The sequence below is a fragment of the Rubrobacter aplysinae genome (assembly GCF_001029505.1).
Lineage (GTDB): Bacteria > Actinomycetota > Rubrobacteria > Rubrobacterales > Rubrobacteraceae > Rubrobacter_A > Rubrobacter_A aplysinae.
On the sequence record NZ_LEKH01000001.1, the window covers coordinates 55,915 to 401,647 of the forward strand.

General features: G+C 66.2%; 352 protein-coding genes, 11 tRNA genes, 1 other RNA gene and 1 pseudogene (1 of these 365 cut by a window edge). 258 read left to right on the plus strand and 107 right to left on the minus strand.

What is annotated here, in order from left to right:
* On the plus strand, positions 1–574 hold the 3' portion of the coding sequence (locus ABD53_RS17370; protein ID WP_053057488.1) for an excalibur calcium-binding domain-containing protein. Its footprint begins 263 nt before the window's first position; only the last 574 of its 837 coding nucleotides appear in the window; its start codon lies off the left edge, out of view; it ends in the stop codon at positions 572–574.
* 459 nt (positions 575–1,033) lie between these two features.
* Here the strand turns inward: ABD53_RS17370 and ABD53_RS00305 are convergent, their stop codons facing one another.
* Positions 1,034–2,014, minus strand: a complete 981-nt coding sequence (locus ABD53_RS00305) for an NADPH:quinone oxidoreductase family protein (RefSeq protein ID WP_047863765.1) — start codon at positions 2,012–2,014, stop codon at positions 1,034–1,036.
* A 190-nt stretch (positions 2,015–2,204) separates the two neighbouring features.
* On the opposite strand from ABD53_RS00305, the gene ABD53_RS00310 reads away from it, so the two are divergent.
* Positions 2,205–2,867 (plus strand): CBS and ACT domain-containing protein, encoded by a 663-nt coding sequence (locus ABD53_RS00310; RefSeq protein WP_235401202.1) that lies wholly within the window; start codon positions 2,205–2,207, stop codon positions 2,865–2,867.
* Positions 2,868–2,915: 48 nt separating this feature from the next.
* Here the strand turns inward: ABD53_RS00310 and ABD53_RS00315 are convergent, their stop codons facing one another.
* The 4 genes from ABD53_RS00315 to ABD53_RS00330 all read right to left on the minus strand — a co-directional run bounded on the left by ABD53_RS00315 (position 2,916) and on the right by ABD53_RS00330 (position 6,687).
* On the minus strand, positions 2,916–3,548 hold the full coding sequence (locus ABD53_RS00315) for a LysE family translocator (protein ID WP_047863766.1): 633 nt from the start codon (positions 3,546–3,548) through the stop codon (positions 2,916–2,918).
* A 46-nt stretch (positions 3,549–3,594) separates the two neighbouring features.
* A complete protein-coding gene (locus ABD53_RS00320; protein WP_047863767.1) occupies positions 3,595–4,509 on the minus strand; it encodes an NAD-dependent epimerase/dehydratase family protein in 915 nt (304 codons plus the stop codon).
* Positions 4,510–4,665: 156 nt separating this feature from the next.
* Positions 4,666–5,676 carry a TIGR03617 family F420-dependent LLM class oxidoreductase gene (locus ABD53_RS00325; RefSeq protein ID WP_047863768.1) on the minus strand — a complete coding sequence of 337 codons (1,011 nt, stop codon included), beginning with the start codon at positions 5,674–5,676 and terminating at the stop codon, positions 4,666–4,668.
* A 39-nt stretch (positions 5,677–5,715) separates the two neighbouring features.
* The gene (locus ABD53_RS00330; protein ID WP_047863769.1) at positions 5,716–6,687 is read right to left on the minus strand and encodes a quinone oxidoreductase family protein; all 972 of its coding nucleotides are present in this window, start codon (positions 6,685–6,687) and stop codon (positions 5,716–5,718) included.
* A 167-nt stretch (positions 6,688–6,854) separates the two neighbouring features.
* On the opposite strand from ABD53_RS00330, the gene ABD53_RS00335 reads away from it, so the two are divergent.
* The 5 genes from ABD53_RS00335 (at position 6,855) to ABD53_RS00355 (ending at position 12,515) form a co-directional block, all read left to right on the plus strand.
* Positions 6,855–8,207, plus strand: a complete 1,353-nt coding sequence (locus ABD53_RS00335) for a hemolysin family protein (RefSeq protein ID WP_047863770.1) — start codon at positions 6,855–6,857, stop codon at positions 8,205–8,207.
* Entirely contained in the window at positions 8,204–9,583 is a 1,380-nt protein-coding gene (locus ABD53_RS00340) for a hemolysin family protein (protein WP_053057489.1), read from the plus strand. Before ABD53_RS00335 ends, ABD53_RS00340 begins: the two co-directional genes overlap by 4 nt.
* Before the next feature lie 122 nt (positions 9,584–9,705).
* Positions 9,706–11,289 (plus strand): benzoylformate decarboxylase, encoded by a 1,584-nt coding sequence (gene mdlC, locus ABD53_RS00345; protein ID WP_047863771.1) that lies wholly within the window; start codon positions 9,706–9,708, stop codon positions 11,287–11,289.
* 24 nt (positions 11,290–11,313) lie between these two features.
* A complete protein-coding gene (locus ABD53_RS00350) occupies positions 11,314–12,081 on the plus strand; it encodes a TVP38/TMEM64 family protein (protein WP_053057490.1) in 768 nt (255 codons plus the stop codon).
* Positions 12,078–12,515, plus strand: a complete 438-nt coding sequence (locus tag ABD53_RS00355) for a PPOX class F420-dependent oxidoreductase (protein ID WP_047863772.1) — start codon at positions 12,078–12,080, stop codon at positions 12,513–12,515. Before ABD53_RS00350 ends, ABD53_RS00355 begins: the two co-directional genes overlap by 4 nt.
* A 36-nt stretch (positions 12,516–12,551) precedes the next feature.
* On the opposite strand, the gene ABD53_RS00360 is transcribed toward ABD53_RS00355, so the two are convergent.
* The 5 genes from ABD53_RS00360 to ABD53_RS15480 form a co-directional block, all read right to left on the minus strand.
* Entirely contained in the window at positions 12,552–13,841 is a 1,290-nt protein-coding gene (locus ABD53_RS00360; RefSeq protein ID WP_235401204.1) for a YeeE/YedE family protein, read from the minus strand.
* Positions 13,842–13,999: 158 nt separating this feature from the next.
* Positions 14,000–14,881: a class I SAM-dependent methyltransferase gene (locus tag ABD53_RS00365; RefSeq protein ID WP_047863773.1), complete on the minus strand. Its 882-nt coding sequence runs from the start codon at positions 14,879–14,881 to the stop codon at positions 14,000–14,002.
* 26 nt (positions 14,882–14,907) lie between these two features.
* Positions 14,908–15,570, minus strand: a complete 663-nt coding sequence (locus ABD53_RS00370) for a flavin reductase family protein (protein ID WP_200900233.1) — start codon at positions 15,568–15,570, stop codon at positions 14,908–14,910.
* Positions 15,571–15,758: 188 nt separating this feature from the next.
* Positions 15,759–16,370 carry a MarC family protein gene (locus ABD53_RS00375; RefSeq protein ID WP_152670501.1) on the minus strand — a complete coding sequence of 204 codons (612 nt, stop codon included), beginning with the start codon at positions 16,368–16,370 and terminating at the stop codon, positions 15,759–15,761.
* Positions 16,371–16,424: 54 nt separating this feature from the next.
* Positions 16,425–17,183, minus strand: coding sequence for a lipoate--protein ligase family protein (locus ABD53_RS15480; protein WP_152670502.1), 759 nt, complete (start codon positions 17,181–17,183; stop codon positions 16,425–16,427).
* Between the two features lie 22 nt (positions 17,184–17,205).
* Here ABD53_RS15480 and ABD53_RS00385 point away from each other — a divergent pair, with 22 nt between their 5' ends.
* The 13 genes from ABD53_RS00385 (at position 17,206) to ABD53_RS17120 (ending at position 28,758) form a co-directional block, all read left to right on the plus strand.
* Positions 17,206–17,799 (plus strand): NUDIX domain-containing protein, encoded by a 594-nt coding sequence (locus ABD53_RS00385; protein WP_047863775.1) that lies wholly within the window; start codon positions 17,206–17,208, stop codon positions 17,797–17,799.
* The gene (cofD, locus tag ABD53_RS00390; RefSeq protein ID WP_235401206.1) at positions 17,786–18,772 is read left to right on the plus strand and encodes a 2-phospho-L-lactate transferase; all 987 of its coding nucleotides are present in this window, start codon (positions 17,786–17,788) and stop codon (positions 18,770–18,772) included. The genes ABD53_RS00385 and cofD overlap by 14 nt, the downstream gene beginning before the upstream one ends.
* A gap of 18 nt (positions 18,773–18,790) precedes the next feature.
* Positions 18,791–19,471, plus strand: coding sequence for a 2-phospho-L-lactate guanylyltransferase (gene cofC / locus ABD53_RS00395; RefSeq protein ID WP_053057492.1), 681 nt, complete (start codon positions 18,791–18,793; stop codon positions 19,469–19,471).
* Positions 19,468–20,202, plus strand: a complete 735-nt coding sequence (cofE, locus tag ABD53_RS00400; RefSeq protein WP_047863777.1) for a coenzyme F420-0:L-glutamate ligase — start codon at positions 19,468–19,470, stop codon at positions 20,200–20,202. The genes cofC and cofE overlap by 4 nt, the downstream gene beginning before the upstream one ends.
* Before the next feature lie 291 nt (positions 20,203–20,493).
* Positions 20,494–21,345 (plus strand): phosphoadenylyl-sulfate reductase, encoded by an 852-nt coding sequence (locus ABD53_RS00405; protein WP_268778258.1) that lies wholly within the window; start codon positions 20,494–20,496, stop codon positions 21,343–21,345.
* 2 nt (positions 21,346–21,347) lie between these two features.
* Positions 21,348–23,105: a nitrite/sulfite reductase gene (locus tag ABD53_RS00410; RefSeq protein ID WP_200900234.1), complete on the plus strand. Its 1,758-nt coding sequence runs from the start codon at positions 21,348–21,350 to the stop codon at positions 23,103–23,105.
* 43 nt (positions 23,106–23,148) lie between these two features.
* Positions 23,149–24,423, plus strand: a complete 1,275-nt coding sequence (locus ABD53_RS00415; RefSeq protein ID WP_047863778.1) for a Coenzyme F420 hydrogenase/dehydrogenase, beta subunit C-terminal domain — start codon at positions 23,149–23,151, stop codon at positions 24,421–24,423.
* A gap of 1 nt (position 24,424) precedes the next feature.
* A complete protein-coding gene (locus ABD53_RS17115) occupies positions 24,425–24,787 on the plus strand; it encodes a hypothetical protein (protein ID WP_047863779.1) in 363 nt (120 codons plus the stop codon).
* Entirely contained in the window at positions 24,784–25,989 is a 1,206-nt protein-coding gene (gene sat, locus ABD53_RS00425) for a sulfate adenylyltransferase (protein ID WP_047863780.1), read from the plus strand. Before ABD53_RS17115 ends, sat begins: the two co-directional genes overlap by 4 nt.
* Before the next feature lie 66 nt (positions 25,990–26,055).
* Entirely contained in the window at positions 26,056–26,631 is a 576-nt protein-coding gene (cysC, locus tag ABD53_RS00430; protein WP_047863781.1) for an adenylyl-sulfate kinase, read from the plus strand.
* Positions 26,628–27,431, plus strand: a complete 804-nt coding sequence (locus tag ABD53_RS00435) for a sulfite exporter TauE/SafE family protein (RefSeq protein WP_053057494.1) — start codon at positions 26,628–26,630, stop codon at positions 27,429–27,431. Before cysC ends, ABD53_RS00435 begins: the two co-directional genes overlap by 4 nt.
* Before the next feature lie 49 nt (positions 27,432–27,480).
* Entirely contained in the window at positions 27,481–28,548 is a 1,068-nt protein-coding gene (locus ABD53_RS16305) for a TIGR03668 family PPOX class F420-dependent oxidoreductase (protein WP_235401207.1), read from the plus strand.
* Positions 28,549–28,593: 45 nt separating this feature from the next.
* Complete coding sequence (locus ABD53_RS17120) at positions 28,594–28,758, plus strand: hypothetical protein (RefSeq protein WP_160309588.1); 165 nt, start codon at positions 28,594–28,596, stop codon at positions 28,756–28,758.
* Here the strand turns inward: ABD53_RS17120 and ABD53_RS00445 are convergent.
* Together ABD53_RS00445 and ABD53_RS00450 are read right to left on the minus strand one after the other, a co-directional pair.
* Entirely contained in the window at positions 28,755–29,684 is a 930-nt protein-coding gene (locus tag ABD53_RS00445; protein ID WP_152670504.1) for a TerC family protein, read from the minus strand. The genes ABD53_RS17120 and ABD53_RS00445 overlap by 4 nt on opposite strands.
* A 1-nt stretch (position 29,685) precedes the next feature.
* Positions 29,686–30,096 carry a hypothetical protein gene (locus tag ABD53_RS00450; RefSeq protein WP_047863783.1) on the minus strand — a complete coding sequence of 137 codons (411 nt, stop codon included), beginning with the start codon at positions 30,094–30,096 and terminating at the stop codon, positions 29,686–29,688.
* A gap of 188 nt (positions 30,097–30,284) precedes the next feature.
* On the opposite strand from ABD53_RS00450, the gene ABD53_RS00455 reads away from it, so the two are divergent.
* On the plus strand, positions 30,285–31,085 hold the full coding sequence (locus ABD53_RS00455) for an SDR family NAD(P)-dependent oxidoreductase (protein ID WP_047863784.1): 801 nt from the start codon (positions 30,285–30,287) through the stop codon (positions 31,083–31,085).
* An 11-nt stretch (positions 31,086–31,096) separates the two neighbouring features.
* Here ABD53_RS00455 and ABD53_RS00460 read toward each other — a convergent pair whose 3' ends face one another.
* From ABD53_RS00460 to ABD53_RS00490, 7 genes are all read right to left on the minus strand, one after another.
* Positions 31,097–32,227 (minus strand): diaminopropionate ammonia-lyase, encoded by a 1,131-nt coding sequence (locus ABD53_RS00460; RefSeq protein WP_047863785.1) that lies wholly within the window; start codon positions 32,225–32,227, stop codon positions 31,097–31,099.
* Between the two features lie 56 nt (positions 32,228–32,283).
* Positions 32,284–33,330 carry an ABC transporter ATP-binding protein gene (locus tag ABD53_RS00465; protein WP_047863786.1) on the minus strand — a complete coding sequence of 349 codons (1,047 nt, stop codon included), beginning with the start codon at positions 33,328–33,330 and terminating at the stop codon, positions 32,284–32,286.
* A gap of 26 nt (positions 33,331–33,356) precedes the next feature.
* Positions 33,357–34,139 (minus strand): ABC transporter permease, encoded by a 783-nt coding sequence (locus tag ABD53_RS00470; protein ID WP_047863787.1) that lies wholly within the window; start codon positions 34,137–34,139, stop codon positions 33,357–33,359.
* A 52-nt stretch (positions 34,140–34,191) separates the two neighbouring features.
* The gene (locus ABD53_RS00475; protein ID WP_047863788.1) at positions 34,192–35,079 is read right to left on the minus strand and encodes an ABC transporter permease; all 888 of its coding nucleotides are present in this window, start codon (positions 35,077–35,079) and stop codon (positions 34,192–34,194) included.
* A 10-nt stretch (positions 35,080–35,089) separates the two neighbouring features.
* The gene (locus ABD53_RS00480; protein ID WP_047863789.1) at positions 35,090–36,337 is read right to left on the minus strand and encodes an ABC transporter substrate-binding protein; all 1,248 of its coding nucleotides are present in this window, start codon (positions 36,335–36,337) and stop codon (positions 35,090–35,092) included.
* A gap of 81 nt (positions 36,338–36,418) precedes the next feature.
* Positions 36,419–37,306 (minus strand): nucleoside hydrolase, encoded by an 888-nt coding sequence (locus ABD53_RS15485; RefSeq protein ID WP_053057495.1) that lies wholly within the window; start codon positions 37,304–37,306, stop codon positions 36,419–36,421.
* 2 nt (positions 37,307–37,308) lie between these two features.
* Entirely contained in the window at positions 37,309–38,388 is a 1,080-nt protein-coding gene (locus ABD53_RS00490) for a phosphotransferase family protein (RefSeq protein ID WP_053057496.1), read from the minus strand.
* A 254-nt stretch (positions 38,389–38,642) separates the two neighbouring features.
* On the opposite strand from ABD53_RS00490, the gene ABD53_RS00495 reads away from it, so the two are divergent.
* The gene (locus ABD53_RS00495; protein WP_152670505.1) at positions 38,643–40,403 is read left to right on the plus strand and encodes a VanW family protein; all 1,761 of its coding nucleotides are present in this window, start codon (positions 38,643–38,645) and stop codon (positions 40,401–40,403) included.
* Positions 40,404–40,440: 37 nt separating this feature from the next.
* On the opposite strand, the gene ABD53_RS00500 is transcribed toward ABD53_RS00495, so the two are convergent.
* From ABD53_RS00500 to ABD53_RS00545, 11 genes are all read right to left on the minus strand, one after another.
* A complete protein-coding gene (locus ABD53_RS00500) occupies positions 40,441–41,574 on the minus strand; it encodes a lipid II:glycine glycyltransferase FemX (protein WP_047863791.1) in 1,134 nt (377 codons plus the stop codon).
* 3 nt (positions 41,575–41,577) lie between these two features.
* On the minus strand, positions 41,578–42,978 hold the full coding sequence (locus ABD53_RS00505) for a type III PLP-dependent enzyme (protein WP_053057497.1): 1,401 nt from the start codon (positions 42,976–42,978) through the stop codon (positions 41,578–41,580).
* Entirely contained in the window at positions 42,975–44,543 is a 1,569-nt protein-coding gene (locus ABD53_RS00510; protein WP_047863792.1) for an acyl-CoA ligase (AMP-forming), exosortase A system-associated, read from the minus strand. The genes ABD53_RS00505 and ABD53_RS00510 overlap by 4 nt, the downstream gene beginning before the upstream one ends.
* A 60-nt stretch (positions 44,544–44,603) precedes the next feature.
* Entirely contained in the window at positions 44,604–44,855 is a 252-nt protein-coding gene (locus tag ABD53_RS00515) for an acyl carrier protein (protein WP_047863793.1), read from the minus strand.
* 87 nt (positions 44,856–44,942) lie between these two features.
* On the minus strand, positions 44,943–46,127 hold the full coding sequence (locus ABD53_RS00520; RefSeq protein ID WP_047863794.1) for a GNAT family N-acetyltransferase family protein: 1,185 nt from the start codon (positions 46,125–46,127) through the stop codon (positions 44,943–44,945).
* Positions 46,127–46,252: a hypothetical protein gene (locus tag ABD53_RS17755; protein ID WP_268778259.1), complete on the minus strand. Its 126-nt coding sequence runs from the start codon at positions 46,250–46,252 to the stop codon at positions 46,127–46,129. Before ABD53_RS17755 ends, ABD53_RS00520 begins: the two co-directional genes overlap by 1 nt.
* Before the next feature lie 118 nt (positions 46,253–46,370).
* Positions 46,371–47,504: a lipid II:glycine glycyltransferase FemX gene (locus ABD53_RS00525; protein WP_047863795.1), complete on the minus strand. Its 1,134-nt coding sequence runs from the start codon at positions 47,502–47,504 to the stop codon at positions 46,371–46,373.
* Positions 47,505–47,518: 14 nt separating this feature from the next.
* Entirely contained in the window at positions 47,519–48,640 is a 1,122-nt protein-coding gene (locus tag ABD53_RS00530; RefSeq protein ID WP_047863796.1) for a lipid II:glycine glycyltransferase FemX, read from the minus strand.
* Positions 48,641–48,765: 125 nt separating this feature from the next.
* A complete protein-coding gene (locus ABD53_RS00535; protein WP_047863797.1) occupies positions 48,766–49,797 on the minus strand; it encodes a GNAT family N-acetyltransferase in 1,032 nt (343 codons plus the stop codon).
* Between the two features lie 377 nt (positions 49,798–50,174).
* Positions 50,175–51,824, minus strand: coding sequence for a murein biosynthesis integral membrane protein MurJ (gene murJ, locus ABD53_RS00540; RefSeq protein WP_047863798.1), 1,650 nt, complete (start codon positions 51,822–51,824; stop codon positions 50,175–50,177).
* A gap of 60 nt (positions 51,825–51,884) precedes the next feature.
* A complete protein-coding gene (locus ABD53_RS00545) occupies positions 51,885–52,397 on the minus strand; it encodes a metal-dependent hydrolase (RefSeq protein WP_047863799.1) in 513 nt (170 codons plus the stop codon).
* A gap of 176 nt (positions 52,398–52,573) precedes the next feature.
* Between ABD53_RS00545 and ABD53_RS00550 the strand changes: the two genes are divergently transcribed.
* Both ABD53_RS00550 and ABD53_RS00555 read left to right on the plus strand, forming a co-directional pair.
* A complete protein-coding gene (locus ABD53_RS00550) occupies positions 52,574–53,476 on the plus strand; it encodes a TIGR01777 family oxidoreductase (protein WP_047863800.1) in 903 nt (300 codons plus the stop codon).
* A gap of 3 nt (positions 53,477–53,479) precedes the next feature.
* Complete coding sequence (locus ABD53_RS00555) at positions 53,480–53,932, plus strand: nucleoside deaminase (protein WP_047863801.1); 453 nt, start codon at positions 53,480–53,482, stop codon at positions 53,930–53,932.
* A 183-nt stretch (positions 53,933–54,115) separates the two neighbouring features.
* On the opposite strand, the gene trhA is transcribed toward ABD53_RS00555, so the two are convergent.
* Together trhA and ABD53_RS00565 are read right to left on the minus strand one after the other, a co-directional pair.
* Entirely contained in the window at positions 54,116–54,796 is a 681-nt protein-coding gene (trhA, locus tag ABD53_RS00560) for a PAQR family membrane homeostasis protein TrhA (RefSeq protein WP_047863802.1), read from the minus strand.
* A 27-nt stretch (positions 54,797–54,823) separates the two neighbouring features.
* Positions 54,824–55,873, minus strand: coding sequence for a fatty acid desaturase family protein (locus tag ABD53_RS00565; RefSeq protein ID WP_047863803.1), 1,050 nt, complete (start codon positions 55,871–55,873; stop codon positions 54,824–54,826).
* A gap of 705 nt (positions 55,874–56,578) precedes the next feature.
* Between ABD53_RS00565 and ABD53_RS00570 the strand changes: the two genes are divergently transcribed.
* The gene (locus ABD53_RS00570) at positions 56,579–56,935 is read left to right on the plus strand and encodes a hypothetical protein (RefSeq protein ID WP_047863804.1); all 357 of its coding nucleotides are present in this window, start codon (positions 56,579–56,581) and stop codon (positions 56,933–56,935) included.
* Between the two features lie 41 nt (positions 56,936–56,976).
* Here the strand turns inward: ABD53_RS00570 and ABD53_RS00575 are convergent, their stop codons facing one another.
* Positions 56,977–57,681: a response regulator transcription factor gene (locus ABD53_RS00575; protein ID WP_053057498.1), complete on the minus strand. Its 705-nt coding sequence runs from the start codon at positions 57,679–57,681 to the stop codon at positions 56,977–56,979.
* 461 nt (positions 57,682–58,142) lie between these two features.
* Between ABD53_RS00575 and ABD53_RS00580 the strand changes: the two genes are divergently transcribed.
* From ABD53_RS00580 to ABD53_RS00650, 15 genes are all read left to right on the plus strand, one after another.
* Positions 58,143–58,880: a Crp/Fnr family transcriptional regulator gene (locus ABD53_RS00580; protein WP_053057499.1), complete on the plus strand. Its 738-nt coding sequence runs from the start codon at positions 58,143–58,145 to the stop codon at positions 58,878–58,880.
* A 101-nt stretch (positions 58,881–58,981) separates the two neighbouring features.
* Positions 58,982–59,545, plus strand: a complete 564-nt coding sequence (locus ABD53_RS00585; protein WP_047863805.1) for a hypothetical protein — start codon at positions 58,982–58,984, stop codon at positions 59,543–59,545.
* Positions 59,546–59,918: 373 nt separating this feature from the next.
* Positions 59,919–61,037, plus strand: a complete 1,119-nt coding sequence (locus tag ABD53_RS15490) for a PRC and DUF2382 domain-containing protein (RefSeq protein WP_053057500.1) — start codon at positions 59,919–59,921, stop codon at positions 61,035–61,037.
* A 17-nt stretch (positions 61,038–61,054) separates the two neighbouring features.
* Positions 61,055–61,549 carry a YsnF/AvaK domain-containing protein gene (locus ABD53_RS00595; RefSeq protein ID WP_053057501.1) on the plus strand — a complete coding sequence of 165 codons (495 nt, stop codon included), beginning with the start codon at positions 61,055–61,057 and terminating at the stop codon, positions 61,547–61,549.
* Between the two features lie 93 nt (positions 61,550–61,642).
* A complete protein-coding gene (locus tag ABD53_RS00600; RefSeq protein WP_047863806.1) occupies positions 61,643–62,446 on the plus strand; it encodes a hypothetical protein in 804 nt (267 codons plus the stop codon).
* Between the two features lie 71 nt (positions 62,447–62,517).
* Positions 62,518–63,135 (plus strand): hypothetical protein, encoded by a 618-nt coding sequence (locus tag ABD53_RS15495; protein WP_053057502.1) that lies wholly within the window; start codon positions 62,518–62,520, stop codon positions 63,133–63,135.
* Positions 63,132–63,539 (plus strand): phage holin family protein, encoded by a 408-nt coding sequence (locus ABD53_RS00610; protein WP_047863807.1) that lies wholly within the window; start codon positions 63,132–63,134, stop codon positions 63,537–63,539. Before ABD53_RS15495 ends, ABD53_RS00610 begins: the two co-directional genes overlap by 4 nt.
* Positions 63,512–64,450: a YtxH domain-containing protein gene (locus ABD53_RS00615; protein ID WP_152670506.1), complete on the plus strand. Its 939-nt coding sequence runs from the start codon at positions 63,512–63,514 to the stop codon at positions 64,448–64,450. Before ABD53_RS00610 ends, ABD53_RS00615 begins: the two co-directional genes overlap by 28 nt.
* The gene (locus ABD53_RS00620) at positions 64,450–64,737 is read left to right on the plus strand and encodes a hypothetical protein (RefSeq protein WP_047863809.1); all 288 of its coding nucleotides are present in this window, start codon (positions 64,450–64,452) and stop codon (positions 64,735–64,737) included. The genes ABD53_RS00615 and ABD53_RS00620 overlap by 1 nt, the downstream gene beginning before the upstream one ends.
* A 54-nt stretch (positions 64,738–64,791) precedes the next feature.
* Positions 64,792–65,046: a hypothetical protein gene (locus tag ABD53_RS00625; RefSeq protein ID WP_047863810.1), complete on the plus strand. Its 255-nt coding sequence runs from the start codon at positions 64,792–64,794 to the stop codon at positions 65,044–65,046.
* Between the two features lie 139 nt (positions 65,047–65,185).
* Positions 65,186–65,434 carry a hypothetical protein gene (locus ABD53_RS00630; protein WP_047863811.1) on the plus strand — a complete coding sequence of 83 codons (249 nt, stop codon included), beginning with the start codon at positions 65,186–65,188 and terminating at the stop codon, positions 65,432–65,434.
* 126 nt (positions 65,435–65,560) lie between these two features.
* Positions 65,561–65,812 carry a hypothetical protein gene (locus tag ABD53_RS00635; RefSeq protein ID WP_047863812.1) on the plus strand — a complete coding sequence of 84 codons (252 nt, stop codon included), beginning with the start codon at positions 65,561–65,563 and terminating at the stop codon, positions 65,810–65,812.
* Positions 65,813–65,955: 143 nt separating this feature from the next.
* Positions 65,956–66,618, plus strand: a complete 663-nt coding sequence (locus ABD53_RS15500) for an SRPBCC family protein (RefSeq protein ID WP_053057503.1) — start codon at positions 65,956–65,958, stop codon at positions 66,616–66,618.
* Between the two features lie 322 nt (positions 66,619–66,940).
* Positions 66,941–67,492: an Asp23/Gls24 family envelope stress response protein gene (locus tag ABD53_RS00645; protein ID WP_053057504.1), complete on the plus strand. Its 552-nt coding sequence runs from the start codon at positions 66,941–66,943 to the stop codon at positions 67,490–67,492.
* 397 nt (positions 67,493–67,889) lie between these two features.
* Positions 67,890–69,266, plus strand: coding sequence for a protein kinase domain-containing protein (locus ABD53_RS00650; RefSeq protein WP_053057505.1), 1,377 nt, complete (start codon positions 67,890–67,892; stop codon positions 69,264–69,266).
* 31 nt (positions 69,267–69,297) lie between these two features.
* Here the strand turns inward: ABD53_RS00650 and ABD53_RS00655 are convergent, their stop codons facing one another.
* Positions 69,298–70,371, minus strand: a complete 1,074-nt coding sequence (locus ABD53_RS00655) for a prephenate dehydrogenase/arogenate dehydrogenase family protein (protein WP_047863813.1) — start codon at positions 70,369–70,371, stop codon at positions 69,298–69,300.
* Positions 70,372–70,373: 2 nt separating this feature from the next.
* The gene (locus ABD53_RS00660) at positions 70,374–71,486 is read right to left on the minus strand and encodes a pyridoxal phosphate-dependent aminotransferase (protein ID WP_053057506.1); all 1,113 of its coding nucleotides are present in this window, start codon (positions 71,484–71,486) and stop codon (positions 70,374–70,376) included.
* A gap of 167 nt (positions 71,487–71,653) precedes the next feature.
* Between ABD53_RS00660 and ABD53_RS00665 the strand changes: the two genes are divergently transcribed.
* The 5 genes from ABD53_RS00665 to ABD53_RS00685 all read left to right on the plus strand — a co-directional run bounded on the left by ABD53_RS00665 (position 71,654) and on the right by ABD53_RS00685 (position 76,323).
* A complete protein-coding gene (locus tag ABD53_RS00665) occupies positions 71,654–72,208 on the plus strand; it encodes a DUF5946 family protein (protein WP_053057507.1) in 555 nt (184 codons plus the stop codon).
* A 39-nt stretch (positions 72,209–72,247) separates the two neighbouring features.
* A complete protein-coding gene (locus tag ABD53_RS00670) occupies positions 72,248–72,520 on the plus strand; it encodes a chorismate mutase (protein ID WP_053057508.1) in 273 nt (90 codons plus the stop codon).
* 55 nt (positions 72,521–72,575) lie between these two features.
* Complete coding sequence (gene aroF, locus ABD53_RS00675) at positions 72,576–73,406, plus strand: 3-deoxy-7-phosphoheptulonate synthase (protein WP_053057509.1); 831 nt, start codon at positions 72,576–72,578, stop codon at positions 73,404–73,406.
* Positions 73,407–73,454: 48 nt separating this feature from the next.
* Entirely contained in the window at positions 73,455–75,095 is a 1,641-nt protein-coding gene (locus ABD53_RS15505; protein ID WP_152670508.1) for a protein kinase domain-containing protein, read from the plus strand.
* A 73-nt stretch (positions 75,096–75,168) separates the two neighbouring features.
* Positions 75,169–76,323 (plus strand): S1C family serine protease, encoded by a 1,155-nt coding sequence (locus tag ABD53_RS00685; RefSeq protein WP_053057511.1) that lies wholly within the window; start codon positions 75,169–75,171, stop codon positions 76,321–76,323.
* Positions 76,324–76,456: 133 nt separating this feature from the next.
* On the opposite strand, the gene ABD53_RS00690 is transcribed toward ABD53_RS00685, so the two are convergent.
* Positions 76,457–76,723: a hypothetical protein gene (locus ABD53_RS00690; protein ID WP_047863815.1), complete on the minus strand. Its 267-nt coding sequence runs from the start codon at positions 76,721–76,723 to the stop codon at positions 76,457–76,459.
* A gap of 249 nt (positions 76,724–76,972) precedes the next feature.
* On the opposite strand from ABD53_RS00690, the gene egtB reads away from it, so the two are divergent.
* The 6 genes from egtB to ABD53_RS00720 all read left to right on the plus strand — a co-directional run bounded on the left by egtB (position 76,973) and on the right by ABD53_RS00720 (position 82,569).
* Positions 76,973–78,346, plus strand: a complete 1,374-nt coding sequence (egtB, locus tag ABD53_RS00695; RefSeq protein WP_047863816.1) for an ergothioneine biosynthesis protein EgtB — start codon at positions 76,973–76,975, stop codon at positions 78,344–78,346.
* Between the two features lie 40 nt (positions 78,347–78,386).
* Positions 78,387–79,247, plus strand: coding sequence for a class II glutamine amidotransferase (locus tag ABD53_RS00700; RefSeq protein ID WP_047863817.1), 861 nt, complete (start codon positions 78,387–78,389; stop codon positions 79,245–79,247).
* A 145-nt stretch (positions 79,248–79,392) separates the two neighbouring features.
* Positions 79,393–79,926: a phosphatase PAP2 family protein gene (locus ABD53_RS00705; RefSeq protein WP_160309589.1), complete on the plus strand. Its 534-nt coding sequence runs from the start codon at positions 79,393–79,395 to the stop codon at positions 79,924–79,926.
* A gap of 115 nt (positions 79,927–80,041) precedes the next feature.
* On the plus strand, positions 80,042–80,584 hold the full coding sequence (locus ABD53_RS00710; RefSeq protein ID WP_047863818.1) for a hypothetical protein: 543 nt from the start codon (positions 80,042–80,044) through the stop codon (positions 80,582–80,584).
* Positions 80,585–80,605: 21 nt separating this feature from the next.
* Positions 80,606–81,301 (plus strand): DUF3891 family protein, encoded by a 696-nt coding sequence (locus ABD53_RS00715; RefSeq protein ID WP_047863819.1) that lies wholly within the window; start codon positions 80,606–80,608, stop codon positions 81,299–81,301.
* Between the two features lie 209 nt (positions 81,302–81,510).
* The gene (locus ABD53_RS00720) at positions 81,511–82,569 is read left to right on the plus strand and encodes a M42 family metallopeptidase (protein WP_047863820.1); all 1,059 of its coding nucleotides are present in this window, start codon (positions 81,511–81,513) and stop codon (positions 82,567–82,569) included.
* A gap of 107 nt (positions 82,570–82,676) precedes the next feature.
* On the opposite strand, the gene ABD53_RS00725 is transcribed toward ABD53_RS00720, so the two are convergent.
* Entirely contained in the window at positions 82,677–82,883 is a 207-nt protein-coding gene (locus tag ABD53_RS00725) for a hypothetical protein (RefSeq protein ID WP_047863821.1), read from the minus strand.
* A 155-nt stretch (positions 82,884–83,038) separates the two neighbouring features.
* On the opposite strand from ABD53_RS00725, the gene ABD53_RS00730 reads away from it, so the two are divergent.
* The gene (locus ABD53_RS00730; protein ID WP_047863822.1) at positions 83,039–83,383 is read left to right on the plus strand and encodes a histidine triad nucleotide-binding protein; all 345 of its coding nucleotides are present in this window, start codon (positions 83,039–83,041) and stop codon (positions 83,381–83,383) included.
* 20 nt (positions 83,384–83,403) lie between these two features.
* On the opposite strand, the gene ABD53_RS00735 is transcribed toward ABD53_RS00730, so the two are convergent.
* From ABD53_RS00735 to ABD53_RS00770, 8 genes are all read right to left on the minus strand, one after another.
* A complete protein-coding gene (locus ABD53_RS00735; RefSeq protein WP_047863823.1) occupies positions 83,404–83,871 on the minus strand; it encodes an SRPBCC family protein in 468 nt (155 codons plus the stop codon).
* A gap of 60 nt (positions 83,872–83,931) precedes the next feature.
* On the minus strand, positions 83,932–84,993 hold the full coding sequence (locus ABD53_RS00740; RefSeq protein WP_047863824.1) for a dipeptidase: 1,062 nt from the start codon (positions 84,991–84,993) through the stop codon (positions 83,932–83,934).
* Positions 84,994–85,053: 60 nt separating this feature from the next.
* Positions 85,054–86,232, minus strand: a complete 1,179-nt coding sequence (locus ABD53_RS00745; protein ID WP_047863825.1) for an MFS transporter — start codon at positions 86,230–86,232, stop codon at positions 85,054–85,056.
* A 197-nt stretch (positions 86,233–86,429) separates the two neighbouring features.
* Complete coding sequence (moeB, locus tag ABD53_RS00750; RefSeq protein WP_047863826.1) at positions 86,430–87,887, minus strand: molybdopterin-synthase adenylyltransferase MoeB; 1,458 nt, start codon at positions 87,885–87,887, stop codon at positions 86,430–86,432.
* A gap of 55 nt (positions 87,888–87,942) precedes the next feature.
* Entirely contained in the window at positions 87,943–88,362 is a 420-nt protein-coding gene (locus ABD53_RS00755) for a Mov34/MPN/PAD-1 family protein (protein WP_053057514.1), read from the minus strand.
* Position 88,363: 1 nt separating this feature from the next.
* Positions 88,364–89,290: a PLP-dependent cysteine synthase family protein gene (locus ABD53_RS00760; RefSeq protein WP_047863827.1), complete on the minus strand. Its 927-nt coding sequence runs from the start codon at positions 89,288–89,290 to the stop codon at positions 88,364–88,366.
* Between the two features lie 246 nt (positions 89,291–89,536).
* The gene (locus tag ABD53_RS00765) at positions 89,537–90,277 is read right to left on the minus strand and encodes a chlorite dismutase family protein (protein WP_047863828.1); all 741 of its coding nucleotides are present in this window, start codon (positions 90,275–90,277) and stop codon (positions 89,537–89,539) included.
* A gap of 6 nt (positions 90,278–90,283) precedes the next feature.
* A complete protein-coding gene (locus ABD53_RS00770; RefSeq protein ID WP_047863829.1) occupies positions 90,284–91,282 on the minus strand; it encodes an aldo/keto reductase in 999 nt (332 codons plus the stop codon).
* Positions 91,283–91,682: 400 nt separating this feature from the next.
* Between ABD53_RS00770 and ABD53_RS17380 the strand changes: the two genes are divergently transcribed.
* The 3 genes from ABD53_RS17380 (at position 91,683) to ABD53_RS00785 (ending at position 94,457) form a co-directional block, all read left to right on the plus strand.
* On the plus strand, positions 91,683–93,122 hold the full coding sequence (locus ABD53_RS17380) for a septal ring lytic transglycosylase RlpA family protein (RefSeq protein ID WP_200900235.1): 1,440 nt from the start codon (positions 91,683–91,685) through the stop codon (positions 93,120–93,122).
* 207 nt (positions 93,123–93,329) lie between these two features.
* Positions 93,330–94,046: a 2-phosphosulfolactate phosphatase gene (locus ABD53_RS15515; RefSeq protein WP_053057515.1), complete on the plus strand. Its 717-nt coding sequence runs from the start codon at positions 93,330–93,332 to the stop codon at positions 94,044–94,046.
* 213 nt (positions 94,047–94,259) lie between these two features.
* Entirely contained in the window at positions 94,260–94,457 is a 198-nt protein-coding gene (locus tag ABD53_RS00785) for a hypothetical protein (protein ID WP_047863830.1), read from the plus strand.
* 250 nt (positions 94,458–94,707) lie between these two features.
* Here the strand turns inward: ABD53_RS00785 and ABD53_RS00790 are convergent.
* Positions 94,708–94,795, minus strand: a tRNA-Ser gene (locus ABD53_RS00790).
* Positions 94,796–94,926: 131 nt separating this feature from the next.
* On the opposite strand from ABD53_RS00790, the gene panB reads away from it, so the two are divergent.
* The 13 genes from panB to ABD53_RS00855 all read left to right on the plus strand — a co-directional run bounded on the left by panB (position 94,927) and on the right by ABD53_RS00855 (position 108,053).
* A complete protein-coding gene (gene panB / locus ABD53_RS00795) occupies positions 94,927–95,784 on the plus strand; it encodes a 3-methyl-2-oxobutanoate hydroxymethyltransferase (protein WP_235401210.1) in 858 nt (285 codons plus the stop codon).
* Positions 95,781–96,527 carry an HAD family hydrolase gene (locus ABD53_RS00800; RefSeq protein WP_047863831.1) on the plus strand — a complete coding sequence of 249 codons (747 nt, stop codon included), beginning with the start codon at positions 95,781–95,783 and terminating at the stop codon, positions 96,525–96,527. The genes panB and ABD53_RS00800 overlap by 4 nt, the downstream gene beginning before the upstream one ends.
* Positions 96,528–96,717: 190 nt before the next feature.
* A complete protein-coding gene (locus ABD53_RS00805) occupies positions 96,718–98,895 on the plus strand; it encodes a type IA DNA topoisomerase (protein ID WP_047863832.1) in 2,178 nt (725 codons plus the stop codon).
* Positions 98,896–99,352: 457 nt separating this feature from the next.
* Positions 99,353–100,633, plus strand: coding sequence for an NAD(P)/FAD-dependent oxidoreductase (locus tag ABD53_RS00810; protein ID WP_047863833.1), 1,281 nt, complete (start codon positions 99,353–99,355; stop codon positions 100,631–100,633).
* Positions 100,630–101,457 carry an ABC transporter ATP-binding protein gene (locus ABD53_RS00815; RefSeq protein WP_235401211.1) on the plus strand — a complete coding sequence of 276 codons (828 nt, stop codon included), beginning with the start codon at positions 100,630–100,632 and terminating at the stop codon, positions 101,455–101,457. Before ABD53_RS00810 ends, ABD53_RS00815 begins: the two co-directional genes overlap by 4 nt.
* Positions 101,447–102,247 carry an ABC transporter permease gene (locus ABD53_RS00820; RefSeq protein WP_047863834.1) on the plus strand — a complete coding sequence of 267 codons (801 nt, stop codon included), beginning with the start codon at positions 101,447–101,449 and terminating at the stop codon, positions 102,245–102,247. Before ABD53_RS00815 ends, ABD53_RS00820 begins: the two co-directional genes overlap by 11 nt.
* Positions 102,248–102,277: 30 nt before the next feature.
* Positions 102,278–103,465, plus strand: a complete 1,188-nt coding sequence (locus tag ABD53_RS00825) for a mannosyltransferase family protein (protein ID WP_047863835.1) — start codon at positions 102,278–102,280, stop codon at positions 103,463–103,465.
* A gap of 235 nt (positions 103,466–103,700) precedes the next feature.
* Positions 103,701–104,228, plus strand: a complete 528-nt coding sequence (locus ABD53_RS00830; protein WP_152670510.1) for a hypothetical protein — start codon at positions 103,701–103,703, stop codon at positions 104,226–104,228.
* Between the two features lie 177 nt (positions 104,229–104,405).
* Positions 104,406–105,032, plus strand: coding sequence for a DUF1990 domain-containing protein (locus tag ABD53_RS00835; protein ID WP_084709131.1), 627 nt, complete (start codon positions 104,406–104,408; stop codon positions 105,030–105,032).
* A gap of 152 nt (positions 105,033–105,184) precedes the next feature.
* Entirely contained in the window at positions 105,185–105,943 is a 759-nt protein-coding gene (locus ABD53_RS00840; protein ID WP_047863837.1) for a histidinol-phosphatase HisJ family protein, read from the plus strand.
* Positions 105,940–106,707: an alanyl-tRNA editing protein gene (locus ABD53_RS00845; protein ID WP_084709132.1), complete on the plus strand. Its 768-nt coding sequence runs from the start codon at positions 105,940–105,942 to the stop codon at positions 106,705–106,707. Before ABD53_RS00840 ends, ABD53_RS00845 begins: the two co-directional genes overlap by 4 nt.
* Entirely contained in the window at positions 106,704–107,315 is a 612-nt protein-coding gene (locus ABD53_RS00850; RefSeq protein WP_053057518.1) for a DUF192 domain-containing protein, read from the plus strand. The genes ABD53_RS00845 and ABD53_RS00850 overlap by 4 nt, the downstream gene beginning before the upstream one ends.
* Before the next feature lie 285 nt (positions 107,316–107,600).
* Positions 107,601–108,053, plus strand: a complete 453-nt coding sequence (locus ABD53_RS00855; RefSeq protein ID WP_047863838.1) for a universal stress protein — start codon at positions 107,601–107,603, stop codon at positions 108,051–108,053.
* On the opposite strand, the gene ABD53_RS00860 is transcribed toward ABD53_RS00855, so the two are convergent.
* Positions 108,050–109,150, minus strand: a complete 1,101-nt coding sequence (locus tag ABD53_RS00860) for a hypothetical protein (protein WP_047863839.1) — start codon at positions 109,148–109,150, stop codon at positions 108,050–108,052. The genes ABD53_RS00855 and ABD53_RS00860 overlap by 4 nt on opposite strands.
* 141 nt (positions 109,151–109,291) lie before the next feature.
* Entirely contained in the window at positions 109,292–109,789 is a 498-nt protein-coding gene (locus ABD53_RS00865; RefSeq protein WP_053057519.1) for a MarR family winged helix-turn-helix transcriptional regulator, read from the minus strand.
* A 269-nt stretch (positions 109,790–110,058) separates the two neighbouring features.
* Between ABD53_RS00865 and ABD53_RS00870 the strand changes: the two genes are divergently transcribed.
* The 14 genes from ABD53_RS00870 (at position 110,059) to ABD53_RS00930 (ending at position 123,052) form a co-directional block, all read left to right on the plus strand.
* Positions 110,059–111,090, plus strand: a complete 1,032-nt coding sequence (locus tag ABD53_RS00870; protein WP_235401213.1) for an ATP-binding cassette domain-containing protein — start codon at positions 110,059–110,061, stop codon at positions 111,088–111,090.
* Positions 111,087–111,866 (plus strand): ABC transporter permease, encoded by a 780-nt coding sequence (locus ABD53_RS00875; protein WP_047863840.1) that lies wholly within the window; start codon positions 111,087–111,089, stop codon positions 111,864–111,866. Before ABD53_RS00870 ends, ABD53_RS00875 begins: the two co-directional genes overlap by 4 nt.
* Positions 111,863–112,702 (plus strand): ABC transporter permease, encoded by an 840-nt coding sequence (locus tag ABD53_RS00880; RefSeq protein WP_047863841.1) that lies wholly within the window; start codon positions 111,863–111,865, stop codon positions 112,700–112,702. Before ABD53_RS00875 ends, ABD53_RS00880 begins: the two co-directional genes overlap by 4 nt.
* A 7-nt stretch (positions 112,703–112,709) precedes the next feature.
* A complete protein-coding gene (locus ABD53_RS00885) occupies positions 112,710–113,165 on the plus strand; it encodes a nitroreductase family deazaflavin-dependent oxidoreductase (RefSeq protein WP_200900236.1) in 456 nt (151 codons plus the stop codon).
* Positions 113,166–113,328: 163 nt separating this feature from the next.
* On the plus strand, positions 113,329–113,796 hold the full coding sequence (locus ABD53_RS15520; protein WP_053057520.1) for a MarR family winged helix-turn-helix transcriptional regulator: 468 nt from the start codon (positions 113,329–113,331) through the stop codon (positions 113,794–113,796).
* A 58-nt stretch (positions 113,797–113,854) separates the two neighbouring features.
* On the plus strand, positions 113,855–115,726 hold the full coding sequence (locus ABD53_RS00895; protein WP_235401215.1) for an MDR family MFS transporter: 1,872 nt from the start codon (positions 113,855–113,857) through the stop codon (positions 115,724–115,726).
* A gap of 114 nt (positions 115,727–115,840) precedes the next feature.
* Entirely contained in the window at positions 115,841–116,425 is a 585-nt protein-coding gene (locus ABD53_RS00900) for a hypothetical protein (protein ID WP_152670511.1), read from the plus strand.
* Between the two features lie 45 nt (positions 116,426–116,470).
* Positions 116,471–116,560, plus strand: a tRNA-Ser gene (locus ABD53_RS00905).
* 50 nt (positions 116,561–116,610) lie between these two features.
* An RNA gene (gene ffs / locus ABD53_RS16310) (signal recognition particle sRNA large type) lies at positions 116,611–116,877 on the plus strand.
* 95 nt (positions 116,878–116,972) lie between these two features.
* Positions 116,973–119,027 carry a DNA polymerase III subunit gamma/tau gene (gene dnaX, locus ABD53_RS15525; protein ID WP_152670512.1) on the plus strand — a complete coding sequence of 685 codons (2,055 nt, stop codon included), beginning with the start codon at positions 116,973–116,975 and terminating at the stop codon, positions 119,025–119,027.
* A 1-nt stretch (position 119,028) separates the two neighbouring features.
* On the plus strand, positions 119,029–119,355 hold the full coding sequence (locus ABD53_RS00915) for a YbaB/EbfC family nucleoid-associated protein (protein WP_047863844.1): 327 nt from the start codon (positions 119,029–119,031) through the stop codon (positions 119,353–119,355).
* 17 nt (positions 119,356–119,372) lie between these two features.
* Positions 119,373–119,972, plus strand: a complete 600-nt coding sequence (gene recR / locus ABD53_RS00920) for a recombination mediator RecR (RefSeq protein ID WP_047863845.1) — start codon at positions 119,373–119,375, stop codon at positions 119,970–119,972.
* 20 nt (positions 119,973–119,992) lie between these two features.
* Positions 119,993–122,257 carry a DEAD/DEAH box helicase gene (locus tag ABD53_RS00925; RefSeq protein ID WP_053057522.1) on the plus strand — a complete coding sequence of 755 codons (2,265 nt, stop codon included), beginning with the start codon at positions 119,993–119,995 and terminating at the stop codon, positions 122,255–122,257.
* 75 nt (positions 122,258–122,332) lie between these two features.
* Positions 122,333–123,052: an SDR family oxidoreductase gene (locus ABD53_RS00930; RefSeq protein ID WP_047863846.1), complete on the plus strand. Its 720-nt coding sequence runs from the start codon at positions 122,333–122,335 to the stop codon at positions 123,050–123,052.
* A 55-nt stretch (positions 123,053–123,107) separates the two neighbouring features.
* On the opposite strand, the gene ABD53_RS15530 is transcribed toward ABD53_RS00930, so the two are convergent.
* A complete protein-coding gene (locus tag ABD53_RS15530; protein ID WP_053057523.1) occupies positions 123,108–124,019 on the minus strand; it encodes a golvesin C-terminal-like domain-containing protein in 912 nt (303 codons plus the stop codon).
* Positions 124,020–124,060: 41 nt separating this feature from the next.
* The gene (locus ABD53_RS15535) at positions 124,061–124,696 is read right to left on the minus strand and encodes a hypothetical protein (protein ID WP_053057524.1); all 636 of its coding nucleotides are present in this window, start codon (positions 124,694–124,696) and stop codon (positions 124,061–124,063) included.
* A 315-nt stretch (positions 124,697–125,011) separates the two neighbouring features.
* Between ABD53_RS15535 and ABD53_RS00940 the strand changes: the two genes are divergently transcribed.
* Entirely contained in the window at positions 125,012–125,893 is an 882-nt protein-coding gene (locus ABD53_RS00940; protein WP_053057525.1) for a biotin--[acetyl-CoA-carboxylase] ligase, read from the plus strand.
* A 9-nt stretch (positions 125,894–125,902) separates the two neighbouring features.
* Here ABD53_RS00940 and ABD53_RS00945 read toward each other — a convergent pair.
* Both ABD53_RS00945 and ABD53_RS00950 read right to left on the minus strand, forming a co-directional pair.
* A tRNA-Arg gene (locus ABD53_RS00945) sits at positions 125,903–125,975 on the minus strand.
* Positions 125,976–126,032: 57 nt separating this feature from the next.
* Complete coding sequence (locus tag ABD53_RS00950; protein ID WP_160309590.1) at positions 126,033–127,652, minus strand: AarF/UbiB family protein; 1,620 nt, start codon at positions 127,650–127,652, stop codon at positions 126,033–126,035.
* 118 nt (positions 127,653–127,770) lie between these two features.
* Between ABD53_RS00950 and ABD53_RS00955 the strand changes: the two genes are divergently transcribed.
* The 6 genes from ABD53_RS00955 to ABD53_RS00980 all read left to right on the plus strand — a co-directional run bounded on the left by ABD53_RS00955 (position 127,771) and on the right by ABD53_RS00980 (position 131,853).
* Positions 127,771–128,154 carry a VOC family protein gene (locus tag ABD53_RS00955; RefSeq protein ID WP_047863848.1) on the plus strand — a complete coding sequence of 128 codons (384 nt, stop codon included), beginning with the start codon at positions 127,771–127,773 and terminating at the stop codon, positions 128,152–128,154.
* 96 nt (positions 128,155–128,250) lie between these two features.
* The gene (locus tag ABD53_RS00960; RefSeq protein WP_047863849.1) at positions 128,251–128,868 is read left to right on the plus strand and encodes a pilus assembly FimT family protein; all 618 of its coding nucleotides are present in this window, start codon (positions 128,251–128,253) and stop codon (positions 128,866–128,868) included.
* Complete coding sequence (locus ABD53_RS00965) at positions 128,855–129,295, plus strand: type IV pilus modification PilV family protein (protein WP_152670513.1); 441 nt, start codon at positions 128,855–128,857, stop codon at positions 129,293–129,295. The genes ABD53_RS00960 and ABD53_RS00965 overlap by 14 nt, the downstream gene beginning before the upstream one ends.
* Positions 129,292–129,912: a PilW family protein gene (locus ABD53_RS00970; protein ID WP_047863851.1), complete on the plus strand. Its 621-nt coding sequence runs from the start codon at positions 129,292–129,294 to the stop codon at positions 129,910–129,912. Before ABD53_RS00965 ends, ABD53_RS00970 begins: the two co-directional genes overlap by 4 nt.
* A gap of 2 nt (positions 129,913–129,914) precedes the next feature.
* Positions 129,915–131,348, plus strand: coding sequence for a hypothetical protein (locus ABD53_RS00975; RefSeq protein ID WP_152670514.1), 1,434 nt, complete (start codon positions 129,915–129,917; stop codon positions 131,346–131,348).
* A gap of 43 nt (positions 131,349–131,391) precedes the next feature.
* Positions 131,392–131,853, plus strand: a complete 462-nt coding sequence (locus ABD53_RS00980; RefSeq protein WP_047863853.1) for a hypothetical protein — start codon at positions 131,392–131,394, stop codon at positions 131,851–131,853.
* A 146-nt stretch (positions 131,854–131,999) separates the two neighbouring features.
* On the opposite strand, the gene ABD53_RS00985 is transcribed toward ABD53_RS00980, so the two are convergent.
* Entirely contained in the window at positions 132,000–132,524 is a 525-nt protein-coding gene (locus ABD53_RS00985; RefSeq protein WP_047863854.1) for an iron-sulfur cluster assembly scaffold protein, read from the minus strand.
* A 154-nt stretch (positions 132,525–132,678) separates the two neighbouring features.
* On the opposite strand from ABD53_RS00985, the gene ychF reads away from it, so the two are divergent.
* The 6 genes from ychF (at position 132,679) to ABD53_RS01015 (ending at position 137,076) form a co-directional block, all read left to right on the plus strand.
* Positions 132,679–133,761 (plus strand): redox-regulated ATPase YchF, encoded by a 1,083-nt coding sequence (ychF, locus tag ABD53_RS00990; RefSeq protein ID WP_047863855.1) that lies wholly within the window; start codon positions 132,679–132,681, stop codon positions 133,759–133,761.
* A gap of 12 nt (positions 133,762–133,773) precedes the next feature.
* The gene (locus ABD53_RS00995; RefSeq protein ID WP_053057526.1) at positions 133,774–134,193 is read left to right on the plus strand and encodes a glycine/sarcosine/betaine reductase selenoprotein B family protein; all 420 of its coding nucleotides are present in this window, start codon (positions 133,774–133,776) and stop codon (positions 134,191–134,193) included.
* An 18-nt stretch (positions 134,194–134,211) separates the two neighbouring features.
* Positions 134,212–134,445, plus strand: a complete 234-nt coding sequence (locus tag ABD53_RS01000; RefSeq protein WP_047863856.1) for a hypothetical protein — start codon at positions 134,212–134,214, stop codon at positions 134,443–134,445.
* Positions 134,446–134,588: 143 nt separating this feature from the next.
* Positions 134,589–135,290, plus strand: coding sequence for a DUF6391 domain-containing protein (locus tag ABD53_RS01005; protein ID WP_053057527.1), 702 nt, complete (start codon positions 134,589–134,591; stop codon positions 135,288–135,290).
* 205 nt (positions 135,291–135,495) lie between these two features.
* Positions 135,496–135,675 carry a hypothetical protein gene (locus ABD53_RS16735; RefSeq protein ID WP_152670515.1) on the plus strand — a complete coding sequence of 60 codons (180 nt, stop codon included), beginning with the start codon at positions 135,496–135,498 and terminating at the stop codon, positions 135,673–135,675.
* Positions 135,676–135,708: 33 nt separating this feature from the next.
* A complete protein-coding gene (locus tag ABD53_RS01015) occupies positions 135,709–137,076 on the plus strand; it encodes a mercuric reductase (protein ID WP_047863858.1) in 1,368 nt (455 codons plus the stop codon).
* A 39-nt stretch (positions 137,077–137,115) separates the two neighbouring features.
* Here ABD53_RS01015 and ABD53_RS01020 read toward each other — a convergent pair whose 3' ends face one another.
* The 3 genes from ABD53_RS01020 to ABD53_RS01030 all read right to left on the minus strand — a co-directional run bounded on the left by ABD53_RS01020 (position 137,116) and on the right by ABD53_RS01030 (position 139,736).
* Positions 137,116–138,129, minus strand: a complete 1,014-nt coding sequence (locus tag ABD53_RS01020; RefSeq protein ID WP_047863859.1) for a Gfo/Idh/MocA family protein — start codon at positions 138,127–138,129, stop codon at positions 137,116–137,118.
* 120 nt (positions 138,130–138,249) lie between these two features.
* Positions 138,250–139,104 carry a DUF429 domain-containing protein gene (locus ABD53_RS01025; RefSeq protein ID WP_053057528.1) on the minus strand — a complete coding sequence of 285 codons (855 nt, stop codon included), beginning with the start codon at positions 139,102–139,104 and terminating at the stop codon, positions 138,250–138,252.
* Between the two features lie 5 nt (positions 139,105–139,109).
* Complete coding sequence (locus ABD53_RS01030; protein WP_047864122.1) at positions 139,110–139,736, minus strand: class I SAM-dependent methyltransferase; 627 nt, start codon at positions 139,734–139,736, stop codon at positions 139,110–139,112.
* 178 nt (positions 139,737–139,914) lie between these two features.
* On the opposite strand from ABD53_RS01030, the gene ABD53_RS01035 reads away from it, so the two are divergent.
* Entirely contained in the window at positions 139,915–140,379 is a 465-nt protein-coding gene (locus ABD53_RS01035; protein WP_047863860.1) for an NUDIX hydrolase, read from the plus strand.
* On the opposite strand, the gene ABD53_RS01040 is transcribed toward ABD53_RS01035, so the two are convergent.
* Positions 140,376–141,413 (minus strand): AI-2E family transporter, encoded by a 1,038-nt coding sequence (locus tag ABD53_RS01040; protein ID WP_047863861.1) that lies wholly within the window; start codon positions 141,411–141,413, stop codon positions 140,376–140,378. The two genes, ABD53_RS01035 and ABD53_RS01040, sit on opposite strands and share 4 nt — an antisense overlap.
* A gap of 418 nt (positions 141,414–141,831) precedes the next feature.
* On the opposite strand from ABD53_RS01040, the gene ABD53_RS01050 reads away from it, so the two are divergent.
* Positions 141,832–142,527, plus strand: coding sequence for a ZIP family metal transporter (locus ABD53_RS01050; protein WP_200900238.1), 696 nt, complete (start codon positions 141,832–141,834; stop codon positions 142,525–142,527).
* Between the two features lie 118 nt (positions 142,528–142,645).
* The gene (locus ABD53_RS01055; RefSeq protein WP_047863863.1) at positions 142,646–143,590 is read left to right on the plus strand and encodes a cation diffusion facilitator family transporter; all 945 of its coding nucleotides are present in this window, start codon (positions 142,646–142,648) and stop codon (positions 143,588–143,590) included.
* Positions 143,591–143,609: 19 nt separating this feature from the next.
* Here ABD53_RS01055 and ABD53_RS17125 read toward each other — a convergent pair whose 3' ends face one another.
* Together ABD53_RS17125 and ABD53_RS01060 are read right to left on the minus strand one after the other, a co-directional pair.
* Positions 143,610–143,765, minus strand: a complete 156-nt coding sequence (locus ABD53_RS17125; RefSeq protein ID WP_160309591.1) for a hypothetical protein — start codon at positions 143,763–143,765, stop codon at positions 143,610–143,612.
* A gap of 1 nt (position 143,766) precedes the next feature.
* Positions 143,767–144,126, minus strand: coding sequence for a hypothetical protein (locus ABD53_RS01060; protein ID WP_047863864.1), 360 nt, complete (start codon positions 144,124–144,126; stop codon positions 143,767–143,769).
* 148 nt (positions 144,127–144,274) lie between these two features.
* On the opposite strand from ABD53_RS01060, the gene ABD53_RS01065 reads away from it, so the two are divergent.
* From ABD53_RS01065 to ABD53_RS01110, 10 genes are all read left to right on the plus strand, one after another.
* Positions 144,275–144,348, plus strand: a tRNA-Met gene (locus ABD53_RS01065).
* A gap of 377 nt (positions 144,349–144,725) precedes the next feature.
* Positions 144,726–146,030 carry a tRNA lysidine(34) synthetase TilS gene (tilS, locus tag ABD53_RS01070; RefSeq protein ID WP_047863865.1) on the plus strand — a complete coding sequence of 435 codons (1,305 nt, stop codon included), beginning with the start codon at positions 144,726–144,728 and terminating at the stop codon, positions 146,028–146,030.
* A gap of 50 nt (positions 146,031–146,080) precedes the next feature.
* A complete protein-coding gene (hpt, locus tag ABD53_RS01075; RefSeq protein ID WP_327286452.1) occupies positions 146,081–146,629 on the plus strand; it encodes a hypoxanthine phosphoribosyltransferase in 549 nt (182 codons plus the stop codon).
* Between the two features lie 205 nt (positions 146,630–146,834).
* Entirely contained in the window at positions 146,835–148,697 is a 1,863-nt protein-coding gene (gene ftsH, locus ABD53_RS01080) for an ATP-dependent zinc metalloprotease FtsH (protein WP_152670534.1), read from the plus strand.
* Entirely contained in the window at positions 148,698–149,585 is an 888-nt protein-coding gene (folP, locus tag ABD53_RS01085) for a dihydropteroate synthase (protein WP_200900240.1), read from the plus strand. It abuts the gene before it with no gap.
* 19 nt (positions 149,586–149,604) lie between these two features.
* Complete coding sequence (folK, locus tag ABD53_RS01090; RefSeq protein WP_053057530.1) at positions 149,605–150,114, plus strand: 2-amino-4-hydroxy-6-hydroxymethyldihydropteridine diphosphokinase; 510 nt, start codon at positions 149,605–149,607, stop codon at positions 150,112–150,114.
* Positions 150,115–150,153: 39 nt separating this feature from the next.
* Positions 150,154–150,921 (plus strand): type III pantothenate kinase, encoded by a 768-nt coding sequence (locus ABD53_RS01095; RefSeq protein WP_235401240.1) that lies wholly within the window; start codon positions 150,154–150,156, stop codon positions 150,919–150,921.
* Between the two features lie 77 nt (positions 150,922–150,998).
* A complete protein-coding gene (greA, locus tag ABD53_RS01100; protein ID WP_047863868.1) occupies positions 150,999–151,484 on the plus strand; it encodes a transcription elongation factor GreA in 486 nt (161 codons plus the stop codon).
* An 84-nt stretch (positions 151,485–151,568) separates the two neighbouring features.
* Positions 151,569–153,128: a lysine--tRNA ligase gene (gene lysS, locus ABD53_RS01105; protein ID WP_053057531.1), complete on the plus strand. Its 1,560-nt coding sequence runs from the start codon at positions 151,569–151,571 to the stop codon at positions 153,126–153,128.
* Between the two features lie 314 nt (positions 153,129–153,442).
* Entirely contained in the window at positions 153,443–155,992 is a 2,550-nt protein-coding gene (locus ABD53_RS01110) for an ATP-dependent Clp protease ATP-binding subunit (RefSeq protein WP_047863869.1), read from the plus strand.
* Positions 155,993–156,060: 68 nt separating this feature from the next.
* Here ABD53_RS01110 and ABD53_RS01115 read toward each other — a convergent pair whose 3' ends face one another.
* A complete protein-coding gene (locus ABD53_RS01115; protein WP_152670516.1) occupies positions 156,061–156,318 on the minus strand; it encodes a hypothetical protein in 258 nt (85 codons plus the stop codon).
* A gap of 236 nt (positions 156,319–156,554) precedes the next feature.
* Positions 156,555–157,898 (minus strand): uracil-xanthine permease family protein, encoded by a 1,344-nt coding sequence (locus ABD53_RS01120; protein WP_047863871.1) that lies wholly within the window; start codon positions 157,896–157,898, stop codon positions 156,555–156,557.
* A gap of 154 nt (positions 157,899–158,052) precedes the next feature.
* On the opposite strand from ABD53_RS01120, the gene ABD53_RS01125 reads away from it, so the two are divergent.
* The 73 genes from ABD53_RS01125 (at position 158,053) to truA (ending at position 210,688) form a co-directional block, all read left to right on the plus strand.
* The gene (locus ABD53_RS01125; RefSeq protein WP_053057532.1) at positions 158,053–158,760 is read left to right on the plus strand and encodes a GntR family transcriptional regulator; all 708 of its coding nucleotides are present in this window, start codon (positions 158,053–158,055) and stop codon (positions 158,758–158,760) included.
* A 51-nt stretch (positions 158,761–158,811) separates the two neighbouring features.
* On the plus strand, positions 158,812–159,252 hold the full coding sequence (locus tag ABD53_RS01130; protein WP_152670517.1) for a cupin domain-containing protein: 441 nt from the start codon (positions 158,812–158,814) through the stop codon (positions 159,250–159,252).
* Positions 159,249–160,202 (plus strand): carbamate kinase, encoded by a 954-nt coding sequence (locus ABD53_RS01135; RefSeq protein ID WP_047863872.1) that lies wholly within the window; start codon positions 159,249–159,251, stop codon positions 160,200–160,202. The genes ABD53_RS01130 and ABD53_RS01135 overlap by 4 nt, the downstream gene beginning before the upstream one ends.
* Before the next feature lie 11 nt (positions 160,203–160,213).
* The gene (locus ABD53_RS01140; RefSeq protein WP_047863873.1) at positions 160,214–161,212 is read left to right on the plus strand and encodes an oxamate carbamoyltransferase subunit AllH family protein; all 999 of its coding nucleotides are present in this window, start codon (positions 160,214–160,216) and stop codon (positions 161,210–161,212) included.
* A gap of 24 nt (positions 161,213–161,236) precedes the next feature.
* Positions 161,237–161,914: a cysteine hydrolase family protein gene (locus ABD53_RS01145; RefSeq protein ID WP_047863874.1), complete on the plus strand. Its 678-nt coding sequence runs from the start codon at positions 161,237–161,239 to the stop codon at positions 161,912–161,914.
* A gap of 118 nt (positions 161,915–162,032) precedes the next feature.
* The gene (fdrA, locus tag ABD53_RS01150; protein ID WP_047864129.1) at positions 162,033–163,586 is read left to right on the plus strand and encodes an acyl-CoA synthetase FdrA; all 1,554 of its coding nucleotides are present in this window, start codon (positions 162,033–162,035) and stop codon (positions 163,584–163,586) included.
* Entirely contained in the window at positions 163,583–165,025 is a 1,443-nt protein-coding gene (locus ABD53_RS01155; protein WP_047863875.1) for a YlbE family protein, read from the plus strand. The genes fdrA and ABD53_RS01155 overlap by 4 nt, the downstream gene beginning before the upstream one ends.
* 46 nt (positions 165,026–165,071) lie before the next feature.
* Positions 165,072–165,347 (plus strand): tRNA-specific adenosine deaminase, encoded by a 276-nt coding sequence (locus tag ABD53_RS01160; protein ID WP_047863876.1) that lies wholly within the window; start codon positions 165,072–165,074, stop codon positions 165,345–165,347.
* Positions 165,348–165,497: 150 nt separating this feature from the next.
* A complete protein-coding gene (locus tag ABD53_RS17130) occupies positions 165,498–165,635 on the plus strand; it encodes a hypothetical protein (RefSeq protein ID WP_160309592.1) in 138 nt (45 codons plus the stop codon).
* 56 nt (positions 165,636–165,691) lie between these two features.
* The gene (radA, locus tag ABD53_RS01170) at positions 165,692–167,146 is read left to right on the plus strand and encodes a DNA repair protein RadA (RefSeq protein WP_047863878.1); all 1,455 of its coding nucleotides are present in this window, start codon (positions 165,692–165,694) and stop codon (positions 167,144–167,146) included.
* Positions 167,143–168,225: a DNA integrity scanning diadenylate cyclase DisA gene (gene disA, locus ABD53_RS01175; RefSeq protein WP_047863879.1), complete on the plus strand. Its 1,083-nt coding sequence runs from the start codon at positions 167,143–167,145 to the stop codon at positions 168,223–168,225. Before radA ends, disA begins: the two co-directional genes overlap by 4 nt.
* A gap of 38 nt (positions 168,226–168,263) precedes the next feature.
* Positions 168,264–168,962, plus strand: a complete 699-nt coding sequence (gene ispD / locus ABD53_RS01180) for a 2-C-methyl-D-erythritol 4-phosphate cytidylyltransferase (protein WP_053057534.1) — start codon at positions 168,264–168,266, stop codon at positions 168,960–168,962.
* Positions 168,959–169,444, plus strand: a complete 486-nt coding sequence (gene ispF, locus ABD53_RS01185) for a 2-C-methyl-D-erythritol 2,4-cyclodiphosphate synthase (protein WP_047863880.1) — start codon at positions 168,959–168,961, stop codon at positions 169,442–169,444. The genes ispD and ispF overlap by 4 nt, the downstream gene beginning before the upstream one ends.
* Complete coding sequence (locus tag ABD53_RS01190) at positions 169,441–169,803, plus strand: cupin domain-containing protein (protein ID WP_047863881.1); 363 nt, start codon at positions 169,441–169,443, stop codon at positions 169,801–169,803. The genes ispF and ABD53_RS01190 overlap by 4 nt, the downstream gene beginning before the upstream one ends.
* Before the next feature lie 9 nt (positions 169,804–169,812).
* Positions 169,813–171,117 carry a glutamate--tRNA ligase gene (locus ABD53_RS01195; protein ID WP_047863882.1) on the plus strand — a complete coding sequence of 435 codons (1,305 nt, stop codon included), beginning with the start codon at positions 169,813–169,815 and terminating at the stop codon, positions 171,115–171,117.
* The gene (cysS, locus tag ABD53_RS01200; protein WP_047863883.1) at positions 171,114–172,586 is read left to right on the plus strand and encodes a cysteine--tRNA ligase; all 1,473 of its coding nucleotides are present in this window, start codon (positions 171,114–171,116) and stop codon (positions 172,584–172,586) included. Before ABD53_RS01195 ends, cysS begins: the two co-directional genes overlap by 4 nt.
* Before the next feature lie 62 nt (positions 172,587–172,648).
* On the plus strand, positions 172,649–173,347 hold the full coding sequence (gene rlmB / locus ABD53_RS01205; RefSeq protein WP_047863884.1) for a 23S rRNA (guanosine(2251)-2'-O)-methyltransferase RlmB: 699 nt from the start codon (positions 172,649–172,651) through the stop codon (positions 173,345–173,347).
* Positions 173,348–173,356: 9 nt separating this feature from the next.
* The gene (locus ABD53_RS01210) at positions 173,357–173,890 is read left to right on the plus strand and encodes an NYN domain-containing protein (RefSeq protein ID WP_047863885.1); all 534 of its coding nucleotides are present in this window, start codon (positions 173,357–173,359) and stop codon (positions 173,888–173,890) included.
* A 21-nt stretch (positions 173,891–173,911) separates the two neighbouring features.
* Positions 173,912–173,983: transfer RNA gene (locus ABD53_RS01215), tRNA-Thr, on the plus strand.
* Positions 173,984–174,355: 372 nt separating this feature from the next.
* Positions 174,356–174,655, plus strand: a complete 300-nt coding sequence (locus tag ABD53_RS01220; RefSeq protein ID WP_047863886.1) for a hypothetical protein — start codon at positions 174,356–174,358, stop codon at positions 174,653–174,655.
* A gap of 112 nt (positions 174,656–174,767) precedes the next feature.
* Positions 174,768–174,849: transfer RNA gene (locus ABD53_RS01225), tRNA-Tyr, on the plus strand.
* Positions 174,850–174,867: 18 nt separating this feature from the next.
* A tRNA-Thr gene (locus tag ABD53_RS01230) sits at positions 174,868–174,939 on the plus strand.
* A 67-nt stretch (positions 174,940–175,006) separates the two neighbouring features.
* Positions 175,007–175,080, plus strand: a tRNA-Met gene (locus ABD53_RS01235).
* A gap of 53 nt (positions 175,081–175,133) precedes the next feature.
* The gene (gene tuf, locus ABD53_RS01240; RefSeq protein ID WP_047863887.1) at positions 175,134–176,336 is read left to right on the plus strand and encodes an elongation factor Tu; all 1,203 of its coding nucleotides are present in this window, start codon (positions 175,134–175,136) and stop codon (positions 176,334–176,336) included.
* An 82-nt stretch (positions 176,337–176,418) separates the two neighbouring features.
* Entirely contained in the window at positions 176,419–176,568 is a 150-nt protein-coding gene (gene rpmG / locus ABD53_RS16315) for a 50S ribosomal protein L33 (protein WP_084709142.1), read from the plus strand.
* 26 nt (positions 176,569–176,594) lie between these two features.
* Positions 176,595–176,667: transfer RNA gene (locus ABD53_RS01245), tRNA-Trp, on the plus strand.
* 48 nt (positions 176,668–176,715) lie between these two features.
* Complete coding sequence (gene secE, locus ABD53_RS01250; protein WP_047863888.1) at positions 176,716–176,988, plus strand: preprotein translocase subunit SecE; 273 nt, start codon at positions 176,716–176,718, stop codon at positions 176,986–176,988.
* An 80-nt stretch (positions 176,989–177,068) separates the two neighbouring features.
* A complete protein-coding gene (gene nusG / locus ABD53_RS01255) occupies positions 177,069–177,605 on the plus strand; it encodes a transcription termination/antitermination protein NusG (RefSeq protein WP_047863889.1) in 537 nt (178 codons plus the stop codon).
* Positions 177,606–177,662: 57 nt separating this feature from the next.
* Positions 177,663–178,100, plus strand: coding sequence for a 50S ribosomal protein L11 (gene rplK / locus ABD53_RS01260; RefSeq protein ID WP_047863890.1), 438 nt, complete (start codon positions 177,663–177,665; stop codon positions 178,098–178,100).
* A complete protein-coding gene (rplA, locus tag ABD53_RS01265) occupies positions 178,093–178,782 on the plus strand; it encodes a 50S ribosomal protein L1 (protein ID WP_047863891.1) in 690 nt (229 codons plus the stop codon). The genes rplK and rplA overlap by 8 nt, the downstream gene beginning before the upstream one ends.
* A 253-nt stretch (positions 178,783–179,035) precedes the next feature.
* Positions 179,036–179,572 carry a 50S ribosomal protein L10 gene (gene rplJ / locus ABD53_RS01270; RefSeq protein ID WP_084709144.1) on the plus strand — a complete coding sequence of 179 codons (537 nt, stop codon included), beginning with the start codon at positions 179,036–179,038 and terminating at the stop codon, positions 179,570–179,572.
* 74 nt (positions 179,573–179,646) lie between these two features.
* The gene (gene rplL, locus ABD53_RS01275) at positions 179,647–180,033 is read left to right on the plus strand and encodes a 50S ribosomal protein L7/L12 (RefSeq protein ID WP_047863892.1); all 387 of its coding nucleotides are present in this window, start codon (positions 179,647–179,649) and stop codon (positions 180,031–180,033) included.
* Between the two features lie 415 nt (positions 180,034–180,448).
* On the plus strand, positions 180,449–183,817 hold the full coding sequence (rpoB, locus tag ABD53_RS01280) for a DNA-directed RNA polymerase subunit beta (protein WP_047864132.1): 3,369 nt from the start codon (positions 180,449–180,451) through the stop codon (positions 183,815–183,817).
* Between the two features lie 4 nt (positions 183,818–183,821).
* Positions 183,822–187,706, plus strand: a complete 3,885-nt coding sequence (locus ABD53_RS01285) for a DNA-directed RNA polymerase subunit beta' (RefSeq protein ID WP_047863893.1) — start codon at positions 183,822–183,824, stop codon at positions 187,704–187,706.
* A 176-nt stretch (positions 187,707–187,882) separates the two neighbouring features.
* Positions 187,883–188,257 carry a 30S ribosomal protein S12 gene (rpsL, locus tag ABD53_RS01290; protein WP_047863894.1) on the plus strand — a complete coding sequence of 125 codons (375 nt, stop codon included), beginning with the start codon at positions 187,883–187,885 and terminating at the stop codon, positions 188,255–188,257.
* A gap of 2 nt (positions 188,258–188,259) precedes the next feature.
* On the plus strand, positions 188,260–188,730 hold the full coding sequence (rpsG, locus tag ABD53_RS01295) for a 30S ribosomal protein S7 (RefSeq protein WP_047863895.1): 471 nt from the start codon (positions 188,260–188,262) through the stop codon (positions 188,728–188,730).
* Positions 188,731–188,738: 8 nt separating this feature from the next.
* Positions 188,739–190,889, plus strand: coding sequence for an elongation factor G (gene fusA, locus ABD53_RS01300; protein WP_047863896.1), 2,151 nt, complete (start codon positions 188,739–188,741; stop codon positions 190,887–190,889).
* Positions 190,890–190,976: 87 nt separating this feature from the next.
* Entirely contained in the window at positions 190,977–192,179 is a 1,203-nt protein-coding gene (gene tuf, locus ABD53_RS01305; RefSeq protein ID WP_047863887.1) for an elongation factor Tu, read from the plus strand.
* Positions 192,179–192,490 carry a 30S ribosomal protein S10 gene (rpsJ, locus tag ABD53_RS01310; RefSeq protein ID WP_047863897.1) on the plus strand — a complete coding sequence of 104 codons (312 nt, stop codon included), beginning with the start codon at positions 192,179–192,181 and terminating at the stop codon, positions 192,488–192,490. The genes tuf (ABD53_RS01305) and rpsJ overlap by 1 nt, the downstream gene beginning before the upstream one ends.
* Before the next feature lie 4 nt (positions 192,491–192,494).
* Positions 192,495–193,112: a 50S ribosomal protein L3 gene (gene rplC / locus ABD53_RS01315; protein WP_047863898.1), complete on the plus strand. Its 618-nt coding sequence runs from the start codon at positions 192,495–192,497 to the stop codon at positions 193,110–193,112.
* A gap of 1 nt (position 193,113) precedes the next feature.
* Positions 193,114–193,755: a 50S ribosomal protein L4 gene (rplD, locus tag ABD53_RS01320; RefSeq protein WP_047863899.1), complete on the plus strand. Its 642-nt coding sequence runs from the start codon at positions 193,114–193,116 to the stop codon at positions 193,753–193,755.
* Positions 193,755–194,042, plus strand: a complete 288-nt coding sequence (gene rplW, locus ABD53_RS01325) for a 50S ribosomal protein L23 (RefSeq protein WP_047863900.1) — start codon at positions 193,755–193,757, stop codon at positions 194,040–194,042. The genes rplD and rplW overlap by 1 nt, the downstream gene beginning before the upstream one ends.
* 3 nt (positions 194,043–194,045) lie before the next feature.
* The gene (gene rplB / locus ABD53_RS01330) at positions 194,046–194,885 is read left to right on the plus strand and encodes a 50S ribosomal protein L2 (RefSeq protein WP_047863901.1); all 840 of its coding nucleotides are present in this window, start codon (positions 194,046–194,048) and stop codon (positions 194,883–194,885) included.
* A complete protein-coding gene (gene rpsS / locus ABD53_RS01335) occupies positions 194,886–195,167 on the plus strand; it encodes a 30S ribosomal protein S19 (RefSeq protein WP_047863902.1) in 282 nt (93 codons plus the stop codon). It begins immediately after the preceding gene.
* Positions 195,167–195,544, plus strand: a complete 378-nt coding sequence (gene rplV, locus ABD53_RS01340; protein WP_047863903.1) for a 50S ribosomal protein L22 — start codon at positions 195,167–195,169, stop codon at positions 195,542–195,544. Before rpsS ends, rplV begins: the two co-directional genes overlap by 1 nt.
* Position 195,545: 1 nt before the next feature.
* Positions 195,546–196,214, plus strand: a complete 669-nt coding sequence (rpsC, locus tag ABD53_RS01345; protein WP_047863904.1) for a 30S ribosomal protein S3 — start codon at positions 195,546–195,548, stop codon at positions 196,212–196,214.
* 4 nt (positions 196,215–196,218) lie between these two features.
* Positions 196,219–196,635 (plus strand): 50S ribosomal protein L16, encoded by a 417-nt coding sequence (gene rplP, locus ABD53_RS01350; RefSeq protein ID WP_047863905.1) that lies wholly within the window; start codon positions 196,219–196,221, stop codon positions 196,633–196,635.
* Entirely contained in the window at positions 196,635–196,829 is a 195-nt protein-coding gene (rpmC, locus tag ABD53_RS01355) for a 50S ribosomal protein L29 (RefSeq protein WP_047863906.1), read from the plus strand. The genes rplP and rpmC overlap by 1 nt, the downstream gene beginning before the upstream one ends.
* A 40-nt stretch (positions 196,830–196,869) precedes the next feature.
* Positions 196,870–197,187, plus strand: coding sequence for a 30S ribosomal protein S17 (gene rpsQ / locus ABD53_RS01360; RefSeq protein WP_084709202.1), 318 nt, complete (start codon positions 196,870–196,872; stop codon positions 197,185–197,187).
* A gap of 4 nt (positions 197,188–197,191) precedes the next feature.
* On the plus strand, positions 197,192–197,560 hold the full coding sequence (gene rplN, locus ABD53_RS01365) for a 50S ribosomal protein L14 (protein ID WP_047863907.1): 369 nt from the start codon (positions 197,192–197,194) through the stop codon (positions 197,558–197,560).
* A complete protein-coding gene (rplX, locus tag ABD53_RS01370; protein ID WP_047863908.1) occupies positions 197,561–197,872 on the plus strand; it encodes a 50S ribosomal protein L24 in 312 nt (103 codons plus the stop codon).
* Positions 197,873–198,427, plus strand: coding sequence for a 50S ribosomal protein L5 (gene rplE, locus ABD53_RS01375; RefSeq protein ID WP_047863909.1), 555 nt, complete (start codon positions 197,873–197,875; stop codon positions 198,425–198,427).
* A gap of 11 nt (positions 198,428–198,438) precedes the next feature.
* Complete coding sequence (locus tag ABD53_RS01380) at positions 198,439–198,624, plus strand: type Z 30S ribosomal protein S14 (protein WP_047863910.1); 186 nt, start codon at positions 198,439–198,441, stop codon at positions 198,622–198,624.
* Positions 198,625–198,630: 6 nt separating this feature from the next.
* A complete protein-coding gene (gene rpsH, locus ABD53_RS01385) occupies positions 198,631–199,035 on the plus strand; it encodes a 30S ribosomal protein S8 (protein WP_047863911.1) in 405 nt (134 codons plus the stop codon).
* Between the two features lie 24 nt (positions 199,036–199,059).
* On the plus strand, positions 199,060–199,593 hold the full coding sequence (gene rplF, locus ABD53_RS01390; protein WP_047863912.1) for a 50S ribosomal protein L6: 534 nt from the start codon (positions 199,060–199,062) through the stop codon (positions 199,591–199,593).
* A gap of 45 nt (positions 199,594–199,638) precedes the next feature.
* Positions 199,639–199,998, plus strand: a complete 360-nt coding sequence (rplR, locus tag ABD53_RS01395; protein WP_047863913.1) for a 50S ribosomal protein L18 — start codon at positions 199,639–199,641, stop codon at positions 199,996–199,998.
* A gap of 29 nt (positions 199,999–200,027) precedes the next feature.
* Positions 200,028–200,552 (plus strand): 30S ribosomal protein S5, encoded by a 525-nt coding sequence (gene rpsE / locus ABD53_RS01400; RefSeq protein ID WP_047863914.1) that lies wholly within the window; start codon positions 200,028–200,030, stop codon positions 200,550–200,552.
* Positions 200,549–200,746, plus strand: coding sequence for a 50S ribosomal protein L30 (gene rpmD, locus ABD53_RS01405; RefSeq protein WP_047863915.1), 198 nt, complete (start codon positions 200,549–200,551; stop codon positions 200,744–200,746). Before rpsE ends, rpmD begins: the two co-directional genes overlap by 4 nt.
* Complete coding sequence (rplO, locus tag ABD53_RS01410) at positions 200,743–201,204, plus strand: 50S ribosomal protein L15 (protein WP_047863916.1); 462 nt, start codon at positions 200,743–200,745, stop codon at positions 201,202–201,204. Before rpmD ends, rplO begins: the two co-directional genes overlap by 4 nt.
* A gap of 6 nt (positions 201,205–201,210) precedes the next feature.
* On the plus strand, positions 201,211–202,491 hold the full coding sequence (secY, locus tag ABD53_RS01415; RefSeq protein WP_047863917.1) for a preprotein translocase subunit SecY: 1,281 nt from the start codon (positions 201,211–201,213) through the stop codon (positions 202,489–202,491).
* 7 nt (positions 202,492–202,498) lie between these two features.
* Entirely contained in the window at positions 202,499–203,155 is a 657-nt protein-coding gene (locus ABD53_RS01420; RefSeq protein ID WP_047863918.1) for an adenylate kinase, read from the plus strand.
* Entirely contained in the window at positions 203,152–203,910 is a 759-nt protein-coding gene (gene map / locus ABD53_RS01425; RefSeq protein ID WP_047863919.1) for a type I methionyl aminopeptidase, read from the plus strand. The genes ABD53_RS01420 and map overlap by 4 nt, the downstream gene beginning before the upstream one ends.
* Before the next feature lie 169 nt (positions 203,911–204,079).
* A complete protein-coding gene (gene infA / locus ABD53_RS01430; protein WP_047863920.1) occupies positions 204,080–204,301 on the plus strand; it encodes a translation initiation factor IF-1 in 222 nt (73 codons plus the stop codon).
* A gap of 40 nt (positions 204,302–204,341) precedes the next feature.
* Positions 204,342–204,455, plus strand: coding sequence for a 50S ribosomal protein L36 (rpmJ, locus tag ABD53_RS16320; protein WP_084709147.1), 114 nt, complete (start codon positions 204,342–204,344; stop codon positions 204,453–204,455).
* Between the two features lie 2 nt (positions 204,456–204,457).
* Positions 204,458–204,829: a 30S ribosomal protein S13 gene (gene rpsM / locus ABD53_RS01435; RefSeq protein ID WP_047863921.1), complete on the plus strand. Its 372-nt coding sequence runs from the start codon at positions 204,458–204,460 to the stop codon at positions 204,827–204,829.
* A complete protein-coding gene (rpsK, locus tag ABD53_RS01440) occupies positions 204,830–205,231 on the plus strand; it encodes a 30S ribosomal protein S11 (RefSeq protein ID WP_047863922.1) in 402 nt (133 codons plus the stop codon).
* Between the two features lie 87 nt (positions 205,232–205,318).
* Positions 205,319–205,921, plus strand: a complete 603-nt coding sequence (gene rpsD / locus ABD53_RS01445) for a 30S ribosomal protein S4 (RefSeq protein ID WP_047863923.1) — start codon at positions 205,319–205,321, stop codon at positions 205,919–205,921.
* Between the two features lie 107 nt (positions 205,922–206,028).
* Entirely contained in the window at positions 206,029–206,967 is a 939-nt protein-coding gene (locus ABD53_RS01450; RefSeq protein WP_047863924.1) for a DNA-directed RNA polymerase subunit alpha, read from the plus strand.
* Positions 206,964–207,335, plus strand: coding sequence for a 50S ribosomal protein L17 (gene rplQ / locus ABD53_RS01455; RefSeq protein ID WP_047863925.1), 372 nt, complete (start codon positions 206,964–206,966; stop codon positions 207,333–207,335). Before ABD53_RS01450 ends, rplQ begins: the two co-directional genes overlap by 4 nt.
* A gap of 106 nt (positions 207,336–207,441) precedes the next feature.
* On the plus strand, positions 207,442–208,263 hold the full coding sequence (locus tag ABD53_RS01460) for an ATP-binding cassette domain-containing protein (RefSeq protein ID WP_235401220.1): 822 nt from the start codon (positions 207,442–207,444) through the stop codon (positions 208,261–208,263).
* Positions 208,260–209,090, plus strand: a complete 831-nt coding sequence (locus ABD53_RS01465; protein ID WP_047863927.1) for an ATP-binding cassette domain-containing protein — start codon at positions 208,260–208,262, stop codon at positions 209,088–209,090. Before ABD53_RS01460 ends, ABD53_RS01465 begins: the two co-directional genes overlap by 4 nt.
* 7 nt (positions 209,091–209,097) lie before the next feature.
* Positions 209,098–209,895 carry an energy-coupling factor transporter transmembrane component T family protein gene (locus ABD53_RS01470; RefSeq protein ID WP_047863928.1) on the plus strand — a complete coding sequence of 266 codons (798 nt, stop codon included), beginning with the start codon at positions 209,098–209,100 and terminating at the stop codon, positions 209,893–209,895.
* A gap of 37 nt (positions 209,896–209,932) precedes the next feature.
* A complete protein-coding gene (truA, locus tag ABD53_RS01475) occupies positions 209,933–210,688 on the plus strand; it encodes a tRNA pseudouridine(38-40) synthase TruA (RefSeq protein WP_047863929.1) in 756 nt (251 codons plus the stop codon).
* Positions 210,689–210,788: 100 nt separating this feature from the next.
* Here truA and ABD53_RS01480 read toward each other — a convergent pair whose 3' ends face one another.
* Complete coding sequence (locus tag ABD53_RS01480; RefSeq protein ID WP_047863930.1) at positions 210,789–211,619, minus strand: sortase; 831 nt, start codon at positions 211,617–211,619, stop codon at positions 210,789–210,791.
* 328 nt (positions 211,620–211,947) lie between these two features.
* Between ABD53_RS01480 and ABD53_RS01485 the strand changes: the two genes are divergently transcribed.
* The 8 genes from ABD53_RS01485 to trpE all read left to right on the plus strand — a co-directional run bounded on the left by ABD53_RS01485 (position 211,948) and on the right by trpE (position 219,158).
* On the plus strand, positions 211,948–212,616 hold the full coding sequence (locus tag ABD53_RS01485) for an O-methyltransferase (RefSeq protein WP_047863931.1): 669 nt from the start codon (positions 211,948–211,950) through the stop codon (positions 212,614–212,616).
* Positions 212,617–212,714: 98 nt separating this feature from the next.
* Positions 212,715–213,155, plus strand: a complete 441-nt coding sequence (rplM, locus tag ABD53_RS01490; RefSeq protein WP_047863932.1) for a 50S ribosomal protein L13 — start codon at positions 212,715–212,717, stop codon at positions 213,153–213,155.
* Between the two features lie 2 nt (positions 213,156–213,157).
* Positions 213,158–213,577 carry a 30S ribosomal protein S9 gene (gene rpsI, locus ABD53_RS01495; RefSeq protein ID WP_047863933.1) on the plus strand — a complete coding sequence of 140 codons (420 nt, stop codon included), beginning with the start codon at positions 213,158–213,160 and terminating at the stop codon, positions 213,575–213,577.
* Between the two features lie 182 nt (positions 213,578–213,759).
* Positions 213,760–215,181 (plus strand): phosphoglucosamine mutase, encoded by a 1,422-nt coding sequence (gene glmM, locus ABD53_RS01500; protein ID WP_235401223.1) that lies wholly within the window; start codon positions 213,760–213,762, stop codon positions 215,179–215,181.
* Entirely contained in the window at positions 215,178–216,104 is a 927-nt protein-coding gene (locus tag ABD53_RS01505; protein ID WP_047863934.1) for a DUF429 domain-containing protein, read from the plus strand. Before glmM ends, ABD53_RS01505 begins: the two co-directional genes overlap by 4 nt.
* A gap of 26 nt (positions 216,105–216,130) precedes the next feature.
* Complete coding sequence (hisF, locus tag ABD53_RS01510) at positions 216,131–216,919, plus strand: imidazole glycerol phosphate synthase subunit HisF (RefSeq protein ID WP_047863935.1); 789 nt, start codon at positions 216,131–216,133, stop codon at positions 216,917–216,919.
* A 56-nt stretch (positions 216,920–216,975) separates the two neighbouring features.
* Positions 216,976–217,614: a bifunctional phosphoribosyl-AMP cyclohydrolase/phosphoribosyl-ATP diphosphatase HisIE gene (hisIE, locus tag ABD53_RS01515; protein ID WP_047863936.1), complete on the plus strand. Its 639-nt coding sequence runs from the start codon at positions 216,976–216,978 to the stop codon at positions 217,612–217,614.
* A complete protein-coding gene (gene trpE / locus ABD53_RS01520) occupies positions 217,614–219,158 on the plus strand; it encodes an anthranilate synthase component I (RefSeq protein WP_235401225.1) in 1,545 nt (514 codons plus the stop codon). The genes hisIE and trpE overlap by 1 nt, the downstream gene beginning before the upstream one ends.
* A gap of 257 nt (positions 219,159–219,415) precedes the next feature.
* Here trpE and ABD53_RS16325 read toward each other — a convergent pair.
* Positions 219,416–219,598: pseudogene (locus ABD53_RS16325) on the minus strand (glutaredoxin family protein); the annotation flags it as partial.
* Between the two features lie 260 nt (positions 219,599–219,858).
* On the opposite strand from ABD53_RS16325, the gene ABD53_RS17760 reads away from it, so the two are divergent.
* The 4 genes from ABD53_RS17760 to ABD53_RS01535 all read left to right on the plus strand — a co-directional run bounded on the left by ABD53_RS17760 (position 219,859) and on the right by ABD53_RS01535 (position 223,961).
* Positions 219,859–219,990, plus strand: coding sequence for a hypothetical protein (locus ABD53_RS17760; protein ID WP_268778260.1), 132 nt, complete (start codon positions 219,859–219,861; stop codon positions 219,988–219,990).
* Positions 219,987–220,835, plus strand: coding sequence for a magnesium transporter CorA family protein (locus ABD53_RS01525; RefSeq protein ID WP_047863937.1), 849 nt, complete (start codon positions 219,987–219,989; stop codon positions 220,833–220,835). Before ABD53_RS17760 ends, ABD53_RS01525 begins: the two co-directional genes overlap by 4 nt.
* A gap of 181 nt (positions 220,836–221,016) precedes the next feature.
* Positions 221,017–221,655: a glycerol-3-phosphate 1-O-acyltransferase PlsY gene (plsY, locus tag ABD53_RS01530; protein WP_047864136.1), complete on the plus strand. Its 639-nt coding sequence runs from the start codon at positions 221,017–221,019 to the stop codon at positions 221,653–221,655.
* Between the two features lie 38 nt (positions 221,656–221,693).
* Complete coding sequence (locus ABD53_RS01535; RefSeq protein ID WP_047863938.1) at positions 221,694–223,961, plus strand: HAD-IB family hydrolase; 2,268 nt, start codon at positions 221,694–221,696, stop codon at positions 223,959–223,961.
* Between the two features lie 128 nt (positions 223,962–224,089).
* Here the strand turns inward: ABD53_RS01535 and ABD53_RS15540 are convergent, their stop codons facing one another.
* Positions 224,090–225,214 carry an MFS transporter gene (locus tag ABD53_RS15540; protein ID WP_053057537.1) on the minus strand — a complete coding sequence of 375 codons (1,125 nt, stop codon included), beginning with the start codon at positions 225,212–225,214 and terminating at the stop codon, positions 224,090–224,092.
* A gap of 82 nt (positions 225,215–225,296) precedes the next feature.
* On the opposite strand from ABD53_RS15540, the gene ABD53_RS01550 reads away from it, so the two are divergent.
* Positions 225,297–225,677 (plus strand): hypothetical protein, encoded by a 381-nt coding sequence (locus tag ABD53_RS01550; protein ID WP_047863941.1) that lies wholly within the window; start codon positions 225,297–225,299, stop codon positions 225,675–225,677.
* Positions 225,678–225,689: 12 nt separating this feature from the next.
* Positions 225,690–226,379 (plus strand): HAD family hydrolase, encoded by a 690-nt coding sequence (locus ABD53_RS01555; RefSeq protein ID WP_235401227.1) that lies wholly within the window; start codon positions 225,690–225,692, stop codon positions 226,377–226,379.
* Positions 226,380–226,407: 28 nt separating this feature from the next.
* On the opposite strand, the gene ABD53_RS01560 is transcribed toward ABD53_RS01555, so the two are convergent.
* Entirely contained in the window at positions 226,408–227,406 is a 999-nt protein-coding gene (locus ABD53_RS01560) for an alpha/beta hydrolase (protein ID WP_047863942.1), read from the minus strand.
* Positions 227,407–227,652: 246 nt separating this feature from the next.
* Here ABD53_RS01560 and ABD53_RS01565 point away from each other — a divergent pair, with 246 nt between their 5' ends.
* On the plus strand, positions 227,653–228,318 hold the full coding sequence (locus ABD53_RS01565; protein WP_047863943.1) for an HAD-IA family hydrolase: 666 nt from the start codon (positions 227,653–227,655) through the stop codon (positions 228,316–228,318).
* A 332-nt stretch (positions 228,319–228,650) separates the two neighbouring features.
* Here ABD53_RS01565 and ABD53_RS01570 read toward each other — a convergent pair whose 3' ends face one another.
* Positions 228,651–231,167 (minus strand): glycoside hydrolase family 31 protein, encoded by a 2,517-nt coding sequence (locus ABD53_RS01570; protein ID WP_047863944.1) that lies wholly within the window; start codon positions 231,165–231,167, stop codon positions 228,651–228,653.
* Between the two features lie 408 nt (positions 231,168–231,575).
* Between ABD53_RS01570 and ABD53_RS01575 the strand changes: the two genes are divergently transcribed.
* Positions 231,576–232,874: an ABC transporter ATP-binding protein gene (locus ABD53_RS01575; protein ID WP_047863945.1), complete on the plus strand. Its 1,299-nt coding sequence runs from the start codon at positions 231,576–231,578 to the stop codon at positions 232,872–232,874.
* A gap of 280 nt (positions 232,875–233,154) precedes the next feature.
* On the opposite strand, the gene ABD53_RS01580 is transcribed toward ABD53_RS01575, so the two are convergent.
* From ABD53_RS01580 to ABD53_RS01595, 4 genes are all read right to left on the minus strand, one after another.
* Positions 233,155–233,901: a Crp/Fnr family transcriptional regulator gene (locus ABD53_RS01580; protein ID WP_047863946.1), complete on the minus strand. Its 747-nt coding sequence runs from the start codon at positions 233,899–233,901 to the stop codon at positions 233,155–233,157.
* A gap of 320 nt (positions 233,902–234,221) precedes the next feature.
* Positions 234,222–235,328: a HAMP domain-containing sensor histidine kinase gene (locus ABD53_RS01585; protein ID WP_047863947.1), complete on the minus strand. Its 1,107-nt coding sequence runs from the start codon at positions 235,326–235,328 to the stop codon at positions 234,222–234,224.
* 20 nt (positions 235,329–235,348) lie between these two features.
* Positions 235,349–236,053, minus strand: a complete 705-nt coding sequence (locus tag ABD53_RS01590; RefSeq protein ID WP_047863948.1) for a response regulator transcription factor — start codon at positions 236,051–236,053, stop codon at positions 235,349–235,351.
* 350 nt (positions 236,054–236,403) lie between these two features.
* Positions 236,404–237,354, minus strand: coding sequence for an ornithine cyclodeaminase family protein (locus ABD53_RS01595; protein ID WP_047863949.1), 951 nt, complete (start codon positions 237,352–237,354; stop codon positions 236,404–236,406).
* Between the two features lie 87 nt (positions 237,355–237,441).
* On the opposite strand from ABD53_RS01595, the gene ABD53_RS01600 reads away from it, so the two are divergent.
* The 9 genes from ABD53_RS01600 (at position 237,442) to ABD53_RS01640 (ending at position 245,182) form a co-directional block, all read left to right on the plus strand.
* Positions 237,442–238,062, plus strand: coding sequence for an anthranilate synthase component II (locus tag ABD53_RS01600; protein WP_047863950.1), 621 nt, complete (start codon positions 237,442–237,444; stop codon positions 238,060–238,062).
* 17 nt (positions 238,063–238,079) lie between these two features.
* On the plus strand, positions 238,080–239,135 hold the full coding sequence (trpD, locus tag ABD53_RS01605) for an anthranilate phosphoribosyltransferase (RefSeq protein ID WP_047864138.1): 1,056 nt from the start codon (positions 238,080–238,082) through the stop codon (positions 239,133–239,135).
* On the plus strand, positions 239,132–239,911 hold the full coding sequence (locus ABD53_RS01610; protein WP_053057538.1) for an indole-3-glycerol phosphate synthase TrpC: 780 nt from the start codon (positions 239,132–239,134) through the stop codon (positions 239,909–239,911). Before trpD ends, ABD53_RS01610 begins: the two co-directional genes overlap by 4 nt.
* 85 nt (positions 239,912–239,996) lie before the next feature.
* Positions 239,997–240,611: a class E sortase gene (locus ABD53_RS01615; protein WP_047863951.1), complete on the plus strand. Its 615-nt coding sequence runs from the start codon at positions 239,997–239,999 to the stop codon at positions 240,609–240,611.
* Positions 240,612–240,710: 99 nt separating this feature from the next.
* Positions 240,711–241,343 (plus strand): phosphoribosylanthranilate isomerase, encoded by a 633-nt coding sequence (locus ABD53_RS01620; RefSeq protein WP_047863952.1) that lies wholly within the window; start codon positions 240,711–240,713, stop codon positions 241,341–241,343.
* The gene (gene trpB, locus ABD53_RS01625) at positions 241,321–242,550 is read left to right on the plus strand and encodes a tryptophan synthase subunit beta (protein WP_047863953.1); all 1,230 of its coding nucleotides are present in this window, start codon (positions 241,321–241,323) and stop codon (positions 242,548–242,550) included. The genes ABD53_RS01620 and trpB overlap by 23 nt, the downstream gene beginning before the upstream one ends.
* Positions 242,534–243,367 (plus strand): tryptophan synthase subunit alpha, encoded by an 834-nt coding sequence (gene trpA / locus ABD53_RS01630; RefSeq protein ID WP_053057539.1) that lies wholly within the window; start codon positions 242,534–242,536, stop codon positions 243,365–243,367. Before trpB ends, trpA begins: the two co-directional genes overlap by 17 nt.
* A 1-nt stretch (position 243,368) precedes the next feature.
* A complete protein-coding gene (accD, locus tag ABD53_RS01635; RefSeq protein ID WP_084709162.1) occupies positions 243,369–244,226 on the plus strand; it encodes an acetyl-CoA carboxylase, carboxyltransferase subunit beta in 858 nt (285 codons plus the stop codon).
* On the plus strand, positions 244,226–245,182 hold the full coding sequence (locus tag ABD53_RS01640; RefSeq protein ID WP_152670535.1) for an acetyl-CoA carboxylase carboxyltransferase subunit alpha: 957 nt from the start codon (positions 244,226–244,228) through the stop codon (positions 245,180–245,182). Before accD ends, ABD53_RS01640 begins: the two co-directional genes overlap by 1 nt.
* A 47-nt stretch (positions 245,183–245,229) precedes the next feature.
* On the opposite strand, the gene ABD53_RS01645 is transcribed toward ABD53_RS01640, so the two are convergent.
* From ABD53_RS01645 to ABD53_RS01660, 4 genes are all read right to left on the minus strand, one after another.
* On the minus strand, positions 245,230–246,657 hold the full coding sequence (locus tag ABD53_RS01645; protein ID WP_047863956.1) for an alanine/glycine:cation symporter family protein: 1,428 nt from the start codon (positions 246,655–246,657) through the stop codon (positions 245,230–245,232).
* A 208-nt stretch (positions 246,658–246,865) separates the two neighbouring features.
* Positions 246,866–247,771, minus strand: a complete 906-nt coding sequence (locus ABD53_RS01650) for a sigma-70 family RNA polymerase sigma factor (protein ID WP_053057540.1) — start codon at positions 247,769–247,771, stop codon at positions 246,866–246,868.
* A 196-nt stretch (positions 247,772–247,967) separates the two neighbouring features.
* The gene (locus ABD53_RS01655) at positions 247,968–248,300 is read right to left on the minus strand and encodes a winged helix-turn-helix transcriptional regulator (protein WP_047863957.1); all 333 of its coding nucleotides are present in this window, start codon (positions 248,298–248,300) and stop codon (positions 247,968–247,970) included.
* A gap of 101 nt (positions 248,301–248,401) precedes the next feature.
* A complete protein-coding gene (locus ABD53_RS01660; RefSeq protein ID WP_047863958.1) occupies positions 248,402–248,737 on the minus strand; it encodes a DUF2267 domain-containing protein in 336 nt (111 codons plus the stop codon).
* A gap of 236 nt (positions 248,738–248,973) precedes the next feature.
* Between ABD53_RS01660 and ABD53_RS01665 the strand changes: the two genes are divergently transcribed.
* Positions 248,974–249,348: a DUF2267 domain-containing protein gene (locus tag ABD53_RS01665; protein ID WP_047863959.1), complete on the plus strand. Its 375-nt coding sequence runs from the start codon at positions 248,974–248,976 to the stop codon at positions 249,346–249,348.
* A gap of 221 nt (positions 249,349–249,569) precedes the next feature.
* Here the strand turns inward: ABD53_RS01665 and ABD53_RS17135 are convergent, their stop codons facing one another.
* Both ABD53_RS17135 and ABD53_RS01670 read right to left on the minus strand, forming a co-directional pair.
* Positions 249,570–249,731: a hypothetical protein gene (locus tag ABD53_RS17135; RefSeq protein WP_160309594.1), complete on the minus strand. Its 162-nt coding sequence runs from the start codon at positions 249,729–249,731 to the stop codon at positions 249,570–249,572.
* Between the two features lie 33 nt (positions 249,732–249,764).
* On the minus strand, positions 249,765–250,820 hold the full coding sequence (locus ABD53_RS01670; RefSeq protein ID WP_047863960.1) for a 6-phosphofructokinase: 1,056 nt from the start codon (positions 250,818–250,820) through the stop codon (positions 249,765–249,767).
* Positions 250,821–251,041: 221 nt separating this feature from the next.
* On the opposite strand from ABD53_RS01670, the gene ABD53_RS01675 reads away from it, so the two are divergent.
* From ABD53_RS01675 to ABD53_RS01690, 4 genes are all read left to right on the plus strand, one after another.
* Complete coding sequence (locus ABD53_RS01675) at positions 251,042–251,533, plus strand: low molecular weight protein-tyrosine-phosphatase (RefSeq protein ID WP_047863961.1); 492 nt, start codon at positions 251,042–251,044, stop codon at positions 251,531–251,533.
* Between the two features lies 1 nt (position 251,534).
* Entirely contained in the window at positions 251,535–252,398 is an 864-nt protein-coding gene (locus tag ABD53_RS01680; RefSeq protein ID WP_047863962.1) for a fructosamine kinase family protein, read from the plus strand.
* A gap of 220 nt (positions 252,399–252,618) precedes the next feature.
* Entirely contained in the window at positions 252,619–253,497 is an 879-nt protein-coding gene (locus tag ABD53_RS01685) for an MBL fold metallo-hydrolase (RefSeq protein ID WP_084709166.1), read from the plus strand.
* A gap of 111 nt (positions 253,498–253,608) precedes the next feature.
* The gene (locus tag ABD53_RS01690; protein ID WP_047864143.1) at positions 253,609–254,364 is read left to right on the plus strand and encodes an SDR family NAD(P)-dependent oxidoreductase; all 756 of its coding nucleotides are present in this window, start codon (positions 253,609–253,611) and stop codon (positions 254,362–254,364) included.
* Positions 254,365–254,404: 40 nt separating this feature from the next.
* On the opposite strand, the gene ABD53_RS01695 is transcribed toward ABD53_RS01690, so the two are convergent.
* Positions 254,405–255,478: an isocitrate/isopropylmalate family dehydrogenase gene (locus tag ABD53_RS01695; RefSeq protein WP_047863963.1), complete on the minus strand. Its 1,074-nt coding sequence runs from the start codon at positions 255,476–255,478 to the stop codon at positions 254,405–254,407.
* A 162-nt stretch (positions 255,479–255,640) separates the two neighbouring features.
* On the opposite strand from ABD53_RS01695, the gene ABD53_RS01700 reads away from it, so the two are divergent.
* Complete coding sequence (locus ABD53_RS01700; protein ID WP_047863964.1) at positions 255,641–256,141, plus strand: Clp protease N-terminal domain-containing protein; 501 nt, start codon at positions 255,641–255,643, stop codon at positions 256,139–256,141.
* A gap of 18 nt (positions 256,142–256,159) precedes the next feature.
* On the opposite strand, the gene ABD53_RS01705 is transcribed toward ABD53_RS01700, so the two are convergent.
* Positions 256,160–257,119, minus strand: a complete 960-nt coding sequence (locus ABD53_RS01705; protein ID WP_047863965.1) for a LysR family transcriptional regulator — start codon at positions 257,117–257,119, stop codon at positions 256,160–256,162.
* A gap of 181 nt (positions 257,120–257,300) precedes the next feature.
* Between ABD53_RS01705 and ABD53_RS01710 the strand changes: the two genes are divergently transcribed.
* The 3 genes from ABD53_RS01710 to ABD53_RS01720 all read left to right on the plus strand — a co-directional run bounded on the left by ABD53_RS01710 (position 257,301) and on the right by ABD53_RS01720 (position 260,210).
* Positions 257,301–257,489 (plus strand): hypothetical protein, encoded by a 189-nt coding sequence (locus ABD53_RS01710; RefSeq protein WP_047863966.1) that lies wholly within the window; start codon positions 257,301–257,303, stop codon positions 257,487–257,489.
* Between the two features lie 208 nt (positions 257,490–257,697).
* Complete coding sequence (gene aceB, locus ABD53_RS01715; RefSeq protein WP_047863967.1) at positions 257,698–259,311, plus strand: malate synthase A; 1,614 nt, start codon at positions 257,698–257,700, stop codon at positions 259,309–259,311.
* A gap of 371 nt (positions 259,312–259,682) precedes the next feature.
* A complete protein-coding gene (locus ABD53_RS01720) occupies positions 259,683–260,210 on the plus strand; it encodes an Hsp20/alpha crystallin family protein (RefSeq protein ID WP_047863968.1) in 528 nt (175 codons plus the stop codon).
* 109 nt (positions 260,211–260,319) lie between these two features.
* On the opposite strand, the gene ABD53_RS01725 is transcribed toward ABD53_RS01720, so the two are convergent.
* From ABD53_RS01725 to ABD53_RS01735, 3 genes are all read right to left on the minus strand, one after another.
* A complete protein-coding gene (locus ABD53_RS01725; protein ID WP_047863969.1) occupies positions 260,320–261,354 on the minus strand; it encodes a zinc-binding dehydrogenase in 1,035 nt (344 codons plus the stop codon).
* A gap of 102 nt (positions 261,355–261,456) precedes the next feature.
* Positions 261,457–261,756, minus strand: a complete 300-nt coding sequence (locus ABD53_RS01730) for a hypothetical protein (RefSeq protein ID WP_152670520.1) — start codon at positions 261,754–261,756, stop codon at positions 261,457–261,459.
* Between the two features lie 271 nt (positions 261,757–262,027).
* Positions 262,028–263,233, minus strand: coding sequence for an acyl-CoA dehydrogenase family protein (locus ABD53_RS01735; protein ID WP_047863971.1), 1,206 nt, complete (start codon positions 263,231–263,233; stop codon positions 262,028–262,030).
* A gap of 233 nt (positions 263,234–263,466) precedes the next feature.
* On the opposite strand from ABD53_RS01735, the gene ABD53_RS01740 reads away from it, so the two are divergent.
* The 7 genes from ABD53_RS01740 (at position 263,467) to ABD53_RS17765 (ending at position 272,337) form a co-directional block, all read left to right on the plus strand.
* Complete coding sequence (locus ABD53_RS01740; protein ID WP_084709170.1) at positions 263,467–265,368, plus strand: AMP-dependent synthetase/ligase; 1,902 nt, start codon at positions 263,467–263,469, stop codon at positions 265,366–265,368.
* A gap of 201 nt (positions 265,369–265,569) precedes the next feature.
* Positions 265,570–265,884 carry a PadR family transcriptional regulator gene (locus tag ABD53_RS01745; RefSeq protein ID WP_053057541.1) on the plus strand — a complete coding sequence of 105 codons (315 nt, stop codon included), beginning with the start codon at positions 265,570–265,572 and terminating at the stop codon, positions 265,882–265,884.
* A gap of 96 nt (positions 265,885–265,980) precedes the next feature.
* Entirely contained in the window at positions 265,981–268,365 is a 2,385-nt protein-coding gene (locus tag ABD53_RS01750) for a 3-hydroxyacyl-CoA dehydrogenase/enoyl-CoA hydratase family protein (protein WP_047863972.1), read from the plus strand.
* Positions 268,366–268,445: 80 nt separating this feature from the next.
* Positions 268,446–269,624 carry an acetyl-CoA C-acyltransferase gene (locus ABD53_RS01755; protein WP_047863973.1) on the plus strand — a complete coding sequence of 393 codons (1,179 nt, stop codon included), beginning with the start codon at positions 268,446–268,448 and terminating at the stop codon, positions 269,622–269,624.
* A 119-nt stretch (positions 269,625–269,743) separates the two neighbouring features.
* Positions 269,744–270,412, plus strand: a complete 669-nt coding sequence (locus tag ABD53_RS01760) for an MOSC domain-containing protein (RefSeq protein WP_047863974.1) — start codon at positions 269,744–269,746, stop codon at positions 270,410–270,412.
* Positions 270,409–271,311, plus strand: a complete 903-nt coding sequence (locus tag ABD53_RS01765; protein ID WP_047863975.1) for an alpha/beta fold hydrolase — start codon at positions 270,409–270,411, stop codon at positions 271,309–271,311. Before ABD53_RS01760 ends, ABD53_RS01765 begins: the two co-directional genes overlap by 4 nt.
* Positions 271,312–271,332: 21 nt before the next feature.
* Positions 271,333–272,337 (plus strand): MBL fold metallo-hydrolase, encoded by a 1,005-nt coding sequence (locus tag ABD53_RS17765; RefSeq protein WP_160309595.1) that lies wholly within the window; start codon positions 271,333–271,335, stop codon positions 272,335–272,337.
* A 7-nt stretch (positions 272,338–272,344) separates the two neighbouring features.
* Here ABD53_RS17765 and ABD53_RS15545 read toward each other — a convergent pair whose 3' ends face one another.
* The 4 genes from ABD53_RS15545 to ABD53_RS01790 all read right to left on the minus strand — a co-directional run bounded on the left by ABD53_RS15545 (position 272,345) and on the right by ABD53_RS01790 (position 277,286).
* Positions 272,345–273,259, minus strand: coding sequence for a class I SAM-dependent methyltransferase (locus ABD53_RS15545; RefSeq protein WP_053057543.1), 915 nt, complete (start codon positions 273,257–273,259; stop codon positions 272,345–272,347).
* Between the two features lie 73 nt (positions 273,260–273,332).
* Entirely contained in the window at positions 273,333–274,688 is a 1,356-nt protein-coding gene (locus tag ABD53_RS01780; RefSeq protein WP_047863976.1) for a hypothetical protein, read from the minus strand.
* A 294-nt stretch (positions 274,689–274,982) separates the two neighbouring features.
* Positions 274,983–275,678 (minus strand): PhzF family phenazine biosynthesis protein, encoded by a 696-nt coding sequence (locus ABD53_RS01785; RefSeq protein WP_047863977.1) that lies wholly within the window; start codon positions 275,676–275,678, stop codon positions 274,983–274,985.
* A gap of 39 nt (positions 275,679–275,717) precedes the next feature.
* Positions 275,718–277,286 carry an acyl--CoA ligase family protein gene (locus ABD53_RS01790; RefSeq protein WP_047863978.1) on the minus strand — a complete coding sequence of 523 codons (1,569 nt, stop codon included), beginning with the start codon at positions 277,284–277,286 and terminating at the stop codon, positions 275,718–275,720.
* A gap of 267 nt (positions 277,287–277,553) precedes the next feature.
* Between ABD53_RS01790 and ABD53_RS01795 the strand changes: the two genes are divergently transcribed.
* Complete coding sequence (locus tag ABD53_RS01795) at positions 277,554–278,921, plus strand: GH1 family beta-glucosidase (RefSeq protein ID WP_047863979.1); 1,368 nt, start codon at positions 277,554–277,556, stop codon at positions 278,919–278,921.
* 282 nt (positions 278,922–279,203) lie between these two features.
* Positions 279,204–280,232 carry a UDP-glucose 4-epimerase GalE gene (gene galE / locus ABD53_RS01800; protein WP_047863980.1) on the plus strand — a complete coding sequence of 343 codons (1,029 nt, stop codon included), beginning with the start codon at positions 279,204–279,206 and terminating at the stop codon, positions 280,230–280,232.
* Positions 280,233–280,466: 234 nt separating this feature from the next.
* Here galE and ABD53_RS01805 read toward each other — a convergent pair whose 3' ends face one another.
* Complete coding sequence (locus tag ABD53_RS01805) at positions 280,467–281,645, minus strand: DEAD/DEAH box helicase (RefSeq protein ID WP_053057544.1); 1,179 nt, start codon at positions 281,643–281,645, stop codon at positions 280,467–280,469.
* Between the two features lie 353 nt (positions 281,646–281,998).
* Between ABD53_RS01805 and ABD53_RS01810 the strand changes: the two genes are divergently transcribed.
* The 4 genes from ABD53_RS01810 to ABD53_RS15550 all read left to right on the plus strand — a co-directional run bounded on the left by ABD53_RS01810 (position 281,999) and on the right by ABD53_RS15550 (position 285,667).
* A complete protein-coding gene (locus tag ABD53_RS01810; RefSeq protein WP_047863981.1) occupies positions 281,999–282,571 on the plus strand; it encodes a type 1 glutamine amidotransferase domain-containing protein in 573 nt (190 codons plus the stop codon).
* A gap of 214 nt (positions 282,572–282,785) precedes the next feature.
* Positions 282,786–284,000 (plus strand): lycopene cyclase family protein, encoded by a 1,215-nt coding sequence (locus ABD53_RS01815; protein ID WP_160309596.1) that lies wholly within the window; start codon positions 282,786–282,788, stop codon positions 283,998–284,000.
* A 9-nt stretch (positions 284,001–284,009) separates the two neighbouring features.
* Complete coding sequence (locus ABD53_RS01820; RefSeq protein ID WP_047863983.1) at positions 284,010–285,053, plus strand: Brp/Blh family beta-carotene 15,15'-dioxygenase; 1,044 nt, start codon at positions 284,010–284,012, stop codon at positions 285,051–285,053.
* Positions 285,054–285,088: 35 nt separating this feature from the next.
* Positions 285,089–285,667, plus strand: coding sequence for a metal-dependent hydrolase (locus ABD53_RS15550; RefSeq protein WP_053057545.1), 579 nt, complete (start codon positions 285,089–285,091; stop codon positions 285,665–285,667).
* A gap of 6 nt (positions 285,668–285,673) precedes the next feature.
* Here ABD53_RS15550 and ABD53_RS01830 read toward each other — a convergent pair whose 3' ends face one another.
* Both ABD53_RS01830 and ABD53_RS01835 read right to left on the minus strand, forming a co-directional pair.
* On the minus strand, positions 285,674–286,009 hold the full coding sequence (locus tag ABD53_RS01830; RefSeq protein WP_047863984.1) for a 4a-hydroxytetrahydrobiopterin dehydratase: 336 nt from the start codon (positions 286,007–286,009) through the stop codon (positions 285,674–285,676).
* A gap of 105 nt (positions 286,010–286,114) precedes the next feature.
* The gene (locus ABD53_RS01835) at positions 286,115–291,004 is read right to left on the minus strand and encodes an NAD-glutamate dehydrogenase (protein ID WP_047863985.1); all 4,890 of its coding nucleotides are present in this window, start codon (positions 291,002–291,004) and stop codon (positions 286,115–286,117) included.
* Between the two features lie 243 nt (positions 291,005–291,247).
* Between ABD53_RS01835 and ABD53_RS01840 the strand changes: the two genes are divergently transcribed.
* Positions 291,248–291,817 carry a hypothetical protein gene (locus ABD53_RS01840; protein WP_160309597.1) on the plus strand — a complete coding sequence of 190 codons (570 nt, stop codon included), beginning with the start codon at positions 291,248–291,250 and terminating at the stop codon, positions 291,815–291,817.
* Between the two features lie 144 nt (positions 291,818–291,961).
* On the opposite strand, the gene ABD53_RS15555 is transcribed toward ABD53_RS01840, so the two are convergent.
* Positions 291,962–292,465, minus strand: coding sequence for an SRPBCC family protein (locus ABD53_RS15555; RefSeq protein WP_053057546.1), 504 nt, complete (start codon positions 292,463–292,465; stop codon positions 291,962–291,964).
* Positions 292,466–292,624: 159 nt separating this feature from the next.
* Between ABD53_RS15555 and ABD53_RS01850 the strand changes: the two genes are divergently transcribed.
* The 3 genes from ABD53_RS01850 (at position 292,625) to ABD53_RS01860 (ending at position 295,758) form a co-directional block, all read left to right on the plus strand.
* Complete coding sequence (locus ABD53_RS01850; protein ID WP_047863987.1) at positions 292,625–294,127, plus strand: flavin-containing monooxygenase; 1,503 nt, start codon at positions 292,625–292,627, stop codon at positions 294,125–294,127.
* 2 nt (positions 294,128–294,129) lie between these two features.
* Entirely contained in the window at positions 294,130–294,999 is an 870-nt protein-coding gene (locus ABD53_RS01855; RefSeq protein ID WP_047864151.1) for an SDR family NAD(P)-dependent oxidoreductase, read from the plus strand.
* 123 nt (positions 295,000–295,122) lie between these two features.
* Complete coding sequence (locus tag ABD53_RS01860) at positions 295,123–295,758, plus strand: YIP1 family protein (protein ID WP_084709173.1); 636 nt, start codon at positions 295,123–295,125, stop codon at positions 295,756–295,758.
* 31 nt (positions 295,759–295,789) lie between these two features.
* Here ABD53_RS01860 and cydB read toward each other — a convergent pair whose 3' ends face one another.
* From cydB to ABD53_RS01910, 9 genes are all read right to left on the minus strand, one after another.
* Positions 295,790–296,833, minus strand: a complete 1,044-nt coding sequence (gene cydB / locus ABD53_RS01865; RefSeq protein ID WP_200900243.1) for a cytochrome d ubiquinol oxidase subunit II — start codon at positions 296,831–296,833, stop codon at positions 295,790–295,792.
* A gap of 1 nt (position 296,834) precedes the next feature.
* A complete protein-coding gene (locus tag ABD53_RS01870; protein WP_047863989.1) occupies positions 296,835–298,217 on the minus strand; it encodes a cytochrome ubiquinol oxidase subunit I in 1,383 nt (460 codons plus the stop codon).
* A 4-nt stretch (positions 298,218–298,221) separates the two neighbouring features.
* Positions 298,222–300,060, minus strand: a complete 1,839-nt coding sequence (gene cydC, locus ABD53_RS01875) for a thiol reductant ABC exporter subunit CydC (protein ID WP_084709174.1) — start codon at positions 300,058–300,060, stop codon at positions 298,222–298,224.
* On the minus strand, positions 300,057–301,781 hold the full coding sequence (gene cydD / locus ABD53_RS01880) for a thiol reductant ABC exporter subunit CydD (protein ID WP_047863990.1): 1,725 nt from the start codon (positions 301,779–301,781) through the stop codon (positions 300,057–300,059). Before cydD ends, cydC begins: the two co-directional genes overlap by 4 nt.
* A 67-nt stretch (positions 301,782–301,848) precedes the next feature.
* On the minus strand, positions 301,849–302,895 hold the full coding sequence (locus ABD53_RS01885) for a universal stress protein (protein WP_053057548.1): 1,047 nt from the start codon (positions 302,893–302,895) through the stop codon (positions 301,849–301,851).
* Positions 302,885–303,826 carry a universal stress protein gene (locus ABD53_RS17575; protein WP_047863993.1) on the minus strand — a complete coding sequence of 314 codons (942 nt, stop codon included), beginning with the start codon at positions 303,824–303,826 and terminating at the stop codon, positions 302,885–302,887. The genes ABD53_RS01885 and ABD53_RS17575 overlap by 11 nt, the downstream gene beginning before the upstream one ends.
* Positions 303,827–303,928: 102 nt before the next feature.
* On the minus strand, positions 303,929–304,723 hold the full coding sequence (locus tag ABD53_RS15560; RefSeq protein WP_053057549.1) for a hypothetical protein: 795 nt from the start codon (positions 304,721–304,723) through the stop codon (positions 303,929–303,931).
* Between the two features lie 343 nt (positions 304,724–305,066).
* Positions 305,067–305,777 (minus strand): helix-turn-helix transcriptional regulator, encoded by a 711-nt coding sequence (locus ABD53_RS15565; RefSeq protein ID WP_053057550.1) that lies wholly within the window; start codon positions 305,775–305,777, stop codon positions 305,067–305,069.
* 357 nt (positions 305,778–306,134) lie between these two features.
* Positions 306,135–306,222, minus strand: a tRNA-Leu gene (locus tag ABD53_RS01910).
* Positions 306,223–306,298: 76 nt separating this feature from the next.
* On the opposite strand from ABD53_RS01910, the gene ABD53_RS01915 reads away from it, so the two are divergent.
* From ABD53_RS01915 to ABD53_RS01930, 4 genes are all read left to right on the plus strand, one after another.
* A complete protein-coding gene (locus ABD53_RS01915) occupies positions 306,299–308,845 on the plus strand; it encodes a DNA polymerase I (protein ID WP_160309598.1) in 2,547 nt (848 codons plus the stop codon).
* A gap of 217 nt (positions 308,846–309,062) precedes the next feature.
* A complete protein-coding gene (rpsA, locus tag ABD53_RS01920; RefSeq protein WP_456114845.1) occupies positions 309,063–310,397 on the plus strand; it encodes a 30S ribosomal protein S1 in 1,335 nt (444 codons plus the stop codon).
* An 11-nt stretch (positions 310,398–310,408) separates the two neighbouring features.
* Positions 310,409–311,077: a dephospho-CoA kinase gene (coaE, locus tag ABD53_RS01925; RefSeq protein WP_047863995.1), complete on the plus strand. Its 669-nt coding sequence runs from the start codon at positions 310,409–310,411 to the stop codon at positions 311,075–311,077.
* The gene (locus ABD53_RS01930) at positions 311,058–311,651 is read left to right on the plus strand and encodes a lytic transglycosylase domain-containing protein (protein WP_053057552.1); all 594 of its coding nucleotides are present in this window, start codon (positions 311,058–311,060) and stop codon (positions 311,649–311,651) included. Before coaE ends, ABD53_RS01930 begins: the two co-directional genes overlap by 20 nt.
* Before the next feature lie 17 nt (positions 311,652–311,668).
* Here the strand turns inward: ABD53_RS01930 and ABD53_RS01935 are convergent, their stop codons facing one another.
* The gene (locus ABD53_RS01935; RefSeq protein ID WP_047863996.1) at positions 311,669–312,451 is read right to left on the minus strand and encodes a VOC family protein; all 783 of its coding nucleotides are present in this window, start codon (positions 312,449–312,451) and stop codon (positions 311,669–311,671) included.
* A 182-nt stretch (positions 312,452–312,633) separates the two neighbouring features.
* Between ABD53_RS01935 and uvrB the strand changes: the two genes are divergently transcribed.
* Positions 312,634–314,640, plus strand: a complete 2,007-nt coding sequence (gene uvrB / locus ABD53_RS01940) for an excinuclease ABC subunit UvrB (RefSeq protein ID WP_047863997.1) — start codon at positions 312,634–312,636, stop codon at positions 314,638–314,640.
* Here the strand turns inward: uvrB and ABD53_RS01945 are convergent.
* From ABD53_RS01945 to ABD53_RS01965, 5 genes are all read right to left on the minus strand, one after another.
* Positions 314,637–315,899 carry an MFS transporter gene (locus ABD53_RS01945; protein WP_047863998.1) on the minus strand — a complete coding sequence of 421 codons (1,263 nt, stop codon included), beginning with the start codon at positions 315,897–315,899 and terminating at the stop codon, positions 314,637–314,639. The two genes, uvrB and ABD53_RS01945, sit on opposite strands and share 4 nt — an antisense overlap.
* Before the next feature lie 315 nt (positions 315,900–316,214).
* Positions 316,215–316,433, minus strand: a complete 219-nt coding sequence (locus ABD53_RS01950) for a hypothetical protein (RefSeq protein ID WP_047863999.1) — start codon at positions 316,431–316,433, stop codon at positions 316,215–316,217.
* 66 nt (positions 316,434–316,499) lie between these two features.
* Positions 316,500–316,784, minus strand: a complete 285-nt coding sequence (locus tag ABD53_RS01955) for a PH domain-containing protein (RefSeq protein ID WP_047864000.1) — start codon at positions 316,782–316,784, stop codon at positions 316,500–316,502.
* Between the two features lie 125 nt (positions 316,785–316,909).
* Entirely contained in the window at positions 316,910–318,313 is a 1,404-nt protein-coding gene (locus ABD53_RS01960; RefSeq protein WP_047864001.1) for an ammonium transporter, read from the minus strand.
* 158 nt (positions 318,314–318,471) lie between these two features.
* Positions 318,472–320,190: a helix-turn-helix domain-containing protein gene (locus ABD53_RS01965; protein ID WP_047864002.1), complete on the minus strand. Its 1,719-nt coding sequence runs from the start codon at positions 320,188–320,190 to the stop codon at positions 318,472–318,474.
* Between the two features lie 297 nt (positions 320,191–320,487).
* Between ABD53_RS01965 and uvrA the strand changes: the two genes are divergently transcribed.
* The 15 genes from uvrA (at position 320,488) to rapZ (ending at position 338,176) form a co-directional block, all read left to right on the plus strand.
* The gene (gene uvrA, locus ABD53_RS01970) at positions 320,488–323,337 is read left to right on the plus strand and encodes an excinuclease ABC subunit UvrA (protein ID WP_235401236.1); all 2,850 of its coding nucleotides are present in this window, start codon (positions 320,488–320,490) and stop codon (positions 323,335–323,337) included.
* A 2-nt stretch (positions 323,338–323,339) separates the two neighbouring features.
* Complete coding sequence (locus ABD53_RS01975) at positions 323,340–324,485, plus strand: cobalamin-independent methionine synthase II family protein (protein ID WP_047864003.1); 1,146 nt, start codon at positions 323,340–323,342, stop codon at positions 324,483–324,485.
* Positions 324,486–324,586: 101 nt separating this feature from the next.
* Positions 324,587–325,462 (plus strand): hypothetical protein, encoded by an 876-nt coding sequence (locus ABD53_RS01980; RefSeq protein WP_047864004.1) that lies wholly within the window; start codon positions 324,587–324,589, stop codon positions 325,460–325,462.
* Positions 325,463–325,685: 223 nt separating this feature from the next.
* Positions 325,686–327,293 (plus strand): sodium-dependent transporter, encoded by a 1,608-nt coding sequence (locus tag ABD53_RS01985; protein ID WP_200900244.1) that lies wholly within the window; start codon positions 325,686–325,688, stop codon positions 327,291–327,293.
* Complete coding sequence (locus ABD53_RS16740; protein ID WP_152670522.1) at positions 327,293–327,415, plus strand: MetS family NSS transporter small subunit; 123 nt, start codon at positions 327,293–327,295, stop codon at positions 327,413–327,415. Before ABD53_RS01985 ends, ABD53_RS16740 begins: the two co-directional genes overlap by 1 nt.
* 128 nt (positions 327,416–327,543) lie before the next feature.
* Positions 327,544–329,076, plus strand: a complete 1,533-nt coding sequence (locus ABD53_RS01990; protein ID WP_152670523.1) for an alkaline phosphatase family protein — start codon at positions 327,544–327,546, stop codon at positions 329,074–329,076.
* On the plus strand, positions 329,066–329,821 hold the full coding sequence (locus ABD53_RS01995) for a hypothetical protein (RefSeq protein WP_047864006.1): 756 nt from the start codon (positions 329,066–329,068) through the stop codon (positions 329,819–329,821). The genes ABD53_RS01990 and ABD53_RS01995 overlap by 11 nt, the downstream gene beginning before the upstream one ends.
* A 586-nt stretch (positions 329,822–330,407) precedes the next feature.
* On the plus strand, positions 330,408–331,022 hold the full coding sequence (locus ABD53_RS02000) for an RNA polymerase sigma factor (protein WP_053057553.1): 615 nt from the start codon (positions 330,408–330,410) through the stop codon (positions 331,020–331,022).
* The gene (locus ABD53_RS02005) at positions 331,015–331,977 is read left to right on the plus strand and encodes a zf-HC2 domain-containing protein (protein WP_268778265.1); all 963 of its coding nucleotides are present in this window, start codon (positions 331,015–331,017) and stop codon (positions 331,975–331,977) included. The genes ABD53_RS02000 and ABD53_RS02005 overlap by 8 nt, the downstream gene beginning before the upstream one ends.
* Positions 331,978–332,727, plus strand: a complete 750-nt coding sequence (locus ABD53_RS02010) for a hypothetical protein (protein WP_047864009.1) — start codon at positions 331,978–331,980, stop codon at positions 332,725–332,727.
* Positions 332,724–333,551: an ABC transporter permease gene (locus tag ABD53_RS02015; protein ID WP_047864010.1), complete on the plus strand. Its 828-nt coding sequence runs from the start codon at positions 332,724–332,726 to the stop codon at positions 333,549–333,551. Before ABD53_RS02010 ends, ABD53_RS02015 begins: the two co-directional genes overlap by 4 nt.
* A 36-nt stretch (positions 333,552–333,587) precedes the next feature.
* The gene (locus ABD53_RS02020; protein WP_047864011.1) at positions 333,588–334,472 is read left to right on the plus strand and encodes an ABC transporter ATP-binding protein; all 885 of its coding nucleotides are present in this window, start codon (positions 333,588–333,590) and stop codon (positions 334,470–334,472) included.
* Between the two features lie 130 nt (positions 334,473–334,602).
* A complete protein-coding gene (locus ABD53_RS02025; protein WP_047864012.1) occupies positions 334,603–335,256 on the plus strand; it encodes a phosphoribosyltransferase in 654 nt (217 codons plus the stop codon).
* A 39-nt stretch (positions 335,257–335,295) separates the two neighbouring features.
* Positions 335,296–337,134, plus strand: coding sequence for an excinuclease ABC subunit UvrC (uvrC, locus tag ABD53_RS02030; protein WP_047864013.1), 1,839 nt, complete (start codon positions 335,296–335,298; stop codon positions 337,132–337,134).
* A gap of 94 nt (positions 337,135–337,228) precedes the next feature.
* Positions 337,229–338,176, plus strand: coding sequence for an RNase adapter RapZ (rapZ, locus tag ABD53_RS02035; RefSeq protein ID WP_053057554.1), 948 nt, complete (start codon positions 337,229–337,231; stop codon positions 338,174–338,176).
* A 2-nt stretch (positions 338,177–338,178) separates the two neighbouring features.
* Here the strand turns inward: rapZ and ABD53_RS02040 are convergent, their stop codons facing one another.
* A complete protein-coding gene (locus ABD53_RS02040) occupies positions 338,179–338,982 on the minus strand; it encodes a glucose 1-dehydrogenase (protein ID WP_047864014.1) in 804 nt (267 codons plus the stop codon).
* A 69-nt stretch (positions 338,983–339,051) separates the two neighbouring features.
* On the opposite strand from ABD53_RS02040, the gene ABD53_RS02045 reads away from it, so the two are divergent.
* The 6 genes from ABD53_RS02045 (at position 339,052) to secG (ending at position 344,523) form a co-directional block, all read left to right on the plus strand.
* Positions 339,052–340,032 carry a gluconeogenesis factor YvcK family protein gene (locus tag ABD53_RS02045; RefSeq protein WP_084709178.1) on the plus strand — a complete coding sequence of 327 codons (981 nt, stop codon included), beginning with the start codon at positions 339,052–339,054 and terminating at the stop codon, positions 340,030–340,032.
* A complete protein-coding gene (gene whiA / locus ABD53_RS02050; RefSeq protein WP_047864015.1) occupies positions 340,013–340,942 on the plus strand; it encodes a DNA-binding protein WhiA in 930 nt (309 codons plus the stop codon). Before ABD53_RS02045 ends, whiA begins: the two co-directional genes overlap by 20 nt.
* Before the next feature lie 170 nt (positions 340,943–341,112).
* Complete coding sequence (gene gap, locus ABD53_RS02055; protein WP_047864016.1) at positions 341,113–342,117, plus strand: type I glyceraldehyde-3-phosphate dehydrogenase; 1,005 nt, start codon at positions 341,113–341,115, stop codon at positions 342,115–342,117.
* A 147-nt stretch (positions 342,118–342,264) separates the two neighbouring features.
* Positions 342,265–343,455, plus strand: coding sequence for a phosphoglycerate kinase (locus ABD53_RS02060; RefSeq protein WP_047864017.1), 1,191 nt, complete (start codon positions 342,265–342,267; stop codon positions 343,453–343,455).
* Positions 343,455–344,231, plus strand: coding sequence for a triose-phosphate isomerase (tpiA, locus tag ABD53_RS02065; protein ID WP_047864018.1), 777 nt, complete (start codon positions 343,455–343,457; stop codon positions 344,229–344,231). Before ABD53_RS02060 ends, tpiA begins: the two co-directional genes overlap by 1 nt.
* 67 nt (positions 344,232–344,298) lie before the next feature.
* Positions 344,299–344,523, plus strand: a complete 225-nt coding sequence (secG, locus tag ABD53_RS02070) for a preprotein translocase subunit SecG (RefSeq protein ID WP_047864019.1) — start codon at positions 344,299–344,301, stop codon at positions 344,521–344,523.
* A gap of 252 nt (positions 344,524–344,775) precedes the next feature.
* Here the strand turns inward: secG and ABD53_RS02075 are convergent.
* Positions 344,776–344,860, minus strand: a tRNA-Leu gene (locus ABD53_RS02075).
* Between the two features lie 54 nt (positions 344,861–344,914).
* Positions 344,915–345,607, minus strand: a complete 693-nt coding sequence (locus tag ABD53_RS02080) for an SGNH/GDSL hydrolase family protein (protein WP_047864020.1) — start codon at positions 345,605–345,607, stop codon at positions 344,915–344,917.
* Between the last annotated feature and the right edge of the window lie 126 nt (positions 345,608–345,733).

Here is a 345,733-nt window from a genome sequence, read left to right on the forward strand (position 1 = left end):
TTCCCAGCAAGCTCCGGCATGTCCGGGCAGTGAGGTAAACGTGTTGACGCCAGAAGGAGACTATATCTGCGTTCCGCCGGACATAGAGGACCAGACACCGGCGGAGATAGATGCCGTGGTGAACGATCCCAGGTCGAATGCCGAGACCCCTATAGTCGAGAACCAGGGCGTGCCGCAAGAGGGTGATCTAACCCCTGCTCAGTCTAAGGCTTCTGGCAATGATGTTGACTGCATACAATTCCTCACCCAGGCCGAGGCCCAGGCGGCATATAATGCCGATCCCTCAGACCCTAATGGTCTTGACGCCGACGGTGACGGTATAGCTTGCGAGACTACTGCTTCCCCCGCGGGCGTCATTGAATTCGAGGACGGCACCGTTATCGGTAACGGCAACGATACTCCGTCCGCCCAGCCAGCTGACCCGGCTAACACTGCCACTGGCGCACAGTACGCCGACGATGACGAGGTGACCAACCTCCCAGACACCGGCGGCCTCCCGCTTGGTGGGCTGACGGCCGTCGGGGGCTTCGCCCTCGTAGCTGGTGGCCTACTTCTCAGGCATCGTCTGAGCTAGTCGTAACGTACGCCAGCTTTTCCCGGCCCCTGCCTCGGCGGGGGCTTTTTCTACGCGGCTTGCTTTTTATGCCTTTCGGCTTCGTCGACCGCTTCTATCCACGATCATAGAAAGCCGGGACCGGGCAACCAGGCCCCCCGCACCACAAGCTAGTCCGTGCACTCCTTTCGGGTAGCCGTCCGGCACCACGATCCAGGGAAGGTCGTAGCGGTGGCGCCGCGCTTTCGGATAAGCCCCCCGCAGCAGTTGTTATGATCAAACGAGCTTCAGTTCGGGCTTGCCCGTAAGGGTACGGTTGATTTGATAGAGAGATTGGCTTCTTCCAGAGAGGGCGTAGACATGACGCCCTCTAAAGCAATAACTTCCAAATCCCACTACCCATTAGAACTCCACTAAGCCGCGAAACACAAATGTCAATGCTATGCCTGATGTTTTGTTGTTGCCAGTAGCCTTTTAGACTCAAGGCTCGGCAACCAGCTTGCCGTAAGTGCCGCGGCTGCCGAGCTTTTCAAGCGCTGACGGTACCTCCTCGAAGGGCACGGTCTCGTACACGAGCGGGTCTATCTTGCCGGCGGCGTATAGCCGGGAGAGCTCGCCGTGTACCTGACGGGGCAGCTCCGGCATCACGCGGTTGTAGAGTCCCCAGTGCAGCCCGAGCACCGAGTAGTTCTTCACGAGCGCGTGGTTGGTGGGGGCCTCGGCTATACGGCCCCCGGCGAAGCCGACGACGACTATCCGTCCCTCGAAGGCGACGCAGCGCCGGGAGGCGTCGAAGACGTCACCGCCCACGGGGTCGAAGATGACGTCCGCGCCCCGGCCGCCGGTCGCCTCCTTGACCGCCGACACCACGTCCTCCTCCCGGTAGTCGAGGGCGACCTCCGCGCCGAGATCGCGGCACACGCCGACCTTCTCGTCGCCTCCGGCGGTCGCGATCACCCGCGCTCCGGCGGCGTTTGCGAGCTGTATCGCCGCCGAGCCGACGCCCCCGGCTCCGGCGTGTACCAGCACGGTCTCGCCTTCCCGGAGCGCGGCGCGGCGGTGCAGGCCGAAGTGGGCGGTCTGGTATGTTATGTGCATCGCCGCCGCCTTGTCCGCGGGCATCCCCTCCGGCGCTGGCAGGACGGCATCCCGGGGAACCGCCACGCGCTCCGCCAGGCCGCCCTTCGGGAGCGGGGGCATCGCGATCACGCGCTCCCCGCCGGAGTAAGAGGAACCTTCCCCGGCCCGCACCACCGTCCCGGCGACCTCCGCCCCGGGGGTAAACGGGAGTTCGGGCTTCTCCTGATACTCGCCGCGGCACAGGAGTATGTCGAAGAAGTTGAGCGCGGCGGCCTCCACCTCGACCACGACCTCTCCGGATCCGGGCTCCGGCTCCTCCGCCTCCACCAGCCCGAGCGCCTCTTTCGGGTCTCCGAGCTCCTCTACCCGCCAGGCTTTCATGAGATTCGGCTCCCTCCTCTGATCCCCGCGTTTTCACGGGCGAGCTTAACACTCCCGGAAGGAGTAGTGTGAAGCGGCGCGAAACTTGGTACGGGAGTCGGGAGGGTGTTAGTCTCCGGGCGGTGGATAGGTTGAGCATGGCACCGGAAACACACGGAAGCAGAACAGACTAGAACAGACGAGGAGAGACGTGCTGCGGGTCAGAGACGCTATGACGCGAGAGGTTGCAACCCTGGGGCCGCAGGCCAGCGCGGCCGAGGCGCTCGGCAGGTGCCGGGAGCATGGTATCCGGCACCTGCCGGTGGTCGAGGACGGGAGGCTCGTCGGGCTGGTCTCGGATCGGGATCTGCGCGACGTTAGCCCGCCCCGGGGCACCTCCGACGCGGAGAACACCCTGAGCTGGGTGAGGCTCGTGGACATCATGACCCGCGGCGTGGAGACGGCGCACCCGCTGGACACCATCGAGCACGCGGCGCACAGGATGCACGCCGGGCGTATAGGCTGTCTGCCGGTCGTGGCGGACGGCGAGCTCGCGGGCATCGTGACCTCCTCGGACATGATGCAGACCCTCACCGAGCTCGTCGGGGCCGGGGAGCGGGGGAGCTGGGTCGAGGTCGAGGTGCCGAACGAGCCCGGCTCCCTCGCCGGGGTATCGAAGCTCGTCGGGGAGCGCGGGGTGAACATAGCCGGTATCTTCCTCTCCCCGGCCAAGCAGTCCACCCACCGCATGATCGTGCTCCGCCTTGAACGCACCGACCCCTCTGGCGTGGCGAAAGCCCTCTCCGAAGCCGGATACCGGGCCTACGGCGTCGAGCCCTCCTCTCCGGTGAGCACCGGCTACGAGGAGTCGTAAGAGAGCCGCCAGCTTTCAGCCATCAGTTTCCGGCTAGCGTTACCTGTATCAACGTAAGACTGCCAAGCGTGCGCCCAGTAGTATAAAGATTCCGCCTGTAACGTAGTCTATCCACTTCTTCGCCTTCCGATAGGCGGAGGCCACGGGGGCGAGGGAGAACGCCCAGGCCACGCCCGAAAACCAGCCGGCGGCCATGCAAAAGACCACTAGCAGCGTAGCCGCGTGTACCCACATCGGCGCGTGGACGGGGAACAAGGTTGCGAAAAGACTGCCGAAGAAGGCCATGGCCTTCGGGTTGCCGAGGTTCGTCAGCAAGCCTGCCCGCAAAGCCGAGAGGCCGTCGAGGCCGTCGAGGCGGGCGGTCCCGGCGGATCCGACTACGAGGGGACGCTTGGCGCCCAGGATGGTCTTCACTCCCAGGTAGGCGAGGTAGAGTGCCCCCGCCACCCTGACAAGGTCGTAGAGCCATCTGGCCTCCGAAAGCAGGACGCTCAGACCGAGCAGGCTACCGACGGCCCACACCGCGCATCCCGTGGCGACGCCCAATGCGGCCATCACGCCGTGTAGCCTCGAGCCGGCGGTGGCGTGCTTGACCGTGACGACGAAGTCCGGGCCGGGGCTAATTATCGTAACCGCCCAGATGCCGGCGAAGGCGAGGATGGTCTGCAAGTACGGGCTCATCGTCATCCTCCCGGTCGCTTCGGCGCTGTCTGGGTTGAATTGGTAGCTACTCGCCCTCCGGCAGGAACAAGCCCTTCACGCCGGGCTTGATGCGGCCCTCGTTATCCAGGTAGTCGCTCCAGGTACGTTTCGGGGTGTAGCCCAGGAGTAGCTCGGCCTTCGTGATGGAGATGCCGGAGGAGTCCTCGCGCGGCAGGTCCCGCACCTCGATTGCGTCGCCGTAGTAGCGGGATACGAGATCCGCCAGCGGGCGGTTGCCGACGTTGTCCGGGGAGGCGATGTAGAAGACCTCGTGGCCGGGCAGCTCGCTCTCTACCGCCAGCACGATGGAGTCTGCGAGGTCGTAGACGTCTATGTAGCTCCAGAGGTTCGGGCTGAGGACGGACTCGTCGCGTACCTGCGGGCCGAGGTTGCGCTCGTAGTTGCCCTCGTGCTGCACCCAGGAGGGCCGGATGGTTATGCACGACATGTCCGAGCGGCGGGTGACGGAGTCCATTAGCTGCTCGCCGAAGTGCTTGGCGAGGGCGTACGGGTCCTGGGGCTTTATGGGGTGCCCCTCGTCCACCGGCACGTAGTCCGGCAGGAATGGCCGCTCGGGGAAGAAGAAACCCGGCACCGTCTCGCTGGAGAGGTTTACGAACCGGCGGACGCCGAAGCGCACCGCCGCCTCCTGCATGTTGAAGAGCGCCATCAGGTTGTTCTCGAAGACGGTGTGGGGCGGGTTGCGGGTCGGCTCCGGGAGTGCGGCGGCGTGGACCACGGCCTCGGCGTTTCTGACCACCGAGTAGGCGTCGCCGGGGTCGGTGAGGTGGGCCTGGGTGTAGCGCGGCTCGCCCTCCTCCAGGCGCTCGAACACCGGCGGCGTTACGTCCACCGCGAGCACGTCGTGTCCCGCCCGCATCAAGGCGGCGACCGCCGCCCGGCCGACCTTGCCCCTGGCTCCCGTTACCACTACCCGCATCGCCATCTCCTCTCGCGCCTACTCATGCCTGCCCGTGTGGACTACGAATACAGAAACAAAGGCCAAAAAGCCGAAGATCTGAAGACTCAAAGATAACCGATGGTATCAGCGGGGCGGCGGATGCGCGGCGTCCGCCAGGGTATCGTCCGGTTCTCCCTACCGCCCGTCTAGCACCGCGCGCCAGAAGTCCTCGTTCTGGCCTGGCTCGAACGTGGTGTAGAGGGAGACGCGGTGTATGAGGCCCTCGTAGCGTTCGCGCAGGGCGTGGCCGAGCTCGTCCGGGGCGGCCTCGACGGCGAAGGCGGAGACCATCTCGTCCGTGATCTCCCGCGGCATCTCTTCCCAGCGCTTCTCGCGGGCCATCCCCGAGAGCCGGTCTCCGACCTCTTCCCAGCCGTGGGCTTCGAGCACCGTGCGGTAGGTCGGGGTGGAGGCGTAGAAGGAGACCTGCTGGCGCACGGCCTCGCGCTGCTTTCGCGCCTCCGCCTCGGTGCCGGAGATCACGAACGCGCTCGTGGCGAGCTCGACTGCCTCGGGGTCGCGGCCCTCTGCTTTGGCACCCTCGGCGATGGCGGGCTTTACCGTGTCTCGCACGTACGCCGGGCTGTGGAACGGGTGGACGTGGAAGCCGTCGCAGAGCTCTCCGGCGAGCCGGGCGAGGCGCATATTGACCCCGGCGATGTACACGGGAATCTCCGGCTCCTGTATGGGGCCGGGGTTGAAGAACGGGCTGAGGAGGGTGTGCTGGTAGAACTCGCCCCGGTAGTCGAGCCTGCCGTCGCCCTGAAAGGCAGCCCAGATCGCGCGCAGCGCCCGGATATAGTCCGCGAGGCGGGCGGCGGGCTTCTCGAACGGCATAGAGAAGCGGCGCTCGACGTGGGCCCGCACCTGGGTGCCCAGGCCCAGGATGAAACGCCCACCGGAGAGAGTCTGCAGGTCCCAGGCGAGCTGTGCCGTGACCATCGGCGAGCGGGAGAAGGCGATGGCGACGGAGTTTCCGAGGCGCATCGTCCGGGTGTTCGGGGTGGCTATCGCGAGCGGCAGGAAGGAGTCGTGCTTGGTCTCGCTGGTCCACAGCCCGTCAAAGCCGAGTTCCTCCGCCGCGCGTGCCGTATCCCCGATACCGTGGATGCCGCTTTCGACCCCGAGCCCTACGTCTATCTTCATCCGCCACTCCTCCCGTGCGTCCCTTACACCCCGTTTGTTTCAGGGTAGCAGGATCAGCTTCCCGGTGGTCTCCCGGCCTTCGAGGTCGCGGTGCGCCTGCGCCGCATCTTGGAGGTGATACGCGCCGCCGATGCGCACGTCGAGGTTGCCCTGCCCGATCCAGGAGAAAAGGCTCTCCGCCCGCCACAGAAGCTCCTCCCGGTCGGCGGAGTACTGGCCCAGAGAGGGCCGGGTGACGAACAGCCCGCCCTTGGAGTTCAGGGTCTGTAGGTCGAGCGGCGGCACCGGGCCGCTGGACTGGCCGTAGAGCACCAGATACCCGCGTCTCTTCAGGCTGTCCAGGCTGCCCTCGAAGGTCGCCTGCCCGACGGAGTCGTAGACCACGTCCACGCCCTCGCCGCCGGTAAGCTCGCCGACGCGGGCCGCGAAGTCCTCTCTCTCGTACAGGATCACCTCATCGGCCCCGGCGGAGCGGGCGAGCTCCGCCTTCTCCTCGGTGCCGGCGGTCCCGATCACGCGCGCACCTCGCATCTTCGCGAGCTGAACCAGCAGCAGCCCAACGCCCCCGGCCGCGGCGTGGACGAGGGTGGTGTGGCCTTCCCTTAGCGGGAACGTGGAGTGCGAGAGGTAGTGGGCGGTCATGCCCTGGAGCATCACCGCCGCCGCGACCCGCGCCTCGACCATCGTCACGTTTACCGGCACGAGCTTCCACGCCGGGACACAGACGTACTCCGCGTACGCACCGGGGCTCATGGCAAACGCCACGAAGTCCCCCGCCGAAATCTCCTCCACGCCCTCCCCGACGGCGTCTACCTCGCCGGAGCCCTCCAGACCCGGGATGAAAGGTAGCTGGCCGGGATACGCTCCGGTGCGCTGGTACACGTCTATGAAGTTTACGCCCGCCGCCGAGACCCGTATCCGTGCCTCTCCCGGACCGGGCTCCGGCGCGGGTAGATCCTCGTAACGCAACGTCTCCGGCCCGCCGTACTCGTTGACCTTGATGCCCTTCACAAAACCTCCTCAGCATTCCTCGCCCCGAATACCAGTGTGGCGCATTGTATAGGGTCATGTTCCGGTGGGCTCCACGGCCCCGACGGTGTCCGCTGGTATACTCAGTCGGTGCAAGAGCAGGTGCGAGAGCAAGAATCTCCATCCGGCGGACCCCCGGTGACTAACCAGTGACCATCGTTGCAATCCTGGCGGTGCTCCTGTTCCTGGTCTCAGTGAATGCCCTGTACGTGGGGGCCGAGTTCGCGGCTGTCGGAGCACGGCGGGTGCGCATCCGGGAGCTGGCCGACGAGGGTGACCGGCTCGCCCGCCAGCTTCTGCCGGTGGTCGAGGACCGGGCGCAGCTCGACCGCTACATTGCGGCGTGCCAGATCGGGATCACGCTATCCAGCATCGTGGTCGGTTTCTACGGGCAGTCTCGGCTCACGCCGATAGTCGCGCCGCTGCTGGTCGGGTTAGGGGTGGGAGAGGGCACGGCGGCGACCGTAACACCGGTCGGGCTGCTCCTGGCGCTGACATTCTCCCAGGTGGTGCTCGGCGAGTTGTTGCCGAAGTCCATTGCGATCCGCTACCCGGAAAGAGTCGCCCTCTCCACCATGCTGCCGATGCGCTACTCGCTCGTCGGGCTCCGCCCGTTTATCTGGGCGCTCAACGGCTCGGGTCTCTTCTTGATGCGGCTCCTGGGCCTCAGGAGCGAGACCGAGCATAGCCACATCCACTCGCCGGAGGAGCTTGAGATGCTCTTCCGCGAGAGCGCACAGGGTGGTCTCATAGACGCCGAGGAGCGCGAGATGGTGGAGAACGTGCTCCACCTCGAAGAGCGGGTCGCGCGGCAGATCATGGTACCGCGAAACCGGATCGTCGCCGCGCCGGTGGATACCCGGCCGGAGGAGCTCCTGGTGCGGCTCGCGGGTTCGCAGCACACGCGGTTCCCGGTCTACGAGGGCAACCTCGACCACCTCGCCGGTATCGTCCACCTGCGTGACCTGTACCTCTTCGCCCGCGAGAGCCCGGACGGCGACCTGCGGGAGATACTGCGCGAGATACCGCTGGTGCCGGAGTCCGTAACGGTCTGGGACCTGTGGAGGATGCTCGGCGAGCGCCGCAGCTACGTGGCGGCCGTCTTCGACGAGCACGGCGGAGTCTCTGGCCTGATCACGATCGAGGACGTAGTAGAGGAGGTTTTCGGCGAGCTGCGCGACGAGTTCGACCGCGAGGAGCGCGACATTATTAGCGAGGAGCGCGGTGAGCGCACCCGGCTGCGCGGCGACCTGCTGGTCTCGGTAGCCAACAGCCGGCTGCTGCTGAATCTCCCGGAGGAAGCCGACACCGTCGGCGGGCTCGTGCTCGACCGGCTGGGGAGGCTGCCGGAGCCCGGAGACGAGGTCGTGGCCGGCGGAGCCAGACTCCGGGTCGAGGCCGTGCGGGAGAATGGCGTAGAGGAGGTTAGCGTCCCCAGGGCCGACCGGCCGCCCTCCAACGGAGGGCCCCCAGACGTGGCCGCCGGAGGCGAGGGCTCGTGAGCGCGGTATTGTTGCCGCTTGCGGTCATAGCGTTCCTCATCCTGATGAACGGACTATTCGTCGCGGCAGAGTTCGCCATAGTCGGGGCCAGCCGCACGCGGGTCAAGAGCATGGCCGAGGGCGGGAGCCGGGCGGCCCGCTACGTGCGGCGCGTGCTGCACAGCCCGGCGAACCAGGACCGCTACATCGCCATAGCCCAGCTCGGCATCACGCTCGCCACCATCGGGCTCGGCATGTACGGAGAGCCCTCGATAGCGGGCTGGATCTATGGTCCGCTGGAAGAGGGCTTCGGTCTGGGCACGGCGCTCGCCCACACCATAGGAACCGTGCTCGCCGTGAGCATCATGACCTACTTCCACGTCGTGATCGGGGAGATGATCCCGAAAGCCCTCGCCCTCCAGACGCCGGAGCGGACCGCCGTGCGGGTCTCGTCCGCGATGCGCTTTGCCGGGCTCGCCTTCCGCCCAGCGGTGTGGCTGCTCAACGGGGTCGCCGTGGAGCTGCTGAAGCTGCTGCGCATACCGACCAGCGGCGGCGAGGGACGCTCCTACTCCTCCGAAGAGCTAGAGAATCTCGTCGAGGAGAGCCGTGAGGGCGGCGCGATAGCCGAGAGTCAGCAGCGCCTGATCTCGAACATCTTCGACTTCGGCGAGCGGAGGGTCCACCAGGTGATGACCCCGCGCACGAGGGTCGTCGGCATACCGCTTGGCAGCGGCCCCGAGGAGGTCGAGCATAGCGTGCGGGAGTCCAAGCACACCCGCCTGCCGGTCTACGACGGCGACCTCGACCACACAGCAGGTATTCTGCACGTAAAGGACTTCATCCAGTGGCAGCTCCGCGGCGTACGCAACGGCGATGGCCCGGAGCGCAGTGAGCCGGGTTTCGAGCTGGAGTCGTTGCTGCGCCGCGCCCCGCGCGTTACCGAGAGCGCCCCGGCCGAGGACGTGCTCGCGGCCTTGAAGCGCCTGCGGGTGCATATGGCGGTCGTCATGGACGAGTACGGCGGCACGGCGGGCATCGTTACGCTGGAGGACCTGATCGAGGAGGTCGTCGGTGAGGTGCGCGACGAGTTCGACCGCGGCGAGGAGCCGGAGCTACAGGCGCTCGGAGATGGCACCCTGCTCGCCAGGGGTAGCGTGCTGCTGGAGCAGGTGAACGAGCTTTACGGCACGCGGCTGGACTCCGGGGAGTTCGACACCCTGGCCGGACTGATCATAGAGAGGCTCGGACGTCCGCCAGGTCAGGGCGACGTGGTGGACGTTGACGGCGCCAGCCTGGAAGCAGTCCAGGTAGAAGGTCTCGCTATCTCCCGCGTGCGGGTGGTGCCGGACGCCGCCGGGCCGGAGGAGCCGGATCAACCGGCTCAGAGCCCGTAACCTGCCTGGTCGTGGACCTCACGCGTCGCCCTGGAGTGTAGCTTCCGCAGAGCCTGTGTAAAGCCGGTGCTCTGGTATATTTGGGCGCAGGTGTAGTGGGGGCTGTTGAAAGGGGCGGGAACATGGCCACGGTACGAGAGGCTACCCTGGATCTCCTGCGATCCCTGGGGATGACCACGGTCTTCGGAAACCCGGGCTCGACGGAGATCCCGTTCCTGAACGACTTCCCCGAAGACTTTACCTACGTCCTCGGCCTGCAGGAGGCGAGCGTCCTCGGTATGGCAGACGGCTACGCCCAGGGCACCGGCGGGCCCGCGCTCGTGAACCTCCACACCGCCCCCGGCCTCGGGAACTCTCTAGGAAACCTCGTGTCGGCGTGGCATAACAAAGCGCCACTCGTGGTGACGGCGGGCCAGCAGGACCGGCGGCACGTGGCTAAAGAGCCTTTGTTGACCGGAAAGCTCGTGGATCTCGCACGGCCCTACGTGAAGCGGGCGGTGGAGCCTCTGCGGGCGGAGGACGTGCCGGGGGAGATCCTGCGCGCCTACCATACCGCCTCGCAGCCGCCACAGGGTCCGGTATTCGTCTCCATCCCGATGGACGACTGGGATCGGGAGGCTACCGAGGAGCTACACCCGGAGCGGGAGGTCGTCGGAGCACCATCTCCGGACCCGGCGGCGCTCGACCGGGTGACCGAGGCCCTGCGGTCGGCCGAGAGCCCGGCCATCGTCGCGGGGTCCGGGGTGGACCGGAGCGGGGCTTTTTACGAGGCGGCGGAGCTCGCCGAGCGGGCCCGGGCGGCGGTATGGACGGATCCGATCTCGGGCCGCGCCGGGTTTCCGCAGGATCACCCGCTGTACCGGGGCCAGCTCGCCCCGGCTCAGGCGCAGCTAGCAAAGCAGCTCTCCGGCCACGACGTGGTACTCGTGCTCGGTGCACCGGTATTCCTGTACTACCCGTACGTCCCCGGCCCGACCCTGGAGGAGGGCACCCGGCTCTTCCACGTCACCGAAGACCCGCAGGAGGCGGCCCGCGCCACGCTCGGCACCAGCATCGTCGGGGACGTCGGCGCGGCGGTCCGGCATCTCGCCGGACGGCTGCCGGAAGGAGAGAGACTGGCGAAGAACTCCCCTCCCGAGACGCCGGAGAAGGGCGACCCTATGAGCGTGGCGTACGCGATGCACGCGCTCGGGGAGGCGCTGCCGCCGGAGGCCGTGATCGTGGACGAGTCCATCTCCAGCAACCCGCAGCTAAAGCGGTACGTTACCGCCAAGAGTCCCGGCGGCTACTATACTTCCGCCGCCGGTGGGCTCGGGTGGGCGATGCCCGCCGCCGTCGGGCTGAAGCTCGCCTCGCCCGAGAGGCCGGTGGTGTGCGCCATCGGGGATGGATCGGCGATGTACTCCGTGCAGGCGCTGTGGAGCGCCGTCAGGTACGGGGCTCCGGTCGTCTTCTACGTCATAGACAACTCCGGCTACTCCATACTCAAGGGCTTCCGGGACGCGCTCGGGGCGGAAGGTGTGCCGGGCCTCGATCTGCCGGGCGTGGACGCGGTGCGGGTTGCGGAGGGGCTCGGCTGCGCGGGCGAGAACGTCTCCGGGGCGGACGGGTTGCCCGGTGCGATCCGGCGCGCCCTCGTTTCGGGGGAGCCGTACCTGCTGAACGTCGCCGTCGATCCGACCCCTCCGCCGCTGCTTGGCGGGTAGGCCCCGGGTGGGGAGCAGGACGGATTGAGCCGCCGCAGACTGGTGCTGGCCGGGCTCGTGATCCTGCTCGTGGCGGTCGCCGTGGCCGCCCGGACGACCGGGCTGGCGGAGTATCTACGGCCCGGAAATTTGGGGCTCTTGAGAGATTGGATCTCGGGTCTCGGCCCCGCCGGTCCCGTCGTGTTTATCTGCGGGTACGCCGTCGCCACCGTCGCGTTCTTGCCGGGTACCCCGCTCACGCTGCTCGCCGGGCTGCTGTTCGGGGCGTTTCTCGGCACGACCTACGCCTTTACAGGGGCCATGATCGGGGCCGTACTCGCCTTTCTGGTGGCCCGGTACGCCGCCCGGGACCTCGTGTCCTCCTGGGTGCAGCGTAACGAGCGTCTCAGGCGGCTCGACGCCGGGGTGGAGCGTCAGGGCTGGCGGATGCTGGTCATAACGCGGCTCGTGCCCGTCTTCCCGTTCAACCTGCAGAACTACGCCTACGGGCTTACCCGCGTCCGGCTCTCCACCTACGCTCTCGTCTCCGGCGTGTGCATAGTGCCCGGCGTCGCCGTCTACGCCTTCGCGGGCGGCTCTCTCGGCTCGCTCTCCACGGACGACAACCTCGGACGGGTCTTCATCTACCTCGGGGTGGCGGCCGTGATCTTCGTCGCCCTCTCCTTCGTGCCCGGAATAGTCCGGCGCAGGACCGCCGCCGTTGAGATCGAGGCGGACGAGGCGGACGAGGCGGACGAGACCCCGGAGAGACAAGATGAGCCCGAACCCCTGCAAGGAGAGGATAAGCGATGAGCGACGACGACCGATCCGATCCGCAGGCGCTGCATGCATTGGAGGGCCACAAGTACGTGAGGCTTACCACCTACCGCCGCGACGGCCGGGAGGTCGCAACCCCCGTATGGTTCGCCTTCCCGGACAACGCCGCAACCGGCGACAGGGCCTACGTGGTTACGGGCCTGGACTCCGGCAAGGTAAAACGCATCCGGGCCGGCTCTCCGGTGGATCTCACCCCGAGCGACTGGCGCGGACGGCCTCTCCGGGACGCCGGGACCGTCCGCGCCGGGGCGCGTCTCCTATCGGACGAGGAGTCCGGGGCCGCGGAGGCGGCCCTGTCGAAGAAGTACGGCTACCAGTACCGCGCCTTCGAGTTCGTGGAGGGCCGCATGTCCCGCAACCCCTCAGAGCGGGTTTTCCTGGAGCTTACGCCGCAAGGAGCACCGGGCTAGAAACGCGCCCGAGCGGGGAAAGCCCGGAGTATAGCTCTAGCAGCTAGAGTCCTTCGGCTTTGGCACGGCGAGGCCGAAGAGCGGGCGGAGCTTGAGGCCGGCGTAGGTACCCACGAGCGCCATCGCCGCCCAGAGCCAGCCGTGCAGCGAAAGCGAGGCGACGCCGCCGAAGTACGCCCCGATGTTGCAGCCGTAGGCCAGCCGCGCCCCGTAGCCCATCAGGATGCCACCGATCAGGGCGGCAACCACGGTCTTCGGGGGTATCCGCCTGTGTATGACGAACGTGCCGCCGATCGCGGAGGCGACCAGGGCCCCGAGGATTATGCCGAAGTTGGTCACCGTCGTGGCGTTTGCGAGGATGGACTGCCCTAGCGGTGCGGGGTCGGCGGCCCAGTAGGTCCACGAGGCGACGTCCACGCCGAGGCCGCCCGCTATCTTCGAGCCCCACAGCGCGAACGCCCCGGTCACGCCCCAGGGCTTGCCGCTGACCACCAGGACGGCGGCGTTCAGCCCGGCGAGCGCCAGCGCCCCGACCCACAGCGGCCAGGTGCCGCGCACGACGCGCCCCAGACCCTGCGCGCTCGGCTTGCGGCTCACGGGCGGCGGGCTCTTCCTGCGGGAGATCAGGGTTACCACGGCGACTATCGCCCCGATAAACAGTACCTGCACCAGTGCGCCGCCGGCGTATCCGAGCCCGGTCTCACCGAGGCCGATCGTGGCCCAGTTGAACGCGTCTTGCGTCCAGAAGCCCCAGTGCCAGGCGCCGAGGACGGAGCCCACGACGAACCCGCCGAGGGTCAGGAGTATCGCCGTCTGGCCGCTGCCAACGGTGTAGAGCGTACCTGAGGCGCAGGCGCCGCCGAGCTGCATCCCGAGCCCGAACAGGAAGGAGCCCACGACGACGCTGACCCCGATGGGCGCTATGTAGCCCGTCGGCTCGACCCCGAAGAGCCCGGCTCCGGCGGCGAGTATCGGGGCGAAGATCATGCTCGCCACCGCGAGCATCAGCATGTGCGCCTTGAGCCCCGCTCCCTGACCGACCGCCACCAGCTGCCGGAACGCCGAGGTGAACCCGAAGCGCGCGTGAAACAGCGCCACACCCAGAAGTGCCCCGAGAACGTACAACACGCTCTGCTGCAAGCCCTGGCTCGACAGGATCACGTACCCGAGCAGCGCCATCCCGGCGATCCCGGTCGCCGCGACCCCGGTGCGGGGCGGAGGCAGGGTATCGGCTATTCTGCCGGAGCCCGCCCCGGCCTCGGCATGTTTGCCCCGGCCAAGGTCGTCCGGCCGTGGAGCGCCTCTCGTATCCCGCGTATCCTGCACCTGAAGCCTCCGAACCTCATAAAACTTACGAACTCTACAAAGAAGCTACAAAACCCTGAAACCCTATAAAACGTGTCGGAATTTAAACAGGGCGCGGACCGATTTCAAGAGATCCAGGCCCGGAGAAGCTCGAAGAGGTTCGGAAAGGCTCGGAGGAGTTATGCGGTGTTGGGTTCCTGGATCTCCGGCAGCTCGTAGCGGCGGTGGGCGGCGGCGAAGAACACGGCGCCGTGGGTCGTGACGCTTTCGACCTCGAAGCTCGCCTCTTCTAGCAGGGACTCGACGCCTTCGCCGGTAAAGAAGCGGACGCCGCCGACCGAGAGCAGGCGTTGCAGGTTCACGCCGCGCCGGGTCCCGGATTTCAGGATGCCCATGATCGCGATCCTGCCGCCCGGCTTGAGGATACGGGCGCATTCCCGGAGGGCGAGCGCGGGGTCTCCGAGCTCGTTCAGGGTGCCGCCGCAGACCACGCCGACGAAAGAGGAGGACTGGAAGGGTAGCTCGTGGGTGTCGGCGCGGGCGAAGGAGGGCGTAGTGCCGGCTGCCAGCGAGCGGCTCGTCGCCTCCCGGAGCATGTTGGGGGAGATGTCTATCCCGATCATGTCAGACTCCCTGGAGAGCTCGTCGAGCACCAGCGAGAGGCCCCGGGTGTAGAGCCCGGCGGAGCACCCGAGGTCGAGGTAGGTCCCCGAGCGGTCGAGCTCCACCATCTCGGCGATGAGGTCCACCTCCCGCTCGTTGGAAAACCGCTTGCCGGTGAGGAGATCCAACGAGCGGGTCCGCCACACGGGCTCGTACAGCCGGCCCGCGCCGGGCGCGAAGTTCGAGAGGTTGGCGAGGTTCGAGGCCCCCTTCGAGGCGCCCCCGCGAGACTCCAGGAGATCGAGATACCCGCGCTTGATCTCGTAGTTCGTCCCCGAGCGGGAGCGGGTCCTGCCGCGCACTATCACGCCCTCCCGCTCCACGCCGGAGATAAACACGAGTCCGGCGGGGACCGAGGGCTCGGGCCGGACCAGTTCGAGGCTCGTTTTTCGGAACACTTATCTCTCCGGATCTCCTCGGTTACTCAGCCTCCGCGGCCCCCGCGGCGGCCCTTCCGCCCCGCGCGCCCGCTCAGACGGGCGTCGAAGCCTCTCACCGAGTCCACGAAGGCGTTGTCCTGGCTCTCCTGGCCGGTTCTCGTCCCGGAGGAGTACAGCGGCGGGTAGCCCCCATCGTGGAAGAGCAGCGGCCCTCTGCGAGCGTCGCCCAGGTGTACGGCCACCACCCGGCCCAGAAACAGCTCATGATCCCCGCCCGGATATGCCGCTTCCAGCTCGCACTCGATGGCCGCCAGGGCGCCGGCGGCGAGCGGGGCGCCGGTCCGGCCGTAGCCCCCGCCGAGCGAGTGGACCGCCGAAAGACCGCTCGAACGCTCCGGCGAGGCGAAGAGCCTGGAGAGACCTTCCTGATTCGCCGCCAGGAGGCTCACGGCGTAGTACCCGCACTCCTTGATGCGGGGTGAGATCCTGGTCTCCCGGTGGACGCTCACCAGAAAAAGCACCGGGTCGAGCGAGACCGAGATCACGGCGTTCGCCGTCATACCCTCTGCGGCCTCTCCGTGGCCGCTGGTGAGCACGGTTACGCCCGTCGGGAACGTGCCCATCGCCTCCCTGAGCGCCGCCGCCCCGGGCTCCCTGGAGTCCCAGACGAAGCCTCCGTTTTCCATGCTCTCTCCGTCTACGGACATCTGGTCTCTCCCGGTACACCCCGAAGGCACGCGATCGGCTACGACGCAACTGGCTCCAAAGCCACACACAGGCTCCCGGAGCTCCTGAAATCGCCCCGAAAGCGCCATCCGAGGCTACTACGCCGGGGGTGCTTCCACAAGTGCCGTTAGTGCAGCCGGAGCCGCCCCTCGCTGGAAGGGCCCGGAGGCTAGCCGGGCAGGCTCTCTATCACCCCGTCGAGCACGAACTGCACGGCGAGCGCCGCCAGGAGCACCCCGAGCACCCGCGAGAACACGTCCGAGCCGGACTCGCCGAAGATGCCCATTATGCGCGGCGCCAGGAGCAGCGAGACCAGAGTCAGGGCCAGCACGAACAGGAGCACCCCGAGAAACACCGCCGTCTCCCCAGCGTCGGCCCCGCCCGTGTACAGGAGCACCGTGGCCAGAGCCCCGGGACCGGCTATAAGTGGTATCGCCAGCGGGAAGACCGCGACGTCCTCGTGCGTACCGGGCTCGTCCTCGGGCGTGGGGCGGACGTTCGAGGGCCTGCCGAAGATTATGTCCACCGCCACCAGGAAGAGCAGCACACCGCCCGCGATCCTGAACGCCGGCAACCCTATGCCGAGCGCCGCCAGCAGTGCGTCGCCCACGAACGCGAAGACGAGCAGTATTGCCGTCCCCAGCGCGACGCCCCGCACCGCCTGGATGCGCCGCTGGCGCTCGGGAATGCCCCGCGTAAGCGCCACGAACAGGGGCGCGAGCCCTACAGGGTCCACCACCACGATCAGCGTCACCAGCGAGTTGAGCATTATCTCCGGCACGACCGGGGATTATACGGACCTTACGGGGCTTTAAGGAGGCCAGATAAGCGAGGGTCACGCCTCCCGCCCGGATGCCCGCCACGAGCCGCGCAGCTTCCGGGCGCGGGAGATCAGGCTCTCGCCCGTCTCCAGCGTGGCCGCCCCGTAGACCTCGCCGAGCTCCGCCGCGAGCGCCCGGATCACTTCATCCACCCCGAGCGGGCCGTTCTCGCCGGCGAGGTCTCCTACCCCTTCCGGCCGGAACGGCAGCCCGAGCGCCGGGTAAAGCTCGGACAACACCCTCCTTATTTCCTCCGTCTCGGAGACCAGGATCAGGGCCTCCACCCGGGCCGCCCGCTGGGCGACGCGCTGCGCGAGACCGGCGACCTTGATCCCGCCCGCACCTCCCGACCTCACCGAGTACGCCCCCGGACAGAACTCCCTCTCTACCCCACCGGCCTCGGCGTCAACGCCGAGGCCGCGCAGCGCGGAGACGAGCACGCCGGAGCCTTCCGCGTACCGCTCGTACAGGCCTTGGCGCAGATCCCGCACCGGAAACGTCATGGAGAAGGAGAGCGACCCCCGGTTGGCCGCCACCGCACCCCCGCCCGAGTTCCGCACCAGCACCGGAAAGCCGAGCCCCGCCATCCGCTCTCTCGCCTCCTCAAAGCCGGTCAGCCGGGTCTCCGGGCGTGTGACGCCCACGTAACGCGCCGAGGACCACAGCAGGGCGGTAGGGCCGCGCCGCCCGGAGCCGACCTCCTCCAGCACCGCCTGCTGCAGACCGAACCCGTCCTCGGGGTCGTCGAGCTTCTCCGGGATCAGCACCTCCACGATGCTAAGATAGCAGCCGGAGATGAACCGCGAGAGACTAGAAAAACGCGCCGGGGGAGAAGACCGGGGACCGTGGAAGGTCCTCGGGTCGAGCGCGGTGTACGAGAATCCCTGGATCTCGGTCCGCGAGGACCGGGTCGTGCGTCCCGACGGCGAGCCGGGCATCTACGGCGTGGTCCACTACAAGAACCTGGCCGTCGGCGTCCTGGCGGTCGAGGACGACCACCTCTACCTCGTCGGGCAGTACCGCTATCCTCTGGGGGCCTACTCCTGGGAGATACCGGAGGGTGGCTGCCCCGAGGATGAGGAGCCTCTCGAAGCCGCCCGGCGCGAGTTGGCGGAGGAGACCGGCCTCGTGGCCAGAGACTGGCGGCTACTCGGCGAGGCCCACCTGTCGAACTCCGTGAGCGACGAGTACGGGGTGTGGTTCGTCGCCACCGGCCTCGAAGCGGGCGAGCGCCGGCCCGAGGGCACGGAGGAGCTAGCCGTGCGCCGCGTACCCGTGGGCGAGGCGCTGGAAATGGCCTCCGACGGCAGGATCACGGACGCCCTCAGCCTCGTCGCAATCATGGGCTACGCGCTGGGCCGTCCCGCTTCCCGCGATGCCGCCGTTTGATCCCGGCGGCCCGGATAGTGGCGCGATGAAGGTGCTCGCGCTCGCGGGCGGGGTGGGGGGCGCGAAGCTCGCCGCCGGGCTGGAGGCAGCGTTGCCGGGCGGGGATCTCACGGTCGTCGTGAACACCGCCGACGACTTCGACCTCTGGGGGCTGCGCATCTGTCCGGATCTCGACACGGTCATGTACACCCTCGCGGGCCTTGCGAACCCCGAGACCGGCTGGGGGTTAGCCGGGGAGACCTTCGACTCTCTGGAGATGCTCGGCCGCTACGGCGAGGACACCTGGTTCTGGCTCGGCGACCGGGACCTCGCAACCCACCTGCTCCGCACCTCGCGCCTGCGCTCCGGCGAAAGCCTTACCTCCATAACCCGCGACCTGGGCCGCCGCCTCGGGGTACGGAGCGAGATCCTGCCGATGTCCGACGACCCGGTCGCGACCGTGCTCGACACTCCCGCCGGGCCGCTGGAGTTCCAGGAGTACTTCGTCCGGCGCGGCCAGCGCGACGAGGTGCGCGGCGTAGAGTTCCGGGGCGTGGACGAGGCCAGACCCACGAGGGCCGTCCTCGACGGCATCCGGGAGGCCGACGCCATAGTGCTGTGTCCCTCGAACCCGGTCGTAAGCCTCGGCCCGATACTGGCCGTGCCCGGGGTGGGCGACGCGTTGGCGGCCTCCTCGGTTCCGAAGGTCGCCGTCAGCCCGATCGTCGGTGGCCGGGCGCTCAAGGGTCCGGCCGACCGGATGCTCTCCTCGACCGGACACGAGTCCTCCGCCACCGGGGTGGCGCGGTTCTACGCCGGCCTCATAGACGCCCTGATAATGGACGCCGCCGACGCGGGGGAGGAGTCCGAGATAGAGGGGCTGGACGTACGCCCTTACCTCACGGACGCCGTGATGCACGACGAGCCCGACCGGGCACGGCTGGCCCGCGAGGTGCTGGACGTCGCCGAGGGTCTGAGCGTGAGGCCCGAATGAGGCGCGGATGAGGTGCGGATGAGCGCCGGACGAGAGCTGGAGAGGACCTTCGCCGCCGTGCCGGTAAAGGACCTGCTCGGCACCAAGAGCCGCCTCGCGCCCGCCCTGGGCCCGGGCAGCCGGGCCGGGCTCACGCTGTACATGATGAAGCACGTCGTCTCCGTGTTGCGGCTCGCCGGGATACCACCGGCGAACCTCTGCGTCGTGAGCCCGGACAAGCTGGTGCTGGAGACCGCCGCCGAGGCCGGGGCCGTGCCGCTGCCCCAGAGCACGAGCGGCCTCAACCCGGCTCTCGAAGAGGCGCGGGAGTGGGCCTTGTCGCGAGGGGCGGCCTCGTTGCTCGTGCTCCCCGCCGACCTGCCTCTGATCCGGACCGACGACGTCGAGAGCGTGCTCCAGGCTGGGGAGGAGACGCCGGTCACCCTGGCGCCGGACGCGGCGCGCTCCGGTACCAACGCCCTGCTCCTAGAGCCCCCGGATGCGATACCTTTCCTCTTCGGCAGCGGCAGCCGCCGGGCTCATCTGGACGCCGCCCGGCGTCGCGGGCTCGGTGCCGGCGAGTGCCCTTTGCCCAACCTCTCCTTCGACATAGACACCGTGGGAGACCTCTCTCAGTTCGACGTGCCCGAGGAGCTCCGCGTCCCGGATGGTCCGAGTGGTATAGACAGCGTGTTCTCCCGGGGAAAGGGCCGGGCTTGACGGTCGAGATCATACCCGTCCACGGTCTGCCCGAGGTGCGGCCCGGGGCCGACCTCTCTGCTCTCGTGGCCGGGGCCGCCGGCCTGCGCGACGGCGACGTGCTGGTGGTCACGCACAAGATCGTGAGCAAGTCCGAGGGCCGGATCGTGGCCCTCTCCGGCGTCGAGCCTTCGCCGTTCGCCCGGCAGTTCGCCGCCGAGCACGGCAAGGACCCGCGTCAGACCGAGGTCGTCCTGCGCGAGTCGCGGCGTATCGTGAAGATGGACCGGGGCGTCCTCATCACCGAGACCCACCACGGCTTCGTCTGCGCCAACGCCGGGGTGGACGCCTCAAACGTGCCCGGAGAGGACGAGGTGTGCCTGCTCCCTCTGGACCCGGACGCCTCCGCCGCGAGGCTCCACGCCGCCCTCCGGGACCGCCTCGGCATAACCGTGCCCGTCGTGGTCTCCGACTCCTTCGGGCGGCCCTGGCGCGAGGGCATAACCAACGTGGCCCTCGGCGTGGCCGGGATGAGGCCCCTCGCCGACTACCGGGGCCAGACCGACCCCCACGGCTACCCGCTGGAGGCCAGTATCCTAGCCGTCGCCGACGAGCTCGCCTCGGCCGCCGAGCTGGTGGTCGGAAAGACCTCCGCCGTACCGCTCGCCATCGTAAGAAACTACGGATACGAGCCCGGCGGCGGCAGCGGCGCGGAGCTGGTAATGAGCCCGGACAAGGATCTCTTCAGATGATCCCGAGCTGTGGAAACGGCCCCTCAAAACGAGAATTTTTCTAAATCCGACAAAATTTATCGTATTTTGCGTTGACGGAGCGTGGAGCGTTGCTTAGCATCTGCTTCGTGACTTTCAGAGCCACAGCCGCGCCCTGGTCCCGTGGGCGGAGAGGTTTCTACTCCGGCAACCCCGGCGTTCGATGTATGGGCCCCGCCTAGTCCACCCCATTTTGCAACCGGGTGCCGGTATCTAGCATGTCGCTCCGGCGAACCCACCACTCTCGGCTCTATTTCAGGAAAGGGTTTAACAGTGTCCAAAGCTCTTACAGCCCGATCGCGGGGCTCGTCAACCGGGCTAACAGCGTTAACGGCGTCCGCGGGCGACGCCGGAGAAACTTCGATCCCAGAAGCCCGCCAACGCCTGGAACAGGAAGTGGAAGAGGCCGCCTCGGAGCTCGAGGCGCGGCCGGCCGAGGAGATACTGCACTGGGCCGTCGAGCGATTCGGGAGCGATCTCGCGCTCTCCGTCTCCTTCGGCGGGCCGGAGGGTATGGTACTTCTGGACATGCTCTCCAGGACGGTGGATCGTACCCCCGGGCTCGCCGCGGATCGCGAGGCGCGGCCGACGGTCATAACGATGGATACGGGTTTTCTCTTCTCAGAGACCGTGCGCTTCCGCGAGAAGACGATGCGCCGCTACAAGAACCTGAACCTGCATGTCGCGCGCCCGGCGCTTACGGTGGAGGAGCAGGTCGAGCGGTACGGGGTCGGGATGTACGGTTGCAAGCCCGACACGTGCTGCAAGATCCGAAAGGTCGAGCCCATGCGCCGCACGCTCGAAGACTATGAGGCCTGGATGACCGGCATCCGCCGCGAGCAGACCGAGAATCGCGCCGCCACGCCGGTCGTGACCGTGGATGAGCAGTTCGGCAAGGCAAAGGTCGCGCCGCTCGCCGGCTGGACGGCCGACGACGTGGAAGGCTACGTCGAGGCTCACGACGTGCCGGTTAACCCGCTGCTCAACCAGGGCTACAACAGCATCGGCTGCTGGCCCCAGACCCGGCCCGTGGGCGAGGGCGAGGACTGGCGCGCCGGGCGCTGGTCCGGCTCGGGCAAGACCGAGTGCGGCCTGCACCTCGCGGACGACACGGGAGGCGAGTAGCCTTGCAGTTTCTCAGAGAAGGTCAGACCCTGGACAAGCTGAACAAGGTAGAGAAGGTAAAGCTCGACCGGCACCCGCTGGAGGTGCGCGACGCCATCCGCGACACGTACTCCAAGGAAGGCGTAGCCTCCCTGCACGCCGTGCCCGGAGAGCTTGAGCGCCTCAAGTGGGCCGGCATCTATCCGCAAAAGCAGGGCGGCGACGCGTTCATGATGCGCCTCAAGGTCCCCGGCGGCGTAATGAGCCCCGAGCAGGCGCGGGTCGTCGGCCAGATCGCGGTGGACTTCGCCCGGGGCCCCGAACCAAACCCCGTGTTCGGCGACGCGTTTCTGGACGTCACGACGCGCCAGGACATCCAGATGCACTGGTTCAAGATGGGGGAGATACCCGAGATCTGGCGCAGGCTCGAAGAGGTCGGGCTGACGACCACCCAGGCTTGCGGCGACTCCTCTCGCAACGTGCTCTCCTGCCCCGTGGTCGGCCTGGACGAGAACGAGGTCATAGACGCCTACCCCACGGCGCAGGCGATAAGCGACTACTTCACCGACAACCGCGAGTACGCGAACCTGCCGCGCAAGTTCAAGATGAGCGTCACCGGCTGCTGCGAGGACTGCGCCCAGTCCGAGATCAACGACATAGGACTCGTCCCGGCCCGTCTCGAAGACGGTACCGTGGGCTTCAACGTCCGGGCCGGCGGCGGTCTCTCCGACGGCCCAAGGCTCGCATCGGACATAGACGTGTTTATCACCGAGGATCAGGCCGTGGAGCTCACGCGCGGCATCGCCCAGGTCTTCGGCGAGCTCGGCAACCGGGAGAACCGCTGGATGGCGCGCATGCGCTACCTGGTGCAGGAGCTCGGCCCCGAGGGCTTCCGGGACGCGCTGCAGGCTCGCGTAAACTTCGAGCTCACGCCCGCCGGGGAGGACCTGACCGACCATTACCGGGGCGACCATACCGGCGTCCACTGTCAGAAGGACGGCAACTACTACGTTGGGCTCAACGTCATGGTCGGCAGGATGGGCGGCGAGGACTTCATAGAGGCTGCTCGGCTCGCCGAGGAGTACGGCGGCGAGGGCGGCTCCATCCGGCTCGCGACCGACCAGAACATCGTCATCACCGGCATACCCGAAGAGCGGCTGGACGAGTTTCTCGCCGAGCCCTTGCTTGAGACCTACTCCCCGACCCCCGGACCGTTCTCACGCGGGGTCGTGGCCTGCACCGGCAGCGAGTTCTGCCGCTTCGCCATCGTCGAGACCAAGGCCCGCGCCGTCAGGTGGGCGAAGGAGATGGACGAGAAGTACGCGAATGATGGGCTTGAGCAGGACTCCATCGGGATGCACTTCTCCGGCTGCTCGGCGTCGTGCGCTCAGCCCCAGATCGCAGACATCGGCTTCCGGGGCGAGACCGCCAAGGGACCGGACTCCTTTGTCGAGGGTGTGGATATCGGGCTCGGCGGCTCTCTGGGCGGCGACGCCGCGTTCATAGACTGGGTGGACGGCGCACGTCCGACCTCCGCCGTACCCGCCGCCCTGACCGCTCTAATAGAGCGGTTCAAGGCCGAGCGCCACGAGGGCGAGAAGTTCCATGAATGGTCCCGCCGTATGGAGAACCGCGGCCTGCGCAAGACCATCAAGGACGCGGCCTCCGGGGCGGATTTCAGCGAGCCCGACCCGTGGCAGACGCACGGCAACGAGGACGGTGCTCCTCAGGGCACGGACGGCACGGCGGGCTCACCCGAGATTCCCGGCACCAAAGATTAATCAGAGACCAGGAACTTAGAAACCAGGAAAGGTAAGTAGCCAATTGGCTGGATTCGACATCCGCGACATGATGAGCGACGTCGAGGAGGCGCCGGGCAAGGTCTGGTTCTGGGACCTCGAGAAGGCGGTCATAGACGCCGACCGCTGCATTCAGTGCGGCGTGTGCGTCGCGGCCTGCCCGACCGACTCAATCGGCATCGGCGACGACGACCTGCCGGAGCTGGTAAAGATGTGCACCGGCTGCTCCCTGTGCTGGGACTTCTGCCCCCGTGGCGGCCTGCAGTACGAGGCGACCTGGAAGCTCTCCGCGAGCGACAAGAAGGGTAACGTTGCGGCGACCGCTGACATCAACGGACAGGCGTTTGGTGTTGGCGACGGTAATGGAAGTGCGGAGGCCAGCGCGGCGCAGAGCCTGGGTCCGGTGCACGAGAGCCACACGGCCCGCGTGAACCCCATGATCGAGGGTGCCCAGGACGGCGGATTCGTTAGCGCGCTCATCATCTCGCTACTGGAGAAGGACGAGATCGACGGCGCGCTGCTCGCGAAGGAGAGCGCGACCGAGCCGTGGAAGGGCGAGGCGTTCCTGGCGACCACGCCCGAGGAGGTCCGGGAGTGCGCCGGGAGCTTCTACAACCAGACGCTCGCGCTCGGACACGTGGACTTCAAGGACTACGATCTGCCGCCTAACCCGCGCGTCGCGGTCGTGGGGACGCCGTGCGAGATCGAGGGCATAAAGGCCATGCAGGCCCGGCCCTGGGTGTGGGGCTCCTCCAAGGTAGAGGCCATAACGCTCACTATAGCGCTCCTGTGCACCAAGAGCTTCAACTACGAGAAGTTGATGCTGGACGAGGTGCAGGAAAAGCGCGGCGTGAACCTGGACGACGTTGGCCGGGTGGACATCATCCGGGGCAAGTTCATCGTCCAGGACCACGACGGCGAGACCATCTTCGAAGAGCCCATAAAGGACTTCCACGGCGCGGCCCTCAAGGGCTGCGACGAGTGCGCCGACTTCATGGGACATGCCGCCGACATCTCCGTGGGCTCCGTCGGGAGCGCCGACGGATACTCCAGCGTGCTGGTCCGTTCGGACGAGGGCAAGGTCGCCTTTGATGCCGTTCGCGACAAGCTTGAGCTGCGGGAACTTGACAAGCCCGAAGCATTGGATAAGCTGGACGGCTTGGATAAGAAGACGGCGTTCAAGAGCCTGAAGCGCACCTTCGACCCCGATGCCCCGTTGTTCATAGACTTCGAGGACCATCTGGAGAACTACGAGGGCACCGACCGGGCTCCCGTACACCACGACGCGGTGAGGTATTAGCTTGGAAGACCTAAACAACCTGCGCAGCGAGCTCCGGATGCCCGAGGAGCCCGCAGAGCTGCGGACCCGGACCCGGAGCCTTATAGAGCAGTCGCCTTGCGAGGGCCGGAGCGTTATCAGGGACGGGGAGTTTCTCGCGGCCCCTCTGTGGGAGGAATGGTCCGAGGCGCTCACCGGGTGTGGCATGGACTACGACGACTTCGTCGAGGTCGCCCGGGGCTACGCCGACGAGGTGAGGCTCTGGGTCGTGGGCGAGCGGGTATGGGAGCACTGCGCCTCCGGCCTGGCCGGACGCGCCGCCCGCCGGGTGCCCGGAGGCTGTGGCGAGCGGGCCGAGCTCGCGGGAGCGGGGGTGAGCCGATGAGCGCCGCCACGGAGTTCGCGACGATAGCGCCCCACGGCGGCGAGCTCGTCAACCGGCTCGCGCCGGAGAGTGAGCGGGCGGAGCGGCTGGAGAAGGCGAAGAGCCTGGTTAAGATCGAGCTCGGCCCCCGGCAGCTGTCGGACCTGGAGATGATCTCGACCGGTGTTTTCTCCCCGATTCGGGGCTTTATGACCAGCGCCGACTACTCTCCAGTGGTCGAGAACATGCGTCTGGCAAACGGGCTCGTATGGAGCCTGCCCATCACCCTCTCCGCGAGCGACGAGGAGATCTCCGGCGTTAGCGAGGGGGATGAGATCTCGCTCGCTGACGGCGACGGCCGCATCGTCGCCACGATGCTCGTCGAGGAGCTCTACTCCTACGACAAAAGGCGCGAGGCCCGCGAGGTGTACCGCACCGAGGACGAGGAGCATCCTGGTGTCGCGAACCTCTACGCGCAGGGGGATACCCTGATCGGAGGCGAGGTCACCCTCCTCGAACCGGAGCCGAACGCCCGCAACTTCCCCAAGTACTACTATGAGCCCGCCGAGCTGCGTCAGGCCTTCGCCGACAACGGTTGGAAGCGCGTCGTGGGCTTCCAGACCCGCAACCCGGTCCACCGGGCGCACGAGTACATCCAGAAGAGCGCCCTGGAGATCGTGGACGGGCTGCTGCTCAACCCGCTCGTCGGCGAGACCAAGTCCGACGATATCTCCGCGCCGGTACGGATGCGCTCCTACGAGACGATCCTCGAGAAGTACTATCCCCAGGACCGCTCGATGCTCGCGGTGTTCCCGGCGGCGATGCGCTACGCCGGGCCGCGTGAGGCCGTGTTCCACGCCATGTGCCGCAAGAACTACGGCTGCACCCACTTCATTATCGGGCGCGATCACGCCGGGGTCGGCAGCTACTACGGCACCTACGACGCGCAGGAGATCTTCAAGCAGTTCTCCGAGGAGGATCTCGGCATCACGCCGCTCATGTACGAGCACGCCTTCTTCTGCCGCGCCTGCGGCCAGATGGGCACGACCAAGACCTGCCCACACGACGCCGAGGAGCACGTGTTCCTCTCGGGCACGAAGGTGCGCCAGATGCTCGCCTCCGGAGAGTACCCGCCGGCCGAGTTCTCGCGCCCGGAGGTCATAGAGGTCTTGATGGAGGGTATCCGGGACGAGGAGAAGACTGTCAAGCAGCCCCGCACCTGAACTAAGACACACCTGAAGCTTCGTAACGCAAACAACGCAATGACCAGCGTAAAATTGGAGGGAATCATGGACAACGGGAACTCGCTCAAGATAAAGAACGGCTTCACGCTGTGGTTCACCGGGCTCTCGGGTGCCGGTAAGACCACCATCACGGATATAGTGGAGAAGCAGTTACGCCACGAGCAGGTGCCGATAGAGGTGCTCGACGGCGACGTGGTACGCACCAACCTCTCCAAGGGCCTCGGCTTCTCCCGGGAGGACCGCGACACCAACGTGCTGCGCATCGGGTTCGTGGCGGACCTGCTTACCCGCAACGGGGTCGGTGTGATCGTCAGCGCCATCTCGCCTTACAAGGAGGCCCGCGACGAGGTGCGGCGTAACGTCGGGGACTTCGTGGAGGTCTTCGTGGACGCGCCGGTCGAGGTCTGCGCCGACCGCGACGTGAAGGGTCTGTACGCCAAGGCTTACTCCGGCGAGATCCCGGAGTTCACCGGCGTCTCCGACCCCTACGAGGCCCCGGCCGCCCCCGAGCTCCACCTGCACACCGATCAGGAAGAGGCCGAGGAGAGCGCCCAGCGGGTCATCGAGAAGCTGGTGGAGCTCGACTATCTCGAGCGGGTACAAGAGACCAGCCGCGCGTGATAGACCTGCTCCCGACCCTTTTCGGCCTGCTGGTCGGTTTTCTGGTGGGCCTCACGGGGGTCGGGGGCGGAGCTCTTATGACCCCATTTCTGATAGCGGTCGTGGGCGTCTCCGCCCCGACGGCCATCGGGACGGATCTCGTATTCGCCACACTCACCAAGATGGCCGGCTCGGTCCAGCACTACCGCCAGCGGTCGGTGAATCTGGAAGTCGCGTTATTCCTGGGTCTCGGGAGCATACCGGCGAGCCTTTTAGGGGTGGCGACGCTGGAGTGGATCAAGGGCTCTTTCGAGGATGCCGCGGTCAACTCCATCATGATCACCATAATAGGGCTGGTCCTGATCCTGGTCGGCGGCTCCCTGGTCTTCCGCATCTTCATGCCGGAGAGGTGGATGCGAAAGCGCCAGGACGTGTGGAGCGGCGAGGGCAAGATGAGCCGCCGCCGCCGTTACTACACCATCCTGTTCGGCGCGATGGGCGGCTATCTGGTCGGTCTGACCTCGGTCGGGGCCGGGAGCATCATGGCGATCATACTCCTGCTCTTGTACCCGCTGTCTCCGGCGGTCATAGTGGGCACGGACATCGTCCACGCCACTGTGCTCGCGCTGGTTACCGGCCTCGCCCACATAGCGAGCGGCAACGTCGCCTTCGGCCTCGCCGGCACCCTGCTCATCGGCAGCATCCCCGGCGTGCTCATCGGCAGCCGCGTCGCCCGCTACGTGCCCTCCAAGCCACTGCGCCTGATCCTGGCGGTTATGGTAACCGTCGTCGGCTTCCAGCTGATCTTCGGCGGCCACTGAGTCTTCCGGTAGGACACGGAGATGGCCCGTCGGGGTCCCGGACCGCCTATTGAAACCCACCTTGAACCTTACGGACGATTCGGCCTCTTTTCTCATAAGAAGCCGGGTGGCCCGGCTCGCGACCGCGGACGCCGCCGGTGAGCCGCACGCCGTGCCGGTCTGCTTCGCCTGCCCGCCGGGCGTGGAATCTCTCTACATCGCGCTGGACGAGAAGCCCAAGAAGGGCTCGGCCAGGGGGCTCAAGCGGGTGCGGAACATCCTGGAAAACCCGCGCGTCGCCCTGATCGCCGACCGCTACGCCGAGGACTGGAGCCTCCTGGCCTACGTGATGCTGCGGGGCCGGGCCGACCTCGTTGAACCCGGCGCCGAGGAGCACGACGCCGCCGTACGCCTCCTGCGCGGCAAGTACCGCCAGTACGAGCGGATGCGCATCGAGAACGAGCCCGTGATCGCGATCCGCCCCGAGCGCGCCGCCTCCTGGGGAGCCCTCTCCAAACCCGACGTCCCGGAGGGGCCCATGCTCGACGCGCTGTATGGACGGCGCTCGGTGCGGCGTTATCTGGAAAAGCCCGTGCCGCCGGAGACCCTGGACCGGGTGCTCGAAGCCGGACGGTGGGCTCCGTCGCCCCACGGTCGCCAGCCCTGGCGCTTCGCCGTGGTTACCGGGGAGGGCGCGAAGCGCCGCCTCGCGGACGAGATGGGGGAGTCCTGGCGGGAGAACCTGCGGATGGACGGCCAGAACGAGGGGACCGTCGAGAAGCGGCTCGAAGGCTCCCGGCACCGGCTATTCGACGCGCCAGCCCTCGTACTGCTGTGCCTGTACACGGGAGACCTGGACCGCTACCCGGACCCCGGGCGCGGCGCGCACGAGACGGAGATGGCCGTGCAGAGCCTCGGGGCCGCCGCCCAGAGCATGCTGCTCGCCGCCTACGCCGCCGGGCTGGACGGGGGCTGGATGTGCGCCCCGCTCTTCTCCCCGGCCACGGTGCGCCGCGCTCTGGACCTGGATGAGACGCTCGAACCCCAGGCGCTCCTCACCCTCGGGTACGCCGCCGGAGACCCACCGAAACGCCGCTCCCGGCTGCCGCTAGATGAGCTGGTGGTGTACCGGGATTAGCCGGGTTAACATCCGGGTATCGCCTGCCGGCTTCCTGGAGGGCGCTTGATGGTACTGATACTGGATCTCCTGCTCCTGGTGGCGGAGATCGCCGTGAACGTGGCGAAGCAGCGCCGGGACAACAGGCTGGCCCGCGAAGGGCGGGAGGAGTTCGTGGATAACGGCTCCTACCTCCACCGGCGCGAGGCCAGACGAGCCGGGCAGAGCTAGCCCGCTCCGCCTCTCCGGCGGGTCGCGATCAAGGAGACGGCGATGGACGCCCCGACGGCGAGGGCGATAAACGGGAGGGAAGCGGCGATGGGGATGTGTAGCCCGAAGCCTTCGAGCAAGAATTTCGCGCCCACGAAGATCAGGACCGCGGCCAGCCCGTAGTGCAGGTAGGTAAAGCGGTCCACGGCGCCTTCTAGCAAGAAGTACAGGTGCCGCAGGCCCAGGATGGCGAAGACGTTCGAGGAGTAGACCACGAACGGCTCCTTCGTGATCGAGAGCACCGCCGGCACCGAGTCCACCGCGAACACTATGTCGCTGGACTCGACCACCACGAGCACCGCGAGCAGCGGCGTCGCGTAGAGCTTATTCCCGTGGCGCGTCAGGAAGCTGCCGCCGTGGTAATCCTTGGTTACCGGCAGGAAGCGTCTCAGGAGCCTGAGGGCGCGGTTGTTCTGCGGGTCTTTCTCCCCGCCGGAGCCGCGGCGGAGCATTCTCAGGCCGGTGAAGACAAGAAATATCCCGAACACGAACACGAGCCAGCCGAACGCCGAGAGCAGCGAGGCGCCGGCGCCGACGAACACTGCCCGGGCTACGAGAGCCCCTATAACGCCCCAGAACAACACCCGATAGCGGTACTCTTCGGGGACGGCGAAGCTGGTGAAGATCAGGGAGAAAACGAACACGTTGTCCACGGAGAGGCTCCACTCCACGAGGTAGCCCGTGAGGTACTCTCCGGCCACCCCGGTCCCGGCCAGCGCCCACACGAAGCCTCCGAAAGCCAGAGCCACCGAGACCCAGAACGCCGTCGTCCACGTGGCCTCCCGGACACCCACCTTGTGGGCCTTGCGGTGGAACACGAGCAGGTCTAGCGCCAGAAGCCCGAGCACCAGCCCGCCGAAGAAGATCCAGGCCCACAGAGGGAACAAGCTAGCCGCCGAAAGAGGCGCTATACACGCCGTACATCAGGGCGAAGGTAAGCAGGGCTATGCACGTCGAGACCGCAAGCTGCGCCCAGGGGTTCAGCCTACGGAAAGCTTTCGCAACCGGGGCAAAGACCTTTCTCAACCTCACCTCTAGCCGGTCCATGAGCCAGGCCGCGGGCCGGAACTCGCCCGCGATCATGCCAAGCCCCAGGACGACCGTACCCCAGCCCAGTATCGGCAGCCAGCCGAAGAACGCGCTCACGACCATCAGCGCGAGCCCGCCGATCACGTACAGGATGCGCGAGGGATGGAAACCCCGGACGCTCTGCTGGCGGCGGCGGTACCTGTCCTGGAAACGACGCCCCGGTCTGCTGGCCTCCAGAAGCCGCCACCCCGTCTTGACGCGACCGATCACGTGCCCCGTCCTTTACGCCTCTGCCTCGTGTTTTCCGTATTTCACGACGATAAGTTACCACGATACGCCCCCGAGGTTGGTGGCCGTTTGGCGTCGGCGCGGGGGAGGAGCCAAACTCCCACGTCCAGGCTGTAAGATGGAGGCGGCAAACGTCGGAAACTTCAGAAACGTCGGGAAGGAGGGACGGATTGAATAACGCGGGAGATCGGGCGGAGCCCGTCGCGCTGGTGACCGGGGCGGCGCGAGGCATCGGGCGCGAGACGGCGCGGGAGCTGGGCGCGCGGGGATATGCGGTGGTCGCGAACGACCTCCACGAGCCCTCGGAGACGGTGGCCGAGCTACAGGAGTTGGGCGCGAGCGCCGTGGCGCTGGCCGCCGACGTGTCGGACGAGGAGGCCGTGCGCCACATGGCGGAGGAGGTTCGGGATCGCTTCGGCCGGCTGGACGTGCTGGTGAACAACGCCGGCCTGATGTTCATAGAGTCCGCCGAGGAGACGGAGCTCGCCGACTGGCGGCGGGTGATGGAGGTGAACCTCACCGGCCCTTTCGTTACCAGCCGGGAGTTTGGTCAGATGATGCTGGAGCGTGGCGCGGGGAGCATCGTGAACGTGAGCTCCGTCGCCGGGCTGCTCGGCGTATCCAACCGCGCCGCCTATAACGCCAGCAAGCATGGCCTCGTCGGGCTCACGCGCACCCTGGCGGCTGAGTGGGGAGGCCGCGGCGTGCGGGTAAACGCCGTCTGCCCCGGCTGGGTCAAGACCGGACGGGACGCCGGGGATCAGGCCGGCGGAGACTACGACGACGCCGACATCGAGGGCCGCACCCCGATGGGCCGCTTCGCCGAGCCGGGCGACATCGCCCGCGCCGCCGCCTTTCTGGCGGACCCCGCCCAGAGCGGCTTCGTCAACGGCCACACGCTCTCCGTGGACGGCGGCTGGGCCTCGGACGGCTCGTGGGAGAGCCTGAGGAGGTCCAAACAGAGCGGCTGAGGCGCTCGCCGCTAGGAGGCCCCGGCGAGTATGCGGTCGTAGGCCTCCGGGTCGGTGGCGCCTTCGCAGTTGAAGATCAAGAGTCGGGACTCCTCGTCGGCGGGTAGCTCCCCGGCGTCCGCGAGCTCCAGCAGGCCGGCGAGGCCCGCGGCGCCGGTCTCGCCGGAGACGATGCCGGACCCGGCCAGCAGACGCATCGCCCGCCGCACCGGCTCGTCTCGTATCGCGGCGAAAAGGTCCACGCTCCCGGATACGAGGGGCCAGGCGACGCCCGAGGGGAGGCCGCAGTTGAGGCCGGCCATGATCGAGGGGTGCGGGCCGGGCACGGAGACGAGGCGGCCGGCCTCGACCGAGCGGAGCGCGCAGTCGGCACTCTCGGGCTCGACGCCCACGAGAGCCGGGCGGGGTGAGACGCCGGGTCTGCGGTAGTGACGGCACACCGCCGCGGCGAACGCGCCGACCCCGATCTGGGCCGCTGCGAGATCCGGCCCCGGCTCTTCGCGGCGGGCGAGCTCATCCTCGACCTCCCACAGTATCGTGGAGTAGCCCTCTATAACCCACCAGGGCACCTCCTCGTAGCCGGGCCACGAGGTGTCCTGGATCACGACGCACCGCTCGTCCGCCTCGCGGGCGCAGCGTGCGACGGTCTCATCATAGGTGCCGTCCACCGCCACGACCTCGGCGCCCTCGTGCTCTATGGCCTCTACGCGGGCCGGGGCCATCCCGGCGGGTACGAAGACGCGCGCGTCGAGCCCCAGGAGCGCCGCGACGCGGGCCACCGCGCGGCCGTGGTTGCCGTCCGTCGCCGTGGAGAGCGTCAGCGGCCTCAGGAACGATACCCTGTCCCTGAGCTCCGCGACGTCCCGCCACTCCCCGAGGTCGCCGCCAGCCCGCTCCTCCAGTGCCCGGTAGGCGGCCCAGGAGGCGCCGAGGATCTTGAAGGCCGGGAGACCCAACCTCCCCGACTCGTCCTTTACCCACACCCGGCCTACCCCCAGGGCGTCCGCCAGGGCCGGCGCGTCCACGAGCGGGGTCGGGGCGTAGCTGGGCAACCGGCGGTGCAGCTCCAGCGGCCGACGGTCCGGCGCCAGAGATCCCGCCTCCGCCGAGACGCCTGCGTTCCGTAGAATCCTCGGGCTCATGGTCTATCTCCCTTCTCGGACTTCTCAAGCGCCTTTATTAGCTTCCTCTCCTAAGACTATCGCTCTCCACCCAACGGCCACAATGCGGTGGCCGGTAGCACCGCGCTCACCTCGTCGCCCTCTGAGACCCGGGTGTCCGGGGGTAGCGCGGCTCGTAGCCTCATACCCTCCGCCTCCAGTATGCAGGTGGTATGCCGGCCAAGGTAGGTGGTGGATACGATGCGGGCCGTGACGGCGTTCTCGCCATCTTTGGGGTCATCGAGGCGTATGGCTTCGGGGCGGATCGTGAGCGTTACCGGTCCTTGAGGAGCGGGCTCGCTCGTGCTCAGTGGTCCCAGCGGGGTCAGAACGTGGCCGTTCTCGGCCTCGCCGGGGATGAAGTTCGCGCCGCCGAAGAACTCGGCGACGTGGCGGCTCGCCGGGCGGTCGAAGAAGGCCTGGGGCTCGTCGTACATCAGCAGACGGCCTTCCCCGAGGAGTGCGATGCGGTCGGCGAGCACGACCGCCTCCTCCTGGTCGTGGGTGACGAAGACCGTGGTGTGCCCGCCCTCCTGCTGGAGCTCTTTGACGAGCTCCCGCATCCCCCCACGCAGGTTGGCGTCGAGCGAGCTGAAGGGCTCGTCCAGGAGCAGCAGGCCCGGCTCGGTGACGAGGGCCCTCGCGAGCGCGGCGCGTTGCTGCTGGCCGCCGGAGAGCTCGCCCGGTTTGCGGTCGGCGTAGCCGTCCATGCGCACCCGCCGCAGCGCCTCCTCCACGCGCCGGTCGGCCTCCCCGCGCCCGACCTTGCGCATCTTGAGGCCGAAGCCCACGTTCTCGGCGACTGTCATGTGCGGGAAGAGCAGCGCCTTCTGGAAGACCATCGCCGCCTCCCGGCGCTCCGGCGGTAGCCCGAGCGTTGAGGCCCCGCCGACCCGTATGTCACCGGAGGTTGTCCGCAACAGGCCCGAGATCGCCTTCAGCGCCGTCGTCTTGCCGCAGCCCGAGGGGCCGAGAAACGCGACCAGCTCGCCCGGCTCTACCGTCAGGGAGAGCCCCGACAGCGCGGGCTCCTCCCCACCCGGGTATACGTGCGTTACGTTCTCCAGCTCCAGCCTGTTGCCCATGACGCTAAATATAACCCCGGATACCCCTACGACGCCTTGCCCGGAGCCGAAATGTCCGGCGATCCGTCCTTGAGGAACCGTAGCGCGAATACCAGCACGGCGACGGCGGGCAGGGCGAAGGCCAGGGCCAGGGCGGAGGAGATCACGGGGTCGTTGCCCGAGGCCGCCGAGAACAGGAGCATCGGGAGGGTCACGACGTTGCCGCCCCCGATGAGCAGCGTCAGGATGTACTGGCTCCAGGAGATGAGGAACGCGAACAGCGCCGCGACCGCCACGCCCGGCGCGACCTGGGGCAGCGTGACGTGCAGAAAAGCCCGCCAGGGCCCCGCCCCGAGCGTGCGGGCCGCCTCCTCCAGCGCGCCGTCGCGGTCTGCGAAGACGCTGGCCAGGATGATCGCGGCGTACGGCACCGTCGGGACCAGATGCACCAGGAACACCCCGAACACGGTATCCGCGAGCCCGAGCCGGATAAACGTGAGGTGTATCCCCATCGTGGAGGCGAGCGGCGGCACCAGGATGGGCAAGAGGATAAAGAAGATAACGGCCACCTTGCCCCGGAACTCGTACATCCCGAGCGCCATCCCCGCCGGCAGCCCCGCCGCGACCGCGACCACCGCCGCCGCCACCGCGACCCCGAAGCTCGTCGTCGCCGCCGAGAGCACGCGGGAGTCGGCCAAGTGGGCCACGCCCCGCAGCGACCACTCCGCCGGGACCAGGTCCGGGAAGCGCCACTCCCCGGCAAAGGTCCACAGCGCGAGCGACACGAACGGCAGCGCGACCACGACCGCCACGAGGGCCGCGGCGGCCACGAAGACCGTGCCTCTCGAACCTCTCGACCCGTACGGCCGTTTCCGGGCCCTTCTAGCCACGGCGCACGCCCCTGCCGAGGCCCCGGCCTATGTCGCGGTTCAGGCGCAGGTACAGGGCGGCGAAGAGTCCGGTTATGAGGGCTATGAGGACGTTTATCGCCATTGCTATCGGGCGGGCGGCGAGGTCTATGTCGCGGTACTCCTCGTAGGCCATCACCGGCAGTATCGTCGGGTAGCTCCGGCCGAGGAGGTACGGCACCTCGAACGCGCCGAAGGTAAAGGCGAAGACCACCAGGCTCGCCACCAGCACCGCCGGTGAGATCACGGGAAACACCACGTGCCAGAACCGCTGCCAGGCGTTGGCCCCGAGCGTGCGGGCCACCTCCTCAAGCTCCCCGGCCACCCCGCGCAGCGCCGCCAGCACCACCAGCGCGATAAACGGCGTCTCCTTCCACACGTAGGTCAGGACGATGCCGACCGAGTACCGGTCGTACAACAGAGCCGGGAACTGCGACGGCTCCCCGATAAGCCCCGCGGAGGCCGCAACCCGCGCCCCGAGCCCGGTCTGTGAGACGACGAGCGCGATCCCGACCGCCGCCACCAGGTGGGGAACCGTGATCGGGAGCTGGAACACCACCGTCGAGAGCGTGCCCCCGGCCCGGCGCAGGGCCAGCGCTGCGAGCACCGCGAGCACCGTGGAGACCGCCGTGGACACGCCCGCGACGTACAGCGTCAGGGCCAGAGAGTCGTAGAAGTCCCGGTCCGAGAGAACCTGGCGGTAGGCGTCGAGGCTCGGGCCCTCTATCCCGAGCGCGGGCAGGTACCCGAGCGACTGCACCACGGCGTTCACGATACCGCCCACGAACAGCAGGCCCAGGATGCCGAGCGCGGGCGCGAGGAGCAGGGCTATCTTGAGGCGGTCGTTGAGGCGATCTCCCACGGCTGCCCGGCTACTCCTCCAGCACGCGGTTCTGCCAGCCGTCTTCGAGCTCCAGCAGCCACTCGGTGCGGGCCTCGGGGAGCTGGTTCTCCTGCAACTCCTCGTTCGAGAGGGCGGCCGGGGCGTTATTGGCCTCGAATGGCTCCTGCTCGGCCTCCGGCAGGCGGTCCACCTCTATGGCGGGGAGATCGCCCCAGCCCGTGTCGGGGTCCTGCTTGGCGGCCTGGGCCTCGGGGCTTTCGAGGAAGTTCGCCACTACTTGGGCCCCGGCCTTGTTCTGGGAGTTGAACGGGACTGCGACGTAGTGGGTGTTGGAGAGGGTGCCGTCTTCGAAGAGGTAGGTTCGGGTGCTCTCTGGGTACAGGCCCTTCTCGATCTGACGCTGCGCCAGGTTCGGGTTGTAGCTCATGGAGAGCGAGATCTCGCCGTTCTGGTACAGTTCCTCGAGCGCGGTGGAAGACTCGGGATAGGTCTCGCCGCTACGCCACAGGTCGGGCTCCAGCTCGTTCAGGTACTCGTACACCGCCGGGGCCGCCTCGTCGAAGACCTCTCTGTCGAAGGGTTTCTGGAAGGGCTCCGGCCCTCCGCCAAGCTCGTACAGGACGTGCTCGACGAAGGCGTTGCCGGTGAAGTCCGGCGGGGAGGGGTAGGCGAACTCGCCGGGATTGTCGGCGACCCACTGCTTTAGCTCGTCCATGCTGCGCGGCGGGTCGTCTACCTCGTCGGAGTCGTAGATCATGACGAACTGCGCCTTGCCCCACGGGGCCTCGCGGCCCTCGACCGGGTAGCCGAAGTCGCGCCGGATGCCGGGACTGTCCCAGTCTATGAGGTCCGCGTTCGGCAGGCGTTCGGCCCACGGCCCGTACCAGAGGTCCGCGTCCGCGCCGGTGGCGAAGTTCTCGCCGTTTAGCCACACGAGGTCCACGCTGCCCCCTTCGCCTCCGGCTTGCTTCTCGTTTAGGAGCTTGTTCACGGCGTCCGCCGTATCGGCCACGGGGGTGCGTTTTAGCTCTATACCGTACTGCTCTTCAAGGCGCGGAGCCGCCCACTCGTCCACGTACTCGTTGGTCGCCTCGTCGCCGCCGTACATGGTGATGTTGACCTCCGTGCCGCGCGCCGCGTCTTCCAGCTCGGAGAACGACCTCGTCTCACCCTCGTCGCCGGAACTACCGGAGCTACTGGAAGCCGGATCGCCACAGGCTGCCAATGTTAGCGCGAGGGCCACCAGGGTGGCGCAGAGCGGGATCCAGCGTCTCACAGGGTTATCTCCTAGTCGGGTGCCGGGGATCACACTAGAGGTTATACGGCTATCTGGGGGCGTTGGATCAGGCCTTCCGCCTCAGCCCGGCAGCCTCCCGAGCGCGGCGCGCAGACCGTCCAGCACGCGCCCGGAGTCGAGACCGGTTACGGCCCGGACATCACGCCCCCGGGAGCCGAAATCGTGGGCCCCGGCGGCGTCGAGCGCGGGGACCGCGAGCGGCGAGGCGGAGATTGCCTCTGGGTCGGTGAGGGCGATGGTGCAGGCGATATCCCACAGGATCTTCTCTCCGCCCGGGTCGAGATCCCCCTCGTAGCCCGAGACCCAGGATAAGAGGATCTCGGCCAGATAGTCCGCGACCGGCTTGCCGAGTGACCGCAGCTCGGCGGCGAACGGCGCGGCCTCGACCGTGACCTCGTGCGGCCCGGACCACCCCGGCACCTGGAGTAGATCCACCTCGTGCCCGAAGAGCGTCCTCCACGCCGCTATGTCCGCCCGCCCGTTCAGCTCGCCGCCGTTGTTGTATCTGGTGTACGTCTCCTCGTCTCCGAATCCTCCGAGCCACACCACGTTCAGCCCCGCTAGCGCCTCCCCCGGGTCGGTCAGCAGCAGCGAGGCGACGTCGGTGGCCGGGCCGGTACACACGAGCGTGAGCGGGGCCTTCTCCAGCTCCGAGACGATAAAGTCCAGACCCTCGCTGTGTACCGGCGCGTGGCGGTCCTCCATCGGGTGGGCCGCGCCGGGCAGGCAGGGCACCTCGCCGCCCCGGCCGCACAGGGCCACCACCTTCTCGGCCTCCTTTTGGTACATCCTTACGGACTCCGGCCCGTGGGCGGTGGTGTTATGTACCGACACGACACCGAGCACGTCCAGCGCGCCGGGGCTGCCCAGAGCATGGGCGATGGCGAACTGGTCGTCCACCTCGTTGGCCGTGTCGCAGTCCAGGATCACACGTGCCCTCTGCGCCAACCTCAGCCTCCCTCTGACGTCTCGCGGAGCCTGAAGAGGTCCTCCAGAAATGCCGGATCGAGGTACCTGCGGGCCTTGTCCAGCATCTCGTCTCCGGCGGGCCTGTGGCCCCGCTTGTGGGCCTGCAGCGCCCAGGCGCACCAGGAGACGGCCCGCAGCGAGATCATGAGCCTCACGGCCGTAAGCTGCGTCTCGAACCGCTCTACGTCTCCGACTCCGGCTCTCTCCTCATACTTGTCCAGGAACTCCCGCTCCTGAGCCGGGGTGAGCCTCGTGGCCGTCTCGTCGCGCCACAGGGTCGTGGTCGGGATCAGGAAGTGGGCGACGTCCTCGGTGCGGGGGGCGACGCGGGCCTTCTCCCAGTCCAGTAGCCGGGCTTCTCCGTCCGCTACCACGAAGTTGTGGGTGTTCAGGTCGTAGTTGACCACCGCGAGGTCCCCGGTCTCGAATAAACCTTCCACTTTCTGGAACTCGCGGATACGCCCGAAGGCGGCCCCGAGCGCCCGCTGGCTCTCCTCGCTCGCACCGGACCACTCCAGGTACGGCTCGACCAGACCGGCCGACTCCTCTAGCACGGCGGGCGCGGGGTCCGGATGGACCTGCAAACCGTGATCCTCCGGAACCCCGAGGGCGTGTATCGCGGCGATGCAGCGGGCTGCGGCCCGCAGATCAGTGGCGTAGTCCAGTGGACGCCCCGGCAGATAATCCTCCACGATGACCGGATACGGCAGGCCCCCGGGCTCCGGGTCCACGAGACGGGGGGCGGGGGTGACGCCCGACGCCGAGACCAGGCTCAGCGCGTGGTGCTCGTACAGCGCCTGCTCCCCGAGGCCGAGCCCCATCTGGGAGCCCGTGATCAGCCGGACCACGTAGCGCCTCCCAACCCCGTCACCCTCTTCGCGCCGCCCGAGGCCCACGAGATAGTTCAGGCTGTACTCGCCCCGGGCCAGGAACGATACGTCGGCCCCGGAGGGCGGGGCATCCCAGGGCGTGCCGCCCGGCGGGAGGCCCCGGAGATAGGCCAGAATCTCTCGGGCCTCCGGACCTTCGCCGACACTTCCCGTATTGGCCGGTACAGACACGCGGGTATTCTACACGCGGGCAAAGGGCCATTTTCACCCGCCGGCGCTGGCTTCTCTAGTGCGAGGTGTTATAGAATCTCTGTGGGTAGACCCGGCGCATGGTAAGTTTTGCGTTTGCGCCGATAATAATCGGAAGCGAGACCCCCCCATCTTCCGGCGTCGCCGGAGAGAACCGGCGTTTGACCCGCCGGGCTCCGAGAGTGGGGCGTGACCTGTAACTTTTTGATGTGATCAAGGGCAGCGGTGGCGTAATTATGGGCGAGCAGGCGAATTCCACGAACTCCACAACCTTCAAGAGAAAGTACAGGCGCCGGCGGAGCCGGAACAGGCTGGTGCTCCTTCTCGCCACCGCGTTGCTGGTCGTGCTGGCGGCCGTCGTGCTGCTCGGGGTAGGCTCCACGAGTGCCGACGAGATCCCCCGGGGTGTGCAGGCCGGGGGTATAGACCTCGGCGGGAAGACCACCGGCGAGGCGGAGCGCATCCTCGAGGAGCGCGCCTACGCCCTGAACGAGGTGCGCGTGAGCGGCGACGGCAAGGAGGTCACGATCCCCGCCAGCAGCCTTGGGGTCCGGCCCGAGGTCGAGGCAACGGTGGAGAACGCCCAGCAAGTCGGCCGGGAAGGCGGCGTACTCGAGCGTGTCGGCGAGCGGGCAAACGGCTTCTTCGGGACCGTGGAGGTCCCCCTCGAGGTGGCCTACAGCGACGAGCAGGTGAGGTCCCAGGCCCGGAGCCTGGCCACGCAGCTAGACGAAGAGCCCACCCAGGCCGGGGTCACCGTGTCCGGCGGCGGGGCGGATGGGGTCCAGGTCTCGCAGTCGGCAAAAGGCTACGAGGTGGACGTCCGGCAGACGGCGGCCAATATCCGCGGCGCCATACAGAACCTGGAAGGAGAGGCCGGGCTGGCCGGCGGCGCGACGGAGCCCGGGATCACCACCGCCGAGGCCGAGGCCGCCGCCGGAAAGGCCCGTAATGCGCTCGGTGGGCCGGCGGTGCTCGCCGCACAGGGCGAGGAATGGGAGCTGACGCCGGACCAGATCGCCGCCGCCATAAGCGTCGAGCCGGAGAACGGTAAGCCTCGCGTCCAGATGGACGAGCAGTCCCTCCGATCCGGCCTCGACGACATGTACTCCAGCGTCAACGCGAAGGCCAAGGAGGCTGGCTTCCGGTTCGCGGACGGCGGCGTAGAGGTGGTGCCCGGACGGGTCGGCCAGGCCATACAGAGCCAGAAGCTGCTCGGCTCCCTGGAGAGCGGCCTGCTGGAAGGCCAGCGCCGGTACGAGGTGCCCGTCGCAAAGGACGTGCCGAGCCTCACCACCCGGGAAGCCCGGCAGCAGCGGCCGACGCAGATGATCGGCAAGTATCGCACCTCCTACAGGGGGACCGGAGACGACAGCCAGGCCCGCGTGAACAACCTAGAGGTCGCGGGCGGGGCCCTGACCGGGCAGACCGTGGCCCCGGACGAGATCTTCTCGGTCAACGACGTGCTGGCCCCGGTGGACTACGAGAAGGCCAGCACGTTCGTGGACGGTGAGAAGAAGGAAGCACTGGGCGGCGGGCTGTGCCAGGTGGCCTCGACGCTGTACATGGCCGTCAACTACGCCGGCCTGGAGCCGGTGGAGCGTCATCCGCACTACGCGCTACTAAACTACGTGCGTCCGGGATTCGACTCCACGGTCTGGTTCGGGGCGGAGAACGGCTACTCGGGCCAGGAGCTGGACATGAAGTTCAGGAACACCTCCGAGGGCTACGTCATGATCCGGGAGTACGTCGCCGACGACGGCTATCTCTACGCCGAGGTGTGGGGCCAGCCCACCGGCCGCGAGGTCACTATGGACTCGACGAACCTGGTCGAGAACGAGAATATCTCGAAGTGGAAGACCACCAAGACGGTGGAGAACGCCGGGGGCGAGACCACCTTCTCCGGCGAGCTACACACCGATACCTACAACGCGCTTTCGACCGACCACGGCAAACTGCCCCCGGACGAGGTAGATGTGGCCCCCGTAAACCCGTAGGCCGGGGTGCGCTGCGCCTGGAGAGATCTTTGATTGCCTAGTAGAAGATGTCTTTCTTTAGCTTCGAGTAGACCCGGTAGTAGTAGGGCTCCAGCCTGTACCAGGCCGCCGCCTTCCGGGGTTGTATGGCGAGGTCCATGCAGCCGACGAACTCCAGGATCTCTCCACCGAAGCCCTTCTTGAACTTGTAGACTCCGTAGCCCGGGTCGCCCTCGTGGCGGTCGTCCGGGGACGGTACGCTGACCATGTCGTAGAAGGTAATGCCGCGGTCCTTGGCCCAGCGCATGACCTCCCACTGCAAGAGGTGGTTTGGTTTGAGGTTCTGCTTGTGCCCGGCGGAGGCGCTGTACATATACCAGAGCTTCTCCCCGAGGTCGAAGAAGTAGGCGATGGAGATCGGCTCTCCCTCTTGCTCGGCGACGAAGAACCGGCCCCGGTCCAGCTCCCACATCCGGCGCGTCAGGTCGTGCAAGTATTCCCTGGGACGGGCCAGGTGGTAGCCTTCCTTGTGCTCGGCCAGCTCCAGCATCCAGCCCCACAGGGTGTCGAACGCCCACTCGAAGTCTGCCGGCTGATAGACTTCCACCCCTTTGCGCCCGGCCAGACGTACATTGTATCGGGTAGTTTTGCCGCCCATATTCGCCATGAGCTCATCTTCTGCAAGAGAGAGATCCAGGGCTATGGTGTCCGAGAAGTTGAGGTCGTAGCGGGCTTTCTCAAAACCGGCTGACCGGAGTAGACCCTCGTAGCCGCCGCGGTGCCGGGAAAGCTCGGGCTCTATCTTCACGGTGTGCACGTTCCTGGAGGCCGCGATCTCCTCTACCCCGTCGAGAAAGGCCCTGACGGCCTCCTCGTCGTCCCAGGGGATCCACGGTCCCTTGGGGGCGTACATCAGGTATCCGGGGACGGGTAGGGTGCGGTAGAGCAGAAACTGGGCGGTACCCGCCACCTCTCCGTCTCTTTTGAGGATCAAGCGCAGGGGGCTCCAGCCTCGTTCCTCCTTGAACTCGCCCCACTGATGGCTCTGGAAGATATGGCCGCCGCCGGGGGAGGACTTTACGAGCCCGTCCCACCGCTCGTGATCGTGGCCTTCGTACTCCCGCAGCGCGTAATCGGAGGCGTTTCTCTGCTCTCCGAAGGCCGTGATATCCCTGGAGCTAGAGTCTGGCATGCGCTATCCGGCGGCGCTGGACCCGTGGCTAGTGGCGGGGAGGCCCGCCTGTTGGGCCAGCACGTCCTCGGGGCGTCCGCCCTGACGCAGCAAGTGGGCTTCGCCGTCCCGGACCATGACCTCTGCCGGGGTCGGATGGCTCAGGAAACCCAGATTGGAGGCGCTGTAGCCGTACGCCCCGCTGTAGAAGACCCCGATCAGGTCCCCGACCTCCGTCTCCGCCAGCGGCAGGCTGGTCCCAAACATGTCCAGGGGCGTGCAGCACGGCCCGGCTACGGCGACCTCGGCCTCCTCAGGGTCGGCCTCCGGCCGGGAGAGGTTCAAGAGCGGGTAGGGCTTGCGGAAGACCTGGCCCATGTTGCCGGTCGCGGTGAGGTGGTGGTTCATGCCGCCGTCGGTGACGACGAAGGTCTTGCCGCGCACCTCTTTAACGTCCACCGCGCGGGTAACGTAGAGCCCGGCGTCGGCCACGAGATAGCGCCCGAGCTCGAAGATCATGCGCGCCCCCGCCAGCCGTTCGTCGGCCTTGTACGGGGTTATCGTCTCCCGGAAACCCTCTGCGAACCGTTCGAGCTCGAACTCCTGATCCTTCTCGAAGTACGGCACGCCGAAGCCGCCGCCGAAGTCCACCATCTGCAGGGGCTCGCCGGCGGCGTCCGCCGCCTGTAGCGCGAGCTCGGCGATGTTGCGGCAGTGCTCGACCAGCGGGTCCGCCTCGAACACCTGGGTCGCCGTGTACACGTGGATGCCCTTGAGCTTTAGCTGAGGGTAAGACTTTACCCGCTCGGCGGCCTCTGCGAGATCAGACTGGTCGAGGCCGAACTGCCCGACGGTGCCGCCCATGCGCATCCCGGAGCCCATGAGCTGTGCTTCGGGGTTGAGGCGCAGCCCAACGCCGGCCTCCTTGCCCTCGCTCTCGGCGACGGCGGCGAGGCGGTCGATCTCGCCCAGAGACTCGACGTTTATCGCCAGGATGCCGGATCTCACGGCCCGTCTTAGCTCGTCGTCGGTCTTCGCCGGGCCCGCGAAGAGGATGTCGTCGGCGTCGAAACCGGCGGCCTCTGCAACCGCCAGCTCCCCGGCGGAGGCGACCTCCGCGCCGGCCCCGGCATCCTTTATTACCTGGCCCACGGCCAGGCTCGGGTTGGCCTTTACCGAAAAGGAGACCTCGAAGCCCTCGCCGAGGGCCTCGCGTACCCGCTGGACGCGGTCGGCGAGCATCCCGGCGTGGTACAGGTAGAACGGGGTGCCGTAGTCCTCGGCGATGCGCGAGAGCGGTGCGCCGCCCGGGGCGAACTCGCCTTTCGGGCCGTCAGCGAGGCCGCCGAAGCGCCGCAAGAGATTCCGGGCCTTTTCTACCTGGGCGCTCTGCGGGCTCGTCTTGGACTCATCTCCTGGACTCATCCTGAGTAGGTCTCCTTGATCTTGGGTCGGTCTATCTTGCCGGAGGGGCCTTTCGGAAGCTCTCCGTCGTGGACCAGGATCTGACGCGGGATCATGTACTGCGGCGCGTTGGCCACGCAGTACTCGCGCAGGTGCTCCACGTCTCCATTATCCGCGTTATACTTGAAGCTGACCACTGCGACCACCCGCTCTCCGGTGGACTCGTCGGGCAGCCCGAAGGCACAGGCCTCGCTCACCTCACCGGTCGCGACCAGCAGGTTCTCGACCTCTTCCGGGCTCAGGCGGTACCCCTGGACCTTGATCATGGCGTCGTTGCGCCCGACGAAGTATAAAAAGCCGTCCTCGTCGCGCTTTACCAGATCGCCGGAGTACACGACGCGTTCCTTGTCCACGATCTCCTCCGGCGTGAACGGGGATGGCTTGAACCGTTCCCTGGTCGCGTCCTCCTTGCCCCAGTACCCGAGCGCCACCGTCGGGCCCCGGTGTACCAGCTCGCCGACCTCGTGGTCCTCCGCCTCCCGGTTGTCTTCGGTGACGACCCAGACGTCCGTGTCCGGGATGGCCTTGCCGATGCAGCCCTCCAAGCCGCGCTCGACCTCCGCTGGCGGCACGTAGGTCGAGCGGAACGCTTCCGTAAGGCCGTACATCAGGTAGATGTCCGTGGAGGGTAGCAGCCTCCTGAGCTCCTCTAGCTGCGAGTTCGGGATGCGCCCGCCCGTGTTGGAGATGTAGCGCAGGTGCTCCGGCGGCTCCTCTTCGAGGCTCTTGCGGTTTCGGATGAGGAGCGGCCACAGCGGCGGCACTCCGGCGAGGCCCGTGATCTCGTGCCCGCGCAAGCTCTTCAGCAGGTCTCCGGGCAGCCGGGAGTGCTGCAGCACGAGCGTCGCCCCGACCCGTAGTGAGGTCGTGAACTGGTTGAGCCCGGCGTCGAAGTTCAGCGGTAGGGCGGAGAGAATACGGTCTTCGGGGGTGTTCTCCAGGTAGGTGGAGACGATCTGGGCCCCGGCCACCAGGTTGCGGTGGCTGAGGGCCACGCCCTTCGGCATCCCCGTGGAGCCCGAGGTGTAGATGATGCTCGACAGGTCGTTCTCCTGCACTCGCGGCGCGCCGGTCGGCTCCTCGCCGCTCTCCAGGACCCCGGTAAGCTCGTGTGACTCGTCCGCTACCGGCGGGGCCTCGCCGCCCTTGTGGAAGGCCGTCTTTACGAGCCCGGCGTCCAGGGTGGCGAGGCGGTCTGACTCGCCGATAAGCGCCCGCACGTCGCAGTCTCCGGCGATGTAGGCGACCTGCTGCGCCTTGAGCAACGGGTTTATGTTCACGAAGGCCGCGCCCGCCTTGGAGGCGGCGAGCATCGCCACGATGGCCTCCCAGGACTTCTCCATGTACACGCCGACCCGCTGGCCGCGCCGGATGCCGCCGTCTAGCAGGGCCGCGGCGAGGGCGTCGCTCTTGCGGTCGAGGTCCGCGTAGGTGTGGGAGTCTGAGCCGTCCACGACGGCTGGCTTATCCGGGCTTTGCTCCAGGCTGTTCGTTAGCAGGTCCTGGAAGGTGAACTCTGGGTGCATCGGGCTCCGTTTTGAGTGGGCTCTATCGGGGGTGTGTCTCGTGCTCGGTCTCCGGCTGCGTTAGGCCGTCTTCGAGGAGATCAGAGCCGCGATGTCGCTGACGGTGGCGAAGTTCTCCTCGTTCAGCTCGTCGTCCTCGACGGTCACGCCGAACTCCTGCTCCATGAACATCACGAGCTCCACGGTCTGCAGCGAGGTCAGCACGCCGTTGTCTATGAGCTGATAGTCGTCGGAGAGCTCGGTGCTCCCGGTAACGTTCTGCTTGAGCCAGTCCCGGATCTCGTTGGTGGCGTTGTCTGTGTCTACGGACATGTGTCGTACCTCCGTGTCTGATTTTGTCTGAGGTTTACTTATCTCCGGCTTTTCGCCGTTTTCGCTGCCCGCTGCGGGGGACCGGACCTACCGCATCCAGAAGGTCGCTTCGCCGTCGCCTATGTTATACGACCAGTTGCCGAGGTCCGAGGCCACCTCGTGCCGGGCGGGATCCTCGAACCTGACCAGCACGGAGTCCCTGCGCTCCACGCTCCGGCTGAAGAACCCCAGCCTCCCGAGGTCCTTGCCCCGGGGCGTGGTCGGAGACTCCAGGTACCGGTACCTGACGATGTGGGCCCCCTGGTCTCTGAAGTACCGCACCGACTCTCGTAAGAGCGCGCGAGCCACGCTAGTGTATCCCGGCAGCACCGTCAGGTCGAGTATGTAGGCATCCTCCCCCTCCAGGGTTACCTTGACCACGGCGTAGCCTAGCAGGCCTCGCGCGTCCCTGACGCAGAGCACCTTTACCGGCGACTGCGGCGAGCCGGGACCGTAGCGCCACTGCAGGAAGGCGGCGTCCTTCTCCGGTACGCAGGGCACCACGGAGGCGACCTTCTCGAAGAGCTCGTCGAAGGCCGTGTCGAAGCCCTCGGCCTCCTCGACCCTGTAGCCCTTGCCGTAGTCCTTGAGAAGCCTGTGATCCACACCGGCGAGAGCCCGGTTCAGGAGAGACTTTACCGGCGCTGGCAGTGGCTTACGCGGCGTCTCCAGCGGGATGGATCCAGTATCGTCCGACTGGGGTGCGTCTCCGGGGGCCAGAGTGGCGTGACGCGGCAGGCCGACCGCCCGCTTGAGGCGCTCGGATACGGCGGGTACCGGCAGCCGGGAGACGTTGAGGAGCTTGACCGCGTACTGCATCTGGCCCGCGACCTCGGCCCCGAGCCGGGACTCGGTACTGATCACGGCCGGCAGCCGGTCGCAGGAGAAGCAGTTATCCACGCTCCCAAAGAAGCGCCGCATCAGGGAGAGCGCCTGGAAGCCGTGCTCCGGGTGGACCATGTAGTCGCCGGGAGTATAGGCCACCACCCGCCGGCCGTTTATCCGGTAGTACAGCGGAAGCGCGGCCAGATGACCCACGACCTCTCCGTCTCCGGTCACCGAGATCCAGCGCTCCACCCTCTCCCCGAGCGGATGATGCTGGTAGCGGAGGTACATGGCCTCATACAAACCGGAGCCGCGGATACCCGAAAGCTCCGGGTAAGAGATGGCCCGTAGCCGGGAGACTCCTTCCCGGGACTCCTCCGGGCCGAGCTGGCGGATCACGGTCTTCATCAGATGGCGGCGACGTGCGAAACGGGGGCTTCGTGCGCCCGGCGGCGCGGGCAGGAGTGGGGCCGGGCGCCGGACTCGGGCCACCGGCCCCTGTCACCTTCCCTCTCTTCTTCGCTGCTGCGCACGAGACCTTCTTCCTTTCACGAGCCACGGGAGACTGCGCGGAGCCATTCTAAAGTCATTCTAAAGAGCGGAGTGTAATCCAGCCTCCCCCCGAATCCAAGCGGAGCCGGTAGCTCTGGCCTAGTAGAAGATGCTCTTCTTGAGCTTGAGGTAGGCCCGATAGTAGAGCGGCTCCAGCCTGTACCACATCGCGGCCAGGCGGGGCCTTACCGGAAGGTCCATACAGCCTATGAAATCCACCACCTCGCCGCCGAAGCCCAGCTTGAACTTGTACACCCCGTAGTAGGGGTCGCTCTCGTCACGGTTCTCCTTTTTGGGTATCCCCACCATGTCGTAGTAGGTGATGCCCTGGCTCTTGGCCCAGCGCATTACCTCCCACTGCAGGACGTAGGTAGGCTTGAGCTTCCGGTTCTCCCGGTCCGAGGCACCCTGCATGTACCACATCTTGTTGCCGAAAACGAAGACGTAGACGACCGATAGCGGCTGTCCCTCGTGGAAGGCGAAGAAGAAATGGCCCTGATCCACCTCGTTCAACAGGCTCATCATGCGGTGGTAATACTCGGGCGGGCGCTTGAGGTCGTAGCCTTCCTTCTGCTCGGCCATGTCTCCGAGCCACTCGTAGAACTTCTCGAAGGCCCAGTCAAAGTCCTCGGGCTCCCGTACCTCCACTCCCTTGCGTCCGGCGAGCCGCACGTTGTACCTCGTGGTCTTCCCGGACATGTTTGCCATCAGCTCATCTTCCGGCTGGTCGAGGTCCATGAGGATGGTGGCGTCGAAGTTTAGATCGTAGCGGGCCTTCTCGAAACCGATCCCGCCGAGCATCTTCTTTACGTCCTCACGCTCGTCATAGACCTCGGGCTCTATCTTCAGGGTGTGAGCGCCCTCGCGGCGGGCTATCCTTGTGGCCTCCTCGAAAAACGCCTCTACGGCCTCTGTATCGTCCCAGGGCAGCCAGGGGCCCTTGGAGGCGTACATGACCTTGCCGGGTATGGGGAAGGTGGAGCGCAGGAGGAACTGTCCGGCCCCGGCGACCTCGCCGTCTTTCTCTAGTAAGAGGCGCAAAGGCTGCCAGCCCTGCTCTTTTTTGAACTTGCCCCACTGGTGACTCTGGAGCGCGTGGCCGCCGCCGGGGGAGGCCGCCAGCCAGGCGTCCCACTCCTGCTGGTCGGCGCCGGTGACCTCTCTGAGGCCGTATGCGCCTGTGGCCCGGCCCGGCGTCGTTTCCGGGGAGGTCCCGCTTGTCTCGTGTGCCATCTACCGTCCCCCCTCTAGTAGAAGATGCTCTTCTTGAGCTTGAAGTAGGCCCGATAGTAGAGCGGCTCCAGCCTGTACCACATCGCGGCCAGGCGGGGCCTTACCGGTAGGTCCATACAGCCTATGAAGTCCACCACCTCGCCGCCGAAGCCCAGCTTGAACTTCAGAACTCCGTAGTAGGGGTCGCTCTCGTTGCGGTTCTCCTTTTTCGGGGCGGCGACCATGTCGTAGAGGGTGACGCCCTGGCTCTTTGCCCAGCGCATTACCTCCCACTGCAGGGCGTAGTTGGGGAAGAGGTTCTGGCCGTGCTCGGCGGAGGCACTGAGCATGTAGTAGAGCTTCTCCCCGATTATGGAGAAGTAGCCGCCGGAGAGCGGCTCGCCCTCGTGGAAGGCGAAAAAGAAGTGCCCGTTGCCGGAGTCGTGGAGCATCTTCGTCTCGTCGTAGAAATACTTGCGGGGCCGGACGATGTGTACGCCCTCCTTGCGCTGCTCCAGATTCAGGGTCCACTCGTAGAACTTCTCGAAGGCCCAGTCAAAGTCCTCGGGCTCCCGTACCTCCACTCCCTCTTTCGCGGAGCGGCGGATGTTGTAGCGGGTGGTCTTGCCCTTCTTCCCGGACATGTTGGCCATCAGCTCATCTTCCGGCTGGTCGAGGTCCATGAGGATGGTGGCGTCGAAGTTTAGATCGTAGCGGGCCTTCTCGAAACCGATCCCGCCGAGCATCTTCTTTACGTCCTCACGCTCGTCATAGACCTCGGGCTCTATCTTCAGGGTGTGAGCGCCCTCGCGGCGGGCTATCCTTGTGGCCTCCTCGAAAAACGCCTCTACGGCCTCTGTATCGTCCCAGGGCAGCCAGGGGCCCTTGGAGGCGTACATGATCTTGCCGGGTATGGGGAAGGTGGAGCGCAGGAGGAACTGTCCGGCCCCGGCGACCTCGCCGTCTTTCTCTAGTAAGAGGCGCAAAGGCTGCCAGCCCTGCTCTTTTTTGAACTTGCCCCACCGGTGGCTCTGGAAGATATGGCCGCCGCCGGGGGAGGCCGCCAGCCAGGCGTCCCACTCCTGCTGGCCGGTGGGCTCTACCTCCCTGGCGGAGTAGGCGGTGGTTTTCGGGGGTTTTGGGGGGCTCGTGCTCATAGTCGTCTCCTGTTAGGTCTCCTGTTAAATGTCTCGAAGCCACCGGAGCTATCGAGGCTGCAACGCCCCTGAGAATACTACTAGTGTCCGTGGCCGGCGTAGCGGCCGAGAGGGGCTGGCGGGGGCTAGCGGAGCATGAAGGTGGCTTCGCCATCCCCGGTGGTGTACGACCAGTTGTCGAGGTGCCGGGCCGCCTCGTGCAGCTCCGGGTCCGAGAACTTGACCAGCAGATTATTCGAGCGGCCCTTGCGCTGGTAGAAACCCATACGCCGCAACGAGTCCGACCTCGGGGAGGTGGGGGAGTCTATAAAGCGGTAGCGGATGATGTTCACGCCTTCGCGGCGGAAGTAGTGGACGGTCTCCCGCAGGAGCGCCCGGGCGGCGTCCCGGTAGCCGGGCAGCACCGTGAGATCCAGTATGTACGCGTCCTCGCGGGAGCTGGGAGCGACCTTGAGCACGGCGTAGCCCTGGAGCCCCTGGTGTCCCCGGACGCCGAGCACTTTTACCGGATCCTGTAGCGAGCCCGGACCATAGCGCCAGCGCAGGAAGGCGGCGTCCTTCTCCGGCACGCAGGGTATGACGGCGGCGACCTTCTCGAAGAACTCGTCGAAGGGCTCGTCGAAATGTTCTATCTCCTCCACCTCGACCCCCGGGGCGTAGTTCCGGGCCAGGGCCCCGTCCACGGCGGCGAGGCCCGCGTTGAGCGCGGCCTTCACCGGGGCGGGTATCGGCGCGCGCGGACGCTTCGGCGGCTCCGGCGCGTCCCCGGTGTCCAGGTCAGGCTCCTGGGATTCGGATTCTTCTGGCTCCTGGCTACGTTTGAGGAGCCGTCTCAGGCGGGCCGGGACGGAGGGCATTGGCAGCCGGGAGACGTCGAGGAGCTTGGCCGCATACTGCATCTCGCCGGCCACCTCCGCTCCCATGCGGGTCTCGATGGAGATCACGGCCGGGGCCATGTCGCAGGCGACGCAGTTCTCCGTGGCGCGGAAAAAGTTCCGCATGAGGGAGAGGGCCTGGAAGCCATATCCGGGGAGCACCATGTAGTCGCCGGGGGTGTGGGCGATCACGCGCCGGCCGTTTATGCGGTACGCCTGGGGCATGGCGGCCAGGTGCCCGACCGGCTCGCCTTCGGGGGTGAACGCCGCCCACCGGTACATCTGGTCCGCCAGCGGATGCTCCCGGTACCAGCGATAAAAGGCGTCGAAGAAGCCCGTGTCGTAGATCTCGGGATACCAGCTGTGTACCGGTATGCGGACCTCGGGGAAGCTCCTCAGAGACTCTTCCGCCTCCAGCGGACGTACCGTAGCCTTCTTGTTCTGGATGGTGATCCTACCTCCGACTCTCGTCTAGCCTCGTTTAAACTATTCTTCCCTACTCTTCCCTACTCATCCGCCCTCGTGGGGTCTCTTACGGTGTTCCGTAACTCTGCTCCGGGACCGCTCCGTCCCGGTCCGACCGGCGGAATTTAAAGGAGCGCGGAAGTCTGTGCAAGCGCGGAGGTCCGCGGAGGCTGATGCGGCCGTCCGGCTCCAGACTATACCGGCTCGTTCTCCTCCTCGCTTCCGTTCTTGCTTTCGTCCTTACTTTCTTCCTCGTTTCCCGCTTTGCCGGATACCCGGCGGCGTATCAGGGACACCACGTACTCCAGCTCCTCGGCCCTGAGGAACAGGGCGACGCCGAGGTACACGGCAACCGAGACGCCGCCGACCAGGACGAGGACGCCGGCACGCTCCACGAAATCCGAGCCGGTTCCGAGGAGCGACGTCCCGAGCAGGATCGCGGCGTACATCGCGGCCCCGGCGGCCAGGAACTTGGCGAGAGAGGTCAAGAGCCGCCTGCCGTCCACGGAGCCGATCTCCCGCCGCGTCGCCCACAGGCTCGCCAGCGCCAGCGCCGCGTAGGCCGCCGAGAGCGCCAGGGCTATACCCTGGGCGTAGAGCACCCGCGACAGCGCGTAGGAGAAGCCTACGAAGACGAAGAATATGGCGACGTTCAGGACGGCCGGGGTCTTGGTGTTCTGTCGGGAGTAGAAGGAGCGCACCAGAAAGAAGTACGCCGAGTAGCCGAGGAGCCCTACGGCGTAGGCTGCGAGCAGCGTGGATACTATCCGGGTCTGTTCCGGGCCGAACGCGCCGTACTGGTACAGGATGCCGACTATCGGTCCGGCGAGGGCGACGGTGCCGACGGTCGCCGGGACCATGACGAAGGCTATGGATCTCAGGCCGAGCGAGAAGTTTTCGAGGTAACCCTCCGAGTCGCCGAGAGAGTACCTTTCCGATAGCTCCGGCAGTAGAGCCGTGGCTATGGCGACGGCGAAGATCCCGTAGGGCAGGGAGAAGATGGTGAAGGCGTAGTTTAGCTCGGCGACCCGGTCGAACTCGCTGGCGAGGAAGGTGGCGAAGAACTGGAACCCGACCGAGGCGGCGACCAGGATCACCATCGGCCCGGCGAGCCTCATCGTCGGGCCGAGCGCGGGATGCCCGAACTGCGGCCGGGGGACGTAGCCGAGGGCTATCATCGTGGGCACCAGCGCGAGCGCCATCACCGCGACGCCGACGGTGGTGCCGCCCGCGAGCAGGTACAGCGCCAGGGTCTGGTTTTGATCCGCCACCAGCGCGTAGGCGACGAAAGAGCAGATCACGAACAGATTGTTGAGCGCCGGGGCGAAGGTCGGCAGAAAGAAGCGCCGGTGGGCCTGTAGGACGCCGGTGCCCAGGGTGTTTATCCCGTAGAAGAGCATCTGAATGGCGAATATCCTGAAGAATAGCACCGCGATATCCTTTACCCGCTCGGCCTCCGCGGAGGAAAGCTGCTGGCTATCTTCCCACCGGGTCGCGAGCTCGACGAAGGGCTCGGCGAACAGGATGCCGACGAGGGTGACGACCGCCATCAGTGGGAGTATTACTGTGAACAGGGCGTTGGTGAGGCGGCGGGCGTCGTCCTCGCCGTGGTTGGTCATCCGCTCTATGAGCACCGGGATGAAGATCGAGTACATGATCCCGCCGAGGAGTAGCTCGTAGATCAGGCTCGGCAACAGCCCCGCCGCCCCGTAAGCCTGGGCCACCAGACCCGTGCTCAATACGACCGCCATGGTCACTATCCGCCCGTAGCCCGTGACCCGCGAGAGGACGGTGGCCGCGGAGATGGAGAGCGTTGCTCTCAGGAGGCTGGACATGGCGGGCATGGTACTACAGGTACTACAGTGGATTATGGGACCATACCCGGCGCGGGCGGACTCTTCTAACTACCGTCCTCGCCGCCGGAGGGCGGCGTAGCCGAGGGCCAGGAGAACCGCGTGCTCGGCCGCGGTGAACGGGACGCCGTGCCGGTTGCGCTCCCGGTAGGAGACGGGGCTCTCGAAGCGCCACCGGGACAGGGGCCACAGCGGCGGGCGGGCGTCCGAGCCGTGGGTCAACACGTCCGAGGCCACGTGCCCGGCCCAGCCGAGCAGGAACCACGTGCCACGGGGTGAGGGGCGTCCTCTCAGGCCGTACGCCGCCAGCGCGAGCGCCGGGACGGCGAGCGCCGGCGCCGAGTGCAGTGCGGCATCCGGGAGGGCGAAGCGGCGGCTGCCGCAGACCTCGCCGTAGAAGGACCGCCGGGAGAAACGGCGCCCGCGCAAGGCCAGCCACGCCGAGCCCGCGAGCGCCGGGAGGTCCGGGAGCGCCGCCCCGGCCGAGGCCCACGCCGCGTAGCGGCCGTCCGAGAAGCGGCCTGCGACCACGTGGGAGAGGATGGCGTGGGTGTAGGTGCGCATGAGGCGTATTGTACGGTCCGGCTTGTATGTCCGGTGCGGGACTGTGGAGCGGATTCGACGCCGCTGTGGCTCCTATCCCGGAAGAGCGGTATATCATGGCGGAAAGTATGGCCGCCTCCGAGGAGACCTCTGCGTGTTTCCGGGGGCGGCGGACCCGTCGCGGGAGGAGGCGTGAGGTGAACATTCTTATTAGCGGTTCGAACGGTCTCGTGGGGTCGGCCCTGATCCCGGAGCTCGAGGCCAGGGGACACCGGGTCATACGGCTCGTACGCGGCGAGGGATACTCCGGCGACGCGGTAAGCTGGGACCCTTCGGCCGGCACCATAGACTCCGAGGCGCTAGCCGCGTCCCGGCCCGACGGCGTCGTCCACATCGCCGGAGAGAGCATCGCCTCCGGACGCTGGACCGAGCGCAAGAAGCAGGCCATCCTGCAGAGCCGCAGGGAAGGGACCAGGCTTCTCGCCAAGGCCCTGGCCGCCCTGCCGGAGCCGCCTCAGGTGATGGTCTCCGCCTCCGCCTCCGGGTTCTACGGCAGCCGGGGCGACGAGATACTAACGGAGAATAGCGACCCCGGGGATACGTTCCTGGCCGAGGTGTGCCGGGAGTGGGAGACCGCCGCCCAGCCGGCTCGCGACGCCGGCATCCGGGTGGTGCATCCCCGGCTGGGCATCGTGCTCTCGGCCGAAGGCGGGGCGCTGGCGACGACGCTCCCGATCTTCAAGCTCGGGGGCGGCGGCAAGATCGGGGACGGCAGCCAATTCTGGCCCTGGGTCGCGCTGGACGACGTGGTGGGCGCCATCGTCCACGCTCTCGAAGACGACACCATGCGGGGGCCGGCGAACGTCTGTTCCCCGAACCCCCACCGCAACTCCGAGTACACCAGGATTCTCGGCCGGGTGCTCGGGCGTCCGACCGTGGTCCCGCTGCCCGCGCGGGCCGCCCGGATCGCGCTGGGCGAGATGGCCGACGAGCTTTTGCTGGTGAGCGCCCGCATGAAGCCGACGCACCTGCAGAACAAGGGCTACGAATTCCGCCACCCGCAGCTCGAAGGCGCGCTGAAACACCTACTGGGGAGGTAACGTATGGATCACGAAAAGCACATGAACCGGGCCATCGAGCTCGCCCGGCGCAACCCCGACGCGCCTTTCGGGTGCGTCATCGCGGACGTCGCCGGAGAGGTCGTCGCCGAAGGGGTAAACGACGCGGATCGGAGCCCCATCCTGCACGGGGAGACGGCGGCCATAATCCAGCTCTTCGACCGGGACCCGGGTGCGGACCCCTCGAACCTCACGCTGTACACGACCGCCGAGCCCTGCCCGATGTGCTCCGGCGCCATGCTGTGGTCCGGCATCCCGCGCCTCTACTACGGGACGTCCGTAGTCACCCTGAAAGGTCTCGGCCTCGACCACATAGACCTCGCCTGTGAAGAGGTCTCCCACCGGTGCTCGTTCGCCAGCTTCGAGGCGGAAGGCGGCCTGCTAGAGCGAGAGTGCGACGCCCTATTCGAGGAGCTGGCCCAGAGACCGGGTGTGTGATCCCGGCTCCGCACCACGTCCGGTTCACGCTTCCAGTACCAGTCTACGGACGCTTCAAGGCCCGCGACCCGTCCGGAGGCCGCTTCTAGCCTCCACAGCTCTATCCCTGCCGCAGAGTCTGGTATAAGGGCGGGTCGAAAACCCGGGCGTCTCCGGGGGTCGCAGCGGGATTGGGCCGCGCTCCTAGCCCAGCGGCGCGACGTAGCGGGCCAGGGCCCAGAAGTGGCAGGCGCTGCCCGCGATCACGAAGAGGTGCCACAGCCCGTGGTGGCCGAAACTGCCGGGCAGGAGGTCGGGGCGTTTGGTCGCGTAGATGACAGCCCCGGCGCTGTACACGAGACCTCCGGCGGCGAGCCACACCAGGGCTCCGACCGGGAGTGCCTCGAGGAGCTTCGGCAACGCCGCCACCGAGAGCCAGCCGAGCCCGAGGTAGAGCGCGACCGTGGGCCAGGACCGGGAGCCGATCCGGCGCAGCTTCATCAGCACGCCGCAGATTGCCAGGGTCCACACGGTACCGAGAAGTCCCCAGCGCCACGGACCGCTCAACGCGAGCAGGCACACCGGCGTGTAGGTACCCGCTATGAGTACGAAGATCATGGCGTGGTCCAGCTTGCGCAGCCGGGCCGTCGCCCTCTCGGAGACCGGCAGCAGGTGGTACAGCGCGCTGGCCGCGTACAGCCCCACCAGACTCGCCCCGTAGACGCCGAAGGCCACGCCCCGCTCCGCACTGCCGGCCATCACCGCGGCCGCCAGCAGCGCGACCAGCCCCACCGCCGCGAGCACCCCTCCCACGAGGTGGGAAAGCCCGCTAAAAGGCTCCCTAAACTCCCTGAAGCCCCGCAGCCGGAACCTGGACGGTCTCATGGCTCTCCGGTATCCATGGTTAGTCTCCTACGCTATCTTGCCTTTCTTATCCTCTCGGCGCAAAGGCTCGCCCACCTCGTGCAGGTGCTCCAGGATCTCGCGGTAGGATCGCAGGACGCTGGTCTCGTGGTACGCGATCCCGCGCGAGTGGCAGAAGGCCTGCACGAGCGGCTTTAGCCGCTTGAGGTTGTTGCGGGGCAGACTCGGGAAGAGGTGGTGCTCTATCTGATAGTTGAGGCCGCCGTACATAAAGTCCGTGACGAGATTTTGGCGCACGTTGCGGCTGGTCAGGACCTGCCGGCTCAGAAAGTCGAGCTCGCTGCCCTCGTTCAGGGTCGGCATCGCCTTGTGGTTCGGGGCGAAGATCGAGACCATGTACATGCCGAACAGCCCCCGGTGCACGACCACGAACAGCGCCGCCTGCAGTGGCGGCAGCAAGATAAACAACAGCCCGAAGTACAGCACGAAGTGCGCGACCATCAGCAGCGCCTCCGAGAGCGTACTCTTGGCCCGCTTGCCCAGCAGGAACTGAATGCTGCTGCGGCTCATGCTCAGGGACTGCAGCAGAGAGAGCGGGAAGATCATGGCCGCCTGATACTTCACCACGAACCGCGCAATCCCCTGCTTATCCAGTGCCTGCTCCTCCTCGAAGGCGAGCAGCGGGATGTCCACGTCGGGGTCCTGGTCCATGTGGTTCGGGTTTGCGTGGTGGTCGTTGTGCTTGTCTATCCACCACTGCTGGCTTATGCCGAGCAAGAGGTTGCCGAGCACGAGGGTCACCAGCCGGTTCTTCCAGGCCCTCTTGAACGAGAACTGCCGGTGGCCCCAGTCGTGGGCGACGAGGCTGATCTGGACGAACACGAACGCCAGGTACGCCGCGTCCAGTAGTAGCAACGGGAGGCTATCCAGCACGAATATCAGGACGACGCCCACGGCCAGCATGGCGAGCGTGAGGACCATCTTCGCCGCATAGTACGCGGGCTGACGCTCCAGAAGCCCCTCCTGCTTGACGATCTTCTTCAACTCGGCGTACTTGTTGGCCTCTGCAACACGCCCCGGAGAAGGGGAGCCGTTCATATCCGCTCCAGCGGTGCGCCCGCCGGACACCCCGTCCGACGCTCGTGTATTGTGGTCGATGTCCTGGTCCTTTCAGGTTCGGCACGAATCCTCGCGGACGCGGGCACCTTGTGTATTTTGACTCCGAAGGCCCTCCTCCGGGATCTTGCGAGTCTTGCGAGTGTCACGGGTACGACAGGCGGCGCAGTTCCAGAGTAATATCCGGACGCCTTTCTCTTCCCCCTCGATACCCTCCAGCTACTCCGGCTCTTTACGGCCCCGGCCTCATACTCCGAACTTGGATTCCGAACTCGGGTTCCGGGGCTCCAAAGACCCGCCGGACATTACCATAGTCCGTGAGAGGTCCCCGCTCAAAGGTCCGGCACCGGATAACGGGCAAAATGGTGCAAACTGTGTAGCGGGGCGGCGTACCCGGGCACACGAGCCGTAACGGGTACACCTTTGTAGCCATTCTTACCTGCTGTTTTGCTCTGAGGCCCCCGGACCCGTATTTCCGGCCCTGCAGGGTGTATGATGATTTCAAGAAGCACCGTTTCTCTTGGTCTACCCTCCACGCGCCGGGTCCCGGTGGTCTACGTGGGGTTCTTCCAAACGGATTCTGCCCGGAGCCGTCACGTAGAGCTACGCAAGACCCGGCAAGGCGCAGCAAGATCCAGCAGAAGCAGATAGAGCCACGTAAACCACGCAGAGGAGTGCTAGAAGGCGATGATTCGCGTACTGATCTCCCTGGCTCCGCGCTCTTACCGGGAGTCGCTGGCGATAGCCTTGCAGCGGAGCCGTCCCGGGTCGGAGGTCAGGATCTCCTCGCCCGACCTCCTGGAATCGGAGGCCCAGTCTTTCGAGCCCCACATGGTCGTCTGCAACGACGAGAGCTACCCGAGGCTGGCCGGTATCGTGTACTCCAGGGTCGAGATACTCTTCGTGGACGACCTGCACGCGAACATCTATGTGGATGGCGAGCAGGAGAGAGTCCGGGACGTCAGCGTCCAGGATCTTCTGCAGGTCCTGGACCGGACCCGAGAGCTCACCTATGGTAGAGAGCCCGAGCTACCGGGGGGCTAGCCTTACGCCTCTTACCCTATTCCCGGTATGTCCTGGTCTGTTTAGATAGCCCCGTCTTCTTCCCGGTCCTCGGTAACGTCGCGGATAGTGATCCACTCGTCGTGTAACGCCCTCCTGGTGGCCTCGCTGCGCGAATGCACGCCCATCTTGCCGTAGACGTTGGCCAGGTGGCGCTTTACCGTGGTTTCGGCCAGGTGTAGCTGGCTGGCGATCCGCTGGTTAGAGAGCCCGCGAGACATCAGGAGCAACACCTCGAGCTCTCTCGCGGAAAGAACTTTGCCAGAGGCCTCCTCTCCCTGTTCGAGGGCCGAGGTCGGCATGCCGACTATTACGTCCGCACCCTGCGGATCGTAGACCGCCGCCCGTACCGCGCCGATCAACTGGCTCGAAGAAGAGCTCTTCAAGAGGTACGCGCTGGCCCCGAGCCTCATGAGCTCCCGCACGTAGCGCGGGTTCTCGAACATGGTGACTATGATGACCTTCGGCGGCGGCGAAATGGCCCGCATCCGGGCGAGCGTCTCCCGCGCCTGCTCGAAAGGCATCTGCACCTGCATGATCACGACATCCGGCCGCAGCCGCTCGGCCAAGGCTGCGGCCTCCGAGTCGTTCGCCGTGCTACCCACGACTTCCATGCCGCCGTAAGAGGAGATGAGGCCGGCGAGACCCTCGCGGAACATGGTGTGATCGTCGGCTAGAAGGACCCGGGTAGCGCCGTTCTTATCGTTCTGTGCCGACGAACCTTCCAACCTGCAGAACCCGCTTCTCGCCTATCTACACTCGCCACCCGGAATACGCATACCTTACTACGGGGCGTACCGGCCATGCTACACCCTGGGTACCATTTTATGGGCAACGGTCCCGGGCGCAACCCGGGACTCGCGTTACGAGAATCACGGGCGCCGGCTAGTATGATCCCGTACCCACGCCTCGTCTACCGGATCATCACCCCCCGGAGAAAGATAAGGAGAGATAAAGAGAGGCGGAGGGAGGCTGAGGAAGGCGCGGAGTGTATTAGCGTCGGGGCGGGGGCGCGACAGTGGTATGGGGGGAAGGGTTATGATGGTTTGCATGAGAGCCGAAGCTGGCAGAGTACGCGCCGGGTCCGCGGAGCGCGGCCACATCACCCGCATCGCCTACATGCTGGGAGCCCCGACGGGAGCCAGAGGCGGAAGCGCCAGAAGCGCCAGAGGCACCGGAGGCGGGGGCCGTGAGCGATAGAGGAGGCTACGGCGGGCGCTCTCTGGAGCCTAACGAGGAGAACCTCAAGCTGCTCTCGCTGGTGGACATCTTCGAGCCGCTATCCGGCGAGGAGATAGCGAGCCTTAGCTGGCGGCACCTGGACACCCGGCTGGCCGGCGGCGAGGTCTTCTACACGCCGATGGACCTCTGCGAGACGCTTTTCATCCTGAAGGAGGGCCGGGTCCGCATCTACCGAGTCTCTCCGGAAGGCCGGCAGTTCACCGTGGCGGTCCTGCCCGGCGGCACCGTGTTCGGGGAGATGGCGCTTACCAGCCAGCGGCTGAGGGGCTCGTTCGCCGAGGCGATGGAGCCGTCCTTGATCTCCACGATGTGCCGGGCGGACGTGGAGCGTCTGGTGCTCCAGAGGCCCAGGGTCGGGCTCCAGATCATAAACCTGCTCTCCGACAGGCTCGCCGAGTACGAGGTCCGCATGGAGGACATCTCGCTCAAGGAGGTCCCGGAGCGGCTGGCTAGCCTGATCCTCATGCTCATAGAGAGCCAGGGGATAAGAACCTCCGAAGGCTACAAGATACCAACCCGCTATACCCACCAGCACCTGTCCTCCATGATCGGCTCCAACCGGGAGGCGGTGACCCGGGCGCTCCGCCAACTGACGGAGGCCGGAGCCGTAGAGGTGAGGCGCAGGTTGATTCACGCCAGGGACCTCGACGGGCTAAGGTCCTTCGCGGGCTCCCCGGAGGACTAGCGACCGGGGCCGTCGTGGTACTCTCCCGGTTGCCGGGGCCGGGCCGCAGAGGCCGGGCGGAGCCCACACGAACATCCACCCGAACAGACGGAGACGAGCCGATGGACGAGTTCCTGCTCAGGCAGTTCCAGAAGGAGATAGAACGCCAGGCCCAGTTCGGATTGATCGCCCTGCAGGACATGGACGAGGCCTCCGCCGGCAGCGACGGCAAACTCTTCTGGTACTCCGTGCAGGGCTTCGCCGTGGCCGTGTGCAAGGTCTCCCGCATGCTGTGGCCCGAGAGCCCGCGGCTCCCCGAAAGGGGCCTCACGCTGCGCCAGAGCCTTGGTGTGGAGGCGGGCTCTCCCCTCCAGGACCGCTCGTTCCTGGAGCGTTTCGAGGATTACGAGGCCCGTCTCGAACAGTGGTACGAGACCTCCGAGAATCACCGCTTCTTTGACTCCTACACCGAACCCCTGGACGTGCTGGCCGAGACTCACATGGGGGACAGGTTCCGCGGCTACGAGATGGAAGAGGAGGCCCTGATGCTCGGTGGCGAGCTATACCACCTCGGTCCCGTGGCGGACGCCCTGGAGGAGATCGGTGCCGCCGCCCAGCGGGAGATGAAAAAGCCTCGCTTCGACCTCCCCCGGAACGATCCTGACGGCGAACCCGGGCCCGGATAAGGCTCGCGGAGGGCCGCGAAAGTAAGCCGCGAGAGTAAGAGCCTGGCGCTATGGGAGCGGGCTCCATACCCTCCGGACGGCCTGTATAAACCTCTCCATCGTGCGCCACGACACCTATTTTCCGGGTCGCGTGAGCTATTCTTCGCCTCAAAGATAGGGCGGCCGTGACCACACTCCGGGAATTACAGGGCTCGTAAAGGCCCGTAAAGAGAAACTACATCTTCTGGTGTAGTTGTGTCGCCGGGGTGTGCAGACCAGTTTACGCACGCCACGCAACAGGTATGTATCCACGAAGCTATATAAGCCATATACATGGCGAACGACCGGAACATCCGGGCGGAAAAGGGAAAAGACTACAAGGAAAGGGGAGCGGATGACTGCGAGTCACGAAGGCGGTGATCAGGCCGGAGCTCCGTTTGGGGACTACTCAGGCTATAAGGTCTATGACGACAATCGGGAGCACATCGGCAAGGTGGACGACCTGTTCGTCGACGCCTACGACCGGCCGGAGTACATGGGCGTAAAGATGGGCTTTCTCGGCACCAGCTCGACCTTGATCCCCATGGAGATCGTGCGCGTCAACGACGAGCGGGAGTTGGTCCAGATCCAGGCCGACAAGGAGAGGATCAAGGAAGGCCCGGCCTTCGACGACGACCAGGAGATAGACGCCGACTACGAGAGGCGGGTACGCGAGCACTACGGCCTCGGGGAGAGCCCGGACTCCTCGGAGCGGGGCTCCTTCGGCTCGTACTACACGGACCTAGAAGACCCCGACGTGGATCTGGAGTACGGTGAGCGTTCCGGGGACGAAGGCGCCGAAAGTCTTCCCCACGAGCGGGACGCTGCCCCTACCGGCCCTACCGGCGAGGGCGAGGTCTTCGACCAGCGCGACCAGCACGACGAGCTATCCCAGGCCAGGGCGTCCCGCGCCAGAGAGGAGTCCGGGGCCGTTACGGACCGGGGCCGGGGCGACCAAGAGGAAAGGTCCGGGGAGGTCGGTCCCGGGATGGCCATGGGCGACCGCGAAGGCGGAGAGTTCGTGGAGCACCCGCCCGGTGAAGAGGGCGTGGGTGAGCGTGACAGCGACGTCGAGGATGAGGACGAGCTGCGCGTTCAGCGTTCCGAGGAAGAGCTTGCAGCCACGAAGCGCGAGCGCGAGGCCGGCAAGGTAAACGTCCGCAAGCGCGTGAGGACCGACCGCGAGCGGATGACGGTCCCCAAAAAGCACGAAGAGGTGAAGGTAGAGCGCGTCCCCGCCTCCGGCGAGGCCTCCGAGGGGGAGATCGGTGACCAGGAAGTGAGCATGCCGGTCACCGAAGAGGAGGTCGAGGTAACCAAACGCGCGGTAAAGAAAGAGGAGATCCGGGTCCGCAAGGAGGCCGTCGAGGATGAAGAGGTGGTAGAGGAAGACCTCCGCAAGGAAGAGGTCGAGGTAGAGGGCGAAGAGGACCTCGAAGGCAACGAGGGTAACGAAGATCGCGGCCGGAGCTAGCCCCTGCGGGCGGTCGGATGGATAGCGGCGGACGGGGCACCGGAGACTCTGAAAACCCTGAAAGAGACGTAGAGAAAGACGCGGAAAAAAGCGCGGACGCCGCCGCGCGCGAGGACCCCGGGGACGAGATCCGGCTACAGAGAAACGAAGAGGAGCTTGAGACGGAGGTCCGGCTGCGCGAGGCGGGCGCGGTGCGGCTCCGCAAGACGGTACACACCGATCACGAAGAGTTCCGGGTTCCCAGGAGGCGGGAAGAGGTGGAGATCGAGCGCCTCCCGGTGGAGCCGGGGGAGGCTCCAGAGGCACCGGAGGGCACGGAGCTTGGCCGGGAAGAGACGGTCATGCGGGTGTACGAGGAGGAGATAGTAGTCCACAAGCGCCTCGTCTTGAAAGAGGAGATCCGGCTCCGCAAAGAAGTCGTCGAGGAGGAAGAGACGGTCGAGGCGGACGTAAGGCGGGAAGAGGTCGAGATACAGGACGGGACCGAGCGCGGCGTCCGCCGCGACAAGTAGCGCCGGAGAATGCGACCCGGCCGCCGTAACGGCTCCGTAAGAAGCCCGTCATGATCAAGCCGGCCCGGAGACCGGGAAGGGAGGATAAGCGAATTGAGCGAGAGAGAAGGCGAAGAGCGGGAGTCGCGTCTTAGCCGCGCCTCGGAAGAGAGCGGCCGGGGAGGGAGCGGCCAGGAGGAGCGGTCCGGCAGCGGGCGGAGCCAGGACGGCGAGACGGAGGAGAGAGAGCAGCAGATACAGGAAAACCGGAGGGCGGCGGAGAATTATCGCAATGAGTCCTCCCGCAACGAGGGTTCCCGCAACGAGGATTCCGGTAACGCTTCCTCCCGTAACGAGGGCTCCCGTAACGAGGGCTCTAGTAACGAGTCCCGCAGGTCCGGTTCCGGCGGGCGCGGCACGAGCCTGCCGAGTGTGATCTTCGGCTGGGTCACCACCATTGGCGCGGGGCTGCTGCTCACCGGCATCATAGGCGGCATCGTCGGCGCGATCTTCGGTCTCATAGGTCTGGGGAGCGGTAGCGTGTCCGCCCTCGTGGGGTTGGCCCTGACCCTGCTCCTGACGTACCTGATCGGGGGTTACGTAGCCGGCAGGATGGCGAGCCGCTCCGGAGTCAAACACGGGCTATTGGTGCCGGTCTTGACCGTCGTGGTGCTGGTGGTGCTCGGCGTAGCCGGCGGCGCGCTGGGCCTGGGTTTCGCCCAGCAGCTACAGAGCACGGTCAACTCTGCGGCGCCGCAGAGCCTGACGAGCCAGATCCCGAGCAGTATACCTACCAGCGTCCCGAGCGGGACCGGGCTCGTGGCCCTGGTAGGCGGGATCGTGGCCCTCTTGATGCCGTTTATCGGGGGCATCCTCGGGGGTATATGGGGGGCCGGGCGCGGTAGTCAGAGGCCCTAGAGGCCCTGGCACGAAGACGCCGCAAAACGGCGAAAAAGGTAGACAAGATAGACGAGAGAGGAGGCATCATCGTGGATAGATCCATCGACGATAGGAAGGGCTACACGGAGGGCGGCGGAGGAAACAGGACAGGCTCTCAAGGAGAGGAGAGCCAGGCAAAGCAGCAGTCCAAGGAGGTCGCCCGCCAGGGGCAGCAGCAGGCCTCTTACTACGCCGGCGAGGCGCGGCAGCGCATCGAGGAGCAGTTAGACACCCAGAAGGAGCGCGCCTCCGGGGAGCTCTCGGGCATCTCGAAGGCGTTGCGGCAGACCGGGAGCCAGCTAAGGGAGCAGAACCAGGACTCCGTCGGCCAGTACGCCGAGCAGGCCGCCACCCAGACCGACCGGCTCTCGGAGTACCTGCACGACAAGAGGTCCGATCAGCTCATAGGCGACGTCGAGGACTTCGCCCGGAGCCGGCCTTCCGTGTTCCTCGGCGGGGCCCTGGTACTCGGGGTCGCGGCCGCCCGCTTCTTGAAGAGCTCCTCCGGCGGTAGTGGAGGCTCCGGTCAGGGCGGAAGCTCCGGTCAGGGTATGAGCCAGACAGGTAGCCAGAGGAGTAGCCAGTCATCTAGTCAGGCGAGCACCCAGGCGAGTGACCAGGGCTCCAGGGTGAGCAGGAGCGGCACCGGAGAGGGGCGGAGCCAGTGATCCAGTACGACGAGCGCAGAAAGAGGGATCAGCCGCTGGGCGAGCTCATAGGCGACCTCTACCGCGACGCCAGCGAGCTTTTCCGGCTGGAGATAGAGCTCGCCAAGGCGGAGATGAGCCAGAAGGCCTCCCGGGTCGGCAAGAACGTCGGCTTCCTGCTCGTCGGGGGGGTCGTGGCGTACACCGGGATTCTGGCGATAGTCGCCGGGATCATCGGGGTCCTGGCCCTGCTCGTGCCCGTGTGGCTGTCCGCCCTGATCGTCGGGATCGTGATAGCCGCGGTTGGCGGTTTCCTGGTGCTCAAAGGCATCAAGACGCTCCAGAAGGAGCAGGCCGCGCCCCAGAAAACCATAGACACGCTAAAGGAGGATGCACAGTGGATGAGCGACCAGAGGAACAGTTGAGCGCCCAGGGCCGGAGAGGACCGGAGGACACGGGCCGGCTCTCCTCGGAGAGAGGCGAGATAAGGCCGGACCCGGCCAGCGCCCAGGACGAGCTGGAGCAGACGCGCCTGGAGCTGGCCCAGACCCGGGCGCAGATGAGCGAGACGATAGAGGTCCTGCAGGGCAGGATGAGCTCCGACTACATCAAGGGCCAGGCCCGACAGCGGATGAGCCAGTCGGGGACCTCTGTCGTGGACGGCGTCAAGCGGAATCCCATGCCGTTGGCCTTGGTCGGCGCCGGTCTCGGGTGGCTGCTGGTGAACGCCGGGAGCTCCGCCTCGGCTTCCAAGAGTGGCGGAAGCCAGTCGAGTGGCCAGCGCCAGCTCGGAGGCGGCTACTACAGTGGCTCTTACGAGGGCTCTTACGGTGACCCGTACTCGCGAGGGTACCAGAGCGGATACTACGAGAGCGAGGACGCGCCGAGAAGAGCCGGTTCCTCTGGCTCCAGTGGCTCCGGCGACCAGGAAGGCCAAGGCGGCGGCAGGGGCGAGCAGGCCCAGCAGAAGGCTCAGGAGACCCAGCAACAGGCCCAGCAGAAGGCGCAAGAGGCCCAGCAGCAGGCCCAGCAAAGAGCCCAGGAGGCCCAACGCGAGGCCCAGCAGAAGGCCGAGGAGGCCAAGGGCGGCTTCCAGAAGGCGCTACGCGAGAGCCCGCTCGGGCTTGGCGCTGCGGCGGTCGGTCTGGGCATAGCCGTCGGGCTTTCCATCCCCGAAAGCAGGAAAGAGAACCAGATGATGGGCGAGACCCGCGACCAGCTCAAGGAGCAGGCCGAGTACAAGGCCCAGGACGCCAAGGAACGGGGCAAGCGGGTGGCCGAACAGGCGAAGGAGACGGCGAAGGAAGAAGCCAGCAACCAGGACCTCAAAAGCTAGTGGAGGCCCCGCGGCACGCGGAAGCCCCGGGGCACGGCTCCAGAGAGTACGTGCCCCGGGGCCGTCCCGGTGGGCCCGGAGAGCAAAGGGAGAGAGAAGAGCAACAAGAAGAGCAACAAGAACAACAAGAGCTGTCTCGGCTGCTCCGGGAGGCCACCCGGCTCGTAGAGCATGCGGACCTCGGCCGGGCCAGCGAGAAGCTGCGGCGGTTCGACGAGCTCGCGGGGGACTACCCATGGGCCCGGGACGAGACCTTACAGGTACGGAGCCCCGGCAAGGCCGGATAACACAGGTCTGCCGCCGGCGGAGCGGCGAGAGGGGAAGCGTGTGGCGTGAGGCGAATGTCCGAGGAGCCTGAGAAGAGCCTGGAGCCCCTGGAGCGTGTCGAGGAGCCCGAGGCGTACTCGGGTTACGGGCTCTATGACCCGCTCGACCAGTACATAGGGGTGGTGGAGAGGCTCTTCGTCAGCGAGTTCGGAGAGCCGCAGTACGTGAGGACTACGCTCAAGAACGGCCTCTTCAAGCGTGCCTCTATCCTGCTGCCCGTGGAGAGGCTGGCCAGGAGCACGCGCTACACCGGGCTAGTTCTCCAGTAGCCGATCACCCGAGAGCCGCCGGGCCGGGATTACAACAGGATTACTTTATCCGAAAAGGGGAACATAAGATCCGTTCGCGCCCCCGCCGGAGGTGAGGGCGGGCCGCACGCAGGTAATCAGCGACTAGAAGGAGCCGAAGATGACGGAAGGCAGCGCAAACGGGATACAGGTCCGGCAGGTAACCGATCTGCACGCCAACTGGAGCGAGCAGGGCGAGGGTCGGGACGGCAAGTTCTCCCTGCAGCTGATCCTGGACAATGGTGCCCAGGAGCGGGTGATACGCCCGACCGCCGAAGACGCCGACGCGATGATGGAGATTCTAGAGCAGTCGAGCTCGCTCTACTTCGACCTGGCAAACGGGGTTTTTCTGTTCCGCGACCTCGCCTAGCGGCCTCGCCTAGAGCAGAGGTTTCGCCGGTCCCCAGGCTCCGTACCGGAGCCGGCCGGCGGCGGAGTTGAAACCCGCTAGGCATATTCAGACCCATTCAGAGCGAAATTCGACAGAGGAGGGCAGATGGCACAGAGCGCAGACGACAGGGTAATGGTCCGCAAGGTAACCGACGTCCACGCCAACTGGAGCGAGCAGGGGGAAGGAGAGCCCGGGAAATTCTCGGTGCAGCTCGTGCTGGACAACGGCGCCGTAGAGCACGTGGCCAGGCCCACGGCCCAGGACACCAAGGTATTCCTGAAGCTACTCGCCGGCTCCGAGAGCATCTACTACGACCTGGAGCGCGGCGTTACCGTCTTCAGCGATGTAACGGAGTAGTCCGGGTAACCGCCGGGTAGGGTTCGCGACATCCGGTAGGCGGGGGCGTGCAGGCCGCCCCCGCTTGCTCGGTGGAGGCTGGCAGGCCACAAGAGTCTGTATCACGGTACTCGAACGTCCAAATGCTCAAGACTGGAGGAGACTTGCCACAGCGAGTAGAAGGTTCCATCGAGATACAGAGGCCGGTGGATGAGGTCTACGGTTACTGGGAGACGCTGGAGAACCTGTCCCAGTTCATGAAAAACGTCGAGGAGGTGCGCACCACCGGCTCGGATACCACCCACTGGACGATAAAGGGGCCATTTGGCGCCACCCTGGAGTTCGACGCCCGGACCACCGAGAAACGGCCGAACAGCGCCATAGGCTGGAACACCATAGAGGGGGAGGTCGGAACCTCCGGGGAGGTGCGCTTCTCCGACGTGGGCTCCGGCAGCACCCGGGTCGACGTAATAATGAACTACGCCGACCCGCCGGGCGGCAAGCTCGGAGAGAAGGCCTCGCGGATCGTGGCCGACCCGCAGCTGATACTCGCCCAGGACCTGGAGAACCTCCGGGACGTCCTCGAAGGCGAGGCCACCCCCGAAGACATCCAGCAACGTCCCGCCGCAGCGAACGTCCAGAGCGGGGTGATCGCCTTCCTGACCTCCGGGATCGGGCTCACGCTGCTGGGGAGCCTCGTCGTCTTCCTAATCCTGCGGAGCCTTCTGGGTGGCCGGAAATCTGACGGCTCCGGCGTCGGAAATCATCGTGGCGAGGCGGGAGATGAAGACTCTGAAAGGAAGTTCCGCTTCATAATAGAGTTCTGAGGCTGGACGGCGCGGAGCAGCCTGCGGTAGCCCGGGGTACGAGAGGGAGGCCCCGGGTGCTGGATGGTTGGCTCTCGAGCATCTCCGGGGCAGGCTTACCGGAAGAAGCGGGAGACCCTTGCTTCGCCCCGGTGGCAGAAAGCTTTGGTGGTCTGCGTACGCTCTTGCCCGCAGGCCCGTGCTCCGCAAGTGGCCGAGTGCTCAGGGCGGGGTCGCCAGGGCCTATCAACCGCTCGCGGAGGCTACTCCAAGCGGAGACCACCGCAAACGGCGTAACATGTAAGATTAGGTGTCTTCGGCCTAGGAGAAAGGGAGATCCAGCATGAGTGAGCAAGCACCGCGGCGTAGTGGCCAGAGCCAGCAGAGCGTTCAGGGTCAGCAGAGCGATCGGGGTCAGCAGGGCCGCCAGGAGGGGCGGGACCAGGGCGGCAATCTCGATAACCCTCTGCGCACCGAGCGGGGCGACACCACGATCCAGGAGTCCGTGGTCTCCCAGGTCTCCGGCATTGCCGCCCAGGAGACAGAGGGGATACGCATGGGGGGAGGCGGCTCCCAGCGCGCCTCCGGCGTCCTCGGCAGCGTGACCGGCGGCTCCGGTAAGGGCCGCACCCAGGGCGTCTCGGTAGAGGTTGGCCGGGAAGAGGCCGCCGTGGATCTCACCCTGACCCTGGAGTACGGACGCCCCGCCCCCCAGGTGGCCGACGCGGTGCGCAGGAACGTCATAAACCGCGTGGAGGGCCTCCTCGGCCTGCGCGTCACCGAGGTCAACGTCTCCGTAACCGGCATCTTCTTCCCCGACGAGGAGCAGTCCGAGCAGGGCCAGCAAGATCAGCAGGGTCAGCAGAGCCAGCGTTCATCGAGCCGGGTCTCCTAGGGAACAGGAACGCCGCAGAGTAATTCGAGGCCGCCGGGTAACGTTCTGCGGCCTGGAGCGCGGCGGAGAACAAGGGCCGGGGCAGACGCGGCCGCGACCTTGGCCTCAGGGCTCGTCGTGCCAGCTACCGGGCTGGATGATGAAGCACGATATATACGTGCGGGAGATTCTAGCTAGACACCGCCAGACACTGGAAGAGCGCTTCGAGCCGGGGCTCGAGGCCTCGCGCGGGCGTTTCGGGGGTGGCGGACGGTAGTGTGAGTGTAGCTGTGAGTTAGGCCGGCGTCCGTGGTGCCGGGCGTGTCTCGCGGTTAGAATGGTGCCGGAGGGCAGACATTATTCTGGCCCGCCATACGGGCCGGACGCCGGACCTCCCTCCTGGAAGGAATACCCGATCGTGGCGGACCGTGCCAACCAGACCTTTATAGACGGCCGGTACGGTTACATAGACTCCCTCGGCACCGGCGGCATGGCCCGGGTCCTCCTGGCCCGCGATACGGTGCTGGACCGGGAGGTGGCGATCAAGCTCCTGCACGATTACTACGCCGGGGACCCCGAGTTCGTGGAGCGGTTCCGCAACGAGGCCCAGAGCGCCGCCGCGCTCGCCCACCCGAACATCGTCTCCATCTACGATCTGGGGCGTTCTGAAGAGGGGGCGTACTACATCGCGATGGAGCACGTCGCCGGGGGCACCCTCAAGGAGCGGCTGGAGCGGGAGGGCCGGCTGCCCGTGGAGGAGGCCGCCTCGCTCGGGACGCAGATCGCCGACGCCCTGGAGGCGGCCCACCGTAACGGGGTCATACACCGCGACATCAAGCCCCAAAATGTCCTCCTGACCGAGGAGGGCGAGGTCCGGGTCGCGGACTTTGGCATCGCCCGCGCCGCCTCGGCGCCCTCCGTCGTCTCCGGCTCCGGGACGGGGCTCGTGCTCGGCACCGCAAGCTACATGTCGCCGGAGCAGGCCGCCGGCGAGACCCTCGGGCCGGAGAGCGACCTGTACTCTCTGGGTGTCGTGCTGTACGAGATGGTGACGGGTCGGCTGCCGTTCGAGGCCGAGAGCCCAGCGGCCCTGGCGTTCAAGCAGGTCTACGAGGATCCCGTACCTCCCGCCGAGGTCGAGCCCTCCGTCTCCGGGGGGATGAACGATATAGTGATGAGGCTGCTCGCCAAGAGTCCGGCCCAACGCTACGAGAGCGCCGCAGAGGTCTGTGAGGAGCTCGGGCGTATCCGGGATGGACAGCCTCCCGTGGCCTCGGTTATCCCCGGGGTTCCGGATACCGCGGATACGGCCGCCGGTACCGGCCCCCTGCCGACGGCTGGCGGGGTGCCGCGCCGGAGACAGCGCCTGCCGTTCGTGCTGCTCGGGACGGTGGTTGCGCTGGGTCTCGTCGCGCTGGCGTACTTCCTCCTCCTGGATGAGCGGGCGCCCGGCGGCGGACGGGTGGGGGTGCCGGATCTTATCGGCCTGGAGCTTGCCGAGGCGCGCGGTGCGCTGGAGGAGAGCGGTCTCGCGCTCGGGGAGGTTACGGTCGGGCGCTCTTCGGACGTGCCCGGGGGTGAGATCGTCTCCCAGAGCCCGGGCTCCGGGGCCACGGTAGACACCGGAGACGCCGTGGACGTGACGATCAGCCCGGGGAACGGGCCGCCGGGCGGCACACCCGGAGGGCTCCCCGGCAACGTAGGTAATGGAGGTAACGGCGGAGCAGGCGGGGGAGATCCCGGCGGGGCTCCCGCCGGAGGCTCCGGGGATCAGTACACCGGTTCGGGCGGCTAGCGGCCGGAGCGGGCGGCCGCTGCTCCCGGTTCTATCCCTGGACCTCGGCGTTGAACCCGGCGCCGTGCAGTAGCTCGCGGGCCTGGGGGGCGGCGTTCGCGTCCAGGGTGAGGACCAGGGCGGCTCTCTCCGTATTGGAATGCCGCACGTAGAGGTCGAGGATGTTTATATTGTTGGAGCCCATGAGCGTGGTGACGCGAGCAAAGATGCCGGGCTGATTCTCGACGGGGATGTCGAGGTCCACGTTCTGGCCCGCGTTCTCGACCAGAATGCCGCCGAGGTCGTCGTAGGCCTTGCGGGCGTCCAGAAAGCGGCGCTCGATGGAGCCACGGTCCGAGATCTCGGACCCTATCTGCGCCATCGCCCCGGCGAACGCCCCGAGCGCTTCCCCGAGCGCATCCCGGTTCTCGGCCAAAATGTCGGCCCAGAGCTCCGGGTTCGAGGCTCCGACGCGGGTGAGGTCCCGGAAGGACTGCCCGGCGAAGGAAAGCGCCTCGGGGGAGATGTCCGAGGCCACGCGCAGCAGGGCGACCGCCATCAGGTGCGGCAGGTGGGATAAGGTCGCCATCAGGAGGTCGTGCTTGTCCGGGTCCACGGCGGTCGGGGTCGCGCCGAGATCCTGCACGAACGCGGACACCTCGCGGTAGGCCGCGGGGTCGGTGTCGCCGGTCGGGGTGAGGAAGTAGCGGGCCCCGCGAAAGAGGTCGACCCGGGCGTTCGCGACCCCGGCGAGCTGGCTCCCGGCCATCGGGTGGCCGCCGACGAAGCGCAGGCCGAGGGCGTGGGCCTCCGAGACGACCTCGGACTTCGTGCTGGCCGCGTCCGTGATCAGGGCGTCCGTCGGGGCGAGCGCGCCGGTGATGTTCCTGACCTCGGAGATCGGGGCCGATAGCATCACGAGGTCCGCCTCCCGCGCCTCCTTTAGCGTAGAGGCCCGCCCGATGGCGCCGATCTCGACGGCCCGCTCCAGGACCTCCGGCTCGTCCACGCCGACCACCTCCCAGCCGGCCTCCCGCGCGGCGAGACCGGCCGAGCCGCCTATGAGGCCGACCCCGGCTATGGCGAGGGTGCCGCGGCCTCCTCTGTTCTCCTCGTCCGTGCCCAACGCTATCCTGCGGCCTCTATGGACTCCAGGGCCTCTATAACGCGGTCGTTCTCCGAGGAGTCGCCGATGGTTACCCGGCTCCAGCCCGCGGGGAAGCCGAGCGCCTCGCCCTCGCGCACCAGGACGCCGTTGCGCTCGAAGGTCTGTGGTCCGGTCCCGACCATCACGTAGTTGCCCTGGGACGGGATGTAGGGGAGACCGGCCCCGGCGAATGCCTGCTGTACGCGGCCGCGCTCCCGGATGATGAACTCGGCGCGGCCCCGGATCTGCTCCCGCTCGCGCATCGAGGCAGCTGCTGCGGCCTGGGCGGCGGCGTTTACCGAGAACGGGAACCTGACGCGCTCCACGTAGTCCGCGACCCGCGCCGGGGCGAGCCCGTAGCCGACCCGCAGCCCGGCCAGCCCGTGCGCCTTGGCGAAGGTGCGCACCGTGACCACGTCCTCCCGCTGTTGTGTGAGATCCTCCGCGCCCCGGTAGGCCGGGTCCTCGACGAACTCGAAATACGCCTCGTCCAGGATCAGCATCGTCTCCGCCGGTAGTGAGTCGGCCAGGGACCGCACCTCGTCCAGGGTTAGATACGTGCCGGTCGGGTTGTTGGGGTTGCACAGGATCACGGCCCGCGTATCGTTGTCCGTCGCAGCGGCGAGCGCGTCCGGGTCCACGGCGTAGTCTTCCGTAAGCGAGACTGGCCGGGTCTCGAGGCCGAGTATGGTGCAGATGGCACGGTACAGCCCGAAGGAGGGCCAGGGGAAGACCACGTTGCCCGGCCGCTCGGCGAGCTGTAAGAGGTTCAGCAGCACCTCGCTGGAGCCGTTGCCGACGAGCACGTTATCCGGCTCTATCCCCGGATTAGCGGCGGAGATCTCGGCCCGCAGGTCTCCCACGTTGCGGTCCGGGTAGCGGTTGGCCCGGGGCAGGACCTGTGAGAGGGCGGCTTCGGCCTCCGGCAGTGGCCCGAAAGACAGCTCGTTGGAGGTGAGCTTGACGTAGCCCGAGTCGGCTCCACCTCCGGGAGGCGGACCGCCAGGATCGGAGCCGCGCTCCGCGACGGCCTCCTCGGTCATGCGAGGCGGCTTGTACGGGCTAAGGGAGTCTAGCTCGGATCTGAACTGCAAAAGTGCGCTCCGTCTTGTAGCGGTTTTCTAGTGGCCGGACGTAGACGGTGGGCCGACAGCGTGCTGTCGTCAACCGCCCCGCTTAGATTATTCTTATTCTGCGCGCCTTTCAACGAAAAGAGGCGCGGCCGTGGTCTACAGGGGTTGCTGCAGGATTACCGGTACGAATGACCGGTACGAATGAGTGGTTCGGAGGGTCGTGGATGGGTGGAGAGCCTGAGGCGTGTTACGGGTGTGGCGCGCTGGTGCCCCGCAGTGAGAAGGGGACGACGCACGAGTATATCGGGGCCTCGCCGGGGTGCTGGTCCGTATACGGAAAGGTGCTGGAGCGCGAGTACGCCGATTACGAACGCTACTTCGACATCCACAGGCTCACCGTGGACGCTTACGCCGCCCAGCATCCGGGCGAGCCCTCGCGCAGGGCCACGCAGTCTGTGGCGGTGCACCTGATCCGGCTCCACCTCATGCTCGAGCTTGGGCTGCCGCCCGAGCGGGCAAATGCCGGGATGCAGCGAGTCTCCTCGAAAGGGGGTTTCGTGTGGCTGGAGCCGCCGGAATCTCCCGGCTGGATCACCGTGCTCCACGTACGAGAGGCGCGGGATCCGGCGGAACACGAGGCGCGGGTGAGGGAGTGGGCCGGGTCGGTGTGGGAGGCGTGGTCGGGGCATCACGAGGCCATACGCCGGTGGGCGGCTGTTGCCTTCCGTGCATGGGGCATATAGAATCGCGGGATTATGGATGATCCGGGAGTGCGAGACACGGTGAAGACGTTCAGAGAACGGGTCGACGAGGTCGACCACGAGCTAGTCAGGCTGCTCAACGAGCGGGCGCAGCTCGTGCAGGAGATGGGATCCTACAAGCAGGAGGCCGGGATACCGCTCTTCGACCCCAGACGGGAGGAGGAGATCCTCTCCAAGGTGGCCGAAGAGAACCCGGGGCCGATCTTCGACTCTTCCATGCGGGACATCTTCGAGCTGATCATGCACCGCATCCGGGACATAGAGATCCAGCGCAGCGAGTTTTCCGACCAGTAACGACCAGTAAGATAGTTTGCAAGTAAGTTTCCGAGTGATCGAGGTACTTTAAGCAATGGACATTTCGGCGAGCACCACCTCCTCGAGCGGCGTCAAGACCGAGGTAAAGACGAACAACGGCATGATCCAGCCAAACTCCTTCCGGGTCGTGGCCGGGCCGTGTACGGTCGAGAGCTACGAGCAGTTCGAGGCGTCGGCCAAGGCGGTAAAGGAGGCGGGCTTCTCCTACATCCGGGGCGGAGCCTTCAAGCCGCGGACCTCGCCGTACTCTTTCCAGGGTCTCGGGGAAGAGGGCCTCGGGATACTTTCGGAGGTCGCCTCCGAGTACGGCCTGGAGGTCGTCACGGAGGTGATGGACCCGAAAGACATAGAGAAGGTCATGGAGCACGCCAAGGTCATCCAGATCGGGGCGCGCAACATGCAGAACTTCGCGCTTTTAAAGCACATCGGCGAGGCCATCGCCGGCACCGACCACGGCGCGGTCCTAAAGCGCGGCCTCTCGGCCACCGTCGAGGAGTGGCTGCAGGCGGCGGAGTACATCACCAGCGAGGGCGGCGACAACGTGGTGCTGTGCGAGAGGGGCATCCGCACCTTCGAGAACGCCACCCGCTTCACGCTGGACCTCTCGGCGGTCATCGTCGCCAAGCGCCTGACGGACCTGCCCGTGATCGTGGACCCCTCCCACGCCGCCGGACGCCGCGACCTCGTCGTGCCGCTCTCCAAGGCCAGCGTCGCCGCCGAGGCCGACGGCCTCATAATAGAGAGTCACCACGAGCCGGAGAACGCCCTCTGCGACGGCGAGCAGGCTCTACCGGCGGAGGCTCTGCACGGGCTGAAGGGCATCCTGGAGCCCTTCGCTACGGCGATGGGCCGCGGGGTTATATAGTCCTCTGCCGGTCTGACATCCACCGGTCCTAGTGCGGGCCAGCCTGGCGTGAGCGAGTCTGACGGAGGTACCCAGGGGCGCTTCGGGGGGCGCTTCGTGCTTTCCCGAGAGCTCGGCTCCGGTGGCATGGCGACCGTGTACCTCGGGCGGGACGAGGTGCTGGATCGCGCCGTTGCGATAAAGGTCCTCAAGCAGGGCTTCGACGATGACATTGCCGGGAGGTTCCAGCGCGAGGGGCGCACCGCGGCGAGGCTCTCGCACCCGAACATCGTGCAGGTCTTCGACGCCGGAGAGGCCGAGATCGAGGGTAGGACCGCGCCGTACATCGTCATGGAGCACGTGCCGGGCGGGGACCTCAAGAGCACCATAGACCTCGAAGGTCCGCTGTCTTCGGAGAGGGTCGCGCGGCTCGGGGCCGGGGTCTCGGCCGGTCTCGGACACGCCCACGATCGGGGCGTCGTCCACCGGGACATAAAGCCTCACAACATCCTGCTAGACGAGGCGGATTCCCCGAAGCTGACGGACTTCGGCATCGCCCGCGCGCTGGACGCGACCGCGATGACGGTCTCCGGCGTGTATCTGGGCACCGCGCTCTACTCCGCCCCCGAGCAGCTCAAGGGCGAGGAGATCACCCCCAAGAGCGACGTCTACGCCCTGGGGGCGGCGTTGTATCAGGCGGCGACCGGTGAGGCCCCGTTCTCGGGCTCTCCACTGGAGGTCGCCAACCAGCACGCCGTCCGGGAGCCCGACGCCCCCGGCTCCAGAAGCTCCTCCGGCGCAGCGGACCCCGAACTGGACGGCCTGATCCTGGCCTGTCTCGCCAAGGACCCCGCGGACCGGCCCACCGCCGCCGAGGTCCGGGACCGGCTCTACTCGCTGCCGTGGGTCGCCTCGGACGCCGGTGAAATCGCGGCCACCGGCTCCCCCGGCCTCACCCGTGAGACGCAAGACGTGCAGAACAAGCAGAACAAGCAGGACGAGCGGAGCAGGCCGCATAACAAGCCGAATAACAAGACCAGGAGGCGCAGGAAGCCCGTGCTCAGGACGTTCGCGGGCGCGCTGGCCCTGGTCTTGATCCTGATCGCCGGGGCCGCCTTTGCCATGATGGGCGACGGGGGCTTGCCGGTCCCGGCCGTAGAGGAGAATCGGCCCGCTCCGGATGCGGGCTCCCCGGGCGCGAGCCCGGACGGCGCGGCGCAGGAAGAGGCAGAACCGGCCGCCGACGCGCAAGACTCCGGCTCACCGGTCCCCGACGCGTCGGACTCCTCGGAAACTGCCGGAGCTTCTGGAGCCCCTGGCTCCTCTGGTACTTCTGAGAGCGGCGATGCCGGAGCGCCCGGATCAGGCAGCAGCCCCGCGACACGGGAGCAGGCGGCGGCCCGGACGGTGCGTGACGTATACGAGCTGGCGGCCGCGGAGGACTACGACGCTTCGTACGGGCTGTTGTCGAGCGGCTTCCAGCAGAGGGAGGCCGGTTCCCGACAGAACTGGGCCGGGACCTTTAGCACCCTGGAAAGCATCTCGTTTATCCAGGGACCGAACGCGAGCATCTCCGGCGACACGGCGCGGGTGACCGGATCCACCAGAGCCGTTCACACCGACCGCACGGAGTTCAACCGTGGTACCTGGAGCCTCGTCCGGGAAGGCGGAGAGTGGCGGATAGACGACCTCAGCGTGCAAAAGCTATGACCCTGACCGTGGCGGGGTCGCCGACGCGGCGAGCGGCGAAAGGAGCATCCTGAAGACCGCGATCACAGCCCTGGTGTCGGCCGTGATCGGGGGCCTCCTTGCCACCATCTTCGTGTTCGTCGGGATGTCGCTGCTCGGCGAGGATTACGGGGACGTGAACATCCGGCAGGCCCCGGCCCCGGTCGAGGGCTCCCAGGGCTCGCTGGACGGCGGAGCGGCCAGTGGGGCAGATGGCGGCTCGGTCGAGGAGGTCTACGATAAAGACGGGCCGGGCGTGGTGAGCGTGGACGTCTCCTCCGGGGAGGGGGCCGGCAGCGGCTCCGGCTTCGTGCTGGACAACAACGGTCACATCGTGACCAATCAGCACGTGGTGGACGGAGCGGACGGGGTCTCTGTGGTGTTCTCGGGAGACGAAAGGGTGGAGGCGGAGGTCGTCGGCGAGGACGCCTCCACGGACGTCGCGGTGCTGAAGGTGGACGCGCCGGAGGGGCTGCTCACCCCGCTGACCCTCGGCGACTCCGGGGAGGTGGATGTCGGGGAGCCCGTGATCGCCATCGGCAACCCCCTCGACGTGGGCACGAGCGCCACGACCGGCATCGTGAGCGGCACCGGACGCCCGATAAAAGCCCCAAACGACTACACCATAGACAACGCCATCCAGACCGACGCCGCCATAAACCCCGGCAGCTCCGGCGGGCCACTGCTCGACGCCCGGGGCACGGTAATAGGCGTGAACTCCCAGATACAGTCAACCACCGGCAGCTTCCAGGGCGTGGGCTTTGCGGTCCCGATAAACACGGTCAAGGGCGTGGTCGAGCAGCTCATAACCACCGGGGAGGTCGAGCACGGCTACCTCGGCGTGCAGATGTTCGACATCGGCGTCAGGGAGCTCGCATCTTACGCCGGGAGCTCCTCCGAGGAGTTCTCTAACGAGTACGAGATCCCCGGCCACGGTGCGATAGTGGTCGAGGCGAGTGGGGGAGGCCCGGCGGCCGAGTCCGGCATAAGCGGCGGCAAGGAACAGAAGATAGCGGGGCTCCCCGTTCCACTCGGCGATGTGATAACCCGTATCGAGGGCACAGAGGTGCAGGGGCCGGAGGATGTGATCTCGGCGGTCAACTCCCGCAAGCCGGGCGACTCTCTGGAGATGACCGTCGTGAGTCCCGGCGGGGAGCCCCGGCAGGTCCAGGCGCGCCTAGGCTCCCGGCCAGACCAACCGGAAGGGTAGCGAGAGCCAGAGGATAACGAGCCCGGGGAGCCGGAGGCCCTACGGCAGCCTCGAGAGACCATCGCGGGGCCCCCGGTCCGCTAACTACCGCTGCTAGCCGCGTCTACCCGTCTCTACCTGCTTCTAGCTGCCGCTAGCTGCGGGTCGCACCAAACCCGGCCCGGGAGGAGGATCTTGCGCTGCGGTCCTCTTCGAGCACGAGCTTGAAGATAGACTCGAACTCCACGTACACGGTCGCCTTGTCGTCCTCCATCTTGACCTTCAGGTAGTCGTCGCCGAGCTCGACGTTCGCCACGTCCTTGCTCTCCAGGGTAAAGGTGTCCCGGCGGTCGGAGATGACGAGCTTGGATTCCTGCGAGCGCGCCTCGTCCACTACTTTCTCTACCAGTTCCCGGTTCATGTCTCTCCTCTCGTGTGCCATGGGCCCGAACACGGGGCTTACGGGTACTAGGGGGTTTACAGGTCTGGAGGCGGCGCTTTGCCGCACGCTCTACCGCACCTCTACCTACCCTGACCACAGCCGTGTTTTCCGGGCACATTCTACTCCAGATACTCCAGAACACCCGCGCCAGCGCCCTCTCACGGTATCTCGGGGTGTAACCCGCGGCCGCCACGTTTCGGAAGCCGCCGCGGGAGGAAAGATGCCGCAATGGACATCAAGAGGATGCACGAGGAAGGACTCAGGCAGAGGATGGCGGCGGAGCTCGAGGAGGCCCGCCAGAGGACCCGGTATCTGCTCTCCGGCGTCTCGGAGGAGGATCTCGGGGCCCAGCACGACCCCATAATGAGCCCGCTCATCTGGGACTACGGCCACATCGGCTACTACGAGGATCTGTGGCTACTCCAGAGCCTCCTCGGCCGGGGCCCCAAGAGCGAGGAGATCAACGACATCTACGACGCCTCGCGCCACTCGCGCGGCGAGCGCCCCGACCTCGACCTCCTGGACCGGGACGGGGCGGAACGGTTCCTCGAAGAGGTCCGCCGCCAGGCCATAGAGGAGCTCGAAAATCTTCCCGACGAGGAGCTTGAGAGCGGGGGAGAGCTTGCCCGCGAGGGGTTCGTGTACCGCATGGTCCTCCAGCACGAGCACCAGCACAACGAGACCATGCTCCAGACCCTGCAGCTAATGCGGAGCGAGACCGGTTACCGGCCCGAGCCCTCGGTAGAGTTGCCCGAGGCGCCACGGCCAACGCCGGCGCCGCAGGCATCGGCCGCAGGAGATTCCGGGGCCGGAGATGATATGGTCTTCGTCCCCGGCGGGCGCTTTACGATGGGCACCGACGAGGCCGCGTTCGCCTTCGACAACGAGCGCCCGGCCCACCCGCGCCACGTTCCGGGCTTCTACCTGGACAGGTCCCCCGTAACCAACCGCGCCTTTATCGAGTTCGTCGAGAGCGGCGGCTACGAGCGGGAAGAGCTTTGGGACCCGGAAGGGTGGCGCTGGATCTGGACCGAGAATATCCGCCGCCCGAAGCACTGGTATCAGAAGGAGCCCCACGACTGGTGGACCGAGAGGTTCGGCTTCGACGAGCCGCTGGCCCCCGGCGCGCCGGTGATGCACGTCTCCTGGTACGAGGCCGACGCCTACGCCCGCTGGGCCGGCAAGCGTCTGCCGACCGAGGCCGAGTGGGAGAAGGCCGCCTCCTGGGACCCGGCCACCGGTGAGGCCCACCGCTATCCCTGGGGTGAGGAGCAGCCCCGCTCCGGCGATAACCGGGCCAACCTGGACCAGCTCGCCTTCCGGCCCGCAGACGTCGGGGCATACCCGGCGGGTGCTAGCCCGTGCGGTGCCCTGGGCATGATCGGGGACGTGTGGGAGTGGACCGCCTCCGACTTCGAGGCCTATCCGGGCTTTACGGCCTTCCCCTACGACGAGTACTCCAAGGTTTTCTTTAACGAAGATTACAAGGTGCTACGCGGCGGCTCGTGGGCGACGCGCCCCGCCTCTATCCGCAACACCTTCCGCAACTGGGATCATCCCATCCGCCGCCAGCTCTTCGTCGGTCTCCGCTGTGCCAGGTAGCCGTGGGCTGCGGGTCCGGTCGCCGGGGGCGGGCCGCTAGATGTGCCGGGTGGCGGCGTATCTCGGCGGCCCGGCCGTCTCGCTGGCCTCGCTCGTCCTCGAACCGGAGCACTCGCTCGTCGAGCAGGCACACTCCCCGAGAGAGGTGCTCTCCGGCACCGTCAACGCGGACGGCTTCGGGGTCGGCTGGTACGTGCCGGAGGGGGAGGGTCCGGGCGCGGCAGAGGGCACCCCGGACGGAGAGCCGGCGCTATACCGGTCCACGAGCTCCATCTGGGCGGACCGCAGCTTCGTGAGCCTCGCCGGGAAGCTCGCCAGCCCCGCCGTCTTCGCCGCCGTGCGCAACGCCACGCCCGGCTTGCCCGTCGAGGGCTCCGGCGTGCCGCCCTTTGGCGCGGGGCCGTACCTCTGCATGCACAACGGCGCGATAGAGGGCTTCCGGCACACCGTCATGCGCGAGCTGCGCGGCTCCCTGAGCGACGAGTCCTACGCGAGCCTGCTCGGGGTCACGGACTCGGAGACCATCTTCGCGGACCTCTGCGACAGGCTTGCGGTCTCCGGTGGGCCGACCGGTACGCGGCCGCCGGGTGCGGACGGGCTCGCCGGGGCGCTCTCGGAGACGCTCCGGCGGGTCTCCGGCGTCGCGGAGCAGGCGGGGGTACAGGCCACCCTGAACCTCTCGGTCACTGATGGCTCGGCGATGGTCTTCTCCCGCTACTCCCTGCGGGGGCCGGGCAACTCCCTGTACTTTGTCGAGGATGGCCGGAGCTTCCCCGGCGGCCTCGCCGTCGCCTCCGAGCGCCTCGACGCCGACCCGGGCTGGCGCGAGGTCCCAGATGACCATCTCCTCGTCGCGGACGGCTCCGGGACGAGGACGGAGCGCCTGGCCCGGCACCTCTGACGCCTCTGGAGTCTCTGATACGTCTGGATCGTATCCCCCGGCTTCCGGGAGGCGACGGGATCGTGGTCCGGGCGTGTATCCTGACGTGTAGAATACCTTTTCCATGATGAACCGCGCACGCAGAGACGGGCCCAGGGACACAAAGGTGCGACGGACAGTGCGACGGGCGGCCCGGCGGCTGCACGGGCTGGACGTCAGGGTGTTCCGGGCGGTCTCCAGGCTGAGACGGGGGCCGCTAACCCCCATGATGCGCGGTTTTACCCGGGTGGGTACGGCGGGCGCACTGTGGGGTGTGATCGCGGCTGCGGCGTTCGTCTTCGGCGGATTCTACCTGCCCGGTCTGCTGGTGCCGTGGGCGGCGGTCGCCGGGGCCTGGATACTGGCCGAAGCCTCCAAGCACCTGTTCGACCGCGCCCGACCCCACGACTCGGATATGGGTATAGCCCCGCTCGTGAAGACCCCGAGCTCTAGCTCTTTCCCCTCCGGCCACTCCGCGACCGCAGCCGCCGGAGCCATTACCCTCTCGGCCGCCTACCCCGTCTTCGCCCCACTCTTGCTCGCCGCCGGGCTCCTGGTGATGCTCTCCAGGATCTACCTCGGGGTCCACTATCCCTCGGACGTCTTCGTCGGCGGGGTCATCGGGGTGGTCTGCGCCGCGCTACTGGTGCCCCTGGCGTGATAGCCGTGATGTCGTGGCTCCGGGAGGCTTTTGAACAGACTTACGAACAGAACCATGAAAAGTCTCGTGAAGAGGCTTACCGGCGCCGGAAGCCGGGTAAGGTAGAAACCGAGTAGTGGGTATCTCAAGACATTACACCATCGGGGCCGTGATCCCGGACCTCGACGCTCTCGACGCGCTGGACGGGAGGCTCGGGCGCGTCGGCCCCGAGCTGGATCAACCGCTCGTGCTGACCCGCCGCCGCGACGAGCGGCTGGTGCAGGTCACGTTGCCGGGCGCGCTCGTGAGGCGGGTAGAAGGCGGGATGTCGCGTCTGCAGTGGTTCGAGTTCGGCAGCATGTTCCTCGCCGTCTCGGCGACGGCGCTGCTGATGGGGGCGATACACCTGACGACCGGCATCGTAGTGCAGGCTGTCCTGACCGTGGCCGCCGTTATCGGGATCCTGCTGTATCACCGCCAGCCGAAGGTCCGGGAGAAGCTGACCGGTATGGCGATGCCCGAAAAGCTCGCCGAGGAGTGGGAGCAGAGCTTCTCGGACGGCCTGGCGCTGGTCCTGATCACCGTCCCGGAGGAGAGCTTCGAAGAGGTCGAGGCCGCTTTTCTCGAAGACCCCGGGCTGTGCTCGCCGCTCGCCGTGGACCGGCGCCCGGTACTCTAGTGGCGGGGAGGTAGGTAGAAAATGCTCGTCCGATCCCGCGAAGCCGGTTACGCGCTCGTCGAGCAGCACGAGCACGGCCTGATCTCGGGCGAGCTCGCCCGGCACTGGGGGTGGGCTCCAATCCCCTCCTCCTCCGCGCTCTACGCCATCGCCGAGCACGACCTGGCGTGGAAAGAGCTGGACGCCGAGCTCCGCTGGAACCCGGAGACCGGCGAGCCGTACAACTTCTTCGAGTACCCGGTACAGCCCAGGCTCGCCGCCTACCGGCGGGGCGTGGACGCCGTCGAGTCCCAGGACCAGTACGCCGGCCTCCTGTGCAGCCTGCACTACGAGTCCTTCGTCCGTAACGCAACCGGCGTCGTGGAGGCCAGCTTCCGCGCCGCCGAGCGCGAGCGCCAGACCCGGCTTCTGTTCGCCATCACCGACGAGGAGCGGGAACGGGTGGACGACGAGCTCTCGCTGCTCAGGATCTGTGACGACCTCTCGCTCTTTCTGTGCCTGAACGAGCCCGGCGAGAACGTCTACCCGTGGTTCAGGGACGGCTTCGACTACGGGGGCACCAGGATCATGCCCGTCTGGCAGGGAGGTGAGGTACTGCGGCTCGACCCGAGCCCTTTCACCGAGGACTTCGGGGTGCGGATACCGTACCGCGTGATAGACGCGGCCGGGCGAAACCTCGGCGGCGGAGCAACGGAAGTCCGGGTCTCCTCCGGATAGGCTCCCGCTCGTAGTTGGGACGCAAATCGCGCTTAGCCCGGAACTCGTGATACCCGTAAATATCCACGCTTATCTTTCCGGTACCCGGAGCTCCGGGAGCAGAGTCCGGGGGGAGAACCAGAACACTGAACTAGAATACTAGAGTCTTTTCGAGAGCTATACTCGATGGGACGGTTCATTTACTACAGAGTTCTGAGAGGAGCATCTCGATGAGAGACGAATCGCTGCGATTTTTGAAGGGCCTGCTATCCGCGCCGGGCACGAGCGGCCACGAGGTCGCGCCCGCGGGGGTGTGGCGGGATCAGGCCTCCAGCTTCGCCGCGGTGCGCGGCGACAGCATGGGCAACTCCTTCGCCACGCTGAACGAGGGCGGCAGCCCGAGGGTGATGCTCAGCGGTCACGTGGACGAGATCGGGGTCGTCGTCACCCACGTGGACGACCAGGGCCTCGTCCACTTCAAGGGCGTGGGCGGCTGGGACCCGCAGGTGCTCGTCGGCCAGCGCATCCGGCTCCAGACCCGCTCGGGTGAGGTGCGCGGTGTTATCGGCAAGAAGGCCATCCACCTCATGGAGGCCGAGGATCGCAAGAAGGTCTCCGACATAAAGACGCTGTGGATAGACGTGGGTGCAAAGGACGCCGACGAGGCGCGCGAGATGGTCCGCGTCGGGGATGTCGGGGTCATAGACCAGGAGATCCTGGACCTCCCGAACGACCGCCTCGCCGCCCGGTCGCTGGATAACCGTACCGGCGCGTTCGTCGTGCTGGAGGCGCTGCGGCTGCTCTCGGAGAAGAGCGGCGCCTCCGCAGAGGTCACGGCGGTCGCCAGCGTGCAGGAGGAGATCGGGGCCAACGGGGCCCGGAGCTCGGCCTTCGGGCTCGACCCGGACGCCGCCATAGCCGTGGACGTCACACACGCCACAGACGTGCCCGGGGCCTCGAAGAACGAGAACGGCGACCACTCCCTCGGGAGCGGCCCGGTGATCACTCGGGCCTCGACCCTCAGCCCCATAATATCGGACGGACTGATGGACGCCGCAGACCGCGGCGAGATCTCCTACTCCATAGAGGCCGACGCCGGGCGCACCGGCACCGACGCCGACGCCATACACTTCTCCCGCGCCGGGGTCGCCTCGGGGCTCGTCTCCGTCCCGAACCGCTACATGCACTCCCCGAACGAGGTCGTACAGCTCGACGACCTGGAGAATGCGGCCCGGCTGATAGCCGACTACATCGGCAGCCTGGACGCGGACACGGACTTCGTGCGCTAGAGCGCCTCTAGCTAGAGACGCTCTACAGAGACACCGTAAAGACTAGCGGGGCCGCGCCGGACCAAAACGCCCGTCTAACGGCGCGGCCCCGCCACTACTGTCGGGTATTACCGGGTAAAGTCCCGGATGATTATCGAGGCTATGGAGGCCATGATCACGGTAAAGGTGGCCTTGAGCACCGCCTCTTTTATGTCGTCCTTGATGCCGGGCTGCTCCGGGACGGTTATGATCTTGTCGGCCAGTAGGCTGGAGAGCCCGATGGTGCCCACCCGAGAGATCAGGGTCATCGCGGTTTTCTTGTTTTTCTCTTTCATAACTTCCGAACCTCCTCTCTGTAGCCGTGCATGATCTCATTTTTGCTCCGAATACACGACTTTTAATCAGGCTCCGGCGCTGTTTTGACCCTGTTCGGCCCTGCTCCGTTCTGGAACTTGTTGAAGCGGACCGAAAAGACAGCTAGTCTGGCGCGATGGCTGACAGGACACTTTTCCAGAAGATAATGGACGGCGAGCTAGAGGGCGACATCGTGTACGAGGATGGTAGCTGCGCCGTGCTGCGGGACATAAACCCGCAGGCTCCGACCCACCTGCTCGTGGTGCCGCGAAAGCCCATACCCTCGCTCGACGCGCTAACCGAGGAGGACGAGCCGCTGGTGGGCCACCTCTTCGTCGTGGCCCGGAAGATCGCGGCGGAGGCCGGCCTCACGGGTGGTTACCGTACCGTCTTCAACAACGGCGAGGACGCGAACCAGACGGTGGATCACATCCACCTCCACGTCCTCGGGGGCCGTGCCCTGGGCTGGCCTCCGGGCTAGACAGGCGCTACCGGCTGCTCCTACCCTTCCGGTGAAGGCTGGGGCTGCTTGCCGGCGCCTTCCTCCAGCTGGCTCTGGATGGAGTCCAGCGTCGCGCTGACGCCCTCTTCGAGCGGGTCGCGGTCCCCGCTGGACTCCTCCTGGATCTCACCCTCTACCGTGCGGGGCCCGAACCAGAGCTGGACTTCCACGTTGCTGCCGCCGTCTGAGGTCTCGTGGACCTCCAGACGCCCCGAGTAGTCCCGCGACACCTCCGCTCCCCACTCCAGGGTCCTCGTGCCCTCGTCGGTGCGTATATAGCCTTCGTTCTCGAACTCGCCCCGGTCGGGTATCTCGCCCTTGAGCCACAGGCGATCCCCGTTCGCGCCCTCGCGGCTGGCTTCCTTTATCGGGGGCAGATACTTGGGCAGGTTGTTCACGTTCTCCAGCCAGCCGAACACCTCCTCCGGGGGGCGGTCTATGTGCCGCTCTTGCCGAAACTCTTTCACTCCCGGTTCTCCTTGCGCTCGCCGTGTGTACGCGGCCTATTTTCCCCGCGGCCGGAAGTTCTATTCGCCCCAGGTCTTTCGCAGCACCCGCAGCCAGTTGCCGCTCGCGAGCTTGCGCAGCTCCTCCGGGCCATAGCCGCGCTCTCTTAGCCTATCCAGCAGCCGGGGCAGGCCGGAAACGTCGCCCAGCTCGCGCGGTACCGTCGCGCCGTCGAAATCAGATCCGAGGCCGACGTGGTCCACGCCCATCCGCTCCACCATGTGGTCCACGTGGCGCACTATCTCCGTAATAGGGGTGTCGGGCTCTTGGCGGCCGTCGCTCCTGAGAAAGGCCACGGCGAAGTTGACGCCCACCATACCGCCGGAATCCCGGATCGCGTCCAGCTGGCGGTCCGTGAGGTTGCGGGGCGTGTCGCAGAGCGCGTGGGCGTTGGAGTGCGTCGCAACGAGCGGTCTGTCCGTTATCCCGGCGACGTCCCAGAAGCCGCGCTCGTTCAGGTGCGAGAGGTCTACCATCACCCCGAGCCTGCCGCACTCCCGGATGAGCTTTCGTCCGGTCTCCGTAAGCCCGGGACCGGTGTCGGGCGAGCCGGGGAAGCGGAATGGCACGCCGTGGCCGAAGATGTTGGAGCGGCTCCAGACCGGCCCGAGCGAGCGCAGCCCCGCCCGGTACAACACCTCTAGCTCGTCCAGCTCCTCGCCTATAGCCTCCGCGCCCTCTACGTGGGGCACGGCGGCGATGACGCCGCGCTCCAGGCACTCCTCAATCTCCGAGGCGCTGCGAACCACCTTTAGCTTGCCCTCCGACTCGGTCTCTATGCGGAACAGCCTTGCGGCGGCCGCCAGAGTCGAGCGCACGGCCCTGCCGGTATCCAGCCGCGGGGCGGGGGAGATATCGTACCCCTGCTCGGTGTAGGAGATCGCAGCCTCCTCCGACCACTCCTTGCGCGGGTTCGGCGCGTAACAGGCAAAGAAGCCGCCGCCGAACCCGCCCTCCAGTGCGCGCGGCAGGTCCAGGTGCCCCCGGGTGCCGCGCTCGAAGAAGCTCCTCCCCTGCAGCGGGAGCCTGAGGAGCACGTCGTTGTGGCCGTCGAAGACGGGAGGATTGGCCGGCTCGGTCATGCGGGGTACACTACCAGCGCCGTCCGGACGTTTCCGCCACTCTTGCGGATAGCCTTCACCCTACGGCCGTTCCACATCGACGCCGGGCGTCATCCGGAGGACGCCGAGCAGTTGCAGGATAGAGATCGCGGCCAGCGCGGCGAAAGGCCCGGTGAAGCCGCCCGTGGCGTCGCGCAACGCCCCGATGGCGGCCGGTCCGGCGGCGGCCAGAGCGTAGCCGAAGAGGAAGGCCATGGCGGTCAGCCTGCCCGCCATCTCCGGCGAGGCCGTGTTGTCCAGCGGCAGGTTTAACGACAGGGGAAAGAGCCCGCCCTGACCGAGGCCGAGCACCACGACCCAGAGGTACGGGGCCCCCGCGAACGCCCTCGGCGCGAAAGCGACCAGCAACAGGCCAACGGTGGTGGCGCAGATCACGAGCGCCAGCCATGGCCTGCGATCCGTGAAACGCACGGCTACGGCGGGGACCGCCAGAGCGCCGACGATCTGGCACCCGGTCGTGACCGAGAGCAGTATGCCGGATCTCGCGCTGGAGATACCGGCCCCCTGAAACAGCGGGGCGAGCCACGTGAGCACCGAGAAGTACCCGAGCGCCGTTACGGAGAACACCCCGACCACGAGCCACGCCCGCGGGCTGCGTAGCGGGAATCCCACAACGTCTCCGCCTCCGCGGGGACCGTTTCTCAGGGCCGGCGTCAGCCACGCCGCCACCGCGAGCATCGCGGGCAGCCCCCAGAGGGCGAGCGCGCCCCGCCAGGAGCCCCCCGAGCTCTCCAGGGCGCCTGTTAGCGGCACGGTAGCGCTCGCGGCCAGGGTCGCGCCCAGGTTGACCCCGACGGTGTAGAGGCCGGTTATCAGGGCGGCGCGGCTGGCGAAGTTCTCTTTTATTATCCCCGGCAGAACCGTCTGTGCCACCGCTATGCCCAGGCCCACGAAAAGTGCCGTTCCGAACAGCGCCGCCGCCGAGTCCAGGAACCTAAAGCCGGTGGAGACGCCGATCAGTACCAGCGCGCCGAGTATCATCCTCTCGCGTCCGAGCCTCGACTCGATCAGGGTCGAGAGCGGCGCGAAGAGGGCCATGCAGAGCACCGGGATGGTGACCAGCAGCCCGGCGACGGCCCTCCCGAGCCCGAGGCCGGACTGTATCTGTCCCAGCACCGGAGACACGGAAGATAGGGCGGGCCTCAGGTTCAGGGCCGCGAGAAAGATGGCCGCGAGCAGCAGCCAGTGCCGGCTTTTCATCCGGCCTTTACGCGGCGGGAGATGCGGTACACGGTTATAGACTCCTTTGGGAATCTTTGGGAACTTCGGAAGTTTTAGGGACAGGGTAGGAGAGCGGAGCGAGCCGGTGCATAGTTAGCCGGGAGGGCGCCGCAAACAGAAACGGGACGGGGCCCGTAGAGACCCCGTCCCGCCGTCGCTGTAGCCCGGTCTGGTCCCTAGTACTTGGGGACGCTCGGGTCTATCTCCTCGGACCAGGCGGTGATGCCGCCCGTAACGTTGTAGACGTTCTCGAAGCCCGCCTCCTGCAGGAGCTGCACGGCCCGGGCGCTGCGGGCGCCGGTCTTGCAGTGGACGGCGAAGTTCTCGTTCTTGTCCAGCTCGTCTATGTGGTTCGGGAGCTCGCCGACCGGGATCAGGCGTGTCACGCTCTCGCCCAGGTTCGCGACCTCGTACTCGTGGCTCTCGCGCACGTCGAGCACGTTGATGTTCTCGCCGTTATCCAGCTTGTCCTTGAGCTCGGTGACCGAGATCTCGGGTATGCTCTTCGCGGCCTCCTCTTCGGCTGCCGTGGCCTGCGGGATGCCGCAGAAGTCCTCGTAGTCTATGAGCTCGGTCACGGTCGGGTTCTCGCCGCACACGGGGCAATCCGGGTCCTTGCGGAGCTTCATCTCGCGGAAGCTCATCCCCAGGGCGTCGTAGAGCATGAGCCGCCCGATGAGCGGATTGCCTTCGCCGAGTATGAGCTTGACCGTCTCCGTCGCCTGGACCATGCCGATCATGCCCGGCAGGATTCCGAGCACGCCGCCTTCGGCGCAGCTCGGCACGAGGCCGGGGGGCGGCGGCTCGGGGTAGAGGCAACGGTAGCAGGGGCCTTCCTCGGCGTAGAACACGCTGGCCTGACCCTCGAAGCGGAAGATCGAGCCGTACACGTTCGGCTTGCCCGACAGAACGCAGGCGTCGTTCACCAGGTAGCGGGTCGGGAAGTTGTCCGTCCCGTCCACGATGATGTCGTAGTCCTCGAAGATGCGCAGGGCGTTATCTGAGGTGAGCGCCTCCTCGAAGGTCTCGACGTTCACGTTCGGGTTTATGTTCTCGATGCTCTGCCGGGCGCTCTCGAGCTTGGAGACGCCGACGTCGGATGTGCCGTGGATGATCTGGCGCTGCAGATTCGACTCGTCGACCACATCGGCGTCCACGATCCCGATGGTCCCCACACCCGCCGCGGCAAGATACATAGCCAGTGGCGCGCCGAGCCCGCCGGCGCCGATGGTCAGCACGCGGGCAGACTTCAGCTTCTTCTGCCCTTCGAGGGCGACCTCGGGCATGATGAGGTGGCGGCTGTAACGCTGTATCTCCTCGTTGGAGAGCTCGACCTCCTCGGCGCCCTTGATCGGGCTCTGCACGCCGCCTGCGATTGACGGGATGATAGAGAGCTCGTCGTTATCCGCGACCTCGGTCTCCTGGCCGTCCAAAAAGCGGATGTCCTCGTCGCCCTTGTACACGTTCACGAACGAACGGAGCTTGCCGTCGCCGGTGTACAGGTGATTCTGCAGATCGGGGTGCTCGCTGGCGAGGTTCCCAAGCGCCTCCCCGGCGGTGCCGCCGCCGACCTGCACCTCGGAGTTGTTATTCGTGTATTGCCGCAGCGGCGTCGGAATCTTGATGTTCGGCATCTGAAATGCTCCTTCTGTAAATACTAGGTTGCCAGTTTCCAGAGGTTTGCAGAGGCTATTCTACGACCTGCTCCAAATCGTAGCCGGATCGGTCGTCGCGCAAGAGCCACGAGTTCGTGTCCTTTATCTCATCTCCCGAGACCGAGGTGATTATGTATGAGTAGTAGGGCCACGCGTGATCCCGGTCATACTCCGAGGGCTCGGCCGGATGGTCCGGGTGTGAGTGATAGAAGCCCAGGATGTCCAGGTCTCGTCCGCGGGCTGCTTCCTCGAGCTCCTTGATCTTCAAGGGCTCTATGAGAAACCGCCGCTCCCGCTCGCCCTCGTGGGTGTTGTCGGCGCGCCACGCCTCCACGACGACCTTCTTCCCACCGTCGTCCGTGCCGACGAGCACCCCGGCGCACTCCTCAGGGTACGCCTCTCTGGCGTGTTCGTGGATATGATCCATGTCGGCCGCGCCGATCTTGAGCGCCAAGCTAGTCCTCCTCCCAGAAGCTCTCGGAGAGGTACTTGTCGGCCCCGTCGCACAGGACGGTGACGACCGTGCCCTCTTGTATCTCCTTCGCAACCTGTAGCGCGGTGTGGACGGCGGCCCCGGCGGAGATGCCGACCAATATGCCCTCCTCGCGCGCCAGCCGCTTTACCATCGCGTAGGCGTCCTCGGTCGCCGTACCCCGGTTCTCGTCGGCCACCGTTGGGTCGTAGATGCTGGGCACGATGGCGCTGCCCATGTGCTTCATACCCTCCAGCCCGTGGAACGGCGAGTCCGGCTCGAAGGAGATGACTTTTATCTCCGGGTTGTACTCCTTTAGCCGACGCGAGGTGCCCATGAAGGTGCCGCTCGTCCCGAGTCCCGCGACGAAGTGGGTGACCTCCCCGGCGGTGTCGTCCCAGATCTCCGGCCCGGTGGACTCGTAGTGGGCGCGGGCGTTTGCCTCGTTGGAGTACTGATCCGGGTAGAAGTAGCGGTCGGGCTCCTCGGCGTAGAGGCGCTGGGCCTCCCGGATCGCGCCGTCAGAGCCCTCGCCGGGATCGGTGAGCACCGTCTCCACACCGTAGGCGCGCAGGATCTTCTTGCGCTCCTCGCTGGCGTTCGACGGCATGCACAGCCTTACGTCGTATCCCAGGGCGGCCCCGATCCAGGCATAGGCTATCCCGGTGTTGCCGCTGGTGGCGTCCAGTATCGTCTTGTCCGGTGTCAGGGCGCCGGTCTGCTCGCCGTCCCGGATCATCCACAGGGCGGGACGATCCTTCACGGAACCTCCCGGGTTGTACATCTCGGCCTTGGCCAGGATGTTTACCCCGGTGGTCTCCCGGCTGATGCCGGAGAGCTCCAGAAGCGGCGTGTTGCCGACCAGATCGGTCGGCCGGACGGCGGCCCCGTTTTTAATCCGAGTAATCATGTCGGGATTGATTATACAGCCCCGCCGGGCAACGTCCAGGGTAGGTGGATACTACACGGGAGTAGGCGGGAGGCCAGAGAAAAGAATGGGCCGGAGGGCTTGTTTGACCCTCCGGCCTAGGTCGGTGCGATGTGAAAGATTATACTGGCTCGTCTCCGGTGACGCTATGGTGAAAGAGAAAAGATTTCGTGAGCCAACGAAATTCTTCTTCCGCCGTTCATTTGTAAGCTCTCTACGGCTACGGTCTCAGCCCAGAGAGTCGAGGACCTCATCGAGCGTGCGCCGGCGGCAGGTAAATATAGGGGTGTCGAGCTCGGTGTAGGCGCTGGCCTTGGACTCGCGCAGCTCCATCATCAGATCCTGGAACTTCTCGGGCGACTCCGCCTCGAAGGATAGGATGAACTCGTAGTCGTCTATGCCGAAGGAGTAGGCGGTGTTGTTCTTTACCGGGTAGTGCTTGCGGCCTATGTGCATGTGCTCGTTCATCATGCGCTGGCGCTCGTCCACGGGTAGCTGGTACCACGAGCGGGTCTTGACGAATGGGTAGACGAAAAGATAGTCGCCCTCGCCGGGGATGATGTAGCGTTTGTTCTCCCAGCCCGGGGTATGCTCGCCGACGTAGATGGAGCGCCGCGAGAGGCCAAAGTAGGAGTAGGCGGGCGTGAGGTGCTTGCCGAGGCCGGTCTTCATCAGGGCGGTCGTCAGCCGCTCGAAGGCGTCGAGGTCGTAGCCGATGCGCCACAGCATGAAGTCGGCGTCCGCCCGCAGGCCCATCAGGGAGTAGGAGCGGAGCAGCAGGCCGCCGCTGTGGCTCTCGGCTACCTCGAGGAACTCCTGCTTGCCGAGCTCGCGCTCCTCCTCGGGTAGCTTGTGCCACTCGGGGTCGAGCTTGAAGAAAACGTAGTTTATGTACTGCGCCGGGAGCGGCTGCTCCTCCTCGGTCTGGCCCTGGGCCTGGGTGTGCGTGTCTCCGGTCGTGGTGGTCATGTTCGATTACCTCCTCAGCGTGGGCTCGACGCCGAAGTTGCTCTCGTATAGCTCTGCGACGCGTGAGGCCTCATCCTCGGTGAGGTCCGGCGTGTCGGGGGCGGCGGCGAACTCCTCGATCTGCTCCTCGCCGTAGATGTTCGGCAAGGTGGAGGATATCTCCGGGGCGTCGAGGCAGAACTTGAGCGCGGCCTGGCCGATGGTGCGGTCTCCGTTCTCGGTCAGAAACGAGAGCGCGTCCACCTTCTTGAGGCCGTCTATGAGCCACTCCTTCGGGCGGTGGCGGCGATGGTCGTTCTCGCCGAAGGTGGTTTCCTCGTCGTAGTTGCCTTCGAGGAGGCCGCTGGAGTGGGGGACGCGCGCGACGAGCCCGGTATCCGTCTCGCGGGCGGCTTCTATGAGGTCGCGGCCCGGGTCCTGCTCGATGGCGTTGTAGATCATCTGCACGCCGTCTACGTTACGCTCCCGCATTGCCCTGACGCCCTCGTCGCGCCAGCCGATCTTCGGCCCGATGGCGACGCCGTAGGCCCGGACCTTGCCCTCATCCTTGAACTTTTCCATAAGCTCGAACAGGGCGTCATTGTCTATGGCGTCCATCTTGGTGTTGTGCAGCTGGAGGAAGTCCACGTAGTCGGTCTCGAGGCGCTTCAGGCTCTCGCCGAGGGCGAAGCGCAGAAACTCCTCGGTCCACACCTGGGGGCGCTCCTGCTGGCCGCGACGGCCGGTGTGATTGTAGAAGTCGTAGCCGATCTTGGTCGAGATCGTGACCCTGTCGCGCATCGAGCCCTTCGTCAGCCCGGCGTCGGCGAGCAGCGTCTCGCCCTTGCCCGAGCCGTAGGTGTCGGCGGTGTCGAAGTAGTTGATGCCCTTCTCGAAGGCCGACTCCAACAGGCGGATGGAGTTCTCGTCCACGACCTCGCCCCACCATCCGGTGGAGATGGTCCAGACGCCGAACCCGACCTCCGAAATCTGTATATCCGTGCTACCGAGCTTCCGGTATCTCATATCCCGCCTCTCCTGCTATTCTTGCTATCCCGAAAAATTACTCGCCCGTTGCACGGCCGCGGGCCCAGGGCGGCACCTCGGGTACCTCGCCGGACCCTGTCAGACGCTCGATCTGGACGATTTTTCCTTACCATCTTACTACTACATTATACTGGCCGACTCTGTGCAAATCCTCTCAGAGTCTCCTCTGAATCTCCCCGAAACGTTTCCGAAATCTCTCCGCGGCGATACTCGCTAACCACTACCGGTAGTGGTTCTGTTAGAAATGTTATGAGATGTCGGGCTAACTTCTTGACTCGCATGATGCCGTTGTTACCCTTCATGGCATTCTGAAGCCGGGTGGGCTCTGGAGGCCCCGGTGGCTTAAAAGTGCATAGAGTGCACAGAGGAGGGGGAACTCTTGAATGTCGTCATAGGGATGCTTGCCCGGCGGTTGTCAGTATTAGTCCTCTTGGTGGTGGCCCTGTTCTTGGTGCTCGCCTCACTCGCCGGTCCGAGCCGGGCCGAGCAGCTCGTGGCCTCCTGGTACGGGTTGGGGGATGGCTTCGCCGGCAGGACCACGGCCAACGGGGAGACCTTCGACCCCTACGCTTACACGGCGGCCCACAAGACGCTGCCGTTCGACACCAAGCTAGAGGTCACCTACGGCGGAGAGTCCGTGGTGGTCAGGATCAACGACCGCGGTCCGTACATACAGGGCCGGGACATAGATCTATCCTACATAGCCGCCAGGGATATAGGGCTTACCGCGGCCGGCTCTGCTCCGGTCGAGGTGGGGTACGTCGACCCGGGCACCCCGGTAGGCCCCGTCCAGGCTGCCTCGGGATCACCCGCTAGGAGCTCCGCCCCGGAGTCGAAACCAGATACGGAGACGACTTCGGAGCCGGCGCCGGAACCGGAATCAGAACCGGAATCAGAGCCGGAATCAGAGCCGGAATCAGAGCCAGCTCCAGGAGCAGCTCAAGAGCCGGCGCTGGAATCAGTGGCCGAACCGGCCCCAGAGCCAGAGCGGGCCTCTGCGCCGGAGGCCAGGGTACAGGAGTCCCCGAAGCCTGTGTCCGAGGAGGGCAGCGGGCTGGTCCAGTACTCCGTTGCGGAGCAGGCCACGGAGGTTGCGGATGACACGGAGGCTACGGAAGTTACGGAAGAGCAGTACGTGGACGCGGATCAGTACGGTCAGTACGGTGCAATCCAGGGCGTGGCGGAGGATCAGTACGAGCCTCCGGTCTCCGAAGCCTCTGCGCCGGAGCCGTCCGGGGATACTCCGGGGCCCGAGCAGGAGATCTCCCCTGAGCAGGACCGTCAAGCCGGGCCCGAGAAAGCTTCGCCGGCGACCGTCGCCCCGCCACCCGCGGAGCTGCAAGAGCCGCCCACGGAGCTCGTGGAGCCAGGCTCCACGGTCGAGCACAGGATCGAGCTGAACGTCGCCGCCAAGCCCGGAACCGCGACCGACGCCCCCGACACGCCCGAGCCCGCGCCCGTGCCGGAGGATCTCTTCGTTTCGGGAGCCCCGGAGAATCCGGAGAATTCGGGAGCTTCGATACAAAAGCCCGGCAAACAGAAGACGCCGGTAGCCGCCGGGGAGGCCTCCGAAGCCGAGGAAGCCCCGGCTAGGGAAGTTCCGAATAAGGAAGGCCAGGCTACTGAAGGACCGGATACGGAAGCCCCGGATACGAAACAGCTCTCCGAAGGCGGAGGCGGGACGCAGGAGGTGGGGATCGAGAGGCTGCCGGATACGGGCGGCCCGGTGACGTTTCCCGGGGTCTCCGTGACGGACCTTGTTGCGTTCCTGTTCGTCGCCGGCGTCCTACACCTCGGCTTCAGGAGGCTGAAGGCGTAGCCCTCGGAGGAGGCTAGAAGTCCTGACGGGCGAGTCCGAGCGGGGCGGCCAGAGGGTCGTCCCGCTTTTGTGTCCTCTTTAATATCCTCACCCCTATGTCCTCACCCGCGATTCCGCGCCAGGCGCGTGCCCTCTGGAAGGCTTGTGCGGGCCCGAGGCCCCGATGCTCCGTATAATCTCTTTCGTGTTTACGGGGGGAGAGTGGCCATGATCTCACGCTACGCCGGGGGTGAGCGCGGGGCCCGGAGCGCGGCTCGCGCGGGCAGCGTTCTCGTGGCGGTCGACGCGTTCCGGGCGAGCACCACCGTGGCGTTGCTGGTGTCGCGGGGAGTGCGTGTGATCCCGGTCTCCTCCATCCGGGAGGCCGCCGCCGTCCGGGCCGACCTCCGTATTGGTGAACGGGCTAGCGAGAAGGTCGCCGGCTTCGATTTTGGCAACTCGCCGACGGAGATCTCGGCCGCCCACCTTCCGGCGGGGGGCACCGCTGCCATGAGCACCACCAACGGTACCCGGATAATAGAGGCCGGACTGGGCGCCGCCGCCATCTACACCGGGGCCTTCGTAAACGCCGGATGCCTGGCATCCGAGATCCACACCCGCTTCCCCGACTCCGAGATCGTCGTGGTGGGCTGTGGCTGGGAGGGCCGCCGCGCCTCCGAAGACGAGTCCGCCGCCGGGGCCCTGATCCACCGCCTCGGTCTCCTGGGAGCCGAGCTCGACCCCCGCGCCCGCCGGATGGAGGAGAGCTACCTGCGCCGCCCCTTCTCGAACCTCTGGAAGAACAGCGCCGCCCGGAGGCTGCTGCGCCTGGGGCACGAGGACGACATCGAGCTCTGTCTCAGGCAAGACTCCATACCCGCCGCGCCCCGACTCCTCGGCGGGAAATTCACGCAACACAAAGATGAGCCCCCGGAACCCGCATAAAGGGAAAAAGCAAAAGCTACCAGATGATAAAGGGCATCAAAGAGCGGTAAACGAACCTCGGACAAACCCCCGGAAAAACACCATGCAAACGGTGAACGAAATTTCTTGACAACGTGGTGGGCGGCTCGTATTCTGAGTCTCAAGAGGGCGAACAATTGTTACAAAGTAGCAAGCTCGCCCCCAAACCAATAGGAGAGGAGGTGAGTTACACAGATGACTACCATCAGCCACGAGAGGGTCAAGGAGTACACCCGGGAGGATGTGGACAAGGCCATCGACGTCATCGAGCGTCACCTGGAGAAGGAGGCCCGTACCCGCAACCTGCTGGATGAGCAGGCGATAATGCGTCCGAAGGACCTGTGCAAGCAGCAGGGCCTGGACATGGTCGCCGAGCTCCGCGGCATGGCTTAGTCCCCCGTTTGGCGGTCTAGTGGGCCGTCTGTCGAAGAGAAGCCTATGAAGGGGGATGCACAGTAGCGTCGCCAGCCCCAAGCGAATAGCGCGAGGGAGGCAGTAAGAGCTGTCCATCCCCCTTCAGATAGGCTGAGAGAGGGCCGGGTTAACCCGGCCCTCTTCTTGCGTTGGTAGGGTTATACGGGCGGTCCCGGAGGTACGAGGCGTGGTATGCAGACCGGTATTACGTCTGTAGTCAGAGGGTAAGCGGAGGAGGAGGGATTCGAACCCTCGATACCCGATAAGGGTATAACACCTTAGCAGGGTGCCGCCTTAGGCCACTCGGCCACTCCTCCGCAGCCGAGTATATCAGAACCTCCCGGGCTGCTAAACTCCCCTATCCCGAGCTCGTTGGCCCGGTAAGCTCCGGTAAGCGGGGGCGTGGGGATCACCCGGAGATAAAGCAGGGATCAGGAGGCGGAGAGGTTTGGCCGAGGGCAAGAATAACGTGGGCGTCCCCGGGCTTCTGGAGATGAAACGCCGGGGTGAGAAGATAGGGATGCTCACGGCCTACGATTATCCCACGGCGCGCATACTCGACCGTGCCGGGGCGGATGTTCTGCTCGTTGGGGACTCTCTTGGCATGGTCGTGCTCGGCTACGACTCCACGGTGTACGTGACGCTGGAGGATGTTATCCACCACACCCGGGCCGTGGCTCGAGGCGCGGACAGGGCGCTCGTGATCTCCGATCTCCCGTTCGGCTCTTACGAGGCGGGGCCCGAGAGGGCCCTGAACTCGGCGGTGCGGCTGATAAAAGAGGGCGGCGCTACGGCGGTCAAGCTCGAAGGGGGCGTGGAGGTGGCTTCTTCCGTGCGGGCGATCGCCGGGGCGGGGATTCCCGTGGTCGGGCACGTGGGCCTCACGCCGCAGAGCTCCGCGGGCTCGGGCGGGTTCAAGGTCCGGGCGAGGACCGCGGCGGAGGCCCGAGAGATCCTGCGAAACGCCCGGGCTCTGGAGGAGGCCGGGGCTTTCATGGTCGTCGCCGAGGCCGTCCCGGCGCCGGTCGGGGAGATGTTGAGCCGGTCTCTGGAGGTCCCGGTCGTGGGGATCGGAGCCGGGTCAGGTTGCGACGGACAGGTGCTCGTCTCCACGGACATGCTCGGCATCCAGGAGGAGATGACGCCGCGCTACCTGAAGCGCTACGCCGCCCTCGCCGGGGAGATGGATCGGGCCGTCAGGGATTATCTCTCCGAGGTCAAAGGAGGGGAATTTCCGGGGGAAGAGCACGCGTACGGCATGGAGAACGGCGAGCGGGAGAAGCTCTGGGGACCGGAAGAGGATTGAGCCCGGCGAGAGGCTACCCCCGGGCGGTGCTTTTCGACCTCGACGACACCCTCTTCGACCACGGGCACTCCTCCCGGACTGCCCTGTGGAGCGTCAGGGGGGAGCACCCCGAGCTGTCGCGAGTACCGTGGCCCGAGCTGCGCGAGACCTACGCCCGGCTGCTGGAGGAGGTCCACGTGCGGTTGCTGAGCGGCGAGCTCACGCTCGAACAGTCACGCCACGAGCGTTTCAGGCGGCTGTTCTCTGAGCTCTCGGAGCCTGGTCAGTCGCCGGATGCCGCCGTGCGGGAGGCTGCGGAGGTATATGGGCGGGCGTACCGAGAGTCCTGGCAACAGGTTTCCGGGGCCGGGCGGCTTCTGGAGCGGGTTGGGCGCCGCGCCAGGGTCGCGGTCGTGACCAACAACCTGCTCGACGAGCAGCGGGCCAAGCTGGGGGCCCTGGATCTCACGCAGTACGTGGACGAGCTGGTCGCGTCTGAGGAGGTCGGCGTAGCCAAGCCGGACCCCTACATATTCCGCGTGGCGCTGGAGCGCGTGGGGTGCTCCGCCGGAGAGGCGCTCGTGGTCGGGGACTCCTGGGAGAGCGACGTGGTCGGCGCCCGGGCCGCAGGAATCCGGGCCGTGTGGCTGAACCGGTACGGGCTGGCGGCGCCCGACCCAGGGGCCGCAGAAGAGATAAAAGACCTGGGCTCGCTTGAAGGCATGCTCGTCCCGGCGCACGACGGAGGAGAGGCTCAGGAGTAGCCCCGGGCGGGAACTCCGGGGATCTTCGGTCTCGTCCCTTTGCACCATATACCGGTGGGAGACGAGTGTGTATCAATTTGCAGGATGCTTTGTAGGGCAAACGTCTTGCGGCGGGCCCTGGGCGCTTCTGCGGCGGTCCGAGGATGGGCGACCGCTGGGAGGCTACTCCACATCCCCTATACTCCCCGCGATGGGTGAGACGAGGCTCATAGTCGCCGAGAAGCCGTCCGTCGGGCGGGACATAGCGAGTGCCCTGGGCCGGCACCGCAAGGGCGAGGGCCGTCTCGACGGCGAGGGCTGGACCGTGACGTGGGCGCTCGGGCACCTCGTGGAGCTGGCTCCGCCCGACGCTTACGGGGAGGAGTACAAACGCTGGAGCCTCGACCGGCTGCCGATCCTGCCAGAGAGCTTCAAGGTCCGCGTCACCCCGAAGACCCGCAAGCAGTTCGAGCTCGTGAAATCTCTTATGCGGGATCCCGGGACGAGTGAGGTCGTGAACGCCTGCGACGCCGGGAGGGAGGGGGAGCTCATCTTCGCCTACCTCTACGGTCTCTCCGGCTGCAAGAAGCCCGTGAAGCGGCTCTGGATCTCCTCTCTAACCCACGAGGCGATCCGTGAGGGCTTCGCCTCCCTGCGTGACGGGCGTCAGATGAGACCCCTGGAAGACGCGGCCCGCAGCCGCTCCGAGGCGGACTGGGTGGTCGGCATGAACGCGACCCGGGCGTACTCCGCCAAGTTCGGCTGTCCCGGAAACGTCCTCTCCGTCGGCCGCGTCCAGACCCCGACGCTGAAGGTGCTCGTGGACCGCGAGCGCGAGATACAGAGCTTCGTGCCCGAGAAGTTCTGGACCGTCCACGCCCGGTTCTCGAAGGAAGGTGAGACCTACGACGGGCTGTGGTTCAAGGACGAGAAGGATGAGAAGGGGCAGAACCAGAGCCGGCTCTCCACCAGAGAGGCGGCAGACGAGATCGCCGCGAAGGTGCGCGGCGGTGCGGGCGCGGTGCGCAAGGTGCAGAGAAAGACCGCAGCCGAGAAGCCGCCGCTACTGCACGACCTCACCGAGCTGCAGCGAAACGCCAACGCCTGGTACGGGTTCTCCGCGGATCGTACCCTGAAGGCGGCGCAGTCGCTGTACGAAGGGCGCAAGCTCATCACCTATCCCCGCACCTCCAGCCGCTACCTCTCCGGCGACATGGTCGAGGGGCTCAAGAAGCGCGTCGAGGCCGCCGGCGGGCTGCCGGAGCTCTCTCCGTTCGCCGAAGAGCTCCTGACGCTGGAGAAGCTGCCGGTAACGAGGTCCACGAAGCGCGTCGTGGACGACTCCAGGGTTACCGACCACCACGCCATCGTGCCGACGAACAGGAAGCCATCCGGCGGGCTTCCCCCGGACGAGGCGAAGGTCTACGATCTCGTCGCCCGGCGCTTTCTCTCCGTCTTCTTCCCACAGGCCCGGTTCGAGAACACCACCGTGATCACCGCGGTCGAGGGTGAGACGTTCGTGTCCAAGGGGCGCGTCGTGCTGGAGAGGGGATGGCGCAGGCTGTACCCGGAGGGGACCGGCGGCAAGAAGGATAAGGAGCCGCCTGTGCTGCCGGAGATAGGGGAAGGAGAGAGCTGGCCGGTGGTGAAGACCGGGGTCAAGGAGGGCGAGACCAAGCCGCCGCCCCGGTACTCGGAGTCGGCGCTGCTCGGGGCGATGGAGACCGCCGGCAAGCTCGTGGAGGATGAGGAGCTCCGCCAGCAGATGAAGGACTCCGGGCTCGGCACCCCGGCCACCCGGGCGGCGACGATAGAGCGGCTCTTAAAGGTCGGCTACGCGGAGCGTGAGAAGAAGACCCTGGTGCCGACCGAGAAGGGGCGGGCCCTGATCTCCCTCCTCGCGGACGACTCGCTCGCCTCGCCAGAGCTGACCGCCCGCTGGGAGGAGCGCCTCGCGAAGATGGAGCGCGGCCAGGAGGATCGCGCAGCGTTCATGCGGGGGATCGAGGAGTTCGCGGCCTCGGTCGTGGACTCGGTACGCGGCATGAAGGGTGAGAAGGTCGCCGCGCCTGCCGGAGTCTCCCGAAACAACGGAGGCAGCAAGAAACCGTCCGCTCCCGTGGGAGAGTGCCCGAAGTGCGGCGCGCCGGTGGTGGAGACGAAGAAATCCTACGGCTGCTCGGCGTGGAAGGATAAGGGCTGCAAGTTCGCCATCTGGAAGACCGTGGCCGGAAAGCGGATCAGCGAGTCTCAGGCCCGTCAGCTCCTCAAGCAGGGCAAGACCGCCGAGCTAAAGGGCTTCAAGAGCAAGGCCGGAAAGCCATTCTCCGCCGCGCTAAAGCTGGACGAGGAGTATCGGGTGAAGCTGGAATTCGGCGAGAAGAAGTAAGGTCCGAGGCTCGGTTGGCGACCTTTCTGGTCCGTAAAAGAGAACGTCAGTGGCGGGGGCTGGACATGGATTCCGGCCTCTAGTAGCTGCCGGAGCCGGACGGGCCCGGTCTACGCCGAAGCAGCGCTGTACATGTACCGGCGACTTTTCCGAGTTACCCCTCTCCACGAACTCAGGGGGCGCAGTCATTTGTCGCCCGCCTCGGATGGCTCTATATACTCCATGTCGTAGAAGCCGCCGCGGACGAGGGTTGGGGCCCGCCCATGTGAGCTAGCCCGGTATGTTCCTCGCCCCCCGTTTGCGGCTACCTGGAGGCTCGTTGATCGGGCTCACCTGGTAAGACTCCCCGCGCATTGAACCCGGCCGCCGGTCATGGAGAAGCCTGGTGGTAGGTTCGGGGAACCGAGGGTACACTCTCCTGCGGATATGATGCGGACATGAATGCGGTACATCCATTATGAAGGTGATAGTCGTCGGGGCCGGTCTCGCCGGTCTCACCTGCGCCAAGGTTATCTCCGAGAACGGAGCCGACGTCGAGGTCTTCGAGGCTTCCGACGGCGTCGGTGGCCGCGTGCGCACCGACGAGCGCGACGGCTTCCTGCTGGACCGGGGATTTCAGGTGTACTTTACCGCCTACCCGGCGTCGAGCCGGCATCTGGATCACGGCGCGCTGGACCTCCGGGCCTTCGACCCGGGTGCGGTAGTGTGCCGGGGAGGGGGACGGGACGTGCTCGCCGACCCTCTGCGGGACCCGAAAGCTCTGCTGCCCTCCCTGTTCTCGGACGTGGCCGGTCTTAAGGACAAGCTCCTGACCCTGCGGCTGGCCGCCAGTGCGGCGCCGGGCGGCGTCGAGGCCGCCGGTGAGTGGGGCGGAGGCTCCGGCCCGGAGCCGGACGAGTCGAGCGAGGCGTATCTGAGGCGGGCCGGTTTCTCGGAGCGGTTCATAGACGGCTTCTTCAGGCCGTTCTACGGCGGTATACTCCTGGACCGGAGCCTCTCTACCTCGGCCAAGGTGCTGCGGTTTACCTTCAGGATGCTCGCCACCGGCAAGACCGCCGTCCCCGCCCGCGGGATGGGTGCCATACCCCGGCAGCTCCTCTCCCGGCTGCCGGAGGGCGCGGTCCGGCTGAACGAGCCGGTCAGGGAGTTGCTGCGGGACGGTGACGGCGTTACCGGGATACGCACGGCGCAGGGCGAGCACGAGGCGGACGCCGTCGTGGTCGCCGCCGAGGGGCCGGAGGCGGCGAGGCTCTCCGGCGCTGACGCGCCCCGGCGAGGACTGGCGCAGACCTGCGTGTACTACTCCTGCGCGCCGGGGAGCCTCGGCGGAAAGAAGATAATGCTCAACGCGGAAGACGAGGGATTCTTGAACAACGTCGTGGAGGTAAGCCAGGTCGCGCCCGGCTACGCGCCAGAGGGACGCGGGCTGGTAAGCGCGGTCGCGCTGGGCGAGGATAGTATGAAGCTCACCGACGAGGAGACGTACCGGCGCGGCATGCAAGATATAACCCGGTGGGCGCCGGAGGCCGACCTCTCGCCGCTCGCCGTGTACCGGATACCGTTCGCCCAGTTCGACCAGCCGCCGGGGATACACGCGACGCTAGCCGGAAACGAGCCCCGGACGCCGGGCCTGTATCTGGCCGGGGAGTATACCCAGGACTCCTCCATAAACGGCTCCATGCTCTCCGGTGAGCGGGCCGCCGGCGCGGTGCTCGCCGCGACGAGGGAGGCCGCGTGAGCGAGAACGGCAACAGCGGTATCAACGGTATCAACGGTATCAATGGCAACAACGGCATCAACGGCAGTGGGAGATCCGGTAATAACAGCGAACCACCCGCCCTCATGGTGGATAGCCTGACCAAGACCTACAAGGGCGGTCTGGTAGCGCTGGATAACATGTCGCTCGACATACCGCGCGGCAGGTTCTTCGGGCTGCTCGGACCGAACGGGGCGGGCAAGACCACGCTCATAAACAGCATCGTAAGCCTGGCGCGGCCCGACTCCGGGACGGTGGAAGTGTTCGGCAAGGACGCCTACCGGCAGTTCAAGGAGGCGCGGCGCATGATCGGGGTCTCCCCGCAGGAGGTGAACCTCGACAAGTTCCTGACGGTCGAGGAGACCATGATCTACCACGCCGGGTACTACGGCGTCCCGAAGAAGAAGGCCCAGGAGCGGTCAAAGGAGCTTCTCGACCGCTTTGAGCTTACCGGAAAGCGTCACACCCGCACCAACACCCTCTCTGGCGGCATGAAGCGCCGCGTAATGTTTGCCCGCGCCCTGATGCACAACCCGGATCTGTTGTTCCTGGACGAGCCGACCGCCGGGGTGGACGTGGAGCTCAGGTACAAGCTCTGGGACTTCGTGCGCGAGCTAAACCACGATGGCATGACGATCCTGCTCACGACGCACTACCTGGAAGAGGCCGAGGAGCTGTGCGATGAGATCGCGCTCATCTCCGGCGGGGAGATAGCCGCCCAGGACACGGCGGCCGGCCTGAAGCAGAGCTACAGCGCCCACAACGTCGAGGAGGTCTACCTGAAGGTGATGGGCCATGTTGCGTAACCTGTCTTCGCTATCCTTGCAGGGCACGCTGGCGGACAAGCCGTTCCTGACGCTGCTCTCGCGCGAGATAAGGCGTTTCATGCGCGTCTGGACACAGACCATAGTGCCGCCGCTTCTGACCTCGCTGTTGTACATCGTAGTCTTCGGCGTGGCGCTGGGCTCGCGCATCGACGAGCTGCAGGGTGTGCCGTACCTGACCTACATCCTGCCCGGCATCGCGTTTATGAGCCTCATAACCGGCGCGAACTCCAACTCCTCTAGCTCCGTGTTCGACGCCAAGCGCGAACGGTACATAGACGAGGTGCTCGTGAGCCCGATGAGCGACCTGCAGATAGCGCTCGCCTACGTGCTAGGTGGCACGCTGCGCGGCGTGATAGTGGGTACCGGAATATTTATCGTCACGATACCCTTCGTGGACATCACCATACAGCACCCGTTGCTGTTGTTCGTTATAGGCATCCTATCGGCGTTTATCTTCTCCTCGGTGGGGACGATGGTAGGGGTGCTCGCGACCAGGGTGGATCACATCTCGTTTCTGACCAACGTGGTCGTGCAGCCGCTGACCTTCCTCGGCGGGGTCTTCTACTCGGTGAACATGCTGCCGGACGCCCTGCGTATAGTCACGCTGTTCAACCCGATCTTCTACATAGTGGACGCCGCCCGCTACGCCGCGCTCGAAGCCTCCGACCTCAACCCCTACCCGACGCTCGTGATGGTCGTGGTGTTCTGCGTCCTGAGCATCACCGGGGCGTGGTGGTCCATCCATCGCGGTCCGACCCTCCGCTACTAGGGCCACCGGAAGGCTGAAGACGTCGGGCCCGTGAAGCGACCGTCTGGATCCCTCGGGGCCTTACCCTTCGTCCTTGCCGTCTTCGCGGCGAGCCGCCTGCTCTTCATGGGAGCGGGGGCGCTCGCCGCCGCTTTTATCGCAGATGCGGAGCCCGCCGGGGACCCGCTCGGGCCCGGGGGCGTCTTCGGGTACTGGGCGCGCTGGGACGGGGCCTGGTACTCCGAGATCGCCACCGGCGGCTACGACGCCCGCTACCCGGCCTCGACGGCGTTTTTCCCGCTGTACCCGCTGCTGATCCGGCTCGGCACGCTCGTCGGCGGCGGGCCGGCCTTATGGGGCGTGGCGATCTCGCTCGCCGCCACCTTCTTTGCGCTGTACTTCGTCTACCGTATCGCCGAGCGCCTGTACGACACGCGGGCGGCCCGGGCGGCCGCCCTGGTAACGGCCTTCTTCCCGACGGCTTTTTTCCTGAACGCGGTGTATACCGAGGCGCTTTTTCTGGCGCTCTCCGCCGGCTGCATCTGGGCCGCGATGGTGCGACGGGAGCTGCTGCTCGCCGGGGCTCTCGGTGCCCTGGCGGCCGCCACGCGCAGCCTCGGCGTGCTCCTGGTGATCCCCCTGGCCGTGGAGTGGCTGCGTTACCGGCGCGAGATCGGCGCGCCGGGGCTCTTATCCGCCGCCCTGGCCCCGGCGGGGACGGCGGCGTACCTGGCCTTTTTGTGGGTCCGGTTCGGGGAGCCCCTGGTCTCCTTGGGCCAGCAGGAGGACTACTGGGGCCGGGAGCCCGCGAGCCCGGTGGCCACGCTCTCCGCGGCCTGGTCCGCGGCGGGCGACGGGGCCTCTTACCTGGCGCGGCCCCTGGAGCTCCTGGCTAGCTCTACCGCGGGTCCCACGCTGTCCGCCTCGAACACCTTGAACCTGATATTTCTCGGGCTGTTTCTGGTGGCGATGGGGGCGGGGGTAATGCTCCTGCCGCCGGGGCTCTCCCTGTACGCGCTCGCCCTGGTGCTCGCGGGGATGCTCGCCCCGAACCCGGACCTCCCACTGATGAGCCTGCCCCGGTTCCTGCTGGGGGCGTTCCCGATGTTCCTGGTGATCGGGCTCGCGCTATCCCGCCTCCCTCTGGGCCGGCTCGCACTGGGGGCCTGGGTGCTCGTTAGCGGGGCCGCGGGCGTCTGGATGGCCGCGCTCTTCGTTACCTGGCACTGGGTGGCCTGAGCCAGAGGGGCGTCCGGAGAGGGCCAGGGGCTCCTGCCGATCTCCGCCACAATGTTACACAAATGTCTGTAAAAAGTAGCCATATTGTAACTTCAGTCTTTTATAATGCGCCAAGCTAAGAGTTGCTAAAGGTTGCGGGATTTTCCGGGAGGTATGGCGAATGTTTGGTGGGGAAGCTCGGAGTCGGCGGGGTTTGAGAGTGGGGTCGGGTCGTGCATCTGATCGTCTCTCTTTCGTGGCAGCTTTGTTCGCGATGGCCGTCGTGTGTGCGGGGCTGGTGGTCTTCTCGGCCGGGGTTGCTGAGGCGCAAGAGGGGAGTGTGGAGGCTACGGGCGAGCTGATCAAGCCCCAGGCCACCTCGTACATGTACGGGACGCACGCCATCGAGGACGAGGCCACGGGCACCATGTACGCCCTGCAGAGCGAGGCGGTGGACCTCGACCGGTACGTCGGAGAGCGCGTGACCGTAAACGGTACGGTGGTCCCCGGCTACGAGGCGGGCGCGATCGAGGGTGGGCCGGCGCTGATACAGGTGTCCGATCTGGAGGCTGCGGATCAAGGCTCCAGCGGAGACCAGTACGCCGACGAAGACCAGGGAGCTAGCGGAGATCAGTACTCAGATGACCAGGCGGGACAGCCGGGCTCCGGGGGAGGCTCCGGGCTCCCCGAGAGGCTTCCGGACACCGGCGGCCTGGGCATAGGGGCCGCGCTGCTCGCCGCGGCGGGTCTCCTGACCGGCGCCTTTCTCCTGAGACGCCGTTAGGTCCGTTAGAGGGTAACGCCGAGAACGTAGCCGAATAGTAGGATAGGGTCGTCCCGGGCGGCTCACGGAAGGTTCCGGCCTTTCGTGAGCCGTCCTTCTGGTGCCCGGTATCGAACCGGTCGTCTAGCCGTCTCCGGCGTTGCGGTGCGGAGAGGTTTTGTATCAGTGTGCCCGTGTGTGTCGGTGGCGCGCGGGGTTCCGCTGGTCCAGAATGGCCGGATGTTCACCATCTCCCAACCTTCGGAGTCTGGAGTGGAGCGTGTGCTGGCCCACCAGCGAGAGCTTCCGCTCTCCTACCCGGAGGTCGGGGCGACGCTCGGTGAGCCGCCTGCCGGATACACCGTGGACCGGACCAGGATCAGGCTCGGAGAAGGCCCCGGGACGTTCGGGCTCGCGGCCAGCGCCCTGTCCGAATGGCGGCACTTCGAGACCAGCTGGACCCGGCTCCTGCCGGCGGGTGCTCCGGTGCGCGAGGGGGCGGAGGTGTGTGTCGTGGCTCGGCACCTCGGGTTCTACTCGATGAACCCCGCCCGGATAGTCCGGGTGCTGGACGAGCGGGGCCGGTACCCCGGTTACCGCCGGTACGGCTACGTGTACGGGACCCTGCCGGCGCACTCCGAGCTCGGCGAGGAGAGGTTCTCCGTGGAGCTGCTGCCGGACGGCTCGGTCTGGTACGACCTCTGCTCCTTCGCCCGGGGCGGCAGCGCGCTCGTCCGGCTCGGCTATCCCGTGCGGCGCGTCCTGCAGAGACGGTTCGCCCGCGACTCGGGGCGGGCCATGATCCGCGCCGTCTCCGGAAGGTAGCCCGGACGAAAACGCCGCCGCAATCCATTAAGCAATCCATTAAGATGTATAGATAAGTCATCCACGGGATCAACAAGAACCAACAAGAACCAACAAGAACCAACAAGAACCAGCGAGAACCAACGAGAGCCAGTAAGAGCTGGGGGAGCGCCATGATCGACTATCATCTGCACGTCGTCGCCCACGCCGACCGTCCCATGACGGCCGGGAACATACTCGAATACTGCAAGGTCGCCCGGAGCCGGGGCATCCAGGAGATGGGCATTACCGAGCACGACCGCTACCTGGAGGACGTAGACCTCGACGCGTTTAGGGAGGCGGGGGAGTCGTCGGAGGATGTGAAGCTCAGGCTTGGGATAGAGGTGGATTTCGTGCCGGGCAATGAGGCGGAGATGGACCGCGTTGCGGAGGCGCTGCCCTACGATTACGTGATCGGCAGCGTCCACCGGGTCGGCGGTGAGGAGGTGGACAACCCCCGCGATAAGGACGTGTACGAGAAGTGGGACACCTACGAGCTTTATGAAGCGTACTACGAGAACGTGCGGGCGGCGGCGCTCTCGGGACGGTTCGAGGTGATCGGCCACCCGGATCTCATAAAGATATTCCGCACCTACCCGGACCGCGACATCACCCCGATGCTCGAAGAGACCGCCGACGCGGTTGCGGAGGCCGGGGTCGCGGTGGACGTAAACTCGGCGGGCTTGCGCAAGCCGGTCGGTGAGATCTACCCGGCCCGGAACCTGTTAGAGATGTTCCACCGGCGGGGCGTCCCCATCATCCTCTCATCCGACGCCCACGCCGCCGCGGAGGTCGGTGCGGGTTACGATAAGAGCGTGAAGCTGGTAAAGGAAGTGGGCTACACCGAGGTCGCGACCTTCGAGAACCGTGAGAGGAGGGCGCTCGCGCTGTGAGGGGGGAGAAGGAGGAGGCCGGGACCAGAGAGCTGTTCCTCGAAGACGCCTATCTCCGGGAGTTCGACGCCCGGGTACTGAGGATAGCCGGGCGTGAGGTGTGGCTGGAACGTACCGCCTTCTGTCCGGGAGGCGCGGGCCAGCCTCACGACAAGGGGAGCCTCGGGGTCGGGCCTATCGAGGCTCGGGTGGTGGACGTGCAGCGCCGCGACGGTGAGATCGTCCACGTCACCGACAACCCCATCCCGGAGACGGTTGGCCGTCTTGTGGGGGTCCTCGACTGGGAACGGCGCTACTCCCACATGCGTTACCACACCGCTCTGCACGTCCTCTGTGCCGTGCTGGGGCGGGATTTCGGCGTGGAGGTTACCGGAGGAAAGATATACGCCGACCGGGCCCGCGTGGACTTCTCACCGCCGGAGGACCGGGGCGAATGGACGCCGGAGATCGCCGACGAGATAGAGCGGGCCGCCAACCGCGAGCTCGCGAAAGAGAGCCCGGTAAGCGTGCACGAGCCTCCGCCGGATACGGAAGAGCCTGCCCACGAGAGCTTTGCGTCAGACCGGCCGGACCCCGTGCGCGTCGTCGAGATACCGGGCACGGATGCCCGCCTCGATGCCGGGCTCCACGTCGCGAACACGGAAGAGGTGGGCCGTATACGGATCACACACCATAAAAATCGCAATAACCGCAAGAGCTTCGGGAGCAAGGTCCGCGCCACGGGCACCGGCGAGCGCGTGGAGTTCGTCCTGGAGGATCTATGACGAGGATGACGAGGCTGCGCCCGTTGAGAAAACTGCTGCTCTCGGCCCTGCTACTCGTACTACTTTCAGCCCTTGTGGCGGGATGCGGCCAGGGGGAGACGGACGTCGGAGAGACGGCCTCCGGCTCGGACGGAGCCGGGAGCGCGCCCCTGACGAGGACGGTAGGCGCCGAGGAAGCCGACCTGCCCGACAGCATATCCACGGGTGAGATCCCGCAGCCCCCCCTACAGAACCGCCCGGTCGTTATCCGGAGCTCCGGGGGAGAGGTGCGGGTCCGGGCCGAGATCGCCGACGACGACCCGGAGCGCACCCGGGGCCTTATGGCCCGCGAGGAGCTCGGAGAGAACGAGGGCATGCTCTTCGTCTTCGACTCGGAGCGGTCCCTGAACTTCATTATGGAAAACACCCTGCTCCCGCTCTCCATCGCTTACATAGACTCTAGGGGCAGCATCGTGGACATCCGGCGGATGCAGCCGCTCTCCGAAGACACCTACCCCTCCGCCGAGCCCGCGATGTACGCCCTGGAGGTGAACCAGGGCTTCTTCTCCGAGCGCGGCGTCGAGGTGGGCGACGAGGTGGATCTCCCGTCCACTGTGGTGGAAGGGTAGACTACTCTCGTTAAAGATAGTACAATCGGTCCATAGAACCTGGCGGGGCGCTACGGCGCCTGAGTAGGAGGGAAGGGTCCGATGGACCACTAGGCGGAAAACCTTACGGCCGCGCCGCCGGGCGCGGCCCGTACCGGGCCGGAGATCGCCCGCCCTAACCGGGTGGCTTCTCCGGCCCGGATATTTTTGTCCGTTTTCGCCCGGGGCTCCGCCGGAGGAGAACCTAGCCGCCGGGAGGGTTATCATGCAATCGATGTAGCCCAGGTATCCACCGGGGGTGAAGCGATGGGTTATCTACCGGAGAAGATACTGCTGGCTTCCGACGGCTCCGAGGACGGCATTCGGGCTTGCCGGACGGCGGCGGAGATGTCGGAGAGCTTCGGGGCGGAGCTGCACGTCGTCCACGTGGGTTTGCAGTGGTACCTCGTGGTGCGAGATTACATGAGTCCCGAGCAGTACGAGAGGCTCAAGGAGGAGCGCCAGGAGGTGCTCGACGCGCAGGTTTCGGAGATAGAGGGTCACGGCGGCCGGGTGACCGAGGCCCACCTGAGGATGGGCCGCAGGGTCGACGAGGAGGTCATAGACCTTGCCCGTGAGATCGGGGCCGGCCTCATAGTCGTCGGCAGCCGGGGCGCGGGGAGCCTGAGCCGGGCCCTGCTCGGCAGCGACTCCAACAACATCGTGCATCACGCGTACTGCCCGGTGCTCGTGGTGCGCGGCGGAGAGGCCGAGGGCTAGCCGGATAAGTTAGATAAGGCTCGCGCCACGCCGAACGGATCCGAGGCGACTACGGAGGCCGCGTAGAGCTCCATCGCGCCGATGTCCGAGGTGCGGTTGGAGGGCTCGCCGCGATCCACCAGGTAGACGAGCGTAGGGAAATTTTCCCACCCCGATTCGGGCTCCGCGGGCGGCATGTAGAAGGCGACGTTGAACGAGCGTACTCCGAGGTTCCGGACGTAGGAGGTCAGCAGCTCTCCCGCCGCCCGGTGCAGGCCCTCGTCCTCCGGGCTGTGACCGATCAGCACGAGCTCCTTCTCCTTTACCGGGGTGAGGCTGGCGAACGCCCGCACTTCATCCGCGCCGCCGGGAAGGGGTATAGAGAGCCCCAGGGCCTCGTGTAGCCGGAGGAGGTCGCCGAAGTAGTCGCGGCCGTGTTCGGCTGCGTATCCGGCGGCGTCGCGCCGGAGGCGTTCGACCTTGGGGTAGTGGGAGCCCCGGGTGGCGGTGACCTGGGCGTGGCCGTGGATTATGGAGCCCCCGGCGCGCCACAGGCAGTTCCACATCATGAACGGGTAGCGGGCCCCGGGGTCCGCGTGGCGCGCCTCTCGTAGCCACCGAAGACCGGTGGAGACGTAGTCGGAGACCTTCTCCGGCGTGAGGCTCAACGGGTCGTGGTCGTCGAAGACGATGACGCCGTGGAAGCCGTCGTACTTGGCGACGTTGGAGGCGGTGGTGGCGTACTCGCCGCGCACCCGGCCGAAGACGTCCGCCGGGGTGCCGGACTCCGGCGAGCAGAAGGGGTCTCCCTTTGTGGCCGAGATCTCGGCCCCGAGGTCCGCGTCCGTGCCGGTGTCCAGGGGGCGGGAGGATCGGAGGCCGTTGAAAAGCGTGCCTTCGAGGGTGACGAGGTTGGTGACCCGCACGATGCGCTGCTCCCGCACCTCCTCCACGGAGCCGAAGGTGCGCTCGATCCAGGGCCGCATCGCCTCCGGCTCCTCCAGATAACCCGTGGTAGCCGTTACCTCTAGCAGCCGGTCCGCGATCTCGCGCTCCGCGGCGGGCAAGGCGTGTATGAGATCCGGCAGATCCGTTATGGCGGGTGCCGTGGAGGACATGCTACGAACGCTCCGTCATCTGTGTGCCCCTTCTCCGGCCGGCGTGTAATCCGTCCTGGCTATCTTATACTCGGGGGGCCTGGAAATCCGGGCGTTGGTTGCCTCTATTATTCGGTAAGCTGATGCCCGGTCCGGCGGTCTCTATCCGGGATTCCGGGATGGGATGCCTCGATGGTGGAGGGCCTTGCGCACCTGGCCCAGGAGCCGGATCAGCTCTTCGCGGTCTGCTTCGGGGAGTGGCTCGAAGACCTCCGCCACCGCCGCGCGATGCTCCTCGAAGAGTCTGCCGGCGCTCTCTTCGCCTCTGTCCGTGAGCTCGATCAGGGTCGCCCGCCGGTCGGTGGGGTGGCTCTTGCGCCGCACGTGCCCCTCTTCTTCCAGGGCGTCCACCAGCGCGGTCACGTTACGCCGGGTAACCCCGAGCTCCTCGCTGATCTCACTCATTATCCGGGGGCCCCCGACGCGCAGGGCCCCCAGAAGCCTCATCCGGGCGTGGCTCACCTCAGAATCCCTTAGCTGGTACCGGATCCAACGCGTATAAGCCGGACCAAAAGCGGCGAACTCGTCCGCCAGCCGCAGCGACATCTCGCTTACCCCGCTCTCGTAACCCTCAGAACCTCCGGAGCCTATAGCTCCCATATTTCCGCCCCTGTTACGCAGATGAAACTCCCGATCCTCCAGCTCCTCCCGAGACTTCCTATCTCTTACCAGTTTCGTAGTTGTAGTTCACTATGACCAATGTTAATTTATACTAGCACATAGTGAACTACTGCATTATTCAGATGAGAGGTGACGGGGCCGGATCGCATGAGTCTACGGCGTCCCGGCTCCGTTGTTAGAGAAGGAGATTACCCGATGAGTAGTCCGAGGAGTTTTCAGAGCTTTCGAGGCGCGACAGAGGAGAGGGCGTGACGGCGGGCGAGAGGCGCGGTATAGAGGTCGAGGGGCTGGTCCGGGAGTTCAAGGGCGGCATCCGGGCGGTGGACGGCATCCACTTTCACGTGGAGCCGGGTGAGATTTATGGTTTCCTCGGCCCTAACGGGGCGGGAAAGTCCACGACCATTCTGATGCTGACCACGCTCCTGCCGCCGACCGGCGGCACCGCCAGGGTCGCGGGCTACGACGTGGTCAAGGAGGGCGCGCAGGTCCGGGCTTCCATAGGCGCGGCGCTCCAGGAGGCCGCCCTGGACCAGTTCCTGACCGGCCGCGAGCACCTGAACCTGCAGGCCTCCATGCACGGCCTCGGGCGCAAGGAGCGCAAGCGGCGCGGCGACGAGCTGCTACGGCGGGTAGGGCTGGAAGAGGCCGCCGACCGCCGGGTGGGAGGCTACTCCGGCGGGATGAGGCGGAGGTTGGATCTCGCGCTCGCCCTGGTGCACGAGCCCGAGATAATCTTCCTCGACGAGCCGACCACCGGGCTAGATCCCCAGAGCCGTTCGGCGCTGTGGGACGAGGTCAGCCGACTCGCCAAGATAGAGAACACCACTGTGCTCCTGACCACCCAGTATCTCGAAGAGGCCGACGCTTTGGCCGACCGGGTCGGGATCATAGACCACGGCCAGATCGTAGCCGAGAACACCCCGGAGGCCCTCAAGGCCGAGATCGGCCGCTCCAGCATAGAGGCCGCACCCTCCGACCCCGCGGACCTCGAAGCTCTAGGCCGCCTGCTGGAGGACTTTGGGGAGCCGATGCTCGCCGACTCGGGCTCCGCCGCGGTGCGCCTCGAGGACGGCACTAGCGGGCTCACCGAGATAGTCCGGGCGCTCGACAAGGAGGGCCTGAGCATCTCCAGCATCGAGCTCAACGAACCGACCCTCGACGACGTGTACCTTGAGAAGACCGGACGCTCCCTCGAAGGTCAGGGCGACTCGGAGAGCTCGGACGGCGCGGGAGCCTCGGACGCTTCGGGGGACACCGCGAAAGCCGAGGAACGGGCGTGAACTCCAGGCTCCTGACCCAGACCGTATATCTCGCCCGCCGGTCGGTGCTGCGGACCGCGCGGCAGCCGGCGGTGCTGATCCCCGCCTTTCTGTTTCCGATGCTGCTCTTCATCCTGCAGGGGGCGAACCTGGACCGCGCCGCGGACCTACCCGGGTTCCCGGCGGACTCCTACTTCGCCTTCCTGCTCACGTTCCCCCTGATCCAGGGCGTGCTTTTCTCCGCCGTCTCCGCCGGCACGGACATCGCCGACGACATCGAGAGCGGCTTTATGAACCGGCTTTCGATGACCCCGATGAACTCGGCGGCCCTGCTAGTGGGCCAGCTCTTCGGGGTCGTGGTGCTAGGGATCGCCCAGGCCGCGTTTTACCTCGCGGTCGGCGCGGTGCTCGGAGTCGACATAAAGGCCGGCATCCCGGGCATACTCCTGGTCCTGCTTTACGGGGCGGTAACTGCCCTCGGTTTCGGGGGCATAGGCGCGATACTCGCGCTAAGGACGGGTTCCGGAGAGGCCGTCCAGGGCCTGTTCCCGTTGCTTTTCGTGGTCGTGTTCCTGTCGAACATACTGTTGCCGCTGGATCTCATCGGAGCCGGGTGGTTTCAGACCGTGGCAACGTACAATCCCATAAGCTATCTGGTACAGGGCATACGGAGCCTGATCATCACGGGCTGGGAGCCTCAGAAAGTGCTGATCGGCTTCGTGGTCTCGGGGGCTATCCTGATAGTTGGGATCACCGGGGCCGCGTTCTCGCTCAAGGAAAGGTTGGCCCGCACATGAGCAACACGAGCAGCATGAGCAGTACGAGTAGCGCGAGTGGACAGAGCAGAGAGAAAGGCGGGATCGGCCAGTTCTTCTCGATAGCCGGGGCGGTCGGCTGGCGGGGAACCCGCACCTACCTTACGCGGCCCTCGCTCCTCATACCGTCCCTGATCTTCCCCATCTTCCTGTTCGCCGCGTTTACCGGGGCGCTGTCCAAGATTTCCGAGGTCCCCGCATTCGACTTCGCGGCGGGCTACACGGCGTTTATCTACGTGTGGCTCTTGTTACAGTCGGTCGCCCTCGGCGGTGCCTTTACCGGCTTTTCCATAGCCCGCGACTTCGAGAGCGGCTTCGCACAGCGCCTGATGCTCGCCGCCCCCCGGCACGGCGGAATACTACTGGGCTACATGCTGTACGCGGTGGTGCGCGCGGTCATAACCGCCACGGTGGTCACCATCGTGGCCCTGCTCGGCGGCATGCAGGTACTCGGCGCGGCCGGGGATCTTATCGGACTCTACACCCTGGCCCTGATCGTGAACGCCGGGGCGACGCTGTTCGCCGCCGGGATGGCTTTCCGGCTGCGCTCCAGCCAGGGGGGCTTCCTGATACAGACCCCGATCTTCGTCCTGCTTTTCCTGGCGCCGGTGTTCGTGCCCCAGAACCTGCTCGAAGGCGCGGTCGGCTTTCTCTCCACATACAACCCAATAACCTACGTCGTGGAGGCCGGGCGCGGTCTCATCTCGGCAGACCCGACCGGGGTCCCGGCTGCCTTTATCGCCGCCGCCATACTTGTGGTCCTGTTCCTGCCGTGGGCGATCACCGGCCTGCGCCGCGCCGCGAAGGCTGGGGGCTGATCCCGCCGTGTCCGCCGGACGTGGCCGCCCCTATCCGCGAGCCCTCGCCAGAGCCCAGCGGGCGCTCGCGGGTCTCCACGCCCGGATGTACCGGCTCTCCGGCGGCAGGCTGGTCGGGCGTATAGCGGGCAGCCCCATCCTGGTGCTCGTGACCACCGGCCGCAAGACGGGGACCGAACGCCACACCCCGCTCCTCTACCTGCCGGATGGTGAGGACCTCGTGATCGTGGCCTCGAACGGCGGCACCGCCTCACACCCGGCGTGGTATCTGAACCTCCGTTCCGAGCCCCGCGCCGGAGTAACCCTCGGCGGCCAGACGATGCCCGTCGTGGCCTCTGAAGCCACGGGCGACGACAAACAAGGGCTCTGGGAACGGCTGGTACGGATGTATCCTGGCTACGCGGGCTACCAGCGCAAGACGGATCGGGAGATACCCGTGATCCGGCTCCACCCCGACCGCTAATCTGCCTGCCAAAAGCATCTCGTAACAAATTCGGAACGAATCGTTGCTAAATCTTTTCTCAAACCATTGACCTATCAACTAAAGGTCGTAGACTCTCCTCTGGAATCTGGCTGGTGTGGTCGCGGGCTCGCGGCCAATACAGATAAATCGGGAGGTAGTAGCAGTGGAGCGGGAGGATGGCAGTTTCGTGCTCGCGCCGCTCAACGGGGCTTTCAAGGCGTTGCTTGCGGCTTTCGAGCGGGACGTGGGCGTGAGCGGGCCGAGGTATTTCCTGCTCAGGGTGCTCGTCGTGGACGGCGGCGAGGACGGGCTCGGGCAGGGAGAGGTCTGCCGGAGGTTCCGGGTGGACCCTTCGCGGGTGACGAGAATCGCGAAGGCCGCCGAGGCCGAGGGTTTGATCCGGCGTGTGCGCGACCCCGCGGACAACCGCGTGCTGCGACTGTACCCGACCGACGAGGGGCGGAGAGTCTACGAAGAAGCCGCCCTTAACGAGGAGCGTTTCCGGAGCCGGGTCGGGGAGGCCGTGAGCCAGCAGGATCTGGAAGAGCTAAGGCAAACGTTAGAGAAGCTAGAGCGGGCCGCAACGGGGGAGAAGCCGGAGAGCGCGCGGGAGGTACAGATTGAGCTATAGTCAGTCCGCGCAACCAGCGCAACCAGCGCAATCGGCGCAGTCTTCCCAATCACCAGGCGTGCGCAAGAACGTGATATTCATCGGGCTCGTGCTCGGGATGCTCGTCGCGGCCGGCAGCCAGACCATCGTCTCGCCCGCCATGCCGGTTATCGTGGCGGATCTCGGGGGCCTGGATCACTACAGCTGGATCGCGACCGCGGCCCTGCTCGTCTCGGCGGTTACCGTGCCCGTGATCGGCAAGGTCTCGGACATGTATGGCCGCAGGCCCTTCTACATCGCAGGGCTCGTGATCTTCATGGCCGGCTCGGCGCTTGCCGGGGCGGCGACCGGCTTCTGGTGGCTCGTCGCGGCGCGCGCCGTACAGGGGCTCGGGATGGGCTTTATCATCCCGCTCGCCCAGACCATTATCGGCGACATCGTGAGCGCCCGCGAGAGGGGTAAGTATCAGGGATACATCGGCGCGGTCTTCGGGCTGGCTTCGGTCGGCGGCCCGCTTCTGGGGGGTTGGATCACGGACAACTTCTCCTGGCGGTGGCTGTTTTACGTCAACCTGCCGGTAGGCATCGCCGCGCTCGTGTTCATCGTCCTGTACCTGCATCTCCCGCACACCCCGCGCAAACATTCCGTGGACTCCGTGGGATTCGTTACTCTGGGCCTCGGCATAGCGGCGACGATGCTCGCAACATCGTGGGGCGGCACGGAGTATGACTGGGGCTCGTGGCAGATAATCGGGCTCTACGCCGCCGGCGCGCTGCTCCTGGTCGGGTTCGTGGTCAACGAGAACTACGCCGAGGAGCCGGTGATACCGCTCGGGTTGTGGAAGGACTCCGTGTTTACCCTCTCGGTTATCGCCAACGCGGCGATCTCGATGTGCATGTTCGGGGCCATCTTCTACATGCCGGTCTATGCGCAGGGCGTGCTCGGGGTCAGCGTCACGAACTCCGGGACCATCCTCATACCCCTAACGGCCGCGATGATCCTGACCAGCATCGTCACTGGGCGCCTGATCACGCGCACCGGACGCTACAAGCCGTTCATCATAGCCGGTCCGGTAGTAATGGGTCTCGGCTACTATCTGCTGACCAGGCTCGGGGCGGACTCGGCGGTAAACGATTTGCGGCTGGCGATGATCGTGGTCGGCCTCGGACTCGGGCAGGTTATGCAGACCTTTACCCTGATCGTGCAGAACGCCGTGGGTCAGGAGAACCTCGGCGTGGCGACCGCCACGGCCCAGTTCTCCCGCTCCGGCGGGGCGACCATCGGCACCACGATCTTCGGCGCAATAATGACCGGCGGCCTCCAGACCGAGGTCCCGAAACACCTGCCTCAAGGCGCGGCAAGCAGTGGCGCGGCCCAGGAGTTCTCCGGCGGCGGAGGCGGCCTCGGAGCCGTGCTGGATCCCTCCAGACTGAGCCAGCTTCCGGGCCCGATCGTGGACGGTATCCGGGAGGGCTTCGCAGCCTCCCTGCACCCGGTGTTCGTCACCGGGCTGCCGATCCTCGGCGTCGCGCTCGTGGCGGCGCTGTTCGTGAAGGAGCTGCCGCTAAAGACCGTGGCGAACGTGGACGCCGACAAGGGCGACCTCGCGGAGGATACCGCCGCGGCTTCCGCCGCCGATGCCTCGGAGAACGAGGGTTCTCGCGGTTACCGGAGCGCCGACAAGACCGACCGCCTGATAGCCGGAGCCGCCCTGGCTGGCCTCTCCCGGCGCGTGGAGACGGCGAACGGTGATTCGCCGGAGCTCCTGAAAGCGGCCGCCGGGATCGTCGAGAACGACGACGGAGCCTCCGAGCGTGAGCGGGCCGGACGGGCGAATCGGGAGGTCATAAAGCCGCTATACTCGGCCCTGCTCTCGGACTACCTGCTGAACGCGGGACCGTCTCAGAGCGGAGTGCGCGGCAAGGATCCCGTAGAGGGGGAGAGCCGGTAACCACAGAGGAGAGTGTCTTCGGCTCACCACCTCTGGCCTTTCCGGTAGACTACTACCCGATGAGCCGGTAGCGGTAGACAAGACCGCTTCGGTCGTGCCGCGTGTCCGGGAGGAGTGGATCGCAACGGAGCCGAACGCATGATACAGCGGGTGCCGATCTCGGGGGCAAACCTCGTCCGGGCGGCGGGTTTGTTCGCGTCTTTGGGCGGAGTTCTATGGACGGTGAACGTGATCTTCGGCCAGGGTATCGGCGCGGGGAGCGTGATCTCACTCCTGCTGGCCACCATGCCCGTGATGTTTGCCGCGGGTCTCGCGGGCTTCTACCTGCGCTACGACATCGGGTCAAGCCCCGGCAAGGCCGGCCTCGCCCAGAGCATCGCCGGCCTCGCACTGCTCGCCGGGGGCTTCGTCACCGACGCCCTGGGATTCGGGGTCGCCGAGCCGGTTCTCTCCTTCGGCCTCATCATCTTCGCCTTCGGGCTCGTGCTCCTGGGCTTCTCCTACCTCAAGGACGAGCCCATGCCGTACCTCAACTCCCTGCCGCTCGGCGTCGGGCTCCTGGTCCCCGTGAGCCTGGTCCTCGCCCCGGTCGAGCCGCTCGGTCTCGTCGCCTCCGGCTTCTTCGGCGCGGGCTGGGTGCTGCTCGGAGCCCTGCTGTTCGCCGACGCCGCGGGCACGGAGCCCCGCGAGAAAGCCTGACAACCCGGGCCCGTTTGATACAATACCGCCCGCGCTAGAAGTTCTGGAGAGGTGTCCGAGCTGGCCGAAGGAGCGCGATTGGAAATCGCGTAGGCGGTGGAAGCCGTCTCGAGGGTTCGAATCCCTCCCTCTCCGCTCTCCTCGCTAACTCCATACCGGTTAGCTGAATGATACAATCCGCCGTGCCGCGCTAAGCGGGGAAATAGCGATGCCCTGTACCTGCGATTCGCTCTAGCAGGGCCTAACCCCCCGCCCGAGGCGACCCGTGTTCGGTAGAAACCGGAGACGCCGACGAGGATGGTCGGGTCCCGGGCAATGAGGCCCCATGAACCGTGTCAGGACCGGAAGGTAGCAGCACTAAGTGGGTAACCGCATGTGTCTGAGGACAGCTCGACCGGAGTCGGCGCCCGGGAATTTCGCCGGGTTCGGGCGGCTCATTGCGAGCCTCACGTCGACGGCGGGGTGCGCGGCATTTATTTTCATCGTGAGCGCCGGGGCTCTCCGTTATACTCTGCCTCGTGCAGCTTTCCAGGGTAGAAGTTACCAGTTGAGACACGTCTCTCTGTACCGCAAGTGGCGGCCGAGGAGTATGGCCCAGATCGTGGGCCAGGAGCCGGTCGTGCGTACGCTGGGCCGCGCCATAGACACCGGCCGCGTCTCCCACGCCTACCTGTTTAGCGGTCCGCGAGGCACCGGGAAGACCTCGACGGCCAAGGTGCTCGCGATGGGGCTCAACTGCCGTAACTCCGACGGTCCTACCTCCGAGCCTTGTGGGGAGTGCGAGAGCTGCCGGGCTATAGCGGGCAACTCCTCGCTCGACGTGCTGGAGATGGACGCGGCGTCGAACCGGGGGATAGACGAGATCCGGGAGCTGCGCGACAAGGTGAACCTCGCCCCTTCCTCCGGGCGGTACAAGGTGTACATAATAGACGAGGTCCACATGCTCACGACGGAGGCGTTCAACGCCCTCCTGAAGATGCTCGAAGAGCCGCCCGAGCACGTGATCTTCGTCCTCGCCACCACGGAGAAGCACCGGGTGCTGCCCACGATCATCAGCCGCTGCCAGTCCTTCGACTTTCGGCGGCCCGGCGTGCAGGTACTCGCGGATAAGCTCTCGGAGATAGCCGCCGCCGAGGAGATAGAGGCCGAGTCAGAAGCGCTGACCATTATCGCGCGCGCCGGCGGCGGCTCGTTCCGGGACGCCGAGGGGCTACTGGACCAGCTCGCCTCGTTCGCCGACGGGCCGATCACGGCCACGATGGTCCGGGACCTGCTCGGCAGCGCGGGCACCGGGGTGCTCGCCGAGACGGTGGACGCCCTGCACGAGCGCCGCACCGCCGACGCCCTGCGCCTACTAGACCGGATCTCCAACGAGGGCCGCGATCTCGGCCAGTTCACCGGCGAACTGCTGGAGCACCTGCGGCGCGTCATGCTCTTCCCGCACGCCCCAGAGGTCGCGTTGGCCGAGGTGGGAGAGGCCGGAGAGGAGCGCGACCGCTTGCAGACCCAGGCCGGGACCATCCCTACCGCCGAGGTCGTTCGCTTCGTGGATACGCTAGGCGCGTCCCTGGGCCGCGCCAAGCGCGGCGGCGACCCCAAGCTGGAGCTCGAGCTCACCTTTCTCCGGCTCACCCGCGACTATGCCGAGCCCTCCGTGGAGGCGCTGATGGCCCGCATCGAGGCCCTGGAAGGCGCGCTCGCAAACGGAGATAAGGCCGCGGCGGAGGCCCCGCAGTCTGCCGCCACGCCGGAGCCGGATGCGACTGAGCCTCCTCGTGAAAAGCCCGTACCTCCCGGAGAACGGGAGGGGGCGTCTGCGGAGACGGACCCCGCCGAGACGGACCCCGCCGAGACGGACCCCGCCGAGGCGCCACCGGCGGCTCCCAACGAGCCCGTCGCCAAGCCTTTGGCTTCGGAGCCGGAGGATTCGAAAGAGCCGAAAGAGCCGAAAGAGCCGAAAGAGCCGAAAGAGCCTGATCCACCGGCAGAGGCACCGGGAGGAGACGGCGCGCAGCGCGTCGCGGCGCAGTGGCCGGCGGTGATCCAAGAGCTCAAGCGCAACCGGCAGGCACTGACCGCGGCGGTGTACGAGGAGGCCCGCGTCCGGGAGTTCGACGGCTCCGTCCTCAAGCTCGTCTTCCCCGAGGAGCAGAGCTTCTACGTCGGCATGGCCAACGACCGCAAGCACGCCGACGAGCTGGGCAAGGTGCTGGAGGGACGCCTCGGGGAGCGGCCCCGGCTGGAGATCTCGGCGTACGACGGCGACGCGCCTCCCGCCTCCGCTCCTACCCGGGCCCCGGCCGATAATCCCGAGCCCGTCCCGGAAGAGCCGCCACTAGAGACCCCCGAGCCGCCCGGTACCCCGGAAACCGGGGAAGGGCCGAGCATGGTGGACCGGGGCCACGTGGCGGAGCCCGGTAACCCCCACGTGGGAGACGAGGCGGGGCCCGGAGGCCCCTCGGGGGCGACGGACGCCGCGGAGAGCACAGGGCCCGATGATATAATCCGGGACCCGCGGGAGGTGGTCGAGATGGCCCGCCAGAGGTTCGGAAACTCTAGCGGTTCCGGCCGGGACACGACTCAGAGAGGTGGAGGTAGCTAGCATGGGTGGCAAGAAGGACATGAACAAGATGATGCAGCAGGTCCAGCAGATGCAGCAGCAGATGCAGGAGGCCCAGGAGGAGCTCGCCAAGGAGACCGTTACCGGCTCCGCGGGCGGCGGCGCGGTTAAGGCCACCGTGACCGGCGCGCTGGAGCTTACCTCCGTCGAGATAGACCCGGGCGTCATGGACCCTGAGGACCCGGAGATGCTACAGGACATGGTGCAGGCCGCCGTCAGCGAGGCCCTAAACGGCGCCCAGGAGATGTCCTCCCAGAAGATGGGCGGTATCACGGGCGGCCTCGGCGACATGGGCATCCCCGGGCTCTAGGGGGCTCGGGACCACCTTTGGCGACCTACGCGAGGCCCGTCGAGCGCCTCATTACCGAGCTCTCAAAGCTACCTTCCATCGGGCCCAAGAGCGCCCAGCGTATCGCCTTCCACATCGTGCGCGGCCCCGGCGAGGACGCCTACGGGCTGGCTGAAGCTCTACGTGAGGTGAAGGATAGGATTCGGCCGTGTAAGCGGTGCTTCAACCTCACCGAGGAGGAAGAATGCGACATCTGCCGCGACGCGCGTAGGGACGCCGCCGTGATCTGCGCGGTCGAGGACCCGTACGACATCGGGTCCATCGAGAAGACCGGCGAGTACCGAGGGCTGTACCACGTGCTGGGGGGCTCGCTCTCGCCGCTGGACGGTATAGAGCCCGAGGACCTGCGTATCGCCGAGCTCGTGGACCGGGTAAAGCAGGAGGGGACCGGGGAGATAGTGGTCGCGACCAACCCCAATACCACCGGAGAGGCGACGGCCCTGTACATCGCCGAGGAGGTCAAGGATCTCGGCGTGCGGGTCACCGCTCTCGCCAGTGGCCTGCCCGTCGGCGGCGACCTGGAGTACGCCGACGAGGTGACGCTCGGGCGCGCCTTCGCCGGACGACGCCAGCTCTAGATCCCCGAGATGAACCCCGGATGAACTCACTCGTCTCCCTCTCGCGCGAGACCGTCGAGAGTATCGGCGAGACGGTGGCGACGTTGCCGCCGGGCGAGGCGAGCATGGTGGAGCGTCCCGAGCTTCATTCCGACCTCTCCGCCGCGCTGGACCGCATCGGGATAGGCAAGCTGTACTCCCATCAGGTAGAGGCCTACGAGCGCCTCGCCGCCGGGGAGAACGTGATCGTCTCGACCGCCACGGCGAGTGGGAAGTCGCTGTGCTACAAGATCCCGGCCTTCCAGCGCGTGCTGGAGAGCAGATCCAGCCGGGCGCTGTTTCTGTACCCGACGAAGGCTCTGGCCCAGGACCAGCTCGGCAAGATAGGGGGATTCGGCCTGAAGCGCGTGCACCCGGCGACCTACGACGGCGACACCCCGCGCGAGCTGCGCGCCGACCTCCGCCGCCGCTCGAATGTCCTCCTGACCAACCCGGACATGCTTAACATGGGCATCCTGCCCTCGCACGAGTCCTGGGCGGACTTCTTCCGGAACCTGGAGGTCATAGCGGTAGACGAGGCGCACGTCCTGCGCGGCGTCTTCGGCTCGCACGTCGCCGCCGTGCTGCGGCGCCTGCGCCGGGTCGCGAATATACACGGAGCAGACCCGAAGTTCGTACTGACCAGCGCAACCATCGCTAACCCGCAGGAGCTGGCGGAGACCCTTACCGGCCTGCCGTTCTCTCTCGTAGAGAACGACGGCGCGTCCTCCGGCGAGCGGCGGGTAGTGTTTCGGAATCCGCCGCTTCTGGACGAGGAGAAGGGCGAGCGGAGGAGCCTGCTCGTAGAGGGGGCCGGCGTGTTTTCGGAGCTAGTGGGGCGCGGGGTGAGGACCATCGCCTTCGCAAACACGAGGAAGGCGGCGGAGCTGATCTACCGCTACGCCGCCGACCGGCTCGGCAAAGGCGCGGCGGACAAGATCACACCCTACCGCGCCGGATACACGCCCCGGGAGCGGCGCGAGATCGAGGGCAAGCTGTTCCGGGGAGAGCTTCTCGGCGTGGTCTCCACCAACGCGCTGGAGCTCGGCGTGGACGTGGGCGCTCTGGACGCCGTGGTCTGCTGCGGCTACCCGGGCTCCGTAGCCTCCATCTGGCAGCAGTGGGGGAGGGCCGGGCGCGGCGAGGGCCCGGCGCTCGCGGTGTACATCGCCGGGCGGGACGCCCTGGACCAGTACCTCTTCGAGAACCCCGAGCGGGTGATGGGGCGCCGCGTCGAGGCGGCCCGCGTCACGCTGGAGAACCCCTACATTCTCGGCCCGCATCTGGCGGCGGCCGCCCACGAGGCGCCGCTGGACGCCGACGACGAGGAGTTCTTCGGTCCCCGTTACCGTGAGGTTGCCAAGGGCCTGATGGACGAGCGCAAGCTGGCCGGGAGCGGCGGGCGGCTCGTGTACGCCCGCGGGGACCGTCCGGCGGCGGGCATCTCGCTGCGCTCGGCTTCCTCGGCTGCGGTCATGATCGCCGACGAGGAGGGGGAGGTGATCGGTAACGCCGAGGCCTCCCGCGCGCCCTCCGAGCTGCACCCGGGCGCTACCTACCTGCACCGGGGCCGCTCCTACGAGGTAGACGACCTGGACCTCGAGAAAGGCCGCGCCCTCGCAAAGCCCGCCACGGGCCGCTACTACACCAAGCCCCGCATCGACACCGACGTGGAGATAGTCGAGGAAGAGGAGCGGCGGGAGCTCTCGGGCGGCGCCGTGCTGTGCCGGGGCGCCGTCCGCACCACCGACGCCGTCACCCACTACAAGAAGGTGCAGGTCGCCGACGAGAAGGAGGTCGGGGTGTATCCGCTGGACCTGCCCGAGGTCACGCTGGATACGCAGGCGCTCTGGCTCACGCTCCCCCCGATACCCCGGGGCGAGAGCGTGAGCTTCGAGAGCTTCGGTGGAGCCCTGCACGCCGCCGAGCACGGCACTATCGGACTGCTGCCGCTCTTCGCCATGTGCGACCGCTCGGATATAGGCGGCCTCTCTACCCCGACACACCGCCAGACGCTGCTGCCCACGGTCTTCGTCTACGACGGATATCCGGGCGGCGTGGGCATCTCGCAGCGCGGCTACGAGGAGTTCGAGGCGCTTGCCCGCGACACGCTGGGCGTCATCACCCGCTGCCCGTGCGAATCTGGCTGCCCGGGCTGCATACAGTCGCCCAAGTGCGGCAACTGGAACGAGCCGCTATCCAAGGACGGCGCGGTACAGGTGTTGCGCTACGCCCTCGGCCAGGTGGACCGCTACCCGACGCTATAGGGGGCTCCGGGCCGTGGGGGCGACGGTTGTGTACCATTCGGGCCGGCGGCAGGGCTAAGAAAAGGGGAGAACAAGATGACCGAATCTGGAGACCTCACAGGCAGGGTGGCGCTCGTTAGCGGCGCGAACCGGGGGATAGGGTTGGAGATCTCCCGGCGTCTCGCGGCAGAGGGTGTCACCGTCCTCGTCGGGGCGCGCGACGAGGAGAAGGCCGGCAGGGCCGTGGACGAGATCTCCGCCCCGAACCACGACCTCCGCCCGCGTGTGCTCGACGTGACCGACGAGGAGAGCATCGAGCACCTTATACAGAGCGTTGAGAGGGAGTTCGGGCGGCTGGACATCCTGGTAAACAACGCGGGCGTCGCCCTGGACAAGGGCGTGAGCGGGGAGAATATAGACCTCGGCGTGGTGCGTGAGACGCTGGAGATCAACCTGCTGGGAGCCTGGGGTCTCTCGCAGGCCGCGATCCCGCTGATGCGCCGGAACGGCTACGGGCGCATCGTGAACGTGTCGAGCGGCCTCGGCGCGCTGGAGGATATGGGCGGCGGCGCGCCCGCATACCGGATCTCCAAGACCTCCCTGAACGCCCTTACCCGCATCCTCTCCTCCGAGCTGCGCGGCACCGGAATACTCGTAAACTCGGTCTGCCCCGGCTGGGTCCAGACCGGGATGGGAGGCTCGAACGCCTCCCGGCCCGTGGAGGAGGGCGCGGAGACGCCGGTGTGGGCCGCCACCTTACCGGCGAACGGCCCGACCGGCGGCTTCTTCCGGGACCGGCGTCAGATCCCCTGGTAGGCCTCCGGGAAAGAGAGGGAGGACTGTCCTGGACCGGCCCTCCCTCTCGTGCTACTCAGGCGGATACAATCCTCACGGAGTCCGCCACCACGTATCCCTTGCCGCCGGTCCAGCGCGAGACGCGGACGTTCTCGCGGTCCCCGGCGGCCATCTCGAATGTCCCCAGGGTTACCCACTCGCCGCCGTTCCTACGCTGGTCCACCCGGACCCACTCCAGCCCGGAGGTGGTGTTTATCCCGACGGGGGTCGAGGCGTTGTAGCCCGAGGTCGAGGGCCACCAGGCCTGCACCTCGTATCTCCCCGTGGAGGGCACCTTGAACCTGTAGCGTGCCGTATCGTTCCTGGCGGCGGGCTTGGTGTAGCGGTAGTTCTTGCCATACCTCTCGCCGCTCCAGCTACTCGCCTTCCAGCCCCTGGACGCGGAGAAGCGTCCTGAGGCGTTGTCCACTATCTGCTCGTAGCCGCCGGAGGCCGAGCCCGAGAAATCCCGGACGTACCCCAGGTATTTGTTCCAGTCCCAGTAGCGGCCCGGGTCGGTGTGGGACGCGCCGGACACCTCGTTGTGGCCGAAGATGTGATCGCGGTCCGCCGGTATGTTGAACCGGTCGCAGAGGTACGCGGTTAGCCGGGCGGAGGAGCGGTACATCGCGCCCGTAAACCAGCTAGGGTCCGAGACGTATCCCTCGTGCTCTATGCCCACGCTCCTCCGGTTTACCGTCCAGTTGCCCGCGTGGTAGCCGATGTTTAGCTCACTCAACGACTGCCCGAGCTTCCCGTCCGAGGACCGTACGGTGTAGTGGGCGGACACGCCGGCGCTCGGGTTCTGGAACCAGTTCAGGGCGCTGGACCACGAGCCCTGGGTAACGTGGATGACCACCCAGTCTATCGGGTCGGAGGCCGGGCGATTAGCGGAGGTAAAGTTGTTCGGGTGTGCCGGATACCATACTGTGGAGGGTTCTTTAGCCATTAGTCTCCTACCTTCCTGGACCTGATGAGCCTACGGGTTTCCTAGCCTACGGGAGCCAGCGTAACCCGCTCGCCGGTGCTGATCGCCTTTGAGGCGCCGCTTTGCAGGGTCTGTATTACCTGCTCCACGTAGAGCTCTCCAGCCCCCACGCCGGCCACCGCGCTCCCGTTCAGGCCTCTCCTTACGGCGGCGAGGTCCTCGGTAAGTCCGTCTAGCGATTCGGGCACCGGCTCCGAGGCCTCCGCCAGGAGAGCGGCCCCGCCGAGGATGTTCGCGGCGCGGTCCGTCTTTAGCGTCCCTTCCGGGAGCCCCGTCAAGCTGGCGGCGTCGCCCAGGGTATCCGTGGTCGGGTTCTTTACCAGGGCCATGATCCCGTAAGTCCCCCGGCCCTCGCTCTCTCCGGGGTCGTAGGCGTTGGTCCGGGGCGGGGGCATCTCCCAGCGGGTATTTACGTAGCCCATGGCTATGAGCACCTTGACCGACACGTTGTACTCTGTGGCCGCCTTCTCGAACTCCCGGCGGAGCGAGCCGCCTCCCGAGTCCTGCGCCAGCGCGCGGCCGGCTCCGGCGAAGCCGCCCCCAATAACGGCCGCCCCCGCGAGGCCGGCGCCGCCTAGCTTGAGAAATTCCCTACGCTCCATCTCCCCGGAGCCTGCTCCGGGATACTCGTCCTTCATCCCCCTCCTTCTGTGGCTCTTTCTGTGGCTCTCTGCATACTGCGCGTAAGGCCGGAGCTCCCTCTTGCGCCCCGCCTCTCTCGCGCATTACCCGCACATTACTTCAGGTACCTCTTCGTCACATACAATGTATATTTTAAGCCATACCGACCGCCCCGCCGCAACAGGCACGACATGTCGTACATAAACCTTGCAAGAGCACCATTTCAGGCGGTGTCGTGCCGAAGCGCCGCATCCTGTGGGTAAGGGGAGCGTCTCCCGCACAATCCCGCATAATGTCGAGTCCGAGATCCAGGCGACGAGATAGGAGGCGAGTTGGGCGAGGCGCACGACGAGACCTTTCCGGGGAGCGGCCTCGACCAGGGCAGCATAGAGCGGCTCGGGAGCCCGCTGGCGCGCCAGGTAGAGGTACACGAGGCGCTGGGCTCGACGCAGAGCCGGGCCCGGGAGCTCGCCCACGCGGGACCGGAGGACGCGCCGCACGGCACGCTGGTCGTCTGCGGCGTCCAGACCGGGGGCCGGGGGCGGCAAGGCCGGGTGTGGGGGTCTCCCGCCGGCGGGCTGTGGATGTCCGTGGTGCTACGCCCGGATCTCACCGCCGGAGAGGCGTACAGGGTTACCCAGGCCGCCGCCGTCGGGGTGGCGAAAGCCCTCTGGGAGCTCGGGGTCGAGGCGCGCATCAAGTGGCCCAACGACCTGCTCGTGGACCCGGATGGAGAGGAGGGGGGACGCAAGATCTGCGGCATCCTCGCCGAGTCGAGCGTCGGGGAGGCTTCCGGCCGCTCCGGGCGGGCCGTCGCCCAGGACCCCGGCGGCCGTCCGGTGGACCACGTCGTGCTCGGTGTCGGCCTGAACGCTAACCTAGATCCCGTGGATCTCGGCGTGGAGCCCGGCGAGGCGGCGACGGTCAGCTCGGAGCTCGGCGGGGAGGTGCATCTCCTGGCGCTGCTCGCCAAGATCCTCTCCCGCCTCGACCACGAGCTCTCGCGCGTCACCGGGAACTTCGCGGCCATACTCGACGACTGGAAGGCCCTCGACTGCACCATCGGCGAGCGCGTCCGCGTGCAGAGCTTCGGAAATGAGATACAGGGGAGGGCGGTGGACCTCACCCCCGGGGGTGCCCTGATAATCCAGGGCCCGCGAGGCAAGGTGGAGGTCTTCGAGGGCGATGTTCAGCGTCTCAGACGGGAAATATGATCCGGGGGGTGCGCCTGGGAGGATTCGAACCTCCGGCCCACGGTTTAGGAAACCGTTGCTCTATCCCCTGAGCTACAGGCGCTTGAACTTGATTAGTCTATCTTAGAGTAGGGCGACCTTCCAGCCAGAGTGAGATGAGCTACAGGCGTCCTGAGCGTATGATGCCGACGATCAGGGCGAGGCCGAGCACGGCTGCGAACACGAAGCCCACGAGGCCGAAGATGTTCACGCCGAGCAGGACGAGGCCGCTCTGGTTGAAGACGCCGAGCAGCGAGGAGCCGACCACGAGCGCCGCTATGAGGAGGGCGAGCACGAGCCGGTTCGCGAGGATGTCTACCTTCGAGATCAGCTCGTTGATGCCCCGGTGCTGGAAGCGGACCTCGATCTCGCCATCCTTGAGCTCGTTCAGCAGCGAGTGAAGCTGGCGCGGGTAGTCGGCGTAAGCGTCCGGCTGGGCCAGGCCCCGCGCGGTACGGGAGGCGACGTACGCCGGGTCCCGGTAGCGGGAGACCAGATCATCCGCCGCTCCGGCGGCCGCGGTTATCCCGGTCCGTTCTCCGCCGGTTGGTTGGTCGCCGGCCGGAGGGTCGCGCTGTAGGGCCTCGGCCTGTACCAGTGAGTCCGCCATGAGCGCGACCTCTCCGGAGAGCCGGACGCCGCCGAGGCGGCAGGCTTCGAGCGAGCGGTCCCGCGTCTCGGCCAGCGTGTTCTCCGCCCACAGCGGCCCGCCGAGCGAGCCCAGGACGCCGCGCAGGCTCCGGCGCAGCTCGCTCGTCTCGCGCGGGACGGACGCGCCGGTGGCCGGGAGGGACCGGATCACGCCGTCCGCGTCCCCGCGCCGGGCGCTCGCCAGCACCTCCGCCACGCCCCGCATCCTCTCCGGGTCGAGCGTGAGCATCTCCGTGGGATCGGCCAGCCACAGGACGCCGTCCGCGTCCACGGCGATTCTCTCGGGGACGAGGTCGGCCAGGGAGTAGCCTTCGAGGAGGGCGAGCCGGATCAGGGCCCGTCCCGCCTCCGGGTACCCTCCGCCGTCCGGCGCGGCCACCCCGGGGCGCTCGAAGGTGATGACGCGTTCGGTCGAGTAGTCCCGGTAGCTCCGGGGCACCCGGAGCCCGGTACCCTCAAGCTCCCGGAGGCGTCTCGCGTTCTGGGCGGCGGCGTACATGTCGCGGCGGTGGTTCATGTGGGCGGCGAAGTCCGCTACGATGCCAGTAGGGTCCAGCGGCAGCCGCTCGCCGAGCCTGCGGCGCGCGACGTCCGCGACCGGGCGCATGGCGAGCAGGTCCGGCCGCAGACCGGGCCGGTCCACGACCACCAGCGCCGGACGGTCCCCTGGCAGCACCGCCCGGTGAGACTGGGTCGCCACCCCCGAACGCACCGGCGTCTCCTCGAACTCGGGGAAGAGCCGCTCCAGCGGGCCGCCAAGCTCCTCCTCGACCACGCCCCGCACGCTCTCCGGCGTCAGCGGCTCCACCACCGGCCGGGCCCTGCGCAGCTCGCCGACGACCCCCGGCGGCAGCAGATCCCCCCGCGCTGAGACAAAGCGGCCCAACTCGACGAAGTTCGGGCCAAGCTCCTCAAAGGATAGCCTGAGACGGCGGCCTATGGCCTCGGGCTCCATCCGGCCACGGCCGCGCAGGGGTAAGCGGCGGCCCACGACGAAGTCGAAGTCGTAGCTCGCCCCGACCCGGAGGATACGGGCCGCCCTGCGGGCCGCGCCCTCCGGGAGACCCTTCGTTATGCGCTCTCCAGCCATCGGGGTGAGCATAGCAAAGTGTCGCCGCCACCCGGGGTTACGTTCCGGCTCTTGCTAGAATGGCCCCCGCACGTGGAGTTATAGAGAGCCGCCGAGAGGCTCGAAAAGGAGGCCCGTCTTGAAGTTCGCGCACACCTGTTACCGGGTGCTGGATCTCGACCGCAGCCTGGATTTCTACACGAACAAGATCGGGCTCGAGTACACCCGCAAGGCCCCCATCGGCAACGACGCCACCAATGCCTTCCTCTCCGTCCCCGGCGACGACGAGCCCCGCCTGGAGCTAACCCTCAACCACGACCGCGACGAGCCCTACCCGCTCGGCGAGGGCTACAGTCACATAGCCCTCCTGGTGGAGGACCTCGACGCCACCGCGCAGCGCCTCCAGGAAGCCGGTGGCGTGGACTTCGAGAGCGAGCCCCACGCGATGGGAAACAGCAGCACCCGCATCTTCTTCGTCCGCGACCCTGACGGCTACCGCATAGAGTTCATAGAGCGCGGCTAGCCCGGAAGTACGGGAGGCTTTCCCGGAGCCCCGGCAGAGCTTTATGGGAGCGGCCGAGGCTAAAGCCCCCATCCTTTTTGCCCGATAACTCGGGTAATGAGGTTACGGCTCAGAAACCAGTTTAGGCGGGCCCGCGGCGAGCGCGGCTTCACGCTGCCCGAGGTCCTCACGACCATCGCCATACTCGGCATCCTGATCGCCATAGCCATGAGCCTGTGGAACAGCGTGATCGAGAGCCGCCGGGTGGATAGTGCCGCCAACCAGCTAGCCTCCGATCTGCGTCTCGCACACACCAAAGCGACGAACCAGCTCACGGACTGGCGGGTGGTGCTCGTTAAGGATCGCGAAGGCGAACAACATGGGCCAGATTACTATCTGATAAAGCTGAAGGAGCCGTATAACGAAGATTCCGGTGGCACCCCGCAGCCAGAAGATTCCGGTAAGTTTATAGCCCGTACCTTCCCGGGGGACGTGAAAGCGGTCCAGACCTACGATGACCAGGGCGACGCTGACTACTCCACTGGGTACGTAGACCCCGAACCCAATGGTTCGGCTACCTCCACTTTGAGCTTCGAGTTCAATTCTGACGGCAGCGCGTGGACCTACCCGGGCGTAAGCGGCTCCGCCTGCGTAACCGTTGATGGAGATCCAGAACTCAAGACCACAGTCCTGTCCGCTACTTCGAGGGTGAAGGTCAAGGATGAGGACTGTTAGACAAAAGCTCGGAGAGGAAACAGGCTACTCGTTGATCGAGGTCGTGGTCGCGATTCTGCTGCTCTCGCTCGCGATAATCCCGATGGTCTCCATGTTCGATGCGGGGCTGCGGTCCGCCGTTCTGGGCAGCAACTACGACACGGCACGGGCCGCGGCCACGGAGCAGTTAGAGGAAATCAAGGCTCTCCCTTATGAGAGTGTGGTTACGAAGTATTCACCAGGAAGCTCGACTAGCTGCGACACGCCCGGCGTGGTCAGCAGTTGCAAGGTCACGACTGAGTATGTCAGCTTTCAGGGCCCCGATAACTCCGAGATCAAGAAAGTCTCTGGAGCCCACTCCATGATGCAGGTTAAGGTAGAAGTGGAGTGGGATGGGGGCGACAGCTCCTACACCACGACGGGTCTCCTGGCGGATGGTTCGGTTTGAGAAGAGGTATCGTCAGAGACGAGAGCGGCTTCACTCTGCCTGAGGTACTGGTAGCGATGGTAATGATGTTGACCGTGATGTTCGCGCTCTATTCCATATTCGACATGAGCCTACGGGTGTTTAGTTTCGGTAACGATAAGACGGAAGCCACCGAGAATGCTCGCATCGGGCTTGCCAAGATGGAGCGCGAGATTCGGGCCGCCTATCCGTACGACAAGGCCGATCCGGCTTCCCCGGACGAGACGCTGCTAGATACCTGGATGGAGGACGAAATCGTCTTCGGAAACGCTCTTAACGGAGACAGGACAATCGAGTGCCAGAGTGACGGCAGCGCCGAGTGCGAAACCATAGGCTACGAAGTGTACACGCCTGACGAAAGTGACACTGACGCCCTAGGCAGGTCTAACTCTCCCGCCATGATTAACCAGGCTGCGGTGGAGTACGTCGAGGACCTGAGCTTTACATACTACGATGAGAACGGAGATACCTTGACGCCCGGCAGCGCAGACGAGACTGATGTGGTCGCGGTCGGTATCAGCCTTGAGATCAAAGTGCCTGGAGACCCTCCACGTACGCAAGAATTATCCACCAGAGTCAGCTTGAGGAACAGAAGCTAACAGTGGATAAGCGACTGCTCAAAGACGAAGATGGAGTGGCGTTGGGTCTGGCCGTGATCCTGATCGTGATCGTGGGCGTTATGGGAGCAGGCCTGCTGGTCTTCGTCCGCAACGACCTCCAGGCCGTCGTCGAGGTAAATCAGGGTCAGGAGGCATTCGAGACAACCGAGGCCGGGGTGGAGGCCGCCAAGCGTCAGCTACTCTCCAACGCCTGTGCCGAGAGCTACGATGACTCTGTAGCAGGAACTTCTAACGAGGATAACGCATGCGCGGACGCTGCGGAGTCAGACTGGTCTTATGCGGCCATATCGGGCGAGAATGCCGATGCCGGCAAGACGCTCGACTTCGACGGTAAGAAGGTGGACGTAAGCATCCGTTGGCTGGAGCCCGCCACCAACGAAAGTGATACGGAAACAGAAGGGTTTACGCCGGTGGAGCAAGGAAATTACCCCGATAGTCGTGAGTATTTCGAGATAGAGTCTACCGGCAACTCGGAGAATGGAGATGCGCGGCGGAAGGTGGAGGCAATCTACCATACGACCAACCTCAACGTTCCTAATGCCTACTACACTCCCGAGAACATAGAGTTTAACGGCAACGTTCAAGTCAGCGGCGTAAGCTTCTTCGCCGGTGGAAACATAGAGGGCAGTCAGAGCGGTAACGTGAGCTTCGACCGCAACTCCTCCACTATCTACGGAGACTGGGATACCACCCAGTTCGAGCCGCCCTCCGACTACAACACCGAGCCGCGAGAGAACGCGGCAGGCAACGACATGGACGGGGCGGGGCTAGCCGCCGAGGGCGTGATCTGTGACGGTAAAAAGTGTGATCCCAGCGATAGCGTGGCCGGCGGCATCTACGACTACGATTCTACGACCGACAGTGTAGGATCGGGCAAGGAGTTTATCCGCAAGGACCCGCCCGACGCTCCACAGACGAACTCTGAGATTTCCTACCCGTTTATACCCAGCGAAGACATCAATGAGACCTTCGACATCGAGTTTCTTAGGGAAGAGGCCGAGAGACAGGGTAACTACTACCGAAGCTCATCAGCAGACATAGACAACGGAAACTATCCGGGCGACTCAGACGACCAGACGGTCTTCTTCTTGGATGCTCAGGGAGATAAGGGAGACCGTGAGTACAAGGTAAATACCGGGGGTGACAAGGCCGAAGGTATAATAATCGTCAAGGACGGTAACTTCAAGATATCCAACAGCTCTAATGGCTTCAACGGAGTCGTGATAATTACCGGAAACGGTACGGACACCGGATTCTATAAAAGTAGGGGTAACACTACCGTCGAGGGGTTCGTCGTCTCTGACGGAGATATGATACTCAGAGGCACCGTTGCTCCTCTGAAAGCGGGTGACTTTACCAATCGCCCTGGTTTCTACGGCGTCGAGCAGTGGAGCTGGCGCGAACTGTACGAGTAGTTGGGCTCCGGGCATTATCTTGCCCGACCGTTAGAATAGGAGCATGGAAGAAGAGCAACAGGTTTCGGGGCCGCTGCGGGTAGGCATGAGGTGGGGCGGTATCGGAGGGCTGGCCGGCTTTCTGGCTTCTCTGGTGCTGGCCTCTTTGGGCGGGCTCGTGGCGTCAGTTTTCGTCGGGATCGCGTGTGGGAGACGGGCCGCTGCCGCTGGTGACGAGAAACAGCAGGGGGGCAAGGCCGGTCTCGTCGGTGGCCTGATGGCCGCGCCGGTGTTCGTGCTCGGCGCGGCGTCCGGGGCGCTCGTGAGCGTGCGGGAGGTTGGGCTCGAGGAGCTGTCGTCCACCCTGGGTGATTTCTCGGGTATGCAGGTCTCCAGCCAGGAGGCGTGGGTACTAATCCTCGCCGGTCTCGCCTTCGCGGCGGTCGTGCAGGCCGGAGCCCTGGTACTATCCTCCGTGCTGGCCGCGTCGCGGACGGCGAAGAAGGAGGAGGATAAGGGGGAATAGCGAGAGAAAGAGAGGGGTTTGAAGGGCGTGGAGAGGGAGGGCCGCGGGGTCTCCCCGGCTGGCGATCAGCGGTCGGCGACCGGCCTCTGCCGTCAACCTAGCGCCAGTCGCCGCGTACCGGGAGGCGGCTGCTCCGGGCGGTGTATCTAGAACGCGTCGGGTGGACGTCCTTCCGAGCCTTCCTTCGCCTTCTCTCCCGCGCCTTCGCCGAAGATGAGGCCCTCGGTCTGCTCCTCCCGGGGCTCCTGTCCGGGCCGGGTGACGCCGGCTTCGGCTAGCTGGCGGTCCTTCTGGTAGCGGCGGACCGCGGCCTTGAGCGTGCCGAGGCCGAGCGTGGCGCACTTGGGGCGGGAGGCGACCACCTGACGGCCGAGCTTCTCGATCATCTCGTGGTAGTCGAGCTCCAAGATCTCGTCCATCGTGAGATCCTCCCCGTGTACCTGCTCCATGAGCATGCTGGCGGCGGCCATGCTGATGGTGCAGCCCTCGCCCTCGAAGGAGACGTCGTGCAGGTGCGCGTCGTCCTCGCCGCCCTTGACGTACATGGTCACCACGTCGCCGCAGCCGGGGTTACCGCCCGGCATCTGCACGTCGGGGGCGTCCATCACGGCCTTGTTCCGCGGCCGCTCGTAGTGGTCCAAGAGTATCTGAATCTGCATCTGCCGGTCCACGCCGTGCCTCCTGCTTTCTTCTTGCTCTCCCTGCCCTCGCCGAAGCTCTGATCCCACCGCTTTTTTGCAACTCCTGAGAGCTTCTATATTAACGCACGCCCGGCGAGCCGTAGCAGGACCTCACGTTGTGTTACGAGTTGATACAATAGCCCGCATGAAGGTAGGAATAGTCGGGCTGCCGAACGTCGGCAAGTCCACTGTATTCAACAGCTTGACGAGCGCGGGCGCGGAAGCCCAGAACTACCCGTTCACCACCATAGACCCCAACCTCGGGGTCGCGGAGGTGCCGGACGAGAGGCTGCGCGCGCTGGCGGATACGATGAGCAGCCGCAGCGTCGTACCGGCGACGGTGGACTTCGTGGACATCGCCGGGCTCGTCGAGGGGGCGAGCGGCGGCGAGGGTCTGGGTAATCAGTTCCTCGGGCACATCCGGGAGTGCGAGGCTATCGCGCACGTCGTGCGCTGCTTCGAGGACGAGAACGTGGTCCACGTCGGCGGTCGGGTGGACCCGGAGGCGGACGCCGGGATCATTCAGACCGAGCTTCTGCTGGCCGACCTCGGCACCGTCGAGCGGCGGCTGGAGCGCACCACGAAGGCCGCCAAGAGCGGCGACACCAAGATCAAACAGGAGGCCGCCGGGCTGGAGGCTTTGCGGGAGCACCTCTTTGCCGGGGAGCCCGCCCGCACCTTCGAGGCGACCGACGTCCTGTGGGAGGCGCTGGACTCTCTCATAACCACCAAGCCCGTTCTGTACGTGGCGAACGTGGACGAGACCTCGGTGGCCGAGGGAAACACCCACAGCGCCACGGTCGAGAAGCTGGCCGCCCGCGAGGGGGCGGAGTCCGTGAGGCTGTCGGCGGGGCTGGAGGCCGAGGTGGCCGAGCTGCCTGAGGAGGAGGCGCGGGAGTATCTGGAGATGCTCGGCGTGGAGTCCACCGGGTTCGAGGGCTTCGTGCGGGCGGCGTACAGTTTGCTCGGGCTTATCACGTTCTTCACCACCGGCGAGAAGGAGAGCCGGGCGTGGACCCTGACCGAGGGCTCGACGGCGCGGCAGGCGGCGGGCCGGATCCACTCGGACATGGAGCGCGGCTTTATAGCGGCGGAGACCGGCAACTGGGAAGGCGTGGTCGAGGCCGGCTCGTGGTCCGGGGCGAAGGAGAAGGCCCGGATCCGGCTCGAAGGCCGCGACTATCTCGTAAAAGACGGGGACGCCATGATCTTCCGCTTCAACGTCTAGCGGGCGGGTAGGATGACCGAGCCCGCCAGGCTGGACAAGCCGCTCTCCGAAGCCCGGATCGCGCTCGTCACCACCGGCGGCGTCCACCTCCCCGAGGATGACCGCTTCGACATAGACGACCCGGCCGGAGACTGCTCGTACCGCGAGATCCCGACAGACTCCCCCGGCCTCGACGGTCTGACCTGGACCCACGCCTACTTCGCCGACCGCCGCTCTGGGAGTAGTCACCGTGAGGACCTGGATTGCGTATTTCCGCTGTGGACGATGCTCGGGCTGGTCGAGGAGGGCGTGGTCGGGGGGCTCAACCGGCGGCACTTCAGCTTCATGGGTGCGATCCACGACACCACCGGGCTCGAGGAGCGCACGGCCCCCGAGGTGTCCGGGCTGCTCGCGGAGGATGCGGCGGACGCCGTGCTGCTTACCCCCTCGTGACCGCTGTGCCACCGGTCCGTGGGGCTGGTCGCCAGCGAGATACAGCGGCGCGGCATACCGACCGTAACGCTCGCCGTGGAGCGCGGCGTGACGGCCCCGAGGGTCGCCTACGTGCCGTTTCCCTATAACTTCCCGATGGGCGGACCGGGGGACGGGGCCCGCCACCGGGAGGTCGCGCTATCCGCGCTGGAGCTCTTGAGCGGGGCTTCGAGCGAGACCGGGGAGCACGAGCTGCCGTTCGAGTGGCGGTGAGCAGGGATAATCGGGAGGGCCGCGGCGGGAGCCTTTTCGGGGCTATCGCGGAGAGTGTAAAAGAGCTATCATCCGGGCGGGTGAAGACCCGGGGTGAGGCGGTATAATCAGAGAAATAGATACCTTTCGCGAGGACGGTAGAAGTGGCTTTCGTATTTATAGCTTTCGCGGCGATGTTGTTTATCTTCTTTCTGCTGCTGGTGCCGGTGCTGTACTCGATACAGGCCGTCGGTAGCCTGTTCGTGTATCCGAAGCAGCTAAAGACGATGTTCGGGAACAAGATCCTGCGCCGCAACCACGCGCTGGAGCACGCCACCATAGCCGTGATGATGGAGCGTGAGCCGGGCCGCAAGCTAAACGGCTTCTCGAACGACGACGGTTTCTACGTGCAGGGCGTGCGCAACCTCGAAGAGGTGGACTCCGCGGCCCGCGAGGCCGCGGGCCGGCTCCAGAACGGCGAGAAGGGCCTCGCCATCCACCGCAACTGCGGCACCACCATCGTCGCCGCGAACCTGCTGGCGGCGGTCGCCTTTATCGGGGTTATAGCCACCGGGTTGCTCATGGGCATGAGCCTCGGGCTGAACTTCTACCTCCTGATAGTGGCCGGTATGCTGGCCTCGCTGCTTTTGCGGGTGCCGCTAAGTCTCTTCTTGCAGCGGTTCGTTACCACCCAGCACGACCTCTCAAACGCCGAGGTCGGCTGGGTGGAGCCCGCCAAGCCCAACGAGCTGCGGGCCGGGATCGTGGGCATGCTGCTGGCCTCCTCCACCGCACAGGTCAGGGTGTTCCACACCGACCCGGACGCCGTCGAAATCATCCGCGACGACGGGGCCGCGGTCCGCTAACGAGACCGGGACGGACGTGGTGCCCCGGTTGCTAACGGCGCTCGGGGCCGCTCTGGCCCTGTGGTCCACGCTCCTCGTCTGCCTCCGTTTGATGCCACTGGAGCAATTCCGCCGCATACGGTCCAGAGCTCGTGGGTGGTTTTGGGCGCTCGCCGGCATCGCTGGTTCCTACCTTGTCGGGTGGCTGACGGGGAGGTTGGAGTTAGTGACTATCCTCCTCCCGCTCGCCGCCGCGGTGTTCGTACTGCTATCCGGGCTGCTATCCGGGCTTCTGTCCGCGATCTTCGCCGGGCTCATCTTGCCCGTTACCGGCGTCCGTGGCGGAGGCGGGCGCTGTGGCGGTACGCGGCGTCCATTTCAGGGTAGAGTATCTCCAGGAGTGTAGAGCTGGAGATAATTCGTTAGAGAGGGGTTACAGGTGCAAGAGTCTCAGGCTTACGACGTGCTGATAATCGGGGCGGGGCAGGCGGGGATACCGCTGGCCTATTCTCTCGCCGGAGATGGTAAGAGCGTGGCGCTCGCCGAGCGCAAGCACCTCGGCGGCTCGTGCGTGAACTTCGGCTGCACGCCGACCAAGGCGGCGATAGCCTCGGGCGAGGTTGCGGCCCAGGCGCGGCGCGCGGCGGAGTTCGGCGTCACCGTCCCGGAGGTCGGGGTGGACTTTCCGAAGGTGCTCGGGCGGGCGCGCGGGATCGTCGAGAAGAAGACCGGCGGGATCGAGAAGGGCCTGAATAACACGGACAACCCGGAGCTCATCTGGGGCCAGGCCAGGATCGAGGGCCGCGAGAGTGGAGGTTTCCGGGTAAACGTCGGAGACCGTACGGTGCTGGCGCGGGAGGTGGTGCTGGATACGGGCACGCGCACCGCGGTGCCGCCGGTCGAGGGTCTCTCGGAGATGGACTTCATCCACTCCGGCAACTGGCTGCAGCACGAGGAGGTTCCGGGTCACCTGGCCGTGATCGGGGGCGGTTACATAGGGCTGGAGATGGCCCAGCTCTACCGCAGGATGGGCAGCCGGGTGACCGTGATCGGGAGCGCCGAAAGGGTCGCCAAGAACGAGGACGAGGACGTGTCCGACGCCCTGCAGCGCCTGCTCGAGGAGGAGGGCGTGGAGTTCAGGCTCGGGGCCCGGGCCGAGAAGGTGGAGGGCGACGCGGACGGTGTAAGGCTCTCCCTGAATAATGGGGAGACGCTGCAGGCCACGGACGTGTTCGTGGCGACCGGACGCCGCCCGAACACGGACGACCTCGGACTTGAGAACGCCGGGCTGGATCTACCCGATAGCGGCGTCGTCGAGGTGGACGAGCGGCTGCGCACCGCCGTGGAGGGGCTCTGGGCCGCCGGAGACATCCGGGGCGGGCCGATGTTCACCCACACCGCGTACGACGACTTCCGGGTGATCCGCTCCCAGATGACCGGCGATGGATCTCACACCACCGAGCGGGTGGTGCCGTACGCGATCTTCACCGACCCCGAGCTCGGGCGCGTCGGGATGACCGAGCGCGAGGCCCGCGACTCCGGCTACGACTACGAGGTAAAGAGCTTCGACATGGCGAACGACGGCAAGGCCCAGGAACTGGGCGAGACCGCCGGCTTCATAAAGGTGATCGTGAACCGCTCCGACGACACGATCCTCGGGGCGGCGGTGCTCGCCCACTCCGGCGGCGAGCTCGTCCACCTGTACGTGGACCTGATGAACGCGGGCGCGCCGTACACCGTCATGCGCGACGCCGTACACACCCACCCCACCCTGGCCGAGGCCGTGCAGAGCGCGGTCGCCTCGTAGAAACGGCCGGTAGCGCCCCGGGTCCGGTAGGAACGGGCGCTATGTAGCGGGCTGTATCGGCTGCGGGGAGCCGCCGGAGCGGGCGGAGGCCAGGAGCTCGCCGAGGGCTCTGGCGTTGCCCAGGATCTCGCCGGGCCCGACGGCGGGGTCCCGGCCTTCTCGCACGGCGCCGGCGAAGTCCTCGAGCTCCAGCCGGTACGGATCGCCCGGCTCGAACGTCTCCGTGGTGGTCTCGTCCCCGCGGGTTAGCAGGATCTCACCCCCCGACTTGTCTGGCCGGAACGGGGCGCGCAGCGTCGCCCGGCCCTCGGTGCCGGTGACGGTCAGGCTCTCGCGCCGGGCGGAGTCGAGGCCGCAGGAGATGGTGCCGAACCCCGACTCGAACTCCAGGATGCCGGAGATCTCACGATCCGCGGCGTCCGAGCCCTCCCCGTCGAAGCGGGCCCTGGCCGAGGCCCCGGAGGGCTCCGAGCCGAACAGGAGCCGCAGGCCGCTGACGCAGTAGCACCCCACGTCGCCGAGGGCTCCGCCTCCGAGCGAGCCCACGCCGCGCACGTCCGAGGGGTCGTCGAGCCGGTGCCCGAACTCGGCGACGGCCTGGCGGACGGTCCCGATCTCACCGCCCGAGGCAATCTCCGCGAGCCGCTCCGTCTGCGGGCTGAAGCGGTACATGAAGCCTTCCATCAGCGCGAGCCCGGAGCCCCGCGCCTTCTCGACCGCCTCTGCGGCCTCCTCCGGGTCCAGCGCGAAGGGCTTCTCGCACAGGACGTGCTTGCCGGCGGAGAGGGCCTTCATGGTCCACTCGGCGTGCAGGGAGTTGGGGAGCGGGATGTACACCGCCTCGACGTCCTCGCTCTGCAGCAGCGCCTCGTAGCCCTCCAGCACCCTTGCCCCGGGCGCGGCGTCGGCTATCGTGTCCCTCTTGTCGCCGCCCCGGCTGGCGACCGCCGTCACCTCCACCGCCGGCGAGCGATCTGCCGCCGGGATAATGCCGCCCAGGGCTATTCTGGCCGCGCCCAGTATCCCCAGGCGCAGCGGGGACTCCTCCTGCATGCAAAACCTCCCGGTATCCGTCGTGTGGTCACAGGATACCCGGCGGGGTAAGGGCCCGCTTCCCAGACCGCGGGATTGTCTCTCCCCGTAAGACCCCGGTGCGTGGCGTCGCTTGCGAGGCTAGATCAGGGCCGGGTCCGGTATCCAGCCCTCGTCGGCGTCGCAGTCTTCCGGTACGCCGCGATCCGCCCTCCCGTAAGCCCAGGCGGCCTGGATGGCGCACAGCAGCGAGTCCAGCCCGTCCGCCGCGGACTCCCTGATAAACCTCTCCTCCAGCGTGGAGTCTAACCGGATACAGAAGCCGTAGGCGTCCGCTATCTTATCCGAGTCACCCGACTCATCAGATTTATCCGGGAGGAGGCCGGCTACCAGGTCGCGGCGGGCCTGCTCGCGTTCCGGGCTCTGGCGCGCGCGGTCGTCGCTCTTGTAGGGTCTGCGCCCGATCACGCGGCGCGCGACGAGGGCCGGGTAGCTCTCGAACAGGAGGCGGCTCGAACCGTTATCCTGGCAGGGCACGACGCTGGCGCCGGAGCGCAGGAGAAGCGGGGCTCCCCGGTGGAACATCTTGCCCACGGGCACCCGGAATAGCATCATCGCGCTCGCAGAGCCGGAGAGCCGGTCCGTCCGCCGGTAACGGTGCTTGCTGCCGGCGGGCCGCGTCGCCATGTCCGCCCGCAGCTTCTCCTCGAACTCCCGGGCCTCCATCCGGGAGACCTCCGCCACGTAGCCTTCCCAGGCCTCCGGCCACCCCAGCGCCTCGACGAGCCCGCGGGGCTGGCCGAAAGGAAAGTCGAGGCCGCAGGCCCACGGCCCGGGCCGGCAAAGAAACTCCGCGAGCTCCTCAAGGCTGGTCATCTCCTCCGAGGACTCGGCCCGCAGCACGCCGTCCGCGAGAACACACCCCACGGCCACGAGCGGCTTGCGTCTGCCGGGCGCGCTGGTGAAGTCCACGCCGTAGACCTTCAATTCTTTCAATTCTTTCAATCGCCTGCCGGAGCGCCGCTCCGGGCGACGACGGCGTACAGCGGGTCGGAGAACGGAGGCCGGGGGCTACGGTCCAGGGGCCGCACCCCGGTCCAGCTACCCGCCTCTTCCAGATACTCCTCTACGAGCCGCATGCGGCCACTGTCGTCCCGGCGCAGCCACTCGGAGACGGCCTTTGTCGGGAAGCAGCGGTTGGAGAAGGTTATGACGAGCGGGCCGTCTGGCCTGACGACGCGGCCTAGGTCCCGCAGCGCCTCCACGGGCCGGGTCAGGTAGTCCACGGAGACGCAGATGGTTGCCGCGTCGAACTCGTTTTCGGCGTATGGAAGGGTGGGGTTCTCGTTCAGGTCGTGGATCACGTAGTCGTCGAGCCGGGGGTTCGCCTGCAGCTCCTCCTCGTTCATCCCGAGGCCGGAGACGCGGCGGTAGGTCACCTCCTCCGGCAGGTGGCTGATCCAGCTACTCATCAGGTCTAGCACGTCCCCCTCGGGCGGCAAGTACTCCCGGTACAGCCCCGTGACCTCGGCGATGGCGCGATCGTCTATGTGCTTCACCAGCCTCGGCACGCCGTAGAACTCGGCGTCCGGCCTCTCGTCTTGCCTCTCGTATATCCGCTCTGGCATATCGGACAAGGCTGTTGCTCCTACTCTATCGTTACCTATTGCTCCGGCGCTTTGGGCGTGGTCGAGCGCAGTCTGGTTGAGGGCGCAATGTTACCGTACCTCTCCCGCGGTTCCGTGTGGGCTGCCACCGTGGCGGCAGGGACGGCGGGTCGCGCGATGAGCCGCTAAAATCCGCCCGATGGACTGGAGGGCGAGCGGCAGGCATTTCACGGTGGCGGTGTTCGTGGTCCGGGAGGGGAGGGTGTTGCTGCACCGGCACCCGAAGCTCGGGATGTGGCTGCCACCCGGAGGCCACGTAGAGCCCAGCGAGCTACCGGACGAGGCGGCCGTGCGCGAGGTCTCCGAGGAGACCGGGGTGGACGTTACCCTGACGGGCGAGCGCCGGGATGACGTGGAAGAGCCGCTCCACCCCCGGCAGCTACACCGGCCCGCCGGGGTGCAACTGGAGCGTATCGGGCCCGATCACGAGCACATAGACCTCATCTACTTTGCCGTCCCGGCTGGCTCACACGCGATAAAGCCCGAGTCCGGGGCGGCCCTCACCGGCTGGTACGGACCCGCCGAGTGGGACGAGCTGCCGCTCAACGCCGAGGTGCGCGGCTGGTGCGAGAGGGCGGTGTCAGAGTCGCCGGGGGCCTGCTAGGCTCCGTCCTTCCCTTCGAGCGGCTCGAACCAGAGCCTCTGTATCAGCACCCCTGCAACCACGCAGGCCGGTACCGCGAGCAGGGCCCCGAGTACGCCGAAGGCCGCCCCGAACGCCGTCACCGACGCTATTACCACTACCGGATGCAGCGAGACCACCTCCCCCATCACCAGCGGCGTGAGCAGGTTGCTCTCGATTTGCTGGATCACCACGTAGGCCAGGAGCACCCACACGAAGTCCAGAGGGTTACCGGCGAAGGCCAGGAGCAGGGGCGGCACCGCCCCTGCTATCGCCCCGAGTATGGGGACGAACGAGACCAGCCCGGAGAAGACACCGAGAAAGAGCGCCCCCGGTATACCTATGAAGTAGAGGGCGAGGCCCGCCAGAACGCCGACCACGGCCATGGAGAACAGCCGGCCCTCGAGCCATCCCAGCAGGCTGCTCCGGGACTCGGAGAGCACCCGGCGGGTCTTGTCCCTGCGCCCCGGGGGGAACAGCCTTACGAACCAGCCGACCGCCGACTCCGGGGCGGCGGCGAGGTAGATCGGGACGAATACGAGCACTATCAGGGCGGTCAGCAACGAGCTCAGGCCGCCGAACAGCCCGAGGAGCCCGCCGAGTACCCGGCGCGCAATGCTCGATACGGTGCCCGAGGAGATCGAGCCCAGCCCCCCGAGCTCGATACCGAGCCTCTGGGCGATCTCCCGCACCCGGTCCATCAGACGCGAGAAGGCCTCGGGCAGGTTCGAGACTAGCTGTGCTACCTGGTCTATGAGAGCCGGGAGCAGCAGGTAGCCACCGAGCCCGAGTGCGGCCAGCACGATACCCACCACGATCAGGACCGCGGCCGGCCTCGGAACCTTCCTGGCGTGCAGCGCCTCGACCGGGGCCGAGAGGACCACCGTAAACAGGAGCCCGGTGGCGAGCAGGAGCACGATCAGGGTGACGGTCGCCAGAAAGTTGTACGCCAGCAACAACGCGGCCGCCAGGAGCACCGCCTTGAGCAGTCCCTTGTCGGTGAGTGCGGCCCTCATCGCGCCGGGCTACCGGGGACGAGTCTCGCCACAGGCATCACCGGCGCGAAAGATGACAGCCTCACGCTGACCCGCTGGCTGCCGGCTCCCGGAATCCATGAACTCGACAGTAAGGGACCCCTCATAACCCTCATAATCGTCCATCCTGATAAACCCGGCTATACTCTCGACCCCGCATCTCCCTTGCACCCTCCGTAGAAACATCGAGTGTATCGGCGGATCTGGATGTACCCCCAAACGCAACCGGCCTAATCAGCCCGTCCCGTGATAGCCGGGATACCACGATGGAGCGCCAAACCTTGTTTAGGCTCGGATGAGGCAGGGTAATGCCCGGCTTCATTGTTAGAGACTACCGTGGGGTGGCTCTGGCCGCTGGTGGGGCGGCAGACCTTGTTAAGAGGAGTATGAGGAGGATGCGGTGATTCTGACCGCGCTCGTAGTCGGGGTGGTGGCCTCTAGTGCGCTCGTTATCGGGGGCACCATAGGGGCATTCATAAAACCCCTCGCAGAAGATCATAGCCGTGCTGCTGGGGTTTGCGGCGGGGGCCTTGATCACGGCGCTCGCCTTCGACCTCTTCGAGGAGGCGTCCCGTATCGGGGGCCGTGGCTCGCCGGGGGCGGCCTACTCGGTGGTGCGGTGCTCTTCGTTGGGGCTACCGCGCTCCTGGACCGCTACGCTAGCGGTACCTCGGGCTTCTATTTGCTCGCCAGCATAATCCTCGACGGCGTCCCGGAGAACCTCGCGCTCGGGGTCGCGCTCATAGGCAAGTCTTTCCTCGGGATTCTGTCTCTTATAGTGGCCATCTTCTTCTCCAACCTGCCCGAGGCGCTCGGCGGGGCCGTGGGCATGAGGAACTCCGGGCGTTCCCGGAAGTTCGCCATAGGAGCCTGGACGGCGACCGCGCTGCTACTCACCTTGATGGTGATCGTGGGCAACACGCTCTTCGCGGGCCTTGGCGAGACCTCCCTGGCCTTTGCCCGGGCGGTGGCCGCCGGGGCGGTCCTGGCCTCTCTGGTGGAGGCCGTGCTACCCCAGGCCTACAGCGAGGGCGGTAAGGTGGTCGCCCTGGCGACGGCTGCCGGATTTCTGCTCACCTTCGTGATCACCCAGTAGCCGCCCGGACCGTGACGGTCTAGTATCGTCCGGTGTCTCGTGGTAGGTAGGATGGAGAGGACGCCAGACGTGCCACGCGGCGCATCCCGGAGAACCCGACCGAGCGCAAGGAGCCTTAGTGGCGGGGAGCGGTAACGGAGAGCAGGGCACGAGGCGGGCCATCACCGCGGCCTTTATCGCCAACTTCTGTATAGCGGTCGCGAAGTTCGTCGCCGGGTTTATCTCTGGTAGCTCCGCCCTGCTCGCCGAAGGGGCGCACTCGGTGGCCGACACGGTAAACCAGGTGTTCCTGTACGTCAGCCTGAGCCTGGGCCGCAAGCCTCCAGACGAGGAGCACCCCTACGGCCACGGCAAGGACCGCTTCTTCTGGTCGCTGCTGGTCTCGGTCGGCCTCTTTATCGCGGGGGCGGTCTTCTCCGTCTACGAAGGATTTACCGCTATAATCGGCGGAGAGGGCGGGGAGCACGGCTCGTTTCTGATCGGCTACATAGTCCTCGGCATAGCCTTCGTCTTCGAGCTGGGGGCTCTGGCGGTCGCCGTCCGGGAGTTCCGGCACGCAGCCGCTGGCGAGGGCCGCACATTCTGGCGCTACTTCAGGGTCACGCGCAACACGACGCTAAAGGTCCCGCTGTACGAGGACGCCGCCGCGCTAACGGGGCTCGTCATCGCGGCCGCCGGGCTCTTTCTGACCCAGACGACCGGGAACCAAATCTACGACGGGCTCGCCTCCATAGGGGTGGGGATTGTGCTCATCTTCGTCGCCTGGGAGCTCGGCACGGACTCGCGCGCGTTACTGCTCGGAGAGTCCATGCTCCCCGAGGACCGCGAGCGCCTGCACGAGATCGTGCGCTCCTTCCCCGAGGTCCGGGAGGTGCTCCGCCTGATAACGATGCACCTGGGCCCCAACTCCGTGCTCGTAAACGCCGAGGTCCACCTCGCCGACGAGCTAGAGACAGACCAGATCGAGGACCTGCTAGAGCGCATAACCCGCAAGATCCGCACCGAGATGCCCGAGGCGCAGCAGACGTTCATCGAGCTGCATTCCCCGGCCAGAAGAGTCTAACGAGGTTAGAGAAGCTGGATCAGGGGTCCGAGCAGTCACGGCGGTAGCCGCAGTTGGGGCAGATGATCTTGCAGTGCAGCCCGTACATTCCGTGTCCGCACACCTCGCATTCGCCCTGGTAACCCTCCGGCTCCAGGGTCTCCCGCCCCGTGTCCGGGGTCTCCGGTCTATCCATGCTATCCACGCACAGACCTCGTATGGCGGCGCACCACCTTCGAGAGCCAGGAGGTGCCGGAGGTCTTGATCCCGGAGTAGCTGAGTATCCGCCGCATCTGCGTCAGCGTCACGTACAGGTTGCCGGACAGTATCCGCAGCTCCGCGAGGTTCTCCTGGGTCCGGCTCAACGTCACCGGTAGCTCCCGGGTGCTTTCCTCCAGTCGGGCGGTCCGGCTCGTTAGCTCTCCCGCGCGCCGGCCCAGACTATCCACCTCGGAGGCCAGATCCCGTCTAAGTCGCACCTGGGTGACGAATGCTCTGATCCCGGCCCGGAGCGCAACAACGGCGGCCACCAGGGTAAGGACCGAACCAATGATCAAGATCGCTGCTAGTAAGGGGCTCATATAAAGTCAAATTAGCACGCCGGGAGGCCCCTACACAATGTTCCCGCGGACCTCCGGTATTTCATTTCTTTCATCTCACACGCCCTTTACAAACCCTGCCAGGGTGCTAGAATCGCTCTCGCGATGCGGGGTGGAGCAGTCTGGTAGCTCGTCGGGCTCATAACCCGAAGGTCATAGGTTCAAATCCTATCCCCGCTACTACTTGGGCCCGGCCACAGCGCCGGGCTTTTTCTTGCCTTTCTCGAAGAGAGCGCCCCGGTAGTCACGGTGTGGCGGAGGGGTCAGACCGGCACACGGGACCGAGTGAGCTATTCGGGCTCGAGGTGTAGATCGTCCTAGTAGGTGTGGAGGCTGTGGCGGACGCCTCGTGATGCCTTTGGGAGCCTCCGGATGTTAAAGCTCCCGACGCTCTTATATACCTGCCGAAGCACTGCAACTCGACGGCTCGGGCTCCGGCCACAGCAGGCTCTAGTGCTTTTCGGTGCTTTTTGGTGCTTGCTGCGGGTCTGCTCGTATCGTCGTGGGATTAGAATCCCTGTGTGGGTGCTGAAGATTCTCAGGCTTTTCAGACGGGAGTGGCTGGGACCGCGCGCCATTACGGGATGGATCTCTCGCGTCCACTGGCGTTGGTCTCGGGTGGCCCCGACTCCACGGCGCTGCTGCGGGCGCTACTCGGGGTTGGGGCACGGCCCGTGGTCCTGCACGTTGAGCATGGGCTGCGGGGCGGGGATTCTCGGGCGGATGCGGAGTTCGTGCGGGGCCTGTGCGAAAGCTTCGGGCTGGAGTTCGAGGTTCGAGAGCCCGCGCTGGGGGACGGGGCGGGGTTACAGGAGAGGGCCAGGGAGGCCAGATATCTCCTGGCCGGAGAGCTTGCCCGGGAAGCCGGGGCCTCTACCATCGCAACCGGCCACACCGCCGACGACGTGGCCGAGACTGTGTTGATGAACCTGGCCCGGGGTGCCGGCATCCGGGGCCTGTCGGGGATACCGCCGGTTCGAGCGGGGATCTCACGCCCGCTCATAGAGAGGAGCCGGGCCGAGGTCCTGGACTATCTCGAAGCCCTCGGACAGGATTACCGTACCGACCCCACGAACGCGCTCCCGAAGTACTCCCGCAATCGGCTGCGCCACGAGGTGTTGCCCGTGCTGGAAGAGCTGTACCCCGGCGCAGGAGCAAACGTGGCCCGCGCCGCGTGGCTCCTGCGGGAAGACGCGGAGACCTTGGAAGACCTCGCCGCCCGCGCGGTCCGGCACCGGGGAGACGAGCTGGTCATCCCCCCGGCCGGGGAGCTGCACGCCGCCCTGCGCCGTCACGCCGTCCGGTCCGCGTACTCCCGGCTGGCCCCCAGGGCGCACCCGCCGGACTCCGCCACCGTGGACTCCACGCTCGCCCTCGGAGATAGAGTCGGTGGGGCCCTGGATCTCCCTTCCGGCGTCGTCGCGGCCTCGCGGCCGGGAGGCGAGGTCGCGCTCTACGAGCGCCGCCCGGAGACAGAGCCGGAGGTCTTGTGCGTCGAGCCCGGCATCCTGCGGCTCGCCGGGTGGACCCTTGAGGTGAGTCGGGCCGCCACGTCCGCCGCACCGCCCGAGGACGCCGCCCGGCCGGAGGTCGCCTACCTGGACGCAGGGCTCGGTCCATACCGGCTGCGGCTGGCACGCGAGGGGGACGTGGTGCGGCCCCTGGGCCTCGGAGGCGGCAAGAAGGTGTTACGGGCCATGATGGACCGCAAGGTGCCGAGGGATCTCAGGCGGCGCACCCCGGTGGTCGTGGACGCCCGGGACCGGGTAGCCTGGGTGGCCGGTGGAGAGCTTGGTGAGGAGTTCGCGCTGGGCGACGGCACCCGCCGGGCCGTCAGGCTGGAGGCCCACGGACCCCGGTAGGCTCTGGAAGCCCCGGAAAACCGGAGCGGGAATATAGTATAGTGCGCCGCGTGAAAGACGTGCTTATCTCACAGGATCAGATCCGGGAGAAGGTCCAAGAGCTCGGCGAAAGCATCACCGCCGACTACCAGGGCAAGAGCCCTCTGCTCGTCGGTATCCTGCGCGGCGCAGTGGTCGTCCTCAGCGACCTGATGCGCACGGTGGACCTGCCGTGTGACATAGACTTCATGGACATAAGCTCATACGGGACGGGGACCACGAGCAGCGGCGTGGTGCGGATACTCAAGGACCTTGAAGAGGACATAACCGGACGTCACGTCCTCATAGTAGAGGACATCATAGACTCCGGGCTCACGCTCTCCTACCTAAGACGGGCGTTGCTCTCCCGTGACCCCGCGAGCCTCGAGATAGTCTCCATGCTCTCCAAGCCCTCCCGGCGCAAGGTCGAGCTACCCGTGAAGTATCTCGGTTTCGAGATCCCCGACGAGTTCGTGGTCGGCTACGGCCTGGACTACGCGGGAGCCTACAGGAACCTCCCCGATATCTGCATCGTGGACCCGGACAACGACCCGGCCACCCCGGAGACCGCCCGGGGTTAATACCGAGTAATACCGCCGGCACGGACGGCGGACAGGGCCATTCGCAGCGTCCCGGGCAGAGGAGGCGTGCCCTCTGACGGTTCCATCTAATCACCGGGGTGTATAATCGCGGTTGTTCCTAGTCGTATCTCACGAGACTCACGAGAGGTAAGAACAGTTGGGCAGATTTCTCAAGAGCGGCGGATTGCTGTACTTCATAGTCCTGATGGTCTTCGCGGTAATCCTGATCCAGCTACTAAGCTCGGGCAACTCGGAGGTCACCGAACTCGACTCCCAGGAGTTCCAGACCCAGATCGAGAACAACAACTTCGTCACCGACGCCAAGAACGAGGAGAACGCGCTAACCGTTCTGGACGAGGACCAGACGGTAGAGGGTAAGCTTCAAGAGCCCGTACGGGGTAGTACGGACTTTGAGTTCCCGTACCCGTCGGGCTACAACATAGCCTCGACCTTCAATAGCGCCGAGATCCCGTTCGAGACCGACCCGCAGAACACCGGCTTCTGGGCAAACCTGCTGTTCACCCTCGGCCCGATCCTGCTCATAATCCTGCTGTTCTTGTTCATATTCAGCTCTATGCAGGGTGGCGGTAACAAGGTGATGAGCTTCGGCAAGAGCCGGGCAAAGAAGATGAACAAGGACGCCCCGAAGTTGACCTTCAACGACGTTGCCGGCGCGCAGGAGGCCGTCCAGGAGCTTACCGAGATCAAGGAGTTCTTAGAAGCCCCCCAGAAGTTCCAGAAGCTCGGCGCCAGGATACCGAAGGGCGCGCTCCTCGTCGGACCGCCCGGAACCGGCAAGACCCTGCTCGCCAAGGCCGTCGCCGGCGAGGCCGGGGTGCCGTTCTTCTCCATCTCGGGCTCGGACTTCGTGGAGATGTTCGTCGGCGTCGGCGCTTCGCGGGTGCGAGACCTCTTCGAGCAGGCAAAGCAGAACGCGCCGTGCATCATCTTCATGGACGAGATCGACGCGGTCGGTAGGCAGCGCGGGGCCGGTATGGGCGGCGGCCACGACGAGCGCGAGCAGACCCTGAACCAGCTCCTCGTGGAGATGGACGGCTTCGACGACAAGTCCGGCATCATCATGATCGCCGCCACCAACCGCGCCGACATCCTGGACCCGGCACTACTGAGGCCGGGCCGGTTCGACCGCCAGATCGTGGTGGACGCGCCGGACCTGGCCGGCCGGGAGAAGATCTTGGAGGTCCACACCCGGGGCAAGCCGCTCGCCGAGGGTGTGGAGGTCGAGACCATCGCCCGCTCTACGCCGGGCTTTACCGGCGCTGACCTCGCGAACCTCGTGAACGAGTCGGCGCTTTTGGCGGCCAGATACGACAAGGAAGAGATCACGATGGCCGAGATGGAGGAGGCCGTGGACCGGGTCATAGCCGGACCGGAGCGCAAGACACGCCTCATCTCGGGCAAGGAGAAGGAGATCACGGCCTACCACGAGTCTGGCCACGCCATCGTCGGCTCGCTGATGAGCGGCGCGGACCCGGTTCACAAGGTAACCATTATCCCCCGCGGTCAGGCTCTCGGCGTCACCATGAGCCTCCCCGAAGAGGACCGTTACATGATGAGCCGGGGCCAGTTAATGTCCCAGCTCTCCATGATGCTCGGCGGGAGGGCCGCCGAGAGGGTGACCTTCGAGGAGGTCACCACCGGGGCCTCCAACGACCTCGAAAGGGTCACCCAGCTCTCGCGGCAGATGGTTACCAAGTACGGGATGAGCGAGAAGCTCGGGCCGATGAGCCTCGGCTCCTCCCAGGGTCAGGTCTTCATGGGCCGGGACTTCGGCCAGGGCCAGGAATACTCGGACGAGATCGCCTTCCAGATAGACAAGGAGATCCGGGCGATCGTGGACGAGACCTACGACGCCGCCGAGGACCTCCTGGTTCGCAACAAGGCCCTCCTGGAGAAGCTCGCCCAGGACCTCATAGAGTACGAGACCATAGACCGCGCCCACCTCAAGCGGCTCGTAGACGAGTACGCAGTGGATAGGATGCCTTTCTACGAGGGTCCGTCGGTGAACGGCCACGGCGAGAACGGCCACGGCGAACCCGGAGAGTAGTTGGCTCCGACCACGCCGCGCGGCGACGAGATACAGCTTGCGGGGGGCGGGGGACAAACTCCCGCCCCCGTGGTCATGGGCATCCTCAACGTGACCCCGGACTCCTTCTCCGATGGCGGCGAGTTCTTCGATAAGGAGGCCGGCGCGGCCCGCGCCGCCGAGATGCTGGACGAGGGAGCCGGGATAGTAGACGTGGGCGGCGAGTCCACTAGGCCCGGCTCGGACCCCGTCCCCGCCGAGGAGGAGGCCCGGCGCGTCGTCCCGGTTATTCGGGAGATACTCGCGGCGAGGCCGGGGGCCGTGATCTCCATAGACACCTACCACGCGGCCACCGCGGAGGCGGCGCTGGAGGCCGGGGCGGGCCTCGTCAATGACGTGACCGCGCTAAACGGTGACCCGCGAATGGCGGACGTGGTGGCCGGAGCCGGGTGCCCGGTCGTGCTGATGCACATGCTCGGAGAGCCCAAGACTATGCAGCAGAGCCCGCACTACGACGACGTGGTCTCCGAGGTGCGGGAGTTTCTGGCGCGGCGGGCGGAGGCCGCTATATCCGCCGGCATAAGCCCGGAAGACGTGATCCTGGACCCCGGTATCGGGTTCGGCAAGAATCTGGAGCACAATCTCGCGCTCGTCGAGAACCTGGACGCCATCGCGGACCTCGGATACCCGGTGCTGTTCGGGGCCTCGCGCAAGAGCTTTATCGGCAGGCTATCCGACGGCGCGTCCAGCGAGGCCGGCGACAGGGTGTTCGGTACCGTGGCCGCCAGCGTCCTGGCCTACGAGCGCGGCGCAACCATCTTCCGGGTCCACGACGTGCGGGCGAACCGCGAGGCGCTGGAGGTCGCCGCCGCGATAAGCGGCTCCGGTAGCTCCGGGAGCGTCTCATAACGTACTTTCCCGACGCCGGTTGAGCGCGATCAGAGCCTTTCTGAGCCTGGGGAGCAACCTCGGCGACCGCGCCGGGTACCTCCGCGCCGCCGTCGCCGCGCTCGGCCGGAGTGATTTCTCTTGCGTAAGCCGCGTCTCGGCGGTGTACGAGACCGAGCCCGTGGAGGTGGAGGCGGGACATCCGGATTACCTCAACTGCGCCGTGGAGCTGTCCTGTGAGGCCGGGGCGGTGGAGCTGTTGCGCTACTGCCAGGGGGTGGAGGCGGCCCTCGGGCGCTCTGAGAAAGGGGAGAAGGCCCCGAGGACGGTGGACGTGGACGTGCTGCTCTACGGCAAGGAGCGGGCGGATATACCCGGCCTCGGGCTGCCGCACCGGGGCGTGACGCGGGCCTTCAACCTCGTTACGCTGGCGGATCTCGATCCCCGCCTCTATATTCCCGGTGTGGGAGTGGTGGGCGGGCTGCGCGACGGTCTGGACGAGAGGGAGCTCGCCGGCGTGCGTCGGCTGGGGCGTCTGGACGAGATCTAGAGATCTAAGGAGGTATAAGGAGGTGGTGCGAGGGTGCTGATGGCGGTGGATACCGGAAATACACAGACCGTACTCGGGCTGTTCGAGGGCGAGGAGCTGAGCGGACACTGGCGTATGGCGACGGAGGCGTACCGCTCGCCGGAGGAGCTCGGGGCATCCGTCTCCGGTTTGATGGGGCTCCACGGGATGAACCTCTCCGCGGTAAGCGCCATGATCGTCTCCAGCGTCGTGCCGGGGCTCACACGCTCGTACCGGAAGCTGGCCGAGGAGATACTGGGTATCCCGTTCTACGCGGCCGACGCCGGTATGTACACCGGGCTGGAGAACCTGTACGAGGACCCCGCACAGGTCGGGGCGGACAGGATCGTCAACTCCGTCGCCGCTGGCCAATATTACGGGTTTCCCGCCATCATAGCCGACTCCGGTACCGCGACCACGGTCTGCGCGGTGGACTCCTCCGGCGCCTACCGGGGCGGTGCGATCCTGCCCGGACTCTACGTCGCGCTAGAGGCGCTCGTCTCTCGCACCGCCAAGCTGCCGAGCGTGGACATCGAGGACAGGCCCGCCAGCCCGATAGCCACGAACACCCCGGACTCCATAAAGAGCGGCTTCGTCTACGGGTACGCCGGAGCCATAGACGCCCTGGTGGACCGCTTCGTGGACGAGCTTGGGCCACCGCGCCCGAAGGTGATAGCCACCGGCGGGCTCGCGCCGGTGATCGTGGAGCACTGCCGCACCATAGACGAGCTCGACCCGGACCTCACCCTCCGCGGCCTGCGCATACTGCACGAGAAAAACGCCCGTTAAGGCTTTTACGGGCGACCCTATGAGTGACCGAGAACGCATTGACACTATAGATACCTGTACGTATACTCTGCCAGCTTATGACCGACAGAAACGAGGAGCTAGTTACCCCAGAGGGTCTCGAGAAGCTCCAAGACGAACTTAAATACCTCACGGAGACCCGCCGCCGGGAGGTGGCGGATCGCATTCGCCAGGCCCGCGAGTTCGGCGACCTCTCGGAGAACTCCGAGTACGACGACGCCAAGAACGAGCAGGGTCTCCTCGAGCGCCGTATAAGCGAGCTCCAGCGCCGGGTGCGCAACGCAAAGGTGGTTGACCCCGCGGATACCGACGCAAACGCCGTGGACGTGGGCACGAAGGTTACCCTCAAGTCCACCGGCGACGACAAGGAGCGCACCTTCCAGATCGTGGGCGCCAACGAGTCCGACCCCTCGACCGGCAAGCTCTCGCACTCCTCACCGGTGGGTAAAGCCGTACTCAAGCGTCAGGTCGGGGAGAAGGTCACGGTCTCGACGCCCCGGGGCTCGACCGAGTACGAGATCATGAACGTGGAGATAGCGAGCTAGCTACCTCCAGCTTGGTCTGGCGCAAATAGATACAAGAGATACACAACCAGACGGAGGCGTGGCGCGTCTCCCGTGGAGCCTTGCATGAATAGCACGGAAACACTCATACCGGGTTGGGCCGACCGGGTGGCGGAGACGCTGGTCGAGCGTTTTGGCGGAGAGCCTCAGGTCGTCGTTACCGGGATCAGCCCCTCCGGCAACATCCACGTCGGCAACCTGCGTGAAGTACTGGTCGCCGAAGCCGTGGCTCGCGCTCTGCGTGCCCGCGACGTGGAGACCCGCTTCATCTTCCACGCGGATACCATAGATCCGCTGCGCAAGATCGCGCCCGGCGTGCCGGAGAGCTTCGAGCGTTACATCGGCCAGAGCCTCTCGTACGTGCCCGACCCCGAAGGCTGTCACGAGTCCTACGCCGAGCACTTCCTTGCCCCCTTCGAGCGTACCCTCTCGGAGGTGGGAATGGAGATAGAAGTACTCCGTTCGCACGAGCTGTACGAGCAGGGCGTCTACACGGAGGTTACCCGTGAAGCGTTGGACCATACGGACGACCTGCGCCACATTCTCCAGGACGTCACCGGGCGCATGATGCCCGAGGGCAACAAGTGGTCGCCGTACCAGCCACGGGACGCCTCGGGGAGCTTGATCGGCCACCGGACCATCGAGCACCGTTCCGAGGAGAACAAGGTCGTCTTTGATAATTATGATGATAACGAGGAGGTGGCCGACTACTCGAAGGGTGAAGGCAAGCTCGGCTGGCGGGTGGAGCTCGCGGCGCGGTGGAAGGCGCTCGGGGTAACGTTCGAGCCGTTTGGTAAGGATCACACCAGCCGCGGCGGCTCTACGGACACGGCGGACCGCATGGCCGAGAAGGTGTTTGGCGTCGAGATACCGGGCCGGTACGAGTATGAGTGGATACAGCTAAAAGGCGTCGGCGCCATGAGCAGCTCGAAGGGCGTGGTACTGCTACCCGCAGACATGTTGCGGATAATGCCGTCAGAGGCGCTGCGGCGTATGGTTCTCGGCCGCGATCCGGCTCGCGGCCTGGACGTGGATCTGGCCTCGGGCTTTCCGCAGTTCATGGACGAGCAGCGCGCCGAGCTGGGCGGCACCGGGGTGCCGTTCACGCACCTCGTGACCGTCTCGCAGACCGTTGGAGAGGACCCCGAAGCCGCCGCCGAGATGCTGCGGCGCGGCGGCTACGAAGCAGCGGCCCGGGAGCCCGATGCACTCGCCGAGGAGCTGGCCTACGCCCGGGAGTGGGCCGAGGAGTGGGCACCGGAAGAGTACAGGTTCAAGGTCCTCGAATCCCTACCCGAAGAGGCCGAGAGCCTCGACGAGGACCAGCGACGCTATCTGGCCGAGGCCGCGGATCGTATCCCGGCCGGGATCACCGCCGGCGACGAGGTGCAGAATATCCTGTATGGCGCCGCCAAGGAGCTCGGTGTCAAGCCAAAGAACGCCTTCGCGGCCATCTATACCGTGCTGCTCGGTAAGAAGAGCGGGCCGAAAGCCGGGCCTTTCGTGGCCAGTCTGCCGCCGGAACTGGTACGCGAACGTTTCGCTTCCGCCGCTTCCGCTAGTTCTGCTGGTTATTCGGGCGGCACTGTAAAGGGGGACACCGAAAGCCCCGGCGACACCGGGTAGCCTACGCGCCAGGTATTACAAAGCTGGCGGCGGAGAGCCGGAGCCGGGGCTGAGCGCCCTTAGCGCACAGACCAGATTTCCCCCTCAATAGAGGCCGGGGCCTTTGTATACTCTAGAGGACGGCGCCGAGGAGGCAGTGCTTATGATTTCAGAAGACGTAGATCCAACGTTATATACTCTAGTCATCCACAAAAGCCAGACACTTGTAAACCAAATACAGGTCGGCAACGTAGAATACGGTAACGAGGGTAACATGAAGGTATCCACCCGCGATACAGCCAGGGAGCCTCATACCGGAGGAGGATCCATCCAGAATGTTTGAACGGTTTACCGAAAGAGCCCGCAAGGTCGTGGTGCTGGCCCAGGAAGAGGCCCGGCACTTCAACCACAACTACATCGGCACCGAGCACCTGCTGCTTGGCCTGTTGCGTGAGGACGAGGGCGTGGCGGCCCGCGCTTTGACCTCGCTAAACGTCACCCTGGACGAGGTGCGCGAGCAAGTCGAGTCCATCGTCGGTTATGGCGAGGAGGGTAGCGGCGGCCAGGCCCCGTTCACCCCGCGCTCCAAGAAGGTGCTGGAGCTCGCGCTGCGCGAGGCGCTGCAGCTCGGCCACAACTACATCGGCACCGAGCACATCCTGCTCGGGCTCGTGCGTGAGAGCGAGGGCGTGGCCGCCCGCGTGCTCTCGAACCTCGACATAGACCCGGACAAGGTCCGCCGCGAGGTCGTGCGGATGCTCGGCGGCGGCCGGGGCCAGCGCGGACGCGGCAGCGGCGCGAGCTCCCAGCAGGGCGGCGGCGAGCAGCGCGGCTCCCAGCAGGGCGGTGTAGAGGCCAAGCGGCCAAAGACCCGCCAGCTCGACCAGTACGGTCGTAACCTCACGGCAGCCGCCGAAGAGGGGCAGATAGACCCCGTCGTCGGCCGGGCGACGGAGATCGAGCGCATCATGCAGATCCTCGTGCGCCGGACCAAGAACAACCCGGTGATCATCGGGGAGCCCGGCGTCGGTAAGACGGCGATAGTCGAGGGCCTTGCGGACGAGATCGCCAACGACCGCGTGCCCGAGATCCTCAAGGGCAAGGAGGTCTACACGCTGGACCTCGGCTCACTCGTGGCGGGCTCCAAGTACCGCGGCGAGTTCGAGGAGCGCCTCAAGAAGATCATGAAGGAGATCACCGACCACGGCGACATCATCCTGTTCATAGACGAGATGCACAACCTCGTTGGAGCCGGAGCCGCCGAGGGCGCGATAGACGCGGCCTCGATCCTCAAGCCCGCACTGGCACGCGGCGAGCTGCAGGTTGTCGGCGCGACCACGCTGGACGAGTACCGCAAGCACGTCGAGAAGGACAAGGCTCTGGAGCGGAGGTTCCAAAAGATCCAGGTCGGCGAGCCCACGGTCGAGGAGACCGAGCAGATCCTGCGCGGCCTGCGCGAGAAGTACGAGTCGCACCACAAGATCAACATCACCGACGAGGCCCTGAAGAGCGCCGCCGAGCTCGGCGACCGCTACATCTCGGACCGCTTCCTGCCGGATAAGGCGATAGACCTGGTGGACGAGGCCGCGTCCAAGATGAAGATCAAGACCATGTCCGAGCCTCCGTATTACAAGGAGGTGGACGACGAGCTCTCCGACATCCGCTCCCGTAAGGAGGCCGCGATAGACGGCCAGCAGTTCGAGGAGGCCGCGGGGCTCCGGGACGAGGAGAAGCGCCTCGCCGTACAGCGCCGGGAGCTAGAGGAGAACTGGCGCGAGCAGGAGGATGGCGGAAACGAGGACGACCGCGTCTCCATCGGGGAGACCGAGATCGCCGAGATCGTCAGCATGTGGACCGGCATCCCGGTCAAGAAGATGACCGAGGAGGAGTCCGCCAAGCTCCTCAAGATGGAGGACGCGCTGCACGGCCGCGTCGTCGGGCAGAACGAGGCCATCAAGTCCGTCAGCCGGTCCATCCGGCGCACGATGGCCGGCCTCAAGGACCCGGACCGCCCGAGCGGCTCGTTCGTGTTCCTCGGCCCGACGGGCGTGGGGAAGACGGAGCTCGCCCGCACCTTGAGCGAGTACCTCTTCGGCGACCAGGACGCCATGATCCGGCTGGACATGTCGGAGTACATGGAGCGGCACACCACGAGCCGCCTGGTCGGCAGCCCGCCCGGATACGTCGGCTACGACGAGGGTGGCCAGCTCACCGAGCAGGTCCGCCGCAAGCCGTACAGCGTGGTCTTGCTGGACGAGATTGAGAAGGCGCACCCCGAGGTCTTCAACATCCTGCTCCAGATCTTGGAGGACGGCCAGCTCACCGACGCGCAGGGCCGGGTCGTGGACTTCAAGAACGTGCTCCTCATAATGACCTCCAACGTCGGCGCGCAGACGATCAACAAGACCAAGAGCCTCGGCTTCACCGACGAGGAGTCCGGCCCGTCGTACAAGGAGATGAAGAGCCGGGTCACCGGGGAGTTGAAGAAGATCTTCCGCCCCGAGCTCCTCAACCGTATAGACGAGACCATCGTGTTCCACAAGCTGGAGCGCGAGGACATGCGCCACATCATCGAGATCCAGGTCAAGCGTCTCAGGCAGCAGCTCGTGGAGCGTGAGATCTCGCTAGAGTTCACCCCCGAGGCCCTGGACAAGCTCTCGGACGCGGGCTACGACCCGGCGTACGGCGCGCGGCCACTCAAGCGCGTGATCCAGCGCCACGTCGAGGACCCGATGAGCGAGATGTTCCTCAAGGGCGAGGTCCCGGCCGGAGCTAAGGTCACCGTCGAGGCAAACGACATAAGCTCCGACGACGCCGAGGAGGAGGGCTCCTCCATAGTGGACATCAAGGTCACGCAGTCCAAGGAGGTCGTCCCCGCCGAGTAGACCTGAGTAGGGGAGAGAAAATAGCAGCAATCCAGGAGGGCCGGAACGTTATAGTTCCGGCCCTCTTATCATGTGCGAGGCCTTGCCGCTCCGTCCGCGAGGTCGAACCTTTTAACGACGTGCGTTAATAGCTGCTCGCGGTATAGCAGCCTGTAGTTGAGGCGCCGGTATTCGGCAGCCACCATCCTCTCTTGCTCGTTGAAGGCCATCTCCATCTGCCGCAGTGCCCTGAGATAAAGGGTGTAACTCCCCGAGTCGTCGCCGCTGCTCTGCGGATTCGCCGGTGCGTGAGTTCGTGGGAGGGCGAATCTCTCCGTCGTATTCATTCTCAAATTTGCCTCCGGGCGAGTCTGCCGAACCACACTTGTAACGCTTGTAGAGAGGGCCTACGCCATCCCGGGGCAAGCCCGGGTCTGTGCCCGGGCGAGGTGATGAGAACCAGTATCCTGAGCAGCATCGGCGGTGGTTACGAAGGTGGTTCTTCTATTGTGGCTGTTGCCACGATCCCGGGGAGGCTGACGAAAAATTGCCTCCCCGGGGCGCATCTGTTTATGGTCGGCTCTTAGCCTTCGTCTGGCCGGGAGAGATCGTCTTTTCTCTTGTCCACGGCCTTGTTGCGGAAGAGCACCTGCTCGAAGAAGATGACGAACAGTATTACCGAGACTATGGGGTTGCTGAAGATCGTGGACAGGAACCTGGGGACCTGCTCCCACGTCTCCTGGGGCAGCATGAACAGGCCGACGCTGAGGAAGATGGCGAACCCGACCAGCGCCTGCTCCCGCTGCTCGAAGGCCGGGGCGGTGGACATGATGCTGATTCCGAGCCCTACGGCTGCGGAAGCGATGCCGAGCAGCACCGCGCCGGCCACAGGGTCGGGCATGGCCGCCATGAACGCAACCACCGGGCCAAAGAAAGATAGGATCACCAGCGCGAGAGCGGCGACCAGTATGAACACCCGGGCCGCGATGCGGGTGGTGACTACGATACCGAGGTTCTCGCCGTAAGGCACGGTGGCCGGAACTCCGAGGATACCGGGCAGCGTGTTCTCCACCAGCCCGAAGAGCGTGAGCGTCCGGCGGGTCTTGCCCTCGCCCACTTCCTCCTCGACGAACTCGCCGTAGCCTGTGACTATCCCGTACACGCTGAGGGCCACTATCAGGTTCACCACCGTCATGATCACTATCAGGCCCAGCGGCGGCATGGACAGCCCGTAGGGGAAGAGAGAGGGGGCCACTACCGCCGGCGCCTGACCCACTAGCGACCACTCGAACTCCCCGGCCAGCATGAAGATCGGGTACCCCAGCCCGATGATAAACAGCGGCGAGAGCGTCGCCCACACGCCGGGGCCCCGGATAGCGAGCACTACGCCGCCCACCGCCAGGAGCACGCCGACCCAGAACGGCCAGCCGAAGCCGCTGGCCACCAGCAGTCCCAGGCTCTGCTGGGCTACGGCGATCCCGATCATGACGATCATGGCCCCGAGCACCAGCGGGCTCCAGACCTTGCGTATCAGGTTCAGCACCCCAGCAAGGGCCAGACCGGCGACGATCAAACCGCCTATGGCCTGGGCAGTGAAGGCCTGGAGCGCGTAGTCGGCGCCGCCGACGGAGACCGCGGCGAGTATCGCAATTGACGGGACAATGTTCGGCCCCGAGACCATGGCGAACCCGTGCCCCCGCCAGGACTGCAGCAGCGTGGCGACGCCCGTGGTCAGCACGACGGCCGCCATGTAGGTCGCAAGCCGCTCACCCTCGAAGCCGAGACCGACCCCGACTATGGCGTAGCCGAGCACCACCGCGTAGAACATGGTCACGAACCACTGGAAGCTGTACAGAACCCAGTCCCGTGCGGACCTCGGCCTGTCGTGTACCCGGTATACGAGCTTCTGTTCTTTACCCTCGTCCATCGAACCCTCCTCTGAACCGCTTGTTCTTGGATGCTCTGCGCTTACGGAAAAACCTTGAACAAAACGTTGACGCCGTGTATTTTTCAATGTATACACAAGAGTACACCGAAATGCAAACGGTGCTGGCGAGAGGAAAACGAGGAGAAGTGAAAGAGTGAACGAAGGGAGTAGGGAGGGCACTTTAGGGGCTTATCTGCACGAGCAGCTCAAGTCCGACATCACGCGGTGGGTGTACCAGCCGGGTGAGCGGCTCAAGGAGAAGGAGATCGCGGAGCGGTTCGGCGTGAGTCGTACGCCCATCCGGGAGGCGCTCAGGAGGCTTGAGAACGACAAGCTGGTCGTCTACTCGCCGCAGTTTGGTTACTCGACGCGCACGATCAACCTCAAGGAGTTCAACGAGCTGTATCAGGTGAGGCTGGAGCTAGAGCAGCTAAGCGCGGCTTTGGCGGCCCGGACCAGGCTCGAAGGCGAGGCGGAAAGGGTGTTCGAGGAGCTGCGGGAGCTCTGGGGCTCCGGAGAGCCGGGCATCATGGGTGAGGGAGACTCGGACATGGTTCACCGGGACGAGTCGTTTCACGAAGGTCTGGCCCAGATAGGCGGGAACGGATACCTCTACGACTCGCTGCGGGCGATAAACGGCAGGATCCGGATCATCCGCATAACGGACTTCATCTCCCCGGAGCGTATCGAGGCGACATTCCGTCAGCACGCGGGCATCCTGGAGGCCGTACAGGACGGTCGAGAGGAGGAGGCGCGGGAGCGGATGCGGACACACGTGTTGGAGTCTCAGGAGCACGTGGCCAACAGCGCGCTCCGGGCCCTGGCCCGTTTACATCAGATAGACGTGGACTCGCTCGGCTAGAGGATGGCGGTAGAAACCGGCTGTAGAAATTCTAGATAGAGAGGTAGAGAAGTGAGTTTAGAGGGCCCGAAGAAGGACGGTTCGAGGCAGGATTCGAAGCAGGTCAAGAGGTTCGATAGCATCCCCTGGGGGACCATGCCGGAGCACAGAGAGCTCTACTACAGGGAGCTGCTGTCCTCGAAGGAGGCGGCGGAGATCGGGTTAATGGTGTCGAACGTGTGGCGCGAGCGGATCGAGCCGGGCGGCGCCGTGCTGCCGCACACCCACGACGTGGCGGAGATCATCCACTTTACCGAGGGCGAGGTGCGGGCGCTGCTCGGCGAAGAGTGGACGGAGTGCTCGCCGGGGGACACCCTGATAGTTCCCGATGGCGTCATCCACAGCGTGGAGAACCGGGGAGACACGCCTAGTCAGCAGGTCTCGATCTTCGTCCCGGTGCTTCCGGACAACGACGGCTTCGAGACTTACATGGCGAACGGAGGCGCAACGTGAAGCTGGCGGTCGTAGCCATAGGCGGGAACTCCCTGATCGGGGACGGCCAGCAGGGGACCATCCAGGAGCAGGAAGAGAACGCGTTCGAGACGGGACGTGCGATCTCGGGCATGGTCCAGCGGGGTTGGCGGGTCGTGGTCACCCACGGCAACGGGCCGCAGGTGGGGTTCATCCTGCGACGCTCGGACCTCGCTGCGGACACCCTGCCGCGGCTGCCGCTGGACCTGTGCGGCGCGGACAGCCAGGGCGGCCTCGGCTACATAATCGGGAACGCGCTGCAGCGGGCGCTCTCTGCGGAGGGTCTCGATTCCTCCGTGGTGAGCATGCTTACCCGGGTCGTCGTGGACGGGGACGATCCCGCTTTCGAGGCCCCGAGCAAACCGATAGGCCCGTTCTACTCCAAAGAAGAGGCCGAGAGGCATCGCGCTGAAGAGGGCTGGACGGTGGTCGAGGACTCCAACCGTGGCTACCGGCGCACGGTCCCGTCCCCCCGGCCGCGGAAGATAGTGGAGCTGGGGGCGATGCGGGAGCTCGTGAAGGCCGGCTACGTGCTGGTCGCCCTGGGCGGCGGCGGCATACCGGTCACGGAGGAGAGCCCTGGGGATTACTCCGGGGTGGAGGCGGTCATAGACAAGGACTACGCCTCCAGTCTGCTCGCGGCGGAGATCGGGGCGGATCTCCTCTTGGTATCGACCGGGGTGCCGCGCGTGAGCATCAACTACAACCGCCCGGACCAGCGCGAGATAGAGCTTATGAGCGCCGAAGAGGCCCGCGCGTATCTTGAGGAGGGGCAGTTCCCTCCGGGCAGCATGGGGCCGAAGATCGAGGCCGCCCTGAGCTTCCTCGAAGCCGGCGGCCCGGAGGTGATCGTCACCTCCCCGGATAGCATCCCCGAGGCGATGGACGGCGAGGCCGGCACGCGCATCACCGCCGAGCCCGTGCGACTGTAGGAGAGCTCCTGATGAGCGCCCTGAACACCACGAGGAGCGTCGAGGAGATCCCCCCGCCGAGGAGCATCTCCTGGTCGGCCCGGGCCCTGTCTTACGGCCCGGAGGTTGAGCTTGCCGCGGACGTCGGGCGTGGAGCGGTGCTCTCGGTCACCAGCGGCTGCGTGTACCTCCTCGGCGAGGCCGGACACGTATTCGGCGTAGTAGGACCCGGGGCGGAAGACAGCCCGCTCGGGCTCCGGGTCGAGAATGTCGCGCCGGTTCTGGAGGTCGCCCCCGGCTCGCGGTTCGAGCTCTCTGGCGGCGGGTTGCTCCTCGGAGGCCGGACGTTCGTCGACCTCGGCGAGGCCACGGCCTGGAAACCGCGGATACCCCGGTTGCGTGGAGACAGTGTCTCCCGGCGAGTGGCTGCGCGGGAGCTGCTCGGCTCCCTCGTGGAAGATGGACGCGGGCCTACCTGCCGCTGGCTGGCGGGGTTGCCGGATTCCGGCTCCCTGGACGGTCGGATCGGACGCGCGATTCGCCGTCGGGTCGAGGGGCTCGCGGAGGCGCTGGAGGGTCGGAAGGTCGAGCCTGCTTACGAGGCGCTCGTCGGCCTCCTCGGACTCGGGCCGGGCCTGACCCCCGCCGGGGACGATCTCGCCGCCGGTGTGCTCGCCACAGCCGCCTGGATGACGCCTTATAGCTCTCTAGCCACCGCGCTCGAAGAGGTGGCCCGCCAGAGACTGGAGGCTTCGGTCGCGGGGAGGACGGGTGCGATCAGCGCGCGGCTCTTGCACCACGCTGCGGCCGGGTCTCTATACGAGCCGGCCATGCGCCTCGGGGAGGGGGTTATGTCCGGAGATCCATCGGGGGTTAGAGCGTCGTCGGGGGCGCTGCTGGAGATCGGCGGCACCTCTGGAGCGGAGACCGCCGCCGGGATACTGCTGGGGCTCCTGGCTTTCGATGATGGTAGACGAAAGGAGTCGTCGTGGGACCTACGTGAGCTTTTCGACGGTAGAGGCGAAAGGTAGATCTAGAAATACAGGAGGTCGAGGATGAACATAACGGCAGAGCCGTACGAGTTCGAGTTCGAGCCACAGTCCACCGCGCTGCTACTGGTGGACTTCCAGCGGGACTTCGTCGAGCCGGGAGGCTTCGGCGAGTCGCTGGGCAACGACGTATCCATGCTGCGTAAGGCCATACCGGCGGCCGAGAAGCTGCTGGAGGCCGCCCGGGAGTCGGGTATCCACGTCATCCACACCCGCGAGGGGCACAGGACCGACCTGCGCGACGCCCCGCCCACCAAGCTGGCCCGCGGCAAGCTGGAGACCGGCATAGGCTCCGAAGGCCCGATGGGCCGTATCCTGGTTCGCGGGGAAGGCGGGCACGACATCATCCCGGAGCTCACCCCGAGAGAGGGCGAGCCCGTGATCGACAAGCCCGGCAAGAACTCCTTCTACGCCACGGACCTGGACCTCGTCCTGCGTAACCGGGGCGTGGAGAGCCTCATCGTGTGCGGCGTGACCACCGAGGTCTGCGTGCAGTCTACCGTGCGGGAGGCAAACGACCGGGGCTACGAGTGCCTGGTCGTCGAGGACGCCGTCGCCTCGTACTTCGAGGAGTTCCAGCGGGTTGCCCTGGACATGATCAAGGCGCAGGGCGCGATCTTCGGCTGGGTGACGAAGTCCGACTCCGTGCTCTCCGCCTTCGAGTCCGTAGGGGCCGTGAGGTAGCAGAGCGTCCGTTTAGTCGGGGGTGGCCGTTCCGGGCCGCCCCCATTTTCGACCATCAGACCGGAGAGTTGGATATTCACATTATGAGAAACGCGAAAAGAGGCGCGATTTGAAGACGATGGTAGAGACGCGGCGGGACTCGTACCACGATTCGGTCTCGTTGATGAACATCTCCAGCCGCCTGTCGGGCCGGGAGGGGATCGGGGAGGCCGCCGCGGTTATGGGCACTCCCCAAAATATACAAATCCTGCGCGATAGCGGGCTCGACACGCCGGAGCTCGAGGAGGTCGGCCCGAACGACCTGGTGATCGCCGTCGCCGCCGAGTCCGACGAGGCCGGGGCTGAGGCGTTCGAGCTGGCCGGCGAGCTACTGGCCTCCGGCGGGGGAGGTGGCGAAGGAGATGAGGAGCCTCGGCGTCAGCTAAACACCACCCACCAAGCCGCCGCCGAGGGGGCGAACCTGGCCCTGATCTCCACCCCCGGAAAGTTCGCCGCCGCGGAGGCCCTGAAGGCACTGGGCTCCGGGATGCACGTCCACATGTTCAGCGACAACGTCCCCCTGGAGCGCGAGGTCGAGCTAAAGGAGCTTGCCGAGGAGCGGGGACTCCTGATGATGGGCCCGGACTGCGGCACCGCGATCATAAACGGAGTCCCGCTGGCTTTCGCAAACAGTGTGCGGCGCGGAAACGTGGGCGTCATAGCCGCCTCCGGCACCGGATGCCAGGAGGTTACCTCGCTCCTGCACCGGCTGGGCTCCGGTGTCTCCCAGGCCATCGGCACCGGCGGCAGGGACCTCTCCTCCGCCGTCGGAGGCCGCACCACGAAGGCGGCCCTGCGGGCCCTGATCGGCGACGAGGAAACCGGGATCATAGTGCTCGTCTCAAAGCCGCCGGCCCGCGAGGTTGCAGCCGAGATCTTCGAGCTCGCCGGCCGGACGGACAAGCCGGTGGTGTGCTGCTTCCTCGGAGCGGATCCAGAGGAGATCCGGCGCAGCGGCCTCCGCGCCGCGCCGACCCTCGAAGACGCGGCCCGGCAGGCCGCCGAGCTGGATCTGGGCGAGGCGCCAAGCCTCGCCGGCGGCGAAGGTGGTGAAAAGGAGAGCGTACCGGCACCGGAGCTCGGCGACGGGCAGCGGTACCTGCGGGGCCTCTACTCGGGCGGCACCTTCTGCCACGAGGCGCTGTTGCTCCTGCACGATAGCCTCGGCGGCGTCTACTCGAACACGCCGCTGGACGAGGAGCACCGGCTGCCGGACGCGGGCGAGAGCCTGGAGCATAGCTGTATAGACCTCGGCGAGGACGAGTTTACCCGGGACCGCCCGCACCCCATGATCGACTTCCGGCTGCGCAACGAGCGCATAGTCCGGGAGGCCGAGGACCCCGAAACCGCCGTGATCCTGTTGGACCTCGTGCTGGGCTACGGGGCGAACGAAGACCCGGCGGGGGCCATCCTGCCCGCGATCACGCGGGCGCGGGAGATCGCCGAAGAGGCCGGGCGCAGCCTGCCCGTGGTGGTCTCTGTATGCGGCACGGATCAGGACCCGCAACACATCGAGAGCCAGGAGCGCCGACTGAGGCAGGCCGGAGCCTTCGTGACTTCGAGCAACGCGCGGGCCGTGCGGCTGGCCTCCGCGCTGGTACCGGCCCGTCAGAAAGTGGAGGAGAGCAGATGACGGAGATCTCTGAGCTAAATGGACTGCTGGGCTCCCGGCTCAGCGTCGCAAACGTTGGCGTGCCGTTCTTCGCCGAAGAGCTCGCCACGCAGGGGGTGGAGGTAAGCCCCGTGGACTGGGCGCCGCCGCTCGGCGGCGATGCCGGGCTCGGCTGGGCGCTGGCCCGGATGCTGGACGGTGGGAGCGAGCTCGGGAGGCGCGTAGAGGAGGCCAACGAGCAGGCGCTACAGAGGCTGCTGGCCGCCGACCCGGTGTGGGTGGACGTCCGGCCCGCCGGGGAGGTGGTGCCCGGCGTAACGCAGCGGACGCTGCTGCACGCGGGCCCGCCGGTCGCTTGGTCGGAGATGGCCGGTCCGATGCGGGGAGCGGTAATCGGGGCGCTGATATACGAGGGACTGGCGCAGGACCCCGAGCAGGCCGTGGACCTCTGCGAACGGGACGAGGTCGAGCTCGTCTCCGGCCACAGCGTCGGGGCCATCGGGCCGATGGCGGGCGTGATCTCGGCCTCGATGCCGGTTATCGTGGTCGAGGACAGGGCTTCCGGAGGGCGTGCGTTCAGCAACCTGAACGAGGGCCTGGGCAGCGTCCTCAGGTTCGGCTCGTACTCCGAGGAGGTGCTGAACCGGCTGGAGTGGATGCGCGGCGTGCTCGGGCCCGCGCTCTCTGAGGCGGTGCGCTCGCTCGACGGAATAGGGCTCAAGAACGTCACCGCCCAGGCGCTCCAGATGGGGGACGAGTGCCACAATCGCAACACCGCGGCAACCTCGCTGCTTTTCCGCCGGCTGGCGCCACAGCTGTCGGCCTCAAGTATGGAAGGCGCGAGGATAAGCGAGGTGTTCGACTTTCTGGCCGGAAACGATCACTTCTACCTCAACTTCTCCATGGCCGCCGCGAAGGTGGGCCTCGACGCGGCCTCGGGCGTGCCCGGCAGCACGATGGTCACCGCCATGTCCCGCAACGGCGTGGAGTTCGGCCTCAAGGTGAGCGGTACGGGAGACCGGTGGTACACGGCGCCCGCCGAGCGCATAGACGGGCTCTTCTTCCCGGGCTACAGCGCGGACGACGCGGCTTTGGACATCGGGGACAGCTCCATAACCGAGACCTCCGGCATCGGCGGCTTCGCGATGGCAGCAGCCCCCGCCATAGTGCAGTTCGTCGGCGGCACCGCCGAGACGGCGCTGGCCTACACGCGCCGGATGTACGAGGTCACCCTCGCAAAGAACCCGTCGTTCGCCATACCCTCGCTCTTCTTCGCCGGGGCACCGACCGGGATCGACGTCCGTCTGGTCGCCGATAGCGGCACGCTGCCGATTATCAACACCGGCATCGCCCACAGAGAGCCGGGGATAGGCCAGATCGGGGCCGGAGTTGTCAGCCCGCCCGCCGAGTGTTTCGAGAAGGCTATCGCGGCGCTGGCCCGGGAGCTGGAGCTGGTGTAGCGGGGCTCACGGCCCGTCTTGATGCGGGAGTCAGGAGTACCGGCACATGACCGATCCCACCGGACGTGCGACAGAGCTCGAGCAGCGCAACGTCGAGCGCGGTGGCAGGCCGTTCTCCTGCGTCGTGGCTTCCTCTTCGGACGGGGCCGTGCTTGCCGAGAGCCCGAGCCTCTTGGCGCAGACCAATGACCCCACCGTACATGCCGAGGTGGTCGCCATAAGGGAGGCCTGCCAAAGGCTCGGCTCGCCGCGCCTCGAAGGGTACGAGATCTCAAGGTCACGCAGTCCAGGGAGGTCGTCTCCGCCGAGTAGGGGAGGGTAGTGGGCTCCTGCTTGCGCGGGAGGCTCCGCAGTGTAGAGTTAAGTAACCATGAGACCAGGGCTATTTTCGAGGCGGCGGAGACCGAGTTTCCCGCAAAATTACAGGCAGGCCGCGGTTTTTGCTCTGCTGATACCCGGTGCCCCGATACTGGTGGCCATCGTAGGGGCTCTGATCTCGGGTGGCCTGGAATGGCGCATGGTCGGCATTCAGATTCTGATCTGGGCGTTCGTATTCGCGTTGCTCTTCATAGCCGCCGTGGGCGGAATTGACCCGGACAGGCGCCGGTAGAACATCCGGGGAGAGTCGCCGGCTGTCAATCGGCGCTTATCCCTTACAATCTCCCTATGGCTGCGAAGACTGTATACGTATGCTCGAACTGCGGGCACTCCGAGCCGAAGTGGCACGGGCGTTGCCCGGAGTGCGGCGAATGGAGCACCCTGGTCGAGGAGGCGAAGGCCGAGCGCAAGGTGTCGGGCTTCGCCTCCCGGGTCGCCGGTGCGGAGGGTAACGGCGCGCCGAAGCGCGCCCCGGCTCAGACAAAGACGCTAGACGAGGTCGGGGCCGAAGACGAGAAGAGGGTCGGGACCGGCGTCGGCGAGCTCGACCGGGTTTTGGGCGGCGGCGTGGTGCCGGGCTCTCTGCTACTCGTCGGCGGGGAGCCCGGCGTGGGCAAGAGCACGCTGCTGCTGCAGATGATGGGCGAGCTCGGTGGGCGTTGCCTGATGGTCTCCGGCGAGGAGTCGCCCCGGCAGGTCTCCCTCTCGGCCCGCAGGCTCGGGGTCGAGAAGAGCGGGTTCCGGGTGCTTGCCGAGACCGACGTGGACGTTATAGAGGCGACCATCGCCGAGGAGCAGCCCGAGGTCGTGGTGGTGGACTCTGTGCAGACGCTCTACTCGCCGGAGCTCGCGGGAGCGCCGGGCAGCGTCGGGCAGGTGCGGGAGTCGGCGGCGCGCCTGATGCGGCTCGGCAAGTCTCAGGGTACGGCGGTCGTACTCGTTGGGCACGTTACGAAAGAGGGCTCCATCGCCGGGCCGCGGGTGCTGGAGCACATGGTGGATACGGTGCTGCAGTTCGAGGGCGACCGTTTCCAGAGCTTCCGGGTGCTGCGAGCGCTGAAGAACCGCTTCGGCTCCACGAACGAGGTCGGGGTCTTCGAGATGAGCGACCGGGGGATGGTCGAGGTCGAGGACCCGTCGGCGTTCTTCCTCTCAAACCGCGAGGGCGGGGTGCCGCCGGGTGTGGTTACCGTGTGCGTGCTGGAGGGTACGCGGCCGATGCTGGTGGAGATAGAGAGTCTCGTCGCCCCGAGCCCGCTCGCCGTGCCGCGCCGGGTGGCGAACGGGCTGGATACCGGGCGGGTGAACATGCTGTGCGCCGTGCTCGCCCGCCGCGCCGGGCTTAGGCTCTCGGACCACGACGTGTACGCGAACGTTACCGGCGGGGTCCGGGTGGAGGAGCCGGCGGTGGATCTCGGGGTTGCCCTGGCCGTCGCCTCGGCTTTCCGGGACAAGCCCGTGCAGGGCGGGACGGCGTGCTTCGGGGAGGTCGGGCTGACCGGGGACGTGAGGTTCGTGTCCGGTGGCAGCCGCCGGGTCGGCGAGCTAATAAAGATGGGCTTCACGCGTATAATAGGGCCGCGCGGGGCAGGCTCGGAGAAGTCCGGGGGGTCTAACGGGAGCACCGGAGGGCCCAGAGGTAAGAGCGGTAAGAGCGGCGGGAGTGGAGAAAGCGGACGGAGGGGGATCGAGGTGGTCGAGACGGGGACGCTCGGCGAGGCCGTTGAGGCGGCGCTGGCATGACCTCGCGCAGGAAGCTGACACCCGAGATCTCCGACGCGCTCGCGATAGTCTCGCCGGGTACGGGGCTCAGGGACGGCATAGACAACATTATCCGGGCCTCGAACGGGGCGCTTATCGTGATCTCCAACCCGAATAAGCTGGAGCGGTTGGGCGTGATCTCCAGCGGTATAAAGGTCGACTGCGACTTCGCCCCGATGCGGCTGTACGAAATGGCGAAGATGGACGGCGCGCTTGTGGTGTCGCCGGATCTCTCGACCATCCACTACGCCAACGCCCAGCTCGCCCCGGACCCGTCCCTGGAGTCCTCGGAGACCGGGATGCGCCACCTGGCCGCCCATCGCGCCGCGCAGCAGACCGGGGATCTCGTAGTCGCCGTCTCCGAGCGCCGGCGGGTGGTCAGCCTGTACCGGGGCCGTCAGGGGCCGCACGTCCTCGAAGACATCGGCGTGGTGCTCTCCAAGGCGAACTCCGCGCTCGCCACGCTGGAGAAGTTCACCCACCGCCTGAACGAGGAGGCCCGGACGCTGACCCTGCACGAGTACGATGGGGCCGTGGCCCTGCGCGAGGTCGTCGCGGCCATCGGCACCTTCGAGTACTCCATCCGCATCGCCGAGGAGATCGAGGCCTACGTCCGCGAGCTCGGGCGTGAGGGGCGTCTGATCGAGATGCAGCTCGGCCAGGCTTTCCACAACGTGCCCGAGCAGTACGACGCCCTTCTGCGCGACTACGTGGCCGAGGGGGTGGACGCCGGGGAGGTAGGCGAGCGGCTGAGGAGGTTCACCGCCGAGGAACTCTCGGACGCGATGCAGATCACGCAGCTACTCGGCCACGGCTCCGTGGGTCAGTCAGAGGAGATTTTCGTTAAGCCCCGGGGCTTCCGGCAGCTCGTGCGGGTGCCGCGCCTGCCGCGCCGGGTATCGGAGCGTCTTATAGAGGAGTTCGGCTCTCTGGAGGGTCTGCTCGACGCCAGCGAACAGGAGCTTGACGATGTGGAAGGCGTCGGACAGGCGCGGGCGAAGGCGATCCGGCGCGGCCTGAAGCGCGAGCGCAGCCTGCAGACCTCCGGGGAACCCTTCTAGCCGCCTTGCGGGAGACGTCGGGGACAGAGACAGTAAAGGTGGTCGCCCTCGTGCTGGCCGGGGGCACCGGGAGCAGGATGGGCCGTCCCAAGCAGTTTATCGACCTGCTCGGCGAGCCCGCGCTTTCCTACACCCTGCGCGCCTTCGAGGAGGCCGCGGGTGTGGACGGGATCTACGTCGTCGGGGACGCCGCCCGGGTAGGGCCGCTGGCCGAAGAGGCCGGTATCTCGCGCTACGCTGGGTGCGCCGCACCGGGTGAGAACCGTCCGGGGTCGGCGATCGAGGGCCTCGGAATGGTGGACGAGCCCGAGGATACGCTGGTGCTCGTCCACGACGGCTCCCGGTGCCTGGTTACGCGGGATCTCATCGAGCGCGTCGTGGCTGCCGCCTCGGACCCTATTCCCGACGGCGTGATACCGGCCCTGCCCGTCCCGGACACGGTAAAGGAGGTTAGAGAGGGCGTGGTGCGCGAGACGCTGGATCGCTCCCGCCTGCAGGCCGTACAGACCCCGCAGTCGTTCCGGCTCGGGCCGCTGCGTGAGGCGTACCGGGAGTCCGGCGAGGCCCTGGAGCGGGTCACCGACGACGCCTCGCTGATCGAGATGCGGGGCGGCGTGGTCCGCGTGGTCGAGGGTGAGCGGACCAACATAAAGCTCACCTCGCCGGAGGATCTCATCTTCGCCCGCGCAATCCTGCAGGCCCGGCTCGCGGAGGCGGGGCGGGGGGTCGCCGGGTGAACCGGGTCGGAACCGGCTACGACGTGCACGCCTTCGCCGAGCCCGGAGCGGGTCGGGCCCTCGTGCTCGGCGGTGTCGAGATACCGCACGACCGCGGCCTCGCGGGCCACTCCGACGCCGACGTGCTCGCCCACGCCATCACGGACGCCCTGCTGGGCGCGGCTGGCCTGGAGGACATCGGCCACTACTTCCCCGACACCGACGAGCGTTACCGCGACGCGGACTCCATCGAGCTGCTGCGAGAGGTTGGGAAGATGGTCGGAGACGGCTGGCGGTTGGCGAACGTGGACGCGGTCGTCGTCTGCGAGCGGCCAAAGATCCGGGACCACCGCACCCGGATGCGGGAGCGGCTCGCGGGCGCTTTGGGCGTCGAGCCGAGCCAGGTCGGAGTGCGCGGCACGACCACCGAGCGGCTCGGGTTCACGGGCCGGGGAGAGGGTATAGCCGCCCAGGCCGTGTGCCTTCTGGAGGGCGCCGGATGATCCCGGATAAGGTAAATCTCTCGGATAAGCTCTCCCTGTTCGAAGAACTCTGGAGCCCGAAGATCGTGGGCGAGCTAAACGGCCAGCACGTCAAGCTCGCGAAGCTCGGAGGCGAGTTCGTCTGGCATCACCACGACGAGGAGGACGAGCTGTTCCTGGTGGTCGGGGGAGAGCTAGTCATCGAGTTCCGCGACGGCCGGGTGACACTGGAAGAAGGTGAGATGCTGGTGGTGCCGCGTAGGGTGGAGCACCGTCCGGTCGCTGAGGAGGAGGTTCACGTGCTCCTCTTCGAGCCCGCCTCGGCTGTAAATACCGGCGAGTCCGGCGGGGAGCTCACGGCGGAGACCGAGTGGATCTAGGCTACACCGATGCCCGCTAGCGAGCCGGGTGTCAGGCTCCGCTTCGCCCCGAGCCCGACGGGGGAGCTTCACGTCGGCGGTGCGCGTACCGCGCTCTTTAACTACCTGTTCGCCCGCTATCATGGCGGCTCGCTCATCCTGCGCGTCGAGGACACGGACCGGGAGCGCAGCGACCCGCGTTTCGAGGAGTCCCAGCGCCGCGACCTGAAGTGGATCGGCCTGGAGTTCGACGAGGGGCCGTACCGCCAGAGCGGGCGCGGGGCGGTATATGACCGTTACCTGGGGCGGCTGCGCGATCTTGGCCTGACCTACGAGGCCGCAGACGAGGCGGGACGCACGGCGACCTATCTGCGTCCGCCCGAGCGCCGCGGGAGCTTTCTGGACGTCTTGCACGGCGAGGTAACCTTCGCGGCGGTCGAGGACTTCGTGCTCGTGAAATCTGACGGTAGCCCGGCCTACAACTTCGCCGCCGCCGCGGACGACTCCGAGATGAGGATTACGCACGTGATCCGGGGCGAAGAGCACCTCTCGAACACGGCGCGTCAGGTGCAGATTTACCGGGCGCTCGGACTGCCGGGGCCGGAGTTTTTGCATCTGGGTCTGATCCTCGGTCCCGACGGCAAGAAGCTCTCAAAGCGCGAGGGCGGGGCGTCCGTGGCGGAGTACCGGGCGGCGGGCTATCTTCCCGAGGCGCTCGTCTCCCACCTGGCCCTGCTCGGCTGGAGCCATCCCGAGGGTCGGGAGGAGTTCGAGAGCCTCGAAGAGCTTGCGCGGGAGTGGGACCCGTCGCGGCTCGGAGCCAGCCCGGCCACCTTCGATCCGGAGCGTCTACTCTCGCTGAACGCCGCCCTGATCCGGTCCCTCCCCGTGGCCGAGCTCGCCCGGCGTGTACAGCCGTTTCTCGAATGGCCGCTGCCCGCGGGCCGCGAGGCCGTGGCCGTCGAAGCCCTGCAGCAGGAGATGCGTACACTGGCCGACGCGCCGCGCCTGCTGGAAGAGCTTATAGGGGAGGTGGAGCCCGCTTCCTTCGCGTACGATCTGCCGTCGGCGAGCGGGGAGGTCTTCGAGCGCGCCGGGGAAGAGTTGGCGGTGCGGCATCCCGAGACGCTCGGAGACGGCCGGGAGTTCGTGGCGGCGATGAGGGGCTGGGCGAAAGAGCGCGGCCTCAAGACCCGGGAGGTGCTGCACCCGCTGCGGCTCGCGCTGACCGGTCGGGACCGGGGGCCGGAGCTGGCGTATCCGGTGGCGGCGCTCGGGACGGAGGAGTCGCGGCGGAGGATAGAGTCGGCGAGACAGGCTAGACTGCGGGCATGAGCACAGACGCGAGCATCTTTGTACGTGACACGCTAAGTGGCGAGCCGGTCGAGGTCGGACGGGACGGGAGCATCGGGCTCTACGTCTGCGGCCCGACGGTCTACGATCACATCCACGTCGGAAACGCCCGGGCGCCCGTATTCTGGGACTCGGTGGTGCGCTATCTGCGCGGACGTGGCTACGAGGTGCGCCACGTCCAGAACATCACGGACATAGAGGACAAGATCCTGGCCCGCGCCGCCGAAGAGGGTGTCTCCTGGGAGGAGATCGTCGCCCGCTACACGGAGTCCTTCCACGAGACCCTGGACCTCCTCGGCGTCGCCCGGCCCGACGTCGAGCCCCGCGCCACGGAGTACGTGCCCGAGATGATCGCGCTGATCGAGGAGCTTATACAGGGCGGCCACGCCTACGCGCCCGGAAACGGCGACGTGTACTTCGCCGTCGAGAGCTACCCCGAGTACGGGGCCCTCAGCAAACAACGCCCCGACGAGATGCGCGGCCCGGAAGAGGGAGCCGACTCCGGCGCAGCGGAGCACAAGCGCAGCCCGCTGGACTTTACGCTGTGGAAAGGCTCCAAGCCTGGGGAGCCTTCGTGGGAGAGCCCGTGGGGCACGGGACGGCCCGGCTGGCATCTGGAGTGCTCGGCGATGGTCGAGAAGCACCTGCCCGGCGGCGCCGATATCCACGGCGGCGGCTCGGACCTGCGCTTCCCCCACCACGAGAACGAGCGGGCCCAGAGCCGCTGCGCCCACCCGGAACGGGAGTTCGTCCGCGCCTGGGCCCACCACGGAATGGTCGGCTTCTCCGAAGGCAAGATGGCGAAGTCCACCGGCAACATACTCGGGGTAGACGAGGTGGTGGAACGTCACGGCCGCAACGCCGTGAGGATGTGGGTTCTGCAGAGCCACTACTCCCAGCCAATCGAGTACTCCGAGGACATCCTGGCCGAGAAACGCCGCTCCTACGTGCGGCTCGTGCGGCTGTACCGCTCGCTCTCGGGGTCCAGGGGCGACTCGGATCTATCCGCGAAGCTCGCCGCGGACATGCGGCGGAAGTTCGACTCGGCGATGCAGGACGACCTGAACACGCCGGAGGCCCTCGCCGCAGTCTTCGAGGCGGCCCGGCAGGCGGGGCAGGAGATCTCCACACGGCCCGGAGCTGCTGAAGAGTTCGCCTCTCTAAAAGAGGCTCTTGAGGACATATTCGGCGTTCTCGGGCTGGACCTCGGCGAAGAGTTTAGGAGCGACGTGCTCTTGAACGGCGATGACGACACCGGTCAGCATCACGTGATGGTTCGCTATGAAGAAGAGCCCCGGCAGGACGTTCTGGAGAGGGTCGCCCGCCGGGAGCACTCCCGCAGGCGCAAGGACTTCGGGACCGCGGATCGTCTGCGCGACGAGCTGGCTGCTGAGGGTTGGATCGTTGAGGATTCACCCGAGGGGCCGTTCGTCGGGCGCGGCGGGGTCTGATCATCTCTAAGTCTCCCAAACCGAAGCCCGCTAAAGAGCGTAAGGAGCCCAAAGAGGAGTTTATCCACGGTATCCGGCCCGTGATCGAGGCGTTGCGTAGCGGTCGGCGCCGCGTCCGCGAGGTGCTCGTCTCGGTCGAGAGCCGGGAGGTCGAGGCCGCCGCCGAGACCGCCGGGGTGAAGCTCGTTAGCGTGTCGAAGGGTCGTATCGAGGAGGCCGCGGGTGAGGCCGCGCATCAGGGCGTCGCCGCCCGCGTGGAGCCGTACCCGTACTCCGGGCTGGACGAGCTGTTGGCCGTGCCGGAGCCGCTGCTCCTGGTGCTGGACGGGGTGGAGGACCCGCGTAATCTGGGCGCCATCCTGCGCGCCGCCGACGGAGCCGGGGCGACCGGGGTGGTGATCCCGAAGGACCGGGCCGCCGGGGTCACGCCCGTGGCGGTAAAGGCCAGCGCGGGGGCGAGCGAGCACGTGCGGGTGGCGCGCGAGACCAACCTGCGCCGCGCCCTGGACCGGATGAAGAAGGCCGGAGTCTGGGTCTACGCGAGCGAGCCCGGTGGTAGCCAGCCGGCGGATGTCGACCTCGCAGGTCCCGCCGCGCTCGTGCTGGGTAGTGAGGGCTCGGGCATCCGGCGTCTGGTCCGCGAGGGCTGTGACGGGGCTATCGCCATCCCGATGCTCGGCTCCGTCTCCTCGCTAAACGTCTCCGTGGCGGCCGCCGTTCTGCTGTACGAGGCGCGGCGGCAAAGAGACCAGCGGGGTTGAGAGGCTAGCGTGCCCTCCTACCTCATCCTCGATGGTTACAACCTGATCGGGGCTCTGGACCGCTACCGCGAGCCGGCGGAGTCCGGCTTCGACAGCGCCCGCGAGCAGCTCGTGAACGACGCCCTCAAGGCCTCCGGCTGGACCGGACGTGAGATATTCCTCGTCTTCGACGCCCACGGCAGCCCGGAGCCGGAGAAAAGCCAGTCGTTGGCCGGGGGAGCGGTGCGCGTGGTGTACAGCGCGGCCCGGGACTCCGCTGACGACGTGATAGAGCGTCTCGCGGGCCGGCTCGAAGGGGATCTCACCGTGTACACCGCCGACTTCGCACTGCAGAGGACGGCGCTTGCCCGGGGGGCCCGCCGCGCCACCCCGGCGGAGTTCGCCGCGCTGCTCGACGAGCTGCCCGCGCTTACCAGCAGGCCATCCGCCTCGTACCGCAGCAGGATCTCGGACCACCTCTCGCCCGACGCCCGGATGTCGCTGGAGCGCATCCGGAGAAAGACGGAAGAGGAAGATGAGGGACGGGGAGATCCTGAGCTATAATCCGGGGTTCAGGCTCCCCAAGCCCGGGTAGCTCAGTGGTAGAGCAGCCGCCTTGTAAGCGGCAGGCCGGGGGTTCGAATCCCTTCCCGGGCTCTCCGCAACCGTTATTTATAGCGTGAGGTCTGCTTATGGACGAGAAGACCGAAGCTCGGGTATGGGCGTTGGCAACTCTATTTCTGCTACTGCCGGTACTCGCCATAAGCTCTAAGCTGATCTTATTACACCTCTTAGATATAACGTGGTCCTGGACTGAGGTAGTAGCTAGCTCTCTAGGGACGGCTGGGTTTCTTATAGTGATCATATCGAGACCTACTCCCTTTACCCGGAGCGCCGCCAGAGAGCGCAGAGCCGAGCTGAAGAGAAACCGGTTCGCTTTGCTAGTGGTCGGGACCATTATTTGCGCCATCTTGATGTTATGGGCTACTGGTGTACTGATCTCACCCTATCTTTAAGAGGGGAGTAGGAATGCAGAGGTTGAAGATCGTGTTGTCGGCGCTCTTTTTCGCTCTGCTCGGGATCGTCGTAGCTTTTCTCTATCCATCTGGCGGTGAGTCGTTCTGGATCTATGAGCTACTAGGGGCTGTAGGTGTCGTTAGCGCCTCTTTAACGCTAGCGTTCAACGAGGAGCTTAGGGACTCTCTCAGAGAACATTTGAGGGAATGGTCCGGAGAGTGGCGTAGAAATCGGGTCGCGTTGCTCGTAGTAGGGGTCATGGTCGGCGCGGTCTTGGCGAGCTGGGTTGTCGGGGTACTGGCGGCTGGCTAGTATTGAAAGTTGGATAGCTCCGGGTCATCACGCTTTTTAACCCTGTTGAAAACTCGGCGGCGTTTGCTAACATATCCGGGCGCTCGAAAGTGCGCTTAAATAGGCGTGCCCTGGGGGTGTGCCCGAGTGGCCAAAGGGAACAGGCTGTAAACCTGTCGGCTCAGCCTTCGAAGGTTCGAATCCTTCCGCCCCCACAGCATCGCGCAGCATACGCCCCTGTAGCTCAGTGGTAGAGCACTTCCATGGTAAGGAAGGGGTCATCGGTTCAAATCCGATCGGGGGCTCTGGATCTCGCCGCGACGCATTGCGTCGGCGGCTTAGATCTCGTAACAAGCTGCGGCACGGAGGCGCGGCGGTGTAGCTCAGCTGGTTAGAGCAGCGGAATCATAATCCGCGTGTCACAGGTTCGAGTCCTGTCACCGCTACTCCGGGCAGCAGGTTCGTAGGTTCGCTAAAAAAGCAAGAAAGGGCTACCGGGATGTCGAGAGGCAAGTTTGAGAGGAACAAGCCGCACCTAAACGTGGGCACGATAGGCCACGTGGACCACGGCAAGACAACGCTGACGGCTGCTATTACGAAGGTACTCTCGGAGAAGTACCCCAACGACCCGGCGAACCGCTCGGTGGCCTTTGATCAGATAGACAACGCCCCCGAGGAGAAGCAGCGCGGCATCACCATCGCCACTTCTCACCAGGAGTACGCCACGGACGCCCGCCACTACGCCCACGTGGACTGCCCGGGTCACGCCGACTACGTCAAAAACATGATCACGGGCGCGGCGCAGATGGACGGGGCGATCCTGGTAGTATCGGCAGCCGACGGCCCGATGCCCCAGACCCGCGAGCACATCCTGCTCGCAAGGCAGGTAGGAGTACCGTCTATCGTGGTGTTCCTCAACAAGGCAGACATGGTAGACGACCCCGAGCTACTGGAGCTCGTAGAGCTAGAGGTCAGGGAGCTACTAACGGAGTACGACTTCCCCGGGGACGACATCCCGATAGTAGTGGGCTCCGCCCTCAGCTCCCTGGACGGAGACACCGGAGAGTACGGGGAGCCGGCCATAACGCAGCTGGCAGAGGCCATGGACTCCTACATCCCCGAGCCCGAGCGCGGTGTGGACCGTCCGTTCCTCTTGCCGGTAGAGGACGTCTTTACCATCCAGGGCCGCGGGACGGTGGCCACTGGAAGAGTAGAGCAGGGCACGGTAAAGCTAAACGATCAGGTAGAGATCGTCGGGATAAACAACACCAACAAGACGGTCGTTACCGGTGTGGAGATGTTCAACAAGTCCATGGACAGCGCAGAGGCCGGAGACAACATCGGTGCTCTACTAAGAGGCGTTAGAAGGGACGACATAGAGCGCGGGCAGGTACTGGCAAAGCCCGGCTCGATAACGCCGCACACGAAGTTCAAGGCCGAGGTTTACGTCTTGTCTAAAGAAGAGGGCGGACGTCATACGCCGTTCTTTTCTAACTACAGGCCGCAGTTCTACTTCAGGACTACTGATGTTACGGGTGAGATCACCCTCGAAGAAGGTGTGGAGATGGTGATGCCCGGAGACAACACGGTGATGAACGTGGAGCTCATCTCTCCGATAGCGATGGACGAGGGGCTAAACTTCGCCATCCGCGAGGGTGGCAGGACCGTGGGTGCCGGCGTCGTTACCGAAATAGTAGAGTAAGCCACCCGAAGTAAGTTACCCAAAAGAGCGGTGTTGCGGGGGCGGGGCTTCTACGCCCCGCCCTTTAAGCGAGAGGAGAGTTGTGCGACAATTGGTAACGCTGGCTTGTGACGAGTGTAAGCGCCGGAACTACAGTAGCCGTAAGAACCGGCGTAATAACCCGGATCGCATCCAGCTACAAAAGTTTTGCCCGTGGTGCCGGCATCATACGGCCCACAGGGAGACCAGATAGCGGAGCCCTGTACTTCAGGGCTGTATAGGGCAGTAGCTCAGTTGGAAGAGCAGCGGTCTCCAAAACCGCAGGCCGGGGGTTCGAGTCCCTCCTGCCCTGCTACGCTGGATATGTATACCCCCGAAAAGCGCACCAGGCGAGGGAACGATGGGTAGAGGTCGCGGCTCGAACGCCGCCAATGCAAAAGGCGGAAAGAAGGCGCAGCAGCAGAAAGGGCGCGGGCAGCAAGGACGGGGTCAGCGCGGCCCCATCCAGTTCGCCAAGGCCGTTCGCACCGAGCTGAAGAAGGTCAACTGGCCGGATCGAGAGCAGCTCCGGCAGAGCACGGCGGTGGTACTGATAATCGTGACCACTCTTGGCCTCTACGTGGCCGCCTGGGATCTCGTGTTCCAGAATCTTGCTCGATTGATCTTCGCGTAGGTCTCGGGTAGTGCGCGGGTTTGTGGACTACCGGAGCCCGGGTGACGGGGTTGGCCGAGGTTGACTAGGAGTAGCTCGTTTTGAAGAAGTGGTACGTCGTAAATACATACTCGGGGCACGAGAACAAGGTGCGCACGACGATGGAGCGCCGGGTCGAGTCCTTCGGCATAGGCCGCTACTTCGGGGAGATCCAGATCCCGACCGAACGGGTGATGGAGATGAACAAGGACGGTAAGAAGGAGGAGAAGGTTCATCGCCAGTTCCCGGGCTACATCCTGGTGAACATGGACATGAACGACGACACCTGGAGGCTCGTGCGCCAGACGCCGGGCGTTACCCAGATCGTGGGCGCGGGCGACAAGCCGATGCCGCTGTCTCGTGGCGAGGTGGAGCGTCTGCTGCACCCGGAAGAGGCCGCCGAGAGCCGGGAGAAGGTCAGGACCACGGTAGACTATGAGGTGGGAGAGACCGTGAAGGTCGTCTCCGGGCCGCTCGCGGACTTCGAGGGCGCCATCTCGGACATCAACGTGGACCAGTCACGGCTTAAGGTCATGGTTTCCATCTTCGGACGGGAGACGCCGGTGGAGCTGTCGTTCAATCAGGTCTCGAAGCTCTAGCGAGCCGGGCCGTTCGGAGTAGAGAATAGAGGATGAACAGAGGAATGAGGTTCTAGTATGGGTAGAGGGCGCGGCAGGCAAGTAGTAAGAAAACTCAAGCTCCAGGTACGGGGCGGGCAGGCGAACCCGGCCCCGCCGGTCGGCCCGGCTCTGGGTCAGGCCCAGGTGAACATCGGGGAGTTCGTCAAGCAGTTCAACGACGCCACCCGGGACCAGATGGGCCAGGTCATACCGGTCGAGATCACGGTCTACGGCGACCGCTCGTTCACCTTTATCACCAAGACCCCGCCGGCGACGTACCTCCTGAAGCAGGCTGCCGGGATAGATCGGGGCAGTGGCGAGGCTCACCGCGACAAGGTCGGGAGCGTCTCGCGGGAGCAGATCGAGGAGATAGCACGGACCAAGATGCCCGACCTCAACGCCGCCGACCTCGACGGGGCGGCCAGGATCGTCGAAGGGTCGGCCAAGAGCATGGGGATAACGGTAAATGGGTAAGAAGCTGCTGGAGCAGAAGTCGCAGATAGACGCCGAGAGGCTGTACCCACCCCGGGAGGCGCTGGAGCTTCTAAAGGGCCTGGACGGCGCGAAGTTCGACGAGAGCTTCGAGGCCCACATGAACCTGAACCTCGATCCGCGCCGGGCCGAGCAGATGGTGCGCGGCACCATAATGCTGCCCAACGGGACCGGAAAGAGCCGCCGGGTCGCGGTGTTCGCCGCCGGCGAGCAGGCCCGCGAGGCCGAGGAGGCCGGAGCGGTGGTCGTTGGCACGGACGATCTGGCCGCCCGAATCCGGGACGAGGGCTATATGGACTTCGACGTGGCTGTGGCCTCGCCGGATCAGATGTCGGTCGTGGGCAAGCTGGGTCAGGTACTCGGGCCGCGCGGCCTGATGCCGAACCCAAAGAGCGGTACGGTGACGCAGGAGATCGGGCGCACCGTGGAGGAGTTCAGCCGCGGCAAGGTCGAGTACCGTGTTGATCGCTACGGCATCATCCACAGCCTGCTGGGCAAGAAGTCGTTCGAGCTCGATGACCTGGTTGAGAACTACTTTGCCCTGCGCGACGAGCTGCAGCGGGCGCGGCCCTCGGCGGTCAAGGGCCGGTACTTCAAGGCGGTAAACCTGAGCACCACGATGGGCCCGTCCGTGAAGGTTGACCCGAACGTCGAGAAGGAGTAATATCCCGGGGTTCGTCCTAGCGGGCGGCTAGCGGTTAAAAAGACTAATAGAGGCCAAAGACAGCCGGGGCCCCGAGTGCGGGGCTTAAAGCCGAAAGTGGTACGGGCGCCCGGTCGAGGTCGCAGAGCGGTCCCGCCAAGGCCGGGTTAGACCCGGCGAGGCGGACCAACGGGAATCTCTAGAGACCCCGGGAGCCTGCGGCCCCGGGGTCTCTTGTGCGTCACTTCGTAGAGAGCGGGCTGAGGAGCAGAGATTGGGTAGCCAGAGCCGGGAAGAGAAGGCCAGGGTAATAGAGGATCTCACAGAGAAAATGAGATCCAACGCAGCGGTGCTCGTGGACTACAAGGGCATCAACGTCGCCCAGAGCGATGAGCTGCGCAAGCGGAGCCGCGAGGCCGGTATAGACTTCGTCGTCGCCAAGAACACCCTGGCGCTGCGGGCGGCGGACGCCGCCGGGGTGGAGCAGATCTCCGAGCACCTCTCGGGGCCGACCGCGATAGCATTTTCGCAGGACCCAGTGGTGAGCGCGAAGCTCATGGCCGAGTTCGCGGGCCGGGTGGAGACCTTCGATCTGAAGGGCGGCCTGCTGGACGATGGCAAGCTGCTGGACAGCCAGCAGGTCGTGGCGCTCTCGCGCCTGCCGGGCCGGGATCAGCTCATCGCCCAGGTGGTGGGCGGCGTCGCCTCGCCGCTTACGGGCCTCGTTACGGCGTTGAACAACACCGTGCAGGGGTTCGTGATCGCGCTCGGCCAGGTCGCAGAGCAGAAGCGGGAATCGGGGGAGTCCTAGTCTCCCGCTTGCGGTCTGTAGTAAGTAGTAGTCAAGAGAAGTCGGATAAACAGGAATAACCAGGAGGTTAGAGAATGGCTGTAAACCAGGAAGAGTTGATGGAGACCATCGAGAACATGAGCGTCCTCGAGCTTTCGGAGCTCGTGTCCAAGCTGGAGGAGCGCTTCGGCGTATCGGCCACCGCCGTGGCCCCCGCCGTCGGCGCCGCCGGTGGTGACGGTGGCGGCTCTGCGGCCGCCGAGGAGGAGCAGACCGAGTTCGACGTCGTCATCAACGACGGCGGGGCGAAGAAGATCCAGGTCATCAAGGAGGTCCGGGGCGCGACCGGGCTCGGCCTCAAGGAGGCCAAGGCCCTGGTGGACGAGGCCCCGAACACCGTCAAGGAGGCGCTCTCCAAGGAGGACGCCGACGAGCTCAAGGGCAAGCTAGAGGAGGCCGGCGCGACGGTAGAGCTCAAGTAGCCACCGGCCCAAAGCTCCCGGCGGTCGATAAAACCGCCACGCTTCGAGCGGCACTCCTCGATGAGGAGCGCCGCTCTTTTAGTGCCTGCCGCCTGCCCCGCCCCGTCGCAGCCTGCGTTGTTCGGGATGGCTCGCCGGATAATCCCGCGTAGAGAGGCGGCAGCCGGGCCCGACATCCGGACGCTCCGGGTGCTATGAAAATTGGGGGCCTGCCGCCACTGGCGCCCGCGTAACAGCTATGCTATATTCCGCCCCGTTGGTGGAAACCGGAAGGTGGAGCCGACGCAAAATTATTCTGTCCCACATGTGGTTCTCGTCTTGACTTACTCCTCCACCAGGGGTAAGATATTAGATTGCGTGTCAGGCCGTTCTTCAACAATCATCCCGGAGGAGCGCTAATTTGGTGACCCCTATCATGCGCCGCAACCGGCATCCTTATGCCCGGATGCAGGCGGAGTTTCAACTGCCCGCTCTCATAGATATACAGATAGAGTCTTTTAAGAAGTTCACGGATCACGGTATCGCCCAGACGCTGGCCGATATCTCTCCCATAGAGGACTACACGGGCTCGTATGCGGTGGAGTTCGGAGAGTCGTACTTCGAGCCGCCGGAGAACACCGTAGAGGAGTGCGTCACCAAGGACAAGACCTACGCGGCCGCGCTCTTCGTGAAGGTTCGTTTCATAGTCAAGGAGACGGGTGAGCTCAGGGAGCAGGACGTGTTCATGGGCGAGTTCCCGCTCATGACGGAGTCCGGCACGTTTATCATCAACGGCACCGAGCGGGTCGTGGTGACCCAGCTCGTGCGTTCGCCGGGCGCCTATATCATGGAGCCGAAGGATGTCACCAAGCAGGTCCTGACCGCGAGCCTGATGCCGTCACGTGGCTCGTGGCTGGAGTTCGAGGTGGAGGCCAAGGGCTTTATCTCGGTCCGCATCGACCGCAAGCGCAAGCTGCCCGTGAGCGTCTTGCTCAAGGCGCTCGACATGGGCGGCCCTGAGGAGCTACTCAGCAGGTTCGACGACTCGTGGCTCATCCGCAACACGCTGGAGCGCGACGACACCCCGTCTCGGGAAGAGGCGCTGCTGGAGGTATTCCGCAGGCAGCGTCCCGGCGAGCCGGTGAACCTGGAGAACGCGCAGAACCTCGTGGACGGGCTCTTTTTCGACCCCAAGCGCTACGATCTCTCGGAGGTCGGCCGCTACAAGGTCAACAAGAAGCTCGGCTTGGATATAGACGAAGAGACCCACACCCTGACGATAGAGGACGTCGAGGGGCTGCTGAAGCGTCTCATAGAGACGGCGGGCGAGTTCGCCGAGGACGAGGAGTTCGGCCGGGTCAACTACGACCGCAACCGGCACCTGCTCGACGAGTACGAGCACTTCGGCAACCGGCGTCTGAGGACGGTGGGTGAGCTGGTGCAGGAGGCTTTCCGCATCGGCATGTACCGCATGGAGCGGGTCGTGCGCGAGCGGATGACCACCCAGGATACGGACTCCATCACGCCGCAGAGCGTGGTGAACACCAAGCCGGTCTCCAGCGCGATCAAGGAGTTCTTCGGCTCCTCCCAGCTCTCGCAGTTCATGGACCAGACCAACACCCTGGCCGGCCTGTCTCACAGGAGGCGGCTGTCGGCGATGGGCGCGGGAGGTCTGTCGCGGGAGCGGGCCCCGATCGAGGTGCGCGACGTGCATCCGACTCACTACGGCCGGATGTGCCCCATCGAGACTCCGGAGGGCCCGAACATCGGGCTCATAGGCCAGCTCTCGACCTTCGCCGCCGTGGATCGGTATGGCTTCCTCCAGACCCCGTACCGCAAGGTCGAGGACGGCGTGGTCACCGACGAGGTGTTGTTCCTCTCCGCGGACGAGGAGGAGGAGTACACCGTCGCCCAGGCCAACACGAAGATAGACGACGAGACCGGACGGATACTCGAGGAGCAGGTCCTGGCCCGTACCCGGGGCGGAGACGTCTCGACCGTGCCGCCGGACGCCGTGGATTATATGGACGTGGCCTCCTTGCAGACGGTGTCGGTTGGTACGGCGCTGATCCCGTTCCTGGAGCACGACGACGCTAGCCGGGCGTTAATGGGCGCGAACATGCAGCGTCAGGCCGTGCCGCTACTCAGGAGCGAGGCCCCGTACGTCGGGACCGGCATGGAGTTCCGGGCCGCCGCGGATACCGGCGACGTCACGCTGTCCCGGAGCGCCGGTACGGTGGAGCGCGTGATCGCGGACAAGGTCGAGGTACGCCGCGAGGATGGCGGTCTGGATCAGCACATCATGCGCAAGTTCCGCCGCTCCAACCAGGGCACCTGCGTCAACCAGCGCCCGCTCGTGAGCGAGGGTGAGACCGTGGAGCCCGGAACCATCCTGGCCGACGGTTCCTCGACCGACCAGGGCGAGCTCGCGCTGGGCAAGAACCTCCGTGTCGCGTTCATGCCGTGGGAGGGCTACAACTTCGAGGACGCGATCGTCATCAGCGAAAGGATCGTCAAGGATGACGTGCTGACCTCCATACATATCGAGGAGTACGAGCTCCAGGCCCGGGACACCAAGCTCGGCCCCGAGGAGGTCACCCGTGACATCCCCAATGCGAGCGACGACGTGCTGATGAACCTCGACTCCGAGGGCATCATCCGCATCGGGGCCGAGGTCAACTCCGGCGACGTGCTCGTCGGCAAGGTTACGCCCAAGGGCGAGTCCGAGCCCACCCCGGAGGAGAAGCTGCTGCGCGCAATCTTCGGCGAGAAGGCTCGCGAGGTGAAGGACTCTTCCCTCAAGGTGCCTCACGGCGAGGGCGGCGTCGTAATCGACGTGAAGCGCTTCGGCCGCGAGGAGGGCGACGAGCTACAGCCCGGCGTGAACGAGCAGGTCCGGGTCTTCGTCGCCAAGAAGCGCAAGATCGCGGAGGGCGACAAGCTCGCCGGCCGTCACGGCAACAAGGGCGTCATCTCAAAGATCGTGCCCGAGGAAGACATGCCGTACATGGAGAACGGTGAGCCGGTTGACGTGCTCCTGTCGCCCTTGGGCGTGCCGAGCCGCATGAACATCGGCCAGATCCTGGAGACCCACCTCGGGTGGGCCGCGAGCCGGGGTCTGGGCGAGAACGGGGGAGAGCCCGAGTTCGTCTCCACACCCGTGTTCAGCGGTGCGAGCGTTACGGATATAGACGAGGCGCTGGAGAAGGTCAACGCAAACGAGAACGGCCACGGCGTCGGCATGGGCCGCGGCGGCAAGGTGACGCTTTACGACGGGCGCACCGGCGAGCCATTCGACGGGCGGATCTCGGTCGGCTACATGTACATACTGAAGCTGTCTCACCTCGTGGACGACAAGATCCACGCCCGCTCCACCGGTCCGTACTCGCTCGTGACCCAGCAGCCGCTGGGCGGTAAGGCGCAGTTCGGTGGGCAGCGGTTCGGCGAGATGGAGGTGTGGGCGCTCGAAGCCTACGGCGCGGCGCACACCCTGCAGGAGCTACTGACCATCAAGAGCGATGACCGCGTGGGCCGTGTGAAGAGCTACGAGTCCATCGTAAAGGGCGAGAACATCCCGGAACCGGGAGTGCCAGCGAGCTTCAAGGTCTTGCTGAAGGAGATGCAGTCGCTCGGGCTGTCGGTAAAGCCGGTGTACAACACCGAGGCCGCGGCCACGGATCACGACCAGACCGACTGGGACGAGGCCGCCAAGGCTCTCGGCATAAACCTCAGCCGCGAGGAGCCCACGGGCGACATAGACGATACGCCGGATACTTTCGTGCAGGGCGCACAGGGAGGTATGTAAAGAGTTGCAGGGTCTTGAGCGCGACATAGACATAAACAAGCTGGAGGAGATCTCCATTGGGCTGACCTCTGCGGACGAGATCCGCGAGTGGTCTCGCGGGGAGGTCACCAAGCCCGAGACCATCAACTACCGGACCCTGCGCCCGGAGAAGGATGGCCTGTTCTGCGAGCGAATCTTCGGTCCCTCCAAGGACTGGGAGTGCTACTGCGGCAAGTACAAGCGCATCCGCTTCAAGGGCATCATCTGCGAGCGGTGCGGGGTGGAGGTCACCCGGGCCCGCGTCCGCCGGGACCGCATGGGCCACATCGAGCTCGCCGCTCCCATAGCGCACGTGTGGTTCGTGAAGGGCGTGCCGAGCCGGATGGGATACTTGCTCGACATCAGCCCCAAGGATCTCGACCGGGTGCTGTACTTCGCGAGCTCCATCGTCACCTGGGTAGACCGGGAGGCTCGGGCAAACGACATAGACAGCCTGCGTGAGCAGGTCGAGACCGAGCTCCAGACTCTGGAGACCGAGCGCGACGAGGAGATCATGTCCTCCCAGGCGCTGCGCACCAAGCGCGAGAGCGTCATAAACGGAGAGTCCTCTCCGGACGAGCTGACCGAGGAGTACGCCGACATCCCCGAGGAGGATCGGGAGAAGGCGATCCAGAAGGTCTACAAGGAGGCCGAGGAGGCCGCCGCCGACATCGAGCGGTCGGTGAACGACCAGATCGAGCTTACGAGGCGTGCCTGGGAGAGCTTCCAGACCCTGGAGCCGCGCGAGATCGTGGACGACGAGGAGCTCTTCCGCGAGATGAAGGACCGCTTCGGCGACGAGTTCGGCTTTGGTACGTACTTCCGGGGCGGCATGGGCGCAGAGTCCGTGCGGGACCTCGTGAGCCAGGTGGACCTCGGCGAGGAGGTCGAGGAGCTGCGCGAGACCGTGCGCAGTGCCAAGGGCCAGAAGCGCCAGAAGGCCATCAAGCGCCTCAAGGTCGTGGACGCCTTCAACCAGAGCGGCAACGACCCGGCGTGGATGATCATGGAGGCCGTACCGGTCTTGCCGCCGGACCTGCGCCCGATGGTGCAGCTCGACGGCGGCAGGTTCGCCACCTCGGACCTGAACGACCTGTACCGGCGGGGTATCAACCGCAACAACCGCCTCAAGCGGCTCCTGGACCTGGGCGCGCCGGACGTGATCGTGAACAACGAGAAGCGGATGCTGCAGGAGGCCGTGGACGCGCTGTTCGACAACGGCCGCCGCGGGCGCGCCGTCACCGGCGCGGGCAACCGGCCGCTGAAGTCCCTCTCGGACATGCTCAAGGGCAAGCAGGGCCGGTTCCGCCAGAACCTGCTCGGAAAGCGCGTGGACTACTCCGGGCGGTCCGTGATCGTGGTCGGCCCGAACCTGCAGATGCACCAGTGCGGACTGCCGCGGCTGATGGCCGTGGAGCTGTTCAAGCCGTTCGTGATGAAGGTGCTGGTGGATCGGGCTTTGGCCCCGAACATCCGCAGCGCAAAGCAGATGGTCGAGCGCCTGCGGCCCGAGGTGTGGGACGTCCTGGAGGACGTGATCAAGGAGCATCCCGTGATGCTCAACCGGGCCCCGACGCTGCACCGTCTCGGCATCCAGGCCTTTGAGCCGGTGCTCGTGGAGGGCAAGGCGGTGCAGGTGCATCCGCTAGTGTGCGCGGCTTTCAACGCCGACTTCGACGGCGACCAGATGGCGGTACACGTGCCGCTCTCGCCGGAGGCCCAGGCAGAGGCCCGCATCCTGATGCTCTCGACCCAGAACATCCTCCAGCCCTCCAACGGCTTCCCGATAGCGGTGCCGTCGCAGGACATGGTGCTCGGGCTGTACTACATAACCTACGCCGAGGACGACTTCGAGGAGCAGGAGCCCAAGGCGTTCATCGCGAGCTACGACGAGGCCGAGGGCGCATACCGTGAGGGCAGCCTGAAGCTGCACGATAAGGTGCTGTTCCGGCGGCAGAGCACGGGCGAGAGGATCGAGACCACGCTCGGGCGGGCGATCTTCAACGACAACATCGAGTACACCCTGCGGGGCTACCTCGGTGAGTCCTACGACCCGGACGACTATCCGTTCCTGAATCACATGTTGAAGAAGGGTGAGATCAAGGACCTCGTCGCCGAGTACGTGGACCGGTACCCGACCGAGCTTGTAAGCCACCTGCTGGATACGCTCAAGAACGTCGGGTTCCACATCGCTACCCAGGCCGGGATCTCCGTCGGCAAGAACGACATCGTCGTGCCGGAGCAGAAGGCCGAGATCCTGAACCGCTACGAGGGCCTCGTGAACGAGATCGAGGAGCAGTGGGACCAGGGCTTCATCTCCGACGAGGAGCGTTTCGAGCGGGTTATCGGTCTGTGGACCGAGGCCAAGAACGAGGTCGAGGAGGCGATGAAGGGCAACCTCTGGAGGCTTAACCCGGTAACCATGATGGCCAACTCCGGTGCCCGGGGTAACTACTCCCAGATCACCCAGCTCGCCGGCATGCGTGGTCTTATGACCAACACCAAGGGTGAGATCATCGACGAGCCCGTGAAGTCCAACTTCATGGAGGGCCTCTCGGTGCTGGAGTACTTCACCTCCACCCACGGCGCGCGGAAGGGCCAGGCCGACACTGCCCTGCGTACGGCGGACTCCGGTTACCTGACCCGCCGTCTGGTGGACGTATCCCAGGACGTGGTCGTTACCAGCGAGGACTGCGGCACCGAGGACTACGTGGATCTGCCGCTCTACCTGCCAAACGGCGACGGCAACGACTCCATCGCGAGCCGCTTCCTGGCTCGGGACCTCGTAAACCCGGAGACGGGCGAGGTGGTGGCCGAGGCCGGGCTCGACGTGACGCGCAAGATCGTCGAGGGCTGGCGCGAGGAGCTGCCACGGGAGACCATCATCTCCATGCGCACCCCGGCCAAGTGCGAGAACGCCCAGGGCGTCTGCCAGCACTGCTACGGCCGGTCGCTCTCGACCTATCGTCCGGTGGACGTCGGCGAGGCCGTCGGCATCATCGCGGCCCAGTCCATTGGCGAGCCGGGCACCCAGCTCACCATGCGTACCTTCCACACCGGCGGTGTCGCCGGCGAGGACATCACCGCGGGCCTGCCGAGGGTCGTCGAGCTTTTCGAGGCCCGGCACCCGAAGGCCGAGTCAACCGTCGCCGGGATAGACGGCTCCGTCACCATCGAGGAGACCGACACCGAGTGGATGGCCAAGGTGGTCATAACCTCCGCCGACGGTACCGAAAGCCGGGAATACCGGGTCGAGCGTCAGCTCATCCGGGACGGCATCTACGAGGGCGCGGAGATACTGGCCGGCACCGCTATCACGGAGGGCTCGGTGTATCCGCACGAGATCCTCGAGGCAGACCTGCGCCATGACAGGGACGCCACCCAGACCGAGCGCTACCTGGTCGAGGAGGTGCAGCGGGTCTACCAGTCCCAGGGCGTGGATATCCACGACAAGCACATCGAGGTCGTGGTGCGCCAGATGCTGCGCAAGGTCGTTATAGACGAGCCGGGCGATACCGGCTTCCTCCCCGAGCAGGTCGTGGACCGCTTCACCCTGCGCGACGAGAACGCCAAAATAGAGGAGCAGGACGGCCAGCCCGCAACGGGACACACCGTACTGATGGGCATCACCAAGGCCTCGCTCGCCACCGACAGCTTCCTCTCGGCGGCCTCGTTCCAGGAGACGGCTCGGGTGCTGACCGACGCCGCAATCGAGGGCAAGTCCGACGGGCTCAACGGCCTGAAGGAGAACGTGATAATCGGGAAGCTGATCCCGGCCGCCACCGGGCTGTCGCACTACCGGCAGCTCGCCGTGACCGTGGATGGCTACGAGACGCAGAACACGGAAGACCTTGACATAGTAGCTTCCTGAGCCTAGAATAACGCGTCGCGGTTACGAGTAGTTACTTTTCGAGTAGGCTGCTCCCCGGAAGGTCCTCGATAGAGGGTCTCCGGGCTGCGGCGCGTAATTCTGCGTAGATAAATCTTTTAATTTTACCGACGGTTTTTAGAAGACTGCCGGCGGGAGACGGAAAGGAAGGTGCGGCCATGCCGACGACCCATCAGCTCGTACGCAACGAGCGGGAGAGCCAGACGAAAAAGACGGCGACGCCGGCTCTCAACGGCTCGCCCCAGAAGCGCGGGGTTTGCACCCGCGTGTCTACCACCACGCCGAAGAAGCCGAACTCCGCGTTGCGGAAGATCGCCCGCGTGAGGCTGGTAAACGGCACCGAGGTCACGGCTTACGTGCCGGGCGAGGGCCACAACCTCCAGGAGCATTCGGTGGTGCTGGTGCGTGGCGGCCGGGTGAAGGACCTGCCGGGTGTGCGCTACAAGGTGGTGCGCGGCGCGCTGGATACCCTCGGGGTGAACAACCGCCGTAGCAGCCGTTCGAAGTATGGGACCAAGAGGCCGAGGAGCTAGAGATGCCGCGCAGAGCAGCACCCCCGAAGAAGAAGATCGAGCCGGATCCCGTCTACGGCAGCGTTACCGTTACGCAGATGGTCAACAAGATCATGGTCGACGGCAAGAAGAGCGTCGCCGAGCGCATAGTCTACGACGCGCTCGCGCTGGTCGAGGAGCGTAGCGGTTCGGAGCCGGTCGAGGTACTCAACAGCGCGCTGGAGAACTCCAAGCCGCGCCTTGAGGTCCGCAGTCGCCGCGTTGGCGGCGCGACCTATCAGGTGCCGGTAGAGGTCAACCCGCGCCGGGCGAACACGCTCGCGCTGCGCTGGCTGGTCAGCTACGCCCGCAACCGCCGGGAGAAGACGATGGGCCGCCGGCTCGCCGGGGAGCTCCTCGACGCCAAGGACAACACCGGCACGACGGTCAAGCGCAAGGACGACACGCACAGGATGGCGGAGGCAAACCGCGCCTTCGCTCATTACAGGTGGTGATTTAAAACATGGCAGTATCTACTACGAAGAAGACCCCGCTACGCCGGGTCCGGAATATCGGGATCATGGCCCACATCGACGCGGGCAAGACCACGACGACCGAGCGCATCTTGCTCTACTCCGGTCTCACCCACAAGCTGGGCGAGGTCCATGACGGCAACGCCATCATGGACTGGATGTCCCAGGAGCGTGAGCGCGGCATCACCATTACGAGTGCCGCGACCACCGTGTTCTGGGGCGGCATCGAGGGCTCCGGCAAGGGCGGTAAGGCCGGCGCCGGCGACGTGCTCGCCAGCCGCATCCCCGAAGAGCACCGCATAAACATCATAGACACGCCCGGGCACGTGGACTTCACCGTCGAGGTAGAGCGTTCCTTGCGGGTGCTGGACGGGGCGATCGCGCTGTTCGACTCGGTTGCGGGCGTGGAGCCCCAGTCGGAGAACGTGTGGCGGCAGGCCGACAAGTACGGCGTGCCGCGGCTCGCGTTCGTGAACAAGATGGACCGTATCGGGGCGGACTTCTACAAGGCCGTGGATACGATGGTGGATAGGCTCGGGGCAAACGCGGTGCCGGTTCAGCTTCCCATTGGTGCCGAGTCCGATCTCCAGGGTCTTATAGACCTCGTGAGCATGAGCGCCATCATGTACAAGGACGACATGGGCACCGAGTGGGAGTACGCCGAGATCCCCGAAGATATGCGCACCCTCGCCGAGGAGTACCGGGAGCGGCTGCTCGAAGCCGTCTCCGACCAGGACGAAGAGGTTATGAACCTCTACCTCGAAGGTGAGGAGATAGAGACCGAGGCGCTGCGGCGGGCGATCCGCAAGGCGACTCTGGAGCTCACGATGGTTCCCGTGTTCTGCGGCTCCGCCTTCAAGAACAAGGGTGTGCAGCCCCTGATGGACGGCGTCATCGACTACATGCCGAGCCCGCTGGACGTTCCCCCCGTCTCCGGCTTCAACCAGGATGGCGAGGAGGTCGAGCGCGAGGCCGACGAGAACGCCTCCGTCTCCGCGCTCGCGTTCAAGGTGCAATCCGACCCCCACGTAGGCAAGCTGACCTACATGCGGGTGTACTCCGGTACACTCAAGGCCGGCTCGTACGTGATGAACACGACCAAGGGTAAGCGCGAGCGCATCGGGCGTCTCTTGCAGATGCACTCCAACTCGCGCGAGCAGCGCGACGAGGTGTATGCCGGTGAGCTGGTAGGCGCGATCGGCCTGTCGGATACCGGAACCGGCGACACGCTGGTTAGCGTGGACGACCCGGATCAGCCGGTGCTGGAGCAGATGGTCTTCCCGGAGCCGGTCATCTCGCAGGCCATCGAGCCCAAGACCAAGGCCGAGCAGGAGAAGCTGACCGTCGCGCTTTCGCGGCTGGCCGAGGAGGACCCGACCTTTACCGTGCAGACGGATGAAGAGACGGGCCAGACCATCATCAGCGGCATGGGCGAGCTCCACCTGGAGATCATCCTCGACCGGCTCCTGAGGGAGTTCAAGGTTGACGCAAACATCGGCCGCCCGCAGGTCGCGTACCGGGAGACCGTGCGCAAGCGCACCGAGGGCGTCGAGGGCCGCTTCGTGCGGCAGACCGGTGGCCGCGGCCAGTACGGCCACGCCGTCATCAACCTCGAGTTCAACGAGGAGGGCGGCTTCGCCTTCGTGGACAAGATCGTGGGCGGCGTCATCCCGCGCGAGTACATCGGCAGCGTCGGCAAAGGCATCGAGGAGGCTATGGGCAGCGGCCCCGTTGCCGGTTATCCGGTGGTGGACGCCAAGGTGGAGCTGGTAGACGGCTCCTTCCATGAGGTGGACTCCAACGAGCAGGCCTTCCACATCGCTGGCTCGATGGCTACCCGGGAGGCTCTCAAGCGAGCCAACCCGGTGCTGCTGGAGCCGGTGATGGACGTGGAGGTCGTCGCGCCCGAGGACTTCATGGGCGACGTGATGGGCGACCTGTCGGGTCGTCGCGGCCAGATCCAGGGCACCGACACCCGGGGCAACAGCCAGGTCATCAACGCCAAGGTGCCGCTGTCCGAGATGTTCGGCTACGCGACCACCGTGCGCTCCAAGACCCAGGGTAGGGCCACGTTCAGCATGCAGTTCGCGAGCTACGAGGAGGTGCCCAAGAGCATCGCCGCGGAGATCGCCAAGGAGTAGCAGGCGGGTATTTCGGCGGCGTGGGGCGGAAGCTCCGCGCCGCCGCTAAAGAGTCTTAGAAGTTAGAGAGTGAGATAGGAGAGCGAGATGAGTAGAGGCAAGTTTGAGAGGAACAAGCCGCACCTAAACGTGGGCACGATAGGCCACGTGGACCACGGCAAGACAACGCTGACGGCTGCTATTACGAAGGTACTCTCGGAGAAGTACCCCAACGACCCGGCGAACCGCTCGGTGGCCTTTGATCAGATAGACAACGCCCCCGAGGAGAAGCAGCGCGGCATCACCATCGCCACTTCTCACCAGGAGTACGCCACGGACGCCCGCCACTACGCCCACGTGGACTGCCCGGGTCACGCCGACTACGTCAAAAACATGATCACGGGCGCGGCGCAGATGGACGGGGCGATCCTGGTAGTATCGGCAGCCGACGGCCCGATGCCCCAGACCCGCGAGCACATCCTGCTCGCAAGGCAGGTAGGAGTACCGTCTATCGTGGTGTTCCTCAACAAGGCAGACATGGTAGACGACCCCGAGCTACTGGAGCTCGTAGAGCTAGAGGTCAGGGAGCTACTAACGGAGTACGACTTCCCCGGGGACGACATCCCGATAGTAGTGGGCTCCGCCCTCAGCTCCCTGGACGGAGACACCGGAGAGTACGGGGAGCCGGCCATAACGCAGCTGGCAGAGGCCATGGACTCCTACATCCCCGAGCCCGAGCGCGGTGTGGACCGTCCGTTCCTCTTGCCGGTAGAGGACGTCTTTACCATCCAGGGCCGCGGGACGGTGGCCACTGGAAGAGTAGAGCAGGGCACGGTAAAGCTAAACGATCAGGTAGAGATCGTCGGGATAAACAACACCAACAAGACGGTCGTTACCGGTGTGGAGATGTTCAACAAGTCCATGGACAGCGCAGAGGCCGGAGACAACATCGGTGCTCTACTAAGAGGCGTTAGAAGGGACGACATAGAGCGCGGGCAGGTACTGGCAAAGCCCGGCTCGATAACGCCGCACACGAAGTTCAAGGCCGAGGTTTACGTCTTGTCTAAAGAAGAGGGCGGACGTCATACGCCGTTCTTTTCTAACTACAGGCCGCAGTTCTACTTCAGGACTACTGATGTTACGGGTGAGATCACCCTCGAAGAAGGTGTGGAGATGGTGATGCCCGGAGACAACACGGTGATGAACGTGGAGCTCATCTCTCCGATAGCGATGGACGAGGGGCTAAACTTCGCCATCCGCGAGGGTGGCAGGACCGTGGGTGCCGGCGTCGTTACCGAAATAGTAGAGTAATGGCCGTATCCAAGATCAGGATCAGGCTAAAGGCCTATGACCACGAGGTCATAGACACCACGGCCAAGTCCATAGTGGAGACGGCGGAGCGGACCGGGGCCTTCGTGTTCGGCCCCGTGCCGCTGCCGACCAAGCGCAGCGTGTACACGGTTATCCGGGGTCCGTTCAAGGACAAGGACTCGCGCGAGGCCTTCAAGCTGCACACGCACAAGCGCCTGATAGACATCCAGCAGCCCACGCCGCGCACGGTCGATTCCCTGCAGAGGCTCGACCTGCCGTCCGGCGTGAGCATCGAGATAAGGGCAACCTAGAGTCATGGCTACGACGATATTCGGAAAAAAGAAGCACATGACCCAGGCCTTCCGCGACGACGGCCGCTTCGTGAGCGTAACGGTCATCGAGGCCGAGCCGAACGTCATCACCGCGGTCAAGACCGAGCAGACCGACGGCTACGAGGCCGTGCAGGTCGGCTTCGGGCAGCACAGGACCGACAAGGTGAACAAGCCCCACGCCGGGACCTTCGCGAAGGTGGGCGTCCCGCCGAGGCGGAACCTGCGGGAGATCCGGGGCGGCACCGGCGAGGCCGGGGAGAGCATCAGCGTGGGCGTCTTTGAGGAGGGCGACAAGGTACACGTTACCTCCACCTCTAAGGGCAAGGGCTTCCAGGGCACCATCAAGCGCCACAACTTCTCCCGGGGCCCGATGACCCACGGCTCGCACAACATCCGCGAGACCGGCTCGGTCGGCGCTTCGGCGGACCCGGCCAGGATCTTCAAGGGCAAGAAGATGCCCGGCCAGATGGGCAACAACGACATGACCGTGCGGAACTTGGAGGTCGTGGCCGTTGACCCAGAGAAGAACGAGATCTGGGTCAAGGGCGGCGTGCCCGGCGGCAAGAACACCATCGTAGAGCTGAGAAAGGCGGGTGAGTAGAGTGGCCGAAGCTAAAGTTTATGACGCCCAGAGCGGCGAGAGCTCGACGCTCTCGCTCTCCGGGCCGCAGTTCGAGTCCGAGCCCCGGAATCACGTAATACACCGCGCCGTGGTAACGGAGCTCGACGCCCGCAGGCGCTACACCGCCTCGACCAAGGGCCGGGTGGACGTGACGGGCTCCGGCGCGAAGCTGTACCGGCAGAAGGGTACGGGCCGCGCCCGCGCCGGGGACATCAAGCCCCCGAACCGCGTCGGCGGCGGCACCTGGGGCGGACCGAGCCCCAAGCCCGACCGCTACGGAAAGCGGATCAACCGCAAGGAGGCCCGCGCGGCCTTCTTCGAGGCGCTTTCGGACAAGGCGGGTAACGGGAACATCCACCTCGTGGATTCCCTGTCTTTCGACGCGCCCTCCACCAAGCGGGCGAAGGAGATCCTCTCCGGCATGGGCGTCGAGGGTCGGACGCTCCTGGTCGTTACCGACTCGGACCAGAATGCCGAGCTGTCGTTCAGGAACCTGCCTGAGGTAGAGCTGGTCTACAGCGGCGACTATGGAGTGTACGAGGTCATGCGCGCCACCAACGTCGTGTTCTCGCGAGAGGCTTACGACCGGGTGGCCGCGATAGGCCAGAGGAGGGCTGAGTAATGGACTCTCATCAGGTCATCATGGAGCCGGTCATCTCGGAGAAGAGCTACAACCTCGTCGAGATGGAGGGGCAGTACACCTTCCGCGTGGATCGGCGGGCGAACAAGTTCCAGATCAAGCAGGCCATAGAGGACGCGTTCGACGTGGACGTGGTGCGGGTCAACACGATGAACATCAAGCGCAAGCCGAAGCGTCAGGGGCTTACCGTCGGCGCTACGGCGCAGTGGAAAAAGGCCGTCGTAACCCTCGCGGAGGGCGACAGCATAGAGCTTTTCGAGGGGGTGTAGTAGATGCCGGCGAGACCATATAACCCGGTAACGGCGGGCCGCAGATTCTCCTCGGTACTCACCCGGGAGTCCGTGACCCGCGAGGACCCGCAGAAGCAGCTTCTCAGGAAGCTGACCAAGAACGGCGGGCGCAACAACCACGGCCGCATCACGTCGCGGCACACCGGCGGCGGGCACAAGCGCCGCTACCGGCTCATAGACTTCAAGCGCCGCAAGGACGGCGTGCCGGCGACGGTCGCGGCCATAGAGTACGATCCGAACCGCTCGGCCAACATTGCCTTGCTGCACTATCACGACGGCGAGAAGCGCTACATCCTGGCGCCGCGGAACCTCTCGGTCGGCGCGATAGTGATGAACGGTCCGGAGGCCGAGATAGACGTGGGTAACGCGTTGCCTTTGAACCGGATTCCGGTTGGTACCGTGATCCACAATGTCGAGCTAGAGGCCGGGCGCGGCGGGCAGGTCGCCCGCAGCGCCGGGAACAGCGCCCAGCTCGTGGCCCGTGAGGGCTCGCTGGTGACGCTCAGGATGCCCTCGGGCGAGCGCCGCCGCGTCAGGGGCGAGTGCCGGGCGACCGTGGGCGTGGTCGGCAATCAGTCGCACCAGAACATCCGGTGGGGCAAGGCCGGTCGGAGGCGCTACAAGGGCAAGCGGCCGCACATGCGCGGCACCGTTATGAACCCGGTGGATCATCCGCACGGCGGCGGCGAGGGCAAGTCCACGCCGGGTCGCCCGCCGGTGACGCCTTGGGGTCAGATCACCCAGGGACAGCCAACCCGAAAGAAGCACAAGAAGTCGGACGCGATGATCGTGCGCCGGCGCAAGAAGGGAAGGAGGCGCTAGATGGCACGGTCCTCCAAAAAGGATCCGGTCGTAGAGGAGCGTCTTATGCAGCGCATCCTCAACATGAACGAGAACAACGAGCGCAAGATGCTCAAGACGTGGAGCCGGCGCTCCACGATCTACCCCGAGTTCATAGGTCACACCATCGCCGTACACGACGGGCGTAAGCACGTGCCCGTGTTCGTCTCGGAGAGTATGGTCGGCCACAAGCTCGGCGAGTTCGCCCCGACCCGGACCTTTCGCACCCACAAGCGGGACGACCGGACCGCGAGGCGCCGCTAATGAAGGCGACCGCAAAGTACGTGCGCATAGCGCCCCGCAAGGCGCGGCTCGTCGCGGATGAGATCCGGGGCAAGGGCTATCAGGACGCCGAGAACACGCTGCAGTTCATGAACAAGCGCGCCGCCGGCATCGTCGGCGACGTGCTCCAGAGCGCGGGCGCCAACGCCGAGCACAACGACGACGTGGACCCCGACGAGCTGGTCGTGAGCGAGATTCGGGTTGACGAAGGCCCGACCATAAAGCGTTACCGGGCCCGCGCCATGGGCCGGGCAACCATGATCCGCAAGCGCACCAGCCACATCTTCGTGAGGCTGGGAGACCGCGCGGGTGTGCCGGTCGGCGCGGTAGACACGCCCGGAGACGAGGAAGAGGAGTAGCATGGGCCAGAAGATACACCCGGAAGGCTTCCGCCTCGGGGTCACCCGTAAGGGTGAGACCGTGGACTTCAAGAGCAGCTGGTACTCCGAGCGTGAGTTCGCCGAGCTCTTGGGCGAGGACCTCAAGATCCGGGACCACATCAAGAAGAAGCTCACCCGCGCCGGCATAGCGGACGTGAAGATCCGCAAGGCCGCCGAGCAGGGCGAGGTCGCGGTGGACATCCACACGGCGCGTCCGGGGATCGTGATCGGCAAGGGCGGCGCCGAGGTGGACAACCTGCGCGCCCAGCTAGAGAAGCTCACCAAGAAGAAGGTGCAGATCAACGTCCGCGAGGTCAATCGTCCCGAGCTGAACTCCGCGCTCGTGGCCGAGTCCATCGCCGAGCAGCTAGAGGGCCGGGCCGCGTTCCGGCGGACGATGAAGCGGGCCTTGACCAGCGCGATGCGTAGCGGAGCCGAGGGCATCCGCATCCAGTGCTCCGGGCGTCTGGGCGGCATTGAGATGAGCCGGACGGAGACGATCTCCGAGGGCCGGGTTCCGCTTCACACGCTGGACGCGGACATAGATTACGGCTTTCGCGAGGCGAAGACGCAGATGGGTCAGATCGGGGTCAAGGTCTGGATGAACCACGGCGTCCACTCCGAGGCCGATTTGGAAGGAAGGCACTAGAGCGATGCTGGTACCGAGAAAGCTCAACTACCGCAAGCCCCACCGGGGCCGGATGCGGGGCCAGGCAAAGGGCGGCACCGAGATCTCGTTCGGTGATTACGGGCTGCAGGCGTTGGAGCCGGCCTGGATCACGAACCGTCAGATAGAGGCCGGTCGTATCGCCATGACCAGGAAGATCAAGCGTGGCGGCAAGGTGTGGATCACCATCTTCCCGCACAAGCCGGTGACCAAGAAGCCCGCCGAGACCCGGATGGGCTCCGGTAAGGGTAGCCCCGAGAACTACGTGGCCGTGGTGAAGCCGGGCCGGATAATGTTCGAGATGAGCGGCGTGAGCGAGGAGCTCGCCCGCGAGGCGATGATGCTCGCCGCCCAGAAGCTACCCATAAAGACCCGTTTCCTCGTGCGCGGGGGTGGTCAGTAATGAACACCGCCGAGATCCGGGACCTCGAGGTCGAGGAGCTGGAGCGTCGTGTCGCCGACACGCGCCGGGAGCTCTTCAACCTCAGGTTCCAGAACGCCACGGGGCAGCTCGAGAACACGGGTCAGCTCAGGGAGGTCCGGCGCAACATCGCCCGGCTCCTTACCGTTCTGAACCAGAAAAAGCAGGAGAGCTAGTTAGATGACAGAGAGTGCAGAAGGGTTGGAGAACCAGGGCATGGAGCCGGGCGAGCGGAACCCGGTCGCCGCCCAGGGCGTAACCCGGCCCCAGGGAGAGGTAGACGGGCGCGGCGCCCGCAAGGAGCGTATCGGGATGGTCGTCTCGGACAAGCCGAACAAGACCATCACCGTCTCGGTGGAGAGCCTTATCCGGCATCCCCGCTACAAGAAGCGCGTGCGGCGCTCCAAGCACTTCATGGTCCACGACGAGGAGAACACGGCCAGCAGAGGCGACGTCGTGCGCATCATGGAGACGAGGCCGCTGTCGGCTCGCAAGCGGTGGCGCCTGACCGAAGTCGTCACGAGGGCGGAGTAGAGCCGTGATCCAGAACGAGACAAGACTAAGGGTCGCGGACAACTCCGGGGCGCGCGAGATCCTGACGATCAGGGTGCTCGGCGGCAGCCAGCGGAGAACCGCCAGCGTGGGAGATACCGTCGTGGCGACGGTCAAGGAGGCTACACCGGGCGGCGCGGTCCGCAAGGGCGAGATCGTGAAGGCCGTTATCGTGCGGGCCCACAAGGAGACCCGCCGCAGAGACGGCTCGTACATAAGATTTGGCGAGAACGCGGGCGTGATTATCAACCCCGACGGCGCGCCGCGGGGGACCAGGATCTTCGGTCCCGTAGCCCGTGAGCTGCGCGAGAAGGGCTACACCAGGATCATCTCGCTCGCGCCGGAGGTGCTTTAGATGGGTGTCAGGATAAAGCGCGGAGATACCGTAAAAGTTATATCCGGGCCCGAGAGCGGCAAGACCGGCGAGGTCGAGCGCGTCATCCCCAAGAGCGGTCGGGTCGTGATCGGAGGCGTGAACATCCGAACCCGCCACGCCCAGCCCACCCAGAACAACCAGCAGGGGCTGTACACCTTCGAGGCCCCGGTGCACGCCTCGAACGTGATGGTCGTGGGCCCGGACGGCGAGCCCACGCGGGTCGGCTTCCGGGTGAACGAGAGCGGACAGAAGGTCCGGGTGGCGAAGCGATCCGGGAAGGACATGGACTAGATGGCCAGGCTAAGAGAACAGTACGACGAGCAGATAGCGCCGGCGCTGCGGGAGAACTTCCAGTACGGCAACGTGATGCAGACGCCGAAGATCGAGAAGGTCGTCGTGAACATGGGCGTCGGCGAGGCGGTTCAGAACAGCCGTGCGCTGGACGGCGCGATAAACGACCTCACGATCATCACGGGCCAGAAGCCCCAGGTGAGGCGGGCGCGCAAGTCCGTCGCGGGGTTCAAGATCCGCGAGGGCATGCCCGTGGGCGTCCGTGCGACGCTGCGCGGCGAGCGGATGTGGGAGTTCCTGGATCGTTTGATCTCGGTCGCCCTGCCCCGCGTGCGGGACTTCCGGGGGATAACCGACCGCTCTTTCGACGGCGGCGGTAACTTTGCGATGGGTCTCAAAGAGCAGCTCATCTTCCCGGAGATCTCCTACGATTCCATAGACGCCGTGCGCGGCATGGACGTGGCTATAGTGACCAGCGCGCAGACGGACGAAGAAGGCCGGGAGCTACTACGGCAGCTCGGGATGCCGTTCCGTCAGCAGGGCGACCAGGGTTAGGAGACTAATATATGCCGAGAAAAGCACTACTAGAGAAGCAGCGTAAGCCAAAGAAGTTCAGCGTCCGGGAGTACAACCGGTGCCAGCGGTGCGGCCGGGCACACGGCTACTACCGCAAGTTCGGGGTGTGCAGGATCTGCCTCAGGGACCTGGCGCACGAGGGCAAGATCCCCGGGGTAACGAAAGCGAGTTGGTAGGCGACCATGACATCTGTTAACGATCCCATAGCGGATTTTCTGACCCGCATCCGCAACGCGGGGCTCGCCAAGCACGACACGGTGAGCATCCCGCACTCCAAGCTCAAGGTGGAGCTGGCCCGAATCCTCAAGGAAGAGGGCTACATAGTGGACTTCGAGGAGCGGGGGAGTAGAGGCCCCGAGCGCGAGATACTCATCACGCTCAAGTACACCGCCGACGGCCAGCGCGCCATCTCGGGCCTGCGGCGCATGAGCCGCCCCGGCCGCCGGGTGTACCGCAAGCAGGGTACGATCCCGCGCGTGCTGGACGGCCTCGGCGTGGCGATACTCTCGACCTCGCACGGTGTACAGACCGACCACTCGGCCCGGCGTATGGGCGTCGGCGGCGAAGTGCTCTGCTTCGTCTACTAGGTATAGAGGAGAGGAGGTAAGAGCATGTCGAGAATAGGCGTGGCGCCGATAGAGGTGCCGGGCGGCGTCCAGGTGGATATAGGCCGCGACGAGATAAAGGTCTCCGGCTCCCGGGGCGAGCTTACCGTCCCCGTGGGCGGTGGAGTATCCGTGAAGGAGGAGGACGGTACACTCTCCGTGGAGCGCGAGAGCGAGGAGCCGGAGCACAGGGCCATGCACGGCCTTACCCGGTCGCTACTCCAGAACGCCGTGACCGGCGTGAGCGACGGCTTCACCCGGACGCTCGTGATAGCGGGTGTCGGCTACCGGGCGCAGCTCTCGGGTCAGGACCTCACGCTACAGGTCGGCTTCTCGCACCCGGTCAGTATCACCCCGCGCGAGGGCATTCAGTTCGAGGTGCCGCAGCCGACGACGGTGATCGTGCGCGGCATAGACAAGCAGCGGGTCGGCCAGACCGCGGCGGAGATCCGCGGCGTGCGGCCGCCGGAGCCCTACAAGGGCAAGGGTATCCGCTACGACGACGAGCAGATCCGGCGCAAGGTCGGCAAGGCCGGTTAGGTCGGTCAGGTTAGTTAGGCTGCTCACGGAAGCTAGGAGTCAGAGATGGCAGTAGCACAGTCAAAGTCAAAGAGTGCTCTGAAGAGCAAGCGCCGGGCGCGGATACGGTCCAAGATCTTCGGCACGCGCGAGCGGCCCAGGCTCTCGGTGTTCCGCTCGAACCAGGGCATCTACGCGCAGCTCATAGATGACATCGAGGGCCATACCCTGGTCGCGGCCGACTCACGCCACGTCGAGCCCGGGGAGAACCGGGTCGAGACCTCCCGCAAGGTCGGGGAGCTCGTGGCGGAGAAGGCCCTGCAGGAGGACATCGAGGCCGTGGTCTTCGACCGTGGCGGCAACACCTATCACGGACGGGTCGCCGCCCTCGCAGACGGTGCCCGTTCCGGCGGCCTCAAGCTCTAGTTCACGGTTATTTCGGTTAGGAGAAGGTATTGGGTAGACAGAGACAGGGCAGCGCTGGCGGGCGCGGCGGCCGGGGACGGGAGGACTCCGATCTGCAGGATCGGGTCGTCGAGATCCGGCGCGTTGCCAAGGTAGTCAAGGGTGGCCGGCGCTTCAACTTTTCCGCGCTGGTCGTGGTCGGCGACGGCAAGGGCCGCGTCGGCGTCGGGCTCGGCAAGGCGACCACGGTTCCGGCCGCTATAGGCAAGGGGCAGGACCGGGCCAAGGCCGAGATGTTCCAGGTGCCGATGCGGAACACCACGATTCCGCACCACATCCTCGGCAAGTTCGAGAGCTCGGAGGTGCTTCTGAAGCCGGCCTCCGAGGGTACCGGCGTTATCGCGGGCGGCGGCGTGCGCGCCGTACTGGAGCTTGCGGGCATCCGGGACGTTCTGACCAAGTCGCTGGGCTCCAACAACCCGATGAACGTGGTCAAGGCCACCGAGCAGGGTCTGAGGGAGCTCAGGAGCAAGGCCGCCATCGAGGAGACCCGGGGGGTGAAGATCACGTCATGAGCCCGCTGAAGGTAACGCAGGTAAGGAGCACCATAGACTCTGTCGGGAGTCACAAGCGTACGGTGCGGGCTCTGGGTCTGAAGCGGATCCGCGACTCGCGGGTCCACGAGGACACGCCCCAGATGCGGGGCATGATCCACAAGGTGCGCCATCTCGTGCGCGTCGAGGAAGTACAGGAGGTGGATAGCAAGTGAGGCTGGACGATCTTACACCGGCCCCGGGGTCCACGACGAGCCGCAAGCGGCTCGGCCGCGGCAAGGGCTCGGGACATGGCAAGAACGCCGGACGTGGCCACAAGGGCGCGGGTTCCCGCTCCGGGGCCACCAAGAACTCCGCGTTCGAGGGTGGCCAGATGCCGCTGCAGCGCCGGTTGCCGCGCCTGCGGGGCGAGGCCCGCGGCCAGCACACCCCGGCCAAGCCGAAGGTCTACAACCCGGTAAACGTCGGGGAGCTCGCGGAAGTATCCGGTGATACTATAGGTATCGAGGAGCTAAAGGCCGCCGGTCTCGTCGGTAAGCGTGACGAGCGGGTGAAGATACTCGGCGACGGCGAGGTAGGCAAGGCCGTGGCGGTACGAGTCCACGCGGTCAGCGGCACGGCCCGGGAGAAGATCGAGTCCGCCGGAGGCAGCGTCGAGATACTGGAGCAGTAGCTTACTATGCTAGGAGCGTTGGCGAACGCCTGGCGGGTCCCGGACCTGCGGCAGAAGCTCTTGTTTACGGCGATGATGATCGCCCTGTACCGGCTCGGGGCCTTCGTACCGCTGCCGGGCGTCTCCGAGCAGGCCCGCGAGAGCGGCCTGCAGAACACCAATGCCGTGACGGGCCTATTCTCCGCGTTTACCGGCGGGGCTTTCAACAGCCTCTCGGTCTTCGCGCTCGGGATTATGCCGTACATCACGGCGGCCATCGTCATGCAGCTAATGACGGTCGCCATCCCGAAGCTGCAGGAGCTCTCCCGCGAGGGCGAGACCGGGCAGCAGAAGATCACGCAGTACACCCGCTACTTTACGCTGGCGCTCGCGTTTATCCAGTCCATCGCGATGACCCTGTATCTCAGTTCAGGGGCGGGCGGCGTGGCCGCGCTGGCCGGGGCCGGGCCGGTAGACTACTTCCTGGTTATCGTCACCCTGACCACCGGTGTGATGCTGACGATGTGGCTCGGCGAGCTCATAAGCCAGCACGGGCTCGGGAACGGCATCTCGCTCATTATCACGGCGGCGATTATCTCCCAGGCTCCGAGGGCGATACAGAGCCTCATCGAGGGTGGCAACGTAACCGTGATCATAATACTCGGCATCCTGCTGCTGCTGGTAGTCACGGCGATAGTGTTCGTAAACGAGGGTCAGCGGCGGATCCCGATCACCTACGCAAAGAAGCAGGTCGGGCGCCGCATGAGCCAGGGCGGCACTACTTACCTGCCGATGAAGGTGAACATGGCGGGCGTCATCCCGATCATCTTCGCCTCCTCGCTGATGCTGTTCCCGGTGATACTCGGACAGATGGCGGGCGGCGGTACGGACTCGTTGTTGGGCCGGGTAGCCGCGTTCTTCGAGCCGGGTAGCATACCGTATCTGATCCCGTTCGCCGCGCTTATCATAATGTTCACCTACTTCTACACGGCGGTGCAGTTCAACCCCGTGGAGCACGCCGACAACCTGAAGAAGCAGGGCGGCTATATACCGGGCATACGTCCCGGCGAGCCGACCGCGTTGTACCTGAACGGGGTGCTGACGAGGCTCACGCTGTTCGGGGCGATCTTCCTCGCCGCCGTGGCGACCCTGCCGTACGCGATCACCGGCACGCTAAATCTGCCTCCGGGGCTGTTTATCGGGGGTACGTCTATTCTGATCGTGGTCGGCGTGTCGCTAGACTTCCTGCGGCAGCTAGAGAGTCAGCTAATGATGCGCAACTACGAAGGGTTCCTGAAGAAGAGATGAGGGGTGGATGAGAGTAATACTTCTTGGCCCCCAGGGGGCGGGGAAAGGTACGCAGGCACAACAGCTCGCCGAACAGACCGGCGCGAAGCACGTCTCCACCGGAGACCTGGTGCGGGCCGAGATCAAAGAGGGCACCGAGCTCGGGCGCAAGATCCAGGAGTACAACGACCGCGGCGAGCTGGTGCCGGATGAGATCATCGTCGAGATGGCCCGGCCGCACCTCGAAGGCGACGGCTGGCTCCTGGACGGCTTTCCGCGTAACGAGGCCCAGGCGCGCACCCTCGACGAGGGCCTCTCGGAAATGGGCCAGAGGCTGGACGGCGTGGTGGCGCTGGAGGCCCCGGATGACGAGCTGGTAGAGCGGCTCTCGGGGCGGCGCACGAGCCAGTCCACGGGCCGGATATACCACGTCGAGCACGACCCGCCGCCGGAGAACGGTCCCGACGAGGGGCCGTTCATCCAGCGCGAGGACGACGCCGAGGAGGCGATCCGTAACCGGCTCGACATTTATCACGAGCAGACCGAGCCCCTCAAGGAATACTATGACGAGCAGGGCCTGCTCGTCACGGTGGACGCCACCCGGAGCATCCCCGAGGTCACGGAGGAAGTGTTGCGGGCGCTGGGCCACGCCGCCGGCGCCGGGGATCAAAAGGGAGAGTCTTGATCGTCCGCAAGAGCAAGGGCGAGATAGAGACGATGCGCGAGAGTGGCAAGATCACGGCCGGCTGCCTCGCCGCGCTCACGGCGGCCGTCAGGCCCGGCGTAACCACCGCCGAGCTGGACGAGCTCGCTGACTCTTACATCCGCGAGCGCGAGGGCAAGCCGGAGTTCAAGGGCTATCAGGGCTTCCCTCGCTCCATCTGCGCCTCGCCGAACGCCATGATCGTGCACGGCATTCCGGGCTCATACACCCTGGACGAGGGCGACATAATCTCGCTCGACGTCGGCACCCGCTTCGAGGGCTTCGTCTCCGACAGCGCCACCACCGTGCGCGTCGGCGCGGTGTCCGAGGAGGTGGACCGTCTGCTCCAGACCACCCAGGAGTGTCTCACGGCGGCTACGGAGCAGATGCGCCCCGGTAACAAGCTCGGGGACGTCGGGTACGCGATACAGTCGCTCGCCGAGGGGCGCGGGTACGGCGTGATCCGGGACCTCGTCTCCCACGGCGTCGGAAGGCAGATGCACGAGGAGCCCCAGATCCCGAACTACGGCAAGCCTGGCAGCGGCACTCGTCTCCTACCAGGCATGACCTTCGCCATAGAGCCCATGGTCTCGCTGGGTAGCTACGAGATCGTGCTCGACGAGGAGGACGGCTGGTCCATCTACACCGCCGACGGGTCCATGGCCGCCCACTACGAGCACACCATTGCCGTGACCGAAGACGGCCCCGTGGTGCTAACCGCCCCGGCAGAAGGATAGCTTGGGGGCCGGAAGTTCCAGGAGAGTTGGGAAGAGCGTCGGCCGCGTGGTAAGATATGCGACTGCGCGTTTGACTGCGTTTGACTCCAACTGCATTCGAAAAGATCTGTCAGGCCTGTATACATAGCGGGCTCTGGCGCGGAGAGAAGAGGAGGTCCGGAGGAGGTCCTTGGCTAAAGAAGATGTCATAGAGGTAGAGGGTACGATCACGGAGGCCCTGCCCAACACGCAGTTCAGGGTGGAGCTCGAGAACGGGCACAACGTGCTGGCCCACATCTCGGGCAAGATGCGGATGAACTACATTCGGATACTCCCCGGAGACAGGGTCAAGGTCGAGCTAAGCCCCTATGATCTCAGCCGGGGGCGCATCACCTACCGGTTCAGGAATTAGAGACAGAGATTAGAAAGTTACAGGAGAGCGGAGGTAAGCGTTGAAGGTGAGGGCGAGCGTAAAACCAATCTGTGAGCGGTGCAAGGTGATCCGGCGCCGCGGCACGGTGCGGGTCATCTGTTCGAATCCCAGGCACAAGCAGAGGCAGGGCTAGTTATGGCGCGAATAGCCGGGATAGACCTCCCGAGGGAGAAGCGGGTCGAGATCGGGCTGACCTATATATATGGCATCGGCCACTCGACGGCACGCAGGATCGTGCAGGAGACCGGCGTGGACCGGAACACGAAGGTCCGGGACCTGGCCGAGGGCGAGGTCGGCTCCATCAGGAGCTACATAGACCAGAATCTAGAGGTCGAGGGCGACCTGCGCCGCGAGCAGCAGCAGAACATCCGGCGGCTGGTCGACATCGGCTGCTACCGGGGTATCCGGCATCGCCGGAGCCTGCCGGTCCGCGGGCAGCGGACAAAGACCAACGCCCGCCAGCGCAAGGGTCCGAAGCCGTCCATAGGCGGGAGGAAGAAGAGGTAGATGGGTAGACAGCGCACCAGAGGAGCCAGCCGGACGCGGCGCAAAGCCCGCAAGAATATCTCGACCGGCGTGGTCCACATAAAGAGCTCGTTCAACAACACCATCGTGAGCGTCTCCGACCAGGAGGGCAACGCCATAGCCTGGGAGTCTGCGGGTGCTCTGGGCTTCAAGGGCAGCCGCAAATCCACGCCCTACGCCGCCCAGATGACGGCAGAGAGCGTGGCGAACAAGGCGATGGATCAGGGCGTGAAGCGGGTGGACATCGAGGTCAAGGGCCACGGCTCGGGCCGCGACATGGCCGCCCGGACCTTCCAGGCCATGGGCATCGAGGTGCTCGGCATAAAGGACGTAACCGGCCAGCCGCACAACGGCTGCCGCGCCTCCAAGCGTCGTCGGGGCTAGCCAGGAGCAGAGTCGGCCCCGGCGCGCTACGCGCGTCCAGCCATACGCACACACGCAGAAAACCGTTAGAGAGCGTAAGGAGCAGCAGTGTCACGTTATCTAGGACCTAGAGGAAGGCGGGACCGCCGCGCCGGGGTGCAACTCTCCGCCATGCGGAAGAACCCGCTGGAGAGGAAGCCCTACCCGCCGGGTGAGCATGGCCGGGGCAGGATGCGCCAGACGGAGTACGGCGTCCGCCTCCTGGAGAAGCAGAAGGCCCGCTGGTACTACGGGGTATCGGAGAAGCAGTTCCACCGGACCTACGTGAAGGCGACCAGGATGCAGGGCGTCACCGGCGAGAGCCTGTTGCAGCTAATGGAGCTCCGGGTGGATAACGTGGTGTACCGGATGGGGTTCGCCTCCAGCCGGCCCCAGGCCCGGCAGCTCGTCGGCCACGGCCACTTCCAGATAAACGGTCACAAGCACGACATACCGTCCGCGGCCCTCAAGCCCGACGACGTGCTGACTGTGCGCGAGAAGAGCCGTAATCTCGCCCCGATACAGAACGCCGTCGAGGAGGTAGTCGCGGTGCCGCCGTGGTTGGAGGCCGACCACGACAACTTTACCGGGCGCGTGCTGCACGTCCCGGCCCGCGACGAGATAGACACTCCCGTCGAGGAGCAGCTCATCATCGAGTTCTACAGCCGCTAGGCTCGAAGAGCTCCGGTCGGACCAGATGGTTTGGCCGATGATCCGGGCGCTACAGAGGTGCAGGGGCCTGGAGGCATTCAAAACACGGCAGAGGGTAGAGAAAGAGTATGTTGGATATAGCGCCACCCCGTTTCAGGGTGGAAGAGGAAGAACAGAACAGGGCGGTCTTCGTCGCCGAGCCGCTCCCGAGGGGGCTGGGCCACACGCTGGGCAACTCCCTGCGGCGGGCGATGCTCTCGGGGCTTACCGGCTCCGCCGTCACCAAGGTGCGTATAGAGGGTGTCTCCCACGAGTTCTCGACGCTCGAAGGCGTCAAGGAGGACGTTGTGGACCTCATCCTCAACGTCAAGGAGCTGAAGTTCAAGCTCGAACGGGACGAGCCGATAGAGCTCGAGATCTCCAGGAGCGGGCCGGCCCAGGTTACCGCCGAGGACATAGAGCTCAAGGCCGACGTGGAGACCGTGAACCCCGACCAGTACGTCGCCAGCGTCTCGGAAGGCGGTACTCTCGAGATGCGCCTGACGGTCGAGCGGGGCCAGGGCTACGTGCGCGCCGAGCAGAACAAGTCCGACGCCGATCCCATAGGTGTGATCGCGGTAGACTCCTTGTTCTCGCCGGTCCAGAGGGTCAACTACACCGTCTCCGAGACCCGCGCCGGCTCCCGGACGGATCTCGACTCGCTCTCGATAGAGGTGTTTACCGACGGCCGCGTCGCGCCCCAGGACGCCCTACAAGAGGCCGCCAAGCAGCTTACCGAGGTTCTCGGGCTATTTACCGACGATCAGGGGGTGCAGCAGAGCGGGCAGCCCCAGGGCGGGCGCACCGGGCGTCCGGTCATAAACGACGAGCGTCCCGTGGAGGATCTGGAGCTCACCGTGCGCTCCTACAACTGTCTCAAGCGCGAGGGCGTGGACACCATCGGGCAGCTCGCGACGATGACCGAGGAAGAGCTCATGAACATCCGGAACCTCGGCATGAAGAGCGTGGACGAGATCCGCTCGAAGCTCACCGAGTACGGGTATTCCATGGAGAGTGAGGGGCTGTGAGACACGCTAAGAAGGGACGCAGGCTGGGCAAGGACTCCCAGCACCGGCGGCTGATGCTAGGCACGATGGCCGGTCAGGTCATAAGCCACGGCCGCATCAAGACCACCCCGACCCGGGCCAAGGAGGTCCGGGGCGTGGTGGACCGGCTGGTAACCATAGCCAAGCGCGACGACATCGCCTCGCGCCGGCGGGCGGCTGTAGTGGTCAAGGACAAGCAGATCGTGCGCCAGCTATTCGAGGACGTTGCGCCGGATCTGGACGACCGCAACTCCGGCTACACCCGCATCCTCAAGCTCGGCCCGCGCAAGGGCGACGGGGCGGAGCAGGTGTACCTGGAGCTGGTCAACTACGATCCGTCCCAGAGCTAGCGGCGGGCTAGCTGTAAGCCGGCGGTAAGAAGAGGTAAACGTAGCCGGCGGGAGGAAAAGTCCCGGGCTGTACGAACGGGGGGTCCGCCATTGCGGGTCCCCCATTTTGCGCTGCGAGGGGCTCCGCTTCCGCTATCCGGGTGCTGAGTCTGACGCCCTGGTTGATGTGGGATTCGGGATCCACCCCGGAGAGTACGTCGGCGTCGTCGGGGCCAACGGGGGCGGGAAGTCCACCCTGGTGCGGCTGCTGAACGGGCTGCTGATCCCGGGCTCCGGCCGGGTCGAGGTGGCCGGGTACGATCCCGCATCGCGGCCCGCCGATGTACGCCGCGTGCTGGGAATACTGTTCCAGAACCCCGACAACGGGCTCGTGGCGCCTTTCGTCGAGGACGACGTCGCGTTCGGACTGGAGAACCTCGGCGTCGAACGCTCCCGAATGCGGCAGAGGGTGGGCGAGGCCATAGCCGGGGTCGGCCTCTCGGGCTACGAGCGCCGGGAGGTCTCCACGCTCTCCGGCGGGGAGAAGCAGCGCGTCGCACTCGCCGGGCTACTGGCCGTGGAGCCCGAGATACTGGTACTCGACGAGCCGACCTCGATGCTCGACGCGGCCGGCAGGCGTGAGGTGCTGGAGCGGGTCCGCTCCCTGCGCGGGGGGCGGACCGTGTTGCACGTCACCCACCACCTCGACGAGCTACTGTACGCGGACCGGGTGCTCGTGCTCGGCGGCGGGCGCATCGTCGCCGAGACCAACCCCGCCGCGCTGGTCTCCGATCCCGAGCTGATGGCCGAGAACCGGCTCGTCGCGCCGCCAGTGCAGCGCCTGGCCGCCGCCCTTGGTCTGGAGGCGGGGGATTTCCGGGAGGCGGAGGACCTCGCAGAGGCCGTGCTGGAGCGTCTGGAGAGTACGGGGAGCGTGGGCCGGGCGTGAGGCTGGAGCTGGATAAGGTGAGCCACGTGTACGCGGCCGGCACGAGGTCGGAGAAGGCGGCGCTCCATGACGTCTCGGTCTCGGTGGAGTCGGGGGAGATGCTGGGTATCGTGGGCGGCACGGGCTCCGGCAAGAGCACTTTGGCCCAGCATTTGAACCTCTTGCTGGAGCCTACCTCCGGGCGTGTGCTAGCCGATGGCGTGGACGCCGCCACGCTGAACAGGAGCGAGCTCAGGCGGAGGGTCGGGCTCGTGTTCCAGTTCCCGGAGCAGGCGCTCTTCGCACCGACGGTAGAAGAGGACGTTGGCTTCGCGCCGCGACAGATCGGGCTCGAGACGGAGGAGACCGGGAGGCGGGTGCGGGAGGCGCTCGCCGCGCTATCCGTGGAGCACCTGTCGAGCCGCGCCCCGCACGCCCTCTCCGGTGGGGAGCGGCGCCGGGTCGCGATAGCGGGGGTGCTGGCGATGCGGCCCGAGGTTCTGGTCCTGGACGAGCCGACGGCGGGGCTGGACCCTGCAGCCCGCAGGGATCTCCTCCAGGTGCTGCGCAACATCTGGGCCGGTGGGGGCTCGGTGGTGCTCGTCTCGCACGATCTGGACGAGGTGGCCGAGGTCGCGGACCGGGTGTGCGCGCTGGAGGATGGCTCCATCCGGGCGCTCGGGACCCCGGCCGAGGTATTCTACTCCGAGCCCGGGCTGCGGCCAGAGACGGTCCGGGTGGCGTCGCGCGTCGGCGAACGGGCGCCGGAGGTCGGTCGTCCCGTGACCTACGAGCAGACGCTACGGAGCCTGGGAGAGCTGTTGGAGAGCCGGGAGGGGCGGGGGTGAGTCATCCGTGAGCTTCCGGGGGCTCGGGCAGTTCCACGCGGCCGACTCGCTGCTGCACCGTCTGGATCCCCGGGCGAAGATCCTGGCCGTGCTCCTGATCGCCGCCGGGCTGTTCTTGGTCGAATCCATAGCCGGTTTGCTCGCGGTCGGAGCTTTCGTGACGGCCCTGGTGGTGGTCGCCCGGATACCGCTCCCGGGCTTTCTGCGGATGCTGCGGCCGGTCGCCCTCGTGGTGGCGTTTACCGCGATCTTCCAGGTGCTGTTCGTGCGGGAAGGGGATCTGCTCTTCTCTCTCTGGGTGGTCGAGGTGTACTCGGGAGGGCTGCGGCTGGCGCTCTTCCTGGCGCTCAGGATACTAGTGCTCGTCGCCGCGGCCGCGCTGCTGACCGCGACTACATCCCCGATCTCGCTGACGGACGGGCTGGAGGACCTGCTTTCGCCGCTGAAAAAGCTGAGGTTCCCTTCCCACGAGGTTGCGATGATGATGACGATAGCCCTGCGCTTTATCCCGACGCTCTACGATGAGGCCCGGAAGATCACGACCGCCCAGAAGGCGCGCGGGGCGGACTTCGAGAGCGGTGGCCTGATAGGCCGGCTGCGGGCGTTGCTACCGATGCTAATACCCCTGACGGTGGGCGCGTTCGCCAGAGCCGACGAGCTGGCCGAGGCGATGGAGAGCCGGGGATACGCCGGGGGCGGGGGACGCACCCGCTACCGGGAGCTCCGCTTCGGCGCGCTTGACGCGGCCGCCCTCGTAGTAGCCGCGCTCGTCCCTCTCGGGGGCCTCCTGGGAGACCTCGTATGACGAGGTCATCCCGGCGTCTGCAAGGTTCCTGGGGCCTATGAAGCTGGCCGGCGTGGTCGAGTATGACGGCTCAGATTTCTCGGGCTGGGCAGCCCAGCCGAGCCGGCGAACCGTAGAGGACACGCTCTCGCAGGCCCTTTCGACGGTGTTGCGCCAGCCGGTAAAGCTCGCCGTGGCGGGCCGCACCGACGCCGGGGTACACGCCACCGGACAGGTCGTATCCTTTTCCGCCGACATCCCGCTCGACCCCGGAGAGATAGCCTACAAGGCGACCGCCGTAATGCCGGGGGACCTCGCGCTCAGGCGCTGTGTAGAGGCCCCCGCAGACTTCGACGCCCGCCGGTGGGCGTCGAGCCGCAGCTACGAGTACCGGGTGCTGAACGCGGCGGTCCGCTCCCCGCTGGCCTGGGGCCGCTCGGTGTATATCTCCCGCAGACTGGACGAGACGACTCTCACAGAGGCGGCGGGCAAGATCCTGGGCGAGCACAACTTCCGGGCCTTCACGCCGTCCAGGACCTACCACTCATACTTCGTCCGCCGGGTCTCGGAGTCGCGCTGGGATCGGGAGGGAGAGGAGCTGGTGTACCGCATCACCGCCAACTCGTTTCTATACGGCATGGTGAGAGCCCTGATAGGCACCATGCTGGAGGTTGCGGACGGTAAACGCTCCCCGGAGGACTTCGGACGATTGCTCGATTCCCCGGAGGCCCGGCGCAGCTCCGCCGGACCCTCCGCCCCGGCCCACGGGCTGACACTTACTGGGGTGGGCTACGAGGACGTGCCGGGGCTCTGAGTATCTCCAGACTGCGACACGGGTGAGAGGACCGGCGGAGTAGCCAACCGCAGGCGTCTCACCCGAATCACGTTTTGCGGCACGCTCCGCGTGGAGACCCCTAGGCCTGGCTGGTGCCCACGAGCGTACCCCGGACCACCATGCGCTGGCTCCAGTTGGGGCCGACACAGGTTTGCAGGGAAACGATGTTCTGACCGGTAGACTCGGCCACCCAGACGTCTGTCGGGGCGACGGTCAGGATCTCGCTCACCTGGTACTCGTAGGTCGTGCCGTTGGAGTCGGTCAGGTAGATTGGGTCTCCCATACCCATATTCGGAACCCTGGCGAACTGCTGCCAGCTACCGGTGCCGGGATAACCGTAGACGTGGGCCGCGATGAACGTGTTGGCCCCGGACTGCCACGGGAAGCCGGTGGAGGGGATCTTACCCGCGCCTGTGGCCAGGACGCCCTCGGCTATGCTGTTCGTAACCGGATCGTTCTGGATGCCCGCGGTTGGCGCGGATAGGCTCAGGGCCGTGTTTGCGGGTACGGCCGGTTGCTCCTCTTCCGCCGCCTGCTGCTCGGCGGCGCGCCTCTGGGCGGCGTCCCTCTCCTCTGCCTCGCGCTGTTCGGCTAGCTCCCGCCACCGCTGCTCCTGCGCCGCTTGCTGCTCGGCTGCCTGCTGCTCGGCTGCCTGCTGCTCTTCGTTGGCGGTCTCTTCCTCTGTTTCCTCTTTCTTGGTATCTTCCTTGGTCTTCTCTTCCTTTGTTTCTTCCTTCTTGGTCTCTTCGGTGGTCTCGGGGGACTCTGGTTCAGCCACCGTGGGGGTACTAGCCTGCTTCACTTTGGCCTGATCGTCGTTGTTTAGGGCCACCCCAATCCCTGCTGCGAGAACACCGACCAGGGCCAGCGAAGCCAGGGCTATAAGCGAATAGAGACCGATCCTGCGCAAGGTAACATCCTCCCGGTTACTCGTAGAACTATCTCCATGATCACCACTAGATTACGGACAACTATTACCACAAACGATGCCCTGGGCACAAGCTATTGAGGCCCTCCGGGGTAAACCCGCCCGATATGTTGAAAGATGCCTCAACCGGTACACACAAACATACAAAGTGTCTGTAGTATGTCTTCAGACCTACCTTTCTAGCTTTCTAGCTTTCTAGTCTTGGACTAGGCGTCTACAATAGCAACGATGGCAAACAAGGTACGGATCAAACCGGGAGGCTGGATCACGAATTACTGGATTACTCTCCTGTATATAGAGGATGGTACCGATGCAACGGGATGATCTCGGTGAGCTTTTGTCGGAGGTGGAAGGCTACATAGGTGGGCTGTTCTCTCCGCAGGACCACGCCCTCGAAGCTGCTCTGGAGGAGTCGCGGCGGGCCGGGCTGCCAGAGATACACATCTCGCCCGCGCAGGGACGCCTGATGCAGTTTCTGGCCGAGCTAGGCGGCGCGCGCCGGGTGCTGGAGATCGGGACTCTCGGCGGCTACAGCGCCATCTACCTCGCCCGGGCTTTACCGGAGGATGGGGAGATGATCTCCCTGGAGCTCGAAGAGGACCACGCCCGCGTTGCCCGCGCCAACCTGGAGCGCGCCGGTCTCGATACAAAGGTCGAGGTGCGGGTTGGGGACGCGCGCGAGTCTCTCGATAAGATTCAAGCCTCGGAAGAGGGGCCTTTCGACCTCGTGTTCATAGACGCCGACAAGGAGGCGTACCCGGAGTATCTGGATTACGCTCTGCGCCTGACCCGTCCCGGCTCCGTGATAATGGCCGACAATACCATCTGGGGCGGCGCCGTCATGGACGACTCTGACGAGGAGGGGAGCGCGCTACACGAGTTCAACCGGCGGCTCGCATCCGAAGGGCGGCTATCGGCGACCATCATACCCCTCCTGCGCGAAAGGGTGGACGGGCTGGCGGTCGCCAGGGTGATATAAAGGGTTCCACAAGGAATCTCCGGGTGTTTTCCGGCGTTTTGGTATGCTAATATCTACCGGTTTGATACTAATGCAAATCGTGTGAAACTTGGAGGGCTATGAAGAGTTACATGGCGCGGCCCCAGGGTCCGCAGGCCGTGGAACGCAAATGGTATGTGGTGGATGCCGAGGGTCAGACCCTGGGGCGGCTGGCCACGGAGTTGGCGGTTATCCTGCGTGGCAAGCACAAGCCCCAGTACACGCCGCACGTGGACACCGGCGACTTCGTGGTCGTGGTGAACGCGGACAAGGTCGTGGTGACCGGCCGCAAGGCGGACAAGAAGATCTACCACCGGCACACCGGATACCCCGGCGGTCTCAGGAAGACCAGCTACGAGGAGATGATGCGGCGCAAGCCTGCAGAGGTGCTGCGTAAGGCGGTGTTCGGGATGATGCCCAAGAACCGGCTCGCCCGGCAGCAGGCCAAAAAGCTAAAGGTGTACGCGGGGCCGGATCACCCGCACGAGGCCCAGACGCCTGAGATATACGAGGTGAGGTAAGAATGGCAGAGACCACGCAGGCGAGGAAGAGCGGGCAGGCGCTGTACTACGGCACGGGCCGCAGGAAGACCTCGGTGGCCCGCGTCAGGGTGGTGCCCGGCGACGGCAACATCACCGTCAACGGCAAGGGCTACACCGACTTCTTCCCGCGCTCGACGCATCAGATCTCAGTCCTCGCGCCGATGAAGCTGCTCGGGGCCGAAGGCCGCTACGACGTCCACGTAAAGGTCGAGGGCGGCGGCCCGACCGGACAGGCCCAGGCCGTCCAGCACGGGCTCTCGCGGGCGCTTTCGGAGGAGTCCCACGAGGCCCGCAAGGAGCTCAAGGACGCTGGGATGCTGACCCGCGACGAGCGGGCAGTGGAGCGCAAGAAGTACGGCCTCAAGAAGGCCCGCAAGCGTCCGCAGTTCTCCAAGCGCTAGATCCCCGGCCCTGAGTGGCGCTGGATACTACGTTAGATACTCTCTGAACAGTTTGCCTTACGGTCCGGTTCGTTCCGCTTCCGGGGAACCGTGGACCGTGCAGGCCCGTGGGGCCTGGAGGCTGGGATGGATCGGGCCCATTTCGTGCTCGGAGCGGTTCGTAGAGTGTGTTGGAGGCGTGTTTGGCACAGGGTCGTAGCCCCGGAGTGAAGTTCGGCACCGACGGGGTACGCGGCGTCGCCAACACCGAGCTCACCCCGGAAGACGCCCTGCGTCTCGGCTACGCCGCCGCGAGGGTCTTCGGAGGCCAGTTGCTGGTCGGGCGTGATACCCGGATCTCGGGCAGCATGCTCGCCGGGGCCCTGGCCGCGGGGGTCGCGAGCGGCGGGGGTGACGTCCTTGACGCCGGCATCCTGCCCACGCCCGGGGTAGCCGCCCTGGCCCCCAGACTCGAAGCCAGCGCGGGCGCGGTGGTCAGCGCCTCCCACAACCCGTTCCCGGATAACGGTATCAAGTTCTTCTCCGCGAGAGGCAGAAAGCTGCCGTCCGAGACCGAGCGCGAGATAGAGAGGTTCGTGGCGGAGGCCGGGGAGCCCGCCCCGGAGGTCCGCCCGACCTCGGAAGGGGTAGGGGAAGTGCGGCGGCTGGACGACGCCTCGGACCGGTACGTGGCGGGTGCTCTAAAGCTGCTCAGGCCCCGGGCGGAAGGGCTGAAGGTAAGGCTCGACTGCGCAAACGGCGCGGCATACCGCGCCGCGCCGATGCTCTTCTCCGAGCTCGGGGCCGAGGTGTCGGTCGCCGGGGCCGAGCCGACCGGGACGAACATCAACGACCGCTGCGGCTCTACCAACATAGGGGAGTTGGATGGCCGGGGGGCGGACGTCTCGTTCGCCTTCGACGGCGACGCCGACCGGGTGCTGGCGCTCGACGAGCGGGGCGAGGTCGTGGACGGGGACAGAATCATCGCTCTCCTGGCCCGGGACATGTTCGAGCGGGGTGTTCTTGCCCCCGCCGGGGCCGTGGTTACTGTGATGAGCAACCTCGGCTTCTTCAAGGCGCTGGACTCGCTCGAAATACCGTACGAGGTTACCCCGGTCGGGGACCGGCACGTCGCCGAGACCATGTACCGCGACGGCGCCTCGCTGGGAGGAGAGCAGTCCGGGCACGTTATACTCTCGGACTACGTCACCACTGGCGACGGGCTCATGACGGCGCTCGCCATCCTGGACGTGATGACGCGCACCGGCAAGCCGCTCTCGGAGCTCGCGGGGGTCATGGATGTGTACCCGCAGGAGCTGATAAACGTCCGGGTGGCGGGCACGGATCTGGCCCAGAGTCTCTCGGAGAGCGAGCGGGTCTCCGGTGCGGTGCGGGATGCCGAGTCCAGGCTCGGCTCCGAGGGCCGGATACTCCTGCGCCCGAGCGGGACAGAGCCCCTGGTGCGCGTGATGGTGGAACACGCCGACCCCGACACCTGCCGGGAGGTCTGCGAAGCGGTGGCCGGAGTCGTGGAGGCGGCGGGCTCGGGAGGTTCTGGGTCTAGAAAGACTCAAGAAGCCAAAGAGGCGAAACAGGCGAAAGAAGTGAAAGAGGAGGAAGCTTGAGGTTCGTTGGTTGCGCGCTGGCCTGGAGGCCGGGAGAGGCCGAGGACAGGACATCGTGTCTGGTGGTGCTGGACGAGCGTGGCAGCCTCGTCGCCAACTCTTTCGCCGGGAGTGCGCCTGAGATCTCCACGGCCGTGGAGGGCTACGTCGCCGAGAACGAGGGCGTGGTCGTGGCCGTGGACGCGCCGCTCTCGGTGCCGAACGCGCGTGGCACGCGTCAGGTAGAGCGGGTCCTGTCTAAAGTGGCGCTGCCCGCGTACTCCGCGAGCCGCAAGATGTTCGGCGAAGGCTCGACTTACGCCGAGGAACTCCTGGCCTCGCTGGAGGAGATCGGCATCGGTTATACCGACTATCCGTTCCTGCGCGACCGTGATCAGCGTGTCGCCGTCGAGGTAGACGCCGCGGCCACCTTGAAGGTCCTCGCCTTCGAGCGTAGCCGGGAAGGGTCCGGCAACCGCTCCGGCGGCAAAAATGGCCGCAGTGGCCACGGCGAGAAGAAGAATGGCGCTCAGGAGCCGGAGGACCCCGAGCAACGCCTGCGCGAGATGCAGGAGATCAAGCTCCGCAAGGGAAACAAGGAGGCCCGGGCCGTCGCTATCCGGGAGGCCGTGGAGCTTCTGTGGAACACGCCCGGTCTCAGGCTGCGCACCAACAGCCTCACCGCCGACCTGGACGCTCCGGAGAACCTGGACCTCTCCCGGCTGGAGATCTCCCAGAGCCTCTCCCACGCCCAGCTCGACCGGGCCGTAAGCCTCGTGGAGGGTACGCTCGCCGCCTACACCGCCTACCGGCACTGGAAGGGCCGCGACGGCTCCCTCGTCGTCGGCGCGGGAGACCAGGGCTCGCTGCTCCTGCCCGCCGGACCGCGGCTGCACGAGCGGGTGGCTGAGGAGTGCCGGACGGCGAAGATCCCGTTCGTCTAATGGGTAGTTCGTCTGGTGAATAACTGATGGGGCTGACCGTCAGGATAATACCCTGCCTCGACGTCGACGCCGGGCGGGTCGTGAAAGGTACCCAGTTCGAAAACCTCCGTGACGCCGGGGACCCGGTCGAGCTCGCCGCCCGCTACGACGCCGCAGGGGCGGACGAGATCGTGTTCTACGACATCACCGCCTCGGCGGAGCAGCGGGACACGGCGACCGCCCTCGCCCGTGCGGCCGCGGAAGAGGTCTTCATCCCGTACACGATAGGCGGGGGGGTGCGTACCCCGGACGACATGCGCTCCATGCTGCGCGCGGGTGCGGACAAGGTCTCCATAAACTCCGCCGCCGTGCGGACGCCAGAGATAATAGACGAGGGCGCGGCCCGCTTCGGCAGCCAGTGCGTAGTCCTCAGCGTGGACGTGAAGCGCAGCGAGAGCGACGAAAGCATCGGAGAACGGCCTGAATCCCCGCCGAGCTGGGAGGTGTACCTCAACGGTGGTCGGGTAAACACGGGCCTGGACGCCGTCGAGTGGCTCGTAGAGGGCGAGCGTCGCGGGGCCGGGGAGTTCGTGCTGAACAGCATGGACTCCGACGGCATGGAAACCGGCTACGACCTGGACCTGATCTCCGAGGTCGCCGCCCGCACAGAGGCCCCGATCATAGCCTCCGGTGGGGCCGGCAGCCCGGAGCACATGGTCGCGGCCGTGAAGGCCGGCGCGGGGGCGGTGCTGGCCGCCAGCATCTTCCACTTCGGTGAGTACACGATAGCGGACGTAAAACACGAGCTGGACGCGGCGGGGATACCCGTTAGATGAGGTCGTTGGATTCATTGAGGTCGTTTGAATTGTATAAAGCTCAAGGTGAAGGTTAGATGGACAAGCTAGACGAGCTACGCTTCGACGAGACGGGGCTTGCGCCGGTGGTAATGCAGGACGCCGGGACCGGCGAGGTGCTGACCCTGGCCTACGCCAGCCGCGAGGCCGTCGAGAAGACGCTGGAGAGCGGCGAGGCGCATTTCTACTCGCGCTCGCGCGGGGCGCTGTGGCGCAAGGGCGAGACTAGCGGCAACACCCAGAAGGTGGCCGAGGTCCGGCTGGACTGCGACTCGGACTCCTTGCTCTACAAGGTCCATCCGGAAGGCCCCGCCTGTCACACGGGCGAGCATAGCTGCTTCTACACCACGCTCGCGGGTGAGGGCGTGGGGGTCGAGAAAAGCCCTGCCGGGACTGAAACGGCGGGGGAGATGCTCGACCGGCTAGCCGCCACCGTCTCCGCCCGGCGCGGCTCTTCCCCGGAGGAGTCGTACACCGCCAAGCTCCTCGCCAGCGGCACGAACCGTGTCGCCCAGAAGGTCGGAGAGGAGTCGGTGGAGGTCGTGATCTCTGCCATGTCGGACGACCGGTTGGCTGAGGAGTCCGCCGACCTCCTGTACCATCTGATGGTTCTCCTGGAGGAGCGCGGCGTGGGCTTCGAGAGGGTCGGCGAGGTGCTGCGTGACCGGCACCGCTAGTGGTGGTTAGGGGCACCGCGCCGGAGCTGACGCCCTCTCTCGGTGAGGCCCGAAAGCTCGCCCGGGAGTACGACGTCGTGCCGGTGTACCGGGAGTTTATCGGGGATCTTGAGACCCCCATATCCGCGCTGATGAAGTTCTCCGACGAGGAGAGCTTTTTCTTGCTCGAGAGTGCGGAGGCCGCCGAGCGGTTCGGCCGCTACTCATTCCTGGGCTTCGACCCGAAGCGCACCCTAACCTACCGCGACGGGGCGTATACCGTAGTAGACGCCGACGGGGTGCGCGAGGTGCCCGCAGAGGACCCTTTCCGGGGGCTGGCCGAGATCCTGGGCGTGAGGAGCGTCGCGCCTCTGGAGAACCTCCCGGTCTTCGTCGGAGGCGCGGTGGGGTTCTTCTCCTACGACGCGGTACGCTACGTCGAGCGCCTGCCGGATGGCTCCGCGCCGCCGGACGACCTCGACGTGCCCGAGGCCTGCTTCGCCGTTACGGACACCCTGGTGGTCTTCGACCACCTGCGGCACAAGGTGCTCGTGATCTCACTTGTGGACGCGGGATCTCTACGTGACGTCGAGGGTGAAGGTTTCGTGACCGCCTATCGCCGGGCCTCCGACGACATCCGGCGCGTCGCCGAGCGGCTCGCCGCCCCCACGCCCCGAACCAGCCTCTCCGGCGGAAGCTTGAAGCCTGGCTTCGACCTCGGCTCGGCCGACTCGACCTTCACCCGCGCCGGGTACGCGGAGGCCGTCGAGAGGGCCAAGGAGTACATCCGGGCCGGCGACGCCTTCCAGGTGGTGCCCTCGCAAAGGTTCTCGGCCGGGGTGGGGGATCTCGATCCCCTGCTGCTCTACCGGGGGCTCAGGACGGTCAATCCCTCGCCGTACATGACGTATCTCAAGCTCGGGGATCTAGCGCTCGTGGGGGCCTCGCCGGAGCCTCTGGTCCGGGCAGAGGGCGGCCGGGTGATGACGCGGCCCGTCGCCGGCACCAGGTGGCGCGGCGCGGACGCCGCGGAAGACGAGGCTCTCGCTGCGGAGCTACTCGCCGACGACAAGGAACTGGCCGAGCACGTGATGCTCGTGGACCTGGGCCGCAACGACCTCGGGCGGGTGTGCGAGGTCGGTAGCGTGGAGCTTGAGCGGTTCATGCAGGTCGAGCGTTACTCACACGTAATGCACATCGTCTCCACGGTGGAGGGTAACCTGCGGGCCGGGCTAAACGCTCTCGACGCCCTGGCCGCCGCCTTCCCCGCCGGCACGGTCTCCGGCGCGCCCAAGGTGCGGGCGATGGAGATCATAGACGAGCTCGAACCCACCCGCCGCGGCCCCTACGCCGGAGCCACCGGCTACTACGGAGTGGACGGACGCCTGGATACTTGCATAACCCTCCGAACCGCACTCCTCAAAGACGGCGCCGTCTACTTCCAGTCCGGCGGCGGCGTCGTGGCCGACTCGGACCCCGTCGCCGAGTACGAGGAGTCCCGAAACAAGGCCCGGGCCATCGCCCGAGCCCTGGAGGTTGCCGCGAGCCCTGGCCTCTGGCTATAGCCCCGAGCCACAGCCCCGGACGAACTTCTGCATAAACTTCAAGTAAATGGTTTAACCTCCGGTTGCATGCGATTGATTTCGGCGTAGGTGATCCGATCGGGAGCTGGAGACTGCTGCTGTTTCACGATCCGTATACCACTCTTACGTGACCGGGGCTTACCAGGCTTACCGGGGCGCCTGATCGAGGCCCCCGGAAAGAGCATAGAAAAGAGCCGCCGCGCATTACGAAGACGCGGCGGCTCTTGCGCTGGGGGTGGCTAGAGTCCTAGCTTCTCGCTGATCTTCTGCTGGTCGAAGCCTATTATGACCTCGCCGTCTATAACGGTCGTCGGGGTGGCCTGAGAGTTCATCGCGACCATCTCCTGCATGGCGTCGAGGTCGCTGCGGATGTCCTTCTCCGTATACTCCACGCCGTTTCGAGATAGAAACTCCATCTCCTGGTGGCAGGAGGGTCAACCGGGCTGGTGGTAGACAACCACTTCGTGGTCGGCCATATCTGCTCCTTTGCGATTACTACATTGCGGTTCCAATGCTATCACCCGTATGGGCTACACTAACCGCCGTGTCTACGGGGGAGGAGAAAAATCGTAAACGCTGAACGCGTAAGGGCAAAGGTCACCTCGGCGTCTGGGACCCGACCGGAGGGGAGCGCCGGGAGGGGAGTGGTCTGCCGGTCGATCAGGGCGCGGAAGAGGTGCGTTTGCGGCTGTTCTCTCCCGGGGATGGGCTCCGGGAGATAGGCCGTGGGGAGCTGGGAGAGGCGCTCGCAGACGGCGACTCGGCGGTGTGGATCGACCTCCTGAGACCCAGGGAGAGTCGCGCGGGCTCTTGACGCAAGGGCTCGGCCTCGGGCCGCTGGTGGTCGAGGACTGCCTGTCTCCGTTGCGGATGCCCAAGATGGACGCCTCTGGCGGCGGCGCGTTCGTGGCCGCGTTCGCCGTGCGGCTAGACCGCGAAACGCCCCCGGCGCACTTGCGGGCTGTGGAGTTGGATCTCGTGATCGGCGAAAACTACCTCGTGACCGTGCGCGACGGCCCGGTGCGCGAGATAGAGGAGGGGTTAGAGCTCAGGTTGAGGTCTATGGGGGACGAGGCTTGGAGCGCGGGCTGCGGAGGGGGCTCCGGCGAGCGGCTCGCCCACGCCGCCCTGGATGCTCTGGTGGACGGGCATTTGCCGGGGTTGGTTAGCGTCGCCACCACCGCGGAAGAGCTCGAAGAAGGCCTGGACCCCCGGAACGAGCGGGCCTCGACCGCCGCGTTGGAGAATCTGATCCTGCTCCGACGCGATCTGTCCGCATTTCGGAGGCTGGCCGTGGCGCAGCAAGAGTCTCTGAAGCGGTTGGGGCGCTGGCCGCGGAGCCAGCGGGGTCGCCTTTCGGACGTGGCGGACAACCAGCGGGAGGCCGTGGACATGGGCGACGCCACCCGGGACTACGTGGACGGCGCGGTGGAGTCCTACCGCATGCGCCGAGATGAGCGTTCCGAGGTCGGAATCCGCCGGCTCACGGTGCTGGCCGGGATCATCGGCCCGCTGACGCTGCTCGCCGGATGGTGGGGGGCAAACTTCGAGAGCATCCCCGGCTCCGGCTCGGAGTGGGGCTTCACGATCTTCGTCGGGGTGCAGCTAGTGTTCGTGGCCCTCGCGGTGTGGCTGATGAGCCGGCGCGGGCTACTATAGGCTGCTGTGAGGCGCCACGATACGAAAGGCCGGTCTGGCGGCTTTCGCGGGCTCGCGAGCTCCGTAGCGTGAGCCTTACTCGCTGGGGATCTGGAGCCGCCGGCGTCCCGGTCCGGGGCGTGACTCCGAAGGGCCTTGATGCGGCGGGCCAAAGCGTTTGTGGTCCGTTATACTCAGCGGCATGTTGGCAGTAATCCTTGTATTGATCGGGTATCTGGTAGGGGCCATCCCCACGGGTTATCTGGTGTGCCGGGCGCTCGGGGTGGACCTGCGCACGGTCGGCAGCGGTAACATCGGCACGGCGAACGCCTACCGGGCGGCGGGGAAGAAGGCTTTCGTCGCCACCCTGGTCGGTGATCTGCTCAAGGGCCTCGCGCCGGTCGTTTTCGCCCGGTTGCTCACGGACAACGACTGGGTAGTGGCGGCGGTGGCTCTCGCCGCGTTAATCGGGCACTGCTGGCCGGTGTATCTCGGGTTCAAGGGGGGCAAGGCCGTGGCGACCGCCGCCGGCACCTCGATAGGGCTCGCCCCGCCGGTCGGCCTCCTGATGTTCGTGGTGTGGTGGGCCGTGGTGCTGGTCAGCCGCTATACCTCGCTGGCTGCGCTGGTGCTGGCCGTGATCGGACCCTTGCTGTTTATCGTCACCGGGCAGCCCGTGGCCTACCTGGTGTACGCGGCCTGCGCCTGCATCCTGATAGTCGAGCGTCACAAGGGCAACGTGAAGGCGCTCTTGAACGGCACCGAAAGAAAGTTCGGAGCCTCTAAATCCGGAACATCCCGTACGTCTAAAACATCCAAGAGTCCCGCCGGAAAGGGTTGAGTTAGATATTGTCTGTTGGAGCCGCTGAAGATGGATCCGTGGCCGGTGGTGCGCTGGACGGGGGCCTTAACGAGGTCTACCGGGGCAAGAATGTCCTGCTCACGGGCGGCACGGGTTTCGTCGGGACGGCGCTGGTCGAGAAGGCGCTCAGGAGCCTGCCCGACCTCGGCCGGCTGTATCTGCTCGTAAGGCCCGCGGGGTCCAAGACCGCCGCCGAACGCTTTGACCAAGACGTGCTCGGCTCGCCGGCCTTTGGGCGGCTGCGCGAGTGTTTCGGCGAGGACTTTGACGAGCGGGTGTGGAGCAAGCTGAGGATCGTTGCGGGCGACGTACACGCCCCCTCCGCCGGGCTCGGGGAGGATGATCTCGCCGAGCTCTCAAGGGAGGTGGACGTCGTGATCCACTCCGCCGCCTCGGTCGTCTTCGACGCGCCGCTGGACGCCGCGCTCGACTCCAACGTGGACGGCACGCTCGGGATGCTGGGGCTGGCCCGGGGCTGGGAGCGGAGCCCACTTTTCGTCCACGTCTCGACGGCCTACACCGCCGGTAAGCGCAGCGGGCTCGTCGAAGAAGAGACCCCGGGAGCATACTCCCCGAACGGCACCCCGATAGACGCCGCCAGCGAGGTGGCCTCGCTCCGGCGGGTAGTCGAGGAGGTCGAGCGCGCCTCGCGCGAGAAGGGTGTCACGGATCGTCTCAGAGATGAAGCGCGGCGTGACGTCTCTGACTCTTCCGGCGAGACCAGGGAGAAGAAGGCCGAGGAGCTTCGTCTGGAGTGGGTGCGCGAACGCCTTGTCGAGCGCGGCAACAGCCGGGCTTCGGAGCTCGGCTGGCACGACGTGTATACGTTTACCAAGTCACTGGCCGAGCGGCGGGTGCTGGCCGAGCGCGGGGATCTGCCGGTCGTGATCCTGCGACCGGCGATCATCGAGAGCAGCCACCGTGAGCCTTACCCGGGTTGGATCCAGGGCACCCGCATGGCAGACCCCATAATCATGGCCTACGGGCGCGGGCTACTCCAGGAGTTCCCCGGCGACCCCGAGAGCCAGGTGGACGTGGTGCCAGTGGATCACGTCGTAAACGCTACCCTGGCCGTTGGGGCGCTGCGCCCCGATACTCCCGAGGTGTTCCAGGTAGCCTCCGGCGACCGCAACCCGCTCAAGTACCGGGAGTTCTACGAGCATGTCCGGGACTACTTCACCGAGAACCCGATGCGCGACTCCGGCGGGCGCCCGATACAGGCCCCCGAGTGGAGCTTCCCGGGCCGCCGCGCCGTCGAGGGCCGCCTCAAGGCGGAGCTCATAGGGCTCTCTCTCGGAAACAAACTCGCCGCCCGCCTGCCGGACGGCCACCTCGTGGCCGACCTCCGGGGCCGCATGACCCGCGCCGAGAAGCGCGCCAGGATGAACCTCTACTACAGCAGCATCTACGGTGGATACGCCAACGTCGCCGCCATATTCTCCACGAAGAGAACCATAAGCCTGTACCGCAGGTTGAATGAGAGTGACCGGCAGGAGTTCCCGTTCGACATCACGGAGCTCCACTGGGGGCGCTGGCTGCGGGAGACGCACCTGCCCGCGCTGACCACGAGGCCGGATCGCAAGAAGCGCCGGGCGAAAGAGGAGGGCGGCGAGGTGGCCGCGATCTTCGACGTGGACGGCACCATGCTGCGCTCCAACGTCGTCGTGAGCTACGCGATGCTCAGGATGCAGGAGATGCCGCGGGCGCTGCGTCCCGTGTGGATGCTGCAGTTCCTGGCCCGGGTGCCGTACTACTGGGGCCTGGATCAGCTCAGCCGCGCCCATTTCAACCGCGCCTTCTACAAGAACTACGCCGGGTGGACCCCGGAGCGGGCCCGGCGGCTGGCCAAGGGCCGCTTCGCCGAGCACACCCTGGAGAAGATGTACCCCGAGGCGCTGGAGAACCTGCGCGAGCACCACCGCCAGGGCCACCGGGTCGTGATCCTGTCGGGCGCGCTGGACTTCGTGCTCGAACCCCTCGGCGATCTGGCCGACGACGTGCTCTGTGCCAGCCTCAAGCAAGAGGACGGCGTGTACACCGGTGAGATCTCGGGCCCACCCGTAGCCGGAGACGCCCGGGCCAGAATGCTCGCCTCCTTCGCCCGCAAGCAGGGCATAGACCTCTCACGGTCCTACGCCTACGCCGACTCCATCTCCGACCTGCCGATGATGGAGGCCGTGGGAAACCCCGTAGCCGTGAACCCAGACCGCCGTCTAGCCGCCGCGGCCAGGGGCAAGGGCTGGGAGGTCCGGCGCTGGGAAAACGGAGCCGGAGGCCCCGAGTAGCGAGAGTCTCGGGAGAAAGAGGCGGCGCGGTGACCCGCTCCCCGCCACCCGAACAGTTCTATCCGCAGACGTAGACCTGTCCGCTACGCCGCTACGCCTACCAATCCCGGCCTTGAAAGGCCGGATGCTCAGATCACCCGCCTGACCCACAGTAGCGCCAGCACGCAGACCCCGGCCAGCGTGAGGTAGGCTAGGGAGTCGCCGCCCGCGTCGGAGAGCGCGCCGCCCACCGGGGCGCCAATGGCGAAGCCCGAGGCCCAGGCCACATTGGTGACGCCGAACCCCAGCGCCTGTCCCACACCGGCCTGCTCGGAGCTCTTGGTGAACAGCGCCGTGCCCGGGGTGAGCGAGAAGTTGAAGGCCCCGGCGCAGAGCACGACGAGCAGGGCTATTATCCACGCCCCACCCGCGAGCGGGAGCGCCAGCAGCAGCAGCGCGGAGAGCACGAGGCCCGAGAGCACCGGCAGTCGGTAACCGGCGCGATCCGAGACCCGCCCGAGCAGAGGATGTACCGTGGCCTCGAAACCCGCCCCGACCAGAAAGACCGCGCCTATGGCGGCCGCGCCCCAGCCGAGCCCGGAGAGCTCCAGCGGCGCGAGCACCACCAGGATGCTGAAGAGCAGGGGGCTAAGAGCTATCAGGGCCATCCCCAGGGCGGGCCGAGGGCGGAGCAGAGCCCCCAGCGAGCGGAACGAGGGCTCGGTCTCCGGGGAGTCCGGAGGAGGCACGAGGAGCGTGGCCGCCAGCGTCAGGGCCCCGATCCCCGCCACGCCGGCCAGAACCGGGGCTATGCCGAATGCGGCGGCCGCGCTCCCGACCACGGGTCCGAGCAGCGAGCCTACGACCGCCGATCCTATGAGCGTCCCGATCATCTGCCCGCGACGTTCCTCTGGGGCCGCCGACACCAGCCAGGTGAAGGCCGCGATCCAGGAGAACGCACTCCCGAAACCTTCGCCGAGCCGCAGCAGGACCAGGGCCTCGACGTTGCCCGCGAAGCCGAAGAACAGGCTCGTGACCGAGAGCAGCGCGAGCCCGGCTATCGCTGTCGGCCGCACCCCGATGCGGGCGGCGAGCACGGCCCCCGGCGCCGCGCCGAGCAGGATGCCGGCCCCGAAGGACCCGTTCACCACCCCGACCGCGAACTTCGAGAGCCCGAACTCTTCGGAATAGTACGGTACCAGGGGCACGAGAGCCGTAAAGAAGACCGTATCCACCAGTACTATGGCGCAGGTAAGGATCAGTAATCGTCGCATCCGGCGATTCTACCGCTCCCTCTACCGGAGTCTGAGATAAGCCTCACCCGGAGGCCGCCGGTCGCCTGCTAATATCTGTGTCATGCAGGTGAGGGTTGCCAGGGAGGCGGTAAAGAGCACGGTGCGGTCCACCGGAGGGGCGCTCAGGGAGTGGCTGGCCTGGGGACGGCGCGGGCGGGCGAACAGGGTCCTATTTACCGTCTCGCTCGCGCTCGCGGCCTTCGTGACCGTGATGTTCGCGTGGGCCTCGCTCTTCCCCAACCATGGCGACTTCCTCGTCTACTTCGCCCTGTACTGGGTGTGGGGGCTGTGCGCCGTGGCCATAATCCTGGGCATGGCGGAGTACAAGACGAGCCCGCTGCGCAAGAACCGCGAACGCGGGCATCTGTTCATCCTGCTCTACGTCGGGTCGCTGCTCATCATCACCCGCATGCTGAACGCCGTCCTCTACTACGGGATGTAGGGGATCGAGACGTTGGCCGCCTCCAGATTCTCCGAAACCCCGAAAGCGACGAGAGCGGTGAAAGCCCTGCTGTTCGACCTCGACGGCACCCTGGCCGAGACCGACAGCCTGCACTTTCCGTTGTGGGCGGAGCTTCTCGGCGGCCACGGCGTCGAGGTGGACTGGGAGTTCTACCAGGAGCGGGTGAGCGGCCGCCTCAACCCGGACATCGTGGCCGAGCTACTGCCCTGTGTACCGCGGTCCGAAACCGAGATCCTGCTCCAGAACAAGGAGGACGAGTTCCGGCGGCGCGCGACAGAGCTTGCGCCGCTGCCGGGGCTGATGCGGGTGCTGGAGGAGAGCCGGCGGCTGGGGTTCGCCACGGCTCTGGTGACCAACGCGCCGGAGGAGAACGCCCACGCCATGACCGGAGCCCTGGGCCTCGAGGACTTTTTCGACGTCGAGGTTCTCGCCGGGGAGCTCTCCGCCGGTAAGCCCGACCCGCTGGCCTACGGCACCGCGCTCCGGCGGCTCGGGATAGGGCCGGAGGCGGCGCTCGCCTTCGAGGACTCCTCTTCCGGCATCGCCTCGGCCGTGGGCGCCGGCATCACGACGGTCGGCATCGCCTCGACCCACGAGCCGCAGACTCTGCTAGCCGCCGGGGCGAGCTACACCTACCCGGACTTCGACAGCCCGGAGCTGCGCGCCTTGATCTTCGGCTGACTCTATTACTGGCCTTACTATCTTGGCGTTACCGTAACGCCCCGGCGCTTCTTAGGAACCCGAGCAGACGGTCCTCGTAGCGGGGATGGGTGTACGCCTGGACGTGCTCGTAGCCCGTAAGACGCCACAGCTCAGAGCCCGGATACGCCTCCCGGAAGAGCCGGGCGTGCTCGTAGGGTACGGTCTCGTCGGCGGTGGAGTGGATCACGAACAGCGGCACCTCCCGCTCCCGGAGCACGAAGGCTTCCTCCACGGGCCGCACCTCGCTGGCGTCGAGGCCGAGAAAGAGGTCCGCGCTCAGGAGCACGCCGGGCGTGAAGAAGCCCGGCAGGCCGCTCCGCTCCGGTATCTCCTCTCTGAGAAGCAGCGGCAGGTCGGCGTATCCTGCCTCCTCGACGACCGCCGCGACCCCCGTGCCTGGCGCCGCCCCGACGACCGTGGCCGCGCCCATCGAGAACCCGTGCAGCACCGTAGCCTCCGGCGCGAAGCCCCGTTCTCTCACCCAGGAGAGCGCGGCCCGCACGTCGTCCTTCTCGCGGTCGCCGAGGGTACGTCTCACCCTCTCCGAGCCGCCGTGGCCGCGCAGGTCGGGCATCAGCACCGCGTACCCGGCCTCTCTATAGATCTCCGCCGTCCTCAAGACGTGCTCGTCGGAGCGGTCGCCGCCCCAGCCGTGGACCAGGATCACGGCCCGCTCAGGACCGCCCGAGTCCCCGCCCGTCCACCAGCCTTCGAGGTCCGTGCCGTCGGCGGCCTCGAACGATATCTCCCGGGCCGTAAGGCCGACCGACTCAGGCGTGCGCTCCGGCTCGGAGGGTTCTGGTGCCGTGAGTCGGGCGGCGACGAAGAGCGAGACGCCGAGGTATCCCGCAGCGAGTACTATGACCAGCGCGAGAACTCCGAAAGCCCACCGCCTCCCGCGCCGATTGTTACTCCGAACCGCCGTGGCTAGATCCTCAATCCGACTACAGCGGCCACGCTGGTGCCAGGGAAGCTCCGCACGACCGTGGCTCTGCTTATCGACCAACCGTGCATTACTACGTCCTCCGAGGCTAAGCCTTTCATTTCTAGCCAGTCGAGGACCCCCCGACCGCGCGGATGACATCATCGTAGAACAGCCGCGACATAGACGCCAAAAGATGTTCACGGGTGATGGACCCTTGCTCATAGACTCGATCCACCGCTCATATTGACACATTACTATACTGACTGGTATATATACCCTTAACGCGCCGAGCTGTACGGCGTCCCGTGAAACGTGAAGGAGTCCCGCATGACTGATCGTCTCGACGCCGTTGCCTTCGACGTACTGGAGACTCTGCTCGACCTCGACCCGATCGGGGCCCGGCTCGAGGAGGTGGGGCAGCCCGCTGCGGTGCTGGGGCCGTTCTTCATGCGGTTCCAACGTGATGCGATGGCGCTGACGCTGGCCGGCGACAACCCGGACTTCACCGCGACTGCCCGTCAGGCGCTGCGCACCGAGACCAAGCAGGCGATGTCGGAAGACGCTATCGCCCACGTCCTGGAGGGATTCGCGAAGGTCCCGGCGTTCCCGGATGCCCTCCCGGCGCTACGGAAGCTCTCCGAAGCCGGGGTGACCATCGGCTGTCTGACCGTCGGCGACCCGGAAAACACTCGGTCGTTCCTGGCCGGGGCCGGCCTTGAGACCTACGTCGACCATGTGGTGACCTCCGATGCGGTCGGTGTGTGGAAGCCCGCCCCTGACGTCTACCATCACACCGCGAAGGCTCTGGGCTGCGGGCTTGACCGTATGGCGCTGGTCGCGGTACACGCCTGGGACTGCCACGGCGCCAAGCGGGCTGGCGCTCTCGCTGGCTGGTGCTCTAGGCTAGAGGGCGAGCCCGGTGAAGTCTTTCAGCCCGCCGACGTCCGGGGCGATGACCTCGTCGAGGTCGTCGACGGGCTGCTGGCGCTCTGAGCGCCTCCCTCACATGGGCGAGCGCGATGAGTGATGTAGGTTACCCGGCGAAAAGGGGCCGTTGAATTCGCCGTCCGTCCGAAGGCCCAAAGCGAGGATAAGGCGTCCAGCCTCGACGTAGACTGGGGCCGGGACCATAACTTGCTCGTTGGACTTACCCCCGTTCCAGCTGTGAACCAGCACCACGGCCCGCAAAGAACTCGGCTAGGGAATCCACCAGCCGGCGAGTCGGAGGCCGTCGGTGCTCTTCGTCTCTACCGGGCGTAGTAATCGAACCCTGAGATAGACCAGGGTCAGTCCGGCATGACGGTGAGGACTCAACAGCGACGCGGCTACGTATCAACATTGTCCTGCAGAAGCATCTCTACCGTCGACTCCCCCGGCGCCTCTTGCAGGGTTACGGTTAGCCTCCGAGCCTCTTCATCGTATGCGAAGTCTGCCTCTCCGCCGTTTACCTGAACACTCTCCGGGGCGTGGACGCAGTGGAGTTCGAACAGTATCGCTCGACGTTCGGGATCGAACGAGCCTTCGCGCTCGCTGACGCGAACTCTTATCTTGTTCTCAGAGGCCTCGCAGGAGACCGTGCGCCGGGCGTACTCGCCCCTCTCGTACCCGAATCCGTCGCCTGCATCCTCGTATAGCGTGGTCTCTCCGCTCTCCGCGCCCTCCGCCGGATACACGAGGAGCGTGAGCGGGTCGGCGGGCTTCTCCTCGACGTGGTTCATCTCGGGCCACAGGGGAACGGCGGTGTTGGCCTTCACGTAGATCGGAGGCTCCCCGAGTGGGGCGTGGGCGAGGACGTGATCCGGGCCATCGTGGCGTTCGCCCGTCCAGTAGTGGAACCAGGTGCCCTCCGGCAGGTAGACGTGACGGTACTCATTTGCCTCGCCGGGGCGGGTCACGGGGGCGACGAGCATCGCCGGGCCGAAGAGGAACTCGTCGTCGGCGGTGCGGGCGACCCCGTCCGCGGGGTACTCGTACAGCAGCGGGCGCAGGATCGGGGCGCCGGTACGGTGGCACTCCTCGAAGAGCGTGTAGAGGTACGGGATCAGACGCTGCCGGAGCTTGAGCATCTTGCGGATGGACGCCTCGTAGCGCTCGCCGAACAGCCACGGCTCCTGGTGGCGAGTCCCCTTGGCGGAGTGGTTGCGGCAGAAGGGCTGGAAGATGCCCATCTCGTACCAACGGGCCAGGAGCTCGCCGCTCGTGTCGTCGAAGAACCCTCCTATGTCCATCCCGGCCCACGACACGCCCGAAAGCCCCATGTTCATGAGCTGTGGCATGGTCATGTACAGGTGCTCCCACCACGAGGAGTTGTCGCCGGTCCACTGCATGGCGTGGCGCTGCACCCCGGCGAAGGCCGAGCGGGTGATGACGAACGGCCGCCGCTCGGGCCGGAGCTCCAAGAGACCCTCGCGGGTGGCGCGGGCCATCAGGGAGCCGTAGGCGTTGTGTACCTCGGCATGGTAGCGGCGCTCTCCGGTGGAGCCGCCGGGATGTACCGCATCCTCGGGCATCGTGGACTGCTCGGGGATGAAGAACGACGGCTCGTTCATGTCGCACCACACCCCGTCCACGCCCACGTCCGTGAGCGCGCGGTGATTCTCGCCCCACCACTCGCGCACCTCCGGGCTCGTAAAGTCCGGGAACGCGCACACGCCGGGCCAGACCGCGTTGTGCAGCTCTTCGCCCCCGGCGGTGAGGCAGAAGAAGCCCCGGTCACGGCCCTCCTCGTACACCCGGTAGCCCTCGTCCACCTTTACGCCGGGATCTATGATGGTCACCACCCGGAAGCCCTCGTCGGCGAGCCGGGAGACGGTCTCCTTGGGCTCCGGGAAGCTCTCCGGCCCCCAGGTGAAGACCCGGAATCCGTCCATGTAATCTATGTCGAAGTACATCACGTCGCACGGCAGATCACGCTCCCGGTACCCGCGGGCGACCTCCTCGACCTCGGCGGCCCCCTCGTAGCCCCAGCGTGACTGCTGGTTGCCAAGCGCCCACAGGGGCGGCATGGGGGTGCGGCCGGTCAGCTCGGTGTAGCGCCGTAGCACGTCCTTGGGCGTCGGGCCGCAGAACACGTAGTAGACGAGATCCCCGCCTTCCGCCTGGAAGCTCGCCTCTTTGTCGGTCTCGTGGGCGAGATCGACGTGGGTGCGGTGGGTGCTATCCAGGAGCATGCCCCAGGCGGTGCCAGTCTCCTCGTCCAGGGTCAGCACGAACGGTACGGAGGCGTAGAGGTTATCGTAGGAGGCGGTGTGGCCCTCGGGCGGGTCTGCGTTCCAGAAGGTGAGCGTGGTGCCGGTCTTCTCCAGCCCACCCGTGCGCTCGCCGCAGCCGAAGTAACGCTCGCCGGGCCTGCGCTTTTTGTGCAGCCTGACGGGCTCGCCTACCGGGTCGCCGCCCGGACCGGCGCCGGGACGGGGGACCGTGCCCATCCCGCCTCCCGGGCCCTCGGTGTCGGCGGCGAACTCCCACCCCTCGCCGTCCGCGAAGCCGATGCGCAGCGGCGAGAGCGAGACCGTGGCCGAGGCGGAGTCGGTGGCCAACGTCACGGAGTCCGCGGACCCTGCAGAGCCGCTCGCATCGCTATTCGAGTCGACTATCGAGACCTCGACCTCCGGCCAGTCCTCTTTCGCCACGGCCTCGGAGGAGTACCGGACCGGCCTGCCGGAGGGGAACATCCCGACGCGGAACAGGTCCGGGGCGAGCACGGCTATCTCGACCGTCGTCTGTCCCGGACCGGACCCGTCTCGCAGCGTCAGGCTGCTTCCGTCGTGGTCCGAGATCTCCGCCGCTCCGACGGGCCTGTAGCCCTCCGCGCTGGTCGGCTTCTTCTGGAATTCGGTCAAGGCTCTCCTCCCGGATCTAAAGTCCCCTCGATAAACGCCGGGTACGCCGCACCGGCAAGGCGGAGTATAGGTCCGCTAAAAGGCTCGCCGCAATGTCCGGGTTCTACAGTGTCTGGCCGTAACTACCCGTAGTGCTCCGGCCTGACCTTCCGGACTCACCTATGCCGACCCGTACCTTTGCAACGCATTGCGGGGTAATATGTCGCAGTACGTCGCAAAGATGTTGACGGGGGCGAGGAGTAGGGACCGTCCTCCGTAATAGCCATGATGGTTCGAAATCGTGGCCCGTGGCCCGTCAACCTGTATGCCGTTCCGTTAAGCTACAACCAGGCTCTCCACGGTCCGGGAAAGAGACGTGGCGGGAGTCTCTAGAATCTCTAAAAGGCACACGGGTAAAGGGGCAGGAAGGTGGCAGAGGTATTGCTAGAGGATGTGTGTAAGGTCTACGGCGAGGGCGTGGTAGCGGTAAGAGACATGAACCTGGTCATCCCGGATGGAGAGTTCGTAGTCTTCGTAGGCCCATCGGGGTGCGGCAAGTCCACGGCCCTCAGGATGATCGCGGGCCTCGAAGTTATAACCTCCGGCCGGGTACACATCGGTGAGCAGGTGGTTAACGACCTTCCGCCCCGTGACCGGGACATAGCCATGGTCTTCCAGAACTACGCTCTGTACCCTCACATGAACGTGCGCGAGAACATGGGCTTCGCCCTGAAGCTCAAGAAAGAGGACAAAGAGGAGATAAACCGCCGCGTCGAGGAAGCTGCAAATATCCTGGGTATACAGAGCTTTCTGGACCGTAAGCCGAAAGCACTCTCGGGTGGCCAGAGGCAGAGGGTTGCCCTCGGCAGGGCGATAGTGAGAGAGCCCAAGGCATTCCTCATGGACGAGCCGCTATCCAACCTGGACGCAAAGCTCCGGGTAAACATGCGAACCGAGATCAGTAAGCTGCACAACAGGCTCGGGACGACGACCATCTACGTCACCCACGATCAGACCGAAGCCATGACGATGGCCGACCGGATAGTGGTCTTAAAGGATGGCGAGGTACAGCAGGTGGCAGACCCCCAGACCATGTACGAGCATCCGGTAAACGTGTTCGTCGCGGGTTTCATAGGGTCACCGGCGATGAACTTCTTGAGGGCTCACCTGCAGAGGGATAAAGAGAGCGAGTCTGGATACGCGGCAGTATTTGGAGAGGGGGCCAGGGAGACCAGGATACCGCTGCCCGAGAGGACTTTATCCGAGCACCCGGAGGTAGGGGAGTACGCGGACAGGGGGGTGATTCTCGGTGTCAGGCCCGAGCACATGGAAGACGAGAGCGTGACAAACGGCCACCGCTCAAACTGTTCTGGTAGCTCTTTAGAGGTAGAGCCCGAGGTCATAGAGAGCATGGGGTCTGAGAAGTACGTGTACTTCTCGCTCGGCGAAGATCAGATTGCCCACTCAAAGACCCTGGATGCGATGGTCAGCGCGGATGCCGGCGATGCTGGCGAGGGTAATAACGGCTCAGGCGGTTCAGGCCGTTCAGTGGAAGAGCCCGGGGGTGACTCTTCTAGTTTTGCTGGGGCTGCCGGTAGCTTTGGCGAGATGATGGTGGCGAGGATAGCCGCCGAGAGTGGGGCGAGGAAGGGTGGGAGTCTTAGGCTGCGCATGGAGGCGGACAAGGTACGCCTTTTCGACCCCCAGACCGAGCGGGCCATAGGCTAGTGGACCTTGCCCTGTCTATGGTCGTGGCCGCAACCACCGCTGAGTGGTTTTTACTGCCCGCACCGTAAGCTTGGGCCTCACTCGGGGAGCCGGCGGTCTACCCCGAGCAACTCGCCGCGGTGCAGCCCAGGCTACATCAAGTGGGCGACTTTCGGCGTGCTCGGGGTCAAATATACGGTCTCTTTTGTCCGGGGGCTCAGGGTAACAGGGTAATAGCCACCGCTAATCCCCAGCACAAGGACGACTGGTGAGGGACGGCTGCGGGAGGATATATGGAGCTTTACAGAGCCCGGCTGGTCTCCTGAGAGCCCGGGGAGTCTGCGCCGGATAGCCCGGAGGATTTCAGGAGATGAATCCTGCCGTTGCGGGTGACTATTACGCCGCGCTCGCGCAGCCGGGCCATCGCGGAGGTCACCGACTCGCGGGTGGAGGCGACCATTGCGGCCAGGTCCTCGTGGCTGAGACGGAGCCGGATGGTCGTCGCGCCGTCCGACTCGATGCCGAACCTCCCGGCGAGCTCCTCCAGCAGGTGCGCCACCCGGACCTCGGTGCGGCGCGGCAGCAGGCGCTGCATGAGCTCCCGGTGACCGGCGAGCTCCAGCTCCATGAGCTTCAGGAGGGTGGAGGCGACCTCGGCGTCGCGGCGGGAGGCACGCTCGACGAACACCTTTGGCACCTTGAAGATCTCACACTCGGTGAAGGCTTCCGCGCCGGTCCTCTGGGTGGTGGTCGCCTCGTGTACCAGGTCTCCGAAGATGTCGTTCGGCCCGAGGAGCGCCAGGGTGGCCTCTTTATCCCCCTCGTAGCGCCGGCTGAGACGAACCGCTCCGCTAGAGACCACGTACAGCGCGTCGCCGTACTCGCCCTCGTGGTAGATCACGTCCCCGCCTTCGTACCGTCGGCGCGACGGCGTGAGACCCATGTCGCCGAGCATCCCGAGCAGCTTCCTTACCTCGCGCTCCTTCAGGCTGGCGTGATCCTCTGGCTCTGGCGACTCGGGGACCCGGTGTGACTCGCCCGCTAGCATCCGCGGCTCTCCCGGGAGGGTGTCGTCGTAGCGGGCAAACGGAGGCTCGTCGTGGCTTGCAAGTGCATCCTTTCCCTGACTCTCTGCGGCGGACGAGACGCGGGGTCAAGCGGGGTCAAGCCCGGCACTCCGCGAGTCTCGCGTACCCGCGAAAACCTCCCCGCACAGCCCGACCGTACCGCAGCTTCTGCTACATCTCCGCCGCGTCTTTCTGCGTCTTTCTGCGTTTTTCGACGCATGGCTCTGTAAGAGAATCTACTACCGGGGGATCAAGCCCGGGTCTCCAAAAGTTCAAGATTGGATCAAGTTTTTCATGCTCTTCAAGACTTTCGGGAGCCTTCGGAAGCCGTGCCGCGCGAGATCGGCAGGGTGAAAGCGAAGGTCGTGCCCTCTCGCGCGCCCCTGCTCTCGGCCCAGATCTCACCGTGCATGGACTGTACGAGCGCCCGGGAGATGGCGAGCCCGACGCCGGAGCCGCCGCCCTCGCGGGAGCGGGACTTCTCGACCCGGTAGAAACGCTCGAAGACGCGGTCCAGATGCTCGGGTGGTATGCCGGAGCCGGTGTCGGATATGGTAAAGAGGACCTCAGCGTTGCGCGGGCTCGCGGCCACGGTGACCTTCCCGTCCGCAGGGGTATAGTGGAGGGCGTTTCTCAGGAGGTTCGTCAGCACCTGCACCACCCGGTCGGAGTCCGCAAAGACTTCCGGCAAACCTTCCGGCAGACTCGTCTCCAGCCGCACGCCGCCCTCGGCGAAGAGCGGGGCCAGGCTTTCGGTGGCGCGGCAGACCATAAGCTCCGCAGATGAGGAGGCCGGGTGCAGGTCGAGTTGCCCGGCCTCGACGCGCGAGAGCTGACGGAGGTCCTCGACGAGCCGCCGCATGCGCTCGGACTCGGCGTACAGCAGGCCCCAGGTCTCCTCGTCCGGCTCGACCACCCCGTCCAGGAGACCTTCCATGTAGCCCTGTAGCGTCGAGAGCGGGGTGCGTAGCTCGTGCGAGACGTCGGCGATAAACTCCTGGCGGCGCAGCTCACCGTCGCGCAGGGCGGCGGCCATCGCGTTGAAGCTCTCCGAGAGCTCGCCGAGCTCGTCGGACTCCTGCACGGGGACCTGCTCGCCGTAGCTGCCCCCCGAGATACGCCGGGTCGCGGCGAGCATGTACTTCAGGGGGCGTGTGATCCTGCCCGCCACGAACAGGCTCGCCGCCATCGCGCTGACCATCGAGGCGGCCGTCGCGAGCAGGAGGTAGAGCAGCGTGTGGAGCAGATCCGCCGCGCCGTTGCCGCCGAAGATCAAGGGCGCCACAAACGAGACCACCCCGAAGGTGATCATCCCGATGAGCGTTACCAGAAGGTGCGAGAGCAGCAGCTTGGGGCCTAGATTGTACGAGGAGACGTAGGCGGAGAGCCGGGCGATGGGCGACTTCATGCGGGGCCTCATGCGGGTATCTATCCGTACTCGCGGGCGAACCTGTAGCCGACCCCCCGGACGGTCTGGACGTAGACGGGGGCGGAGGGGGTGGGTTCGATCTTGCGCCTGAGGTTTGCGACGTGTACGTCCACGACGTGGTCGCTGCCGTAGTAGTCCTCCCCCCACACGCGCTCCAGAAGCCGCGAGCGGGAGAAGACGAAGCCGGGCCGTGAGGAGAGCACCCGCAAGAGGTCGAACTCGATGGCCGTAAGCTCCGCCTCCTCGCCCTCCACTTTTACCGTGCGGCCGTCGCCGTCCACGACGAGGCCCCCGAACTGCTCTGACGGCGGGTCCTGCTCCACGTCCCCGGCGCGCGGCCGCCGGAGCATGGCCCGGATGCGGGCGACGAGCTCGTCCGGGGAGAAAGGCTTGGTAACGTAGTCGTCGGCCCCGGCTGAGAGCCCCACGATGCGGTCGGTCTCCTCGGAGCGGGCGGTCAGCATCAGCACGTAGGCGTCCGTGAAACGCCGCAGCTCCCGCAGCACCTCCACGCCGTCGCGGCCCGGCAGCATCCAGTCCAGAACCACGACCTCCGGTGAGAACCGCCGCGCCTCCTCTATGGCCGTGGGGCCGTCGGCGGCCTCGCTCATCTCGAACCCCTCCCGCTCCAGGTAGCCCCGGAGCAGGTTCACGAGGTTCCTCTCGTCGTCCACGACGAGCACCCTGTTCGCCCTAATGCCCACGCCGCCATTCTATATCGTCGCCCGGCGCAGGCTCCGGCCCGGACGCCCTAAATGGCCTCTGATGCGGGCCGCACTGGAATGCTCGTCTCCACCGGGTAGCCGGATATGGTGGGAGCCGAAAGCGACGCGCTCCGGCGTGGCCGGACGGTGCAGGTCCGGGCTACGCTGTACCGCGAGGATGCGATACGAGGCATCCCGGACACGGAGGCCGCTCGCCCGGTGGCTCCTCTCTAACGGCGGCGGAGGCGGGCCACATCTCCGGCGAGGCTGCATTTCCCCGAACCCCCGGCGTCGGCCGGAAGAGGCCGACGGGTTACCGTGGAGTCTTGACTAGAGCCAGACCGGAAAGCCTAGAAATCCACCTCCCGGCCGACGCCCCGTTCGCGGGCGCGGTCGTAGACCAGGCGGGCGGCGGCCATGTCCTGCAGCGCGAGTCCCTGGCTGGCGAAGAGGGTTATATCCTCCTGGCTCCGGCGTCCCTCCACGTGTCCGCAGACGACCGAGCCGAGCTCGAAGACGGCCTCCGGCAGCAGACCGCCGGTTTCGAGCGACGCTAGCAGGTCACCGGCCTCCAGACCGAGCTCCTCTTTGGAGTCCACGCATACGAAGGAGGCGCGGCGGATCACCTCGCGGTCCACCTCGCTTTTGAGGAGGGAGTTGGATCCGGCGGCGGTGACGTGCGCTCCCGGAGAGAGCCACTCGCCCTTTAGAACGGGATCTTTCGAGGAGGTCGCGGTGACCACGATGTCCTGGGCGGCTGGCTCCTCGGGCTGGTCGGTGGTCTCGACCTCCAGCCCGATTCTCTGGCCGAGCTTCCGTGCGAACTCCTTGCGGGACTCTTCTTTTCGGCTGTACACGATGACGCGGGAGAGGCTCTTTACGGCGGCGACGGCCTCTAGCTGTGACTCGGCCTGCCAGCCCGCCCCGTACAGTCCGAGGGTCGAGGCCCCGTCGCGGGCGAGGTACTTGGCCGCGACGCCGGTGGACGCGCCGGTGCGGAGCTGACCGAGACGGTCGGAGCGGAGGATCGCGAGCAGCTCGCCGCTCTCGGGGTGGAAGAGCATGGTGTAGAACCGGGCCCCGGAGGAGGAGACCGAGTACGCCTTGAGGCCCATCGCGTCCATGCCCGGGGCCCCGGCGAACATCACGTGCAGGCCGCCGGTCGGGAGCGCGACGCGGCGGCGGGCGTGGTTGGTGGCCCGGCCCTCGCCGTGGGCGCGGAACACGTCCTCGACCACGGGCAGGGTCGAGGCCATGTCCAGCAGACCGTCCACCTCTTCTTCGGTCAAAAGCAGCGTCATCGTGTCTCCTCTCGTCTGTGTTTGTCGCAGGTGCCGTAGCCAGAGGCCATGTAGCGGCCCGTCCGCCTTGTTAGAATCCGCCCAACCATGCGGGTTCTCATAATAGACAACTACGACTCCTTTACGTATAACCTCGTCCAGTATCTGGGCGAGCTCGGCGCGGAGGTCGTCGTCCGGCGCAACGACGAGGTCTCACCCGGCGACGTCACCGCCATACAACCGGACAGGATAGTCATCTCGCCCGGCCCGTGCACCCCGAACGAGGCCGGTGTCTCGCTCTCGCTGCTCGAAAGCCTGCCGGAGACGATGCCGCTGCTCGGGGTGTGCCTCGGTCATCAGGCGATAGGCCAGGCGTACGGCGCAGAGGTCGTGCGGGCGGAAGGAGGCCCGGTACACGGCAAGACCGCTCGCATCCACCACGACGGAGAGGGGGTGTACCGGGGGCTGGATCAGGGCTTCCTCGCCACCCGCTACCACTCGCTCGTGTTGGAGCCGGGCTCGATACCGGAGTCTCTGGAGGTCACCTCGCGCACCGAGGACGGCGTGATTATGGGTGTCCGGCACAGGACGCTGCCCGTGGAGGGAGTGCAGTTCCACCCAGAGAGCGTACTGACCGACGCCGGTAAACGTCTGCTCGCGAACTTCCTCGGCGTCGAGTATCCGGCGGATTCCGGAGAGAGCCTGGCCGGGGCCGGAGAGGTGGCTTGAGCGACGTTCCCGGAGGTCTGCTGCGCGCCGCGCTGAGCAAGGCGGCCTCTGGAAAGCATCTCTCCCTCGAGGAGGCGGAGCGGGCCCTGGCCGAGATCATGGCCGGCAACGCCTCTCCTTCGGTGACGGCGGCCCTGCTCACGGCGCTCCGGGTGCGCGGCGAGTCCGTCTCCGAGATCGCGGGCTTCGCCCGCTCCATGCGGCGTTTCGCCGAGAAGGTCGAGCCGCCGGCCGAGCAGCTCGGCACCCTCGTGGATACCTGCGGCACCGGCGGCGACGCCAAGGGTACGCTAAACGTCTCGACCGCCGCCGCCTTCGTCGCCCGGGGAGCCGGTGCTCCGGTCGCAAAGCACGGCAACCGCTCGGCAACGAGCAGCTCGGGCTCGGCGGACGTGCTGGAGGCGCTCGGGGCCGGGATAGAGCTCGGCCCCGAAGCCGTCTCCCGGTCGCTGGAGGAGTCGGGGGTGGGCTTCATGTTCGCCCGCACCCATCATCCGGCCATGCGACACGTCGCCCCGGTGCGCGCCGAGCTCCCGTTCCGCACCGTCTTCAATTTGCTCGGCCCGCTCACCAACCCGGCCGGCGCGAGGCACCAGCTCGTCGGGGTCTTCTCCGAGGGCTACGTCCGCCCGATGGCCGAGGCCCTGCTGGAGCTCGGCGCGGAGAGGGCGATGGTCGTCCACGGCGCGGACGGGATGGACGAGATCACGGTCACCGACAGAACCCACGTCGCCGAGGTTTCTGATACCGGCATCACCGAGTACGAGCTGACCCCGGAGGGTATGGGCCTCTCCCGCCACGATCCCACCGGGCTACTCGGCGGCGACGCTAGCGAGAACGCGCGCCTGCTGCGGGGTGTCCTGCGCGGAGAGCCCGGGGCCGCCCGCGACGTCACCCTGGCGAATGCGGGCGCCGCGATATACGTCTCCGGCCTCGCCTCCTCGGTCGCGGAGGGCGTGGCCCTCGCCGCCGAGTCCGTGGACTCCGGTGCGGCCCGTGAGTCGCTCGAAGCCTTCATAAGGACCACCCGCCGGCTCTCCGGCCTCGGCCCCCTCTCCGGGAGTGTGCTGTGAGCGCCGGAAACCGCCCCGCCACGGTGCTCGAAGAGCTCGCCGCCGCCGCCCGAGAGCGCGCCGCCGCCCTGTACGAGAGCCCCGGCTATGGCGAGCTGTACGAGCGGGCAACAGGCTTCGAGAAGCGGGACTTCGCCGCCGCGCTCTCCGAGCCGGGGCTGTCCGTCGTCTCCGAGATAAAGCGCGCCTCGCCCTCCGCGGGCGACATCCGGGAGGTGGATCCTGCGGGCTGGGCGGAGCGGTACGAGGGCGGAGGAGCGTCCTGCCTCTCGGTCCTGACCGAGCCGGATCGCTTCAAGGGCAGCCTCGAAGACCTGGACTCCGCCCGCGCAAGCGTCTCCCTACCCGTTATCCGCAAGGACTTCACCGTGGACGAGATACAGGTCGTCGAGGCCGCTACCCGCGCCGACGCCGTGCTGCTGATCGCGGCCCTCTTCGATCCCGCCGCGCTCGCCCGCTACGTCTCGCTCGCCCGCGAGCTTGGCCTGACGGCGCTGGTCGAGATCCACGACGAGCCGGAGGCGGAGACGGCTCTCGGAGCCGGAGCCCGCGTAATCGGCGTCAACAACCGCGATCTGCGCGACTTTACGGTGGACCTCGGAACCTTCGAGCGCCTCGCCCCGCGGCTGGCGGGCGCAACCCTGGTGGCCGAGAGCGGCGTAAAGACCGCCGACGACGGACGCCGCCTGCGCGGAGCCGGGGCCGACGCCGTGCTCGTGGGAGAGGCGGCGATGCGCCGCCCGGAGCTGGTGGCGGAACTCTCTATCTCAGAGTAATTGCAACCGAGAACGCTCCTCCAGCGTAGTGGCCTGGGTTGGCCACCGTGCAAGTAGAATAGAGAACAGGAAGGTTTAGGCAGGTTTGCTAAAGGGTCTCGTCAAGATCTCGGGCCTGGTCGTTATGGTTCTGGGCTTGGCCTTGCTCGCATTCTACGCCTTCCAGAGCTTCGACGGCTACACCGCCGAAAAGCAGCGGGAGGCACCTGGCGGCTCGCCTCCCGCGACGCAGGGTGTCGAGCAGCAATCTCCCGCGGGGCCGGAGGATAAGACGCTAGAGCTGACCGTGCCGGAGGCGGGAGTCGAGGATGCCACCATACCCACCTCGCCCCCGACCGAGGCGGCGCTCAGGGACAACGCCGCCGTGCGCCTACCGGGTACCGGTCTACCCTGGCAGGAGGTGGCCAACGTTTACATCGCCGGTCACGAGCTCGGCTATCCCTTCACCGATAGCTTTAGAGCCTTCTACGAGATCAAGGACATGGAAGAGGGGGATGAGATCTTCCTGACCGACGCCGCCGGAACCAGATACACCTACGAGGTCTTCGAGGTGCTAATAGTCCAGCCCGGCGAGCTGTGGGTTCTGGACCCCGTGCCCGGCAGAAATATCGTGAGCCTCCAGGTGTCCGAGACCCAGCAGAAGCAAGGGGACGTCACTCCGAAGCGGGTCGTGCGGGGCAGGCTAATCGAGAAGAGCTAAACGGGTCAAGCCTCTGTGTAGCGCCGGGCCGCACTCAACTGACCTCAACTGAACTCAATTGACCTCAACTGACGCATTCACGGGGGTACAATAGCCTCTATGGTTTTCTTGAAAGTTTGCGGCATAACCGGCCCGGAGGATGCGCGAGCCGCCGCGGGGAGCGGGGCGGACGCCATAGGTCTGCTGTTCACCGAGAGCCCGCGCCGGATAGGCGTGGGGCGGGCGCGGGAGATCTCCGCCGCGCTGCCGCCGGGCGTCGCGAAGGTCGGTGTATTTGTGAACGCCTCCGTCAAAGAGGTGCTGAGCACCGCCCGCGAGGCCGGGCTCGACTACGCCCAGCTACACGGCGAGGAGACGCCACGGACGGTCGCGGAGATAAGGGAGGGCGGAGTCCGGGTGATAAAGGCCCTGCGGGTGCGGGATGAAAGCTCCCTCGTCCTCATACGGGACTATGCAGCTGACCTGTATCTGCTCGACTCGTGGAGCAAGGAGGCTCGCGGCGGGACCGGCGAGAGGTTCCAGTGGGGTCTGGCGGAGAGGGTACGTGGCTATGATAATATCCTCATCTCTGGAGGAATTACGCCCGAGAACGTGGGCGAGGCGCTGGAGTTCTTCGAGCCGTACGGGGTGGATGCTTCGAGCTCCCTGGAGCAGGCGCCCGGAGAGAAGGACGACGAGCGGGTTCGGAGGTTCGTGAGTGCAGCAAGAAGTGCAGCAAAAAGCAGAGGGTAACGAGCATAACGAGCGTAATGCAGATAATCGTCCGGGGTACTTCGGGGAGTTCGGCGGCCGCTACGTCCCCGAAACCCTGACCCACGCTCTCGAGGAGCTGGAGGAGTCCTACGAACGGTACCGCAACGACCCGGAGTTCGTCGAGGAGCTGGACCGGCTGGCGCGGGACTTCGTCGGACGTCCGACGCCGTTCATGTTCGCCGAGCGCCTGACGGAGAAGTGGGGCGGGGCCGACGTGTACTTCAAGCGCGAGGACCTGGCGCACACGGGGGCGCACAAGATCAACAACACTCTGGGCCAGATCCTGCTGGCCGAGCGCATGGGCAAGAGCCGCATCATTGCCGAGACCGGGGCAGGCCAGCACGGGGTCGCGACCGCGACCGTGGCCGCGCTCTACGGCAAGGAGTGCGTCGTTTACATGGGCGAGGAAGACACCCGCCGCCAGCGGCTGAACGTCACGCGCATGGAGCTCATGGGAGCGACGGTCGTGCCGGTCAAGAGTGGGTCGGCGACGCTAAAGGACGCGGTGAACGAGGCGATCCGGGACTGGGTGGCGAACGTCGAGGACACCCACTACATCATCGGGAGTGTGGTCGGACCGTCGCCGTACCCGCGCATCGTGCGCGACCTGCAGGCCGTGATAGGGCGGGAGATCGAGCACCAGTCCCGCGAGCGGCTCGGCGGCGTGCCGGACGCCATCGTGGCCTGTGTGGGGGCGGGATCCAACGCAATCGGCGCTTTCCACCCGTTCGTCGGCCGCGAAGGAGTCCGGCTCGTGGGTGTGGAGGCGGCCGGGCGCGGCATCGAGAGCGGCGAGCACGGCGCGTCTCTGGCCGCCGGCAAGCTCGGCGTCCTGCACGGCGCGATGTGCTACGTCCTCCAGAGCGAGGACGGCCAGATCACGGAGGCCCACTCCATCTCCGCCGGGCTCGATTACCCGGCGGTCGGCCCGGAGCATTCCTTCCTGCGGGACGGCGAGCTTGCCGAGTACGTCAGCGTCACCGACGAGGCGGCGCTCGAAGCGTTTACCCTCTGCTCCCGCAAGGAGGGCATAATCCCGGCGCTCGAAACGGCGCACGCCATAAGCCACGCCGAGAAGGTCGCCAGGGAGCTCGGACCGGGCAAGAGCCTGGTAATAAACCTTTCGGGCCGCGGCGATAAGGACGTGGAGACCGCCTCGGAGGCGCTCGGTGCCGCCCGCGAATAAGCCGGCAGACAATGTCAACGCGGCGGAGAGTCTGAGAGCCGCCTTCCACCCCGAAAGAGCCGCTCTCATACCTTATCTCACCGCAGGCTACCCTACGCTGGACGCCGCCTACGAGGTGGGGGAGGCCTACATACGGGCCGGCGCGGACGTGGTCGAGATCGGGGTGCCGTTCTCCGACCCGCTCGCGGACGGCCCGACCATCCAGGGCACGGCCTCCCGGGCGCTAAAAAACGGTGCGAACCTGGACTACTGTCTCGAACTGGCGGACGGTCTCTCCGGTGAGGCAAGGCCGCCCATTGTACTTTTGATCTACTACAATAATATAATCGCCCGGGGAACGAGCAGGTTCTTCGAGGAGGCCGCTGCCTCCGGGGTGACGGGGCTGGTGGTGCCGGATCTCCCGGTGGACGAGATACCTTACCTTGGAGATAGGGCGCTTAACAGCGGGGTCGCGCTTTGTCCGCTTGCCGCCCCGACCTCGACCGACGAGCGGCTCTCTCAGATAAGCTGGGCCACCACGGGTTTCGTGTACTGCGTCTCCGTCGCCGGGGTAACCGGGGTGCGCGAGGAGTTGCCGGGTGGGGCCGTGGATCTCCTGCGGCGCGTGAAGTCCTTCGTGGAGGCCCCGGTTGCCCTCGGGTTCGGTATAGGTTCGGCCGCCGCCGCGTCTCAGGCCGCCGCGGAGGCGGATGGCGTGATCATCGGCAGCAAGCTGATGCAGCTCGTCGGCGAGCGTGGCGCGGAGGGCGCCGGAGACTGGCTGCGCGAGGTGAAAGAGGCGCTGGACGGGGCCCGGTCCACCGGGACGGAGGCTTAGCATAAGGAGCTGGCTCAACAGGCGGCGGGAGTACTCGCGCTTCGGACCGGAGAGTGGCTCCGGGGAGACCGAGAGCGGCGTCGGGCCGCTCGACGGCGTGTTTACCAAGTGCGAGGGTTGCAAGGAGCCTATCTACGAGAAGGAGCTCCGTAACCGCTACAACGTCTGCCCCCACTGCGAGTTCCACTACCCGCTGGGAGCGCCCGAGCGGATACGCCTGCTCACGGACGCCGAGAGCTTCGAGGAGCGGGATGCGGGCATGGTATCCGGCGACCCGCTGGAGTTCGAGGACTATGAAGAGAAGCTACAGAAGGCCCGTAAGAAGAGCGGCCTCGACGACGCTGTGCTCGGTGGCGTCGGCCGGGTAGGCGGCAGGTCCGTGGCGCTGGCCTCCATGGACTTCAGGTTTATCGGGGGCTCGATGGGGAGCGTGGTCGGCGAGCGGGTGGCGCGTACCGTGGAGACGGCGACAGAGGAAGGTCTGCCGCTGGTGGTGGTATCCGCCTCAGGCGGGGCCAGGATGTTCGAGGGGATCTACTCGCTGATGCAGATGGCGAAGACCAGCGTCGCGCTGTCGCGATTCGTGGAAGGTTCGCAACCGTTCATCTCCATCCTCACGGACCCGACGTTCGGGGGAGTGACGGCCTCGTTCGCCACGGCGGCGGACATTATCGTGGCGGAGCCGGGGGCGCGCATCGGGTTCGCTGGGGCGAGGGTCATAGAGCAGACCACCAAGGAGAAGCTGCCCGAGGGCTTTCAGACGGCGGAGTTCCAGCGCGAGCACGGGATGGTGGACCGCATCGTCCACCGGCTCTCGCTAAAGAACGACCTGGAGCGGCTCCTGGGGATGGTCTCGTGATACTGGACTTCGAGCGGCCCATAAAGGAGCTCGAGGAGCGGATCTCCGGGCTGCACAAGCTCGCCGGCAAGAGCGAGGAGATGCAGGAGGAGATCTCCCGCCTCGAAGAGGCGCTTGAGAACGCGAAGAAGCGTATCTACGCGAACCTCACGCCCTACCAGCGGGTTCAGGTCGCCCGTCACCCCGAGCGTCCCGGCTTCCGGGCGTACCGCGACGCCCTGACGGAGGACTTCTACGAGCTCTCCGGCGACCGCACGGGCGGCGACGACCCGGCTGTGCGCGGCGGCTTCGCCCGGCTAAAGCACGGCGGAAAGAGCGTCGTGCTCATAGGTCACGACAAGGGGGCGGATACCAAGAGCCGGGTAGAGGCTAACTTCGGCATGGCCCACCCGGAGGGTTACCGCAAGGTCCGGCGGCTTTACGGGCTCGCGGAACGCTTCGGGCTGCCCGTCGTCACGCTGGTGGATACCCCCGGCGCGTTCAGCGGGCGCAAGGCCGAGGAGCAGGGTCAGGCGTGGGCGATCTCCGAGGATCTCATGACACTCGCGGGATCGCGGGTTCCGGTGGTGTCGCTCATCATAGGGGAGGGTGGATCTGGCGGGGCGCTCGCCATGTGCCTGGCGGACCACGTCGGGATGCTGGAGAACTCCTACCTCTCGGTGATAGCGCCCGAGGCCTGCGCCTCCATAATCTTCCGGGACTCATCCCGCGCCGAGGAGGCCGCCGAGTCCATGAAGATTACGGCCCGCGACCTCAAGGCCCGGGGGATCGTGGACGAGGTGCTGCCCGAGCCGCTCGGCGGCGCCCATCAGGAGCCCGAGGAGGCCATAGAGGTGGTAGGCGAGGCGCTTGAGCGGGTCCTGGACGGGCTGTCGGGGGCCGGGCCGGACGAGCTCGTGGACGCCCGCTACGAGCGGTATCGGGACATCGGCGCGCACTTCGTGAGCCAGATCTAGCGGCTCACGAAGTTATCGAGCTTCTCGAACTCCCCGAACTTTCTGGTCTACCTGACCCGTCCGCTCCCCGGTTCGTCCGAGTCTCCCCAGCACTCGACGTTCTTGAGGCCGGGGATGTTGTTGACGTGGAAGCTCGGGTCCTTGCCGGCCCTACGTTGCCTACGGTAGTCCGTGAGCGCTGAGAAGGCGATCTTGCCCAGTAGGGCGATGGCAATCAGGTTCACCAGCGCCATCGAGCCCATGAACAGGTCTGCCAGCGCCCACACCAGGTCTATGGAAGCCAGAGACCCGAAGAGTATCAGGAGGAGCACGGCCACCCGGTAGATGAGGATGGTGCGGTCGCCTTCGCCCCGGCCGAAGATGAACTGGATGTTCGTCTCACCGTAGTAGTAGTTCGCGATGATCGAGGAGAAGGCGAAGAAGAACACGGCGAAGGCTATGAACGCCGGCGCCCAGCCCCCGATCTGGGTGCCCAGCGCCTGCTGGGTCAGGACGATGCCATCGGACTCGCTGGACTCGTAGATGCCGCTGAACAAGATGACGAACGCCGTTGCGGTGGCGATCACCAGCGTATCCACGAACACGCCGAGCGACTGGATGAGCCCCTGCTTCGCCGGGTGCGAGACGTCGGCGGTGGCCGCCGCATTCGGGGAGCTGCCCATCCCGGCCTCGTTCGAGAAGAGCCCGCGCTGCACACCGATTACTATGGCCGCTCCGAACCCGCCGCCTATCGCCTCCTGTAGCCCGAATGCGCTGGTGACGATCAGGTATAGCACCCGCGGTATCTCCGTGAAGTTGATGACCACGATAAACAGCGCCATCAGCACGTAGGGGATGGCCAGCACCGGAACGAGGATCTGGGAGACCCGCGCGATGCGCTTGATGCCGCCGAAGATCACGAGTGCGCTGAGGACGACGATAGCGAGGCCGACCACGAAGCGGTTCACGCCATATGAGGACTCGACGGAGAGCGAGATGGTGTTCGCCTGTACGGCGGTAAAGATCAGGCCGAAGCACAGCGTTATGAGGACGGCGAACAGGATGCCCATCCACCGTGCCCCGAGCGCCTTCTCCATGTAGTAGGCCGGGCCTCCACGGAAGGTGTCGCCGTCGCGGACCTTGTAGATCTGGGCCAGCGTGCTCTCCACGAACGACGACGCCGCTCCGACCAGCGCGATCACCCACATCCAGAATATTGCCCCCGGGCCGCCGACCCCGATAGCCAGCGCGACGCCTGCCAGGTTGCCGGTGCCGACCCGCGCCGACATGCCGACGGCGAATGCCCCGAACGACGAGACCCCGCGACCGCCGCCGCTGTTCACCAGCAGCCGCAGCATCTCCCGGAACAGCTTGAACTGCACGAAACCGGTACGGTACGTGAAGTACAGCCCGAGCGCTATCAGGAGCCCCACCAGCAGGTAGCTCCAGATCACGGTGTTTACGCCGTCAACCAGACCCTGGAGTGCCGTCACAATCTTCCCTCCCCGTTATCTCCCCATGACGGCTGCCGACACCGCGAACCCAGGCGCCCGGCAAGCCTCTAAAGTAGACGTAACCTAACAGAAAGTTCTATTCCGGTCTCCCCGCACGACGTGACGAGAGAGGACGCGGAAGAAGGCGAAAGAAGGCAAAGAAAAGGGAGGGCCGGAGCCCTCCCTTTGAAAACGCGAGTTTTCTATTTGCTTATGCGGCGGCGTTGCCCGCGCCACCCCGGGAGTAGGCCCGGGAACGGAGCCGCTGCTCGGCCTCGCGCTGGAGCTGGCGCACCCGCTCGCGGGAGATGCCGAGCTCGCGGGAGAGCTCGTTGAGCGTGGCCGCCTTCTCGTCCCCGAGACCGTAGCGCCGTACGAGCACGTACCGCGCCCGCTCTGGCAGGGTGGAGATCGCCTCATCCAGATGTGCGGTCTCCATCTCCCGCATTACCTCGCCAGCGGTGTCCGAGGACTTCTCGTCCTCGACGAACGAGCCGATGTCCGAGGAGTCCTCGTCGGAGTTTGCGGGCTTGTCCAGGCTGGTGGCGTCGGGCATGACGCTCTTGATGTCCCGGACCTGCTCGATGGGCCACTCCAGCCGCTCGGCAACCTCCTCGTCCGACGGGTCGCGGTTGAGCTCGGCCGAAAGCGCGTTGAATGTGCGGGCCATCTTCTGGATCTTCTCCGACATGTGTACCGGTACCCGGATCGTCCGGCCCTTGTCCGTTACAGAGCGCTGCACGGCCTGCCGCACCCACCACGTCGCGTACGTCGAGAAGCGATAACCCCGGTCGGGGTCGAACTTCTCTATGGCCTTCATCAGCCCGATGTTGCCTTCCTGGATGAGATCCTCGAAAGTCAGCCCGTAGCCCCGGTACTTCTTGGCGACGCTCACCACCAGCCGGAGGTTCTTCTCGATCAGCCGGTCCCGCGCCCGCTTGTCTCCCTCGCGGGCGCGGTTGCTTAACTCTATCTCTTCCTTGTGTGTGAGAAGCTTGCCACGCTCGCCCTGACTTATGTAAGCCAGGTAGCTGGGGAGGAGCTCCGGCGTCTCCCCGGTTCTCTCGGCCGTTCTCGACGACCTCTGCTCCGTGTTATTAATAGTCTTGGTAGCCAACCCGGCACCTCCTGTAGTCTCCCCGCCGCCCCGCTACATCCCCTGAGAAGTTCTGAGAGGTGGGACCGCAGCATCTTGGGTGTATAAAGTACAGTATAGTGATGTACAAGGTAAAGTCAAGAGGACGATGTTAACAGTTTACGTCGCCGCACCCGGCGTTCCAGACCGAGGGTCCAGAGGGTGTCCAGACCTCTGGTTAGGCTTCTAGTTGCACCGGCAGCCACGTCTGGCCGAAGGCGCGCATATCCTCTACGACGGGAAGCAGAGCGAGGCCGCGTTCGGTCAGGGAGTACTCGACTCGGGGCGGTATCTCGGAGAACCGCTCGCACCTGATCATGCCCGCCTGTTCCAGGGCTTTTAGCCTCTGGGCCAGGGTGCGTGAGCTTACACCCTCCAGAGAGGCGAGAAGCCCGTTGAAGCGCATGCTCTGCCGACCAAGGTCCCGCACTATGAGCAACGTCCAGAAATCGCCCACGAGCTCCGCCGTGCGCGCTATAGGACAATCGTTCGGGTGATCCCGCCTAGACATGCTACTAGCCTCTCTGATCTCACGTTTACTTTGCGAAATACACTGCTAATAGTGTAACAAGTAAACCGCCACTTACAAGGCCGACTCGCGTCAAGTTGACGCTAGGTTAGCGGTAGGCGGGGGAGCGGCGCGCAGAACGAGGGCACAGGGGATTCGCTTTCGAACCTCCCGGCGAGATCCCGGGAGAGTCGTTGGCGCAGGTCCTCCAGCTCGCCGGCGCTGAGCATCTGTTTCATCATCTCGGTGACGGCCCGGGAGCTGTCGCGCACCGCCTCGATGGAGACGTCCGTCCGGCTCCCCGCGCGCCTGAAGAACTCCTCGGCAGAGAAGGGCTCACCCCGGCTCTCTCCTTCGTGCCGCAGGTACTCCGCTACCCCCTGCGGGAGCTGGGCGGCGAGGCCCTGGCCTCTTCGCGGGAGCCGAGCCCGGCGCGGCACTGTACGCCTTTTACGAACTTTACGAGCTCGTCGTGCTTCATTGGCCTCCCTTTTTCTAGAGATTCGACGTGGTGCGCCGTGGAATATTCTTGGGCGTGGCAGAGGCTGGACCTCGAATCGTCCGCCCCGGCGGAGCGGGCTTTGTGTAACTCAATGTAGGTTTCACCCGAGCCGGGCGCGGGTATGCGGGGCGCTGTATCTTTTGCAACCGAAAACGTTAGAGGTCGGGAGTCAGATTGCAGTACGAGGAGTTCATAGAGAGTGTCGGAGAGCGGGCCGGAATAGGTTATCTGGAGGCCGAGTCTGCCACGGGGACGGTGCTGAACACGCTGGCCGGTTTCCTGGTGGATAGCGAGGGCCTGGATCTCTCGGAGCAGCTACCGAAGGGCGTGGCGGAGCATCTGCGTCAGCGGCCCCCGGAGCGCAGCGAGTTTTTCTCCGTCGAGGACTTCGTGCAGCAGGTCGGCGAGGATGAAGGCATCGGTCCCGACAAGGCCGAGACCCGCTCCCGCGCCGTGCTCGTCGTGCTGCAGCAGGCGGTGAGCGGAGGCGAGATGGACGACGTGCGCCGCCAGTTCCCGAGCGAGTTCGACCGCCTCTTCGAAGGTTAGCGCGACCGACTGCTTTCCGGCTATGCCCAGCCTCCGGCCACATTATTAGTCGGAGTTAGCCAGGGCGCTAGCCGCCGGCAGGCACGCGGCCGTCGGACTGGACAGGCCGGCAACCATGCATGCCCACATTCTGCCCGAGAGGCGGGTCAATACCGGCTTCCGCCACCGGCAACGAGATGCGCCCCGGGGGGGCGCCGGTGCTTTTCCAGCCCGGCGTGCCCCTAGCGCCTGACGACCAGCACGACGGCGATAACGGCCGCGACCAGCGCGGCGAGCGCCGAGGCCAGCGCCAGACCCTGTCCGACAAAGACCAGCGCGGCGTAGCTCACGCCGGAGAAGAGGAGAACCGCCGCGTAGGCGATCATCCACGCCGGGGTCCGCATCGCCGCGCCCGGACCTTACGAAACCCTGGCGTGCTAGCCGAAGAAGGTGTCGAGGACCTTGTAGAGATCCTCGGGTACGGTCTTTGTCTCGTCCGTCGCTTCGGAGAGGGAGACGGTGACCACGTCGTTGCCGCGCAGGGCGACCATCTGGCCCCACTCGTCAGCCTTTACGGCTTCGGCGGCGCGCAGGCCGTAGCGGGTAGAGAGGATGCGGTCGTTCGCCGTAGGGGTGCCGCCGCGCTGGAGGTGGCCGAGCACGACGTGGCGGGTCTCGATTCCGGTGCGGTTCTCAAGCTCCCCGGCGAGGGTCTCGCCGATGCCGCCGAGCTGGACGTGGCCGAATTCGTCGCGCTCGGGGGCCTGGGTCATAAACTCCTCGCCCAGGGTTACGCCCTCGCTAACGGCCACGAGGCCCCATTTCTCGCCGCGGGCGGCGCGGTCCTTGAAGACCTTCTGCATGCGGTCGAGGTCCGGGTCTACCTCCGGGATGAGGGTGAAGTTGGCGGCGGAGGCGAGGCCCGCGCCCCAGGTGATCCAACCAGCATGCCGCCCCATCACCTCGACGACCACGATCCGCTCGTGGCTCTTCGCCGTGGTCCTGAGCTTATCTATGGCGTCTGTCGCTATGGACACGGCGGTGTCGTAGCCGAAGGTGGTGTCCGTGGCGGAGAGGTCGTTGTCTATGGTCTTGGGGCAGCCGACGACCTGTACCCCGAAGTCGTCGTTCAGCCGCCGCGCCACGCCCAGCGTGTCGTCGCCGCCTATCGCCACCAGCGCGTCTATGCCCTGGGCCTTCATGTTCTCTACGACCTTCTCGGCGTCGCCCTCGTTCTTGTAGGGGTTCGTGCGCGAGGAGCCGAGGATGGTGCCGCCCTCTTCGAGGATGTTTCGCACGCCGTCGGTGTCGAGCGGCACGAAGGAGTCCGACTCGGGCGAGAGCAGCCCCTTCCAGCCGCGCTTGACGCCGACCACCTCGTAGCCGTACTCCTCACAGCGCGTGGTGACGGCCCGGATCACGCCGTTCAGCCCCGGCGCGTCGCCGCCGCCCGTGAGCATGCCGACCTTCCTTACCTGCCTCGACTCGGACATCTTCCGAACCTCCTGATCTCTGGTTTTCTATGTTTCCCTGATCCAGGCTAGCAACAGCAGTCGCCAGTCTAGCAAAACCGGGCGGCACGACCGCCCTGGCGGTGATGGTGTCGGGGAGAGGTTCGGGGCGGCGACAAGCGGGGAGCGATTGACCGCCGCGCCTTATCGGGGGAGAATTCCGGGCGAGCCGTTGTCGCGGGAGTACGAGCCGGGAGGCGTTTTTGGTCCGAGTTCTGTTCGTTTGTGCGGGTAACATCTGCCGGAGCCCGATTGCGCAGCGGGTGTTCGAGGACGTGGTAAAGCGCGAGGGGCTCGAAGCCGAGATAGAGGCGGACTCCGCCGGGACCACAGCCTTTCACGTCGGGTCGCCGCCGGACCGCCGGGCGTACAGTGCGGCGCGGGACCGCGGGATAGACCTGGACGGTCAGTGGGCGCGCCAGCTCGCTCCGGCTGATCTCCAGGACTTCGACTACCTGCTGGTGATGGACCGGGGTAACTACGAGGACGTGCTGATGCTCGCCCAGGAGGGCGGGATGGGGGCCAGTTTCGGCATGTTCCTGGACTACGCTTCCGGGATCCCCGACGACGAGGTGCCCGACCCCTATTACGGGAGCGGCGACGGCTTCGAGCGTACGATGGACATGGCGGAGCTCGCCTCGGTCGGCCTCCTCGAGGACATCAAGCGGCGTTATCTACAGACCGTAGAAAGCTGACTTGTCCGAGAGGATAGTCTCCCAGGGGGTAGAGGCCGCGCTCGGGCAACGGCTGACCAGCGCCCGCCCGATGGGCGGCGGCTGCGTGGGCGAGGTGTACCGGGCTACCCTGTCGGACGGCTCGACCGTCGTCGCCAAGGTAGACCGCACCGGCGGCGAGGCGAAGCTGCCGCTCGAAGGGTATATGCTCGGGTACCTCGCCGAGCACAGCCGGCTGCCCGTTCCAGAGCTGTACCACGCCTCTGACGAGCTCCTGATAATGGAGTACGTCGAGGGCGGGGGAGGCCGCTCGGGACGGATAGAGCGTGACGCCGCCGAGCTGCTCGCGGACCTGCACGGCGTCACCGCCAGTGAGTTCGGCCACGAGCGGGATACCCTGATCGGGGGTCTGGATCAGCCCAACCCGCCTACGACGTCCTGGATCGAGTTCTTCCGCGAGCACCGCCTGCTGTACATGGCGCACGAGGCCAATCGGGCCGGTAACCTGCCGGACGAGGACCTGCGGCGGATAGATGGTATCGCCGGGAGGCTGGAGGACTATCTGGAGGAGCCGGAGTCGGCGGCCCTGATCCACGGCGACGTGTGGGGCGGGAACGTGATCGCGGGCGAGACCGGAATCTCGGGCTTTCTGGACCCTGCAATCTACCACGCCGACCCCGAGATAGAGCTCGCCTTCATAACCCTGTTCGGCACCTTCGGCGAGGCCTTCTTCGAGCGGTACGGTGAGATCCGGCTCATCCGCGACGGGTTCTTCGAGGCCCGCCGCGACCTGTACAACCTGTATCCTCTCCTTACCCACGTCCGGCTCTTCGACGGTAAGTACCTCGAAGCCACCCGGAGCATCCTGAACCGGTTCGGGGCCTAGGGGGCCTGGCCACGACGTTTGCCCGGGACGCCACCCAGGTACTAACGGTAGGACATAGCAGGGCGTGGACGCCCCGGCCGGCGGGTTTGAACGCGCCGGACCCCGAAAGGCGCCCGAACGTGCCGTGAGCCGGGGGAGCGTGGAGCCCTTGTAGTACCTCGCGGTGCTTTGCGGGGTTTTGTGGCGTTCTCGCGCCGGAGCAAATCCTGAAGGAGGCTTCATGTTCAACGCCGAACACCCGAACGCGGTGCTCGAGTTGCCCGCCGACGATTCGCCGGGCTTTGACGAGGGTAGCGTCACCTTTATCGGCAACGCTACCACCATTATCCGCTTTGGCGGGTTTACGATTCTGACCGATCCGACGTTCTTGCACCAGGGGGATCACGTCCACCTCGGCCACGGCATCTACGCCCGCCGTGAGGTCGAGCCCGCCTGCCAGCCCGCGGACCTGCCGGACCTCGACCTCTGCGTCCTCTCGCACCATCACGGCGACCACTTCGACGACGTGGCTGCCCGCGAACTACGGAAGGACCTGCCCATAATCTCCAACCACCACGGGGTCGGCCTCCTCGAGGAACAGGGTTTTATGCAAGGCTACGCCCTCGATACCTGGCAGGCCCAGGACGTGGTCAAAGGCGGGGCCCGGCTTACGGTAAGCTCGACGCCCGGCAAGCACGCCCCCGACTACGTCAACCACCTACTGCCGCCGGTCATGGGTAGCGTCCTCGACTTCAGTGAGCGAACCGGCGGGGGAGAGCAGCGCCGCTTCAGGGTGTACATAACCGGTGACACGCTGGTCTACGACAGGCTCCACGACATCCCGCGCAACTTCCCCGGCATAGACCTCATGCTCATCCACACCGGCGGCACGACCCTGCTCGGCATCGTCGTCACCATGACCGGCGAGCAGGGAGTGCGACTGGTCGAGATGGTCGGGCCCCGCGCGGCGATCCCGATCCACTACAACGACTACTCCGTGTTCCTCTCGAACCTGGACGACTTCAAGGAGGCCGCGGCAGGCTCTTCGGCCTCGACGGAGTTCCACTATCTCTCCCACGGTGAGACCCACACCTTTCGTCCTCCCCATTTGGGAGACTGACCCGGACCGGGCCTGTATGCTGTGGGCGCCGTGGAAGTGTAGGAAGTTCCGGGTCCTGCGGCCCGGACGTGTACTCGGGTGATTGTGAGAGGAGATCTAGCTGTGGGACTCATGGACGGAAAGAACGGGCTGGTAACCGCCTCGGGCAGCGGTATTGGCCGCGCGAGCGCGCTGACCTTCGCCCGGGAGGGAGCGAGGGTGCTCGTCTCCGACGTTGCGGACGAGGCCGGCGAGGAGACCGTGCGCCAGATCCGCGCGGCGGGCGGGGAGGCCGAGTATCTGCACGCGGACGTTAGCCGGGAGGAGGACGTGGCGGCGCTCGTCGGGCGTGTCGTCGAGCTCTGGGGGAGCCTGGACTTCGCCCACAATCACGCCGGCATCTCTTCAGAGAACAAGCCGATAACCGAGCAGGAGACCTCCGCGTGGCGGAAGGTCCTCGACATCAACATCCTGGGCACGGCCAACGGGATGAAGTACGAGCTTGATCGTATGCACGAGCAGGGTACCGGCGGGGCGGTGGTGAACACCTCGTCAATGGCGGGCCTGAGCGGCACGCCGGGCATGACGCCGTACATTACGAGCAAGTGGGGGATAATCGGAATGTCGCAGTCCGCCGCGATGGAGTTCGCGCCCGAAGGCATCCGCGTGAACGTAATATGCCCCGGCCTGACCGTTACCGCCTCGCTCGAAAAGTGGTCGGAGGAGTCACCCGAGGCCTACGCGCAGTACCTCGAAGGGATACCGATGAAAAAGGGCGGCGAGGCCCAGGATCAGGCCGACGCCGCCGTGTGGCTGTGCTCGGAGAAGTCCAAGTACATCACTGGCGTTGCCCTGCCGATCTCTGGCGGCTCACAGATCCTGGGATAGAGCCGGTACAACCCCGTTCCAGACCCCGCGCAGGGCGGCGTTAGGCCAGCGCGCTCCAGACCTCGCGCTTGTTCCTGACGTGCCGGATCACCTCGTCGGTGAACTCCGAGGTGCCGGTGGAGCCGCCGAGATCGGCGGTTCGGACGCCGTCCAGAATTATCTCGAAGGTGGCCTCGTAGATGGCGCGGCTTATGAGGCTGGCCTGATCGTCGTCCATGAACGAGAGCAGGGCCGCTCCGGCCAGGATCATGGCCATCGGGTTCGCGACGTTCTTACCTTCCAGAGCCGGGGCGGTGCCGTGCGGGGCCTCGCTCATTATCGTCTGGGCGACGAAGTCCTCGTCCAGTGAGATCAGGAGGCTCTCCGCCCCCGCGATGGAGCCGAACATCTGCAGCACCATGTCCGAGAGACAGTCGCCGTCGCGGTTCAGCGTCGGGATCACGAGCGGCTCGCCGTAGGTGCCGAGGAGCAGCGCGTAGGTTGCGTCTATGAGCTGGGGGTCATAGCGGGTGTCGCGGTTCTTCTCGGCGGCGCGGTCCATCTCCTCCTTGAGCATCCCCTCGTACACGGGTGAGACGGTGTACTTCGGGCCGCCGAAGACCTTTGCCCGCATCTTGCGCGCCTGGATGAACGCGAACTCCGACACACCCCGGCACACGCCGCGCGTGATCTTCTCCGTACGGTACGCGACCTCGTCCAGGTCCTCGCCCTCCCGCCACTCGGTCGCGCCGTAGGCGTCGTCCACGGCCATGCGCACGACGGAGATGGGGGCGTGTACGCCCGACATCGGGTTTATACCGGGGATTCGCCTGCCGGTGCGTACGATCACGGTCCCGTCTATCCCCTTGCGCAGGATGGCGTTCGGCGATCCGAGCGAGCCGGCCTCCGGGGTGACGGTCGCCGCCTTTATGCCGAAGCCGTGCTCCTTCATGGCCGCGGCGGCCTCGTGTACCACCCCGTTGTCGGTGGCCTTGCGGTTCTCCAGCGACAGGTCGTACCGCTCGAAATCCAGCTCTAGCTGGGTTACCGCCGGATCCAGCACCCGCAAGGCCTCTTCGAGCAGCTCCTGCCCGGTCTGATCGCCCTCCATCACCACGATGGTCTTTCTGTCCATTAACGCACCTCTGGGTTTCTGAAACGTGTACTACTGCAATACCGTGGAACGACCCCGGCCGGGCTCCACAGGCAGTATACGTTTTCGAAGCCCCGGCTCACAGGCTCGCCTCGCAATGCTACTATTCTTCCGAGTAGGAGCTGTAGGGAGAGGTGGTGGATCTTGATCGCTCTGCTTGAGAGGTTCTGGAAGGGCATTGGCACCGTAGTCTCGGGTGACTGGAGGCATCCAGATCGCCGTCCATTGTGGGCCTTTGCCTCGGAGCGTACCAAGGGGGTTGAGATCAGGGCTCTCGGAGAAGCCCGACGCTCTGGCCACGAGCGTATCGGCACCGAGCACTTGCTGGTAGCAATACTCGCCGAAGAGGTGGGAGAGGCTGCCATGAGCCTCCGGCGGCGTAACGTTTCTCTACCAGAGGTACGTTCACTCGTAGAGTTGCTCAATGGAACAAAACCAGTCGAACCGAAGCGGTCGAAGTGGCTCAATACACCACAGCACACGGCCGCCATGTTTGCAGCCGATGGACGCAGCCGCCAGCTTGGATATACGGACATTGAGCCCGAGCATGTATTGTACGGAATCCTCCTGGATGAGGATGCTGTGGCAACCAGGATTCTCCGGTATCTAGGGGTGAGCGTATCGCAGCTTATACCAGAGCTTTGAGAGTGACTTGTACCTTTTTTAGGTGAAGAGATCTATTAGCTGCAGGTTCTCGAACTCGGCGGCCAGGGTGGGGGAGAGCTCCGAGCGATTCGGGGTCTGGCCCATCTGCTCGGCCACCTCCAGGAACGCCGATACCGTGGCCGTGAGCGGCACGTCCCGCCGGTGCAGCGCCACGATGGAGCGGCTGAGAACCGGGGCGTCCTCGACCTCTATCATTACGAGATGACCGGCCGCCACCGAGCGGACCACCGAGGTGCGCGGCAGGAAGGACACGCCGAGGCGGTGCTCGACCATCCTCTTTGCGGACTCGATGTTGTCGAGCTCCATCGTATGCAGCTCTCGGATGCCCGCATTGCGGAAGACGGCCTGGGTCTCCTCGTAGTAGCTAGAGGCGTAGTCGAAGAGGATGATCTGCTCTTTGGCGACCTCCGAGATCTCGGCCGTCCCCGTCTCGGTGAAGCGATGCTGCGGGTCCACCACGAGCACCAGCTCGTCGTCGTACAGTGACATGCTCTCGAGGTCCGGGTGGCGCACGCCGCGGGTCAGACCGAGCTGCGCCTCCTCCTTGAGGACCATGTTCAGGATCTCCTCGGAGTGCCCCGTCCGGACCGAGATCGCCACGTCCGGGTAGGCCCCGGCGAAACGCTCTAGCAGCCCCGGCAGCGCATACGTCCCGACCCCGGGCGAGGCGCCCAGGATCAAACGCCCCGCCGACGCCCCGCGCAGCTCCTTGAGATGCTGCACCCCCTCGGCGAAGCTGCCGACGCACCGCTCCGCGTACGGCACGAACTCCCTGCCGGCCTCGGTCAGCCGCACGCCCCGGCTCGTCCGCACGAAAAGCTGATCCCCGACCTCGTCCTCCAGCGCCTTCAGTCGCGCCGTGAGCGTCGGCTGTGTCAGGTACATCTCCTCCGCGGCCCGGCTCACGTTCCCGAGCCGCGACACCGCGAGAAAACACTCTAGCTGCCGAAACAGCAATCCCGCCCCTTTCAATCCCCCGCCGCCGGAGGCAAGCCCTGACCAACCGCAGCGGATATAGGTTTTATTTATAGAGACAATTCAAGCAAACAATTGGACTGATAGCAAGACCGCTGTTAACTTTGAGTCGTGGACGGAAGGTAGGTTTCGGAAGGTTCGGAAGTTTCGAAGGAGGAGCAGGATGACGCCGATACAGTACAGGGACCCGGAGACGGATGAGATCCTTGAGCGCACCTACGAGGAGAAGACGCCGGAGATCGGGCAGACCGTGACGCTGGACACGTTCGGAGAGTGTCAGGTGCTCTACCGGTGGCGCACCCACCCCACCGCCACCGTCGTCTACGTGCAGCCCGCCAAGACCCCGGCCTAGTAAGCGGCGCAAGACCCGCCGGACCAACCTCCTTTCTGGAGGCACATACCGCGATGTGGAATACCCTGTGGCGGGCTCCCCGGACTACTTGCTAGAGTAGCGGGGGCCCGCCACGGATACGTCCGGAGCTTCGGGACGTTTTGGAGCGGTTTTGGAGCGGTTTTGGAGCGGGCACGAGTTTCTACCAGGCAGGGAAGGAGTCTCTTACATGGGCAAGACCCAGAACATCCAGCGTTACGGTGACGGGGTAGAGGTACACGCTCCGGTAGCCGACAGGACGGCGGAGATCCTCACGCCGGAGGCCGTCGAGTTCGTCGCCAAGCTGGCTCGGAGGTTCACCACCAGGGTCGACGAGCTTCTGGCCCTCCGCGACGAGCGTCAGAAGAGGATCTCGGCCGGCGAGATGCCGGACTTTCTCGAAGAGACCCGCGACATCCGCGAAGGCGACTGGACGATAGCGCCGATACCGCAGGATCTCCAGGACCGGAGAGTCGAGATCACGGGCCCGCCGGATCGGAAGATGTGCATCAACGCCATGAACTCCGGCGCGCCGACGTATATGACCGACTTCGAGGACGCCAACTGCCCGACGTGGCAGAACATGATGGACAGCCAGATCAACCTCGCCGACGCGATCCGGCGTGAGATCTCCTACGACGATCCCAACTCCGGCAAGCACTACGAGCTAATAGAGGACCCCGCCGTCCTAATAGCACGCCCGCGGGGCTGGCACCTGTTCGAGAAGCACATGATCGTGGACGGCCGCGAGGTGCCGGCCCCGATCTTCGACTTCGGGCTGTACTTCTTCCACAATGCCCGAGAGCTCTTGAGCCGCGGCTCCGGACCGTACTTCTACCTGCCCAAGATGGAGAGCCACCTCGAAGCCCGGCTGTGGAACGAGATCTTCGTCATGGCCCAGGAAGAGGTCGGGCTGTCGCAGGGCACCATCAAGGCAACCGTCCTGATAGAGACTATCCTCGCAACCTTCGAGATGGACGAGATCCTGTACGAGCTGCGCGAGCACTCAGCGGGCCTCAACTGCGGCCGCTGGGACTACATCTTCTCCTACATCAAGAAGTTCCGTGAGCACGACTTGCTCCTACCAGACCGGGCGCAGGTCACGATGACCGTGCCGTTCATGCGGGCTTACTCGCAGCTCACCATCAAGACCTGCCACAAGCGCGGGGCGCACGCCATCGGCGGCATGGCGGCCCAGATCCCGGTAAAGGGCGATAAGGAGCAGAACGAGAAAGCCTACGCCGCCGTAAAGGCCGACAAGGAGCGCGAGGTCGAAGACGGCCACGACGGCACCTGGGTCGCCCATCCGGGCATGGTCCCGACGGCGAAAGAGGCCTTCGACGAGGGGATGCCGCAGGCTAACCAGATCGAGTCAAAGCCCCGCGACGACTTTCAGACATCGGCCGAGGAGCTACTGGCGAAGCCGGACGGTGAGATAACGGAGCAGGGCTTCCGCAACAACATAAGCGTCGGCATCCAGTATCTTGGTGCGTGGCTCGCCGGACGCGGGGCGGTGCCGGTCTTCAACCTCATGGAGGATGCGGCGACCGCCGAGATAAGCCGCGCCCAGGTGTGGCAGTGGATCCACCACCCGAACGGCATCCTGGAAGACGGCCGTCACGTGGATACCCAGCTATTCAGGCAGATGGCCGACGAGGAGCTGTGGAAGATTCGGGACCTCGTCGGCGAGGAACGCTTCAAGGCCGACGAGTACGAGAAGGCCGCCGAGCTCTTTGATCGCTTCTCTACCTCCGAGGAGTTCGTCTCCTTCCTGACCATCCCCGCCTACGAGTACCTGGACTAGGCTCCTCCCATACCCGAAAGTCCGTGAGGGACCTCCCGTCAGGGGGTCCCTCACGTCGTCTCGCGCGCGGACGCGGGTCTCGCGCAACTCTTGGTGTTAGTGGACCGTACTCCACTAACAGAAACCCTATGCCCGTTAAACCCCGGACCTCCGGTGTTTGTGATCCAGCGCACGCTTTCGCCTTTTGTAGGCCGCTTTCCTGTTGTAGATTACGGGTTAAGGTAGTTTGCACAGCAAAAAAGTTGTGCAATTAGAAACCAAAAAGTCGCTGATATTTTATCTCTTGCTTCGGAGTAGGATGTTTTGTTGGCGCGGTGTTGGGAAAAGATGGGTTTCGTGGAGCCCAGGAGTTACGAGAGCCGGAGAGAGCTATGCAGAAAGAGCGCAGAGGAAACACGTCGAAGTCAGGCTACACGCTCGGCAGGCCGCTGAGGCAGGTCTGGGGTGTGCTACAGGAGATGAGCCGGATGCTGGAGATGGCGCACAGCGCGGACGCCAGGCCCGGGTCGCGCCGTCCGCGCGTCGCCCGGCATTGGGAACCGGTAGTAACGGAGATGCCGGCTGGCGGCGACCTGCTAGTGTACTTCGAACTGCCGGACGTAGAGCACGAGGACATAGACCTAACGTTACACGGTAACTCCATCGTGGTCTCCGGGGTCAGGAAGGAGTTGCCCTCCCTGGAGAACGTCACCGTCGAAGACTTTGTCTCCGGCAATCTGAACCTCGGGCCCGTGCAAGATAGCCCGTTCAAGAGTTCCGTCGAGCTTCCGGGGACGGCCACCGAAGACGACGTCGAGGCCGCCTTCGGAGCCGGGCTCCTCCAGGTCCGGGTCGTGGGCGCGGCGGAGGACCGCTCCCGGCGCATCCACGTCCGGGGTGCGAAGAAGCCCCGCGGCTAACCGGACAATGCGGGCCTCCGCGGTGGATGGTTAGGAGGCGGCTCCAGGCTCGCGACCGCGCGACCGCGTGACCGGGCCAAAATAGGAGAGCCGCCTCCTAACCGCGGAATTACTCGGGGACGTTTAGCACGATCTTGCCGAAGTTCTCGCCGGCATCCATGCGCTTTTGCGCGGTGGCCGTCTCTTCAAGGGGGTAGCTGGAGTCTATCTTCGGCTTCAGGCCCCGGTCCTCGTAGAGCTTTAGCATCTCCTCGAACTCCTGGGCGCTGCCCATAGCGGTGCCGAGCACGTCTAGCTGCTTGAGGAAGATCTTGGGCAGCACCAGGTTCGGTACGGGGCCGCGCGTCGCCCCGAAGGTCACGATGCGTCCGGCCGGATTCGCCAGCGTCGCCAGGGCATCGAAGACGTCGCCGCCGATGGAGTCTACCGAAAGGTCTATCCCGCCGGACATGCTCCTGAGCTCCTTCTGCCAGCCGTCGGAGCCGTAGTTCACGCCGCCTTCCGCGCCGAGGTCCCGCTTGGCCGCCTCGATCTTCTCGTCCGAGCTTGAGGTGACGAAAACCCGGCCGCCGAGGGCGGTGGCGAGTTGCACCAGGAAGGTTGCCACGCCGCCGCCGATGCCGGGTATGAGGACCGTGTCGCCCTCCTGGATGCCACCCCGGGTCACGAGTGCCCGATAGGCGGTGAGAGCGGCGAGCGGGAGGGCGGCGGCCTCCTCGTGCAACAGGTGAGCCGGCTTGCGGAAGACGTTCTCCGCCGGTACCTTCACGTACTGGGCGTAGGTGCCGTTCTCGGGCAGGCCGAGGATTCGGTAATCCTTGCCGGGGATGCGGAGGTCGTCGCCCCAGTACAGCGAGGGGTGGATGACCACGTCGCTGTTTACCGGCGGGGTACCCTCTATTACGCCCTCGACCTCATCTCCTATGGCCACCAGCTCCCCGGAGCCGTCCGAGCCGGGTATAACCGGCAGAGCGTCGGGCTTGGCGCCGGGATACTGGCCCTGGGTAACGAACACGTCGCGCCGATTCAGGGCGGCGGCCTTGAGCTTTACGAGAACCTCCCCGGTATCCGGCTCTGGCTCCGGCCAGTCCTCGTAGCTCAGGCTGTCCGGTCCGTTCAGCTCGTGCAGAACTATCGCTTTCATGAATGACTCCTTTATTGGACTCGTTTGGAAGCGACTACAGGGCACATCATACTTGAGAGACTGGTTTCTCTCCCGACGCCGGGCGCAGGCCAGCCCTCGTCGTTACCCGGGGGCCGAGTCTTCCGAATCCTCGGACTCTTCGGAAGCTTCCCTGATACGGTCGCCGAGGACCTGAACCCAGAAGACTATCGCGATGGAGATCACCGGCAGGGCCAGCGCCAGGAAGATCCAGCTCCGCTCCACGTAAAGGTGCGCGGCGAACGCGGCCGTCCCTAGAAGTACGCTCCCGGCCCCTGCAAGCCTCGTCCAGGCTGCAGCTCTCGTGTTATTAGCCCAGATCCTGTCTCCGGCCGAGTTGCAAACAAAGAAAATTACGAGCGCGAGAATAGCAAGATCGACCAACCCTCTATCAGAGGTGGAAATTATAAAGAGTATAAAAGCTATTAGTAGGGTCACCGAGAGGGGTAGCCGGTATCTGGTGCTTTCTCTGGGCTCGCCGCCGAAAGCCGCGATCAACCAGCCTCGCCGTTGAGATGTCTCCAACCAGGGCCTCCCGGGCGGAAAATAGCTACTCGCACGATCCTACTACAGGGGCACAGCCCAAGAAAACGGGGCCGCCTCCGATGGGAGGCGGCCCCGTGTGGTGCGTATTGGTGCGGATGTTGGGTAGATGTTAGTCGCGGGGCGGGGCGAAGGCCTGGACGCCCGTGATCTCCCGGCCCAGTATCAGCGACTGCACGATGTCCGTACCCTCGTAGGTGTAGACGACCTCCATGTCGGCGAGGTGCTTGGCGATCTGGTACTCCAGCAGGATGCCGTTGCCGCCGAGGATGTCGCGGGCGTCGGAGCAGACCTGCTTGCCCTTCTTGGCCGTGTTCATCTTCGCCATCGAGGCCATGCCGGGCGTCATCTTGCCCTGATCCAGAAGCTCCGCCAGCCTGAAGCACATGAGCTGCATGTTGGTGATCTCGGTCAGCATGTTGGCGAGCTTGTTCTGGATGAGCTGGTAGCTGGCCTCGGAGCGGCCGAAGATCTCGCGCTCCTTGGCGTAGGTCACGGCGGCCTCGTAGCTGGCTATGGCGTGGCCGACGCCTTCCCAGGCGACGCCGTAGCGGGTGGCGGTAAGGACCTTCGAGGTGTCCTTGAAGGAGTTCGCGCCGACGAGCTTGTTCGCTGCTGGCACGCGCACGTTCTCCAGGGTCAGCTCGGCCTGCCACACGGCGCGCTTGCCCATCTTGCCGGTCTGAATCTCGGCTGAGAAGCCTTCTATGCCCTCGTCGCCTTTCTCCAGGACGAAGCCCTTGATCTGGCCGTCCTCCATGCTACGGGCGAAGATTATGATGATGTCGGCGAAGGAGCCGTTGCCGATCCACTTCTTCTTGCCGTTCAGAATCCACTCGTCTCCGTCCTGCTCGGCCATCGTCTCCAGTGCGACGGCGTCGGAGCCGTGGTCGGGCTCGGTGAGGCCGAAGGCCCCGATCTTCTCCATCTTCGCCATGGCCGGCAGCCAGCGCTCTTTCTGCTCCTCGCTGCCGAGTATGTCTATGGTGCCCATAGCGAGCCCCGAGTGCACCCCGAAGAAGGTGTTGAGGCTCCCGTCGCCGCGGGCGAGCTCCATGCCCACGAGCCCGGTTGCCAGGTTGCTCATGCCGGGACAGCCGTAGCCCTGGATGGTGCTGCCGGCGATGCCGAGCTCGGCGAACTTCGGGATCATCTCGAACGGGAACTCTGCCCGGTCCCAGTAATCGTTCATCACCGGGATCAACTCCCGGTCGCAGAACTCGCGAACCTTGTCCCGGATCTGGCGCTCCTCCTGCGTGAGCGACTCGTCCAACCCGTAGAAGTCCGTCCCCAGTGAAGTAGCTACGTCGGCTATCAAGCTAGATCCTCCTTTGACCGTTCTCTTCACAACCGCCCGCCAAACGCCCCGGCGGTCGTGTACTGACCTGCCTCAACTCTAGCACGGTGGCGTGAGGCCCCGCCTAACTCCGATCGACCTTGCCGAATCTCGGAATGTTATTATATTTAAGCTTATCAAAACTGACAACAACCTCCGGACGATCTGGACGGTCTCACGGGTGGGGGAGCCCGGGACACACGAGGAGAGGTGGTATGCAGCAGCGGGAATCGCTAGGTGGGATAGACGTGACGGGTGCTTCGGGCACGGCAAGCGCGGCAGGTACGGCGGGGACGGTAGACGGGAGCGCGGTAGAGGATCTGGACAGCCTGCCGGGGATGCTGGCCCAGACGGTAGAGCGGCGGGGGGCGAAGCCCGCGCTCGCCGCGAAGGCCGCCGGAAGATGGCGGGAGATCTCCTACGCAAGGCTCTACGAGAGGGTCCGGGATTTCGCGGCCGGCCTGGCCGGTCTCGGAGTAGGCCGGGGCGACAGGGTCGCGCTGATGTCGAACAACCGCCCGGAATGGCCCATAGCAGACCTCGCAGCCCAGAGCCTCGGGGCGATCACGGTCCCCGTGTACCCCACGCTCGAAGCCGGACAGGTGGCGCACATCCTCGCGGACTCCGGGGCAAAGGCGGTCGTCGTGGAGAACGGAGAGCTGCTCCGGCGAGTAGCCTCCGGGCGGGACGGGCTGCCGGCGCTCGAAAGCCTCGTCGTCGTGGAGCCCGGCGGGGCGGAGGAGGCCGAGGACGCGCCGCCCTTTGGCAACTTCGGCAGCTTCGAGGATGTCGAGCGTGCCGGGGCCGCCGCCCCGGTCGGTGGCTGGGAGGAGGGCTGGCGGTGCATCCGGCGCGACGACGTGGCGACGGTTATCTACACCTCCGGCACCACGGGGCCGCCAAAGGGCGTGATGCTGACCCAGGGGAACCTGCTCTCGAACCTCGAAGGCATCTTCGAGACGTTGCCGATACACCCGGACGACGTGATGCTTTCCGTGCTGCCGCTCTCGCACGTCTTCGAGCGCACCTCGGGGCATTATCTGGGGCTGGCCGCCGGATGCACCATCTACTACGCCGAGTCCATCGAGAAGGTGCCCGAGAACCTGCGGGAGGTCAGGCCGCACCTCTGCATCAGCGTCCCGCGGCTGTACGAGAAGATGTACGACCGGGTGCTCCAGAACGCATCCGAGGGCGGCGGGTTCAAGAAGCGGCTCTTCGAGGACGCGATGGCCTCCGGTAAGCGGGCCTACGAGATAGAGCGCGCCGGCGGCACGGTCGGCGGGGTCTTGAAGCTCAAGCTCGCCGTGTACGACCGGCTGGTGTTCGCCAGGCTCCGGGAGGCGGTCGGCGGGCGGCTCAAGTACTTCGTCTCCGGCGGGGCGAAGCTGAACCCGGAGATAGGCAAGCTCTTCTACGCCGCCGGCGTGAGGATAGTGGAGGGCTACGGGCTCACGGAGACGTCGCCCGTGATCTCCTGCAACCCTCTCGAAAGGGTACGCTTCGGGACCGTCGGGCCGCCGCTGGGCAACCTGGAGGTAAAGACGGACGATACCGGCGAGGTGCTCGTAAAGGGACCGAGCGTCATGCGGGGGTATCTGAACAACGAGGAGGCCACCACCCAGGCGTTCACGGAGGACGGCTTCTACCGTACCGGCGACGTCGGCGAGTTCGACGAGGCCGGGTACCTGAGGATCACGGACCGGGCAAAGAACCTTATCGTGCTCTCCACCGGCAAGAACGTCGCGCCGCAGCTCGTGGAGACCTCGCTCGCCACCGCGCCGCACATCTCCCAGACGGTGCTCGTCGGCGACGGGCGCAAGTACGTCTCCGCCCTCGTCGTCCCCGACTACGAGGCTCTGCGCCGGACTCTCGGCTCCGAAGTGTCCAACGTCTCGGACGGCGAGCTAGCTGGAGACGAGGCGGCCCGCGCCGTAATAGAGAGGGACATACAGGCCGCCACCTCGGATCTCGCCGCCTACGAGCGTCCGAAGAAGTTCGCGCTCTTGCCCCGCGAGCTGTCACAGGAGGAGGGAGAGCTGACGCCGACGCTGAAGGTAAGGATGGGCACCGTGCAGGATCGCTACGGGGACCTCGTCGAGGAGCTGTACGCCGGGTGATACGGTCCGGCGCGGCGGTCGTGCAACGGTTGTGGGCCGGTATCGCCGTTGCTAGACTCGACCGGGGTTCGTGGTGCCTATAAATCCTATACGGCCCGTATACGTCCCGGGCGGGGAAACGCGGGTAAAAGGAGGGCTCAGATACAGAACACGTCGGTAACACCCAAGGAAGTATTCCTCAGCGAGGTAAAGTCGAAGACCGTGTTTCCGCTCCTGGTGCTGCACATGCTCCGCAAGCAGCCCGAGTACGGAAACCGCATCATAAAGCAGATGGGCGAGATCACGGGCGGCGCGATGACCGTCTCGCCGAACACCATCTACCCGCTCCTGCGGCGGCTGGAGGATAGAGGCTACATCGTCGGCGAGTGGGAGAACCCGGAGTCCAAGAGCCGCCGCTTCTACAGCATTACCCCCAGTGGCGAGGTGAAGTACGAGGAGGTAAAGGAGCTGTTCGAGGGGCACCTGCTGCGGGTACAGAGCGCCATAGAATCGCTGCAGCGGGAGATCTACGGCTGATCTACGGTTTATCTACGGCTGAAGTCGGGCTTTGAAGGTAGAGAGACCGAGTCAGAGCAGAGTCGGAACAGAGTTGGAATCGCAAAAGGAGATGATGTGAGCAGGGAGATACGCAAGGTGGCGGTTATAGGGGCCGGGACGATGGGCGCGGCGATAGCCGCACACGCGGCGAACGCGGGGTTGGAGGTGGATCTCCTGGACATAGCCTCGTCCGACTCCGAGTCCGGGGGAGATAAGAACGCCGTCGTAAAGGCCGGCTTCGACCGGATGAAGAAGGCCCGGCCGGCGGCCCTGATGAGCAAGAGCCTGGCGGACAGGATACGGCTCGGCAACCTCGACGACGACATCGAGCGCGTCTCCGACGCAGACTGGGTAATAGAGGCCATAGTCGAGAAGCTGGAGCCGAAACAGGACCTCATGTCCCGCCTCGAAAGCCTCGTGCCAGACGATGCCGTGATCACCTCTAACACCAGCGGCATCCCGCTGAACCAGGTCGCCGAGGGCCGCTCCGAGGGCTTCCGCAAGCGGTTCCTCGGAACCCACTTCTTCAACCCGCCGCGCTACCTCAAGCTCCTGGAGCTGATCCCGACCACCGACACCGACCCCGAAGTCGTCGAGAAGATGCGCACCTTCGGCGAGCGGGTCCTGGGCAAGGGCGGTGTGATCGCCAAGGATACCCCGAACTTCATCGGCAACCGTCTCGGCAGCTTCGCCGGGATGCAGTCGGTTACCTACGCCCTTGAGAATGGCTACGGCGTAGAGGAGATAGACGCCATAACCGGCCCACTCATCGGCCACCCCAAGACCGCGACCTTCCGCCTCAACGACCAGGTTGGCCTCGACATCGCCGTTGGCGTCGCCGAGAACCTGGTAAACGCCGTCCCCGAGGACGAGTCGCTCGAAGACCTGAAGCCCCACCCGGTGCTAAAGCAGATGCTGGAGAAGAACCTGCTCGGCAACAAGACCGGCGCGGGCTTCTACAAGCGCACCAAGCGCGACGGGGCGACCGTCTTCGACGTGATCAACCTGGATACCTTCGAGCATCATCCGGCCGAAGAGCCCGAGATCCCGATAGCCCGTGAGGCGAAGAAGCAGGGAGACCTCGGGGCGCGGCTGCGTTTTTTGATGCAGAAGGCCGACGAGGATACCCACGCCCGCTTTCTGCGCGACACCCTGCTCCCGTACATGGCCTACGCCTCCAGGAGGGTGCCCGAGATCTCGGACACCCTCGAAGACATGGACCACGCCATGGAGTGGGGCTTCGGCCACAGCGCCGGTCCATTCCGCAAGTGGGACCTGCTCGGCGTGCGCGACACGGCGGAGCAGATGAAGGGCCTTGGCATCGAGGTAGCGCCCTGGGTGGACGAGATGCTGGAAGCCGGCAACGAGAGCTTCTATAAAGAGGAGAACGGCCGCGAGGTCGTCTTCAGCCCCGTAAAGAAGACCTACGAGCCAGTACGCCAGGACCCGCTCGCCGTGAAGCTCGACGACCTGCGCGAGCAGGACAGGGAGATCTCCCGCAACGACTCGGCGAGCCTCCTGGACCTCGGAGACGGCGTGCTGTGCTTCGAGATCCACTCCCGCGGCAACTCCATAGACGGCGACGTAATAGAGATCGGCTACGAGGCCCTGAACCGGCTGGAAAACGAGGACTGGACGGGCCTCGTTGTCGGCAACGACGGCGGTAACTTCTCCGTCGGGGCGAACATCGGCGAGATCATCATGGCCGCCAAGTCGGGTCAGCTCGATGAGGTCGGTAAGCGGGTGGACGCCCTGCACGGGCTACTCATGGGCTTCCGCTTCGCCGCGAAGCCGGTGGTCGCGGCCCCGCACGGCCAGACCCTCGGCGGCGGCGCGGAGATAGCGTTGCACGCCGACCGTATTGTGGCGGCCGGGGAGACCTACATGGGCCTCGTCGAGGCCGGGGTCGGCCTGATCCCGGCCGGAGGCGGGGTGAAGGAGCTGGTCCGGCGCAGCCTGTCTCCGGCCATCGCCGCCGCGCCGAGCACGCCGCCGCTGCCGTTCGTGCAGAAGGCGTTCGAGAACATCGCGATGGCGAAGGTCGCAACCAGCGCGGTAGAGGCCCGGGAGATGGGCTTCTTGGACGAGGAGGACCGGATCGTCCTCAACCCGGACCACCTGATCCAGACCGCCAAACAGGAGGTCCTCGACCTCGCCGACGGCTACGCCCCGCCCGCCCGGGGCAAGAACGTCTACGCCGCCGGAAAGGCCGCCCAGGCCGCGCTCGACGTCGGCGTGAAGACGCTGCAGTGGGGCCACTTCGCAAGCGAGTACGACGGCGTCATCGCCGGTCGGCTCGCGAGCGCCATAACCGGCGGCGGCATCTCGTTGCCGCAGTGGGTAGACGAGGAGTACATCCTCACGCTGGAGAAGAACGCCTTCTTGGAGCTGCTAAAGAACGAGAAGACCCAGGAGCGCATCGGCGCGATGCTCGAAACCGGCAAGCCGCTGCGTAACTAGCATAACCAGCGTAGAGACACGGAGAAAGTCGCAAAGTAGCGGCAAATGAATACAAGATTCATGAGCAAAGGGAGAGACGAATGAAGGAAGCCGTAATCGTCGCCGGGGCCAGGACCGCCGTCGGGCGCGCTCCCAGGGGCACGCTGCGGGCGAGCCGCCCGGACGACATGGCCGCCGCCGCCATAAAAGAGGCCATGAACCGGGCCGAGGGGCTCTCGCCCGAGGAGATAGAGGACGTGATCATCGGTTGCGCCATGCCCGAGGGTACCCAGGGCATGAACGTCGCCCGGCAGTGCTCCATCTTGGCCGGGATGCCGGAGAGCGTGCCGGCCCAGACCGTGAACCGCTTCTGCTCCTCGGGGCTGCAGACCATCGCGATCGCCGCCGAGAGGATCATGGCCGGACACGCTACCGCAATAGTCGCAGGCGGCACCGAGCACATGTCCACCACCATCGAGATGCCGAACTTCGCCCCGAACCCGAAGCTGATGGACATTAACCCCGCCGTGTACATGGGCATGGGGCTAACCGCCGAGCAGGTCTCCAAGGAGTATGGGGTGTCGCGCGAGGACCAGGACGAGTTCGCACTGCGCAGTCACACGTTGGCGAAGAACGCGGTCCAGAACGGAGTCTTCGACGAGGAGATAGCCCCGGTAGACGTGGAGTTCGACTACGTCGAGGACGGCGGCGAGGTCCGCCACCAGGAGACCACCTTCAAGCGCGACGAGGGCCCGCGCGATACCTCCGCCGAGCAGCTCGCAAAGCTCTCGCCCGTGTTCCAGCAGGACGGCACGGTCACGGCGGGCAACTCCAGCCAGCGGTCTGACGGCGCGGCCGCCGTCGTCGTGATGGAGCGCGAGGAGGCCGAGCGGCGCGGGCTAACGCCGCTGGCGCGGTTCGTCGGGTTCGCTGTCGCCGGGGTCAGGCCCGAGGTTATGGGCATTGGCCCGATCTACGCCATCCCCAAGGCGCTAAAGCAGGCCGGAATGGACCTGTCCGAAATAGACCTTTTCGAGTTCAACGAGGCGTTCGCGGCGCAGGCGCTGGCCGTGATCCGGGAGACCGGCATGGACCTCGATAAGACCAACGTGAACGGCGGGGCCATTGCGCTCGGGCACCCGATGGGGGCCACGGGTACGAAGCTCACCATCCAGCTTCTGAGCGAGATGAAGCGCCAAGGCTCGAAGTACGGTATGTCCACCATGTGCATCGGCGGCGGCATGGGTGCGGCCGGGATCTTCGAGAATCTGCAGAACTAGGGCACGTTAGCCTACCATCGGTGGGCGGGGCTCACGCGCATCCCCGCCCGGAAGACCAATAACGTCCGGCTCGGAATGTCGCCTCCTCCGGGCCGGGCGGTACTTGCGAGGGTGTCTGAATGAAGCTGTCTAGCTTGAACGTCGGGTCGGAGCGTCCGATGCGGAATGCCAAGGGGAAGACCGGGATCTTCAAAGCTCCTGCGGCGGGCCCCGTTTGGATAACCCACGCCGGGCTCGCCGGAGACACGGTATCGGACGAGGAGAACCACGGCGGCGTGGACCAGGCAGTTTATCTCTACGGCGTGCCGGACTACGAGTGGTGGTCCGGAGAGCTGAGTCGTGATCTTTCGCCCGGGACCTTCGGGGAAAACCTGACCGTGGCCGACTTCGAGAGCGCGCGGGCGTTCGTGGGTGACCGGTTGCACGTGGGATCGGTGGTGCTGGAGATTACGGCGCCGCGAATACCGTGCGTAACCCTGGCAACCCGTATGGAGGACCCGCGGTTCGTCAAGCTGTTCAGGGAGGCAGAGCGTCCGGGGGCGTACTGCCGTGTCGTTCGGGAGGAGTTTGTGCGTGAAGGCGATACGGTGTGCCGCGAGCCGTACGAGGGGCCGGAGGTCGGGAACCTGGAGATGTTCCGCGACGCCTTCGAGCCCGACCCCGGCGAGGCGATCATCCGACGTTACCTGGCCGCCCCGATAGCGATCCGCGCCCGCATCGAGAAAGAGGAGCAGCTAGAGAGACTCCTTTCAGGGCCTTCATGTGGGGCGGAGGAGGCCCGCGAATGAGCCCGGCCTCCGGTGGCGGCTGGAACCACGAGTACGTCGCGGCGAACGGCATCCGCCTCCACTACGTCCGGCACGGCATGGAAAACTGGGGAGAGCCGGTCGTGCTGCTGCACGGCTGGCCGGAGTTCTGGTACGGGTACCGCAAGAACGTCGGGCCCCTGGCAGAGAAGCTCGACGTGATCGTGCCGGACCTGCGCGGGTTCGGGGACACCGAGAAGCCGGGCACGCCGGACCCGCCGCAGGCGCTACAGGCTCACATGGTGGGGGACTTGCTGGCTCTGGCCGACGAGCTTGGGCTGGAGAGGTTTGGGATCGTCAGCCACGACGTGGGCTCGTACGTGGCCCAGGCCTTTGCCCGCGAGCATCCGGAGCGGGTATCCGGGCTGTTCTTCTTCAACTGTGTGTATCCCGGTATTGGGCGGCGGTGGCTCGAGCCCGAGTCGGTGCGGGAGATCTGGTACCAGACCTTCAACCAGCAGCCGTGGGCAGCCGATCTCGTCGGCCGTGACCGGAAGTCCTGCCGCCTGTACGTCGGCCACTTCCTGGATCACTGGGCGCACGAGCCGGGCTTGTTCGGGGAGGATCTGGAGCACTGGGTGGACAACTTCATGAAGCCGGGTAACCTGCAGGGGGGCTTTGACTGGTATCTCGCCTCGGATAAGGGCCGGATGCAGATGATGCGTCACGGGGCTCTGGAGATGCCAAAGATAAAGACCCCGGCGCGTTTTCTGTGGGGCGAGAGCGACCCCGTGCTGAGGGCCGAATGGTCCGACAGACTAGGAGAGTATTTTGAGGATTACAGCCTTACCACCGTGCCCGGAGCCGGGCACTTCGTCCACTACGAGACTCCCGAGCTTGCGAATCGGGAGATACTGGACTTCTTTACTCGCGCCGGGTAGACCGTGTCCGGTATAGGGCGCGTGCAGCCGGTAGAGCCCTCGAATCTGGCGACGCAGCCGGTAGGGGAGGCGGCACGGGTCGCGGAGGGCGTGTACCAGCTCAAGGTGCCGGTGCCGCTGCCGCTCGTGTTCGTCTCGGTGTACCTGATCCAGGGCGACGACGGCTGGACCATCGTGGATGCGGGCTACGAGTACCCCGATACCTACGAGACGTGGGAGCGCGGCGCCCGGAGCGTCGGGCTGGATCTCGGCGCCGACGTGGCGCGCATAGTCGTTACCCACTTCCACCCGGACCATATCGGGGCCGCCCGCTGGCTCCAAGAGCGCACCGGCGCGCCGGTGTACATGCTCGAAGAGGAAATTCCGAACGCCCGGCAGGTGTGGGAGTCCGAGAGGAGCGCGGACCTCTTTACCGGCGACATGATCCGTCACGGCATGCCCCCGGAGATGGCCGAGAAAGCCGCCTCGGGAAACCGCTCCGGGCTGCGGCTGCCGGATGACATGAGGCCGCTGTCCGCGGGGGGAAAGCTGGATCTCGGCGGTAGTGCGGCGCGGGTGATCCACGCCCCGGGACACGCCGAGTACCAGCTAATGCTGCACGACGAGAGACGCGGAATCCTCTACGCCGCCGACCATCTCCTGCTCAGGATCACGCCAAACGTCGGCCTGTGGCCCGAGTCCCGGCCGCTCCCGCTCGCCCGCTACCTCGACTCCATCACCGGCCTGCGGGGCCTGGACGCCGCGCTGATCCTGCCGGGCCACGGCCCGGTGTTCCACGACCTTACGGGCAGGATAGACGAGCTCTTGGCGCACCACGACGAGCGCCTCGACGCTATGCTCGCCACCCTCACCGAGGGCCCGCGCACGCCGTACGAGGTCTCCCGCGTCGTGTTCCGGGGCGGCCTCAGCGGCTACCAGAAGGTCTTCGCCCTGGCGGAGACCCTCGCGCACCTCGAGCACCTCGAATACCAGGGCCGGGCCCGGCGCTCGGAGGATGGCGTGGTGCGCTACGAGGCCACCGGATAACCGGAGATCAGGGACGGCTGGCGGCGACGTGTACCCTGGGGCCGTGCCGGTTGTCCGGGAGGAAGTCCAGGGTCTCCACTCGCCCGTAGCCGCTCTCGTACAGGAGCCTGTAAAGCTCCTCCAGGGTGGGCCAGAAAGCGGTCTCGGAGAGGCCGCTCTGGGGGTTATCCGGGTCTTCGTGGCGCACCCAGCCCCACAGACCTTCCCGCTGCGTGAGCTCCCACTCCGGGCGGGCGTACTGGGTGTCGAGGTAGAGGTTCGGGGAGGTGGCGGCCATGCTCTCCACGAAGAGGCGGGGGCGGGCCAGATGGTAGAGCACTCCGCAGCAGAACACGGCGTCGAACTCGCCGTAGTCGGACAGCCGGGTCTCTTCGAGATCCTCCACGTGGAAGGTCGCGTTCTCCGTCCCGAACAGACCCTTGAGAAACTCCGCCCGCTCCACGCTCCGGGGCCTTCCTTCCAGCCCGACCACCGCTTCTGCTCGCTTTGCGAGCTCGACTGTCATCGCACCCTCCAGAGAGCCCGGTTCCAGAATCCTACCCCCGGAAGCCTCGGGGAAGGTCCGGAAGAACTCCTCTAGGCGCGGGCTCTTGTGGCGCGCCGTCCGGCCGTAGATCCTGCCGTCTACCTCGATGCCGGTTACCCAGGGGCCGCGCCGTTCGAAGGCGTCCGAGAGCAGGTAGTGGAGCCACCGCCGGTCTTCGGCGCGGGCCGTCCGCAGCCCGTCCAGCTCCGCCTGTAGCGTGGAGATCCTCTCCTTCCGCTTCTGGGAGGTGCGGCGGGCGTCGTGCAGGCCCCGGGCGAGCCTCTCCGCCTCCCGCGCGGGGTCCGCCGACGGCTCCTCGCCGGTCCCGGCCTCCGGCCGGAGAACGGCCCTGAGCCTGTCCAGCGGCAGGACCCAGTGTATCTCAAAGCGCGGCAAATATCCTCCAAAAATCTCCAGATGCTCCGTTGAGGCTATCGTAGCAGGGCCGGCCGGTATGAGGCCGCAGCGCCTAGAGTAGCAGCGTCGAGAGCAGGCCCAGATAGACCAGGCCGCAGACGGCGGAGACGAGCGAGAACTTCCAGTTGCGACCCGGCCCGATCTCGAACGGGTGCCGGCCGGTCAGGCGGGAGAGCATGGTGACGCTGCTGGAGAAAGGCGTCGTCATGATGGCGCACTGCACGCCGAGCAGCACCGCCAGGGCCCACAGCGCCGGGGAAGGCCCCGCATCCAGCGGGAAGGCCGCGTCTATGAGCAGCACCATCGGGATCGCGTGTATCCCGACTATGAAGCCGAGGGCTATCGCAACGGCGAGCGCCGGGGCGACGAGCGGCACGGGGAGGTTCGAAAAGAGCGTACCCAGGGGTGCGAGCGCCCCGAGCTGGGTCAGGGAGAGGACCAGTATCCCGGCGGAGCCGAAGAGCGCGAACTCGTTGTGCGAGGCCGAGAGCGAGCCGCGGGTCTCCCGCGCCAGTCTCGTGGCCGGTGAGGATCTTTGCGTGATCAGGGCGGCGCACACCGCGATGGCGACCACCACAGCGGCCACCGTGAGCGCGATAATCGTCGTTAGCGGCACCCCAGGAAACAGGTGCCCGGTCACGGCGACCGCCGCCACCAGCAGCAGGGGATACAGTGGTACCAGCATCGCTTCAGCGGAGGGCCTGACCGCCGATGTATCCGGGGCCCCGGGGCTTTCGCGCTGCGCCAGCAGGAGGGTTATAGCCATACCCGGTACGACGAACGGGAGGGCGACGACGAGCAGTGCCGGGTACGTCACGCCGGTCAGCGTGATCGTGGTCGCGGTCATTATGTTCAGGTTGGCCCAGACCGGGATAAACGAGAACCCGCGCCCGGCGGTGACGAGCGCGCCCAGCCGCTCCTCTCTCGGGGCCCCGCTGGAGAAGGCATCCACCAGCACGAAGGAGCCTACGTCCAGAGCGACCCCGAGTATGTGACCGAGGCCTCCCCCGGCCGACCTGAGCCCCACGCCCTTGCTCGACATGGCGGCGAGCAGGTCCCCGACGTGCCGCTCGAAACGCGCGGCCCGGATCGGGTACCCCGCCACCGTAAGCACCAGGAGCACCGCGACGATACCGTAGTAGGTCGGCAGACCCTCTACAAACCCCCCGGGCTCCAGGCTCCCCGAGACCAGCACCGCCGTGAACGCCAGGACGGCTACCACCGCAAGCCCCCGGTGGAAAGGATTCGCCCAGGGCACCGAGAAGACCCAGAGCAGCACGCCGGAGCCTACGAAGACCCAGGTGGCGGTGGCGACCGGAGACAGCGCGGATACGGCGTAAGCGATTAGAAACACCGCGCCAAGCGGAGGGCGCAGCGAATCCAGGGTACGCCTGGACCCCTTATACAATTTTGCCGCTCCGACGCCGCTACCCTTCAATCCTCGTCTCTCTGTTAGCTCTCCGGTGGCCGGCCCATGGATCGCGTAGATTCTAGGGTAACGCCGGTCACGCTTCCGCGAGGTGCTCACTGCGGGCCTGGGGCGCGCCTCTTACCGGACGCTCTGGATGACTTCGAGGAGCGCTTGGTTGTTAGGACGACCGGGTAGGTTCGGGCCGTGCAGCGAGAATCGGGGTGTCGAGTAGATATTCCGCGGGCCCTGCTCCTCTGGCCCCGGCAGAAGCTCTACCCGTTTATCCCGAACTCATCTTGAGCTTATCTCGAAGTCCCGTTCTTCCACGGCCCGCACCCGGCCCCCTATCTCTACAGAGCCGTCGGGCAGGGGCCTGGCCTGTATCCGTGAGCCCACGCCCTGCCGGATCGAGATCTCCCGCCCGAGCCGCGCGCAGAGCCTTACGGCGTACGCCCCGGTGGCCTCGTCTTCGGATATGCCGAGCTCCGGCACGAAGACGCGCGCCCGGACCAGACCTTCCGCCTCGTCTTCCCAGGCCCAGACTCCTGCCTGATCCAGCCCGGGCGGCGGCCCTTCGAGGCTGTCTATCTCTCCGGGAGAACCGTACTCGACGTGCTCGAACGGCGGGGCCCACTCCGGCCTGCCGATGATGTAGGTCATATCGTCCGCGCCGCGTACCGGCACCCCACCGGCGGGCGGGCGTAGCGCGCTTACCTCATTCCCCTCCTGCGCCAGTAGCCAGGCGGTCCCGACCAGCGGGTGTCCGGCGAACGGTAGCTCGGTCGTCGGGGTGAAGATGCGCAGGGCGCCGGAGGGCCGGTCTTCCACGAAGACCGTCTCCGAGAAGCCCAGCTCTCTGGCTACGGGCTGGCGCTCCTCCTCCGGGATATCCCCGCCATCGAGGAACACCCCGAGCGGGTTGCCGCCGACCGGGCCACCGCCGCTGTCCTCTCCCACGAAGACCTTGAGCACGTGCAGTGTGGGCATAACCCTGCTCCCGGTAGGCTGGTTGGCCTCTAGCTGGACCTAGTTGATCTTGCGGTCTCTGCCGGACCACTCGGCGTCGCGGAGGACGAACTTCTGGACCTTGCCGGTAGAGGTCTTCGGGAGGTCTCCGAACTCTACGGCGGCCGGGGCCTTGAAGCGGGCTATGCGCTCCTTGCAGAAATCTATTAGCTCATCCTCTGTCACGCTCTCGCCGTCTTTGAGGCTAACGAAGGCCTTCGGGCGCTCGCCCCACTTCTCATCCGGGATGGCGACGATCGCGGCCTCCAGCACCGCCGGGTGCATGTCCAGGGTCTGCTCGATCTCTATGGTGGAGATATTTTCGCCGCCCGAGATGATCACGTCCTTGGAGCGGTCCTTGATCTCCACGTAGCCGTCGGGGTGCCACACGGCCACGTCACCGGAGTGATACCAGCCGCCTTTGAAAGCCTCCTCGGTCTCCTCTTCGTCGTCGAGGTAGCCTTTCATCACCATGTTGCCGTGCATCACGATCTCGCCCATCGTCTCGCCGTCGCGCGGGATGTCGTTCATCTCCTCGTCCACGACCCGCACGAGGTCGGCTGTAACGTAGCCCTGTCCCTGACGGGCCATCACCCGCGCGTGCTCCTCGTCGTCGAGATCCTCCCACTCCGGGTGGGCCCCGCTCGTGGTTATGGGTCCGTAGGTCTCGGTGAGGCCGTAGATGTGTAGCGGCTGGATGTTCAGCTCCCGCAGCTGACCGAGCAGCGTGGGGGAGGGGGGAGCTCCGGCGATGGGGGCGGTGACCGGCGTATCGAGAGCCCGGCGGGTCTCGTCGTTGACGAGCCCGATCTGGACCGTCGGGGCGGCGCAGTAGTGGGTTACACCCTCGTTTACCAGCATATCCCAGACGTTCGCGGGGTCCACGCGCCGCAGGCAGACGTGGGTGCCGGCGACCGAGGTGACCGCCCACGGGAAGGTCCAGCCGTTGCAGTGGAACATCGGCAGCGTCCACAGGTAGCGGGAGTCGTAGCCCAGGCCGGTCTCGATCACGTTCCCGAGCCCGCACAGGTAGGCTCCCCGGTGGGTGTACATAACGCCCTTAGGTCGTCCGGTGGTGCCCGAAGTGTAGTTCACAGAGATGGTCTCTTCCTCGTCTTCGAGCGGCATCTGCCGCGGCTCGGGGGAGCCCGCCGCCAGGTAATCCTCGTAGGGGTCGCCCTCTTTGGCGGTGTCGTCTATGCGTACGCGCTCTACGGGCTCGTCGGCGACGAGGTGCTCCAGCTCGTGATCCACGAAGAGCAGCTTCGCGCCGGAGTGATCTAGGATGTAAGAGATCTCCTCCGCCGAGAGCCGGGTGTTTATCGCCACGAGCACGAGCCCAGCGGCGGGCACGGCGAAGTGGGCCTCCAGAAGCGGCGGGGTGTTCGGGCACAGAAAGGCTACCCGGTCGCCCTTGCTGAGCCCGGCGGCTCCTAGCCCGGAGGCCAGCCGGTTCACGCGCTCCTCGAACTCCCGGTAGGACCGACGCAGGCCACCGTAGATCACGGCCTCCTTGTCGGGAAACATGTACGCGCTGCGCCTCAGAAAGCTCACCGGCGTCAGCTCGCTACGGTACACCTTGTCTGTCATACCCTCACCTCTAATCTCTAGCTTCACCCCCTGACCCGGAAAGTATATATGAGTCGTTAAGCCTCAGGCGTCAAAGCCGCCCGGCACGTCCGATCTGACGCTGGACGACTCCGAGATACAGCACATAGAGAGCCTGCAGCCGAGCTCCTAGCGCAGGCCGTAAAGCCCGACCGAGGCGTGGAATGCGTCTCATGTCTAACGGACGTAGCCGCGTATAATCCGCGCCAGCGTGTACCGGTGAGGGGCTGAGGGCTGGAGAGGAGGAGTATGGCTTTCCCGGAGGGCTTTCTGTGGGGCGCGGCGACCGCGGCGTACCAGATCGAGGGCGCGGCGCATGAGGACGGCCGCGGGCGCTCAATCTGGGATACCTTCTCCTATAAGCCGGGCAACGTCTTGCACGGCGACACCGGAGACGTCGCCTGCGACCACTACCACCGCCTCGAAGAGGACCTGGACCTGATGGGGGAGCTCGGCTTGCAAGCCTACCGCTTCTCCGTCTCCTGGCCCCGGATCCAGCCGGAAGGCTCGGGACCGGTAAACGGGCCCGGCCTCGACTTCTACCGCCGTCTCGTGGCCGGGCTGCGGGACCGGAGCATCACGCCCGCGCTAACCTTGTACCACTGGGATCTTCCGCAGAGGCTAGAAGACGGCGGCGGCTGGACGAGTCGCGACACCGCGGACCGTTTCGCCGAGTACGCCGCGATAGTCTACGAGGCACTCGCCGACGAGGTGCCAGTGTGGATCACGCTGAACGAGCCCTGGGTCTCCGCCTGGCTCGGGTACGGACTCGGCGTACACGCCCCCGGGCGCCACGGCACCGGCGAGGCCCTCTCCGCGACCCACCACCTCCTGCTCGGCCACGGTCTGGCCACCGCCGCGATGCGCGAGATGGGCGGCGATAACCAGCTCGGCATCACGCTCAACCTGTCTCCGGCGCACGTCGGAAAGGATACCGCCGCCGACCGCGAGGCCGCCCGCAAGGTGGACGGCAACGCCAACCGCCTCTACCTGGACCCGCTCTTCAACGGCTCCTACCCGGAGGATATGCTGGATCTCTACCCGCGTCTTGCGGACCCCGGACTGGTGCGCGACGGCGACCTCGAGACCATCTCCCGGCCCGTGGACTTTCTCGGCGTCAACTACTACAGGCGTCACACGGTACGTGAGGACCGGGGCACGGGACGGGCGTCCGGCATGAGCTTCCCCGGCCTCGGGGCCAAGACCGTCCAGCCCCACGGAGCCGAGACCACCGCCATGGGCTGGCCGATTGAGCCCGGAGGCCTAACAGAGATTCTGGTGCGGATAAACGAGGAGTACACGCGGAAGCCGATCTACATAACAGAGAGCGGAGCCGCCTTCCACGACTACGCCGACCCTGCCGGAGAGATCAGAGACGAGGAACGCGTCGCCTACCTCGACGCCCACTTCCGCGCCGCCGAGGCCGCGATACGGCGTGGCGTGGACCTGCGCGGCTACTTCGTGTGGTCTCTGATGGACAACTTCGAGTGGGCCGAGGGGTTCTCCAAGCGCTTCGGGCTGGTGTACGTCGAGTACGCCTCCAAAAAGCGCATCCCGAAGCACAGCGCCCACTGGTACCGTAAAGTTATCTGGGCCAATGATCTGCCAGAGAGCTAGCCGCCGGAGAAGTTTGCAACGGGATTCCCGCCAGGCCGTTGACGGGGCCAGAGAGGCCGCGGTTAGAGGGAAGCGAGTGAGCCTGGGACCGCTAGGAATATCGGTAGATAGCGCGGCAAGATGCCGTGAGGAAGATTCCTCGAGAGCCCGGAGCCGCCGTCGGAGCGGCCTTACCGGCCGCGCTTCGCGGGAGACGGCCGTGACGCCGCGCGTGGGACCGACGATACAGGAGGGCGTGGCTTTTGCCTTCAATCCTCCGCCCATGGAGCCGGAGGCCGGGACGTGAGGCTGCTGGTGACGGGCGGCGCGGGGTACGTAGGCAGCATCGTGGCCGCCCGGCTCCTCGACGCGGGGCACGAGGTAACGGTGCTCGACGACCTCTCCAAGGGCCACGAGGAGGCGTTGCCCGAGGGGGCGCGGCTCGTCCAGTGCGACCTCCTAGAGCGCGGACGGCTGGAGCGGGTGGTGTCGGACGGTGGCTTCGACGGCGTCTTGCACTTCGCCGCCCGTTCGCTGGTGGGCGAGTCCGTGGAACGGCCCGAGGCGTACTATCGCACGAACGTCACCGGCTCGCTTAATTTGCTGGAGGCCATGATCCTGGCTGGCGTGCGGAGGCTCGTGTTCTCCTCGACGGCGGCCGTCTACGGCGAGCCGGCGCCGGAGCTGGTGCCGATCCACGAGGACTGCCCGGAGATCCCGACGAACCCCTACGGCGCGACCAAGCTGGCGGTGGACCGCATGATCTACGACCTCTCCGCCGCCCACGGGATGGCTTCCACCTCCCTGCGCTACTTCAACGTGGCCGGGGCCTCTTCCGACGGCGTGTTCGGGGAGGATCACGAGCCGGAGACTCATCTGATACCGCTCGTGCTGCAGACCGCCCTCGGGCGCAGGGAGCGCGTCGAGATCTACGGCACCGACTACCCAACCGACCTCTGTCCCGACGGCACCGCCGTACGCGACTACATCCACGTCGAGGACCTCGCCCGGGCCCACGTGCTCGCGCTGGAGTCACCCGGAGGCGCGGAGTCTGGCGAGCACAGGGTCTACAATCTCGGCAACGGATCGGGCTTCTCCGTGCGGCAGGTCATAGAGGAGGCCCGCAGGGTCACCGGAGAGGAGATACCCGCCGCCGAATCCCCCCGCAGAGCCGGGGACCCGCCGGTACTGGTGGCCTCCAGCGAAAGGATACACGCCGAGCTCGGATGGAGGCCCGAAAAGCCCCGGCTTCAGGATATGATCTCGGACGCCTGGAGCTGGTTCCGGCTACATCCCGGCGGTTACCCAGACAGGGGAGGCGGAGAATCTTGAGCCCGTTCAGGGAGACGGGGAGCCCGGCTAGTGGCGGGCGTTCCGGATAGTGTTAGCCTGATCGGGGCTTCCCGACCGCGACGGAGAAGTACAACGGAGACTCTGTTGGCCGTGCCGGAACGTGACCGCAGGAGCCGCGGTCACGCTTTCATCGGGCCGGAGTCCTAGCTTCCGGCCCGCGTCCGATACCGGGTGGCCGGATAATCAGGCTATACTGAGGTTTGCTGTATCTCCCTACGACCGGGCCGGGAGGCGGCTTTCACGGACCTCTACCGGGAGGCCGCGTTTGATCTTGTCGAAGTCCCGCTTCTCGTCGTTGGCGACGATCGTGGCCGCGACGCCTTCCTTACCGGCGCGGGCGGTGCGGCCTATGCGATGCACGTAGGTGTCCACGTCCTCCGGCAGGTCGTAGTTGATAACGTGCGAGACGTCCGGGATGTCCAGGCCGCGCGCGGCGACGTTGGTGGCGACGAGTACCCGCGTCCTGCCCTTCGCGAACGCGGCTATCGCCTTGTCACGCTGGGACTGGGTCTTGCCGCCGTGCAGGAGACCGGAGCTGTAGCCGTCCTTCTCTAGCTGGCGATGCAGCTTGGTGGCGCCGTGTTTGGTGCGGCGGAACACTATCGCCAGCGGCTCCTCCTCCGCGTCGAGCATGGCGCGCAGGGCGCGGGTCTTCTCCTTGCCGTCGACCTTGTAGTAGACCTGTTCCACGCCCTCGACCGTCGTGGTCTCCGCCTCGACCCGCAGCCACTTCGGCGAGCGCATGTGGCGGTCCACTACCTTGCGGATCTCGTTCGGCATCGTCGCCGAGAAGAGAGCGGTCTGACGCTCTGCCGAGGTATAGGACAGGATGCGGCCAACGTCCGGGGCGAAGCCCATGTCGAGCATCCGGTCGGCCTCGTCGAGCACGAGGTAGCCCACACTGTCCAGCTTCAGGGTGCCCCGGTTCAGGTGGTCCAGTGTACGGCCCGGCGTCCCGACGACCACGCTGGTGGTCTTCCTGCGCAGGGCCTTTATCTGGGGGTTTATCGGCATGCCACCGCAGAGCACCACGGGCTTCTGGGTCCCCTCTGGGGAGAGCTTTTGCAGCTCTGCGGCGGTCTGGTTGGCCAGCTCGCGGGTAGGGGCGAGGACGAGCGCCTGCACGCCCCTTGCCCGGCCGTCGAGCCTCTCCAGCAACGGTATGCAGAAGGCCGCCGTTTTGCCGCTGCCGGTCTGCGCGAGCCCTACGACGTCCTCGCCGCCAAGCAATACCGGCAGGGCGAGCGACTGGATCGGGGTCGGCGTCTCCCAGCCCTGGGCCGCTACGGCTTTCTTTATCTCCGCCGAGAAGTGCAGGTCGGCGAACGTGACGTTCTGGGTCTCTCGTGTTTCTTGCGTCTCTTGCGTTTCCTGTGTCTCTTGTGGTGCCAAAGCGTGTTTCCTCTCTAATGGTTTTTCGTGGACGCCACCGCACGGAGCTACGTCTTGGCGACCACCCGCCGCGCTCGACGCACGAGGACGGGAGAGGCTGGCTCTGGGCACAAAAAAGGAGATGCTCTGGCGTGGCTTCCATGCCACCTGACATCTCGAAGGCTGTGGACGTATATCTCGATAAAGTAGCCTACAGACTATATCGCACTCCGGGCTACAGTGTCGGGTAGAGGCCGTTACGCGCCGTGCGGTGGGTGTCTGGTGATCTGTTTATCGTCCGGGGAGGCCGGGTAGTGCTATCAACGAGAGGGTAAGCAGATAGCTTAGAGAAGAGCTTAGAGAAGGAGTAGATCATGGCCAACGAACTCCAGGGCCGTAAGGTAGCCTTTCTCGTCGCGCACGAGGGCGTGGAGCAGGTCGAGCTGACCGAGCCGTGGAAGGCCGTCAAGGACGCCGGCGCGGAGGTCGAGCTGGTCTCGAATCGCTCGGGTGAGATCCAGGGCTTCAACCACCTGGACAAGGCCGACACCTTCCAGGTGGACCGTGAGGTATCCGGCGTGAGCTCCGACGATTACGATGCGCTCGTGCTCCCCGGCGGCGTTGCGAACCCAGACATTCTCAGGGGCACGCCGGAGGCGGTGAGCTTCGTGAAGGGCTTCTTCGAGCAGGAGAAGCCGGTAGGGGCCATCTGTCACGCGCCGTGGACCCTCATCGAGGCCGACGTGCTGCGGGGCCGGACCCTGACCTCGTTCCCGAGCCTCCAGACCGACATCCGAAACGCCGGGGCGACCTGGGTGGACGAGGAGGTCCACACTGACAAGGGACTCGTCACCAGCCGCAACCCGGACGACCTCCCGGCCTTCTGCGACAAGATCGTGGAGGAGTTCGAGGAGGGCAAGCACCCGGAGCAGGCCCGCAGCGCCTAGCCCGCCCTAACACTCCCGAGCCGTCACACCGCCCACGGAGGCTCCGTCCCGGACGGGGTCTCCGTTTGTGTTTGTGTTGTGCTCGCGGCCGCTGTCCGGGCCGAGGTGATCGGCTATTATCGGGCGGGAGTCGAGGGATAGGGGTGATTTGCGGGCCGGAGATCGAGCAAAAGACGTGGCAGTCCCGGAAGAGTCGGGGCCCCACCGGATGGAGATGCCTGACCCGCCGGATCCCGACGGCTCAAACTACGATTACATAATCCTCGGCGCGGGCTGCGCCGGGCTTACCCTCTGCTACCAGCTCCTGCGGCACGGCGTGACCGGCAGCATCCTCATCCTGGACCGCAAGACCGGGTTCCCCGACGACCGCACCTGGTGTTTCTGGGACGTGGAGCCGACCCCCTTCTCGCATCTCGCCGATAAGCGCTGGCACTCCTGGGAGGTGCGGGCCGAAGGGCGCAGGGCGGTGACCGGCTCCGGGGACCATCCATATCTCTGCCTCTCGGGGGCGGACTTCTACGACGCCGCCGTCGCGTACATCTCGCGCCATCCCAACGTCCGGCTCGGGCTCGGAAAGGAGGCGGAGGTGGCCGCGGATGCGGATGGGCTCCGCTCGCCGAGGGTGCGCACGGCGGGCGGCGGCTACGAGGCGGGGGTGGTGCTGGACTGCCGCAGCCTTTCGCCCGGCTCTCCGGTCTTCGAGAAGGCCCACAAGGAGTCCCACTGGGTGCCGCAGAGGTTCGTCGGGCTGCGGGTCCGGACGGACCGTCCCGTCTTCGACGCCTCGCGCTGCACGCTCATGGACTTCTGCGTGAGTCAGGAGAGGGGGCTGAGGTTCGCCTACGTGCTGCCGTTCTCCGAGGAGGAGGCGCTGGTGGAGAACGTATACCTCTCCTCGGCGGAGGTGTCTCAGGACGAGATGCGGTCCGAAGCCCTGGAGTATCTCGCCGAGGAGTACGGCGTCGGCGCGGGAGAGTACCAGACGCTCAAGGAGGAGAGCGGCTACATCCCGATGACCGACTACCGGTTCCCGCGCCGCGGGGAGCCGGGGGTATACAACGTCGGCATGGCCGGGGGCGAGACCCGGCCCTCGACGGGCTATACGTTCCTGCGCATCCAGCGTTACTGCGAGCGTCTGGCCCGGAGCCTGGCCCGGGGGGGAGGACCGCCGGAGCGGGGCGGACCCCGGCGCCACGAGGTGCTCGACGGGCTGTTCCTGAAGCTGATGCGGGAGCGCCCGGAGCTATGCCCGGAGCTGTACCTGCGGATGTTCGAGGGGGTGCCACCGGAGGCGATGGTGCGGTTTCTGACGGAGCGCAGCTCGCCGCTCGACGAGGCGCGCCTGATCCGGGCCCTCCCGAAGAGGCCTTTCGTGGGGCTGGCCGGACGCGCCTCCTTGGAGGGCCTCTCCCGCAGGCTCCGGGGCTAGCACGCACGCTTGGGGCCTGCCGACTCGGGCACCCCCGCCGCGCGCCGCACCCTGCTACGCGGCATCGTCGTCCCCTCGTGGGTCGCACTCCTCGGGGTCACGCTGCCTTTCGCGCTGGGGTTCGAGATCCCGGACGGGCTCGGCTGGGTGCAGTACGTCCCGTTCGCGGCCAGCCTCGTCCTGTTCGGGCTGCCCCACGGCGCCGCCGACCACCTGGTTCCCGGCCGCCTGAGCGGCAGGGGAGTCGGAGCGCGCTCGGTCGCCGGGGTGGTTGCGTTGTACCTCCTGCTCGGCGGGGCGTATCTCGCCCTGTGGACGGTATCCCCGCTCCTATCTTTTACGCTTTTCATACTCTTTACCCTGTTCCACTGGGGGCAGGGTGACCTCTACTCTTCGAAGGCCCTGATCGGGGTCGGCGGCCCGCCGGTGGCGGCCGGGATACTGGTGCGGGGCGGGCTGCCGATGCTCGTGCCGCTGCTCGCGTTCCCGGCGGTGTACGCCGGGGTGGGAGAGAGCCTGGTCGGCCTCTTCGGCGGGTCCTACCCGGACCCGCTACCCGGCGGAGTCTCGCTGGCGCTACGGCTCTGCGGCGGGCTTGCGATGCTCGCCCTGGCTTTGCTGTATCTCCGGGGCGTGTACCGGCGTACCTCCAGCCTGCCCAGGCTCGCCGCCGAGGCGGGGGAGATCTCGCTGCTCGCGGCGTACTTCTCGGTGGTCCCCCCGATACTGGCGGTCGGGATCTACTTCTGCCTCTGGCACTCGCCCCGGCACATCGCGCGGCTGATGCTGCTGGACCCGGCCTCCGTGCGTTCGCTGGAGAACGGCGGCTTGGCGCCGGCCCTGCGGCGTTTCGCCCGGGACGCCGCGCCGCTTACGCTCGCTGCCCTGGTCTTGCTGGCCGTGCTGTACCTGTACGTCCCGTCCGGTCCCGGAGGCGCGTCCGGGCTTCTCGCAGGCTACCTGGTGCTCATCTCCACGCTTACGCTGCCGCACGTGGTGTTGGTTACCTGGATGGATCTCCGGCAGGGAGTCTGGGGGGCAAAAGACGCGTGACGCGCTCGAGACGCCATCTGGGTTAGACTCCGCGCGTGGAGACATACGCCCACGCGTTCTTTACCTGGGCCCTGGCCAAGCACGGACTCGGGGCTGGCAGGCCGGCGGCTATCTCCGGCGCGGTCGGGAGCGTGATCCCGGACCTGCCCTCGTTCGCCGGCGCGGCGTACTTTACCGGTGCGGGTTACTTCCGCGAGGGCTGGTCCGCTATGGGCTCCGAGGAGATGCTGGACGCCATCTACTTTACCGGCCCGTTCGGCGGGACCGGGTCCGCGCTCCACTCGCTCGTCCTGCCGGCGGCGCTACTCGCGCTCTACGCGCTGCTCCGACTCGTCACGTCCGACACGGTGGACGCACGTCACGTCCTGCTGTGGTTCCTGGTCGGCTGGGCCGGACACACGGTCGCGGATTTTCTGACCCACGTAAACGATACCCGGCCGCTTTTCTGGCCGATCTCGGGCTGGGAGTGGTCCAGCCCGGTCTCCTACTACGACGACGACTACTACGGTCGGCAGTTCTTCGCCATCGAGCACGGGGCAATAATCGTCACGATGGTCCTGCTCCTGTTCAAGAGGCTCAGACGCCGGAAGGGCGGCGTCGAGCCCGACGGCTAGGGTGCGTTAGATGCGGTCCACCTTCGCGGCGAAGACGAAGTCGCTCTGGGTCAGGCCGTCTATCTTGTGGGTCCAGACCTCTAGCTCGACGTGGCCCCAGCCGAAATGTATCTCCGGGTGGTGGCCCTGCTCCTCGGCAAGCTCGCCGACGCCGTTCACGAAGTCCAGCGCCTCGCGGAAATTCCTGAAACCGAAGCCGCGCCGCAGGTGGTGATCCTCCACGACCTCCCAGTCCGGTAGCTGCGGCGAGAGCTGTGCTATCTCCCCGGACTGCATCGGCGGGGTGTCCGACCTGCACGCCTCGCAGGTCCTGCTCGCCAGCTCCGAGCCCTGTTCGGACATTCCGTGCCTCCTCTGATCGTCTCTGAGACGAGTCTAGCAGACCACCTCGCCTCTCTCGTATGGTCTACAAGCGGCCCGCTAACCGCCTGAGCCCGGCTTGTTTCTTTAGCTCGTTCCTTTAGCCTCCTCAGCCGTCTCCGGAACGCCGGAGGTGGTAGAGAGGTTGCGGATCTCCCTTAAAGCCACCGATAGTGTGGACAGGTCGAAGACGCCGCCGTTTCGGATGTCCGAGAGCATCCCGATCGCCCGGGCCGCCGGCGCGCTGCGGGCCTCGATCCAGGCCTCCACCGCGTCTGCGGCGCTCTCGTCCTCCTCGCCGCTCGTAGAGCGCAGCACCTCGGCGGTTAGTGAGATCTGCTGACTGTACAGGTCGTCGCGCAGGGCGGCGCGGGCCAGGGTCTGCCAGCGGTCCTGGCGGGGCAGGGCGTCTATGCGCTCCCTCAGCCAGTGCAGCCACAGGCGATCTCCAGCGGTGAAGTACACCGCCGCCACCTCCGAGACGGCTCGGCCGGTGGACGTCGCCACGTCCACGATGTCCAGGGCCGAGAACAGGGAGTTCAGCGAGACGATCCGGCGCGCGAGCTCCTCGGGCACGCCGTCGCCGGTCAGCGCCTCAACGGAGCGTTCCAGCGCCTCGCGGTCGGCCTCCAGCAGCAGCTTCGGCAGCTCTTCCGTAAGCTCCTGCGCCCCGGGCGCGAAGTGCTCGACCGTCTCCGCTATATCCATCGGGGGACGCCGGTTGCGGAGCAGCCACCGGGTAGCCCGCTCCAGGAGCCGCCTCACGTCCAGGAGCATCCTGGTCTGGGTCTCCGCCGGGACCCGCGCGTCGAGCTCCTCTATATCCGCCCATATCCGCCGCATCCCGAATACCTCGCGGGCCACGGTGTATGAGCGGGCGATCTCCGGCGCTGAGGCCCCGTTCTCCTCGGATAACCGGAACGCGAACGTGCTGCCGGCCCGGTTCACCAGGCTGTTTACGACCTGCGTGGCGACCAGCTCGCGCGACAGCCGGTGCTCCCGCATCTCCTCCTCGTAACGGTCCTCCAGCGGTGAGGGGAAATAACGCTCGAGCTCCCGTGATAGGTACGGGTCCTCCGGGAGATCGGAGTCCAGCAACTCCTCGTACAGCGTTATCTTGGAATACGACAATAATATGGCCAGCTCGGGGGCCGTAAGCCCGGTGCCGTCCGACTTGCGCTCGCCGAACTCCTCGTCGCCGGGGAGGTTTTCGAGGCTGCGGTCGAGGCGACCCTGGCTCTCCAGCTCGCGGATGTAGCGGGCGTGTACGCCGGCCATCGAGGCCGACTGGGCAAGAGAGTTGCTTATGGCGCGGGTCTGGAGATAGTTGTCGCGGAGGACCAGCTCGGCGACCTCCTCGGTCATCTCGGAGAGCAGGCGGTCGCGTTGCTTGACGGTCATCTCGCCGGCGGCGACGACCTGGCCGAGCAGTATCTTTATGTTTACCTCGTGGTCCGAGCAGTCCACGCCGGCGGAGTTGTCTATGGCGTCGGTGTAGATCCTGCCGCCCGAGAGCGCGAACTGTATCCGGCCCTGCTGGGTGAAGCCGAGGTTGCCGCCCTCGCCGACCACCCGGCAGCGCAGGTCCCGGCCGTCCACGCGCACGGCGTCGTTGCCCTTGTCGCCGACCTCGGCGTGGGTCTCCGCGGAGGACTTCACGTAGGTGCCGATGCCGCCGTTCCAGAACAGGTCGGAGGGGGCCGAGATCAGGGCCCGGATCACCTCGTTCGGTGCCAGGCTGTCCGCCTCTACGTCCAGGAGCTCCTTTATCTGCCGTGAGAGCTGGACGGACTTGGCGTCGCGGGAGAACACGCCGCCGCCCTCGGAGATGAGCGACTCGTCGTAGTCGCCCCACGACGAGCGGGGGAGATTGAAGAGCCTCTCGCGCTCGGCGTAGCTCTGCTCCGGATCGGGGTCCGGGTCGAGGAAGATGTGGCGGTGGTTGAACGCGCCGACGAGCTTTATGTGGCGCGAGAGCAGCATGCCGTTGCCGAACACGTCTCCGGCCATGTCGCCGACGCCGACGACGGTAAAGTCCTCGTTCTGTACGTCGGTGCCGAGCTCGCGGAAGTGGCGTTTTACGGACTCCCACGCGCCACGAGCCGTGATGCCCATGGACTTGTGGTCGTAGCCCGATGAGCCGCCCGAGGCGAACGCGTCGCCGAGCCAGAAGCCGCGCTCCACGGAGATCTCGTTCGCTATATCCGAGAAGGTGGCGGTGCCCTTGTCGGCTGCGGCCACGATGTAGGTGTCGTCGGAGTCGTGGCGCACGGCGGCGGGCGGGGGGACCGTCTCGCCGTCTTCGAGATTGTCGGTGAGGTCGAGCATGCCCCGGATCAGGGTCCGGTAGCACTCCACGCCCTCGTTCATCACGGCCTCGCGGTCGGAGGCGGGCGGCGGGTTCTTGACCACGAAGCCGCCCTTCGCTCCGACGGGCACGATCACGGCGTTCTTGACCATCTGGGCCTTCATGAGGTCGAGTATCTCGGTACGGAAATCCTCTCTCCTGTCAGACCAGCGGATGCCGCCGCGGGCGACCCGGCCGCCGCGCAGGTGGACGCCCTCCATGCGCGGGGAGTAGACGAAGATCTCGTACATCGGCCTCGGCTTCGGGAGCTCGGGCAGCTTCTGGGGGTCGAGCTTGAAGGAGAGGTAGCCCTTTGGCTCGCCGTCCTCATTGGTCTGGTAGTAGTTGGTGCGCAGGGTAGCCTGTATGGCGGTCAGCAGGCTGCGCAGGATACGGTCCTCGTCGAGGCTAGTGACATTTTCGAGGGAGGCCTCTATGCCGGACTCCAGACGCTCCGTAACCGCAGGGCCGCCGTTCGAGTTGCGGGCGGGGTCGAAGCGCGCCTGGAAGAGCCGGACGAGGCTGCGGGCTATCTCGGGGTTGTAGGCGAGGGTCTCCTCGACGTAGCTCTGGGAGAAGGCTCCGCCGCCCTGGCGCAGGTAGCGGTGGTAGGCGCGCAGGATGGACGCCTCGCGCCACGTCAGCCGCGCCCCGAGGACGAGGCGGTTGAAGCCGTCGTTCTCGATCTCGCCTTGCCAGGCGCGGGCGAAGGCTTCCTGAAAGATCTCCTGGATCTCTCCCGTCTGGAGCTGCCCCTCGGCCTCGTAGGAGAGTCCGAAGTCGTAGATCCAGACCGGCACCCGGCCCTCGGCCTCGATGCGGTAGGGCCGCTGGTCCACGACCTCCACGCCCATGTCCTCCAGCAGCGGCAAAACCTCCGAGAGCGAGACCTGCTCGCCACGCCGGAAGAGCTTGAAGCGCAGGAAGTCCTCCGGGGCTTCGAGAGGATGGTAGAGGCCCATGCCGAGATCCTCTTCGGAGGCCAGATCCTCGATGCGTCCGATGTCGGTGACGGCGGTGCGGACCAGGAAGTCCTCGCGGTAGCCGGCCGGGAACGCGTCGCGGTACAGCCCGAAGAGCTCCACTCCCTTCTCCTCGCCCCGGCGCTCTATGAGGGCCCGGTGCAGGTTATCCGCCCAGGAGCGCGAGGCCTCGAAGATCCGGCCCTCCAGCTCGCGGGCGTCGTACTCCGGGGGCTCGGAGCCGTCCGGGGAGTCCGTGAGCTCCGTGGGGTCCGTGTGGACCACGAAGTGGAGCCGGGCCAGCACCGACTCCGAGAGGTGGACCGTGGACTCCACGTCCGAGCCGTCGAGGGCGCGGCGCAGGATCTCCTGTATCCGGTGCCGGACGGCGGTGTCGTAGCGGTCGCGGGGGACGTACACCAGGCACGAGAAGAACCTGCCGTACAGGTCGCGCCGCACGAAGAGCCTGACGCGCTGGCGCTCCTGGAGGTGGAGGATGCCGGTCGAGATCTCGTACAGCTCGTCGGCCGGGGTCTGGAAGAGCTCGTCGCGGGGGTAGGACTCGAAGATCTCCACGAGCGCCTTCTCATAGTGGCTGCCCGGCGGCAGGGCGGCGTTTTCGAGCACCCGGTCTATCTTGCGGCGTACCAGCGGGATGTTCCGGGGGTCGGTGCTGTAGGCCGACGAGGTGTACAGCCCCAGAAAACGCCGCTCGCCGGTAACGTTTCCCTCTGCGTCGAAGCGCTTGACGCCCACGTAGTCCAGGTAGGCCGGACGGTGGACCGTGGAGCGGGAGTTGGCCTTGGTGAGGTTCAACAGGTAGGGTTCCCGCGCCAGCCGCCGCACCTCGGGCGGGAGCTGGGCGAAGCTGTTTGAGAAATCCTTGTCCTCGTCCTGGCGCAGTATGCCGAGCCCGGAACCCTCGACCTGACGCAGGGCATCCTCTCCTTCTACCTCTACGAGGTCGTAGTCCCGGTATCCGAGGAAGGTGAAGTGGTCGTTCTCCATCCACTCCAGAAACTCCCGGGACTCCTCTTGCTGGTCGGTGTCCACGGGCAGCGACCCCTCCGGGAGGCCGGAGACGATCTCGCGCACCCGCTCGCGCATCGCGGACCAGTCCTCCACGGCGACCCTTACCTGGCCGAGCACCCGTTCGAGGTTGTCCCGGAGCTCGTCGAGCACCCCGGCCTCGGAGTGCTGATCCACCTCGACGTGCATCACCGACTCCGGTACACCCCGCTCCGACTCGGGCGGCAGCACTTCCTCTAGACGGCCGGACTCGTCGCGCACGACGCGCACTACCGGGTGCATCATGAGGTGTATAGAGTAGCCCAGGCGGTTGAGCTCCATGCCGACCGAGTCCACCAGAAACGGCATGTCGTCCACGACCACCTCTATGACGGTGTGGCTGGATTGCCAGCCGTGCTCCTCGTAGTGCGGGGTGTAGACGCGCACCTTCGTCTGTGCGGGTGCCCGGCAGGAGGCCAGGTTCCAGTGCGACAGTGCGGCTCCGTAGAGGTCCACCGCCGGCCGGCCGGCGAGATCCTCCTCCGAAACCCAGCCATAGTAGAGCTCCGCGAACTCCTCGAACCGCGACGCGTGATCCTCCTCCAGCCGCCGCCGCGCCCGCTCAGTGACACCCTCTATTAGCCCGGCCCTGTCGGTCATCGCCGTCTCCTCTGCTCGTGCCGTCCCTGTAGGACATGGTAGCGCTATTCGAGGCGCATTTTCAGCGTCCCGGCCCCCGGACGAGCTGGCGTCGCGCGGGCCCTGGCTATTAGAATCCTCCACTATACTCCGCTCCGGAGCCGGAACCATGCGAAGTTCATGGGACCGGTGTGAAAGGTAAAAAAGAGTCAAGCAAAAGGCGAACGCGGAGTCTACGGAAATCTACAGGAGGCTGGATTGGGTGTGCTGGGCGTGAGATCCCTCGTGGCCGTTATCTTGGTGGTGATAGCCGGGCTCTTGGCCACGGGTTGCGGGGGAGGAGAGCAGTCGGGCGAGGAGTCCGGCGGCCAGTACGAGGGCTCCGGGGGCTCCGGTAACGCGCAGGTCCCCGGTCCCACGAACGCCGTTACCACGACCGAAACCTTCTCCGAGGAGGAGTGTCTGGCGGAGGCATCGGACAGCGGGGAGCCCGGTGTCGAGGTCTCCGATCCCGGACAAGTCCCCCCCTACGAGGTGGCAGAGGAGGGCGACGCGGAGACCGGCAAGGAGCTGGAGGTGAACACGGAGGCCAAAAGCCGTGAGGAGCTCCAGAAGGTGGCGGAGAAGCTGAGGTACGAGAACCGGGGGACCGACGCCCTCGCCATAGACTTCTACAACGGGTCAGAGGATGACCGCCAGGACGCCGGGCTCGCCCTGGTCTTCAACACCCGCGGGGCCGCCTGCCGCGCCTTCCAGTACACGGTGGAGGACCAGAACGAGCTCGTCTCCGAGAGCAACGGCATCTCCGTGTTGAGCGTGGAGGAGGGCGTGTAGGAGTCCGCCCGGGCTTTCGCGGGCCTCCTGCCGACTACCGCTAGAGAATGCCAGAGAGTCCTAGAAGCCCCCAGAGGGCCCGCGGCGGAAAGCCAACCCCCGCCTCGGCGTCCCGGTGGGCGCCGTGAGGCGGGGTACCCGGTCTCACCCCCCGGCCGACGTCTTGCCGCGGCCCTCCTCGATCTGACGCCTTATGGACTCCAGGGTCCGGCCTACGCCATCCTCGAGGGGGTCCTGATCCCCGTCCGAATCCTGCTGCGCTTCCTCCTGAACCTCCCCCTGGACCGAGCGCGGGCCGAACGAGAGGTGCGCCGTGACCAGGCACTCCTCCGGGCTCCCCGACACCTCCTCCACCGTGAGCCAGCCGGAGTAGTCCCGGGAGAACTCCGCCCCCCATTCGAGCCTGCGGGCTTCTTCGTCGGCGTGGAAGTAGCCCTCTCCTTCGGTATCGTAGCGGCCCGGGATCTCGACCTTCATCTTGATCCTCTCGCCGGGCTTACCGGCTGCGGCCGGGCCCTCGGACCAGGACTCCTTGACGGGCGGCAGGTAGTGGGGGAGGTTCTCCACCTTCGAGAGCCAATCGAAGACCTCGTCCGGGGGGCGGTAGATCGGCTGCCGCTTCTCGTACTCCTGGGTCGTCTCGCTCATCCGGTGCCTCCTGCTCTCCGTAGGCTCGTAGATGGATACTGGAACGTGCCGGCCGCCCGAGCCGCCGGCCACCGAGGTCGTTGATACACTGAGCCCATGAGCTTAACACGCAGAGTTCCGGCAAGAGGACGCCCCGAGCCCGGGCGGGATAGGGACCATTTGGAGGCTCTGGACGTCGTGATCGTGGGCGCCGGGCTGTCCGGCGTCGGCGCGGCTTATCGCCTGCAGACCGAGTGTCCGGACAAGTCATACGCCATCCTGGAGGCGCGCGACGCCATCGGCGGGACGTGGGATCTGTTCCGTTACCCGGGCGTCCGCTCCGACTCGGATATGTTCACGCTGGGCTATCCTTTTCGCCCGTGGTCCGGCCCTGAGTCCATCGCGGACGGCGGCTCCATCCTGGAGTACATCAACGACACGGCCCGGGAGAACGACATCGAGCGCCGAATCCGGTTCGGCACCCGCATAACGGCGGCATCCTGGTCCTCCGAAGAGGCCCGATGGACGCTGGAGACGGAGGTTACCGGAGAAGACGGCGCGGTCACGCAGCGGTCGTTGACGTGCTCTTTTCTGTACATGTGCAGCGGATACTACGACTACGAGCACGGCCACGCGCCCCGGTTCGAGGGGATAGAGGACTTCGAGGGCCGGATGGTGCATCCCCAGTTCTGGCCGGAGGATCTGGAGTACCGCGATAAGCGGGTCGTCGTTATCGGTAGTGGAGCGACGGCCGTTACCCTGGTGCCGGCGATGGCCCGGGACGCGGAGCACGTCACGATGCTCCAGCGGTCCCCAAGCTACATCTCCGTGCTCCCGAGCGTGGACCGGGCCGCGGACTCGCTGAGGCGGCGCCTGCCGGACCGCCTGGCCTACGCGCTGGTGCGCGCCAAGAACGTGGCCTTTACGACCGCCTTCTATCAGTTGTGCCGGCGCAGGCCGGAGCTCGCGAAACGCCTGCTGCGCAAGGGAGTGCTCGGGCGTGTGCAGGACGAGCGTCAGGTGGACGAGCACTTCACCCCCGACTACGACCCCTGGGATCAGAGGCTGTGCATCGTGCCCGAGGGAGATCTCTTCGAGGCCCTAGGCTCCGGGCGGGCTTCCGTAGCGACGGATCACGTCGAGCGGTTCGTGCCGGAGGGGATAAGGCTCCTCTCCGGGAAGGTTCTAGAGGCCGACCTCGTCGTTACGGCTACGGGGCTCTCGATGAAGGCTCTGGGCGGTATTAGCATTACGGTGGACGGCCGCTCCGTGGACCTCGGGGAGACCTGGATTCACCGGGGCGTTATGCTAAGTGGCGTCCCGAACCTCGCGCTGTGCGTCGGCTACACCAACTCCTCGTGGACCCTCAGGGCTGACCTCTCCTCCCGCTACGTGTGTCGCCTGCTCTCGTTCATGGACCGCAAGGGCTATGACTACGGATACCCCCTGCTCACCGGAGACATGGAGCGGCGGCCGCTGCTGGATCTCACCTCCGGCTACGTCCAGCGCGCCATCGGAGACTTCCCGAAGCAGGGCTCCCGCGCGCCCTGGACGATGCGCCAGAACTACGTCCTCGACGCGCTGTCCATGAAAACCGCCAAACTGGACCGGGAGATGGAGTTCGGGCGGGTTTCCCGGTCCACCGGCGGTGCCCGGCACGCGGTACCGGCGGCGAGCCGGTGAGCCTGCAACGCTACCCCTTCGCTGGAGGCACCTGTGTCCTCACCGGCGCGGCGAGTGGTATCGGGGAGGCTATGGCCCACGGGCTGGCGGCCCGGGGCAGCCACCTGGTGCTCATGGACCGGGACGCGGAGCGGCTGGAGACGGTGGCCGGAGAGATCCGGTCCAGTTATCCCGGGCTGGGCGTGGCCACGTACGTCGTGGACCTCGCCGAGGCGGACGCCGCAAAGGCCGCGGCCGGGCGTATTCGCCGGGAGACGCCGCGGATAACGCTCCTGATAAACAACGCCGGGGTCGCCCTGGGCGGCAGGTTCGACCAGGTGACCCCGGAGGAGTTCAACTGGGTGATGAACGTCAACCTCCGGGCTCCGGTACTGCTCACCCACCACCTGCTGCCGGCGTTGAAGGAGAGCCCGGGGAGTCACGTCGTTAACGTTTCGAGCCTGTTCGGGCTCATCGCGCCCGCCGGGCAGTCGGCCTACTCGGCCAGCAAGTTTGCGCTACGAGGGTTTAGCGAGGCCCTGCGGCACGAGCTGGTACCGGACGGTATCGGGGTTACTACGGTGCATCCGGGCGGCGTCCGCACGCGGATAGCGGAGACCGCCCGCTCCGGCAGCGGCGTGTCCACAGAGTCCCGGCTGGCGCAGAAGGAGGAGTTCGACCGGCTGTTGACCTTCCCCGCCGACCGGGCGGCGGAGATCATACTCGACGCCGTCCACCATCGGAAGAGCCGGGTACTGATCGGTGCCAGCGCGGTACTCCCCGACATCGCGGCCCGGCTGTTCCCGGGCTCTTACACCAGGGCCCTGGCCATCCTGACGAAGCTCCTCGGACGCCTCCCGGCGAATCGTCCGGCCAAGAGAAGCCGGCGGTGAGGGCCCGTCCCGGGGCGGCGTGCCGGAGCTACTCCCGCCCGCAAGGTTAGCGGGCTCTGGTATTCGGGGCGGACAACGACGTTGATGATCCGGTGAGAGCAGCGAGAGTGGTGGGGGAGGCGGATGAAAGCTGCTAGAGGGTTCAGGGTGCTCTGGAGCCCCCGGGAGACCCTGCGGAGTGTGGGTGAGGGCCGGGGCCTGGGCGCCGGCGTCACGGTCGTGGCCCTCTGGGCGCTGGCGAGCCTACTCTTGCTCTTACTCTCCGGCGGCGGGGTGAGCCGGGCGCAGTTCCCGGAGCTACCGCCGGAGGAGTTCGAAAGGCTCAGATCAGGCCTGAGCGTCGTGCTGCCGGTGCTCGCGTTCGTCCTGCCCTTCGTGTGGTGGGCCGGGCTCTCCGCGCTCGTGTACCCGGCCACGCTCGTCCTCGGCGGCCGGGCCACGCTCGCCGCGGCCTTCGCCTTCGTCGGGGTGGCCTGCGCGCCGTGGGCCGCCGTTGCGGTACTCCAGATCCTGCTCGCCGGGCTGCAGGGGCTTACCGGCGCGGGCGCGCTCGGCGGCGTGGCGCTGGCGGCCTCCGCTGGCGCGCTCGTGTGGCACGCGGCGCTGGTGGTCGCCGGAGCCCGGCAGGCGGCGCGTCTCGGCCGCGGGGGAGCGGTGGGGTCGTGCGCGCTCGCCGGGCTCGGGTGCCTGGTCGCCGCGTTGTTCCTGGCCATCACGCTCGCGGCGCTGGTCGTGGGGTTCTCGGGGCTGCCTTCCTGAAGCTGCTCGAAACTTCTCGAAAGTCCGGGGGCTAGTAGCCTTCCTCTTCCAGGCTCACCTTGCCCCGGAACATCCAGTAGATGATTATGAAGTAGGTCGCGGCGAGCACCATGCCGATGGACCACCACACCAGCCCGACCGTCTGGCTGTACTGCGATGAGGCGGCGCCCTGCACCGTCAGGCTGTTTGCCGGATCAACCGCCGGCAGGACGTTCGGGTAGACGCCAAAGACCGTGCTGGTCATCATCCCGACGATGTACGCGCCGGAGGCCAGGAAAGAGCCCCGGTCGTTGCCCCTGAAGCTGAAGTACAGCAGCGCCCCGAGCCCCGCCAGGGCGACCAGCGGCAGGACGAAGCCGTAGGGCCTGTCCAGGTAGGAGTCCAGCATCCGGGGGCTGACGTAGAACGTCGCGACCGTCGCCAGCGCCGCGAGTGCCACGAGGGCGAACCAGCCCCGGCGGATTATGGAGCGGCAACGCCCGTTCAGGGCGCCCTCGGTCTTGAGGGCGACCCAGGCCGCACCGTGGATGGTAAGGGTCGCGAGGGCGAGGAGGCCGGTGAGGACGGTGTACCAGTCGAGGATGCCGGGTGGGGTGGCGAAGGGGCTCAGGTTCGTCCACAGTGGCTGGAAGAAGTTGCCCTCCGAGTTTAGCGGCACCCCGCGCACGACGTTGCCGAGCGCCGCGCCGTAGAAGACCGCGAGGAGGATGCTGCCGACGGCGAACATCACGTCCCAGAACTGGGTCCACAGGGGGTTATCTATGTGGCGGCGCAGCTCCAGGGAGAGGCCCCGGATCATGAGTAGCCATAGGACGATGATCAGGGGCAGGTAGAACCCGGAGAACCCGGAGGCGTAGAGCACGGGGAAGGTGAAGAACAGCACGCCGCCGGTGGCTATCAGCCACACCTCGTTGCCGTCCCACACGGGGCCGACGGTCTTGAAGATCAGCTGACGCTCCTGGTCGTCGCGGCCGGCGAACAGGTGCAGCGCCCCGGCCCCGAGGTCGAAGCCGTCCAGCAACACGTAGACGGTGAGCATCAGCGCAACCAGCACGAACCACAGCGTAGGCAGCAACCTAGGCCTCCCTTCCACTCATCGCGGGCTCCGGCTCCGGCTCGGGGGAGCCTGGAGGATCTTCCTCGTCTTCATCGTCGGGGCCGTTTGCGACCTCGCGCACCATGAGCACTATGTAGAGCAGGCCCATGATCATGTATATCCCGGCGAACCCGATCAGGGTGAACAGCACCGTCCCGGAGGATAAGAGCGGCGAGACACCGTCCTCGGTGCGTAACAGGCCGTAGATCAACCACGGCTGCCGCCCGAGCTCGGTGGTGAACCACCCTGCGGTGTTGGCGATGTAGGGGAACGGTATGGCGAGCATCAACAGCCACAGCATCCAGCGCGACTCGAAGAGCCGCCGGCGCCACAGCAGCAGGGCCGAGAGGGCCATTATCCCGATAAATATCGTCCCGAGACCGACCATGACGTGGTAGCTGTAGTACAGGAGCGGGATGTTGTCCGGCCAGTCTTTCTGCGGCAGCTCCTCCAGCCCCTGGACCTCGGCCGTCCACGACTGGTAGGTAAGGAAGGATAGGGCCTTGGGGATGACTATCGGGTTGTCCAGGCGCATGTTCTCGACGTCCGGCTGGCCGAGGATGGCGATGCCCGCCGGCTCCTCGGTCTCGAAGAGGCCTTCCATCGCGGCGAACTTCTCCGGCTGCTTCTCGGAGACCTGCCGGCTTTCGAGGTCGCCGCTGGGGAAGAGCATCCACACGCTGGCGATCACGCCTACTATGACGCCGACCTTGACGAAGATCTTGCCGTACTCGACGTGGCGCTGGGAGAGCAGGTAGAAGGCCCCGAGCCCGGCCATCGTGAACGCGCCGGTGACCACCGCGCCGCCCATCGTGTGCATGTACTGCGGAAATACCCACGGGTTGGTGAGTACGGCCCAGTAGTTGTTTAGCTCTACGCCGTCGGCGACGCGCTCGAAGCCAACCGGGTTCTGCATCCAGGCGTTCGTGGTAACGATGAAGTACCCCGAGGCCCAGGTTCCCAGAAACACCATCAGCGAGGAGAACCAGTGTACCTTCTGCCCGAAACGCCGCTCGCCGAAGAGGAACACGCCGACGAAGGCCGACTCCAGGAAGAAGGCGAACGCCCCCTCCATGGCCAGGGTCTGGGCGATAATGTCGCCCGCGTAGGCTGAGAACTCGGACCAGTTGGTGCCGAACTGGAACTCCATCGGGATACCGGTAACGACCCCCATGATGAAGGTGACGGCGAAGATCTTGCCCCAGAACCGCGCGGCCTTGTTGTAGCGCTCGTCGCCGCGCCGGATGGAGACAGTTTTTAGTATAAACACCAAGAGCGCCAGCCCCATGCTGAGCTGGGGGAAGATGTAATGGTAGGTAATGGTAAAGGCGAACTGCAGGCGGGACAGGACTAAATCTTCCACTCTTCTAGCCTCCTCTGTTTATCTGATCTGGGTGACTTACGTTACTTACGCGGCTGGCGTGCTCCGGGGCGGGCTCGGTGAGCATCTGGCGCTGTACCTCGACCATGCGGTGGTAGAGGCCGCCTTCCCGGAGTAGCTCGGCGTGCGTGCCCCGCTCGACGATACGCCCCGCGTCCATTACCAGGATCTCGTCCGTCCCCTCCAGCCCGACGAGGCGGTGGGTGATCTGGATGGTCGTCCTGCCGCGCGCGGCGGTGGCGAAAGCCTCCCGGAGATCCCGCTCCGTGGCGGCGTCAAGGTCGGCGGTGGCCTCGTCGAGCACCAGGACTGGCGGGTCCCTGAGGAGTGTCCGGGCCACCGAGAGCCGCTGGCGCTCGCCGCCGGAGAGCCGCTCGCCCTGCTCGCCGAGGAGCGTGTCCAGCCCCCCCGGCAGCCGCTCGACGACCCCTGAAAGCCGGGCCATCTCCACGGCGTGCTCTAGCTCTGCCTCAGACGCCTCCGGCCTCGCCAGCAGCAGGTTGCCTCGCAGGGTATCGTTGAAGATGTAGCTCTCCTGGGAGACGAGGCCCACGGCTTCCCGCAGATCCTCCTGCCGGTAACGGCGGACGTTGTGGCCGCCGAGCCGGACCACGCCCTCCTCCGGGTCCCAGAAGCGCAGGAGCAGGTGGGCCAGCGTGGTCTTGCCGGAGCCGCTCGGGCCGACCACGGCGACCCGGGCACCGGGCTCCGCCGTGAAGTCGACCCCGCGCAGGGCCAACGGCTCGTCCCCGGCGTACCGGAACCCGACGCCCCGGAACTCCACGCGAGGCTCCATGTGAGGCTCCGCGCCAACCGGTACGGGCTCCGGGGGATCGCTCACCCGGGGCTCCGCGGAGATCACCCCGGAGAGCCGGTCTCCGGCCGACAGGGACTTGCCGATGGCCCGGAACGCCGCGCCGAGGGGTCCTATGGCCTCGAAGGCCCCGACCGCCACCAGCACGAGCGCGGCCAGGTAGACGCCCCGGACCTCCCCGGAGGCGACCAGGGGGACCGTCATGACGAGCACGAGGAGCGCGGCGAGCCCCGGCAGCGCTTCCCCGAGCGCCCGCTGCAAGCCCGAGACCAGCGCGCCGCGCCGCTGCACGGCCCCGAGCCCGGCGTCCAGGTCCCCGACCAGCCGCCGCTGGTCTCCCTCTCTGCCGGAGGCCAGAAGGTCCCCGACGCCCTGCACCCCGTCTACCAGCCCGTTACGCAGCTCGGAGCGGAGTGTGATCTCCCGCCGCCCGAGCCCGCGCGTGAGGGCCATCGCGAGCAGCGGGACACCGATCCCGGCGGCGATGAGCACGGCGACCGCCGCCAGCGCCAGGGCCGGGCTGAAGAGGTAGAGGAAGCCACCGGTCAGGAGGGTGGTCAGGGCGGCGACGAGGAAGGGGTGTATGCCCCTGAGATACAGGTTCTGTAGCTCGTCCACGTCCGAGGTTATGCGGGAGAGGAGGTCCCCGCTACGGTGCTCCAGCAGCCGCGCGGGGGCCAGAGGTTCGAGACGCTCGTAGAAGCGGACCCTGACCCGCGCCAGCAGCCGGAAGGTGGCGTCGTGTGAGACCAGCCGCTCCCCGTAGCGGCTCGCCGCGCGGGCGAGGCCGGAGATGCGGACCACGTAGATCGGCAGCGTCAGCAGCAGCAGCGAGGTGCCGAGGGCGGCGGCCGAGATCACGTAGCTCGCCGTCGCCAGCAGGGTTACCCCGGCCGCCACGGTGGCCGCGCCGAGCAGCAGCGACAACACGAGCCGGCCGCCAAATCCTCGACCCGCGCCGGTGAGATCCAGCATCCAGCGCAGTCCTCCGGGTCGCCTCAGACGCCTCATACCGCTACCCCACCGTAGCTGTCCACGAGCCGGGCGTAGAGGCCGCCTTCCCGGAGCAGGCTGTCGTGGTCGCCGGACTCCACGACCCGGCCCTCGTCGAGGACGTAGACCCTGTCGGCGTGGCGGATCGTGGACAGCCGGTGGGCGATGAGGAGCACGGTCCGGCCCCGCATCAGCCTGAAAAGCGAGTCCCGGATAAGACGCTCGGCCTCCGGGTCGAGCTCGGAGGTCGGCTCGTCCAGCACCAGTACCGGCGCGTCCTTTAGAAAGGCCCGGGCGACCGCCACCCTCTGGGCCTCGCCGCCGGAGAGCCTCGCCGCCCGCTCGCCGAGCTGGGTCTCGTACCCGTGGGGCAGCCGCTCGACGAGCTCCGTGAGCCCGGACATCCTCACGGCCTCCTCCACGTCTTCCATTGCGGCGTCCGGCCGGGCGAGGCGCAGGTTCTCCAGCAAACTGCCGTAGAACAGGTGCGGCCGCTGACCGACGTACGCCACGCTGCGCCGCCACGTCTCGGCGGGCATTCCGGTTACCGGTACGCCGTCGGCGTGTATCGTTCCTTCTTGCGGCTCGGCGAATCGCAGCAGGAGGCTCGCCAGGGTACTCTTGCCCGCGCCGCTCGGCCCTGCGACGGCGGTGACCAGGCCCGCCGGCAGCTCCAGACTCACGCCGTCGAGCGCCGGGACCTGGCCCTCCGGGTAGGTGTAACGGAGGCCGCCGACCGAGATGGTTGGCGGGGCGGTAGTAGGGCGCTGGGCGGACTCTACGGTATCCGCGGTTTCTGAGGGCCCCGGGGTTTGCAGGATCTGCAGTATGCGGACGGCGGAGGCCTCGCCTTCCATGCTGTCGTGGCGGCGGGAGCCGAGCTCGCGCAGCGGCTTGTAGAATTCCGGGGCCAGGATGAGCACGAGCAGAGCATCCTCGAAGGCCACGGAGCCCGAGATAAGCCGCACCCCCAGCACCACGGCGACCACGCCTATGGCCACGGCGGTCATGAACTCCAGAACGAGCCCGGAGAGGAATGCGTAGCGCAGGACCCGCATCGTGCGGCTGCGGAACTCCTCGCTGACCTCGGCGACGCGACCGCGCTCGGAGTGGCTGCGGTTCAGTACCTTGAGGGTGGTGAGTCCCTGAACTACATCGAGGAAGTACGCGCCGGTTCGCGAGAGGGCGTCCCACTGCTTGTACATGTGCTCCTCTGAGTAGCTGCCGACTATCGCCATCATTACCGGGATCACCGGCGCGGTGACGAGTAGCAGCAGGGAGCTCGACCAGTCTATAGGGAAGACGTAGGCGGCGATCAGGAGCGGAGCCGCCGCGCTCAGGGGCACCTGTGGCAGGTAACGTCCGGCGTAGCCTTCAAGCCGGTCGACGCCGTCGGTGGCGGTGGTCACCAGCTCCCCGCTGCGCTCGCCGGCGGTGTACGCCGGGCCCAGGCGGGTGATCTTCGCGAACAGCCGGCCCCGGATCTCGGTCTTTACCCGCAGGGCTCCCGTCCGGGCGGCGACCTCCTCGGCCCAGGCGAGCACCGCGCGCACCGCGATGGCGCCGGCCAGCAACAAGAGCAGCGGGCCGACCTCCGAGAGGGCCTGCCCGTCGAGAAATACGCCCCCGACGATGCGGCTCAGGAAAACCATCTGGGCTATGATCGCCGCCGTTCCCAGGACGCCGAAGGCGACCGAGAGGCCGAGCAGGAGCCTCGCCCGGAGACCCGCCTGCCGGATGAGCCGCTTCGCCGCCCGCCCGCCGCTCTCTGGCTCCGCCGGAGAGCTCTTGTCCCCGGGATGTTCTTCAGGCTCGATCCCGGTTCCCCCTCTCAGCGTCGTCGGTGTGGATCCCGCTCGATTCTTGCACGGGAGCAGGGTAAATCAAGACCGGACCGCGTGCGACCGAGAGCACCCGCGCCGAGACGCTGCCGAGCCTCAGCCTGTCCACCGGTCCCAGGCCGCGGCTGCCGACCGCGATCACGGTACCCATCTGCTCTTTCTCGTCGTCGTTGCCGGCGTCCATGATGGTCTCGGCCTCCGCGGCGTCCACGACTACCTCCGCGGCGTCTCCGACGGCTATCCTTACCTGGGGCCTCTTGCCGAGCAGCCCTTCGAGGCGCCGGGCCCCATCTTCCAGGAGGTGCTGCTGGCGGCGCAGCTCGTCGTCCACCATCCGGGCGTCGAGCAGGCGCTCGGCTTCGTCGGCGTGCGGCAGCTCCGGGTAGGCTCTGACGAGGATGACTTTCGCCCCGGACAGGCCCCCGATGGCCGCCGCCAGCTCTCCGGCTCCCCGGGCGGGCTCGGAGCCATCGTCCGCCAGGACTATCCTGGACGGCGGCCACGAGGCCAGACGACCCCGCACCACGAGCACGGGCCGGCGGCACCGGTGGGCCACGCCTTCGGCTACGCTGCCGACCAGCATGCGCTTTAAGCGTCCCATCCCCCGGCTCCCGAGCACCACCAGCCCGACGTCGAGCCTCTCGGCGAGCTCCACTATGCGCTCGTCCGGGTGGCCCGTCTCCAGGTGTGTCCGGGCCACCTCGGCGCCCTCTGACCGTATCAGAGCCTCCTGCTCGGCCAGGAGATCGCGGGCGTTCTCCTCCAGGGACTTCATGGCCTCCTCGGTCAGGGCGCCGGAGTCGGCGTACAGCCTGTAGACGTGGGAGCGGACGTGTACGAGGTGGAGCTCGGACCCGGCCTCCGAGCACAGCCGCGCGGCGGTCCGGGCCGCGTGCCCCGCCTCGGGAGAGCCGTCCGTGGCGAGCAGTACCCTGGAGGGGAGCACGTCGGCGGCCCCGGTAGTCTCCGAGGCCCGGGCGTGGTCCGCGGGGTTGGTCGGGTTAGTCGCCATCTTCGGCCCCGGCGTCTCTCACCACCAGTACCGGGCAGTGGGCGTGGCGCACGACGGAGTCCGAGACGCCGCCCATCAGGGAGCGCCGGATGCCGCCGAGACCCCGGCTGCCGATCACCACCAGGTTGGCGTTCACCTCCTCGGCCAGCTCGACGATCTCCCCGGAGGGGTCTCCCCGCCGCAGATGGGAGTGTACCGGGAGGCCGGTCTTGGTCTTGATCTCTTCCACCCGGCCTTCCAGGAACTCGCGGGCTTCTTTCTCCGCCTGCTTGGCGAACGACTCGATGTTCTCCGCCATGTAGGGTTGGGTGTATGGCAGGTGGGCGGTGAAGCCGGCGTGTACGACGTGTATCTCCGAGCTCGTGCCGGCGGCCAGGGTCTGGGCGGTCTCCGTCGCCGCCCGGGCCTCTTCGGAGCCGTCTATGGCGAGCACTATCCTGGCCGGGAAGAGGGCGGCGGGCCCGTCTCCGCGTACCACGAGGACGGGGCAGTGGGCATGACGGGCAACGCCGTCGGCGACACTGCCCATTAGCGCCCGCCGGATACCGCCCTGGCCCCGGCTGCCCATGACGACCATCCCGGCGTCTATCTCCTCGGCCAAACGCACTATGCTATCCGCCCGGCCTCCCATCCTTAGATAAGACTGGGCCACGGTCCCGCCGGCCGCCTCGATCTTCCGCACCTGCTCGTCGAGCAGCCGCCGGGACTCCTCGTCCAGCTTCTTCTGCGCCTGCTCCTCGACCTGTGGGTCGAGCGCCACCGCACCCATGTCTCCGATGTGGAGCGCGCTGTCCCCGACGTAGATCACGTGCAGCTCGGAACCGAGCTTCCCGGCGAGCTCCACGGCCTTGTGCGTGGCGTAGCGCGCCTCCTCGGAGTCGTCTGTTGCCAGCAGTATCCTGGCGGCAATCTTGTCGGACGGATCTCTCATAACTGCCTCCTCATCCGGTTGCTTTGCGTGACGAGCCCGGGATCTCCCGGTGCTTTGCGGGTTCCACGAGCTTCCGCGGCTCCTTGACGGTGTCGGCCGGGATCATCTTTCCTCGCCTTCCCCGACTCCCCGGCTCACCGAGAGTACGTGCCACCGGCCGTACGCCCGACCCCACTCCAGCCATACGGGGCCTCCCGCGGCGGCCGCCGCCTCCCGGGTGAAGCGCGCGACGGCTGCCGCACTTCCGGGGTCTTCGGGAAGGTGGCCGGCCGCGCCTCCGGGCCCGTGGAAGATGACGCCGTCCAGGCGCACGCTCCTCGCGAAAGGCCCGGACACGCCGGACACGGACCGCGCATCCTCCGCATCCTCCGTGATGGACCACCCGCCATACTCGGTCGGGATCTCCCGCTGCACGAGCACCGGCCAGGTGATCCGCTCCCGGTCCGGGCGGTCCGACGCCCCCCGGGGGCACGGCTCCTCCAGTGCCCAGGCGCGGCGGATCTCGCGCAGCACCTCTGAAAGGCTGCCGAGCCCCCGGCGCCGGAAGTCCTCGGTACAGACGGAGACGGTTACCGCCTCCATATCCAGAACAGCCTCTCGTATAAGGCGGGTGAGGGTCTCTACCGTTGGTCCCGGCTCTCCGGCCGTCGGGTGTGCCGTCCGGGTGCGGGCTCCATCGTGCCTGTCGGCAACACCGAGCCCTCCGGGGGGCGTGGGCCCGTGCAGCGTATGAGCGGGGCCGCAGGCTCCCAGAAATGCCCGGTGGCCCTCGCGGGTGAGTATGAAGCCCTCCGGCACCGGCAGGCCCGCCCGAGTAAGCAGATCCATGAGACCCACCCGCCCATCTTCAATGGTGAAGCCCGCTTCGCCGAGCCACCTGAGCAGCCCGGATCTCAACACTCTCGCCCCCCTGCGTGGCCGGCCGGGGTGTGACCGCGATGACTCGTGATCCTCCAGATTCTCACGCCTGTCAGGCCGTTTCCGAGGAAGCCGTGAGCCCCGCCTTGGGCCTCTGGAGCGGGACGAGCTCCACCAGAGGCGGCCCTGCGGCGTGCGAGATTCTGGGTCCCGCCGCCCGCTCCGCCTGCGGGGACACCGGGGCCTACCATGAGCCGGGTGTAAGAGCCGCCCATCATGTCCACCAATGTACCCGCAGAGAGAGAGCCCATCCTGAGCAGGATGTTTTATTTAACTGGGTAGAATTGACCTGCTATCCGGCCCCGACCTCGGGGAATGGTGCCTAGCTCTGGAGCAGCCCCCGCTCGCGGGCCTTTGCCAGCGCCTCTAGCTGTGAGTGAGCCCCGAGGGCCTGTAGGAGAGAGTGGATGTGATTTCGGACAGTGGCCTCCGACAGGTAGAGGTTCCCGCCTATCTCCTTCGCGCTCCTGCCCCGGGCGAGTAGCCCCAGCACCTCTAGCTGACGCGCGGTCAGCGAGGGCGTCTCGGGTGTCTCATCCCCGAGGCCGTCCCCACCGCCGACGTCGTCGGCGCTATCTGCGTCATCTCCCTTGCGGGAGAGCCGTATGAGCTGCTGGGCCATCTCCAGCGTCTCGTGTTTCTCTTGCGCGTCACGTAGCAGATGGACGAGATAGGGGCCTTCCGCGGAGTCCAGGCTCAGGATGCTAACGTTCACCCAACGCTTCTCGCCCGAGAGCGCGGCCACGCGCATGTCGTAGCTCGACACGGGCCTGCCAACCCGCGCCAGACGCATCACCGGGCAGTCGTCGGTGCAGACGGGGCTGCCGCACTCTCTCTCGCCCAGCAAAGCCTCGTAGCAGCGCCGGCCCACCATATCCTCGGCCGCCAGTCCCGTGAGAAACGCGGCCTCCTCGTCCCAGTAGACGATCCGGTACTCGGGGTCCACCACGAAAACGGCGTCACCCGTGCGGGCCTCGACGAGGCCGCGTACCGCCAGAGGCAGCGGGGCGAGGCTGGAGCCTATCTCTGTCACTTCGCGCCTCCTCACGAGTCTCACGGTTACCGAGTTTCCAGGCGGAGGAGTTATCGTCTAATCGACCTCACTGGCCTCCCCTTCTGTAACAATACAGAAACCTTATCATCGAAAGCCCCTCGGGTCCGTAACCCGATATACCGGCCGACCGGCCGCCTCGCAAACACCGAGTGCCCTCCCCTGATACGGCCCTGCACGGTCGAGCAGGCATGCGGTGTGTATATGGCTACAGGGTTCTACATGGCTCGTGAGCCGCGGATCAGAATGAAATAGGCTGCCGGTGAGATTGCGGATACGCTCCACGGCCTGTACGTGACCCAGGATCATCCACTCCAGGGAGGACGGAGGCGCGCGCCGTGGTACCGGAGGTGGGACTCGAACCCACACGGTGCTCTCGCACCAACGGATTTTGAGTCCGTCGCGTCTACCATTCCGCCACTCCGGCGCGGTGGAAACCCGCGCTGGATTCTAGCATGCCTCAGGCTCTTTTCTCTGCACCATACTCCGTTATACTCAGCCGGATGCGGGTATATCTGATCGACGGCAACTCACTCCTGTACCGGGCGTTTCACGCGCTGCCGCAGAGCATCGCGACCTCTTCCGGGCTGCCGACGAATGCGCTGTACGGCTTCACGAGCATGCTCGTTAAACTACTCTCCGACGACGAGGAGGTCGGGATAGCGGTCGTGTGGGACGGCGGGGAGCCGAAGTTCCGCACCGAGGTGTACCCCGAGTACAAGGCACACCGGCCCTCGACGCCGGACGAGCTGAAGATGCAGGTCGGGCACCTGGAAGAGATCCTCTCGGCGATGAACGTCCCGACCGTGAGGGCCGAAGGCTACGAGGCCGACGACGTTATAGCCACGCTCTCTCGCAAGGTGCCCGAGAACGTGGAGCTCATGCTCGTCACCGGGGACCAGGACGCGATGCAGCTCGTGGACGGGGACGTCAAGGTCCTGCGCACGACCCGCGGCGTCACCGAGACCAAGACCTACGGGCGCGACGAAGTCGTGGAGGAGTACGGCGTTACGCCGGAGCAGATCCCGGACTACAAGGGCCTCGTCGGCGACTCCTCGGACAACATTCCTGGCGTCCGGGGCGTCGGCCCGAAGGGCGCGAAGGCCCTCCTGCAGCAACACGACACCCTGGACGAGCTGTACGAGGACCTGGACTCCGTATCGGCAAAGGGCACCCGCGCAAAGCTGGAAGAGAACCGCGAGAGCGCGTTCATGTCGCGGGATCTCGCCCGGATGCGCTTCGACGCCCCGGTCGAGTTCGACGAGGGGTACCTGCGCTTCGGAGGCGTGTCGCCCGGTCTGCGGGAGGTGCTGCGCCGGTTCGAGTTCCGCACCCTCGCACAGCGTTTCGAGAGCCTGCCGGTCGCGGACGGCGAGGATGGTGAGGAGACCGTCGAGGCCGAGCGCGTGGCGGTGCGCGTCAGTGCCGGGCCCGTCGAGGCCAGCGACGAGCCCGTGGCCGCCGTCCCGGTCGGGATGCCCGGCACGCTCGAAGGCCGCCGCTGGTGCGTCGCCGTTAGCGGGGAGGAGGCGCGGCTCGCCGACGCCCTGCCGGATCGTCCGCTGCGGCTGCACGACGCCAAGAAGGTCGGGGTGAAAGGGGCCGTCTTCGACACCTACCTCGCCGCATACCTGATACAGCCCGGCACCCGCAGCTACGACCTGGAGGCTTTGGCCTACGAGCTCGGCCTGCCCGAGCGCGAGGCCCGGTGGGAGGGCGCGGGATCTATCGAGCTGGAGTCGGAGGGCGCCGCCCGGCGGGCAGCCATCCTGTACGACCTCGCCCCCGTGCTGGAGGAGAAGCTGGACGAGCTGGGGCTGAGGGATCTGTACCACGACGTTGAGTTGCCGCTCGCGGACGTGCTGGCCCGGATGGAGGAGATCGGGATGCCCGCGGACCTCTCAACCATCGAGGAGGTCGGCGCGGAGATAGAGGGGCGCATCGCGGAGTTGGAGGAGGAGATCCACGCCGAGGCCGGTCACCCTTTCAACATCGGTTCCCCCAAGCAGCTCGGCGAGGTCCTCTTCGAGGAGATGCAGATACCGCCGGTGCGCAAGACCAAGACCGGCTACTCCACCGACGCCAACGTCTTGCAGCAGCTCGCGGTGGATTACCCGATCGCGGAGAAGATCACGGCTTACCGCGAGCTGACCAAGCTGCGGGGGACCTATATAGACGGCCTGAAGGGCCTGATAACGCCCGACGGCCGCATCCACACCACCCTGAACCAGACCACGACCTCCACCGGCCGCATCTCCAGCGACTCGCCGAACCTCCAGAACATCCCCGTGCGCACCGAGCTCGGGTCCCGTATCCGGGAGGCTTTCACCGCCTCTCCGGGCCGCAAACTCGTGGTCGCCGACTACTCGCAGATAGAGCTGCGCATCCTGGCCCACATGAGCCGGGAGCCCGCGCTGGTCGAGTCCTTCTCGGGCGGGGAGGACGTCCACACCCGGACCGCGGCCGAGGTCTTCGACGTGCGACCCGAGAGCGTGACCAGCGAGCTGCGGCGGCGGGCGAAGATGGTCAACTTCGGCATCCTGTACGGCATCTCCGGCTTCGGGCTCGCCATGCGGCTCGGGAACGTCCACCCCTCCGAGGCGGAGCGGTACATAAAGCGATACTGGGAGCGGTACCCCGAGGTGGAGAGGTTCGTCGCCCGGACCTTGGAGGAGGCCACGGAGCTAGGGTACGCCACGACGCTGTTCGGCCGGCGGCGCTACGTGCCCGAGCTCCAGAGCCCGAACAAGAACACCCGGAAGCTCGGCGAGCGGTACGCCTTCAACGCGGCCGTGCAGGGCACGGCGGCGGACATAATAAAGGTCGCGATGGTGGACCTCGCGCCACGTCTGCAACCGCTCGGCGCGGACATGTTGATGCAGGTCCACGACGAGCTCGTCTTCGACGTTGACGAAGACGCCGTGGACGAGGTGGCGGCGCTGGCCGCGGAGAGGATGGTCGCCGCCTACGACCTGGACCCGCCGCTTGAGGTGGAGATAGAGGTCGGCGAGAGGTGGGGCCGGGGCCGGGAGTGGCGTGCGGAGGTCTAACGGAGATCTAAAAGCGCGGGACGGCGCGCGACACGCGGGGCGCGTCGTGTTGTATAATCCGGCTGGTTTATTCAAGCGATTCGCCCCGGGCAGGCGTTTGAGTGTCTCTACGTGCCCGCCCGCTCCGTGAATTCTTAGTATAATCCCGCCCGCAGGCTAGTTTGAGAAGGAAAATAACCGGTACATGGTAGATACGACTGAGAACGCAACCCGCCCGATGACCATGAGGGACTTCTTCAAGGAAGAGAACGGGGAGATGGTCCCCGTGGACGACAGCGTCCTCGTGGACTTCAAGGACGGCGACATAGTCGAGGGCGAGGTCGTCCGCATAGACAAGGAAGAGGTCCTCGTCGACATCGGCTACAAGTCCGAGGGGCTCGTCCCGTCCAACGAGCTCTCCATCCGCAAGGGGGCGGACCCGCACGAGATCGTGGAGCTCGGCCAGCGGCTCGAAGCCCTCGTGATGCAGAAGGAGGACGCCGACGGACGGCTCATCCTCTCCGCCAAGCGGGCGGCGTTCGAGAAGGCCTGGAACCGGATCGAGGAGTCCCACAACGAGCAAAAGACCGTGGAAGGCCCGGTCATCGAGGTTGTAAAGGGCGGCCTCATAATAGACATCGGCTTGCGCGGCTTCCTGCCGGCGAGCCTCGTGGACATCCGCCGCGTGCGCAACCTGGAGTCCTTCATGGGCCAGCGCCTCGAGTGCAAGGTGATAGAGCTAAACCGCAGCCGCAACAACGTGGTGCTCTCCCGCCGCGCCGTGCTCGAAGAAGAGCGCAAGGAGGAGCGCGAGCGGATACTCACCTCGCTCGAAGAGGGGAACATCGTGCAGGGCACGGTCTCGAACCTCGTGGACTTCGGCGCGTTCGTTGATCTCGAAGGCATTGACGGCCTGATCCACATTAGCGAGCTCTCCTGGAACCACGTCGACCATCCCTCGGAGGTCGTCGAGGTCGGCGAGGAGGTCGAGGTCAAGGTCCTGGAGGTCGATCGGAGCCGGGAGCGCATCTCGCTCGGTCTCAAGCAGACCCGCAAGGACCCGTGGCAGGAGATCGTCGAGCAGGTCGAGATCGGCGGCAACATCAAGGGCCGCGTTACCAAGCTCGTCTCCTTCGGCGCGTTCGTCGAGGTCGCCGAGGGTGTAGAGGGCCTGATCCACATAAGCGAGCTCGCCGATCATCACGTCGAGACGCCGGATGAGATCGTGCGCAGCGGCGACGAGATAGAGGCCCGCATCATAGATGTGGACGCCAAGCGCCGTCGGCTCTCGCTCTCCCTGCGGCCCAAGAAGGAGGACCGCGAGGAGCGTTCCGAGGAGCCGAGCGGCGAGCAGCAGCGGCCCGAGAGCTCCGGCGGCGAGCGTAGTGAACGTGGTGAACGCCGTCCGCGCCGGGAGCGCGACGACCGCGGCGGCGACCGTGGAGGCCGGGATCGCGGCCGCGACGACCGTGGCGGCGACCGCGATCGCGGGAGTCGCACCAGTGAGAGCGGCGGCCTCCGCAGCGGGGCCTTCGACAAGCTCTCCGAGCTGGACCTGGGCGAGAACAGCTAGGACGGGCGGAGTTGAGCGCCTCTAACGGGGGGCCGGTGACCGTGGCGGTCACCGGCCCCCTTGCCTGTGGCAAGAGCACCTTCGTGCGTATGCTCGGAGAGCTCGGCGCGGAGACCGTCTCCGCCGACGAGCTGGTCCACGACCTGCTCTCCGGCGACAGGGAGACCGTCGAGGCCGTGGCCGCCCGGTTCGGAGACGGCGTACGTGGTGATGCTGGTGAGTCTGGCGGTGCCGGGATAGATCGTCCCGCGCTCTCTGAGAACGTATTCGGGGACCCGGCGGCGCTCGCGGACCTCGAAGGTATTCTGCATCCCAGGGTGAGAGCGGAAACCGGGCGCCGCGCCGAGCTTTCGGAGGCTCCGGTCTTCGTCTCCGAGGTGCCGCTACTGTTCGAGGGCGGTAGCACGGGGGCTTTCGATCTCACGGTCGCGGTAAAGACCCCGGAGGAGCGCCGCAGAGCCTGGGCGCTGGAGCGGGGCATGGACGAGAGCCGTCGGGAGGCCATAGAGCGGCGGCAGCTAACCTCGGAGGAAAAGGCTGCCCGCGCGGATCTCACGGTAGAGAATGACGGGGATCTCGATACACTCTGGGACGAGGCCCGGAGGGTGATGGGCCGACTGGCTCCGGAGGGGAGGGGAGACGGGCCGCAGAGCGGCGAAGGTGAGGGGTACGAAGAATAGTCTCAGACCGTACCGTAGCTGGCTGGTCGTGGCCGCCGCTTCGGTGCTCGTGGTGGCGCTCCTGCTCGCCCTGGCGCTTACCTCCAGCGTACAGGATGGGCTCCGGCGCAGCCTGTATCCGCTCAACCACGAGCAGACCATCCGCTCCGCCAGTGATGAGTACGGCATAGAGTCCGCCCTGGTGGCGGCGGTAATACACACCGAGAGCGAGTTCGACCCGGACGCCCGGTCCGACCAGAACGCCTACGGCCTGATGCAGATCGTGCCCGATACCGCCCGGAACATAAGCCGGCAGAGCGGCATCGAGGGGGACTACCGCGAGCCGCGGGTAAACATCCAGATGGGTGTGTGGTACCTGGACCATCTGGAGGACCGCTACGCCGGGAGCGAGCGGCTGATGCTCGCCGCCTACAACTCGGGTGAGGGGACCGTGGACGGCTGGCTACAGGACGAGAGCTTCAACGTCCGCCAGGACATACCGTATCCCGAGACCGCGAGCTACGTAGTGGACGTACGGGAGACGCGTGACGCCTACGCGGAGCTGTACGGGAGCGATCTGGGCCGCACGGACTGAGCGCAGACCCGGACACCTTATTCATCCGTCTCGCCTTCGAAGATGGCGAAAGCCGCGCCCTGCGGGTCGCTTAAAACCGAGATTCTACCCTCGCCGGGCTCGAAGGGCTCCACCAGCACCTCGCCGTCCAGTCTCCGGGCGTCGGTGACCGCCGCGTCACAGGAGGCGACGGTGAAGTAGGGCAGCCAGCTGGCCGCCATATCCCACCCCGCCGGAACGGGCATGATGCCGCCGTTCATCCGGCCATTGTTCTTGATCAGGACGTAAGCCAGCTCGCTATTTTCTTCCATCCGTTCCATCTCCCAGCCGAAGAGGGCCGAGTAGAACCTGGAAGCCTCCTCGGGCTCTCGGGTTTGGAGCTCGTTCCAGGCCATGCAACCCGCGTCGTTGACCCGACCGGCCCCGAGGTGCTCGTGCGACTGCCAGGCGGCGAGCACCGCCCCGGCGGAGTCCCGGATGATCGTCATCCGCCCCGCGTCCAGGATGTCGAAGGGGTCTTCTGCCGTCGCCCCCAGGCCGCGCGCCCGCTCTGCGACTCTGTCCGCGCTGTCGACGCTCACGTGAGAGAGCCAGCTCGGCGTCACGCCATGCTCGCGCATGTAAGAGTCCAGCTCGTACAGGGCGCACACCTGGTCTCCACCGAGACTCAGCATCGTGTAGACGCCGGCGTCGCCGACGGGCCTGTCCTCAGCCTCCCAGCCGAAAAGCCCGCCGTAGAAAGCCTTAGCGCCCTCCGCGTCCGTGGTGGCGAGGTCCGTCCAGCAGAAAACGCCCGGCTCGTAGTGCTGCCTCTTACCCATGCCCTCTCCTTTAGTTACTGGAGTTACAGGTTCGTCACGTAAGTGTACGGCGGGTTCCCCGGCCGCCAAGGGGCAGGTTCTGCCGGTGGCTGTCCGGGTGAGATGCGGGCTGGAAAACCAGCTTCATCGGATAGAATTAGCGGGTGACACCTCAGTGCAGGCGAGGCGACGGGCGAGGGCGCGTGGATAGTACCAAGAGCGAGTTCAAGGTAAACAGCGAGTATGAGGCCGCGGGGGATCAGCCAAAGGCAATCCGGGAGCTCACGGAGAGCCTAGAAGCCGGCAACCGGGCGCAGACCCTGCTCGGCGTCACCGGCTCCGGCAAGACGCACACGATGGCCCGTACCATCGAGGCGGTCGGCAGGCCGTCGCTCGTGATCGCGCACAACAAGACCCTCGCCGCACAGCTCGCCAGCGAGTTCTCGGAGTTCTTCCCGAACAACGCCGTCGAGTACTTCGTGAGCTACTACGATTACTACCAGCCGGAGGCGTACGTCCCGTCGAGCGACACGTTCATCGAGAAGGACGCCCAGATCAACGAGGATATAGACCGTCTCCGCCACTCGGCAACGAGCGCGCTCTTCACCCGCCGCGATGTGGTCGTGGTCGCGAGCGTGTCCGCGATCTACGGCCTCGGGAGCCCGGAAGAGTACCGGGCCAAGATGGTGCTGCTGGAAAAGGGCGGCTTCCACGACCTGGACGACGTGCTGCGCGACCTGGTACGCATCCAGTACGCCCGCAACGACTACCAGCTGGCGCGCGGCACCTTCCGGGTGCGGGGCGACGTGCTGGAGGTCCATCCCGCCTACCAGGACACGGTGTATCGTTTCTCGTTCTTCGGCGACGAGGTAGAGGGCATTACTGAGGTGGATCCGCTGACCGGCGAGGTCCTGCGCGAGCATCCCTATATAGCCATCTACCCGGCTACCCACTTCGTCACCGACGAGGACCGTATCGCCGTCGCCACGCAGAACATCGAAGCCGAGCTAGAGGAACGTTACGCTGAACTTGAGCGTGAAGGTAAGGTGCTCGAAGCCTACCGTCTAAGGCAACGGACACAGTACGATCTGGAGATGATGCGCGAGCTGGGGTACTGCTCCGGCATCGAGAACTACTCGCGGCACCTGGACGGGCGGGCGCCGGGCTCGACGCCGTATACGCTGCTCGACTACTTCCCCGAAGATTACGTGACCTTCGTGGACGAGTCGCACATCACGCTGCCCCAGATCCGGGGCATGTACAAGGGCGACCAGTCGCGCAAGGGGACGCTGGTGAGTTACGGGTTCCGGCTGCCTTCAGCCATGGACAACCGGCCTCTAGGGTGGGAGGAGTTCGAGCTGAAGACAAACCAGATGGTGCTCGTCTCGGCCACGCCGGGACCGTACGAGCTCGAGAACTCCGACAGGATAGTGGAGCAGATCATCCGCCCGACCGGCCTCGTAGACCCGGAGATAGAGGTCCGGCCCACCAAGAACCAGATAGACGACCTCATGGGAGAAGTCAAGAACCGCACCGACAGGGGAGAGCGGACCCTGATCACGACGCTCACCATCAGAATGGCCGAGGACCTCACGGACTACCTGCTCGAAGCCGGGGTGAAGGCCCGCTACATGCACTCGAATATAGAGACGCTGGAGCGTATACAGATCATTCGCTCCTTGCGTACCGGCGAGTTCGACGTACTCGTGGGCATCAACCTGTTGCGCGAGGGCCTCGATCTTCCCGAGGTGACGCTGGTCGCCATCCTGGACGCGGACAAGGAAGGCTTCCTGCGCGGGGAGCGGGCCCTGATCCAGACCATAGGCCGCGCCGCCCGCAACACCGAGGGCCGGGTCATCATGTACGCCGACAAGCACACCGACGCGATGCAGGCGGCGTTGGGTGAGACCGAACGCCGGCGTGAGATACAGGCCGCCCACAACGAGCGTGAGGGGATAACCCCCCGGACCATCCAGAAAGGCGTCTCCGACATCCTCGTCGCCGCCGAGGCGAAGGGCCTGTACAAGGCCGGCCAGAAAGCCTCGAAGAAGGGCCGCGAGACCCCGCAGGACCCGGAAGAGCTACAGCGCCTCATCGCGGACCTGCAGGCCGAGATGGCCGAGGCCGCCGAGGATCTCAAGTTCGAGTACGCCGCCAAGCTCCGCGACGAGGTCAAGGACCTCGAACGCCAGCTACAGGAAGCTGGCTAGACGGCCTCGACCTGACGCTTTGCGCGGTGCGGGTCGAAGAGGGTGGCGAGCAGGGCGCAGGCTACCGGGATGACGGCCATCATCCCGAGGCCGAGGGCGTAGCCGCCGGAGAGCTGATAAAGGGCTGCGAGTGGTAGCGGGGCGAGGGCCGCGGCCGAGATGGAGACCATCGTGGCCGGCCCCTGTACGGCTCCGAGGCCCCGGCGGCCATAATAATGCGCCCAGATCACGCCGTTCACCACGCCGTGTATTCCGGAGGCGGAGCCGAGCACCAGCGCGTACACCGTTGCGAGCGCCGGAGTGGAGACGAACTGTAGCCCGACCACGGCGGCGAGTAGCAGCCCGAGACTCAACCACAGCGGCCTCAGAGGTCCGAGACGCTCGATGAGTGGACCGGCGAGAGCGGTCGCCCCGGCGCTCGCCGCGGCGAAGGCTATGAAGATCCCGGCCGCCGCGGCCGCACTCACGCCTCCTGCGCCGAGGATAGAGACCTGGTGGAACACCAGCGCCGTTACCACGAACGGTATCGCAGCGACCGGCACCGCCAGCAGCCAGAAATCCGGCGAAAGGAGAACCCGTTTGCGGTTACCGCCTTCCCGAGAAGCCGTGTCTTCCGTCTCATCTGCTGGTGGATGATCCGCACCATCGGGGTGGGCTCCGATCTTCTCGGGCCGGTCGCGGACGACGAAGATCGCCACCGGTATCAGGAGCAGCCACACCATTATCCCGAGGCCCATGTACGCTTGCCGCCACCCTACCGAGCCCACGAGGAACTGCGAGAGCGCGGGCAAGGCGGCGTTGGAGAGAGCGAGGCCCAGGATCACGACCGACATCGCCCGTCCGCGCCGGGTGACGAACCACTGCGCCGTGAGGATGGAGGCCGTGGTTGGCAGCGAGCCCTGCCCGAGCGCCCGCAGCGCCGCAAAGCCGAGGAACAGCGCAAGAGGCCCGGCGGCGAACGACATCCCGAAGCACGCCACGCCGAGGGCGAGGGCGATCCCGGCCAGCATCAGCCGCGCCCCGAAGCGGTCCACCATGCGGGCCACCACCACGACCATGACCGCGCTCACCGCCGTGCCGAGCGCGTACAGCGTGGAGACGTGGACCCGCGAGAGACCGGTGTCCCGGATAATGGGGTCCACGAAGATCGAGAACACGAAAGACTGTCCCGGACCGGAGCAGAAGGTGGCGAGCGTGGCGGCGGCCACCACGGCCCAGCCATAGAACGGCCTGCGGGAGCTTGGGAACAGGGATCTCAAGTATCGAGCTTCGCTTTCGTAGTACGAGGATAGTTACCGGGTTGCCGACCCCGGGCAATCGTTACAGGCTACCGCCGCAGGGTAGAACGTCAAGCCGGCTCTGGCGCGGAGGATCTCGGGGAACCGCGGGAAGGTACGTCATTACGAGCCCGCCGCAGCAGATTACGTACCGTTCTGTACCGGCCCGCAAGAGCGGTGCACTCGTGAGGCCGCCAGGCTGGTGCAGGTAGTCATCCCAGCAGAACCCGCCGAGAATCTTTGCAAGTCTATGAGACGTGCCCGTAGTCGGGCGGCGGGTTGTTGATCGGGATGTCCTCACCGCCGAGGGGGAGGGCCTCTTCCGCTATTTTTCGTCTGTTGCTCGTCCGTTATGCCGGCGGCCGCCGTCCGGGCCGCGCCTCTGGACGAGCGTATCTCCTCGCCCACCTTCTCGGCTAGGCTTTCGCTCCTCGGATGGTTGAAGAGGGTCTCCGCGCCTTCCTGGGTCGCGCTCCGCGCTATGGCGGTCCCGACGCCGCGGCCGGCCCGTATCACCCTACCGGCGGGCTTCTCGTGTACCCGACTCCGGGCGGGGAGTGGCGCTCGCGCGCCAGCCCGGGTCTACTCGTAGAGGCCGGCCTTCTGCTTCTGGGACTCCACCGCCTTCTTTATGCCCCGGGCTTCGGGCAAGGAGAGGCGCTCGAGCTTGTACTGGCGACCCTTGTTGGTCTGTACTGTCAGGGTGCAGTTTACGAAGCCCTTTACGGATACCGCCGACACGTCCCTGAGATCCAGCGTCTCCGTTTGTTTGTTCTGCCAGCCGCTGTGGAGCTCCATGCGCCGCGGGTAGACCTCGACTATGTTGTTGCTGCTCCCCGTCGCCTGGGCAATGGGCCTGTCTTCCAAATCGCTCCTCCTGGGCTTCCGGGTGACCTGGTCTAGTTTGGACGACCCTCTACGACGCCGGACGCGGCAAGACCCCGGAGCCGTAGTCCCGGAGTCTTGCTGCGGTCTGGTCTTGACCTGTCCGGTTAGGCGTTGGACCTGGTGACCTCTGGCCTGCCGGATCCGCCTGCACTACCGTTGCCGGTGCTGGGATGATCCGTCGCGACGAGGCCCTCGGAGTATCCGTAAACTCCGTGCTCGCTGATATCGAGACCGTTCATCTCCTGGTCGGCCTTGACCCGGATGCCGATGGTCGCCTTGAGCAAGGCGAAGACGGCGAACGAGGCTACGAACACGAATGACGCTACAGCTGCCACGGAGAGCGCCTGCACGCCGAGCTGGGCGAGGCCGCCGCCGTAGAACAGGCCCGGCCGGCCGCCGTTTGCCGCCGCGAGCGCCGGGGTTGCGAACAGCCCGGCGGAGAGGGTGCCCCAGACGCCGCCCATACCGTGGGCCGCTATCGCGCCGATGGGGTCGTCTATGCCGATGTTGTCCATGAGTACCATCGTGCCGTACATGACCGCGCCGGCGATGAAGCCTATGACCACCGAGGCCCAGGGGGCAACGAAGGCGCAGGTCGCGGTGATGCCGACCAGGGCCGCTATCGCGCCGTTCGCCGCCATGCCGACGTCCACGTTGCGGCGGTGGAGGTAGCATACGGTCATCGCGCCGATCACGCCTGCCGCGGCGGCCAGGTTGGTGGTGAGGGCTATGTTCGCGATGTCGGGGGTCGCGGCGAGGGTGGAGCCGGGGTTGAAGCCCTGCCAGCCGAGCCACAGGATCAGGACGCCGAGTACGGCGAGCGGCATGTTGTGGCCGGGGATGTTCACGGGGCGGCCGTCATCATCGTACTTGCCGAGCCTGGGGCCGAGGACGATGGTGCCTGCGAGGGCGGCGACCGCGCCCGAGAGGTGCACCACCGTAGAGCCCGCGAAGTCCTGCTTGCCGAGGGCGGAGATCCAGCCCTCTTCGCTCCAGATCCAGTGCGCCACTATCGGGTAGATCACGCCGGCGAAGATGACGGCGAAGATCAGGTACACGCTGAACTTGGTCCGCTCCAGCATCGTGCCCCACACGATCGCGAGTGCGACCATGGCGAACGCGGCCTGGAACAGGAACAGCATCGAGAGCGGTATCGTCCCGGCGTCTATGCCGCCGGTGAGGAAGAAGCCTTCGAGCCCGAAGATGGCGTTGCCCGTACCGAAGGCTATGCCGAAGCCTACGGCCCAGAACATCAGCGCCGCGATAGCCATGTTCGCCAGGATCTTTGCGACGACGCTGCCGACGTTCTTCATCCTGGAGAATCCGACCTCCAGCATGGCGAAGCCCGCCTGCATGAACAGCACCAGCACGAACGCCAGCATCACCCACACCGTGTCCATGATCCCGACCATCTCCTGCATGCTGGGAGAGTCCTGGGCGAATGCCACGGACGGTAGCGCCGTCACCAGTGCCAGTGCGGTAAAGATCGTTAGCGTTATTCGGCGCAAAGCCGTGCCTCCTCGCATCTCATTTACAAGCTGTTGACAGATACCGGACAGCTTATGGATCGCGGTTTTCGAGGTCTTTGGCCCGGCGTACAAATATCGGGCCGCACGTAGCGCCCGGGGTTGTACTCCGTGTCTAGTTATGGTGGTTCAGGGTGTTATTAGGCGGAGTTCGAGGGGTGGGAGGGTGAGTGCCCGAGGAGCTGCATCACCTTTATGCCCAGGGTAAGCTGCTCACGGTCGTGGCTCTTGTCCACGTCGAGGCCGGTAAGCTCTCCGACGCGGTCCAGGCGGTAGCGGATGGTGTGGCGGTGGGCGAAGAGGCCGGTGGCGGTCTTGACTGTTGAGGCGTCGTTGCCGAGGTAGGTCGTGAGGGTGTGGACGAGATCGGTGCCGTAGCGGGAGTCGTAGCCGACCACGGGGGCCAGCGTGTCGCCGTAGAAGGACTCCAGCTCACGGGGGTCCTCCTGCATCACGCGGAACAGGAGCTTGTAGGTGCCGGTCTCCTCGAAGGTCGAGATGGAGGATGGGCCGTGGATCCTGTGCCCGATCTCTAGCGCAACCTCGGCCTCCGAGTAGGCTCCGGTGAGCTCTGAGGGGTCCGGGGCGTAGCGTCCGATGCCGATGGAGACGGTGAGGTCTGGCAGCAGCCCTTTGACGTAGCGTTGTATCCGGGTGGCGAGCCGGTGCGCCCGCTCTGGGAGCTCCTGTTTCGGCGTGGTCTCCGAGGGCGCTAGCAGGAGTATTACGTTATCCGAGCGCGGGCCGGTGAGGAAGTTGGTGAAAAGCTCGCGGGCCTGGAGGCGCACGGCGTCGGCGAGTCGGCGCTTTATCTCCTGGATGGCGGGCTCCTCAAGCTGGCGGCGGCCCAGGTAGCGGGCGAAGTCGTCTATGTCCACGATCAGGGCCAGCGCGCCGCCGGAGAGGTTGGCGCCGAGGTACCCGGCGCGCTGCAGGAGGAGATCCAACGATCCGTGGTGACCGCTTATTAGGTCGTCCACGAAGTCGCCGCGGACGCCGAGCTCGGTCTCCAGCCTCACTCGCTCCTTGTCGAGCTCTCCCTCCAGCGTCCGGCGGGCCCAGTACAGGAGCACGACGTCCTCCGGCCGTAACGGGCTTTCCGAGAGGTCCATCCACAGGTATCCGGCGGGGGAGTCCGGCTTGCCGATGGGGGACCAGAAAGCCTCCTTGTCGCCGACGCGCCACCGCTCGACCGGCACCGAGAGGAACCCGTCGGGCAGGCGGGCGTAGCGGTCGCGGCGCTCGCGGCGGGTCTCCTCGACGCCGAGCCTCCTGGAGGCCCGCAGGCCCTGCTCCTCGATAAACGAGAGTAGCCCTCCGTTCTCCGAGAGGCCCGAGCCGGATGGGCCGGAGGAGCCGCCCAGCAGCCGTCCGACCGCGTCCTCGAGCACGACCTCGCGCCCGAAGAGGCCGGAGACGCGGGAGATCAGATCCTCCAGCGGAGTCCCGTCAACGCCTTCGAGCAGGGTGCGGGCGGAGCTGTGAGAGTGCAGCAGCAGCCGGCTGGTCTCCGTGAACACGGCGAACATGCGCCGCAGGGGCGTCTCGGGGGGGATGGTTACGAGTCCGAGCCCCAGCTCTTCCAGACGCTCCCGGTCCTCCCCGGAGGGCTCCTCTGTCGTGCGCCACACGAGCGCCGGTGCGCCGGCTTCCTCGAGGCTCCGCAGAAACTCCCCATCCAGGGACTCGCGGGAGGTGACCGCCGCCTCCTCGCGCTCCAGCCAGCCCTCCCGCTCCGGTTCCAGGGGGCCGTTCTCGTCAACGGCGAGGCCCCGCACCGGACGCCGGGCGTCGCCGGTGAGCACGCGCCGCGCACCGGCCTCCTCGACCAGGGCCCGGATGAACTCCCCGAGGATCAAGCCCGGCCCCCAGGCGAGCCACGGTCGTCGGTAACGCCGCCAGTCGTATTGATAATCATTATTTCAATATATACGAGAGCCAGGAAGAGTGCCTCGAATGCCCTTCTTGGCCTCGCCGGGGGCCGGAGGGTGGGTTCGGGGGTGTTAGAATCTCGGCCGGCGGTTAGTATCTTTCCGGTGCCCGCAAGCTGTTCGTGCCGTGTGCCGGGGCCGCCTGATAAACAGGACAAACAGTTACGGAGTCACGACGCCGGGCAGGGTCCCCGATGCTACTCGAGGGTAGGCCCGGAGGGGGATGTGGAGATAGCCGACGAGAAGATAGTCGTTAGCGGTGCGCGGGAGCACAACCTGCAGAACGTACACGTCGAGCTCCCACGCGACGAGCTGGTGGTGGTAACCGGGCTCTCGGGCTCGGGTAAATCCTCGCTGGCCTTCGACACCATCTACGCCGAGGGCCAGCGCCGCTACGTGGAGTCCTTGTCCGCTTATGCCCGGCAGTTCCTGGGGCAGATGGACAAGCCAGACGTGGACCACATAGACGGCCTCTCACCGGCGGTCTCCATAGATCAGAAGACCACCTCGAACAACCCGCGCTCGACCGTCGCCACGGTTACCGAGATCTACGACTACCTGCGCCTCCTGTACGCCCGCGCCGGTAGACCTCACTGCCACGTCTGCGGCGAGCCCGTGGCCTCCTCGACGCCGCAGCAGATGGTGGACAAGATCCTGGCGCTCCCCGACCAGGAGCGATTCATGGTCATGGCCCCGGTCGTCCGTAGCCGCAAGGGCGAGCACAAGAAGCTCCTTCAGTCCCTCGCCGACGACGGCTACGCCCGCGTCCGGGTCGACGGGGAGCTGTACGAGCTGCCGGTGGAACTGGAACTCGAAAAGAACCAGCGGCACGACATCGAGGTCGTGGTCGACCGTCTGGTGGTGCGCGAGGGGATAGAGCGGCGGCTGACCGACTCGGTTGAGACGGCGCTGCGGCTCTCGGAGGGCCTGATGATGGTCGAGACGGCCCCCCGCGAAGGCGAGGGCGAGTCCATGCTTTTCTCGGAGAGCTTTACGTGTACCAACTGCGGCGCGTCTATCGCGGAGATACAGCCCCGCACGTTCTCGTTCAACAGCCCGCACGGGGCGTGTGAGCGGTGCGACGGGCTCGGGAGCCGGCTCGAGGTCTCCCCGGAGATGGTCGTGCCGAACGACGAGTTGTCCATAAACGAGGGTGCGATCGTGCCGTGGGCCGGGGCGAACGGGTACCAGTCGAGCGTTCTAAACGCCCTCGTCGAGAAGTTCGGGTTGGACCTGAACACGCCCTGGCGCGAGTTGCCGGAGGAGCACCGGGAGCTGGTGCTGCACGGCACGGACGACGAGCGCATCTACGTCTCGTACCGCAACCGCTTCGGCAAGCAGCGGCAGTACATGACCCATTTCAACGGTGTGGTCGGCAACCTGCAAAGACGTTACGTCGAGACCGACTCCGAGTACCGCCGGGAGCGCATAGAGGAGTTCATGAGCGACGTGCCGTGTCCCAAGTGCGGCGGCGCGCGTCTGAGGCCCGAAGCCCTGGCCGTTACGGTCGGGGGGCGCAACATCGCCGAGCTCACGGAGCTGGGCGTGTCGGAGGCCCAGGGCTTTTTCGAGGGCGTGGAGTTTACCGAGCGGGAGTGGTTGATCGGCGAGCGGGTGGTGAAGGAGATCCGGGAGCGGCTAGGGTTCCTCGTGGACGTGGGTCTCAATTACCTCACGCTCTCGCGGGCCGCCGGGACGCTCTCGGGCGGCGAGGCCCAGCGCATCCGGCTTGCGTCCCAGGTCGGCAGCGGGCTCGTCGGCGTGTTGTACGTGCTGGACGAGCCCTCCATCGGGCTGCACCAGCGCGACAACCGGCGGCTGCTGAACACGCTGGCGCGGCTCAGGGACCTCGGGAACACCCTGATCGTGGTCGAGCACGACGAGGAGACCATCCGCACCGCCGACTACATCGTGGACGTCGGGCCGGGCGCCGGAGTCGGCGGCGGCGAGATCGTGGCCCAGGGCTCCGTCGCCGACATCGAGGCGGTTGACAGCTCCATTACCGGCGACTACCTGGCCGGACGGCGGCGCATCGAGCCGCCCGATGAGCGCCGGGAGCCGACGGGTACGGTCACGGTGCGCGCCGCAAGGGAGAACAACCTGCACGGCGTAGACGCCCCGTTTCCACTAGGCGTGTTCACGTGCGTGACGGGCGTGTCCGGGTCCGGGAAGAGCACGCTGGTGAACGACATCCTGTTCAAGTCGCTGGCCAACCGGGTGAACCGGGGCAAACACCGGCCCGGCAGGCACAATGGGCTCGACGGGGTGGAGAACGTTGACAAGGTAATAGACATAGACCAGTCTCCGATAGGCCGCACCCCGAGGTCGAACCCGGCCACGTATACCAAGGTCTTCGACCACATCCGGCACCTGTTCGCGGCGACGCCGGAGGCCAAGATCCGAGGCTACAAGCCGGGCCGGTTCTCGTTCAACGTCAAGGGCGGCCGGTGCGAGGCGTGCAAGGGGGACGGCCAGATCCGCATCGAGATGCACTTCCTGCCCGACGTGTACGTGCCGTGCGAGGTGTGCAAGGGCCGCCGCTACAACAACGAGACGCTCAAGGCCACCTACAAGGACAAGTCCATCGCCGACGTGCTGGAGATGACTGTAGACGAGGCGTGCGGGTTCTTCGAGCCGGTCCCGGCCATCGCCCGGCGGCTGAACACCCTGCGAGACGTCGGGCTAGGCTACGTGCGGCTCGGGCAGTCGGCGACCACGCTCTCGGGCGGCGAGGCCCAGCGGGTGAAGCTGGCGAGCGAGCTCGGGAAAAGGGCCACGGGCCAGACGGTGTACATCCTGGATGAGCCCACGACGGGCCTGCACTTCGCCGACGTCGAGCGGCTCTTGGGGATACTGCACCGGCTAACGGACGCGGGGAACACCGTGATCGTAATCGAGCACAACCTGGACGTGATCCGGTCCGCCGACCACATACTGGACCTCGGGCCCGAGGGCGGCGACGGCGGAGGCGAGATCGTGGCCTCCGGCACCCCCGAGGAGGTCTCCCGCGTCGAGGCGTCCCACACGGGCCGCTTCCTGCGAGAGCTCCTCCCGGAGGTCGCCGCCGCGAGCTAGGAGTGGGCTTCACGGCACACGTGGACGTGGTCGGAAGCCTCCTGCGGCCTCCCGGGCTGCTCGAGGCGCGGGAGAGACGCGCCCGAGAGGCTATACCTCCCGCGGAGTTCAAGGAGATCGAGGACCGGGCGGTACGGGAGGCGGTCTCACTGCAGGAGCGCGCCGGTCTGCCGGTCGTCACCGACGGTGAGATGCGCCGGGAGTCGTTCCAGAGCCAGATGACCGAGGCCGTCGAAGGCTTCGGGAACCCTGATCTCGACGCCTTCCTCTGGGGTGAGTGGAAGGGCGACGAGGAGGTCGGCGACCGGGAGATACGGCGGCCGGCGGATCTCGGCGTCAGAGAGCGGCTGCGCCGCCGGCGGCACCTGGCGGTGGAGGAGTTCGTCTTTGCCCGCTCCGTGACGGACAGTACTGCCAGGACCATAAAGGTCACCCTTCCAAGCCCGAGCCTGTTCGCCAACCTGTGGTCGCCGGAGGTCTCCGGCGGGGCGTACCCGACGCTGGACGAATTTCTGGAGGACGTGGCGGAGATACTGCGAGAGGAGGTTGCGGAGCTCACACGGCTGGGTGCGGAGTACCTGCAGCTCGACGCGCCGCACTACCCGCTGCTCGTGGAGCCGGAGACCAGGTCCTTCTACGAGGAGCGCGGCTGGGACCTGGACCGCTGGCTCTCCAGAGGCATCGAGCTCGATAATTACGTGATCGGGGGCCGCGAGGACGTCCCCGGCTCCGAAGCCAACGACGTGACGTTCGCCTTCCACCTTTGCCGGGGCAACCAGGGCAGCCGGTGGTTGGTCTCCGGCTCCTACGAGCCGATAGCCCGGCACGTGTTCGGCGGCATACACGCCGAGCGCCTGATGCTGGAGTACGACGACGAGCGATCCGACGGCTTCGAGCCGCTCGCGCACGTGCCGGAGGACAAGGTCGCGGTGCTCGGACTGGTCACCACCAAAAGCCCCCGTCAGGAGAGTGTGGAGGAGCTGCGGCGGCGGGTCGAGGAGGCCCGGGGGTTCGTGGAACTCGACCGTCTTGCGGTAAGCCCGCAGTGCGGGTTCTCGACCTCGACTCTGGGTAACGCCGTGGGCGTGGAGGACGAGGAGCGCAAGCTCGCCACGCTGGTACAGGCCGCCGGTGAGGTCTGGGGCTGAGGCCCTCACGAGGCTCGGGGAGAGGAGCTGGTAAATCTTTCGCAAAGCGGTCTCGTTGAACAGTTGAAAATTGGCGGAGTGGTGCTAATGTATTCGGCGTTATGGCGGTTACGGGACAGAACAGCGGCCGGGGCTCGATAGTAAGCGGTAGCTCGGTCATAGCCGCCGGGCTTGCTTCGGCTCTGGCGGCCGCGGTAACCTCCAGCGCGGGGTGGGCCGGAGGGCTCCTCGGGGCCGCGGTCACCACCATGATCATCACCGGCGGCTCCGCGATCCTGAACGCTTATCTCCAGAGTGCGAAGAGCCGGGTGCAGGCCGCGCCGGGGAACATCCGGGCCGCCGCGCAGCGCGTCAGGCCCCAGGGCGGCCGGGTAGACACTGCACCCGTGGATTCGCCAGAGGGCGGGAAAGGGTTCGTAGAGCGCCTGCGCCGGGCCCTCGGCTGGTTCTCCAGGATTCCCGCCCACCAGCGGCGCTCCATACTCAAGCGAGGCCTCATAGGCGCCGGTGTCGCCTTCGTCATAGGCGTGCTGGCGATAACGGCCATAGAGTTCGGCATCGGTAACAGCCTCTCGTGCGGCATCTGGAGCAACTGTCCCGCTACCTCCGCTCCCGGCTTCAACGGGGGCAATGCCTACACGGCCGAGGGTGCCAGGAGCGGCTACTCTGTACTAGGGGGACGTTCCCTCGGGGGCGGCATAAACTCCCAGGCCTCGCCTTACGAGCAGCCGGGCGGCGGCCTCTTCGGCGGTAATGGTCAGCAGGCTCCGCAGCAGAGCGGGGGCGGGTTGTTCGGAGGCGGTGGCCAGCAGCCCGTCCAGCCCACGCCGCAACAGCCGGTACCCCAGCAGCCCGCGCAGCCACAGCCCACACCGCAACAGCCGGTGCCCCAGCAACCCGCGCAGCCCCAGCCTACGCCGCAGCAGCCGGCACAACCCGCCCCGGCAGAGCCCGCGGTACCACAAACACCCCAGTAATAGAAAAGACACCGGCCCGCCCTACGGCTCGACCGGCTACCCTATCTTTCGGTAGCCGGTCGAGAAGAGACGTCCGTGGCTGACGGGTGCCGGCTTTTCCGGCTTTTCCGGCTTCTAGAAACCTTTCTCCGCCTGCGAGTTGCACAAAACTCGTGTTGGTTTCTACAATGGGCATTGTCTTTTGGGATAGTGGGTAGCCGGGGCTCTGCCGTGGAGCTTGCATGTGCGCCCCCGGGTTTTGAGGAGGAGTCTTGTCGAGAGGGGGCCCGAGATAGAACAGGAACAGCAAGGCGGCGGGCGTAGTCAGTGGGCAACCAGAACCGGATTCATATTCGCGGCCGTTGGCTCGGCCATAGGTCTGGGGAACATCTGGCGTTACCCGGCGGTGGTGTACGAGAACGGCGGCGGGGCCTTTTTGCTGCCGTACTTTATCGCTCTGGTGACCGCGGGCATACCGCTCCTCATCATGGAGTATGCCATCGGCAACAAGTACCGGGCCGCCGGGCCGGGGGCCTACGGGGCCTTGTCGCGCCGGTGGAGCTGGCTCGGCTGGTGGCAGGCGGCGGTCTCGTTCGTTATCGGGACGTACTACATGGTGATCATCGGCTGGGCGATAGGGTTTACCTTCTACGCCTTCGGCACCCGGTGGGGAGGCGGCGGCTCCGGGGAGACCACGGAGGACTTCTTCATCGGCAGCTTCTTGGGGCTGACCGACGGCTTCTGGAGCTTCGGCGGCATCCAGCTAAACGTGCTCATCTTCGCCCTGATAGCGTGGGCCGTCGTTTACACGCTCTTGCAGCTCGGGGTGAAGCGCGGCATCGAGCTTACGAGCCGCATCCTGATACCGCTGCTCGTGGTGATGCTGCTGGCGATAACCATCCGGGGCCTGACCCTGCCGGGGGCGGCGCAGGGGCTGAGCACGCTGCTGACGCCGGATCTCTCGGCGCTCGGGAGCCCCGGCGTGTGGGTGGCCGCCTACGGACAGGTGTTCTTCTCCCTGAGCCTGGCTTTTACGGTCATGATCACGTACGCCAGCTACCTGCCCCGGCGCTCGGAGCTGTCGAACAGCGGCTTCATAATGGCGCTCGCAAACAGCGGCTTCGAGTTTCTCGCCGCGCTCGGCATCTTCAGCGTGCTCGGGTTTCTCGCCACGCAGCAGAACGCCTCGGTCGACGAGGTGGTGCAGAGCGGGGTGATCCTGGCCTTCGTCTCCATACCGGAGATCATCAACCAGTTCCCGGGGCTGAACACGCTCTTCGGGGTCCTGTTCTTCGGCGGCCTGACCTTCGCCGGGCTTACCTCCGCGGTCTCCATCTTCGAGGTCGGCATCGCGGCGGTCGGCGAGAAGTTCAACCTCAGCCGGGCGAAGTCCGTGAACATCGTGTGCGGCGTGGCGTTCGTCGTGAGCATGCTCTACGTGACCAAGGGCGGGCTCTACTATCTGGACACGGTAGACAACTTCATAAACACCTACGGGCTGCTGCTCACTGCGATAGTCGAGGCGCTCTTCGTCGGCTGGGTCGTCCGCCAGCTCCCGCAGCTCCGCCAGCACATCAACGACGGCTCGTACATCAGGCTCGGGTTCTGGTGGGACGTTCTCCTGAAGTTCGTCACCCCTGTGGCGCTTGTCGTGGCCCTCGTACTCAGCACCATAGAGGAGCTCTCGAGCCCCTACGAGGACTACCCGGTCAGCGGGATACTGGTGTTCGGCGTCGGAGCGGTGCTCTTCGCCCTACTGGTCGGTATCGTGCTACACAGGGTTGGTAGACGGAATACGTCGGGCTCCGGGGGAACGCCCCAGGCCACGGACAGCACGAGAGAGGAGGAGTAATGGGCTTCGGCGCGGTAATAATGCTGCTCATCGGGGCGATAGGTCTGTGGGGAGGCTTCGCGCTCGCCGTGGCGCACTTTCTCCGCTCCTCTAACCGGGAGCGCAACGGCAGGGTGAGCTAGGGCAAGCTGGTACGAGCCGGGGACGGCGGGGAGGCCGGATCCTCCCCGCCGCTCTCATTGTGGGCGTGTTTACGGGTGTGTTAAAAGCACCCTTCTAACCATTACTTTCGCGTTACAATCTTTGGGTTGTGTTAGAAGCCGCCCACACTCCGCCGATCCCGAAGGTCCAGAGGGCTTCCGGTTCCGCCAGACCGGTAATAATGCTGGTCCTGGACGGCGTGAGACCGGACATACTAAAGAGCGCCATAGAAGACGGCGCGGCTCCGACGCTTGGCGCGATCTCGGACGGCGGCGAGGCTGCCTGGGACGCGGTGTCCGTGTTCCCGAGCATCACCCCCGCCGCGACCGCCGCGATAGCGACCGGCGAGCCTCCGGCGGGGAGCGGGATCGTGGGCCACTCCTGGCACGACCGCGACGCCGGACGGACTTTCGTGTACGGCGCGATGCGGGAGACGGTGCTTTCGAGCGGCCCGCTCAAGGTCTTCGACAACAACGTGTGGCGCATGAACCGGGACCACCTCTCCGCCCCGACGCTCTTCGAGCGGCTGGACGAGCGCGGGGTGGACGGAGCGTGCGTGCACTTCCCGATCCGGCGCGGCCCCCACGAGCATCCCGTGCGGCTGAGGTCCGTGAGGGGCGTCTCCAGGACCGGGGATTATCTCGGCGGCTCGGTCGGCGGCCCGCGCGAGTATTACATGGGAGACCTGTTCCACACCCGCAGGACCGAGGCCAACGGCCGGGACGGTAGCGGCGGGATGCTGCACTCCGCCGGGATCAACGACGAGCACGCCGCGGAGGTCGGGGCGATGCTCCTGCGCGAGGAGGTCGCGCCGTTCAACCTCGTGTACTTCTTCAAGGGCGACTCCGTTACCCACCACAAGGGTCTCGGGGCGCAGCGGCGCTGGATCGAGCAGGCGGACAGGTACGTGGCCCGGATCTTCGAGGCCGCGGGCGGGACCGAGCGGGTTCTCTCGGAGTACGCCGTGCTCGCCCTGTCGGATCACGGCCACAATCCCCTTATAGATGACGCCCGGCGTTCCCGCTACGTGAACCTGGACGCCGCGCTTCCAGAGGCGCTGCCTATCTCCTCTCGTTCCCGGCTCCATCGGGAGGATGACGTCCTGACTCTGCCAAACGGCCGGGCCGCGTTCCTGTACCTCGGGGAGAAGGTCAGCCGCGAGGCCGTGGCCGGGAGCTTGGCTCCTTCGCGGGGCGTGGACCTCGCCGCCTGGCAGGAGGGGGGGAGCGTGCGGGTGCTGCGTGGCGGCCGGGAGCTCTCCTTCCGGCCGGCGGCCGCAGCGGACGCGGGTACGGTAGACGAGGCCGGCCGGAGCTGGCATCTCGACGGCGACCCCGGGGCCCTGGATCTCTCCGTGTCGCGGACCGGTATCTCCTACGGGGAGTACCCGGAGGCCCTGGAGCGGCTCTGGGGCGGTGTAGGCTCCTCGCGCACCGGGGACGTGGTGCTCTCCGCGACGCCGGGCCATACCTTCGGGGAGATCTCCGGGGGCTTTCACAAGGCCAGCGACCACGGCTCTCTGCACGCCAGCGACTCACACATCTTCGCGCTGGCGAGCGGGATACCCGTCCCGCGCAGGATCACGGACGTCGCTCCGATACTCCTCTCCCACTTCGCGGGCGCGAGGCGGCTTGGCTTCTAACGGAGCCTCCGGCAAGAGCGGCGGTAAGAGCGGCGGGAATGGCGCGGAGGATGAGAGGAGCATCTCGCCCAGCAGCCGGCGCTCTTTCGGATGCGTAACCTGGGTGAACATGGCGATGCTCGCCTTTCTCGCCTCTGCCTACGTGCTCCCGCTGCCGTTGCGGTTTCTGGGCGGAACGATGGAGATCGTGCCGACCGCCATCCCGTTCAGGCTCACGCTGTTTGGCCTGGTGATGTTTCTGCCCGGGCTCGCGCTCGGGGCGGTGCTCGGCAAGCGGACCTACCGGGCCGAGCGGTGGCGGGCGACCCGCGCCGGAGCCGGAATAGGCGCGGTTATAGGCTGGACCAGCTTCTTCTTCGTGGACCGGGTCGGCGCGTATGTGATCCCGGTCTGGGAGAGGTTTTTCGAGGCGGGGGATGCGTTGCTGTATGCGTTCGGCGCCCTGTCCGTCGTGGCGGCCTTGGGAGTGCTATACGCACTGTTCTCCAGGGATGATTACCGCCGGCGCAGGGTGGCCGCTTTTGCGGGAGCCGGTCTCGTGTTCGGGGCGGGGCTGGTCGTGCTGGTCGCGGGCTTCGACATGGCCGGACTCGTGGCCGCGCTGCTCTCGACCGGAGCCGGGGCCATTGGCGGCTGGGTCGCCGGGATAGGCTACGCCCGGGCCGGGGGCAACGAGATGATCCCACCCGGAGCCGTGCTCCGCGAGCCCGAGCCCACTCAAGACCGGGGCTCCGGGAGAAGATAACTGGAACGATCTAGAAGTCGTAACAGTAGTGGATCATAGACCAAAACCTTCATAAGAGTTCGCGCCGGTGGGGTGTAGTCGGTGCTAAGGGCCTCCTTCTCGGCGGTAGTGAGCCCAGCGGTGACGGATGAGTCTGTTTACAGCGGTAATCATCTCGGAGAAAGGTTAATCAGAGGTCGAAGATCGGTTTCTCACGCTCGGTACGCCGTACCAGCCTCTTGTGGGCGTTGAACCGAGAGTTGGTTCATTCCGTGTAGGGCGGATGGATGCAACCGGAGTTGGCTCTCCTTCTCTCTCCACCGGTGCAGCCTATAGGTTTGAGCTGGAGGTTGCTAAAGAAAAAGGTAACGTTTGTGTGACAGATGAGTCTCCTCTAGCCTGTTTTCATGAAATCCTTTACCTACGCGATTTTTCAACCGTCGGGGCATACCGGAAAAGGCTCAGACATAGTTGATATAGAGTAAGGTTACCCACGAGATTGTAATTCGATGTTTTAGTTCGTGAACATTTCCGGAGCTGGACGCTACTAACCTGGTAGATGGATGGTTTGTACGCATGGCACGGAGTTTCACGGAAGGATTGGTCGGTGAGAGAGCGGCCGGCGGATACGGATCGGCTGCTAATCCAACGTCTTGCCCGTGGTGAGGCGAGGGCGCTGGACGAGCTGTATGGCCGATTCGGAGGGGTGTTGTTCGGCTACCTGCTCGCTTTGAGCCCGCACCGGGAGGCTGCCGAGGAGATTCTGCAGGATACCTTCGTCGCGGCGTGGAGGGCTGCGGGCAGTTTCGAGGGTAGATCCTCCGTAAAGACCTGGCTGTTTGCTATCGCCCGGCGGAGGGCGCACGAGGCGCTCCGCCGCAGATCCCTACCCCTCAACGACGAGGGCGAGCTAGAGGCGCTGGCGGATCGGGAGCCGGATCCGGAGAAGGCCTCGCTGACCGGGGAGAGCGAAAGAGAGCTTGCGGACTGCATCTCTCGCCTGTCCTCCAGCCAGCGCGAGGCGCTGGTACTGGTGTTCTTCCAAGAGTTCTCCTACGCGGAGACAGCCGAGGTGCTCGGCGTGCCGATAGGGACGGTTAAGAGCCGCCTGTCGAACGCCAAGCGCTCCCTCCGCACTCTGATGACCGATCCGGAGGGCCCGGGGCCAAACCACGCTACTCGAGGTAAAGAAGAGCGTAAGAGAGGCGATGACGATGTTTGAGCCAGGTTCCGGCTACTACTGTAACTCCTGTGGTCGGACTAGAGAGTCATTGCCGGAGTACGTAAACGGCGCACTGGACAGCCGGGCGAGCACCGCAGTGAGCGAGCATCTGCGAGGTTGCGAAGCCTGCCGGAGGGAGCTCGCATCTTGGGAGGAGATCGCCCACGTCGCACGGGAGGTCCAGGAGGGCGCCCCGCAGCCGGGTGAGCACGTCATGGCGGAGGTGCGGAGGCTCATCGGCGAGGAGGAAGTCTCTCATAGTCGCGAGACCGCGAGCACCACCCGGCGTATACGGCACCCGTGGAGGGAAGTTTCCCTGGCGTGGCAGCTCCTTTCGGGGCAGGTTCGTCTGATCCGCCGGGAGAGTTGGGCAGCCTCCGCGCTGACCCTTGTCATAGGGTTCTTCGTGGAGCTCGCTCTTGGCGGGCAAGCGGCGCCGCCCGGGCTCGCGCTGGCCGTGTTCGCGCCGGTGGTGGCCGCATTGGGGGTCGCCTTCATCTACGGTCCAGAGAACGACCCCTCGCTAGAGGTGGTCCTCTCGACCCCGACGCCGCCCCAGCTAGTGTTGCTCGCGCGCCTGACGCTCGTGTACGCCTACGATCTCGCGCTGCTGCTCCTCGCCTCGTCGGTCCTGGCGGCTTTCGAGGGAGGCTCCGGATTGTGGGGGATGATCTCGCTGTGGGTGGGTCCCATGCTCTTCCTTTCTGCGCTTACCTTGCTGGTCTCTCTCACGTTCGGCACCGCCAGCGCCGTAATCGTCGCGATGTGCCTGTGGGCGAGCCGGATCGCGGCAGCCGCGGCCGAGAATACCGCAGTCCCTGAACTGCCCCGGACGCTCGCGCTTACGCAGTCCTTCTGGAGCGCGGACGCGGCGCTCGTGGTCGTGGGTGCGCTGATGATCCTCTTCACCGTGGTGTGTGTGCCGTATGTGTCCAGAACAGGGAGGGTGGCGTAGATGGCGAACGTGAAAATGAGCGCAAAGAAGAGAGTAAAGACGAGGGCGACCTTGCTACCCGGATGGCTCGGCTACGAGTTTCGTCGCGTCGGCGCCGCGGCCCTCGCCACACCCCTGGTGGTCGGTGCGCTCTTCGTAGCGGCCTCCGCGCTCATGGCACTCTCCGGTGCGGAGAAGGAGCAGATGGCGGGGTACCTTACGGCCGGACTGGAGATCATCCTGCCGCTCGCCACGGGCATCGCCGTCGGCAGGGTCGTCTCCGAGGAGCCCGTCGTGGAGTTGCAGCTAACGCTGTGGACAGGCTACCAGCGGGCCCTCCTGAGACGCCTCGGTCTGCTGATAGCCTGGACCATCTCGGTCGGACTGGCGTGGGCGGCCCTACTGGGTCTGGCGGGGATGTGGGCCGTGCCGGGCTCTTTCCTGATCGGCCAGCTGGGTTGGCTCGCGCCTCTGTGCTGGTTCTTCTCTCTCGGGGCGCTCCTGGCGCTCGTCTTGCGCAGTTCGACCGCGAGCAGCGCCGTGCTCGGTGGGGTCTGGCTCTTCGAGCTGATGCTGGGCGGGTTGTTCTACACCACCGACTGGCTGAGACCCATATTCCTGTTCGCCACGACCTTCACCCCGGCGGCGGACTACTGGGCCTTCAACCGCCTCGTCCTGATCGCCATCTCCATCGTGCTGGGTGTCGTGTTCTGGGCGCTGCTTAGAAGATCCGAGCTCGTGTCCAACCTCTCCAATGGGAGCGAGACATGAAAAAGAGTAGAGCCGAGAAAAGAGCTACGAACATCTCCAGTGCCTCTGGCGCGGATGGCGTGGCTGCGGCGGCGGTTGCGGGCAGCGCCCTGTACGAGTTCCGGATGCAGATTCGCCGGAAGGCGGTCTGGGTCGTGCTGGCCCTCTTTAGCCTGTGGGCGCTAACGGGTAATAACAACCCCTGGGACTTCCCGCCCGCAGCGTCGCTGACGGACGTGGTCGTCACCTGGGCAGGAGTGGTGCAGCTGTTCATGCCCATAGCCTTGGGCTGCATGATAGCCGACAGGCTGCCGCGAGACCGGCGGACTGGGGTCTCCGAGCTGCTCGACACCCTTCCAGCCTCTCCGGGAGGCAGGCTGGTGGGCAAGTATCTCGGGGCCACGCTAGCCACCACCGTGCCCGTCTTCATCCTCTACGCCGCCGGGATAGCCTACGTGGTAGTAGATAGGGGTGAGTGGCTGGCCGTGCCGCTGGCGCTCGCCGCCTTCGCCGCCGTTAACATCCCCGGTCTGCTCTTCGTGGGGGCGTTCTCCGTGGCCTGCCCGACGCTCTTGCGGGTCCCGCTGTATCAGTTCCTGTTCGTGGGCTACTGGTTCTGGGGCAACGCGCTGAACCCTGACAGTCCGATCCCGACCCTGAGCGGAACCTGGCTCACGCCGGCAGGAGGATATATGAGCTCCGGATTCTTCGGGGTGCCGGGAATTTACATCAGCCAGGCCGAGCCCTGGGAAGGCGTGGTGAGCATCGCCCTGCTCCTGGGGCTGGCGGCTATGGCGTTGTTGACCGCCCATTACTACCTACATTGGCGGAAAAGCCGGAGATGATGAAGAGCACTCATCAGAGAAAGAAAGGTGCGAATCATGGAGATCGTGCTAGAGGGAGTGAGCAAGGGTTATGGCCGCGGAGCTCGGGCCTTATCGTCTGTGGACCTGACCATAGGCGGGGGGATGTACGGCCTGCTCGGGCCCAACGGGGCCGGTAAGACTACGCTGATGAAGATTCTCGCAGGCATCATAAAGCCTACCTCCGGCTCCGTTCGGATCGGTGGCCACGACTGCAACACCGAGGCCGGGCGCAGGGCCGTCAAGCGTGGGCTTGGCTACCTGCCGCAGGAGCTGGGGCTCTACCCGGACCTTTCGGCGGGTGAGTTTCTGGACTACGTGGGCATACTCAAGGGATTGGAGAACAAGGCGCAAAGACACGACAGAGTAGAGCATCTACTCGCCACGGTCGGCCTCGAGGAGGTGCGTAACCGCAAGCTCAAGGGTTTCTCCGGGGGCATGAAGCGCCGCGTGGGGATAGCCCAGGCTCTCTTGAACGACCCGGGGCTTCTGATCGTCGACGAGCCCACCGCCGGGCTCGATCCCGAGGAGCGCATCCGTTTCAGGAACCTCCTCTCCGAGCTCGCCGCTGAGAGGACCGTCTTGCTCTCCACCCACATAGTAGAGGACGTCGCACAGACCGGCCGCCAACTGTGCGTGCTCGTCGGCGGTGAGATCCTGTTCCAGGGTACTACCCCGGAGCTTATCGAGGCGGCGCAAGGTAAGGTGTGGACCATAGACACCGACGGCCCCCGGCCCGGGGGAGACCTCACGGTTGTCTCCACCCTACACCTGGGAGAGTCCGTGCGCTACCGGGTTGTGGGCGAGCCAGGGAGCGTACCAGAGGCCTCGGCCGCTGATCCAAGCCTTGAAGACGGCTACGTGTGGCTGATGCGCAAAAGCCGGGTCACAGAGCTCGCATAGAGCTTTTGTAGAGATCCCCGCTGCCTTGACCTCCTTCGGGCACTTCGCGCGCCCCATTCCCCGGCGGCTATCCTCATTCTCTATTAGCTGCCGAGGTATGAGGTGACGCACGGGACGATAGACTAAAGGTATGGCGGCTTCCAGCCACATCTTTAATGACCGGCTCGACGCCGGGAGGAGGCTTGCCCGGCTGCTGGAGGGTTACCGCGAGGAGTCGCCGGTCGTGTACGCCCTGCCGCGCGGCGGGGTGCCGGTAGGGTATGAGATCTCCCGCTTCCTCGGAGCGCCGCTCGAGGTGCTCGTCTCGCGCAAGCTCGGCGCGCCCGGACAGCCGGAGCTCGGCATCGGCGCGGTTACCTCCGACGGGGTGAGGTTCCTCAACCGGACGATGGTGGAGCATCTCGGCGTCTCCGAGGAGTACGTCGAGCGCGTTACGGCGGAGGAGTCCGAGGAGGCGGACCGCCGGGCCCGGTTGCTAAGGGGGGAACATCCCGAGCTAGAGGCCCGGGGCCGCACCGCGATAATCGTGGACGACGGCCTGGCGACCGGTGCTACGGCCCGCGCCGCCGTAGAGTCCCTACGCCGGAGAGAGGCGAGGCGCATCGTGCTCGCCGTACCCGTGTGCGCCGCGCAGACGGAGGCCGAGATGCTGTCTGAGGCGGACGATCTGGTCTCCCTGGAGCTCCCCGAGAGCCTCGGGGCGATAGGGTTCTGGTACCGGGATTTCACCCAGATCACCGACGAGGAGGCCCTGGATCTCCTGCGGCGCACGAGGTCCGGCTGAGGTCGAGGCCCGCCCCCGCGCCGCGATATAATCCGGTACATGCCGCGCAACGATTACCCTGATAGATCCCACCTCCCGAACTCCCCCGGCGTTTACCTCTTCGAGGACGCCGAGGGCAAGGTCGTCTACGTCGGCAAGGCCAAGAACCTCAGGAGCCGCGTCGCCAACTACTTTACGAAGTCCGGCGACGGGCGGCCCAAGATCTCCGAGCTGCGCGAGATCGTGGAGCGGATAGACTTTATCGCCACCCGCACCGAGACCGAGGCGCTCGTCCTGGAGTCGAACCTCATAAAGCGTCATCGGCCCCGGTTCAACGCCTCGCTAAAGGACGACAAGAGCTACCCTTACATCGTCGTGACCACCGGCGACGAGTACCCGCGCGTGTTTTCGAGCCGGGGTGTGCGCGACCCTCGGCACCGCTACTTCGGCCCGTTCCCCTCCGCGGGGGCGGTACACGCCACCCTGGACGTCCTGAACAAGACCTTCCCGTTCCGCAAGTGCCGGGGCCCGGAGCCCGGCCGCAAGAGCGGCGTGCCGTGCCTGAACTACCACATCGGGCGCTCCGTCGCGCCGTGCATCGGGGCGGTCACCAAGGAGGAGTACGACGGGATTATCTCGGACGTGATCTCCTTTCTCGAAGGCCGGGTGGACGGCCTGATCCGGGAACGCCAGCAGAGGATGGAGGCCGCCTCTAAAGAGATGGACTTCGAGATGGCCGCAAAGCTGCGCGACGAGCTTGAGTCGTTGCGCTACGTGCGCGAGCGCCAGCAGGCCACCATCGCCAGCGAGGACGCCTTCGACGCGTTCGGGGTCTATGCCGAGGGCGAGACGGCCTGCGTGCAGGTCTTCGCCGTGCGGGGCGGTCAGATCTCCCGCCGCGACTCCTTTCTCCTGGACAACTACGGCGAGTCCTCGCCGGAGCGGATCGCGCTCTCCTTCGCGCCGCAGTACTACGAGACCGCCGCCGTCCCCCGAGAGGTCCTCCTCCGCACCGACGCCCCCGAGGACGAGCTCGCCCCGCTCTCCGAGCACCTCTCCGGGCAGCGGGGATCGGGCGTCACCGTGCGCCAGCCGCAGCGGGGCGACCGTCGCCGCATCCTGGAGCTTGCCGAGCGCAACGCCGAGCTGAACCTCGGCCACGAGCGGGCGCTGGACGAGGCCCGCCGCGACCGGGTCGCCTCCACGCTGGACAACCTCATGGAGGAGCTAGCCCTGCCAAAGCTCCCGCTGCGCGTGGAGTGCTACGACATCTCAAACACGATGGGCACCAACTCCGTGGCCTCGATGGTCGTCTTCCAGGGCGGGCGTCCGGCCAAGGATCAGTACCGGCGGTTCAAGATCGGCACCGTCGAGGGCCCGGACGACTTCGCCAGCATGGCCGAGACGATCCGGCGCAGGCTCGAACGCCTGAAACAGGGCGACGAGAAGTTCTCCCCGGCCCCGGACCTGATGCTCCTCGACGGCGGCAAGGGACAGCTCTCCGCCGTATCGGAGGTGTTCGAGGAGCTCGGGGTGGGGGAGGAGCTGCCGGACATCGCACTGCGCTCGCTCGCCAAGCGCGACGAGGAGGTCTTCGAGCCGGGCCGCCCGGAGCCCGTGATCCTGACCCGCGACTCCGCCGAGCTTCACCTGCTGCAGCGGGTACGCGACGAGGCCCACCGCTTCGCCAACGCCTATCACCGCAAGCTGCGCGGCAAGGAAATGACCGCCTCGGCCCTGGACGAGCTGCCCGGCATCGGACCGGGCCGCAAGAAGCGAATCCTGGAGCATTTCGGCTCGCCGGAGGCCTTCTTCGAGGCCCCGCTGGAGGAGATAGAGTCCGTCCCCGGCCTTCCCACCCGGGTCGCCCGCGACCTCCACACCCGGCTGCACCGCTAGCCGGAGCCCATTCGTATACGTTGTATACTCGGACATACTCGAAAGTGGACGCCGGGCGGCGTCCGCTCTCCGCGGATGATCGGGGGTAAGCTGAGTGGAGAAGGTCCAAAAGCCCCAGAAACTCCAGGAAACGGGGTCGGAACGGTCCGCCGGGAGGCGCATCATTATCGTGACCGGGCTATCCGGCTCCGGTAAGTCCACCGCGCTCAAGGCTTTCGAGGACACGGGCTACTACTGCATAGACAACCTGCCGCCGAAGGTGATCCCGGACGTGCTCGCCACTGCGAGCCAGCCCCACGGAGAAGCCGAGATGGTCGGTGACGTGGTGGTGGCGATGGACATCCGGGGCCTGCGACACTTCGGGGGGGAGATCCGGGAGGGCCTGGAGCTCGTAGAAGACCGGCCGGGCTGGGAGCCGCAGATAATCTTCATAGAGGCCGACGACCAGACCCTCGTCCGGCGCTACAAGGAGAGCCGCCGCCCGCACCCCGCCGCCAGAGGGGGTGACGTGCTCTCCGCCATCCAGAAAGAGCGCGGCGACCTCGCGGCCCTGCGCGAGCGGGCCGACGTCGTCGTGGACACCTCCGGCCTGTCGGCGGCGGAGCTGCGGCTGCGGTTCGGTGAGCTGGCGGGCTCCGACTCGTCTCTCGGACGTCTGACCGTTAGCGTGATCTCCTTCGGCTTCAAGCACGGCTCACCGCTGGACGCGGACATGATGCTGGACGTGCGCTTCCTGCCCAACCCGCACTACGACCCGGACCTGCGGCCCCTCACCGGATGGGATGCCCCGGTGCGGGACGCCGTGCTCGATTCGGAGGGCTGTGAGGAGTTTCTAGAGCGGACCTGCGGCCTACTGGAGTTCCTGATCCCCCGCTACACCGCCGAGGGCAAGTCCTACTTCACCATCGGTATCGGCTGTACCGGCGGCCGCCACCGCTCCGTGACCATCGCCGCGGAGCTCGCCCGACGTCTGGGTGAGTCGTCCGAAGTACAGCCGATACAGCCGTTCGTCCGGCACCGGGACCTTGAGCGTCGCGGCTAGGGCTAACCCTCGCCACTCTCGAAGCCCGGATACAGCGACATGCCGCCGTCCACGAAGAGCGTCGCGCCGGTGACGTAGGAGGCCTCGTCGGAGACGAGAAAGGCGACGCACGCGGCGACCTCGGCGCTCTCCCCGACGCGGTCCCAGGGTATGAGCGCTTCCAGACTGGCCCGGGACTCCGGATCCTGTAGCTTTTCCTCGTTCTCTGGGGTGGCGATCGCCCCGGGGGCGACGGCGTTTACCCTTATCCCCCGGCTCGCGAACTCCAGCGCGAGTGACTCGGTCAGCAGCTTGAGTCCGCCCTTGGAGGCGGAATAGTGGGCGAAGCGGGGCCAGGGGATGATCTGGTGCACGCTCGACATGTTGACGACCACGCCGCCGCCGCGCTCGACCATGCCGCCGATGATCTCCCGGCTCACCAGGAAAGCGCCGCCCATGTTCACCGAGACCACCTGCTCCCAGTCCGCGAGGCTCATCTGGAGGAACGGGCGCTCGCTCTGGGTCCCGGCGTTGTTGACCAGGATGTCCGGCGGGCCGAGGCTCTGCTCCGTCTCCCGCACGAGCCGCCGCACCTCCTCCTCGCTTGAGACGTCGCCTTGCACGGCGACAGCCCGGCCTCCTGAATCCTCGATGCGGCCCACGGCCTGCCGCGCGCCCTCCTCGTCGGAGCGGTAGTTCACGGCGACCGCCGCGCCCTCCTCCCCCAGCCGGGCGGCGGTCTCGAAGCCGATGCCGCTCGACGCCCCTGTCACGAGCGCCGTCTTTCCCGCCAGCCTGCCGTTTCCGGGCCGCTGCGCCTCTGCCATCTCTACCTCCCGTATCGGGTAACAGGGGCCTGTAATGTACGCCTCTGGTGGCAGGTATACTAACCTGCTGTGGAGCAGGCACGGGGCGAACAGGCACTTCGGGTGGTGGCCTTTGGCGGCGGGACGGGGCTGCCCGTGCTGTTACGGGGGCTCAAGGATACCGGCGCCGACCTTACCGCCGTGGTCACGGTAACGGACGATGGAGGGTCCAGCGGCCGGCTGCGTCAGGAGCTCGGTATCTCGCCGCCGGGGGACGTGCGCAACTGTCTGGTCGCCCTCTCCGAACGGAGCGGGCTCACCGAGGTCTTCGAGTACCGCTTCGCCGGGTCCGGGACCGGGGATCTCGCGGATCACGCCGTCGGGAACATCATTATCGCCGCCCTCTCGGACATGGGGGGCGGCTTCGTGCAGGGTGTGGAGCAGGCGGCCCAATTCTTGAGGGTGAGGGGCCGGGTGTACCCGGCCGCCGTCGAGAGCCTGACGCTCGTCGTCTCCTACGAGGATGGGGGCCTCGCCCGCGGAGAGACCGCGGCGGTCGCGGGGGGGAAGAGGATCTCGCGCGTCGCCGTCGAGCCGGAGGATACGCCCGCCCCGGAGGCGGTGCTCGAAGCAGTACGTGCCGCCGACGTGGTCGTGCTGAGCCCCGGCAGCCTGTTCACGAGCACCATACCGGCTCTGCTCGGCGGCGGCGTGAGACAGGCGCTCGCAGGGTTCGCGGGGCCTGTGGTGTACGTCGCCAACGTAATGACCCAGAAGGGCGAGACGGACGGCTTCTCGGTGGCGGAGCACCTCCGGGCCATAGCGGACCACGCCGGGCCGGTGGTAACGGACGTGCTGGTCCACGGCACGGAGCTGCCCGAGGCCACCCTCTCGCGCTACAGGAGCGAGGGCGCCGCGCCGGTCGAGGTGGACCGGGCAGAGGTGGAGCGGCTCGGCGTGAGGCTGCACGAGAGGGAGCTCGTCTCACCCGGCGACGACGGGCGCGGGGTTCGTCACGACCCGGAGAGGCTCGCCACGGAGGTACGGAGGATTGGCCTCCTACGCCGCTGAGCTACGGCGCCTCCTGGCTGCCGAGACCTCCGGCGCCGGCTTCTCGAAGGCGTCCGCCGCGAGACGCTCGCCCCGGTGGACCGCAGAGCTCGCCGGTCTGGTGCACGGCTCCGGCGGCCTGGGTGACGGGCCACAGGTTCTCGGCGTAAGCACGCCGAGCGCCTCCGTGGCACGCTCGGCGGCGCGGCTGCTGCGCTCGGAGTTTGGCCTGGAGCCCCGGTTGGAAGACCGGCGCGGAACGACCTCTGATCGGGGCAGCTTCGCCCGCGCCCGCTACGTTGTGGTAGCGGACGGCAACCGGGCGCTCCAGGCCGACGAGGAGCTGGGGGCCCTCGCCGCCGCGCTCAAGGCCCGCTCCGCGCCGGGGGAGAGGGGCACGGCCTACCTGCGCGGGGCGTTCCAGGTCGCGGGCTCCCTGGCCGCGCCCGGCTACCGGCGCGGACACCACCTGGAGTTTGCCCACCGCGACGAGGCTTTCGTGCGGCTCGTGGCCTCGCTTTCGCGCGCCCCGCTCGCCGTGGTCCGCCGGCGCGGCCACCACGTCGCCTACACCAAGAGCGCCGACGGGGTAACGACCGTCCTCGCCCAGCTCGGGCTGCACGAGGCCGTGCTGGATTACGAGGCCCGGGCCGTCCTGGGTGAGGCGAAGGCCAACGCCAACCGCGTCACCAACTTCGACGCCGCGAACGCCGGGCGCGTGGCCCGCTCCGCCGCCCGCCAGCAGGAGGCCCTGCAACGCCTCGACCCCTCCGGGCTGCCGCGGGCCCTGGGGGAGATGCTCGCGCTCCGGCTGGAGAACCCCGACGCCTCGCTCTCCGAGCTGGCCCGCCTCGGGGGCATTACCAAGAGCGCGGCCAACCACCGTCTCAGGCGGCTGCTCGACGCCTCCGAGTCGGGCGGCGCGGAGTAAACGGAGTAAATGTAGCTCCCCGCACGGCCTGCTCGACACGGCGGCTGGTCCCTGGTGACCGCGACCACTCGGGAACCGCCATAGGGCTGTTAATAGCCGGGATTATCGGGCACAATATGCGGGCGTGTGAGTGATGTACGAGTACCAACTACAGAGGGGAGGCCGGTTAGATGGCCGTAAAAATAGGAATCAACGGTTTTGGCCGCATAGGCATGATGGTCGCCAAGGCGGCGATACAAAGCGGCAACGACGTGGAGATAGTAGGCATCAACGACCTGATGCCGATGGAGAGCCTGGCGCTACTCTTCCAGCGCGACTCCACCCACGGGATCTGGGACGAGAAGGTAAGCGTGGAGGGCGACTCCCTTCGCATCGGGGACCGCAAGATCAAGACCTTCACCGAGCGCAACCCGGCGGACATCCCGTGGGGTGAGCAGGGCGCGGACGTGGTGGTCGAGGCCAGCGGCGTGTTCACCGACCGCGGCAGCGCCTCCGGACATCTCGAAGGCGGGGCCAAGAAGGTCGTGATAAGCGCGCCGGCCAAGGGCGTTGACTCGACCTTCGTCTACGACGTGAACCACGAGAGCTACGACCCGGACAACCACCACGTCGTCTCCAACGCGAGCTGCACCACCAACTGCATAATCCCGCTGGTGACCGTGCTGCAGGAGAGCTTCGGCGTCGAGTCCGGCTACATGACCACGGTACACGCCTTCACAAATGACCAGAGCCTCCTCGACGCGGCCCACAAGGACCCGCGCCGCGCCCGCTCGGCCCCCCAGAACATCATCCCGACCTCCACGGGTGCGGCGCAGCTGGCCGGTGAGATCTACCCGGACCTCAAGGGCAAGGTGGACGGCATGGCGATGCGTGTCCCCGTCGCCGACGGCTCCATAACCGACTTCGTGGCCCAGCTTGGTCAGGAGGTAACGGCGGATCAGGTCAACGACGCCTTCAAGCAGGCCGCCGACGGCAGCATGTCTCACATCCTGGAGTACTCGAACGCCCCGCTGGTCTCCTCGGACATCGTCGGCAATCCCTCTTCCTGCGTCTTCGACTCGCTGCTTACGATGGCGAGCGGGCGCTCGGTGAAGGTGCTCGGCTGGTACGACAACGAGTGGGGCTACTCTAACCGCACGGTAGACCTCGCCCGCTACATCGGCGAGAGCCTGTAGGTAGCTTCCGGCGGTCAGCGGTCGGTGGTCAACCGATCCCGCTCTCGACGCGGCCGGGTTGCGAATGCGTGACCCGGTCGCATCGTATCTACCGGCAAGCTGAAAGCTGATCGCGCCGACTGTAGAGGGCCAGAGGGAGGCAACAGCATGAACAAGCGGAGCGTCAAGGATCTAGACCTCGCGGGTAAGCGGGTCTTGGTGCGGGTGGACTTCAACGTGCCCGTCAAGGACGGCCGCGTAACGGACGACACCCGCATCCGGCGGGCGCTGCCGACGATCCGGTATCTGATCTCGGAGGGCGCGCGTCCGATCCTGATCTCACACCTCGGACGCCCCAAGGGCGAGCCGGACCCGAAGTACTCCATGGACCCGGTCTCTCGCCGCCTCGGAGAATTGCTGGAGCTCCAGGTCAACAAGCTCGACGCCGCGGTCGGCGAGGAGGTCGAGCGCCAGCTACAGGAGTGGGACGGTCAGGGCGTGGTGCTGCTCGAAAACTCCCGCTTCTATCCGGGAGAGACCGACAACGACCCGGAGCTCGCCCGCCAGCTCGCCCGTCTCGCCGACGCCTACGTGGACGACGCCTTCGGCGCGGCCCACCGGGCGCATGCCACCACCTACGGCGTCGCCGAGCACCTGCCCTCCGCCGCCGGGCTACTCATGCAGGAGGAGATAGACAACCTCGAACGCGTCCTCAGCCACCCCGAGCGCCCGATGGTCGCCATACTCGGCGGGGCGAAGGTCTCCGACAAGCTCTCTGTCATAGAAAGCCTGCTCGGCTCGGCCGACACCCTGCTAATAGGCGGGGCGATGTGCTTTACGTTCTTCAAGGCCCGGGGCTACGAGGTCGGAAAATCTCTGGTCGAGGACGAGTATCTCGACGAGGCCCGCCGCCTCATGGACGAAGCCGGCGATAGGCTCGTGCTACCGGTGGACGTGGTAGTAGCGGGCGAGATGAGCGAGAGCGCCGAGAGCCGGGCCGTCGAGGCGGACAAGATCCCCCCCGACATGATGGGCCTGGATGTAAGCCTCGGCACCGTCGGGCTGTTCCGGGGCCACATTGAGAACGCCGCCACCGTGTTCTGGAACGGCCCGATGGGCGTGTTCGAGATAGAGGCCTTCGCCAAGGGCACCGAGGGCGTGGCCCAGGCGGTGGCCGAGAGCCCCGCGATGAGCGTGGTCGGCGGCGGCGACTCGGTTGCCGCCGTCTCGAAACTTGGCCTCGAAGACGAGATGGGCTTCATATCCACCGGAGGCGGGGCCTCGCTGGAGTACGTCGAAGGACAGGAGCTGCCCGGAATAGCCGTGCTGCCGGACGAGTCTGATAAGGGGGAGAGCTAATGGCGACGACGCGACGCCCGATGATGGCCGCGAACTGGAAGATGAACAAGACGGTAGTCGAAGCCGAGCAGTACATGGCCGCCCTGCTGCCCCGCGTCGCCGGGGCCGAGGGGGTAGACGTTGCGGTGTACGCGCCGTTTACCAGCCTGCCGGCCGTCGCCCGCATGGCCGAGGACTCGGAGGTGATCCCCGGAGCCCAGAACTTCTATCACGAGGATTCCGGGGCGTTTACCGGCGAGATCTCCGCGCCGATGCTCCTGGACCTCGGCATCGGCTCGGTGGTCGTGGGTCACTCCGAGCGGCGCGAGATCTTCGAGGAGTCCGACGACCTCGTGGCCCGCAAGACCGGCCGGGCGCTGGAGGCCGGCCTCATACCCGTCGTCTGCGTCGGGGAGACCAAGGAGGAGCGCGACTCCGGCAAGATGTGGGGCAAGGTCTCCGGTCAGGTGCGGGCCGTCGTGGAGGGCCTGGGCGACGTATCCGCGGAGAGCCTGGTCTTCGCCTACGAGCCCATCTGGGCTATCGGCACCGGCGACACCGCCACCCCCGACGACGCCCAGGACGCCTCGGATAAGATCCGGAACCTCCTCAAGGAGCTCAAGGGCGAGGACTTCGCGAGCGGCGTGCGCATCCTGTACGGCGGCTCCGTGAAGCCCGAGAACGTGGGTGAGATCATGTCCAAGCCCGACGTGGACGGCGGCCTCGTGGGCGGCGCGAGCCTGAAGGCGGACTCGTTTATCGCGCTGGTCGAGGAGGCCCAGAACCACGCCTCCTAGAGACTGCGCCGCCGCACCCACCGTGATAACCGCCGCAACCACCGGCTCTGTGCTAGAGTAAAGGTCTATGATCTATGTACTGGCTTTCATCCACACCATATTCTGTGTCGCACTCATCGGGGCGATACTGCTCCACTCCGGCAAGGGTGGCGGGCTCTCATCCTCGATAGGCGGCGGCATGGGAAGTACCTTCTCCGGCACCACGGTAATGGAGAAAAACCTTACCCGCCTGACCCTCATAGTGGTCGGCCTTTTCTCCCTGACCACCGTGGCCCTGATCTTCCTGGGTTAGACTTCCTCACGTCGCCGGGGGTCTGAAGGGGTCACGAGAAGGTAAAGGGATAACAGTCACGAGAAGGTAAAGGGATAACAAATAGAAGGAGTCGCCCGGGGAGGATGGGGAGAACAGGCGACTCCTATTCGGCATTATACATCGGAGTTCAAGAGAAAGCGTGGGCTTCTTTACACGCGACCCACTCCGCAGCACAGAGCCCCGGCGTCTGCCGGGGCTCTGATCGTACCTACGGTACTCGTGGTGCCTGTGTGTCGGAGGGGGGACTCGAACCCCCACGTCCGCGATGGACACTAGCCCCTCAAGCTAGCGCGTCTACCTATTCCGCCACTCCGACTCGGTGTAACGTGGTAACTAGACGAGTATACGAGAAGCCCCGACGGTATTCAACTCATTCAACTCCCGGCCGTGGTCTCGGCGTCTCGCGCTTGGGGGCCCCGGCCCGCAGCAGAGACCGGGCCAGGGCGGCGTAGCCCGCGTCGTTGGGGTGAATGTCCCGCTCGCCGCCCTCGTAGCGGCGTAGGTACTCCTCCGTGTGGCCCCGAAAGAGGCGGCCGCCCTCTGCGACCGAGGCCCCGTTGGCGCGGGCGGTGGCCCGGATCTCCTCGTTCATCTCTCCGGTCCAGCGATCCGTGAAGCCTCCGGGAGCGGGGTTGTACAGGGTGAGCACGGTTATCTCGGGCGGCGGGCTGGAGGCCCCGCCCAGTGTCTCCAGGATAAAGCCCAGGTCCTCGCCATACTCCGAGATAGCCTCCCGTCGTCGCCGGTCGGAGGCGTCCCGGGCCCGTAGGAGGTCGTTGCCCCCGAGCGAGAGCGTTACCCGGGAGCCCGGGTAACGCTGCAGAAAGCTCTCGGCCCGCCGGAGCTGCGAGTCTCCCTCGGGGTATCTCCCGATAAAGCTCTCCGCCGTCTCGCCCGAGAGCCCGAGCTGGCGGTACCCGACCTCCCGGCCGGTACGCTCCTCGAGGGCCTCCCGGTACAGTGCCGAGTAGCTCGTCTGCGAGGGGGCGGACGAGCCTACGCCGGCGGCTAGCGAATCTCCGAGAGAGGCATATCCCAGGGGCTCTTCTCCGGAGCAGGACACTAGGCAGAATCGACATTTGCGGATCATAGCCACATTAGAGAAGCTGCCAGATACACGAAAGACTTATAGTACAGGGCCTTCCTATCGTAACGAGTGGCGATACGCCGGAAGCACTTGAGCTTACCA

Coding starts and splice junctions, on each gene's coding strand:
- ABD53_RS00305 (WP_047863765.1), bottom strand. CDS start 2,014: ATGAAAGCCTGGCGGGTAGAGGAGCTCGGAGACCCGAAAGAGGCGCTC.
- ABD53_RS00315 (WP_047863766.1), bottom strand. CDS start 3,548: ATGAGCCCGTACTTGCAGACCATCCTCGCCTTCGCCGGCATCTGGGCG.
- ABD53_RS00320 (WP_047863767.1), bottom strand. CDS start 4,509: ATGCGGGTAGTGGTAACGGGAGCCAGGGGCAAGGTCGGCCGGGCGGCG.
- ABD53_RS00325 (WP_047863768.1), bottom strand. CDS start 5,676: ATGAAGATAGACGTAGGGCTCGGGGTCGAAAGCGGCATCCACGGTATC.
- mdlC (WP_047863771.1), top strand. CDS start 9,706: ATGGCCACGGTACGAGAGGCTACCCTGGATCTCCTGCGATCCCTGGGG.
- ABD53_RS00355 (WP_047863772.1), top strand. CDS start 12,078: ATGAGCGACGACGACCGATCCGATCCGCAGGCGCTGCATGCATTGGAG.
- ABD53_RS00370 (WP_200900233.1), bottom strand. CDS start 15,570: ATGTCCGTAGACGGAGAGAGCATGGAAAACGGAGGCTTCGTCTGGGAC.
- ABD53_RS00385 (WP_047863775.1), top strand. CDS start 17,206: ATGAACCGCGAGAGACTAGAAAAACGCGCCGGGGGAGAAGACCGGGGA.
- cofD (WP_235401206.1), top strand. CDS start 17,786: ATGCCGCCGTTTGATCCCGGCGGCCCGGATAGTGGCGCGATGAAGGTG.
- cofC (WP_053057492.1), top strand. CDS start 18,791: ATGAGCGCCGGACGAGAGCTGGAGAGGACCTTCGCCGCCGTGCCGGTA.
- sat (WP_047863780.1), top strand. CDS start 24,784: ATGAGCGCCGCCACGGAGTTCGCGACGATAGCGCCCCACGGCGGCGAG.
- cysC (WP_047863781.1), top strand. CDS start 26,056: ATGGACAACGGGAACTCGCTCAAGATAAAGAACGGCTTCACGCTGTGG.
- ABD53_RS00460 (WP_047863785.1), bottom strand. CDS start 32,227: ATGAGCCCGAGGATTCTACGGAACGCAGGCGTCTCGGCGGAGGCGGGA.
- ABD53_RS00465 (WP_047863786.1), bottom strand. CDS start 33,330: ATGGGCAACAGGCTGGAGCTGGAGAACGTAACGCACGTATACCCGGGT.
- ABD53_RS00495 (WP_152670505.1), top strand. CDS start 38,643: ATGGGCGAGCAGGCGAATTCCACGAACTCCACAACCTTCAAGAGAAAG.
- ABD53_RS00500 (WP_047863791.1), bottom strand. CDS start 41,574: ATGCCAGACTCTAGCTCCAGGGATATCACGGCCTTCGGAGAGCAGAGA.
- ABD53_RS00505 (WP_053057497.1), bottom strand. CDS start 42,978: ATGAGTCCAGGAGATGAGTCCAAGACGAGCCCGCAGAGCGCCCAGGTA.
- ABD53_RS00510 (WP_047863792.1), bottom strand. CDS start 44,543: ATGCACCCAGAGTTCACCTTCCAGGACCTGCTAACGAACAGCCTGGAG.
- ABD53_RS00515 (WP_047863793.1), bottom strand. CDS start 44,855: ATGTCCGTAGACACAGACAACGCCACCAACGAGATCCGGGACTGGCTC.
- ABD53_RS00520 (WP_047863794.1), bottom strand. CDS start 46,127: ATGAAGACCGTGATCCGCCAGCTCGGCCCGGAGGAGTCCCGGGAAGGA.
- ABD53_RS00525 (WP_047863795.1), bottom strand. CDS start 47,504: ATGGCACACGAGACAAGCGGGACCTCCCCGGAAACGACGCCGGGCCGG.
- ABD53_RS00530 (WP_047863796.1), bottom strand. CDS start 48,640: ATGAGCACGAGCCCCCCAAAACCCCCGAAAACCACCGCCTACTCCGCC.
- ABD53_RS00535 (WP_047863797.1), bottom strand. CDS start 49,797: ATGTACCGGTGGGCGGCGTTCACCCCCGAAGGCGAGCCGGTCGGGCAC.
- murJ (WP_047863798.1), bottom strand. CDS start 51,824: ATGCCCGCCATGTCCAGCCTCCTGAGAGCAACGCTCTCCATCTCCGCG.
- ABD53_RS00545 (WP_047863799.1), bottom strand. CDS start 52,397: ATGCGCACCTACACCCACGCCATCCTCTCCCACGTGGTCGCAGGCCGC.
- ABD53_RS00555 (WP_047863801.1), top strand. CDS start 53,480: ATGGATCACGAAAAGCACATGAACCGGGCCATCGAGCTCGCCCGGCGC.
- trhA (WP_047863802.1), bottom strand. CDS start 54,796: ATGAGACCGTCCAGGTTCCGGCTGCGGGGCTTCAGGGAGTTTAGGGAG.
- ABD53_RS00565 (WP_047863803.1), bottom strand. CDS start 55,873: ATGAACGGCTCCCCTTCTCCGGGGCGTGTTGCAGAGGCCAACAAGTAC.
- ABD53_RS00570 (WP_047863804.1), top strand. CDS start 56,579: ATGATTCGCGTACTGATCTCCCTGGCTCCGCGCTCTTACCGGGAGTCG.
- ABD53_RS00585 (WP_047863805.1), top strand. CDS start 58,982: ATGGACGAGTTCCTGCTCAGGCAGTTCCAGAAGGAGATAGAACGCCAG.
- ABD53_RS15490 (WP_053057500.1), top strand. CDS start 59,919: ATGACTGCGAGTCACGAAGGCGGTGATCAGGCCGGAGCTCCGTTTGGG.
- ABD53_RS00595 (WP_053057501.1), top strand. CDS start 61,055: ATGGATAGCGGCGGACGGGGCACCGGAGACTCTGAAAACCCTGAAAGA.
- ABD53_RS00625 (WP_047863810.1), top strand. CDS start 64,792: ATGTCCGAGGAGCCTGAGAAGAGCCTGGAGCCCCTGGAGCGTGTCGAG.
- ABD53_RS00630 (WP_047863811.1), top strand. CDS start 65,186: ATGACGGAAGGCAGCGCAAACGGGATACAGGTCCGGCAGGTAACCGAT.
- ABD53_RS00635 (WP_047863812.1), top strand. CDS start 65,561: ATGGCACAGAGCGCAGACGACAGGGTAATGGTCCGCAAGGTAACCGAC.
- ABD53_RS00645 (WP_053057504.1), top strand. CDS start 66,941: ATGAGTGAGCAAGCACCGCGGCGTAGTGGCCAGAGCCAGCAGAGCGTT.
- ABD53_RS00665 (WP_053057507.1), top strand. CDS start 71,654: ATGACCGGTACGAATGAGTGGTTCGGAGGGTCGTGGATGGGTGGAGAG.
- aroF (WP_053057509.1), top strand. CDS start 72,576: ATGGACATTTCGGCGAGCACCACCTCCTCGAGCGGCGTCAAGACCGAG.
- ABD53_RS00690 (WP_047863815.1), bottom strand. CDS start 76,723: ATGAACCGGGAACTGGTAGAGAAAGTAGTGGACGAGGCGCGCTCGCAG.
- egtB (WP_047863816.1), top strand. CDS start 76,973: ATGGACATCAAGAGGATGCACGAGGAAGGACTCAGGCAGAGGATGGCG.
- ABD53_RS00700 (WP_047863817.1), top strand. CDS start 78,387: ATGTGCCGGGTGGCGGCGTATCTCGGCGGCCCGGCCGTCTCGCTGGCC.
- ABD53_RS00715 (WP_047863819.1), top strand. CDS start 80,606: ATGCTCGTCCGATCCCGCGAAGCCGGTTACGCGCTCGTCGAGCAGCAC.
- ABD53_RS00720 (WP_047863820.1), top strand. CDS start 81,511: ATGAGAGACGAATCGCTGCGATTTTTGAAGGGCCTGCTATCCGCGCCG.
- ABD53_RS00725 (WP_047863821.1), bottom strand. CDS start 82,883: ATGAAAGAGAAAAACAAGAAAACCGCGATGACCCTGATCTCTCGGGTG.
- ABD53_RS00730 (WP_047863822.1), top strand. CDS start 83,039: ATGGCTGACAGGACACTTTTCCAGAAGATAATGGACGGCGAGCTAGAG.
- ABD53_RS00740 (WP_047863824.1), bottom strand. CDS start 84,993: ATGACCGAGCCGGCCAATCCTCCCGTCTTCGACGGCCACAACGACGTG.
- ABD53_RS00745 (WP_047863825.1), bottom strand. CDS start 86,232: ATGAAAAGCCGGCACTGGCTGCTGCTCGCGGCCATCTTTCTCGCGGCC.
- moeB (WP_047863826.1), bottom strand. CDS start 87,887: ATGCCGAACATCAAGATTCCGACGCCGCTGCGGCAATACACGAATAAC.
- ABD53_RS00760 (WP_047863827.1), bottom strand. CDS start 89,290: ATGATTACTCGGATTAAAAACGGGGCCGCCGTCCGGCCGACCGATCTG.
- ABD53_RS00765 (WP_047863828.1), bottom strand. CDS start 90,277: ATGACCACCACGACCGGAGACACGCACACCCAGGCCCAGGGCCAGACC.
- ABD53_RS00770 (WP_047863829.1), bottom strand. CDS start 91,282: ATGAGATACCGGAAGCTCGGTAGCACGGATATACAGATTTCGGAGGTC.
- ABD53_RS15515 (WP_053057515.1), top strand. CDS start 93,330: ATGATCTCACGCTACGCCGGGGGTGAGCGCGGGGCCCGGAGCGCGGCT.
- ABD53_RS00785 (WP_047863830.1), top strand. CDS start 94,260: ATGACTACCATCAGCCACGAGAGGGTCAAGGAGTACACCCGGGAGGAT.
- ABD53_RS00805 (WP_047863832.1), top strand. CDS start 96,718: ATGGGTGAGACGAGGCTCATAGTCGCCGAGAAGCCGTCCGTCGGGCGG.
- ABD53_RS00810 (WP_047863833.1), top strand. CDS start 99,353: ATGAAGGTGATAGTCGTCGGGGCCGGTCTCGCCGGTCTCACCTGCGCC.
- ABD53_RS00820 (WP_047863834.1), top strand. CDS start 101,447: ATGTTGCGTAACCTGTCTTCGCTATCCTTGCAGGGCACGCTGGCGGAC.
- ABD53_RS00840 (WP_047863837.1), top strand. CDS start 105,185: ATGATCGACTATCATCTGCACGTCGTCGCCCACGCCGACCGTCCCATG.
- ABD53_RS00850 (WP_053057518.1), top strand. CDS start 106,704: ATGACGAGGATGACGAGGCTGCGCCCGTTGAGAAAACTGCTGCTCTCG.
- ABD53_RS00855 (WP_047863838.1), top strand. CDS start 107,601: ATGGGTTATCTACCGGAGAAGATACTGCTGGCTTCCGACGGCTCCGAG.
- ABD53_RS00860 (WP_047863839.1), bottom strand. CDS start 109,150: ATGTCCTCCACGGCACCCGCCATAACGGATCTGCCGGATCTCATACAC.
- ABD53_RS00865 (WP_053057519.1), bottom strand. CDS start 109,789: ATGGGAGCTATAGGCTCCGGAGGTTCTGAGGGTTACGAGAGCGGGGTA.
- ABD53_RS00880 (WP_047863841.1), top strand. CDS start 111,863: ATGAGCAACACGAGCAGCATGAGCAGTACGAGTAGCGCGAGTGGACAG.
- ABD53_RS00915 (WP_047863844.1), top strand. CDS start 119,029: ATGGGTGGCAAGAAGGACATGAACAAGATGATGCAGCAGGTCCAGCAG.
- ABD53_RS00925 (WP_053057522.1), top strand. CDS start 119,993: ATGAACTCACTCGTCTCCCTCTCGCGCGAGACCGTCGAGAGTATCGGC.
- ABD53_RS00930 (WP_047863846.1), top strand. CDS start 122,333: ATGACCGAATCTGGAGACCTCACAGGCAGGGTGGCGCTCGTTAGCGGC.
- ABD53_RS15530 (WP_053057523.1), bottom strand. CDS start 124,019: ATGGCTAAAGAACCCTCCACAGTATGGTATCCGGCACACCCGAACAAC.
- ABD53_RS15535 (WP_053057524.1), bottom strand. CDS start 124,696: ATGAAGGACGAGTATCCCGGAGCAGGCTCCGGGGAGATGGAGCGTAGG.
- ABD53_RS00950 (WP_160309590.1), bottom strand. CDS start 127,652: ATGGCTGGAGAGCGCATAACGAAGGGTCTCCCGGAGGGCGCGGCCCGC.
- ABD53_RS00960 (WP_047863849.1), top strand. CDS start 128,251: ATGAGGTTACGGCTCAGAAACCAGTTTAGGCGGGCCCGCGGCGAGCGC.
- ABD53_RS00965 (WP_152670513.1), top strand. CDS start 128,855: ATGAGGACTGTTAGACAAAAGCTCGGAGAGGAAACAGGCTACTCGTTG.
- ABD53_RS00980 (WP_047863853.1), top strand. CDS start 131,392: ATGGAAGAAGAGCAACAGGTTTCGGGGCCGCTGCGGGTAGGCATGAGG.
- ychF (WP_047863855.1), top strand. CDS start 132,679: ATGAAGGTAGGAATAGTCGGGCTGCCGAACGTCGGCAAGTCCACTGTA.
- ABD53_RS00995 (WP_053057526.1), top strand. CDS start 133,774: ATGACCGAGCCCGCCAGGCTGGACAAGCCGCTCTCCGAAGCCCGGATC.
- ABD53_RS01020 (WP_047863859.1), bottom strand. CDS start 138,129: ATGCAGGAGGAGTCCCCGCTGCGCCTGGGGATACTGGGCGCGGCCAGA.
- ABD53_RS01030 (WP_047864122.1), bottom strand. CDS start 139,736: ATGCCAGAGCGGATATACGAGAGGCAAGACGAGAGGCCGGACGCCGAG.
- ABD53_RS01035 (WP_047863860.1), top strand. CDS start 139,915: ATGGACTGGAGGGCGAGCGGCAGGCATTTCACGGTGGCGGTGTTCGTG.
- ABD53_RS01040 (WP_047863861.1), bottom strand. CDS start 141,413: ATGAGGGCCGCACTCACCGACAAGGGACTGCTCAAGGCGGTGCTCCTG.
- ABD53_RS17125 (WP_160309591.1), bottom strand. CDS start 143,765: ATGGATAGACCGGAGACCCCGGACACGGGGCGGGAGACCCTGGAGCCG.
- ftsH (WP_152670534.1), top strand. CDS start 146,835: ATGGTCTTCGCGGTAATCCTGATCCAGCTACTAAGCTCGGGCAACTCG.
- ABD53_RS01095 (WP_235401240.1), top strand. CDS start 150,154: ATGGCGGTGGATACCGGAAATACACAGACCGTACTCGGGCTGTTCGAG.
- greA (WP_047863868.1), top strand. CDS start 150,999: ATGACCGACAGAAACGAGGAGCTAGTTACCCCAGAGGGTCTCGAGAAG.
- lysS (WP_053057531.1), top strand. CDS start 151,569: ATGAATAGCACGGAAACACTCATACCGGGTTGGGCCGACCGGGTGGCG.
- ABD53_RS01110 (WP_047863869.1), top strand. CDS start 153,443: ATGTTTGAACGGTTTACCGAAAGAGCCCGCAAGGTCGTGGTGCTGGCC.
- ABD53_RS01115 (WP_152670516.1), bottom strand. CDS start 156,318: ATGAATACGACGGAGAGATTCGCCCTCCCACGAACTCACGCACCGGCG.
- ABD53_RS01120 (WP_047863871.1), bottom strand. CDS start 157,898: ATGGACGAGGGTAAAGAACAGAAGCTCGTATACCGGGTACACGACAGG.
- ABD53_RS01140 (WP_047863873.1), top strand. CDS start 160,214: ATGAGCGCCCTGAACACCACGAGGAGCGTCGAGGAGATCCCCCCGCCG.
- ABD53_RS01145 (WP_047863874.1), top strand. CDS start 161,237: ATGAACATAACGGCAGAGCCGTACGAGTTCGAGTTCGAGCCACAGTCC.
- fdrA (WP_047864129.1), top strand. CDS start 162,033: ATGGTAGAGACGCGGCGGGACTCGTACCACGATTCGGTCTCGTTGATG.
- ABD53_RS01155 (WP_047863875.1), top strand. CDS start 163,583: ATGACGGAGATCTCTGAGCTAAATGGACTGCTGGGCTCCCGGCTCAGC.
- ABD53_RS01160 (WP_047863876.1), top strand. CDS start 165,072: ATGACCGATCCCACCGGACGTGCGACAGAGCTCGAGCAGCGCAACGTC.
- radA (WP_047863878.1), top strand. CDS start 165,692: ATGGCTGCGAAGACTGTATACGTATGCTCGAACTGCGGGCACTCCGAG.
- disA (WP_047863879.1), top strand. CDS start 167,143: ATGACCTCGCGCAGGAAGCTGACACCCGAGATCTCCGACGCGCTCGCG.
- ABD53_RS01190 (WP_047863881.1), top strand. CDS start 169,441: ATGATCCCGGATAAGGTAAATCTCTCGGATAAGCTCTCCCTGTTCGAA.
- ABD53_RS01195 (WP_047863882.1), top strand. CDS start 169,813: ATGCCCGCTAGCGAGCCGGGTGTCAGGCTCCGCTTCGCCCCGAGCCCG.
- cysS (WP_047863883.1), top strand. CDS start 171,114: ATGAGCACAGACGCGAGCATCTTTGTACGTGACACGCTAAGTGGCGAG.
- ABD53_RS01220 (WP_047863886.1), top strand. CDS start 174,356: ATGCAGAGGTTGAAGATCGTGTTGTCGGCGCTCTTTTTCGCTCTGCTC.
- tuf (WP_047863887.1), top strand. CDS start 175,134: ATGTCGAGAGGCAAGTTTGAGAGGAACAAGCCGCACCTAAACGTGGGC.
- secE (WP_047863888.1), top strand. CDS start 176,716: ATGGGTAGAGGTCGCGGCTCGAACGCCGCCAATGCAAAAGGCGGAAAG.
- rplK (WP_047863890.1), top strand. CDS start 177,663: ATGGGTAGAGGGCGCGGCAGGCAAGTAGTAAGAAAACTCAAGCTCCAG.
- rplA (WP_047863891.1), top strand. CDS start 178,093: ATGGGTAAGAAGCTGCTGGAGCAGAAGTCGCAGATAGACGCCGAGAGG.
- rplL (WP_047863892.1), top strand. CDS start 179,647: ATGGCTGTAAACCAGGAAGAGTTGATGGAGACCATCGAGAACATGAGC.
- rpoB (WP_047864132.1), top strand. CDS start 180,449: ATGCGCCGCAACCGGCATCCTTATGCCCGGATGCAGGCGGAGTTTCAA.
- rpsL (WP_047863894.1), top strand. CDS start 187,883: ATGCCGACGACCCATCAGCTCGTACGCAACGAGCGGGAGAGCCAGACG.
- rpsG (WP_047863895.1), top strand. CDS start 188,260: ATGCCGCGCAGAGCAGCACCCCCGAAGAAGAAGATCGAGCCGGATCCC.
- fusA (WP_047863896.1), top strand. CDS start 188,739: ATGGCAGTATCTACTACGAAGAAGACCCCGCTACGCCGGGTCCGGAAT.
- tuf (WP_047863887.1), top strand. CDS start 190,977: ATGAGTAGAGGCAAGTTTGAGAGGAACAAGCCGCACCTAAACGTGGGC.
- rpsJ (WP_047863897.1), top strand. CDS start 192,179: ATGGCCGTATCCAAGATCAGGATCAGGCTAAAGGCCTATGACCACGAG.
- rplC (WP_047863898.1), top strand. CDS start 192,495: ATGGCTACGACGATATTCGGAAAAAAGAAGCACATGACCCAGGCCTTC.
- rplW (WP_047863900.1), top strand. CDS start 193,755: ATGGACTCTCATCAGGTCATCATGGAGCCGGTCATCTCGGAGAAGAGC.
- rplB (WP_047863901.1), top strand. CDS start 194,046: ATGCCGGCGAGACCATATAACCCGGTAACGGCGGGCCGCAGATTCTCC.
- rpsS (WP_047863902.1), top strand. CDS start 194,886: ATGGCACGGTCCTCCAAAAAGGATCCGGTCGTAGAGGAGCGTCTTATG.
- rplV (WP_047863903.1), top strand. CDS start 195,167: ATGAAGGCGACCGCAAAGTACGTGCGCATAGCGCCCCGCAAGGCGCGG.
- rpsC (WP_047863904.1), top strand. CDS start 195,546: ATGGGCCAGAAGATACACCCGGAAGGCTTCCGCCTCGGGGTCACCCGT.
- rplP (WP_047863905.1), top strand. CDS start 196,219: ATGCTGGTACCGAGAAAGCTCAACTACCGCAAGCCCCACCGGGGCCGG.
- rpmC (WP_047863906.1), top strand. CDS start 196,635: ATGAACACCGCCGAGATCCGGGACCTCGAGGTCGAGGAGCTGGAGCGT.
- rpsQ (WP_084709202.1), top strand. CDS start 196,870: ATGGAGCCGGGCGAGCGGAACCCGGTCGCCGCCCAGGGCGTAACCCGG.
- rplX (WP_047863908.1), top strand. CDS start 197,561: ATGGGTGTCAGGATAAAGCGCGGAGATACCGTAAAAGTTATATCCGGG.
- rplE (WP_047863909.1), top strand. CDS start 197,873: ATGGCCAGGCTAAGAGAACAGTACGACGAGCAGATAGCGCCGGCGCTG.
- ABD53_RS01380 (WP_047863910.1), top strand. CDS start 198,439: ATGCCGAGAAAAGCACTACTAGAGAAGCAGCGTAAGCCAAAGAAGTTC.
- rpsH (WP_047863911.1), top strand. CDS start 198,631: ATGACATCTGTTAACGATCCCATAGCGGATTTTCTGACCCGCATCCGC.
- rplF (WP_047863912.1), top strand. CDS start 199,060: ATGTCGAGAATAGGCGTGGCGCCGATAGAGGTGCCGGGCGGCGTCCAG.
- rplR (WP_047863913.1), top strand. CDS start 199,639: ATGGCAGTAGCACAGTCAAAGTCAAAGAGTGCTCTGAAGAGCAAGCGC.
- rpmD (WP_047863915.1), top strand. CDS start 200,549: ATGAGCCCGCTGAAGGTAACGCAGGTAAGGAGCACCATAGACTCTGTC.
- secY (WP_047863917.1), top strand. CDS start 201,211: ATGCTAGGAGCGTTGGCGAACGCCTGGCGGGTCCCGGACCTGCGGCAG.
- ABD53_RS01420 (WP_047863918.1), top strand. CDS start 202,499: ATGAGAGTAATACTTCTTGGCCCCCAGGGGGCGGGGAAAGGTACGCAG.
- rpsM (WP_047863921.1), top strand. CDS start 204,458: ATGGCGCGAATAGCCGGGATAGACCTCCCGAGGGAGAAGCGGGTCGAG.
- rpsK (WP_047863922.1), top strand. CDS start 204,830: ATGGGTAGACAGCGCACCAGAGGAGCCAGCCGGACGCGGCGCAAAGCC.
- ABD53_RS01450 (WP_047863924.1), top strand. CDS start 206,029: ATGTTGGATATAGCGCCACCCCGTTTCAGGGTGGAAGAGGAAGAACAG.
- truA (WP_047863929.1), top strand. CDS start 209,933: ATGAAGCTGGCCGGCGTGGTCGAGTATGACGGCTCAGATTTCTCGGGC.
- ABD53_RS01485 (WP_047863931.1), top strand. CDS start 211,948: ATGCAACGGGATGATCTCGGTGAGCTTTTGTCGGAGGTGGAAGGCTAC.
- rplM (WP_047863932.1), top strand. CDS start 212,715: ATGAAGAGTTACATGGCGCGGCCCCAGGGTCCGCAGGCCGTGGAACGC.
- rpsI (WP_047863933.1), top strand. CDS start 213,158: ATGGCAGAGACCACGCAGGCGAGGAAGAGCGGGCAGGCGCTGTACTAC.
- hisF (WP_047863935.1), top strand. CDS start 216,131: ATGGGGCTGACCGTCAGGATAATACCCTGCCTCGACGTCGACGCCGGG.
- hisIE (WP_047863936.1), top strand. CDS start 216,976: ATGGACAAGCTAGACGAGCTACGCTTCGACGAGACGGGGCTTGCGCCG.
- plsY (WP_047864136.1), top strand. CDS start 221,017: ATGTTGGCAGTAATCCTTGTATTGATCGGGTATCTGGTAGGGGCCATC.
- ABD53_RS15540 (WP_053057537.1), bottom strand. CDS start 225,214: ATGCGACGATTACTGATCCTTACCTGCGCCATAGTACTGGTGGATACG.
- ABD53_RS01550 (WP_047863941.1), top strand. CDS start 225,297: ATGCAGGTGAGGGTTGCCAGGGAGGCGGTAAAGAGCACGGTGCGGTCC.
- ABD53_RS01565 (WP_047863943.1), top strand. CDS start 227,653: ATGACTGATCGTCTCGACGCCGTTGCCTTCGACGTACTGGAGACTCTG.
- ABD53_RS01580 (WP_047863946.1), bottom strand. CDS start 233,901: ATGCTAGCGGGCGAGTCACACCGGGTCCCCGAGTCGCCAGAGCCAGAG.
- ABD53_RS01585 (WP_047863947.1), bottom strand. CDS start 235,328: ATGAAGTCGCCCATCGCCCGGCTCTCCGCCTACGTCTCCTCGTACAAT.
- ABD53_RS01595 (WP_047863949.1), bottom strand. CDS start 237,354: ATGACGCTGCTTTTGACCGAAGAAGAGGTGGACGGTCTGCTGGACATG.
- ABD53_RS01600 (WP_047863950.1), top strand. CDS start 237,442: ATGCGGGTTCTCATAATAGACAACTACGACTCCTTTACGTATAACCTC.
- ABD53_RS01620 (WP_047863952.1), top strand. CDS start 240,711: ATGGTTTTCTTGAAAGTTTGCGGCATAACCGGCCCGGAGGATGCGCGA.
- ABD53_RS01655 (WP_047863957.1), bottom strand. CDS start 248,300: ATGTCTAGGCGGGATCACCCGAACGATTGTCCTATAGCGCGCACGGCG.
- ABD53_RS17135 (WP_160309594.1), bottom strand. CDS start 249,731: ATGCGGACCCCGGCGTGGATGATCGCCTACGCGGCGGTTCTCCTCTTC.
- ABD53_RS01670 (WP_047863960.1), bottom strand. CDS start 250,820: ATGTCCGAGTCGAGGCAGGTAAGGAAGGTCGGCATGCTCACGGGCGGC.
- ABD53_RS01685 (WP_084709166.1), top strand. CDS start 252,619: ATGTTCAACGCCGAACACCCGAACGCGGTGCTCGAGTTGCCCGCCGAC.
- ABD53_RS01690 (WP_047864143.1), top strand. CDS start 253,609: ATGGACGGAAAGAACGGGCTGGTAACCGCCTCGGGCAGCGGTATTGGC.
- ABD53_RS01695 (WP_047863963.1), bottom strand. CDS start 255,478: ATGGACAGAAAGACCATCGTGGTGATGGAGGGCGATCAGACCGGGCAG.
- ABD53_RS01710 (WP_047863966.1), top strand. CDS start 257,301: ATGACGCCGATACAGTACAGGGACCCGGAGACGGATGAGATCCTTGAG.
- aceB (WP_047863967.1), top strand. CDS start 257,698: ATGGGCAAGACCCAGAACATCCAGCGTTACGGTGACGGGGTAGAGGTA.
- ABD53_RS01720 (WP_047863968.1), top strand. CDS start 259,683: ATGCAGAAAGAGCGCAGAGGAAACACGTCGAAGTCAGGCTACACGCTC.
- ABD53_RS01725 (WP_047863969.1), bottom strand. CDS start 261,354: ATGAAAGCGATAGTTCTGCACGAGCTGAACGGACCGGACAGCCTGAGC.
- ABD53_RS01740 (WP_084709170.1), top strand. CDS start 263,467: ATGCAGCAGCGGGAATCGCTAGGTGGGATAGACGTGACGGGTGCTTCG.
- ABD53_RS01755 (WP_047863973.1), top strand. CDS start 268,446: ATGAAGGAAGCCGTAATCGTCGCCGGGGCCAGGACCGCCGTCGGGCGC.
- ABD53_RS01760 (WP_047863974.1), top strand. CDS start 269,744: ATGAAGCTGTCTAGCTTGAACGTCGGGTCGGAGCGTCCGATGCGGAAT.
- ABD53_RS01765 (WP_047863975.1), top strand. CDS start 270,409: ATGAGCCCGGCCTCCGGTGGCGGCTGGAACCACGAGTACGTCGCGGCG.
- ABD53_RS01785 (WP_047863977.1), bottom strand. CDS start 275,678: ATGCCCACACTGCACGTGCTCAAGGTCTTCGTGGGAGAGGACAGCGGC.
- ABD53_RS01790 (WP_047863978.1), bottom strand. CDS start 277,286: ATGACAGACAAGGTGTACCGTAGCGAGCTGACGCCGGTGAGCTTTCTG.
- ABD53_RS01795 (WP_047863979.1), top strand. CDS start 277,554: ATGGCTTTCCCGGAGGGCTTTCTGTGGGGCGCGGCGACCGCGGCGTAC.
- ABD53_RS01810 (WP_047863981.1), top strand. CDS start 281,999: ATGGCCAACGAACTCCAGGGCCGTAAGGTAGCCTTTCTCGTCGCGCAC.
- ABD53_RS01815 (WP_160309596.1), top strand. CDS start 282,786: ATGCCTGACCCGCCGGATCCCGACGGCTCAAACTACGATTACATAATC.
- ABD53_RS01830 (WP_047863984.1), bottom strand. CDS start 286,009: ATGTCCGAACAGGGCTCGGAGCTGGCGAGCAGGACCTGCGAGGCGTGC.
- ABD53_RS01835 (WP_047863985.1), bottom strand. CDS start 291,004: ATGACCGACAGGGCCGGGCTAATAGAGGGTGTCACTGAGCGGGCGCGG.
- ABD53_RS15555 (WP_053057546.1), bottom strand. CDS start 292,465: ATGAGCGAGACGACCCAGGAGTACGAGAAGCGGCAGCCGATCTACCGC.
- ABD53_RS01860 (WP_084709173.1), top strand. CDS start 295,123: ATGAAAGCTGCTAGAGGGTTCAGGGTGCTCTGGAGCCCCCGGGAGACC.
- cydC (WP_084709174.1), bottom strand. CDS start 300,060: ATGAGGCGTCTGAGGCGACCCGGAGGACTGCGCTGGATGCTGGATCTC.
- ABD53_RS01885 (WP_053057548.1), bottom strand. CDS start 302,895: ATGGCGACTAACCCGACCAACCCCGCGGACCACGCCCGGGCCTCGGAG.
- ABD53_RS17575 (WP_047863993.1), bottom strand. CDS start 303,826: ATGAGAGATCCGTCCGACAAGATTGCCGCCAGGATACTGCTGGCAACA.
- ABD53_RS01915 (WP_160309598.1), top strand. CDS start 306,299: ATGCGGGTATATCTGATCGACGGCAACTCACTCCTGTACCGGGCGTTT.
- rpsA (WP_456114845.1), top strand. CDS start 309,063: ATGACCATGAGGGACTTCTTCAAGGAAGAGAACGGGGAGATGGTCCCC.
- ABD53_RS01935 (WP_047863996.1), bottom strand. CDS start 312,451: ATGGGTAAGAGGCAGCACTACGAGCCGGGCGTTTTCTGCTGGACGGAC.
- ABD53_RS01980 (WP_047864004.1), top strand. CDS start 324,587: ATGGCGGTTACGGGACAGAACAGCGGCCGGGGCTCGATAGTAAGCGGT.
- ABD53_RS16740 (WP_152670522.1), top strand. CDS start 327,293: ATGGGCTTCGGCGCGGTAATAATGCTGCTCATCGGGGCGATAGGTCTG.
- ABD53_RS02005 (WP_268778265.1), top strand. CDS start 331,015: ATGTTTGAGCCAGGTTCCGGCTACTACTGTAACTCCTGTGGTCGGACT.
- ABD53_RS02010 (WP_047864009.1), top strand. CDS start 331,978: ATGGCGAACGTGAAAATGAGCGCAAAGAAGAGAGTAAAGACGAGGGCG.
- ABD53_RS02015 (WP_047864010.1), top strand. CDS start 332,724: ATGAAAAAGAGTAGAGCCGAGAAAAGAGCTACGAACATCTCCAGTGCC.
- ABD53_RS02020 (WP_047864011.1), top strand. CDS start 333,588: ATGGAGATCGTGCTAGAGGGAGTGAGCAAGGGTTATGGCCGCGGAGCT.
- ABD53_RS02025 (WP_047864012.1), top strand. CDS start 334,603: ATGGCGGCTTCCAGCCACATCTTTAATGACCGGCTCGACGCCGGGAGG.
- uvrC (WP_047864013.1), top strand. CDS start 335,296: ATGCCGCGCAACGATTACCCTGATAGATCCCACCTCCCGAACTCCCCC.
- ABD53_RS02040 (WP_047864014.1), bottom strand. CDS start 338,982: ATGGCAGAGGCGCAGCGGCCCGGAAACGGCAGGCTGGCGGGAAAGACG.
- gap (WP_047864016.1), top strand. CDS start 341,113: ATGGCCGTAAAAATAGGAATCAACGGTTTTGGCCGCATAGGCATGATG.
- ABD53_RS02060 (WP_047864017.1), top strand. CDS start 342,265: ATGAACAAGCGGAGCGTCAAGGATCTAGACCTCGCGGGTAAGCGGGTC.
- tpiA (WP_047864018.1), top strand. CDS start 343,455: ATGGCGACGACGCGACGCCCGATGATGGCCGCGAACTGGAAGATGAAC.
- secG (WP_047864019.1), top strand. CDS start 344,299: ATGATCTATGTACTGGCTTTCATCCACACCATATTCTGTGTCGCACTC.